Origin of the sequence: Saccharospirillum alexandrii (assembly GCF_043641555.1) — a bacterium.
GTDB classification, from domain to species: Bacteria; Pseudomonadota; Gammaproteobacteria; order Pseudomonadales; family Natronospirillaceae; genus Saccharospirillum; species Saccharospirillum alexandrii_A.
The window spans coordinates 1-335210 of sequence record NZ_JBHZRJ010000006.1 but is presented as its reverse complement, the minus strand read 5'-3'; the positions used below and the strand labels follow the sequence as shown (position 1 = coordinate 335210).

Here is a 335210-nt window from a genome sequence, read left to right as displayed (position 1 = left end):
AAGATGGACGTTACCCTGATCGCCCCGATCGCGATGGACGAAGGTCTGCGTTTCGCGATTCGTGAAGGCGGCCGTACCGTAGGTGCGGGTGTTGTTGCGAAGATCATTAAGTAAAGATTGGCTTTGAGTTGAGAGCGACGAGCTGTTAGTAACGGCTCATAACTCGAAGCTCGCAGCTAACAGCTCAAAAAGAGGCGCCTCAACGGCGCCTCTTTTGCTTTAACCCTCTGATTTTTAACTGAAAATCCCGCCTACAACTCCTTTCCTAATCGCCGTTGACAGCCCTGCTCAAGATACATACAATACGCCTCCCCTGATTTCCCGGGGGTATATTGCTGTTTAACAATCTTGGAGCTTTGGTCACATGCAGAACCAAAAGATCAGAATACGCTTGAAAGCGTTCGATCATCGCCTGATCGATGCTTCGACTCAGGAGATCGTCGATACGGCTAAGCGTACTGGTGCACAGGTGCGGGGCCCGATCCCGTTGCCGACTCGCAGAGAACGCTACACCGTGCTGGTCTCTCCGCACGTGAACAAGGATGCGCGTGATCAGTACGAAATTCGTACTCACAAGCGTATGCTGGATATCGTTGAGCCAACTGAAAAGACCGTAGACGCGTTGATGAAGTTGGACTTGGCGGCAGGTGTGGACGTACAGATTAGCCTCGGCTAATCGCTGAGTCTCTAATGTAACAGCCCAAGCTGCAGTAAATCATTAAGTGGTTACAGGCGCAGTAACTGGGCGGCCATAGCGGGTTTTAGCCCCGTACATAGAGGAAAGAAAGAAATGTCAATTGGTCTGATTGGTCGTAAGACTGGCATGACTCGCGTCTTCACTGAAGACGGCGTTTCCATTCCAGTGACCGTCGTAGAAGTCGAGCCCAACCGGGTCTCGCAAGTAAAGAGCGTGGAAACCGATGGCTACTATGCAGTCCAGCTAACCGCTGGTACTCGTCGTGCCAATCGCGTCACCAAGTCTCAGGCAGGACACTTCGCGAAAGCCAGTGTTGAAGCCGGTGTGTTCACTCGTGAATTCACTCTGAAGGAAGCAGCCGAACTGAAGGCTGGCGAAGAATTGACCGTTGTCCTGTTCGAAGCAGGTCAGCGCGTGGATGTGACCGGAACCTCCAAGGGTAAAGGCTTCGCTGGTGCGATCAAGCGCCACAACTTCAGCATGCAAGACGCAACTCACGGTAACTCACTGTCTCACCGCGCACCGGGCTCTATCGGCCAGTGCCAGACGCCAGGTCGTGTGTGGAAAGGCAAGAAGATGTCTGGCCACATGGGTGCTGAGCGCTCTACTGTGCAGTCACTTGAGATCGTTCGCGTCGACGCAGAGCGTAACTTGTTGTTGATAAAGGGCGCATTGCCCGGTGCAACAGGTTCTCACGTTGTTGTTCAACCCGCGGTTAAAGGCTAAGAGGTAAGCAATGGATATTAATATTGCAGGACAAGCCAGCGCCAAGGTTGAAGTTTCCGACGCGACGTTCGGCAAAGAATTCAATGAAGCTCTGGTTCATCAGGTCGTTAACGCCTTCCTGGCCGGTGGCCGTCAAGGCAGCCGCGCTCAGAAGAGCCGCTCTGATGTAGCCGGTGGCGGTAAAAAACCCTGGCGTCAAAAAGGCACAGGCCGTGCCCGTGCCGGTACCATTCGTTCACCCATCTGGGTTGGCGGCGGTAAAACCTTTGCAGCCCGTCCGCAAGACTGGTCACAAAAAGTTAACCGTAAAATGTACCGTGGTGCGATGAAATCAATCCTGTCAGAACTGGTTCGTCAGGACCGTCTGATCGTGGTTGAAGGTCTGGGCATCGAACAGCCAAAGACCAAAGCATTTCTGTCCAAAATGAAAGAGCTGGACGTGAGCAATGCTTTGATCGTGTCTGACGACGTTGATTCAAACCTGTACTTGTCTGCTCGCAACGTACCGCACGTTGAAGTCAGTGATGTTGCTGGCATCAACCCGGTAAGCCTGGTGGCCTACGAAAAAGTGGTCATTACTGTTGCCGCGCTCAAGAAGCTTGAGGAGGTTTTGGCATGAACCAGGAACGCATCTATCAGGTCGTTTACGGTCCGCACATCTCCGAGAAAGCGACCATCGTAGCGGAAGGCACTGGCCAGTACGTATTTCGTGTGGCCAAGGATGCAACTAAGCCGGAAATCAAGAAGGCCGTTGAGCAACTGTTCGAAGTTAAAGTTCAGTCTGTTCACACTCTGATCCAGAAGGGCAAGGTAAAGCGCACTCAGCGCGGCGTTGGTAAGCGTAACGACGTTAAGAAAGCCTATGTTCGTCTGGCTGAAGGCCAAGAAATTGATTTCCTGGCTGCAGAATAAGGTAGGGGTTGCGAACAATGGCTATTGTTAAAGCAAAGCCGACGTCAGCTGGACGTCGTCACGTTATCAAGACTTACAACGCCGAACTGCACACCGGTGCGCCATACGCGCCACTGGTTGAAAAGCAGTCCAAGAGCGGTGGCCGTAACAACATGGGTCGCATTACCACGCGGCACATTGGTGGTGGTCACAAGTCGCATTACCGCAAGGTTGATTTCAAGCGCAACAAAGATGGCATCAATGCCAAAGTTGAGCGTCTGGAATACGATCCGAACCGGACTGCGAACATCGCCCTGGTTCTGTATGCAGACGGTGAGCGTCGTTACATTCTGGCGCCGGCCGGTTTGACGGCAGGTGATCAAATCGTATCCGGAGAGCACGCGCCAATCAAAGTGGGCAACACCATGCCACTGCGCAGCATTCCTCTGGGTTCGACGATTCACAATATTGAGATGAAGCCCGGCAAGGGTGGCCAAATGGTCCGCTCTGCAGGTAACTCAGCTCAGCTGGTCGCGCGCGAAGGCACCTATGCCACCTTGCGTTTGCGGTCCGGTGAAATGCGTAAAGTTCTGTCAGATTGCCGCGCCACCCTGGGTGAAGTGAGCAACTCTGAACATAGCCTGCGTGTATTGGGTAAAGCCGGTGCTACTCGCTGGCGTGGTGTCCGTCCGACGGTTCGTGGTGTTGTAATGAACCCGGTCGATCACCCGCACGGTGGTGGTGAAGGTAAAACCTCGGGTGGACGTCATCCGGTCACGCCTTGGGGTGTTCCCACCAAGGGATACAAAACTCGTAAGAACAAGCGCACGGACAAGTATATCGTTCGTCGTCGTTCTTCGAAGTAACTGAAATAAGAGGAAAAGGCTGTGCCACGTTCACTTAAGAAGGGTCCATTCGTCGACCTGCACTTGATGAAGAAGGTAGAGGCTGCACTGGAAAACGGTGACAAACGGCCCCTGAAAACCTGGTCGCGTCGCTCCACAATCTTCCCGGAATTCGTCGGGTTGACCTTTGCAGTCCATAATGGCCGTCAACATGTACCTGTTTATGTCACAGAGGACATGGTGGGTCATAAGTTGGGTGAATTCGCGCTGACTCGTACTTATAAGGGTCATGTTGCGGACAAGAAGGCTAAGCGGTAATAGAGGGTAGACATGATGGAAACACAAGCTGTATTACGCGGTGCTCGCTTGTCTGCTCAGAAAGGTCGTCTTGTAGCAGACATGATTCGCGGCAAGTCAGTGGCGGAAGCCCTGGATCTGCTGACATTCAGCCCTCAAAAAGGTGCTGCAATCGTCAAGAAGGTTCTGGAATCGGCCATTGCGAATGCAGAACACAATGACGGTGCAGACGTAGATGAGCTTTCAGTCGCCTCCATCTTTGTAGATGAAGGTATGACCATGAAGCGTATCCGTCCGCGTGCTAAAGGCCGTGCTGATCGTATCTTTAAGCGTACGAGCCACATTACGGTCAAGGTTGCCGAGAAATAAGGGGAGAATGACAGATGGGCCAGAAAGTACATCCCACCGGGATCCGGCTCGGCATCACTAAAGACCATAGTTCGGTCTGGTATGCCGACTCCAAGGATTACTCCAAGAAGCTGCTGAACGATATTAAAGTTCGTAGCTACCTGGAGAAGAAACTGGAAAAAGCGTCAGTAAGTAAAATCGTGATTGAGCGTCCTGCACAGAACGCCAAGATCACCATCCACACCGCTCGCCCTGGCATTGTCATCGGCAAGAAAGGTGAAGATGTAGAAGTGCTGCGTCAGGAAGTATCCGCCATGATGGGGATTCCGGTGCACATCAACATCGAAGAGATCCGCAAGCCTGATCTGGACTCCAAACTGGTTGCCCAGTCTGTAGCTGGCCAGCTCGAGCGTCGTGTCATGTTCCGCCGCGCGATGAAGCGTGTGATGCAGAACGCGATGCGCAATGGCGCGAAAGGTGTTCGGATTCAGGTCAGTGGCCGTTTGGGTGGTGCTGAGATTGCGCGGACCGAGTGGTATCTCGAAGGTCGCGTTCCCTTGCACACGCTGCGTGCTGACATCGACTACGCTACGGCCGAAGCACACACCACTTACGGTGTGATCGGTATCAAAGTGTGGATTTTCAAAGGCGAAATCCTGGGTGGTATCGAGCAAGTTCGTGCTCAAGCCAAGGCGCCCAAGAAAAAGGCTTCACGGTAAGGAGTACGTAGATGCTGCAACCTAAACGTACAAAGTTCCGCAAAATGCAAAAGGGCCGTAACCGCGGCCTGGCACTGCGCGGTAGCAAAGTGAGCTTCGGCGAGTACGCGCTGAAGGCAACAGGGCGCGGACGCATTACAGCTCGTCAAATCGAAGCTGCTCGTCGCGCGATGACACGTCACATTAAACGTGGCGGCAAGATCTGGATCCGCGTTTTCCCGGACAAGCCCATTTCCAAGAAGCCCTTGGAAGTTCGGATGGGTAAAGGTAAGGGTAACGTAGAATACTGGGTAGCTCAGATTCAGCCCGGTAAAGTCTTGTACGAAATGGAAGGTGTTGGTGAAGATGTGGCTTTGGAGGCGTTCCGCCTTGCAGCTGCCAAATTGCCGATATCAACCGTTGTTGTTAAACGGCAGGTGATGTAATGAACGCTAGTGATCTTCGTGAAAAGTCCGTAGACGAGCTGAATAACACCCTGTTGGAGTTGCTTCGCGATCAGTTCAAATATCGCATGCAAAAAGCGACGGGTCAGTTGACTCAGACGCATCTGCTGAAGCAAGTCCGCAAGGACATCGCTCGTGTCAAAACAGTATTGACTCAGAAAGCAGGTGCTTGATATGTCTGAACAAACAGCCCGTACCGTGACCGGTCAGGTCGTCAGCAACAAGGCTGAAAAGACCGTTACCGTAAAGATAGAGCGTACGGTTACTCACCCGATTTACGGGAAAATCGTAAAGCGTTCTACCAAGATGCATGCGCACGATGAAAACAATGAGTGCCAGATCGGCGACTTCGTCACCATCGAAGAATGCCGTCCTTTGTCCAAGTCCAAGACTTGGCGTCTGGTTCGCGTTGAAGAACGTGCGACTACCGTTTAACAGCGCCTGGGAGTTTGAGAGATGATTCAAACAGAAACCGTTTTAGACGTTGCGGATAACAGCGGTGCCAAGCGCGTCCAGTGCATCAAGGTGTTGGGCGGTTCTCACCGTCGCTATGCCGGCATTGGTGACTTGATCAAGGTCTCCGTGAAGGAAGCAATTCCTCGCGGCAAGGTCAAAAAAGGTCAAGTGATGAACGCTGTTGTTGTGCGCACGCGCAAGGGTGTACGTCGCCCTGACGGATCCGTGATCCGTTTTGACACCAACTCTGCGGTGTTACTTAACACTCAGCACGCCCCGATCGGCACCCGGATCTTTGGCCCGGTGACCCGTGAACTGCGTACCGAGAAATTTATGAAAATCATTTCCCTGGCGCCGGAAGTACTGTAAGCCCTCTGGGCTTACGTTACTGGACGGTAGCAGGAAGTGGAGTAGCGAATGAACAAGTTTAAAAGTGGCGACGACGTTGTCGTAATTGCCGGGAAAGACAAAGGCAAGCGCGGCAAGATCACCAAGGTGATCAGCGACGCCAAGAAAGGCCCGCGTTTTGTGGTATCTGGTGTGAATCTGATGAAGAAGCACCAGAAGCCGAACCCGAACCTGGGTGTCCAGGGCGGGATCGTCGAGAAAGAGGCTCCGATTGCGGCCTCCAACGTAGCGATCTTCAATTCAGAAACCAACAAGGGCGACCGGGTTGGCTTTTTGATCAAAGAAGACGGTACCAAGGTCCGCATCTTCAAGTCCACGAAGAAAGAAATTGGTGTATAAGGGCGGGATACGACATGTCTAGACTCAAAGAGCTCTACAAAACTGACGCTGTCCCTGCACTCCAAGAAGAGTTCGGGTACAAGAACGTCATGGAAATCCCGCGCGTCACCAAGATCACCTTGAACATGGGCGTGGGCGAAGCTATCGGCGACAAAAAGCAGATGGATAACGCTGTTGCAAACCTTGAAGCGATCGCTGGCCAGAAGGTCATGGTCACCAAGGCGCGCAAGTCCATCGCGGGTTTCAAAGTTCGTGAAGACTGGCCGATTGGCTGTAAAGTCACACTGCGCGGTGAGCGTATGTGGGAATTTATGGATCGTCTGATCGACATTTCATTGCCGCGTATGCGTGACTTCCGGGGTATTAACCCCAAGTCATTCGACGGCCGTGGCAACTACAGCATGGGTGTGAAAGAGCAGATTATCTTCCCTGAAATCGAATACGATAAGGTCGATAAGCTGCGTGGTCTGGATATTACAGTGACCACAACTGCTCGCACCAATGACGAAGGTCGCGCATTGCTGAAGGCGCTGGCCTTCCCATTCAAAGGTTAAGGGGAAAGGTCATGGCTAAAGTAAGTATGAAGGCGCGTGAAGCCAAGCGCATCAAGACCATCGCCAAGTATGCTGAGAAGCGTGCAAAGCTCAAAGCGATCATCAAAGACTCCAGCAGTACTGATGAGCAGGTTTGGGAAGCACAGCAATCGCTGCAAAAGCTGCCAAGAGACGCAAGTCCTGTTAGACTGCAGCGCCGCTGTCAGTTGACCGGCCGTCCACATGCGGTTTACCGCAAGTTCGGTCTGTCACGTATCAAGCTGCGTGAACAAGCCATGTTGGGCAATGTTCCGGGTTTGAAAAAGTCAAGTTGGTAAGCAAAGTGGTCCGGACTGGGGCATGTCGCCCCGGTTACCGCACTCGCTGTACACTTAGAGGTAATATTGAATGAGCATGCAAGACACACTTGCGGATATGTTCACACGTATCCGTAATGCTCAGCAGTCCAGTCACGCCATTGTTACCCTGCCGTCTTCAAAGCAAAAGATCGCTGTTGCGACCGTGCTGAAGAACGAAGGGTTCGTGGATGACTTTTCTGTTGAGGGCGAAGGCAAAAAGGTAATGCACATCACCCTGCGTTACTTTGAAGGCAAGCCGGTGATTGAATCGATCAAGCGCGTTTCACGCCCAGGTCTGCGTCAATACCGCGGCAGCGACGAGCTGCCCAAGGTATCGGGCGGGCTGGGTATCGCCATCGTTTCAACATCCAAAGGCGTTATGACCGACCGCGCGGCCCGTGCTGCGGGTGTGGGCGGTGAAATCATCTGCGAAGTCTTCTAAGGGAGTTGAACGATGTCTCGAATAGCTAACGCTCCTATTACGGTTCCGGCAGGTGTGGAAGTCAAGCTCGCTAGCGACAAGATTTCTGTCAAGGGCTCCAATGCAGCTCTTGAAACCAATCTGCACGGTTCTGTAGAAATAAAGCAGGACGGCAACACGCTGACCTTTGCCCCCCGTGATGGAGGCAAGATCGCGCACGCCATGTCAGGCACCATGCGTGCTCTGGTTAACAACATGGTTGTCGGTGTCACCACCGGTTTTGAAAAGCGCCTGCAACTGAACGGTGTCGGTTATCGTGCGAAAGCATCCGGCAGTTCCGTCAATTTGACACTGGGCTTCTCCCATCCGATCGATTACACCCTGCCTGCAGGTGTGTCGGCCGAGACCCCTAGCAACACTGAAATCGTGCTGAAAAGCGCCGATAAGCAGCAGTTGGGTCAGGTCGCCGCAGAAATTCGTGCGTTCCGTCCGCCGGAACCGTACAAAGGCAAAGGTGTTCGGTACGCGGATGAATACGTCCGTCGTAAAGAAGCCAAGAAAAAATAAGGGCATAGGTCATGAACGAAAAGAAAGTATCCCGTTTACGCCGTGCTCGCCGCAGCCGCATCAAGATCCGCGAATTGGGCGTGCACCGTCTGTGTGTAAACCGGTCGAACCAGCATATTTACGCGCAAGTCATCGCTCCCAATGGCAGCGTTGTGGTTGCATCAGCGTCTACGCTGGACGAATCGCTGCGTAAAGACGCGACGAGTAACGTAGATGCCGCTATCAAGGTAGGCGCTCTGATCGCAGAGCGGGCCAAGGCAGCCGGTATCGAACAGGTGGCTTTTGACCGGTCTGGTTTTAAATACCATGGCCGTGTGAAGGCTTTGGCAGACGCTGCCCGTGAAGGTGGCCTGAAATTCTAAGGTGCGAATGATGGCAAATAACGATCAAGCTCAAGCTGGCGGCGATCTGCAGGAAAAATTGGTCCAGGTAAACCGAGTAGCCAAAGTGGTGAAAGGTGGCCGGATTTTCGGTTTTACTGCACTGACAGTTGTTGGCGACGGCAATGGTAAAGTCGGCTTTGGCCGTGGCAAGGCGCGTGAAGTGCCTGTTGCGATCCAGAAGGCGATGGACGCGGCTCGCCGCAACATGATCCAGGTTCAACTGACTGAAGGCACGTTGCAATATCCGGTAAACGCCCGTCACGGCGCTTCCAAGGTATACATGCAGCCTGCTTCAGACGGTACTGGTGTCATTGCAGGCGGCGCTATGCGTGCCGTTCTGGAAGTTGCCGGTGTGCAAAACGTTCTGGCCAAGTGCTACGGCTCAACCAATCCGGTTAACGTCGTACGTGCAACCGTTAACGGTTTGGCCAAGATGCGTTCTCCTGAAGATGTGGCTGCCAAGCGTGGCAAGTCCGTCGAATACATTACGGAGTAACGGACATGGCTAAAGCAAAAACAGTAAAGGTTCAGCTGTTCCGCAGCCCCATCGCAACTCAGCCCAAGCATAAATTGTGCGTTCAGGGTCTGGGTTTGAAGAAGGTGGGCCAGGTCCGCGAACTGGAAGATACTCCTTCCGTTCGTGGCATGATCAACAAAGTGAACTATATGGTTCGCGTGGTTGAGGGTGAGTAACATGTTTCTGAATACATTGAGCCCCGCTGAGGGCTCGACAACCGCTCCCAAGCGGGTTGGCCGTGGTATCGGCTCTGGTCTGGGTAAGACCGGCGGTCGTGGTCACAAGGGTCAGAAGTCCCGTTCAGGCGGTTCCGTCAAGCCAGGTTTCGAAGGCGGTCAGATGCCTTTGCAGCGTCGCTTGCCGAAATTTGGTTTTACCTCCCGTCAGGCGCCTTTTGTCGCTGAGATTCGCCTGCATGAACTGGTCAAGGCCGGTGTCGAGGTTGTGGATCTCGCTGCGTTGAAAAAAGCCGATATCATCGGTGAAAAAATCAAGCGCGCGCGTGTCATCCTGTCAGGTGAAATCAGCCAGGCCGTTACGGTCAAGGGTCTGAAAGTCACCAAGGGTGCAAAGGCAGCCATTGAAGCTGCGGGCGGAAAGGTAGAGGAATAATTCTCCATGACCAGACAAGGACTACCGGCCGGGTCGCAAGGAGGGCTGGGCGAGCTTTGGACTCGCCTTCGCTTCCTTCTGTTAGCGCTCCTGGTCTACCGTATCGGTGCACACATTCCAGTTCCGGGTATTAACCCGGACAGTCTGTCTGCATTGTTCGAGCGTAACCGTGACACCATCCTGAGCATGTTCAACATGTTCTCCGGTGGCGCACTGGAACGTATGAGTATCTTCGCGCTCGGCATTATGCCGTACATTTCCGCGTCGATTATCATGCAGCTCCTGACGGTCGTGAGTCCCCATCTGGAACAGCTCAAGAAGGAAGGTGAAGCTGGCCGTCGCAAGATGAGCCAGTACACCCGATACGGCACGCTGGTGCTGGCTATTATCCAGTCTTTCGCCCTCTCGGCGGGTCTGGCCAGCCAGAACATAGCGTTCGATACTGGTCCGTCATTTTACTTTGTTGCCGTGGTCACGCTGACTTGCGGCACCATGTTCATGATGTGGCTGGGTGAACAGATCACTGAACGCGGTATTGGCAATGGTATTTCCATGCTGATTTTCGCGGGCATTGTAGCGGGCTTGCCCGGTGCAATCGGCCAGAGCTTTGAGAGTGCCCGTCAGGGTGAACTCAGCATTATTGCTCTGCTGTTGATCGGTCTGGTTGCGGTGGCTGTGGTAGCGTTCATTGTCTTTATTGAACGCGGCCAGCGCCGGATCACCATCAATTACGCCAAGCGTCAGCAAGGTCGTAAGGTGTTCCAGGCTCAGAGCAGTCATTTGCCGCTGAAGATCAACATGGCCGGTGTGATTCCGCCCATCTTTGCCTCCAGCCTCTTGCTGTTCCCGGCTTCGCTGGGTAACTGGTTTGGCAGTGGTGACGGTATGGGCTGGATGCAGGATATCGCTCTGCTGCTCAGTCCGGGCCAGCCGCTGTACATTCTGCTGTTCGCATTCGCAGTCGTCTTCTTCTGCTATTTCTACACAGCAGTAACCTTCAATCCGAAGGATGTGGCTGAAAACCTGAAGCGGTCCGGTGCATTTATACCGGGGATTCGCCCAGGTGAGCAGACTTCCCGTTATATCGACGGTGTGTCTGCACGGCTGACCTTCTTTGGTGCGATGTACATTACCGCTGTGTCCTTGCTGCCCCAGGCCCTGGTGATAGCCGCCAACGTTCCGTTTTACTTTGGTGGTACCTCGCTGTTGATCGTGGTGGTGGTTGTGATGGACTTTATGGCTCAGGTGCAAAGTCACTTGATGTCCCACCAGTACTCGTCAGTGATGAAAAAGGCCAATCTGAAGTCGATTGGCAACAACTGAAGAGACTGAGTGATTACCAGTTATTGGAGTGAAGCATGAAAGTACGTGCGTCAGTCAAGAAAATGTGCCGTAACTGCAAGATTATCCGCCGTAACGGTGCTGTTCGTGTGATCTGCACGGATCCAAAGCACAAGCAGCGTCAGGGTTAATTGCAGTCGGTTGGTTAGCGCCAGGGTATTACGGGTTGATTTTGTAAGGCCCAGGCGCTATCATCTCGCGCCCCTTAAATAGGGGGTTCATTAATAGAGCCACAACGGCTCTATTAAACGTTTGATAACGGAGTAAGTTGAATGGCCCGTATAGCAGGCGTCAATATTCCTGACAACAAGCATGCGGTGATCTCGCTGACCTATATCTATGGTATTGGTCGCACCACTGCTTATGCCATCTGTACATCGGTTGGGGTTGAACCTACGGCTAAAGTGAAGGATTTGTCCGACGAGAAGCTGGACGAAATCCGTAATGAAGTCGGCAAGTACACTGTAGAAGGTGACTTGCGTCGTGAAATTCAGATGAACATCAAGCGGTTGATGGATCTGGGTTGCTACCGTGGTATCCGCCACCGTCGTAACCTACCTTTGCGTGGCCAGCGTACGAAGACGAACGCCCGCACCCGTAAAGGTCCGAAGAAGCCGATCAAACGCTAACACCGTTTGAAGGTCGCTTGAATCAGGTCTTTTGACCACAGTATTGATAACAGTTTTTGCATAGGAAATCGAAGATGGCAAAGCCAGGTACGAACCGGTCGCGCAAAAAGGTGAAAAAGCAGGTCGCTGATGGCATCGCGCACATCCATGCGTCCTTTAACAACACCATTGTGACCATTACGGACCGCCAAGGAAACGCCCTGAGCTGGGCAACTTCCGGTGGCTCCGGTTTCCGTGGATCTCGTAAGAGCACTCCTTTTGCAGCCCAGGTCGCCGCTGAGCGAGCCGGTGTTGCAGCCCAGGAATATGGTCTGAAGAATTTGGACGTCGAGGTGAAAGGCCCCGGTCCAGGTCGCGAATCTGCGGTACGAGCATTGAACGCGTGTGGCTATCGAATCAGCAACATTACCGATGTGACACCCATCCCTCACAACGGTTGCCGCCCGCCCAAGAAGCGCCGCGTGTAATAAAGGAGACAGAGTTTAATGGCACGTTATATTGGTCCTAAGTGTAAGCTGTCTCGTCGTGAAGGCACAGATCTGTTTCTGAAGAGCGGAGTTCGTTCACTCGACTCCAAATGTAAAGCAGAAACCGTTCCTGGTGTACACGGTGCACGCCGCGGTCGTTTGTCAGATTATGGCGTACAGCTGCGCGAGAAACAGAAAGTCCGTCGCATGTACGGTGTTCTTGAGAAGCAGTTCCGTAACTACTACAAGGCTGCTGCCCGTTCCAAGGGTGCTACCGGTGAAAACCTGTTGCAACTTCTTGAAACCCGTCTGGATAACGTTGTATACCGCATGGGCTTTGGTGCTACCCGCTCCGAGTCTCGTCAGTTGGTTGCACACAAAGCCATTTTGGTGAACGGCGAAACCGTCAACATTGCGTCCTACCAGGTACAACCGGGTGACGTCGTGGCGATCCGCGAAAAGAGCAAGACTCAGCTGCGTATTCAAAGCGCGCTGGATATCTCTGTACAGCGTTCGCCCGTCTCCTGGGTTGAAGTTGATGCCAAGAAGATGGAAGGCAAGTTCGTGTCCAAACCCGAACGTGCTGACCTGAGTCAGGAAATCAACGAAAACCTGATCGTGGAATTGTACTCCAAGTAATCTCACTGCAAATAGGGGCATCTATGCAGCGTTCAGCCAACGACTTTTTGACGCCACGTCATATCGATGTGCAGGAAATCAGCGCCAACCGGGCCAAGATCACGCTCGAGCCGCTTGAGCGCGGTTTCGGTCACACTCTGGGCAACGCGCTGCGTCGTATCCTGCTGTCGTCCATGCCTGGCGCCGCAATCACCGACGTTGAGATCGACGGTGTATTGCACGAGTACAGCACCATCGAAGGTGTGCAGGAAGACGTACAGGAAATCTTGCTTAACCTGAAAGACGTCGCCGTCAAGCTGTTCGACCGCGAAGAAGTGACCCTGACGCTGAAGAAGAAAGGCGCAGGTAATCTGACCGCGGGCGATATCCAGTTGGATCATGGCGTTGAAGTCGCCAATCCGGATCACATTATTGCCCACCTGGGTAGCAATGCGGATGTAAGCATGACGCTGCGTGTGACCACTGGCCGTGGTTATGTCCCTGCGGAATCCCGCAGCAGTGGTGAAGACGAGAGTAAACCCATCGGTAGACTGCAGTTGGATGCTACCTACAGCCCGGTCGTTCGGGTTGCCTACAACGTCGATGCGGCGCGTGTAGAGCAGCGTACAGACCTGGATAAGCTGGTGATTGAGCTGGAAACAAAGGGCACCCTGGATCCTGAAGAAGCGATTCGTCGTGCAGCCACCATCCTGCAACAGCAGGTAGCGGCCTTTGTAGACCTGGATCACCATGCTGAAAGCGAGCCGGAGAAGGAAGAAGACAAGATCGATCCTATCCTGCTGCGTCCGGTCGACGATCTGGAACTGACAGTGCGTTCGGCCAACTGTCTGAAAGCAGAAAACATCTACTACATTGGTGACCTGATTCAGCGCACCGAAGTAGAACTGCTGAAGACACCGAACCTCGGCAAGAAGTCTTTGACTGAAATCAAAGACGTTCTGGCATCCAAGGGTCTTTCTCTGGGCATGGTCCTCGAGAACTGGCCACCTGCAAGTTTGAAGAATGACGATAAGGTTCTTTCGTAACCTTATGTCCGGCTGGTAAGGAATGTAACAATGCGTCATCGTAAAATTGGTCGTCACTTTAACCGTACCAGTGCTCACCGCAAAGCCATGTTCCAAAACATGTGCAATTCGTTGTTTGAGCACGAAGTGATTAAAACGACCTTGCCGAAGGCAAAAGAGCTGCGTCGTTTCGCAGAGCCCCTGATTACTCTGGCCAAGGAAGACTCCGTGGCCAACCGTCGTCTGGCGTTCGATCGTACCCGCTCTCCGGTAGCTGTAGGTAAGTTGTTTAATGAATTGGGTCCTCGCTACAAGGCTCGCCCGGGTGGTTACCTGCGTGTGCTGAAGTGTGGCTTCCGTGCTGGTGACAACGCGCCTATGGCGATTGTTGAGCTGGTAGACCGTCCTGTAGACGGTGAAGTGGTCGACGAGGCTTCCTAAGCCCCGCTGTAAACCACGGGAAAGACCCCAAAAACCGCCTCCGGGCGGTTTTTTTGTGGGTGCTGTAAAAGCAAAGTGGAAGCTCAGCAGAACAGTGCATCGAACCGGTCTGTGATCCGGGTTCATTGCCAAAGATGATAAAAGCAGTAGGCTCGACGCTTATAAAAACAACAGACTGAGCCATGCTATGACTGTGCTATTTACGCCTTCGGCCGAACAAAAGGCCAAATCCCAAATGGGTGTCTTTGCCGACCTGTTGAAACGCAAATACCCGATAGAATTAGAAGACTACCAGGCATTGCAGCAGTGGTCGGTACAGAACCTGACTACGTTCTGGCGCGAGCTGTGGGCGTTTGCCAATGTGCAGGGAAACCCGGGTGAGACTGTACTCGAGCAGTCGACCATGCCTGGCGCGCGCTGGTTTCCCGAGGCCCGTCTGAACTTCAGTACGAACCTGTTGCACGTCGGCCGTGATGCGGATACGGCTCTAATTGCGCTTTCCGAGACTCGCCCCGAGCACCGTTATAGTTACGCCGATCTGCGCCAGGCGGTGGCTGGACTGGCTGGTTTTCTGCAACACGAGTGCGGTGTTGAACCTGGAGACCGGGTGGCGGCTTACCTCGGTAATACTCCCGAAGCGATCATTGGAATGCTGGCCGCAAGCCGAATTGGTGCCGTCTGGACTTCAGCGTCGCCCGATTTCGGCTACGAGGGCGTGCTTGATCGCTTCGGTCAGGTAGAGCCCAAGGTGGTGATCGCTGGTAATGGGTATGGCTATGGTGGAAAGGCTATCGAACGTACCGGGGTCGTTAAGAGCCTGCAGGCAGCGCTGCCAACGGTGCGGCAGTGGGTACAGGTTGATACACTGCCCAGTGCCGACGTGATCGACGGTGCCTGGAAATGGGAAGACGTGGTCAGTCGCGACTGGCCTGAGGCTCCGCCACGGGAGCTGGCGTTCGATCACCCACTTTATATCCTGTATTCCTCCGGTACCACCGGCAAGCCCAAGTGCATCGTACACGGGGCCGGGGGCACTCTGTTGCAGCATGCCAAGGAACTCCGGCTGCACGGCGACATCTCGCAGGATTCCGTGTTTTTCTACTTCACCACTACGGGCTGGATGATGTGGAACTGGCTGGCTTCGGGTCTGATGACCGGTGCGTCGTTGGTTTTGTTCGACGGTAACCCCATGTACCCCCGGTCGGATGTGCTGTGGCAGCTAGCGGACAAGCTGGGCATCACCCACTTCGGCACCAGCGCCAAGTACCTCTCTGCCTGTCGCAAGCAGGACCTCGAGCCTGGCAAAACCTTCGACCTGAGCGCTCTGTCCACGGTTTTTTCGACGGGTTCGCCACTGGCGCCGGAAGACTACGACTGGGTTTACTCAGCCTTAAAACCGGATGTAATGCTGCAATCCATCTCGGGCGGTACCGACATTGTCTCCTGCTTTGTCGGTGGCAACCCGTGGTCACCGGTCGTGCGCGGCAAGATTCAGGGGCCCAACCTGGGTATGGACGTGCAGGCCTGGAATGAGGCCGGGGAGAAGGTTGTTAACCAGCGCGGCGAGCTGGTGTGTGCACAACCTGCACCGTGCATGCCGATTGGCTTCTGGAACGACCCTGGCGACGAGCGTTACCGGGCAGCGTACTTTGAGCGCTTTGACGGTGTCTGGGCCCAAGGTGATTTTATCGAATTCGATGACGCAGGCCAGGCGGTGATTCACGGCCGCAGTGATACCACCCTGAACCCCGGAGGCGTTCGTATTGGCACTGCGGAGATCTATCGTCAGGTAGAGACACTAACGGAGATTGCAGATTCCCTGGTAGTAGGGCAGGCCGTCGACGGTGACGTGAAGGTCATTCTGTTCGTGCAGCTGCCTGAAGGACAGCAGCTGGACAAGGCATTGATTGGCCGCATTCGTCAGCGCATCCGCGAAAACACCACGCCGCGCCACGTCCCGGCCGACATCGTTCAGGTACCCGCCATTCCCTACACCCGCTCAGGCAAGAAAGTCGAGCTCGCCGTCACCCAGATTCTGCGGGGTGAAGAGCCCGCCAACCTGACCGCGCTGGCTAACCCTGAGTCCTTGCAGGCCTATCGGGATTATTACGCTGGCTGATAGCTATCCCTGCTTTGCCTGGACCCAGGCAAGCGTTCGTACAGACCACCAGGATAAACCGACCTGGAGGTCTGTACGGATTTCTGGCAATCACCCCAAACGTCGCACTATACGACACCCTCAGTAGCATGAACCGCTACTTTGAACGTCGCGCTTTTCCTGCCCGTTATTCCGCTTATAGTGGCTTCCGTCAGCCGATGTAAGGCTGTTTAAGAAGTACAACAACAGCAAGACGATAATGCAGGGAGGGATTCACTGTGACTCAATCAGCCATTTCCACTGTTTTTGAATACATTAATGCGCATCCGGGATATCGCGCGACCATGGGGGTCATTGTCTCGCAACAAGCTCAGCAAACCGTTTTGTGCTGGGGTGCGGTCAGTGATGACGATACCAGCTATGTACCCGATCTGACGTATTACCGGATTCGCTGGCCCGATGCTGATTGGATGCCCCTGTCTGAGCAGCAAGCGCAATTATTCGACCAGGCTTACGATCGACGTGATCACGACGCCTCGTCCCGGCCGACAGCCGGAACCTCTCGCTCCTGGGTGCAATAACCCGCCGTACCAGGGGCATTCCCCGCAGTCCTCTCGCCGGTGGAGGTCATCACCGGTTAGCCATTCGACTGCTCGATGGGTTGGATGGCGGAGAACCCGTCTGGTTCTCTGAGTACTCCTCGACATTTGGCCCCGTAAGGGGCCCTTTTTTATTCCGTGTAGGGATCGCACCGGCTCAATAGCACCAGTGAGTGGGGCTTCAGCTCATAATCCCGCTTAATGCGTTCCTCCTGTTCCGGCCTCAGCCCCTCATTGCGCGCCGTATCAAACTCCACCTTCCAGCCCGAGTGCGGATTGGCCGGCAGCGTGAAGGTGCAATCGTGGCCACCGCTGTTCAGCATCAGCAGATAATATTCCTCACACCGATGCAGATTGATGGCCGGGTTGCGGATGTCGGTAGACAGTAAAATGCCCAGGCAGCGGGTGTGCGGGTTCTGCCAGTCGCGGATTTCCATGGCGTAGCCGTCGTTGCGATACCAGTGCACGGCATCCGTTGTCACCGGTGCATTAGAATGCGCTGGCGCATCAAAGACCAGGTTGCGAAACAGCGTGCTGGACTGGCGAATGCCAATGCACTGGGCAATAAATCGCTGGAATGGTCCGTCCTTCTGGTCCCAGTGAACCCAACTGATCTCGTTGTCCTGGCAGTAGGCGTTGTTGTTGCCTTGCTGGGTGCGATTCAGCTCGTCACCGCCGAGCAGATGCACAGCGCCTTGCGACAACAGCAAGGTGGCCAGCATGTTGCGCTTGATCTGCTGGCGATGCGCCAGGATGTTGGCATCACCGGTTTCACCTTCAGCACCCCAGTTAAAGCTCAGGTTGTTGCCATGGCCATCGAGGTTGCGCTCCTGATTGGCCGCGTTGTGGCGGTCGTTGTAGGACACCAGATCGTGAAGCGTAAAACCGTCGTGGTAGGTGACATAATTCAGGCTGGTTGAGCTCGAATGCGCATTCTTGTTGAGTACATCCCGCGAGCCCATCAGCACATTGGCCAGCTCTGGCATAACACCCATGTCCGCCCGCCAGAAGCGGCGCAGGGTATCGCGAAAGCGATCGTTGCACTCGTACCAGTTGGCGGGAAAGTTGCCCAGTTGATAGCCACCCCGGCCGATGTCCCAGGGCTCGGCGATCAGTTTTGAATGGCGAATCACCGGGTCCTGGTTGCAGGCCATGAAAAAGGCCGCCCGGCTGGAAAAATCCCATTCCTCGCGGCCCAGTGCCGCGGCCAGATCAAAACGGAAACCATCGACCCGGTAGGTTTGCAACCAGTGGCGCAGGCTGTCCATCACCAGTTGCAGCGTCACCTCCTCGTGCAGGTTCACACTGTTACCACAGCCGGTATTGTCGATAAAGTGGCTGAAGTCTCCTTGCTGATGCCGGTAGAACCAGGGACCGTGCAGGCCTTTCTGGCTGACGCTGGGGCCGAGCAAATCGGATTCGGCGGTGTGGTTGTAGACCACGTCCATGATGACTTCGATACCAGCCTGGTGCAGGGCACGCACCAGCGTTTTGAACTCGGTGACGGCATCGTCGACGGCATAGCGGGGGTCGGGGGCAAAGAAAGACACCGGGTTGTAGCCCCAGTAATTGGTCAGCCCCAGGTTTGGCAGGCGGGGCTCACTCATGAAGGCGAAGCAGGGCATCAGCTGCACCGCGGTGACACCCAGTGACTGCAGGTGGGCCACACTCGCCTCATGGGCAAAGCCGAGGTAGGTGCCGCGCAGGTGCTCGGGCACGGCCGGGTTCAACTGGCTGAAGCCTTTAACGTGCGCCTCATAGATGACGGTATCGGGCCAGGGTGTTTTCGGCGCCCGGCTGTTCTGCCAGTCAAAGTCGTCCGGTGCCGGGGTCAGGCCTTTCGGGACATGGGCGGCACTGTCCATGGGGCAGGGCTTCAGGCACGTCAGATCGCTGGCATCATGTGCATAGAGGCTGCGATTGGGTTCAAATGGGCCTGACAACGCCACCGCGTAGGGGTCGAGCAGTAACTTGTTCGGGTTGAACAGGGCCCCCAGGCCGGGCTTGAACTCGCCTTCAGCGCGATAGCCATAGCGTGTTTGGGGCGCTAGATGGGGAACATGGCCGTGCCAGATGTCACCGGTGCGGTGTAATGGCAATGGCTCGCCCCAGGGTTGATCCTGATCGTCAAAAAAGCACAGCAGTACCCGGGTTGCCTGGGGGCTGAAGACCGCAAAGTTACAGCCGTTGTCTCCCGGGTGGGCGCCCAGCGGGAAGGGGTGCCCGGGTTCAAGCCGCATTTCGGCTGCGGATGTTGAGCTCGACATTTAAAACCTCGTGGTGAAGCGGGCGTCTGTGGGACCCGGGTGTCAGCGGTGGCGGTTACGCGGCCCCCTCGCGTCAGACCCTTTCAGCCTGACGGACGCCCGAGCGAATACATCGCCAGAGTATGCGCCAATGTGCCCCAGACTGACATGACTTGCCTGGCGTGTCGGCCTGGCGTCACTTCGGCATCAGTTTCAGAAACATGGCGCCCAGAGGTGGTAGGGTGAACCGCAGATGCTGCGCCTGACCATCGGCCGGGCCGGGCTCGGTCGATAAGTGGGTAGCCGTCGGGAAATTGCTGCCGCCGTAGTATTCCGAATCGCTGTTCAGCACCACCTCGTACCGGCCTGGCACCAGCGTGCCCAGTACATAGTCTTCGCGCGGCATGGGGGTGAAGTTGACGATGATCAGCATCAGCTCTTTGCCATCCAGCGACCGGCGGAACAGGCTGAGCACGCTGGCTTCGGCATCGCCGGCGTTGATCCAGCCAAAGCCTTCGGCTTCGCAATCGGTTTCATACAGCGCTGGCTCAGAGCGGTAGAGCTGGTTCAGGTCCCGGAACAGCGCCTGGATACCACGGTGACGCGGGTATTGCAGCAGACCCCAGTCGAGCTGGGCCCGGTAATTCCACTCCAGCGTCTGGCCGAACTCGTTGCCCATGAAGTTCAGTTTCTTGCCGGGGTGGGCAAACATGTAGCTGTAATAAGCGCGAAGATTGGCGGCCTGTTGCCATTCATCGCCTGGCATCCGGGTCATTACCGTGCCTTTGCCGTGCACCACTTCATCGTGCGACAGCGGCAGTACGAAATTCTCATTGAAGGCATACACGCCCGAGAAAGTCAGGGCGTCGTGGTGGTATTTGCGGTACACCGGGTCCTGTTTCATGTAGCCGAGGGTGTCGTGCATCCAGCCCATGTTCCACTTGAACCCGAAGCCCAGGCCGCCGGCGAACACCGGGCGGGAAACACCATCGAAGGCGGTGGATTCCTCGGCAATGGTGTAGCAATTCGGGAAACGGCCATAGACGGTTTCGTTGAAGCGGCGCACGAAGGCAATGGCTTCATAGTTGTGATTGCCGCCGTCGACGTTGGGGGTCCATTCGCCTTCTTCGCGTGAATAGTCGAGGTACAGCATCGAGGCGACCGCATCGACCCGCAGCCCGTCGACGTGAAATTCCTCAAGCCAGATCAGCGCCGACGACACCAGAAAATCACAGACGGTGTAGCGGCCAAAATCGTAGATGTAGGAGTTCCAGTCCGGGTGCCAGCCACGTTGGGGGTCGGCGTACTCAAAAAGCGGCGTGCCGTCGAAACGGGCCAGGCCGTGTTCGTCAGCCGGGAAGTGGGCCGGCACCCAGTCGACGATGACCGCAATGCCGTGCTGGTGGCACTTGTCGACCAGGTATTTGAATTCATCCGGTGTGCCAAAGCGGCTGGTCGGCGCAAACAGCCCGATTGGCTGGTAACCCCAACTGCCATCGTAGGGGTATTCGGACACCGGCATCAGTTCGAGATGGGTGAATTTCATGTCGAGCAGGTAGGGAATCAGTTCATCGGCCAGGTCGTGGTAGTTGAGCGGCTGGCCATCCCGGGTTTTCCAGGAGCCGGCATGCAGCTCATAGATGCTCATCGGCTCATGTCGTGGGTCGCTGGCGGGGCGTTTCTGCCAGGCCTGGTCCTGCCATTTGTAGGCACCGTGATCGATGACGATGGAGTTGAAATCCGGGTACTGGGTGATGCCAAAGGCGTAGGGGTCGCACTTGTGCGGCAGCAGGTGCTCTCGGGCGTCTTTAAGCTCGAATTTATAGGCATCGCCAGCCTGAAGGTGCGGCACAAACAAGCGCCAGATGCCATCGTGATGGCTGGCCATCGGGTGCCGCCGGCCATCCCAGTTGTTGAAATCCCCGATCACACTGACGCTGCGCGCATTTGGGGCATAGACGGCAAAGCGAACCCCGGTCACCTCGGTGCCGTTCAGTTTGGTTGAGCACAATTGGGCGCCCATGGTCTTGTACAGCGTCGATGAATCGCAGGGCATGTCTTCAAAGGTGCGTTCAATGCACTGATAGGCGTCGATGACGTCCCACTCGTGGCCACCTTTGCCCTGCACATGCAACTGATAGGCTGGGCGTTTTTTTTGCTTGAGGGTCAGTTCAAAGACATCGCTGTTCGGCCAGCGACTGAAACGACCGAGTAACTTGCCCGTTTTCAGATCATGGGCTTCGAGTTGCTCGGCATCGGGCTGATATACCCGGATCAGCCAGCCGGCGTCGGTTTCAAAGACGCCCAGATGATCAAATGGGCGGGCTTCCAGTACATGCTGCAAACGGTCGACGAGTTCCCGGTCGGGTTGATTCATAGTGGTTACACTGCCTTGTCGGTCTGGTCGAGTGGCCTGTCTGGTCGGCCTGTTCTGGCTGAAACAGGCGACCTCTGTTTTTATTGGGTCCGTACCTGATTCCCAGTGTAGACCGAAGCGATCTGCTTTGCAGCGTTACCCACCCAGTGTCAGGCTCAGAGTTGGCACCCAATCGGTCTGCTCAGGCCGGTAATACACCGATGCGGTGGGCACCAGTCGCAAGCGACTGTTGCGGAACACATTGGACGGTGCGCTCAGTTGAACCCCGTATGCGCTGCGTTGTTCTTCATCACGGTATTGCACCCGGGCGTCGAACGCCAGGGTCAGGCTGCGCAGATAGAGCAATCGGCCGAGGGCGGCATCTACTGGTCCGAGACTGAACTGATAGTTGGCCCGGCTGGCAGCCATATTGAGCGTTACCGGAGCGGATTCGAACACGGGGGACGTGGGTATGCGACTGCTGCCGGTAAAGTCCGGGTCACGCCGTTGCCATTGGCCCGAGATGCTGAAGTGATGGTTGTCCGCGAGACCGGGAATTTGCACAGAGTTGCTCAAAGCGAGCTGGAAGCCGCCGGTGTCCAGTTGGGTGTCGAGCAGAGCGGTCGGGGCAATGGCGATCGGTGCTTGGAGATCGCGCGGTGCGGCCTGGTGTGCCCAATAGCCGGAGAGCCCGGCCTCAATAAAGCTAGCTTCGGCCGAGGCGTTTGAATCGATTGCGGTGGCGCTCAAGTGTGTGATGCCCAGGCTTGGCTCCAGGCCCATCCGGGCAACGCCCCGGGTTTGCTGCAACGGTACGGACAATGCCAGCCGGGTTTCGGTATCGATCCGGTTTAGGTCGGCATCGGGTTGCTGCTCTGCGGACAAAGAAACGACCGGCCAGTAACGACGCCAGTTGAGGGCCAGGGACCCGGTGGGGGTATCTGCTTCCCAGTTGTAACCCAGGCTGATGCTGGTACTCAGCGTGTTCATCAGGTTGGTGTTGTACAGGTTAATAGCGGCGGCCTGGTTGTCGGCGCTCAGCAGCCAGCTGTTGGGTAGCCAGTCGCCGGGTGCATAGCGAAACCGTTCGGCCGGGCCTGCGTCGACCTGAACCGGTGCAACTGGTTGGGCCAGCGGGGCGATGTAGGGATCCAGTGGCGCGACGTCGGCTTCGGGCACCCAGTGCGCTTGCGGCTGTGACTCGCCGGGCCAGGGGTGTTCCACCAGTGCATGGCCGTTGGCATGGTAGTCGGTACTGAGCAACCGCTGTTGTTGCTCGTCCCAAACGATAAAGTAGTTCCCGAAGGGTCGCTGACTGATCCGATAGCGGGCGCCGCTGGCCGTGTCCAGCGCCCAGAGGCTGTCGATGCCGCCGCGATCGCTGGTGTAAAGCACCCAGTCGTTAGCCTGCACGGGGGAACGCCAGGTCTCGCCTTGCACTGGCCCGGCCAGGGTGCGCAGTTGACCAGTCTGACCGGACCAGTGCATCAGTTGGGTGCCGGCGTCGGTAAGCAGGGCAAATACCCAGTCGCCTTCGTCATTAGCCGACATATCAAAGGCCAGACTCCGCTTAGGCAGCTGGATCTGCTTTAGGCTCTGGCCATCCGGACTTAGCCAATCGAGCTGGCTGTTGCGGTCCATGCTGAAGCGGTGGGCGAGCAGGTGCCCGGTGCTGGCCTGGCCCGCCGAGGTGATGTCCCCCAGGTCGGTCAGTTGATACCGCTCGGACGTTTGAATGTCATAACAATGCAGGTCACGCGTGACGTCACGGTTAAAGCGCGGGTGTTCCCGGCCTTCGGCCCAGCAAAAACGTTCATTGGCGTAACTGACGGTTTTTTGCTTCGCGGTTCCGGTGTAGCCCGCAGCGACGGCCGCAGGCAAGGTGGCAACCCGGTATGTCGCATCCGGAGACAGAATAGCCAGGTGACTGCCCGTTTTTACATCCATTTCCACGGCCAGCACCCAGTCTTCGTCTATGGCGACCGGATAGAGGCTTTGCCAGTGATCCGATGCGGGTTCCCACAGCGGCGTCACCGGGGTGATGTCGAGGGCATCTACCATGCCTTGCCAGCGCTGGTGCAGTTCATCCCAGGCGGCATGGTAGGTCTGGCTCAGGTTCTTGCCGGTCAGGGTGTGAATGCGACCATCGAACGTGAAGCCTGCACCGGGTTCGGCAACTCCGCCGAGTGCCTCATCCAGAATCAGGGAGCCGTGTTCGCGTCGCAGGTAACTGGTCATCAGATAACCCAAATCGTAGGGGCTGACCCGGGGGTACTGTTCAAAGCCGGTGCCGAGCATGGCCCGGTCGTAGGAGTAGCGTTGCCCGGTCAATTCATGGGTACGGAGCCACAGATCGAACGAGGCCACACGCCCGCGCCCGCCCTGAGTAAGCCGGGTCTCTTCGGCGACGGCATCGCCTTCGAGCAGCCAATTGGGGTAAAACAGCAGCACGATGGCCATGGTGCCGTTCTCGCCGGCCAGTACTCGGGCCACGCGTCCGGTGGTGGTATCCAGTGGCTGGGTAAACTGCACCAGATGACGACCCTCGTGCACGGTCAGCAGGTCGAGCCATTCCAGCCCGCCCAGTGTAGATGGCTGATTGAAAAACACGGATTGAATGGGGTCGCTGCGTACAAAGCCGTTGGATGTCAGCGTAGTGGCGGACAACACAATGGGAATGCGTCGGGGTGGTCTGTGGGCTGGCATCGATTCGTTCAGTGCCGGCCAGTAACTGCCCAGCCGGTTGGCGACATAACGGGCTTCAGTTTCCAGGCCTTCCGGGTAGACAATGTCGAAACCAGGCATTGATATCTGCTGCCAGACTCGACTGGGGCGGTCCTGGTCGTTGGCATGAACAGGCAATGTCAGATAGGCCAGCAGGGTGGTTACGGCCAGTGCAGCAGCACGAAAAGTCACGGCGGATTCCTTTCAAAAAGCCCGGTTGGGGTCAGAAAGGCGCAGTGTAAAAGATTATCGGGGAGGATGCCCGGCACCCGTCACTATTCTCCTGAGCGAATGCCGGTCTTGAGAGGCTATCAGGCTGCCTGACGCAAGGCCGCGATGCGGTCATCCAGGCTGGGGTGGGAAGCAAACAGCTCCTTGCGCTTGCCCTTGATGCCAAAGGCAACCAATTGGCCATCCAACTGTGAGTCTTGTCCAGTTTTCAGGCGCTCCAGCGCGGCAATCATCTTCGGTGCGCCGACTAGAGACGCCGAACCGGCGTCAGCTCGGTATTCACGCTGGCGTGAGAACCACATGGCAATGATGCTGGCGAGCACGCCAAAGACCATTTCCATCACCATCACCACTGCCAGGTAGCTGAAGAAGCCCAGGCCCTGGCCATTGTCGTTACCGCGCGCGATGGCGTTGTTGATGATTTGCGCCACGATGCGCGCAAAGAAGATCACGAAGGTGTTCAACACGCCCTGAACCAGCGCCATGGTCACCATGTCGCCATTGGCAATGTGCGAAATCTCGTGTGCCAGTACCGCTTCGGCTTCATCCCGGTTCATGGTGCGCATGAGCCCAACCGATACTGCCACCAGTGAGTTGTTCTTGCTGGCGCCAGTGGCAAAGGCGTTAGCCTCGGGTGCCGGAAACACCGCTACTTCAGGCATGCCAATGTTGGCCTGTTTGGCCAGCCGCGCAACGGTTTCCATCAGCCACTGTTCTTCGGCGTTGCGCGGTTTTTCAATCACTTGAGCACCGGTCGCGCGCTTGGCCATCCATTTGGACAGCATCAGCGATATAAAGCTGCCGCCCATACCAAAGGCAAAGGCCAGCACCAGATAACCGCCGGTATTGCCAAGCTGAACCCCGAAAGCGGGCAGAATAACGTTCATAAAGACACCCAGCACCACAATGATGGCCAGGTTCGTCCCGAGGAAAAGCATAATGCGCTGCATAACAACACCTATAAGAAATGGGTCCCGCTATTATGGGGCCACCAGCGCGGCTGGCAAGTAGGCCAAAGGTCAGCTTTGTATAAATCGAAAAGGTGTTGACCAGGCTCCCTAGCTGCTTAGCCCATGCTTCTTAATCAACTTGTGCACATCGGTCCGGTTGCGCCCGGCCAGGGCGGCGGCCTGGGTGACATTGCCTTCAGTCATGCTCAGGGCGCGGATCAGGTACTGGCGTTCAAAGGCGTCGCGGGCTTCGCTCAGGGTGGGCCAGTGGGGTTGCTGGTCGGCCAGGGCCTGGCGCACCAGCGCTTCGTGAACCACGGTGCTGGGGCAGAGTGCCACGCATTGCTCAATGACATTGACCAGTTGGCGCACGTTGCCCGGCCAGGGCGCCGTCATCAGCAGGTGCATGGCCTTGTCTTCGATGCGCGTGACGCGGCTGTTGTGTTGTTCCGCCGCCCGGCGCAGTAAATGCCGCGCCAGCAGCGGGATGTCTTCGGCGCGTTCGCGCAGGCTGGGTAGGGTGAGGTTGACGACATTCAACCGGTAGTAAAGGTCTTCCCGGAAATCGCCCTGTTCCATGGCACGGCTCAGGTCGCGATGGGTGGCGGAGACGATGCGCACGTCGATTGGCAGGGTTTCGCTGCTGCCTACCGGGCGCACCTGGCGTTCCTGTAGCACGCGCAGCAGCTTCACCTGTAGCGGCGTTGGCATATCGCCGATCTCATCCAGAAAAAGTGTGCCGCCCTCGGCTGCCCGGAACAGGCCGGCCTGTTCCCGAATGGCGCCGGTAAAGGCGCCCTTGGCATGGCCGAACAATTCTGATTCCAGCAGATGCTCGGGCAGAGCGCCGCAGTTGAGCGCCACGAACGGGCCATTGGCGCGCGGGCTGGCGCGGTGAATAGCCTGGGCAAACAGTTCCTTGCCGGTGCCACTGGCGCCGCTGATCAGCACACTGACGTCACTGCGGGCGACCTGGCGCGTCTGGTCGAGCAGGCGGGTCATAGCCGGGCTGCGGGCGATGATGTCGCGGTCCCAGTCGTCGTCGCATTGCGGGCTGCCCCGGTCCATCACCTGGTTCATCAGGTCGCGCAGTTTGTCATGATCCAGCGGTTTGGTCAGAAAGCCGAGTACGCCCTGCTGGGTCGCTTGGACCGCCTCGGGGATCGAGCCGTGTGCGGTCATCAGAATGACCGCCAGGTCCGGATACCGCTCGGTGATGCGTTCAAACAGGTTCATGCCGTCCAGCCCCGGCATGCGCAGATCGCTGATCACCAGGTTGACGGTGTGGCGCTCCAGGTACGCCAGCGCTGCAGCCCCATCGCTGACAGCTTCAACTTGCCAGCCATCGCTGGCCAGGCGCAGGGATAAGAGGCGCAGCAGGCTGGCATCGTCATCGACCAGCAGCAGAGCGGGTTTGGATGCAGTCTGGGTCATGGGGTGTCCTCCTGTGCGGGACCGTTCTCGCGGGTCATCAACTGGGATTCGATCGCCGTCAGCGCATCGATTTGTGCCTGCTTTTGTTCCAGTGCCTGTTGCAGCGATGTGATTTGGCTTTCCAGTGCCTGGCGTTGCTGATCGCGTTGACGGTATTCGAGCAGCAGTTCGCGGGCCGCGCTTTGATGCAGCTCGATCAGCGGTTGCAGGCTAGCGGGCAGGTTGGGTTTGAGCCGTTGTAATTGTCCGATGCCCAATTGCAACAGCACCGGCTTTTGGCCGGGTTTGCTAAAGTACAGGGCCCAGGCAAAGGCCAGGTCGTGGTCCGCCGGGTGTGCGGGCAGCGCGGCCCAATCGAGCACAGGCGTCGTCTGATTGAAGTCCAGCCAGTGCCAGGCACTGGATTCGGCATCGAACACATCGGGCAGCAGGGGGCGCTCGCATTGGCCTTGCAACGTGCCTCCAGTGGTTGGCTCCGGTGGCTCAGGCGTTAGCCCGGCGCAGCCGGTTAGCAGGAACAGTAAAACCACCAGGGTAACCGGGAATGAGTGGCTTGCCGTTTGGTGCATCATGCGTTTGCCCCTCTTACCGGTAATTGAATGCGCACACAGACGTCATACCCGGTGTGCTCGGCCAGCCCGGCGCGGCCTTCGAGCAGCCGGGCACAGTCGGTCACGATAGACAGCCCCAGACCGGAGCTTTGCAGGCTGTCCTGCCGGGGCGCGTCGCCGCGCTGAAAAGGTTCGAAAATACTCTGGTGCAGGTGAGCGGGGATGGCGGGCCCGGTGTTGGCCACCTCAAGTACGACCCAGGGTGACTGGTGTTCCAGCCGGATATGAATCTGACCGGCGTCAGCCCCATAGGCCAGGGCGTTGGTGATCAGGTTGTCGAGCATGCGCTGGAACAGAGTCGGGTCGGTGTGCAGGCGATCGACTGTGCACACAACCTGAACGTTCATGCCCCGCTGGTGCAATGCCAGTTGGTGTTGGCTAAGCGTGTCGTTGATCAGGGCCGACGGGCTCAGGGTTTGTCGCCTGACCTCGGTTTGCTGCAACCACTGGTTGTAGTCGAGCAATTGCTCGGTCAGTTGCGCCAGGCGGTCGGTGCTGCCGCTGAGCAGGGCGACTACTTCACGTTGTGGTCCGGTCAGTGGCCCGGTGATACCTTCTTCCAGCAAAGAACAGCCCTCTTTAATGCTGGCCAGTGGCGTTTTTAATTCGTGGGCTGCGTGGCGTAGCAAAGCCAGGCGCAATGCTTCCAGTTGTTGCAGCCGACCTGAGAGCCAGGTCAGCCGCTCACCCAACTCGTTCAATTCGCGTGGCCCTTGTATGCCCTTATGGTCGGGAGTAGCACCGGGTTGGCCGAGCGAGCGGATCATCCGGTCGAGGCGTTGTATCGGGGCCGCAATGCGCCGGCTTGAGCCGACGACCATGACGGCAGTCAGCAACACCAGGGTGAGCGTCTGCCAATACAGCGCTTGCTGTTCCTGTTGAATGATTTCACCCTGTGCTTCCAGTCGCTGGTTCAGCTGACGCCAGATGTGTTCGGTCAACTCGCTTTGGTGTTGTCTGAGCTGCGGCAAATCGGAGGTCAGGGTGTTCGGGTTGGACGCGCCATTTGAGGTGCCGAGTGCTGCTAATTGTGCGTCGATCAGCTGCAGATGGCCGCTGCAGTGCGTTGCGGTTTCGCCTCCCATGAGCAGGCACGCAGCGCTCACTGCCTGCCGGTATTCCTGCAAGGCTTGTTGCGATTGGGTAAGGGTGTTGTCGCTGGTTACCACGGCATGCTGGCGCAAGGCGCGTTCACTGTCGACGGCAAGCCGGTCGAGGTTTTCAACCTGGCGCGCTTCGCGCATGGCAGCCTGTGCCTCTGTTTGTGCCATAACGGTAATGCGCTGAAAAACGGTATGGCCCTGCCACAACAAAACGGCCAGTGGAATGAGTGCTATGGCAAAACTGACGATCAGGCGCTGTTGCAGAGACAACTGCTGCAACGATAGATGTTTAAGGGAAAAGTGTCGCCGTGAAGCGGTAGGCAAAGTCAAAGACGATGCATGTGACGTAGATTTCATGAAGTTGGGTCCGCAGACAGAGTAAAGGGGTAGCGCTGCGAACTTGTCACGGAAAAAGGGCTAACTCCTTTAGCCCATGAAAACGGTCATCGATGTCGATCTGAAAACGGGACTTCAGTCCGGCTTATTTGCCTTCAGTAGTCTCGCTTTCAGTGTAGAACGTTTCAAATTCTTCCATGCTCAGGTCACCAGAACCGTCGGCGTCCAGCATTTCGAATTGCTCGGCCAGCAACAGATCAACATTGGCTTCGTCCTGAGTCAGAACACCATCGCCATTGGCATCGAGCTGGTTAAACGCATCTTCAGCGCCCATAGTTTCCGCAGCAGCACCCATTGAGGCAGAGGCTAACACCAGGGCAGTCAGAGTCAGTGCAGTTTTCATATTCCTTACTCCTGTTTTTGATGGATCTAACATTTATGTGAGTGATATCGCTGTGTGACACAGCTACTTACTGCAAGCGTTTGATCAGCGAGGCTGACTAACGCGTTCACAAGAGGTATTGCAGAGGCTGTGCCAGGTTAAAAATATTCATATAAAACAATGGGTTAGGGCTTTTTTTGGGATTTCTTTCAGAGAAGGGCGGGCTGAACTGTCTCCAATCGCAGACAGTTCTTAAGGCTTGATATTAAAATTCTTTAAAATCAGACAGTTAGAGTGTCTTTAAATAGAGACGGGGGTGAGGGTGTTTGTCTCTGGTGCGGTTATAAGGCAGCCAGGTACTGTTCAAGCCAGAGTGATAACGCAGGTTCTACCGGTTGCAGTGATTTGTAGTCGCGTTCATCGGCAGAGAGCGCGGCCAGTGCGTTGTATAAATCGTTCAGCCAGGTTGGATTATTCAGAAAATCAGTGAAGGGTTTTATCTGCACTCGAATCGAAAATACCACCGCACCGGTCTGCGGCAGTCGTCTTAACGTTTGACGTTCGGTACGAATGAAACAACGCCGCGGTATATCGGCTGGGCTGGTGACCGGCTCGGATTCCTCATTACCCGGTTGGTACAAACGGTCGCTGGTCACCACCGACCAGTTTCCACGCCAAACCGGCCGGTCGACTTTAATGTGCTGAAAAAAACGGTTGATCTTGCGACTGAGTTTTTCACCATAACCGGGAACCGGGGCATGAATACGGTCGAGTGGCTGGCCGATTTTTTCTAGCAAGCGCCAGTAGCTTGGGGCGCACAAGCTGGCGGCCGTCAGGCGGTAGTGGTCATCCTGTGGCTGCAGCAGGCAGAGGTCTTCCTGCACGCACCAGGAGGCCTTCAGTAAGGCGATATCCGGGTCGTCCCATTGGTAGGTTGTGTCATTGAAACGGCAAACCAGTCCGTCGGAGCAGGGCGCATACAGATCGGGGTAGAGTTCTGGCAGATACTCGCCAAGCGTCCGAGCGACCTCCAGCTGGGCAGCGCGCGACTCGGGTAGCTGGCTGTATACCCGCTCGCCAAGTTCCGACCAGAGCGATTGTTTAAGCGCCGTCTGCCCGGCCAGTTTTTCGTCCGGCAATAGCCATTCATCCGGCTTCAGACTGTGCAGCCCCATAGCCAACAGGTTCTTGTGTTCCTGAAACGCGTAATACGCCAGAGACATAATGATCTTTCTTACCTTTCCTGCGGGCAACGCGAACCGATACTGGCATCACGTAAACCGGATTCAGAACGGCCACACCCAAAGAATAACCGGAACTGAGATGGCAATAACCAACACCGACATTGGCAGCCCCAGCCGCCAATAGTCGCCGAATTTGTAACCACCGGGCTCCATGACCAGCGTGTTCGACTGATGACCGATGGGCGTTAAAAAAGCACAGGAAGCGGCGATGGCCACCGCCATGAGCATAGGGTCGGCAGATACGTCCATACCGGCCGCTAGCTTGATGGCAACGGGCGCAGCCAATACGGCTGCCGCCGCGTTGTTGATAATATTGGAGAGCAGCATGACTGACAGCATTAACACCAGCAGCGTGGCCGCAGGCGGGATCGACTGGCCAAGCGCGAGCAGGCCGTCGGCGATTAACTGGGAACCGCCCGTGGTATCAAGTGCTTCCCCGATCGGGATCATCGCCGCCAGTAAAATAATGACGGGCAGGTCAATGCTGTCGTAAATCTCCCCGGGTGGTACCAGCCGGGTGAGCACCATGACCAGCGCGGCGGTGACCAGAGCAACCGAGGCAGGCAGAAATTCAAAGGCAATGAGCGCCAGTGCAACGGCGAACAAACCACTGGCCATCCAGACTTTGTCGGGCGTGAACAAACGCAAGCCGCGTGAGGCCAGCGGCAAACACCCCAGGTCATTCAGCGCGGGTTGTATGCGGTCTTTGTGGGCCTGGACCAGCAGGATATCGCCACCGGCAAAGCGAATCTGGCCCAGGCGCTGGTTCAGTCTTTGGCCTTGTCGTGCAACGGCCAGAATGTTCACGCTATAGCGCTCACGCAAACCGAGTGCAGACGCCGAGCGATTGATCAGTGGTGACCCCTGGGTGACGATGGCTTCGGTCAGTGACAGCTCTTTGTGTTTGTCTGATGGATCAGACGACTTATCTTCAGTGTCGGATGAGGACGCCTCATCACTGGTTGGCTTTTGGGTGTCTTGTTCGCTGATGTCGTTGTCGTCTGGCTCCGGAGCCAGGCTGAGCCCGGTGGCTTTGACCAGAGTTTTCAGACTGTCTGAATCTGCCTCGACCAGCAGAATGTCATCTGCACGCAGCACTTTGTAGATGGATGGCATTTCAGTCAGTTCGTCGTCGCGAACCAGGCCGACAACCAGAACATCAGCCTCGTCCCGGACTGAATCGACCAGATCATGCAGTGACCGGCCTACATAATCGGTACCTTCCGGCAAGCTCAGTTCGGTGAGGTAGGCGCTGACTTCAAACAGCTCATCGGAACTGGAATTTTCTCGCTTGGGGGTAAACCGCCAGCCAATCAGAGCAATGAATAACACCCCAATGACCGTGATGGACAGCCCAACGGGCAGAAAATCAAACATGCCAAAGGCATTTCCGTCGATCTCCCGGCGATAGGTAGCGATGATGATATTGGGTGGCGTACCGATCATGGTGAGTGTGCCACCCAGCAGCGAACCAAAGGCCAGCGGCATTAACAAATAGGAAGGCGACCGCCCACTCTGACGAGCCATCCAGATGGCCACCGGCATAAACAACGCCAGTGCACCCACGTTGTTCATAAACCCGGAACACAACGCCACGATAGCGGTCAGCGTTGCCACCTGCACCCAGGGTTTGTCACCCACCTGGGTCAGCTTGCGCGCAATGGCATCCACCACGCCGGCATTCAACAACCCCCGGCTGATCACCAGCACTGCTGCCACGGTGACCACCGCCGGGTGCCCGAGACCGGAAAAAGCCGTTTCGGCGGGTATCAACCCAGCCAGGGTTACCGTTAACAAAGCCGCCAGCGCCACCAGGTCATAACGCCAGCGGTTCCAGATAAAGAGGCCAAGGGTGGCAAACAGAACGGCAAAGATGATGCCTTGGTCCAGAGTCATTGACTGACCTTATTTAAGTAAGACATTAATGGGCGATCCTGCCGTTTTTTAACGTTGGCGTCGATACAACAGCATCGTCACCGGCCCAAAAATGGCCAGCAGAATGGCCGGTGCAATCAGCGCGATGGCGATCACTGACAGTGTCGCATTGCCTTCCAGCACAGCACGCAAGGCCGTCACCAGATGCGCCACCGGGTTCAGGCTGACCACCGTCTGTAACCAGCCGGGCATGGTAGCCGGGTCGACGAAGATGTTGGAGGCGAAGGTGACCGGCATCAAAAACAGCCAACTCAGCGTCATCACCGCGCCTGGCGTGCGCATCAGCAATCCAATGGTGGTAAACACCCAACTGATGCCGAAGGCAAAGAGGTTCAGCAACAACACAGCCTGGATGATGCCGAACAGCCCGGCTTCGGTGCGGTAACCCATGATCATGCCGATGAAGAATACGATGACCGCTGAGGTCGAAAGCATCCAGCAGTTGCTGAGCCCGGGTTTTGCCCGAGCGACCGTGAAAACCCAGTAGGCGGGCCAGCAAACGCAGATTCTCACGCCCGGTCAGGTCTTCATCGACTGAGGCGAATTGTCCGGTCAGGCTGATTCGCTGACGTACCTCGGCGGCCTGGGTGCCCACATCGAGCCCGAGCACGCGGGCATTGCCGCTATCCGGTGGGATCAGGGTGGCCAGCATACGCACTGTGGTGGTTTTACCGGCACCATTGGGACCGAGCAGGCCGTAAACACTGCCCGCCCGAACGCGCAGATCTATGCCGTTCACCGCACGGGTTTTACCGAAATGTTTGCTCAGGCCTGTTACTTCAATGGCCAGTTGAGGGGCGTCCATCGTCGTGCTATTTCCCTGCAAGGCTGGAAATGCCCATCATACACCCCCTATTGCGACGGGAAAGTAGCCTGCACTCAGTTGTTGCAGGCGAGCCCGGCTTTTCCGGTAGCGGCGGCTCATTCGCTGTTTTCCTGCCACTACAGACGGGCCTGATGGTGTAGCGCAGGCGGCAGACACGCCTCAAACCATCATTGCTGCGACGGGTAGTCGCGAATGGCTACCGATAGCTAACGGCTACGCCCACACGCCATAGAGCATTCGCACCGCAGTGATAAACAGGAACACGGCAAACAGCTGGCGCAGCAAACCGGCGTTAATGGCGTGCGCTATTCGCGCGCCAATGGGGGCAGTCCATAACGTCATTGGGACGATCAGCGCAAAGCCGATCAGGTTCACGTAGCCGAGTGAGAACGGTGGCCGCTCCGGCACGCCCCAGCCGTTAATCAGAAACCCCAGAGCACCAGGTACGCTGATGAAAATACCAATGGCTGCCGCCGTGCCCACCGCCCGGTGCATGGGCACCTGGCAGCGAGTCAGCACTGGCACACTGAGTGTGCCGCCACCAATCCCCATCAATGTAGAGAACCCGCCAATGCCGGTTCCAATGCTGTGGCGAACTATGCCCGTGGGGAGTGTTTCCGCCAGAGCTGCCGGTTCTTTGCTGATGGCCATATTGGCCGCAACCAGCAACCCGATCACCCCAAATACCAGCGAGAGCACCAGGCCTGACACCAGGCCACTGATCAGCGTGCCTACCAGAACGCCGAACAGTAACGAGGGCGCCAATGACTTCAGCAGTGCGGAGTCGAGATTACCTTTGTTGGCATGCGCCCGCGCCGAGCGCAGCGACGTGGGAATAATCGTCGCCAGCGATGTGCCCACCGCCACATGCATCTTCACCGATTCATCGATGCCCAGCAGGGTGAACAGGTGATAGAGCACTGGCACAATCACAATGCCACCACCCACACCCAGCAAACCCGCCATTAAACCGGCAATCACCCCGGTAACTGACAACGCCACGACCAGCCCGATGATCCAGCTCAGGCTGTATTGATCCAGTAATTCCAATGGAAGTTCCTTGTTCTAAAAGCCATTATTGCAGCCGGCCCAACCAGCCGCGCTGCACTACGGGCGTTTATAGCAAGACTGGAGCCATTTGGCGACTTTGGCTGAATATAGAGTCACTTTAGCGTCTTTTGTCGCTAAATTCGCACCAGAATTGTGCAGTTCGAACCATTTTGGTGCTGGCATTCGCGCGTAGTAAAGGCGTATTGGACGGTTAGTGGATGCCCGTATTGCCAACCCAGCGAACGCGAGCGATTGGCGAGATATGGCGTAGTCAGGTAGATTGGTCGGCTTAGCGCCCGGCTCCGACTTTATAGGACCCAACCCGCGCCATGCCCACTGCATTGCAACCCTAATACCGCTTGTTGTTTACGATCAACGTGATGACCGCGAGCGCATACTGAGAATGGAAACCCTTATGAGCACATCTCGAACGCTATGGACCTTGCTGATTACCCTGATCCTGACGGGATGTGCTTCTCAGGGCTTTAACCAGAGGTATATTAACAACGAGTTCGCCGTGGCCGGGCTGGAGCAGACCGAAGCCGATATTCAGCGCATCCTGGATCTGGAACCGGCGCTGGGGCGGCCTTTTACACTGGGTATCTATTTCGAGGATTACTATGGCATTTACGCCAAGAAGGCCAAGGGCATTGTACTGGATGACCTTTCCCCGATGCTGCAGCAACTTAAGAGCGCTGGCATCATCGATGACTTTTTTGTGATCAACAACAGTACGGTCAGGGAAAACACAATTAAAGACGTGCGCATAGCAGCCGCCCGTCATCATGCCGATGCGGTGTTAATGATTGATAACTACCGGGGCTCAGACCGCTACATTAATCCGCTGGGGATTACGTATCTGACCGTCGTTGCTGCCTACATTCTGCCAGGCACCGAGGTGGAAGCCATTGGTGCGGTATCCGCTACCTTGTGGGATACCCGCAACGAATATCTTTACGCCACGTCCTACAACGATGAGCTGTACCACACACGAGGCGCCGCGTTTATATTGAATGACGAAGAAATTGAACTGATGGCGCTGGCTCAGGCTACGCCGGGATTTGTAGCGGATCTGGGCTCCCGGCTTGTCGCCATGTTCAGTGAGCCGGGCAGTGCCCTTGAGCTGGACCTGAGCTATTTGGAAACACGGTCGGATTCCGATAATTAGGGAGGCCGTCAGTAATGCACTTGCGTCATGCCATTGTGACCCGCGACCATAAATCGAACTACCCAAACCCGGTTTCATTTGAACCGGGCGACCGGTTAGACGTTGGCGCAGAAGACACCGAGTTTCCAGGCTGGGTTCGTATCATCGATCCAGTCGGGAATGAGGGCTGGGCGCCCCTGGAATACATTCAGAGATCTGAGCATCATTCAACAGGTGTTGCGTTGAAAGCCTATTCGGCAAAAGAGTTAGACGTAGAACCAGGTGATCGGCTAACGGTTAACGACGAGCATTGCCAGTGGTGTTGGGTAGAGCATGCAGACAGAGGGGCAGGCTGGGTACCCGAAGAATGTTTAAAGGCTGTAGAGTGACCTTGCAAGTCTGTATGAAATACCGCATGACCAGTGAAGTCTAAGAATAGGATTGAGGGAGATTGAACCAGGGTGAGTATCGACGTCAGAAAGGCAAAGGTGGGCGATGAAGTTCGCATGGCAGAGATTCAGGTAGCGGCCTGGCGGCGCGTCTACTCGGGCATAATGTCGCCCGCACTGCTGGATGCACTCGACTTAAACCAGAAGACGGCTATGTGGCGCAATGCACTGGAACGCGCTGGCAAAGGGTCCTACCTGGTTGCCGAGGTGAATGGTCGTGTAGAAGGCTTTGCTGTGTTCGGCCCGGCTCGCGACAAGGATCTTGATGGATCCGAGTCTGCTGAAATCGTTTCGATTAATATCGACCCGGATAAATGGGGATACGGATTGGGGCGTTCCCTGTTGAATTTTATGATCGAACGACTCAGCAACGATGGGTATGGATCCATCTTCCTTTGGGTGGTGGAACAGAATGAAAGAGCCATTCGGCTTTACCAGCGGAATGGGTTTGTTAGTGAAGGTAAAATAAAGGCCGACCCGAAGCATTCCGGAATTCAGGAGCTGCGGTTCAAGAGAAATATTGCAGTCGAGGGCTGAGCGTTGGTGTCTAATCGCAGGCATCCTTGTCTGCGCAGACTTAATCGTTTGCTTTGACCCTGGGTTTTACCAAAGATGCTCACCGGTATGGTCCAGGCAGATAATACCAACCTTTAGTTGCGCTTCATCGACCTCACGACCAATGCCCACGCATAGGTTACCTGTAGTTTGGTTAAACTCAGCGGTATAGGTCGGAGAAGACAGTTTCAAATTCTTTATTGCCAGCCCCAATGGCGTTGTATCATCGAGCTCACCTGTGGTCAGATCTACCAGGGCGAGACTTCCTGTCTCCATACCATCCACCTCATCAAAGTTACCACCCAGCAACAATTTGTTTTCATTGGGCAGGTAACGTAGAAAGTGTCCGCGGGTCGAAGAACCTTGCCCTGAAACTTCCGGTGCCCACCCGATTAGTGATCCATTTGTAGTGAAGGCTGCGAATTGCTGTCGGTTTACAGTGTTGGCCGCATTATTCGGGTCTGTGAATTCCGTAAATGAGCCCGACATGTAAATCGAACTGCCTCGAATCAACAAATCGCTCACCCGACCAAATATGGATGCGTGGTTGTCATCGGTAATTTCAGGAAGCCAGGTGCTATCTACTTCGCCTGCGTTCTCCCCCGTCCGATGGATTCTGAGTACGCTGGTTGCATCGGCTGCGCCATCAAAGCCGTCGAACGTTCCCGATACATAAATGTGGTCAGCGGTGGCTTCAATTCTGTGAATATAGCCAAAGCGGTCCAGTTTCCCGGGTAATGCGGCGGTAACTGCACCAGAAGTGTCGACCTGAACCAGATCCTGGTGACTCTCACCGTTAACTCTCGAGAATCGCCCACCAATAAGGAAATCGTTGTCTATCGGTGTGATTTGGTGGACTTCAGCCGGGCCGTAATATACCTCTTCTTGACCTAGCTGGGGGCTAAATGCAGTTAACTCATTGGTCGCGAGATCTATGGCCAAAGCACCTTGTCTGGTAACAGCCTCATTGAGGTTAGGTGTTTTTGCTTGGGTAAAGTTTCCTCCAATATAGAGCGTTTCATCATGTAAGGTTAGTGCGTGCACGGATCCGTTGATCTCTACAGGCCAGTTCTGCCATTGCCCTTTAGAATTCAACAGGCCGATCCCTTGTTGATCGCTGGTAATTCGAATGTTTGCTTGGCTGGCAATCACCAGTCGGTCATCCAGTAAGGCCAGGTCGTATGCCGGAGTATCAAGACCTAGTCCGTAAGTCATATCAACTTCGCCATTGAGATCATAGTGAATGACATTGTATTGCTTTTGGTCAACTCCGGCGGATGAAAATTCGCCTGCAGCAATCAGGCCGTTGTCGGTGGCGATTAAATCAAATAGCTTCCTGCTGGGTGAGTGGACTGGCCAGGTATCATCCAGTTGACCATCCAGTTTGAAACGTGCCAAATAGGGTTTTGGCTGACTAAATTCACCGCTCACATAGAGCCATTCATCTCTCGTGGTCAGTGCCGTTACCTCAGAATTAACATCAAATGTCGGCTCAAGTACGGTTCCGTCCCAATCAAGTAAAACAATGGATCTACGGTCCAGAGTCTCTCCATTTTGTGTTATGGAATAGAAGTCGCCACCGAGTACTATGCCTTCGTCAGTAAAGGTGAAAGCGCTAACGTTACCGTTTAGATCCGGCGAAAAATTCGTTAGTTGTCGATTATTGCCAAGGTCAAAAGCGGCTACGTGGGTACGTGTCTCTCCTCCGAGTACTGATGCATTGTAGAAGTCTCCTCCCACGTACAGAATGTCATTGTGAATACTCAGAGCCAATACCGAGCTGTTCAAGGTGGGGCTCCATCCTAACAGGTTGCCGTTAGTATCAAATGCAGCCAAACGGCCCCGGTTTGCTCCGGCGATTTGGCTGAAGTCACCGCCGACGTAGAGCGTTCCATCGTGAAATATCATGGCATTTACGCTGTAATTGGAAATCACCTCAAATTCCGGGACCAACCGGTCATGCTCATCCACTCTGAGTATCCGCCGGTTGGGCCAGGAAGTAGCAATGTAATACCCGCCATTGTTGTCGGGAGCTATTGCAGAAGCATAGTTACCGATTTGAGGATGAGCGCGTGGTGCGCCTGTGCGTAGATCTATAACCTGAAGCGGGCCATAGCTGTAGCCAAGGTGATTAAAGGCCCCACCAACAAATACTTGGCCGTCATCAGACTGTTGCACCTTGGTAACGCGAGTAGAGTAACCACCGATGCCTGGCGTAGCGAGCCTTGTATCCCAACGTTCACTTAACGCGGTTTCGTTTCCGTCCACAACTTCCAGATAAAAATAGTAGTTCTGGTCATTTTCGAGCGGCTCTATCACGAATGGTGGCTGAACATTCGGCTGCATGTCGGATTCCGCAGCGATACCTGGGTCAAACTCGGGTTCGGTAGACCAGTAGAGGTTGTAGCTGAGCTCAGGTTCGACTTCCCATTCGACGGTGATTTTTTTCGATTCGGGAATGAGGTAGAGGGCGTCAGGCAGAGTTAGCTCAGCGTCGTTGGAACCACCATTGTCAGTGTTTGCACCGCCGGATGAGCTACTACCAGAGCAGGCAGCCAGACCAAAAAGGATTAATATGGCGAGCGCAAGATGGATCGAGTGGGTTCGCGACTTAAAGGAGGGAGCAGAGGCACTGGTCATGGTGTTTTCCTATATGCAAACAATGGGGAAAACACTAAATGAGTTAGCTAACTGCGTCTGTACAGCATATGCAGTATAGCGCTGCAATTCCGCTCACCAGAGAATAATGCAGGTGTAGTCATCAGCACCGTTAGCGTTCAGTGATACCCAGCAGCCCGCTGGAGTCCACTTTAACCGACACCGGTTCATCGATCCGGCCAACAAATTCGCCCTCTTGGGTGTCATGCAGAAACCCCATGAACAGCAAGTCACCTTTGTGGCGTACGATCTTTCCGGCATAGCGACGAACCGGGTCTGAGCCATCCAGAAACGGCCCCGGTGCCACCCGCCATGGCCCCAGGTGATGGTCGGCCATCAAATAATGGGTTCCGCCAACAGGCGGGCCGTTAGCCGTTTGCGTATAGGCGGCCGACCAGTGCTCTGCATTGGTGCAAAACAGGCAGTACCAGCGGTTCTGGTGCTTGAACACCTGAGGGACCTCCAGTTGACCAAAGCTGCCTGTGAAGACCGGGGGTTGAATCTGCCAGTGGTACAAATCTGGCGAGTAGGCCAGGCCAATAGCGCCGGCTTCGTTGGCCTCGGCCTTGCCGGGGACGCGAGCGGTGAAGTACATCAGCCAGCCATCGCCGTCGGGGTCTTTCATCACCCAGGGGTCGCGCAGGGCGCGGTCGTGCCAGTGGCCCGGGGTGTACTCTTCATACAAATCCCGGTCGATATCGAGGGCCAGGCCGGTACCTACGCGTTGCCAATCGTGGCCGTCGGTACTGGTGGCGTGGCCAATACGTTGTTTCAGACCCTGTTCGCTGTTCCGGGTGCCGGTGTAGAACAGGTGCCACAGGCCCGCATCGTCTTTAATAACCGAGCCGGTCCAGGTGGTTTTGTCGTCCCAGGCCGGAGCTTCGGCCGGTTGCAGACAGGTTCCCTTTATTGTCCAGTTACGCAGGTCTGTCGAGATGGCGTGGCCCTGGCTGACGTGCCAGTGGCGCAAGGTCGGGTCGTTCAGGCGCTTGTCGGCCTGAAGGTAGTAGAGGTGCCAGTCGTCACCTTCCTGGTGCAACCAAAAATCCCAGACCCACTTGTCTTCGATGACGAGCATGGTGACTCCCTGTTGGTTGGACGCTAATGCCGCGTCTGTTTTCGGATGAGCAGTGTTGTTCCCGGTTGGTCACTATACTGGGTAACTCCCTGAAACCGCGCAAATGCGCCTCTATGACCAGGTTCGCAAATCAGCTTAACCCGTGGCTCAGGGTAGTCGATATCAGGTCTCGCCGTACTCGAAAACTGAGATGAATGTTGTCGGGATGCGCATCGTGCTGCAGCTTTACTTCATTGGCGGTATGAAACACAATCAATCCAATGCTGAGTTAGTGGACATTCAGGATGAACAAGCTGTCTCGTACTTCCTTGTCGCTCCTGGTCGCCTGCCTGGGGCTGATGGCCAATGCATCTCAGGCAAGTTCAATCCGTATTGCCGCACCGTCTATCGATAATTTAGTGGAAGAGGACGGTTCCGGTATCTATCAACGTATGGTCAGTCGTGCCATAGAATCGCTGGACGTGAATGTTCAGACGCTGTTTTATCCCTACCGTCGTGCAATCCGCGCTTTTGACGCTAAAGAGGTCGACTGCATTTACAGCTTCGATGATGTGCTGTATCAGACCTATCAGCCTGACCAGTTGGTTTCCAGCTTCCCTTTGGGCAAGTTCAGCTTTCATGCGTTTAGGGCACCCGATAAACCCGCTATTGTTTCAGTTAATGAAATGGTCAACTTGAGAGTAGTTGGCATCATGGGTCATGAACTTTACATTGAGTCTGTGCTACAAGGGTCAGTCAGGGCTGATATGGTGATGACCGAGCATCAGGCTATCAATATGCTGAAACAGGGGCGCGTGGATGTGCTGATAGCAGCGCTGCCTGATATTCAGCCCTTTATTAGTCAGCTCTCGTACAGCCCCACCTTCAGTCTGTTTTCGGGCTACGATCGTTTGAATTGTCACAATACAGAGAACAATCTCATTTTTATAAGAGAGCTTTCGCTACAGTTGAACAGGCTGAAGAACGATGGGAGTTATGAGTCGTTGGCTGGTGAGTTTTTTGTCCCTTTCTGACTCGTTGCTCTAGCGTGTCCGGCTGCTGTGAGGCAGTAACCGGGAGACCTTGTAAGGGTGCCACTTATATAAATACCCGGGTGTCTGCTCACTCAGGCGATGCTTACCCCAAGCAAAGTTCCTGTTTCTACCTGGGGGTTCCGGTCTGCTATTGATTGTCTGTCAGCATTGCTTCACCAAACTCCCTGATCCATTCCTGCCATTGTTCCCGGGTAAGCAAATCAAAGGCGTTGCCAACGGAGATTTCACAATGAAGGGCATCATCATCGACCCGGTAAGGCGGTGGGATGATCCCTATCTGGTGCTGCTGCATCCAACGCACGCCTTGCTCAAGAAAAATTGGTGGATTACAACGAATGTGCAACCGAAACATATTGGTCTGGGGTACGGCTGGCCAGGTTGTTACACCAGGCAGCCGGTTCAATTGCTCGGCGAGCCAGCGCGCGTTATCGCGACGCTCGGGCATGGCGGCCAGGTGTTGCGCCAGTCCTTCCCTCGCGGCGATCACATAAGGGTACAGTGCATACAGGGTGCCACCTACCCGGCGTTGCCAGACCTTGGCGCGGGCAATGAAGTCCGCATCGCCCACCAGCATGGCACCGGCAATGCCGCCCAGGTCTTTGTAGAAACTCACATAGACGGAATCGAACAGGGCGGCGATGTCCGCCAGAGATTTTTCGTAAGCGGCCGGGCACTGCCACAGGCGGGCGCCGTCCATGTGCAGCTTGATGCCCTGTGCGCGTGCCCAGTCGCTCTGGCGCACCAGTTCATCCCACTGCGGCAGTTGGCCGCCGATTTCGCGCATGGGCAATTCCAGTAAAACAGCGGCCAGCGGGTCACGAGCGGCCGCTTTCAGATCGTCCAGCAACGGAACCCGATGTGATTCACCCAATTCGCACCCCTTCAGCTGCCACAAAACCTGATAGCTGTTGTGCTCGTGCAGTGCAACGTGGCTAGTGGCGTGCAGGGCTACATAGTCGGTTCGTGCCAGATCAGCCCAGATGCGCAGCGCCATCGGCTGTGCCATGGTGCCGCTGGGCATGAAGAGGGCGGCCTCTTTTCCCAGCAAGGCAGCGACCTCTCGCTCGAACGATTCGATCAATTCGCCACGGCCGTAATTGTCGATCTGTTCATCGTCGCCGGTGGCATCTGCCAGGCGCTGCAAGGTGGCTTTGATCGACTCGGGTTTGTGGCGGCTGGCGTTGATCGGGCAGCCGCGAAAGGTGGCTCGGTATTGGTCGACAGACATGGGTGACCTCTGAAGTAATCTACAGAGGTCGATTCTAGCGGTTTTTAATCAGGATAAGCAGGTCCGGGGAACGGCTGTGACCGGTTGTCTCAGCTTTTTTGCAGTGCATTGTATGCGTTCAATCCGCCGGCGATGACTTTGGCGTTCTTGTAACCCATGCTCTGCAGTGACGCCGCTGAGAGCGACCCGCGGTTATAGGCGTTGCAATAACACAAAAGCACCGTGTTCAAATCCGGGACGTTCTTCTCAATCACCATTTCCAGCTTGCCACGGCTGATGTTGAGCGAATTGGGGATGTGCCCTTTGTCGTGCTCTTCCTTGTCGCGAATATCGAGAGCGATAGCACCCTGGGCCATCAACGCATCGACTTGTTCTGGTGCGACTTCCTCGACCTGAGCGCGTGCGGCGTCGGCCATTGTTTGAAATTTACGGGTGTAGTCCATCGGTTGGTTCTCATTCGGGAGCTCAGTGTGATTATATATTAGATAAATCTAATAATAAACCGGTCGTCAGAGCGTAATGAGCCCTGCTGGCGTGGTACCACCCCGATAAACTGACCTGTATCAATGGATTGACTGATCCTTTTAACAGACTGCGCATTTTAGGCTACAGTGTTCGATAAACCTTAAAACATCCGGTAGTTGCTAAGACAGTGCGCTTGGTAGCCATAGGGTGTTTTCGCAATGTTCACAGGAGTAATCCGACCACCATGATCCCAACCTGGCCAGAAATAATGACCAAAATTCCCCGACTCGATGCGACGGACTGGGGCGCCATGGGCTTGGCAAAACGCTGGTTTGTCGCCACCCGGGCAGCGGTGTTTGTAATGACCCTGTTTTCAGCGGGTATTGGCATGTTACTGGCCATTCCGGCCGCCCAGTTTGATCTGATCAACGCCGCGCTCGTGTGCTTGGGGCTGGTGTTGGCGCACGCCACCAACAACCTGCTGAACGATTGGACCGATTCGAAGAAAGGCGTGGATAAAGACAACTACTTTCGAACCCAATACGGTCCGCAGCCGCTGGAAAATGGCTTGCTGACCGAGCGGCAAATGATCGGCTACATTGTGCTCACCGGTGGCGCTGCTCTGGCCATTGGCGCCACACTGGTGGTGCGGACCGATCTCACGACGCTGTACTTCATGCTGGCGGGCGCCTTCTTTGTGCTGTTTTACACCTGGCCGCTGAAATACATCGGCCTGGGCGAGCCCTCGGTCTGGCTGGTTTGGGGGCCGCTGATGGTGCTGGGTTCGGCCTATGTGGTTTCCGCAGAACTGACGTTGTTCCAGTTCTGGATCGCGCTGGTGTATGGCATTGGCCCCACCACGGTATTGCTGGGTAAACATACCGACAAACTGAAACAGGATCGTGCCAAAGGGGTACACACACTGCCTGTGATTCTGGGAGAGACCGGTAGCCGGAATCTAACGCTCGGGCTTTGGGCTGTGCAGTATCTGGTGTTGACACTGGGCGCACTGACAGGGGTGCTGAGCATCTGGTTTTTACTGGTCTGGCTGGCGTTGCCCCGCTTTATTGTCACGGTTAAACGGTTTCGCCAACCTCGCCCGCAGGAGCGGCCGGAGACAATACCCGAGGACGTTTGGCCACTCTACCTGGTTGCCTTTGCATTCAACTACAACAAATTGTTTAGCGGAATACTGGTGCTGGCACTATTGCTCAGCCTGGTTTTCGGCTAAGCCCTGACACACACAACAAAGGAGATTACAGATGATTGGAACCTGGCTTCGGGAAGCGACCGTCGCTTCCTACTTACTGACCGTGGCCCGACTCTGGCTCGGTTATCAATGGCTGATGGCAGGCTGGCATAAAGTGACCGGCGAGTTTAGCGCTGTTGGCTTTCTGCGCGGTGCGATTGCCAACTCCCAGGGCGAGCGCCCCCTGGTACAAGCCTGGTGGGCGTCTTTTCTGGAAAACTTTGCATTACCCAATGCAGCGCTGTTTGAATTTATGATCACCTGGGGTGAAGTGCTGGTTGGCCTGGGACTGATTGTTGGCGCTTTCAGTTTGCTGGCTGTGTTTTTTGGCATGGTCATGAATTTTTCGTTCCTGTTGTCGGGCGCGATCAGTGTGAACCCGCAAATGATACTGGTCAGTTTTATCCTGTTATCGGGTAGCCGAAACACAGGGTTAATTGGCCTGGACCGGTGGATCATGCCATTTCTGAGAACCCGCCTGCCCGGGTTGCGATGACAAGCGGTCGTCGACCGATCACCCAGCCCGGCCAATCACCCAACAGGTGTTTGTGCAAATGAACTCATGTGCAGCCGGTTCATTGAGTCGCAATGGCAGCTGCAATGGCCTTGCCCAACCCCTTGGTTGTGCCTTGGCCACCAAGATCGGGCGTCAGGATGTTTGGGTTGCCCTCAGCCAGGACGCTTTCAATGGCTTTCACGATGGCGCCACCGGCGTCATGGTAACCCAGGTGTTCAAGCATCAACGCCGCTGACCAGATCTGACCAATTGGGTTGGCGATGCCTTTGCCGGCGATGTCCGGCGCGCTGCCATGCACCGGTTCAAACATGCTGGGGAAGGTGCCTTCGGGGTTGATGTTGGCCGATGGCGCTATGCCGATAGTGCCAGTGCAGGCCGGGCCCAGATCAGACAAGATGTCGCCAAACAGATTGCTGGCAACGACGACGTCAAACCAGTCCGGGTGCATGACGAACTGGGCTGTGAGTATGTCGATGTGAAAGGAGTCGACCTGAACGTCCGGGAATTGCTCACCCATGGCTTTTACGCGTTCATCCCAATAGGGCATGGTGATGGCGATGCCATTCGACTTGGTGGCTGACGTCAGTTTTTTACGCGGTCGGCTCTGGGTCAATTCATAGGCGTATTTGAGTACCCGATCCACACCGATTCGGGTCATCACCGTTTCCTGAATTACAATTTCCCGTTCGGTGCCGGCAAACATTTTGCCGCCCACGCTTGAGTATTCCCCCTCGGTGTTTTCCCGGACCACAAAGAAATCAATGTCACCCGGTTTGCGATTCGCCAGCGGACTGGGAACGCCGGGCATCAGCTTAACCGGACGCAAGTTAATGTATTGATCGAAGTCGCGGCGAAACTGCAGGATAGATCCCCAGAGTGAAATATGGTCCGGCACGGTTTCGGGCCAGCCAACGGCGCCATAGAAGATGGCATCGTAATCTTTGAGCTGTTCAAACCAGTCGTCGGGCATCATTTTCCCGTGCTCGAGGTAGTAGTCGCAGTTGGCGAAGTCGAAGGTTGTTGTGGTGAGCGGCACAGCATAGCGCGCGCAGGCGGCCTTCAGGCTCCGCAACCCTTCGGGCATGACTTCTTTACCGATACCGTCGCCGGCGATGACTGCAATGGACTGTGACATGGGAATGCTCCTGACCTACAACGGTTGAATGGTGGGTTGATGGCACTGAGAGTGTAGCGGCTGGGTGCGAGTGGATAATCCAAGTATACTGAAAGCTATTATTGCACCAGAGTGGATAATCACATGAGCCCGCTAGACGATCTGGCCTTTTTCCGGCAATTTGGCCCAGTCCAATAGCCTGACCGTTACCGCCCGGGAGCTGGGGGTTTCCCTACCGCAGGCACACCCCCCAGAGGATAAGGGCATTTGCCGAGTTTCTGGCAACGGCCATGCAAGGCCGAGTACCGGCGCAGCCCGGGGTGGCTTGATCGGCGTGACACCGGCTAAGGAAACTATCCGGTTTCCTGTCGCAATTTCTCCCTGACATTCATAAGCACGGTTCCAAAGGCATTGTCGCCGCGCTGGTCGCGACCTGTCCCCCAAAAATAATCGTACATCGAGTTTTCTCTGATCAACTGGTCGCCGGTCGCTAACAGAGCGTGCGCAAACTCTGGGTGGGTATGTGCCTGGGTGTAAATCGCGCGCGTCATCACGCGGGTGCGCAAGGCGGGCCAGTCTTGCCGGGTACGTTTAAGCCAGCCCCGGCCATGTTTTCGGGCTTCATCGGCCGTCGCCGCATTGCGGATGTCGTCAAAGCGGGGTTTTCCCGGGTACTTCATGGCCTGGTAGTAATGTTCGGCCGTCAGCCAGCGATGACCGTCCAGATCAAACGGGCGCTCAATGGCACAGCCGAGCACCTCTTCGGTGTCCAGCCGGTTGATCAGGAGGGCATTCTCCACTGTCTGATGTTCAAACAAACTCATAATCCAACGGCTCCTGAAGCGGGGTGTGTGAGTGTACCTCAACATTGGGTCTGGCCGCGTGCACTACCACCAGTGTCTCCGGTAAACGCAAGCCGTTGAGGCACTGAAGTGCAGGGGCCTCGGGACCGATTTGGTGTTGACCGTCAGCGTGGGTGGTTATTCCTATGACATGCGAACGAGCAAAGGGTATCCAGCTTTTAGGCCTGGGCAGCCGCCGCACAGGCCTCGTTTCGATATTGCAGTATCGTGGCCAATGGAGCACTGTAGGGTACGATTAGTTGACGACTCCGATGACCGGTGTCAGCAACCTGCAAAGACAAAAATAAGGAGACAACCATGAGTAAAGGGTCAGGTCTGCCGCTGAGGGCAATCGGCATTGCATTACTGGTACTGGGCGCGGGCCTGGCATTCTGGGGATTCCAGTTGTCGGAATCCGTCGGCTCGCAAGTGACGGAGCTCATTACAGGCTCTGAGACCGACCGGGTCATGTTGCTCTACATCGGCGGTGCCGTGAGCTTTGCGGTCGGTCTCTTTCTGTTTCTGAAAAAGTAGCCTGTAGGGACGTCACATCATTTAGGCGTCTGGGGGCTATCCGGCCCCCCGGTTACGTCCTTCAGTCAAAGTCGCTGGCGTCATGCCGCTCATGCAGTTGCTCTTCCGGCTCACCCCAGGTGCGGTTAACCATCACACCCCGTTTGACCGCAGGCCGGTCGGCAATGGCATTCGCCCAGCGCAGTACATGGGTGTAGCCATCGGCTTCCAGGAATTCGGCGGCCTCATAGACCTTGTTCTGCACCAGCCAGCCGTACCAGGGCCAAACCGCCATATCGGCGATGCTGTAGGTCTCGCCACAGAGGTAGGTGTTGTCAGCCAGGTGGCGGTCGAGTACATCCAGCTGGCGTTTGACTTCCATGGTGTACCGGTTGATGGGGTATTCGTATTTTTCCGGCGCATAGGCGTAAAAATGGCCAAAGCCACCGCCCAGAATCGGCGCGCTGCCCATTTGCCAGAACAGCCAGTTGAAGCACTCTGTGCGCCCAGCCGGAGTGTCGGGAATGAAGGCGTTAAATTTTTCAGCCAGATACATCAGGATGGAGCCGGACTCAAACACGCGCTGTGGCGGGGTGACGCTGTGGTCCATTAAGGCGGGTATCTTGGAGTTGGGGTTGGCTTCCACAAAGCCAGAACCAAACTGGTCCCCTTCCATGATATTGATAAGCCAGGCGTCGTATTCGGCGCCGGCAATGCCCGCGGCCAACAGTTCTTCCAGCATGATGGTGACTTTAACGCCATTGGGGGTGGCCAGTGAATGCAGCTGCAGGGGGTGTTTGCCAACCGGCAGCGGTTTATCGTGAGTGGGGCCAGCGATGGGGCGGTTGATGTTGGCAAACTGACCACCGTTGCCGGGTTCCCAGGTCCATACCTTGGGGGGTATGTAGCTGTTATCGCTCATGGTTTCTCCTTGAATCTGAATAAGATGAGTTGGCATTCATATTCGAATGGTACGGGAGGTGAGGGCAGTCGGGTCAAAAGCAACGGCCCGGGCATCAGCCGCTGGTCGTTAAAAACGTTGAGAACGGCGATGAGGACTGAAAGAATGAGCCGTCTCTTGTCTGCCACTGAAAAAGGAAACCCCTGTGGAACGTCAACTCATCACCGACCAGTTTACCAACCGGATGGCCCTGGATATGGGCCTGGCAATTATCGAGCTGGCCCGCAAACGGGACGCCCGAATCGGCGTGTCGATCCGCCGGTTGAACCAAACCGTTTTCGAATTCATCGACAATGACTTGTCGGCCGACAAAGCCAACTGGATTCGCCGGAAAGTGAATACAACGCTGAATTTTGCCGAAAGCTCGCTGGCGGTGCGGCTCGATCTGGAGCAAATGGGTAAAACGCTGGCGGCTGACTTTGGTCTGAGCGATGATGATTACATCGCCAAGGGCGGTTGCATTCCGATTGTGGTGACCAGCGCCGGCCTGATCGGGACCATCACGGTCACCGGGCTAAAAGACGTGGATGACCACCAGATCATTGTGGATGCCTTGCCTGAGTTCAGGTTCGTCTGATGACTGTTCAGAATGATCTGCCGCGACTACCAAACAAGAGGGCGAGTTCATGGCCATTGAATACCGCATAAATGCACCGGTCAGCGCAGATCAGTTCATCGATCTGCTGCACCGGTCGACCCTGGCGGAACGCCGACCCGTGGACGACTGGGCTTGTATCGAGGGCATGCTGACCAACGCCAGCCTGACCATCAGTGCCTGGGACGGTGATCTGCTGGTGGGCATTGCGCGCAGCGTTACCGATTTTCACTACGCCTGTTATTTGTCGGACCTGGCGGTCGATGCCAGTCTGCAGAAGTCGGGCATTGGCAAACAGTTACAAGCCGTCACCCAGCAGCAGTTGGGGCCGCTGTGCAAACTGATTTTGCTCGCTGCTCCGGCGGCCAGCGCCTATTACGAACCCCTGGGCTACCAGCACAATGATCGGTGCTGGGTGCTTGATCGGGACGTTACCATCCGCGGTGCCCACTGAGATTTGGGCAATTAACGCTCAAAAACAGGACTTTCGTTACTATTTGCGTTTGGCGCATCGGCCTAAGCTGATGTCTGAAATCGCCTATAAGGACGTGAGCCATGCCCCGCCGATTAACGATATTGCCATTGCTGGTGTGTGCCAGCTTGCCTGCGATCGCTGAACAAACCGGTTTTCAACGGTATTACCAGCAAAACGAGTTTTCACTGGCATCGCCAGGCGCGATGAAATTCGGGTTGTACGGATACGACAACCCGGCCGGGTTGCACTACCTGACCGAAGGCGATGTCACCGTTAACTGGACCAGCGACGACGTTTTGTACGACGACCAGCGTTGGAACGCCACACTCGCCGCGCCGGGCGTGAGCTTCAGCTTCGGTCGGGATAACCGGGGCACAGGTTCTATCAGAGAATACAAGCTGGCGTTTGGCGGCGGCACGGACGCCAGCGCAGGTGGGCTCTCCATCGGCTGGTACGGTGGCGATACCGAAAGCCAGGACCTGCGCACCCATTTCACGCTTGGCTCGATCAACCGGCCCAATCGCTATACCTCCATTGGCCTGACCGGCAAGCTCGCCACCGATACGCAATACTATCAGGGCGTGGTGGACGTGGCCGTGCGCCCCTTTGGCAATGAAACCCTGACGGTGTTTGCCGACTACGCCCTGGGGAACGATGAAGACTTTGAGGACGGGCACTGGTCGGCCGGTGTTGCAACCGAAGTGATGCCGGGCATTCGCCTGACCGGCCGCTATTTTGACACCGAAACCGTGACGGCAGGCATACAAGTGAGCCTCGGCCACGCCGGTTTCAGCGCCCAGGCGCATCAGGTGAATGAAGGCACTGACTACCAATCGTATTCACTGCGCGTCGGTGGTTGGGACCGCAATGTGTTCGACGCCTGGTCGACCCGGGGTGACGACGTTCTTGAGCTGAGCCTGAACGACGAGATGGCCTACCAGACCTTCGGCTTGTTCGACCGCCGTCGTTCGCTGCTCGATACCCTGCGCTACATCGATGCTGCCCGTCTGGATGACAACGTTGGCAGCATTGTGGTCAACACCACGCGCATGCAGGTTCCCGCCGCCATGGCCTGGGAAATCAAAACCGCACTGGATGAATTTCGCGACTCCGGTAAGACTGTGTTGCTGTACATTGAAGACGGCGGCATGACCGAGTTGTTGCTCTCATCCGCCGCCGACGAAGTCATCCTGGACCCGATGGGCACACTCACGGTACCAGGCTTTGTCTCCGGCAGCACCTACCTCGGCGAGTTGCTGGCCCACTGGGGCATTGGCGTCGACGAGTTCCGCAACCTCGAATACAAAACCGCCTTCGAGAGCCTCTCGCGCAGTGACATGTCGGCCGCCGACCGGGAACAACGCCAGGCGATGATCGACAGTTTCTACCAACTCTGGCAAAGCAGCATGGCCGACGGTCGTAACTTGTCACCCGATGCGTTCAACCAACTGATCGACCGTGGCCTGTCGCTGACCGCAGAAGATTTGCTGAGCATGGGCGTGGTGGACCGACTGGCTCGCTATTCCGAACTGGATGACGTGCTGGAAACCGTGACAGGAACCGAACCTCGCCGGGTAGCGCCCGACGGGTTGCAAGTACTGCGCGAACCCCGCGACAACCAATGGGGCCCGGCTCACCGCATTGCGGTGGTGTATGCCACTGGCATGACCGCGACCGACAGCGGCATGCGCACCCGTGAACTGGCGGAATCGCTTCGGGAACTGCGCGAAGATGACGAGATTAAAGCCGTGGTGTTGCGTGTTGATTCACCGGGCGGGTTGATACTGGCGGCCGATCTGCTGGGCCAGGAAGTGAAACTGACCCAGGCTGAAAAACCCGTCGTCGTATCCATGGGTTCGCTGGCGACATCCGGTGGCTACTGGGTATCGATGCACGCCGGCACGCTGGTGGCTTCACCCAACACCATCACCGGCAGCATCGGCGTGACCGGCGTGCGCTTGTGGGACGACGGCCTGGGCGACCGATTGCACCTGAACAGCGATGCCGTTAGCCGGGGAGCCTCGGCCGATGCAACCGCAGGCATTGGCCTACCGATTGCCGGGCTTTCCCTGCCAAGCCGGGACCTGACACCAGCTGAGCGAGCGGGCATCATGCGCCGCCTCGACAGCTACTACGACGCCTTCGTGACCCAGGCTGCTGAAGCCAGAGGCGTCACCGTTGCCGAGATGCGAGCACTGGCGGCGGGCCGGGTCTATAGCGGCCGCGACGCCCTTAACGCAGGCCTGGTTGATGAACTGGGCAGTTTGACCCACGCCATTGACCTTGCCCGCAAACAAGCAGGCATCGCGGATCGCGACAAAGTCTTTCTGGTCGAAAGCCCACGCCCCAGTGTGTCTTCCTTGCAGGACTTACGCTATCTGGTCGATGTAGAAGGGGCGGATGCGCTGGTGTTCAATCGGGATCTGTATCGCCAGCAGTACTTGCAGGACTTGGTAGAGCACCGCGGCCAGCCGATGGTGTTGTTGCCGTATCATTATTTTGAGGGGTCGTTGGAGCAGTAGGGCAGTTAGCTGTTGTGGTTTGGTAACACCGGGCAATGTGTTTGCCCGGTGGTGCTGTCTGTTCAGGGCTACACAGTGGCCGTATGAGAAAATGCTTTCGACCAGTACAGCAGCTCATATTTTTGTCTTAGCCCTTTTCTGAAGAAAGGATCACCTTCTACTAACTCTCGGGCACGACCCTCGGACTCCGCTTCGATAATCCAGAGCGCACCAATTGGACCATCTGAGGTGGACTCTCGAAGCGAACCTGCCACCAGAATTTCTTGTTCATTTTCTGCTAAATAATTGAGATGTAACTGCATATGCTCGGCTCGAACCTCTATTCGAGTCGGATCATCAAATGTTCGGACTATAAATCGCATGGATAACTTAAACTCCTAGCGTTTACAGTGCGCGCGAGTTTCGAGTCGCAGTGCCCGTATTTGTTAGGGGTATCACAGCGCCCCAATTGTATTAAGACTACTCTGCAACGTACCACAAGGGAGCAGCGAATGAACCTTTTCATCAAAATCGGGAGATGGAGGCCCACCCCCTGCCAACTGGAAAGGATAAATGATTATGTCACCAACTACACTAGAACCAAGATCCACGATGCCATAGACCACTATTCCTGCAGTTGGAATTACTCTCTCATGTGACGCTCTATCTATGCTATTTCCTTGCCAGTCATGTCCGGACCAATAATAGGAACACACCAGACTACTCGTAGCATGGACAACTCCGTCGAAAGGCCTTTCTCCCCGTGTAAATGAGAGAGAGGAACATCCACAAATAACAGAGACTAATAAACCTATTAGTACGCTCTTCATCATAGCCTTAAAGCCCAAAGTGGCGATGCTACCTGTACTTCTTAGGTGAAGTGCATAACATAGAACTTATACATTAGCACCAGCTCAAAAAAGAAGACTATACCTGCTGAGTACCAGCCTGCATTAGCCATAAGTTTATTTGTGCCCTGATAAAAGGCTCGTTTAGATACATGCATCGAATAACCTACCAGTGCAGCGCCGAGGCCAGGAGACCAACTGAAGTTTCCTTCTGGGATGCCGAGTAAAACGAACCAAAGCAACATACCTATAATAACGACAGAAAGTAAACCCAAAATTACAGCGTGCACCGGCAATATTTTTGATTTGCGCTCATCAGAACCGGCTAGAGCTGCGATTGCGCCAAGCAAGAGGGTTAGATCAAAAGGAATTAAGGGTAGAACCTGCCATAGATTTACAGATTCAAAACCACTAACTCCGCTGAGCTTCAGAGCAACTAATGGGATATGAGCCAAACAAACGAAAATGCCAATCACCAAATTTATTACGAATATTTTCTTGAGGCTCATTTATCACCTATCATCTTATTCAGTTTTAATCTCAGCTGGACATTAACACTTGACCCCAAAAATTCCATCCAGTAGTTTATACAGCATCTAAAAGCGGGCCGTCAGGGTTAGACATTATGCCACGTTCAAGGAAAAGCCAGATCGCCCTAGAGGCGACTCCCTATTACCACTGCACCTCCAGGTGCGTGCGCCGCGCCTTCCTGTGCGGCCGTGATGAGCACTCCGGTAACGACTACGAACACCGCCGTGGCTGGATTGAGCAGCGCATGATGGCGCTGGCCAAGGTGTATGCGCTCGATATCTGCGCCTACGCCGTTATGTCCAACCACTACCACATTGTGCTTCACATCAACGCTGAGAAAGCCAAAGCCTGGTCGGATACCGAAATCATTCAACGCTGGCACACCCTTTATGGCGGCAATTTTCTAAGCCATGAGTATATGGCCGGTAAAGACCTGTATGAAGAGCAACTTAAAGTCCTCTCAGAGCTGGTAACAGAATGGCGTGAGCGCCTGATGTCGATCAGCTGGTTCATGCGAGCCTTGAACGAAGACATCGTGCGTCAGGCCAACGCTGAAGATGCCTGCACTGGCCGATTCTGGGAAGGTCGGTTCAAATCCCAGGCGTTGCTCGATGAAACCGCCCTGGCAACCTGCCTGGCCTATGTCGACTTAAACCCCATTCGCGCCCAAATGGCTGATACTCCTGAAACTTCTGATTTTACGTCAGTCAAAGAACGCATCAATGCGGCTAAAAGCGAACCTGAAAGCATTGAACCAAAACAGCCCAAACCCTTGTTTCCTTTCGTCGGCTACCCCCGCCAAGACATGCCCGCAGGTCTGCCTTTTCGGCTACAGGACTATCTGGAACTGGTTGATTGGACGGGTCGACAGATTCGCACAGACAAACGTGGAAGCATGGACCAGAAAGCTCCGCCGATTCTCGAACGACTAAACATCGATACCGACCATTGGATCTACAACACTCAAAATTTCGAGAGCCAATTTAAAGGTCTTGTGGGCACGGTCCTGTCAATAAAAGCCCAGTGTCAGCGGTTTGGATATCAGCGAACACCGGGGCTAGCGACAGCTACGCATCTAACTTAACCTAACCAACCCTACAAATATCCACTATCAGGACTGCCTGACGTTTTACTGTGCCTGAAAATCATGATTCTTGGGGCTAAACACCTCAATTAGTCGCGTACGGCCCTCTTCACCATTAACCACTGAGTTCTCTTTTTATTCCGAGACCAAAGCAGTGTCAGATGGCACTACGTTGGGTGTCCTGTCACTAGTTAAAAGCAGTGTCAGATGGCACTACGTTGGGTGTCCTGTCACTAGTTATGTCACTAGTTAAGTTACTGTCCGTTAAAGTGGTACAAGCTCATGGAGGCGAAGCCGCAATGGAGTGGTGGCCGTCGCCGTGACTGGCCTTGTTAGCTCTTCTTCACCTCTTTTCGATCTATTTATCCTCTAGAAATGACTCCGCCAGCACCGGGTATTTCTCTGGCAGCTCTTCGTAAAGAGGAATAGAAAGCTCCCGACACACTAGCTGATGGGCACGAGGGCGGACTGATCCATCATCTAGGACGCAAACTTCGATGTTGGCGGAACGGCTTATTTCTCGGACCGATATCGACTTGGCGACCTTGGCAAACGTGGCGGGTCCGTCAAGCAAGACGAAATCCTCGACGATACTCCTGCCATTGACTGAGAGAGCAAACCGGTCGCCCTCCCTAGACACACGGCGGTGGAGCCGGTATCGATTCTCATCGGTTTCGCAAACAAGAGACTCGCCGAGTTTCGGCCATTGGTGCAAGCCGTACTTGTCAGTCAAGAACGGATAAGGATCCAGTCCTTCTGGAATCCCGTCGTAGTTGAAGTCTACTGACGTCACGGTCACTTCAAACAGCGAGAGCTCAGGGCTACAGATAACCTTGAGCAACGCCTCGTCCCCCGCGCGGGCAGAAAGAGGGCCAGCGAGCGCAGCGAGAATTAGGAATGTCCGAAATGCAGTCTTCACATCAGCCTCCGAGCCTAACGTTTTGGTAAGTGGCGAGCGTCAGCGAGTCCAGCCCTGTAAGGGCGATACTTGACCTGGTTGTTAGAGCTAGTCCCCATTACCGCCTCCCCCGTCCATTCCACTTGACTCGCTATGATTATTCGAGGACTCGAACCCTGAGCCTGACAGGTCAGAAGCTAGAAGTAAGAATGGTATCAGTGGAATGCGCTTACGCTTAACTGTTTCGAACTCATCAGAAAGCACTCTAAATACAAATGCTGCGCCAATTATTGGCAGTAATAGGGTGAAAATCATTATTACGAATTTCTGCCACCATTCATATGAGTGTGAGGTAAGTATCGCTTTTGCGACTACAACATAGCCGTATACAGTCCAGAGGATGATCACTCCAAGAACGATTAAAACTAGCAATATTATAAATTCGTCCATATTTAGCTCTAACAGCTTATTCATCGTCTAGCCCGCCTCATATCCCGGCTAGGCTTTTTCTCAAAGTAGCACACGATTCGCTCGAAACCCAGCAATACAGGGCTTGTGCGGTTTATCCCTTGCAACTAACAATCGATATCAAAGCAGGAATAGTCGTCGCCCACGACGGTGATGTCCGATATCAGTGTCTTTGGCGACGCTGATATCGGGGCACATCTGGAATATGCGTCGCACCTTTGGCGTTTTGGTAACCTATACCAAATGCCCGACACTTTCTAGAATCCTGTTATTTATCGGAGACTTGATGTAGTAAGTGACTCTGTTTGAGTGATTTCCTATCGCGCATAAAAAAGGCCGGACGCCCCAGTAGGGCATCCGGCCTTAGTTTTTTAGCCTAGTGCCTATTACGCCAGATCAAACCGATCAGCGTTCATCACCTTGGTCCAGGCAGCCACGAAGTCTTTCACGAACTTCTCTTTCGAGTCGCTCTGGGCATAAACTTCTGCGATGGCGCGCAACTGGGAGTTGGAGCCAAACACCAGGTCTACCCGAGTACCCGTCCACTTCACCTGGCCGCTCTTGCGGTCCTTACCTTCGAACACATCGGCTTCAGACGATACTGGCGCCCACTCGGTGTTGATGTCGGTCAGGTTCACGAAGAAGTCGTTGGTGAGTTTGCCTGGCGTTTTGGTCAGCACGCCGTGTTTGGCCTGCTTGTAGTTGGCGTTCATTACCCGCATGCCGCCAACCAGAACCGTCATTTCCGGTGCACTCAACCCCAACAATTGGGCCTTGTCGATCAGCATTTCTTCGTCGGAGACGGTGAAGGCTGCGCGACGGTAGTTGCGGAACCCATCGGCTTCGGGTTTCAGCCAGTCGAACGCTTCGACATCAGTCTGGTCATCGGTGGCGTCGGTGCGGCCCGGTGTGAACGGCACGTCTACCGAGTGGCCCGCGTCTTTTGCGGCCTTTTCAACGGCTGCCACGCCACCGAGTACGATCAGGTCGGCCAGCGAGACTTTCTTGCTGCCGGACTGGTCGTTAAAGGCTTTCTGTACGCCTTCCAGTGCCTTGAGCACCTTGGCCAACTGATCTGGCTGGTTCACCTCCCAGTCTTTCTGGGGCGCCAGACGAATGCGGGCACCGTTTGCGCCACCGCGCATATCGGAACCGCGGAAGGTCGAGGCGGATGACCAGGCGGTGTAGACCAGTTCGGAAACCGACAGGCCGGTTGCCAGAATTTTGCCTTTCAGGTCGGTAATGTCGCTGGCGTTGACCAGTTCGTGATCGACCTCAGGCACCGGGTCTTGCCAGATCAGGTCTTCAGCCGGAACTTCCGGGCCCAAATAGCGGGCTTTCGGGCCCATGTCGCGGTGGGTCAGTTTGAACCAGGCGCGGGCGAAGGCGTCGGCGAACTCTTCCGGGTTTTTATGGAAGTGCTGCGAAATTTTCCGGTATTCCGGGTCTTCGCGCATGGCCATATCCGCGGTAGACATCATGATGCCGACCTTGGTCGACGGATCTTCCGGGTCCGGTGCCATGTCGCTGTCTTTCAAGCCTTTTGGCGCCCACTGTTGCGCACCGGCCGGGCTCTTGGTCAGTTCCCACTCGTAGCCGAACAGAACATCAAAATAGGTCATGTCCCACTGGGTTGGGGTGGGTGTCCACGCGCCTTCCAGGCCACTGGTGGTGGTGTCGCGGCCTTTGCCTTTACCGTGGCTGTTTTTCCAGCCGAAGCCCATGGCTTCAATGGGTGCGCCTTCGGGCTCGACGCCAACTTTCTCAGGGTCACCGGCACCGTGGGTTTTACCAAAGGTGTGGCCACCGGCGGTCAGGGCGACGGTTTCATAGTCGTTCATCGCCATGCGGGCGAAGGTTTCGCGAATGTCGCGGGCCGAGGCCAGTGGGTCCGGTTTGCCATCGGGGCCTTCCGGGTTCACGTAGATCAGGCCCATCTGCACGGCGGCGAGGGGGTTTTCCAGTTCCCGGTCACCGGTGTAGCGGCTGTTGTCTTTGTCGCTGGTGGCCAGCCATTCTTTCTCGGCGCCCCAGTAGATGTCTTCTTCCGGCTGGAAGATGTCGGCGCGGCCACCGGCGAAGCCAAAGGTTTTAAAGCCCATGGATTCCAGTGCGACGTTGCCGGTTAGGATGAACAGATCAGCCCAGGAGAGCTTGCTGCCGTACTTCTGTTTTACCGGCCACAGTAAACGGCGGGCTTTATCGAGGTTGCCGTTATCGGGCCAGCTGTTGAGCGGCGCAAAGCGCTGGTTGCCGGTGCCCGCACCGCCACGGCCATCGCCCGTACGGTAGGTGCCAGCGGCGTGCCAGGCCATGCGGATCATGAAGGGGCCGTAGTGACCGTAGTCGGCGGGCCACCAGTCCTGCGAGTCTTTCAGCAGGGTTTCGATGTCTTTTTTGACTGCGGGCAAGTCGAGTGATTTGAAGACTTCCGCGTAATCGAAGTCTTCACCCAGGGGGTTAGATTTTGGCGAGTGCTGGTGCAGGATCGCCAGGTTCAACTGGTTCGGCCACCAGTCCATGTTGGCGGTGCCGGTGGTCATTTTGGTCCGTGAACCGTGCATCACCGGGCATTTGCCGGCTGCTTCTGTCTGATTCGTGGTCATAACTCTCTCCGTCTGTGACTGTTTGGTTGCGTTATTCTGGTTATAGGGTCGTGTAACGTTAGTCGGGACTCGGTGAACTGGCCACTCAACCCGACGACTTTACAGCCTGTCTGCCGGGAGCCAGCACCGGTCTGAGCCATGTCAGTCAATATCAGGGGATGCGGATAAGTCATGGCTTCCTTACCGCCTTACTACTCACACTAGTTATAGCAGTGGTCAGTCATTGCCATAAGTTTGTTTTAACGACCGATGCAATAGCTTTTGTATATCGGCTGTGTGTCAGTGCCCGGTATGGGTTAACATCGGGCCTGATGTAGAAAAACTCAGGATCACTATGCACAACAATAAGAAAAAAACGGCCGTGGCAGCGGGTGGCTCGCCGCTGCGCCGGCTGGCCATTGGTTTGTTGCGACTGGCGGGCTGGTATGTGGAACCTTTTCCGGACCTTCCCAAGGCCATTGTCGTAGGCGGGCCACATACCTCGAACTGGGATGGCGTATTGGGCATTACCGCTGGCATCGCGCTGGCGCTGCACGCCCGGTTTATGATCAAGAATTCCCTGTTCAGGTGGCCCTTTGGCTGGATGCTGAAGAAGCTGGGCGGTATTCCGGTCGACCGCTCCAAAGCCGGCGGTGTGGTGGGGCAGACCGTGGTCGAATTGAGCCGCCATGACCGCATCATCATTGTGATGACGCCGGAGGGTACCCGCAGCAACGCCGATACATGGAAAACCGGGTTTCACCATATCGCCCGCCAGGCGGGTGTTCCCATTGTGCTGGCAACGGCCGATTACCGGAGAAAGCAGGTAACCTTTCCGCTGATTCTCGAACCCGGCGAAGACCTCGAAGCCGATATGCAACGCATCTACGAATGCTTTGCCGATGTCACGCCGCGGCATCCGGAGAAACTGTCTCGTCCGGTGAAAGTACTGTTCGATCAAAAGCAGGCGGGTGCTCATTCGGGGAAGCACTGAAACAAAGTGTAAACGACCCTTAAGTCCTGAAGGATCTGGCCGATGCAGTAGGCTCACACTCAATCGATGAGCCGCAGATGAATCTTGGATCCATCAGTTCGGTGGCTGCCTATTCCACGGCCCAGGCCACCAACGAAGCCAAAGGTGAGGCCGGTCTGAAAGTCCTGAAACAGGCGACGGACCTGCAGGCGGATCTTGCCCTGCAGTTGATACAAAGCATTAGCCCCGGGCAGGCGGCCGACCCCATTGGCAATCTCGGCCAGAACGTCAGCGTTCGGGTCTGAGCCCAACCACAGAAGCCGCCGCAATGGCGGCTTTTTTTATCGCCTTTATTGACCGGCCGGGCTCCCTTGCCGGGCCAGTGCATTACCCAACGCCTGAAAATACCGGTTAAACGCCTCATTAATACGCGCTCTTTGCGCCTCTTGCGGATAGAGGCCTTGTTTGGCCTCGGGCGATTCCCGGGTGCCTTTCACCAGAAAGTGATTCTTAAGGGGGGCATCCTGGACAAAGGCCTCAAAAGACCGGGCTGCCAGTTCCTCCGGCAGGCTGTAATACAGGCCGCCCTGGCTGCGGTCGGCCTCGACCGAGCGCTTGAACAGCTCGCTAGTGCCGGTCCCCGCTTCGTTCAGCAGAATGGCCTGGAAGCATTCGAACAGACGCTGGTTCAGCGGGTGCCCGATGGCCGGGCTGTCGGCAAGCCACGCCGACGAGGCGAAACGACCGGCCGTGGCCGTTTTGAAGGCCTTGTCCGCAAGGTAGTGATCGAGGGCGTGAAACCACTCATGAGCAATGCTGCCCGGCCCGGCGTTTTTGGCCAGCGCCAGGGTACGTGAGGCCGGTTCATAGTGGGCGGCTACGCCCGGCTGGCCACCGCGGCCGTAGGTGAGCGACAGGGTGCCGCGCAACGACAGCAGGTCGGCCGTGCCGTGCAGAATGGTCTGCAAGTCGGCAAGCGCGTCGTAGAAGTGATTGGCGGTGCTGGCCTGCTCGGCTTTGGTGACCCAGCGGCCAATGGTGACGGTGCGCAACCCGAAACGGCGTTTGACGTCACCAAAGCCGACCTCGCGATCCCCCCGATGGTTGGGGCCATTGCGGTAGAAGTCGCGGTCGAGCAGTCGCTGGGTGGGCGTGCGCTGAATGGGGTGTCTCCTGCGTGCCGGGTTGGGTAGTAAGGTTAACAGACATGCATTTTAACGGGTGTTGATTCAAACTGTCGCCCTGCTGTTGAAACAACAAGGTAATGAACAATGCCCCGAGTGGTCATGATCGATAATCACGACTCCTTCACCTATAACCTGGTGCACTACCTGCAAGAGCTCGGCGCCGATGTCGTTGTGGTGCAGAGCGATGCCACCACACTGGATGATCTGGACGCCCTGACACCGGATGCCCTGATGATTTCACCGGGGCCCTGTACGCCCAACGAAGCCGGCATTTCAATGGCGGCGGTGCAGCATTTCGCCGGCAAAACGCCGGTGTTGGGGGTGTGCCTCGGTCATCAGTGCATTGGCCAGGTCTTTGGCGCTGCGGTCGTTCGGGCCGGGCGGGTGATGCATGGCAAGACGTCGCTGGTGCACCACACCGGGCGAGGGGTCTTTACCGGCCTTGAAAATCCCTTTCAGGTCACCCGCTACCATTCGCTGGTGATCGACCAGGCCACTCTGCCGGAATGCCTGGAAGTCACCGCCTGGACGGAAACCCCGGATGGCGCCGTCGAGGAAATCATGAGCGTTCGGCACCGTTCGCTGGCGGTGGAAGGGGTGCAGTTTCACCCGGAATCGATTCTGACTCACCATGGCCATGCGCTGCTGGCGCGGTTTCTGGAGGTTCCCCTGCCTGCGGCGCTATCGGCCGCTCCGGGGCCTGATCAGCCTGCCGCAATCTGATATAGTGTTGCAAAACTTAACCGACCCCCTTCTACCCTGACCCGCAGGAGCGAGCATGGATATCAAGTACGCCTTGAAGCGCATTTCCGAACACGGCCACTTCAGCCAGGAGGACATGCAATTGGTCATGCGCCAGATCATGACCGGAGAATGCACCGACGCCCAGATCGGTGCCTTCCTGATGGGCCTGCGCATGAAGGGGGAAACCATCGAGGAAATCACCGGCGCGGCCATGGTGATGCGTGAACTGGCCGCCAGCGTGAATGTGAACGTTGATAACCTGGTTGATACCTGCGGCACCGGCGGCGATGGTCAGGATTTGTTCAACGTTTCAACCGCCGCCGCCTTTGTGGTGGCCGCTGCCGGTGGCCGGGTTGCCAAACACGGTAACCGGGGCGTGTCGTCCAATTCCGGCAGTGCCGATTTACTCGAAGCGGCGGGCATCAACATCAACCTGACGCCGGATCAAACCGCCCGGGCGGTTGAATCGGTCGGCGTTGGTTTCATGTTTGCACCCGGCCACCACAGCGCCATGAAGTACGCCATTGGCCCGCGCAAGGAACTGGGTATGCGTACCATTTTCAACATCATCGGCCCGCTGACCAACCCGGCCGGTGTGAAGCGCCAGGTCATCGGGGTGTTCACTGAAAACCTCTGTGAACCCCTGGCGCATGTGATGAAACGCCTGGGCAGTGAACACGTGATGGTCGTGCACTCTAAAGACGGGCTCGATGAATTCAGCATCGGCGGCAGCAACTTTGTGGCTGAACTGAAAGACGGTGAAGTACGCAGTTACAAAGTGCGCCCGGAAGACGTCGGCCTGGCGACTCAGGGGTTGTCTGGTCTGGCGGTGCAGAATTCCCAGCAGAGTTTCGAACTGATCAAAAACGCCCTGACCGGTGCAACCGATGAAGTTTCCGCCCGGGCCGCCGACATTATTGCGTTGAATGCCGGCGCAGCGATTTACGTATCGGGCGTGGCCAGTGATCTGGAACAGGGTATTGCCATGGCGCAGGATGCCATCTCGACCGGTCTGGCATTTGAGAAAATGAAAGAACTGGCGGCGTTCTCCGACGCCCTGACCGGAGCCTGACCGTGACCGATACGCCGACCATTCTGAAAAAAATCAACGATCGCAAACGCGAAGAAATCGCTGAGCGCTCGCGGCGCGTTAGCGCGCTGGATCTTGAGCGCGAATTCGACCGACACCCGGCGCCGAGAGGCTTTGCCCGGGCGCTGAACGCTAAAATTGAAGCGGGCAAGGCCGCGGTCATCGCCGAAATCAAAAAGGCATCGCCCAGCAAAAGTATCTTGCGCGACCCCTTTGTGCCGGTCGAGATTGCGCAGAGTTATGAGCGCGCCGGTGCGGCCTGTTTGTCGGTGCTCACCGATCGTGATTTCTTTCAGGGCCATGAAGACTACCTGGTAGCCGTGCGCGACGGCTGCGCGTTGCCGGTGATCCGCAAAGACTTTCTGATCGACCCCTATCAGATCACCGAAGCCAGAGCGCTGGGCGCCGACTGCGTGCTGTTGATTGTCTCTTCACTTGAAGTCGCGCAGTTGGCCGACTTGCACGACCAGGCCCGCGAACTCGGCATGGATGTGCTGGTTGAAGTGCACGATGCCGCTGAAATGGACATGGCGTTACGCCTCGATACCCCACTGATAGGCATCAACAACCGGAATCTGCATACGTTTGAGGTCACCCTGGACACCACGCTGGCGCTGAAAGACGCCGTCGATGAAGGGCGCACCCTGATCACCGAAAGCGGCATTCTGACACCGGCCGACGTTGAATTAATGCGCAATAACCGCATCAATGCCTTTCTGGTCGGCGAAGCGTTTATGCGCGCCGACGATCCCGGTACACGAATGAATGAATTGTTTGGAGATCTCTGATGCCACCTATTGTGACGATTCTGGTTGTACTGGCACTGGTGATGTTGGTGGTGATTAAAATCACCTCGGCCAAGGGCTCGGAAGTCAGTGAAGAACAGGCGGCGAAGTATTCGAAGTGGATTCGGATTCTAGTGCCGCTGGTGCTGATTGGGGCGGCGATTAAGTATTTTATAGGGTGAAGAGAGCTGAGAGTTTTGAGCTGCGAGCCGCGAGTTTTTAGTAAAGCAAGTCAGAGTTTGCAACCAATTTAGTGTCAGGTGCCGGGTGTACCTTTCTGGGGTAGTCTGAAGCATGGATGCTTCAGTCTAGGCCCCACGGATGGGTTTACGCCGACCCCAGAAAGGTACACCCGGTGCCTGACACGGATACTTGCCACCCAAGCAAAGCCAAACTCCGAAATAAAAAAAGCGACCCTAGGGTCGCTTTTTTTATGAGCGCGAAGCGCAGGTACTAGTCAACTTTGCGGGGTTTGCGCGGCTTGCGGTCGCCAGCGGGCTTGCGCCGTGCCGGTGCGCCGGCCGGGCTGTCTTCCCAGGCACGCAGGGCCATGGGGCGGCCTTTGACGCGGGTCTTTTTCAGCTGTTCCAGAATTTCCTTGGGCATGCCGGTGGGCAGGTCGACCAGGGTGTACTGTTCCTGAATGCTGATGTTGTTGATGAAGCGGCCTTCGATGCCGGCTTCATTGGCAATGGCGCCAACAATGTGGCCCGGCTCAACGCCGTCTTTACGGCCTACATCGAGACGGTATTTCTGGGCGTCGTAATCCAGCGGGCGGTCACGCTTGGCACCACGTTCCGGACGGGGTTTGCCATCGCGGCCCGGGCGGTCATCACGGTCGCGAGTCGGACGCGGCTTCGGATCTTCCGGAATCTGCAGCGGCTTGTCTTCCTGTGCCATCATTGCCAGCGCAGCAGCCAGATCGCGCGCATCGACCGGGGTTTCCGTGTTCTCGACCCAGCCATCGATCATGGCGCGGAAAAAGGTCAAATCGGCGCTTTCAATGCGCTCCAGCACATCGGCCTTGAACTGGCCGGCGCGGTGGTCGCTCAACTGGGCAGCGCTTGGCAGCGGGTAAGGCTTCAGTTGCTGCTTGGTCACGCGTTCGATATCGCGCAGCAAGCGACGCTCGCGCGGCTTGACGAACATGATCGCCTTGCCACTGCGACCGGCACGGCCGGTACGGCCGATGCGGTGGGTGTAGGTCTGTACATCGCCGGGAATGTCCCAGTTGATGACGTGGCTGATGCGTTCAACGTCGAGGCCACGGGCGGCCACGTCGGTAGCAATCACCAGGTCGAGCTTACCGCTCTTGAACTGGTTGATGATGTCTTCACGCTGCTTCTGGGCAACGTCGCCACTCAGCGCGGTACAGGCGTGGCCACGGGCGGCCAGCTTGTCGGCCAGAAACTGGCTTTCAACCTTGGTGCGCACGAACAGAATCGCCGCGTTCCACTCTTCCACTTCCAGAATTCGGGTCAGGGCTTCGAGCTTGTCGATGCCGCCGACGTGCCAGACGAACTGCTCGATCTTCTCAAGGGCTGCCTGGCTGGCCTGAATTTCAATGCGTATCGGGTCTTTCAGGTACTGCTGGGTCAGGCGTTTGACCTGCTGAATCATGGTGGCTGAGAACAGGGCAACCTGCTTGTCGGCCGGGGTGTGTTCCAGAATCCAGTCGATGTCTTCAACGAAGCCCATGCGCAGCATTTCGTCGGCTTCGTCGAGCACCAGGTGCTTGAGGTTGGTCAGGTCGAGCGAATTGCGACGCAAGTGGTCCATGACCCGGCCCGGCGTACCGACGATGACCTGAGGGTTCTGTTTCAGGCCGCGCAGCTGGTTGCGCATGTCCGCACCGCCGTAAATCGGCAGAACGTTAAAGCCGGCAGAGCCTTTGGCATACGACTGGAACGCCTCGGCCACCTGAATGGCCAGTTCGCGGGTCGGACACAGCACCAGGGTTTGGGGCGCCTGGACTTTGCTGTCCATGATGCTCAGCAGCGGCAAAGCAAAGGCGGCGGTCTTACCGGTGCCGGTCTGGGCCAGGCCCAGTACGTCTTTACCCGCCACGATGGCAGGAATGGCCTGCTGTTGAATCGGCGTCGGGGTTTCGTAGCCAAGCTTGGTCAGGTTTTCAAGTACATTGGGCGCCAGGCCCAGTTGATCAAAACGGGGGGTATCAGTCATTCAGAACACATCCTCGAGGGGTCGCACCACGCGTACCCGGGCTTCATGAAGGAGCCGCTTTCGAGTCGTACCGGTAAACCGGCGTATTCCCAGACAAGGCAGGAATCGGTCAAATAGGCTCCCTTCAGGCCGAACGATATCGTTCAGCTTATGGTAAAAACGGGGCGCGGAGTATACACAATGGCGGATAGGTTGTCTGCCCCTTAATCGAGCGGGCGCGGTTCAATCCCAGAGGGACGCTTCGTCTACCCAGCGCTGCAACCGCAGCGCCCGGTCTTCGATCAGCCGGCCGACCTTGGGTCGGTCGGCTATTTGCTCAATTCTGAAATCACCGTAGTCATCACCTTGCTTTAACCGTTGCGCGGCATACAGCCACTTGCTGGAAAAATAGCGCAGAATTTCCCGTGGGTGATCGACCAGGTTGTTGATGCCGACGATGTCGCAGGGGTGGTCACCCGCCAGCCCGTACCAGCCATCGAAACCGGGTGTTCCCAGGCTGCTGACGCGCCAGATCGACACAAAGGGCACCTTGGCCCAATAGGGGTCCGGGTCGATGGGGCCAATAACAATGCTCCGGCTTTCAAAAAAGCCCAACAGATCGCGCTTGCGTTCACGCAGCCACAACCCCCGGTTAAAGCGGTTACGGTAGTCGGGCAGGGAAGGGGCGGGCTTGGGCATCGACAGGCTCAAATACAAGGTTGAGTCAGAGGATACCCATTGAACGCAGTTTCCAGCCTGGCGTCAATGACGCCCGCTAGTTTTCCAGCCCGCTGATAATGCCTTCGATCTGATCCCGGGAGGCCACGAGGGTTTCCATGATGTCGTCCACCTCATCCGGATTGATGTGCAGGTGCTGGTAGACAGAGGGATCCAGCGGCTGGTTTTCGCCGGGCAGTAAACCGTATCGTTGGAGCAGGTTGTTGGCCAGATAGACCATCTGGGCGTGATCGGAGCCGGTGCCCAGGTAGTCGGGTTCGGCCTGGTAGCGTATGCCCAGGCAGACTTCGCTCGGCATTTGCCAGCTTTTCATCAGGTAGGCGGCAATCTGGTCGCCGGAGATGCCGAGCAGGTGTTGTTCGACAAACTGGTGAGGCAGGTGGCGGTTGGCTTCCCGCATCCGGCAGACGGCTGAGAAATGCGGCCGGAAGGCGTGCGACAGCACCAGGTAGCCAAAGTTGTGCAGCAGACCGGTGAGGTACACGAGGCCGAAGCCGGGCCTGAATTCGCGTGGAATCAACGACAACAGGGCGCCACTGGCGGCGGCGACGTAAACGGCTTTGGTCCAGAAGGGCGCAAAGCCTTCGGCGTTGTCGCTGGGCAGATCGAGTGTTTTGCCGAGCGCAAGGCCGAGCGACAGGTTCATCACCAGGTCGTAACCCAGCACCCGGACAATCGCATCCTGAACCGACTTTATTGACCCCGGCGCGGCGTAATAGGACGAACTGGCCCAACTGACGACCTGGGCGGCGAGGCTCGGGTCATTTTCAACAATGCGGCTGAGTTTGCTGATGTCGGCATCCGGGTCGACGCGCAATTTAATAATGGCCTGGGCTGTCGCAGGCAGCGGTGGAATCTCCAGTGTCTCTTCGATGCGCTGGCGTATGCGCAGGGCGGTGAAGCTGTTCAGCGAGCGGTGTATGAGCTCGCGATCCTGTTCGAACAAATCGATGCCCTGGTCCGGGCGGATGCTGGGCAGGGGTTCGCATAAATCGGCTACGCGGGTGGTGTCTTTGTGTTTTAGCAACTGGGCATTGGCCAGGCGAATGAGTCCGTTACGGCTGCCGCTGTAAACGAACACTTCCTCAAGCTGATACAGGCGCTCATCGATCAGGGTTTCCGCTTCCATTAAATCATCAAAGGCAGGTAGCGTACTGACTGAGAGTTTCAGCTTGATCTTGTTGATTTCCGGCAGGGCCAGGGGTTGCAGCTGCCGCCCAGTCAGGCGTTTGACCTTCTCCAGATCGAGCAGGGTGTCTGAGCAAAAGAAAATCTGAACCAGGCCGAAGGTGTCCCTCAATAGCGCCACTTCAGCGCGGATGCCACTATGTCCGTCTGCGTCTATCTCATGAGCGATACTGTGTTTGCGCAAATGCTGTTTGACCAGAAAAGGGAGGTCTTTGTTGTGGGGCTCGGCCATGGGACTCGCCATTGAGTATGAATCCTTCAATTTGGTTTCTGGAGTTTAGATCATTATTCGTAATGGGGTGCCATTCCGGGTCAATAACGGTGAGGGCATCACTGTAAAAGCGACGTGCGTCACACTTGGGCATACCGGTCTGCGTTAAACAACCATCGCTCAACCAGAGGTGAGATGTGGCTTGGGTATTCTGTCTGTAACCGGTGGGCGAGCTCTGGCACCACAGTCAGCCAGTTGCGATCACGCTCCAGGTCGGCGACGCGAAATGCCATGGCCCCGGTCTGGCGTGTGCCCAGCACTTCACCCGGGCCGCGTAATTTCAAATCTTCTTCGGCAATCACGAACCCATCGCTGGTTGAGCGCATAACGTCCAGACGTTGCTTGCCCTGTTCCGATAGCGGGCTGCCAAACATCAGCAGGCAGTGACTGTCTATGGTGCCACGCCCGACCCGGCCACGCAGCTGATGCAGTTGCGCCAACCCCAGCCGTTCCGGATTCTCAATGATCATCACCGAGGCATTGGGCACATCGACGCCCACTTCGATGACAGTGGTGGCCACCAGAATGTCCAGTTGACGGTCTTTGAAGGAGGCCATTAGCCGGGTCTTGTCGGCCGGTTTCATACGGCCGTGCAACAGCCCGACGCGCCTTGCCGGTAAGCAGCGTTGCAGCACATCGGCGGTTTCTTCGGCGGCCTCGGCCTGGAGTTCTTCCGATTCCTCAATCAGCGTACACACCCAGTAGACCTGCCGGCCGGACTCGCAGGCTGCGTCGACCCGGCGAATCACCGCATCCCGCCGCTCCTGGCTGATCACCGTGGTGGTAACGGGGGTGCGCCCGGGTGGGAGTTCGTCGATGATGGAAACATCCAGGTCGGCGTAGGCGGTCATCGCCAGGGTGCGTGGAATGGGCGTGGCGGTCATGGTGAGCTGATGCGGCAGGCCATCGCGGGCTTTTTCTTTTAACGCCAGGCGCTGATGCACGCCAAAGCGGTGTTGTTCGTCAATGATCACCAGCCCCAGGCGATGGTATTCGACCCCCGCCTGAAACAGGGCGTGGGTGCCGATCATCAACTGGGTGGTGCCGTCGGCCAGTTCAGCCAGTATGGCTTCACGCTGGCGTTTGCCCTGTTTGCCTAGCAGCAGTGAACAGCGCACGCCGAGCGGCTCGGCCCATTGCTGCAGGGTGCGAAAATGCTGCTCGGCAAGCAGTTCGGTCGGTGCCATCAGCGCGACCTGAAACCCGGCCTCGATCGCTTGCAGTGCAGCGACCATAGCGACCAGCGTTTTACCGGAGCCGACATCACCCTGCACCAGTCGCAGCATGGGCAGGCTAAGCCCCATGTCTTTCTGGATCTCGCCGGCAACCCGTTGCTGGGCGCCGGTCAGTTGAAAGGGTAGCTGGCGCAACAGGCCGGTAACCAGCGTATTACTGGGCGGTATGGCCGGTGCACCGTTGGCCTGGGTTTTCTGACGAATCAGCATCAGGCTCAGGTGGTGTGCCAGCAGTTCTTCAAGCGCCAGCCGCTGTTGCGCCGGATGCAGGCCATCCAGCAGGGCCTGGGTATCACTGCTGGAGTGGGGGTGGTGCAAGGTGAGCAGCGCGTCGGTCAGCGATGGCAAACCCCAACCGGCCAGCCAGTCGGGCGGTACCCATTCGGCCAGGCCACCCTGGCGCTTCAGCGCCGTGATGGCCTGTTCGACCAGAGTGCGCAGCCGGTTCTGGTTCAGGCCTTCGCTGCTGGGGTACAGCGGGGTCAGGGTGTTGTCGAGGGGTGGGAACTGGTCGTCATCGCGCGCGACGTATTCCGGGTGCATCATCTCCAGCCCGGTCGAGCCCATGCGCACTTCACCGTAGAGGCGCAGGTGGGTGCCTTCGCTCAACCGCATTTGCTGCGCCTTGGTGAAATGAAACAGGCGCATGCTGATCAGCCCGGTGCCGTCCGACAACCGGCAGATCAGGCTGCGGCGGCGGCCAAACAACACCTGGGAGCCGCGCACCTGGCCCTGAACCACCACGGCCATGCCCAGCTGCAACTTGCCAATGGGGGTGATTCGGGTCCGGTCCTGGTATTTGTAGGGCAGATGAAACAGCAAATCGCCGATGCTGTTAAGCCCGATCGACTGGCACTTTTCAGCCAGCTTCGGGCCAACCCCGGTTAACCGGCTGATCGGATCTTCAAGCTGCATTGGAGCCAATGTTGCACTGACGCACGCAGGTTTCCAGCAGATCGATTGCTTTGGGCCGCGGGAAGCTGGCACGCCAGGCCAGGGCGACCGTGCGCCGGGGCACGTGGTTGGCAAAGGGGCGCACCGACACCAGTTCGTCGTTGTACAAACGCGAACCCGTCGCCGATTGCGGCAAAATGGTAATGCCCAGGTTAGACGCGACCATATGCCGCAGCGTTTCCAGTGAACTGCCATCGGCCATGGTGCGGATGCGGCCTTTCGGGTCGCGCGAGGCCGAAGCGATGTTCGGGCAGGCCGTGAAAATTGTATCGCGGAAGCAGTGGCCTTCACCGAGCAACAGCAAGGGCTCCTGAATCAGCTCCTCGGCCGGGATGCTCTTGCGTTTGGTCAGCGGGTGGCCACTGGGCAGCAGGATCTCGAAGTCTTCATCAAACATCGGCTTGGTCAGTACGTCCGGCTCGTTGAACGGCAGGGCGATGATGATGGCATCGAGCAGGCCATCGCGCAGCCGATGGCGCAGGTTGGAGGTGAAGTTTTCTTCAATCTCCAGGGGCATTTCCGGCGCGAGCTGGCGCAATTGGGGAATGATGTGTGGCAGCAAGTAGGGCCCGACGGTATAAATAACGCCGAGCTTCAGCGGGCTCGACAGCTGGTTCTTGCCAGCATGCGCCAGATCTTCGATCTTGTGGCTCTCTTCCAGTACACGCTGGGCCTGTTCAACGATGCGCTGCCCGACCGGAGTGACCTGAACGCCAGATTTGCCGCGTTCGAAAATAGCGACGCCGAGCCGGTCTTCCAGTTTCTTGATCGCGACACTGAGCGTGGGCTGGGCTACGAAGCAGCGTTCCGCCGCCTTGCCAAAATGACGTTCCTGGGCCAGTGCGACGATGTAGCGCAATTCTGTAAGCGTCATGAGGGCGTATCCTGATGGGTGCAAAGAAGAGGAGTGCAAATCAACAACGCGGGCACCTGAATGTGGCCCCGGGTATGGTTGGCTACCTATTTGCTATAAGCTATCGAAAACTCATTTTCGATACAAGAGGGTAATGATATGCCAGGTCGGTTCTTGCTTGCCGGGGTGGGAGATTTGAATCGCCGGGTCGCCCGGCGCCTGCTGGACGCTGGTGCAACCGTGACCGGGTTACGCCGTTCGGCAGCGGACCCGGCGTTGGGGTTCGAGCAACGCAGCGTTGATTTGGCCATAGAGCCCTGGCCGGATGTCGGTGCCGAGGTGGTGATCATCGCCCTGTCGGCAGCGCAGCGGGATGCCGAGGGCTACCGCCGTGGCTACGTGCAGCCGGTGCAGCAGCTCGGGCGGAGTTTGCAGCACTGGCGCACGCCGCCGGAGCGGGTCATCGTGGTCGGGTCTTCCCGGGTGTACGGTGCCAACGACGGCCGTGAACTGACGGAAGACAGCCCGATTCACCCCAGTGACTGGGGCGGTGATTGTCTGGCCGAAATGGAAGCGGCGGTCGACCGGCTGCCGGTTGAAACAGCGGTCGCCAGACTGAGTGGCATTTATGGGCCGGATCGCGACTGGTTGCGGCGTATGGCCCTGAACGCCGACACCACGCCACCGCAGACCAACCACTGGACCAACCGGATTCACATCGAAGACGCGGCCGCTGCTCTGGTGCATCTTGCGTTTACATCGACGCTGAGCAGCCGCTATCTGGTGACGGATCGCCAGTCAGCACCGCTCTATGAGGTGCTGAACTACCTGCGCGAACAACAGGGGTACCCAACACTGCGCAGCGTGCCCGAGGTGGCCGGCGGAAAGCGGCTGCTCAGTGATCGTTTGGCCGCGACGGGCTTCGAGTGGCAGTACCCGACGTATCGGTCCGGAGGCTACGGGACGCTGTAGGCGAACCCAGCCACCGGTCGGCGACAACCTTATTCCGGCCCGACTCCTTGGCCTGGTACAGCGCCTGGTCGGCCCGACGGAAGGCGCCGGAGATGCTGCCCGTCGGCCCAACATCGGCCCAACCGATGCTGATCGTTATGTACTTGCCTTGCAGTTCCGGAATCTCAAGAGCGGCGATGGTCTGGCGCAAGCGTTGCAAGCGTTGTTCAAAGTCTGTTTCGCGCTCTCCGTAGCTGATCATTGAAAACTCCTCGCCACCGACCCGGCCCGCGAGCCTTGCCTCGATGGGGGTGTCCATGCATTCGGCTCTGAGCAGGCAGGCCAGCTGGTTCAGCACCACATCGCCGACATCGTGGCCCAGGGTGTCGTTTACGGTCTTGAAGTAGTCCAGATCCATGATGGCGACTCGCAACGGCTTGCCGGTTTCGATGCTGAGACGCTTGGCGATGTCACCGAAGTCATCCAGGTGGCGTCTATTGGGCAGGCCGGTTAACGGGTCGGTCAGAGCCAACTGGTTCAGCCGGCGGTTGCTCTCGGTCAGTTCTGCCGTACGTCTATCTACCTCTCGTTTCAGCTCTGCCGCCTGCTCGGTTTTAAAGCGCAGTGTCTCCTGTTCCAGACGCTGGCGCTTCAGAATGGATTCGCGCAGATAGAGGGTAATGATGGTCGCGAACAACAAGGTACTGAGCACGACCCCCAGCAACACCAGCGATATCAGGCGCTGGGAATAGGGTATCCAGCCAAAGGCACTGCCAGCCAGCAACAACAGAGCCATGATCATCGGTGACCAGGCGATGGAAAAGCGCAATGCCCGGCGCGAGCCGTGACGCAGTTCGACTATGAGCATCAGCGTCAGAATGAGCACGGCACCCAGACTCCAGACGACGGGCCAGGCCATCAGCAACGGTCGGTTCGAAACGATCAGAAACACCAGCCCCAGGCCGACCAGCCCACCCAGTGCCCAGTTCATTGACTGGCTCAGCCACGCCGGCTGATGCCGATTGCCAATCATCTGAGGCGCCATCCAGGCAAAAAAGCCAACCATGGCATAGAGCGAGACGGCAGCCATAGGTGCGCTTAGGGCTGGCCACTGGGGCCAGAAAAAGCGCTGTGCATAGCCGAACAGCAGGCTCAGGCAGAGCGTCAGGAACAGGGCGAACAGGCTGAACGCCAGATAGGCTCTAACTCGGGTGGCGGTGTAAAACAACAGAGTGAAGAGGGTCAGCGCGAGCATCATCCCGAAGAACAGCATGTCTCTGAAGCCGGAAACCTGGGTTTTGGCCATCAGGGCTTCGGGTTGCCAGAGCGTCAGGGGCAGGCTGATCAGGGTTCCGGTGCCTTCGCCTTCAATGGTCTTGATTTCTCCGGGGGCAAAGTTCACGACAAAGCCGTAGCCATTCAAGGCCAGTGGCCGTTTGCTGAATGGCAGTGACTCGCCGACCTGGAAGCGGGTGTCGTCATAACTCAATGTCAGGGTGTTGAGGATGGGGTCGTCGACATAGAGCCAGAGTGTTTGCGGGTCTGAGGTGGTGTTTTGCACTGCCAGTTTGAATTGGAGCAGGGTGCCTGTTGCCTGGTAACCGCTCAGCGGCAAGGTGTTTATCGGTTCGAAAGCGGGCCTGGTATCGGCAGCGGTGCGGGTGGTGACCAGGCGGGCCGACAAGCCCCCGGTCAGGTCCAACCGGGGTTCGCCAGCCCATTGAACCGGCGGTAGCTCAGTCGCAGAGGCCAGGCAGGCCAGCACCAGGCCCACTGCCAGAAGCCACCGCTGAGTACGCATCAGACGGCCTCCGGCAGATTGCTGGAATGGTTTGCTGTGACTGTCTGGCTCACCACGTTGCTCAGGTCCTTATCCTGCTCGCGGGGTTTCTGTACAGCCTAGTCGTTTTTTTTCGTGGGTGTTTTAGGGATTACCCAACCTGACCCCTCCTGGGGTCAGGACCTCAGGCTGTTTGTTTTTTCCCGATGACGTAGCAGGGAATGTACTCAGTGCCCGGCAATTTCATCCGGTGTTGCTTGACGAAGGCTTCGAGCAGGTTGTCGAGCGGCTCCAGGATGTCCTGGTCACCGTTGATTTCATAGGGGCCGTGCTGCTCGATCAGGCGAATGCCCTGCTCTTTGACGTTACCGGCCACAATGCCGCTGAAGGCCCGGCGCAGGTTGGCTGCCAGCAGGTGAACCGGCATGTCTTTGCGCAATTCCAGCTTGGCCATGTTGGCGTGGGTGGGCTCAAACGGGCGCTGGTATTCGTGATCGATGTGCATCTGCCAGTTGAAATGGTAAGCGTCGGCCTTGGTGCGGCGGAAGACGCGCACCTGCTCAATGCCCAGCACCATTTCCCGCGCTGCCTGAGCATGGTCGCCGATGATGATTTTGTAGCGCTGCTGAGCGGCATACCCCAGGGTGCGGGCGATGAACTCGTGCAACTGCTGAAAGTAGGGCTCCGCCGATTTCGGGCCGGTCAGAATCAGCGGGAAAGGCAGGTCTGCGTTTGACGGATGCAGCAGAATGCCAAGCAGATACAGCAACTCTTCTGCCGTACCGGCGCCGCCGGGGAAGATCAGAATGCCGTGGCCGACCCGCACAAAGGCTTCTAGGCGCTTTTCAATGTCGGGCAGAATCACCAGCTCATTGACGATAGGGTTGGGGGCTTCGGCGGCAATAATGCCCGGCTCGGTCAGGCCCAGATAGCGACCCTGGCGAATGCGCTGCTTGGCATGGGCGATGGCAGCGCCTTTCATCGGCCCCTTCATCACGCCCGGCCCGCAGCCGGTGCAGATATCCATGCCACGCAGCCCCAGTTCGTGGCCAACTTCCTTTGTGTATTCGTACTCTTCGTGGCCAATGGAATGACCGCCCCAGCAAACCACCATACGCGGCTCTTCACCGGCATGCAGCGACTGGGCATTGCGCAGCAGGTGGAAGACGTAGTCGCTGATGCCATCGCTGGACTCAAAATCAACCCGTTTGCTCTCCAGTTCGCTGGCGGTGTAGACAATATCGCGCAGTGCCGAAAACAGCATTTCCCGGGTTGAGGCAATCATTTCGCCGTCGACAAAGGCATCGGCCGGGGCATGGCGCAGGTTCAGGCGTATGCCTCTGTCCTGTTGCACGATCTCGATCTGGAAATCCGGATAGGTTTCGAGGATGGTTTTCGCGTTGTCGCTGGTCGAGCCCGTATTCAGAATGGCCAGGGCGCAGCGGCGGAACAGCTCATAGAGGCCATTCTCACCGGCCGACTTCAGTTTTTGCACTTCCCGCTGAGACAGCACTTCCAGGCTGCCTTTGGGGGTGACGGAGGCATTTACGGTACTTCGTTTCATTCACAGGTCCTATCGGGGTTTACCCCCGGTTCATTAATGGCCGGGCCTTCCAGGGCGTCGGCGATACACACGCAGCCGCCGGTAAACCGACGCTGCGGCGCTGTGGATTCTGCGTTCCGGTTCGTCCGGAACAGTATAGTGGGTTACAGCCCGGTCAGCGGGTTCTGGAGCAAGTGGCTGACGATGCGTTTCATCTGGTGCGGGTCTTTCTGGGTGACATTACCCGTGCCTGTGTGGGCACGCAGCGCCAGCTCCCTGCTTAACCAGAAGCGGGTGGCGGCTTGTATCGTAAGGTCTGGTATGGCTGCACGCTCTTCGGGTTTCAAGGGGCGGGTCTGTTCGTAATGGCTGACAAAGTTTGCCACCTGGGCGGGATCGGGTAGGCCCTGGCTGTTCAAGCACCAGTCGATCAGGCAGGTGGCGATATCCAGTGCGTAGAGGTCGATACCGGCGAAGTACCAGTCGATGATGCCCGCCAGGCCGTCTTCATCAAACAGCGCATTGTCGTGAAACAGGTCGGCATGGATGACGCCCTGAGGCAGGCCCCGGTCAAGGGTTTCAAGCCGACCCATGGCGCTCTCCAGCAGGGCCGAGTCGTCTTCGCCAAGCTCTGGGCCGAGGCCTTGCTGCTGCGCCCGAATCCAGCTAATGCCATGGCTGTGTGCGCGATTGCCGGAAAACAGGCCGGTACTCTGGTGTATTTTACCCAGGGCCCCCGCCACCGTCGCTGCATGCGCCAGACTGGGTTGCTGGTGCTGGCCCGCTACCCGCTCGAACAATACCGCCGGTTTGCCGTACAGCTGAACCATAAACTCACCTTCGGCGGTGCGAAACGGCTGCGGCACGGCACAGTGAGCGTCGTGCAGGTGCTCGCCCAGGGCCAGAAAGAAGGGCAGTTCCTCGGGCTGGTGCTTTTCAAACACGGTTAACACGAACTGGCCGAGATCGGTATCGACAAAGTAGTTGGTGTTCTCGGTGCCCGCACTGATGCCCTGATGGTCTGCATAGTGACCCAAGGTATAAGCGTCGAGCAGGGTTTCGATGTCTTCCCGGCTGAGTTCAGTAAATACAGACATACTGGCACTGCGTTGCGTTATGGAGGCGGGAGTATAAACCGACTGTACAGCCAAGCCCACCGTGAAAAAGATGAGTTGTCGCTGCCTTTTGGGCAGCAGAGGCTGGGTCAACTACGGGGGCACGAGTCCGTACCGGCTACCGGGTAGGCCTCTGCGGGGGCGGCGTAAACCCATCCGTGGGGCCTAGACCGCAGCATCCCTGCTGCGGACTACCCCGCAGAGGCCTACCCGGCAGCCGGTACTCGGCATGTGATTTACTCTCACTCACTGTGTTGTGAAGTTCCAAAATTCAGGTGGTAAGATGCAGCTAGAATTTTAAAGAAGAGACTTCCATGGTTACGAATCCCAGCGCGCCGATTGTCCTGGTGGACGGTTCCTCCTATCTGTTTCGGGCTTTTTTTGCGATCCAGAACCTCTCGACCAGTGACGGCACCCCGACCAATGCCATTCGTGGGGTGATCTCCATGGTGCGCAAGCTGGTCAGCGATTATCCGGACAGTCGCATCGCCGTGGTGTTCGACGCCAAGGGGCCGACCTTCCGCAACGACCTCTACGAAGACTACAAGGCCAACCGGCCGCCGATGCCGGATGAACTGCGGGTGCAGATCGACCCGATTCACACCATTATTCGGGCCATGGGCCTGCCGCTGCTCTGTGTGCCGGGCGTTGAAGCCGATGACGTCATTGGCACGCTGGCCTATCAGGCCACCCACAGCGGCTGTGAGTGCGTGGTCAGTACCGGCGACAAAGACATGGCGCAACTGGTCAGCGAGCATGTGACGCTGCTCGATACCATGAAGAACGAAAAGCTGGACGTCGCCGGCATGACCGAGAAATACGGTTTCGGGCCTGAGCTGATGATCGACTACCTCGCGCTGATGGGCGACAAGGTCGACAACATTCCCGGCGTGCCAGGCGTGGGTCCGAAAACCGCGCTTGGACTGATTCAGGGGCTGGGTGGGCTCGATGACATTTATGCCAACCTCGATAAAATCGCCACGCTCGATTTTCGCGGCGCCAAGACGATGTCGAAAAAGCTCGAAGAACATAAAGACCAGGCCTACCTGAGCTATGAACTGGCGACGATCAAGCTCGACTGCGAACTGGACGTCCGGCTGGAAGAGCTGGTGCCAACGGAGCCGGATAACGACGCGCTGCTCGCCCTGTTTCAGCAATATGAATTCAAGACCTGGGTGCGTGAATTAAGCGGTGAAGAAGCCCCGGCCCGTTCTGGTAAACCGTCGGAAAAGGCTTCTGCCTCTGCGCCGGGAAAAACCAAAGCCTCCAAGTCGGCTGCTGCAGGTACTGCGCCTGACGTTGAAGAGCCCGAAAGCCTCGACTATCAATTGCTGGATTCCAAAGACAAGCTGGCCGCTTTTTTAAAGCAGGCAGAAGATCACCAGACGCTGACCGTACTGCCGGTTCGGGAGCTGGGACACTATCACCAGTCGGCCCTGGTCGGGTTTGCCTTGGCGGTTAAGCCGGGCGTGGGCGGTTACGTGCCAATACTGGCGGAACAGGGCGATACGCTGAGCGAAGAAGACGTATTTGAATTGCTATCGCCGGTGCTCGCGACCTATGCGGTTCGTAAAAGCGGTTATGATTTTAAAGCCTTCTGGCATGTCCTGATGCCGCGCTCCATTGAGGCTGCAAATCTGGCACTCGATGTTCAACTGATGGCCTTTGTTTACGACAGTACGGTGCGTCGCAACAGTGACCTGAGCAATCACTTCTCGCCGATCTCGCTGGATAATCTGTTTCGCACCTACCTCGATAAACAGCCGAAAACCATTGAGGATTTCCTGGGCAAGTTTGGCAAGCGCCAGCTACCCCTGCAAAGTGCCGACCCGGCCGAGATTGGCCCCTGGTTTGCCGAGCGCGCGGATCTGACAGCGCGCCTGGCACACTGGCTGGATCTGGCCCTGGCCAGCCGGTCGATTACCGGTGTTTACGAACACATTGAAAAGCCGCTATCAAAAGTATTGGCCGAAGTGGAAAACAACGGCACTCTGCTCGATACCGCCTACATCCGGAAACTCAGTCACGATTTCAAAGAGCGGCTCGATGCACTGCAAACGCAGTGTCACGAACTGGTCGGCACCGAATTCAATCTGGACTCGCCCAAGCAACTGGGCGAAGTGCTGTTTACCAAAATGGCATTGCCGGTGGTGGCGAAAACCGCCAGTGGTGCACCCAGTACCAATGAAGAAGTATTGAGCGAGTTAGCCGCCCAGGGGTACGAACTGCCGCAGCTGATTTTGCAGTATCGCCATCTGCGTAAACTGGTGGGTACTTACACCGATCCACTGCCCGAGCTGGTAGAAAGCAACGGTCGTCTGCACACCAGCTACAATCAGACCGGTGCCCAGACCGGACGTCTGTCGTCGACCGATCCGAACCTGCAAAACATCCCGATTCGCTCCGATGAAGGTCGTTCAATTCGGCGCGGTTTTGTCGCCCCCAAAGGGTACAAAATTGTCGCGGCGGATTACTCGCAAATTGAACTGCGCATCATGACGCACCTGTCGCAAGATGCGAACCTGATTCAGGCATTCCGGGAAGGGCGAGACATTCACCGCGCCACGGCCGCTGAAATTATGGGGCTGGAAGAATCGGAGGTCACCTCCGAGCAACGCCGTTCGGCCAAGGCGATTAACTTCGGGCTGATCTATGGCATGTCGGCCTTTGGACTGGCCAAGCAACTGGGCATTAGCCGGGGCGATGCCAAGCTGTATGTCGATACTTATTTCGAACGCTACCCCGGCGTGCGCAAGTACATGGAGCAAACCCGGGCCGAAGCCGCCGAAACTGGTTACGTGGAAACCGTTTACGGTCGACGCCTCTATCTGCCGGACATCAACTCCAGCAAACAGATGCTCAAACGCGCCGCTGAACGCACCGCCATTAACGCGCCGATGCAAGGCACCGCAGCCGATATCATCAAGATGGCCATGGTCGATGTGGCCAACTGGCTGCATAAAAGTCGCTACAAGGCGAAAATGGTGATGCAGGTGCACGATGAACTGGTGTTTGAAGTGCCCGAGTCGGAACTGGATGCGGTGATCGATGGCGTGCGGGTGCGCATGCAGCATTGCGCCAGCCTGGATGTGCCGTTGATTGTTGATATTGGTATCGGGGATTCCTGGGAAGAGGCGCACTGACACGACGGTCGTAACGAATTGCGCAACTCAGGCCGGGCTAACACCTAATTAAAGGTGGCCGCTTTTCCAATTAAGAGGAGGCACCATGAAACTGAATTGTGATCTGGGTGAAAGCTTCGGTGTCTGGACCATGGGGATGGATGCCGAGGTAATGCCGCTAATTGATCTGGCCAATATTGCCTGCGGTTTTCATGCATCCGACCCGCTGATCATGGCCAATACCGTGAAGCTGGCTTGCGAACACCAGGTGCAGATCGGTGCTCACCCGGCCTACCCAGACCTGGTCGGCTTTGGGCGTCGCTCTATGGCCTGTTCACCGGATGAGCTGCATGCCTTGTTGCTTTACCAGGTCGGTGCACTAGACGGTCTGTGCCGAGCACAGGGGACGAAAGTCCGCTATATGAAACCACACGGTGCTTTGTATAACGACATGATGCGGGACCCGGCCATCCTCGAAACCGTATTGAAAGCCGGGCGGGACTGCGGCGATCTGCCGGTGATGATTGCGGCCAATGCGCAGCGGGCAGAGCATGAACAGTTGGCTGCGTCGCTGGGTGTCGACCTGATGTTTGAGGTCTTCGCTGATCGGGCTTATGACGACTCCGGCAATCTGGTGCCGCGTTCTGTTGCGGGCAGTGTTTTACATGACGCCGGGGCTATCGTGGCCCAGGCGGTCTCCTTTGCCCGGGATCGGGGCGTAACAACTCATACCGGACGTTGGCTTGATCTCGATGCCGATACGTTGTGCATTCATGGCGATAACGCAAGCTCATTGGCTGCGGCAAGGTCTGTACGTGAAGCCCTGAGTGCACTTTGATGCGTGTTCACGCTGTTTCTGAACAGGCCGTCCAGATTGAGTTCGGTCGCGACATTGACGAGGCGCTGATTCCGGTTATCGCCCGGGCTGTCGCGGCGATTCGCTCTGAATTGGGTTCGCTGGTTATTGACCTGATTCCTTCCTACACCACCTTGCTGTGCTTCTACGACTATAACCAGGTCGATAGCCAATGGATGGTGCGGGAAATTACCCGGATACTGAGCGCGATTGATGTTGGCGGAACGGATTCCATTGGTGGCCGCCTGGTTGAGATACCGGTCTGGTACGATCTGAGTGTCGGCTACGATCTTGACGCTCTGGCACAGCAAAAATCATTGTCGATTACTGAGATTATCGAGCTTCATTCAGCCCGCGAATACCAGGTATTTGCCATTGGCTTTAACCCGGGATTCGGGTTTCTTGGAGAATTGGACGAGCGTATTGCTACCCCGCGACACAGCACACCCCGGCGCCAGGTACCACAGGGGAGTGTTGGCATTGCAGATGCCCAAACAGCGGTGTATCCGATGGCATCGCCCGGTGGCTGGAACATCATCGGTCGCACACCCCGCGTGATGTTCGACCCTTCCGGACGAAGTGGCCAGGCAGCATTGTTGAGCGTTGGCGACCGGGTCCGTTTTATCCCGATCAGTCGCTCTGAATTTATTGAGCAAGGGGGGCAACCGGATGCCTGAGCTGGTCGTGCTTCATCCGGGATGGCAATCGACCATTCAGGATGCGGGTCGTTCCGGATATTTTCGCCAGGGGCTCTCTGAAGGGGGGGCGTTGGATGAGCACGCGTTTCGCTGGGCCAACAAGCTGCTGGACAATGAGCCAAATGCAGCCTGCATCGAAATACTGCTGGGCAAGTTTGAGGCGGAATTCACGGCCAATGCCGTGATTGCTGTTACCGGTGCTGATATGACGGTCACAATGAACGGTCAGGTGCTGAGTCACTGGAGCAGTCACTGCGTACAGCGGGGTGATGTCATACGGTTTGGTCAGGCCCGTTCAGGCTTGCGCACTTACCTTGGTATCGCGGGTGGTTGGCAAACACCTCGTCAGTTTGGCAGTCGCACAGTGGTGATGCGCGAAAATCTGGGCGGATTGGATGGCGGGCCCTTGAAACAGGGCGATCGGCTTGCCTTTAAGGCCGGGGGGGGTCCTGCACGGCGTGCGGTACCAGCGGAGCTGCGACCAGATTATCAAACGCCATTAACGGTTAAGGTGATGCCGGGCTATCAGTATGAACAGTTTGGTGTCATAGCCCGGCGCACCTTTGAAACCTCGGAATACATTGTCAGTAACGACATCAATCGTATGGGGTACAAGCTCAACGGCCCGGCTGTGGTAGCCGACACCCGAAAGCTGGCTTCGGAAGGCATTGCCTACGGTGCGATCCAGATACCGCCGGATGGCCAACCTATTGTCCTGCTTAAAGACCGGCAAACCATCGGCGGGTACCCCAAGATCGGATGTGTCGCGAGCCTTGACTGTGCCCGACTGAGTCAGCGCAGCCCGGGTAGCCCGATTCGTTTCGAGTTTACAGACGTTGACCGGATTCAGGCCGAACGCCGCCTGTTTGACCGATTTTTTAATCACAGCCACTGGGTTGATGATGAGCGTCAGATTGCCTGGCCCTGAGTGCGCTGACAATCGTTAGGGAACCCTGGCACTAAAGTATCGAAATCCGTGAGTAAAGCATTAGTTTATAGATTGTGCACCGAGTTCAATGGAAAACAAAAAGGTGCAAAAAATGAACTCGAACGCAACGTTTTTTCAGTATTCCCTTCGCATTATGGCTCTGAGCATTATCTCAGCAACTGGCTTGGGTGAAACGGTTAGAGTCGCCACCGTCGCTAACGAAGACATGCTTCGCATGCAAACCCTGTCACAGCATTTTGAGCGTGAGAACCCGGGTATTCAGCTCGAGTGGAACGTCGTTGATGAATCGGTGTTGCGGCTGATGCAGTCTCGGGACAGCAAGCGCGATGACCCCAAGTATGATGTGTACACGGTCGGTATGCTTGAGGCTACTCTATGGGGTGGCTCAGGTCGTTTAAGTTCCGTTCCTGCCGACATGGCGGGTGATCTAACACAGACTGGGTGGATACCCGAAATAATCACGGGTTTTCAGGTCGGCAATCAGTACTATGGACTTCCATTTTATGGTGAAAGTTCGATCACCTATTTTCGTAAGGATATTTTCTCGCGATATGATCTAACCGTACCGGAGCAACCTACCTGGACTGGGATTGAGCAATTGCTGAATGAACTGTCCACACGCTCTGGTGGCGCTCATGGCCGGATCTGCCTGAGAGGCAAACCCGGTTGGGGCGAAAACATGGCGCTGGTGTCAACCCTGGTCAATAGTTTTGGCGGGCGCTGGTACAATACGCAGTGGCGTTCGACCATTGATTCACAGCAGTGGCAAAACGCGATCAGATTTTATCTTGGGCTGCAACACCGCTATGGGTTGCCTGGCGCCTGGCGCAACGGTTACACCGAGAACCTGGCGGCTTTCTTGCGGGGTGATTGCGATCTGTGGGTCGACTCGACCGCAGCAGGCGGCGCCCTGGCAGCGCACTCCGATTACCCGGACATCGATTACCGGCAAGCACCTCATGAAGTAACGGGAAGAGGCGCTAACTGGTTGTGGGCCTGGGGTTTTTCAGTGCCAGAGCAATCAAACGTTAAAGCCGCTGCCTGGAAATTTATTGAATGGGCTACCTCGGAGACATACCAGCAATTGGTCGCCGACAATTACGGTATTCAGTATGTGCCACCGGGAACGCGTCTGGCACTTTATGATGACGCCGACTATCGGCAATATGCGGCGTTCGCCGATGTCACTATCGCCGCTATTCAGTCGACGGATTTCAACCGGTCTTCAGTGCAACCCATTCCCTACCGGGGGATACAGTTTGTTCAGACCGCAGAGTTCCAGCAAGTGGGCAATCACCTGGGTGGTTTGCTGGCGCACCTGCTGGAGCAATTCGATCCAAATGACGAGGATACGGTTACTGCTACGCTGCTAGCGGCCACTGACTTTGCCAATGCGGCACACCGCATAGCCCGGTATCTGGATGATCGCGATATTGATGCCTACGAATAAAGTCAACTCTGAAAGCGCATGACCATGGCGTCCAGTTCCCTGGCCATGGTGCTGAGCTGATGGCTGTTATCACTCGATGTTTTTGCAGCAGCTTCAGCCCGGCGAGCATTGTGGTTGACCTGGTCAACCTGACTACGAATGGCTGCAGTGCTGTGTTCCTGATGTTGAGCGATGTCGGACACCTGGTCACTGAGTTCCTGAATCCGGTTAATGCGGTTTTTAAATTCGTTGATGGCAGTATCGGCCTGGGTCGACACCCGGCAACTGGTATCAATTTTCGTGCGACCTTGCCGAATAGAACTGGACAGTGCCTCGAAGGCGGCGACCAAGCCATCGATGGTTTTTCTGATTTCTGCCGTTGATTCTGAGGTACGGCTGGCCAGCAACCTCACCTCATCGGCAACCACGGCAAACCCCCGCCCCTGATCGCCGGCCCGGGCCGCTTCGATAGCGGCATTGAGCGCAAGCAGATTGGTTTGTTCAGCGATGCCTTCGATGGTGGTTGAGATGATTTCAACACCCTTCATGTCGTTATTGAGCTGTGAGATGGTTTCGGTGGCTTCAGTGAAGGTCTGTTGTAAGACTGTCATCGCCACGGTGTTCTCCCTAATTTCAAGCGCTGTGGCATGTAATTCACCGTGCGCTGTTACCGCTACCTGCTGGCCTTGCTCCGACAGTACAACAACCTGCTGAACGGCTTCTTCCATGCTGTGAACCGCCGTCAGAATGCGCTCGGTTTCCGACGCCTGTTCCTGGGATGCGGAGCCGACTGATTCGCTCAGTTGCTGGCTCTGCTGGGCGGAGTCGGTAATGGCGTGAGACTTGGCTTTCAGGTCGGTAATTATGTCGCTCAAGCCGAGTCGAACCGCTTCAACCGCCGTGATCAGGTCGCCCATTTCATCGCGGTGGTGCGACTGTACGGTTCGGGTCAGGTCGCCCGCTGCCAGTGCTTTAAGCGCTGCTTTCAGGGTAGTCAGTGGGCTGCGAATGCTGGTGATGATCAGCCACAGCACCATGGCTACGGTCAGAAAGATGGCTGCCAGACCAAAGAGGATAAAGTTCGTGCTTCGCGCCAGGCTGGTATTAACGCCATTGGCGACCTCGCGTGCAAACGCCTGGGAAAAAGTGTTCAGTGTCGACAAGGTTTCCTGAATACTGTGTTGGGTGGTTTGTACCGACTCTGCCTGGCGCGAAGCCGTTTGGCGATAGTCCAGCAAAGCCGACTGGCTGGCTATCAACCCTGGCTGAGGGCTCTCTGTACCGGTCTCTAAATCCTGGAGGGTTTCCCCACGGGCCAGGCCTTGAATCTGGGCGGTAATACGCTGTGCCGATTGCATGAAGGGGCGCGACGAAGGGTAGTTCATCGCCAGCGTTGTAAAACTGAAAAACTGGTTTTGGTGGCGCTGGTCCCATTGGTCAAACTGGGTACTGAGTTGCTCAAGTTCCTGAGCGCTCGCGGCCAGGCTGATGTCTTTTAGCAACAACAATCCATTGAGAAAGGATGCGTAGAATTCGTAAGCAACCGCCAGAGCATAGTCGTCGGCAAGCGACAGTGAGAACTCGTCAAAAGCGGGTGCCAGTTCATTGCGGATCGATGCCGATTCAGCAACCAGTTCGTTGTACCGTGTTTCGAAACTCAAGCTGACCGCCTTGTCATCCACGAGCTGGCGCGCCGAGGTCATTACCCCGGCGAGTTGATCCCGTAGCCTGCCCAGTGCCTGGTTCTCATCGGCGGTATCGGGCAGGCTGTCGAGGCGTTGCTGCAAGGCCTCCAGTTCCGTGTCCAGCCGGGTTTCGTGCTCGGCCAGCCGGTCGATTAGCACGGAGAGACCGGCAACGGACTCGACATTAATGGCAGCCTGAAAGTCTTCAGCGAGACGGGCGGTCAGCAGATCAACACGCTGGGTGATCTGAGCGACGGGGGTTGCTGATTCCGTCAATAAAGTCAGTTGGTCAATGGTGGTCGATGCATTGCGAATGCTGAGGCTCGATGTCGCGGCGACAAACACCAGAACGACAGTAAACCCCAGAATGATGCGGCCGACAATACTCAGGGAAGGCAGTGTTGCAGTCATGGGAGCACCTGAACGGTAAGCTGCTTGGTTAGCAGAAGATTGTTGTTATTGTGCCAATTAAGGGTAGGGCGTGGACGTCGCCAGAGCCTGTATAAAACCCGCTGGTTTCTGTACTTTCTTGCTGTCTGATGCGTGTGGTGGAAATCGGCTGATACGCACAGGTGAGTCAGGGTCCCGCTTGTTCTATTGGGCAGGAGGCAGTACCCTGTTCGGGTCTTGTCGGAGTGCCGGGGTAACCAACCCCTGGCTGAGATCGCACTAGCGGGATCCGTTGAACCTGATCGAGTTCGTACTCGCGAAGGAAACAAGGGGAATACCAGTCTTGGGGCCACGCCCTGTCGGCAATGAGCCCACCGGGTTCCGGTATTTCCAGTTCAAACCGGGCTTACCGGGTTTGAAGGCTTGTTCGGGTGTGTGTTGGCAGACAGCAGACCCGGGCGTCTGTTGTTTATTGTCCAACACCTTGTTTGCACCCCCAGCTCCCCTGCGTTCGCTCCGTCGCTTTTGCGAGGAACGATCGAAATGACTTTATCCACACCAGCCACTAAAAAATCGGCCAAACAGACATCGGGCGCCCCGCTGGGCGAGCGTGTTCAGCAATTAAGAGACGACGCCATCGCCCCTTTTCCCAACTCAGAGCGGCTCTACATTGCCGGTTCCCAGCTGGATATTCAGGTCGGTATGCGCGCTATTCATCTCTCGGATACCCGGGTGGGCGGTACGACGGCTTCGCCCGAGTGGCGCACCAATGAACCCGTGATTGTCTACGATACTTCAGGCCCCTATACCGACCCGAATGCGCAGATTGATTTACGACGCGGGTTGGCTGCACTGCGAGAACCCTGGATTGAAGCGCGCGACGATACCGAATGGCAGGATGCGCCGGGCTCGGATTACGCGCGCCAGCGCGCCAGTGATCCGGCACTGACTGCATTGAGATTCACGCGCAACCGCCTGGCGCGCAAGGCCAAAACCGGTCGCAATGTCACCCAAATGCATTATGCCCGCCAGGGCATTGTCACCCCGGAAATGGAGTACATCGCTATTCGGGAAAACCTCGGCCGCGAACGGCTGAAAGACGAGACACTGGCGCGCCAGCATCGGGGTGAAGCGTTTGGCGCGGCCATTCCCGAACACATCACCCCGGAGTTTGTGCGCGACGAGGTTGCCCGGGGCCGGGCTATCATCCCCTGCAACATCAATCACCCCGAAGCCGAACCGATGATCATTGGCCGTAACTTTCTGGTGAAAGTGAACGCCAACATCGGCAATTCGGCCGTCACTTCGGGCATTGAAGAAGAAGTCGACAAGCTGGTTTGGGCCACCCGCTGGGGCGCCGACACGGTGATGGACTTGTCGACCGGGGCCAACATCCACGAGACCCGCGAGTGGATACTGCGCAATTCGCCGGTGCCGATTGGCACCGTCCCGCTGTATCAGGCCCTGGAAAAAGTCGGGGGCGTTGCCGAAGACCTCAGCTGGGAAATGTATCGCGATACGCTGATTGAGCAGGCCGAGCAGGGCGTCGATTATTTCACCATTCATGCCGGTCTGCGCCTGCACCATATTCCGATGACAGTGGATCGGGTGACCGGCATTGTCAGTCGCGGTGGCTCGATCATGGCCAAATGGTGTCTGGCGCATCATAAGGAGAGCTTTCTCTACACCCACTTTGAGGACATCTGCGCCATTATGAAGGCGTACGATGTGTCGTTCTCACTGGGCGATGGTCTTCGCCCTGGCTCCATTGCCGATGCCAACGACGCGGCCCAGTTCGCTGAGCTGGAAACCCTGGGTGAACTGACGCAGATCGCCTGGAAGCACGACGTTCAAACATTGATTGAAGGGCCGGGTCACGTGCCCATGCATCTGATCAAGGAGAACATGGATAAGCAGCTGGAATGCTGCGATGAGGCGCCGTTCTACACCCTGGGCCCGCTGACCACGGATATTTCGCCGGGCTACGATCATTTCTCCTCGGGCATCGGCGCGGCCATGATCGGCTGGTACGGCTGCGCCATGCTGTGTTACGTCACTCCCAAGGAGCACCTCGGCCTGCCGGACAGGGATGACGTCAAGCAGGGGCTGATCACCTATAAGATTGCGGCCCACGCGGCCGACCTGGCCAAGGGCCACCCCGGTGCTCAGATTCGCGACAATGCCATGAGCCGGGCGCGGTTCGAGTTCCGCTGGGAGGACCAGTTCAACCTGGCGCTCGATCCGGATACCGCCCGTCAGTTTCACGACCAGACCTTGCCCAAGGAAGGCCATAAAGTGGCCCATTTCTGTTCCATGTGCGGCCCCAAATTCTGCTCGATGAAAATCAGCCAGGAAGTGCGTGATACCGTGGCAGCGGAAAGAGCCGACGCAGAGCGGATACCCCTCCAGGCCGAGCTGGACAGTGCCATGGCGCAAAAATCGGCCGAATTTCGCGACCAGGGCGCGCGGCTCTATACGCCGGCGCAGGGAGGTGAGCATGAGTGAGCCGCGTCCCATCGTCTGGAGCATCGCTGGCAGCGACAGTGGCGGGGGGGCTGGTATCCAGGCTGACATTCTGGCCATCACGGCTCTGGGCGGCCATGCCGCCACGGTTATCACCTCGGTGACGGCGCAGAACAGCCAGGGGTTGATCATGGCTGAACCGGTGTCGTTGGCGGTGTTTCAGGCGCAATTGACCGCTCTGGCCGATGATCTGCCACCAGCGGCGATCAAGATTGGGTTGCTTGCCAGTCTTGCGCAGATCGATTACCTGGTTCAGGCCTTGCCCGCCTGGCGCGAACGCTGGCCAGGGCTGGCGGTCGTGCTCGACCCGGTCGCTGTCGCGACCAGTGGCGATGCACTGACGGAGCCGGCCGTTCACGCCGCCCTGCACCGGCTGCTGCCACTGGTGGATCTGGTCACCCCCAATCAGCCCGAACTGAGCTGGCTGACCGGGTGCGATGGTCATCCGCACGTGCAACAGGAGGCGGCCCGGCGTTTGCACCAAGACTCTGGCGTGAGCGTCTTGCTGAAAGGCGGACATGCGCCCTTGGAATCCCAGGTCACCGACCAGTGTTTCGACACCAGCGGACACTGGTGCTTACGGCAGCCCCGGCTCAACACGCCGCACACCCACGGCACTGGCTGCACACTCAGCAGCGCCTGGGCGGCTAGCCGAGCGCTGGGCTATGACCCGATTGACGCCGTCGCCCTTGCCAATGCCTTCGTGCACCGTGGGCTGCAACAGGCTTATGAAACCGGGCAGGGTGCTGGCACGCTGACACGCCAGGCCGTTGCAAGCCGGTCGGGGATGCCGTTTGCCGACATCTGGCAGAACGGGGATGACCCGACACCGGGCAAGGCGTTTGCGGAATTGAACCGGGCACCGGGCGTTTATCCGGTGGTTGGCGATGTCGACCTGCTCGAGACCTTGCTGGCGGCGGGGGCTGGCACGATTCAATTGCGCCTGAAAACCCTGGATACCGAACGGCTGGCGGCTCAGATCAACCGTGCTGTCGAGCTGGGTGAACGTTACCAGGCGCAGGTGTTTATCAACGATCACTGGGCGCTGGCGCTGGAGTTCGGTGCCTTTGGCGTGCACCTGGGGCAGGAGGATCTGGCCGGTGTGGACTTGCCGGCCCTGCAGCGGGCGGGTTTGCGCCTGGGTATTTCAACGCATGGCTACGCCGAGCTGTGTCGTGCCCGGCGGTTGCAGCCGAGCTACATTGCCCTGGGTCATGTGTTCGCGACGACCACCAAGGTCATGCCCAGCCAGCCACAGGGCCTGGGCCGTCTGGCGGAGTACCAGGCGTTGCTTGACGCTGCCTGTCCGACCGTTGCCATTGGCGGCATCAAGGAAAGGCACCTGGAGGCAGTGGCCGCTTGTGGCGTATCCGGGGTCGCGATGGTGACCGCTATCACGGAGGCTGAGTCACCGCCCCACGCCTGGCGCGATCTGGACCGACAGTGGCAATGTCTGACCGGAGGTGCAACATGAAGATTTTTTGCAACGGTGAAGGGTTCGAACTGGCCGCTGATGCAACACTGGCCGAAGCCCTGTCGTCTTACCTGGAAGTGCGTGATGCACCGGCACCCAAGGGTCTGGCGGTAGCCTGCAACGGCGATGTGGTTCCCCGCCCACTCTGGTCGCAGCGGCAACTGGCCGAGGGTGACCGACTCGATCTGTTTTCAGCTGTGGCAGGAGGCTGATGATGCTAACCATTGCCAATACGTCATTTTCATCGCGCCTGCTGACCGGAACCGGCAAGTTCAGCACCCCCGCTACCATGCTTGATGCGCTTGCCAGCAGCGGAACCGGGCTGGTGACGCTGGCGCTGCGTCGACTCGACCGGCGCGACAGGGATGCCATTTTCGAGCCCCTGCAGGCAGCCGGGTACCGCCTGTTGCCCAATACCTCCGGTGCGCGCACGGCCGAAGAGGCCATTCAGGCGGCGCAACTGACCCGCGAAGCCATGGGTACGCCCTGGCTCAAGCTGGAGATTCACCCGAACCCGCGCTATCTGCTGCCCGACCCGGTGGAAACCCTGAAGGCGGCGGAGCGCCTGGTACAGCTGGGGTTTATCGTTCTGCCTTATGTGCACGCCGACCCCGTGTTGTGCAAACGCCTGGAGGAGGCCGGCTGTGCGGCGGTAATGCCCCTGGCGGCACCCATTGGCTCCAACCAGGGTCTGGTCACCGGGCCCTTTCTTGACATTATTATCGAGCAATCCAGGGTGCCGGTGATTGTCGACGCAGGCCTCGGTGCGCCATCCCAGGCGGCTGAAGCCATGGAGCGGGGCGCCGATGCGGTGCTGGTCAATACAGCCATCGCCACCGCAACCGACCCGGTGGCAATGGCGGCTGCTTTCAGAGCGGCGGTTGAGGCGGGCTTTCAGGCGCGCCAGGCCGGGCTGGCCACACCGGGCCTGCGGGCCGCAGCATCCAGCCCGTTGACGGCTTTCCTGGAGACCGGGGGTGATTCCGATGCAGGCTGACCATGATTTCCAGCCGCCCGACTGGCAGACCTCAGGGTTGTCGCTCTATGCCAAAACGGCTGTCGATGTGGAGCGCGCACTGGCCCGTTCCCAGCGCACCACGGATGACCTGATGGCGCTGCTCAGCCCGGCTGCACGGCCTTATCTGGAAACCATGGCGCAGCTCAGTCACCAGCTGACGGTGCAGCGATTCGGACGGGTACAGCAGCTGTTTGCGCCGCTTTACGTCAGTAATGCCTGTGCCAATGAATGCGACTATTGCGGTTTTTCAATGAGCAACCGGGTGCGCCGCAAGGTGCTGACGGCAGCCGAATTGGCCATGGAGGTGGCCTTTTTGAAGCGCCAGGGGTTTGAGCACCTGCTGTTAGTGGCTGGTGAAGCGCCGCGGGTGGCAGGGGTCGACTACTTCGAGCGAGCATTGCAGCAACTGGGCTCTGAGGTTGCACAGATCAGCCTGGAGGTGCAGCCCATGTCGACCGACGACTACCGTCGCTTGCACCGGGCCGGGCTGCATGCGGTGCTGGTGTACCAGGAAACCTATCATCGGCCGACCTACCATCAGCACCATACCCGCGGTAACAAGGCCGACTACGATCACCGCCTGGCGGCACTGGCGCGGGCGGGCGCCGCGGGCATACACCGCCTGGGTATGGGGGTGTTGCTCGGGCTGGCCGACTGGCGGCTGGACAGCCTGATGGCGGCGCATCATCTTCGGTATCTGGAGCGTCGCTGCTGGCGCAGCCGGTTCTCGATGTCGTTTCCCCGGTTGAGGCCGGCTGAAGGGGGCTTTATAGCACCGCATCCGTTATCGGATGCCGACCTGGTGCAACTGATCTGTGCCTGGCGTCTGTTCAGCCCCAATCTGGACCTGAGTCTGTCGACCCGGGAGCCCGCCGCGTTGCGCGAGCACTTGCTGCCCCTGGGGGTGACCAGCTTGAGTGCCGGGTCTTCCACCCGGCCCGGTGGCTATGTCGTAGAGCCGGATTTAGCGCTGGAACAGTTCAGTATTGACGACAATCGCACCTTGAAGGATGTCGTTGCTGCTGTGCAAAGGTTAGACTACCAGCCAGTCTGGAAAGACTGGGACCCGCACTTGCATGTGTCAGAATGAGAAAAAGGTCCGTTTTCCGGTTTGCCAGAGCGTCGTTTCTTGCCTTTACTCAGAGAGCGGATCGTCCTGTTTACCGGGCGATAGCTGCTGAGCGATAGCGTCTGTGCATTCAAAGATGTCAATTTGCATGATGGAGTAACCATGTCGACACCCGTCCTGATCTGTGACGATTCTAGTTTTGCCCGCAAACAGGTGCAGCGAGCACTGCCTCCAGGTTGGGACATAGACGTTACCTTTGCCGGTAATGGCGAGGAAGGGTTAGCCGCGATCAGCGCCGGTAAAGGCGATGTGGTGTTTCTCGACCTGACCATGCCGGTGATGGATGGCTTTGAAGTGCTGGAGGCCATCAAGAAGCAGGATATGCCCTGTCTGGTGATTGTGATCTCCGGCGATATTCAGCCCGAAGCCATGGCACGTGTGAAAAGATTGGGAGCGGTCGATTTTATCAAAAAACCAGTGGATGCCCAGCGGTTGCAGCAAGTGCTGACCGACTTCGGCATCTATGCGGGGTGACCTGATGAGCGCTGAGCATCTCGATGAAGAAATGCGCGACGTATTTCAGGAAATCGCCAACGTGGCCATGGGTCGCGCCGCTGACCTGCTGGCCAGGTTACTGAACAATTATGTGGTGCTGCCGATTCCGGTGGTCAATTTGCTGGAACGCAACGAACTGAAAATGGCGCTGTCGTCGCTCAAATCGGTCGATTCCGTCAGTGCCGTCTGCCAGGGGTTTGTCGGTTCCCGCATTTCCGGCGAAGCCTTGCTGATCTTCAACGACACCAGCTTTCAGGACATCGCCGAACTGACTGAGTTCAAGGGCGATATCACGCCGGACATCGAACTTGAATTGTTGATGGACATCGCGAACATTCTGATCGGTGCGTGTCTGAAAGGGCTGACTGAACAGCTGGATGTCTCCTTCAGCCAGGGTCAGCCGGTGTTGCTTGGCCAGCACCTGCACCTACAGGACCTGGTGAACAATCAGACTGGCAACTGGAAACGGGCGCTGACCATTGAAATTCCGTATCGCCTTGAGAGCCGCAATGTCGATTGCGATCTGCTACTGCTGTTTACCGAAGACAGTTTGGCAGTGCTCGAAAGCAAAGTCCGTTTCATGCTGGAGTGATCATGTCGCCACCGCGCAATTCAGTAGATGATTTCCACTGGTTAATTGAAGTACTGCAGACCATCGACGTCGGGATGCTAGTGGTCGATCTGGACTACAAGGTGATGGCCTGGAACGGCTTTATGGAAAACCACAGTGGTATCTCGCCACAGGATGCCCTGGGGAAGAATCTGTTCGCCGTGTTTCCCGATATTCCCCGGCATTGGTTCGAGCACAAGGCAAGAACCGTGATTGAGTTGCGCAACCGGGCTTTTACTACCTGGGAGCAGCGCCCCTATGTATTCCGGTTCAAGAACAACCGGCCCATTACCGGTACGTCCGAGTTCATGTATCAGAATTGCACCTTTATTCCGGTGGCCGACACCAAAGGTGAGGTGAACAGTCTGTGCATCATCGTCTACGATGTCAGCGACGTAGCGGTAAGCAAGATTGAATTGCAAAAAGCCAACCAGCGGCTGAAGGAATTTTCGCGCAAGGATGGCTTGACGGGCTTGTTCAACCGCGGCTACTGGGAACACCAGTTGTTGCAGGAATTCAAACGTCAACAGCGGGCCCAGCAACCGACCTCGCTGATCATGATGGACATCGACCACTTCAAGGCCGTCAACGACACACACGGCCACACCATTGGCGACGATGTGATTCGCATGGTCGCCTCGGTGATTCGCGATACGTTGCGCGCTACGGATCTGGCCGGGCGTTACGGTGGCGAGGAGTTTGCGGTCATTCTGCCCGATACCACCGGTGAAGATGCAGTTACTCTGGCCGAGCGGTTGCGGGTGCATGTTGAGGAGCAGGTGCTGAAATCTGAAGACGTGAACTTGCAGGTGACCATCAGCCTTGGCGTCGCCAGCTGGAACGCTGAGCTTTCATCACACTCCGAATGGATCAGCCTGGCCGATCAGGCGTTGTACCAGTCGAAAGATCTGGGCCGCAACCGCGTCAGTCTGGCGTAACCTCTAACACCTCCTCGCGCCGCCGCATCACCACCTGCCAGTGCGGCGGTAACCAGCCATTGCGGTAATACTCGGCGAAGCGGTCGTCCAATAGCCAGATATCGCCTTCGTCGGTTTCGGTGCGCACGCAGCGACCGGCCGCTTGCAGCACTTTGTGCAGTCCGGGGTAGCGGTAGGCAAAGTCGAAACCGGGCTGACCCTGTCGGTCCAGGGCGTGGCGAATGCGGTTATTGAGCTCGTTGACCTGTGGTAGACCAGGGCCGACGACCATAACGCCGGTTAGCGCATCGCCGGGCAGGTCGATGCCTTCCCCCAGTACCCCGCCCAGGGGCGCCATTACCATCAACCCCTGTTCATTTCTCAGCCGGTCGAGCAACGCCAGTCGCTCCAGCAAGGTGGCATCGCGGGTGGGCGCCATCACAGTCGGGTCATCAGCGAACGCCTCGAATACGCCAGCCATCTGCTGGTAGCTGGAGAAAAAGACCAGCGCATTGCCCCGGGTCTGGCGACGGAATTGCCGGACCAGAGGGAGAACGGCGTCTTTCAGGCCGGCGCGGTCGCGATAGCGGGTGGACACATCGGTAATCAGCGTGACTCTGAATTGCCGTGGCTGAAACGGCGATGGCAGCGTCAGCGGCACGGCATTGGCGAGGCCGGTCATGGCCAGGCTGTAAGGCCAGGGGGTCAGCGTGGCGCTGAAGCCGGTAACCGAGTTGACCAGGTCGTGCTTCTGGGTCAGCAAGCGCGACGGGTTCAGGCACAGTACCTCTATGCGTTTGTCGTCGATAGCGCGGCTCTCACTGCCCTGGTAGCGCCAGCAGAAATCCTCAGGCTGGGCCAGTTCATCAATACGGGCGAAGCGACCAGCCTCGAAAATCAGCGCTTCCCAGGCGGGCCCCGGCTCCCAGAACGGTGCTTCCCGTAGCAGGCGGGCACTGGCCTGTAGCCAGGTGCGCAGGGCCAGGACCAGCGCCTCGGGCCGTCGCTCGCTGAGGCCATTCTGATCGTTCAGGCAGCGTTGCAACGCCCGCCGCACAGGCTTCAGGGCCGCTTTCACGTTGGCCGGGGCTGCGTCATTCAGGGCCGCTAGAGAACGGCCGGAAAAAGCGGCGCTGAACATGGCCCGGCCACGGTCGATCAGGTTGTGGCTTTCATCAATCAACACCGCGACCTGGTTGTCCACTTCCCGGAGCAGATAGGGCTGAACGGCAGTGGTGTCGTACAGGTAATTGACGTCACCGACTACCAGATCCGCCCAGACGGCCCAGTCCTGGCTCAGGTAATAGGGGCAGATCTGATGTTCCTCCCCCAGGCTGGTCAGCGTTGCCTGATCCCAGATACCCTGCTCCAGCAGCGCCGGGCGCAAGCGCTGGCGCTTATCGAAGTAGCCGCGGGCGTATGGGCAGACCGATCCGTCGCAGGGTGTCGACGGGCTGAGGCACAAACGCTCCTTCGCCTGTAGGTTCAGGGTAATCAGGTCGCTGGTGTCGAGGTTCAGCGCCCGAATGCTGTCGAGCACCAGGGGCTGGCCGGTGTTTTTCATGGTCAGGTAATACACGCCCTGGTGATGCCCCTCGCCCAGTGCCTTCAGGCTGGGAAAGAGCGCTGCCAGTGTTTTGCCGGTTCCGGTTGGGGCTTCGATCAGGGCATTGCGCTGCAACGCCTGGGCCTTGTAGACGGTTTCGGCCATGCTGCGTTGTGCCGCGCGCATCTGATCGAACGGAAACCGGGCCCGGGCCAGGGCACGATCCCGGCTTTGCCGGTGTTCGTGCAGTTGTTGCAGCCAGTGATCGTAGCGCGCCAGGTGCCCGGTCAGCCGGTCGAGCAGGGCCTCCCGGGTCCAGTGTTCATCCTCATGCCATTCCTGCTGAGTCTGGCTGTGTACATAACACAGCCTTACTGTCCATTGCGCCTGTTCGGGGCGGGGCAGTGCCCAGAGCGCGGCATAGAGTTGTGCCTGGCGCTGATTCAGCGCCCGGGCGGAATCGGGCAACTCCTCTGGCGAAATGCGCAGTGTTTTGATTTCTTCGATGCCGTCGCCCCAGGCGCCATCGATACGGCCGCTGAGGGTCAGATCAAAGTCCGGGTGTTGCCAGTCGAGGCTGACGGCTTGCTCGGGTCGATAGCCCGGAGTGCGGCGCGCCTGGGTTAGCTGATGGGTTTCCCGGCCCTCCAGCGCACTGGGGCTGGCGCGGAAGCTGCTGACCAGATCGCCTTCGTCCAGGCAGAACTCGGCCAGGGCACGAACCGAGATGCGAAAGTGGGGCCTTGGGGTCATGGGGTTGTGTCATCCGCAGGCGTTTCCGGTTCGGCGTCGGTTGTGTACTCGACGTACCAGACTTCGGCGGGAATACCCGCTTGGCTGAACACCCCCAGCCAGTCCCGCTGGTTATCCTGCAGCCGGTCACCCGGCCCCTTGATTTCGATAAACCTATAGCCGTCCGAAAGGAACTGAAACAGGTCGGGAAAGCCGGATCGGTGACGCTTCAGGTCGAGCCAGAGGTGTCGGAATATCGGGACCCAGTGGTCCCAGGGAACCGCATCGAAACAACGCAGTAACAGCTCTGAACTCAGCCCCCCCCAGCCAAAGAAGGGGTTTTGCAAACCGGCTTTATCCTGACTGTAGTGCGCCAGATGCTGGCGTGCCTGGGTTTGCGTCAGGGTCTGGTACAGGCGGTGCCGGTCTGAGCCCCGACGCTGTAGAAAGTCTGGTTGGTAGAGATCGGCCGGGCCCGATTGAAAGGGGTGGTGAAAGGCGCCGGGCACGTCGGCAAACAGCCAGGGCCAGTGCACCAGCGTGAAGATAGCCAGCGGCAGCTGATTTTCCAACCAGACCGCATCGTCGAGCTGGGTACAGGCCAGTTGCTCGACACTCATGGCCGCTGGCGCCCATAAAACCCGGTCCTCGACGACAGTGGGTGCTAACACACTCAGTACCGGCCGTTTGAGTTTGCGCGCCAGGCGCGGCTGAAAGCGGGGCCCAAAACGGGCTTCGCTGGCATCCTGCGGGGCATCCAGGATCGGCTGCAATGCCGCCCAGCAGTCCGCAAAGCGTTCCTGCTTGTACAGCAGACGACACCGGCGCTCACGCGCCGGGGGTGTCTCGTTGGTGCTCAACAGCGCCAGGGCCAACGACCAGTGTCCGGCTTGCTCCAGCCGATAGCCGAGCTGGTTCATCAGCCGAAAAGCCCGGTCCTGAACTCTGGGCCGCCAGTCGGCGGCCAGGCATGCCTGGGCAATCGGGGGTAATGACTCCGTTGATTTGGTTTCTGTGGCCTCATTGTACTGGTCGCGCAGGTCCATCAGGTGCAGCGTCTGGTCGATGTCGGCCGGGTCCTGAAACCAGCGCTGGGCGCGGTTCAGCGGGTAGCGTTCGTAGCGGAAGACGCCGAGATCCGACAGCACAAAGTCGGTCAGGCTCTGGCGGCCATTGCCAAAGTACATCAGTTGCAGGCGGCGCAGGGTGGCATCGTGGCAGCGGGCCACCAGAGGCTCGGCCAGCTGCCAGTCGTCTGGCGAGCCGGAATCGGGCATTATGGCGAGATGTTCAAGCAAGGCCGCCTTGTTGAGGCGCGGGTCCGGGCACCAGGGCAATTGTCTGAGGTCGGGCAGTGTTAGCAAACGGGCGATGTCCAGTGCCGTCATTAGGGGTGATGGATCCAGAAGGCCAGCTTGAACCAGCTCGGCGACGGCCGGTTCAATGGGGCCTACGTCTGCATAGCTCAGACGGTTGACTCTGAATACCGGCCCCTTGCGCGTGTACAACCGAACCAGCAGGCGGGCGGCAGGTTCGCTCAGTTCACGAAAACGGGTGAGAAAGCGCTGGTCGGCTGAATCCAGCAGGTCGGCATAGCGTTCGCCGACGGTACTGACCAGTTGGCGAAAGTTGTCGAGATAGTAGCCTTCGGGCAGATCGACTGACTCAGTGACGGGCATATCGATATCACACGGGCTGGCTAAGAAAAGTTTCCAGAATCAGCTGGGCGGCCAGACTGTCGATGTCGGCCTGGCGCGCACGGGACAGGCTGGCGCCTTGCAACCCCAGGTGACTGCGGGCCTCTCGGCTGCTCAGCCGTTCATCCACCGCTTCAGCAGGCAGTCCATAGCGACCGTGCAGGCGTTTGCGGAACTTGTTGGCCCGGGTGCCCATCTCGCTGTCGGTTCCGTCCATGTTGTACGGGATACCGACGGCGAAGCCGACCGGGCGCCACTCGGCAACGAGCTGGTCGATGACTGGCCAGTCCGGGATGCCGTCACGGGCGCGCAGGGTGGTAATGCCTGTGGCAGTGCCGGTGATGGTCTGGCCGGCAGCGACGCCGATCCAGGCCAGGCCAAAATCAAACCCCAGCCACTGACCGGCCGGCCGCGTCATGACGCTTCCCGGCTGAACTGATTGTCGGTGCGGAATTGCCAGGTGCGGATGATTTCCAACTGGTCGTATTCCTGTGCCATCTCGGTGCTGAAGGGTTCAAAGGGTGCCGCCATGTGAACGATGCGTTTGGCCGCCTGATCGAGCAAAGCATGACCGGAGCTCTGAGTGACCTCGACCGAGGCCAGGCTGCCATCGGCCCGCATCTTGACGGCCAGTCGGACACTGCCAGACAGCCGCTCCTGACGGGCCGCCTGCGGATAGTTCTGGTTACCAACCCGCTCGACTTCTTCCAGCCAGTTAAAGACGTAGGCGGCATCCAGCGATCGACGCGCCGAGACGGCGGTCAGGGTTCTGACTCGGGGCCGCTTGGCGTAGGTTTGGCGGCTTTCATCGAGCATGGCGCGCAGGGTGGCGACATCGTTGATCTGGCTGATCATCAGCGGGTCGTTACTGGCCAGCTCCTCAACCGGAGGTGCTTCTTCCTCGGCCCGATCCAGAGCGGTGCGGCTGGTGTCGGTGCGGGTGGTTAGAATGCGCTTACGTGCCGCTTCCAGCTCGGCAAAATTCAGCTGTTGCACTTCCGGTGTGGTGCGAAACACCTGATTGTCTTCAATCTCGGCCTGTTCGGTCGAGGTCAGGCGTGCCGCTTCATCCTGAGTACCGCTGCCTTGTTGATCGGCATCGGCCAGAAAATCGGCTTCGTCGAGCGGCGTTGGCTCTGTGCGGCTGTGCTGTGCCAGCGTGACATCCAGGGTTGGCGGGATGGAACGTGCTTCGGGGGCGGAGAACCCGACCCCGAAGATCAACAGGGCGTGCAAGCCAAGCGCCAGAAACAGCGTAAAGCTGAGTCGATCGATAGCGCCTACGCTGGCAGCGGTCGACATCAGGCCATTCCTCGCTTCCGGGCGATCAAATCCATCAGTTTGCCACCGATGTCGGTGTCGAACGCGGCATCAATTTCGCGTATGCAAGTCGGGCTAGTAACGTTGATTTCAGTCAGATAATCGCCAATGACATCAAGGCCAACGAACAGCAAGCCGCGCTTCTTGAGCTCGGGCCCGACCTGGGCGGCAATCCAGCGGTCGCGCTCGGTCAGTGGCTGGGCACGGCCAGTACCACCGGCAGCCAGATTGCCGCGGGTTTCGCCCTTGGCCGGCAGGCGTGCCAGGCAATAATCGACGGGCTCGCCGTCAATCATCAAAATGCGTTTGTCGCCATCCTTGATCTCTGGCAGGTATTTCTGGGCCATGGTTTGCGTCTTACCGTGTTCGGTCAGTGTTTCAATAATGACGGATACGTTGGAATCGTCGGGTTTCAGTCGAAAAATGGAACTGCCGCCCATGCCATCCAGGGGTTTGAAAATGACATCGCCATGCTCTGCGTGAAAGGCTTTCAGCAAGGCTGCATTGCGAGTCACCAGGTGCGGCGGTGAACAGTCCGGAAAGGCTGTGGCAAATAACTTTTCGTTACAATCGCGCAGCGCCTGCGGCTTGTTAACGATCAGCGTGCCCGCCTGTTCGGCACGTTCCAGCAAATAGGTGGCATAGGTATATTCGTTGTCGAATGGCGGGTCCTTGCGCATCAGGATAACATCAAGATCCGCCAAGGGCGCGGCTTTGGCCGTTCCGAGTTCATAAAAGTGATCTGGGTCACGAAATACACTTAAGGGCCGCATCAGGCCCTTAGCCTGGCTGTTGTCCAGAAAAAGGTCGGCCGGGGTCATGTAAAACAGCTCCCAGCCCCGGTCCTGAGCGGCCCAGAGCATGGCAAGTGAGCTGTCTTTTTTATAGGTGACGGTCTCTATCGGGTCCATCACGATGCCGATCGTTAATTTCATGTCTAGCCTCGGGTTATCATTGGCTGGTATGGTAATAGATGATTGGTATAGCAAAAACAACTTTCTTTACAGCCGTTTATAGCGGATAGCTAGATTCTGTGATAAAAGTTCTAGCATAGTATTAGACAGCCAGTAACAGAGCGTCCGGGCATGACAGCGGTCGACGATATACCCCGATTTTGGCTGTCGGGGTAGGAACGTCGTGTTAGCAGGGGCGGTTTTTGCTACGCAGCAGGTTACAGGTAACCTGGCCTGCGAGCGTTATACAGCACATCAGTGCCAGCATGGGCCAGACATGCGGGCTCAATCACTGGTACGCTAACTGCAGCCCGGTACCCGATATACTGGTACTCAAAATATAGCTTTCAACCCTGGGATGACCTATGGAAAACAGCTTTGAAAGCCTCAAGGTGATGGTCATTGACGACTCCAAAACCATCCGGCGCACAGCGGAAACGCTGTTAAAGAAAGTCGGTTGTGAGGTGATCACCGCGACGGACGGCTTCGATGCACTCGCTAAAATAGCCGATACCAAACCGGACATTATTTTTGTGGATATCATGATGCCCCGACTCGACGGGTATCAGACCTGTGCACTGATTAAGAACAACAGTGCCTTTAAAGAAACGCCGGTTATCATGCTGTCCAGTAAGGATGGCCTGTTTGACAAGGCGAAAGGCCGCATTGTCGGCAGCGATCAGTATCTGACCAAGCCTTTTGGCAAGGAAGAGTTACTGGGCGCAATTCGGGATTACGTAAAATAATGACCGCATGCTTCGGCTGAGCGGTTTGTTGTTGTTGATTTACTGATTAAAAAATAAACGGGTGGACCATGGCACGGATTCTGATTGTAGACGACTCTCCCACTGAGACCTACGCGTTTCAGGGCATGCTTGAAAAGCATGGTCATGAAGTATTGACGGCTGATAATGGAGCCGATGGAGTCGCCCTGGCACGTCAGGAGTTGCCGGACATCGTGTTAATGGACATTGTGATGCCCGGCCTGAATGGTTTTCAGGCGACCCGGCAGTTGACCAAAGGTGCCGATACCGCCCACATTCCGGTGGTGATTGTAACCACCAAAGATCAGGAAACTGACCGGGTTTGGGGTCGTCGGCAGGGTGCCAGCGGTTACCTGGTCAAGCCGGTCGCCGAAGATCAACTGTTGTCGACCGTCGAGGCTGTACTCGCCGGCAACCTTCAGGACTGACGGCACACTCATGGCCGACATGACTCCGATTCAGCTACTGCGGGACATCGCGCTGCGCTGTCGTACCCAGGCCGCTGGCCTGCCCGAGCAGCAGGAGGTGCGGGAAACCTGGAGCGGCATCGGGTTTCGACTGGGTGATCATTACTTCGTCGCGGCTATGGATGAAATTACAGAAATCCTGAATGTCCCCTCAGTAACCCGCCTGCCAAACGTCAAACCCTGGGTTCAGGGTGTATCCAATGTCCGGGGTCGACTGATCCCAGTGATTGACCTGGACCTGTTTTTCGAGACACCCAGCCAGGAATCCATGCGTAACCGTCGGATCCTGGTGATCGAGCAACACGACCAGATCGACGGTCTGATTGTGGATTCGGTCGAAGGTATGCAGTACTTCCCGGTGGATGATTTTTCCGGTGATGTCCCGTCATTACCCGAGAGAATAAAACCCTTTGTGCGCGGTCACTACGTCCGTGACAGCCAGATATGGACGGTCATCAGCATGGAGGATCTTTATGAACACGACGTTTTTCAGGAAGTGGCGGTCTGACCGTCTCCGGGTGAATGGATGCTGCCAGCACGATACAGGCCGCACGTCCCGGGAATGGTTGGGCTGGGAAGAGGCCGCTTGAGCGCCGTTCCGCAAGCCTGTACTTACGATACATGCAGTTACGAAACATCATGTAGTTACGAAACTGATAATTACACGACTCACAATCAGAAAGATTTTATTTCAGAAGCACAGCCTGAGGCCGAACTGGAGTTCGAACGATGAAACAAAGAGCCGGAAATTTACTAACCATCCTGGGCACCAACCGCTTGCTCAGTATTCTGCTGGCCGCGCTGCTGGTCGTGGTACTGGGCCTGTTTGCCGTGGTGTACCAGAATTTCAGATTGGGCGCCTTCGACCAGGAGTTGCTCGAGCACGCGGGTGAGATGCGAGTACTGTCGCAGGAAATCGCAAAGAACTCCTCGGAAGCTTCAGGCGGTCAGGAGCAGGCCTTTGGGCTGCTGCAGCGTTCACGTGCCGAATTCGAGGTGCGCTTTAACTATGTGCAACAGGGCAACTCTATTACCGGTACACCGGCTCTGGCACAGCATGCTCCGGAAGTCGATATCAGCAGTCTGTCGCGTATCTGGAGCCGGGTGAGTCAGAACTCGGATTTGATCGTCGAATCCCAGGAAACCATTCTTGATTTGCACGAAACCGCCAATACCCTGTCCGAGCGGATTCCCGAGTTGCAGGTAGAGTACGACGAAGTCGTTGAAATTTTGCTCGAAACCGATGCGGGTGCAGGTCAGGTCGCTGTAGCCCAGCGTCAGGCCTGGCTGGCTGAACGGATTGTCCGGTCGATTAACCGGGTTCTGGTGGGTGGTGAAGGTGCTGTGATGGCGGCCGACTCCTTCGAGCGCGACGCAGCGCTGTTCCAGCGCGTTCTGGACGGCATGCTGAACGGTAACGCCAACCTCGACATTGACCGTGTAGATGACATTGAAGCGCGTGAAGCGCTGGATGAAATTGCCAATCTGTTCCAGATCGTATCCGGCTCGGTCACACAGATCATGGCAACGTCTCCCGAGTTGTTCCAGGTGCGTGAAGCAGCCTCCAATATTTTTACCGACTCTCAGGTGTTGCTTGAGCAGGCGTCTACTCTGGCTGGCCAGATTCAACAATCGGCCGATACCCGGCCACTCAGCAATGCCCTGGTGATTTACGCCCTGGGTGCGCTGGCACTGGTGCTGATTGCCATTGCGGTATTCGTGGTTATTCGCGATACACAGAAAGACTTGCGTGAAACAGCTGAAACCAACGAGCAGAACCAGAACGCCATTTTGCGACTGCTGGATGAACTGGCCGACCTCGCCGACGGTGACCTGACCACACAGGCGACGGTAACCGAAGACTTCACGGGCGCCATTGCCGACTCCATTAACTTCGCGATCGACCAGATGCGTCAGTTGGTATCGGCCATTAACTCCACGGCGGTTCAGGTTTCGTCGGCCGCCCAGGAAACGCAGGCTACGGCCATGCACCTGGCTGAAGCCTCCGAGCACCAGGCGCAGGAAATTGCCGGCGCTTCAGCGGCGGTAAACGAAATGGCGGTGTCTATTGACCAGGTATCTGCCAACGCTGCCGAATCAGCCGCGGTGGCCGAGCGGTCGGTTGCGATCGCCAAGAAAGGTGCCGACGTGGTGCAATCGACCATCAACGGCATGGATAACATTCGTGAGCAGATTCAGGAAACGTCGAAGCGTATTAAACGACTCGGTGAATCCTCGCAGGAAATTGGTGACATCGTATCGCTGATTAACGACATTGCCGACCAAACCAACATTCTGGCTTTGAACGCCGCCATTCAGGCCTCCATGGCCGGTGACGCAGGCCGGGGCTTTGCGGTGGTAGCGGACGAAGTACAGCGTCTTGCGGAACGGTCTTCAGCGGCAACGAAGCAGATTGAAGCACTGGTAAAAACCATTCAGAACGACACCAACGAAGCCGTTATCTCGATGGAGCAAACGGTGGCCGAGGTGGTCCGGGGTGCGCGCCTGGCACAGGATGCGGGTGTTGCCCTGGAAGAGATCGAGTCGGTATCGAAGAACCTGGCCGACCTGATTCAGAACATTTCCAACGCGGCCCGTCAGCAGGCTTCATCAGCTGGCCACATTTCCAACACGATGAACGTTATTCAGGAAATTACCTCACAAACCTCAGCCGGTACCACTGCAACGGCGAAGTCGATTGGTAACCTTGCTCAGCTCGCGAACGACCTGCGCTCGTCGGTAGCCGGTTTCAAACTGCCGGACAGCGACGACGACCTGGACATGCTGGGTGCCCCGGAATTGGACGATGAGGTCGCTTAACGGCGGCCAAATCGGATTCCCAGGGGCATCGGGAAGCGTGGCTGTGTTTGTGGTTATGCAGCGATGCACCGCTGATTGTGAATGAGGCTGTAACGTGGTGACCCAGAGCGCGTCCGTACATCAGGCTCCTGAATTGAGCGACCGTGCCTTTTTCACCTGGCAGGAGTTGCTGGAAGAGCGTCTCGGGTTGCAGTTGTCGGAACAACGACGCAGCTTTCTCAAGACCAGTCTGGCCATTCGCATGCGTGAGCTGGGGTTCACTGATTATCTGGATTATTACCGCTATATTCGCAGTGGTGATGCCGGGCTGATTGAATGGAATTGCCTGATCGACCGGGTAACGGTTCAGGAAACCCGCTTCTTCAGAGACCCGGCGGCGTTCGCATTGACCCGTGATTTTCTGACGCGCCGCGTCCATGAAGTCACCCGGCCGCTGAGTATCTGGAGTGTTGGTTGTTCCACCGGTGAGGAAACCTACAGCCTGGCGATGATGACAGCCGATCTGTTGCGGCGTGAATCTGATCAGGTCAGGCATTTTGGCGTGACCGGAACCGATGTGTCCTCCCGGGCTCTGGAAACGGCCCGCCAGGGTGTGTACCCGGCCCGGCGGGTTGAGATGTTGGATAAGCGCCTGATCGAGCGGTTTTTTTCGCCTCAGGTGGGGCAATACCGGGTAGCGCCAGCGTTGCAGGAAAGGGTGTGCTTTACACGCCTGAATGTACTGGAGCTGGCTCGCTCACCGATGAAAGAGCTGGACCTGATTTATTGCCAGAATATGCTGATTTATTTTCGCAAGTGGCGCCGCAAGGAAATCGTGTCTGAACTGGCCAAACGACTGGCCAAAGGCGGCATGCTGGTGCTGGGCCTGGGCGAAGTTGTGGACTGGAAGATGCCTGAACTGACGCGCGTACCCGGTGAACGGGCGTTGGCCTACTTGAAACACAAATGAATACAAAGGGGTACAGGCATGGCAGAACGCCGTGATTATGTTGCACTGGAATGGGTCAAGGGAGAGATCTTCGATACGCTGAAACAGGCGCGTCAAGCCCTGGAAGCGTTCGTTGATACGCCCGAAGATACCACTCGTCTTCAGTTTAGCCTGGCCTACATCCATCAGGTAAACGGCACCTTGCAGATGGTCGAGTTCTTCGGTGCAGCCTTGCTGGCTGAAGAAATGGAGCGTCTGAATCAGTCGATTGTGGACGGTGATATTCCACCCAGCCAGGATAATCTGGCGTTGCTGATGCAAGCCATTCTGCAATTGCCGAATTATCTCGAGAAACTCAAGCGCGGCCAGAGTGATCTGCCCGTGGTCATTTTGCCGTTGCTGAATGATTTGCGTGCGGCACGAGGCGAACCCTTGCTGTCGGAAACGGCGCTGTTTACGCCGGATCTGTCCGCCTCCCGCCGCTTTGTTGGCGAGCCGGATACGCAGAGCATTGGCCAGTCGAGTGTGGTTCAACTGCTGCGCAAATTGCGCCAGATGTACCAGCTGGCCTTGCTTGGCTGGTTGCGTAACGAGGATACCGACAACAACCTTGAATACCTGGGCAAGTCGGTTCATCGGCTGGTCGGTTTAACCGAGCGCACTCCCATGGGCGCGTTGTGGCAAGTGGCGGATGCCTTTATTGCCGCGATGAAAGCCGGGCGTATTGAACGTTCTGCAGCTATTACCGTCATTCTGCGGCATCTCGACGGTGCCATGAAGCGATTGCTCGCCGACCCCAGTGGTGTAGCCGGGCAATACCCGCATGAAGATCAGCTCAAAAACCTGCTGTATTACCTGGCCAAGATAGACGCCACGGGTCTCAGCCGGGTGCAACATATACAGGACAGCTATCACCTCAGTCAGGCTTTGCCCAACGAAGCGGAAATTGAAACGCAACGGCAACGTCTGTCAGGGCCCGACCGTGAAACAGTGGGCAGTGTGGTCTCGGCCTTGCTTGAAGAGCTGGCAAGGCTGAAAGATTCACTGGATTTGATGGTGCGCACCCGGGTTACCGAGTCGCGTCGTTTGTCCGAGCTGGAGCCCGGCATCAAGCAAATGGCCGATACCATGGCGGTATTGGGCCTTGGCAACCCGCGCCGGGTGTTGAATGAACAGCTTGAACTGATCAAGACCACACAGCAGGACCCTGAGCTGAAAGACGACGGTGTGCTGATGGACATCGCCGGCGCACTGCTTTATGTAGAAGCCAGCCTGTCCGGTATTGCCAGCGACGCCAGCTTTGAGCGCGACGAATACGATGACGGCCTGGATGGTGCTCAGGAGGCGGTTGTTCGCGAAGCGCGCAATGGCCTGGAACAGGTTAAAGACGCCATTGTCGAATTCATCGGGTCGCACTGGGATCACAGCAAGCTGGAAGCAGTGCCTCGCGATTTGAGCGGCATTCGTGGCGGTTTGGTGATGATACCGCTAGAGCAAGCGGCTACGGTTCTCAAATACGCACAGGATTACGTTGAAGACCAGTTGCTGGGGAACAAGCGCACGCCGGAATGGCATGAGCTGGATGCCCTCGCCGATGCCATTATGGGTGTCGAATATTACCTTGAGCGCTTGTCCCGTGATGGCAGTGGCACCAATCTGGATATTCTGCAGCGTGCCGCTGATTCAATTGCCAAACTGGGTTACACCGTAAACCTCTTTCCAGAAGCCGATGCCGTCCCTGAAACCAGCGCCGATGACACCGAGGGTGCCACCGACGACGAAGACTTCCCTGATTTGTCGCTGCAGGAACTGGGTGACATTGGCGAGGCAGAAGACGCTGGCGATGACGAACTCGACATTGAGGCGATCGACGACTTCGAGACCCTGACCGACTGGGACGACGATATCGAAGCCAGGCCAGCAGCTGACGACGCTTTACCAACGGCAGAGGTTGAATCCGGTGACTGGTTGTCACTGGATGAAGACGACGACCTGACCGAGGCGGACGATAATACTATTGCCGACAGCGTTGAACCTGAGAGCCCGGCAGCGGTTAACCCGGTCGAAGCCGGAGTTCAGGAAGCCGACGACGATGATCTGATAGACGACGACATTCTCGAGATTTTCATTGAGGAAGCCGCTGAAGTCCTGGAAGCCATTCATGAATTCTTTCCCCGGTACAAGGCTGATCCTTCCGACAGTGCTGCACTGACCGAGTTCCGCCGTGCCTTTCACACCCTGAAGGGCAGTGGCCGGATGGTCGGCGCCAGTGTGGTCGGAGAAACAGCCTGGTCGATTGAGAACATGCTCAATCGTCTGATCGAGGGCAGCATTTCCCATTCGGACGACCTGGTGCGAGTGATCGAAGAGATCACCGATGAAATTCCGGCACTGATGACGGCGTTTGAAAAGAAACTCAAACCGGATACGGCCCGTGCCGACTACCTTGCCGCCATCGCAGATGCGTTGGCCAAAGGTCAGCCGGTGAGCTGGGGCGAGGCGTCTGCGGAATCGCCCGAGTCGGCCGAACCGGCCGCCGTTGACGTTGACATTGAATTGCCTCGGGCGGAAGTCACTGAAGCGTCAGACGATGAGTCGCAGTGGACTGACTTTGACGAATTGCCAGTGGCCGAGCTTGAGGAGACCGACCTCGAAGACCTCGATGCTGACAGCTTTGAGATCGAGAACAGTGACGCCAGCACCGATACGTTACTGGAGATATTTCAGGCCGAGCTGGAGAGTCATCTCGAATACATCGATCACTATATCGAAGAAGCGGAAGCAGCCTCTTTGTTACCGGATTCGCTGCAGCGCGCCCTGCACACCATTAAGGGCTCGGCGCACATGGCCAGCGTTGAACCGGTGGCCGTGCTGGTACAGCCGCTCGAGCAGCTGGTTCGGGACATGCAGGAACGCTCCAAAGTCGCCGACGCGGGCTTCCTGTCATTGCTGAGCGACGGCGTTGCACTGATTCGCCAGGCCTCTCTGGGTGAGCCGGTCGATACGGGCAGCTTCGAAGCCCAGGTGCAGGATGTATATAACCGGGTGCTGCGTCTGGATCCCAGCCAGGAGCCGGATGATCCGGCCCTGATGTCCATTTTCATGTCCGACAGCATGGACCTGGTGTTGGGTGCCGAGACGATTCTGAACCGCTGGCGCGATACCGGAGAGCCGGATGCCGAAGTCGATGCGCTGATTCGGGAGCTCAATACCCTGGCACTGGCGTCTCAGGCTGTGGATCTGATGCCGGTGGCCGATCTCAGTCACAATTTGGCGCAATTGGTTGAGGGCGCCCGGAGTGAAGCGTGCGAGGCCGACGAGCGTTTCTTTGAACTGGCCAATACGGGCCTGGAATCGCTGATTTCCATGATGGATCGTCTCGCGGCGGGCCAGAGTATTCGTCAGGATGCGTTGTTTGTAGAACGGCTGCACCAGTTGTTGCCCGATGCAGAAACATCCCCACTTGAACCGGCGGTTTCCAATAAAGATCAGGTCGATTCCATGATCCGCCAGGACCTTGAGTCCGCCGCTGAATCAGCGCCTGCGCCCATGCCCGAAGTCGAGGCGGCACAGCGCTACCGGGTTGAAGGTGATGCCGAGCTGGTGGACATCTTCCTGGAAGAAGCCAACGACATTCTCGACAGCATTCAGTCATCGCTCGAAAAATGGCGCGAAGACACCGATAACACCCTCGAAGTGGAAAGCCTGCAACGCGACCTGCACACCCTCAAAGGGGGTGCGCGCATGGCTGAGATTTCACCGTTGGGCGACCTGGCGCACGAACTCGAGTTTTTGTACGAAGGGTTGGCGCAAGGCAAGTATCAGGCCTCGGAAGGTCTGCTTGAATTGATTCAGCAATGCCACGATCGACTGGCGGTCATGGTGCAGGATATTGAATCGAGCATGAGCTGCGAGTCGGCTCCGGATCTGGTCGCGGCCATTAATCATTTCCGCAAGCATCCGGGAGCCCCCGCTCAACCTGTCGACATGGCACGAGCCCGGGAAGAGAGCAAGCCGGACCCTGAGCCGGAACCACCCATGCCGGATAATGAGCCGGATGAAGTCCTGCACATCGAACCTGAAGCGCCTGAAGCCGAGCCAGAGGTACCCGCCCCGGCACCGGTAGCGGAACTGGACGCCGATGTCGATCTCGACATATTGGAAATCTTCATCGATGAAGCGGGCGAGTTGCTGAACGAGCTCGAACAGGCCATTGAAGACTGGCAGGCAGAGCCCGGCAACGAAACCCATGCGGATGAAATGAAGCGCGTGCTGCATACGCTCAAAGGCGGCGCCCGTCTGGCGCGCCTGAAAGAGCTGGGCGATCAGAGTCACGAGTTCGAAACCTTTATTGTTCGTGCCCAGCAGAACAAGGACGCACTCGACGAAACCTTCTTCAACAACATACTGACCCGTCAGGACCAGTTGGTTCAGGGCGTCGAAGCCATGAACGCGCTACTTGATGGCCATGCGAACAGTGGAGCCGGGTTTGGCCCCAGTGTGATTCAGATGGCCCGGGACCTTGAGGAAGATGGCTGGGATGATCCCGATCAGCCTATGGCCAGTGGCAGTGCTGAACACAGTGAGTCCGAAGCGCCACCTGTGACCGAGCCCTCGTCGGAAGGCAATACACTGCCCGCCACCGACAGCCGTGAATCGAGCACCAATGTACTGCCTTTCAAGCGAAAGGAAGCTGAACGCAAGGCCGATAGCCGTCGTGCCCAGCCACAGGAAACCGTTAAGGTTAATGCCAACTTGCTCGAAGGGCTGGTGAACCTTGCTGGTGAGACCTCCATTGCTCGTGCGCGTCTTGAGCAGGAAGTCAGTGACTTTGGTTTCACCCTAGGTGAGATGGATTCGACCATTGACCGCCTGCGTGAGCAGGTCCGTCGACTCGATATGGAAACTGAAGCCCAGATTCTGTTTCGCCAGGAGCGGGCCGAGGAAACCAACTACGAAGATTTCGACCCTCTGGAAATGGATCGCTACTCTCAGATCCAGCAGTTGTCGCGCTCGTTAATGGAAGCGACCTACGACCTGACCGAGCTGAAAGGCTCGCTGACCGACAAAACCCGGGATGCGGAAACCCTTTTATTGCAGCAAAGCCGTATTAACACGGAACTGCAGGAAGGCCTGATGCAAACCCGCATGGTGCCTTTCAACCGGCTGGTACCCAGGTTGCGCCGTATTGTTCGCCAGGTTGCCGGTGAACTGGGCAAGCAGGTCGACTTTATCGTCGGCAATGCCGAAGGCGAAGTAGACCGGACGGTTCTGGAGCGGATGATTTCACCGCTCGAACACATGCTGCGCAACGCTGTTGACCATGGCATTGAAGAGGCGGATCAGCGTCTGCAATCCGGTAAAACGGTGAAGGGCTCGGTGCGACTGGATTTGTCTCGCGAGGGCGGTGACATCGTTTTGCGACTGTCTGACGACGGCGCCGGCATGAACGTTGACCGCATTCGCAACAAAGCCATTGAGCGCGGTCTGATGGCGGCCGATGCCGACCTGAATGACCGTGAAATTCTGCAGTACATCCTCGAAGCCGGTTTCAGCACCGCCGAGAAGGTTACCCAGATTTCTGGTCGCGGTGTCGGTATGGACGTCGTTAACTCGGAAGTGAAACAGCTCGGTGGCAACATGGCCATCGATTCCCGCCTGGGTGAAGGCTCTCAGTTCACCATTCGGCTACCGTTTACCGTGTCGGTGAACCGGGCACTGATGGTCAACATTGAAGAAGACCACTACGCCATTCCGCTCAGTTCGATCGAGGGTATTGTGCGGGTCACGCCCAAGCAGCTGGCGGAATACTACCGGCCTGACGCACCACTGTTTGAATATGCCGGAGGCCGCTACCGCCTGGAATACATGGGTGGCCTGTTGCGAACCGGAGCCACCCCCAACGTTGAGGGGCTGACCGCACCGGTACCACTGGTGCTGGTGAAAGGCAGCGATGAACATCACTCCATGGCACTGCACGTTGACCGCTTGATGGGCAGCCGTGAAATCGTGGTAAAAACACTGGGGCCGCAGTTCAGCACGGTGCCCGGGGTATCCGGTGCCACCATTCTCGGTGATGGTTCCGTGGTGGTGATTCTGGACCTGGCCGCTCTGATTCGTAGCTCGCTGGCCATTGAGCACTCCCGGGTCACTGCGTTGCCGACCCCCCAAACAGCCATTCCGGCACCCAAAAAACCGGTCCGCGATAAAGACAGCCCTTACACCGTAATGGTGGTGGATGATTCAGTAACGGTCCGTAAAGTGACCAGTCGCCTGCTGGAGCGCCAGGGCATGGAAGTGATTCTGGCCAAACACGGGGCGGATGCTGTCGCCCAATTGCAGGATAGGGTGCCGGATATCATGCTGCTCGACATCGAGATGCCCTATATGGATGGCTTTGAAGTGGCGTCGAGAGTGCGTCACGACAGCCGCCTTAAGCAGATTCCGATCATCATGATTACCTCCCGGACCGGTGCCAAGCACCGCGAGCGAGCGTTGTCGATAGGGGTGAACGAGTACATGGGCAAGCCTTTCCAGGAAGGCCCTCTGGTCGATGCCATCAAGCGTTTACTGGGCATAGAGGCGTGAACAGACCATGAGCGCGGTGGCGGCGACCGGGACAACGTCCCAACATAGCCGGGTCGGCATCATCGCCGACACGCCCCTGGTCCAGCATCTGTTGCAGGATGTTGTGGTGGGGGCCGGTTATGACGTTGCCGTCAACACCGACCCGGATCGCCTGAAACCCGCCCTGATGCATAACGAAACCATCCGAATCTGGGTGGTGGAGCTGGAAAACCACGATCAGTGGGACGACTTTGTGCAGTCGCTGCTGGAAAGTACCGAGTCGCCCATTCTGTTTGGCGACGGGGTGATTCCCGCCCGCACCCATGAAGACTACCCGCGCTGGCAGCGACGCATGCAGGAAAAACTGCAGGCGCTGGCACCGGCTGCCCAGCCAGCGGCAGAAGCCCCCATTTTCGATCTGGAGCGTTTGCGTGCCACCCGGCCGCCCCCGGTATACTCGTTGCCTGAGTCGCTGCAGCAGGCCCCCAAAACGGAGCTTGGGCCTATTTGGGTGCTGTGCGCTTCACTGGGCGGGCCCGAGGCGGTTAAACAGTTTCTGGATGTGCTGCCAGCAGAGGTACCGGCGAGCTTTCTGTACGCACAGCACATCGATGCAGGCTGTGTAGATGCCCTACAGCAATCGATTGGCCGTCATACGCAATTGAGTCTGGTTCATGCCGAGCATGGCCGGCAGCTGGAAAACGGGCATGTCTATCTGGTACCGGTGAACCATGAAATCCGGTTTACCGATAACCATGGCATTGTCTGGCAAAACAATCCCTGGTCTGGGCCTTACGGCCCCAGCCTGGATCATTTGCTGACCAACGTTGCGGCACAATTTGGCGCACGCGCGCATGCGATCGTTTTTAGCGGCATGGGCAGCGATGGTGCCATCGGTGCGGCCGATATCCGCACAGCCGGCGGCACTGTCTGGGTGCAGTCTGCCGACAGTTGCGTACAAAGTTCAATGCCCGACTCTGTGCAGCAGGTCGGCGCTGCCGATGACCGGGGAACCCCGGTGGAACTGGCCGAAAAACTTTTGATCTGGCTGGCTGAGCGTGTGACTCAGGTAGCCTGAAGACAGTGCCGCAGGCGTGGCAACAAGGTGAATAACGATGAAAACAGTAGCGCAAACCGATCAGGACGCCATTGTCGCCAGTCTTCTGGTGCCCATGCAGCAAAAGAATCTGCTGGTACCGAACGTCTCCATTGCGGAAGTGGTGCCACGCTCCGAACTGGAACAAGCTGACAATGCGCCGCCCTGGCATCTGGGGCATCTGCACTGGCGCGGCGAACGCGTACCGGTGATCAGTTTTGAAGTTGCCAACAGCCAGGTGCGAGGGCAGGATGTACGCGATGCCCGTATCGCCGTATTCAACGCGGTATCGAACCAGGCTAAAAGCCGGTTTTTTGGCATGCTGATTCAGGGCATTCCGCGCATGGTCAAGCTAGGCGATGCTGATGTCCGTGAAGACGGCCAGGCCGCCAAAGCCCAGGCAGAGAAAATGGCCGTGATCACCCAGCTGGGCAAAGCCAGCATTCCTGATCTGGAATACCTGGAAAGCCTGGTCGCCCGCGTTAATTAATTCAAGTTTCGGAGTTTGCCGAGATGAAAAGCGACGGGTGCCGTGGATGCCCCTGTGGGCCAATGCCACCCAGCCGACCCCAACTCACAGCAGTCTCATTGCATCGTTAATGCGCTGTTCCAGGCGCAGTTTGGCGCGTACATAGTGCAGAGTCTGCGCCTGCCCATAGGGCAGGCCAGCAATAATCCGGTCAGATAGGGCGAGGTCGGTGATGTACATGGGGTAGCGCAGCCCCTGAGCGCGCAGCCCTACAATGTAAGACGCCACAGCGGTGTAAAACCGGTCACCCAGTTCCAGGGTACTGAATTCTTCCTCGTTGCAGATCATTTGGTATTCGTATTGCCCCTCACCGTGCCGGTCCATAAACGCCTGAATGTTGATAAAGCGGTTTTCTTGCAGCAGCCCCTGCAAGCGCTGGCGTTTCAGTACGGGTAGCTTGCTGCCTTCCTGGATCATTTCAAAACAACTGATGCTGCGCTGATTCAGGTGAATGGCGTCTTCTTCACTGCGCTGGCGGTGCTCGGATATTTTCAGAAAGCGCAGCAACGGTGCCAGCAGCGTTGACGCATTAAAATAGGGCTGGGTGAACCGCAGTACGGACGCCTGTTCATCGAGTAGATAGACCGTCGCCTGGCGGCCCCTGATCTGAAATACCACCAGCAGGCCACCGTCGGCAGGTTGGGCCGATAAGACAACTTTCAAATGATTGCGGTGCGTTTCAAACAAGCGGTCCGGGTAGATTGGGCAGCGTTCGACCTGCTCGGTTCCCAGCCAATCGATCAGGGCGGTTTCGGTATCGAAGCTGACGGGTTTTAATTGTTTGTCGCCCAGTTGCATGCCCTGAAACTGGTCACCCAGATTAAACAGAAATCTGAGACTGGGCCCCTGGTGGGCACGGTCCGCGGCTGTGATGGCATCGTCGAACAGGTCCTGGACCCGTTTGCCAATTGACTGTGGGCGCGTCTGGTTGTGGCAATAGGCGCGAACCTCGGGGCGCCGGTTGATCTTCTGCTTGGCCAGCCGTGTCAGTAGAAACTGAAGCGCCTGGGTCAGTGCATCGGCCTGGGCAAAGCGTTCAACGGTGATTTCACCCCAGGAATTTTCGACCACCACATCCAGTGTGCCTACCAGGTTCTCGCGCAGTGCGCTGAAGTCGAGGCTGTTGCTGCGTTCTGAAATTTTTTGCAGACCCCGGCGAGTCAGGTGTTGCAGCGGGTCGTAGCCCAGGTTGATAAAGAGTAGAACCCGATCAATTTGCGCCGGTTGCGAGTAGGTATGGTGTGGCTTGTCGAGGCTAGCCGAGGGCAAAACCTGGCGCAGGGTGGCCAGGGTTTTGCGCACTTCGAATTCCGTGGCCTGGCCCTGCTGGCTGAAGATGGGAATGTGCAGATGGGCGTCGAGCAGGCCGTTGAGATGGCACCATAACAAGGCTTCAAGAAGGCCGGGCGCTGACTTTAGGGGTGTTTCCTGGTCCATATCCGAGTCTGGCTCGCGGGTGTAGACGGCCCAGAAATTGTCACCCTCGGCACGCTGGCTCGGGCGTTCGTAGATGCGCACCTTCTCATAGCTGAAGTCGACGTCCTGGCCAAAGCGTATGAAGTCGATCTTGCCGCGACGACGGTCAAAGGCAGCGTGCAACTTGCGGCTGATGATCAGCAGATCCTGTTGGCTCATCAGATGATTGCTCTGATGCTCGGCCGCAAACTGAGTCAGAAAACGGTAGCTGTGGGTCAGTTCGCTAACCAGCAGTTTGCGCTCGCGCATGACGTCGGTCACCGACCAGTTGCGGTGCGAATCGAGATGCGCTACTTCAGCGCTGGTCCAGCCCCATTCATTGATCAGCTGTTGCATCAGCTGGCGTCGCCAGCTCTGGGTCCTTGCCGGTCGGCTCAGCGCGATGCCTACCTTGAAATAGAAGCAACGACGTACCAGGGCCAGGCGATCATTCTCTTCCCGCTCTCTCAGGTAGGTTTCAATGCGACGGTAGAGTTGAATATAAGGGTCGAGGTCATTCAGCGTCAGAAAGTTGTTGTAGATCGCTGATTTGAACTGATGCGCGAGGCTGGTGACCGTCGGGAACTCCCGCGCGTAGATTTCCAGCAGCAACAGCTTCAGCACGGATTTGTGCGGTGATTCGATGCCTTTGTACAGTTGCCACATGCCGGCACCTATAAACTCACCCGGTGGCAGTGAGGGCAGGGGCCCGAAGTTAATCTGTTCGTCGCGGCGAATCAGGCTTTTCAACTGATAGTGCTCAAGCAGGGCCTCATGCTCGGCTTCCCGGTCACTCGGTACCAGCCACCAGGCGGGCAGGGCGCCGGCCAGCCATTGGCCGGTTCGGTAGAACTCATCAAGCAGCAAAAAGTGCTGGGTTGAACCGCAGTTCTCCCCGGTCAGGGAGCGCTGATCACTGCCCTGAAAGTGCTGGGCGTTCATCAGAAAGATGTGGACTTCCAGGTTGAAGCCTTCTGCCCAGGCGCTGATCGCGCGGGCTTTTTCTTCCAGCAAGAGGATCTGGCTGCGATCCAGGTCGGGTTTGTAACACAGCCAGAGATCGAGATCCGAGGTGGTCGACTGGGCTATGCTGCCACTGGAACCCATCAGGTAGAGACCCATCAGCTGCGCGTTGTAGTTACGCAGCTGAGAGGCTTTCAGGGTGCGGTTGAAGGCCAGCGCCAGCGTGACCGCAGCGTTCGAGGGTTGGTATTGCACCAGTCCGGACGGTACCGACGAGTCTTCGAGGTAGCCGGGCAGGCCGGGCAGATGTGTGTGAAACAGCACCGGCAGCAAATCGAGACATTGTTGCTGGCGCACCTGAAGGCTGTCACGCAGGCGGGCCAGGCGACCTTCATTCACCGTCAGGAAGCGACGCTGTGTTTCAAGCAAGGCTTCGCGGGTGGCATTGTCAGGCGTCAGAACGGTACTGGTTTCGGTCACGGATTTGGGCTCTGCAGCAAGGCATGGGTCATCACATCGGGTTCGGAAAGCCGATGACGGAAATTATTCCGTCGTGTTATCGGCAGAATGTGAATTACTTCAATAATCAGTGTAGCCGAAACCGGGTGTTATCCTAAAGTGGTGGGCACCGGTTTGTCGTTTCAGCTGTTATACTTTGTTACAAAGGCGGCCAGGCTGAGGGGGTACACTCTGGCCTGCGCCAGCCTGCGCCAGCCTGCGCCAGCCAGCGCCGATGCGTGGCGACCGTTATTCGGTGGCGCATTGATCGAACCCAGTCTTGCCAGTGAAGTGGATCAGAGATGCAGACAGAACAACAAAAGCGCATCCTGGTTGTGGACGATGATGAAGACATCCGCGACCTGTTGAAAGAATACCTTGAGAAAAACGGTTTCTCGGTTATAACAGCGGCTGATGGCCAAGCCATGCGTCAGTTCTGGCCCGCCCAGCGCCTCGACCTGATCGTTCTGGACATCATGATGCCCGGTGACGACGGTTTCACCCTGTGCAAGGAGATTCGCGCCCGTTCCCGCATCCCCATCATCATGCTGACCGCAGGTTCAGACGAAACCGATCGCATCATCGGCCTTGAGCTGGGCGCCGATGATTATGTGGGCAAGCCTTTTAACCCCCGCGAATTGCTGGCCCGAATCAAGGCCGTACTGCGCCGCTACGAGGAAGGTGCCGAGCACCGGACGGGCTTGGATGGACAGCAGAGGCTGCGATTTGGTAGCTGGACACTGGATGTGACCAACCGCGAGCTGACCAGCCCTGAGGGTGATGTTCAATCGTTGAACGGTGCCGATTACAATTTACTTCAGCTGTTCTTATCACGCCCCGGCGAAGTGCTCAGCCGGGATGACCTCAGTCTGCATCTGCGTGGCCGGGATGCCAGCCCCTTTGACCGCTCCATCGACGTGCAAATTAGCCGTCTCCGCGGGCGTCTGAATGACGATGGCAAATCCCCTCAGGTGATCAAGACCGTGCGTGGCGCGGGTTACATTCTTACGGTGCCGGTCGTCGTGGACAACGGTTAATGCTTCGTTTCACCTCCCTGTACAGCCGATTGCTGGTGCTGATGGTGCTGGGGCTGATCAGCGCGTTTGCCATCAGTAACTATGTCTGGCTGTACTACCTCGAACATCAACGCGAATCACAGGCCGAATCGATGGCCCGGGATCTGGCCTTTTCCATGGGCTCTACCATCGAATTCATTCGCGCCTACCCGACCGAGTACCGGCACCTGATTATTAATCAGCTCCGGGACATGGGCGGGTCGAGGTTTCTGGTATCGGTCAACGAATCCTTTATCGATGTAAGCCCGGTGCGACCATCTGGCGCCAAAGACCGCTTTTTGGCCACCTTCAATCTGGCGATTGAAGAGAAGCTGGGTCAGCGCTTGTCGGGTTTGAATGTCACCTTTGCCGACCCGCGCCTGCTCAATGTCTACAAGAACGATGTGCTGCTGGTCGATTTGCCGCCCCGATGGGCCCAGAACACTCTGATACTGGAGCCTGACCCGCCGCAGGTGGTTGTCGCCCAGGTACCCATCGGTGAAGATGAGTGGCTGTACCTGGCCGGTTTGCTGCCGGACCCGTTCTTCTTTGACCAGACCGAATACCTGGATCGCGGGCAACTGCTGTTTCTGGTGATTCTGATGTTGATTCTGGTGGTGATTCTCTGGGTTGTGGTGCGCTGGCTGACGCGTCCGCTGTCGAATCTGGCGGCCGCAGCTCGGGAGCTGGGCACCGATATTCATCTGGCGCCTCTGGCGGAAACTGGTACCCGCGAAGTGAAGCAGACCGCCCGGGCGTTTAACCTGATGCAGGAGCGCGTACTTCGCTTTGTGGACGATCGGGAGCGGATGTTCTCGGCCATCTCCCACGACCTCAAAACCCCCATCACCCGGTTGCGCCTGCGCGCGGAAATGATGGAAGAGTCGGATGCCAAACCCCGGATGATCAAAGACCTCGACGAGCTGGAAGCCATGGTCAAGGGGGCACTGGATCTGGGCCGCAGCACCGACGTGCATGAAGACACCCAGCCAATCGACATTAATCAGCTGGTACGCGAGCTGGCTGAAGACCTTGAGTTGCTCGGGTACGACCCGGAAATCCGCGGCGAAGCCCGGCGCCCCTATTATGGCAAACCCCTGGCACTGAAGCGGTGCTTGTCCAACCTGGCGCATAATGCCGCTTTTTATGGGACCCAGGTGGGTATCGATATTGTCGACAGTCGCTACGAACTGAAGCTGTACATCGTCGACAATGGGCCGGGCATTCCCGAAGAAAAACTCGACAGCGTGTTCGAGCCTTATGTACGGCTGGAAACCTCCCGCAACCGCAATACCGGCGGGGCAGGACTGGGCTTGAGCATTGCCCGCAACATTGCCCACGCCCATGGCGGCCAGCTGCGTTTGCGAAACCGCATCGGCTCGGGTCTGGAAGCAGCCGTGTTGCTGCCGCGGCGGTAGTGAGACAAGCCTGAACACGGGCTTGGCTTGACGGCGTCAATTGGCTATAGTCACAGAACTTGAACGATTGGTCAGATTACAAGAGGTGCTCATGTCTACTCCCCACATCAATGCCAAGCCCGGCGATTTCGCTGAAACCCTGCTGATGCCGGGCGACCCGCTGCGCGCGCAGTACATCGCCGAGACCTTTCTGGACGATGCGCGCCGGGTAGCGGATGTCCGTAACATGTATGGCTATACCGGCACCTATAAAGGCAAGGCGATTTCCATCATGGGGTCCGGCATGGGCGTACCATCGATGTCGATTTACGCCAAGGAGCTGATTACCGACTACGGGGTGAAAAACATCATCCGCGTCGGCACGTGTGGCGGGGTAGCGGCAGACATCAAACTGCGTGACGTCATCATCGCCATGGGCGCCAGCACCGATTCAGGGGTTAACCGACTGCGCCTGCGCGGCTACGATTTCGCCGCCCTGGCCGATTTTGGGCTGATGGAAAAGGCCGTTGCGGCAGCCCGTGCTGCCAGCATTCCGGTGCGCGTTGGTAACGTATTCACCTCGGACCTCTTTTACTCACCCGACAGCGAACTGATGCCAGCGCTGGAAAAGATGAATATCCTCGCCGTCGATATGGAAGCGGCCGGTCTCTATGGCGTCGCCGCCGAATATGGCGCGAAAGCCCTGACGGTCATGACCGTCAGCGATCACATCATTCGCGGTGAAGCGACGTCAGCGGAAGAGCGCCAGACCACCTTCAACGACATGATCAAACTGACGCTGGAAGCAACGCTGAGCATTGACGAATGAGCCAACCCGAGACTGAATTGAAGGCTGCTGCGAAAGCGGTAGCGGCCAACGCGTACGTACCTTACAGCCAGTTTCCGGTGGGTGCGGCCCTGCGAACCCGCAGTGGCGAGGTATTTTCAGGCTGCAATATCGAAAATCGCTCTTATCCACTGGGTATGTGTGGTGAACGCAACGCTATTAACACGGCCGCGGCTACCGGTGTACGCCCCGGTGAGATCACCGAGTTGGTGGTCTTTATGCCGGGCGAGCATTTGTTCTCGCCCTGCGGTGGCTGCCGCCAGGTAATCGCCGAATTTATGCCAGCTGATGGTGTAGTTTGGGCGACAAACGACGGCGAAGCCTATAAACGCTGGACAGTGGCTGAGCTGTTGCCGGACGGGTTTAGTTTCGAGGGGTTGTGAAGCCGGCTTGGGGCTGTCACTCAAGTTTCGGAGTTTGGGTCGCCTTAGAGGTGTTAGCCCGCGCCGGCCACCGGGTGTGCTCCTGTGGGGTCGGCGTAGATCCATCCATGGAGCCTAGGCCGCAGCATCCCTGCTGCGGACTTCCCCACAGGAGCACGCCCGGCGACCGTCGCTAATTCCCAGGCGAACTCCGAAACTTGAGTGACATCAATAGCCAGTCGACTCTACAAACTTTCCCACAACGTATTAAAAATCACCTGCTGCGTATTGGCGATGGTCGGCGAATTGATGACCACGGCCGTCGGCAAGTCGCCATGACTCAGTGAGATCATCGCCACCTTGGGCGGGTAGATGGCGATGTAACTGCCGGCCCGGTCACTGGAGGGTTCGTTGATCCACTTTCGGTCGGCCAGTGCCGCCTCTTCACCACCTTCACCGATGGCGATTACCTTGACCTTGATGCCCATCTTGACCCTTTGACGGGTGTAGTTGGGGAATGGGCGATACAGGTATTTCCGGATCGCTTTGGCCGAATAGATGCAGTAGCTGCGATTTTCCTGCTCGCTGACAGTGGAGAGGATGTCTTTCAGGACCAGCTCGATGCCGTCATCCCCCTCGTAATAGTGCACATCGGCATTGCCGGTGGCCGGGCGCAAATGGCTCAGTTCGGGAATGACTTTGTCGTCCAGCAATTCCAGCGCTTCAGTGACCTGCTGCTGGTGATTGAGGGCCAGTTCCCTGAGGCGTTGTGGTGGCTCGGCACTGAAATGCCGGCGTTTGCCCTTGGGGAAATAGCTGACCACACCCTTCTGCTGCATGCGTTTGAGCAGCTCATGCGTCGTTCCCCGGTTGATGCCAGCGCGATCGGCGATGTCCCGGATCGAGGCCGGACCCGATTGCAGCAGTGCCAGATACAACCGGGTTTCCCGGGGTTCGAGGCCGAAGATTTGCAGAACATCGGCGGTGTTCATTGCGCCTCCCTCGGAGCGAACATAAAGACATCGCTGAGCATGGCGTCGCGACGAAAACCTTTGCTGCAAAGGCTGTCGAGCACGGTATAGACCATGGCGGGCGAGCCGCAGCATATCGCCTGGCACTGGTTCAGATCGCTGTGGTCGCCAAGAATGCTGTGCACCAGCATCTGGTGTTTGTCGTCCCAGTGGCTGTGTTCGGAGATTAGCGCTGAAACGTGGATGTTATCGTGCAGGTCGGCCCAATTCTCTGCTTTTTGCAGCATGTATAGCTGACTCAGCCGGTGCCCCGACCAGTACAGGTGTATGGGGCGTCGTGTGTGCTGGGAGAGAAGGTCTTCAACAATGGATTTAACCTGGCTGAACCCGGTTCCTGAAGCGATCAGTAACAGAGGACCGTTTTCATCCGGCAATACCTCGAGCCGGCAATCGCCACCAGCGGGGGCGAGTTCAACGGAGTCGGCATCTTTCAAATAGTCGATCAGGGCATCCGCCTGATCGGTTCCTGTTTGAATATGCAGTTCCACGCAGGGGCTGCTCGGGCTGCTGGCGATGGTGTAATACAGCGAGGTGAAACCGGGAACCATGAGCTCGGTAAACTGACCGGCGCAATAGGAATAGGGGGTGAGCGGCTTGAGTTGAACCATCCAGACACCGCCGCTGAGTTTTTTCAGATCATGCAGGGTGGCAGTCGTGGTCGCGGACGCTTGAGGCACTGGGCGGCTCCGTTTGGTTAATGTCAATGGACATTATACACAGCGGAGCAAGCCCGGTGGAACCCTGGCTGTCAGGCCGCCAGGCGGTGTTCTGTCGCCGTCTCTTTCTGGTCGATCAGGGTAAATGCCTTTGGTTGAGCACCCCCGAATTCGACGAGAATCTGCTGGGTCTTGTTGAATGTCAGTAGCTGCGGCCAGATATCAGCCAGAACCGTCTGAACATAGGTATCACCAGCGGCAAACTCAACAGAGCGGCTCACGGTAGTTTGCCGCGACAGTTGCCACAGGTGCACCACATCGATCAGCACGATAAAGCCGTTCAGAATCGCCACCGGCCAGGAGCCAATCAGCAGACCATAGCTGGCAAAGGAGCCCGCGCCGACCAGATTGATCCAGCGCAGCTTGCGAATGTCGCTCATCATCAGGGAAATGGCGATCAACGCCGAGCCCAGGTAGCCGTAGAGCTCCAGCCAGTTCAGTTCCAAACCGTTCATCAATGTGCCTTGAGTTATAAAGTTGACTTAATGGTCAGGATTATAGGGGCAGATGATGTGCGATCCAAGAGGTCAGGTTGAAACACTGTGTTCAATAGTTGGCACTAAAACCCCAATTCCTGCATCAGAGTGTCAACCCGGGCAGACACTTGCGGGTCTTTAACGATGGCCCGACCCCATTCCCGGTCGGTTTCGCCCGGCCACTTGTTGGTTGCGTCCATGCCCATTTTGGACCCGAGGCCCGCCACCGGGCTGGCAAAATCCAGGTAGTCGATCGGTGTGTTGTTGATCATCACCGTATCGCGACTCGGATCCATGCGGGTGGTGATCGCCCAGATCACATCGTTCCAGTCCCGGGCATTCACATCGTCGTCCACCACAATTACGTATTTGGTGTACATAAACTGACGCAGGAAGGACCAGGCACCCATCATCACCCGCTTGGCGTGGCCGGGGTACTGCTTCTTCATGCTGATGATCGCCATGCGGTAAGAGCAGCCCTCGGGCGGTAGATAGAAGTCGACTATTTCCGGAAACTGCTTCTGCAAAATCGGCACGAACACTTCATTCAATGCCACGCCCAACACGGCCGGTTCATCCGGTGGCCGGCCGGTGAAGGTACTGTGATAGATCGGGTCAGTACGGTGCGTCAGCCGCTCAACGGTAAACACCGGGAAACGTTCCACTTCGTTGTAATAGCCGGTGTGGTCACCGTAAGGCCCTTCGTCGGCCATCTCATCGGGGTACAAATAGCCTTCGAGAATGATTTCGGCACTGGCTGGCACCATCAGGTCATGCGTCTTGCATTTGACCAGCTCAGTCCGGCTGTCGCGCAGTAATCCGGCAAAGGCGTATTCGGAAAGAGAGTCCGGTACTGGCGTCACCGCACCCAGAATGGTCGCAGGGTCAGCCCCCAGAGCCACGGCAATCGGAAACGGCTCGCCAGGCCGCTCTTTCTTCCAGGCCTGAAAATCAAGCGCGCCACCGCGATGCGACAACCAGCGCATGATCAGTTTGTTCTTGCCAATCACCTGCTGACGATAGATCCCAAGGTTGGTGCGACCACCATTAGGCCCCTGGGTAATCACCAGCGGCCAGGTCACCAGCGGCGCGGCGTCTTCCGGCCAGCACGTCCAGATAGGCCATTGCGACAGGTCCACATCAGGCCCTTCGAGCACTACTTCCTGGCAAACCGCCTTACGCACGGTCTTGGGCGCCATTGACAGCACTTTTTTAACCAGCGGCAGTTTATCCCAGGCGTCTTTCAAACCCTTGGGCGGATCAGGCTCTTTCAGATAGGCGAGTACCTTGCCGATTTCACGCAAGTCGGCCAGCGATTCAGCCCCCATACCCATGGCCACCCGTTCGGGCGTACCAAATAGATTACCCAATACCGGAATGGTGTAACCCGTCGGGTTCTCGAACAGCAGCGCCGGGCCTTGCTGACGCAAAACCCGATCGCACAGATCGGTCATTTCAAGATGTGGGCTGACCGGCTGAGTCACGCGGCGCAATTCGCCGCGCGCTTCCAGCCCGGCGAGGAAGTCTCGGAGGTCTCGGTATTTCATCGGGTCCGGCATACCTGCTAAAAAAGGAAAGACCGAATGCTAATGCATTGGCGGCACGATGACGAATGTGATTGGGGAGCCGTGTTCTGAGTTAGAAATTCGGTGGCTAATAGGATAGGAGGCAACCCGTTCTGGTGTGCCGAGAGGGCCACCGGGTACGTCTACTGACGGCACGCCGTGAACCCCTCCCTGGGGGCTCGGAGACCGCATCCCTGCGGTCTAACGGCCGTCAGTAGACGCACCCGGCAGCCCTTTGATCACCTCGGGTTGAATCATCACGAATTTCTAACTCAGAACACTTACGTGGGAGGTTGCACAAATTTAGTGATGGGTACCGGGTACACCTATCCGGGGAAGTCCGCAGCATGGATGCTGCGGTCTAGGCCCCATGGATGGGTTCACGCCGACCCCGGATAGGTGTACCCGGTATCCAGCACGAGCTCATGGCACCCACTCCAGCCAAACGTTCAACCCGGGGGATAACTAGAGCTGCTTGGCCTGAATGAACTGTGGCTCGCGACTGGCACCAACCTTACTAAGTCTGTCGAGGTAGGTTTGCCAGTAGGTTTCCTGGTTGTCGCCCAGCTTGCGCAGGTAAGCCCAGTCGTAGAGGCCGGAGTCGTGGCCGTCGTCGAAGGTGATTTTGATGGCGTAGCGGCCGGTGGGTTCAATGCCGGTGATGGTGACGTAGCGTTTGCCGATTTGCAGGACTTCCTGGCCGACACCGTGTCCGCGGACTTCGGCTGAAGGGGAGTGTACTCGAAGGAACTCGGCGCTCAGGCGATGGGTGGTGCCATCGGCCCAGCCCAGTTCCAGTTCTGCAGCTTCTTTGTGGTAGGTGATGCGTTTGGGGGCCGTACTCATGGCGGGGTCTCCATGGCGGCGGAGTGGGGCTCCGCCGCCGGCCGGTTAGAGGATGAAGCGGCTCAGGTCTTCGTTTTTCGACAGCTCGCCCAGGTACTTGTCGACATAGGCGGCGTCGATAGTGACCTTTTCGCCCCCCATTTCGCTGGCACGATAGGAAAGGTCCTCGAACAACCGTTCCATGATGGTGTGCAGGCGACGGGCACCGATGTTCTCGGTGTTCTCGTTGACCTGGAACGCCGTGTTGGCCAGGGCTTCTATGGCATCGTCGGTGAACTCGATGTTCAGGCCTTCGGCCTGCATCAGCTCCTTGTATTGCTCGGTGATGCAGTAGTCCGGCTCAGTCAGAATGCGTTTAAAGTCTTCTGGTGTCAGCGCATTCAGTTCGACCCGAATCGGCAACCGGCCCTGGAGTTCCGGAATCAGATCGCTGGGTTTGGCGAAGTGAAAAGCACCGCTGCCGATGAACAGGATGTGATCGGTGCGGATCATGCCGTACTTGGTGGTGACGGTGCTGCCTTCGATCAGCGGCAGCAAATCGCGCTGCACACCTTCGCGGCTGACGTCACCGCCGCCCCGGTTTTCAGTTTTGGCGATTTTGTCGATTTCATCGAGGAAGACGATGCCGTTTTGCTCGACCGCCTGCACGGCTTGCTGGCGCAGTTCGTCTTCGTTGACCAGTTTGGCGGCCTCTTCATCCGTCAGCACCCGCATCGCGTCTTTCAGCTTCATCTTGCGCTTCTTGGTGCGTTGCTTGCCCATGTTGGAGAACATGTTCTGCAATTGACTGGTCATCTCTTCCATGCCCGGAGGCGCCATGATTTCCACGCCGCCCGATTGCTCGGCGACTTCCAGCTCAATTTCCTTGTCGTCCAGTTCGCCCTGGCGAATCTTCTTGCGGAAGATCTGGCGGGTACTGGAATCGGATTTCGGGGCGTCTTTCTCTTCGTTTTCCTCGCTGTAACCGCCCCGGGCGGGTGGCAGCAGAATGTCGAGAATGCGATCTTCTGCGGCGTCTTCAGCGCGCGGGCGGGCACTGAGCATGGCCTGCTCGCGGAACATCTTTATACCGGTCTCGGCCAGGTCGCGGACAATGCTCTCTACATCGCGGCCAACGTAACCGACTTCGGTGAACTTGGTGGCTTCGACTTTAATGAAGGGTGCATTGGCCAGTTTGGCCAGACGACGGGCGATCTCGGTTTTACCGACACCGGTGGGGCCGATCATCAGAATGTTTTTCGGGGAAATCTCTTCGCGCATGCGCTCGTCGAGCTGCATCCGGCGCCAGCGGTTGCGCAGGGCAATGGCCACGGAACGCTTTGCCTGGTCCTGGCCGATGATGTATTTGTCCAGTTCATGGACGATTTCGCGCGGGGTCATGGTTGACATCAGGTACCTCGTTACAGCGCTTCGAAAACGGCGTTGTGGTTGGTGAACACGCAGATATCGGCTGCGATATCCAGCGCCCGCCGCGCGATGGCGTCAGCGTCCAGTTCGGTATTTTCGTGCAGAGCTCGCGCCGCCGCCAGGGCATAGTTACCGCCGGAACCAATGGCGACAATGCCATGCTCCGGTTCAACCACATCACCGGTGCCGGAAATCACCAGGGTGGTTTCCTTGTCGGCTACCACCAGCATGGCTTCGAGCCGGCGCAGGGCACGGTCGCTGCGCCATTCTTTGGCCAGTTCAACAGCTGAACGGGTCAGGTGGCCACTGTGCTGTTGCAGGTGGCCTTCGAATTTTTCAAAGAGGGTGAAGGCATCGGCGGTGCCACCGGCAAAGCCGGCGATCACTTTTTCGTGATACAAACGGCGTACTTTGCGGGCGTTGCCTTTCATTACGGTGTTGCCCAGGGAAACCTGGCCGTCGCCACCGATCACTACGGTGTTGTCGCGACGCACGGAAACAATCGTCGTCATCTCTACATCCATTGAGGCTTTGTCGGGTATGTGGGGGCGGGCGGCAAATTTCAAAGTGTTGGCGGGGCGTAAAGGCGAGGGTGACAGGTCGATGCCAGAGAGATCGTCGACCCCGAAGACATCGGGGTCGTTGTTTTAACGCGGGAACGTCAGTCGGCGTTACGTACCATCACCTGATGGTCGAGTTCGGCCAGAACATCCTGGGCCCGGTTGAGGCGCGAACGATTGTCGAAGGGGCCAACCATCACGCGGTGGAAGGTACCCCGGTCGCCGAGGTCGACGGTGCTCAGGTGCGCTTCAGTCAGGCCGTTGATGATCAGCTCGGCGCGCAAGCGATCTGCATCCGCAACTTTACTGAACGAAGCAACCTGAATGATCCAGCGCCCAGAAGCGGCCGGTGTTGCCGGCGTCCGGGTACCCGTCGGCGCATCGGCGGTGCCAGCCGGAGTATCCGTTTCTGGCCGGGTCAGTTGAATGGGTACTTCATCGTCACGCAGCAGCCGGTAGAACTCGAACGCCTGCTCAAGCGACGGTGTGGTCGATGCTTCTTTTTCGGGTTCTGCACTCGGCTCAGGGGGTGTTTCCGCTGAAGAGCGCGAGGGAATCTGAATTTGCTGCACCTGGTCGCGCACCGCCTGAGCACCCTGACCATCAGCCGGAATCTGGCTGAGGTAGGTTAGAAACCCGACGAAAGCCACCGACGCGAGGGTGGTAAACACCCATACCCAGCGCGGAATGCGGCTGCGTTCCGGCGGGGGCGGTGGGGGTTTGTTGGCGAAATCGCGCGCCATGGTTACATGCTCTCCGGTGCACTGACGCCCAGCAGGTCGAGGCCATTGGCCAGTACCTGGCCAACCGCGACAGCCAGGGCGACTCGGCCATTGCGCAATTCGGCATCATCAACCAGCATGCGGTTGTTGTTGTAATAGGCATGGAACTGGCTGGCCAGGTCTTTCAGGAAAGTGGCGATGCCGGCAGGTTCGAGCGACTGGCCGGCATGGGCCACGGCCTCCGGGTAACGGCGCAACTGGGTCATCAGTGCCCGTTCGTCGTCCAGCTCCAGCTTGCTCAGAGCGTCGATGCCCTGTTGTTGATCGTAGCGGTGGCCTTCCTGTTCGAGCTTGCGCAGCAACGCATGTACCCGGGCATGTGCATACTGTATGTAGTAGACCGGGTTATCGTTGCTCTGGCTGCGCGCCAGGTCAATATCGAACGTCAGCTGCGAATCGGCTCGGCGGGAGACCAGGAAGTACCGGGTGGCGTCGCTGCCGACTTCGTCGATGAGGTCGCGCAGGGTGACATAGTCGCCAGCGCGCTTGGAAATTTTAACTTCTTCACCGCCTTTGGTAACCAACACCATCTGGTGCAGCACATAATCCGGATAGCCTTCCGGAATACCCAGTTGCAGTGCCTGGAGGCCGGCACGTACCCGGGTGACGGTGCTGTGATGGTCTGCGCCCTGTTCGTTGATCACACGCTTGAAGCCGCGGTCGAACTTGTCTTTGTGGTAGGCAACGTCCGGTAGGAAGTAGGTATAGCCACCGTCCCGTTTGCGCATAACACGGTCTTTATCGTCGCCAAACTCGGTGGTTTTCAGCCACAGGGCGTCATCCGATTCATAGGTGAAGCCTTGCTCGATCAGGCGCTGCACCGTCGCTTCCACCTTGCCATCGTCGTACAGCGAGGATTCCAGAAAGAAGACGTCGAACCGCACGCCAAAGGCTTTCAGATCCAGGTCTTGCTCGCGGCGAAGGTAGGCGACGGCGAACTGTTGAATGGCATCGAAGTTGTCGGCATCGCCAACACCGGTTACGTGTCGGTCATCGGCATCGATGGTGTCACCGTTCATGTAGCTATTTGCGACATCGGTGATGTAGTTACCCCGGTAACCATCGGCGGGCCAGCCGCTGTCTTCCGGACCCAGACCCTTGGCACGGGCCTGGACAGACAGAGTGAGATTCTTGATTTGAGCGCCGGCGTCGTTGTAATAAAACTCCCGGGTCACGTCCCAGCCATTGGCCGCCAGTAACCGGCATAACGAATCGCCAACGGCGGCACCGCGGCCGTGACCGACGTGCAATGGGCCGGTCGGGTTTGCGGACACAAATTCGACCTGGACTTTATCTCCCTGGCCACTGGCGTTGCGACCAAAGGTGGCACCCTGACTGAGAATATCGGCAACAATTTCCGCACTGGAAGCGCCTGCCAGAAACACGTTGATAAATCCGGGTCCGGCAATTTCGACTTTGCTGATCAGAGAGTTCTCAGGCAATGCGGCAATGATCTGTTCCGCCATGGCGCGCGGTGATTGCCCGCAAGGTTTGGCCAGAGTCAGGGCAATGTTGCTGGCCAGGTCGCCGTGAGACTTGTCGCGCGTGTTGTCGACCATAATGCGCACCGGGTGTTGCTCGGGGATAACACCGCTGGACTTCAACTGGCTGACAGCCTGGTTCAGTAACTCGGCAACCTGATCTTTCATTGTGTGCGAAACTCCCGTTTATATCGTAGGCGGTACAGAGGGCGCTCACCCGGCTGGGCGGTGGAGGCAGTTTGAATGCTGGGCATTATCCATGAAACCCCTGCTGGACTCCACCGCTTAGGGCGGCTTGAGTAAGGGCCGCAGGTTACAAATTCCAGTTTCAGAGTTCGCTGAGTTGACTAGCGGCGGGTGCCGGGTGTGCCTCTGTGGGGTAGTCCGCAGCATGGATGCTGCGGCCTAGGCTCCATGGACGGATCTACGCCGACCCCACAGAGGCATACCCGGTATCCGGAGCGGACCACCGCCACTTAATCGGACTCGAACTCCGAAACTTGAGTTACATCAGATCAATCGGGTCGATGTCCAGATGCCAGCTGACATGGCGTTGCTGGCGTGGGTAGTCGGCTACCAGCGGTTGCAGCGCGGTGTGCAGGCGGCTGCGCTGGTCACTCTGTACCAGCAGGGTAAAACGGTGCTTCCCGGCGCGTCGTGACAGCAGGGCGGGCAGTGGGCCGAACACCCGGATGCCGGGCTCGGCAAGGAGGCGCCCGGCCATTTCTTTTAATAGCTGTTCTGCCCGTTGCGGATAGGCGCTGTCGCTGCGAAGGCAGGCCAGATAGCCAAAGGGCGGTAGTCCTGAGCGCTGACGTTCTGCCAACAGTTGTGTCGCGAAGGCAGGATAATCCTGCTCCAGCAGGGGTGTAAAGAAGGGGTGGTCCGGGTGAAAGGTCTGCAGCACCACCTCGCCGGCCAGGTCGCCCCGGCCCGAGCGGCCGGATACCTGAACCAGAAGTTGGCCCATGCGTTCGCGGGCGCGGAAGTCGGCACTGAACAGGCCTGCGTCCATATCAATGATGCCGACCAGAGTGACGCGCTCGAAATGGTGACCCTTGGCCAGCATCTGGGTGCCGACCAGTATGGCGGGCCCATCTGCCTGGGCGCGGTTCAGTTGTTGCTCGAGGTCACGCGCATTGGCGACCGAGTCGCGATCAAAGCGAATAATGGGGGTGTCCGGGAACCAGGCTGCCAATGCTTCTTCGGCCCGTTCGGTGCCGGCGCCCAGGGGGGTCAGGTCGGTTGAGCCACACTCGGGGCATTGTTGATGCGGTCGTTCCTGATGGCCGCAGTGATGACACAGCATCTGGTGACGGCCGCGATGATAGGTGAGGCGGGCATCGCAAAACGGGCAATCTGACATCCAGCCGCACTGACGACAGAACCAGGAAGGCGCATAGCCGCGCCGGTTTAGAAACAACAATACCTGGTTGCCGCCTTCAAGGTGCTGGCGAACCCGGTGCAGCAGGCGTTCCGAGACGCCGTGTTCCTGGCGCTGCTTGCGCATGTCGATGGTTTCCAGCCGGGCTCGCGTCTGACCCTGGGCCCGTTGCTGCAGTTGCTGGTGTTGGTAGCGGCCTTGCTGGGCGTTGTGTAGGGATTCCAGTGACGGCGTCGCGGAGCCCAGCATAACCGGTATGTTCAGCAGGCGGGCCCGGTAGATGGCCAGGTCCCGGGCGTGGTAGCGCAGCGTGTCCTGTTGTTTGTAGGAGGCATCGTGCTCTTCATCGACGACAATCAGCCCCAAATCCGGTATGGGCGTCAGGATGGCAGAACGGGTGCCTAGAATGATGCTGGCCTCACCCGCCTGGGCCCGCAACCAGGCGTTGTTCCGCTGTTTGTCGGTCATGCCGCTGTGCAGGGCCACCAGTCTGTCCTGAAAGCGTTGCTGGAACCGGGCCAGCGTCTGCGGCGTCAGGCCTATTTCCGGAACCAGCACCAGGACGCGCTTGCCGCGTTCGAGCGCGCGTTGCATGGCCTGCAAATAGACTTCGGTCTTACCACTGCCGGTGACCCCTTCGAGCAGTTGCACGGCAAAACCTTCGACCGGCAGTGTCGCAAGTGCGGCTGTCTGATCCGGGTTCAGTGCCAGCGCTTGCTGGCGCAGCGTCCCTGTGGGACTGGCCGGGAACAGTTGGGCGGGGCGTTGCCTGAGCAGGCGCTTGTCGATGAGGCCCTTCCAGTGAGTGCGTTCGACATCCTGACGTCTCAGCAGTGCAGGCGTACAGACCTGCCCGGCTTTGGTGAGCGACTGCAGCAAGGCCAGCGCCTCACGCTGACGACGACCTTTGAGTTTGTCAGGGTCGAGGTGCTCACCGGAGACGGTCAGTTCGAGCTGTGGTTCATCATTCAATTCTGCTGTCTCGCCAGACCGGAGCGCGGATGGAAAGGCCAGCATGTAGGCCGGGTAGGCGTCGTATAAGTAATAACGGCTGACCCACTGTGCCAGTTGCAGCACATCGGGGCTCAGCAGGGGGGCGTCATCAAGTACGTCATCAATGCTTTTCAGGGTGTCACTGTCGCCCGGCTGTGCCGGGCGAACACCGGTCACCACGCCGACCACCTGGCGCGAGCGCAGCGGAACCTTGCACCGACTGCCGGGAACCGGCGTCTGGCCCGGCTCGATCCGGTAGCTCAGCGGGCCTGCGAAAGGGCCTGGTACGGCGATATCAGCGATGCGCAGCGGGTTTTTGGAAGTGGTTGTCAATCGATCAGACTCTGGTATGATTGCGCTCCCATTTTTGGGGCATTGGTCTTGCTAGCGGCTCGTCCACAGTTACTACTGGAGACGGCAACGAACAGGCATTGTGCCCTGAACCTGTTTCTTTCGTCAAAGTGCGGTGCCCGGCAATAATGACCGGGTGGCGGCGCAACAGAGGTGACCCATGAAAGCTGATATACATCCGAACTATCTGGAACTGACGGCCAACTGCTCCTGCGGTAACGTCATCAAGACTCGCTCTACCCGTGGCGGTGAAATGCACCTCGACGTTTGCTCCGCTTGCCACCCTTTCTATACTGGCAAGCAGAAGATTGTTGACTCAGGCGGCCGTATCGATCGCTTCAAGTCGCGTTTCTCTGCACGCAAGATCGGCAAATAAGGTCTATTTGTCCCTCTATACGCAGTGCAATGAAAAAGCCCGGCTCCGCCGGGCTTTTTTGTATCTGGCCGCCGTGAACACGGCATTCGAAGATTTCTTGCGTAGTCAGCAAGACTGTCGTGCACTATCCTCTAGCTCGATTGCTTGAGCGACCCGAAGCGCTTCGTTATGCTTTGCGGGCTTTCCTACCTATCTGCACAATAATAATGGACACCGATCATGTCAGACGAGTTAAAGCGCGACGCGCTTGAATACCACGCAATGCCCCGCCCGGGTAAGCTCAGTATCGAAATCACCACGCCCGCCGAAACCTCACGACACCTCTCCCTGGCCTATAGCCCGGGTGTTGCAGAGCCGGTGCGTGCCATTGCCGAAGATCCGGAAAATGCCTTCAAATACACCATGAAAGGCAACCTGGTCGCTGTTATCTCCAACGGGACCGCCATTCTAGGCCTCGGAAACCTGGGTTCACTGGCCAGCAAACCGGTGATGGAAGGTAAGGCTCTGTTGTTCAAGCGTTTTGCCAATATCGATTCCATCGACATTGAACTCGATACCGAAAATGTTGATGAAATCGTTCTGGCCGTCTCGCTGATGGCGGAAACCTTTGGCGGCATCAATCTTGAAGACATCAAAGCGCCTGAGTGTTTTGAAGTTGAGCGCCGGCTGATTGAAAAGTGCAAGGTACCAATTTTCCACGATGACCAGCACGGCACGGCCATTGTGACGGTCGCAGGCATGCTCAACGCCCTTGAAATTCAGGGTAAATCGCTGGCGTCTGCCAAGCTGGTCGTCCTGGGTGCCGGTGCAGCGGCTATTTCCTGTTCGCGCCTGCTGGTTTCGGCTGGCCTGCCGCTGGAAAATCTGTTGATGATCGACCGTAAGGGTGTCATTCACGCCGGTCGGGATGATCTGAACCAGTACAAGCGCGAATTCGCCAATCCGGTAACCAGCGCGCGCACGCTGGACGACGCCATCGACGGCGCGGATATGTTCCTGGGGCTTTCAGGGCCAGATATGCTCAGCGCCGAGCAATTAAAGAAAATGGCACCCAACCCCATTGTTTTTGCCTGTGCCAATCCGGATCCGGAAATCAAGCCAGAGCTGGCCCTGGCCACCCGCGATGACCTGATCATGGCCACCGGCCGGTCCGACTACCCGAATCAGGTCAACAACGTGCTTGGCTTCCCCTTTGTATTCCGGGGCGCGCTTGATGTGCGCGCAACGGCCATCAACGAAGAAATGAAGCTGGCCGCTGCCTACGCGATCAAGGAACTTGCCCGCGAAGAGGTTCTGCCGGAAGTGGTGGCGGCCTATGGCGGCGAACAATGGTCTTTCGGACGCAACTACATTATTCCCAAGGCACTGGATTCGCGCTTGTTGAACCGGGTTGCCGGTGCGGTAGCGCGTGCAGCGGTGGAGACGGGTGTCGCCCGGTTGCCATTGCCGGATGAATACAAGCTCTGAGCGGTCTCTTTACCGGACTATCAATAAAAAAGGCCCTGACAGGGCCTTTTTTATTGTGTTTGATGAGCCCTGACTAGGGGCTTGTCAGAACAGCATTTCAGGCGAGATGGCATCATTGCCATTGCTGCTGTCGCCGTTGCCATCCGAGGAAAAGTCGATTGTTACATCTTCGCGGCTGACTTCAGTGGGTGCTGTTCCTTCCTTGAATATCTCGAACACGGCATTTGACTGATTGGGCCGGGCCAGCAAGCCCGTCGCCGGATCAATGCGAATGCGTTCTATGCCAACCGGTTGCGACAGGGAGTTACTGCTTTGGCCTTCCAGGGCGGCTTGCATGAAGGTAATCCAGGCGGGCAAGGCCGCTTTACCACCAAACTCGGCCTGCCCCAGACCCCGGTTGTCGTCAAAGCCGATCCAGGCAGCCGTCACTACATCGCCGTTGTAACCACTGAACCAGGCATCGACAGCATTGTTGGTTGTCCCGGTTTTGCCGGCCAGGTCATCACGACCCATGGACGAATAGGCAACACGCCCGGTACCGCGGCGTACCACATCTTTCAGCATGGAATCCATCAGATAAGCAGTTTGCTCCGACATGACCTGGGGTGCATAGCGTGGCTGGGCTGGCCCGGCGGTGGTCTCGGCTGTCGGATCGTCTTCGAGATTCAGTGCAACCGGGGCGATATCGACCGCTTCTGTCTCGGCCTGGGTAGAGGTGGATTCGTCATCGGTCTCCAGTTGGAAGGGGCGAGGTGTTTCCGGGCAGTTCTTACACACAACAGCCGGGTTAGCATCAAAAATGATGTTGCCATTCGAGTCGGTGATGCTGTCGATAAAGTAAGGCTCAATCAAATAGCCCCCGTTGGCGAAGACCGCATAGGCGCGGGCTATGTCCATGGGTGACGCGGCAGTACTGCCCAGGACGAGCGTCATGTCCCGTGCCAGATTGTTCTGATCGAAACCGAACCGTTCGGCATAGCGACGGGCATAATCGACCCCGATGTCCTCGAGGATGCGGATTCCGGACAAATTGCGCGACTGATAGAGAGCCTGGCGCAGTGGGATCGGACCCAGGTACCGGTCACCGGAATTGCGCGGTCGCCAGACGTCTTCGAGCAGTGAGTCGGATCGCACGATGGGGGCATCGTTCACAATCGTCGCTGGCGTAAAGCCTTTATCCAGTGCTGCGGCATAAACAAAAGGCTTGAAGACAGACCCGGGTTGTCGGCTGGACTGGACGGCCCGGTTGTATTTTGACAATAAGAAGTCGAAGCCGCCGACCAGGGCGTTCACACTGCCATCGCTTGGATCCAGTGACACCAGGGCGCCCTGGGCCCAGGGTACCTGGGTCAGTTGCCACTGGCCGTCTGTTTGAACAACGCGCACCAGATCGCCGGGTTCGGCGATGTCTGTACCCGTTTCGGGCGCCGGGCCCATGCTGTCTTCGGTGATGTAGGGACGTGCCCACTGCAGTTCCGTCAGAGGAATATCAACCGGTTCACTGCCGCGTGGCATGACGCGCAACGCTTCATCGGTAGCGGCGATGACCACCGCTGGCGTCAGGCCGCCGTAACGCGGTGTACGATCGATCAGTTCGCGCCAGTGCGTCAGGGCTTCTTCTTCAGACAGGCCTTCCACATCATAGTGATCTTCAGGGCCGTGATAGCCGTGGCGGCGGCTGTAGTCGGTCAGCGCCTGGCGAATCCCCTGATTGGCCGCAGCTTGCAGGCGGGTATTCAGTGTGGTGTGCACGGTGTAGCCATCGGTATAGGCAGCCTCACCATACCGTTGAACCATATGGTCGCGCACCATCTCGGCCAGGTAGGAGGCTTCGATCTGCGGACGGCTTCCGCTGAAGCCTGCCGTGAGCGGTGACTGAACGGCCACCTCATAGGTTGCCTGTGGGATGAAATCCAGTTCCGCCATGCGGCCCAGAACCATGTCACGACGGCGCTTGGCCCGGTCGGGGTTGATCAGGGGGTTGGCGGCCGACGGGGCCTGGTGGAGGCCGGCAATCATCGCCAGTTCCGGCAGTGTCAGGTCGTTAACATCGCGGTCGTAGTACACATCGGCGGCGGCCTGAATGCCGTAGGCGCGGTAGCCCAGAAAGTGCTTGTTCGCATAGAGCTCGAAGATCTCCTGCTTGCTGAGTTCCCGTTCCATCTGGAACGCGAGCAGAATTTCTGTAAATTTCCGGGTGATGGTCTTGTCGCGGGTCAGGAAGAAGTTACGGGCCACCTGTTGTGTCAGGGTCGAGCCCCCGGGGCCATCGGTTTCACCGGTCATCAGTACCGTCAGTACCGCGCGAGTAAAGCCGGACGGATCCACGCCCAGGTGATCCTCAAAGTGCTGATCCTCAATCGCGATGAGTGCCTTGACGAACAAAGGCGGAATCTCATCGAACTGAATCGGGTTGCGACGCTGTTCACCAAACTCGGCAATCAGCTCATTGTCGGCGCTGACGACGCGCATGGGGGTTTGCAGCTGAATGTCTCTTAAAGTCTGTACGTCGGGTAAAGACGGGCTAAGATACAGATAGACACTGGCTGAAATGAGAACCAGGGCACAAATCAAAGAGAAGATTGCCCACAGAATAACGCTTGCTGATTTGACCAAATACTTCATGTTTTCCCAATTAAATGAAGGGGTTAGCTGAAAACCGCCGTAAAAGGCCGCCATTATAGGCAGAAATGATGCTTTTTATACATTGCGGATTGGTCTATTGTGTTATGTAATACTTAATGTAAAACCTATAAAACGTTCGTAAGTGCGTGTCGTTCAAGGGAAACATTCGTGGCCTCGCTATTCAAAAAGAAGCAAAAAAGGCTGTTGGGCATCGACATCAGTTCCACTTCTGTCAAGTTGATGGAGCTGAGTCAGTTGTCCAACGGTTACCGAGTAGAAGCTTACGCTGTTGAGCCTCTGCCTGAAAATGCCGTTGTTGAAAAAAACATCAACGACATTGAAGGGGTGGGGGAAGCCATCAGCAAGCTTGTTACAAAGTCGCGCTCCAAGCTGAAACAGGCTGCGGTGGCGGTGTCCGGCTCTTCTGTGATCACCAAGTCGATTCAAATGACGGCCGGGTTGTCGGATGAGGAGATGGAGAACCAGATCCAGGTGGAAGCAGACCAGTACATCCCTTACCCGCTCGATGAGGTCGCGATCGATTTCGACGTCATCGGCCCGTCCGAGAAAGGAGATGGTCTGGTGGATGTGCTGCTGGCGGCCTGCCGGCGTGAAAACGTCGAATTACGGGAAGACGCACTCGAGTTGGGTGGTTTGGAATCCCGTGCGGTGGATGTGGAGGCCTTCTCTCTGGAACGGGCCTTTCAGTTGCTGATACCCGAGCTGGAGCCCTCCGATGATGGTCTGACCGTCGCAGTGGTGGACATAGGTCACACTATGACAACGCTCAGCGTGCTTAACGACGGTAAAACCATTTACACTCGCGAGCAGCTGTTCGGCGGCAAACAACTGACTGAAGAAATCATGCGCCGCTATGGCATGACCCAGGCAGAAGCCGGGCTTGCTAAAAAGCAGGGCGGGTTACCGGATGACTACGCCAGTGAAGTGCTTGAGCCCTTCAAGGAAGCAGTTGTCCAGCAAGTTACCCGCTCACTGCAGTTTTTCTTTGCTGCGTCCCCTTACAACGATGTCGACTATATTCTGTTGGCAGGTGGGACAGCGTCGATCCCTGGGCTGGCGCAAATGGTCAAGGAAAAGATCGGGACTAACACCATGGTTGCGAACCCCTTTGCCAGCATGACGCTGTCGAATAAGGTAAATGCCAGCAATCTGACCAATGACGCACCGGCCCTTATGATTGCCTGCGGTCTGGCATTGAGGAGTTTCGAACGTGGCAAATATTGATTTAAGGCCCTGGCGCGAGGAGCGCCGCAAGGAGCGTCAGAAACAGTTTATTCTGATTCTGATGCTGGTTGTGGTTGCCGCCGGTGCCGCTGGCTGGAGCTGGGACCAGCAAGTTGCCAGCCAGATTGCTTACCAGGACCAGCGCAATACCTTTCTGGAGCGTCGCATCAGCGACCTTGATCAGAAGATTGTCGAAATTCAGTCGTTGCGCGAGCAACGTGAACAGCTGGTCGAGCGGATGGAAGTGATTCAGAGCCTGCAGGGTGATCGGCCGATCATCGTGCACGTCTTTGATGAAATGGTTAAAGCGACCCCTGAAGGTGTGTATTTCAACTCCATGACCAGCCAGGGTACGACGATCAACATTACGGGTAATGCTGATCGTCCGCTGAGTATTTCGGACTTTTTGCGGAATCTGGATCGATCGGCCTGGTTTCAGAATGCCTTCCTGATCAACGTTCAGTCAGTAACAGACGGAGCGGAAGTCGTGGGTAATACTTTTAGTATTCGGGTTGAGCGGGCAAACCCGAATGAGGAGTCTGAATCATGACTTTCCAGGAGTTTGCTGACGGCTTTCGCCGTTTTGACTATAACAATCCCGATTTTGAGAACATGGGGTCCTGGCCATTCGGCATTAAGCTGATAATGCTGCTGATACTGTCGGGTGCGATCGTTTTTGGTTTTTACTGGTTTGCAATCAAGGATTCATACGCCGAACTGGAGCGGGCGACTGCCCGGGAGCCAAACCTGAAGCAAGAATACCAGTCAAAGGCGTTTCGGGTAGCTAATTTGGACTCCTTTAAAGCCCAGTTGGCTGAAATGGAAGAGTCTTTTGGCGCCTTGTTGAATCAGTTGCCGGACGAAACGGAAATGCCGGGCTTATTGGACGATATCAGCACGACCGGCACACAGAGTGGTTTGGAAATCGACCGAATCACTCCCAACAACGACGTTGTCAAAGAGTTCTACATAGAAACACCCATCGCCATTCAGGTTCGTGGCACTTACCACGAGATGGGTACGTTCGTGAGTGCGATGTCGGCAATACCGCGTATCGTTACGCTGCACGATTTCAATATGACCGCTGCGAACCGCCAGCGTGGTGCTGAATCCGATGCTGAAATGGAATCGCCCTTGAGCATGACCATCAATGCACGAACCTACCGCTATAACCCAGGAGGTGCGCAGTGAGAAATAGTGCATTCCTGACAGCTGTTTTGGGGTTGGTTTTGGTTGGGTGTGTTCAGGAAGACCCTTTGGTCGACCTGAGAGACTATGTGGCGGAAATTGACTCCCGGCCAAGTGGCAGCATTCCGCCACCCCCTGAATTTGCAACCTTTGAATTCGTATCCTACACGGCCAGTGGTGAGCGCTCCCCATTTGAGGCTCCACGACCGGTTGAACTGGAAACGGAAGAAGCAGAAGCACCGCGTAGTAACGTGCGACCGGATCCGGATAGGGTTCCTGAATTTCTGGAGTCTTATCGGGTCGAGAATCTAACTATGGTAGGCACCCTGGCCGGCCTTCAAGAGGGCGATCTTTGGGGGCTGATCCGCGATGGTGACGGTGAAATTCACCGGGTTCAGGTTGGAAACTACATGGGTCGAAACCATGGCGAGATTATCAGCATCAGCGAAACGCAGATAGATTTAATCGAAATCGTACCGTCGGGTCAGGACAACTGGGTTGAGCGACCCAGGGCTATAGTTCTCTCGGGTCTCGACAATTAAGGCTGGGAGAGCGATAAGGTGAAACCAATGAATTTGAAAAATATTATTAAGAAGTACACATTACCGCTGGTCCTGATGACCTGGTGCAGCAGCGCTCTGGCTGTATCACTTACAGACTTTCAGGCCCTGGCATTGTCGGGAGACCGAACTCAGCTGGAGTTGACTTTCGATGGTCCGGCTCCCACACCAGTAGGCTACAGCATTGAAAACCCAGCGAGGATCTCGCTGGATTTCCGGGACACAGACAGCTTACTGGACAGTCGTTATGTTCAGATAGGTACCGGAAATACTCGGAATGCTGCCATTGTTTCTTCGGGTGGACGTACCCGTATCGTACTGAGCCTGTCTTCTTTGGTGCCTTACGCCACTGCTGTATCGGGTAATACGGTACAGATTGTTGTGGGTGAAGGTGCTGAAAGCGTGCTTGGGTCTACTTCAAGCCAGTCGAGCAACAATTCTGTGCAGCCAGTAGCAAGCGCTCAGCCTGCGTTAAATACGAATAGCGCTTCTGCAACCCAAGCCAGCCGTACCAGTAACAGTGAGCAGTCCGAACTGGTAAATGTGGATTTTCGTCGGTCGGAAGAGGGTACCGGACAGGTTATTCTTGAGTTTTCAAACAACAATGCGCGCACCGATATTATTGAACGCGGCGGGTCTATTGTCGTAGAGCTGGAAGACTTCGAAGTTCCCCGTGAATTGCGCCGTCGCCTTGATGTTGTCGATTTTGCGACATCGGTTCACTATATCAATGTCTATCGTGACGATGAAAACGGCATCGTAGAGCTGGAGTTGGATGGTGCCTTTGATTATCTGGCCTACCAGACCGATAACCGTATGACGATCGATGTTCAAACGGTAACCCCGGCTGAGGCGCAGGCACGACAGGAAGCACAGTTCCCTTACAGTGGTGATCGTCTGTCGCTGAGCTTTCAGGATATTGAAGTTCGAAACGTTCTGCAGCTGATTGCCGACTACGTTGGCCTGAATCTGGTCGCTTCTGATTCCATCTCCGGAAACATTACCCTGCGATTGCAAAATGTGCCCTGGGACCAGGCGCTCGATTTGGTATTGAAAACCAAAGGCCTCGACAAGCGTCAGACAGGAAATGTATTGCTGGTTGGCCCTGCGCAAGAAATCGCCGAGCGCGAACGGCTTGAGCTTGAGTCACAGCAGCAGGCCGAACAACTGGCGCCTCTGGTAACCGAGTTCGTTCAAATCAATTACGCCCGTGCAGCTGATATTCTTGAAGTGCTGCAAACCGGTGCCGGCGGCGCCGGAGCTGATTCCGTAGACACCACCGAGGAAGGCGATACTGGTAGTTCTCAAGGTGGGTCGGGGTCTTCTTCCGGGTTCTTATCAAGCAGGGGTTCTGCATCGGCTGATACGCGCACGAATACGCTGATCATTCGTGATACCGCCAGCAATCTCGACCGCATGCGCGAAGCCATAGAAATTTTTGACCGTCCAGTACGGCAGGTGCTGATCGAGGCGCGAGTGGTAGCTGCCCGAACCTCGGTTGGTAAGGAATTGGGTATTCGCTGGGGTGGTAACGTAAATTCGGGCGGCAACTTCCCTCCCGTGGTTGCTTCCGGGTCACTCGATTCAACCAGCAGTATCAGTGAAGATCTGTTTAACTCTGATGGCACGTCCTATACCCAGTCGTATCCGGACGCGTTGGCGGTTAACCTGCCTGCCGGTGGTAACGCCAGCTCATTCGCCATCGGTGTAGCCGCCTTTGACTATGCACTCGATCTTGAGTTGTCGGCACTGGAAACCCGGGGTTCGGCAGAGGTTGTGTCACAGCCGAAAATTGTGACCTCGGACGGACAGGAGGCCTACATCATCTCCGGTCAATCCATTCCGTTTCAGGGTGCCGAGGGTGAAACCATATTCCGGGACGCCGGCCTGTCATTGCGAGTGACGCCGCAAATCACACCGGATAACCGCGTTGTACTGGATCTGGTGGTTACGCAGGACTCCCTGGCAGCGGGCGGTAATGCCATTGACACCAACTCGGTGACGACACAGGTTCTGGTCAATAATGGGGATACGCTCGTGCTGGGTGGCGTCTACCGGACAGAGAGTGTAACGACGATCGACAAGACTCCCCTGCTGGGCGACTTGCCGGTTCTGGGAACCTTGTTCAGACGCACCAGTTCGTCTGAGGAAAAAACCGAATTGTTGATCTTTATTACGCCGAAGTTGGTGCAAGAAGGATTGGCCGCTAACTGATGTGAATTGATGTCATCTGGAAGAGTCATTCTTATCGGGCCGATGGGCGCTGGAAAGAGCACCATCGGCCGTTTGCTGTCTGAGCAACTGGGCCTGGCCTTTGTCGATTCCGACAAGGAAATTGAAGAGCGCTCCGGAGCCAATATTCCCTGGATATTTGATCTGGAGGGAGAGGCTGGCTTTCGCGATCGGGAAAGCCAGGTTCTGGCCGATTTGGTTGCAGAGCCACCTCAGGTTCTGGCAACCGGTGGCGGTGCAATCCTCAGAGAAAAGAACCGGTCATTGTTGCGCTCGGCCGGTTTTGTGGTCTATTTAAAAACATCGGTTGCCCAGCAACTGGTGCGCACTGCAAAAGACCGAAATCGCCCTTTGTTGCAAAACGCCAACCCTCGTCAGGTACTCAAACAAATGGCGCAGCTGCGCAACCCTCTCTACGAAGCAACAGCGCACATCATGGTCGACACCAACGGGCACAGTACACGCTCAGTTGTGCGCGATATCCTTCGACAACTGAAAGCACTGGATACAGCCTATGAAACTAACCGTTGAGCTGGGTGATCGCAGTTACCCGATTCTGATTCAACCTGGTTGCCTGCAAGACGCCTCGGTTTGGAACGAGTGCGTTGCGCATACTGAGGTAGTCATAGTCACCAACGACGTAGTTGCGCCGCTATACCTTGAAGCCGTTAAAGCGGGCCTCGACAAGCCAGGGAGGCGGCTGCTTACCCTGGTTTTGCCAGACGGTGAAGCTCACAAGAACCAGGCGACCCTGACCCGGATCTATGACTTCCTACTACAGAACAACCTCAGTCGAAAAGCGGTGTTGGTGGCACTCGGAGGAGGGGTGATCGGTGATATGACGGGGTATGCTGCCGCGACCTATCAGCGTGGTGTTGATTTTGTCCAGGTACCTACCACGCTGTTGTCTCAGGTCGATTCATCGGTCGGCGGCAAGACTGGCATTAATCATCCGCTCGGGAAAAACATGATCGGTGCCTTTAAACAGCCGGTTGCCGTTCTCATTGATCCGACTGTACTTGTCACCTTGCCCGGCCGGGAGTTGTCGGCCGGCCTGGCTGAAGTGATCAAGTATGGGCTGATTGGCGACGCCGACTTCTTTGGCTGGCTCGAACAGTCCATGCCAGAACTGATGGCTAATGATTCTGTAGCCATCAGTGAAGCGATCTATCGGTCCTGCGTGGCAAAAGCACGCATTGTAGTCGCGGATGAGACCGAGCAGGGGCTGCGTGCAACGCTGAACCTTGGCCATACGTTTGGTCATGCCATCGAAGCGGAAATGGGGTATGGGACCTGGTTACACGGTGAAGCAGTGGGCACGGGTATGGTCATGGCCTGTTTGATGAGCAAGCGGCTGGGCTGGATCGAAGACGATGTCTTCACGCGCGCGCTGGCACTCATTGGCCAGGCTGGCTTGCCAGTTGAGGTGCCTGTAAAAATGACCCCGGACTCATTCATGACACATATGGCTCGCGACAAAAAAGTCGAGTCGGGACAGCTTCGTCTGGTGCTGCTGACTGGCCTGGGCCAGGCTGTGGTAACCGCCGATTTTGCCCCGGAAGCGCTTGCTGAAACCTTGAAGGAAGCCTGTGACGGGGTAACCTGAAAAATCGTGGTCAGACTTGCGGAAAAGCGTATTCGCTGAGGCTTTACAAAGTCGCTGGACAGTGCTGAAGTGAGTCGGTTTAATGAATGTACGTTCAGGACCGGTACCCTTTATGCAGGATATGCCCGATCAAACCCAACGCATGCTCGACTATTATGGGTTGGCACGAGATCCGTTCGGCGAGGATGTCGATGCAGCCGTGTTCAGCGGTGTCGCTGAACGCTCCGATACCGTTGAACAACTCAAACACCTGCTGACTTTTAGCCCTCAGGACTGCCTGCTGATGGCACCTGCCGAGGGCGGTAAGCGGCATCTGGCGCGTGAAGTGCTGCGACGTTTTGATGATGAGTGGCGTGTCGCCTGGTTGGATGCAGGCAGCGCCAGTCAGTTAGACCTTATCTGCCGTGAATTGATTGGTCAGCTTGGATTGGGTTTGCGGGTCGATTCCGATACCGCCTCTCTGTTTCGGAATATTGCCGATGCCGTCGCTCAGCGCACCGCCGATGGCGAAAATTTTCTGATGATTGTTGAACACGCTGATCGCTGGAGTGGCGAAGTGCAATCCTGGGTGCAGTCATTACACACCCTGGCGACACAACCCGATCTGCGCATGCGTCAACTGTGGCTGGCTGAGTCGGCAACGGCTATAGAGCAGGCCGGAAACGATGAGCTTTGGTTTGTGCTGGTGCTTGAGGCGTTCTCTGAAGCCGATGCCGCCGGGTATTTGCGAGACCGCTTTGCCGCCGCCGGTCATCTCGACGCCGTACCGATCGACACTCGCGATATTGCCCGGCTGAATGATCTGGCGCACGGCCTGCCCGGACATTTGAATCAGGTGGTGAGTGACTACCTTATTGCCGGCACCTTCAAGACCACGGAACGTCAGCAGGGCTTTCCATTAACACACCTGATTGCCGGCTCGGCTGTGGTGACTCTTCTGGTGCTGGTGTTTCTCTACAGCCGGGGAGGGGACGAACCCCGGCCGGACGAGACATTACGAGAACCCGACACTCAGGTTGCAGCGGCAAACTCGGAGGTGCAGCAGCGATTGGCAGAGGCCGTTGCACGAGTTGAAGCCCGGCAGCAGAGCGCGACCGAAAGCGGAGATGACGCTCCGGTGCCTGCCGATGCACCGCCTGCTCCCGCGACCGAGCCTCCGGCTGCCCCTGCCCCGGAAGAACCTCCGGCCGAGCCAGACAGTGCCCCTGAACCTGAGGGCAATACTCCGGCGCCTGAGCCCGCCCCGGAACCGGCTGCACCGGAGCCCGGCACTGCGGTTGCCGCAGACGCACTGCCCAATTGGCTGGCTGGGGCCAGTGATACCCAATATTCATTACAATTACTGGGTGTTCGGGATCGTGCTGCCATTGTACGCCTGATTGAAGGCCAGGCAGATCCCGACCAGTTCGGTATTGTAACCACCCAGCTGGATAGCCGGCCCTGGCACGTGCTGGTTTATGGGTTGTACCCGGATTCAGCAACCGCGAGGGCAGATATTCCTAACCTCCCAGACGATTTTTCCGACGAGTCTCCCTGGGCGAGAAATGTGGCCGATTTAAAAGCAACCGCGATTCGGAACAACTGAAATTTCATGCTTGGCGTCGCTTCTTTCACTGAAGCGACTAATTTACCCTCCTATTATACCGTTATAGTTTGTGAAGTCGCTTTGGCTCAGTAGACTCAGCCGCAGATTCAGTCGTTCATAAGGCGGGTTGAAGGCTGGCAGGGGTCGATAAAGTGACCTGCCGTTTGCCAAAGCCGGGCAACCCTCCCTGAGCAGATCAGCATGAACACCGGGATAGCCAGCCGTGTATAGGTGGGAATCCTTGCGATTCCTCGCCTCTGGGTGCCGGTGTTCCCCGATAAGAAGAGAGTCACTATGAAACAGGGTCTCCATCAAACAGACAGTTCTTCACTGTCTGACCGCCTCGATCGCCCCACCGGTCTTTATCAGCCTGATGAATTCCGTGATAACTGTGGCTTTGGTCTGATCGCCCACATGCAGGGCCAGGCCAGCCATGAATTGCTGCAAACCGCCATCGAGTCTCTGACCTGCATGACGCACCGTGGTGGTATTGCCGCCGACGGCAAAACCGGCGATGGCTGTGGCCTGTTGCTGCAAATGCCCGATGCTTTTGTGCGTGAGCAGGCTGATGCCCTGTTCCAGACCGATCTGGGTCAGCACTATGCTGTTGGCATGATCTTCCTGAACGCCGACGAAGCCCGGGCAGCCTCTGGCCGTACCGCGCTGGAAACAGCGCTGGCCAACGAAGGCCTGGAACTGGTTGGCTGGCGTACCGTGCCGACCGATACCCGAGTCTGTGGGCCCATGGCGCTCGATTGTCTGCCGGTGATCGAGCAGGTGTTCGTTAAAGCCGAATCGCCTGACGGCCTTGCCGTGAAGCTCTACAGCGCCCGCCGCAAGGCGGAGCTGGCCATGCAAGACGATGACGAATTCTATATCTGCTCGTTGTCCGACACCGTGCTGTCCTATAAAGGCCTGGTTATGCCGGAAGACTTGCCGCGTTTTTATCTGGACCTGGCGAGCGAATCGATGGAAACCGGAATTTGCGTATTCCACCAGCGTTTTTCCACCAACACCATGCCCAAGTGGCCGCTGGCCCAGCCGTTTCGCCTGCTGGCACACAACGGTGAGATCAACACCATTCAGGGTAACCGCAACTGGGCAAGAGCCCGGGCGAGCAAGTTCGAATCCCCGCACCTGCCGAACCTGGAAGAACTGCAGCCAGTGGTCAACACGACCGGTTCGGATTCCTCCAGCATGGACAACATGCTCGAGCTGATGCTGCTCGGCGGTATGGACCTGTTCCGTGCCTGCCGCACCATGATTCCACCTGCCTGGCACAACGTCGAAAACATCGATGGAGAGCTGAAAGCTTTCTATGAATTCAACTCCATGCACATGGAGCCCTGGGATGGCCCGGCCGGCATCGTATTGACCGATGGTCGCTACGCCGTCTGCATGCTCGACCGTAATGGCTTACGTCCGGCGCGCTGGGTCATTACTAAAAATGGCTTTATTACCCTGGCCTCAGAAATTGGTACCTTCCAGTACAAGCCGGAAGATGTTGTGGCCAAGGGCCGGGTTGGGCCAGGTCGCATCGTGGCAGTGGATACTCACACCGGTGAGTTCCTGCAAACCGAAGAAATTGATAACCGGCTGAAGAAAACCCACCCCTACAAGGACTGGCTGAAAAACAACGCGGTGCGTCTGCGTAGCAAGCTGGAACTGGCCGAAGAAGTAGACGGCTCGTCGCTGTCGCCTGAGCAGCTGCTGGCCTACCAGAAAATGTTCCAGGTCTCCTTTGAGGAGCGCGACCAGGTGCTGCGTCCGCTGGCTGAAAGTGGCCAGGAGGCGGTAGGTTCCATGGGGGACGATACCCCGATGGCGGTGCTGTCACAGCACATTCGTCCGGTAACCGATTATTTCCGCCAGCAATTTGCCCAGGTTACCAATCCGCCGATCGATCCCTTGCGTGAAGCGGTGGTCATGTCGCTGGAAACCTGCCTGGGGCCGGAGCGGAACCTGTTTGCACCCACGGCAGACCATGCCAAGCGTCTGATTCTGACGTCACCGGTGTTGTCGCCACTGAAGTTCCAGAACTTCCTGCATCAGGAAGCACCGGAGTTTCGTCACCAGGTATTGCCATTGGCGTACCCGGCCGATGGCGACCTGGAGCAGGCACTGGACCGCTTGTGCAAAACGGCGGCAGAAGCCAGCCGTGAAGGCGTCAAGATTGTCGTGCTGTCAGACCGTGACCTGAAAGCAGGTCAGCTGGTCATTCCAGCCGTTATGGCTACCGGGGCTGTGCATCATCACCTGGTTGATCACGGTTTGCGTTGCGATACCAACATCGTGCTGGATACCGGCGCCATTCGTGACCCCCATCAGATTGCCGTGGCCATTGGCTTCGGTGCGACGGCGGTCTACCCCTATCTGGTGTATGAAGTTCTGGATGACATGATCCGCACCAATGAGTTGCAGGGTGACCCGCGCCAGTTGCACAAGAACTACCGCAAGGGCGTTAACAAGGGCCTGTTCAAGATCATGTCGAAAATGGGCATCTCCACCATTGCCTCTTACCGGGGCGCCCAGTTATTTGAAGCTGTGGGCCTGGCGGATGAAGTGGTCAACCTTTGCTTCAAAGGTGTACCCAGCCGCATTCAGGGCGCAGGGTTCAGGCACTTCCATGAAGAGTTGCAGGCGCTGGGCAAAACCGCCTGGAAACCGCGCAAGTCGATCCAGCAAGGGGGGTACCTCAAGTACGTTCACGGTGGCGAATACCACGGCTACAACCCGGATGTAGTGACCAGCCTCCAGGACGCCGTACAGAACGCTGATGAATCCCGCTACCGCGACTACGCCAACTACGTGAACAGCCGCCCGGTCGCGACCATTCGCGACCTGTTCGAACTGACGTCGGATCGCAAGGCGATCCCGATGTCGGAAGTGGAGCCAGCCGAAGCCCTGTTCAAGCGGTTCGACTCAGCCGCCATGTCGCTCGGCGCCTTGTCGCCAGAAGCGCACGAAGCGCTGGCCATAGCCATGAATGAATTGGGTGGTCGCAGCAATTCGGGCGAAGGCGGTGAAGATCCCAAGCGTTACGGCACGAATCGCCGTTCCAAGATCAAGCAGGTGGCCTCAGGTCGGTTTGGGGTAACCCCAGCCTATCTGATGAGCGCCGATGTGCTGCAAATCAAAGTCGCCCAGGGCGCCAAGCCCGGCGAGGGCGGCCAGTTGCCCGGTGGTAAGGTCAATAAACTGATCGCCGAGCTGCGCTTTTCGGTGCCCGGTGTGACGCTGATTTCGCCACCACCGCACCACGACATCTATTCCATTGAAGACCTGGCGCAGCTGATTTTTGACCTCAAAGAAATCAACCCGGATGCCCTGGTCTCCGTCAAGCTGGTGTCGGAACCCGGTGTCGGCACCATTGCCGCCGGGGTCGCCAAAGCCTATGCCGATCTGATCACTATTTCCGGTTACGATGGCGGCACTGCAGCCAGTCCGTTAACCTCGATCAAACATGCCGGCTCCCCCTGGGAACTGGGCCTGGCTGAAGTACAGCAGACGCTGCGCGGCAACGATCTGCGTGGCAAGATTCGCCTGCAGACAGACGGCGGCCTGAAAACCGGGCTGGACGTGATCAAAGCCGCCATGCTCGGTGCTGAAAGCTATGGCTTCGGTACTGCGCCCATGGTCGCGCTGGGCTGCAAATACCTGCGCATCTGCCACCTGAACAACTGTGCCACCGGGGTGGCGACGCAGGACGATCATCTGCGCGACCAGCACTTCCGCGGCACGGTTGAAATGGTGAAAAACTATTTCCGCTTTGTGGCTGAAGAAGTGCGTGAACACCTGGCCATGCTCGGCTATCGCAGCCTGGGCGAGGTGATTGGTCGCACCGATCTGATCACTGTTAAAAAGGGCCAGACCGACAAGCAGAACTGCCTGGACCTCTCGAACATCCTGTTCAGCGATCAGGTGCCGGCCGACAAGCCGCAGCAGTGCGAAATTGAGCGCAACGTGCCGTTCGATAAAGGCACCAAACAACGCGAGATTTTCGACGCCATTCTGCCGGCCATCGAAAATAAGACCGGCGGTGAATTTGACTTCACCATCGGCAACTGCGACCGCTCCATCGGCGCACGGGCCTCGGGCGAGATTGCCAAACGCTACGGCAACCAGGGCATGAGCGACCGGCCAATCACTCTGAATCTTTCCGGCATTGCCGGGCAAAGCTTCGGGGTGTGGAACGCGGGCGGTCTGAACCTGGTGCTCGACGGCGATGCCAACGACTACGTCGGCAAGGGCATGACCGGCGGCAAAATCGTTATCCGGCCGCCCAAAGGCAGCGCCTTTGAAACGCAGAAAACCTCGATCATGGGCAACACCTGCCTGTACGGCGCTACCGGCGGCACCCTGTTCGCGGCCGGTTCAGCCGGTGAACGCTTCGCGGTGCGCAACTCCGGTTGTGTGGCCGTGATCGAAGGCGCTGGCGACCACTGCTGTGAATACATGACCGGCGGTATGGTCGCTGTGCTGGGGTATGTGGGTGGTAACTTCGGCGCCGGTATGACCGGCGGCTTTGCCTACGTGCTGGATCTGGAGAACACCTTCCCGGACAAGTACAACCGTGAACTGGTGGATATTCACCGCATCGGCACCGAAAGCATGGAAACCTACCGGGATCACCTCTTTGGTGTGATCGGTCGCTTCGTTGACGACACCAAGAGCGCCTGGGGCGCCGAGCTGCTGGATAACTACGACGACTACGTCAGCCGCTTCTGGCTGGTGAAGCCGAAGGCCGCCAGCCTGTCCGATTTGTTGTCCAACACCCGGGCCCGCCCTGAGTAATCCGACGGAGAATGGTTATGACACAGCGTTTGAACAACGATTTTCAATTTGTCGATGTCGGCCGTCGCGAGCCTGCCAAGAAAGACATCCATACCCGCAAACACGAGTTTGTGGAAATCTACGAGCCTTTTGGCCAGAAGCAGGCGGCCGAGCAATCGCACCGCTGCCTCGAATGCGGTAACCCCTACTGTGAGTGGAAGTGCCCGGTACATAACTTCATTCCCAACTGGCTGAAGCTGGTCAGTGAGGGCAATGTGCTCGAAGCGGTCGAAATGTGCCACCAGACGAATTCCCTGCCTGAAGTGTGCGGCCGGGTCTGCCCGCAGGATCGTCTCTGCGAAGGCGCCTGCACCCTGAACGACGGATTTGGAGCGGTGACCATCGGTAATGCCGAGAAGTACATTACCGACACCGCCTTCGCCATGGGCTGGAAGCCCGACCTGTCGAAAGTGACCCAGACCAACAAGAAGGTGGCTGTCATTGGCGCCGGCCCTGCCGGGCTTGGCTGCGCCGACGTTCTCGCACGCAATGGCGTAAAAGCCGTGGTATTCGATAAATACCCCGAAATCGGCGGTCTGCTGACCTTCGGCATTCCGGAATTCAAGCTGGAAAAGTCCATCATGGCCAAGCGCCGTGATGTGTTCGAAGACATGGGCGTCGAATTCCGCCTGAACACCGAAATCGGCGTCGATATCGACTTCGAACAGCTGTTGGCTGATTACGACGCTGTATTCATGGGCATGGGCACCTACAAGTACATGAAAGGCGGCTTCCCGGGTGAAGACCTCGACGGCGTGCACGAAGCGCTGCCGTTCCTGATCTCCAACGTCAACCACACCAAAGGCTGGGAAAAAGACCCGGCGGACTACATCAACCTGGAAGGCAAGCGGGTCGTGGTGCTCGGCGGTGGCGACACCGCCATGGATTGCAACCGCACCTCCATTCGCCAGCAGGCCGCTAAGGTGATCTGCGCCTACCGCCGCGACGAAGCCAACATGCCGGGTTCGCGCCGTGAAGTCGCCAACGCCAAGGAAGAAGGCGTCGAGTTCCTGTTCAACCGCCAGCCGGTTGAAATCGTGGGCGATGGCAAGGTTGAAGGCATCAAACTGGTCACCACCCAACTGGGTGAGCCGGATGAAAACGGTCGTCGGCGTCCTGAGGTGATCCCCGGCTCGGAAGAAATACTGGCCGCAGACGCCGTGATTGTCGCCTTTGGCTTCCAGCCGAGCCCGGCCGACTGGTTCGAGCCCAACAACATCACGCTGGACGACTGGCAGCGGGTTAGCGCCGCTGAGCACCAGGAATACCCATTCCAGACCAGCCACGAGAAGATCTTCGCTGGTGGTGACATGGTGCGGGGTTCAGACCTGGTTGTCACCGCTATATATGAGGGCCGTAAGGCTGCTGAGGGGATATTGGATTACCTCGAAGTGTGACCTGAGTCTTAAATCTGGAAAAAACGGCGTTTTACGCCGTTTTTTTTTGATTGCAGCGCCCGGTAAGATTATCTTAGACCTTACAGTCACTATACAAAGCCCGAATGGGAGCTCGTCTGATGTTCGATAAAAAAGTAGGGATGGCCTTGTTGCTGTCATTAGCCCTGGTTGCCTGTGATGGCGATGGATATGGAAGTGATGATGGCGGCGGTGATACCGGTGGTGGTGATACCGGAGGTGGTGGCGGTGGTGATACAGGAGGCGGCAACGATACAACACCGGTAAACCTTACAATTGGTACTGGTGAAGGCGGAAGCTTTCAGGAAGGCGCACTGACCATCTCACTAGAAACACTGAGTGCGGGTGGATCGACTGAAATACGAGTGAATGTCGTCGACGAAAATAGCAATAATGCGCTCTATACAGCAGAGACAGTTTCTGTTGATTTCTCGTCCCAGTGCTCAAGTATTACACCCGCAAGAGCCTCCTTCAGTCCTGCAACCGCGACAGGCCAGGGAACGGTCAGCACAACGTATACTGCTGAAGGTTGCAGAGGTGAAGACACAGTCACCGCTCGCGTCAGTACAGGAAGTGGTACTGCGACCGCAGCTGGCACCATTACTGTGCAAGGCATTGAGGTGGGATCTATTACTGGCGCGCAGCCAGAAACTTCGACGATCGGTATATTGGGGTTCGGTACAGCAAATCGACCTACTACAACGCGGGTTCCTTTTGTTGTAAGAGATTTGCTGGGGAATCCTGTCAGCAACCAAGAAGTGACATTTAATATTGAGAATCCAATTGGCGGAGTTCAGCTTACAAAAGATGAAGGTACAACAAATTCTGCCGGCGAAGTCTATGCAATTGCCCAAAGCGGAACCGTGAATACAACGTTTAAGGTATCTGCAACGACCGAAATCTTAGATAGTTTAGGCGATCCTACAGGAACATTTATTTCTACTGAAAACCCTTATGACATTACAGTAAATTCAGGGCTCCCAATGTCACATTGGTTAACTTTTGGACCTGAAACTTTTAACCCTGAAGAGGCTTGGGGTAAGTTTGGTATTGACGTTGCTCTTAGTCTTATCGTAAGCGACCGAACAGGCGGACCAGCGGCAGAAGGTTCTATATTTAGTTTAAAAACGAGTGCTGGGCAAATTGTAGGTGAAAACGGAGGCCCCGTCGAAAGCTGTGTCGTAGTTGGAGGGCGTTGCTCACTAACTTGGACCAGTGCTAACCCCTGGCCTGAAGATGGCGGAGTCAGAGTGCTCGCCTTTACACGAGGTGACGAGTATTTTATTGATGAAAATGGGAACGGTGCGTATGACGAAGGAGAGTATTTCTGTCCGTTACCAGAACCTTATCTCGATTCTAACAACGACGATGATCACGATTTGGGTGAGAATTTTGTAGACGTAAATGGTGATGGTGATTGGGATAACGTCGAAGCTTCGTTTATAAATTGTTGGTCAAGACTAAATTTTAGAACCAATACCGCTGATGCAATTGCAACAGGTGTATATGCGGATGGCACCGGAACTACAAAGTACCGTGGTTCAAGTTGCACTCAAGCAGCCCGAGACAATGGTCATTGTGATCAGTTAACTTACTTGTCTCTTGATTTGGGTTTAATACTGAGCCGCCCATTCTTGAGTATTACCGGACCTGCTAATGTCAATATTGCTGGCAATAGTTCAACGGAAACCTACACAGTTTCAGACGATGCCGGCAACATTCCTGCGGCTGGTACCGGAATAAGCGTTAGTTGCGAAGAGGTTGATGCAACGGTTACTAATCCTGCAGATGGAAGTGTAGAAAATACTTATCGGAATCCAGGTACTGGGTATGAATTTGCTATTCGGTTTAGCTTGAGCGATGCAGGCGTTAGCCCTGGCCTGTGTGAGATCGAAATCGGTACCGCGATATACGAAGTAACGGTTACCTTCTAATAGATCTTTAGAAAGCACGACTGCTCACTTGATACTAATTGTATTGGGTGAGCAGTGGAGCTTAGTATCTGCCTCTATTGTCTGAACCAAGCTCGTTAAATACTCGTGAACACTTCTAGCGTGTAGAGAAATCTGGTCAATTGCCCAAAACCCAGAGGCTTGCATTGAATCTTTAAACCTTATTCTTCTGGACATTCCACCTAGCGCTCTCACCAGGTTTTCTGGCTCTCTGTAACCAGACAACCAGTCGTCTTCCTCCATCCAATAAAGTGTGCGCTCTAACTTTTCAGGAAGGTCCAATAGGTTGAAATCTCTTGATTGCCGGTATCGAAGTTGAGTGAACTCAGAGAGTGGTTGTTCATGGTAATCGGACCAATGCTTCGCCAGGTGATGATCAATCAACATATCCACAACAATAGGCGTGGTCTTGCGCAGTTTGGGTCGCAAGGCCACTCGCAGGGGTTCTAGCAACGGAGTGGTATCAGTTAGCTTGTCGATGGCCTGGTGCCGGTCGAAATGAATCAAAAACTCTTCTGAAACGGTGTTCGGGTCAGGTCTTCTGGCGAAGTCGGGCCAGAGTGAGCCGATCAGGGCGTCGGGGGTTGGGTCTGAAAACAGCCAGTGGCCCAGAAAGTTCACGCGGGCTCCTTCATCAATGTCTTGAAAATATGCCTGTCAGTGTAACACCAAAGATGAACGCCTGAATTCGTCAGTGACGGCCGCTATGCGTATAATGCGCCCACTTTTTCTACAGGATCTCACCCCATGGCTGAACTGACCAACGACCGCTTCCTGCGCGCCCTGATGCGTGAACCCACCGACCGTACGCCGGTCTGGATGATGCGCCAGGCCGGGCGGTATTTGCCGGAGTACCGGGCTTCGCGGGCCGAAGCGGGTGATTTCCTCAGCCTGTGCAAGAACGCCGATTTTGCCTGCGAGGTCACCTTGCAGCCGCTGGAGCGGTACCCGCTGGATGCCGCCATCCTATTTTCCGACATTCTGACCATTCCCGATGCCATGGGTCTCGGGCTCTATTTCGAGACGGGTGAAGGCCCGCGCTTTGAACGTACCGTCCGTTCCATGGCGGATGTAGAGGCACTGCATCAACCCGATATGGCCAGTGATCTGGGTTATGTGATGAATGCCGTCAGCACCATTCGCGGTGCCCTGAACGGCCGGGTGCCGCTGATCGGTTTTTCCGGTAGCCCCTGGACACTGGCGACCTACATGATCGAAGGTGGCAGCTCCAAGGATTTCCGTCACATCAAAGCCATGCTGTACAACGACCCGGAAACCCTGCATGCGCTGCTGACCCGCCTGGCCGACTCTGTGACCGACTACCTGAATGCCCAGATCGAAGCCGGGGCACAGGCCGTGCAAATATTCGATACTTGGGGCGGTGTGCTTGGTCACACGGTCTATCCGACCTTCTCGCTGGATTATATGACTCGCATCGTTAAAGGCCTGAAACGGACCCATCAGGGCCGCAGAGTGCCGGTAATCCTCTTTACCAAAGGCGGGGGGCAGTGGCTGGAATCGATTGCGGCGTCTGGCGCCGATGCGCTGGGTCTGGACTGGACGACTTCATTGGCGGATGCCCGTACGCGCGTTGGCGAGCAGGTTGCGTTGCAAGGCAATATGGACCCCTCAGTGCTCTATGCCTCACCGGACGGAATTCGGACCGAAGTCGAGCGCATTCTGGCGGAATATGGCAAAGGTTCAGGCCATGTGTTCAACCTAGGTCACGGTATTCACCAGTTTGTTGATCCTGAGCATGCCGGGGCTTTTGTTGAGGCTGTGGTTGAACTAAGCCCTAAGTATCATCGCTGAGCTCATCTACGCAACAAATAGAAGTTTGGAATACTAAAGTTTTGCAACCAGATGAGCGCTTGACGTTGGGTATGCCAATTAGGGGGAGTCTGCAGCATGGATGCTGCAGTCTAGGCCCCATGGACGGGTTCACGCCGACCCCTAATAGGCATACCCTTCGTCTGGCGCGGATTTCAGGCACCAAGATAAAGCCGAGTCACAGTCACATCGGCTCCAGCGTCATGCGCCACTGGGTTGGCCCGGGCATGAACCGGCTCGGGCGTCCTTCAACCCAGTCGCGATGACCGCGATCGTAGTAGGGTGACATCGGGTGGCCGCTCTGGCCGACCGGCATGTGAAAGATTCCGTTTTCCTCCTGGCCCGGCGCGACCACCATGCGCTCCGATGCACCATTACTGGTACGTTGCACACGCGGCATGTAAGTATCGCCATCCATGGGCTCTTCCGGCATATCGAGCCAGCGAGACAGCAGCGGCACCGCACCGCTCAGCGGGTGTCGTATCGACAAGGTATTGGCCTTGCCCCAGGTCTGGTCGGCCAGCGGCTCGCCATCGGCCGTCATGATCGCCAGGGTTTCATCAACCATCGACAGCATGAAATCATCCCAGTCGTCATAGCCCAATGGCAGATGGTGCTCCGGTTGCTGCGTCACCAGCGCCCAGACCGGGTATTCCAGAAAATTGTCCACACGCTCCGGCCAGAACACGTTACTGGCACTGTCGAGCTGGCGATAGATCGCCCCCACGGTGTGATCGATTGCGCGCTCCCTGAAGCGCTTCACGGCCAGATACCCAACCGAGGTTTTGCTGGCACGTCCCTCCCACTGAGCCACGTACGCAGCCAATTCAGAGCGTTCGGCCGACCCCGGACTGTCATCATTCTCAAGCACAGCCAGCAGCAGTCGCTGCCAGCGTTGCAGGAAGAACGCACGGTCATCCAGCGCAATATCCAGAAAGTCCTGCTCGGTGAACTGTTCCCGGGCAAACAGTCCTTTCTCTATTTGTTGCTGACGCGCACCCAGGGCGTAGTCACTGCGGCCGACCAGGTCCAACAGCTCATCGGATACAATGCGGGCATTGGCTGTCCAGATTCTGCCATCTTCCGGGTTCACAATGTGCGGGAACTCAGACGGGCTTAAATAGCCGTTCCAGCCCAGCTCGCCCGATGACCAGTCCGCGGGTTCCGTCGGCGAAATGCCCGCCTCGGTAAACCCGAAGCGGCGTGGCAGGCGGCCCATAATGGTCCAGGCCTGGTTGCCGCGCACGTCTACCACATTCAGGTTTTGCCCGGGAACTCCTGAGGTTGCCGCGACAGTCAGTGCATCATAAACCGTATCGGCGGTTTCCATCTTGGTCAGGTCCAGATTGGCGCCTTCCGGATCATGGGCCACCCAGCGCATGGCCAGCATATTACCGAAATGATCGGTGCCGATGACCGGCCCCCAGCGCGTTGACTTAACCGCCACGGTTACTGATTCGCCGCCTTTTACCTGAACGACCTCATTGTCGACGGTAAAAGGCTGCCAGCCATCCGGTGTCAGGTATTCCGATTCTTCCGCATTGGTTTGCAGAACAATGGTGTCGTGAAAATCGCCGTTCGAATTGGTAAAACCCCAGGCGATGTGCTCGTTCGAGCCAACCACCATGGCCGGAGCGCCGGGTAGCGTGGCGCCGGTGATGCGACGGTTAGCCCCGGCAACAGTCCAGCTGGCCCGATACCAGATGTTGGGCACGCTCAGGCCCAGATGCATGTCATCGGCCACCATACCCGCCTCGTACCCCGTCAGCTCACCGGAGACAGACCAGTTGTTGGAACCGAGCTCTACGGTGTCACGGTACTGCCAGGGAGTCTGACCGGCCATTGAGGCCAGCTCTTGCGGCGCCTGTAGCTCCGCCAATGGTTGTTCGGGGAAAAACGGCGCCCACTGATAGGCCTCGCCGTGCACCGGCGAATCCCACTCGCCGCCTGCCGGGGTCAGGAACGCAAACCAATCGGTCGGCAGTAAATCTTCCATCACCGCCAGAGAGCGCTCGCGCTCATTCCATTGTGGCTGAAGATCCAGATACATGCTGTACAACGCCAGCATGCTGTCAGCCGGCTGCCACTCGCGCGGCTGGATTTGCAACAGGCGATATTCAAAAGGCGGGCTATCGAGTGCTGCAAGGCCAGCGTTGACACCGGCGGTATAGGCATTCAACCGTAATAACTCCGGACGCTTCAGAGCAGCAACGGCCCGTTCGCCCCGTTTACGGAACTGATGGACACGAATGCTCTGGTCGTAGCTCAGTGCCGCCTCACCGACCAGTTCAGACAGTTCACCGGCTGAATTGCGACGCAACAGATCCATCTGGAAAAAGCGCTCCTGGGCATGCAACACGCCCAATGCATAGGCACTGTCGGGCCGGTTCTGGGCATAAATCGTCGGAATACCCTGGGCATCGCGTTCAATCCGGACCCCGGCATTTAACCCGGGCATCGGATGACTCCCTTCCAGCGGCGCCAGGCTGCCGTTTAACTGCCACCAGAGCCAGGCGATACCGCCTGCCGCCAGGACCAGCAGCAGTAGCAAGGTCCTGAAAATCCATCGAATAGGGCGCGATACGGCCATGCCTGTTTCCTTTTTATGGTTATTCTTGAGTGTTTTTTTAAATGGCCAGTTATACCACCAAGCCAAGTGCCAGCTACCAAGTCTAGCTGTCCGGGGTAGTCTGCAGCATGGATGCTGCAGTCTAGGCCCCATGGATGGGTTGAGTGGGCGGCACCCCGCCCGGCCCCGGAGAGGTAGACTTGGTAGCTGGCACGGCATTTTGGCTCAGTAGACAAAGTAACCTAGCTTTTTTCCAGTTTGCCACAGAATCATAAGAGCCCAAAGGCTCCGGCAACAGGTTATGCCGGTCAGTTGACAGCTCTGCGGTTTCCTCGCAAACCCATGCCTGATTGTCATAAGCGGTTGAAATTGCGACACTTGCGCCAGTTTAAACCGACACCGGTCTGATCCTACTGATCCCGGGGTGCCTCCCAGAACCGCGTACCCTGTTAAGGCGAACCCATCGAATGACTGAACAATCCGGCGAATACATCGAGCACCTGTCGCTCAGCCAGTTTAGCGAAAAGGCGTATCTGGACTATTCCATGTACGTCATTCTGGACCGGGCCTTGCCCCACCTGGGCGATGGCCTCAAGCCCGTGCAACGCCGCATCATCTATGCGATGAGTGAACTGGGGCTGAAAAGCACCTCCAAATACAAAAAATCCGCCCGTACCGTGGGTGACGTGCTGGGTAAATACCACCCGCACGGTGACAGCGCCTGTTACGAAGCCATGGTGCTGATGGCGCAATCGTTCTCCTACCGGTACCCGCTGGTCGATGGTCAGGGCAACTGGGGCGCGCCGGACGACCCGAAATCCTTCGCCGCCATGCGCTATACCGAATCGAGACTGCACGCCCATGCCGGCCTGCTGCTCGATGAACTCGGCCAGGGCACCGTCGACTGGGTGCCCAACTTCGACGGCACACTGGACGAACCCTCGGTGTTGCCAGCACGCTTACCGCACATTCTGCTGAACGGCACAACCGGTATTGCTGTCGGTATGGCAACGGACATACCGCCGCACAACATCCGCGAAGTCGCCGCGGCGTGCATTCACCTGCTCGACTCCCCGGATGCCTCGCTGGCCGACGTGATGATGCACATCAAGGGGCCAGATTTCCCGACCGGTGGTGAATTGATCACCCCAACGGCCGACCTGCAAAAAATCTACGAAACCGGCCGGGGCACCGTAAAGGTTCGGGCCCGGTATGGCACCGAAGGTGGCGATATCGTCATAACCGAGCTGCCCTATCAGGTCTCCGGATCCAAAATACTGGAGCAGATCGCTCACCAGATGCAGGTCAAGAAACTGCCTATGGTGGTCGACCTGCGCGATGAATCCGACCACGAAAACCCGACGCGCCTGGTGATAGAACCGCGCAGCAATCGGGTTGATGTCGATGCGGTCATGAACCACCTGTTCGCGACCACCGATCTGGAAAAAACCATCCGCATCAACCTGAACATGATTGGGACCGATGGCCGGCCCCAGGTTAAATCCCTGACGCATATTCTGAGTGAATGGCTGACCTTCAGAACCACAACGGTTCGCCGTCGTCTGCAGCACCGGCTCGACAAAGTCATCGCCCGGCTGCACATCCTCGATGGCTTGCTGATCGCTTATCTGAACATCGATGAAGTCATCCACATCATTCGCACCGAGGACGAGCCCAAGCAAGAACTGATGAGCCGTTTCAAGTTGAGTGACGTTCAGGCTGAAGCCATTCTTGAATTGAAATTGCGGCAACTGGCCAAGCTGGAAGAGTTCAAGATTCGCGGTGAACAGGATGAACTGGCCGCCGAACGCGACAAGATCGAGAAAACCCTCGGCTCGGCAACGCGCATGCGTACCCTGATCAAGAAAGAGATCATGGCCGATGCCGATACCTTTGGCGACGAGCGTCGCACGCAACGGGTCCAGCGCGAAGAAGCCCAGGCGTTCAACGAAACCGAAGTATTGCCTTCTGAGCCGGTGACAGTCGTGCTGTCGCAAAAAGGCTGGATCCGGGCTGCCAAGGGACACGACATTGATGGCGTAAACCTCAGCTACAAGGCGGGTGATGCGTTTGCCTTCAGTGCACCGGGCAAGAGCAATCAGCCCACAGTGTTGCTCGACTCGACCGGCCGGTCCTACACCCTGGCAACTCATGCGTTGCCGTCCGCACGGGGGCAGGGTGAGCCGATTTCCGGTCGTGTCAGTCCGCCACCGGGCGCCGAAATGCGTGGCTTGCTGATCGACGAACCGAACCAGCAATACCTGCTGGCGTCCGATGCCGGTTATGGGTTTATTGGCCGCTTTGAAGACATGGTCAGCAAAAACAAGGCGGGCAAGGCGGTATTGAGCCTGCCGAAAAACGCCCGGGTACTGGCCCCGGCGGTTGTGCATCAGCGGGAAACCGACTACCTGGCAGCCGTTAGCAACGAAGGGCGCTTGCTCGTGTTCCCGGTGCGCGATTTGCCGGAGCTGGCCAAAGGCAAGGGAAACAAGATCATCAACATTCCGGCCGCTCGTGCGGCTGAGCATGAAGAATTCATGATCGGCGCCGTGGTTCTGGGCAGCGACAACACCCTGGTCATTCACTCCGGCAAGCGCAAGCTGAAACTCAAGGGCGCTGACCTTGAGCACTATCTGGGTGAGCGCGGCCGTCGGGGCAACAAGTTGCCTCGCGGGTTCCAGAGTGTTGCCAGTATTGAGGTTGAATAAAACGGCGGTCCGTGTCGGTTGGTGTATTTTCGTCTAGGCTTCAGAGCACGATATTCGGAGGCACGCGCATGACCATAGACACTCAAATCGCCAATTATTACGAAAAGCTGGTGATCGATGACTTGAAAGGCCGGTTGGAAGCCGATGGCAAACCGGAAAACGAACTTGCCGACATCGCTTGTGTGGCACTGAATCAGCTACCGGCTCGCTATTACCGTTTTTCGGTGGACATGGCGTTTTATCTGTCGGTGCAGGAGCAGCATGCAATGGAAACCGAGGTTGAAAAGGCCGTGACACACGCACTGGCCTTTGTATCCGGGCATCATCGCGATGACGAATAAAGCCTCCCCAGCGCCACTTACCGTTGAGTCCATGCAGGCCAGCATTGTCCATCATCTGCATGTTGCTCAGGGTACCTACGAAGAGAAAGCCAGCCCGCAAAGCTGGTGGAAGGCCACCGCCGGCGCCGTTAATGAAGCCGTCATGGCTGGCCTCACCGATACCCAGCGAACCCACTCCACCCTGGACACCCGGGCCGTGAATTACCTGTCGATGGAATTTCTGATGGGGCGGTTGCTGTCTAATAATCTCAATAACCTTCAGTTGTACGACATCGCCGACCAGGCACTGGCCAACCTGGGACAGAACCTGTCGGATATTCTGGAGGAAGAGCCGGATATGGCGCTGGGCAATGGTGGCCTGGGCCGGCTGGCCGCGTGTTTTCTGGATTCACTCGCGACCTTGAATTACCCGGCTGTTGGCTATGGCATCCATTATGAGCATGGCTTGTTCGAGCAAAGTTTCAGCCAGGGCCGACAGGTCGAGCGGCCGGATGACTGGCGCGAGTACGGCAACCCCTGGGAAGTGTGCCGACCGGAATCGGTTCAGGAAATCAAACTCTATGGCTTTGTGGAAACCGTGAGCGAAAGCGGGCGCGCTTACAAAGTCTGGCGACCGGCACGGACCGTCAAAGCCGTACCCTGGGACATCCCCATCGTCGGTTACAGCGGCTCCAATGTGAACATTCTCAGGCTCTGGGAGAGCCGGGCAACCGACTATTTTGACTGGGATGTGTTCAACGCGGGCGGCTATGTAGACGCCCAGGTAGAGCAGGCACAGGCCGAAACCATTTCCAAGGTGTTGTACCCCAACGACGAAACCGACGCCGGCAAGGAACTGCGTCTGATCCAGCAGTATTTTTTCAGCGCCGCGTCGCTGGCTGACATCATCCGTCGTTACCAGCGAGCCCACGGAGATGACTGGTCTCAATTCGCTGAGCGGGTGGCCGTGCAATTGAATGATACCCACCCGGCGGTGGCCATTCCCGAACTGATGCGCGTGCTTATGGATGAAAAGCGACTGGGGTGGGATGCCGCCTGGGCCATCTGTCATCCGGTTTTCTCTTACACCAACCATACGCTCCTGCCAGAAGCACTGGAGACCTGGAGCTTGCCGCTCTTTGCAAAGGTGTTGCCGCGTCATCTGGAGATTATTTTTGAAATCAACCACCGCTTTCTGAGTCAGGTAGTCGAGCGCCAGTGGCCCGGTGATGATGGCATGAAGGCGCGGCTGTCGATCATTGAAGAAGGGAATCAGCGTAAAGTGCGCATGGCGCACCTGTCGGTGGTGGGTTCACATACCGTCAACGGTGTCGCCGAGGTGCACTCGAACCTGGTCAAGTCCGACCTGTTTCCCGAGTTCGATCAGCTCTGGCCCGGCAAATTCACCAATGTGACCAATGGTGTAACGCCCCGGCGCTGGCTGAAAGCCTGCAACCCCCGGTTATCAGCCCTGATCGACCAACACATTGAGGCCGACTGGCCACGACATCTGAGCAAGCTGGAGCAACTGACGGCGCTGGCAGACGATGACCGTTTTCAAACCGATTTCATGGCGATCAAGCACCAGAACAAAGTCGATCTGGCGGCCGTCGTAAAGCAGCTTACCGGCATTGAAACCGACCCGAACGCCCTCTTCGATGTGCAGATAAAGCGCCTGCATGAGTACAAGCGACAGCATCTGAACCTGTTGCACATCCTGACGTTGTACCGGCGCCTGCTGGAAGACCCGAATGCGATAACAGTGCCGCGCGTGTTTCTGTTTGGTGCCAAGGCTGCACCGGCCTATGCGCTGGCCAAAGACATTATTTATGGCATCAATTGCGCAGCGGAACGCATCAACAACGATGAACGCATTCAGGGCAAATTAAAAGTGGTGATGCTGCCCAACTACCGGGTCAGCCTGGCCGAGAAGATCATACCAGCCGCGGACTTGTCAGAGCAGATTTCAACCGCGGGCAAGGAAGCCTCGGGCACCGGCAATATGAAACTGGCGCTGAACGGTGCCCTGACCATTGGTACCATGGATGGAGCGAACATCGAGATTGCCGAAGAGGCCGGGCGAGAGAATATTTTTATTTTTGGGCTGTCGGTGGAGGAGGTTCGTCAACTCGACGAACGGGGTTATAACCCCTTTGACTGGTACCACCAGGACGAAGAACTCAGGGCTGTGCTCGACTGGCTGGATAACGGTTATTTAACCCCGGATGACCCCGGCGCCCTGTCGTCCATCAAGCACAGCCTGTTGAAAGGCGGTGATCCCTACAAGGTGCTGGCGGACTTTCGCAGTTACTGCGACGCCCAGCAGCAGGTTGAGGCGCGCTACCAGAACAAGCAAGCCTGGGCACGCAGCGCCATCATCAACACCGCGACCATGGGTAAGTTCAATTCAGACCGCTCGATTGAAGATTACGTGCAGCGTATCTGGCACCTGAAAGCGCACCCGCGCAGCCAGGGCTCTGGCTGAACGGGCGTTGGCTTATTTGATGACGTACTGGCCATAGCGAATGGCCTTGGCCAGCTCGCGAGACGATTCCGAAGGTGAGATCGGGTTGACCGTCAGTTCGCCGATCTTCTCGTAAAAATAGCCCTGAACGGTACCGGTGGTCGCCATGCCATGGGCAATGCTGGGCAACAGGGAATCATTGGCCGCTGCTGCAATGAACTCGCTCATCGACACCCGGGCGCAGTCGTCAAAGGCGCTCATGCTCATGTCGGTGCGCGGAGGGATCGAGCCTTTGTTTTGATTAAAGGTGCGCTGGAATGAATCGTCCATGATGTTGCGAACCAGGTCATTCTGAGCTGTCTGGTCGGCCTGGCTTGCGCCGCGCAGGTCGAAGATGGCAAAGCTGTCGATATTGAACAGGAATTGATTCTGGGTGCCGGGAACTGGCGCGCAAACGTAGTCGGTATTGGCGACTTTGCCTTCTGCGGAGAATTCACCCTTGGCCCAGTCACCCATAAACTGAAAGGCGGCCTCGCCGTTGATGACCAGACTGGTGGCCTGGTTCCACTCGCCCAGATCGTCTGAGAGAGGCATGTGCTCAAGCAGCCGGTAGTAGCGATCGAACACCGCATCCATGGTGTCGCTGCGCATGGCGCGAAAATCATGCTCGACCAGCGCCGCCTGGTAAAACTCCGGACCGCCGACGGACAAGGCAACGGTTTCAAACAGCGTAGCGTGCTGCCAGTCCTGATGACCCTGTGCGATAACCCGGTAACCGGCCGCCGCAATCAGATCCGCTGCCCGGTCAAATTCTGCCCAGGTCGTCGGAACCGCCACACCCACTGAATCGAGAATGCGTTTATTGGCCCACAGCCAGTTAGTGCGGTGCACGTTCACCGGCACGGCAACGTAGTCGCCATTGTATTGCATGGCAGCCGCCACGACCGGCGGCAGGCGTTCATCCCACTGTTGCTCGTCCGCCAGATCGTTAATGTTGCTTAGAAAGCCCAGGCGGGCCCAGCGTTGAATATCCAGCCCTTTGATCTGGGCTGCCGTGGGCGGATTACCGCGCAGCACCCGGTCTTGCAAGGTGGCCATGGCATTGCCACCGCCTCCGCCCTGCACCACGAAATCATCCCAGGTGTGGCCGTCTTCCTGCATAGCCTGCTGAAGAACCTGAACAGAGCGAGCTTCGCCGCCGCTGGTCCAATAGTGCAATACTTCAACGGAACCTGCCTGAGGCAAGCCAGGCAGCAGGCATAGCATGGCGCTGAACGCCATCGTGCGTGTGGATAGGGTCATTGCGTACTCCAGCGTGTTCTGTGTTTTTATCGTTGTTGGCGCTATCGGCTAGTGCAGGATACCTTGACAAGATCTAGACATAACGTAACAAACCGTATCAAAAGGTTCGTGGCAGTAGATAGGATGTCGATCACAAACGCGCTTGTCAGCGATTATTTGTTACACTTTCCGCCTCATTTGACGGCGAAGAGATTCATGTCCCAGATTCTGCGTATTGCAACCCGAAAGAGCCCGCTGGCCCTGTGGCAAGCGGAGTACGTTCGTTCTGCCCTGACACAGTTGCACCCGGAGCTGCAGGTTGAGCTGGTCCAAATGGCCACCAAAGGCGACAAAATGCTGGATGTTCCGCTGGCCAAAGTGGGTGGAAAAGGCTTGTTCATCAAAGAACTGGAAGTCGCCATTGCCGACGGTGACGCCGACATCGCCGTGCATTCGATGAAGGATGTGCCCATGGAGATGCCCGAGGGTTTCGAACTGGCCGTCATCTGCGAGCGTGAGGACCCGACAGATGCTTTTGTCTCCAATCACTTTGCTCACGTGAACGACTTGCCTGAAGCGGCTGTCGTCGGCACCTCTTCATTACGCCGGCAGGCGCAATTGCTGGCCGCACGACCGGATCTTCACATCCGCTTTCTGCGGGGTAACGTCGGCACCCGCCTGGGCAAGCTGGATGCCGGTGAATACGACGCTATTATCCTGGCGTCAGCAGGATTGCGTCGCTTGAAGCTGGAGAGCCGTATTCGCCACACGCTGGATACCAATCTGTGCCTGCCTGCGGTCGGGCAGGGCGCCGTCGGCATTGAGATCCGGGCGGGTGACGAAGCCACCCGCAATCTGTTGGCCCCCCTGATGCATCCGCAAACCCACATCCGGGTGACCGCCGAACGGGCCATGAACCGTCGCCTGGAGGGAGGCTGTCAGGTACCCATCGCCGGTTTCTCCCTATTGGAAGGCGATGCGCTGAGCATGGAGGCCCGGGTGGGTGAAGTGAATGGCGAACGCCTGCTGAAAGCCCGGGGCGAGGTTTTACTGCATGGCACTGAGGCCGAGCAACTGGCGCAGGCCTCGGCACTGGGGCTCGACTTGGCCGAGCAGCTGTTGGACCAAGGGGCCGGTGCCATTCTGGCCAAACTGTCTGACTGATGCGCCTGTTGCTGGCCAAGGCCAGGCCTGACTGGGCTCGCTGGCAGTCGCAGCTGGCACCCCATGCCGACTTGATGTTACACGACCCCTGGCGATTGACGCTGCACCCGGAAACGCCTGAGCGCCGCTCGCTATGGCTCAATCTCGATGAATACCAGGGGGTCATCTGTGTCAGCCCCACGGCAGCCAGCCAACTGACGGCAGCGCTCGATCACTACTGGCCGCAACCTCCGGTCGGGGTGAATTGGTTATGCAATGGCCCGGCCACGGCCAGGGTGCTGAGCCAGGGAGGGCTGGTGCCGCAATTCCCGGTTTCCGGCCACACGGCAGAGGAGGTACTTGCCTTGCCCTCAACCCAGGCGGTAGCCCAGCGCAAGTGGCTGGTGGTAAAAGGGGCCGGGGGGCGTGACCTCTATCCGCAGGTGCTGCAGGAGCGGGGCGCAGAAGTGCAGTCGATCGATGTGTATGACCGTGCGCTGGACCCGGCGATACTGGAAGACATGGCCCGGCTGAGCGGTCAGGCAGATGCCGTTCTGGTCAGCTCACAGTTGTTGGGCGATGCCCTGTGGGGTGGCCAGGGTAGCCCTTGGCGCAGCTGGCAGGGCACCTGGCTGCTGACCTCCCCGCGTTTGATGGCCTGGGCGCGGGAGCGCGGTATAGACCGCCGCGTGCAAACACCGGGCGCTTCGCCGGAGGCGGTTGTGCAATGTCTTTCCGGACGGGGCGTGACGGCACGGCCCGGTTCACCTTACACTGATACCCATTAATGGAACCCGGAGCGCGGGCCTTGCCCGCCGCCCTGTGACAGCAAAGGCCGCACTGCCCATGAATAAAGACACCGAGTCTGGCAAGACACCAACACCGGATACCGACAAGCCCGTTGTCGAACAGGCGGAGCCTGCGCAAGGCACGCCGGTTGCAGACGCGAAGACCGACAAGCAGGCATCCGCTGCATCTGACACCCCAGCCGACCGTCCAGAAGCCGGGGCGTCCAATGCCTCGTATGAAGCGCCCGCGCCGGAGAAGCCCGAGCCCAGGCCTGCGCCAAAAGCCAAACCTTCTGGCAATGCCGGTGCGCCTCCGCGTCGCCGACGAGGCGCTGCCGGCGGCGGCTCGGGCCGATCGAATCGCCTGCTTGTCTCTCTGCTGGTTCTGGTGTTGATGGTCGCTGGCCTGGCTTGGCTGGTGTATTGGGGTTGGCAGCAATACCGGGTACTGCAGCAGGAATCCGACACCGTAGTCAGTTCATTGAGTGAGTTGCGCCAACAGGTGTCGAGCTTGAGTGTTCGACTGGAATCTTCGGAGAGTGAGCGCGAACGTCTGGCGCAACAGGTTCAGCAGGAACAGCAGGCACTCGAAGCCATGCTGATTGAAACCGCTCAGCGGCTTAGCCGACGTCAGGATCTGGAGGCCGATCGCTGGCCTTTGGAAGAAGCACTGACCCTGTTGCGCCTGGCTGAACGGCGCCTGCAACTCGATGGTGATGCCACCATCGCCATCAGTCTACTCAACGCAGCCGACCAGGTGCTGGCCGGGCTGACCGAAGCTGCGGTGTTGCCGGTACGCCGCCAGATTGCGTCAGACCGCCTCGCCCTGCAGTCGGTGGGCAGTGTTGACCTGAACGGCACCTACTTTCGCCTTGAAGCCATCAACGAACGCATTGCCAGTCGCCAGTGGTCTCCGGCCGAACGACTTGAACCCCGGGAACAAAGCAATGAGACACCGCTGAGCTGGCAAGCCTTCCGCGACAGCCTGAGCAGCCTGGTCACGGTCAGTCGACTGGACGTGCCCTATCAGGCGCCGCCGTTGTTGTCTGAGTTTGCCCAGTGGCAGCAGCACAGCCTGCTGCTGACCGAGCAGGTGCAGTTGGCCCTGCTGGCACGCAACCAGCCGCTCTACAACGAAGCCCTGGCACAATTACAGAGCCGCGTCGCGGCCATGTCGGCTGAATTGGAACTCAGCGCCATCGAGACGGAGCTGGATGCCCTGCAAGGCCTGACACTGACGCCGGACTTTCCAGACATCCACGCCAGTGTTGAGGCGCTGGAGCAATACATGACCCGGGTTGATCAAGAGTCGACCGAATCGGCTGACAATGGGGAGGATGACGCATGAGCCGGCTGCTGCTGAAAGTCCTGGTGTGGCTGGTACTGATTCTGGCTGCCGGCCTGTTGGCCCACTTCATGGTGCGACACCCCGGCTATGTGATGATCGCCTGGGGTCAGTGGATGGTCGAGATCACCTTGTGGAGTGCCCTGGGCCTGTTCCTCGTTTTACTGTTGGTCAGCTGGCTGGTCATAAAGTTGCTGCGCGGCGTTAACCCGGTGCGACTGGTTCGCCAATACCGCGACCGGCGCGACCGTAAAACCGCCCGTGTTGCGACCGGCCAGGCGGTCAATGCCTGGCTGGAAGGAGACCACCAGGCAGCATTGTCGGCATTGCACAAGGTGGTCAGTGCCGGTGGCTCGGAGCGCCTGCCGCGCGTATTGTCGCTGATTCCAGGGCAAGACAGTGGCGACTGGCCCGCCCGGGTCAGTCAGTTTAAACAGGCAGACCCGGATCTCGTCCTGGTAGCTGATGCCCTGACGGCCGAACGCCTGGTGCACTCCGGTGACTCAGCCGCCTTACTGGCACTGTGGCAGCAACAGCCGGGGTTGCAGCGCGTGCGCTCCTTGCAGCCGGATTACTGGCGCGCGCTGATGGATCAGGGGCAGGCCGAGGTTGCACTGCAGGCCGTGAACAAGGCACCCAATCTGAACCCGTCCGATCGCGAGCGGTGGCAACAACAAGTCGCTTTGCAGCTGATTGAGCAGGGGTGTCAGACCTCCGTTGACGCCCTGGCACCGTTAAAGACACTGCCTAAACCCATACGCCAGAAAGCCGAGATAGTGGCTGCAGAATGCCGCTGCCTGCTGGTGCATGGCCAGGCCGAAAATGCCTTCAAACGGCTGTCCAAAGCACTGGAAAAGGCGCCCGCCCCGGTGCTGCTGCGTTGCCTGCTGGACCCTCGGTTGCCCGAAAACCGGGTACTGCCGCTGGCGGAGCAACTGGAAAAACGCCACGGTACGAATCCGGCCCTGATGCTGACACTCGGTCAACTGTGTGAGGCACATGCCTTGTGGGGCAAGGCGGAAGATTATCTGGTCGAAGCCTGGCGGACCGACCCGAATCGCGATTCCGGCCTGGCTCTGGCCCGTTTTTTTGAACATCGCCAGCAAACCGATCGCGCCCTTGCGCAGTATCGCGAACTGGCTCACCTGGGAGACTAGTACTTGGCCGACACCTTAACTCTGACACCGACGGGCGACCGTCGAACCCAATACGCCGAGCTCTTGCCGCAACTTCGAGGCCTGGTTCAGGGCGAGCCGGACCGCACGGCAAACCTGGCCAATCTGGCTGCTGCCCTGCGCCAGACCTTCGGTTTCTTCTGGGTCGGCTTTTATCTGGTGAAAGACGATCAGCTGGTGCTGGGGCCTTTTCAGGGCGACATCGCCTGTACCCGCATTGACCATGGCCAGGGCGTCTGTGGCGCCGCCTGGGCCGAAGCAACCAGCCAGTGGGTACCTGATGTCGATGCCTTTCCGGGTCACATTGCCTGCAGCAGTCTGTCTCGCTCTGAAGTGGTAGTGCCGGTGATGGTGGACGATGAAGTCGTGGCGGTACTGGACGTTGACAGCGATCAACTGGATGATTTTACCGAAGCCGATATTGAAGGTTTGCAGTCGGTTGCCGTGCTGTGCGCGCAGTTTTGGACTGAAACCCACTGACCCTGGTTGTCTCCAAAGACACCAATGTAACAGTATTGTTACATTCACGGGCCTGCTTGTAGCGGGCCCGTGTTACTTTCCCGCCGACCCCGTTCATTTTTTATCCTGAACATTCGGGCATTTCTATCGCGCGCTTTTCTGGATGTCACCTCTGGTAACAGAGGTAACACGTCGCATGACCAGACCGCTGATAGGTTTTGTTACGCTAGGTTGCTGTTAGAGACGTTACTCGGTCAATCGGGCTGACTAGAGTAAGGCTGTGGCAATCGTACTGTGCAAACCGATCAACGATCGTTGCAGGTGCGAGTTCACAGCTTTGTTCATTGATTCATCGTTGAATTCGGGTAACCCCGATGTTTGACAGGGCTCCAGCCGAGACCTGCGCAACGATGGAATCATCAAAACTGAAGACAGTAAGACCAAAACAACAAACAGAAGGACTGAGACCATGATGTTCAAAAAATCTCTGATCGCGATGGCAATGGGCGGCACAATGGCCGTTTCAGCCCAGGCCGGCGAAGTTGAAGTATTGCACTGGTGGACTTCCGGTGGTGAAGCCCGCTCTATCGCGGTCCTGAAAGAAATGGTTGAAGACGCAGGTCACACCTGGACTGACTTCGCGGTTGCCGGTGGTGGCGGTGAAAACGCCTATACCGTACTGCGTTCGCGCGCTGTGTCTGGTAACCCGCCAGCGGCTGCACAGATCAAGGGTCTGGAAATTCAGGAGTGGGGCGATCTCGGCTTCCTGGCCAGCCTGGATGACGTTGCAGACGAAAACAACTGGGACGCCGTTCTGCCTTCTGTTGTCGCTGACGTCATGAAGCACGATGGTGACTACGTTGCAGCACCGGTTAACGTACACCGCGTCAACTGGATGTGGGCCAACCCGGACGTATTCGCCGATGCCGGCGTTGAGATCCCGACTACCCTGGACGAACTGTGGGCCGCGGCCGAAGAACTGCAGGCAGCCGGTGTAACACCGATTGCTCACGGCGGTCAGCCATGGCAAGACGCTACCACCTTCGAAAGCATCGTACTGGCTGTTGGCGGCGCTGACTTCTTCAACGACGTCTTCGTTGAGATGGATCAGGCTGCACTCGAATCCGACACCATGGTTGAAGCCTTTGAAGAGTTCCGTAAGGTGAACGACTACATTGACCGTGGTGCGCCGGGTCGTGACTGGAACGTGGCTACCTCCATGGTTATCCGTGGCGAAGCGGCCATGCAGTTTATGGGCGACTGGGCGAAAGGTGAATTCACCGCCGCCAACATGACCCCGGGTGAAGATTACATCTGCGCGCCGTTCCCGGGTACCGCCGATGCCTTTACTTTCAACATCGACTCACTGGCCATGTTCAAGCAGCGCACCGCCGCTAACGCAGAAGCCCAGATGAAGATGGCTGAACTGGTATTGTCACCGAGCTTCCAGGAAACCTTTAACCTGAACAAGGGTTCCATCCCGGCTCGTACCGACCTCGACATGGGCAAGTTTGACGATTGCGCACTGGCTTCTATGGAAACCTTCAAGAGCACCGCAGCGTCTGGCGAAGGCCTGGTGCCTTCCATGGCCCATGGTATGTCAACGACCTCAACCATTCAGGGCGCTATCTACGACACCGTTACCGAGTTCTTTAACTCTGACATGAGTGCCGAAGACGGAGCGACTCGTCTGGCTCGCGCAGTACGCGCTGCCCAGTAAGGCCACGGCCAGGTCAGGACGGCGTTCCAGCCGTGCTGACCGACTTTTGGCCCGCGCCTCCGGGTAGCGGGCCGATTCTGGCAAAACTCGAAATCACAGATACAGTTAATCTGCCTGACCCTCACTTTCTCCGGGAACAATAACGCCACAAGAGGCCCCGGGTTGGTTTGTGGTGCCTGTCTCACAAGGTATCAGGTGGCATTCAAACGCAAACAGGCATGAGGGAATCTCTTAATGGCCCAGTCTCACTGCTGAGCTATTCAGAGTCTCCTTACTGAACGGACGGAAAACCTATGTCGGTATCACGCAAGAAGGGCATTGACTACTGGTTGCCGAAACTCGTTGTTTCGCCAACTCTGGTTATTGCGCTGGTGTTCTTTTATGGCTTTGTGCTGTGGACCACCTTTATCTCATTTACCAATTCCAGCTTCCTGCCCAGTTACGATCTGGTGGGGTTTGATCAGTACGTGCGGTTGTTTATGAACCCGCGCTGGTTGAACGCCATGTGGAACCTGGTGGTCTTTGGTGTGTTGTTTATTGGTATTTGCATGGTGGTCGGCCTGGTCATGGCTATCCTGCTAGACCAGAACATCCGGGCTGAAGGGGCGATCCGAACCATTTACCTGTACCCCATGGCGTTGTCGTTCATTGTGACTGGTACGGTATGGAAGTGGTTGCTCAACCCCACGGTGGGCATTGAAAAATTTGTAATCAGTCTGGGTTGGGACAGTTTTATTTTTGACTGGATTATCGACCCGGATATGGCGATCTACACGGTTGTGATTGCCGGTGTCTGGCAAGCCAGCGGTTTTGTGATGGCTATTTTTCTGGCTGGCCTGCGTGGTATTGATACATCGATCATCAAGGCAGCACAGCTCGACGGTGCTAATTTGTTCGCGGTCTATACCCGTATCATTATTCCTTCAATGCGTCCGGTCTTCTTCTCAGCGTTTATCATGCTGGCGCACATTGCCATCAAGAGCTTTGACCTGGTCATCGCGTTAACCGGTGGCGGACCGGGCAATTCAACCGATGTGCCTGCGATCTTTATGTATCAGTTTTCCTTCCAGCGCGGTCAACTGGGTATCGGCGCAGCATCGGCGGTAATCATGCTGATGACGGTTCTGGCGATACTGGTTCCCTATTTGTACTCCGAACTGAGGACTCCGAAAAATGGCTAAGTCAAAGAATCCGAGTTATGCCAACATCAATGGTCGGGCCGTCCTTTATGCGGTGCTGATTATTGTGGCAGCCTATTATTTGCTACCACTGATCCTGATGATCGTGACCTCGTTTCGTTCTATGGATGAAATACGAATGGGTCAGTTAATTGAGTGGCCCAAGACGTTCTCGTTCGACGCCTGGACCATGGCCTGGAGTGAAGTGCAGATTGGTGCCCGCGAGGAACGCGGCCTGCGTCCTTACTTCATCAATTCAATTCTGATGGTGATTCCATCGGTTGCGATCTCAACCATTCTGGGTGCCTTGAACGGCTACGTGCTGAGTTTCTGGAAATTCCGGGGCAGTGAGCTGTTTTTTGCTGCACTGCTGATCGGCTGTTTCCTGCCTTTTCAGGCGATTCTGTTGCCACAATCGCAGCTACTCGGCTGGCTGGGTTTATCGGGCAGTCTGGTGGGGTTGATTCTGACGCACGTCGTTTACGGGGTGAGTTTCACTACACTGTTCTTCCGCAACTACTACGTCAATTTGCCGCACGAACTGGTCAAGGCGGCCAAATTGGACGGTGCCGGATTCTGGGTCATTTTCTTCCGCATTATTCTGCCGTTATCAGCGCCGATTCTGGTGGTCACGGTTATCTGGCAGTTTACCCAGATCTGGAACGACTTCCTGTTTGGGGTGGTGTTCTCCGATCCAAGTACCCAGCCAGTGACGGTGGGTCTGAACAACATGGTGAACAGCTCCACGGGCGAGAAACAATATAATGTGGATATGGCCGGTGCCATCATCGCGGCACTGCCGACCATTGTGGTCTATGTGGTTGCCGGTAAATATTTTGTACGCGGTCTGACGGCCGGTTCTGTAAAAGGTTAACGGGAGTTCTGAACATGGCTGAGCTGAAAATTGACAACGTCTACAAAAGTTTTGGTGAAGAGCACATCCTGAAGGGCATCAGCCTGGATGTGACTGATGGTGAGTTCATCATTCTGGTCGGGCCATCCGGCTGCGGTAAATCCACACTGCTGAACTGCATTGCCGGTTTGGAAGACGTCACCACCGGTGACATTCTGCTGGGTGACACCAACGTAACGTACGAAGCACCGAAAGACCGTGACATCGCCATGGTGTTTCAGAGTTACGCGCTGTATCCGAACATGAACGTGCGCAAGAACATCGCCTTCGGCCTGGAAATTCGTAAGATGCCCAAGGCTGAAATTGCCGAAGAAGTGGCACGGGTTGCTAAACTGCTGCAGATCGAGCCGCTGCTTGACCGCAAGCCGTCTCAGTTATCCGGTGGTCAGCGCCAGCGTGTGGCGATGGGCCGGGCACTGGCACGCCGCCCCAAGATCTATCTGTTTGACGAGCCGCTGTCGAACCTGGATGCCAAATTGCGCGTGGAAATGCGCACCGAAATGAAAAAGCTGCACCAGCGTCTGGGCACCACCATTGTGTATGTAACCCACGATCAGATCGAGGCAATGACGCTGGCCGACCGCATTGCGGTTATGAAAGGCGGTATCGTGCAGCAGTTCGGCACACCTCAGGAAGTCTACGATGACCCGGCCAACATGTTTGTTGCCGGTTTCATGGGCTCACCGTCGATGAACTTCCTGCGCTGTGAAGTCACCAAACAGGAGAAAGACTACGCCGTTCAAATCGAATCTCAGGGTACGATCTTCCAGTTGCCGGTCGACCCGAAGCAGGCCGATCTGAGCAGTTATGTGGGCAAGACCGTGGTGCTGGGCATTCGCCCCGAGCAAATCACCCATGTAATGCCGCACCTGGTGGCCGAACAGTACATCACTCAGGTACCGGTGAAGATCGAAGTCACCGAGCCAACTGGTGCCGATACCCTGGTGCTGGCGAGGATTAACGACCAGGAATGTGAGTGCCGGGTACACCCCCAGGAGGCAGGTAAAGTCGGTGAGTCGATGGAGCTGCTGTTCAATATGAGCAAAGCGGTGTTTTTTGACGAACAGACCGAGGCCCGGCTGTAAGTCAATTCGACCGAATCATGGTGAGTTCTCTTTTGCGCAGCCTCCGGGCTGCGTTTTTTGTGATGCACTTCTCGTTTCCCCACCTTTTCGCTGCCTGCCTTATCATCTTTCTTCCCGGAAACAATGAAAACTGTCGTTCGAGTTCGTCAAATCTGCGTTGACTGACTAAACTGGCAGTATTCAGATCATAAAAGCCTGTCACCCATGCCTTTGAAGGGAAAAACCGCACATTCCAGGGTCGGAAATGACTCGGCCCCGCGCCTTGTAGATCCCTCAACCTGGTTGAAACATTCACCACTGGTGCTGTATGAGGCGGAATCGCGGGGTGAGCAGAAAGACCTCTGGGCCCTGAATTATGTGTCCGAGTCGATCGAACAGTTGACGGGTCACCCGCCAGACGAATTTCTGGGTGAGAACCCCAGACGCTATTTGTATCAGATGATTCATCCCAGCGACCGCCGGCGAGTGGGTGCCGAATACGACCGGTGCCGGGCCATGCTGTCGCCCATCTTCATGACCTACCGGATCAAACACCGGGAACAGGGTTATATCTGGGTTGAAGAGCGCACCAATTTCATCCGGCAGGATAGCGAACACATTGTCTGCCTGGGGTCTCTGGTGGATACCCACGCCCCGGTGCGCATTGAAAAGCACAACGCCCGGCTCGACAAAGTGCTGGCCCGGCTGAATGCCGACGTCGCCGTAGCCACCGGGCAGGATTTCATTGAGCATCTGTGCAGGCGTCTGGCTCTGTTGCTCGATTGCCGGCAAGTGAGCCTGTTTCAGGTTAACGACGACCAGCATCTGGATTGCCTGGTTTCGATTCTGGACGGCCTGATGCAGCCCCGCTACAGCATGCGCCTAACAGACAGTCTACTGGCCCCGCTCGCCAGTCAGTCACACCTGCTGAAAAGCCTCACCGCGGCAGACCGACACCAATGGCCGATTCTCGATACCATGGTTCATCTCGAAGCCTTCCGGCTCGACAGCCGCCGCGGGCGCTGGGTGGGCATACTGGTCATCGACCATGACGAGCCGCTGGAGGTTGATTCATCGCTGTTTCGGGTACTCGAACTCTATACCGAGCGGGCGGTGACTGAAATCGAACGCCTCGGGCTTGAGGGTCGGTTGCAGGAAAGCGAGGCGCGGTACCGGGCATTTTTCGAGACCGCCGTTCAGGCGTCAATGATCGTCGACTTGCAAGGCCGGGTGATCAACATCAACCGGGCGGCTGCCAGCCTGTTTGGGGTGCGCGATGAACCGGATGTGTTGCAGTTGCCTTCCATCCTGCCGGATCACCAGCCCGAGGGCTATGAGACCTGGCCCGCCTTTCTGGCGTTTATCGAACAGGCCAGCGATGCGAAAGCACGACAAAGCCAGTGGCAATTGAAAACACTCGGCGGCTCAGTTCGTACCATGGTGGTGCATTCTTTCAGAGTCAGCGGCAACCTGACCGAAGGGGTGATGCTGTCCTTCGATGACATCAGTGACCGGTTAAGCGCTGAAGCCTCGCTGCGCGAACAACACCAGTTAATGAACCGGAGGCAACAGCGCCTGCGGGGGCTGGTTGATGTTGCTACGCGACTGGAGCGCCAGAGCAGCGTTCGCGATTTTCTGGTGTCCAGTTGCACTGCTCTGACTCAGAAGGTTGGCTTGTCCCAGGTTGCTTGCTACCAGCCGGACAGCGAGTTCTGGTATGCGAGCAGTCTCAAGCCAGAACAACGCACCCACTTCCAGGAGCACAGTGAGCCCCTGCGGCAGGCGCTTGCTACCCGTCACATCAGTTGGGGCTCAGACACCAGCCAGTGGTTTTACGTCCCGTTGGTGGTGGATAACCAGGCTGTCGCGGGTCTGGCCATTCTCGGTGACGACCTGATTCTGAACGACCTCGATTTTCTGTCGATGCTGGCTCAAACCCTGAACCTGTCGTTCGATAACCTGATGCAGCGGAAGAATCTGCGCAACCAGGCCATGCACGACAGCCTGACCGGGTTGGGAAACCGCTCTCAGCTACACCAGTGGATCAGCCAGACACTCGGGCAACAGCCGGATCAGAGCGCGAGCCTGTTATTGTTCGACCTGAACCGTTTCAAGGAGATTAACGATACCCTGGGTCACCATTTTGGCGACCGCTTGTTGTGTGAAATCGGGCCACGCATTCAGCGCATGCTGGAATGGCAAACCAGCCATAACATCTCCCGGCTCGGTGGCGATGAATTTGCGGTGTTGCTGCCCGATATCAGCCAGCAGGAAGCCCTGGCCGTTGCCGAACGCATGGCCCTGTGTTTGCGTGAGCCCTACCAGATCGACGCCATGCAACTGCAGGTTGAGGCCAGTATCGGCCTGGCGCATTACCCCGATCAGGGTCAGGATGGTCACGAACTATTGCGCTGCGCCGATGTGGCTATGTACGCGGCCAAAGCCAACAACGAGTCGGTGGTGGTGTTCGATTCGCACCTTGATGCCCACACCCCCCAGCGCATTGCGGTATTGTCTGAATTGGAAGTGGCGATTGGTGCGGGCCAGCTGTGGGTGGCCTACCAGCCAATCATCAGTGCGGCCACAGGTGGCGTCGCCGGCTTTGAAGGGCTGGTTCGCTGGCAGCATCCGGAACTGGGCGCCCTGTCTCCGGCCGAATTCATACCGCTGGCCGAAATGGGGCAGGGCATTCGGCTGATTACCCGCTTTGTACTGGAACAATGTATGGCGCAAATCGTTCACTGGCGTCGCCACCACCCGGACCGCTATGTGGCCGTAAACCTGTCGGCGCGCGTGTTGCTCGACCAGGCATTGCCAGGGCAAATCGAGCAGTTGCTGGCAAAGTATAAATTGCCGGGCTCGGCGCTGGTGCTGGAGCTGACCGAAAGCACCCTGCTGTCGGATCCGGTGCGGGCGATCACCATCATCAACCAACTGGCTGGCCTGGGCGTTGGGGTTGAAGTGGATGACTTCGGCACCGGTTATTCTTCGTTGGCGTATTTGAAGTCACTGCCGATTCAGGCACTGAAAATCGACAAGAGCTTCATCGATGATTTGCTGGTGGACTCGCAAGACAGAGTCATCGTCGAGTCGACCATTACCATGGCACATAACCTGGGTCTGAAAACCGTCGGGGAAGGGGTAGAGAGCGAGGCCACCTTTCACGAACTGGTGCGCCTGGGCATTGATTCATTGCAGGGGTACTACTTTGCCAGACCATTGGCCGCGGCGGATATGACCGAATGGCTGGACGACTATCACCGCTCGCTGGAGTGGTGATAGTCGTCCATCGTCATTATCGGCTGGCCAGCAGAACACCGGCCCGTGCGGCCGCTGCCCGAACCTGATTGGGCGCGGTGCCACCCAGGTGGTCGCGAGCCGCAACCGAGCCTTCCAGCGTCAGCACATCGAACACGTCGGCGGTGATGGTGTTACTGAACGGGGTCAGCTCTTCGAGTGTCATTTCACTCAGGTCTTTGCCCTGGGCCAGGCCGTAGGCCACGCTCTTGCCAACCACCTCGTGCGCATCGCGAAACGCCATGCCTTTCTTCACCAGATAATCCGCCAGGTCTGTCGCAGTGCTGTACCCACGCAGCGCCGCTGCTTTCATGACCGCGGGCTTGGCCTCAATGTAAGGCACCATGTCGGCGAAGGCACGCAGACTGCCCGCCAGGGTATCGATGGTGTCGAACAGCGGCTCCTTGTCTTCCTGGTTGTCTTTGTTGTAGGCCAGCGGCTGGCTTTTCATCAGCGTCAGCAGACTCATCAGGTGGCCATAAACCCGGCCGGTTTTGCCTCGCACCAGTTCCGGTACATCGGGATTCTTCTTCTGCGGCATGATGCTGGAGCCAGTGCAGAAGCGGTCTGGCAGGTTGATGAAATCGAACTGGGCCGAGGCCCACAACACCAGCTCTTCCGACATGCGCGACAGGTGCATCATCGTCAGCGACGCCCAGTGGGTGAATTCGATGGCAAAGTCACGGTCCGAGACCGAATCGAGCGAGTTCTCGGAGGCGCGGTAAAAGCCCAGCAACTCGGCGGTGCGCTCACGGTTGATCGGAAAGGTGGTGCCCGCCAGCGCTGCGGCACCGAGCGGCAGTATGTTTACCCGTTTGCGGCAATCCTGCAGGCGTTCGAAATCCCGTTGCAGCATTTCATTCCAGGCCAGCAGGTGGTGACCAAAGGTGACCGGCTGAGCCGTTTGCAGGTGGGTAAAGCCGGGCATGATGGTATCGGCTTCGTTCGTGGCGAGGGTGACCAGGCCTCGCTGCAATCGGGTCAGTTCGGCGCTCAGGCCATCGATGGCTTCGCGCAGGTACAGCCGGATATCGGTGGCTACCTGGTCGTTCCGGCTGCGACCGGTGTGCAGCTTTTTGCCCACTGGCCCGATCTTGGCGGTCAGGGCCGATTCGACGTTCATGTGCACGTCTTCAAGCGCCACCGACCAGACCTGCTGGCCGGATTCGATGTCTGCCTGAACGGCCTTAAGGCCATTCACGATCTGTTCGCATTCGTCAGCGGTCAGCACACCAACTTCAGACAGCATGGTCGCATGAGCGACAGAACCCTGAATGTCATGTCGGTACAGACGCTGATCGAATTGAATGGAGGCGGTAAACTCGGCCACAAACGCATCGGTTGCTTCGGCAAAACGGCCACCCCAGGCGGCATTGGTGCTTTGAGCGTGGTCATCAGACATGATTACAGGGTTCCTTGGGCACAGTGAAGGGGCATTATATCGGCTTGGCAGGCGTTGGCTATGGTCTAGGGAGCCTTTGAACAACTCCCCCAGATCCCAGGGGGCGTTATTCAGAGGCTCCCAGGTGACTTGCTGGCTTGATCCAGGCATCCGCACGGGAGACACTGAGCCTCTCGTCTCAAGCAGATTAACAGGCAGGTTGCGTTCTTGAAGCCAGCGAAAACCCCCGCTCTCACCACCCATCAGCCTTCCCTGGTGCTGCCCGACTTGTGTACCGCCACTTCGGTATTTTTTCTGGTACTGGTGTCGGAATTGCTGGTGCTGGTGTGGGTGCTGCTGCAGTCGGGCATCGACTGGATTCAACTGGGTGCCATGAGCCTGACCGTGCAGTGGATCGTATTGCCTTCGGCGGCCCTGTTGTGCCGGTTGCGCCACTGGCTGGCCCGCAGCCCGCTGTGGCTGGGGTGGCTGGTCGCGTTCTCGACGGTATCGGGGGTGGGGTTTGTGGTCAGCGTGGTTGGCAGTGTGGTTGTCTTGGGGGGCTGGGCCGCGATAGACCCGGTGACGGTGCTGCGCCACACCGCAGCGACGGCCATCATTGCGGCCTTGTTGCTGCGCTATTTTCAACTGCAACAGGCGGTGGTGGATCGCTCCCGGGCGGAGCTTTCGGCGCGCATTGAAGCGTTGCAAAACCGCATTCGTCCGCATTTTTTGTTTAATAGCCTGAACACCATTGCGGAATTGATTGCGACCCGCCCCGAGGCGGCCGAACAGGCGATCGAAGATTTATCCCGACTGTTTCGGGCCAGCCTGAAAGAAGCCACCACGTTCTGGAGCCTGAGCGATGAGCTGGCGCTGGTCGATGGTTATCTCTCACTGGAGCAGTGGCGGTTGGGTGACCGCCTGACCGTGGTATGGCAGACGCCGCGGCCGACAGCGCGGTGGTCGGTTCCGGTGCTGATTCTGCAGCCACTGATTGAAAACGCCATCGTGCACGGCATAGCCCCGAGCGTTAACGGTGGCCAGTTACTGATTCGGTGCCGGGAAAAGAACAGACAACTGATCATTGAGATCGAAAACCCGCTGGTGCGGTCTTCGTCCGTCACGGAGCCCACCGCCGACCAGGGGGCAGAGCGACGCCGAACTCCCCGGGGAAATCAGGTTGCGCTGGAAAACATTCGCCATCGTCTGGCCACTTTATATGGGGATGCCGCCAAATTGTATGCGGCGGCCGATGAGCGAACCTATCGGGTTCGTTTAACCTTGCCCGCCACCTTGCTGGCGCACGGGAACACGCACCGTAACAACAGGAGCAACCCTTGAAAGTCATGATCGTAGACGATGAGCCGCTGGCCCGGGAGCGCTTGCTCAGGCTATTGCAGTCGGAAGACAACGTGACGCAATGCGTCACCGCCGCTAATGGTCAGGAGGCCTTGCGCCGGCAAACGGATGACCCGGCCGATCTGGTGCTGCTCGACATCCGCATGCCAGGGCTCAGTGGGCTGGAGTTGGCGGCTGAATGGTCGCAGCAGTCGAACCCGCCGGCCATCGTCTTCTGTACCGCATACGATGATTACGCCCTCGAAGCGTTTCAGGTTCAGGCTGTCTCCTACCTGATGAAGCCGGTAAAGGCGGCCGACCTGCATCAGGTGCTGGCCCATGCCAGTCAGTTGAACCGGGCACAACTGACCGCCCTGAGCGGAGCGGATATCGGCCCGGTGATTGCTTTGCAAACCGGTCGCGGTAAAGAGCGTATCCCGTTGAACGATGTGTTTTGTTTCCGTGCCGACCAGAAATACGTTGTCGCTCAGTGCCGTCAGGGTGAGCGGTTATGCGACTACAGCCTGAAACAGCTCGAAGAACGCTTTCCCGAACACCTGGTGCGGGTGCACCGGACCACCCTGGTTCCCAAAAGCCGGCTGGAAAAGCTGTCGCGGGATGCCCAGGGCGGTATTTGGCTGAACGTACGCGGGCTGGACGAACCGGTCACCGTCAGTCGGCGCTTTGCGCGTGAGCTAAGGCCTCTGTTCAATGATTCAACGGACTGGTCGGATTCATAGCGGACGAGGCTGACCAAATAGGTTGCGTGTTGTGCGATTTTGTTTGCGAAACACCCAAATAGGTTTTATAAAAGAACGGTGTGTGATTTTGGGAGTCGTTGCCAATAGGCCTCATTAAGCAATGCCTTAACGTCGGCAACGTCTGCCAATCCGTACGAAAAGGGGATCAAGGTGAGTGATAAAAACAAGTCGGGCAAGTTGGTGCCGGAACAGACAGATGCAGAACGCCAGTTGGCCGACCGGGAAGCACTGCGGTCGCAAATGGCCGGTGAGGTCGAAGCGTTTTTGAAGGCGGGCGGCAAGGTAGAGCAGGTCGAACGCGGGAAGCGAGCAGACCCGCCGCGCAAGCCCGAGAGCCAGTATGGCAGTCGCCCGATTTGAAAGGGTCATACCGGAGCTGAGACCTGTTGTCAGCAAGCATTCGGATGAACTGCCGCTGTCTGTGGACGCTTGTGGTTATACATTCTGGTCTGGAAAACGCATTAGCCACGACCGGAGTGGATGGCCGTTTCTTTTCGGTCCTCACCATGGGGTGCCGATCGATACCAGTGAACACAGTGTTTCAAAAAAAACATCAATGAAATCGAATTACCAAAACAGCCCCAGATGCCGGGTAATCTTGTAACTTAACAACATTTGGCCGGTCCCGCCTGACAAAACTTCGCCTCGTCCTGATGCCCGAAAACCGGGTTGATTGCCCGATTATTGATCATTCTTTCCATCGATTCCTGCATCAATGCTCAATCAATGCGCACAAAGCCCCAGTTCGTGCGCCAGAGCGGCGCAATGGCTGAGGGCGACGACGGACATATCAAAAACTGACCGGATGGGCTGGATGTCGTTTTCTTTCAGCAAAATTCGTGACCGTGTCGCTTGTCAGAAAATTATTGACGAAATAACGTTTCTTGCCAGTGTCAGTGGGCAGTACACTCCCTGCAACTATCAACACATACCAACTATAACGATCCGCTGGACAATCCCCCCCATTAAGGAGATAACCGCTAATGGCCGCTTTTTCCCCTCACGCCCACGTGGACCTGAGCACCCCGCTGTTGCTGGAGTTTGCTGTCCGCCGCGAAGAAGGTGAGTTTGCCAATAACGGGGCCTTTGTCGCCCGTACCGGTGAGCGCACCGGCCGCTCTCCGAAAGACCGCTTTATCGTCAAAGAAGCTGGCAGCCAGGATGAAATAGAGTGGGGGGCGGTCAACCGCGCCTTTGATTCAGCCCGGTTTGATGCCCTGTGGCAACGTGTCAGCGACCACCTGGCAGATCGTGAACATTTCGTGGGTCATCTGGAAGTCGGTTCAGCCGCTAAGCACAGCGTGCCAATTCGGGTAACCACCGAACTGGCCTGGCATCAGGTGTTCGCCCGCAACCTCTTTATTGTGGCCGACGAGTGGAACGCGCAGAGCAAAGACAGCTGGCAGGTCTTGAACGTACCCAGTTTTGTCTGCAACCCCGAGCGTGATGGCACGGCCAGTGACTCTGCCTGCATCATCAATTTCGAGCAACGTAAGGTGCTGATCGCCGGTTTGTACTACGCCGGTGAAATGAAAAAAGCCATGTTCTCGGTGCAAAACTTTTTGTTGCCAGCTCAGGATGTGCTGCCAATGCACTGCTCAGCCAACGTCGGTGACGATGGCAAGACCACCCTCTTCTTTGGCTTGTCTGGCACCGGTAAAACCACGCTCAGTGCCGACCCGGAGCGCTTTCTGATCGGCGACGATGAACACGGCTGGGGCCCGGGTGTGGTGTTCAACATTGAAGGCGGCTGCTATGCCAAGTGCATCGACCTGACCGAGAAAAACGAACCACTGATCTGGAAAGCGATTCGCTTCGGTACCATTCTGGAAAACGTGGTGCTCGACGATCAGCGCGCGCCGGATTACACCGACGACAGCCTGACCCAGAACTCCCGCGCCGCCTACCCGCTTGAACACATCGAAAAACGCCAGTTGAGCAACCAGGGCGACGAACCCAATGCCGTGGTGTTCCTGACGTGTGATTTGAATGGTGTGTTGCCGCCCGTGTCCAAACTGAGCAAGGAAGCGGCTGCCTACCACTTTCTCAGTGGCTATACCGCGCTGGTCGGTTCAACCGAAATGGGGGCAGGCAAGGGCATCAAGACCACCTTCTCCACTTGCTTTGGTGCGCCTTTCTTCCCACGCCCGGCCGGTGTTTACGCCGAGCTGCTGATGAAACGGGTCGAGTCGGCCGGAACCGATGTCTACCTGGTCAATACCGGCTGGACCGGTGGCGCCTACGGCGAAGGCAAGCGGTTCAGCATTCCGGTCACCCGGGCGGTGATTACGGCGATCACCAATGGAGAACTGGCCAATGTTGAGACCCGGCATATCGATGGCCTGAACCTCGATGTTCCTGTTGCTGTCCCCGGTGTTGATGATGAACTGTTGGTTCCGCGCAATACCTGGGCTGATCCGGCCGCCTATGACGCCAAAGCCGCTGCGTTGATTGAAGAGTTCAAACAGAACTTTGCCAAGTATGACGTCTCCGACGCCATTAAAGCTGCAGGCCCCCAGGGCTGATACCCTGCAAAAACCTTCCCCCTGATACACCCCGGGCCCGCTACAGGGCCGGGGTGTCTGTCTTTTTAGGCGTCGTGCCCAACACCCTGATTGCCAGCGCAGTAACATAGATCCGGTCTGATCGGGCTCGGTCGTACGTATTACAGTAGACATCGACTGGAAAAATCCTGGTCATGGAGCGATACTGTAGGCCGTTGCTGTTTATATGATATAATAAGATAAATGTAGGGGCTTCGATGCCCGTTCACCGATGATCGACCCGGTAACCGAGCTGGGCTAAAGAAGAGTTTAGTGCATGGCCGTTCTAGAGCGAAATCTTAGTCTTTCCCAACGCATGACCCAGGAATTGGGCCGGTCGATTGTCTGCGGTGAGTTTAACGCCAATGAAAGCCTCCCCAGCGAAGCAGTGTTGTGTGAAAGCTTCGGTGTCAGCCGGACTGCGGTGCGTGAAGCGGTGAAAATGCTGTCGGCCAAGGGGCTTATCTCCAGTCGACAGCGACAGGGTATTCGCATCCTGCCGGAAGAAGAATGGAACATTCTGGATTCCGATCTGTTGCGTTGGTCGCTTGAAAGTAACCCTTCGATGCGGGTGCTGAAAGAATTTTTGCAAATGCGCATCGCCATTGAGCCAGCGGCTGCAGCGCTGGCGGCCCAAAACGCTCGTCCGGAGCGGCTCGCGACGATCCGTGAAGCGCTGGAGCGGATGGACCAGGCTAAATCCGGCAGCCCGGAGCAGGCACTCGAAGCCGATATCGATTTTCACATCAGCATTCTCTATGCCAGCGAAAACCGGTTTTTCATTCGCATGCGTGACTTCACCCGCACGGCACTGAACGTCAGCATCCGCCATACCAACGTGATCAAAAGCAACCCGGGCGGCGTAGTGCATGATCACTCACTGGTTTACGACGCCATAGCAGAGGGCGATGCAGAGCTGGCCAAGCAACGCATGTTTCTGCTGATCGACGAAGCCCTCACCTTTATTGAGCAAGAGCTGGAGAAGTCGGTTAACTGATCTCAGAGGCTCCCTGGCTATCTTCAGCTAATTCTTTTGCCGATTTTATTCCGTGAATTTCGCCTCACGCATGGCCAGCGCGCGCCATTCTCCTGCAGTCGCTTCATTTCCAAGTGTCTTTTACCAAAGCGTCCCGACTGGCGCTCAGACGGGGTTGTTGACAGCAACTATCAGACACTCTATCGTTTCATTATGGTATTATAATACAAATAAAAGTTGAATCCTCCGTTCTGCTGCGACTGACAGAGCCCAGAGAATAAAATAAAAAAAGGTAACCAAGATGAGACTGATCCAGTTTTTGACGTCCGAAAACAAGCCTGCCCTCGGTCGGGTATGTTCCAATTCTGAAGTTCAGGTAGTGGGTGCGGTGTCCACGCTTTATGAATTGGCGCAACGCGCCCTGGCTGAATCCACCCAATTGATCGAGCTGGTTGAACAACTGGCCACCGACGAACGTGTCGATTATGACCAGTTGGAGAGCGAGCAACGGTTGCTTGCGCCCTTCGCCCATCCAGACCCCGCGCATTTGTTCGTCACGGGTACGGGCCTAACCCATCTGGGCAGCGCCGACACCCGCGCCAACATGCACGCAAAAACCAGTGGCAAGGCAGAGTCTGAACTGACTGACAGCATGAAAATGTTTCAGCAGGGCGTTCAGGGCGGCAAACCGGAAGACGGAACAGTCGGTGCTCAGCCCGAATGGTTTTATAAGGGGAATGGCAGCATCGTTGCAGCACCGGGTAAGGCCCTGCAGTCTCCGGACTTTGGGCTTGATGCCGGCGAAGAACCGGAAATCGCCGGTTGCTATATTAATGACGAGAAAGGCCAGCCCTGGCGTATTGGCTTTGCCCTCGGCAACGAATTCTCCGACCACAAAACCGAACGCCAAAACTATTTGTTGTTGGCGCACTCAAAACTCAGGCCCTGCTCGGTCGGTCCTGAAATTCTGATCGGGGATTTGCCCGCCGAAGTGCGTGGGCAGTCACGCATCGTGCGTAACGGCGAAGTGATTTGGGAAAAGCCTTTCCTGAGTGGCGAAAGCAACATGAGCCACAGCCTGGCCAACCTGGAACACCACCACTTCAAATACAGCCTGTTTCGTCAACCGGGTGATGCCCATGTGCATTTCTTCGGCACGGCCACATTAAGCTTTGCCGATGGCATTGAAACCCGCGAAGGGGATGTGTTCGAAATATCGGCTGAAGGGTTTGGCCGGGCGTTGCGTAACCCCATCGCCATTGCCGAGTCGGCAGGCGGACCCGTGAACGTATTATAAGGCGACAAAAAAAAGCCCCCGATAGCGGGGGCGAATGTCGAGGCAGACACTAACTGATTGATAGGTGACCCTGCTAATAACTCAGGTCCACGCCAGACGTCTTCTATTGAACCCAAGGCGGTCCAACGCCATCTGGCAACTATCGTTATTTCGGTATTCGCGCTTCATCGGGCGTGCATTCCGCCAAGCCGCGATAAGGTGTTGCATACGCCAGCACATGCCCGGCCATGGGCTCATCCTTACGTTGCTGTTCGGTCATACCTTCCGTCGCAGAGGTCACGAGCAATACATCCAGGTTCGGTCCACCAAGAGCGACACAGGTCGGTTGTGATACCGGTAAATTGTGTAATGCCGTTAGCGTTCCCTCTGGGCTGAAACGGGCGACTCCACAGCCGCCAAAGAGTGCGCACAATAAATGGCCGTCTGAGTCGATTGCAGCCCCGTCTGGCTTGCCGCGCGGTACTTCTGCAAACAACCTTGCGCCACAGGGTTCCCCGCGTTCCGGATCGAAATCGAAGGTTCGAATCTGACCGGTTGGGGTATCGGCGTGGTACATGCGTTTGCCATCCGGGCTCCAGCACAGCGCATTGGGGATGGTCAGGTCTCGCAACACAGAATGCACGCCGGTTTCGTCCAGCCGGTACAAGGTGCCGGTCGGGGCGCGGTCACCTTCATCCTGCATGGTGCCCGACCAGAACCGGCCCTGCCGGTCGACACGGCCATCGTTAAACCGGTTCCCCGGTTTTCCGGTTTCCGGTTGGGCGATCCAGCTCAGGTCGCCGGTTTCGGGTTGATACAGCGCAAAGCCAGTCGCAAAACTGGCCAGCAAGCGAACGGGGTCGGTTGAGAGAATGCCAAAGGATGTCAGCCGGTCCGGCGTTCGCCACTGAAACAAAGTCCGGCTTTGCCAGTCGAAACGGTACAGACGGCTGTTGTGAATGTCGGTCCACCACAGGCTGTTGCTTTGGTCGTGCCATTGCACGCCCTCACCCAGAGTGTTGGCAACATCAATCGAGAACAGAAACTCAAGCGAGTCTGTCATATCGGTTGCCTCCTAGATCTGGCCGTCCTGCCATTCACCGTTAACCAGGCGTCTCAGCCCCCAGGGGTTGTCGTTACGCAGTGCGGGCGGCAACAGGTCTTGCGGACTGTTCTGATAGCAGACCGGACGTATAAAGCGGTCGATGGCGGCGGTACCGACTGACGTAAAACGGCTGTCGGTTGCAGCCGGGAAGGGGCCGCCATGCATCATGGCATCCGTCACTTCCACCCCGGTCGGGAAGTTGTTGAACACGACCCGGCCGACTCGTTGTTCCAGTAATCGGACCAGTTCTGTTGCCTGGCTCAGCTCGGCTTCGGTACCGTGCAGCGTGCCGGTCAACTGTCCGGACAGGCTACTGATGACCTTGCTGAGTTCGTCGGTGTCGCGGCATTCAATCACCAGGGAGCAGGGGCCAAACACTTCTTCCTGCAAGGCCGGGTTGGTGATGAAATCCCCGGCATTGACCGCGTACAGATAAGCCTGGCCACAAAATCCGGTGTCGTTTTCCTGAGCTTTACCGGTAGAGACCTGACGGACGCCGGGTTGGTCGGACAAATGAGCAGCACCCGAGGCATACCCTTCGGCGACAGCCTGGTTCAGCATCACGCCAGCCGGTTTGTCGGCCAGTGCGGCACCCGTTGCTTCCATAAAATTGTCTAATTCAGGGCCCTTGAGGCCGAGAACCAGGCCAGGGTTTACGCAGAATTGGCCGGTGCCCAGCGTCAGTGAACCGACAAACCCTTCGGCGATGTCTGCAGCCGATGTTTTAAGTACCTCGGGTAGAACCACGAGCGGGTTGATACTGCCCATTTCCCCGAAAAAGGGAATCGGGTCCGGGCGATTGCTGGCCAGTTTGTACAGTGCCATGCCACCACGGGTTGAGCCGGTAAAGCCGACGGCTTTTACTTCGGGTGCGGTCACCAGGTTGACGCCGATTTCATTGCGATTACCGGCCAGAAAACTGATAACACCGGCTGGCATATCGCATTGCTTCGCAGCACGGGCCAGTGCCTGGGCAACCAGTTCACCGCTGCCGGGGTGCGAGTTGTGGCTTTTCACAATCACCGGGCAACCCGCCGCCAGTGCCGACGCGGTGTCGCCGCCAGCGGCCGAGAAGGCCAGTGGAAAATTGGATGAACCAAACACAACAACCGGGCCGATTGGGTGCTTGCAAAACCGAATGTCGGGTCGCGGCATGGGCTGGCGGTCGGGCAGGGCGGTGTCGATACGGGCATCGAGGTAATCGCCTTTAACAAGGTGTTTGGCGAACATCCGTAACTGGCCGCAAGTACGGCCGCGTTCACCTTCGGCGCGGGCGCGGGGGTAGCCGGTTTCGGCAGATACACGGTCGAGCAGTTCGTCACCGAGCGCCATGATTTCATCGGCACAGGTTTCCAGAAAGCGACTGCGCTGCTCGGGGCTGGTTGCTGCAAAAACAGGCGCAGCCGCAGCGGCTGCTGCCGTGGTTGTTCTGAGCTGTTCTTCGCTGGCGAAGCTCAGCTCCGGAGCAAGCTTTTCACCCGTGGCCGGGTTGATGGCATGGTAGCTCCCGCTGGTGCCGGTTTGCCATTGTCCGCCGATCAGTTGTTTGCCTGTAACGCTCATGCGAATCACCTTTTAATTTTGTATTGAATGTCGGGGCGGCTTATATCCAGCCGCCGTCTACGATGAAATCCTGTGCTGTGCACATATAGCTGTCGTCTGAGGCCAGAAACAGGGCCATGGCGCAAATGTGCTCTGGCATCAGCGACCCCTTAATGCATTGGCTCTGGTCAATCACCTTCTTGGTGTCTTCATTGACCCAGTTGTTGAGCTGGCGTTCGGTCATTACCCAGCCCGGGGTCAGGGTGTTTACCCGAATCCGGTCTGGCCCCATGTCGCGTGCCAGCCCCCGGGTGAGGCCCAGTACGGCGGCCTTGGAGGTGGTGTAGCCGGTCATGTTGCCCTGGCATTCATGCCAGCTCATGGAACCGAAATTGATGATGGAACCGCCGCCCAATTCCTTCATGTGGTCATACACGGCCTGGGCTGCAAAAAACTGCGGTCGCAAGTTGATGTTAATGCGTTCGTTCCAGTATTCGGGTGTGACCTCGCGGAAGTCGTGCCGGGTGTCCTGAGCGGCGTTGTTGACCAGCACGCCAATGGATCCGAACCGGTCGCGCACCTCGCTGATGATCGCCCGCAGGCGTTCGACATCGACCAGGTCGCAGGAGTAGAAGTGGGCGCTTTCGCGGCCAAGTCCGTCGTTAACCCGGTCGGCCAACTCGCGGGATTCCTCCTCCAGAATATCGACAAACACCACCGTCGCTTGCTGGTGGCAAAAGGCTTCAACGAGGCTGGCACCAATGCCGGAACCACCGCCGGTAATGAAGACCACCTTGCCCGCCAGGCTGGGGTATGTATTGCTCAGGTTCATAGTGTCTCCCGTTAAACCGGATCAGTGTGAGTGGCGCGGTACGGCGGCGCCGCGGCAGCCCACCAGAAAATCGAAATCGCAGCCTTCGTCGGCTTGCAATACCCGGTCGCGATACAGTTCCTGGTAGCCGCCGGTGCGGGCGATTACCTGATCTGTTTGCAGAGCGGTCAGCCGGCTGTTCAGCTCGGCATCGGATACTTCCAGTTCGAGCAGGCCGTTTTCGGCATCGAGCCGGATCATGTCGCCATCCTCCACCGCCGCCAATGGACCCATGTCCATGGCTTCGGGTGCAACGTGCAATACCACGGTGCCGAAGGCGGTGCCGCTCATGCGTGCATCGGAAATGCGGACCATGTCGGTGATGCCTTTTTTCAGCAACTTTGGGGGCAGCCCCATATTGCCGACTTCCGCCATGCCCGGGTAGCCTTTTGGCCCGCAGTTTTTCAGCACCATGACGCAGGTTTCATCGATGTCCAGATCCGGATCGTCGATGCGCGCCTTGTAGTGATCAATGTTCTCGAACACCACAGCCCGGCCACGATGATTCATCAGCGCCGGTGTTGCGGCCGATGGTTTTAGAACGGCACCGCGCGGCGCCAGATTGCCCCGCAACACGCAAATGCCGCCATTGCTGACCAGGGGTTTGTCGAACGGCAGTATTACTTCGTCGTTATGACAAGGGGCATCGCGGTTGTTTTCCCAGAGGGTTTTGCCGTTCACGGTAAGGGCATCCCGGTTCAGCAGATCGTGCTCGCCGAGTTGGCGCAATACCGCGGGCAGGCCACCGGCGTAATAGAATTCTTCCATCAGGTACTGACCGGAAGGCTGCAGGTTGACCATGGTCGGTACACCTCGGCCGTGATTCCAGTCTTCCAGATTCAGATCCACGCCAATGCGACCAGCGATGGCCTTGAGGTGAATCACCGCATTGGTGGAGCCGCCTATGGCCGCGTTGGTGCGAATGGCGTTGATGAAAGCATCCCGGGTCAGAACTTTCGACAGCAGCAGGTCTTCATGCACCATTTCCACGGCGCGCATGCCAGACATGTGTGCCAGTACATAGCGGCGCGAATCCACAGCCGGAATGGCCGCATTGTGCGGCAGGCTGGTGCCGAGTGATTCCGCCATGCAGGCCATGGTGGAGGCGGTGCCCATGGTGTTGCAGGTACCGGCCGAGCGGGACATGCCGGCTTCGGCATCGAGAAATTCATGCAGGCTGATCTTGCCTGCCTTGTACTCTTCATGCAGACGCCAGACCAGCGTGCCGGAGCCGACGTCTTTGCCCTGGTGCTTGCCGTTCAGCATCGGGCCGCCAGTGACGACAATGGTCGGCAGGTCACAACTGGCGGCGCCCATCAACAGCGCCGGCGTGGTCTTGTCACACCCGACCAGCAGCACGACGCCATCGATTGGGTTGCCGCGAATCGCCTCTTCGGTGTCCATGGACGCCAGGTTACGCGTCAACATCGCCGTAGGTCGCAGATTGGATTCGCCATTGGAGAACACCGGGAACTCGACCGGTATGCCGCCCGCCTCGCGGATGCCGTTTTTTACGCGCTCGGCGATGGTGCGAAAGTGGGCGTTACAGGGCGTTAACTCCGACCAGGTGTTGCAGATGCCGATGACCGGCTTGCCTTCAAAGTGGTGGTCGGGAATGCCCTGGTTTTTCATCCAGCTGCGGTACATGAAACCGTTTTTGTCACGGGTTCCGAACCATTCTGCCGAACGCAGCCGGGTTCCGCCCGCATCGCTGTTTTTCTTGTCATTATCGTTACGACGAGTCATCAGGAAACCTTATTTGTAATACATTAGTATAATAGTTCAATTATCCGGGTTCTCTGTCAACCCGTGTCACTCGCGAACAGCCCTAAAGGGCCGGCTAACCGGCCTTGTTCTTGTTGTAAACATCGAAAATAACCGCCGCGAGCAGAACCAGACCTTTAATCACCTGCTGCCAGTCGATACCGACACCCATAATCGACATGCCGTTGTTCATCACACCCATGATCAGAGCGCCGATGACGGCGCCGATGATCTTGCCCGAGCCACCGCGCATCGAAGCGCCACCGATAAACACAGCGGCAATAACGTCGAGCTCGAAAGCCAGCCCCGCCTTGGGAGTGGCCATGTTCAGCCGGGCGGCGAACACCATGCCGGCCAACGCCGCGAGCATGCCCATGTTGGCGAAGGTCAGAAAGGTGAGACGTTGGGTGTTAATGCCCGAGAGCATGGCCGCTTTCTCGTTACCACCGATGGCGTAAATCCGGCGACCAAAGGTCGTGCGCTGGGTCACAAAGGTATAAACGGAAATCAGCAGCGCCATCAGAATCAACACATTGGGCGCCCCTTTATAGGTAGACAGCAGGTAAGTGATGTACAGAATGGCCAGCGTGATCAGGGCGTTGCGTGCCACGAAGAACAGCACCGGTTCCAGTGTTGAACCGTAGCTCGCCTGTTTCTGGCGAGTGCGAAGATTGAAATAGACCAGTAAGGTCGCTGTCGCCGTACCCAGCAGCATTGACGTCACATGAAAATCGCTGGAGGGAAACAGGTCGGGCAGAAAGCCGGTGCTCAGCTTCTGAAACTGATCCGGGAAGGGCCCTACCGATTGCCCGTTCAACAGCCACAACGTCAACCCCTTGAACACCAGCATGCCGGCCAGGGTGACGATAAACGCAGGAATGCGATAGTAGGCGACCCAGTAACCCTGGGCAGCACCGATCAGGGTGCCGGCCATCAGGCAGACAATAAAGGTCACCGGGTAGCTGATGTCGTAGTTGACCATCATCACCGCCGCCAGGGCGCCAATAAACCCGAGTACGGACCCCACCGAAAGGTCGATGTGACCACAGACAATCACCATCAGCATGCCCAGCGCCATGATGATGATGTAGCTGTTCTGCAGAAAGAGGTTGGTCAGGTTGATCGGCTTCATCAGAATGCCGTCGGTCAGAAATTGAAACAGCCCCATAATGACGACCAGGGCAATAAGAATGCCGTATTCGCGCACATGGGTTTTGAAAAAACCGCCCATGGAAGCGGTGCTGTGTTGGGGTTTATCGACGGAGGTAGCTTGTGTCGACATGTTAGTGTCTCCCGGATTGAATGATCATGGTCATGATCGCTTCTTGCGAAGCGTCTGCCTTTGGCATCTCGCCCACCAGCTCACCTTCGTTCATAACGTATATCCGGTCGCTGATGCCGAGCAGTTCCGGCATTTCCGATGAGATGACGATGATGGCTTTTTGCTGCGCAGCCAGTTCGTTGATGATGTTGTAGATTTCGTATTTGGCCCCGACATCAATACCCCGTGTCGGCTCATCGAGAATCAGCACATCGGGGTCGGTGAACAACCACTTCGACAGCACCACTTTTTGCTGGTTGCCGCCAGAAAGGTTGACGGTTTTCTGATTCACATCGGGGCTTTTGATGTTGATCTTTCGGCGGTAGTCTTCCGCGACGGCCTGTTCATGGTTGTCGTCCATAATGAAGCCTTTGCTGACGCCGCTCAGGTTGGCCATTGAGATGTTGCGCGAGATGGTGTCGTCGAGCACCAGGCCATAGGTTTTGCGATCTTCCGTTGCGTAGGCCAGGCCGCAGTTAACCGCCTTTTGCACGGTGCCAAGGTCGACTTCTTTCCCGCGCAGACAAGCTTGTCCGGATATTTTCTGGCCATAGGTTCGGCCGAAAATACTCATGGCCAGTTCGGTGCGGCCAGAGCCCATCAACCCGGCAATGCCGACGATTTCTCCGGCCCGAACATCAAGGCTGACGTTCCTGATCATCTGCCGGTCGGCATGCTGCGGGTGGTAAACGTTCCAGTTGCGAATGGTGAAGATCACCTCGCCGATGTCGGGTGTTCGCGGCGGAAAACGGTCCGACAGATCGCGGCCGACCATATCGGCGACGATGCGGTTTTCACTGATCGGCTCTTGCGAGCAATCGAGTCGGCTGACGGCAGCGCCATCGCGAATCACGGTGACGGTATCGGCTACCTTTCGAATCTCGTTGAGCTTGTGGGAAATCAGAATGGAGGTAATGCCGTTGCGTTTGAACTCGAGCAATAAGTCGAGCAGGGCATCACTTTCTTTTTCGTTCAGACTCGCGGTGGGTTCATCCAGTATCAGCAGTTTAACGTCTTTCGACAGCGCCTTGGCGATCTCCACCAACTGCTGTTTACCCACCCCGATGTTGCCCACCAGCGTGCCGGGTGGTTCGGTGAGGCCCACTTTGGCCAGCAGGCCTTCGGTTTGTGAAAAGGTTCTTGGCCAGTCAATAATGCCGTTGGCGGTTTGTTCGTTGCCGAGATAAATGTTTTCGGCGATCGACAGCAGCGGCACCAGTGCCAGCTCCTGGTGAATAATAATGATGCCGAGCGATTCGCTGTCGGAAATGTTTTTAAACTCGCGTTTTTCGCCCTGAAACAGAATGTCGCCGTCGTAAGTACCGTGCGGATACACTCCGCTTACGACTTTCATCAGCGTCGATTTACCGGCGCCGTTCTCGCCAACCAAGGCGTGAATCTCGCCATCCCTGACCTGAATGCTGACGTCGTCCAACGCCTTCACACCCGGAAAGGTCTTGGTGATGTGGCGCATTTCGAGGATGGTATCCACAGAGTGCCCTCGTCGTAACTGCGTTAATCGAAAACAGACGCGACCCGCAGTGACCCGGCACAAAGGGCCCGGTCACTGCGGCAAGGCTCACGCCCTGCAAGGTGCGTCGATGGTCGGGAAAGCCCGCTTAGCGGATGTCGTCCATGTCGTAGTAACCGCTGTCGATCAGAACGCTTTCCCAATTGGAAGCATCCACACTGACGGGTTTCAGCAGGTAGGAAGGCACAACTTTAATGCCATTGTCGTAGGTTGAGGTGTCGTTGATTTCCGGGTCGCTGCCCTCGAACAGGGAGTCGACCATACCAACGGTCACGCGGGCCAGTTCGCGGGTGTCTTTGAACACCGTCATGGTTTGTTCACCGGCAAGAATGGATTTTACGGACGGGACTTCCGCATCCTGTCCGGTAATGACTGGCATGGGCAAATCATCAGAACCGTAACCCACGCCTTTCAGCGAAGAGATGATGCCAATGCTCAGGCCATCGTACGGCGACAGTACCGCATCGACTTCTTCATCGGAGTAGTAGGCACTCAGCAGGTTATCCATACGGGCCTGGGCGACCGAACCATCCCAGCGCAGGGTAGAGACGGTATCCATACCGGTCTGGCCGCTTTGCACGACGAGCTGGCCGTTATCGATGTAAGGCTGCAGAACCGACATGGCGCCGTTGTAGAAGAAGTAAGCGTTGTTATCGTCCGGTGAACCACCAAACAGTTCGATGTTGAACGGGCCATCGCCGTTTTCCAGACCGAGGGCTTGTTCGATGTAGCCCGCCTGCAGCACACCGACCTGGAAGTTATCGAAGGTGGCGTAGTAATCGACATGTTCGGAGCCCCGAATCAGGCGGTCGTAGGCGACTACTTCAATGCCCATGCTGGCGGCCTGGTCGAGCGCAGACGACAACGTGGTGCCATCAATAGAGGCAATCACCAATACGTCCACACCTTTCACAATCATGTTTTCGATTTGTGACAGCTGGGTGGGAATATCGTCTTCGGCGTATTGCAGTTCAGTGTCGTAACCGGCTTCTTCAAACTGCGCCACCATGCTTTCACCATCGGAAATCCAGCGAGCCGAAGACTTGGTGGGCATGGAGATGCCAACCGTTTCAGCAATGGCGATGCCAGAGAAGGCAATTGAACAGGACATGACTGCGGCCGCGAGCGCGGTGGTAGGGTTTTTCATTGTTGTCTCCCTAGGCAATGGGGATTAAGCCGGTTGAGTACCGGTCTGTTCCTCAGCGCCTGGTTTATTGTTGTTTGAGTAAGCTAATCCGATTGGGCATGACCGTCTGTTTGCTGAAACCGCTCGCAGACAAGGTGCTTACCAATCACCAGCTAGCTTGATATGTAATATAATATAATAAGATGAAAGGCGCAAACCACAGAGTCAGATCCGTTCGCCCTGAACCGGCCAACGCGTGCCCGGCCGCATCTTGCCTTTCCCGGGCCGCAACGCCACACTCCCGCCATGAACGAATTCGAGCTCATAGAGCATTATTTTCGCGGCTGGCGCGGCGCTCATCCGGACCTGGTACTGGGGCAGGGCGATGATTGCCTGATCTGGCACCCGCGCCGACCAACGGTGATGTCGATCGATACCGCCGTCGCCGGACGGCACTTTCCCGAAGCAGCGACCGGCACCCAGGCCGCCCAGCGAGCCTTTCTGCCCGCGCTCAGCGACCTGGCCGCCATGGGCGCCGAACCGGCGTTCTTTACACTCGCCCTCACCTTGCCCAGCCCGATTGACCACACCTGGCTCGAAGCATTCGCCGGTCGTTTGCGTGAACTCAGCGAGCACTATGGTCTGGTGCTGGCCGGGGGCGATACCACCTCGGGTCCGGCCCGGGTGATCAGCCTGCAAATGCACGGCCTGGTCGATGCGCCGCTGCGGCGCAATGGTGTACAACCGAACGACGACCTCTGGGTCTCGGGTTTCCCCGGGCGTGCGGCTGCCGCCTTGCCAGCGGTGCTCAACCCGGCCCGGGCATCGGCGCCCGCCGACTGGCTGGCGGCCTACTGGTCGCCCGAACCACGCCTTGAACTGGGGCAACGGTTAGTCGGCCTGGCCAGCGCAGCCATCGATGTCTCGGATGGCCTGGCCGCCGACTGCGGGCACCTGGCCAAAGCCAGCGGTCTGGCTCTGCTGATCGATACCGATAAACTGCCGCAAGCCCCCAGCTTCCGGGGTTATCCCGAAGACGAAGTGTTGTCTTGGATACTGACCGGCGGCGACGACTACGAACTGGCCTTTACCGCCGCCCCTGGTCAGCGCGAGGCCATTGCGGCCCTGGCTGCAACACTCAATGTGCCGCTGACCCGAATCGGCCAGGCACAGACAGGCGACGGCCAGGCGCTGATTCGGCATAATGGCGAGGCTCTCGCCCTGAGTGAGACAGGCTTTCAACACTTCTGACCCGACCGCTTTTCAACAGGATGTAACGGATGATTGAACCGAGTGCCCGCCGCTGGCATAACCACTGGACGCATTTTCTAGCCTTCGGCCTGGGCAGTGGCGCCGCGCCCAAAGCGCCCGGCACCTTCGGCACCCTGGCGGCCATTCCCCTGTTCCTGCTGCTTTCCCTATTGCCACTCTGGCTCTACCTGGTCGTGGTGGTGGCGTCATTTATTCTGGGCTGTTACCTCTGCGATCGGGTATCCCGAGACATGGGCGTTCACGACCACGGCGGCATCGTCTGGGATGAATTCGTCGGTTTCTGGATCACAATGATCGCCGTACCGGTCAGCCTATGGACGGTCGTACTGGGGTTCATCCTGTTCCGGATATTCGACATCATCAAACCCTGGCCCATCGGCTGGCTAGACCGGCGCGTTGAAGGCGGGCTGGGCATCATGATAGACGACGTCATTGCGGGTATTTTTGCAGGCGTGATTTTGCATTTACTTGTGTGGGTGGTTTTGTAGCTCAGCCATTAGCTCAAGTTTCGGAGTTCGCGGTTGGTTTTGGTGGCATGAGCTCGCGCCAGGTAGCAGAGATGCTCCTGCGGGGGCGCCGTGAAAACATCCATGTTGGCTTAACTTCGGCATCCATGCCTCAGATACCCCCGCAGGAGCACCTCTGCCACCTGGCGCTATCAGTTTCGCCAAGTCAGTATCTAAGTTGAATTACATGAAGTGCATACTAGAAACCAGCGTTGGATACCGGTAGTGCCTCGAAGGGGGAGTCCGCAACATGGATGTTGCGGCCTAGGCTCCATGGACGGATTCACGACGACCCCTTCGAGGTACTACCGGTGTCCGACGCGGACTGCAGCCACCTATTGTATTAAGGCACCCAAGCCAAGCTCGCGGATATGGTCGTTGATCATGTCGCGCAGGTCTTGCTCGGTGCGGCAGTTTTGGGCGCGGTCGAGCAGGCTGACGCAGTCGCTTATGTGAAGGTAACGAATCAGCCATTTGATGCGGGGCAGGTGGAAGGCCGAGAGGCTTAGGGTGCGAACACCCATGCCCAGCAGGAGTACCACCGCGACCGGGTCGGTCGCCATTTCCCCGCAGATGCTCACTGGCAGATTCAGCCGCGTGCACTCGCGCACCAGGCCGCGCAAGGCGCTGATGACCGCCGGGTGCAGGTGGCTGTAGAGCGAGGCTACCTTGGGGTTGTTGCGATCGACCGCCAGCAAATACTGAGTGAGGTCGTTGGAGCCGATCGAGACGAAATCGATGGTGTCGCGCAGGCGCGGCAACAGCCAGAGTACCGCGGGCACCTCCACCATAATGCCGACTGGCGGTTTACTGACCGGGTAGCCTTCTTCCTTCAACTGAGCAACGGCTTCATCGACAATGGCGTGAAACCGCTCCAGCTCGTCTTCGCGACTGAGCATCGGGATCATCAGTTGCAAGTTGTCGTTATCGACATTCGCGATCAGCATGGCACGAATCTGGTCGAGCAGAATGTTGCGGTAATCGAGCGTGAAGCGCACACCGCGCCAGCCGAGAAAGGGGTTCTGCTCCTTGATCGGGAAATAGGGCAGGGCCTTGTCGCCGCCGATGTCGAGGGTACGCATCACCACCGGTTTGGGTGAATAGGCACTGAGTACGCCCCGGTAAATGCGCACCTGCTCTTCCTCGGTCGGGAAGGTATTGTGCGCCATGAACGGAATTTCAGAGCGATACAGGCCGATGCCCTCGGCGCCTCGTTCCAGGCCCGGCGAAATGTCGGCCAGCAGACCGGTGTTGGTGTATAACCGAACCCGCTGCCCGTCTTTGCTCTCTGCCGGCAGGCTCTTCAAATGCGACAGATCCGCCTGCAGGGCTTTTTCCTGGCGCGCCATGCGCTGAAACTCGTTCAGCAACGCCACCGGCGGGTGGCCGATGACCAGGCCACGATAGCCATCGATGATGATTTCGGTTTTATCGAGGCTGCTTAGGTCTTCATCGCCAATGCCCACTACGGCGGGAATACCCAGCGCATTGGCCAGCACCGCCGTGTGTGACAGCGCCGAGCCTTCCAGGCTGACAATGCCCACCAGCTTATCGTGATCGATGCGGGTAAAGTGCGAGATGTTGATCTCGCGGCCCACCAGAATCACCGGGTTTTCCGGCTGCATGCGCTCATTGAGTTCTTCGTGCAAATGCCGGTATACCCGTACCCCCAGCACCCGTAAATCTTCCGCCCGGGCTTTCAGGTAGGGGTCGTCCATGGCTTCGAATACCGCAATCTGGCTGAGCATGGCCCGTTTCAGCGCGGTGCTGGCGCTGACGCCCAACTGAATTTCTTCGGCAATGGCCTGTTTCAGTTCGGGGCTTTGCAGCAACAATTTATAGACGTCGAGCAGTGAATTCAGGGTGTCGTTGCTGTTGCTGCCAAGCTGATCGAGGCCGGTATCGAGTTCATCCCGGGTGTCGGCCATGGCTTCGGCGATTCGTTGCTGTTCGTAGTCAATGCTGGTGCCGTCGCGCTCGGGAATGTCGTCGAGGCGCACATCGTCTTTCACCAGCCAGGCGGTCGCAATTTGAATGCCGGGGGCGCCTTTTATGCCCTGAAAACGCAGTACCGGGACGTGATCATCTGTCACCAGCGGGCGCGTGGCTTTCTTCAGGTTGCCGGCAAGGCTGCCCGCCATGTGCGCGGCCATGGTAATCAGAAAGGCTTCTTCTTCCTCGGTAAAGCGCCGGGTCTCCTGCACCTGCACCACCAGCACGCCGAGCGTCTGGCCGAGGTGAATAATGGGTACCCCCAGAAAGCCCTGAAAATCCTCTTCACCGGTCTGTTCGAAATAGCGAAAGCGCGGGTGGTGTTCGGCGTTATCGAGGTTCAGCGGGTGCTGGCGCTGGGCAATGGTGCCCACCAGGCCCTGGCCAGGCGCCATGCGTGTGGTACCGATGGACTCTTCCGACAAACCCAGCGTGGCTGTTAACACCAGTTCACCCTGCTCATCCATCACATAGAGGCTGCACACGTCCACCTTCAGGGCCGTGCGAATGCGCTCCACGATCAAACGCATCAGCGATGCGCTGTCCGGCGCCTGGGCGGCGGCGATCAGGATGCGTTTGGCAGTAATCAGCGGGTTGAGCATGGATGTCCTGTGGCCAAGCGTTCAATCGGAAAGTGAGTCATAGCGCTATTGTCGCTGGTTTTTGGGTTGAGCACCACTGGTCCTTGGTGGCAGCCGGGTGTGGGCGACTGATCATTTCATGCACTTTGATGAACAGGATCAGTCGCTTCACAACAGGCTCAGGAGCTAAGGTTTAATCACCTGATTAATGACGCGCTCACGAGGAGTTCAAAAATGCAATCAACCCGCCTGGCAAGCTGGCTGGAACGCTACACCGACTGGGTTATGCGACACCCCTGGCCGGTGCTGGCGAGCCTGTTGCTGTTTATGGTGGCGCTTGGCAGTCAGTTGCCGCAGTTGCAAATCGATACCGATCTTGAGCACTTTATCGATGAAAGCAAACCCGCGCGCCAAGCCTATAACGCCGTCAAGGAAACCTATGGCCGCAACGACGTTATCGTGGTCGGTATAGAAGCGGCCGACGTGCTCAGCGATGAAAACCTGACCCGGCTGGCCGACCTTCACCGGCGCATTGAACAGCAAGTGCCCTGGGTGCGGCGGGTCGACAGTTTGTTGAACGCGCCTTATCAGGAAGGTACGGCCGATAGCCTGACTGTCGATGACCTGGTGCCTGAACCAGTGGGCACACTGAGCCGGGCCACCCTTGAAGACCGCATTGCTGCGACGCCCGCGCTCGAAGGGCTGGTGGTTAACGCCGACCGCACCTTCACCACCCTGGTGATTGAACCCTATACCTACGATTTCGACCCCCAGGCGGTAAGCGACGACGCGGCCGCGTTCGACGATGCCTTTGGTGACGCCTTTGCGGCGAGCCCATCTGCAGCAACATCGGCCCCCGCAGAGGAAGGCAACACCTTTTTGCCCATCGAAAAGATGTCCGAACTGATTACCGCGCTCGAAGCAGAAATGGCCGCCACCGACGGGTTGGATGCCGTGTTGGCCGGTATGCCGGTGATAAACCAGCAACTGGAAGCCACCATGAAGCGCGAAATGCAGACCTTCATCGGCCTCACCATCGCGTTGATCATCACGGTGCTGATTGTGTTTTTCCGGCGTGTTTCGGCGGTGGTGATTCCGCTTTCAGCGGTGCTGCTGGCCATTCTGGCAACCTTCGCCAGCCTGTCGCTGGCTGGCCAGACGGTGCAGATGCCGCTGATTCTGGTGCCGTCTTTTCTGCTCGCCATTACCGTGGGCGATGCCATTCATGTGCTGACGCATTTTTTCCGGGCCTACAACACCGGGCAAGACCGTTACGCTGCCATGCGCCTGGCGATCCGCCGCACGGCCCTGCCGATGCTACTGACCTCGCTGACCACCGCGGCCGGGCTCGCGACACTGGCCAGTGGCGACCTGATTCCCATTGCCAACCTCGGCCTGTTTGCGGCGTTGGGAGTTATGCTGGCCTTTGCGCTGACGGTGTTGCTGATGCCGGCGCTGATGTCGCTCTGGCCCCTGTCGGCACCACGAATGGTGCAGGCTTCCGTATCGGAGCAAGCCAGAGAGCATGGGCCGGTGCAAACCATTCTGCGCGGGTTCGCCGGCCTGAGCCTGCGCCGCGGTGCCTGGCTGGCGGGCGTCTGGCTGTTGGCGGTGGCGATTGCGCTAACGCTGGCGGTGCAACTGCGGTTCTCGTTCGACCCCCTGAACTGGATGCCGGCATCGCTGCCGATCCGCGCCGCGACCGACACCATCGATGCGAAGTTGAGCGGCACCATTAATATGGATGTCATCATCGACACCGGCGAAGAAAACGGCCTTAAAAACCCGCAGATGCTGAAGCGGCTGGATGAGGTGCTGGCTCAACTGCAGGCAGGCCGCCCCGGCGGCGTCAGCATTGGGCACGTCAACTCCCTGCTCGACATCATTAAAGGCACTCACCAGGCCCTAAACAGCGGCGACGCCGACTATTACGCCATTCCCGATTCGGCCAGTTTGCTCGCCGAAGAACTGGTGCTGTTCGAGAACAGCGGTGCCGATGAACTGAGCCGCCTGGTCAGCCCCGACTACCGCGAAATGAAGATCACGCTGATCATGCCCTGGGCCGACATTCTGCAATACCAGGGCTTTGTTAACGTGACGGAACACACCCTGAGCCAGGCACTGACGCCCTGGGCCGAGGTGCGGGTAGCGGGTTTGCTGCCGTTGCTCAGCGATACGCTCGATGAAGTCATCACCACCACCGCCTGGAGTTACGGCCTGGCCGCCATTGCCATCACGCTGATGATGATGGCCCTGCTGCGCTCGGTGGGTTTGGGCGCGGTGGCCATGTTGCCCAACCTCGCGCCTATTCTGGTGGTGATGGGGCTGATGAAGGTGCTCGGCATTCCGTTGGACCTGTTCACCATGCTGGTCGCGACCGTGGCCATTGGCATTACTGTCGATAACACCGTGCACTTTGCCCACCACTTCCGCACCGCCTTTGCTGAAACCGGCGATGCAGAGCAGGCCGTCGACATCGCCTTTGAACATGCCGGCCCCGCCTTGCTGACCACCGCCGTGGTATTAACCGTCGGGTTTTACGTGTTTTTGTTCAGCGATGTATCGAGCATTTTCCATTTTGGGTTGCTCAGCGGAACCGCTTTTTTACTCGCCGCGTTATCAAATTTCACGCTGACACCGGTGCTGCTGCGCTGGTATGCCCCACGCCTGAAACAGGAGACTAACAGATGAGACTCTTTACCCAAGTACCCCCTAACCTGACCGCAGGCATCGCGATTCTTATGGCCATGCTGGTGCTGGCCTGCAACACCGCCCAGGCTGAAACCGGCAGGGAGATCATGGAGCAGGTCGACGCCCAGCCGTCGCCCGAGTTGATGGCGGCCGATATGGCGATGACCCTCATCGACCGCAACGGCAACCAGCGTGTGCGTCGCTTGCGTTCGCTCAGCCAAACCTTTGACGACAGCGAACGCAGCCTGCTGTTTTTTCTGGAACCGGCCGACGTGCGCGGCACCGGTTTTCTGGTGCACGATTACGACGACCCGCAACGCAGCGATGATCAGTGGCTCTTCCTGCCCAGCATGAACAAATCGAAACGCATTGCCGGCAGCGACCAGAGCAGCAGTTTCATGGGGTCCGATTTATCCTATGCCGATATGTCATCGCGCAATCTCGATGAATGGACCTACGAACTGCTGGGTGAAGAGCGGGTAGGGGAGGAGCCCGTCTGGCGAGTGCGCGCAACCGCCGCCAACCAGAGCGTGGTCGACCGCACCGGCTATACCGAATCGGTCGTGTATGTTCAGCAAAGCAATCATCAGGTCATCCGCGCCATTCACACACTTGAGCACGCCAATGAACGCAAACTGATGAACCTGCCCGAGTGGGAACAACGCGATGGATTCTGGTTACCGCTGGTGATGCAGGTGGTCAGCCAGGAAGGCGGCCAAACGGTGCACCGCACCCAGCTGACGTTCAGCAACATCAACCTGAACCCCGAGGTCTCTGCGTCTGAATTCACCGTTCAGCGCCTGGAGCAGGGCCTATGAAACCCAGTGTTTGGCTGCCCGTTCTGGCCGCTCTGTGCGCCAGCGTTGCAGCAGAAGATGACCCCTTCGGCGACGCCTTCGACAGCGGCTTTAGCGAGGTTGAAACCGCCGCCCCAGCCTCAAACAGCGAGCTGTATATCGCCAACCGTCTGATCCACCGGGGCCAGTGGGCCACGGCACACAGTGCCCCGGCACCGGGCGCGACCGATCATCGCGGCCTGGCCAGCCTGGTAACGGCCTGGAACCCCCGGCTGGAATGGCGGCCTACCGAGCGGTTAAACATTCTGCTGGATGCCGAACTGAGCCAGGATTGGGTGTTTGAGCTGAAGTCAGACGCAGACTGGAAAACACCCTACCGCGACCAGCGCGAGACCCAATTTGAGCTGAACGAAGCGCGGCTCGCCTACACAACGCCAGGCTGGGTGCTCACCAGCGGCCGGCAGGTTCTGACCTGGGGTTTTAACGACGTGCTGTCGATATTGGAGCCGGTGAACCCGCCGCAGCTCTCACAACCCGGCTTGTACGATGCCGATGAAGCCCGGCTCTCGCGCTGGCTCACAGAGGCCCGCTATTACCTGGGCGACTGGACCTTACAGGGCGTTATCGCCCACGAAAACCGCACGGCGGAACGACCGGTGTATGGCAGCGACTATTACCCGGCCGCAGCCGAAACCGATGACCAAACCCCAGACCACGGCTGGGAAGACCCGGGCGCCCACTCCGGCGGCATTCGCCTGAGCGGCTTGTGGCGCAATGCGGACATCGCGGCGTTTATCTGGCGCGGTTACAACCCCTCGGGCCATCTGGAATTCAGGCCCGGCGGCATCGAGCGTCACTATGAACGCCTAACCACCCTCGGCGCCGGGCTAAGCCTGCCCGTGGGCCCCGCCATCCTGAAAGCCGAGCTGGCCGCCGAAGACGGCCTGGCCTGGGCACCGGTTAGCGGCAACCCGCCACAAACGCAAAACCCGGTGCGCACCACCGAACGGCTGGGCTGGGCACTGGGCGGCGACCTGACGCTGCCCGCGAACAGCCGACTGGTGCTGGAACTCAGCACAGGGTATCTTCCGGACTATCAGCCCGGCATGGCGGCCAGCCTGGGCGAAGAGTTCAGCCACCGCTGGGCCGTTGGCCTGGAACACAGCACCGCCCGCGAACGGCTGACACTGACCACGGCCATACTCGGCTTTGGCCTGAGCGAAGACATCGGACAAGCCATTCGACTCGGCGCCGACTGGACCATCAACGACCAGTGGCGCTCCGAACTGGGCTGGGTAAGCTATCGCAGCGGCGACGCACCCGCCCTACAAGCCGCCGAAGACAATGACCGACTGTTCTGGCAAGTGGAGTGGCTGTTTTAGTTCAAAGTGTAGTGTTTGCTACTAACTAAGTATCAGGTGCCGGGTGTGTTTATCCGGGGAAGTCCGCAGCATGGACTAAAACGCCAGGAGCGTTTTAGCACGAGCGCAGCGAGCCCAGAGGGTGAATCCCATGGAAGGGATTCATATCCTGCGGTCTAGGCCCCATGGACGGGTTCACACCGGCCCCGGATAGACACACCCGGTGGCTGATACGAACTCCTAGCACAACAATATGACTAGCCCCCGTATTTCGAGGTGCAAGCCCGTGACCAGTCAGTTGCCAAAAAAGGGAAGCGTTATGCAAGAACCACAACCCAGCCCGGAATCAGACACCGCTCACCACCGGTTACTGGAAGCCGGCCGGCACCTGTTTTTGCATCAGGATTATCAGCGCGTATCGATTCGGCGCATCGCCGACCGAGCGGGCGTGAATTCCGCGATGATTGCCTATTATTTTGGCGATAAAAGCGGGCTGTACCGCGCAGTATTGCTCAGCTATCTGAACCCGGTTAAAGCCTATGTGCTGGAAAACATAAAACGGTTTCCTGAAATGTCGTTTGGGGATCTGTTTCGGTACTTTTACCGCTACGCGCCCCGCGAGCTGATTCACATGGTCGTTAAAAGTGCCCTCTACGCGCCAGACTCACAACGCCAGTGGCTGATCGACACCATACTGCGCCCCCTCATTCAGCAGGTAGAGCAACAGCTCGACCACTCCCTGCCCAAAGGCCAGATACACCGGCCAGAGCAAGCCAGATTGGTGCTGCAAAGCCTGCTGATCGCGCCACTGTTGTTGCAGCCGGTGCTCGAATCGGTCAGCCGCAAACCGATGGACGATGCCTATTTCGATGAACTGGGCGACTTCATCGGCACCTTGCTCGACCGGGCGTTCCAACCAACCGACCAGGACGAGTGATCGATCAGTGCAGCGCCCCTTCACTACCACCAGCCAGGAAACCGCCTTACACTGAGGAAAATACAACCGGAGTTTCCTGTCATGCCAGACATCACCGTATCCCTCACCCGAACCGGCACCACCGCCAGCGAAGCCCGCATTCGCGATCACCATATGGTCATGGACCGCCCCACCGAAAAAGGCGGAGAAAACGCAGGCCCCATGGGCGGCGAAGCCCTGTTGGCGGCGCTCGGCGGGTGTTTTATGTCTAACCTGGTGGCCGCTGCCCAGGCGCGGGATGTTGAGCTCGGCGACATCGACGTCAGCATTACCGGCACCCTGGCGGGCACGCCCCCGGTGTATGAGCGCATCGCGATGACGGTAACCGGCGCTGCCAGCATCGAAAGCCTGCCCAAACTGGTAACCATGGCCGAGCGCGGCTGCATTGTGGCCAATACCCTGAAAGCAGGGCTAACCCTAACCGTAGAGACCCGCCAAGGCTGAACCCGCGACCGGGTTTCTGACGCGAAATCACGCTCCAGGCGTCAGAAATCCGCAGTAATAGCCCCTCAGTGACACCAAAGCACACCATATTTGAGACCTCAAACAACGTTTGGTCTGTTATAAAAAGGGATAATGATCCGTTAACAGACTGAAGGGAGCTGGGGTGTGTCCAGTAAAACCAGGAAGAGCATAAGCCCGTTGCGGGCCTTTTTTTTGATCATTCTCATCGGCGGTGTGCTGACTGGCTGTAGCAGCGATAAATCCAGTGCCTTCGACGACTCATCGACCGATTCTCAGGATACCGACTCAGCATCTAACCCCGACGGCGACAACTCGGAAGATACAACGGATAGTGCAGACACGCTTGTTCCGCAGGTAGATGATCAGACCCTGGTGCTTCAGTACCAGGCCACCATTCAGGGCACGATAGACTTCAGCGGAAGCGACGACCCAGACAGCGATCCGCAACTGAGCATCGTCACCAACCCGGCCCGGGGCACCGTTGAACTGCTAGACCCAGCCACCGGCCAATTCGAATACCAGCCAGTTGACTCCGATGCCTGGACAGGCGACAGCTTCACCGTGCAAGTAGACGACGTGGGGCTTCAATCCCAGGTGCGCACCATAACGCTCGAATTTACCGATGATACCGTGCCAACTCTGACCCTCATGCCTGGGAATGCCGCCGAGAATGTCAGCGAAGAAACCCGCTTAAGCGCCCTTTCGGATGTTCCGATCGACCCGGCCACCCTCAGTTACACAGACAACGGCATCTGCGACGGCAGCGTACAAATCAGCAGCGATAACTTCGCCAGCTGCCACGGCATAGCCAGCCACAGCATTGAAGAGGGGAATCGCCTCGAATTCACACTGGCTACATCACTGGAACCCGATACCGAATACAGTTGGCGTATAACAGACGCAGTTGCTTCCGTTTTCGGCATCCCAATAGAAGAAGACGCCTCAACCTTCAAGACCGCTCCACAGGCGTTGTTCATCTCTGAAGTGGGCGCTTCCCCCAATGTGAACATCATGCGCTGGTTCGAACTCTATAACGCCGGTTCTACCCCCTTGAACCTGGCCGATTATGAACTGCGCAGCCCAGGTGTCGATGTTGTGAACGGTTGGGCCACTGAGGCGAGCCGTACCTTTGCGTTCCCCAATGCGCAAATTGCCCCGGGCCAATACCTGGTGGTGCGGGCGCAAAGCAGTTATTCGATTTCAGAGTCGGAAGACACCGCCCAGGTTATCCACCTCGACGACGAACAATGGCGGCCCCATTGGAACGGCAACGGGTTTCTGGAAATTAACCGCCTGAGCGATGGCGCAACCATCGACTACGTCAGCTTCGGGTCTGCCCCCACCCCCAGCGAAGCAGACGCCTGGACGGGCAGTTCCGTGGCAGCCCTGCCTACAGCAGGCGACAGCTTTGGCCAGAGCATCGGCCGCGATGCCTTTCTGACCGACACCGATTCGGCCGCAGACTGGTCGCCCTACAGCTGGGCGACAGTCGGCGGGCCCAACGACGTATGCGGCACGGAAGACCTCGACCAGGATGGCATTCCCGATTGCAACGAACAGCCTGGCAGCACCTTTGCCGGTATGCCACTGTATGAATGGGGCGCCCGGGCCGGCAGGGCCGATATCTTTCTGGAAGTCGATTACGTCGACTCGACCGACGACGGTAACCTGCCATTCGACGAAGGGGTGCAACCCCGCCGCGAAGCCCTGCAGAAAGTTATCGATGCCTTTGCCGCAAAAAACATTGCCGTGCACATCGACGCGGGCGACCTGTTCGACGAAAGCCCCGGCCTAAACCCGGCCAATTTCGATCTGGGTGGCGGGCAGGAAGTACCCTATGCACTGAGCATCGACTTCAGCCCAACGGGCAGCCAGGCGAGCTTCTTTGACTACAAAGCCGCCTATTTTGACTACAAGCGGCTGCCGATCTTTCATTACGTACTGTTCAGTACTTCGCGCAATGAAGACGGCTCTGACGGTTCATCCGGTATTGCCGAAGTGATCGGCAACGACCTCATCGTCTCGCTGGGTAGCTGGGGCCTCGACAGCACCACCCCCGCCAGAACCAACGCGCTGATCAACTACCAGGCCAGCACCCTGATGCACGAGCTAGGGCATAACCTCGGCCTGCTTCACGGCGGCGATGACAACGCGAACGCCAAACCCAACTACCTGAGTATCATGAATTACCTGTACCAGCTGAATGGCTTGCCGGAGATTGGCAATAACGAAGGCGACCGGTATTTCGACTATTACAGACCGGCCGGAGGCTGTGAAGGCCCGTTGGTCGATGGCCCCTACGGCGATCCGGCAAACTTCCGGATGGACTTTTCCGATGGCAGCCCCGTAGACCTCGACCCAGCTAACCTGGATGAAACCCTGGGCCTGGGCCGCACAGGCTCTGACCCGGTTGATTACAACTGCAACGGCGACGACACCGAGACGGACGTGAATGCCTCTTACCTCTTCAGCGATATTCTGGTCACTGGAGCAACGACCATGAGCGACCACGATGACTGGGGTAGCCTTGTGATTGATTTTGGTGGTTATAGTCAGTGGAACAACTACGGCGCCAGCTCGCGAAGCGCCACCCGCCAGCGCAATACCAACGCCATTCTCAGATTCGTGGGGCCAAGCAACACCGACCGCCGGCCTTACATTGCCGAGCCGAACCCACCGGCTGCCCTGCTCGAACGAATCCGCTCCCACGACAAGGTGGCACCATGAAGCCGGCTCTGGTGCTCGGTGGCGGCCTTTTGTGCGCCACCCTGGCCACGGCCGAGCCGGGGCTGGCCGCTAAAATCAGTCTAATCACCGGCCCCACTGAAACTGATGTAGCCATTTCCATCAGCAAAGAGGGCCTACACCTGGGCCAAACCAGCCTGGAGCCCTGGCCCTTCGATGCCCCCAGCTGCACGGACTGTACACTCACCCTGGAGCGCGACTTCAGCCCGGTAGGCCCAGACAGAACCCTGCAACTGACCGCCCCGGGCTCAGCTAGCCCCACCTGGTTCTTCGCAGAACGCCTGCGGCTGCCCGCCAGCCTGCCCGGCAACGCCACACTGAGAGCCCAGCCCGGCAGCCCCGGCCTAAGGCTGGAAGCAGAGGGCGAACAGGCAACGTTGACCGCAGGAGAGGCCGTTTCACTGAACAACTGCCATTACCACCTAATCTGGCACAGCCAGCCAACAACGCCTGCTAACCCAACCGCGGAACCGGCGCCAGCCCAGCAATCCGGTGGCGTAGCACCCGTGCCCCAGCAAACTGTCATAGCAGAAGACCCAACCCGCCTGATTCAAATACAGGGCCAGTGCAGCTAGCCAAAGCACCCCCCGGGGGTTCCAGTAAAACCCCAAGAGAATCAATAGCCTGGGTAGACTTGGCGTCTCTGGACGGTATAATGCGGGCTCTGTTCGAACACACCGCCCGGTGCGTTCAGCGGGGCCCTTAGCTCAGTTGGTTAGAGCATCCGACTCATAATCGGCAGGTCCTGGGTTCAAGTCCCGGAGGGCCCACCACTCGCAGCCCAGTAACCAAGGCGCTTTCAGAGGTTTAGTTGGAGCTCCAAGAAACCAATATCCGAGATTGTGCTACCCTGGTGCTACTTTTGATCCTTTCTCCATAGCTTCCAACCACTAATCAAAATCACATACTAATGTCTTTTAATCATTAGGTCCCGAGTTCGACTTTTGGTGTCAGCACCACATTGAAAAACCCCGTAGCCCAAAAGGCTCGTGGTTGCTGTCATTTCCATGTCTCTAATTCCCTCTGCTTGCATCTCAAAGGCCAAATTTACTGTAGCACTTTTGGCTTTTATTGCTTATTTGATAAAACCCTCCCTACACTCTCTTTTATAGTGCAATTTTGTATCTACCACTGTTAATCTGTCATAAAGGCCATCTTTACTTCTATAGAGTCGAAAAGCTTAATTACACCCCAGTAGGAGCGACCAATGCCTTCAGCGCAAGCCAACGAGAATTTCCTTTATAGAAAGCCAAATACGGAAAATTGGCTGCCATTGAATGAGGGTTCTCTTCGGGTGATTCTTGGTTTGGATTCAACTGATGAAATCCCTAAGGAGAAGCTTAACACTCTCGCAGAAAATAAGAGGGCCGTGCAAGACTTGCTATCTTCGGCATTGCAATTACCCAATTTAGTATTTTTTGCCGGCAGTGGTACTTCTCTAGGAGAAGTCGGTGGGCCGAGTATGTGGGATCTCTGGAATCTATCCATGTGCACAAAGTCAGATGCAAGTGATGGTGATCCAGATCTTGGAAAGCTAACGAAGGAGGCTGAATCTGTATGCAGGCAGGTTCATTATGAAGAACGCGACAACCCAAATATTGAACATTTTTTGTCCCAATGCGATTCGTACCTTCAGTTCCAAAGTGACTCAACAATTGAAGATTTTGTGCGTAATGTGAAGGGAGTAATACTGAATGCCTGTACCTCTTTCCTTAATAGGCCTGATAGCAATATTTCGAGCTACAGCGGCCTTCTTCAAAAGCTTGCTCGGAGGCGTGTGAGAGACCCTCGGTTAAAGGTATTTACTACCAATTATGATATGTGTTTTGAGACAGCAGCTTCAGAGCTAGGGATGATGGTAGTTGATGGTTTTTCCTATACCCGCAATCGACGTTTTGATGGGAAGTATTTTAATTATGATGTTGTCCGAAGGGATGGAGATGGCCAAGAGTTTGTTGAAGGGATTTTTCAGCTTTTTAAACTACATGGATCCGTTAGTTGGAATCGCGAAGAGAAAAACATTCGTGAAACCGCGTCCCCCGAACCTGAGAATGTGGCATTAATATATCCAGCAAAAGGAAAGTATCAGCAAGCTTTCATGCAACCACACCTTGAGCTATTTTCTAGATTCATTGAAGCGCTTCGACTACCAAACAATTGCCTATTGATGTCGGGATTTGGATTTAACGACGATCATTTATCGGAGCCGGTTCTTTCTGCAATAAAGTCCAACCCGAGCTTAAAGCTAATAATTGCTGACTTTAAGGCGAAGGAGCATATTGAAAATAATGACGCTATAGGATCTAGCCAATATTGGTTAGAACTAGCTCAGCTGGCGGATCAAGGTTACGATGTACACTTTATTAACTGTTCATTTAGTGAGTTTATGGAGATAATTCCCAATTTGAGAGCTTTAAGTCCTGCCGAGCAATTGGCAAAGGCGATAAAGACGGTAGGGAAATAGCATGGATCTAGATATTGTAATCTCTAGAGCCGGATTGTTAAGAGACCAGTTGCGTTTGGGTGTTACTTCTACAGTGACCGCTCATATGATTAAAGTGAATTTGTCTAAAGCTGGGGAACCCAGTGGGCGATATATTGAAGGGAATCGTTATGGGCGAGGTGAAGTAGGAGAAATAGTTTTAGTTGAAAGTCAGCAAAATATTATTATGGGCCGGGTTACCGAGGTCAGGCTTCCAGATCGCGACAGAACAGAGTTAGCGCAAGATTTTCGTGGAGACAAAGATTTAGATGCAATAGCATTCGTTCAACTTCTCGGCTCTATAGATATTTCTACAATTCGAATTCAAGCTGGTCTTACCTCGTATCCTAGACTAGGGGATCGAGTCTTTTCGGCACCTAGCGAGTTAATCTCACATATACCAGAATTAATGAATACAGGCGTTGAAAATCGAACTCGCAGTGAAGTAACCATAACCTTAGGTAAAGTCACAGGTGGAGTTGATAGCCAAGTGTCAGTAGCACCGGAGAAGTTATTCGGAAGACATTGCGCGATTTTGGGTTCGACGGGTGGCGGTAAGAGCTGGACAACCGCGAGATTAGTTGAAGAGTGCGCTCAGTTCAGTCGAGCAAAGATTTTATTGCTTGACGCGACTTCAGAATATCGAACTTTACCAGCTACTAATACTGAGCATCGGCATTTAGGTGACCCCGTATACAAAGGGGGGGATTCAGCTGAGCTACGAATACCTCACACGGAATTCAATGAGTCCGACTTTATTGCACTTTTTGAACCTTCCGGAAAAGTTCAAGGTCCAAAACTAAAAGAAGCAATTAAAAGCCTTCGTTTAGCAAAGCTATGTCCAGATGTTTTCCCAGGCGGTTACGTACCAAAGATAAATCAAAGTAAAAGTGCTTACCGAGGAGCCCTAAGAAAAGATCAAAACTCAACTAAAGTTGACGACCCAAATAGACCATTTGATGTTGATAAGCTTCTTAAGCAAATAGTCGAAGAATGTTGTTATGACAATGATGACCGCTGGGGTGGGCCGAATAATGAGATTGGATTTTGCTCATCTTTGCTAACGCGAATTCAAGCAGTTACATTTTCACCTTCACTAAAATCCGTTTTTCGTGCAGATTCTTCGTTACCGAGTATATCGAATGCAATAGAAGGTTTTCTCGACGGTCAGAAGCAAGTGTTGAGGGTTTGTATGAGTGACATAAGCTATGAGTTTTTTGCTCGGGAAGTACTGGCAAATGTCATTGGTAGAAGGTTATTAACTATGGCGAGGGCTGAGAGGTTTAGAGAAATGCCACTTCTCGTTGTTTTGGATGAAGCTCATAACTTCTTAGGGAAGCGGATTGGTTCAGAAGATCACGCTACAAAACTCGATGCATTCGAGTTGATTGCTAAGGAAGGTCGAAAATATGGATTGAACATTTGCTTGGCGACACAAAGGCCTAGAGATATTACTGAAGGTGTGCTAAGCCAAATGGGAACTCTTATTGTACATCGTTTAACGAATGACAGGGATAGAGAAGTAGTAGAACGAGCCTGTGGAGAAATTGACCGCTCAGCAGCATCTTTCTTGCCAAATTTAAAGCAGGGTGAAGTGGCCTTGATTGGCGTCGATTTTCCCATACCAATGACAATTCAAATTGATATGCCTACTACGCCACCAAAATCTGACGGCCCGAGTTTTCAAAAATTTTGGTCTTAAAGTCGATTATGTTTCTAAGGCTTAGTAGCTTTTGATTGTTCTACACTTATTGCCAGTACTCCAAGGGCGGTAGTCGGGACATCCACAATCAGCTGCTATTAACATCGAAATATTAATAGGTGTTGGCTATGGCGTTGTTGCTTTCCCGATCTCGTGCCTCAACAGTTCGGGTGTAGCACCCATTGAAGCCCACCCATCAGCAGCCACTCCGTTTTCTATTCTGTCGGATCGCCGATTAGCCCTTTCCCCAACACCATATCAATAAACCTCTGGCGTGTTTCAGAATCGGTGCGTCGGAAATGCTCGAAGCTAATGTGCTCTTCACCGCCACCCCAGTTTTGCGGAAGGCGTATCCCCCAGAGTGGTGCGGTTTCATTTGGAAGCATGGCATAGCGTACATCGCCAATTACATCGGGTTGCTCGGGGTGCCAGACCAGGTAGCCGTTGGCAAAGCGGTGGAAGCGTTCTATGTCGCGGTAGAGACGGCCGTTGGTGTCCAGCTGCTCGAACGCTTGTTCGTAGTGCAGGGCGGGGATGCGGTTGCCGGGTATGGTGACTGTTTCTCGGCCAACCCTTATGGCGTTGATGTAAAAGTAGCCCTCATGCTCGTAAAGGGTACGCCAGAGCAGCACGTTGCCTAATGTTGGTTTAATCACCAGTCGCTCTGGCTGATGCCCTTCCTCGGCGGCTATTTTCATAACCTGAGTACGAACGCGGTCTTGTTGAAACCCGCCAAAGGCGAGATAGCCAAGTAGCAAGGCGATGCCCACTCCCGCAGCCAACGAACGCTTGCGAGTGAAGGCGAGAACGAAGCCGACCAATAGAACAAGCGTTGCAATGGGGTCTACAACCGAGATCAGGTTCCAGGCGATGGAGTCGTCGGTGAAGGGCCCGAACAGGTGTGTGCCGTAGCTGGCGCAGGCGTCTAGCAGCGCATGGGTTGCATAACCGGCGGTGGCAAATAGAAGCAGTTCCCGAAAACCGCACTTGCGGCGTAAAACCGGCCATAGCAAGAGGGCCGCAATCAGCCCGCCTACAGGTATGAACAATAGCCAGTGTGTCAGCGACCGATGCACTTCCAGGTTCAGCAGCGGGTCGTTACTGGAACGCACCAGAATATCCACATCTGCCAGTATGCCGCCCACAAAGCCGGCCAGGCTGGCAAGGCGAAGGTGGTCTTTTCGGGCAAGTGTCTGTGCGAGGCTGGCGCCTAGCAGGCCGTGTGTCAGAATGTCCAAAGGTGAGAATGCCTTGCGCAGCGGGTTATGGCTGAGGAGCCTTAAGATAGTCACCCGTAACGATAACCTCTATGATATTTTTCAGGTAGCGAAACGCCTCTTTGAATTCAGATAAAGGAACCCCCATGCCCCAAGTTCAAAAATACCCCGTAGCCTGGCGACTATTGCACTGGCTAATGGCCCTGATGGTCTTCGCATTAATACCCATTGGCGTTGTGATGGCCGAACGTGCAGAAGCTGAAATTTGGGGTGCCTTAACGAACACCTTGTATAACTGGCACAAGGCAATCGGCTTCAGTGTCTTGTTGCTGATGGTGTTGCGGATTGTGATGAAGGTCTGGCTTAAGGGCCCGCCGTATCCGGATGAATTGCCCCGCAAGCTGCAGCTGGCCGCCAAGAGTTTGCATCATTTGCTCTATGTCTTGCTGGTGCTGACGCCCTTGTTTGGCTGGGCCGGTGTTACGGCGTTTCCGGCGTTGATTACGGTGGGTGGTTATCATCTGCCGGCCATGCCGTTTGTGCCGGTGAACGAGGCGTTGGCCGGTCGGTTATTTGCCATTCACGGTGCCCTGGCGATCACGTTGGGCGTGTTGATCGTCGGCCACATTGGGGCGGCGATGAAGCATATGGTTCAGAAAGACGGAATATTTCGGCGCATGCTGTAAGGCCCGAGTGTTTTGTTATCGGGCCTGTATGGTTGCTGAATAGGTGGCCAGAAAATCCTGCCGGCGTTGCATGATGCCGGGTGGGGTTACCTCTTCGGGTATGCCCAGCAGGCCCCATTTTGCCAGCCAACGGCCGGCTGTTTTGCTGCCACTCAGGGCAGAAAGCGGTATGGCCAGAATCAGCCCGATGACGGTGGGTAGCATCCAGTACAGCAGTGACGACGATAACCACAACAGCAGCCCCAGTATCAACAACCCAAGTGCGGTTTGCACGCCGTGGCTGGCCAGTAAGGGCCGCCAGATCACACCACTGCCTTGCCGCCGCTGGGCGGACCAGCCTGAATCTTGCCCCCGGGCAATTTCCCAGAGGTGGCGGCTGTGCACCAGCATGAAAATGGGGGCGTGCAGCACCGAGAACAGCAGTTCCAACAGGGCGCTCACGAAAAACCGTACCCGGCTGGTCCCTCCGCGCCTTGCTTTGCTCAGTAAACCACTCAGCAGCCCAAGCAGTTTGGGCAGCAGTAGCAGTGCCATGGTGAACACGAACAGCCCGACCATGCGGTCTGAATCGAACAGGGGCAGCAAGCCACCGGCTAACCCCTGGCTCTCTTGCAGCGCAAAGCGGGTGCTCAGTACCAACCCAACCGTCACCATGGCGAGCCACAGCAGGGACGTCAGGTAATTCATAACGCCCATAATCATGTGCGCCCGGCTTGGCCAGCGCAGGCCTCGGGTGGGCAGTACGGCCAAGTGTTGCACATTGCCCTGCGCCCAGCGTCGGTCGCGAATAGCGGCGTCGAGCAGGGTGGGTGGGCATTCCTCCCAGGAGCCCGCGAGGGCCGGCAGCATTCTTACCGACCAGCCGGCGCGCCGAATCAGCGCGGCTTCTACAAAATCGTGTGAGCGTATTTCGCCGCCAAAGGGGCGCGGGCCGGGCAGCTCGGGCAAGCCGGCGGCCGCCGCGAATGCGCGAATGCGAATAATGGCGTTGTGCCCCCAGTAGTTGCCGCTGTCGCCCTGCCAGGCGCTCAGGCCTCGGGCGAACACCGGGCCGTAGGCCACGCCCGCAAATTGCTGCAGCCGGGCAAAGAGGGTTTCGCCGCCGTATTGGCGGGGCAGGGTTTGCAGAATGCCGGTTTTGGGGTCGGCATCCATTTCCCGCACCAGGGTGGCCAGGGTGTCACCGGCGATCAGGCTGTCGGCATCGAGTACCACCATGTAGTCGTACCCACGGCCCCAGCGGTTGATGAAGTCGCGAATGTTGCCGGCTTTGCGTTCGGTGTTCTGGGTGCGGCGGCGGTACCAGACGGGCAGGGTCTCGCCCAGGCGGTCGCGCAGGCACTGCACGGCGGTGGTTTCGGCGGCAATGATGTCGGGGTCGGTGCTGTCTGAGAGTATGAACAGCTCGAAATGCGGGTTCAGGTTCAGGCTGCCCAGGTCTTCCGCCATTGCTGCCAGGGCGGCGCAGGCGCTGGCGGCGTCTTCGTTGTAAATCGGCATCAACAGTACAGTTTTGCCCCGCAGGGCGGCATCGGGGTTGGCCTGGCGTTGCAGTGAGCCTGGCCGGCTGCGGTTGAACAGCAGCCCGGCCAGGGCGGCGGTGGCCGAAAGGGAAATCCAGCCGAAGGTCAGGGTGAACAGGCCGAGCAGCATCCACAGTAATACCGTCACCCAAAGGTCGCCGGAGCCGGTTGCCGTCATCGCTTCGCTGAGCGGCAGCGTCAGGTACATCTGGCAACTCGCTGCCACAGTCAGCGCCAGGCTGCCGCCGAAGGTAAAGTAACGGGCTAGCCAGGGGCAGGGCGCCTTGCTGGCCAGGTGCGCGGCCGGGGGTTGTGAAAGCCGCTGAGTGGGCATGGCCAGGGGCGATGCCGGTGGGGTTAGCGAGAGCGTTGCTTTCATCGCGTCCACCGATAGAGCCAGGTTTCACCCCAGGGCTCGTCGTCTACTTCAAGCGCTACGCGCAGCTCGGCCAAGTCGGCTTCGCCGGGGTCGAGTTTGACATAGGCCTGGTAGCGGCCGGTGGCTTCCACCAGGGTGCCGCTCACACCGGTGATCTCGCCGGCACTGGTGCTGGCATTGATGCGCACGGCACCGGGGTTGTCAACCAGGTTTGGCAGTGCCTGCCCGCCGCTGTAATCAATCACAAAAACGCGGTCATCGCTGCCGAGAGCCGTGCCGGAGGCAGTGTTCATCACACGCCCCTGTTCCGGTGCGAGCGGCGAACCGGTGCCCCAGTGCAGGCGGTATTGGTAGCGGTAGGTCTCGCCGGTTTTCAGGCCGTCGGCTGGTTGCCAGTAGGCGACAATATTGTCGTGGTATTCACTGTCGGTCGGAATTTCCAGCAGTTCGACGTGGCCTTCGCCCCAATCGCCCAGGGGTTCTACCCAGAGTGAAGGCCGTTTGTCGTAACGGGCTTCGTTGTCGTTGAATTGCTCGAAGCCTTGTCGGCGCTGCAGCAGCCCAAAGCCGGCGGGCATGGCAGAATCGGCGGTTTCAAAAGAAGAGACTTGCCAGTGTGCCGGGTTGGCCAGCGGTCGCCAGATCTGCTCGCCATTGGCCTGCAGAATCTGCAGGCCGTCGGAGTCGTGCACAGCGTTGCGGAAGTCATCGAACCGGGCGCGGTTGATGCTGTTGAACATGAACATGGAGGTCAGCGGGGCAATGCCAACGCGCGGTCTGTCCCGGCGCGGGTAGAGGCTGGCATCAACGTCGATTACCGTCTGGTCACCGGGCATCACGGTGAAGCGGTAGGCACCGGTGACCGAGGGGCTGTCGAGCAGGGCGTGGATAACCACGTCGCCGTCATTCGCGGCGGGCCTTTCAATCCAGAAATCGGAAAAATGCGGGAACTCCTCGTCGCCCTCGCCCACGGTATTCACCGCCAGGCCGCGTGCTGAAAGCCCGTAGAACTGGTTTTTACCCACGGCCCGAAAGTAGCTGGCGCCCAGGAACACCAGAAATTCTTCATAACGTTCAGCGGTGTTAATGGGGTGGTGAACCCGAAATCCGGCATAGCCGTCTGCGGTTAGGGCATCTACATCAACCGGGCTGTCGTGGTAGTTGAACAGGTCGGTATCGAAAGCCAGGCGACGGGCCACGCCGTTTTTCACCAGGTGTATGCCAACCGGCATGGTATGCAGGAAGCCGGGGTGGAACAGTTGCAGCTGAAAGGGCCGGGGTTCTTTGCCCCACACGGCGGCGTTCGGGTAAAACACGATGCGCCGGTAATCGTCGTAACTCAGTGCACGCAACGCGTTGTCTTCGGCCAGGGTGTCGGGTGCAAAAGGCTCATTGGCCAGTTCACGAGCCTGGCCCTGAAGCCAGCGGTGGCTGAACGGCAACGGGTCAGACGCGAACGTCGGCTGTGCGATGAGCGGCTGGCTGAACGGCAGGCAGGCCATCAATAGCAGGGCTGCCGCGGGCCAATAACCGGGCCAGGCACTTCTAGGTAACATGGTGTCGTTCCTGTCCGTTAAGGGCGGATCGGGCGTGATGAGTGTGCATGCCAAAAGGGTACGAGGCCAGCCGTGGGGTGGATCAGCCCGGCCGCCGCCACTGGTCCCATCGCGGTCTCGGGTCGTATACTCCGGGCACACCTCATTCAGGTTTCGGTATTATGATCATTAACCGCCCGCTTCGCATTACCCGGAGGGCTTATGCCGGGTTCTACTGAGCAATTCACCGCTATACCGGGTACCAGTGTGCCATCGCCATTGCTTCGGGAGTTGGTGCACATCGCGCTGCTGGGTGCCGGTGCATTGCTGGCCGGCGCGCTGGCTTTGTGGGTTGTAGAAGGGCCGGTCACTGGGGTGCGCTGGTTAATGGGCGGTCTGGCTGGCTGGGCGTTTGTGCTGTGGCAGTGCCATACGCGGCTTCATTTGAATGTCAGCACGGTTGATAACCACCCGTTCACCCGCCTTGGCACGGCCAACCGCATTACGCTGCTGCGCGGCTGGTTGATTGGCGCGACGGCCGGGTTTCTGGCAATGCTCCCCCTTCAGGCCCACACCGGATTGCTTTACGTTCCAGCCGTGTTCTACACCGTGGCCGCCGCGTTGGATGGGCTCGATGGCTTTGTCGCCCGGCGTCAGCAGCAGACTACGCGACTGGGTACCGAGCTCGATACCGCACTGGATGCCTTTGGCTTGCTCATCGCGCCTCTGTTTGCGGTGTTTACCGGCAAGCTCCCGGCTGTTTATTTGCTGGTCAGTGCGGCCTATTACCTGTTTCAGTGGGGCATTCGCTGGCGCCAGCAGCGCGGCCGGCCGGTGTATGGGCTGCCCCCAAGCCAGGTACGGAGATACCTGGCAGGAGCGCAAATGGTGCTGGTCGCGCTTGCCTTGTGGCCCCCGCTGCCGGGGGCCGTTAGCCAATGGTTTGGCATTGCTCTGATGATCCCGCTGCTGCTTGGTTTCTGCCGCGACTGGTTACACGTCAGCGGCCGGCTTGGCACTCGCCAGGAGCCTGCCGCATGACGCAACGCCGCCGTCTAAGCCGATGGAACCTCACCACCCTGGTGCTCTGGCTGCTGGCGCTCGCGCTGGCGGGCTGGACGCTCAGGCAGTTGCCACTGACCAGCATTGCCGCTCAGTTGGGGCAACTTGCCTGGTATGAATGGTTGCTGTGGACGCTGGTTAATGGGGCCATACTGTTTATGGCGGTAAAACGCTGGCAACTGCTCGGGCAGGCACTGCAGGCGCCGTTGTCGCTGGCCAGTCTGTTTCGGATGCGCCAGGCGGGCAGTGCGGTCAGTTTTCTAACCCCCGGGCCGCATTTTGGGGGCGAGCCCCTGCAAGTGTTCTGGTTGCACCGCGTTTTTGCTCAGCCTCTGCACCGCGCCGTGGCCATGCTGGGGCTGGACCGCTTTGTGGAAACCAGTACCAATATCGCCGTTTTGCTCGCGGGTGTGCTGATGTTGCTGGGCACGGCCATAGTGCCGCTGGATGACGGGATTCAGGTCTCGGCCATACTGGGCGGGGTGTTGGCGGCGTTGGTCGTGGCGGCAGCGCTGGTGGTGCGCCACCCGGTGTGGCTGGCCAATCGGTTTCGGCCGTTGACGCAACGCTGGCGTGGTGCGGAAAACGATTCAAACCAGGAGGGCGGCTGGCAAGCACTGGTGCGGTTGATGCAGAACGCATTGACTTGGCATCTTCCGCGACTCTGGGCGGCGTTACTGTTGTCGCTGCTGGGTTGGGTGGCGTTGATGCTGGAGTTGTGGCTGCTGTTGCGCTTTCTCGGGCTCTCGCCATCGCCGACCGATCTGCTGACCATGATGGTGGGCATGCGGCTGGCTATGTTGTTGCCGGTGCCGGGGGGCATTGGCACCATCGAGGCCTCGCTGTTGTGGTCGTTCCAGTTACTGGGGCTGCCGGTCAGCGCGGCCCTGGGGCTGATTGCACTGACCCGCCTGCGCGATGCCGTTGTGTTATTGGTCGGGTTGGGGTGTCTGTGGAGCTTCCACCGCCCCCGACTTCCCGGCAACGCGGTGTCAGCCGAATGATTGGCGAAAGGCGGCCCAGCAGCTGTCGTTTTCCCAAAGCTTAACCGTGAGCGCGCCGGTGCCCGGGGGCGTGATGTCGGCCAGCAAATGCTCGCTGAGAATGCGGCTGAAATGCTCAATGCTTGGGTTCAGCCCGGCGAATTCCGGTTTGTCGTTCAGCATGCTGTCGCGGTAATACCCCACCACCTTGTTCAGGGCGGCTTCGATTTCGACGATGTCGACCAGGTAACCATGCTCGTTGAGTGTGTCACTCTCGATCCGCACTTCGAGTACATAGTGGTGGGCGTGGGGGCTGTTCTCGGCGCCCCAGTCTCCTCCGATCAAATAATGGTTGGCGATAAAATCCTGGGTAACGGCGACGGTATACATAGGCTTCCTGTTCGGTTAGTGAGCGGAGTAATCAAACAGCGGCTGCACCATGCCGGACTGGGCGTCGTGCAGTTGCTGGTAAAGGGTGCCGGCTTCGCGCAAGGGCACCCGGTGGGTGATCAGTTGGGTCGGGTCGATGCGGCGAATCATCTCCCAAGCCACATCGAAGCGGCGTTGTTTGCTCCAGCGGCCACCGAGGGCCGGGGCAAGGGTGCTGACCTGGCTGGTAATCAGTTGCAGGCGGTTGCGGTGCGCTTCGCCGCCCAGGTCAACCGACACCGGCTTGTTGCCATACCAACTGCCGATGACGATGCGGCTGGCATAGCCACTCAGGCCAATGGCCAGATTCAGGGCGTCGGGGTGCCCGCTGATCTCGTAGATCAGATCGGCATCGGCCAGGTCGGGTTGTTGGTTTGGAGTGGCGTCTTCCGGATTGAAGACGGCCTGCACGCCCAGTTGGCGGGCCAGGGCCTGGCGGTTGGGTTGGCCTTCAACAGCCTTCAACGTGGCCAATGGGTAGTGGGCAAGCACGCCCGATAACAGCAAACCGACCACGCCCTGGCCGAGCACCACGACCCGTTCGCCGATCATCGGCTGGCCATCCTGCACCAGGTTCACGGCGGTTTCCATGTTGGGCAGAAACACGGCCGCTTCGGCGGAAATGTCGTCCGGTACGGGCATGAGCTGGTCTGGGCGGGCATTGAAATAGCTGGCGTGCGGCTGGAAGGAAAATACCTTTTTGCCCCGCCAGGCCGGGTCAACATCAGCGCCGGTTTGTTGCACCTCACCGACACAGGCGTAGCCGTATTGCACTGGATACTGGGAGTGGGAAGCGCCCTGCAGAGACTCGAGTGAGCTGTCGAGTGCCATCGATTCTGGCAGTTGCCCGCGGTAGAGCAATAATTCAGAGCCGGGGCTGACGGCCGAGTAGAGGCTGCGCACCTGAACTTCGTCGGTTGCCGGTGGCGCGAGAGATACGTTGCGCACTTCTACCTGAAACGGCGCGGTAAACCAGAGCTGGGAGGCCGTTAAGGCACCCTGGTGAGTAAGGTTTGCGGTGTCTGTCATGATTCGGGTCCGGGTTCGGCGTCACCCTGGTAGCGTAGCCGACCCCAGACAATCAGTTCGTTGCCCAGTTGCCGGCTGTGCAGGGTGTCGATCTGTGGGAACGGCATGCGGTCGGCATCGCCCAGCTGGCCTACGGCGTTGTACCCGCCCACAAACACCGGGGCGACGGTCAGTATTACGGCGTCGGCCAGTCCGGTTCGCAGGAAGGCGGTAATCACCGAGGCGCCGCCTTCGACCATTAAGCTGCGAATGCCGCGTTCGTGCAAGACGGCCATGGCTTCATGCAGGTTAACGTGCCCGTCGGCATCGCCGGGCACTACGATCAGTTCACAGTCATCGCGGTCGGCCGCCGCTTCCGGGGTGGTCAGCACCCAGCAGCCGTGCTCGGCACTCTGGCAGAGTTTGCAGCTGGGCGGCATGCGCAGTTGGCTGTCGAGTACGATGGGTTGCGGGTCTTTACCGGTCCATTTGCGCACGTTGAGACGGGGGTTGTCGGCCAGAACGGTGCCAATGCCGACCAGAATGCCATCATGTAGGCTGCGCAGCTGGTGCGTCATCTGCATGCTGGCATCGCTGCTCAGTGCCATGGTTTCGCCGGGTGCGGTGGTGATGCTGCCATCCCAGCTCTGGGCGTAGCTGAGCGTCACGTGAGGGCGCCTGCGGCTGGCACCCTGGGGTGAATTCTGTACAGCTTGCTGTTCAGCCAGCAGCCAGTGTTCGATGTCCTGATTCAGCGTCATGAGCTCACAGATTTGATGACCGGTTTGATCGGCAGAAAATGATCCATACGCTGGGCCTTGGTGAGCAAGTAGCCGGCGTTATCGGTATTGGCCGCAACGGCCAGCGATACCCGTTCCGACACGGTAATGCCTTCGGCTTCCAGCGCGCTGATCTTGGCCGGGTTGTTGGTGATCAGTCGCACTGAATCCACCCCCAAGTCTTCCAGTATGAGCGCGGCGAGCGAATAATCGCGTTCGTCGGCTTCGTGCCCCAGCATTAAGTTGGCGTCCACGGTGTCGTACCCCTGGTCTTGCAAATTATAGGCGCGCAGCTTGTCGAGCAGCCCGATGCCGCGGCCTTCCTGTCGCATGTATAACACAACGCCGACCCCGGCGTTCGCCACCATGGCCATGGAGCGATCGAGCTGTTCACCGCAATCGCACCGCCGGGAGCCGAGTACATCGCCGGTGAAGCATTCGGAATGAACCCGAACCAGAACCGACCCGGTGTGGGCAATGTCGCCCATAAAGAAAGCCAAGTGTTCTTTATTGTCGAGCGTATTGGTATAGAAACACAACTGGAAATCACCGTATTCGGTGGGGATGCGTGTGCTGGTCATTCGGGTCACTTCAGGCATGGACATTAGGTACTCAGAATGCTGTTATGACGGTTCACGGATGTCTGGGCGGCTTGCCATCTCATGCCCGGACGCTACTCAATAAGCTACGACCCCCTGTTGGGAACGGATCAGAACCCTGTTGAACATCACCGCTGTGTACTTCGTTTTTCCCGGTAACCTGGCAACGCCCACGGGTGGCTATCACTACGATCGCCGGTTGATTCACGAGCTGCGGCAACTGGGCCTGGGCGTTGAAACCATCTCGCTTTCCAACCAGTTTCCGTTCCCCGATGATCAGGCGCTGGAAGACGCTCGCCAGGCACTGGCGGCCGTGCCGGATGGTGCCGTAGTGATCATAGACGGGCTCGCCTTCGGCACGCTGGATCGCCTCGCGGAAGCCGAAGCGCAGCGCCTGCGCATTATAGCCCTATGTCACCACCCACTGGCGCTGGAATCGGGCCTCGACCAGGCTCAGCAGCAGCGGTTTCATACCTCGGAACAGCGGGCTTTGCACGCCGCCTGCGCTGTGCTGGTGACCAGTGAACACACCCGGCAGATTCTGATCGATCAGTTCGCGATGCCTCCGGGAAAGGTAGTGGTCGCGCTGCCGGGTACCGACCCGGCCCCTTTCGCCCCTTGCATTGGGTCGCCGTTGCGGTTGCTGACGGTAGCCTCCCTAACCCGACGCAAAGCCCACGATGTACTCATCGATGCCCTGGCACCCCTGACCGACTTGCCCTGGCAGGCACGCTTTGTCGGCGGCAAGGGGTTTGACCCCGACTGGAGCGAAGCCCTGCAGCAACAGGTGAACCGACGGCAGTTGCAGGACCGTATTCAACTGGTGGGCGCGGTCGATGACCTGGAAGCCGAGTTCCAGAATGCCGACCTGTTTGTTCTGCCTTCCCGGTACGAAGGGTACGGCATGGTCTTCGCCGAAGCGCTGGCCGCAGGCTTGCCGGTGATCGCCGCCCGGGCCGGTGCCATACCGGATGTGGTGCCTGAATCCGCCGGCCTGCTGGTGCCGCCCGACGACACCGCCGCGTTAACAGAGGCGTTGCGCAGTTTACTGACCCAAGATGACCTGCGCCGCCAATTGCAAGCCGGCGCCCGCACCGCAGCCGCCAACCTGCCCACCTGGGCCGAGACTGCCCGTCGGGTGGCGCGCCTTGCCGAAGCAATACACCAATAAGGAATCTCAGCAACGATGAGTGGATTCAGTATCGACTGGCTAGATTTGCGGGAAGCCGCAGATCGCCGTGCCCGTAACGAAACCCTGCGGGACCAGGCAATAGAGTGGACGGATGCAGGTGACAACCCAGTGGTGGTTGATCTGGGAGCAGGCACTGGGTCCACCTTGCGAGCGCTCACTGCGCCGGATCAGCAACCATTGACCTGGTGCCTGGTCGATAACGATGCGGCCTTGCTCGACGAAGCCGAGCGTCGACATGGAGAGACTCACCGAATAGAGCCCTGCAAAGCTGATTTGGCGTCTTTGACATCACTGCCACTCGAAGGCGCCCGTCTTATAACAGCGTCGGCGCTGTTTGATCTGGTGTCCGAAGATTTTCTGGGCGCGCTGGCAACGGAGCTGAAAGCGCAAAGCCAGCGATACCCGGTCGGCCTTTATGCCGCCCTGAATTACGATGGCACCACGCGTTGGACGCCGCATCACCCGCTGGATGACACCGTTCTTGAGGCGTTTAATCAGGATCAGCGCAAAGACAAAGGCTTTGGCCCGGCGCTGGGCCCGGACTCCGGTGCCGTTATGCTGCGACTGTTCACTCAAGCCGGCTTCAGGGTGTATTCCGCCAGCAGCCCCTGGGTGCTGGACGGCGCAGATCAGGCGATGGTGACGGAGCTAATTACCGGCATTGCAGGGGCAGTTGCCGATAACCCGGATATCGAGGCCAGTGCGCTGGAAGAATGGGTTCAGTTTCGGCTATCCAATGTAAGTACTGGTACCTGTACCGTTGGGCATACCGATGTGCTGGCGTTGCCATTCTAAAAAATGCCAGGCAGGTGTTTGCGATGCGCTAGCGGCGGGTGGCAGGGTTGCTCCTGCGGGGGTATCTGAGGCATGGATGCCGAAGTTAAGCTTACATGGATGTATTTACAGCGCCCCCGCAGGAGCAACCCTGTCACCCGTCGCGGCCTAATGGCAATGCAGTCAATTTGACCGCCGACCCCATGGGAGCATCCCGGGTCGCCGATGCGGACCAATGCCACCGATATAGGGTTAAGAGAAAGACCTCAGGCGTCTGGCATACACATCGCCGCTGCCTTCACGGGTCGCTTCCAGTTTGCGTGTCATTTCACCCGGCGTTAGCCAGCGCTCGGATTGCAGGCGGTGGGTTTCGCCGGGGGCCAGGTTGTATTCATAATGGCCCAGCTCTTCCAAACGATCGATGCAGGCCAGCGCGATGTCGATGCTGGCTGGAATGTATTCAAACGATAGGGCCGCCAGCGGTCGGGATAACCCCTGTAGTACCGCCAGTTCAAACCCTTCGACATCGATTTTGCAAAACCGGGGCTCGCCGTGCAGTTCGATCAGGGAATCGAGCGTGGTCACGGGGACGGTCACTTCGCGGTCCCAGCGTACCGACTGAAAGGACGCATCCTGTTGCACCTGGGTTATCCACTCCCGCGACATCGTTGTGACCGTGGGCGTGCGCGTGCTGATGAACAGTGTGGCTTCGCCCGGTTCGGCACCTATGGCTTCCTCGACCAGGGTAATTTTCGGGTCTTTGCCATAACGGCGGCGCAGGGTGTCCATTAACAAGGGTTGTGGTTCCACGGCCACGACGGTGGCGTCCAGATCTCGCCAGGCCATCAGCCGGTTGCCGACGTGGGCGCCAATTTCGAAACACACATCACCGGGGCGAATGAACTGGCCATAACAGCGACGCATGCGCGACTGTCGCCCGGGAATGCCGTAGTACATCAACAGTGAACGCCAGAGACCAAGACGTTCGCGCCATCCTGTGTGTGCCATCAGTTTGCTTCCTCACTTGGTTCGGAAAAGGCCTCGATAAAGCGGTCACGTACACGATCCATTCGCCAGACCGGGGCGTTGGCATCCGGCAGCAGACCGGGTTGCCATTGCCAGCTTTCTATCGCCTCGATAACCGCTGGGTCACTGGCAATCAGGTGCACCGGTACGTCTCGGTTGTCGGCGTCGCCGGTGATCATCGGCGCAGCCTGGTGATCGCCCAGCACCAGCAGCACCAGATTGTCGTCGCCGTACTCCTGCAGGTAGGAGACCAGCGTTTCCAGCATGTATTCGATCGACTGGCGGTAATACTGGCGAATGGAATTCACATCGCTCCAGACTTCTTCCGGGCTGGGCCCGGCCTGGGCCTGGTCGTTAAAGATTTGGCCGTCGCCGACCTGACCCCAGGGCACTAGCCGGGTGTTGGGTGTCCAGGGGGCGTGCGAGGAAATCAGGGCCAGTTCCGCCATGACTGGCGGCCGGTTTTGCCCGCTGCGCTCGCGCGCCTGCAGGGCCGACCAGACGTACTGATCGGGCATGGTCACCCAGTTGAAGGGCAGCCCCTCGTAGCCGAAATTATGGGCATGGTAGATCTGGTCGTACCCGTAATAGGCGCCTTCGGGCCAGGCCAGGCTGATCGCCGGCATCGCCGCTACGGTGCGCCAGCCGGCCTGCTGAAACAGCCGGTTCAGGGTGACCCGTTCACTGAGAATGAGGCTTTTGTAGCGGGTTTCGCTGTCGATCCAGGCGCCAGACAGCACCGATGCGTGGGCCAGCCAGCTCAGTCCGCCCACGGTGGGGGCCGTAAGAAAGGCGCTGCGCATCTGCAGGCCTTCAGCGTCGAGCGCGGCTTCCGCCCAGGCCAGTTTGTCGGTTATGGGTTCCTTGAAGGGGTCTCGCTCCAGCAGTACCCGGCCGTAAGATTCGGCGAACACGATGTAGACATCTTTCCCTTCCAGGCGCGAAAACAATGAGTCGGCTGGTAGCTCGGCGGCGGCATCATCACCGACGGTTGCTGCAAAGTCCTGTATATCCTGAAGGCTGTGAACGGTATCCCGCCCGTGGGCGACCAGTTGATCCCAGGCGAAGGTATCGGCGCGTGACCAGCCTGTGGCTTTTAGCCCGCCCCAGGCCAGCAACAGCGCCAGCAGTGCTACACCGGCCAGACGCGGCGCGGCTTGCAGGGTGCGTTGAATACGCCCGAGCATGACATACGCCAGCCAACACACCAGGGCGACGACCAACACCAGCCCGAGCGCAATCAATACCGAAGCCAGGCTGCCCAGTACCCCGCTCAGCAGGCGGCTGGCATCCGCCAGCAGGTGGCTGTCGAAAACCGGATTAAAGCGTCGCGCAAAGATTTCGTGGGTGACCAGATCAGCGCCGCGCAGCAGCATGCCCAGGCCCAGCATCGCTGCCAGCAAACCATGCACACCCTTGCCGACAACGCCCGGAATCAGCAATAGAAAACCGATGACCAGCATTTCCAGTGGGAAAAAGACAAAAGCGGGCGGCGCAATCCAGACCAGCCGGTTGGGCAGCGAGAGGGCGACAAAGAGCCCAATAAAGGCCACAACAGTGATAAGGTGCCGGATGACCGGGCGATGGGGCATGAACAAGTCTCATGTGATTATCAGGTGGTTTAAGGGTACGCACTGACGTACCGCTCAGACTAACCCAGTCTATTAAACGCCCGAAAGCGACACCGGGCTGACGGCCCGTAACAGGGGCGATGTTGACCCCCTGTTTTGCAGTTCGGGAGCACCTTACGCTAATTAGGCTGTGAATATGGACAAAAGGACTAGAGTCCGGGTGACCGGATTTACTTGTTCACCCCATGGCCGTAAGTTTTAGTGGCGCTGACTCACGATCACCGTGTACCCATGCTAACAACAATCTCACAAGGGGTGAATTATGAAACTTAGCAAGACGTTTACATCGATGCTGCCAGCACTGGCTGCCAGCACTGCGGTTTTACTCAGCAGCCCGGCGTTCGCCGAAACCTATGGCTTCTCACAAATCGGCTCTGAAAGCGGCTGGCGGACCTCAGAAACCAACTCAATTAAAGCCGAAGCCGAAGCGCGTGGCATCGATCTGAAATTCTCTGATGCTCAGCAACGACAGGAAAATCAGATCAAGGCCGTTCGTTCATTCATCGCCCAGGGTGTTGATGGCATTCTGCTCGCACCGGTGGTTGAAACCGGCTGGGATCAGGTATTGCGCGAAGCCCAGCGTGCGGAAATTCCGGTGGTCCTGATCGACCGCGGTGTCGATGCCGACCCAAGCCTCTATCTGACCAAAGTTGCCTCTGACTTTACCGAAGAAGGCGCCCTTGCCGCCTCCTGGTTGGCCGCTGAAACCAATGGGGTCTGCGACATTGTAGAGCTTCAGGGTACCGTCGGTTCTTCGGCTGCCATTGACCGTAAAACCGGTTTCGACTCGGTGATTTCCAACTTCCCGAATATGAACATCATTCGCTCGCAGTCGGGTGACTTCACCCGGGCGGGCGGCAAGGAAGTGATGGAGAGCTTTCTGAAAGCGGAAGGCGGCGGCGACAACATCTGTGCGCTGTTTGCTCATAATGATGACATGGCCCTGGGCGCCATTCAGGCGATCAAGGAAGCCCAACTGCAACCGGCTGAAGACATTCTGGTGTTGTCGATCGACGCTGTTCCCGATATTTTCCGGGCGATGGCCGATGGCGAAGCCAACGCCACCATCGAACTGAACCCGCACTTGGGTGGTCCGGCTTTCGATGCCATCGCTGCGCATGAGCAGGGCGAAGAAGTTGATAAGTGGATCAAGGCGAACGGCCCACTGTATCTGCCAGACACCGCAGAAGCAGAGTACCAGGCACGCCGCTAAGGCTTGTTCTCTACCCGGCCCCGCCCCCTCCGGGGGTGGGGCGTCATGTTATCAGCGGAAGACTATTATGACGGACGTCAATCAGCCGCCCTTGTTGTCCATCGCACATATCAATAAACGATTTCCCGGAGTACGAGCCCTGAACGATGTGTCGCTGACCTTTCACGCGGGTGAGGTGCATGCGTTGCTGGGTGAAAACGGCGCCGGAAAATCTACCCTGATTAAAGTGTTGACCGGTATCTACGCCAAAGACAGCGGAGATCTGTTACTGGATGGTCGCAAGGTTCACATCAAAAACTCTCAGGATGCGCAGAACAGCGGTATTCGCACCGTCTATCAGGAGATTAACCTGATTCCAACCATGACGGTTGCTGAAAACCTGACCCTGCTCGACCAACCCCGGCGTTTCGGAATGATTCGCTGGCGAAGTGCACAAAGCCAGGCCAGAGAGATGCTGGCCCGAGTCGGGCTCGATATCGACCCGAACAGTTTGCTGGTGTCGCATTCCATTGCGGTACAACAAATGGTCGCCATTGCCCGCGCTCTGGGCTCCAAAGCCCGGCTGCTGATTCTGGATGAGCCGACTGCGAGTCTCGACAGCGATGAAATTACCCGGCTGTTCGGTTTGATGCGTCAGCTGAAAGCTCAGGGCATGGCCATTATTTTTGTAACCCATTTTCTGGACCAGGTATACGCCATTTCCGACACCATCAGCGTGCTGCGCAATGGCAGTCACGTTGGCACCTACAAAACCAGTGCTCTGACCCAAACCGAGCTGGTTGGCCACATGCTGGGTAAAGATCTGGACATGCTGCAGCATGAACAGCGTGACATTACCGAAGCGGAAGAAAAGCCGGTGGTGTTGTCGTTGAGTCAGGTGGGTAAAACCAACATGCTGAAGCCGGTTGACCTGAAGCTACGACAAGGTGAAATCGTTGGCCTGGCGGGTTTGCTGGGGTCGGGCCGAACCGAATTGTGTGAGCTTGCCTATGGCGCCGCGCGTTCTGATCAGGGCAGCAAAACCTGGCTTGGCCAATCGTTGCCGATCAATACGCCGAAGCAGGCCATTGCGCAAGGCATGGCCTATTGCCCGGAAGATCGAAAGCACCGTGGCATCATTGCCGAGTTGAGTGTTCGCGAGAATCTGATTCTTGCACTGCAATCGACCCGGGGCTGGTGGTCTCGCATTCCCATGGCCGAACAACAAGCGGTGGTGAGCGAATTCATTGAACGCCTGAGTATCAAAACCTCAGATATGGAAAAACCCATCGGCGAACTGAGTGGTGGCAACCAGCAGAAGGTGATACTGGCACGTTGGCTGGTAACCAACCCGACACTGCTGATACTGGATGAGCCGACCCGCGGTATTGATGTGGGGGCGCACCACGACATCCTGAACATTATCCGGGAGCTGTGCGAAGAGGGCATGTCTTTGCTTGTGGCATCGTCTGAAGTGGAGGAGATTGTTGCCTTTGCGCACCGGGTGGTGGTCTTGCGGGATCGTGAGAAGGTGTCGGAAATTGTTGGTAATCAGATCAGCCAGAAATCAATTATTCAGGCGATAGCGCAATGACTGGAATAGGTGGGTTTCATGCGTCTTAAGCGTAGTATGAGATGGGAAGCCAGAACGCTGGCTCCCATTATCTCGTTGTTTTTGTTGATTGTCGGAACAGCCCTGGTTGTTCCCGGGTTTCTGAAACTCTCCATTGTTGACGGCCATATTTATGGCAGTCTGATCGACATTCTGCACCGTTCAACCCCAACGGCGCTGATTGCGCTCGGCATGGCCGTCGTGATTGGTACGAAAGGCATCGATTTGTCGGTTGGGGCCATCATTGCCATCTGCGGCGCGGTAACGGCGGTGCTGACTGCCTCGACCGAACTGCACCCATTGATTGTTCTCGGGTGTGCGCTGTTGGCAGGCATGGTGTGTGGGTTGTGGAATGGAACCCTGGTGGCTGTGTTTGGGATTCAACCGATTGTCGCCACGCTCATTCTGATGGTCGCCGGCCGGGGCATCGCCCAGATGATCACCGGCGGCCAGATCGTGACGTTTCATTCGGACTTTATTAACGGCATTGGCAACGGGTTTTTCTTGGGGCTGCCGGCCCGCGTTGTATTGGCGGCGGTGATCATTGCGATTACGGTACTGGTGTTGCGCAAGACGGCCCTGGGCATGTTCCTGGAAGCGGTCGGTGGCAATTCAGAAGCCAGCCGCCTGGTCGGTATCGATTCGAAATTACTGATATTGATGGTCTATGTCTTTTCGGGTTTCTGTGCGGCCCTGGCCGGCGTGATTATCGCTGCTGATATTCGCGGTGCCGACGCCAATAACGCAGGGCTCTGGCTTGAACTGGATGCCATTCTGGCGGTGGTCATCGCCGGTGCATCACTCAGTGGCGGTCGCATCTACCTGGGGCTGACCATCGTCGGTGCACTGATCATTCAAACGCTGACTACGGCCATTCTAACCAGCGGTTTGCCGGCGCAATACAACCTGATCGTTAAGGCCAGCATTATCTTGGTGGTATTACTGTTGCAGTCGAGGGTAACGCAGAGTTTCATCAAGACGCGCGTGCAAGCCTTCAGGAGGTCATCCGATGCTCAATGAACGGTATTTGCCGGTTATCGCAACACTGGTGGTGTTTATCCTCCTGTACGGTTACGGCATGGTCGAATACAAAGGGTTTAGGGACACGCTGGTGTTTACCAACCTGCTGACCGACAACGCGTTTTTGATCGTAACGGCGGTTGGCATGAGTTTCGTGATTATTTCCGGCGGGATTGATCTGTCGGTCGGGTCGATGATTGCGTTTGTGGGCGTCTTGCTCGCCTATCTGATTACCGGCCTCGGTATTCACCCGGTTTATGCCGCCATTATTGCGCTGTTCACGGCCACGTTGTTTGGCATGGTCATGGGCGTGATCATCGCCTACTTCGACATTCAGCCGTTTATTGTCACGCTGGCCGGGTTGTTTCTGTTCAGGGGCCTGGCGTATATGATCAACCTCAATTCAGTGCCGATTGATCATGAGCTGCTGGTTATCCTGTCGGAAATTTATGTGCCTTTGCCCGGTCGGGGTGGTCTGACGTTCATCGCCATGGCCATGCTGGCTTTACTGGTGATTGGTGTGGTTGTGGCCAAGCGCACCCGGTTCGGGCTCAACGTCTATGCCGTGGGTGGCGATGTGCAATCGGCAGCGCTAATGGGCGTGCCGGTTAAATCGACGCTGATTCGCATTTACGCATTAAGTGGTTTATACAGCGGTGCGGCCGGGATCATCTTTGCCATTTATACCGGTTCGGCCTATCCGCTTGCTGCGGTAGGTGTAGAGCTGGATGCCATTGCCGCTGTCGTCATTGGCGGAACACTGCTCACCGGTGGTGTTGGCTTTGTATTTGGTGCGTTTTTGGGGGCGCTGATTCAGGGCATCATTCAAACGCTCATCAGTTTTGATGGCTCGCTGAACAGCTGGTGGACCAAAGTGGCGATCGGTGCCTTGTTGCTGATGTTTATTTTGATGCAGAAAGCGATTGTACACTTTACCCGGCGCTATTCCGGGAAAGCCCCGGCGTCTTCAGAAGAACCGGCCATGAAAAAAGTTGAAACAACATAGCGGGGGTTCCGTCGTTCAGGCATGGACGACGAGTCATGAAGGCTCTCAGAAAAAGCCCCTTACTGGTGGCTTTTTCTGAATTCGCGGGGGCTGAGGCCCAGGTTCTTGCGAAAGACCCGGGAGAAATACAGCGCATCCTGATAACCCAAATACTGAGCCACCTGGCTCACCGCCAGGTCGGTGGTCAGCAACAGTTGCCGGGCCAGGCTGATGCGCTGATCTTCGATCCACTGGCGAATGGGGATACCCAACTGCTTGCGGAACAGGTGGGAAAACCGGGAGCTCGACATGCAGGCGACACTCGACAGTTCAGCAATGGAAAGCTCTTTGCTCAGGTTGTCGTTGATGAACTGACAAACGCGGTGAATGCGATTGTCCAGCGGGGCCTGAGGCCGTTGCTGGTCAAATTCCCGGCAGCGAATCAGAATTTGTTCCAGCAAGTTCAGCCCCAGTTCTTCCGAGAGCATGTTCCCGTTTTTCCGGCTGTTGTCGATGTCTTTGAATAACTGGCTGATCAGTTGCACACGTTCCCGCGACTCGATGGTCATGAACCCGACATTGCGAGTCACCTGGGCCCAATTCAGCCACTCGCTCCAGGTTGCTCTCGGGCGGAAATAGACCCAGCGGTGGTGCCAGTTAGGCGCCTCGGGGTGGCGACCGTAGTCATGGCAGGCGCCGGCCGGAATCAGCATCATGTCGCCGGTGTTTACCCGGATTTCGTGCTTTGAACCCGGAAAGACGAGCCCGGAACCCGAGGTGGTGAGATTCAGGATGTAGCCCTTCAATCCGGAGGGACGTTCAATCCAGAAATCGAGTTCTCCCCCCTGGTCGATAGGGGTTACCCCTGCTACCAGATGGGCGTTGAAGGGGTAGCCGGGCATAAGCGGATCGAGGTTTATGGCTTCAGTCATGGCAGTGCTCTGATTTTTATTGTCTTTTTATAATACAATCTACAGGGTCATGTTAGTCCGCGCTGTTCCTGTTTGCCAGCCCTTATGTCGGCCTGGCCGTATTTGGGTGTCGGTTAGAATACTTCATTAGGGTCAAGGGGTTAGATTCGGCTTTGGTCGTGGTCTGCCTGTCGACTTTTGCCGGAAGTGACCATTTATTGAATATATACAGCGGGATTGTCCATATTTTCGATTCCCGGCTAGGGCCGGGTACTGAGTAGCAGAATCAGGAAAATCATGATCGAAGCCTGTTAGGGACTGGCTGGAGTTGCGCGCGACACTGAGTCAATGACGATAAGACCACCCGTACTGACATGCCGAGCCAATTGGAGGTAGAGACTCAACGAAACACGAAACGGTGCGCGCCTTCATGCAAGCCGGTGCCGAGGGTGTTTAGTTGCTGGGCTGACGCCAGTGACTGTTCACTGGCATTGAGTGCTTGGTCGGATGCTTCCTGTATGTGAACGAGTCGCTGGCTGATGTCTTCGGCGACAACCGATTGCTCTGCCACGGCGCTGGCAATCTGGTGATTCATATTGCGTATAACGCCAACGGCCTCGCGGACCTGATTGAACGCAGCCTGTGCTTGCGTTGCTTCCGTCTGGCAAGCCTCCGACAAGGTCGCGTTCTCGTTCATTTGCAGCAGGGCCTCCGACGCTTTGGTCTGCAGCTGTTTAACCAGGCGATATACCTTTTCGGTTGCGTCCTGGGTTCTGAGCGAGAGGCTGCGCACTTCATCGGCAACGACCGAGAACCCCCGGCCCGCTTCTCCGGCGCGGGCCGATTCGATAGCAGCGTTCAATGCCAGCAAGTTCGTTTGCTGGGCAACGTCGGCGATCAGATCGATGATGGCATCAATCTGGTCGCACTCTTCCTTAACGGTTTGGATCTGGCTTCGGGCCTGGGTGACGGTCTGGGCCAGTTGGCTGCTTAATTCGATGGTCTGGTCGATGCGCTGACTGCCCAGTGTGGTTTGCTGGTCGCAGGCACCGACGGCTTCCGCTGCGCTCGTGGCGTGTGTCGCTACCTCCTGAATGGATACCGACATCTCTTGTGTGGCCGTGGCGACCTGATCGGTCTCCATTTTTTGTTCGGTGAGCCCCTTGTGACTGCGCTGGGCATGGTCTGCCATCGAAGCGCTGTTTTCACTCAACTGATCGATGCCGCTGGAGAGTTGACCGACCAACGCCCTGAGGTTGTCGGACGTTTTCTGGCTGGCATGAAACAGCTGGCCAATTTCATCGTTGCGTTGAATGTCGACACGCTTGGTTAAATTGCCTTCGCCCAGTGCTGTCATAAAGGTCATGAGTGCGCGGATGGGTCGAATGACGGAGCCAATCGTCACCACGGCGACCAGTGCCGCAACGAGTAAAATGATCAGCCCCAGAATCGATACGCCTGATAGAAAGCGAGTGTCTGCGCTGGCCATGGTGTCGTTCATCTGGCGTTCCCAGGCCGTCAGCACCTGTTGCAGTGCTGCATCGTGACTCTCTGTTTCGGCCCTGACCAGCTGTTGCTGTTCGGTGGCGGCCGCTACCGATTGCAAGCTGTCGGCGAATACGGCCAGGTCGTCATTCACGGCCTGCAACGGGGCCAGTGCCTGGCCGATGGTCATGTTGGCGTCGAGTGACTCAGCCAGAGACTGCAGTGTGCCAATCCCCGACATGAAGTCGGGGGTTACCGCGCCCGTGTTTTGTGCGCCCAGGGCGCTTAGCCATTGAATGTGGTTCTGTCGCAAGGCCTGATCGAGCGCTATGGCACCCTGATATTGCTCGAACAGGGAGGTGAGTTCTGCATCGCTGTACAGACTGATTCGCGATGCCAGTTCGCTCTCAACGGCTGCGGTCAGTTGCTGCATGCTGGCCGTTGCGGTATGGCTCGCCTGCTCAATGGTGTTTAACGCGGTTTGCTGTTGGCGGTGACTGGTGCCGAACAGCGCCAGTGAAGTCTGGTACTCGTTTAGCAACGAAAGCAAAGGGGGTTGCTGATCGAATGCGTTGGTGCCGCTCGCCGTGGTACTGATGTCTGCGAGCAGGGCGCCCGCCTGTTCCAGCCGGGCATCGGCGCCGGTGGTTTCAAAGTGTCGCTGCGCGATTTGCGCCTGCAGCGCCTGCACGTTCATCCGGCTGACGTTTTCTTTCTGGTGAAAGGTGTCGACAACCTGTCTGAACCCGTTTACCGCGAACAGTGACAGCAAAATCACCAGTCCAATAACCACACCAAAGCCTGCCGTCATCTTCCATTTAAGGCTCAGGTTGGTGAGCCAGGTGGTTATTGTTTGCATGGTGACACCTTAGTAGCCGAGGTAATAGATGTTCAGATCCCGCATGACGTCGAGCAGTTCCCGTTCCTGCCGGGCCAGAAATTGTTCGAAGTCCCGCCCTGTATGAAAGGTTGAAACCCAGCCGCGCGCGGTCATGGCCTGACGCCACTCATTGCTCTGGTTCAGTTGTCGAAACAGCTCGATGTACTGGTTGGTTTGGCGGTCGGGCAGATTGGGGGGTGCAAAAAACCCGCGCCAGTTGACGAAGTTGACGTCGTAGCCCTGTTCCTTGAATGTCGGTACCTGGGGGTCGGCCGGGCTGCGCTCGGGTGCGGTGATGCCGAGAATGCGTACCTGGTTATTGCGTTGCCATTGAATGGCTTCGCCAAACCCGGTGACCAGGCTATTAACCTCACCATTGAGCAGGCCAGCCATGGCATCACCGCCACCGTCGTAAGCCTGGTAGTGCAAATACCGGGCTTTTTTACCCACTGCCTCGCGCAGAATGGACGCTACCACAATGTTATCCAGATCTCCGCGAGCCGAGCCGCCGCCGAACTTCACATGAAAGGGGTCGTTCTTGAAGGCGGTCACCAGGTCTTCGAAGTTTTGATGGTCAGAATCGTTGGCGACGACCAGGGCGCCGTAGTCACCGATAAGGGACGCTACCGGCGTTAGATCCTGGTAGGTATGATCAAATATATGCGACAGGGAACGAACGATGATGGGTGTTGAATTCACCATCAGTGTATTGGGGGGTTCATTGGGGCCATTGACCAGCCACGACATCGCAATACCACCGCTGTTGCCCGAAAGGTTGTTGTAACTCACTCGGCTGACGATGCCTGCTTCCTGCAGTGTCTGGCCGACCGTGCGGGCGGTGAGGTCCCAGCCGCCGCCTTCGCCGCCGGGTATGATGAAATGCAGGTCATCCGGTGATTCAGCTTGAGCACTCAGACCAATGCACAGCAGCGTCAGGCACGACAGCCTGGCAGTCTGATTCGACAGCAAACGAAATAAAGTTCGACGCATTAGGGTTTATCCCATTGTTTTTATAGTAAGGACGCGGTGTTTCCAGAAATCGCAGCCTTCGATTAAAGAAGGCTGGCTTGAGAGTAAAGAGGCAGGATTATCGGTAAAAGATTGTGCGCTTAAAAAGTATTGAGTGCATTAACTGCATATTGTTCGCGGGCAGGCCTTTAGTTACTAACATCTCTGTAGTTACCAACATCCGTGTAGCTACGTAGCCCCTGATGTTAAGAACACCCCAAACTGACCGACGCAGCGACGATGCCGCCGGCTGCGGTACCCAGGTATACCATCGCCTGCCAGTTGTTTTCTTCTGGCAGGTTGTGACCCCCCAGGTCGGTTACCCGCAAGGTGTGACGTTGATCATCGACATGAAAGGTAATGTCGCTGGTCAGTGCTTGCAGGCTGGTTGGCATGGCCAGTGACACATAGATTTTCAGGTGAGTTTGATCCTGAGAATCCAGTTCGGTCATCAGGTGGCACTTAATACGACGCAGCAGCGCTTCTTCTGGCTGTTGCTGACGTGATGGTTTTCCAGTGCGGGGCGTTTTGCCATTGTCCAGACAGTGAACGCTGGCTGAGAGCCGGTGCAGGGTTCTGTTTGATGCGCAATGCAGTGTCATGGCGGTCTCCTCATTGATCGGCCGTGTCGATAAAGTGAGGATGCCAGTTGCTGGTGAAAATTCTGTGAGTGGGAACTTAATGTCCACTTGTAGGTCAGCTGCTATAAAAAGGGGCGCTGTGATTCGAGGTCGGGAAAGATCCTGTTTACTTTCTCGAGCTGGTTGCAGTCTCGGAGTTTAATACCCCAGCCTATGAGAAATTTCCATGGCGGTTTGGATTACCTGGTCCGCAAGGCCAGGAATGAGCTCATTTTTCATTCGTATAACAGGCCCGGCAAGTGCCACGCTGGCTACGACCGTTCGCTCATTGTTGTAAATGGGCGCTGCGATGGAGCGCATTCCGGTTTCACTTTCCTGATCTTCCAGTGAATAGCCTTGCAGGCGAATGGTCTCCAGTTTCGTTTTCAAGACGTTTGCGTCGGTGATCGTATGTGCCGTTCGCCGTTTGATCGGTTTCTGCAGTAGCAGGTTTCTTTCGGATTCCGGCATAAACGCCAGCAGTACCTGGCCTTCCGCCGTGCATACCATGGGCTTACGCACACCTATGTCAGATCGCATGCGAATGGCGTGACTGCTTTCAAGGTGGAAAGCGTACAAAATCTGATCATCATCCGGAATTGCCAACAGAATGGTTTCATTGGTCCGGGAGCGCAGTTCCATCAGCATGGGGCGGGACTCATATGAGACGTTCATGCGTCGACGCACCAAGGCACCCAGCCTGAATAAGGCTAAACCCAGGCGGTATTTGTCGTTTGCCGGGTTTTTTTCCAGGTAGTGGTCTTCCACCAGCGTTGTGGCGATACGGTGTGCGGTGCTTTTGGCAACATTCAATGCCCGGGCAAGTTCGGTTATGCCCAGTTCGTTGGTTTCGTTGGAAAAGGCGTTCATCATTTTCAGGGCATTGCTAACCGAAGACAGCGAAGTACGGCTACTGGGCTCAGAAGACGATGACTTTTTCGGGCGAGCCGTTGCGCTTTTAACACTACTCATGCTGCGGTTCCTGATTCTTTGCTGGTGTTGATCGCCGAGTTTTACACTAATCTTCAAAACCGACAAGCAAACCGGGTGTTCCAATGTGCCTTATATAAGGTTTTCATCTTCTGTATTCCTTTATATGAAACGATGTTCTTTCAAGGAATAAGTCTATATCATTGCGGCGGTAGAAGCCTCTGCGCCCTGAGTGGGGTGTGGAGTTTACCGGGCCCGGTGCTTGCTCAGCGAGATGGCCTTTTCCCGAAGCAATGGAGGTGATCCGCAATGACCTGGCTGGAATGGTGGCTGCCCGAGCAATTGAGTTTGGTGGCATCGCTTTCATTGGTGGTAATCAGTTTTTTCACTTCTGCACTGACTGCGGCAGTGGGTATTGGCGGTGGTGTGATGTTGCTGGCGATTATGGCCAATCTGATGCCAGCGGCCGCAATTATACCCGTTCACGGGGTCGTGCAGTTGGGTTCAAATCTCGGCCGGCTGCTAATGCTGGCTGGGTTGACCGACTGGCGCATGGCTGGGTGGTTCTCGCTGGGCAGCGTGTTTGGCGCTCTGGCGGGAGGGCAATTGGCGGTCAGTATTCCGCCCGCCTTTTTACAGCTGGCATTAGGGTCGTTCATTTTGTACAGCGCCTGGATGCCTGTTTTTCGCTTGCCAGCAGGTCGCAAATCTATATCACTACTGGGCGCAGGGACGGCCTTTCTGGCGATGATCGTTGCCGGCATTGCTCCCTTCGTATTCGTCGTGTTGAAAGACTTGTTCAGCGACCGCCGTGCTCTGATAGCGACCCAGACGGCAATGATGACCACACAGCAAGTGCTAAAAATTGTGATCTTCGGGTCACTGGGTTTTGTGTTTTCAGACTGGTATGGCTTACTGGTACTGATGGTCGGAACCGGTTTTGCCGGAACACTGTCCGGAAAGTACTTTTTAAACCGGTTACCGGCCGAACGGGTCCAGCCCATTTTGAAAGCGCTGCTTACCGTTATGGCCTTTCGATTGCTGTATATGGGCTATGGATCACTGGGATGAGTTGTGTCTTTCCCTGTGAACGAAATCTAAAATATGGACGCGAATTCCCATTGATGGAACAAGCAGGCATTGGAATACGGCGGAAAGCCCCATTCCATGGGCATTCCATATAGAGGAATGGCAGTTTCGATATTTGCACTTTCTTAAGGGCTTCTATATAATGCCCCTCAGTTGATGACGAAAGACCTTCAATACAAAGAAAACAAAATCAAGGCAGACGGACATCAGTAACTTGTTTTTTTACTATTGGAGATTGTGAAATGTCAGGTAAAACCCCGGAACAGATGTACAAAGAAGCCCAGCAATCTCTGGGTTATCATGTCGCTTCCAACCTGCTGACCATTGTGTCACTGCCGGTAACCCTGTTGACGAAAGCCTGGAATCTGGTGACCAGCCAGTCCGGCAAATCAGCATCAGGTGCTGAAGCTAGCAAGTCTTAAGATTTGTGGTAGTGCGGAGACACCCCTGTTCATTCTGGGGGTGTTGTCGCACAGCAGTTAAAGCACAATACACAATACGTTCATTGTATGACCTCCTTCCCTAAAGCCACGCGTCCCCTTCCTTCCCTTCAGCATTTAAAACCTCAGTTTATTAGTGACGGATCGCAGGGCCCTGTTGTTGGGTAGCCGTTGTTGGACGTCTCATAATGTTTGAGCTCTCAATAAATGCAATCAGAGACATCGTCGACCGAACGTGCGGCAATCACTCATTTATAGGTTGGTCAGTGTATGTAGGTATAGCAGGGCTGACCAGGGAGGGATCTGACCGGGAGGCTCAAGTTGAACCTCCCGCCAAACTGTTTAGCCTGCGATTACCTGGTAGGTATAAAACATACCGAAGAAAATCGATGCAAAGTTAATAGCCAGATGCCCGCGCTTTTTGAGGTTGAAGCCGCGGCTGTTCAGGAAGAGAAAGGGTGCGCTAATGAGCATTGAAAAACCCGTCATACCGATTACGGTACCGCCCCCAAAGGCAAGGATATAGGTCATAGCCTGCATTAGAGTTTCGGTAGTATCCATGACCAGAATCACCATTAAACCGCTACCAGCAATGCCATGCACTACACCGATCAGGCCAGCCTTTAGATAGGAGGGCTCCTGGTGGCTATGACTGTGAGTTTCTTGCTTGGAATGGTCATGAAAGTGCAGGTGCGGTGCCCGGCTGTCCTGATGTTGGTGAACATGCGCATGCACCTTCTTTGACCGGAACTTAACGACGTTATAGGTACCCAGAAGAATAATCATCACCCCTACCAGGGCTTCGGAAGCCGTCATAAAACCCGCCGAAAGCTCAAGTTTCAACGCGAGCAAAACCATCCCCAATACCAACAGCGTTGCAGTATGACCAATGCCCCACATGGTTCCAATTCGAGCTGCTTTACTGAGTTTTTCTGTACCACTGCTGATTGTAGAGATCGCTACAACGTGGTCGGGTTCAGTTGCATGCTTGAAACCGAGGGCTAGGCCAAGAAGCAAAACGGATAACCATTCAATTGTCATTGTTTTTAGTCCTGCTATGGGGGAAGACTGGCGGGCCATCTTCCGGTTTGTTGAAAAGGTGCGTAGACCGTGCTGCTACCGGGCGCAGAGCTGATTCATTGGCGCGATAGAACCTGATTCGAACCTTTTGTGTTGCGCATAATAGACATGCGTATATGAGTCTAATGTTCTTTATTGTGGAACCTTGTTTACTATATTGGAACCAAATTATCAGTGGAACTGAATTCTGTCAACGCTACAAAATGGTCGATCTTGTCGTTCATTCTCATGGGCTTTTACATGTATACCCTTGTTTTCTAAGAAAAAATCATCTTTTAAGCGCGATTTTACCCTTCGGATTCCAATAATCGTACAAATAATAATCAGCGGTTTTTATGTAAGAATGGCGTTCTTCATGTTGACGTCTACCTTTCTAGTGTGTGATATTCCTCATGGAGGTTAAATGTTCCGTATAAGAGTACAAAAAACGAAACTTAGCCTACACTCGCTATCAATAGTCGGCGCAACACGTTCAACGCACCGTTTCATGCGTTTCCGCCGCTAGCCCATAAGAGGTTGAACCCATGTCCAAGAAAGATGCACTCGTCTCCGACGAAGTCGCCCAGAAATTTGCCAAGGAAAAAGAGTCGCCCTATACCCGCTGGGTCGCCAGTGAAGGGCTGGACATTATTGATGGTATCTATGTTGAAGATCTGAATACCGTGGAGCTGAAGTCCTGGGACCGCCGTGGTGGCCGTGGTGTGTTCATTAATCATGACGCGTCGCGCACCACGAATGACTGCTATGTCTGTGAGATCCCCGCAGGTAAGGAACTGGCACCACAGCGCCAGTTGTTTGAAGAAATGATCATGGTGCTCAGTGGTAATGGATCAACCAGTGTCTGGAATGACGCGGGGCAGAAAGTGACCTTTGAGTGGGGCCCGGGTGCACTGTTTGCAATACCTCTGAATACGTGGCATCAGCACTTTAATGGTTCTGGCAACTCCGTTGCGCGCTTTGTATCGGTGACCAATATGCCACCGATTGTGAATCTCTACGAAGAGATGGACTTCATCTATAACACCGCCCATGACTTTAAAACACGGTTCTCTGGCGAAGCAGACTATTTTGCGCCGAAAGATGAAATGAACGGCTTCCGACTGGAAACCAACTTCGTTGCCGATGCAGTAAACCTGCCTCTGGTATCAGCGAAAGAGCGTGGCGCTGGTGGCGGTCACATTCGTTTCAATCTCGCGAAAAGTTCAATGAATGCGCACATTTCTCAGTTCCCTGTGGGTACCTATAAAAAGGCGCACGCACATGGACCCGGTGCTCACGTCATCATTCTGGCGGGTGAGGGTTATTCCCTGATGTGGCCCGAAGGCGAAGAGCCCAAACGCTACGAGTGGAAGCCGGGAACACTGATCACACCACCGAATATGTGGTTTCACCAGCACTTCAACACAGGAAACTCCCCAGCGCGCTATCTGGCTTTCAAATATGAAGGTGTTGCGTTCCGAAATGCCCAGGGTGTGCCGAAAGCTTGGATTAGCAAGCGCATTGGTGGCCACCAGATTGACTATGCCGATGAAAGCCAGCTAGTAAGGACCATGTTCGCCGATGCGTTGTCGGAAAAAGGTCTGACGCCGCAGATGGCAGATGCATACGAAGCAGAGAAAGAAACGCTGCCACCACTTTAAGGTTGCAGTATGGGGTAGGGGGAGCAATGGCAGCCGTTCCATCTTCCCGCCAGTGTTATGCCAGAAATTGGTAAACCGTTCGGGCATAACAACGATGACAACAATAAATTGGCAAGAGGGTCAAAACGATGTCTGATTCAAAATCCGATGCAGCCGAGGGCGGCCAGGTTACCTGGGAGCGCTGGACCAAGAAACGCACCTTCGTGCGAGCGCTCGAAGGAACCTACGGCGAACTTAAAGAAGAGTTGTTCAATCAGCCCCGAATCTATCCCACGCAGGACCTCGCGTGGAAGGGTGGTCCACAAAACTTCGGCAAGAAGGTGATTAACCCCCAGTCGTCAAAGATTGCACAGACTATTGAAACACACGTCGATGCGTTCTCACCCGGTGGTTATGGTCAAAAGCACGGTCACATGAACAGTGCTGTCTTCTTCGTACTGAAAGGAAAAGGTCACGATGTTCATGATGGCCGCCGAATTGACTGGGAAGCTGGTGATGCTCTGATTGTCGAAAACGGCTGTGTGCATCAGCATTTCTCAGATGACCCTGATGATGAAACCATTTGTCTGATCATGAAGGCGAAACCCATGTTCTTGTTTATGCACCTTATTTTCCAGGAAATGGTCGAGTACCCGCCTAAGACGCCAGCTCCGGGTCAGGAAAACTACACGCCACCGGCGTCTTTGTAACCGATCAGACAAAGAGGAACATACCATGAGCACCGATATCCCATTTGTGTCAGACATTGAGCGCCAGCGTTCACGCACCGATGTAAGCGCTAACTTTTATAATGAAGCACTAAAAGCCTCCAAAGAGTTTCGCCGCGAGTACCACGAACGCAAGAACGTGGTCAAGTGGAGCGAAATGCCAATGGAGCGTTCGGCCGATGGCCTGATCAAGCACATAATCAATGAAGGCATGAACACGAAAGAGTGTGCCATTGATATTTATATGCAGTTCCTGGCCGTTAATGGCGCGACCGGTACCAGCCGTCACCTAACCGAAGAGGTCGCGTTTGTCATCGAAGGGCACGGTTACGACTTGCATTACGACGTGAAGTTTCGTTGTGAAGATGAGTTCGTTTGGGAGTGGGAAACAACCCCCAAGAAGTATGAATGGGGTCCGGGTGATTTTATTTATATCCCACCTTATTGCGCGCACAAACGGTTTAACACCAGTGACCAGGAAGCGCGGGTTGTGGTGATTAACAGCCGTATGGTCAAGGCAATAGGGTTTGACTGGTTTGATCAGCTCGAACCCGCTGAAGGGTTTGAAGACCTTTGGGTACCTCCGGCTGAGTAAAGCCAGGTCGAATCAAAATAGCAGCAATTAAAAGGCAACTGATGAGGTTGTCAATGTGAAACTGGCTGTACCCGGCTCCCCGGGCAGCCGGTGCCGCACAGGAGTTTCCCGTATGTTTGATGCAGCCCTGCAAGGGTTGATGGGTATTCTGCAGTGGAAGGCGTTTGCGATGATGATGATTGGTATCGTCATTAGCAGTACGCTCGTAGCCATGCCTGGAGTCGGCAGTAAGACGGCTATCGCATTGCTGTTGCCTTTCGCTTTTGTGTTGGAAAAGTATGAAGCGATTGCACTGATTGTTAGTGTCTGGGCCGTTAGTAATACGGCAAACTCCATCACCGCCATCTTGTTTTCAGTGCCCGGAGGCGGTGGTTCCCAGGCGACGATTATGGATGGCTATCCCATGGCCAAAAACGGTGAAGCTGCTCGCGCTCTGGGTGCCGCTTTTACCGCGTCCGCGATTGGTGGCGTTCTGGGTGCACTGGCGCTGCTGGCCGCTATTCCAATGGTTAGGCCCCTGGTGCTGTTATTAGGCCCGCCAGAGTTCTTTATGCTGGTGATGATGGGTGTGGTGATGGTGGGTGCTCTGGCGGGAAAGACTCCGCTTAAGGGTATAGCGATTGGCGTATTGGGGTTTGCTATATCGTTGATCGGTATTCAGTCGCAGACCGGTACTCCCCGTTACACGTTCGACATATTGTACTTGTTTGACGGAATTGGCCTGGTTCCGCTGACAATCGGTTTGTTTGCGATACCAGAACTGATTTCACTTGCCGCCCGTGGGAAAACGATTTCCAACGTCGATCTGGGAGATTTAAGCGCCGGGCGACTGCAGGGAATAAAGGATGCCTTTAAAAATTGGTGGCTGGTGGTTCGCTGCAGCATGGTGGGTGTCTGGGTGGGTATTATCCCTGGTCTCGGGTCTTCTGTGGCTGACTGGTTTGCGTATGGTCATGCACTGCAAACCTGTAAGGGTGCCAGTAAGACCTTTGGTAAAGGCGATGTTCGAGGTGTGATTGCCGTGGACGCTGCGACCAATGCCAAAGAAGGCGGTGCGCTGATACCGACGCTGGCGTTTGGTATTCCCGGCAGTAGCACACTTGCCCTTATATTTGGTGGTCTATTGGTCGTCGGGGTAACTCCGGGTAAGGAAATTCTGACAACACAGCTTGACGTTACTTTTTCGATCATCTGGTTGCTGATTATTTCCTCCATTCTGACGTCAGTACTGTGCCTGATGTTTACCAAGCAGTTGGCAATGGCAACTATGTTGCGTCCCACTGTACTGGTGCCGGTAGTTCTGGCGATGGCCGTATTGGGCAGCTTTGCCCACTCAAATCGACTTGAAGATGTTGCAGTAATGGCCATTTTCGGCGTCCTTGGATACTTCTTGCGCCTGGGTAACTGGCCGCGCCCGCCTTTATTGTTAGGCGTTGTTCTGGGACCACTGGCCGAACGGTTCATGTGGACCTCATACCAGATCTATGGCTATGGCTTTCTGGTCCGCCCAGGGGTATTGATCATTGCCGCTATTCTGGTGGTGTCACTGGCCTATCCCATGTGGCAAAAGCGTCAGGCTGAGCGAGCCCAGAAAGCAGAAGTAGCCGCGGGAGGTGAATCATGATTGGCTACTTAAAACGATCCACGATAACGGTTCTGTTGCTGTTGTTGTTTATCTACATCGTGATAGGTGGCAGTGGCATGTCTGCACAGGCCCGGTTGTTTACGCTGGCGGTTGGCTGGATTGGAATCGTCATCGTGGGTGTTCAACTGATACGAGAGCTCATTCTTCAGCGTAACGAAAATCAGCTAGTGGCATCCGGTCATTCTCATGCGGAGCCAGAGGAGGAAGGCCCTGGTGGAAACGTGGACTTTGCTGTTACTGATGAGGAAAAAACAGCCTACGGCCGTATGGCGGCTATAGAGCAGTTCGGTTGGCTATGGGGGATGATTGCCTGTCTTTGGTTGCTGGGCTTTTACATCACTGTTCCGGCAATGATGGGGTTGTACCTGCGTCGGCATGGTGAAAGCTGGCGATTGACGGTATTGATGACGGCGGGCATTTGGCTGGCGGTTTGGGGCTTGTTTCATGAGCTGCTTTATCTGCCTTTCCCGGAGGGGTATCTGTTTTCCCTCCTGGGAGATTAGTAACTGGCAGAGGCACCATGCAAAAGACAAGTTTGGTTTTGATTCAGGTTATTTTTAAGTTCAGATTCGGTTCATAACCCGGGGTTAAGATCAAACAGGTATTTCTCGCGGTAAGTTGGGGTTTGGCTTTGGCTGCCGCGGAAGTGGGCTGGCCCGCGTTTCGGGTTGACCTCCAATACTGGTTGAAACCTCTGTCTCTGGAGGACAGCCAGACAACAATAAAGTGAGGAGAATGGCAATGAACCATAACCTGATAAAAGGTGCGGTGAAAACGCTGGGCACACTGGCAATCGCATCAATAGTCGGTTTCGGCAGCCAGGCGCTGGCTGAGAGTGGCGATGTAAGCTTCGAGGGTAAAACCGTAAATATTAGCATTCGGTCTACGCCTGGCGGTGGGTATGACACTCATGGTCGGTTAATGGCCCGACACATTGGCAAGTATTTGCCCGGTAATCCGAATGTTATCCCAGTGAATCGGCCGGGTGCTGGCGGGGTTGTAGCGGCCAATTACCTCTACAATCAAGCCGATAGTGACGGAACTGAATTGTTGATCGCTGCGCGTGAGATTGCACTGGCAGAGCGGCTTGGTGGCCCTGGCATTCGCTATAAGACACTTGAAATGCCGGTGCTGGGTAGCCCTATCAGTGAAGCTCGCGTATTGATGACCCGTGGCGACTCGCCCATTAAAACGCTGGAAGACCTGAGAAATGCCAGCGGCACAGTACTGTTCTCAACCAGTGGCGTTGGCGCCGGGTCAACCCAGATGATCCAGGTCCTGGAACAGGCAGGCTACCCGGCTCAGTTCATTACCGGTTACGAGGGTACCAGCGATCAACTGTTGGCTGCGTTGCGAGGTGAAGTTGAAGGTTTCAGCAGCACGTACCCGGGTGCAAAGGATCAGGTCGAAGACGAAGGCCTGAACATCATTGCCAAAATCGGTAACCATCCCGACCTGGTGGACATTCCGGACTTGCGCACTGTGTTGGAAGGTGACGCACGGGCAGCGGCAAATGTCCTTGCTGTGCCATTGATTGCAGGTCGCCCGTTTTTTACCGCACCAGGCACACCACCCGAAGTCGTAGCGGTATTGCGCGAGGCGTTTCGCTTGACAACAGAAGATCCGGATTATATCGACGAACTTTCCCGCTCAGGTGATGAAGTCGGCTTTACCGACCCTGCAGAAATAGAAGAATTGTACCGTGAAATATTCAACGCGTCTGATGCAGTATTGGAACTCTTCAACGAGGAGTAATACTGGTAAGACCAAAATATACGGAGCGGCATTTTTTTCGGGCCGTTCCGTCTCTTCTTTCAGTCAGTATTTATCCTCTAAAGCAGTGACTCTATCTCGTCTCGTTCACTCAGGAGAGAACCATGCACGACGAGCATTCCCATACCTCTGATCATCACACACACCAGGCTCATGATCATTCCGGTGATCACCACCACGGCCATTCCCATCATAGAAGCCCAAACCAGTGGCATGACCATGATCACGATCATCACCTGCCCGAAGAAGAGGTGTCGCTGGAGGACAACCCGCTCTGGCAGAGAGACAATGTCGTTCTATGGAGTGTGGGTATTGACATCGGCTCTGCTGGTACACAGATTTTGTTCAGTCGTGTTCAATTGCAGCGCCAGGCTGCCGAGTTATCGAGCCGTTATATAGTGATCAACCGAGAGACCTACTATGAATCTCCGGTCAGTTTGACACCCTATCGCAGTGACACTCTGATTGATGACCGGGCACTGGGTACATTGGTTGATCAGGCGTACCACGAAGCCAAGGTTAGGCCGGAAGATATCGACACCGGGGTGGTCATTTTAACCGGAGAAGCGCTGCGTCGTGAAAACGCGCCGCGGATTGCCCGCATACTGTCCGAGAAGTGTGGTGACCTGGTGTGCGCAACGGCTGGGCATCATATGGAAGCCCGCCTGGCGGCCTTTGGTTCAGGTGCGGCCCGTGCCTCATTCGATCGTAACGAGAGAATATTGAACATCGATATTGGCGGCGGCACAACCAAGTTGAGTCTGATAGACAATGGGAAAGTGCTGTCAACCGGTGCTGTTCATGTGGGCGGGCGGCTGCTCGCTGTCTCGGACGAAGGTATTTTGGAACGCCTTGACCCGGCGGGCCGTAGCCACGCTTTACGAGCAGGTTTTGACTGGCACGTGGGCGATCGGGTTACGGATGAACAGTTGGATAAGGTGGCCGAAGGCATGGCCGACACACTGGTTGAAGCATTGTTGAACAGTGACTCGGAATCTGTTGTTGATTTTTACCTGACCGACATACTGGCATCAAAAGATCTGGTAACAGCAAGTAGCGTGGTCTTTTCAGGAGGTGTTGCCGAGTTCTTTTATGGTCGTGAGCACCGGGATTTTGGCGACCTGGGTAGACGCCTGGGAGAGGCTTTGCGCCGCCGGGTGGATAACAAAATACTGCCATGGCATTTGCTCGAAGACAGCCAGGGTATTCGCGCGACCGCACTGGGCGCCTCTGAGTACACCACACAATTATCGGGTAATACCTGTTTCCTGACGGATGCCGAAGACCTTGTGCCACGTCGTAATCTTCAGGTTATCAAACCCGATCTCACCCTGGGTGAAGAGGTGGACTCAGCAGGCATAGCACGCAGCATCGCTGGCCATCTGGAGTCATATGAGTCTGAAACACTGGGCGAAGACGTGGTGATGGCGCTAACCTGGCAGGGGCCTCCCCGCTATCAGCGACTGCTGGCCTTTGCACGGGGTATCACCGATGGATTGGCCGATCGTATTAGACAGGGTAAGGCGCTGTACCTGGTGTTGGATGATGATGTCGCCATGACTTTGGGGCAAATATTACGTAACGATCTGAGTATCGCCAATCCGATTCTGGTGATAGACGGTATTCGTCTGGCGGAATTTGACTACATCGACATTGGTCGTGTTCGTCAGCCATCAGCCACCTTGCCGGTAACGATCAAATCCCTGATATTCAATGACACGCTAGGCTCGGCGAAACCGGAGCGCATTCACCACCGGTCGACGTAAGTTGCCATACTCCAGCCGGTTTCATTGATAAGGCCGCTACAAGGCAATATGTGCAGTCAGGTATTCTGACTGCCAATTCGTTACCTGACGGATACTTGGCCCCGAAGATCCAGTTGTGGGTCGACGGGGCCTTGGCTCATGCACAACTGTTCGAGTTGGAAAGAAGCACAGTTGCCGGTCAGCGTGAGCAGGTCAGGCGAGCAGCGCTAGTATTTCGCTAACCGTACGCACACGCGACATTCTTGGAAAGATTCGCTGCATGAATTGGTCGTGGTTGTCGGTTTCATTTGAGGTGCAGGCGTCGCTGGCAACCACCAGGTTAAAATCCAAATCACGAGCGGCATAGGCGGTACTCGCTATCCCGACATCGGTCGAGCCACCGGCCAGAATCAGAGTATCGATACCCCGCGTTCTAAGCGCCAGTTCCAGGTAGGTTTGATAAAAGGCGCTCCAGCGGTATTTTGGAATCAAATAGTCTTCCCGGTTGGGCGCCAGCTCATCAATGGTGTTCGCCTCCCATGAGCCACCGGCAACCACGGGTTTGAGTTCCGGCGGCGCGTTTAAATCCAATCTGGAAAGCCGGTTGTTGGTATCGCGTAGGGTGTGGGCCGTTGTTGCATTGTCCGCCCGGTGGTTGGCCTGCGCATAGGCCACCATTATGTTTTTCTCACGTACCGCACTGAGCAAATCGGAGGCCGCGGCTACCACGGGAATGTACCTGGGTTTTATGGCGCGGTCGGCATCCTTCACATGCCCATTGAGTAAGTCGAAGAGCAGCAAGGCCGTTCGAGCCGGGTTGATGGCCGGCTCTGGCGTGGGTTGAATTGTCATGTTAATTCAAGCCTCCTTTTTCAGGTGGTAATGCCGTTAAGTGCCAGCCTAGGTAGTCGGCTTCCGGCCCGTGCAACAGCTCTTTCACCATCTCTTTGTCGAGTCGCTTGACGAGTTGGTCGACCTGACCAAACAGGGGCATCGGTATGTCACCGGCCTGGGCCATGTCGAGAGCCAGGTCCATGTCTTTTTCGTGCCAGGTAAAACGGGTTGAATCCCAGCGGCGCAAAGTGCCATTTTCGGCAGGGCATTCCAGTAAGACTTCACGCATGCGTTGTGCATTGATTCCGTAGCGTTTTGCCAGTAACAGTACCTCGTAGTTGGCGACGCAATGGGCCCAGTGCATCATGTTGTTACAGGCTTTACCTATCTGGCCAGCACCGACCGGGCCGATGTGATGCACGGCCCTGCTGTAGCAATCCAGTACCGGACGGATGGTCTCAATATCGGCATCGCTGCCGCCGCAGAGGCTTGCCAGAGTGCCTTCCCTAGCACCGACGCGGCCGAAACATACGGGAGCATCAACAAACCCAAAGCCACGCTCACGGCAGGCTTTCGCCAGTGTTTGCATGGTTTTTGGTCCATTGGTAGCGGTTATGACGATGACACTGCCGGCGACACCCTCTTCCAGAATCTCGCGGGTCACCTGCTCAGACTGTTCATCGGTAGCCACCATAACAATGTGCACCTTTGCATGGGCGACGGCACCGGCCAGTGTATTCTGTACATCAACGCCCAACGCAGCGGCAGCATTTCTGCGTTCAGGGTCAACATCAAACCCGGTGACGGTAAAGCCGCCGGCCACAACGTGACGGGCTATGTCGTGGCCCATATCACCCAGGCCGATTAAACTGACGTTCATGAGAGGTCTCCTGTCAAATAAGACGTTCGAGAAGTGAACTTGCAATAACAACAAGTGCACCGGCGAGCAAAGGTAGCGGAAACGCGACCAGCAGCCTCAAGCGCACAAATGAACCACCAAGAAGGGGGACTTCGTAAATCACAACACGATGCAAGGCAAAGATGGTCCAGGCGGTAATGAAGGCGACGAGCCCGGCGGTTGATGCCCCGGCATTGGCGAAGGAGGCGGCCATGGAAAACACCACGACGGGGGCTGCGGGAATGATCAAACCGGTCAGAGTGCCTACCAGAATGGCGATCCAGGGAGAGTTGTCGCTCAGATAGTTGCTGATGATCTGCTCCGGGATTAGCCTGACAATAAAAGCAGCGGCGACCATGGCGACCAGCAGTCGTGGCACCAGAATAATGAATTGTTCAAACGCGCGAGTCAGCCCGGTTCGCAGCGTTCCGTCAGCCCGCTGTATCGAATAGACAATCAGCACCACTGGTATGATGTAGAGCAGTAGTAAGGCAATGTTCATGGTCGCTCCTCCAGATGATCCAGGTCATCCTCATCCGGTGGGAGCCGATTGGCTTTGTCGGGGTCTGTCTTGAGCGTCAGCTCGATGGGTATACGCCGTGCGATGAGGCCAGCGATGATGGGCAAGGGCAGGCTCGCAAGTATACGGACCATCGTGAATTCGGGGCCCATCAATGGCAGATCCCACATGATGGTGCGCTGCAGCCCCAGGGTTGCCCAGCTGGTGATGAAGGCAATCAGAATGCCCCGGTCAGCCCCGGCCGCCGCAAGCACAGCCAGCAACGGAAAGGCCGACGAAGGCCCGCCCAGGGTTATCACGCCGGCAATGGTGGCAAAGACGAGCCCGACCAGGCCGGTGCTGCGACCGACAAAACGAGACAGCGCTTCACGCGGTAACAGCACCCAGATCATCCCGGCCATGGTCAGCGCGGCCAGTACTCGGGGCATCATGCCGAGGGCACTGGCGAGGCTGTCGTAACCCGTGGAATAGAAACTGTCAGGCCCCTGAAAATAATACACCAACCCACCGGTAATGCCGGCAATGCCTGCAAAGGCCCAGAAGCTGACACCAATGCCTTCCGCTAGCAGAGCTTTAAACCATCGCCGCTGCTCCTGGTTCAGTATGCGCATGGCCCGGTTCCCAAGTCAGTCGTGGTGGTGCCCGTGATGGTGGTGATGCCCATGGTGATGGTGGTGACCATGAGCTTCTATTTCAGTAACCATCGCCTCGGCCTGATTCATACCTTCGAGCAAGGCCTCCATCATCGCTTTCATGGGGTTGGCATCTGCCGGAATCTGACCGGCCAGAAACCCCGCCAGTCGTGCGAAGACCACAGCCTGGCTGAACACGCCGTCCATGCGTTCACCGGCGGGAATGTGGACAGCATCGGTTAGGCTGCGTGTCAGAGCCGCATTGAACAGTGTGTCCATATAGGCTGCCCTGGCGCGCGGATCCATGGGCTGTTGGTTGCCTTGTTCCAGACTGTGCTCGGGGGTGATGCCCAGTTGGCTGGTGGTTTCCAGTAGTCGCTCAAAGAGCTGGTCGTCCAATGGATCGTCGTGTTCAAAATCACCGCACATGGCAGGACTCCTGTAATGGCATCAGTAACACTGTTTGCATCACTGAAGGTTGTATTTGGCTTTGAAAAAGCCCCAGCACTTTTCATAGAGTGCGCGCTTTGACAGTCCTTTGCGACTGCCCTCTACTTCTGCATCAGAAAATTCATAGGCGCCACCGAGTGGTGCACAACGGACTTGTCGTTCGGCATTCATTTCAAGATAGATGGCCAGCACGGCGGCTTCCAATAAGTCTTCTGCGACCGTTACGCAGCCGTGGGCTTTCATTAACGCGGCTTTGCCGTTACCCAGCAATTCAGCCACGGCGGTGGCCGTTTCAGTGTTGCTGATTGAGCGGGGGCTGTCGAAGACGGGCACATTTCCCGGCACGGCGCCTTGCGGGAAGACGACTTTATAGGGTTCACCGGCACTGGTTAACAGGGTTGACCATTCCGGGTGACCATGGACGACCGCTTTTACATCGGGGCGCGCACGATAGACCGCCAGGTGCAGGGCCAGTTCATTCGGAGGACGCAACTGGTCTTCATCCACACTGCCGTCCGCATTCACGGTGACCAGGTCTGCCGGAGTCAATGCACAGCGAAGGGAGTCGGCGCTGTTGATCAGGATGCGACCATCACTCAGCCGAATACTGGCGTGGCCGTTAAAGTCAATAACGCCGTACCGTTCAAGCAGATGTACGGTGGTAATTAAAGTCTGTTCGGGAGTGTGACTGGCTGACGTCATGGAAGCCTCCGTCGTTGAGTTCAGGCGCGCACGGCGCGCAGTGATTCGATCAGCGTATCGGTGTCGGTATCGGTGACCAGCGATACGGTGACACGCCGGGTGCAAGCCAGCACCGGATTAATGTCTGTTTCATCAGGTGGCTCGAGTACAAAACCGGACGTCATGATGCGACGCCTTGAACAGGCTTCACCGATCCTCTCTATCGACTCTGTATCGCTGTCTGAGGTGATCAGCAACACCATCACGTCGAGCTGATCCAGGGCGTCATCAAGTGGGACCCGCCTTGCTTCCTGGCCACTGTACAACTCAAGATGTCCGGCGGTGTATAAACCCATGACCGTGTTGTTCCAGCTCAGTTGCTGCAGTTCGGCAAGGGAAGTCAGCGCCTGTCTACCCAGCGCCAATACGAGCGTTTTGCGGGTTCTCGAATTGGGCTGCGCGATGCGAAACCGGCTTTCTGCAGCAGAGGTCGCCCGCATGGACTGGGTTATCATGGTGCCTTCTCCTGAATCCGGTGGTGCTTGAAAACGGGGCCGGTTTTGCCGGCCCCGCTGTCCTCAGACCGAGGTATGGGGGACACCCTTGCGTGCTTTGAGATCTTCCGCACAGGCCGTTTCGAATGCCTGATCTCTGGGCAGCACAACCGAGACCGAGCGCACTCTATGATCTTCAGGTTGAACACCCGGAGGCTGCTGGTCTTTGTCCTTCAGGGCGATGGCCGCTTTGCGCAACATTTGTCGCGCCATGATGATGCCGTTGTCGGTGGACACCAGATTTTCCCGGGTGCGATCGATGATCGGCCCCATGCTTTCCTGAAGGGAGGAGTCCTGAATGGCAATCCCTTCCACGCCACTGTAAGTACGGCCTTCTTTTTGGGCCTGACGGTCTATCAAGTAGTCGTTGGTCTTGTTGGCTTTGGGGATGTAGGTGCCCGGTACATATTCACAGTGAATGCCCTTGCCGGCTTCCATGGCTTCGCGTTCTGCAGCCGACAACGCCCGGTTGGGATGGTAGTCGAAACTCCAGGCCCAGCAATTTTCGTCGTCAATGGGAATCCAGAAATGGCCATGTACCGGGTGGTCACCGCGTGGGGGTACCATGGTGAAACACGGCATGATCCAGGGCGTGATACGCCAGTAGTACTGTTCGTCTTCGGCGTTGCGGCGTGCACCAACCCACAGGCCGGAATTATGTTTGGCGACTTCGAAGAACGGCATTTTGTCAGCTAGGTTATACTGGTTGCCCTTGGCACCCTTGAACAGTGGGTCTGTGTTCAAGTTGCCACTGTGCAGGAACGAGACATGGCTTGAATCAATGCCGCCTTCCATTGCCTGGAGCCAGTTGCTTTCCTGGAATCGTTTTGACGAATAGGTTTGTTCTGCGGGCACGACGGCAAACTCATACTCGGGTGGTGCCGGCTGCAAGTCTTTTGGCCCCATGTAGGTCCATAAAATGTCACCAACCTTGATCAGCGGATAGGCCTGCAGCTTGATCTTCTCACAAAACCCGCTTTCCGCGGGCTCCGAGGGTACATCGACGCAATTGCCTTCAACGTCATATTTCCAGCCATGATAGGGGCAACGCAAACCCCCTTCTTCATTGCGTCCGAACCAGAGAGAGACCCCCCGGTGCGCACAGAATTCGTCCATCAATCCATAGCGACCATCGCTGTCGCGAAACGCAATCATACGCTCAGAGAGCAGCTTAACGCGTACTGGCGGGCAATCGTCTTCAGGCAATTCCTCAGCCAGCAGGGCGGGTAACCAGTACCGGCGGAACAGGTCGCCCATAGGGGTGCCTGGGCCAGTTTGGGTAAGCAATTCATTAACTTCTGTGCGGAGCATTGTTGTTGTCCTCCTGCCGCTCAGTGGTAGCCACGCTTTATTGCGTTGTTGAGGTGGCCAGTTGGCGGTGACCGGGTCTTTTGGGCTGTTTTTGTATTTGTCCCTATATACGGAACGACGTTCTTGATATGTTTGAATCTACATGGTAAAACTGGTTCCGTCAACTTGTGGAGGTAGTTATGTCAGAAACATCCAATCGTGTCAGAGTGTGCAGTACTGAGGATGTGATGCCCGGAGAAGGCCATTATGTCGAGGTCGATGAGCTTGAGCTGGCCGTCTTTAACGTTGCTGACAAGTATTTTGTAACCGACAACCAGTGCACGCACGGTCCGGGTTCACTGTCGGAAGGGTTTCTCGATGGAACGGTTATCGAGTGCGACTTTCATGGCGGTGCGTTCGATGTATGCACCGGGGAGGTGGTTGCCGCCCCCTGCATGGTGCCGCTGAAAACCTATACAGTGACCCTGGAAGGCAACGACATCATGATTGATGTGTGAGCCTGCTAATTGGCTGGCAATGTGCGAATTCCAACAATAAGAACTGATACAGGACGCTCTCTATGGCTCAAATCACGATCGACGGCAGCACTCCAGTCACCTTTCACTGTGATGAAACCGATACGATTATGCGCGCCGCGTTGCGCAGTGGCATTGGGTTTCCCTACTCCTGCAATGTAGGTGCCTGTGGCAATTGCCGTTTCCAGCTGCTGGAAGGTGAAGTTGAGCATGTACAGTCGAGCCCCCGGGCCTGGACCGAGCGGGATGAAAAGCGACAACGTTATCTGGGTTGTCAGGCTCGTCCGAAAACCGACTGCCGGATCAAGCTTCGTACCGATGAGCAATACGAACCCGGCACTCGCCCGGTGCCGGCGACGGCCAGGTTATTGGCCAAAACCGCGTTAACGCACGACATGACCGAGTTCGCACTTGAACTGGATACGCCGCTGTCGTTCCTGGCTGGCCAGTACGCGTTGCTCGGTACCCCGGCCATAGACAGCCCGCGGGCTTATTCCATGTGTAATGTCTCGGGTGGTGACACGCAGTGGAATTTTCAGATCAAGCGGGTACCCGGTGGTGCCATGACCGAACAGCTGTTCGACCACCTGCAACCGGGCGATACGCTCACCTTTGACGGGCCCTTTGGTACCGCCTACCTGCGCGAGGACTCCGATCGCGACATTCTTTGCCTGGCGGGCGGTTCCGGATTATCGCCCATGATCGCGATTGCCCGGGCGGCAGCAGAACATCCGCAGTTAACGCAGAAACGGCTCGATTTTGTTTTCGGAGGGCGCCGTCCCGATGATATGTGTGGTGAAGACCTGCTCAGTGAACTGCCGGGTTTTGGGGCGACTTTGCATTACCATCCCGCCATTTCAGAGGATGTTCCCGCTGACGAATGGGCAGGGCTGCGTGGTTTTGTACACGATGTTGCCTTGCAATTATTTGGAGAAGAATTGCGCGACAAGGAAATCTATTTTGCCGGTCCGCCCCTGATGGCCCAGGCTGTGCAAAAAATGCTGTTTGACCTGAAAGTGCCGTTCGACCAGGTTCATTTTGATGAGTTCTACTGAGCCCGGGAATAAGAGTGTTCAAGAGGCTGTGGCTTCAGGCCCGGTACCGGCCACACCCGTACCTTTGTTATCACTGGCGCTGGTCTTCCTGAAAATGGGTGCTCTGACCTTTGGCGGCATGTGGGCCGCCTTCAGTCGTATCGAGGCCGATCTGGTGCACAAGCGTGGCTGGATCAGTGCAGAGACTCAGCGTGCCATGATGATCACGGCCGCCCTGATTCCGGCACCAAAATTCCTCGCCTTTGGTGGTATGGTTGGCTATCGGCTACGCGGTTTTACCGGCAGTGTCGTCTCGCTGGTATGCCTCATGATTCCGGGTTCATTGCTGGTATTGGCCGGTGCCATGCTACTGCGCCAGGGTGCGGAAGGGACGTTACTCGCTGCCGTGCAGCACAGCATTACGCTGGGTATAGTTGGTTTGTTGCTGGGCAATGCCGCAAATATGGCACACAGCTCTCGGTTGAAAGGGTGGCGATTGTTCGCCGGTATTTTCATCGCCGTCATGATCCCTCTGATGACGCTGGTGTTTGGCGTACCGTTACTGGTGATGGCGCTGCTGGGACTTGTGTCGGGCGCCATCGTTATTCGGCCCGAGCAGGAGTCAGACGAACATGGATAACGGCGTTGGCTTTTTGGGCGTGTTGGGGCTGGTCATGCTCAGCACGCTTTTTTCGATTGGCGGAGGCAATGGTCAGGTCGCGATGATTCAGGGGCAGTGGGTCAGCAATGGCTTGCTCGACCCTGCTTTGTTTGCCTGGGCTTTTGCACTGGGTCATTTCACTCCGGGGCCCAAAGTCAGCTTTGTGACGGCGATTGGGTATTACATGGCCGGCATTCCCGGTGCGATCGCGGCTATGATCGGCATTGTGATCCCAACGTCTTTGGGTGCTTCTCTGGCATCTCACTGGTACCAGCGTTTTCAACGAATCATCAATCACGTCAGCATTTCGGCGTCTATGGTGATTGCGGGCATGATGTCGACGGCGGCCATTGGCCTGGCGCAACCACTTGATCTTTCCTGGATTGAACTGACCGGCATTGCGCTGGTCACCTTTCTGGTCGTGTGGCGCCGGCCCGACCCCGTGCTCATTGTTCTCGGCAGTGGGGTGGTTGGGGCTGTTGTCTGGTTTGCCGGGTCAGCCCTGGCGGGCTGACCTTGTTACAGCGTCACGCTGTGCAGAAAGTCGATGATGCGCTGCGGCGCAGTGTGTTCAGTCTGCTCTTCGGGGGTCACATCCCAATAGTCTGCCTGTGCCGAACATTCCTCAATAAACCGCGCAGCTGAAACCGCATGGGCGTTGTCTTTCCCGGGTATGATCAAGGTTGGAATGGACAGCTGCATCAGATCTTCCGGTTCAAAGCCGGGTACACTGTCGCGGTCGATCAGAGTCCGTAAGGTGCTGGCGACAATCAGTTTGTAATGATCGGCACTGTGCAACGCAAAGCGTTCCGCAAAATCGGCATCGTTTCTGATAGCCGGTCCCCACGGCCCCTGACGAGGGTCTTTGCCAAAGCCCTCGGTTGTTGAACGGGCAAGATCGATGACCGCCTGTAACCCCTCCGATTCAACAAAGGCCGTATGGATGGCAAAACGACGGTAGGCATTCAACCGAAAACCGGCGCCACCGACTGGCCAGTACTGCACCATGCTGAGGGTGCGCTCCGGGTAGGTGGTGGCAAAGGCGGCAACTGGACAGCAACCCATACACCCGCCGATCAGATGTGCCCGGTCGATGTTCAGGTGGTCGAGCAGTGCCCTGCCTTGTTCGAGATAGTGCGACCAGGTCAGGCGCTCAACGCGTCCTCCGGATTGGCCGGTTTCACGGCGGTCGAACAGGATGCAGGTAAAATGGGCCGGCAAATAGTCGAGCAATTTAATGCGAGCATAGACGCCGAGGTTTTCCCATTTGTCCATGGAGGCGTCAAACCCGCCGGGTGCAAACATCAGCAGCGGGGGGCCACTGCCCAGGGTACGGTACTCGGTACGAATGCCGTTCAGAATGGCACTAGGCATAACAGGTCTCCTCAGGGCTTGGCCGGTGGTGCGCCTTTGATTTGTTTGCCCGCACAAACGTCGGCTTTGAATTCGCTGAGGGCATCAAAGGTGATTTTAGCGACGTTGGCGTAGGTGTCGATGTCAGCGTCCAGATGCTTGGCCGAATAGCCGATCGCAGCATGTGCCATACGCACCCGACCGTCGAGCCAGGGGCCGCCACCGAAACCGCCAATCACGGGAATCGATACGGCTTCAACGACTTTAGGGCCAACAACGGGGCCTGAGTTGGTGAAATCGAGCAGTGCTGCGCCAGCGGCTTCTAGCTCTTTCGCTTCGCCTATGAGGCGGTCCAGCATGGCCGGGGGCACTTGAGCACCGGCAGTGGCCATGGCGTTGTATTCCATACCATACTGCAGGGCGGTTTGCGGGGTAATGCCAAACTGAGCCCAGACGGGAATGCCGGCACGAACCAGTGCGGTGACGGCTTCCGGGAAATCCGCAGCGCCATCAAGCTTGATCAGGTCGACACCGGCTTCCTTGACCATACGAATCGCCGCACGAACGGCTGAATCAACGCCTTCCTGCAAAGGGCCATAAGGAAAGTCGGCACTGACCAGCGCGCGCTTTGTGCCTCGTCTGACCGCCTGAGTAACCGTGATCATCTGGTCCATTGTGATTTCAAACGGATTGGGCTGACCCCAAAGGTTCATGCCGACGGTGTCACCAACCGAGATAATGTCGACGCCGACCCGGTCAACGATCTGAGCCATCTGGTAATCCCAGGTAACCACGCCGACGATTTTTTCACCTCGGTCTTTTTTTTGCTGCAGCGATTGCAACGTCACTTTGTTGCTCATGTAATATCCTGTTATTCAGTGGCTACCTCGCCGGGCACTCAAACAGCCCGGCTTTATGGATTGCCCGATAAATGGGTTGCAGGTCATAGCCCGCGTGCGGCTAACAAGCTGTCTACCCTCGGATAGACTTTACGTACATTGCCTTCGAATACTTTGTGACGGTCGGCGTCCGATAAGGGAAGCGAATCGATGTAGCGCTTCGTATCGTCGAAGTTGTGGCCAGTTTCCGGGTCGACGCCTTTCACCGCGCCAAACATTTCCGAGGCAAACAGGATGTTGTCGACATCAATCACCTCAAACAGCAAATTAATGCCCGGTTGATGATAGACGCACGTGTCAAAATAGACATTGCGCATGATGTGTTCCGATAACGGAGGCCGGTTCAGCATGTCCGCCAAACCCCGGTAGCGTCCCCAGTGGTAGGGTACGGCGCCCCCGCCGTGAGGAATGATCAGCCGCAGCTCCGGAAAGTCTTTGAACAGGTCTCCTTCCAGAAATTGCATGAAGGCACTGGTGTCTGCATTCAGATAATGCGCACCGGTCGTGTGGAAGTTTGAGTTGCATGACCCGGAGACATGAATCATCGCAGGCACATCCAGTTCAATCATCTTTTCATAAAATGGATACCACGCCCGGTCGGTCAACGGCGGCCCGGACCAGTGGCCGCCTGATGGGTCCGGGTTCAGGTTGCAACCAACAAAGCCTAGCTCGTTTACGCACCGTTCCAGTTCTTCAACCGAATGACTGATCGGGACGCCAACGGACTGCGGTAGCTGGCAAACACCGATAAAAGTTTCGGGAAACAGACCAGTAACCCGGTGTATCAGATCGTTGTTGATCCGGGTCCAGGTTTTTGAGACGGCTTCATCACCAATGTGATGTGCCATAGCCGATGCTTTTGGAGAGAATATGGTCATGTCGGCACCGCGTTCGCGCAATGCTTTCAACTGATTGTTTTCGATCGACTCGCGAATCTCATCATCAGACACCGACGCCAGGCTTGGGGCAGGGCTGGACGGGTCTTTGAAATGCGCAATCTGAGCGTCGCGATAACGTTGTAACTGACCCGGTGCGGTGGTGTAGTGACCATGGCAATCGATGATCATCGTGCTACTCCTGTTTCAAGTTGGCAGCCGTTGGGTGCGGGCGAGTGAACGGAGTTACAGTTCATCGGCACTGTCGAGATAGACAAGACCTTTGTCGGCCAGGCGCGGACGCATGTTGTTCATGTCCAGACCCAGCTCACCCTTTTTGTAACGCGCGCGTATGCCGGCTTCCTTCTCATCGCGTGCTTTCGAAAGCCAGAGTACCTGGTCTGCTTCCGAGCGAGCTACAATGACCACACCATCGTCATCTGCGACCACCATGTCACCGGGGTTAACGATCTGGCCACCGCAGACCACAGGTATGTTCACGCTGCCCAGTGTTTCCTTGACAGTTCCCTGAGCAGACACACACTTCGACCACACCGGGAACCCCATGGCTCGCAAGTCTGCGATATCGCGGCATCCGGCATCAAGAATCAACCCTTTAATGCCCCGGGCCTGCATCAGTGTGGCGAGAAGGTCGCCAAAATAGCCGTCTTCACAGTGCGATGTGGGTGCAACGACCATCACGTCACCCGGCTGGCATTGTTCGATGGCGACATGGATCATCCAGTTGTCACCGGGCGGTATCGAGACGGTAACCGCCGGACCGGCAATGTGGGCGCCGGGGTAGATCGGGTTCATATTCGGAGCGAGCAGCCCCTTGCGACCCTGGGCTTCATGCACCGTGGCTACGCCCAGTGTCTGGAACGCATCCGCATGCGGTGCACGGGGAATGTTTTTGATCACAACATGTCTCATGAGTTGGGAACTCCTGTACCTTTGTTCGCCTTGTTATTAGAGGTTAGCCCGGCATCTTTCCAGTGCTGTCTGTAACGCATCGGGATCGAGCTGCCGGCCAATCCATACGATGGTTGTCTGGCGTTTTTCATCCGTTGCCCAGGCTCGTTGAAAGTCGCCTTCCACCATCATGTGAACGCCGTGGAAGACCATTTTTCTCGGTTCACCGGCAACATTGACGATGCCTTTCACCCGCAAAATGGTCTGCCCCTGCTCAGCGAGAAACGCCGTTAGCCAGGTCGACAGGCGTTCGGCATCCATCGGTGCATCCAGCTTGATAACACAGCTGGTGATACCACTGAGGTGAGCAGGGTGATCATGTGAGCCGTGATCATGGTCGCAATCATTGTCATGCTGGTGGCCAGGCTGCCCATGCGGTGGATTGCCATCAGGCGGTGTTAGCCCATCCAGTCGTGCCAGATCAAACCGGCCCTGGTTCAGAATGGCCGAGAGGTCAATGCCGGCCCGTTCGGTGGTAAAACGTCGGGCAAAAGGATTGAGCGTGGTAAGCAGCTGTAACCGTTGTTCGAGCACCTCGGGTGATACCAGATCGGTTTTGTTAAGGATGATCTGGTCGGCAAAGGCGATTTGCTCGGCCGCTTCCGAGCCCTGTTCGAGGCTTTGCGGCAAATGTTTGGCATCAACCAGGGTGGTAATACTGTCGAGTAGAAAATGTCGTTGGATTTTCGGGTCGACAAAAAACGTCTGGGCAACCGGCCCGGGGTCCGCCAGTCCGGTGGTTTCAATGATGACAGCGTCAAAATCGATCTGACGATCAATAAGCCGGTGCAGGGTTTCGATCAGATCTCCCCGCACGGTGCAACAGACGCAGCCATTGTTCATTTCGAACAGGTCTTCGTCGCTCGAGATTACCAGGTCACCATCGATCCCGGCCTCACCAAACTCATTGATGATAACGGCATAACGGTGATGCACGTCCTCGCTCAATATACGGTTCAGCAACGTTGTCTTACCGGATCCGAGGAATCCGGTAAGCAGGGTGACCGGGATGCGTTCTAGAGACGTCATAACCAGTTGCTGCCTTACATCCAGGGCATCAACGAGACATGAATGACGTCTTTCTCGCCTTGACCACCGACCGACTTAATGGCCCATTCCGTATCCTTCAAACCAAAGCGGTGCGTCGTAATCAGCTCCAGCGGGAACCGCTTGGATGCCAGTTGCTGCAACGCCAGTTCACAGGACTCGTAGTTGTGGCCCCGTGCCGCTTTGATGGTGATGTATTTGTTGGCGATCTTGCCCAGTGGGAAATTCGGGAAGTCGGCCATCTCACCCTGAATCAACAGGGTTCCACCTTTGCGTTTCAGCGCTTCGATACCCAGCAAGACCGGGATGGTACCGGCACCGGCGGTACAATCGAGTGACACATCGACGCCTTCACGGTTGGTGATTTCCATGATGCGTTCCAGCGGGTCTTCCTCATCCACAATAATGGTGTAGTCAGCCCCGAGTTTTTTCGCCACCTCAAGCCGCGCCCTGTCCTTTGACGTGCCGGTAATGATGATCAGCGACGCACCGGCTTGTTTGCAGGCCACGGTTTGTGCCAGGCCCTGCTGGCCAGGACCCTGAATCAGTACCCGCGAGTTATAGCCGACCTGACAGTCAAACAGGGCCCACTGAATGCCATTGGCCATGGGTGTCACAATGCCCGCCAGTTCGGCCGAGACGCCGTCCGGCACTTTGTGCAGTACGGCATTCCAGGGCAGGTACATGTATTCGGCAAACCCACCCCAGAGGTAAGGCTCACGTTTGAGCGGTGTATAGCCGTAACGTATGGCTTCCGGGTTTTTGCGCCAGTCCGTTCCGGCACACAGGCGGTATTCACCTTTATGGCACCACTCGCACTTGAAGCAGGGCACGTAGTGTTCGACAAACACCATGTCGCCTTCCCGGACCCCTTTGCGCGCCATGAATTGCGAGCCTGCTTTGGTGATGTAACCGATGTTTTCGTGACCCATGATGACCGGATCATCGGAAGGCGGATTGCTGTAGAGCTTTACATCGGTACCGCAGATTCCCGCCACTTCCACTTTCATCAACGCGCCATCAACAGGCACCTCGGGCATCGGGAAGGATTGGATCTCGGTGGTATTGGCTCGGGTGCGCACTGCGGCTCTGACTTGCTCGGACATATTACCTCCGCCCGTAACATCGGGTCTTTGAATTGGAGTGTTGGGTAATCCGCTGGGTAGCGTTTCTTGTATTGCATGGAGCTTAGCAAGTATAATTCCCCTGTGCAAAACAATGTTCACTATAAAGGAATATATGTCGGCTCAGTTGGATGAGAAACAGAAAGTTCCATAGCGTGAACAGAACCCCGTCATTCAAACAGGTCGAATTGCATGTTGCAGCCGTTTCATCAACCCGCCAGATCCAGTTCAGAACGGGTGGAATCATGGACGCGAGATCGTTTTGACCTGAGTAGCGATGCGCTGGTGGTGGTTGCCGATGTTCGCTGCCAGGTGCCGGGTTGCCCGCCCCGGGAAACCTTAGTTGCTTTTTGGCAACCGGGTGGCTTGCGCTACCGGTACAAGGTGTTCAAACCCGTAGCAGAGGTTGTAGAGGCAGACATACCAGTGAAGTGGCTGTTGCCATCACTCGAAGACGTGGCCGGCCTGGGATGCGAGTGTTGCTGAACAACGAGATGCCCGGCATTCCTGCATGAATCGCTCAGTTTGCAACTGACTGTAAAAATTCTGGAGAAGTCACCATGACGCGCACATTGAAAACACTGACACGAACCCAGGGTAATAATTACGCCATCAAACAGGGTGATCTACAGCCAGAGGGGTTCCGCTTTGAGTTTGAAGAGGTAAATCCGTTGCCAAAAGGCTTTCGCCGGATGGTTCGAAACCTGGATTTCGATGTCAGCGAGATGGCACTGACCACCTATTTGTGTGCGCGTGAGCATGGCGTGCGCTTTACGGCTTTACCGATTTTTCTGGTTCGAGAGTTTCACCACGGCGCCATCCTCCATAATCGGCTGGCGGGTTTCAGACATCCCAAAGATTTGGAAGGCCAAAGGGTAGGGGTCAATCGGGGCTACACCGTAACTACCGGGGTCTGGGCAAGGGCGATTCTGGAACAGGAATATGGCGTCGACCTGGACAGTATCACCTGGGTATTGTCGGGCGACGAGCACGTTTCGGCCTGGCAGGCGCCAGGTAATGTGGTACCACTGGAGTCGGGGCTGAACATGGAGGAAGAGCTGGTCAGTGGTCGACTGCCCGCAGCGATTGGCGTCCAGGTGGACCACCCGGAGGTTGAAACCCTGATTCCCAACGCATACGACGTTAGCCTGAAGGCTCTGAAGGAAGCCGGCCTTTACCCAATCAATCACCTGATAGTAATCCGCGATGACGTGCTTGCTGAGTATCCGGAGGTAGCCAAAGCAGTGTTTGATACCTTTGTTGAGTCCAAGACCCAATACCTCCGTCAACTCAACGCTGGGATCTGGTCGCATTCGTTTTCGACCGACCAACTGCACCGGGATGTGACACCTATTCTGGGCGATCCGTTGCCCTATGGTATCGAGTCGAATCGGCCCATGCTTGAGCTGCTGGTCTCTCAGGCACTGCGTCAGGGCATTCTCACCAGAAAGGTCAGCGTTGATGAGGTGTTTGCTGCCAGTACACGGCACCTGACCGGTTGACCTCCAGGCATAAAAAAAGGCGCCGTTAGCGGCGCTTTTTTTATGCCTGGAAACCAGGTTCTGGTGAAGACTTTCCGGCCCGAAGAACGCCATGAAAAGGTGGTTTCAAAACCAGAAGGTGATGATTCGTGTTGACTTCGAATTGCAACTTGCTATGGTAATCCATACCTCTATGGTGACTGTAGTTCTTCATAGAGGAACAATTCGAGCAAAAACAAGGATATAGCGCCACATCAGCGATGACTGGTGAGCGCTGACAAGGTGTAGCCGCCGGATTGAATGAACCAGTTCATATGGTTCGCACGACCCAAGCCCGTACAACAATAATTTTTTGGCGCAAAGGTGCATTCAATGAAAAATACACTGTTCCGAACTGCGACGGCTTTGGCCGTTATGATTCCCGCCCTGTTCATGGCAGGTCACAGCCAGGCAGAAGATCTCTCCGCTGCTGAAGCATTCTACGACGGCAACACGATCAACTGGATTGTCCCTTATTCACCCGGCGGTGGTTACGACGAGTATTCCCGGTTGATTATTCCCTACTTTGAAAAATACACCGGGGCCAGGGTTCGCTTACAGAACAATCCGGGTGCGGGTGGCATGCGCGGTGCGAACGACATTTATCGGGCACCGAAAGACGGCCTGACCGTTGGTATCGTCAATGGCAGCGCACTGGTGACGAATCAGTTGGCGGGCATTGAAGGGGCAATCTATCAGTTTGAAAACTACGGCTTTCTGGGCCGCATGGTTGCCGATCAGCGTGTGCTGGCCATTTCAACAACAGGTGAGTTCGATACCATTGAAGAAATGCTGGAAGCCGGATCCACCTTCAAGATTGGGGCGACTGGCCTGGGTGGCAGCACCTATGTGGATGCTCTGGTTGCCGGTGAACTGTTTAATCTGGATCAGGACATCATTCATGGCTTCGATAGCTCTTCCGTGATTCGCCAGGCCATGTTGCGTCGTGACATCGTTGGCATGTGGGGTTCTTATGGCAGCGCTATCCAGGACGTTGAAGATGGCATGCAAAAAATCGTTTTGCAGTCGGGTCAGGAGCGCACCGACGCCATTCCCGATGCACCCACTGTGCTGGAGCTTGCTGAGCGCATGCAAGTAGGGGACGAAAAAATGGCGGTACTGCGCGCCTGGCAGGGGTTGAATGATGTTGGTCGGCCGGTTGTTACTCCTCCTGGTATTCCTGCAGACCGCCTGGCATTCCTCCAGCGTGCTTTTGAACAGGCAATGAACGACCCCGAGATGATTGAAGAAGCTCAAAGTTCAGGTCGTGACCTGACATTCGCCAATGGTGAGCGGATGGCACAAATTGCCACCGATGCTGCCGTAATGCCCGAGTCAGCAGAAGCCTTCTTTGTCGAGGCAGTAGCAGGCGGAATCTAACGTTTGTTTATTGCCGTGCAGGCATCAGTGCTGGTTGTTTCTGACCAGATCGATGCCTGCCATTCACCTGTTCAGGAGTCAGTATGGGCATACTTGAAGGCTTTGTAAGCGGCCTGTTTCAAGCGTTTAGTTTCGATGTTTTTCCCTATTTATTGGTTGGTTCACTCTTTGGTTTGATTGTGGGTGTGATCCCGGGACTGAGCGGCCATTTTGCCATGGCCATGGCCATCCCCTTCCTGTACACGATGGAGCCGAACGCGGGTGTAGCCTTCATCCTTGGCGCACATGCGACGGTTGCACAGGGGGGTGGGATAACCGCTATTCTATTCAGTACGCCAGGTACCGGACAAAATGCGGCGACCATGCTTGACGGCCCACCCATGCGACGACAGGGACTGGGTGGTCAGGCAGTGGGTGCCGCCTTGCTGGCCTGCTTTATGGGGGCAACCTTTGGCGCGGTTGCGCTGGCCATACTGTTACCGGTTTTGCAGGAAGCTTCTCTGCTGTTCGGTCCACCGGAAATTGTGATTCTCTCCTTTCTGGCACTGACCTTCGTGGCCGTTTTGGGTAAAGAAGACATGGCAAGAAGCCTTGTTGCTGCATTGTTAGGCCTGATGTTGGCGATGGTCGGTTTAGACAATGTCACCAACCAGGCGCGTTTTACCTTTGATTCGTTTGCGCTGATCGATGGCTTGCCTCTGGTCCCCGTGATCCTGGGACTCTTTGCTGTATCTGAAATGTTCGATCTGTTCATTCGTGGCGGCAGCTTGTCAGACTCCAGTGACGGTAAAGCCATGAGCATGCGCGAAACCCAGCGCCAGATATTCAGCGGCATGAAAATCACATTGCAAAAATGGTGGTTGGTCATGCGGTGCAGTTCCATTGGTACTCTAATGGGTCTGGTGCCAGGGCTTGGCAGTGCACCGGCAGCCTTTGTTGCCTACGGTCATGCCAAGCAAACCTCGAAAGACAAAGCAAGCTTTGGCAAGGGTAATATAGAAGGGGTGATTGGGGCGGAGGCAGCGAACGATGCCGTGGAAGGCGGGGCGCTGGCTTCCACCATCGCTTTTGGCATTCCTGGTAGTTCGTCCATGGCCATTCTACTCGGAGGCTTATTTATTCTGGGTATGGAGACTGGCCCGAGGATGATGATATCTCATCTGGATATTGTCTTTGTCATGATCTTCACCATTGTCATTGGTAATTTGATCGGCACCATTTTTGGCATGTTTCTGGTGAACCCACTAACCCGCGCCACGTTTTTGCGGTCATCCATTCTTGTACCTGTTTTGATCTGCATTGTCTTTACCGGTGCCTATGTAGTTCACAACGCCTGGTTTGAAATGGTGATTGCACTGGTATTCGGCATTCTTGGGTACGTGATGAAAGAACTCAGTTATTCGCGTGCGGCCATGCTGATTGGTCTGGTGCTTGGGTATGCCATCGAGAAAAACCTGTACCTCGCTTTGCAATTGGATGGTCCGCGGTTCTACCTCGACCCGATACCATTGACACTGGTTGTGATAACACTTGTGTTCCTGGGTTGGAATATCTGGACATTCATTCGCGACCGGAAAAAGGAGGCTTGAGTTATGTCCAATGAACCTAAAAGCCCGGGACAAGAAGACCGGGAGGATAGCACCTTGGTGACTAAGGAAGTTCGTGTCGCAGAAGTAGTGTTCATCCTGTTTTTACTGGTCGTTACGATTGCTGCGATTCTGGAGTCACTGACTTACAGCTTGACGGCTGCCCGCACGCCTCTGGTCATTCTGACGCCTTTGCTGTTGCTGATCATGGGCATCAGCATACGGGAAGTCAGAGCGATGAAGCGGGAGTCGGCCAGTATAACGGCGACGGTAAAGCGGGCATTGACAGGTCAGTATCCGACACTCAACAAGTTTTTCGTCTTCAGTCTCTGGCTGATATTTCTGATCATTATGGTGATCGTACTGGGGCAGTACATAGCTATTGCCCTGTTTACCTGGCTGTTGATGCGTCCGGTTGGCAAAGAATCAAACTCTCTGTCGATCAAGGTGGCGCTAGGCCTTCCACTGGCAATTTATGGGCTCTTTGACCTGGTCCTCAACCTGGAGATGTTCCCGGGTATCCTGTACCAGTTGTGGGCCGGTTATGACGTCTTTTAGATCACAATACGCAGTACGGAGTAGGGTCGGCAAGGCCAGCCCTCTGAGTTGATTAACACGAGGTAGCAAACGATGGCATGGACAGAATCACAGTACTGGTTGGCTGGTGATGTTACTCATGACCTGTACCAGGATTTACTCGACGATGCAGCGACAGCCCCTGAGCGGGACAAGTTGCGCAAAAAAGTCGTTCGACCCGAAGAAATGCCCTGGGAAATGTCGAAGCAGGGTCTGCTTAAGCATTTGTTGCATGACAAAATGAATACCCGGATGGAGTCGGTCGACGCTTATATGCAGATCATTCCACCTGGCAGCCACTCTGGCAAGCACCGTCATCTCGCCGAGGAGTGTTTGTATGTGCTTGAAGGTAAGGGCTATGACCTGCATCAGGATTGTGATGTGGAAATTACTGACACTTATCACTGGAAGGCGCAAAACAGAGTGCAAAAATTTGAGTGGGAAGCCGGTGACATTATATACATTCCACCTAACACCATTCACCAGCATTTCAATGCCGACCCGGACCGGCCTGTCCGCTTGATTTCAGCGATCAACCGGATCTATAAGAAGTTCGGCTTAAACGATGTCGAGCAGCTCGAGAATGCCCCGGAATATGACCCGTCAGTCACCTTGAACGCCAAGGTCATACACGCTTACATCACCGGAAATTCCAAATAATAGTCGCTCCGCTCCGACAAGCGGGGTTGGCACACAGGAGTCTAATGAGATGGGTACAGAATCGCACTATCATAGCAAGAAGGACCGGGTTTTTGTTCGAGCCATTGCAGGTCCCTATAACCTGAACGATGAACTGCAGCGTTTGCGCGATATGCCGCGAGTGCGTAAGGGCAAAGAGATTAAGTTTCAGGATGGCCCCCAGGCGTATAGCCGACATTATGTGGAACCCAAAGATGGCATCACACAGACTTTTCACTTGCATCTGGAAGAATATGCTCCGGGTGGCAAGTCGCAAAAGCACGGCCATGTGAACGAAGCGGCGTTTTACATACTGGATGGCAAGGGCTATGAAATTCATGATGGCATTCGTTACGACTGGCAAGCAGGTGACATCGCCATTGTGCACAACAACTGCGTGCACCAGCACTTCAACGCGGACCCTGAGCGGCCGGCTCGGGCGCTGGTGATCAAGACCAAGCCCATGTATATGTTCATGAATATGCTCTTTCAACAGCAGGTGGAGCCCAGGCCTTCAGAACCCGCTCCCGGTGCAGAGGGTTTTGTAGAACGAGAAGCCGAAGATGACTATAACCACGGTGACTATTAACCATTCAATTCAATAGACTGACCGTATTAATTTCGCCGGAGCATTCATACTCCGGGTCATCTACCGCCGTTGTATTCGACAGGGCGGCGGTTTCTGTTGTCTCCATAAACCGGAGTGATTTCTATGTTGGGTGGTTTTCTCGCGTTGCTGTCAGCGATAACCTTTGGGTTCAATAATGCCAGTGTTCGTCGTGGTGTACTGAGTGGGTCCGTTCTGCAGGCGCTGGCCATTACGGTTCCCGTCGGTGTGCCTTTCTTCCTGGTAATGATACTGGTAACCGGGAATATCGGGGCGGTTACTGGTTTAACCACCGAAGCCTTTCTCTGGTTGGCGGCAGCTGGGGTATTGCACTTCGTGATCGGTCGTTACTGCAATTACCGCTCGACCAAAGCGATCGGCGGCAATCTGTCAGGCCCCTGGAAGCAATCGAATCTTATATTGGCGCTCGTTCTGGCCATCGTGTTTTTGGGCGAGGTGCTAACACCACTCAAAGTTGCAGGCATCGTTCTTATTCTAATGGGCGCCTATTTCACGTCAAAAGCTACCTTCAAAAAGCCGAAACCGGCTAAGGAGGGGGAACCAAAGCCGGAACATCCGGAGTTTGAACCCAGTTACCGGGAGGGCTACAGCTTTGCCTTGTTGTCAGCCGTTGCATACGGTTCTAGCCCGATCCTGGTGCGTATGGGGCTGGAATCACAGGGCCCCGGTACCAGCTTCTGGGGAGGGCTTATTTCGTACTCGTCAGCAGCGCTGGTCATTGGCCTGATACTGTTGCTTCCCGGACGCTGGAAGCATGTTCGTGAGGTGGGACAATCATCTGTTCGCTGGTTTTCACTGGCGGCCATACTGGTTGGTTTCTCACAAATGTTCAGATACATGGCGCTGGCCATTGCACCGGTGTCCGTGGTCACCCCGATCCAGTCTACCTCGGTGGTATTCCGGGTAATATTCGGTTGGTTAATCAACCGCAATACGGAAGTCTTTGGGGCCTGGGTGGTTCTGGGCGTTCTGGTAACCATGCTTGGTGTGTTGGGCTTGTCGGTATCGACAGAGATAGTAACCGCTAACTTACAGCTTCCGGACGGTATCATGCGGCTGGTCGAGTTTAGCTGGCCCTGAGTCAGGCGGTTGCCTGGTTCGGGCGTCGTCTGGTTATTTTTCGCTCATATCGGTATAGTTCAGACCCAAAATACGTTTACAGGCCCGGCCGGGGCTCTGGCGGGCCTGACTGATGAAGAATACAAGGACAGCATGAGCGAATTACGACGCATCAATCAAGCGACTGAAAAAGCGGAAAGCAAGGTCGATGACAAAAAGAGCCGTGGGTTGTCCTCACTGGCCAATGCCATTGCGCTGCTGAAAACCTTCAGTGAAAAAGACGTTGAGCTGGGGATAAGCGAACTGTCCAAGCGGCTGGGACTTGCCAAGAGCACGGTGCACCGGATGGCGACCACACTGGTGATTGGCGGCCTGCTGGAAAAGAACCCGGCCAACGACAAGTATCGCCTGGGGCTGACCCTGTTCAGTCTGGGCGGTCTGGTGCGCCGGCGTCTGGATGTGCCCAGTGTTGCCAGACCAATCCTGCAGGAACTGAAGAGCGAATTGAATGAAACCGTTTTGCTCGGCGTGCTGGATGGTCCGGAGGTGGTGTATCTGTTCCACTTTGAGAGCACCCATGCCATTCGCATGCAGTCGGATATTGGTGTTCGAAAGGGCTCCCTCTGTACCGGTGAGGGCCAGGTGATGCTGGCTTTCAAGAGCGATGTCGAGATCGATAAGGCGCTGTCGGGTCCAATCGAACGGAGAACGAATTTCACCATCACCGACCCTGAGCAGCTGCGCAAGAAATTGCTCAAGATCCGCGCTCAGGGATATTGTGTTGAAGATCAGGAAAGCGAAGTTGGTATGAGGTGCATAGCGGCCCCCATTTTCAATATGAACGGTGAGGTAGTCGCTGGTATGGGGCTGGCGGGCCCGATTCACCGGATGGACGACGATACCATCATGCGCTACGTGCCCCATGTTCAGGATACCGCCCGTGCGGTCTCTCAGCGACTGGGCTATCGTCCCTTCTGATCGTGCCCCGGGGCGGTTCTGTAATTGCGGGCTTACCCGAGCCCGTATCTGCTATGCTTGCCGCTGCCAAGGTGAGTAATTACACACTATGTCTACCTTACACACACCCAAAAGCCCGATCATCGACAACCGGATCAAATTCCGGCATTTGCAATGCTTCATTGAGGTGGTTCGACAGGGTGGGGTGGTGCGGGCTGCCGACTATCTTTCGCTTACTCAGCCTGCCGTTTCAAAGAAATTGCGCGAGCTTGAGGAGATGCTTGGCGTTGAGCTGCTGAATCGCCAGCGCAAGGGTGTCGAACTGACCCGCTTCGGTGAGGTGTTTTTACGTTATGCCCTTAACAGTACCGATGCCTTGCGTGAGGGTATTGACCGGGTCAGTGCTTCCAGCAGAGCAGAGCATTCGCCGGTTGTTATTGGCGTATTGCCAACGGTCGCGACCACCGTCATGCCCAAAGCGTTGCGTGCCTTTAAAGCCATGATGCCTTACGCCGATATCACCTTGCTAAATAGTAGCAACAAAATGTTGCTCGATGCATTGCGCATGTCGGAACTGGATCTGGTGGTAGGACGGTTGTCTACACCTGCGCAGATGCAGGGTCTGGTGTTCGAGCAACTGTATCAGGAACGCGTGGCCATCGTAGTGCGGCCAGGGCATCCGGTACTCAAAGAGTCACTGATATCGCTGGAAGTGCTTTCCGATTACCCAATACTGATGCCACCTCCGGACTCCGTGATTCGCAGCCTCGTTGATCAGTTCATGATACTGAACGGTATTCGACCCAACGCGAATCGCATCGAAACCATCTCTCATGCATTTGGCCGTTCTTATGTGCGTGATACTGATACTGTCTGGCTCATCTCGCATGGGGCTGTTGATGCTGATATCAACGAAGGGCGACTCGCCGAGCTACCCTATGACTTCTCATCCACTCTGGGACCCGTAGGCATCGCAACCCGTGTTGACAGCCATCCAAGCGAGGCTCAACGCCTCCTGATGGACCAGGTACGCCTGGTTATACAGAGCATGCACACACCCTGATATATCGAAAACGTTTCGTTCAGAGTCATTTTTCCTACCAGCGTTTTGTGCCGCCGAGCTATGGTCAGGTCAGAGAACGTGCGTTCCTTGATGCATGTCAATATTTGCAGCGGAGAACAGAGCGTTCCATCAGCGCAGTCGCTCGAAAAATAGCTCTTCCTGCGAGCTTGGTCCTATATACGGTATTGTTGTAAGCAGGTAGGTAAATCTAATATATCGATTTAGATATATAAAAACGTCTAAATTTCATTTTCCAAGCGACAACTAGGAGCGTAGCTTTTGCTCATGGTCGAACGACGTTCCTCATGAAGGATCGGCTGGCCAGGCGGATCTCGCTTTGGTCCGGTAATTGACGCAAAACCTGACAACAACAAATAAAGGTAGTGGTCTATGAAAATTAAAACAGCCTTGCTGTCGGCAGTTGCCGGCATTGCACTCATGTCGGGTGCTCAGGCCGATGTTGATCCGTCTGACACCGTATCCATTGTTGTTCCTTATGGCCCTGGTGGTGGTTTCGATCGTGCAGTCAGGGGCTTCGCTCCCTACTTCAGTGAAGCTCTGGGTGGCGCCAACGTTATTACCGAGAATATTCCGGGTGCGGGTGGCCAGCGCGGTTCCACTGAAGTGAGTCGGTCTGAACCGGATGGCCTGACACTGGGTATTTTTAACCTGCCGGGCTTTGCGTTGCCGGCCATTCTCGGTGAGGAAGTCGGCTACGATTTGCGGGAACTCAGCTGGATTGGCCGTCTGGAGTCGGACGACTATGTGCTGATTGTTGCTGCTGACTCGGACATTCAAACGCTCGATGATCTGATTGCAGTGGATGACCTGATCATTACGTCGACCGGATACGGCTCTACCGTGCTCGCAGCGCTGCAGATCACGGCCAGTGAACTGGGTCTGGCCGAGAAAGACCCCATCTATTTGTCTGGTTATGGTGGTACAACCGATGCAATCGTGGGATTGATCCGGGGTGATGGCCAGGTCAGTATGGCGCCTGTGTCGTCCGTAACCCCTTATCTGGAATCCGGTGATGTTCGTGCACTGGCCATGTCCGGTAACCAGAGCCTGTTTGAAGGCGTTCCGACATTTGCCGAAGCAGGGTACCCGGGTTTAACGCCATTGAATTTGCAGCGCTCCATCGCCGGTCCTCCGGGAATCGATGACGCAACCCTCACGCAGTTACGCTCCGCGTTCATGGACGTGGTGCAGAATGAAGAGTATCTGGAATACGCCAAGAGCATTGGCATGAACATGTCTCCGATGAACGGTGCTGACACCGCGGCCGACATTTCCAGTAGCTTTGAGTTCTACGAGCGTTTCAGCACCAGTCTGCAAAACCCTAACTGATCAGCGGAACCAATACCCATGCTCGACTCTTTTGTGACGGCGACGCTGTATCTCGCCGACGGTGTCACCCTGATGTATTTGATGCTGGGGGTCCTGGTGGGCCTTTTGTTCGGCATTATCCCCGGTTTGGGTGGCGCGACAGCCATAGCGCTGTTGCTCCCCCTGACCTTTGGTATGGAGCCTGAGCAAGCCATCACATTGATGGGTGGTATTATGGGGTCGAGCGCCATTGGTGGTTCTGTTACGGCCATTCTGTTAAATGCACCTGGCACTGCGCCCAATGCCGCGACCTGTTTTGACGGCTACCCTCTGACCCGACAGGGAAAGGCCGGACTGGCCATCGGGGCAGCGGCAACCGCATCCTCTCTGGGTGGTATTGTCGGGGTGGTTGTCTTGGTTGCGATACTGCCCATGGCCAAGTCACTTGTGTTGCTATTCGGCCCTCCGGCTTTTTTTATGCTGGCTGTTCTAGGTCTGGTTTCACTGACCATTTCCAATAACAATATGTTGCGTGGCCTGATCGCTGCCGCCTTGGGGCTGTTTATCGGCTTCGTTGGTTACGACGACATGGGCGGTACTTTGCGGTTTACCGCAGGCATCGATTACCTGTGGGATGGCATTAAACTGGTCCCCGCCCTGATCGGACTCTTTGCGATTGCCGAGATGATCCGGTTAATGGTGGAGGGTGGAGCCATCTCCAAAGTTGATCGCAATGAGTTGGGCGAGGTGAAGGGTGTAGGGGCGGGATTTAAAGCGGTTTTCAAGCATCCCAGAACTGTTCTCAGCGGTTCGTTTATCGGTACTCTGGTAGGTATCGTTCCGGGTGTTGGTGGAACAGTCGCCTCATTTCTGTCTTATTCATTTACGGTGCAATCGAGCCGTGACAGCTCGCAGTTTGGCAAGGGTGATATCCGCGGCGTTATAGCCCCGGAAGCCGCAAACAATGCCAAAGACGGGGGCTCCCTGATTCCTACTCTGGCCTTTGGCATACCCGGTAGCGCTGAAATGGCGTTGTTTCTGGGTGTGCTGGTTTTGCACGGCATGCAGCCTGGCCCATTGCTTCTGATTGAGCGTGAATGGAGTTTACTGGTATTGATCATTGCCTTGTTGCTGGCAACAATAGCTTCGGCCTGTGTGATTGCTGTGGCGACGAAGTACCTGATCAAAATCACCTTTATTGACTCGTCTATATTGATCCCGACTGTATTGAGTATCGCTCTGGTAGGGGCTTATGCCCTGGAGGGTTCCCTGGGTGATGTGATCATGGCCGCTGTGTTTGGTGTCATCGGTTATGTCATGATCCGGCTGGATTATCCACGAATTACCCTGGTCATTGCCATTGTTCTGGGCGGGATGATGGAACGCAACTTTATCCAGTCGATGCTGATGTTCCGCAGCGACTGGACCGGATTTTTTCGAGACACGACAAGTCTGGTAATTTTTATGATTATTGTCATGGCACTGGCATTACCTGTTTTAGGGCGGATTCGCAGGAGGGTACGCAATGCCAACGCTTAATTCACTGGCCCGTCCGACGGTATTGATTTCTTGTTTCATGCTGATGCTGGCCATCACCCTACTTTACCTGTCACAGGGGTTTGGCCGATCCAGTGGCATGTTTCCTCGATTTATCGGCTGGGTCTTTGTTGTATTGACAGCGGCCGACGTCGTCGTTCAGTTGGTTGCCTGGTACCAGCGTAAGTTGCCCGCATCCACCGAGACAGCGATTACCTTCAAGCAATTGAAGTCGATGGGTTGGTTGCTGGGGCTGGTCGTTGCACTGTCTATCTTTGGTTTCCTGATAACCATCCCCGCCTATATTTTTACGTTTCTGACCTGGCGTGCCGGGCACGACAAACGTCGTTCTGCCCTCATAGCAATTGGCGCTCTGGCCTTTGTGTGGGTCATTTTTGTCTGGTTACTGGACTATGAACTGTATGCGGGTCTGTTACTGAACAACCTTAGCTGAGCGTTTGGCAGGTGGGATAACTGAGGAATCGGATCTATGAGCAAACTGTCACTATCAATCGCCATCGGGAATTACGACCGGATGAGACCTCTGGTCGATGGCAACGTTCAGATAGACGGCGTGGACCCTGTGTTTATGCTGCATGATCCAGAAGAAATCTTTTTCCGTGCGTTTCGCCATGCAGACTTTGACATTACTGAATTGTCGATGAGCAGTTACACGGTGAAAACGGCGAACAATGATAGCCCTTATATAGCGGTGCCTGTGTTTCCTTCCCGTGCGTTCCGCCATACGTCGATCTACGTGCGCACTGACCGGGGTATTGAGACCCCGGCCGACCTGAAAGGAAAGCGAGTTGGGGTGCCTGAATATCAACTCACCGCTAACGTCTGGGTTCGAATGATTCTGGAAGAGGACTATGGTGTTAAACCCAACGACATTACCTGGGTTCGGGGCGGCTATGAAGAGCCCGGCCGGGTAGAGAAAATCAATCTCAAGCTGACAGGGGGCACTCAGGTCGTCAATGTGCCTGACGGTGAAACCATTAGCCACATGCTGGCGATGGGTGAGCTCGATGCGGTTATCGGACCCCGTGCACCGTCTTGTTTTACTGAGGGCAACCCGAACGTTGGTTATTTGTTTGCCGACCCGATGGCCGAAGCGAAAGCATGGTATCAGCGTACCGGACTGTTTCCGATCATGCACACCCTGGGCATTCGAAAAACGCTGGTGGCACAGCACCCCTGGCTACCTTTCTCTGTATTCAAGGCGTTTGAGAAATCGAAACAGGTGGCCTTGCAGCATCTGACCGACACCTCGGCGACGAAAGTGACACTGCCTTTCGTGGAAGATCAGTTGCGATCAGCCAGGCTATTGATGGGTCAGGACTTCTGGTCTTACGGCTTCGAGCAAAACCGCGAAACGCTGGCCCGCTTTCTGGCACAGCATCACAAAGAGGGATTGTCGAGTCGTCTGGTGTCACCTGAAGAGCTGTTTCATCCAGCTAGCATGGAAAGTTTTAAAATATAGCCAGGTTAGTCTTACTCTGATCTGGATGAGTCTTGCAGAGGTTCAGTCTGGTGACTGGACCTGAATGGTTCCCTGTGCAACCATTCTGCCAGGCTCTACCCGGAAAGACACCCCATGACACATTATGCCAGCGACGCCCAGTTCGATCTGGACCAATTCCTGCCTTACCGCCTCAACCGCCTGGCGGATCAGATCAGCGAGCAACTGGCGCATCTGTATGAGTCGTCGTACTCGCTGACCATCGCCCAGTGGCGGGTTCTGGCCTGGCTGAATCAGTGCGGGGTGCTCACCGCCAAGCAGATTCGGGACGCCACGCGGATGGATAAAGCCAGAGTGTCGCGCGCGGTTCAGGTGCTGGCCGACCGGGAACTGATCAGCCGCAGCCCCGACCAACAGGATCAGCGCGCTCACCACCTGCGGTTAACGGCAGCCGGAAACGCCTTGCTGGAGCAACTGCTGCCCGAGGCTCAGGCCTGGGAAGCATCGCTACTGGCAACCTTGACGGGTGCTGAACGCCAGGCGTTGTTGCAGGCGATGGCCAAGCTGGAAAAGGCGCTCGGCAACTCGGGTGCCGCTACCTCAGCGACGCAATAAAGGCATCGTAAGGTGCCAGTTGCAGCTGTTGGCTGATCTCGGTTAGGGGCGTGCCGCTGCAAATGAGAACCCGGGACGATTCGGTTGGCACGTTGCCTGGAAGTTGCAGCGTCAATCGCTCGGTTGACAGGTTACCCACCACCAGTAAAGTTTCAGAATCGGTTTTTCGCAGGTAAGCGAATACTTGGGGGTGATCCGCAAACAGCAGTTCGAACTGACCATCGACGAGCGTTGCATTGGTTTTGCGCAACTGGATCAGTCGTTGGTAGTGATGGAAAATGGAGTTCTGGTCTTCCAGGCTTTGCTCAACGTTAATGGTGGTGTAATTCGGGTTCACTTTCAGCCAGGGTTTGGCCGTGGTGAAGCCGGCATTATCGCTGGCATTCCAGTGCATCGGCGTACGCGCATTGTCGCGGCTGTTTTTGTGAATGGCGGCCATCAGCGCGGTCGGTGAGTCGCCCTGTTCGAGTCGTTCTGTATAGAGGTTGCGGGTTTCGATGTCCTGATAGTCGTCAATCGACTCGAACGCTACGTTGGTCATGCCAAGCTCTTCACCCTGATAAACATAAGGCGTGCCTTGCATGCCATGCAGCACGGTGGCCAGCGCTTTGGCCGAGGCATCACGGTAAGTGCTGTCGTTGCCGTATTTCGACACCGCTCTGGGCAAATCGTGATTGTTCCAGAACAGTGAATTCCAGGCGTTGCCGTCCAGTTCCGTCTGCCATTTGGCGAACACCTGTTTGAGCGCGACCAGGTCGAATTCGCGCGGCTTCCATTTGCCGTGCACCGGGTCGAATGTCAGTGTGATGTGTTCGAACTGAAACACCATCGACAGTTCTTCGCGTTCGGGCGCTGAATACAGCCGGGCGGTTTCGGGGGTGACGCTCCAGGTTTCGCCTACGGTGAGGGCATCACGACCTTTCAGTGTGGCCTGGTGTATGGCCTTTAAGTGACTGTGAAGGGTGGGGCCGTTGGCGAGCACTTTGTTGTCGACATCCTTGCCAATCAGGTCGATAACATCCATGCGAAAGCCGGCGATGCCACGGTCGAGCCAGCGGTTCATCATTGCGTGTACGGCGTCGGGAACGGCCGGGTTGTCCCAGTTCAGGTCCGGTTGTTTGGTTGAGAACTGGTGAAAATAATAATCGTTGGTGGCCGGGTTGAAGGTCCAGGCCGGGCCGCCGAAGTAGCTGCGAATGTCGTTCGGCAGCGAGCCGTCCGACTGTGCCTCGCGCCAGATGTAGTAGTCGCGGTAGGGGCTGTCTTTTGATTGACGAGCCGACTCGAACCAGGGGTGTTCGTCCGAGCTGTGGTTGACCACCAGATCCATGATGATCTTGATATCGCGCACCCGGGCCTCGGCTATCAGCCGGTCCATATCGGCCAGGGTGCCGAATTCGGGTGCTATGTCGTCGTAGTCGGAAATATCATAGCCGTTGTCGTCCATTGGTGATTTGAACACCGGTGACAGCCAGATCACGTCGATGCCAAGCAGGGCAAGGTAATCCAGCTTGCTGATGATGCCATTCAAATCTCCCATGCCATCGCCGTTGCTGTCTATAAAGCTGCGCGGGTATATCTGATACACCACAGACGTTTTCCACCAGGGGTGTGCCATTGTCAGGCTCCTGTTCACGGTTTTAAAAAGTGAACACAGCCTAGCCGTTTAACCGCCACAGGTGTAATGGTATTGCGGTCGTCAGGGTTGATTTACGAGTGGTTTGAGTGGGGGTCGGGCAGGCCACGCAGGGTAGGCGTGACCTGTCAGGTGCGGGGGTGTCAGTGATCGTGTTTGTGATGATCCCGCTCAATGGCGCCGCCAACGGTGTTGGCTGGCTTTTGGAGGTCGGATGGCTTATTGCCGACTTTGGCGGCCTTGGGCTTTTTCTTTTCCTTGTGGCCTTTGTTCTTTTCTTTACTCATGATGATGGCTCCGTTTTTAGTTCACGGGAGAGCCTTTTGGGAGCGTTCTCCAGCCACAGGTATAGCCTAACTGCGGCGGCTGTCAATCCGGCCAGAAACATTTTTTTCTGCGGCCTATAAAGCGCTATTTGGCATTCATGTTATATTTGAACGCATAAGCAATCTGGCTAGGAAACGCTTCATGCACATCACCCGTTACTCCGATTACGCCCTGCGCGTGTTGATTTACCTCTCTTCCGACCCGGAACGCCTGACGACGATTCAGGCCATTGCCGACAGTTACGGCATTTCTAAAAGCCACCTGATGAAGGTGGTGAACCAGTTGAATCAGTTGGGGTATGTCAGCGCGGTGCGGGGCAAAAACGGCGGGCTGCGACTGGGGCAGGACCCGGCGAACATCAACATTGGAGTGGTGTTTCGTGAGACTGAAACCGACATGAACCTGGTCGAGTGTTTTTCTGCAGCCAACGAATGCTCCATAGCGCCGGTCTGCAATTTGAAAAACATACTGAACGAGGCACGCACGGCGTTTCTGACAACGCTTGATCAATACACCCTGGCCGACCTGATTCAACCCAGGAACCAGGTCGACCTGACCCGGATACTGCGGATTGTCTAGCAGGCTGTTGAAATTCAAAGGATTTCAGCCGCCTGCTACCGGGACATGGACGTTCCGGCAAAATTGAGAAGCAAAAATCGCAATTTTTGGTTCTCGTGTGTTGAAAAAGGCAGGAAGCCTTTTTCAACAACCTGCTAACTGAACGTCAGTGCGCCTCTAGCCCCAGGCTTTTTAGCGAGTGCAGCCGCAGCACATAAGAAAGCTTGAATACCGCAGGAAAGACCAGCATCAGCACGTGTGACAGTATTTGCACCCCCAGGCTCTGATTAAAATCCCAGACGTAGGCATTCAGGGTGGCAACCAGGAACCCCAGAGCAGCCAGTAGCATAAGGGTGTGGGCCAGTTCCAGTCTTTGATGAGCGTCCATAATAGTCTCCTGTTATGTGGAGGAGCCATAAGCGGCTCGGTTCTTATAAAGATTCAGATTAGATGAATCTTTATAAGAGTCATTATGTATATATCTTTTTGGGTGTCAAGACACGAATTGGTTCGCGGTTCTCCGGCCAGGTCGTTATGGCCGGGGCGCGTCGGGACGGGGCGTGATCAGAATCGTCGTATAGCAGGCGAGAAAGACACCAAAGGCGAGTATCCAGGCCAGCGCAGAAAAGTTAACGGCCCAGCGATAGTCGAGCCATTGTGCCGATGCCGCCAGGCGCAGCAAGGTCGCCAGAGTGACCAGCCAATAACTCCAGATGGCATGCCGGGGCAGTTTTAGCGGCCGGCCAGTGTGACCCAGTGCGACCCGGGTCATCACACCGAGAATCAGCGTGGCCATGGCGCCCAGCCCGAGGCTGTGTTGCCAGAAATGAGTGGCACTCAGCAGTGACATATCGCTAAAGCCACGGAATACCAGCGACAGGGCCAGCCAGGCGTAAGCCAGATGCAGTACCCAGAGCAGGGGTTCGCGCCCGGTGCGCACGCCTTGCCAGAGCGCCAGACGCAGCCCGTTGGTTAGTCCGGCAAACACCGCCAGTGGCCCGGTGACACTGCTGCTGACAGACAACAGATCCAGCGGGATCATCAGCACGATACTCAGCAGCGCTGCCCGGTCGAGCCAGACTGGGCGACGAACCAGACTGTTACTGCCGTTCAGGCGCAGCCAGTTCCCGGTAAAGGCCGGTACGATGCGCCCGGCAATGATGGCCATTAACAGGGTGACCAGGCTGAGGCCCAGTTGCTCACCGCTGTTTAGCAAATAGCTTGAGCCTGTGATAAAGCCCAGGTGCATCAGGCCATTGCCCGACATTAATACGGTCAGCACGCCAACCAGCATCAGGTTTCGGTGGTTCTTGTGGTTAACCAGTACCACCGCCACATAGGCTGCCAGTGTCGCCAGAAACGAGAGGTCTACCAGGGCGACCAGCCAGGCCGGCCAAACGCTGGCGGCCAGAAACATCAGTCGACCAGCCACCCATAACAGCAGCAAGGCCAGCAACTTTCCACCCGCCAGCGGCCTTGCGCCGGTCCAATTGGTCATGGCGGTCAGCAGAAAACCGGCTATGGCGGCCGGTACCCAGCCATAGAGCATTTCATGGCTGTGCCAGTGCAGCGGTGACCAGCCTAAGGGTATCGACCAGCCGCCAAACAGGTAAGCGACCCACGCCAGTATGGCGACGATGGCGTACAAGGCGTTGGCCAGAAAAAAGGGTCGGAAAGCGTAGCTGAGCCAGGCGGCGGGTAATGGGCTGGGCATAATGATTTCCTCTAAAGAAGCATATAGAATGCATCTTATTATGACTGAGCTACATTGTCATTAGACCAACCAATGAGCAGAGGGCAGCATGGCCTACGGATTCATTCGCGACCTTCACGTCACCTTTGTAGTGATCAGTGGTCTTTTCTTTGTTGTACGGGCCGTCGCTTCAGTACTGGGCGCTGCCTGGTTGCAGCAACGCTGGGCGCGAACCCTGCCGCACCTTGTTGACACCCTGTTACTGACACTGGGCATCTGGATGCTGGTCCGGCTTGGCCTCTGGCCAACGGAACTGCCGTGGTTAACGGTGAAGCTGATCGCCCTGGTGTTGTACATCCTGCTGGGAGCCTGGGCGATAAAGCGCGCCAGAACGCCGTGGGGCAGGGCGTTATTCGCGGTGCTGGCGCTGCTGGTGTTTGGCTATATGGTGTTGGTCGCACTCACCAAGTCGGTTGTACCCTGGGCCTGATGTGCCGGCCGGGGCCGAATCGGGTAAACTTCAGGTATTCATTGTTGTTGTAGATTGTTGAAACCCCATGGATGTCATTGTTATTGGCGCCGGTGTCGTCGGCCTGGCCATAGCCCGACGCTTTGCGATTGCTGGCCAGTCGGTCATGGTGCTGGAGCAACACCCCACGCCAGGCCAGGAAACCAGTTCGCGCAATTCCGAAGTGTTGCACGCGGGTATTTACTATCGCCCGGGGTCGCTCAAGGCCCGGCTGTGTGTGCGGGGGCGTGAGCAACTGGTCGCCTATTGCCAGCAACGCCAGGTCCCGCATCGTCTGCTGGGCAAACTGATTCTGGCGACGGACGAACCGGGGGAAACAACGCTGGCCAAACTGCAGGCTACGGCGGCGGCCAACGGCGTGTCGCTGGAAGACCTGTCGCAGCCGCAAGTGGCGAAGTTGGAACCCGAGGTTGCCTGTCGCCGGGCACTCTGGTCGCCGAACACCGGCATTATCGATTCCCACGCACTGATGCTGGCGTTTCAGGCCGATATTGAAGCCCATGGGGGCGATGTGGTTTGCCATCACCGGGTTGAGCGAGTGATGAAGCAGGGTGATCACTGGCAAGTGTCGGTGGTCGACAGCGACGGTGAGCGTTCGCAAATAGAGGCAACCAGGGTCATCAATGCGGCGGGCCTGGGGGCTCTGGCTGTCGCGCGCTCGGTGGCGCCGGCGTTGCCGGACGTGCCAAGCGCCGCCTACGCCAAAGGCTGTTACTTCGGCTACAGCGGCCAGTTGCCCGTGTCGCACCTGCTTTACCCAACGCCTGAGCCGGGCGGACTCGGTATTCATCTGACGCTCGATCTGAATGGCCAGCCTCGCTTCGGGCCCGACGTCACCTTTCTCGACAGTGACGAGCCGGACTATGAAGTCGACCCGGCCCGCGCAATTGAGTTTGCCCGCGCTGTCCAAACCTATTTACCCGGTATTGATCCGGGCAAGCTGGTGCCGTCTTATGCCGGTGTGCGGCCCAAGGTTCGATTGTCGGGAACGCTGGCGGATGATTTTGTACTGAGCACCTCGCCCGCACACCCGGGCCTGATGAACCTGTTCGGTATCGAATCCCCCGGGCTGACGGCATCGATGGCACTGGCCGATGACGTCTTTGAACAAATGCGATAAACAAGGCAGTACCGGCCAACGCTTGCAGGCAACGCGTTGGGCAGGTGAAACGCACTGTATTGCTCGCGTTGCTGGTAATCCACCGTTCAGTCGTTAACCTTGACGTTCCTCTTCCAATCACAGAGCCAATACTGAATGACCTTTCAAACCCTGCTGTCGCTGTTGCCCTGGCTGGCGCTGATTTTTATGGCGTCAGGCATGGTGAAGGGAATTTCGGGTTTCGGCATGCCCTTTATTGCCATACCGGCATCTACCATTCTGTTTAATGTGCCCATTACCCAGGCCATGGGCTGGGTGCTGGCTTCCGGGTTTGCCACCAACATTGTGCAGCTGGCGCAGACGCGCAATCAGTGGCGGGTGTTGGGTCAGATCTGGTTATTGGTGGGTGTGTTGTTAACGACCATGGCGATGACAGTGCAGCTGCTTTCGGCACTGAACACCCATGTGTTGTCGATGGTGCTCGGCGGGGTGATGATCATTTCCATCGCGGCGCAGTTGTCGAACCCCCTGAAAGTCTCGCCTGAGAGAAAGGCAGTGCTGTATGTCATCAGCGGTTTTTTCAGTGGTCTGTTTGGCGGGCTGACGTCGTTTTTCGGGTTTCCTTCGCTGCAGGTTTTGATCGCCTCTGGATTGCAGAAAACCGAGTTCATTTTCGCCGCGAGCTTTGTGTTGTTTACCGGCACCATCGTGCTGGCGGTAGGCCTGGGCAGCCAGGGTCTGGTTACCCGGTACGACGGCCTGATGTCGGTGCTGCTGTTTGTGCCCGCTGTGCTCGGCATGCTCATAGGCCAGCGCCTGCGGGACCGGATGTCGCCACAGGTGTTTGCCCGAGTGGTGTTGATGCTGTTGCTGGCCACAGGGGCCAGCATGTTGATACGGGGTTTAGTGGGGTGGCTGTCGGCGTGACGCCGACCGTCACGCCATGCCGGTGACCTGGTTGTCCAGCTCTTCAACCAGCGCCGGGTCCAGTTTTAACTGCCGCGCCAGCTCGCCGAGATACGCCTTTTCCATGTAGTTCTGGTCATCAATCACCAGCAGGCTTGCCAGGTACATCTCTGCGCCCATTTCCGGTGTTGTGGCCGCCCGGGCTACGTCAGCGGGGTCGAGTGGCTTTTGCAATTCCTGGTTGAGCCACCGGGTCATCTCGGCATCGTCACTCAGTTTCTCGAACTCACCATCGATCAGGGCGCGCTCCTTGTCGTCGATGTGACCGTCGGCCTTGGCGGCCCCGATCACGGCGCGCAGAATGGCATTGCTGTGCTGTTCCGCCTGGGCATCGGGCAGGCGATCGACGGTTTGCGGTTCGCCCTGGGGGGCACTGGCCTGGTTTTGCTGATAGTTGCTGTAGGCCTTGTAGGCCACCGCGCCCAGTGCCGCCAGGCCGCCATACATGGCCAGGTTGCCCGCCACTTTACCCCCGGTTTTGCGCAGCTTCTTGTTGCCCAGCAACAACCCGAGCGCGCCACCGGCAAGCAGGCCACCGCCAGCCCCGGAAAGCAGGCCGCCAGCGTTGCCGCCAAGCAGGCCCGACAACTGGGAAGCCTTGTCAGTCGCCACGTTTTTAGCCTGGCTGACAGAGGGGTTTTGCATCAGATTGCCACCGGATTGAAGCAACTGGTCGATCAAACCACGTGTATTCATTGTGCGTCCTCTGGGTTGCTGTTCTTTGGCACAGCGCTCGCTGTGGTATTACTCGCCCACAATCTATCAATAAAACGATAGCCTACCGATAAACCGATAGCGGGTAATCGATCTGACGGAACTTTTACCTGACAGTCAGTGCGGCTGTATGCACGGTTGGGGAGTCGTTTGCCGGTGCGGGTCTGCTATACTCGCCGCCAATCCGTGGCGCATGAACCGCCCAGTCTTTCAGATCAATAGGGTAACCATTCAGTGTTTGATGAATTAGACATCGTCCCACCGCTTTCCGCTGCGTTAACCAAGCACGGCATTCTCGAAGCCACCGACGTGCAGGAAGCGGTGATACCGCGCATTCTGGACGGCAAAGACCTGATGGTCAGCGCCCAGACCGGTAGCGGCAAGACCGTGGCTTTTGTCTTGCCTATGGTGTCGATGTTCAATCGTCGTTCGTCGCCCAATACCGGCATTCGGGCGCTGATACTGGCGCCGACGCGTGAGCTGGCCCGTCAGATTCAGCAAGTGTGTCGCCAGCTCGGCAGTGCCATCAATGTGACCAGCCTGAGTATCACCGGCGGCGCCTCGTTTCAGGAGCAGGCTGCGGAACTGCGCAAAACACCAGACATTCTGATCGCCACGCCGGGCCGATTGAAGGAACATCTGGAGCGGCGCAGCCTGGAGCTGTCTGACATCGAATTCCTGGTTTTTGATGAAGCCGACCGCATGCTCGACATGGGCTTCCGGGATGATGTTATCGCCATTACCGAACATTGTTCTCCGACTCGCCAGACGCTGCTGTTTTCAGCAACGCTGGAGCATGGCGGTGTGCTGGCTATGGCCAAAAAACTGCTGCACCAGCCGGAAACGATATCGCTGCATGCCTCGCGCTCGGTGCCCGATAACATTCGTCAGCAATACATGCTGGCGCATGACGATCGCTTCAAGGAAAAACTGATCTTTGCCTTGTTGGATGAAAACCCCAACCAGCAGGTCATTATTTTCACCAACACCATCGTCAAAGCTGAACGGCTGCATTCGCTGTTACTCAGTGGTACTCGCCGCTGTGGCATTCTGCATGGCAACCTGACCCAGGAAGAACGCAACGCGGTGGTCAGCGGCATGCGCAGCGGCAAATATAAAGTGCTGGTCACTACCGATGTCGCCGCACGCGGTCTCGACTTGCCCAGTGTTGAACTGGTGGTGAACTTCGATCTGGCGCGCAAGGGCGATGAATACCTGCATCGCGTCGGCCGCACCGGCCGGGCTGGCCAGCCGGGCAGAGCCGTCAGCCTGATCGGCCCGAACGAATGGGACCTGATGGCCCGCATTCACAAATACCTGGGCGCCGGCTTCGGTAAAACGACAATGCCGGGCCTCACCAGCACTTACCAGGGGCCGGCCAAGGTACGGGCCTCTGGCAAGGCCTATGGCAAGAAGAAACCGAAAAAGCCCAAGGGCAAAGATAAAGCCAAGGTCAAAAAACCTGCCAAGTCTGGCCCGCGCCCAAGCCGGCCAAGCGCCCCGACCGAAGACCGAGACGGCGGCTACAAGCCGATGAAACGCAAAAAGCCCGCGGCTGAGTAAGGCGCGGGCTTTTCGAAAGCCCCGCTGACGGCGGGGCTGATGACGGTTCGGTGGTGCTTAACGCCAGATCGGCTTGATGATTTCACGCACGACCTGATCGCGGGTCAGCCCGAGGTCACGCAGGCGGTAATCGGGCAGGCTAGCCAGATCCTGACGCGTCTTGTAGCGCATAATGGTGCGCTTGAACTGCGCCAGCAAACGCTGTGCAAATGGAGCTGGTGAGCTGATTTCACAGCAGGCCAAAGGGGTGTTGAGCGTATATTGAGTCATGATTCGCCTCCTGTTCAGGCAGTGGGATGATGAGTGCATTGTCGGGCAGTTTCAGATAAGCCACAATTGATATAAATTGCATTTCAAGTAAGCTGAAGTTAACTGAAACACCCGGTGCTTCCCCATGTCCGACTCCCAACTTGCCCGTTTACCCCCGTTAAACACCTTGCGATGCTTTGCCCTGGCTGCTGAACACCTCAGTTTTAAGCAGGCTGCGGAAGACTTGTTTGTCACCCAGGCCGCTGTGAGCCACCAAATTCGGACGTTGGAAGAACACCTGGGCGTTAAACTGTTCGAACGCCTGAACCGGGAAGTCCGGCTGACGCCCGAGGGCCACGCTTTATTACCCTATGTGCAGGAGGCCTTTGCCAGTCTGAACACGGGTGTTTCCCGGTTGCGCGCCGACCCAAACCCGGACCGGTTGAAAGTTTCGGTTATTCCTTCTTTTGCGTCCGCCTGGCTGGCGCCTCGACTGGGCAGCTTTCGCCAGCGACAACCCGAATACCGGGTGGTGCTGAACCCGACCCACAAGGTCGATACCTTCGATGGCGAAACTGACGTTGCGTTGCGTTTTGGCAGCGGCCGCTACCCGGGCCTGGTGTCTGAATGGCTGATGCACGACACCTTAATGGCCGTCTGCGTACCGGACATGGTGCCGCCTGAAGGTGCCACACTGGACTGGTTGCGCACGGTCGACCTGGTGGAAGATCTGGATTACGAACCGGAACCCTGGGGCCGCTGGGTGCGGCAACAGGGGTATCTCTGGGAGGGGTTTAACGTGGCCATGACCATCGAAGACTCGCGCATGCTGATCGACATCACCCTGGCCGGCGGCTTCGTCGGGCTGGCCCGCAAGTCGCTGGTGCAAAGCCACATCATCAGCGGCCGGCTGATCAAGGTCTTCCCCTTCGAGCTCCCCATGGCCTTTTCCTATTACCTGGTTGCCCCCGAACGCTACCTGAAGCGCCCCAAAGTCGCCGCCTTCCGCAAATGGCTGATCCACGAAATGCAAACCACCTTCCTACCAGAAATGTGGGACTTCCATGGGACTTGAGGGTTGGTTGTCTGGTTGCCAGGAATCCGTTCCAGCAACTGGGTAGACCTGTGTGGGGTCGGCGTAAATCCGTCCGTGGAGCCTAGGCCGCAACATCCATGTTGCGGACTTCCCCACACAGGTCTACCCAGTCGCTGGCACTCGCTATGGTGACACTTCAAATACAACCATTTCCGTTCTATTAATGTGGCAGCCAAGCAATAAGGCTAAGTAGGTAAAACGGTGGAATAATGAGGTGACACCGAAGACCAGGGACGGCGGTCGGGTAGGCTTATCCGGGGGAGTCCACAGCATGGATGCTGTGGTCTAGGCCCCATGGAGGGGTCCACGCCGACCCCGGATAAGCCTACCCGACTGCCAGGCCCGGCCCACAAGCAACCAACCAAAAACAACGGGCCTGTCAGGCCACGCAGTGGCCGATCCCCTGAAGCAACCGCAGAAACGACTGAACCGCAGCCACTTGGGCGGTTTCCTGCATAGTGTGGTAGCCAGTGGTTGGGATTTGCAGGGTGGTGCCGTGGACCAGGCCGTTGGAGGCGGCGGTGATGCGGCCGAGTTCGGTGCTGCCGAGTGACTGGGGTTTCTGGCCGCTGGCTTCCAGCTCTGCATTGCGCTGGGCGATGTAGTCGTCTTTGAAGCTGTAGCGGATGCCCTCGCTGTTGCACAGGGCTTCCAGGCTTTCGGTGGTGTCGCGGTTGAATTCGGCGTTGGCATCGCGGTGGCGTAGCACCACATCCTGAATGTCGGCGCTGGCTCTGTCCGGGTAGGGGCTGGTGTCGACCACGACCAACTGATTCGTTGACCCACCGAAGCGGCGGAACCATTCCAACAGGTAACGCCAGCTGCGCCCTGCTTCTTCCTGAGCGGTAAAGAACGCCGTGCCCTGGTAGCCGAGTGCGAACAGGTGCACCAGGCAGGCGGCGGTGAGAACATTGTCTAGCTGGCCGCTGAGCAAGCCGTCCTGATGCAGTAGCCGGTCCTGAAAGGCCACCGGTGTGCCGGCGACCAGGTGGTCGAGCCCCTCAACGTTGAAGATCAGGTTATTGCGGTGCTCACAAATGTAACTGTCAACAATGGTGCCCGCGCCCCGGTAGGCGCCGGACCAGGGTTCATAGGCCATCAGCGGTGTTTTGGGGAAGCGGTCGACGACCTTGCGCATCAGCTCTTCCGAAACCGAATTGCCCAGCAAGTCCGACCGGCTGCCGGCCACGAAAGCCGCATACTGGAATTCATTCGGGCCGGTGCAGACCAGACCATGGCGGTCGATGTGAGCCGAGAAGTAGGTGGTATCGGGCTGGTTGCCCTGGGCGACCAGCAAGCCTTCGTACCAGGTAACATTGGCGCCGCGCTCTTCCAGTTCCCGTTGCAGAACCCGGAAGAAGGAATGCTCGGCCCCGACCACGCTGGGTTCGCGGATCAGTACTTTCAGCAGGTCGATTAAGTCGTCAAAGTGCGCCATGGTGGTCGGGTTCCTGGTAGCTTAGTGCACTGGTACAGTGCTCTGGTTATCACCACATCAAATCGTCGGGGACCACAAAGTCGGCATAGGGGTCGTCTTCATCCGGCTGGTTTGCATCGGGCTCGGCCAAAAATATCACGGCTTCGGCAAAACGCTGCGCGATTTTTTCAGCGACGGCTTTGGCGACCACCACATAACGCTCTTCGACCGAGCAAATGGCTACCCGGCCCTTTGCCAACTGGTCCTGAATTTCCTGGCTGACATAGAGCTGTTTGATCTTGTTGATGCGTGCATCGGTAAAGCTGAAACGCACATCGCCATCGACTCGCAACGCGTTTTGTTCCAGCATCTGAGCCGCCTGGGCTTTCATGGCCTTGGCCTGTTCGGCCTCCTGCCGCTGACGGTTTAGCTCGCGGTCGCGTTCGACTTTTTCATCGCGCTCGCGTTGCAGCCGCGCCTGTTTCTCCAGGTCGGCATCGGTCGGGCCCTTGTGCTGGTGTTTGCTTTGTTTGCGTTTGTCCCGTTCGGCTTTTTTAGCCGCATTCTTGTCGACCAGGCCCGCTTTCATCAATTGGTCTGCCAGGGATTTTGCCATGCTGAGTGCCTGCTTGAGTGGCTGTTACTGTGGCGCCATTCTAGCAGGCACAGAAAGGGCTTGGTATGGCACCCGGCTAACCGGCTTCGAGCCGTCGCACCAGAGCGGCTTCATCCACGTTATCCAGTTGCTCGGGTTTTAGAAAGCCGACGGCGTAGGTGCGATAAGCGCTGGTTTCGATAAAGACTTTCAGCAAACCCGGGTCGCAGTGACCATTCAGTGCCATCGATACCATGATGCTGAGCGATTCCGACAGGGTTTTCGCTGGTTTGTAAGGCCGGTCGGCGGCGGTCAGCGCTTCGAAGACATCGGCAATGGCCATGATGCGTTCAGAGACGGACATGGCGTTGCCATCCAGCTTGCGCGGGTAACCGGTGCCATCCATCCGTTCGTGGTGGTTGGCGGCAATGTCCGGCACCCTGGCCAGATGCCGTGGCCAGGGCAGGGTGGTCAGCATCCGGTAGGTTTCAACAATGTGGTTGTTGATCTTGAAACGTTCTTCGTCGTTGAGGGTGCCGCGTCGTATCGACAGATTGTATCGCTCGCCCTGATTGGCCGAGTATTCCGGAAGCAGCATATCGAAACCCCAGCGGTTGTTGGGGTGGTTGGTTTCCACCGGCGGCTGGTTTCTGCCCCAGGGTTCGCGATGTTCGCGCTTGTTGGCCAGCAGCAGTTCCAGGCAGGGTAGCGGCGGTTCGGGTTCCCGGGACAGGCGATCGGCTTCGTCGAAGGAGATGCCGATGCGGTCGCTGAAATGCCGCCACCAGGTCTGGTCGCCAATTCGGTTCATGCGCGCGATGTCGTCGTCACTCACCCGGGCCTCGCTGCCCAGGTTTAGGCGGGCAATAAAGGCAAAGTCATGCTGCAGTTGCGCTTGCTGGCGGTCGCGTTTTTGCACCAGCAACTGTGGGTTGCCGCCCTTGTTCAGACTGGCCAGATAATCGATTTCAGCATCGCGATGCAGCACTTCAAAGCGCATGCGAATTTCGTGCAGCCGGTTGTACAGTGTCTCCAGCTTGGTGGCTTTATCGACGATGTATTCGGGTGTGGTGATCTTGCCACAGTCGTGCAACCAGGCGGCGATGGTGAATTCGTAACGTTCTTCTGCAGTCAGCGAGAAGTCTGCAAAGGGGCCTTCGGTCTGGGCTTCCACCTTATTGAGCAAAATGCTGGCGACCTGAGGTACCCGGTCGCAATGACCACCGGTATAGGGTGATTTGGTATCGATGGCGTCGGCCAGCAGGCGAATGATGCCGTCGAACAGAGCTTTCTGTTCTTTGAACAAGCGCCGGGTTTCAATGGCAATGGCCACCGAGCCAGCCATGCGTTCCAGGAAACGCTCGAACTCAACATCGGTGATGATCGTCTGCTCAGGGCGGTTTACCGCCAGTACACCGATGGGGTGATTGCTCCGGTTAATCAGTCTGGTTGTCGTAAGCCGCTGGTCTTCGCGCGCCAGGGTTTCAGTGACGGCCGCCACCGGGTCTTCGCCCAGCGTCAGCGTAACCGGGACCCGGGTGGGGCCAACATGGCCGGCGCGAATCAGCCGGGTTTGTTCGGTATTGTTCAGGTATACAACGGCGTCTGTTGCGCCGACGGCAGAGGCCAGTTCGTGCAGGACTTCGCTGATCATGTTGTCGAGATCGGTCGAGCGGTTCAGTGTCTGGCTGATGCGGCTGAAGTTGGTGATCATCCCCGCCATGCGTTCGGTGTGCAGGCCCAGGTCATGCACTTCCCGGATGTTGGAATGCACACCTTTTATGTCAGCCTCGAATTCGAAGCGACCAATGGCCTCTACCTGGCCGGCCAGTTCATGCAGGGGTTTGCCAATGCGGCTGCCAAGCCACCAGCCAATGGGCAGGAAGGCGATAACCAGCAACAACGACAACCCGACCTGCTTGCGCAGCAGGGCTTTGGCATCGGCCAGCAGCGAGGCTTCCGGAACGGCCATTAACACGCGCAGGTTTTCATTGGCAAAGGTCGACAGAGGCGACCACAGCCCGAACCCCGGTTCGTCGCCCATGGTGACGGGAAACAGGGTACCGGCTGGTTGAGCGCTGTCTGCGACTTCATTCAGGGCGGGCAGGTTCAGCTCTGACAGCAAGGCCAGGCGCAGGCTGTTGTTAATGTCTGGCAGAACCATCTGCTCGATATGTTCATAGCCAATCACCTTGTTGCCTTCGCTGACCAGGGCAAGTTGGGTACCTGGAACCGGTGACAGCGTATCGACTTGCTGTGACAGGTCTTCAACGGAGGCGTCCACCGCGAGAATGGCACCGGTGGCCGACTGGATGGCCAGGCTGATGCCGATTTCGCCGGTGGTATAGAACACATAGGGGTTGGTCAGAATGCGTTCGTCACTGGCTTCAGCGTCGATAAACCAGGGCCGGTTGCGTGGGTCGAAGGTGTAGTCGGGTCGAATGACGATACTTCTGAGGCGCAGGTTTTCGTCGTACCAGGCCCACCGGCCCAGAGTTTCGCCATCGCGACGCTCAACACTTTGCAGCAGATAGCGGGCGTCGTCCGGTGCTTCCAGCACACGGCGGGCGCGCTCATTGTTGATGGGCCTGAGCAGCAGAAAGTCGCCATCCGGGTAACCAACATACACAGCGCTGATCACATCGTTCGATGCCAGTACCTGAGCCAGGGCCGGAAGCCGTTTCAGGCGTTCCTCAAAGCGCACGGCTGAGACCAGCGGGTCATATTGCAATTGGGCCACGATGCTCGCGACCGGTTCAATCAACTGGTCGATGTGGCCATCCAGAAGCTCAGAGGCACTTTCGGCAGCAGACACCGTGGCGGAAAGCAGAGTCTCCCGGGTGCTCTGGTAACTGAGGGTAACCAGCGCAAGGCTGAGCACGAGCAAGCTCAACGTAATGGCAGCACTGATCATCCATTGCAATGGAATGTAAAACCGCTGTGACACAGGTTGGGCCCTCGCCCGGCTGATCGTCAGCCAAGGCAGTAATCACGGGTTACTTCGCTTACTCAAAAAGACGGAGTTTGGGTCTGTTGATGTGGTTGGAACCCGTGCTGGCAGCCGGGTAAACCTATCCGGGGTCGGCGTATATCCGTCCATGGAGCCTAGACCGCAACATCAATGTTGCGGACTTCCCCGGACAGGTCTACCCGGCCGCCAGCACTCAGCAGTGTGCCTAAACCGCTAGTTGAGCCGAACGTATTTATCGTTAGCCTAGACGGTTTTCCGGCCAGTGTGAGATGAATTTATAAGTCTTTGAACTGGTCTTTCAGCGCCTCGAAGGCGCGGCGTTTGACGTCATCTTCGAGTTGCACCGGGTCGGCCTCGGGAATCAGCCGGCCGCTGTCGAGTTGGGCGTCGGTTGGGGAGGGGGTCTGGTCGGCGGGGGCTTTTTCCGATTCAATGTGGTCCTGTAGCAGAATCAGGGCATCGACCGAGCCTTGTATCGAGTCTTCATCGCCCTGGTGCTGGCTGATGCGTTGTTCAAGGCGCGCAACAACCTGCTGTACTTCGTCCAGCGAGGGCTGTTTTTCGGAAAGCCACTGTTGGGCACTTTCTGCGGATGTAGACATGAGAACCTGCGAAACCTTACTGGATGATCAATCGGGATGCCTGCAAGTGTACCGGAACTGGTGGCCAAACGCCGAGGCCTGGATGCAGGATTGTGTCGAGAATTTGCCCTGGGAGCAGAGCCGGGTGCGGGTTTATGGCCAGGAACACCCCATTCCAAGATTGGAAGCCTGGCTGGGCGAAGTGGGGGTTCGCTATGGCTACAGCGGCCAAACCCGCGTAATGAATGGCTGGCCCGCCCATTGGCAGCCGCTGATAGAAGCGGTTAGCCGGCAGGCAGGCAGCGCCTTCAATTTTGCACTGGCCAACTGGTATCGCAACGGCGCCGATCGGATGGGCTGGCACGCCGATAACGAAGCAGAGCTGGGCAGTAACCCCACGGTCGCTACGCTTTCCTTCGGTGACGCCCGCGACTTTCGACTGCGCCGCAACGATAACCATCGGGAGACGCTCACGGTAACGTTGAACCCGGGGGATCTGGTGGTGATGTCCGGAGCCATGCAGCACCACTGGCAGCACAGCTTGCCAGCTCGCGCGAAAGCGGGGGATCGCATCAGTCTGACGTTTAGGCAGATTATTTCATAACGGTTTGAAGTAACTAGCCGGCTGAGTGCCAGATGCCGGGTGTGTCTGGCACGGGCTCAAGGCACAGGCCAGAGGTAAGGCGAGGAACTTGGGTTGTCAGTTGGTTGTTAAACCAGAGAATCCGCGTCCCGGTACAGCTCTGTCATCTTGTCGACAATGGCATTGCGGATGCTGGTTTTCTCAAACTCGGACCGGCGCGTCAGGTTGGCAAGTTTGACCCTGTGCAGGTGCAGGCAGGGCATATTGGCGTTGAACTCTCGAAGGTCACCTTTCACCAACATGGGTAGGAAAGGGTCTTCAGAGTGGCGGGTGCGAATCATCTTTTTCAGAGCTTGCTTGAAGGGTATGGGTACGGGTTTTACATCCCGGCTTTTGTATTTGACGATCACGTAAAAACCGGTTTTGCCGATCAGCTCGCCCGGAACGATGTGAAAGCCGGTATCTCGCACCGCCTCCGGCACAACACCGTGAAAGGTGTCGTGAAAGGCATAGGGGTTGGGCAGCACAACCATCTTGCTGTTTTCTGTGCTGGGAAAGTGCAGGCTGTAGTTGGTGTAGAACTGCTCGACCGAGGGCGAATAGACGCATAGGCGGCTTTCAAAGCAGCGCACAAAATCAACCGCCTGATTGCGGCTCTGGATGGAGTCCAGGCTCCATTCCAGGTCGCTGTTTTGGGGTTGCTGTGCCATGGTGGTCATTAGCCTGCTCCTTCGCCGGTAAGGCTGTATCACCCGAAAGTCGGTGCGCTCAATACGCAGTGGGTCTGCTACCAGCACGCTGCCGGGTTGGTGCCAGCGTGGGTGTTTACATGAAATCCGGGGTTATACGGTTACTATAGGGTAAAAGACCCCTACTCGACGACTAACCCCTCGATAGAGTGTAAATTGTGACGTTGGTTCAAAATCGTACACTGTTTTGGCAGTGTCAGCGTCAAAAAATTCACACTTGACCAAGGTTGTTTTTTGAACAGTTTTATATTGACAGTCTTTTGGCGCGACTTAAAGTGCAATTTTTGGAACAATGCGCGGTTTTATTGCCTGACACCTGGCGCTAGCCACTAGCCTCGGGTGAGCGAACCGCGAAACATGAGAATAAACTGGTGGGAGAATGCCAAATGGCAAACGCTGTTGTTGAGCGCCTGATCGAATTATTGCAGCTGGAACCAATAGGTCAGCTGCGCTACCGCGGCTTGTCACAGGATCTGGGGTACCCCAAGGTATTTGGCGGACAGGTGATCGGCCAGGCCTTGTCGGCGGCAATTCAGACGCTCGATAGCCGCATGCCGCACTCATTGCATTCCTACTTTCTGCGTCCGGGCGATACCAACCACCCGATCGAGTATGAAGTCGAAATCATTCGCGACGGCCGCTCTTTCAGCGTGCGCCGGGTCATTGCCAGCCAGTTCGGCAAACCCATTCTGGCCATGACGGCCTCGTTTCAGACTCAGGAGCCTGGCCTGGAGCATCAGGAGTCGATGCCCAATGTGCCAGGCCCCGAGGTGCTGGAATCGGAAGTGAAACTCTACCGGGACCATGCCGATGAGATCCCCGGCCGGGTACGCGACCTGTTCACCGCCGAACGACCGATTGAATACCGCATTGTGGAGGCACAGAACCCGTTTCGACCGCGTCATGGCATTGCCAAGCGCCATATGTGGATTCGCGCCAACGGCAGCTTGCCGGATGACCCGTTGGTGCATCAGTCGATGCTCGCCTATACCACCGATTACGGCTTTCTGGAAACCGCATTGATGCCACATGGCATCTCGCTGATGAAACCGGGCCTGACTATTGCCAGCCTCGACCACGCAATCTGGTTCCATCGCCCGTTCCGGCTCGATGACTGGTTGCTCTATGTGGCCGATAGCCCAAGTGCCAGCGGTGCGCGCGGCTATGTGCGCGGGCAGATATTTGATCGCGATGGCAATCTGGTTGCCAGCACCGCCCAGGAAGGGCTGATTCGTTATGCCGGTGATACCGATGAGTGAAACAACCAAGAAGACACCGCGTCCGCGCATTACCCTGGGCATTACCGGTGCCTCGGGTACGCCCTACGCTGAGCGTCTGCTGCAGGTGTTGCTGGCGGCGGACTATGAGGTGCATCTGCTAGTCTCCAAGGCCGCTTTAATGGTTGCCGCCGTGGAAACCGGCACGCCCTGGCCAGCCCAGCACGAGAAGCTGGCGTCCTATTTGCGGGAGCGGCTGGGCACGGGTGGCGAGCTAATCATCGCCGGGCGGGAAGACTGGATGAGCCCGGTTGCCAGCGGCTCCGGCGCGCCGGAGACGATGATCGTCTGCCCCTGTTCTACCGGCACGCTGGCGTCCATCGCCACCGGCCAGTGCGATAACCTGATCGAACGCGGTGCCGATGTGGTACTGAAAGAAGGCGGCAAGCTGATTCTGGTGCCGCGCGAAACGCCCTACAGCGAAATTCACCTGACCAACATGCTCACTTTGAAACGCGCCGGTGCCGACATTGTTCCAGCCAGCCCGGGTTTCTACCACAAACCCGAAACCGTGGCGGATATGGTCGATTTCATCGTTGCCCGGGTACTCAAGTGCGCCGGTATTCCCCAGACGCTGCTGCCGCCCTGGGGTTACAGCGGGGCTGGCCCGGAGTCCGATACCGACTGATGCGGGTTCTGTTGCTTAGCGCCTACCACAGTGCCAGTCATCAGTACTGGTGCGAAGGCCTAAAGGCGGCCTTTCCGGACATCGACTGGACGCTCAAGGCCCAGCCGGCGCGCCATTTCAGCTGGCGTGTAGAAGCTTCTGGCCTGCTCTGGGCGCTGGCTGACGACGTCGATTTCGAGTGCGACTACGACCTGATCATCGCCACCAGCCTGAGTGACCTGACCCGGCTGCGGGCCTTTCGGCCGCATCTGGCGGCTATACCAACCTGGCTGTATTTTCACGAGAATCAGTTCGCGCATCCGCGCTCGGCTTCGCAAGCGACCGATCACCAGATCGGTTGGCAGTTTCTCAGCATTCAGAACGCACTCTGTGCCGACTGGGTCAGCTTCAACACCGAATTTAACCGGAGCACCTTTTTAAGCGGGGCTCGAAAGCTGTTGCGCCGTTTTCCGGAAAAGCTGCCGGGCAACCCCATGGAACGCATCGAGCAGCACTCGGATGTCTTGCCCGTGCCGCTGACCCAGGCGTTCTCGGTACTGCGCGACCAGCCCAAAGAAGCCGATCTGATCGTATGGAATCACCGTTGGGAGTGGGATAAGCAGCCTGAGCGATTCTTGGCGGCGTTGCTGACGCTTCGGGCAGAAGGCATCGGTTTCAGACTGGCGATGCTGGGCTCGGGCGGAGGTAGGAATGCTGAGTTCGAAACCCAGCGGCAAGCGCTGGGCGACTCGGTTGTGCATTGGGGTGAAGCTACGAAGAGCGACTACCGGCAATGGATTGGTCGGGCGGGTATGGGTGTTTCAACGTCGCTGCACGATTTTCAGGGGCTGTCCATGCTGGAGCTGGCGCAAGCCGGCTCTCAGGTCGTGGTGCCACGACGCCTGGCCTACCCTGAGGTGTTGCCTGACGCACGTTTCTATGCCGGCTCTGAAACCGACGCCCAACGAGATGTGGCCGAACTAACAGCGGTTTTGAAATCTGTGCTGACGGGCACAGCCGGTGCACCGGTCGCCGAGCCGGCTGTGCCGCTTTGGTCAGAACTGGCCGGGCGTTACGCCGACGGGATGAACACTATTGCTTCAGAGTACGACCGCCGTCGACCGCCAATATCTGGCCGGTAACATAGGGGGCGGTCGCCAGAAACAGCGCCGCTTCGGCAATGTCGGTCGGGTTGCCCATGCGTGCCAGCGGAACGTTGCCGGTTAGCGCTGCTTCATAGTCGTCGCCTTCCTGCTCGGGCAACAGAATGGCCCCTGGCGCTATGGCATTGGCGCGAACCCGGGGGGCCAGATCAAGCGCGGCGCTTTTGGTCAGACTGATCAGTCCGGCCTTGGCCGCGCCGTAGGCTGGGTGATCGGCCAGCGGGCGCAGGGCATGAATGTCGACCAGGTTGATGATGGTGCCCTCCCGGTGTTTCAGCTCCGGTGCCAGCGCCTGGATCATCGCCATCGGCAGCAGCAGGTTGCTGTGCATCAGGGCGTGAATGGCGTCGTCGGTAATCTCGCCCCAGGGGGTGGGGAAGAAGCTGGAGGCGTTGTTGATCAGCACATCGATCTGGCCAAACACCGCAATGGCGTCATTAGCCGCCGCTTGAATGGTGGCTTGGGTGTCGAGCCTCGATTGAATGCAGGCGGCGGTGTCTGGCCGTGCCCGGTTGAGTTCATCGACCAGCGCGATGGCATCCTGCTCGCTGCTGCGGTAATGAATAACGACCCGAAACCCGGCGGCGTGAAATACCCGGGCGGTTTCGGCGCCTACCCGACGCGCCGCGCCGGTTAGAAAAACGACCGGCGCGGCGGCCGATTCCTGTGTGATGGTGCTGCTTAGTCGGACCACGTTGCCTTCTCCTGCGCCACGGCGCGTACCCGTTCCCGGTTCAGCGCCTCGCCCAGCTCAGCGCCCTGATAACCCTGTGCGGCCAGATCGGCCGGTAATACCGACCCACAAGCCGCCAGACAGCGTTCAAATAATGCTGCCTGAGGGTACGGTTGCTGTTCCAGACCGGATCGGCCCCGGGCATCACATTCGCAGGCTTGCAAGAATTGCCGGAAGTGATCGCTCTGGCGAAAGGCGCCGAGCTTGTTCAGGGTTTTGACGATGGTGGCGGGCCGCAATTCCCGAATGCGATGGCAATGGGTGTGGTAGCGCGCGGTATGTTCGGCCAGCGCGGCGGCTTTCTTCGGCCAGCGCCAGTCGCTGGCGTGCTGGCGAATCAGGTCGGCACCCAGGTCTTCGTGGCCCCGGTGCGAGGGCCAGTTGGTGGGTTCGGTGAGGGCTTTGCCCAGATCATGACTGAGCGTTGCGACCCGAACCTCAAGCGGGGCGTCCATCTGTACCGCGATCTGCAGGGCTTTGAGGGTATGAATGCCGGTATCGACTTCGGGGTGCCAGCGCATTGGCTGGGGGATGCCGAACAGGGCGTCGAGCGCCGGGAATACGACCCTGAGTGCCCCACAGGCGCGCAATACCTGAAAGAAGACTTCGGGGTTTGGCTCCATCAGGGCCCGGCTCATTTCCTGCCAGATGCGTTCCGGCACCAGATAGCCCAGTTCGCCTTCCTGCACCATGTCGCACATGAGCGACTGGGTGTCGTCGGCGACGCTGAAGCCGAGGTGGTCGAACCGGGCGGCAAAGCGGGCGACGCGTAATACCCGCAGGGGGTCTTCGCGAAAGGCGGGCGAGACGTGGCGCAGCAGACGGGCGTCGAGGTCGGCCTTGCCATGGTAGGGGTCGATTAGGCTGCCATCTTTGGCCTGGGCCATGGCGTTGATGGTGAGGTCGCGGCGTAGCAGGTCGTCTTCAAGCGTAACATCCTGAGAAAACTGGACCTCAAAGCCGGTGTACCCATGGCCCGATTTACGCTCGGTGCGTGCCAGGGCATATTCCTCTTTGGTGCTGGGGTGCAGGAACACGGGAAAGTCGGCACCAACGCGCTGGTAGCCTTCCTGTTCCAGTTGCTCGGGCGTGGCGCCAACAACCACCCAGTCGTGATCTTTTACAGCAAGGCCGAGCAAGGTGTCGCGAACGGCACCACCAACGAGGTAGATATCCATGTAGGGTAGTCAGGCAAGCGTTGAGAATGTGATGCTAGTGTAGTGGAAAGTGGGCTGTGGTTGCAGGGGGTTCGGTGGCTGTGGTTCGTGTCAGCCACCGGGCATATCTGTCCGGGGTCGGCGTGAACCCATCCATGGGGCCTAGACCGCAACATCCATGTTGCGGACTTCCCCGGACAGATATACCCGGCGGCTGTCACTTGGTTGGCAGCCAATTCTCAGTTTAGGGATTAAAACTCCATCGAGAACTGGGCGACCATGCCTGCGTCCTGAATCACTTCATCCCAGTCATCAAATGACTTGGGTTTGAACCAGCCAGTCAGATCCAAGCCGACACCCCAGGGGGTGAAACCAAAGCCAGCGGAGACTACATGGCTGTCTTCCACGCTCAGGTTGTTGCGGTAGCCGCCGCGCAGCTTGAACCAGTTATAGGCGTTGAATTCAGCGCCCAGGCCCAGGTAGCGAGTTGGTACGCCGTATTTCAACGGCTGGTTCTCGGTGATGTCCAGGTCTGCCGCCAGGGTAGTCCAGCGGGTCATGTGGGCACCGCCGATGCGCATTTTGGGGCCAATACTGACATCGGCGCCCGATGTGGTTTCAAAGGTTTGCGGAATCAGGTCTTTGATCACCAGACCACCGCGTACCTGGCCGTTTAAGACATCGGGCCAGTTTTTGGCGACACCGACGTCAACGTTGGCGGTGATGACGTTGGTTGAGTTCTCTTCAATCAGCGTGGCTGTGTCGCCAAACTCGTCTTCAGCTTCTTCAATGGTGAAACGCTTTTCGAAGATGTTCAGGCTAACCAGTTTGGGTGTAACACCGGCCGAGAACGACTCGCCCATGTACTCAAAATCCCGTGCGATGGTGACACCGAATTCTGTGACAGACGCACCGATGATTTCCAGTTCGGATTCGAAGCTATCGAGTGTGGGGGCGTCTACTTCACCGTTTGAGTAGTAGGTGCCGTTGTAGTTCACCAATGCGTCTTGTTCGGTATTGACGTCCTGCTGGGCGGTATCCAGATTGGTGTAAAGAGTATCGAGCTCATCACCCCAGTCTTGAAGATCATTCTGGTAATCTGCATCCGCTTGCCCGCCAGGATAGTCATCCGGGTCTGGCAGGGTGCCAATGTGGTTGGTAATGGCTTGGTTCGCTCCCGACAAATCGACCATGGAGCCGCTGAGCTCGGTGGATTGACTGGTCAACCCGGTCAAATCGTCCAGCAACAAATCGATTTCATTGAAATCGTTGTCGTTCATGAATACTTTGGCGCCGATAGTGGTGTTGTTCGTGATGTTTACACCGAAGCTGTACCCTTCACGTGGTACAGCCACACTGATGAAATCGGCGCCCAGGCCCAGGCTGAACGCTTTTTCGTCGAATGACTGAAAATCAGTTTTCGTGCTTTGAACAACACGGTCGAGGTTGGTTGCCTCGGTGTTTGCCGTTGTTGTTTTGTCATCAAGTGTTCCGGTATTGGTATTCAGACTGGCAGATGCAGTGTTCAGGTCACCAAGGTTGTCTCCTGAACCAGCACTGTTGTTCAGTTGGCCATCATCGTCGATGTCGTCGTTAACGTTGTTAATGGCAGTGTTCAGATTTGTAACATCGGTACCAATATTGGTTAGCACGTCCTCCATCGAGTCGATGCCCGCCCCTGCGTCCCCAAATACCGCCAAGCTGAACGCATCCGCATCGATGGTTTCAAACTGGTCAATGGTGCCGCCTTCATCGGTGAAGGCTTTGCCAGAGGTAATCACACCGTCGGAGTCGTCGATGGAAAACCGGAATGAAGGCAGGGTCATCGCAAAGGATGATTCCCGGCCCAGTGCAGACAACAGGGCGGGGTTGAACGAGTGCACACTGGATAACGCGGCTGACGCTACCCCGGTATTCCCCATGGCGTTCGACTTCGCATCATTCCCGGTAAAGGGAGTTGCCTGAGCGGCACTGGCAGCAATAACGGACAGAGCAAGCAGCGTTTTCTTCATAGAGTGACCTTTTCGCGGTTGAACAGTGTAAAGCCATTAAGGGCGTATTCGGATCCAATGCCGCTCAACGGCGACGGGCCTGGTGAAGGCACGAAAACAATAGTGCTGGATCAGCACATCCGGCAGCGCACAATACGCATGCTGTTGCCCTCACCGGTTAAATATAGGGTCAAAACCCGGCTTTTGTGAAGCAATTCACACAAAAAGATGCTATTTGTTTGATTTTTGACCGCTTTTCTGACGTTTTGCCCCTGTAGAAACCTGACTATCTGGTCGGGTTGGCGGAATATTGGCGACTTCCACCCTTGGTTCAGTTAGGGCTAATGTCTTCTCGCTTCATGCCGATAAAACGGGAAATCCCATGTGTTGTATCGGTAGGCGGAGACCTTTATGAAAACCCTGTTCAAGTGGCGTTCCAGTGTGGTGGTGTTGGGCGCAGCGCTGGTAATGAGTGGCTGCTCGATGTGGCCCTTCGGTAACGACGACGATGAAGTCGAGGCCATTGTGGCTGAGGTTCGGGCCATTAACGAAAAGCTCCCGCCTATGGAGCCCATGGTGCTGCGTTCGACCGGGTATGGCGCTATCAACCCCAATTCCCAGGGGCTCTCGGAAGTTCAGAAACGACTGATCGCCATGCGCGCTTCCAAGCTTGACGCCTACCGTACGCTCGCCGAGCGGGTGTATGGCACGCAGATTGTCGGCAGCTCGACCGTTGAAAACCTGGTGGTCGAGAACGACCGGTTCAAAGCTTTTGTCGACACCCACATTCTGGGCGCCAAAGTGGTGTATCAGGACATGATGGCCGATGGCAGCTACGAAACCATGGTGGAAATGGTGATCGATGAAGGCTTCCGCAATTGCCTGGCCAACCAGCCCGCCGGCCGGCAAAACAGCCGCTGCGCGTCCGATGTGGTGTACGACGTAGATTCGATGACGCGCTCCCAGTTGCGCCAGCAGGGCATCGATACCACCGGTTCTGGCTTGTACTTCATTGAGTAATGTAAGCGGCTAAGTCACACATCGAATAACACATCGCGATGAACCGTGCCCACCGGGAAACGGATGAACCGTCGCGAAGGAGCATAGAGATGCAAGGTTTCATCGGTTTTATTCTGGTGTTTGCCCTGGTGTTCGGGGCCGCATCGGCAGAGCAAATGCCCGCTGGTAACGTGGTGCTGGTTGATGCCGAAGGCCAGGCCGAAGTTGAGTACGATGACATCAACAGCGCTCGTATTCGTGCTCTGCGCAAAGCCATCGAAAGCGCCTCCATGCAGGTCAGTGCCCAGGTGCATAGCACCCAGGTTATGGAAGACGGCAACCTGACTGTCGATTACCTGCGCGTTAACAGCGCCGCCCAGGTGCGTGACATTCAGATCATGAGTGAAGGCCGTGAGGGTAACCTCTATACCGTTGCCATTACCGCCCGGGTTTCGCCCGACCAGGTGTGCGCCAATGTTATGGCCAACCATTACCGCAAGTCGGTCGCCGTTACCGGCTTCGCCATGGAGCACCCACAGCAAGCGTCCATGGGCCACTTGGGTTCAGTAGACCGGGGTTTGCCAGCCTACCTGGTTAACGGCCTGAACGGCGTAGCCGGCATGCGCGCCCTGAACGCCAATACCATGACCCTCTACCCGAACACCCGCACCGCGCCTACTCAGCTTTCCCCGCGCATGACTCTGACCAGCGCCGTCGATGCGGCCCAGAGCCTGGGTGTGCAATTTGTAATCTCCGGCGTGATTCGTGACCTGGCCATGGAAAACCCCGATGCCCCGCGCGAGCGCAGCTGGGATGGCCTGCTGGCCAGAGTCGGTATCGAAAAAGCGCCTCGCACCCGCCACTTCGTGTTTGACCTGTTCGTACACGACGGCCACTCAGGCGCTCTGGTTTTCCAGAGCCGATACAGCACCCATGGCGACTGGAATGAAGCGCGCAATGCACGCGTCGGCTTTGCCACCGGCAAATTCTTCACCACTGACTATGGCCAGCACGTAAGAACCCTGCTCGACCAGGCGATGAGTGACATACAACAAACCATTCAATGCCAGCCATTCATGGCCACTATTACCCAGGTAAACGGCACCCGCATCTTTGTAGACACCGGTGCTTCAAGTGGCCTGCGCCCGGGTGATTTCCTGAGCGTTTATCGCACCAGCCAGAACTTCGACCGCCAGGGCGACAGCTTCTGGCAACTGAGCGATACCCGTTTGGTGGCTGAAGTAAAACAGGTGCAACCACACTTCGCCATTGCTGAGCTTTCAATTGGTACCGAACGGTTGAACTTGCAGATGGATGATCTGGTTATGGCGTGGTGAAAACCGCTATCGAGAAAAAGTAACAGTCAGTCAGCGGCGTAGCCCCACTATCCAGTCCTCTCTCCACCGCCGGGGTAGAGCGCTAGAGAGAGGGGGCGGCGCAGCCGTAACAAGCAACAGTAACTCCCTCACACATCCCGCCCACCCTGTTAACACTACCGAGCCCAGTAGGTGAAAGGTCTCAGTGTGACAGGAAGCACGTAAGCCAGTGAATTAATCGCAGCCACAAAGCCCTCCAAACCAATACCCTTGTGCACAAACCAAACACAAATGCGCCACCTGCCTTGCTAATTCCTGATCAACGTTCAAACTAAACATCAAAGGAGTATTCAGCAAGCGCAAAGGCCAATGGGAGTTCGGTTTGAAATCGCATAACGAGATACACCTGAAGCCCCTTACTGCAGGTGAACTTGATGAGGCCTATCAGCTTTACCGGGATTGCCTGTTCGAGTTTATTGACCGGGCATTTGGGTGGAATGAAGCGTTTCAGCAGCAGCGTTTCCGATCGTCATACCCAATAGATAGCATGCGATGGCTAACGGATGTTAACTCGCGGCGCTTCGGCTTGGTGAGTTTCCTTGAAAAGGATCAATCGCTGCATTTATCGTTGTTGTTGCTGTATCAGGCTCACCGGGGTTCGGGGCTAGGCAGTCTGGTAATGAGAGAACTGGAGGGCCTGGCCGAGGGAAGTGGGCGTAAGATAACCTTGTCGACATTCAGAGAAAACAAAGGCGCCTTTGTGTTTTACCAGAAGCTTGGGTACCAGACCGATAACCAGGACGAGCACTTTTATGAAATGTCCAGGGAGTTGACGTGTCGACAGAGCATTAATTAGATGCAACCTATGTCAATAAGGGACCAGTCAACTGGGGTAGCACCGGCGATGGCCCCTTGTGGCTTGCTTCCTGTCACATCAGCAACCGATCATTCCTGACGCAATCGGTCTACCCAGCGCCGACACCAATACAAACCTGCCAGCCCTATCATCGCACTGCCCACACCCTGGCCAATCAGCACGCCTGGTGCACCGAACCAGTGAGCGCCCAGCCACACGAAGGGAATAGTAAACACTGTGGCCTTGAGTACATTAAACAGGGTTGAGGTTTTGGGGGCGCCCAGGTTGTTGAACAGGGCGTTGGTTACAAAGGTGATGCCGTTGAAGACGAACACCGCACTCAACCCCAACGTAAACCAGCGAATCAGTTCTGCGGCCTGGCTTGAGGCCTGGAACAACCAGATAATCGGCTGCGTTAACGCTGCCAGGGCAAGGCAGACCACCAGGCAGTAGCGCAACACAAAGCGGGTGGATTCAGTGAGCACATCGGTAACTCTATCGTAAGCGGCAGCACCCCAGTTCTGCCCTGCAATGGGCCCCACCACGCCAGATAACGCAAACAACGCAACAAAGGCTACCTGCTGCAAGCGGGTGATGATGGCGAAGCCAGCCACAGCCGCATCACCGAACTGCGCCATGGCGGCTGTTACAAAGGCCAGGCCGATCGGCGTAGCCAGGTTCGTGAGTACGGAAGGCACAGCAATGCTGCTGATGGTCGGGAAGTCGCGCGGTACTGATCTTGCGCCGGGCCAGGATAGCATTCCGTACTGGTGCAGCTTGAACAGACCATAGCCGAAGATGGTTAGCCGGGCGGCGGCGCTTGCAATGGCCGCCCCGGTCAGGTCGAGGTTTAGGCCGAAAATCAGAATCGGGTCGAGTATGGCATTAACGATGGCACCGCTCAGGGTAACCCAGAGCGCGCCCCTGGCGTCGCCTCTGGCTCGCATCACACCGCCAGCCGCCATACCAATGGAGACCGGCACAAAGGTAGGAAGAATGATGGCAAGGTAGTTGGAGGCCTGTTCCAGCGTATAACCCTGGGCACCCAGTAACGCCAGTATCGACTCTCGCCACAGCCAGACGGAGCCGGCCACCAGGGTAGTAATGATCAGGATCAAAACGAAGCTACTGGCGATCAGTTCACGCGCCCGGTCTACCTGGCTGGCACCCAAAGCCCGGGAGACGGTGGCACCGACCGCGATGGTCAGACCAATACTCAGCGATTGGCAAAAGAACAAGATCGACGCCGCAAAGCCCACGGCGGCCGCCAGCTCGCGCTCGCCGAGCAGGGAAATGAAGAACAGGTCGACAAAATCGACAGCGAACAACGCCAGCAAGCCAAGCCCACCGGAGACCGTCATGCGATGAATGTGGGTGGAGACAGGCCCGGAAAGGTAGCCGGCCGGGGCATTGTTGGTGGTCATGAGGTTTTCCGGCTTGGTGGTTGTTGAGTTTTTTAGCCTTCGTTTCTGAACACGATGCCGGTGGTATCACACTGGTAGCGTTCGCCGCTGTCCATGTTCATTAGGGTTAGGTAATTATCCCAAACGTAGCCGGTATCGAGGGCAATGATGTCGTCGTTGCCGGTTTTGCCCATCAGCGCGGCCCAGTGGCCGAACAATAAGGTGTGCTGGCGTTGGGCGGGCCATTCGAACCAGGGTTTCATGCCTTTGGGTGGGGTGTCTGCGCCTTCTTTGTTGTCGAATTCCAGTTCGCCGCCCGGGCCGCAGAAGCGCATTCTGGTGTAGGCGTTGGTGATGTAGCGCCAGCGGTCCAGACCGGTCAGATCGTCGCTCCAGACGTTGGGCTCATTGCCGTACATGCCCTGAATGAAGGTGTTGAACTGGTTATCGTCGGCCAGCACGGTTTCCAGTTCGCGAGCGCGGTCGATGGCTTGCTGATCGCTCCAGTTTGGCGGAATGCCAGCGTGGGTCATCAGCAGTTTGCGCGTCGTGTCTTGCAGCAACAGGGGTTGTTGGCGCAGCCAGCCAAGCAGCGTGTCGGCATTTTCGGCGTTGAGAATGGCATCGAGGTCCGGGTTGCTTTTACGCGGTTTGTCGCTGTGGGCGAGTGCCAGCAGATGCAGGTCGTGGTTGCCAAGTACGGTTTGGGCCGCAGCGCCGAGCCCTTTGACCAGGCGCAGGCAGCCGAGTGAGTCTTTACCCCGGTTGACCAGGTCTCCGGCGAGCCAGAGCTGGTCTGCTGACGGGTCGAATTTAACGGCCTCGAGCAGCAGTTCGAGCGGTTCGCGGGAGCCTTGCAGGTCCCCAACGGCGTACAGCGTCATGAACCCTCCGCGTCGCTCAGTGCATTGGCAATGTTAACAAACTGCTCGATGCCCAGGGTTTCAGCCCGCGCGCCCGGGTTGATGCCGATGGCTTCGAGCTGGGCATCGCTGATCAGGGTTTTCAGGTTGTTGCGCAGGGTTTTGCGGCGCTGGCCGAAAGCCGTACGCACAACGATTTCGAATTTTTTCGGGTCTTTGGCCACAAACGGCAGCGTTTTGCGCGGGTTCAGGCGAACGATGGCCGATTCGACTTTGGGCGCCGGAGTAAAGGCACCGGGTGGTACGGTGAACAAATACCGCGCTTCGCAGTGGTACTGCATCATGATGCCCAAACGGCCATAGGCGTTGTCGCCCGGCGCGGCGCACAGTCGTTGCACCACTTCTTTTTGCAACATGAAGTGCATGTCGTGGATTTTATCGGCGTAGTTGAGCAGATGAAACATCAGGGGTGTCGAGATGTTATAGGGCAGGTTGCCGACCAGCCGCATTGGGCGCTCGTCTTCTACCAGGCTACTGAAATCGAAACTCAGGGCGTCGGCTTCGTGGATGCGCAGCTTTTCAGCCCGGAAGAACCGGGTGCGCAGAATCGGGATCAGGTCGCGGTCGAGTTCCACTACATCCAGTTCGCCACCGGTGGCGTCGAGCAGGGGCTCGGTTAGGGCCCCCTGACCGGGGCCGATCTCGATGACGTGCTGGCCGGGTTTGGGCGCAATGCTTTTGACAATGCGGTCGATGATGCCGGCGTCGTGCAGGAAGTTCTGTCCAAATCGTTTGCGCGCTTTATGCATGCGAATGCTGGCTCCGGTGGTTGGCCATGGTGAAGGCGGTAGTGAGGGCGACGGCAAGGGAGCCATCGCTGGCACGGCCGGTGCCGGCCAGGTCGAGCGCGGTGCCATGGTCGACCGAGGTGCGAATAAACGGCAGGCCGAGGGTGATGTTGACGGCGGCGCCGAAACCCTTGTATTTCAATACCGGCAGGCCCTGATCGTGGTACATGGCGAGCACGGCGTCGGCGCGGTTGAGATAGTGTGGTTGAAACAGCGTATCGGCTGGCAGCGGGCCTTCCAGGCTCCAGCCCAGCGTGCGCAATTCATCCAGTGCCGGTTCAATAATTTCGATTTCTTCGCGGCCCAGGTGGCCGCCTTCACCGGCATGGGGGTTCAGGCCGGTGACCAGAATATGCGGTGCCGGGCAGCCAAAATCCTGAATCAGGGATGCGTGCAAGACGGCGGTGACGCGTTTGAGTTTGTCGCCGGTAATGGCCTTGGGCACGGCGCTCAGCGGCAGGTGAGTGGTCACCAGGGCAACGCGCAAACCTTCGGTGGCAAGCATCATCACCACTTGGTCGACCCCGGCTTTGGTTTCGAGGTATTCGGTATGGCCGGTGAAGGGGATGCCGGCCTCGTTGATCACGCCCTTGTGCACCGGGCCGGTGACCAGCGCGACCCGGTTGGCCAGAGCGAGGTTTATAGCGACATCCAGTGTCTCCAGCACATACGCAGCATTGGCCGGGTTGAGTACGCCGGGTTCGCACGGCGCCCGCAGCCGAACCGGCAGCACCGGAAGCGTGCCGGGCGTGTGGCTGGTTAGCTCATCGGGCGAGTGAATTTCCTGCAGGGTAATGTCGAGCCCCAGTATGGTGGCGCGTGATGCCAGCAACCCGGGGTCAGCAATGGCAAACCAGGGGCCGTCGTGACGGTTCAGTGCCTGCTTCAGCACCAGGTCGGGGCCGATGCCAGCCGGTTCACCGGGTGTAATGGCCAGGGGCAGTGTCAAAGCCGAACCTCTACAAAGCTTTGAGCTCTTAGTTCTACCAGCCAGCGCTCCAGGGCTTCCTGGTATTTGCGCTCGGACAGGGTTTCACGTACTTGCTGGCGCAGTACGTCGAGGCCAATGTCCTGGGTGCGCTGGTCTTCAACCCGAAGAATGTGAAACCCGAATTCGGATTGAAACACGGGGCTGACTTCGCCAGTCGGCATCGAGCGTACCTGGCTGGCAAAGGCGCGCACAAAATCTTCGGCCTGGCGCCAGCCGAGGTCACCGCCTTCGCCCTTGCTGCCCAGGTCGTCGGTGAACTGGTTGGCCAGGCTGGCCATGTCTTCACCGCCTTCAATGCGTTCGCGCAAATCGGTCAGCAGGGTTTGGGCTTGTTCTTCATTCAGCACCACGTTGGGCCGAATCAGGATATGGCGAACCCGATACTGCTCTACCTGAACGGCGCGGCGTTCATTTTTACTGATCAGTTGCGCCAGGTGTAGGGCGTCGTCGCGTTCAACCAGGACGGCTTCATCCAGCTCCATAACCGGAACAACGGTGCGAAACACGCTGGGCAATTCATCGACCTTGCGCAGCCCCAGGTTGCGGGCTTCAGGGTCATCGTTCAGGCGCCCGCCCTGGTTAAGTTCGTCGCGCAGTGTGCGTGCGGCGTCGGCTTCTTCGGGGGTGAAACGACGATAAGCCAGTTCAAACTGGGCTTCGGCCATCGATTGGCCTGCCAGTGTATTCAGGTAACGCTCGACCTCGCCTTCGGTGACCCGAACGGTGCGGCCGACATACTGGCGGCGTACCTCACCAATGGTCAGCTCCTGACGCACCTGTTCACGCACGGTCGGGAAGTCCTGACCGTTGCGTTGCAAGGCGGCAATGAACTGTTCCAATGACATATTGCGCTGTCGGGCCAGTCGGTTAACGGCCTCGTTCACCTGTGAATCGGTAATGCGCAGGTTGATGGAATCAGCCAGTTGCAGTTGCAGCCGTTCGAGTATCAGCGCGTCGAGTATTTGCCGTCGCAGTTCATTCTGCGGTGGGAGTACGCCGGGGTTGCTGGCGTACTGGTCACGTACCGACTGGGTACGCTGCACCAGTTCATTGGCGGTCACCACGTCTTCGTTGGCCACGGCAATAATGCGGTCGAGCAGCTCTTCCGAGTGCGCGGGCAGGCTTAACCCGGCGATGACCAGAGCGCAGGCACCCAGGCGGTTAAACAGGTGAAACACGGCAAAAACTCCCAGTAACTAAATAGTGTGGCAACGTCGCCCGCCAGCGTCAGCGAGCGTCGATGGTTCGGTTAACGGTAATTGTACAGGCGGCCCCGGTAACCGGGCACTTTTTCATCCAGTAAACTTTCTACATTACCGGTGCTGCCGCCCAGGCCTTTGAGTGTGACTTCAAATTTAACACCTTGTTCAGCCCGGCTGGCAAACAGGCCGGTGCCGATAGTGTCTTCATCTTCATCCGGCACGCTGTTGTAGCCGACCAGGCGCAGGTTCCAGCAGCAGCTGTCGTAGTCGATGCCGTAAACCAGATCGGTGTAGGCGTAGTCGTCAGTCACGTTACCGTCTTCGTCCAGCGGACGCGACCAGTTAGCGTACCCAATGAGGGCCAGGTTTTCACGCACTGTCCAGTAACCGGAGGCTCCAAAACTCTGGTAGCCCGCCGGAGATTCGTCCGGGTCGGGCCGGTCGCCACTGACGGCCAGGCGAATGAAACGCCGGTCGCTGGGCAGAAAGGTCACGTCCAGGCTGTAGGCCTGCAAGTCCATGCTCTGGTGTTCAAACTGGGCGCTGGCATTGAGGCTCACCTGGCGGGTTGGTGCCCAGCGCGCATCCAGGTAGTTGGGGCTGTATTCCGGGCTGAAATCCGGGTTTTCGTCGGCTGTCGTCCTCTCGCCTACCCGTTCCTGACTCAGCTTGATGCCTTTGCTGACCCCCAGAAACGCCAGTTCCCGGCCGCTTTGTTTGTCGCGCAGCCGGGTGTCGAGGGCGGCGCTCAGGCGGTTCATGTCGCCAATGCGGTCGAGTCCTGAAAACCGGGACTTGGTGAACAGCGCGAAATCGTTGTCGACCGGGCTGGTGTTCAGATCGGGCAGGGCTTCCTGATCGACAAAGGGGGTATAGGTGTAGTGCAACCGCGGTTCAATGGAGTGCACCCAGACATTGCTGCCGGCGGCGTAGGGACGTTCGGCAATTAAGCGGCTATCGACGGTGGCGCGCCAGTTAACGGCATTGGGGGTGGCGCTGAAGTCTTCCGGTTTGAAGTTGAAATCCGGGTCTACCGGGTTCGATTGCTGGTAGGCCAGGGCCAGGCCTTCAATTTCGGGACGCAGGTAACCCCATTCGACATCCAGCGGGTAGCTGACGCGGGTGTTCAGGTAAAACCGCTGAGAATCGGTGGCCAGGTCGAGCTGGGAGGTGGTCAGGTCGTTTAGGCGGTCGGTGTCGAGTTGTCGGCTGAACAAACTGTAGGTGCCGGTTGCACCCAGGTTCAGATTGCCTGGCAAGCTCAGGCTGTTATAGCGCAAACTCAGTTCCGGCAGGCGTTTCAGATCGTGACTTGCCGCGGTAACGTCGTCGTCTTTGGGTTCCTGCCATTCGGCAAGCAAGCTGGGGGTGACGTTGCCGAAGCGGGTGCTGGCGGTCACTTTGGCCGTCTGGAAGTTTTCCGGGCTGTCCTGAACCGGGGTGGTGAACGCCGAACCGAACCTCAGGGTGCCAGTGCGGATCTGATGACGCAGGTTCAGGTTCAGTGTCTGGTCTTCAACGATGTCCCCGCCGTCGTTGAAGTTTTGGTCGTAGCGAATGTCGCTGACCCAGCGGGTTGAAAGATCGTAACCGGTGGCGTCTCCCAACTGGCCGGACTGGCTGTGGCCGAATGCCCAGCGACGTGGAGCTTCGGTATCGGCATCCAGGGTGTCGTTGGGTTGCGAAACTTGCACGTCGAGATCGGATATGCCGTTGTGGTCTTCCGTCAGGAACCGGAATTCGTTGCGCGCGAGCAGACCCAGGTCCGAGTAATAGTGCAAGGTGAAGGTGTCATCGTAGTTCGGTGCCAGGTTCAGGTAATAGGGCACGGAGAGTTCATTGAAGCCGGGGTTTTCAGTCGCCAGGCCGTAAGTACCGGCCAGAAAACCACTGCGTCGCCGGTCGTCAATCGGAAAGGAGACATAAGGTACATAGAGCACCGGGACCGATTTGATCTGGAAGCGGGCGTGCCAGGCTTTAGCGATGCCGGTATCCCGGTTTACTTCGAAGCGGGCAGCGCGAATCTGCCAACCCGGGTTTTGTGGCATGCACCGCGTAAAGGCGACGGTTTGGCCGGTCAGTAAGCTATCGCCCTCACGCGACATGCGGTTGGCATGGCCGTGCAAATCCTGATCGTGCAGGGCAAAATAGGCGTCGTTGATATCGGAGCTGCGCTGGTCTAGATCGAGCTGGGCGGTGTTGCCGCCGACCATGGCGCCCAGGGTGCGCAGTTGCACATTCCCCATCAGTTCTCCGGTGCCGGTGCTGCGCTGGTAGGTAATTTCATCGGCTTGAAACTGAAAACTGTTCTGGCGCGCGTTGACGTTACCAACCAGGTGCGCTTGGTCGGGAGTGAGCAGGCGGCTTTCATCGAACCGGAAAAACAGCGGGCTTTGCCCGTCGGGCAGGTTGGGGTCGACATTGGGGTCTGAGCGCAACGGGTCGACAAAACCACCGGGGCAATAGGGTGCAATGCCTGCTCGTTCGCGGGCTGGCAATTGATCGTACGGTCGCCAGTCGGTCAGGATACCCTGATTATCCGGGCTCGCTGTACTGTCGGCCCAGGCGCCGTTACCCGAACCTGTCGCTGTCAGTCCCAGGGCGAGCGTCGCCCAAAGGGCGCTGTGAAGTCGGTTTGGTAGCGGCATACGCCCATGAACAGTGGTCAGAGTCAGATGCGGGCATAATACCGGAAAGGGGCTGGGGGGCATACCGTGGCGGTGTGCAAACGGCCCGGATCGGGTTAAGCTGGAATGCCGTTGGCCGGGCGCAGTATCGCTGGCCTTGGCGTTAGGCTGGCTTTTAGCGGGTCGCCGATAAACGCGGATTTTCACGGGCTTTACGCGCAACAGAGGAACAGCAGGGTGCAGTGGTACGGAAAAATCATCGGCGGTGCCATCGGTTTTTACACCGGTGGGCCGATTGGGCTGGCCCTGGGGCTGTTACTGGGTAATGCGTTCGATCGTGCACGCAGCCAGCCGGGTAACCCTTTTCATGGTGACGACCGGCGCGGTGTGATGCAAACCGTGTTCTTTCAGGCAACCTTCCGGGTCATGGGCAAGCTGGCCAAGGCCGATGGCCGGGTCAGTGAGCGTGAGATAGAACTGGCCCGGATGGTAATGGACCGGATGGGCCTAGACGCCACGCAACGCATGGAAGCCATGCGGCTCTTCAATGAAGGCAAGTCACCTGAATACGACATCATGCCGGTGCTGGAAGAATTGCGTGAAGTGATTGGCCGGCGCCAGACGCTGAGCCAGATATTCCTTGAGATTCAATTGCAGACGGCCTACGCCGACGGCAACCTCAGTGCCAGCGAACAGCGGGTCATACAGTTAATCTGCAAGGCGCTGGGCTTCAACAAGTGGCAGTTCGAGCTGATCAATCAGCGCATCAGGGCTCAGGCTCAGTTTCATCAGTCGAGTCAGTCACCCAGGCAAAGCGGGCCGAGCATTGAGCAGGCCTACAAAGTGCTGGGAGTTGAATCCGATTCATCCGATGCGGAGCTTAAAAAAGCCTACCGCCGGCTGATGAGCCAAAACCACCCGGACAAGTTGGTGGCCCGGGGCCTGCCCGAGGAAATGACCGGTGTCGCCAAGGAAAAAACCCAGGAAATTCAGCAAGCCTACGAGATGATCAAGCAGGCTCGCAAGGCGGCTTAGTCTGGCGTCAGGAGTCTGCACAAGTGCCATACTGCAGCCATTATCAATTCTATTTTGACCTATCAGTGAGTTTATTGTTGCTATGCCTATTTTGACTGATCGATTGCAAGCCGGTACGACCGGCGTACCCCTCACCGTACTGGAAAGCCGTGAATTCGAAACCTGGGCGCAGGGCCGGCCGGAAGCACAGGTTGCCTGGCTGCGTGCCAGTGGTTATTCCGGCAAAGGCCTGGCGTTAGTGCCGGGTGAGGGCGGGTCGCTGGCTGAGGTGTTGCTTGGGGTGACGTCACTTGATGACCCCTGGATTCTGGGTGATCTGGCCAAGCGCTTGCCGGAGGGCGATTACCAACTGAAAGGCTCTGATGAGTTTCTCGACCGGGCAGGGCTCGGCTGGTTGCTGGGGACGTACCGGTTCGATCGTTACAAGAGCAGCGAGCCGGTGAAAGCCCGGTTGCTGATTGATGATGAGCCGCGAGTAGCGCGTCTGCAGCAGATGGCGCAAGGAGTCGCGCTGGTGCGCGATCTGGTGAATACACCGCCGAACGATATGATGCCCGAGCATTTATCGGAAGCGGCACAATCGCTGGCTGGTCAGTTTGGTGCGCGGTTTACCGAGCTGGTGGGTGAGCAGTTACTGACCGAGAATTACCCGACTATTTATGCAGTCGGTCGAGCGTCTGTTCATGAGCCCAGGTTGCTCGACCTGCGCTGGGGCGATGCCGGGCACCCCAGGGTGACCCTGGTAGGCAAAGGGGTGTGTTTCGACAGCGGCGGTCTGGATATCAAACCCGCGGCGGGCATGCGCTACATGAAAAAAGACATGGGCGGCGCGGCCCATGTGCTTGGACTGGCGCATATGATCATGGCGCTCCAGTTACCGGTGAATCTTCGGGTGTTGATTCCCGCCGTGGAGAACGCGGTGTCCGGAAATGCCTTCCGGCCGGGCGATGTGCTGAAAACCCGCAAGGGACTGACGGTTGAGATCGATAACACCGATGCCGAAGGTCGGCTGGTGTTGTGCGATGCCCTGGCAGAAGCTGATACCGAAACCCCGGATATGATCATCGATTTTGCGACGCTGACGGGCGCGGCGCGGGTGGCCCTGGGCACCGAACTGCCCGGCTACTTTACCGATGCCGATGCTCTGGCGCGGGATCTGAATGCAGCGGGCAAGAAAGTCAGCGACCCGGTCTGGCAATTGCCGTTACACACCCCCTACGACGACTTCCTGAAAAGCGAGGTGGCCGACCTGGTCAATTGCGCGCCGTCGCCATTTGGGGGCGCGATTACCGCAGGCTTGTACCTGAAACGTTTTGTCGAACAAACGCCCTGGGTGCATTTCGACATCATGGCCTGGAACCAGCGCGCGTTGCCGGGTCGCCCGGTTGGCGGTGAAGCCTTTGGCGTGCGGGCTGTGTTTGAGATGCTGGAGCAGCGCTACCGATAACGTCCGGGTTAGTCGGTCTTTTTAAACGACCCCGGCCCAAATTGCCCTGCCAGGTCAACAAAGCTGTTCAGATAGGGGCTGTCGCCCTCGGCGCTGCGGATGGCGGCGTAGAGGGTGCCGTGCAGGCCCTGCTCCCCCAGCGGCCTTGAGGTCAGTGAGGTCGTCGGTTGCTGCGAATAGTGCAGCACCCAGTCGGGCAGGGCTGAGAGGCCCCGGCCACTGGCCACCAGCAGCAGAATCACCGCAGTCAGTTCCGACTGGCGAATCGATTTGGGTTCAATGCCCGCCGGGCTCAGGAAGTGCTTGAACAGGTCGAGCCGGTCGCGGGAAACCGGGTAGGTGATCAGTTGCTCGGTTCTCAGGTCTTCCGGGGCAATCCAGGTTTTTTGAGCCAGAGGGTGGTCTTCGGCCATGACCAGACGGCCTTCGTAGTTAAACAGGGGCCGGAATTCCAGGTCGCTGGCTTCTACCGGGTCCGATGAGATCACCAGGTCCAGCTCGCCCTCACGCAAAGCCGTAATCGAGTCGAAACTCAGACCGAGGCGAATGTCGATATCGACCAGTGGCCAGGCTTTCTTGAAGCGTTCCAGCACCGGCATCAGCCAGTCGTAACAGGCGTGGCACTCGATGGCGATGAACAGTCTTCCTGCCTCACCACTGGCCAGCCGGCTCAGTTCCTCCTCTACATCCGCCATGCGTGGCAACACCTGATCCGCCAGTTGCACCAGCTTGTAACCTGCCGGGGTTAACCGAATGGGCCGGGTATGGCGCATGAACAGCGAGACATCGAAATGATGCTCCAGGCTTTTTAACTGGTGCGACAAGGCCGACTGGGTAATGTGCAGTTGCTCGGCAGCCCGGGCGAGGTTGCCGCAACTGGCGATGGTCTTCAGGCTATGTAGATGTCGCCGCTCAAGAAACATATGAATCCTATTTGATAAATTCGTGAAAACTATGAGATAGACTTGAAATTACGACATGGTCACACTCTGCCCTCATTGAATCAACTGTCAATTAGGGATTTGTCATGACTGTCGCACACACGCTGGGATTCCCGCGCATCGGCGCACAACGGGAACTTAAATTCGCACTCGAAGCCTACTGGGCGGGAGATCAGGACCAGGCCGCCTTGCTGGCCGTTGGTCGTACCCTGCGTCATCACCACTGGCAATTGCAGGCCGATGCCGGGCTCGATGCCGTCACGGTGGGCGATTTCTCCTTCTACGACCAGGTACTGGATACGTCAGCGCTGTTGGGTGTGGTGCCCGAGCGTTTTGGCCCCACAGGCGATCAGGTCGATCTCGACACCTATTTCCGCATGGCCCGTGGCCGGGCGCCTTCCGGCAAGCCAGCCGCCGCCTGCACCATGACCAAGTGGTTCGATACCAACTATCACTATCTGGAACCGGAAGTCCGGGCGGACCAGTCGTTTTCGGTCAGTACCAGCGCCCTGTTCGATCAGGTCGATGAAGCGCAAGCGGCGGGGCACAAGGTTAAACCCGTTATTCTGGGGCCACTGACCTGGCTGTGGCTGGCCAAACCAGCCGGTGACGACTTTGATCGGCTAACGCTGCTGGACGGATTGCTGGATACCTATGCGACGATTCTGAATCGGCTGGCAGACCAGGGTGTCGACTGGGTTCAGATCGATGAGCCCGCGCTGGTGCTGGACCTGCCTCAAGCGTGGAAGGCGGCCTATGAACAGGCCTATCACCGGCTGAAATCAGCACCGGTCAATCTGCTGCTGGCCACCTATTTTGGTGCGCTGGAAGACAACGTCACCCTCACCTGCAATCTGCCGGTTGCCGGCATTCACATCGATGCGGTCAGTGCGCCGCACGAGGTGTCTCAGGTAGTGGACTGGTTGCCGGGCCACAAGGTGTTGTCGCTGGGTCTGGTCAGCGGTCGCAATATCTGGCGAACCGACCTGGACCAGGCGTTACAAACGCTGAAAACCGCTCATGCCAAGCTGGGCGACCGCCTCTGGGTAGCCCCGTCGTCATCGCTGCTGCAAGTACCTGTTGATCTGGCGCAGGAGACGGAACTGGACGACGAACTGCACAGTTGGCTGAGTTTTGCGGTGCAGAAGCTGGACGAAGTTGTGTTGCTCAAGCGGGGCCTGGCCCCATCACCCGATGAACCGACATTAACGGCCTTGCGGTCTTCGGCCGATGCGGTTCAGCAACGTCGGCAGTCGTCCCGCTTGAAGGTGGTAGAAGTGCGCGACCGTCTGGCCAAACTCACGGCGTTGACGTCCGCCCGTGCCGAACCGTTCGGCAAACGCCGGGCAGCCCAGCAAGAAAAACTGCCATTACCCCTGTTTCCAACCACAACCATCGGGTCATTTCCGCAAACCCAGTCGATTCGCCAGACACGTCGGGATTATCGCCGGGGTGAGTTGTCGCAGGCGGAATACGAACAGCGCATTGAAACCGAGATTCAGGACACAGTGCGCGCCCAGGAAGCCCTGGGGCTGGATGTGCTGGTGCACGGGGAAGCCGAACGTAACGACATGGTCGAATACTTTGGCGAGCAACTGGATGGCTTTGCCTTCACCCGCTTCGGCTGGGTGCAATCGTACGGTTCGCGCTGCGTCAAACCGCCGGTACTGTTCGGCGATGTGCAGCGCCCGGCCCCCATGACGGTGCGCTGGGCACAGTACGCTGCTGCCCAAACCGACAAGCCGATGAAAGGTATGCTGACCGGCCCGGTGACCATTCTGAACTGGTCATTTGTGCGCGATGACCAGCCGCGTTCCGACACCGCCTTGCAGTTGGCGTTGGCACTGCGCGATGAAGTGCTGGATCTGGAAGCCGCCGGCATTGGCATTATTCAGATCGACGAGGCGGCACTGCGTGAAGGCTTGCCATTGCGCCGCCGTCACTGGCAGACCTACCTCGACTGGGCCGTTGGCGCCTTCCGCCTGACTGCCAGCGGGGCCGCCAGCGACACCCAGATTCACACCCACATGTGTTATTCGCAGTTCAATGACATTCTGGGGTCCATCGCCCAGATGGATGCGGATGTGATTACCATCGAAACGTCACGGTCCGACATGCGCCTGTTGGAAGCTTTTAAGGCGTTTGACTACCCGAATGACATTGGCCCGGGTGTGTACGACATTCACTCGCCCAACACGCCGAGTGTTGAACAGATCATCGATCTGCTCGAACAGGCCGCCAAGGTCATTCCGGCACAGCAACTCTGGGTGAACCCGGATTGCGGCCTGAAAACCCGGCGCTGGGAGGAAGTAACCCCGGCACTGGAAGCCATGGTGTCGGCCGCCAAGGTGTTGCGTCAGCGTTATGCCGAGCGCAGCCCGGCGTTGGGACAGACAGCGAAGGCCTGATTTAGCAGGGCCAGATGACTTTCGTCAGTGCAGTAACCAAGGTACACTGCCGGAACCGGCGCGGATGGCTTCTGATCGTCCCCCGGTTCCAATAAAACCCGATTCAAGCAGCAGTGTCGGCGTCGGAGTCGCAGGTTCGCCCTCGACCGGTCGGCTGTATTGGCAAAGTCGCTTACCGGCGGCCTTGCTTGAATACGCGCTGAAGATCGCTCCAACTTCGGGAAGAGCGGCGTTCTTGAGTCATAGCGAAGGTGCTCACCATGACACAAGCTGCGCATGAGCCGGAAATGCTGTCCGGCGGCGAAATGCTGATCCGATCGTTAAAAGACCAGGGCGTTGAATTCATTTACGGGTACCCCGGCGGGGCCGTATTGCACATCTATGACGCCATTCACAACCAATCTGATGTAAAACACATTCTGGTGCGCCACGAACAGGCGGCTACGCACATGGCCGATGCCTATGCGCGTGCCAGTGGCAAGGCGGGCGTGGTGCTGGTTACGTCAGGCCCCGGCGCGACCAATGCCATCACCGGCATTGCAACGGCCTACATGGATTCGATTCCGATGGTGGTCATTACCGGCCAGGTGATGAGTCACCTGATCGGCGATGATGCCTTCCAGGAAACCGACATGATGGGGCTTTCTCGGCCCATCGTTAAGCACAACATCTCGGTACGTGACCCGGCGGACATTCCGACCATTGTCAAAAAGGCGTTCTACATCGCCGAGAGCGGCCGACCGGGCCCGGTGGTCATCGACATTCCGAAAGACATGACGATGCCCAACGAGAAGTTCCCGTACGAATACCCGGATCGCATCAAGATGCGTTCCTACAACCCGGTCAAGAAAGGGCACAGCGGTCAGATTCGCAAGGCGGTTAATGCCCTGCTGCAAGCCAAACGGCCGATTATCTACAGTGGCGGTGGTGTGATTCTGGGCAAGGCCAGCAAAGAGCTGACACAGCTGGCGCACCAGCTGAACTACCCGGTCACCAATACGTTGATGGGGCTGGGTGCCTTTCCGGGTACCGACCGGCAGTTCATCGGCATGCTGGGCATGCACGGCGCCTATGAAGCCAACATGACCATGCACAATGCCGACCTGATTCTGGCCATTGGCGCGCGCTTTGACGACCGGGTGACCAATAACCCGGCCAAGTTCTGCCCGGATGCGACCATCATTCATATCGATATTGATCCGGCGTCCATCTCCAAGATCATCCAGGCGGACATTCCCATTGTCGGGCCCGTCAAGCCGGTGCTGAAGGAAATGCTGGAGCAGATCGAGCAATCCAAACTCAAGGTAGACAATGAAGCCCTGGGCTTGTGGTGGGAGCAGATCGACGAATGGCGCCAGCGTCACGGCGGCCGTTACCGCAGCGACGATTCTGAAAAAATGAAGCCACAGCACGTGATTGAAACGCTGTGCAAGGTCACCAACGGCGATGCCTACATCTGTTCCGATGTTGGCCAGCACCAGATGTTTGCGGCCCAGTACTACAAGTACAACAAGCCCAATCGCTGGATCAATTCCGGTGGCCTCGGCACCATGGGCTTTGGCTTGCCGGCGGCGATGGGTGTGCAGTTGAACTACCCCGATGCGGCGGTAGTCTGTGTGACCGGTGAAGGCTCGATTCAGATGAACATCCAGGAACTGGCGACCTGCAAGCAATACCAGTTGCCGGTTAAGGTGCTGTGTCTAAATAACGGCTATCTGGGCATGGTTCGGCAATGGCAGGACATGAATTACGAGTCCCGCTATTCGAACTCTTATGTCGATTCGCTGCCCGATTTTGTCGCGCTGGCCGAGGCCTATGGTCACGCTGGGATTCGCATTGAATCGCCCGATGAACTGGAAGCCAAACTGACGGAAGCCATGGCGATTACCGATAAAGTCGTGTTCATTGACGTTCAGATCGACCCGGATGAGCACGTCTATCCGATGCAGGTTCCCGGGGGCTGTATGGCCGACATGTTCCTTAGCAAGACGGAGAGGACCTGATCATGCGGCACATTATTTCAGTACTGATGGAAAACGAAGCCGGTGCACTGGCCCGGGTTGTTGGCTTGTTCGCCCAGCGCGGCTACAACATCGAGAGCCTGAACGTAGCCCCGACCGACGATCAGACGCTGTCGCGGCTGACGCTGGTCACCAAAGGCGAAGATCGGGTGGTGGAGCAGATCACCAAGCATCTGAACAAGCTGATCGAGGTGGTCAAACTGGTCGATCTGACCGAAGGCTCGCACATTGAACGCGAGCTGATGATGGTTAAGGTTCGGGCCACGGGTGCCCAGCGCGAGGAAGTGAAGCGTACCTGCGATATTTTTCGCGGGCAGATCATCGATGTGACACCGACGACCTACACCATTCAGGTAACCGGTAACGAAGAAAAGGTGAACGCCTTTATGGACGCGCTCAGTGGTGCGACCATCATGGAGGTTGTACGCACCGGAGTATCCGGCCTGGCGCGGGGCGACAAGACGCTGAGTCTGTAACCCTGGCCTCAACTGGGCTGAACCGGCGGGCTTGTCCCGCCTTTTTTTGTTTTTGCAGGCCGTGCCAAACTCACTTCGCGATTGGAATCCCGGCCCGAATTGACCCTCTTCGTGCACAGCCAGAGCGCGCGTGAACTTCAGTGATCGTCACGGTTGGCGCGCCGGTTGCGGGGTTTGATCCGGTATTTTTTGTTGCTTTTGCGGCGTTCACGCAGGGTGATGCGGATCAGCCCAATCACCAGCAGGGCCAGCAGCGCGGCTATGATCCAGGTGATGGTGTCGCATAGCCACTCAGGGTCGCAATTCATGCCAATCTGAATCATTATATCCTCCTGAACGGGTGATAGCGGGTTTTGGGTGCACGGTGCACTGAATGTTGTACGTTATCGTAACATTCCGGGTTTTAGCTAATTGCTAACAACATACGCCACAGAGGTAAGCGATTGCACGACGTCGTTTTATTTGCCCGCCAACCCATCTTCGACAGCACTCAGCAGGTGTTTGCCTATGAGCTGTTGTTTCGACAAGGCAACGCCGTACAGGCAGATTTCAGTGATGGTGATCTGGCCACGAGAACCGTCATGCTCAATGCCTACACCCATACCGACACCTTCAAGACGCTGAACAATAAGCCAGGCCTGGTTAATGTCACTAAAACCATGCTCAATGCCTTGCCGGATATTCTGCGCGACACCATGTACATTGAGGTCCTTGAGCATTACCACGCCGATGACGATCTGGTGCCACTGCTTCAGGGGTTAAAGGATCGGGGCTTCAAACTGGTGCTCGATGATTTCGAGGGTCGGGACTACCGGCCCGAGCTGATCGACCTGGTCGACATGGTGAAAATAGATGTGCTCGCCACCCCGCCAGAGGCCATACAGCCTTTGCTGGAGCGATTGCGACAGCACGACGTCACCCTGGTGGCGGAAAAAATTGAAGACCATGCCATGTATCAGACCTGCCGCGACCAGGGGTTTGATTATTTCCAGGGCTACTTCTTTTGCCAGCCTGAGACCATTCGCGGGCAGCAGGTAGACCCGGACAGGATGGGCATGCTGATGCTGCTGGCCGATCTGTACCGGTCTGATGTGGACATCAACGCGATCTACAAGCACGTTCAGCGCGATACTGTTCTATCCTATAAGTTATTGCAGTTGGTGAACTCGGCGTTTTATCGCCGGGCGCAGTCGATTGAATCCCTGCATCAGGCCGTCATGATGCTGGGGCTGGACCGCATTCGCAGCTGGGTGACCCTGATCAACATGGGCCAGTTATCGGACAAACCCGGTGAACTGCAGCGTGAAGCGCTGACCCGGGCGTTTTTTTGCGAACACCTGGCCACCGAGCGGCCCGGCTTGACGGCCCAGGCGGGGTTTACCGTTGGCTTGCTATCGGTGCTGGATGCCTGGCTCGACCGCCCAATGCACCAGATCGTAGAACAGCTACCCTTCACAGAGGAAGTGCGCGCAGCACTGACACAGCGAGAGGGTCCTCTGGGAGCCATTCTGGGTATCGCTGTGGATTACAGCCACTCTCGCTGGGATGCCTTGCCCCGGGGATTGTTGGATTCGGAAGAGGCCATTCAGTTGCAGGACGCGTATTATCAATCGGTGCTGCGAGCCGATGAAATGCTCGATTGAGCAAGTACCGGTCCCGATGGGGTCGGATGTCGAGAATAGAGGGGCACAATGTTTACACTGGTGCAACACCCGGAAAGCTGGATAACCCACACTCAGGCCCATCAGGTACACAGCCTGAAACGCATGCCCGCGCAGCCGGACGAGACCCGCTCGTTCAGTCGTGGCGCTCTGTCCAAAGCCGATACGTCTGATTGGGCGCTGATCAAACCGGTCGAAGGTGTGATCGGTCTGTCGGCCGAGGGTACGCGCCTGTTTGCACTGGAGACCGACGACTGCTGGTGCGGCCAGGTTGGCGAGGTGCTGGAATGGTTTCAGGAAGGGGCGGTTACGCTCGATATCTGGCACTGGTCCAGTATTGAAGCGACCGATGTACCCACCCTGATAGGTGGCTTCAACGATGCAGCCCTGAGGCTGGCGCTGCACAATTCGAAGATGCCTCAGGATCCGGCGCCCGGATTCGAATTCTTCAAATCCGGCGATGACATCATCCGCGAGGGCGAACCGGCCGATTGTGTGTTCACCCTGATCGAAGGGCGTGCCCGGGTCATGCGCGAAGGCGTGCAGTTGGGCGTTGCGCGGGAAGGCGAAATTCTCGGGTTGCAGGCCATGCTACTGCACTCAACGCGCACCGCCTCGGTCATCGCCGAAGGGAATTGCAGCGCGGTCCGGGTCGATTACGACAAATTTCAGCATTTGATTGCCTCCCGTCCCGAACTCGTCCTCTCAACACTGGAAACCATGGCCAAACACATTGAACGGATGAATACTCGTTTGCTGGAGGCCGGGTCGGACCCTTCCTGACAGGCAAAAAAAAGCCCGCCGGATCGGCGGGCCAATGCTCACTCCCTTTTGGGGACCTCACTGAGACCGGTTAAGGTCTCGTCTGCCATCAGGCTTCGACGAGACGCTTCATGTCAGTCATGTAGCCGCGCAGTTCTTCGCCAATCCACTCAATGGGGTGGTTGCGAATGGCGGTGTTTACCTTGATCAGCTCAATGTTATCAACCTGGCCGGATACAGCGCCCAGGCCTTTTCCGATGACATCGGTGCCGACTTTTGGCATGAAATGTTCGGCCAGCAACGGAACGGCCGCGTTGGCGAACAAATAGTTACCGTATTCAGCGGTGTCACTGATCACCACGTTCATTTCATACAGCTTCTTGCGCGCAATGGTATTAGCGATCAACGGCAGTTCGTGCAGCGATTCGTAATAGGCGCTTTCTTCGATGATGCCGCTTTCGACCATGGTCTCGAACGCCAGTTCAACGCCGGCCTTGACCATCGCGACCATCAGAATGCCGTTATCAAAGTATTCCTGTTCGTCCAGATCATTGGCAGACACTGGCGTTTGTTCGAAGGCCGTTTTGCCGGTGGCTTCACGCCAGCCGAACAGGTCTTTGTCGTCATTGGCCCAGTCGGCCATCATGGTATCGCTGAAGTGGCCGCTGATGATGTCGTCCTGGTGCTTCTGGAACAAGGGGCGCATCAGCTCCTTGAGTTCTTCCGACAATTGGTAGGCGCGAACCTTGGCCGGGTTGCTCAGGCGGTCCATCATGGTGGTGATGCCACCGTGCTTGAGTGCTTCCGTCACGGTTTCCCAGCCGTACTGAACCAGCTTGCTGGCGTAGGTTTTGTCGACGCCTTCGGCGACCATCTTGTCGAAGCACAGCAGTGAGCCAGCCTGCAGCATGCCGCACAGAATGGTTTGCTCGCCCATCAGGTCGGACTTCACTTCCGCTACAAAAGAACTCTCCAGTACGCCGGCACGGTGACCACCGGTGGCCGCAGCCCAGGCCTTGGCGATTTCAAAGCCTTCGCCTTTCGGGTCGTTTTCCGGGTGAACGGCGATCAGCGTCGGTACACCAAAGCCGCGCTTGTACTCTTCACGCACTTCGGTGCCCGGGCATTTCGGGGCAACCATCACCACGGTAATGTCGTCACGAATCTTCTGGCCGACTTCGACGATGTTGAAACCGTGTGAATAGCCGAGGGTAGCGCCTTTTTTCATCAGCGGCATGACAGTCTCAACGACGTTGCTGTGCTGCTTGTCCGGCGTCAGGTTGACCACCAGGTCTGCCTGGGGAATCAGGTTTTCATAGGAGTCGACCTGAAAACCGTTTTCGCTGGCGTTCTTCCACGACTGGCGTTTTTCATCAATGGCGGCCTGGCGCAAGGCGTAGGAAACATCCAGACCCGAGTCGCGCATGTTCAGGCCCTGGTTCAAACCCTGGGCACCGCAACCGACGATGACCACTTTCTTGCCCTTGAGCACGTCGCACTCATTGGCGAATTCAGACTTTTCCATAAACCGGCACTTACCCAGTTGGGCTAACTGCTGGCGAAGATTCAGGGTGTTGAAGTAATTGCTCATGCTGTGTCCTGTAAACGCTGAAGGTGGTTTGTCCACCGTTGCAAGACAGTCTACAGAAGTGGGAATGTTGCTGGAAATGAATTGTTGGCAACCAGGTGTTGCAAAAAAGGGAATAATAGCCGACCGCTAAGGTCACTCCGCTCAGCGTAAACAGAGACCGCTTACTGCCGGATAAAACCGTTTGTCGTACCAGGGACTCGTCACCGAGTCGCCCCATTAGTCTGGCGGTCATCATAGCCTGTGGAGCGAATCCGTGACGTTGAAAAGAACGATCCTGTTGCTGGGCCTGGTATCGAGCTGCGCTGGTCTCGAAGCGGAACTGGCGACACCTGCCGGAAGTGAAGCCTATAGCAACGCCGTATCGCCGATCATCGGCTATGGCTCGGTTTATGGCACTGTCCTGGGAGCCGCGTGGTTCCGGTATCCGGCCGCGGACGCGGAACTGGAGCGCCCGATTTACCGGGACGTGTTTGTTCAGGGGACTGTCGGGGGGCAGTTCAGTTTGCAGATTCAACGGCGTCAGCCCGACCTCTGGCCCGAATGGGATTATTCGCTTGCGCTGTCGGTGGATAACTTTTTTGACTATGAATTTCCGGATGGTGCTTCGGATTATCAGCGTTTTGAGCGCTGGCGTCTGACGCTGGGCAACGAAATGAGCCGGACGATCATCGGTCCGTTGTCGGTGTTGGGACGTGTGTCAGTTGCTGGTCGGTTGCACGAACGCGATGGTGACGACGTGAACGCCTACCCGGGGTTGGGGCTGCGTTGGGACAGCCGGGATACCGGAATCAACCCTCGGCGGGGAACCTATGCGGTGATTGCCGCCGAAGTTCAGCCGGATGCTCTGCACAGCAAGTCACTGAATCAGACAGGCTGGCGTGGCGGATTGGACGTTCGTCGTTACATTCCTCTTGCCGGTACCTCGGTGGTGGCGCTGCGTTTTGACGGCAATGCAACCGATGGTGAGGTATTTGATGCCGCCCTCGGTGGCGATGAGCAACTGCGCGGTTATGTTGCCCGGCGGTTTGTTGGCGAGTCCAGCATGGCCGCTCAAGCCGAAGTCCGGTTCCCGCTGCTCGGCTGGGTATCGGGTGTCGCCTTTGCCGAAACCGGTTGGATACAAGACAGTGATCATGCGGAAACGCCCTCAAGTGTTGGCGGTGGTTTGCGATTCGGGTTGCCTCCTGATGGCGAGATGAAAGTGCGCGCAGACCTTGGTATGTCTGCTGAAGGCGATGTTCAGTTCTTTGTCAGTTTTAATCAGGTGTTTTAGATGCTGAAGCCAAAGACATTTCAAACCACGGTCACTGGTGGTTGTCTGCTGATGCTAACCAGTCCAGCGGTTTGGGCGCTGGACTGGCGGCTGCACGCTGAGTGGGAGGCGAGCAGGCAGGACACCGTATCGGCTCCTCTGGCATTGATCGATGCCAGCCCCTTTGCGTGGACACAGCGCTATGATCTGTCGTTGGCTGATGCCGGTGCGGGACTGGATGTACGCTTCGAGCCAGAGAGCTCCGGAACATCAGAACCGGAGTGGACGGTCAGGCAGGCGTATTACGATGCTGGGCTGGGTGACTATGAGGTGACGCTGGGGCAAAAGCATCTGCACTGGGATTACGGCTTTCTGGCCAACCCGCTCAACTGGGTGGGGCCTGCTGATGGCCGCTCCGAATTTCTGGCAGAGCCGCTGTTGTCTGTACAACAGTTTCGGGGCATCAATACCGACCAGGCTGTTTGTACACTGCGTCTCGAAGACAGGCAGGAGCTTTGTCTGGTGCGAACCCAGGGGTTCTACGGCGCTTTGGACTGGCAGATGGCCGCGGGTTACGAAGAAGGCTGGCAACTGGGTGCGGGTGCATCCTGGGTTCACGGTCAGCACTGGGAGTATCATGGGTCGCTGACCTGGTATGAAACGGCGCTGCAGCGAACCCATCGGGATGGCCGCCTAATAATTGAGCACGAATCTGCCTGGAACATACTGGTTGGCGCCAGCACTAGCGGCCAAGGTGGCTGGCAGTTATTGCTCGAACACCATCTGGATACCCGGGCGCTGTCAGCGGATGACTGGTCACAGGTACGACAGGATCTGAAGGCAGGGGCTGCCGGTGCGCTGGCACCTGCCTGGCAGGGCAAACCGTTGACGGCACACCGTTCGCTGGTCCGCCTGACGCAAAATTGGAACGACTGGGACCTGACCGGAACCCTGATCGGGCTCTGGGCCGGGGAGCCAACGGCATTGACTGAGCTTGAACTGACCTATGCCTGGACACAAAACGCGGCTTTGACGCTGGGCTGGCAGACGACGCCCGCCTCGGGCATGCTGGGTCAGATTGGGCTGGGCGACCGCTACACACTGGGCGTTAACTGGGTATTGGCACCATGAAAAAGTTTCCGGGTATGTATCAACACAGTTTTGCCGACAGCTCGCTGCTTGAATGGGTGTTTGGTGTGGGCATAACGCTGGTCGCCTGTGCGCTGATCGCCTGGCTGACGTCTCTGATGAACGGCGCCAGTTATTGGATAAACCTGAGGATCTCGCTCGGGTTTGGCCTCTCCTGTGTGGTGACGATTAACCTGGCTCACCTGGCCTGGCCGGATCGGACGGACCTGTTTCGTAACAGCCTGGGCATGGTCATCGGGGTCGCGATTGGCATGGTCAATATGATGTCTGTTGTGTTCGGCAACTTGTTTCAGATCGATTTTCGCGAACACTGGGCGATGATGCTTGGCAACCTGGCGATATCGGCTGTTTTCAGTCTTATTGTTTTCTACTTTTTCTATTCCACCTATCGTGTTCAGCGATTGGGGCGAGAAGTGACCGAGCAGCAACTGGTCGCCTCGCAGAAAGACAAGGACTTGCTGCTCAGCCAGCTGAAGCTGATGCAAAGCCAGATTGAACCGCACTTTCTGTTCAATACACTGGCCAATGTGCAGGGCCTGATAGATCAGGACAGTGTGGCGGCGAAACGGCTGATTGGTGAGCTGACCACCATGCTGAGGGTTAGTTTGCGCCGGACCCGTCAGGACACCACCCGGCTTGCCGATGAGTTGACTCTGATTCGCAGTTACCTGGCCATTCAGGCGATTCGCATGGGCAATCGACTGTCGTTCGACATTGATGCGCCAGAAGCATTTGACGACCTGCCGTTGCCGCCGCTGATGATTCAGCCACTGGTGGAAAATGCCGTAATCCACGGTATTGAACCCAGCACGTCCGGCGGTGAAGTTAGGGTGGTCGTGCGGTTGGCAGGCGATGCGCTGCAGGTTGCTGTGGTCAATACCGGACTGGGATTGGGCCAGGCTCCGGTTTCAAGCGGTGAGGGGGTCGGGCTTAGTAATATTCGCGAGCGGCTGCGCCTGCTCTATGACGGTCGGGCTGCACTGACGCTGAAAGCCAGCGTAACTGGTGGAACGGAGGCGCATTTGAAGGTGCCAATTAATACAAAGGGCGAGGTATAAACCATGCCGGTCCAAAACCCGACAAACGACGGAACTCATGGCTGAACTGACCGCAATCATCGCCGACGATGAACCCGTTCTTCGCTATCACCTAAACCGGATTCTGAGCGATCTCTGGTCAGACCTGGACATCGTCGCCATGGCGGCAACGGGCGAGGAAGCCTGGCAACTGATTGATACCGTTCGGCCACAGGTGGTTTTCCTGGACATCAAAATGCCGGGGCTGACGGGCCTGGAGGTTGCCGAGCGCATGCAGCAGGCGGGCCTTACCCGGGACTGTGCCGTGGTCTTTCTGACGGCCTATGACGAGTACGCCGTGGAGGCGTTTGAGCGCGAAGCGGTCGACTATCTGCTCAAACCCATCGATGAATCACGGCTTGAGCGCACCCGGGATCGTATACTCCAACGGCTTGAGCGCCCCGCGACGGCTCAGGTTGACCTGGCGGATTTACAACGACTGTTGTCTGCTGGTGAGGCGGGCAATAGCCCATTGCGCTGGCTGAACGCTCACCGGGGTGAGGATATCTACGTTATCGATGTCCAATCCGTTTTGTATTTTCTGGCAGAAGACAAATACACCACCGTGGTTACAGCAGACGGCGAGTATCTGATTCGCAAGTCGCTCAAACAGCTGGAAGCCGAGCTGGATAATCAGCAATTCTGGCGTATCCATCGTTCGACTCTGGTGCAGGTCGCCTGTATCGACCGGGTTGAACGAACCTTTTCCGGGCAGCTGAAAGTTCATGTGAAAAGTGGCCGTAACCCGCTCACTGTCAGCCGCCGGTTTTCCGACCGGTTCAAGCAAATGTAAGCCACGTCCGCGCCATTTAGTGTCACCTGTAACCGTTCATTCCGCAGCAGAACCATTCATCGAAAGCGCCCGATTGGGCTCGCCCAACCCGCTAGAGTGACGTCGAATTCTTAACGGAGCGACGTCATGCGGCAATTCATTCTGATTATTCTGGTCATCATAAGCTGGGCATCAGCGGCATTTGCCGAGGTTGACCACACCGACCCGGAACTGACCCGGGCATACCAGCAGTACCTTGCAGCCATCGAGGGCGATAACGGCGCCGTCGATGATGCCGTTGAGGCATTTGAGGCACTGCTTGTAACTCACCCCGGCGACCCGCTGATACTGGTTCTGCTGGGCGGCAGCCAGACGTTGCAGGGGCGCGACGCCTGGATGCCCTGGAATAAAATGAGTCTGACCGAAGACGGCTTGGCCGCTATGGGTACTGCGCAGCAATGGCTGGGCCCTGAGCACGATGAGCAGGTGTTTTATGGCTTGCCGGTCAGTGTTCAGGTCAAAGCGTTGGCAGGCATTACCTTCACTCAGGTTCCAGACTTCTTCGGCCGGTTTGAGCAGGGGTATCAGTTGTTGCTGGATGCCAGCCAGAGCCCGCTACTGGACGAAGTGCCTGCACAAAACCATAGCCACATTCATTTTTACGCCGCCCGGGCTGCCCGCCAGGCCGACGAGCCGGAACGCCAGACCATGCTGCTGAAGCGCCTGGCCGACCTTCCGGTGGATAATGACTATACCGCTGCGGCACGCGATGCGCTGGCAGCAGTGGGAGAGTGACATGACCCTGATGACGGTGGACAAGGTGTCCAAAAGCTACCGCGTGGGAGAGGCGGACCAGAGGGTGCTCTCGGGTGTCGACCTGTTGCTGCAGGCCGGTGAGTTCGTGGGACTGGTTGGGCCTTCCGGTTGTGGCAAGACCACTTTGCTGAATATCTGCGGCCTGATTGATCAGCAGGACTGCGGGCAACTGTACTGGCATGACCGTGCGTTGACCGGGCTGTCCGGTGCGGCTCTGACCGACTTGCGCCGCCGGACCTTTGGCTTCGTGTTTCAGGAGTTCAATCTGATTCCGGTGATGAGTGCGCGCGATAATATCGCCTACCCGCTCATGCTGTTGGGGTTGTCCCGAAAGGAGCAGGCCGAGCGGGTTAACGCGCTGGCCAACGCCGTGGGAATCGGCTCATTGCTGGACAAACGACCCGCGCATCTCTCAGGCGGCCAGCGCCAGCGTGTGGCCATAGCACGGGCGCTGGCCAAACGGCCCGAATTGATCATCGCCGATGAACCCACCGCCAGCCTCGATGAGGAAACTGCCCTGACGGTTGTGGATTTGCTACGGACGCTCAGCCGCGAATTCAACACAACGGTGCTGGTCGCGACTCACGACATCCGCTTGTCGCGCTGGTGTGACCGGCTTATTCGCTTGCATCAGGGTCGCTTGCAGAGTGAAACCCGCCAGCCGGTATCTGGCAGGGAGGAAAGGGTATGAAGTGGTTCTTACTGGCCTGGAGCAATCTGGGCCGCAACCGCCGCCGCACGCTGGCGACGCTGATGCTCACCGCGATTGGCGTAACCGGCATCATGGCCACCAGTGGGTTTGCGCTCTATACCTACGACTCCTTGCGCGAGTTTGCCATGCGCGACAAAGGCCATGTGATTTTGACACACCCGGCGTTTTATCAGACGCAGGAAGACTATCCATTGCACTTCGGTCTCGACAACGCCGATAGCCTGGAACGGGCGCTGCGGCAGGACCGGCGGGTGCGCAACACCCTGGCGACCGTTGAATTCAGTGGGCTGATCACCAACGGTGATAAATCCACCATCTTTGTTGGCGAAGGGGTTGAGCCTGAATTGTTTCAGGTGCGTGGCCCGTCAATGCGCCTGGATGCAGGCCGTTTGTTTGGTGTCACCGATTCGGATGCCGGCGCACAGGCACTGATCGGCAGGAGCCTGGCCGCCAATTTGAAGGTGGGCGTGGGCGATGGGCTGACGCTGATGAGCACTACGGTGGATGGTGCACTCAATGCCATTGATGTAACCGTGCGGGGTATTGTATCGACGGGCGTCCCCGAGCTGGACAGCCGTCTGGTGATGACCCGTATCACCGATGCGCAGCGCTTGTTGAACAGTGATCGTATCACTCGTATGGGCGTGTATCTCAATGACAGTGCGCAAGCCGACACCTTCTATAACATTCTGGAGGAGCAGTATCCGCAACTGGGGATAACGGCCTGGCACGAACGGGCTTTTTTCTACACCAGCGTACGCAACCTCTATAACCGCATTTTTGGCGTGATGGGCCTGGTTATTCTGGCCATGGTCGGTTTTGCCGTCTTCAACACCGCTTCAATGAGTGTGATGGAGCGCACCCGCGAAATTGGTGCACTGGCTGCGATGGGGACACGACGAGGCGAAATTCTGCGCTTGTTTTTAATGGAAGCCGGACTGATTGGGCTGCTTGGTAGTCTGGTCGGGCTGTTATTGTCCGGGCTGCTGTCGTTGGGACTGATCGTTTTCGAGGTGCAAATGCCACCGCCACCGGGCCAAACCGAGGGTTACCCATTGCAGGTTTACTGGTCTGGCGAAATGGCCGTGATCAGCTCGGCCATTGTCGTGGTGTTGGCAACCCTTGCCAGTGGCGTGGCCACGTTCCGGGGTGTTCGCAAACCCATTGTGGAGGCCTTGAATTATGCGTAAACAGGATTTGTGGTTGTGCATTTTATTGCTGTTTGTCCTGGGGGGCCTTCGGGCTGAACCGTCACCGGAGCTGGCCGTGCTGGATCAGGCACGAACTCGCCAGGGAGATGTCCGGGTAGAGAGCCTGATTGAAGTGTGGGAGGCGGGCGAATTGCTCCGCTCCAGTGCTTTTGAGGTGTATGTGGGTGCCGGTCGACGGTCACTGGCATTGGCCAGAAGTGGCCGGGAAGCGGGGCAGAAAGTACTGATGCTTGATGATCAGTTCTGGCTGTTTCTGCCCGCTAGCCAGCGGCCCATTCGCATTACTCCCATGCAGAAAATGCTGGGCGAAGCATCGATTGGCGACATCGCCTCGTTACGCTGGCAGGAGGACTACCGCATTGTAAACCGGCAGTCTGAACAGGAAACAATGTGGCTGACCCTGGAAGCGGCCCGCGCTGGCCTGAGCTATCAGCGGGTCGAGCTGCAGGTTCGTACCGATGACTATGCGCCGTTGAGCGCACGCTTTTATCTGACCTCAGGAAAGCTTGCTAAAACAGCCGCCTTTGAGCTCGACGAGGGGGGTGGTGAACTGACTGTTTCCCGTATGACCCTGACCGATGAAGTCATGGGCGATGAAGTGACTCGCATCCATTATCAGAGCGTGACCCCGGTGGCGATACCGGAGCGGTGGTTTTCGCCGGCCTTTCTGGCCCGTAATCCAATCGACTAGCTAGGAGCCTGTCGGACTTAGGGGGATCGATGCGAGGGAGTGGGACGGCGAGACCAAATGTTTGCAAATTTTGAGTGCATAGTGGGCCTATGTGCTCGAAATTTGCGGGTATTTGGGCCGTCGTCCCGCTTCCGCAGCCGATTCATCCTAAGTCCGACAGGCTCCTAGGCCTGGCAAACGACTCACACAGCTTTCATAAAGTTGCACAACCCCGGGTTTGTATTGCGTTTGCTGCAATATTACCGGGGATATGGCATAATCGGAGGCCTGCCAGAGGAGTCGATTACTATGGATCTGCGAGCACTTAAGCAGTTCTTGCACCTGTCTCAAACACTGCATTACGGCAAAACGTCCGAAGCCATGCATGTCAGTCCGTCTACACTGAGTCGGAGCATTGCCCGGCTCGAAGATGAACTGGGTGCTACGCTGTTTGAACGGGATAACCGGACGGTTGTGCTGACTCAGGCCGGGAGGCTTTTTCGTGAGTTCGCCGAATCGACGCTGGCCCACTGGCAAGAGCTCAGGCATAAGCTGCAAAACGATCCTGATGAACTGCGCGGTCAGGTGCGGCTCTATTGTTCGGTGACTGCCAGTTATTCGTTCATGCTGGAAGTGCTGACCGAGTTTCGCAAGCGCTTCCCCAACATTGAGGTGATACTGGAAACCGGCGATGCCGCCCAGGCCGTGCAGAAGGTAATGGACGATGAGACCGATGTTGCGGTCGCACCCCGGCCGGACCATCTGCCCAACCCGCTGATGTTCGCGTCCATTGTTGAGACACCACTGGACTTCATCGCGCCGGTGATCGACTGTCCGGTGCGCAGCCTGATGCAGGAAACGCCCATTCCCTGGGGGCAGATTCCCTTTGTCGTGTCCGAGTATGGGCTGGCGCGAAAGCGCCTTGATCACTGGTTCCGGGCGCATTCGATCAAGCCCAATATCTACGCTCAGGTGGCGGGGAATGAGGCCATCGTCAGTATGGTGGGCCTTGGCTTCGGGATCGGAGTGGTACCGGGGCTGGTGATTGAGAACAGCCCGATGAAAGATAAAATAGAGCGAATCGAGACGGATACGGTTCTCGAACCTTTTGACGTCGGGGTCTGTGTCCTCAATCGGCGCTTGCAGGACCCGCTGGTCAGTGCCTTCTGGCAGACCGCGGTCGACATTACCGGGGACTGACGCTCCCGGAACATCAGTTCATGCTTGCCCGTGCCAGCGCTGGCCCGGGCCAAATCAAAAAAGGGGGGCTCTATGAGTTCCACAGAAGAAAAAACGACGGAGAATGATCAATTGCCCGTACAGCAACACCCGAGCCACCGTCGTGGCATTTACCTCTTGCCCAATTTGCTGACAACAGCCGCCTTGTTTGCGGGTTTCTACTCCATTGTGTTGTCTATGAACGGGAGCTTTGTACGCGCTGCCATGGCTATTTTTGTCGCTCAGATTCTCGATGGCATGGACGGGCGGGTAGCCCGCATGACGCATACGCAGAGTGAATTTGGGGCCCAGTACGATTCCATGTCCGATAATCTGGCGTTTGGCGTGGCACCGGCCATTCTGGTGTATCAGTGGTCGTTGCACAGCCTGAGCAACCTGGGCTGGGTTGCCGCCTTTATTTTTGTTGCCGGGGCAGCCTTGCGCCTGGCGCGTTTCAATACTCAGATCAACACCGTCGACAAGAAGTTCTTTGTTGGCCTGGCCAGTCCGGCAGGCGCCGGTGTGCTGTGGGCCATGGTGTGGGCGCTGGGTCAAAAAGGGGTCGAGGGTGAGTCGGTCGCCTGGTTGATGGTGATTATTGTGCCGCTGATTGGCGCCATGATGGTCAGCCCCATTCGCTATTACTCCTTTAAAGACCTCAGTGATAAGGGTCGGGTACCCTTTGTGGTGCTGTTGTTGTCGATCATGGTGATTGCCGTAATCGCTCTTGATCCGGGCCCGGTTCTGCTGGCTTTCGCCGTGACCTATGCCCTCTCGGGCCCTGTGTTTGAAGTCTGGCGCCGCTTGCGTCTGTATAAAAACGCCCGGAAAGTAGAGTCTGGCGACGACTGATCCGCCTCTGCTGGCAGCGCTACCCTTATAAAAAGGATGTAAAGGCGCTGCCATGGCAGATCAGTTGTGCCAAAGTTAAAGCAGCTTGCTGCTTTACTGCTGGACCCCAGTAAGAGCCCGCCCCGCCAGTGTGAAACCAGTCAGCGCCTGATTCCGTAGTCTTTAGAGGCTATGAACAAATCCAACAGGATGCGATGTATGTTAATCAAACAGGCTTCAGACTTAACCGAAAATGACGTAACCCCCAAATCGGCCTACCTGAACCGCCGACATATTATTCAGGCTGCCGGTGGGTTGGCTCTGGCCGGTGCCGTTCCGCGTGTATTTGCAGAAGACCAGAGTGCCCCTCACTGGCTTGACCAAAAGGTTGAACAAACGGTGTTTCGTAGCGTCACCACCGACGAAGGCGTGACGGATCGTGCCGACGCAACCTCCTACAACAATTTTTATGAATTCGGAACGGGCAAAGGTGATCCGGCCAAATACGCCGATGACTTCAACCCTTACCCCTGGGAAATAACGGTGGATGGGGAATGTGCCAACCCCGGCACCTTTGATCTTGAGTCCCTGGTGGCTAATGCAGCCGCCACTGAAGAGCGTATTTACCGGCTGCGCTGCGTAGAAGCCTGGTCGATGGTGATCCCCTGGATCGGCATTGAATTGGGTAAGGTGCTGCAGCAATTCGAACCCACCAGTGATGCGCGTTATGTGGCGTTCGAGACCGTCGTGCGGCCAGATGAAATGCGTGGCCAGCGTAGCCGGTTTTCATTTATCGATTACCCTTATCTGGAAGGCTTGCGTATGGATGAAGCCATGCATCCGCTCGCCTTTCTGGCGGTGGGCATGTACGGCGAACCACTGCCCAACCAGAACGGTGCGCCGATACGACTGTTATTGCCCTGGAAGTACGGTTTCAAGAGCATCAAATCCATAGCCCGAATCAGTTTTGTGCGCGAGATGCCGCCCATTACCTGGAACTTAGCGGCGGAAAACGAGTACGGCTTTTACGCGAACGTAAATCCGGAAGTGGACCACCCTCGCTGGAGCCAGGCCAGTGAGCGTCGCATTGGGGCCAATGGTGATGTAGAGCGCATACCGACCCGGCTGTTCAATGGGTACGATGAAGTGGCATCGTTGTACGAAGGTATGGATCTGAGGAAGTTCTTTTAAATGACAGGCATTAACCTCAGGCAAGGTTGGCTTTGGTGGTTGCTGTTTGTATCGGCTCTGGTGCCAGCGGTTTGGTACTGGGGTCTGTTTTTGCTAGAGCCGCGGGCGCTGGGTGTAGACGCGCTGGAAGTGGTATTGCAGGAGATGGGGCACTGGGCACTGTGGATGTTACTGATCACACTGTCCTGCTCCACGCTCCGGCGGCGAACGCCACTGCCAAACCCGGTGCGCTACCGTCGAATGCTTGGCCTGTTCACCTTCTTTTATGCCACTGCGCATCTGGGCACCTATATCATCGGCTGGATAGAACTGGATGCTGCCGTGTTCTGGGATGACATCAGCAAGCGGCCCTTCATTTATCTTGGGATGATTGGCTGGGCAGGGCTGCTGGCGCTAGCCGTAACTTCGCCCAAAGGCATGGTGCGCAAGCTGAAAAAGAACTGGAAGCGACTGCACCGGATAATTTATGCGATCGTGATCCTCGCGGTTATTCACTTCTGGATGCAATCCCGGGTGTCCTCGCTGGAAGCCTGGATCTACACGCTGCTGACCCTGGTCTTGCTGAGCGAGCGAGCCTGGGCCAGATATTCAGCCAGAGCCCCAACCTCTTCGAGCAAGACGAGTACGGCCAGGGCCTAAAATCAGCGCACTTACGGTGCAATCGGCCAGACTTGTCAGTTTTTTTAAAACACCTCTTGACCCTTCCTCAGAAAAGACTATTATACGCCTCCCTCGCCGCACAGCGGTGACGGGAAGCCTCTTTCCAGCAGTACGATTGAGC

General features: G+C 56.9%; 302 protein-coding genes, 1 tRNA gene, 1 pseudogene and 1 riboswitch. Of the genes and pseudogenes, 188 read left to right on the top strand and 116 right to left on the bottom strand.

All coding sequences use genetic code 11. The features are described 5' to 3' along the window. The 31 genes from ACHUE7_RS20555 to ACHUE7_RS20405 all read left to right on the top strand — a co-directional run. Positions 1 to 114: EF-Tu C-terminal domain-related protein (locus ACHUE7_RS20555; protein WP_463559188.1), on the top strand; the 114-nt coding region annotated here is incomplete at its 5' end. A 250-nt stretch (positions 115 to 364) separates the two neighbouring features. After that, positions 365 to 676: a 30S ribosomal protein S10 gene (gene rpsJ, locus ACHUE7_RS20550; protein ID WP_028671296.1), complete on the top strand. Its 312-nt coding sequence runs from the start codon at positions 365 to 367 to the stop codon at positions 674 to 676. Positions 677 to 790: 114 nt separating this feature from the next. Then, entirely contained in the window at positions 791 to 1423 is a 633-nt protein-coding gene (rplC, locus tag ACHUE7_RS20545; RefSeq protein WP_127559584.1) for a 50S ribosomal protein L3, read from the top strand. 10 nt (positions 1424 to 1433) lie between these two features. Beyond that, the gene (rplD, locus tag ACHUE7_RS20540) at positions 1434 to 2042 is read left to right on the top strand and encodes a 50S ribosomal protein L4 (RefSeq protein ID WP_213676709.1); all 609 of its coding nucleotides are present in this window, start codon (positions 1434 to 1436) and stop codon (positions 2040 to 2042) included. Continuing rightward, a complete protein-coding gene (gene rplW, locus ACHUE7_RS20535; RefSeq protein ID WP_028671293.1) occupies positions 2039 to 2335 on the top strand; it encodes a 50S ribosomal protein L23 in 297 nt (98 codons plus the stop codon). Before rplD ends, rplW begins: the two co-directional genes overlap by 4 nt. A gap of 17 nt (positions 2336 to 2352) precedes the next feature. Continuing rightward, entirely contained in the window at positions 2353 to 3180 is an 828-nt protein-coding gene (gene rplB / locus ACHUE7_RS20530) for a 50S ribosomal protein L2 (protein WP_028671292.1), read from the top strand. A gap of 21 nt (positions 3181 to 3201) precedes the next feature. Beyond that, positions 3202 to 3477: a 30S ribosomal protein S19 gene (gene rpsS / locus ACHUE7_RS20525; protein ID WP_028671291.1), complete on the top strand. Its 276-nt coding sequence runs from the start codon at positions 3202 to 3204 to the stop codon at positions 3475 to 3477. Positions 3478 to 3492: 15 nt separating this feature from the next. Next, entirely contained in the window at positions 3493 to 3825 is a 333-nt protein-coding gene (gene rplV / locus ACHUE7_RS20520) for a 50S ribosomal protein L22 (RefSeq protein WP_028671290.1), read from the top strand. Between the two features lie 14 nt (positions 3826 to 3839). Further along, positions 3840 to 4523 carry a 30S ribosomal protein S3 gene (gene rpsC / locus ACHUE7_RS20515; protein ID WP_213676710.1) on the top strand — a complete coding sequence of 228 codons (684 nt, stop codon included), beginning with the start codon at positions 3840 to 3842 and terminating at the stop codon, positions 4521 to 4523. Positions 4524 to 4534: 11 nt separating this feature from the next. Beyond that, positions 4535 to 4948 carry a 50S ribosomal protein L16 gene (rplP, locus tag ACHUE7_RS20510; RefSeq protein WP_127559588.1) on the top strand — a complete coding sequence of 138 codons (414 nt, stop codon included), beginning with the start codon at positions 4535 to 4537 and terminating at the stop codon, positions 4946 to 4948. Then, positions 4948 to 5139, top strand: a complete 192-nt coding sequence (gene rpmC / locus ACHUE7_RS20505) for a 50S ribosomal protein L29 (protein ID WP_028671287.1) — start codon at positions 4948 to 4950, stop codon at positions 5137 to 5139. Before rplP ends, rpmC begins: the two co-directional genes overlap by 1 nt. 1 nt (position 5140) lies before the next feature. Then, positions 5141 to 5401, top strand: coding sequence for a 30S ribosomal protein S17 (gene rpsQ / locus ACHUE7_RS20500; RefSeq protein ID WP_127559589.1), 261 nt, complete (start codon positions 5141 to 5143; stop codon positions 5399 to 5401). A 21-nt stretch (positions 5402 to 5422) separates the two neighbouring features. After that, positions 5423 to 5791, top strand: coding sequence for a 50S ribosomal protein L14 (gene rplN, locus ACHUE7_RS20495; RefSeq protein ID WP_127559591.1), 369 nt, complete (start codon positions 5423 to 5425; stop codon positions 5789 to 5791). Between the two features lie 48 nt (positions 5792 to 5839). Next, positions 5840 to 6169, top strand: a complete 330-nt coding sequence (gene rplX / locus ACHUE7_RS20490; protein ID WP_213676711.1) for a 50S ribosomal protein L24 — start codon at positions 5840 to 5842, stop codon at positions 6167 to 6169. Between the two features lie 14 nt (positions 6170 to 6183). Next, positions 6184 to 6723, top strand: a complete 540-nt coding sequence (gene rplE / locus ACHUE7_RS20485) for a 50S ribosomal protein L5 (RefSeq protein ID WP_127559594.1) — start codon at positions 6184 to 6186, stop codon at positions 6721 to 6723. A gap of 11 nt (positions 6724 to 6734) precedes the next feature. Then, positions 6735 to 7040, top strand: coding sequence for a 30S ribosomal protein S14 (rpsN, locus tag ACHUE7_RS20480; RefSeq protein WP_348474141.1), 306 nt, complete (start codon positions 6735 to 6737; stop codon positions 7038 to 7040). A gap of 70 nt (positions 7041 to 7110) precedes the next feature. Next, a complete protein-coding gene (rpsH, locus tag ACHUE7_RS20475; RefSeq protein ID WP_348474140.1) occupies positions 7111 to 7503 on the top strand; it encodes a 30S ribosomal protein S8 in 393 nt (130 codons plus the stop codon). 12 nt (positions 7504 to 7515) lie between these two features. Continuing rightward, positions 7516 to 8049 carry a 50S ribosomal protein L6 gene (gene rplF / locus ACHUE7_RS20470; protein ID WP_348474139.1) on the top strand — a complete coding sequence of 178 codons (534 nt, stop codon included), beginning with the start codon at positions 7516 to 7518 and terminating at the stop codon, positions 8047 to 8049. Between the two features lie 11 nt (positions 8050 to 8060). Beyond that, a complete protein-coding gene (gene rplR, locus ACHUE7_RS20465; RefSeq protein WP_348474138.1) occupies positions 8061 to 8411 on the top strand; it encodes a 50S ribosomal protein L18 in 351 nt (116 codons plus the stop codon). Between the two features lie 10 nt (positions 8412 to 8421). Beyond that, the gene (gene rpsE / locus ACHUE7_RS20460) at positions 8422 to 8928 is read left to right on the top strand and encodes a 30S ribosomal protein S5 (RefSeq protein WP_028671278.1); all 507 of its coding nucleotides are present in this window, start codon (positions 8422 to 8424) and stop codon (positions 8926 to 8928) included. A gap of 5 nt (positions 8929 to 8933) precedes the next feature. Beyond that, positions 8934 to 9125 carry a 50S ribosomal protein L30 gene (gene rpmD / locus ACHUE7_RS20455; protein ID WP_127559604.1) on the top strand — a complete coding sequence of 64 codons (192 nt, stop codon included), beginning with the start codon at positions 8934 to 8936 and terminating at the stop codon, positions 9123 to 9125. A 1-nt stretch (position 9126) separates the two neighbouring features. Further along, entirely contained in the window at positions 9127 to 9561 is a 435-nt protein-coding gene (gene rplO, locus ACHUE7_RS20450; RefSeq protein ID WP_028671276.1) for a 50S ribosomal protein L15, read from the top strand. A gap of 6 nt (positions 9562 to 9567) precedes the next feature. Beyond that, a complete protein-coding gene (gene secY / locus ACHUE7_RS20445; RefSeq protein ID WP_028671275.1) occupies positions 9568 to 10884 on the top strand; it encodes a preprotein translocase subunit SecY in 1317 nt (438 codons plus the stop codon). Positions 10885 to 10919: 35 nt separating this feature from the next. Continuing rightward, on the top strand, positions 10920 to 11033 hold the full coding sequence (rpmJ, locus tag ACHUE7_RS20440; protein WP_348474137.1) for a 50S ribosomal protein L36: 114 nt from the start codon (positions 10920 to 10922) through the stop codon (positions 11031 to 11033). A 141-nt stretch (positions 11034 to 11174) separates the two neighbouring features. Next, positions 11175 to 11531, top strand: a complete 357-nt coding sequence (gene rpsM, locus ACHUE7_RS20435) for a 30S ribosomal protein S13 (RefSeq protein ID WP_028671274.1) — start codon at positions 11175 to 11177, stop codon at positions 11529 to 11531. 74 nt (positions 11532 to 11605) lie between these two features. Further along, positions 11606 to 11998, top strand: a complete 393-nt coding sequence (gene rpsK, locus ACHUE7_RS20430) for a 30S ribosomal protein S11 (RefSeq protein WP_028671273.1) — start codon at positions 11606 to 11608, stop codon at positions 11996 to 11998. Between the two features lie 18 nt (positions 11999 to 12016). After that, complete coding sequence (gene rpsD, locus ACHUE7_RS20425) at positions 12017 to 12637, top strand: 30S ribosomal protein S4 (RefSeq protein ID WP_348474136.1); 621 nt, start codon at positions 12017 to 12019, stop codon at positions 12635 to 12637. 23 nt (positions 12638 to 12660) lie between these two features. Further along, a complete protein-coding gene (locus ACHUE7_RS20420; protein WP_028671271.1) occupies positions 12661 to 13662 on the top strand; it encodes a DNA-directed RNA polymerase subunit alpha in 1002 nt (333 codons plus the stop codon). A 30-nt stretch (positions 13663 to 13692) separates the two neighbouring features. Next, positions 13693 to 14082 (top strand): 50S ribosomal protein L17, encoded by a 390-nt coding sequence (rplQ, locus tag ACHUE7_RS20415; protein WP_127559608.1) that lies wholly within the window; start codon positions 13693 to 13695, stop codon positions 14080 to 14082. Positions 14083 to 14269: 187 nt separating this feature from the next. Continuing rightward, positions 14270 to 16201 (top strand): acetoacetate--CoA ligase, encoded by a 1932-nt coding sequence (locus tag ACHUE7_RS20410; protein ID WP_394171699.1) that lies wholly within the window; start codon positions 14270 to 14272, stop codon positions 16199 to 16201. A 257-nt stretch (positions 16202 to 16458) separates the two neighbouring features. Further along, positions 16459 to 16761, top strand: coding sequence for a hypothetical protein (locus ACHUE7_RS20405; protein ID WP_394171698.1), 303 nt, complete (start codon positions 16459 to 16461; stop codon positions 16759 to 16761). A gap of 149 nt (positions 16762 to 16910) precedes the next feature. On the opposite strand, the gene glgX is transcribed toward ACHUE7_RS20405, so the two are convergent. The 13 genes and pseudogenes from glgX to ACHUE7_RS20340 form a co-directional block, all read right to left on the bottom strand. Beyond that, complete coding sequence (glgX, locus tag ACHUE7_RS20400) at positions 16911 to 19046, bottom strand: glycogen debranching protein GlgX (protein ID WP_394171697.1); 2136 nt, start codon at positions 19044 to 19046, stop codon at positions 16911 to 16913. A 175-nt stretch (positions 19047 to 19221) separates the two neighbouring features. Continuing rightward, complete coding sequence (gene glgB, locus ACHUE7_RS20395; protein WP_394171696.1) at positions 19222 to 21402, bottom strand: 1,4-alpha-glucan branching protein GlgB; 2181 nt, start codon at positions 21400 to 21402, stop codon at positions 19222 to 19224. Between the two features lie 135 nt (positions 21403 to 21537). Continuing rightward, positions 21538 to 24297 carry a TolB family protein gene (locus tag ACHUE7_RS20390; RefSeq protein WP_394171695.1) on the bottom strand — a complete coding sequence of 920 codons (2760 nt, stop codon included), beginning with the start codon at positions 24295 to 24297 and terminating at the stop codon, positions 21538 to 21540. A gap of 119 nt (positions 24298 to 24416) precedes the next feature. Continuing rightward, entirely contained in the window at positions 24417 to 25286 is an 870-nt protein-coding gene (htpX, locus tag ACHUE7_RS20385; RefSeq protein WP_348474130.1) for a protease HtpX, read from the bottom strand. A gap of 108 nt (positions 25287 to 25394) precedes the next feature. Continuing rightward, entirely contained in the window at positions 25395 to 26720 is a 1326-nt protein-coding gene (locus tag ACHUE7_RS20380; RefSeq protein WP_394171694.1) for a sigma 54-interacting transcriptional regulator, read from the bottom strand. After that, positions 26717 to 27292, bottom strand: coding sequence for a hypothetical protein (locus tag ACHUE7_RS20375; RefSeq protein ID WP_394171693.1), 576 nt, complete (start codon positions 27290 to 27292; stop codon positions 26717 to 26719). The genes ACHUE7_RS20380 and ACHUE7_RS20375 overlap by 4 nt, the downstream gene beginning before the upstream one ends. After that, positions 27289 to 28791 carry a sensor histidine kinase gene (locus ACHUE7_RS20370; protein ID WP_394171692.1) on the bottom strand — a complete coding sequence of 501 codons (1503 nt, stop codon included), beginning with the start codon at positions 28789 to 28791 and terminating at the stop codon, positions 27289 to 27291. Before ACHUE7_RS20370 ends, ACHUE7_RS20375 begins: the two co-directional genes overlap by 4 nt. Positions 28792 to 28915: 124 nt before the next feature. Continuing rightward, a complete protein-coding gene (locus ACHUE7_RS20365; protein WP_127559628.1) occupies positions 28916 to 29173 on the bottom strand; it encodes an EF-hand domain-containing protein in 258 nt (85 codons plus the stop codon). Positions 29174 to 29493: 320 nt separating this feature from the next. After that, positions 29494 to 30375, bottom strand: a complete 882-nt coding sequence (locus ACHUE7_RS20360; protein WP_394171691.1) for a heme-dependent oxidative N-demethylase family protein — start codon at positions 30373 to 30375, stop codon at positions 29494 to 29496. Positions 30376 to 30438: 63 nt separating this feature from the next. After that, the gene (locus ACHUE7_RS20355) at positions 30439 to 32292 is read right to left on the bottom strand and encodes an SLC13 family permease (RefSeq protein WP_394171690.1); all 1854 of its coding nucleotides are present in this window, start codon (positions 32290 to 32292) and stop codon (positions 30439 to 30441) included. Positions 32293 to 32340: 48 nt separating this feature from the next. Continuing rightward, a complete protein-coding gene (locus ACHUE7_RS20350; protein ID WP_394171689.1) occupies positions 32341 to 32844 on the bottom strand; it encodes an ABC transporter permease in 504 nt (167 codons plus the stop codon). Beyond that, positions 32792 to 33136 (bottom strand): annotated as a pseudogene (locus ACHUE7_RS20345) (ATP-binding cassette domain-containing protein); the annotation flags it as partial. The pseudogene ACHUE7_RS20345 and the gene ACHUE7_RS20350, both read right to left, overlap by 53 nt. A 234-nt stretch (positions 33137 to 33370) precedes the next feature. Further along, complete coding sequence (locus ACHUE7_RS20340) at positions 33371 to 34207, bottom strand: sulfite exporter TauE/SafE family protein (protein ID WP_394171688.1); 837 nt, start codon at positions 34205 to 34207, stop codon at positions 33371 to 33373. 415 nt (positions 34208 to 34622) lie between these two features. On the opposite strand from ACHUE7_RS20340, the gene ACHUE7_RS20335 reads away from it, so the two are divergent. From ACHUE7_RS20335 to ACHUE7_RS20325, 3 genes are all read left to right on the top strand, one after another. Then, positions 34623 to 35375, top strand: coding sequence for a hypothetical protein (locus ACHUE7_RS20335; RefSeq protein WP_394171687.1), 753 nt, complete (start codon positions 34623 to 34625; stop codon positions 35373 to 35375). Positions 35376 to 35389: 14 nt separating this feature from the next. Further along, positions 35390 to 35743, top strand: coding sequence for an SH3 domain-containing protein (locus ACHUE7_RS20330; protein WP_394171686.1), 354 nt, complete (start codon positions 35390 to 35392; stop codon positions 35741 to 35743). Between the two features lie 72 nt (positions 35744 to 35815). Continuing rightward, positions 35816 to 36340, top strand: a complete 525-nt coding sequence (locus ACHUE7_RS20325) for a GNAT family N-acetyltransferase (protein WP_394171685.1) — start codon at positions 35816 to 35818, stop codon at positions 36338 to 36340. A 66-nt stretch (positions 36341 to 36406) separates the two neighbouring features. On the opposite strand, the gene ACHUE7_RS20320 is transcribed toward ACHUE7_RS20325, so the two are convergent. Together ACHUE7_RS20320 and ACHUE7_RS20315 are read right to left on the bottom strand one after the other, a co-directional pair. Then, the gene (locus ACHUE7_RS20320) at positions 36407 to 38998 is read right to left on the bottom strand and encodes an SMP-30/gluconolactonase/LRE family protein (RefSeq protein ID WP_394171684.1); all 2592 of its coding nucleotides are present in this window, start codon (positions 38996 to 38998) and stop codon (positions 36407 to 36409) included. Positions 38999 to 39128: 130 nt separating this feature from the next. Beyond that, complete coding sequence (locus ACHUE7_RS20315; RefSeq protein WP_394171683.1) at positions 39129 to 40094, bottom strand: glycoside hydrolase family protein; 966 nt, start codon at positions 40092 to 40094, stop codon at positions 39129 to 39131. Positions 40095 to 40378: 284 nt separating this feature from the next. On the opposite strand from ACHUE7_RS20315, the gene ACHUE7_RS20310 reads away from it, so the two are divergent. Then, a complete protein-coding gene (locus ACHUE7_RS20310) occupies positions 40379 to 41107 on the top strand; it encodes a hypothetical protein (RefSeq protein WP_394171682.1) in 729 nt (242 codons plus the stop codon). 148 nt (positions 41108 to 41255) lie between these two features. Here the strand turns inward: ACHUE7_RS20310 and ACHUE7_RS20305 are convergent, their stop codons facing one another. Then, positions 41256 to 42356, bottom strand: coding sequence for a threonine aldolase family protein (locus tag ACHUE7_RS20305; RefSeq protein WP_394171681.1), 1101 nt, complete (start codon positions 42354 to 42356; stop codon positions 41256 to 41258). Between the two features lie 89 nt (positions 42357 to 42445). Beyond that, the gene (locus ACHUE7_RS20300; RefSeq protein ID WP_394171680.1) at positions 42446 to 42799 is read right to left on the bottom strand and encodes a rhodanese-like domain-containing protein; all 354 of its coding nucleotides are present in this window, start codon (positions 42797 to 42799) and stop codon (positions 42446 to 42448) included. Positions 42800 to 43089: 290 nt separating this feature from the next. Here ACHUE7_RS20300 and ACHUE7_RS20295 point away from each other — a divergent pair, with 290 nt between their 5' ends. Together ACHUE7_RS20295 and ACHUE7_RS20290 are read left to right on the top strand one after the other, a co-directional pair. After that, positions 43090 to 44052: a prenyltransferase gene (locus tag ACHUE7_RS20295; RefSeq protein WP_394171679.1), complete on the top strand. Its 963-nt coding sequence runs from the start codon at positions 43090 to 43092 to the stop codon at positions 44050 to 44052. Positions 44053 to 44083: 31 nt separating this feature from the next. Next, a complete protein-coding gene (locus ACHUE7_RS20290) occupies positions 44084 to 44566 on the top strand; it encodes a DoxX family membrane protein (RefSeq protein ID WP_348474112.1) in 483 nt (160 codons plus the stop codon). A gap of 79 nt (positions 44567 to 44645) precedes the next feature. On the opposite strand, the gene ACHUE7_RS20285 is transcribed toward ACHUE7_RS20290, so the two are convergent. Continuing rightward, complete coding sequence (locus ACHUE7_RS20285) at positions 44646 to 45722, bottom strand: tartrate dehydrogenase (RefSeq protein ID WP_394171678.1); 1077 nt, start codon at positions 45720 to 45722, stop codon at positions 44646 to 44648. A 332-nt stretch (positions 45723 to 46054) separates the two neighbouring features. Then, positions 46055 to 46525, bottom strand: a complete 471-nt coding sequence (locus ACHUE7_RS20280) for an NADAR family protein (RefSeq protein ID WP_394171677.1) — start codon at positions 46523 to 46525, stop codon at positions 46055 to 46057. Positions 46526 to 46861: 336 nt separating this feature from the next. Between ACHUE7_RS20280 and ACHUE7_RS20275 the strand changes: the two genes are divergently transcribed. Further along, complete coding sequence (locus tag ACHUE7_RS20275) at positions 46862 to 47077, top strand: DUF3185 family protein (RefSeq protein ID WP_394171676.1); 216 nt, start codon at positions 46862 to 46864, stop codon at positions 47075 to 47077. A 61-nt stretch (positions 47078 to 47138) separates the two neighbouring features. On the opposite strand, the gene yghU is transcribed toward ACHUE7_RS20275, so the two are convergent. Continuing rightward, positions 47139 to 47978, bottom strand: coding sequence for a glutathione-dependent disulfide-bond oxidoreductase (gene yghU / locus ACHUE7_RS20270; RefSeq protein WP_394171675.1), 840 nt, complete (start codon positions 47976 to 47978; stop codon positions 47139 to 47141). 184 nt (positions 47979 to 48162) lie between these two features. Between yghU and ACHUE7_RS20265 the strand changes: the two genes are divergently transcribed. The 3 genes from ACHUE7_RS20265 (at position 48163) to ACHUE7_RS20255 (ending at position 51609) form a co-directional block, all read left to right on the top strand. Continuing rightward, the gene (locus ACHUE7_RS20265) at positions 48163 to 48594 is read left to right on the top strand and encodes a heme-degrading domain-containing protein (protein ID WP_394171674.1); all 432 of its coding nucleotides are present in this window, start codon (positions 48163 to 48165) and stop codon (positions 48592 to 48594) included. A 49-nt stretch (positions 48595 to 48643) separates the two neighbouring features. Further along, positions 48644 to 49066, top strand: a complete 423-nt coding sequence (locus ACHUE7_RS20260) for a GNAT family N-acetyltransferase (RefSeq protein ID WP_394171673.1) — start codon at positions 48644 to 48646, stop codon at positions 49064 to 49066. Positions 49067 to 49167: 101 nt separating this feature from the next. Continuing rightward, positions 49168 to 51609 carry a S49 family peptidase gene (locus ACHUE7_RS20255; protein WP_394171672.1) on the top strand — a complete coding sequence of 814 codons (2442 nt, stop codon included), beginning with the start codon at positions 49168 to 49170 and terminating at the stop codon, positions 51607 to 51609. A 68-nt stretch (positions 51610 to 51677) separates the two neighbouring features. On the opposite strand, the gene ACHUE7_RS20250 is transcribed toward ACHUE7_RS20255, so the two are convergent. Together ACHUE7_RS20250 and ACHUE7_RS20245 are read right to left on the bottom strand one after the other, a co-directional pair. After that, positions 51678 to 51971: a YciI family protein gene (locus ACHUE7_RS20250; RefSeq protein ID WP_394171671.1), complete on the bottom strand. Its 294-nt coding sequence runs from the start codon at positions 51969 to 51971 to the stop codon at positions 51678 to 51680. Positions 51972 to 52459: 488 nt separating this feature from the next. Then, the gene (locus ACHUE7_RS20245) at positions 52460 to 52945 is read right to left on the bottom strand and encodes a hypothetical protein (RefSeq protein ID WP_394171670.1); all 486 of its coding nucleotides are present in this window, start codon (positions 52943 to 52945) and stop codon (positions 52460 to 52462) included. A 116-nt stretch (positions 52946 to 53061) separates the two neighbouring features. On the opposite strand from ACHUE7_RS20245, the gene ACHUE7_RS20240 reads away from it, so the two are divergent. Next, positions 53062 to 54051 (top strand): transposase, encoded by a 990-nt coding sequence (locus tag ACHUE7_RS20240; RefSeq protein WP_394171669.1) that lies wholly within the window; start codon positions 53062 to 53064, stop codon positions 54049 to 54051. 358 nt (positions 54052 to 54409) lie between these two features. Here the strand turns inward: ACHUE7_RS20240 and ACHUE7_RS20235 are convergent, their stop codons facing one another. From ACHUE7_RS20235 to katG, 3 genes are all read right to left on the bottom strand, one after another. Further along, positions 54410 to 54970 (bottom strand): hypothetical protein, encoded by a 561-nt coding sequence (locus ACHUE7_RS20235; protein ID WP_394171668.1) that lies wholly within the window; start codon positions 54968 to 54970, stop codon positions 54410 to 54412. Between the two features lie 87 nt (positions 54971 to 55057). Next, the gene (locus ACHUE7_RS20230) at positions 55058 to 55423 is read right to left on the bottom strand and encodes a hypothetical protein (RefSeq protein ID WP_394171667.1); all 366 of its coding nucleotides are present in this window, start codon (positions 55421 to 55423) and stop codon (positions 55058 to 55060) included. A 380-nt stretch (positions 55424 to 55803) separates the two neighbouring features. Continuing rightward, a complete protein-coding gene (katG, locus tag ACHUE7_RS20225) occupies positions 55804 to 58023 on the bottom strand; it encodes a catalase/peroxidase HPI (RefSeq protein ID WP_394171666.1) in 2220 nt (739 codons plus the stop codon). A 334-nt stretch (positions 58024 to 58357) separates the two neighbouring features. Between katG and ACHUE7_RS20220 the strand changes: the two genes are divergently transcribed. After that, entirely contained in the window at positions 58358 to 58996 is a 639-nt protein-coding gene (locus ACHUE7_RS20220; RefSeq protein WP_394171665.1) for a lysophospholipid acyltransferase family protein, read from the top strand. A 77-nt stretch (positions 58997 to 59073) separates the two neighbouring features. Next, positions 59074 to 59280 (top strand): YjfB family protein, encoded by a 207-nt coding sequence (locus ACHUE7_RS20215; protein ID WP_394171664.1) that lies wholly within the window; start codon positions 59074 to 59076, stop codon positions 59278 to 59280. Between the two features lie 45 nt (positions 59281 to 59325). On the opposite strand, the gene ACHUE7_RS20210 is transcribed toward ACHUE7_RS20215, so the two are convergent. After that, positions 59326 to 60114, bottom strand: coding sequence for a CLCA_X family protein (locus ACHUE7_RS20210; RefSeq protein ID WP_394171705.1), 789 nt, complete (start codon positions 60112 to 60114; stop codon positions 59326 to 59328). Positions 60115 to 60261: 147 nt separating this feature from the next. On the opposite strand from ACHUE7_RS20210, the gene ACHUE7_RS20205 reads away from it, so the two are divergent. The 4 genes from ACHUE7_RS20205 to ACHUE7_RS20190 are packed head-to-tail and all read left to right on the top strand — an operon-like array spanning position 60262 to position 62963. Continuing rightward, entirely contained in the window at positions 60262 to 60885 is a 624-nt protein-coding gene (locus tag ACHUE7_RS20205) for an anthranilate synthase component II (RefSeq protein ID WP_394171663.1), read from the top strand. A gap of 55 nt (positions 60886 to 60940) precedes the next feature. Beyond that, positions 60941 to 61978 carry an anthranilate phosphoribosyltransferase gene (trpD, locus tag ACHUE7_RS20200; RefSeq protein WP_394171662.1) on the top strand — a complete coding sequence of 346 codons (1038 nt, stop codon included), beginning with the start codon at positions 60941 to 60943 and terminating at the stop codon, positions 61976 to 61978. After that, complete coding sequence (gene trpC, locus ACHUE7_RS20195; protein WP_394171704.1) at positions 61975 to 62784, top strand: indole-3-glycerol phosphate synthase TrpC; 810 nt, start codon at positions 61975 to 61977, stop codon at positions 62782 to 62784. Before trpD ends, trpC begins: the two co-directional genes overlap by 4 nt. After that, positions 62784 to 62963: a hypothetical protein gene (locus ACHUE7_RS20190; RefSeq protein WP_127559723.1), complete on the top strand. Its 180-nt coding sequence runs from the start codon at positions 62784 to 62786 to the stop codon at positions 62961 to 62963. Before trpC ends, ACHUE7_RS20190 begins: the two co-directional genes overlap by 1 nt. A 271-nt stretch (positions 62964 to 63234) precedes the next feature. Here the strand turns inward: ACHUE7_RS20190 and ACHUE7_RS20185 are convergent, their stop codons facing one another. The 5 genes from ACHUE7_RS20185 to ACHUE7_RS20165 form a co-directional block, all read right to left on the bottom strand. Next, complete coding sequence (locus ACHUE7_RS20185) at positions 63235 to 64965, bottom strand: DEAD/DEAH box helicase (protein WP_394171661.1); 1731 nt, start codon at positions 64963 to 64965, stop codon at positions 63235 to 63237. Positions 64966 to 65187: 222 nt separating this feature from the next. Next, positions 65188 to 65643 (bottom strand): DUF4826 family protein, encoded by a 456-nt coding sequence (locus ACHUE7_RS20180; protein ID WP_394171660.1) that lies wholly within the window; start codon positions 65641 to 65643, stop codon positions 65188 to 65190. 76 nt (positions 65644 to 65719) lie between these two features. Further along, positions 65720 to 67114 (bottom strand): aminoacyl-tRNA deacylase and HDOD domain-containing protein, encoded by a 1395-nt coding sequence (locus ACHUE7_RS20175; protein WP_394171659.1) that lies wholly within the window; start codon positions 67112 to 67114, stop codon positions 65720 to 65722. 107 nt (positions 67115 to 67221) lie between these two features. Next, positions 67222 to 69291, bottom strand: coding sequence for an ATP-dependent DNA helicase RecG (recG, locus tag ACHUE7_RS20170; protein WP_394171658.1), 2070 nt, complete (start codon positions 69289 to 69291; stop codon positions 67222 to 67224). Further along, a complete protein-coding gene (locus ACHUE7_RS20165; RefSeq protein ID WP_348477643.1) occupies positions 69281 to 70204 on the bottom strand; it encodes a hydrogen peroxide-inducible genes activator in 924 nt (307 codons plus the stop codon). The genes recG and ACHUE7_RS20165 overlap by 11 nt, the downstream gene beginning before the upstream one ends. A gap of 138 nt (positions 70205 to 70342) precedes the next feature. On the opposite strand from ACHUE7_RS20165, the gene ACHUE7_RS20160 reads away from it, so the two are divergent. Next, the gene (locus ACHUE7_RS20160) at positions 70343 to 71155 is read left to right on the top strand and encodes a Rossmann-fold NAD(P)-binding domain-containing protein (RefSeq protein ID WP_394171657.1); all 813 of its coding nucleotides are present in this window, start codon (positions 70343 to 70345) and stop codon (positions 71153 to 71155) included. On the opposite strand, the gene ACHUE7_RS20155 is transcribed toward ACHUE7_RS20160, so the two are convergent. The 3 genes from ACHUE7_RS20155 to ACHUE7_RS20145 all read right to left on the bottom strand — a co-directional run bounded on the left by ACHUE7_RS20155 (position 71079) and on the right by ACHUE7_RS20145 (position 75554). Then, positions 71079 to 72935: a sensor domain-containing diguanylate cyclase gene (locus ACHUE7_RS20155; RefSeq protein WP_394171656.1), complete on the bottom strand. Its 1857-nt coding sequence runs from the start codon at positions 72933 to 72935 to the stop codon at positions 71079 to 71081. The two genes, ACHUE7_RS20160 and ACHUE7_RS20155, sit on opposite strands and share 77 nt — an antisense overlap. Before the next feature lie 163 nt (positions 72936 to 73098). Continuing rightward, on the bottom strand, positions 73099 to 74478 hold the full coding sequence (gene ppnN, locus ACHUE7_RS20150) for a nucleotide 5'-monophosphate nucleosidase PpnN (RefSeq protein WP_394171655.1): 1380 nt from the start codon (positions 74476 to 74478) through the stop codon (positions 73099 to 73101). 143 nt (positions 74479 to 74621) lie between these two features. Beyond that, positions 74622 to 75554, bottom strand: coding sequence for a homoserine kinase (locus ACHUE7_RS20145; RefSeq protein WP_394171654.1), 933 nt, complete (start codon positions 75552 to 75554; stop codon positions 74622 to 74624). A 332-nt stretch (positions 75555 to 75886) separates the two neighbouring features. Between ACHUE7_RS20145 and polA the strand changes: the two genes are divergently transcribed. The 5 genes from polA to ACHUE7_RS20120 all read left to right on the top strand — a co-directional run bounded on the left by polA (position 75887) and on the right by ACHUE7_RS20120 (position 82647). Beyond that, on the top strand, positions 75887 to 78715 hold the full coding sequence (gene polA, locus ACHUE7_RS20140; protein WP_394171653.1) for a DNA polymerase I: 2829 nt from the start codon (positions 75887 to 75889) through the stop codon (positions 78713 to 78715). An 85-nt stretch (positions 78716 to 78800) separates the two neighbouring features. After that, entirely contained in the window at positions 78801 to 79532 is a 732-nt protein-coding gene (locus ACHUE7_RS20135) for a 5-oxoprolinase subunit PxpA (protein WP_394171652.1), read from the top strand. Beyond that, positions 79532 to 80227 carry a 5-oxoprolinase subunit PxpB gene (gene pxpB / locus ACHUE7_RS20130; RefSeq protein ID WP_394171651.1) on the top strand — a complete coding sequence of 232 codons (696 nt, stop codon included), beginning with the start codon at positions 79532 to 79534 and terminating at the stop codon, positions 80225 to 80227. The genes ACHUE7_RS20135 and pxpB overlap by 1 nt, the downstream gene beginning before the upstream one ends. Beyond that, positions 80220 to 81176, top strand: a complete 957-nt coding sequence (locus ACHUE7_RS20125) for a 5-oxoprolinase subunit C family protein (protein ID WP_394171650.1) — start codon at positions 80220 to 80222, stop codon at positions 81174 to 81176. Before pxpB ends, ACHUE7_RS20125 begins: the two co-directional genes overlap by 8 nt. A gap of 112 nt (positions 81177 to 81288) precedes the next feature. After that, complete coding sequence (locus ACHUE7_RS20120) at positions 81289 to 82647, top strand: ABC transporter substrate-binding protein (protein ID WP_394171649.1); 1359 nt, start codon at positions 81289 to 81291, stop codon at positions 82645 to 82647. A gap of 2 nt (positions 82648 to 82649) precedes the next feature. On the opposite strand, the gene ACHUE7_RS20115 is transcribed toward ACHUE7_RS20120, so the two are convergent. After that, positions 82650 to 84722 carry a HAMP domain-containing methyl-accepting chemotaxis protein gene (locus ACHUE7_RS20115; RefSeq protein ID WP_394171648.1) on the bottom strand — a complete coding sequence of 691 codons (2073 nt, stop codon included), beginning with the start codon at positions 84720 to 84722 and terminating at the stop codon, positions 82650 to 82652. A gap of 210 nt (positions 84723 to 84932) precedes the next feature. Beyond that, positions 84933 to 85043, top strand: a riboswitch (TPP riboswitch). 201 nt (positions 85044 to 85244) lie between these two features. On the opposite strand from ACHUE7_RS20115, the gene thiC reads away from it, so the two are divergent. From thiC to ACHUE7_RS20075, 8 genes are all read left to right on the top strand, one after another. Then, a complete protein-coding gene (gene thiC / locus ACHUE7_RS20110) occupies positions 85245 to 87206 on the top strand; it encodes a phosphomethylpyrimidine synthase ThiC (RefSeq protein WP_394171647.1) in 1962 nt (653 codons plus the stop codon). Then, positions 87199 to 88698: a bifunctional hydroxymethylpyrimidine kinase/phosphomethylpyrimidine kinase gene (gene thiD / locus ACHUE7_RS20105; RefSeq protein ID WP_394171646.1), complete on the top strand. Its 1500-nt coding sequence runs from the start codon at positions 87199 to 87201 to the stop codon at positions 88696 to 88698. Before thiC ends, thiD begins: the two co-directional genes overlap by 8 nt. Further along, positions 88695 to 88910 (top strand): sulfur carrier protein ThiS, encoded by a 216-nt coding sequence (thiS, locus tag ACHUE7_RS20100; protein ID WP_394171645.1) that lies wholly within the window; start codon positions 88695 to 88697, stop codon positions 88908 to 88910. Before thiD ends, thiS begins: the two co-directional genes overlap by 4 nt. Further along, a complete protein-coding gene (locus ACHUE7_RS20095; protein WP_394171644.1) occupies positions 88910 to 89695 on the top strand; it encodes a thiazole synthase in 786 nt (261 codons plus the stop codon). The genes thiS and ACHUE7_RS20095 overlap by 1 nt, the downstream gene beginning before the upstream one ends. Next, complete coding sequence (thiH, locus tag ACHUE7_RS20090) at positions 89685 to 90806, top strand: 2-iminoacetate synthase ThiH (RefSeq protein ID WP_394171643.1); 1122 nt, start codon at positions 89685 to 89687, stop codon at positions 90804 to 90806. Before ACHUE7_RS20095 ends, thiH begins: the two co-directional genes overlap by 11 nt. A 141-nt stretch (positions 90807 to 90947) precedes the next feature. Further along, complete coding sequence (locus tag ACHUE7_RS20085; RefSeq protein ID WP_394171642.1) at positions 90948 to 91319, top strand: response regulator; 372 nt, start codon at positions 90948 to 90950, stop codon at positions 91317 to 91319. A gap of 4 nt (positions 91320 to 91323) precedes the next feature. Beyond that, positions 91324 to 91932, top strand: coding sequence for a histidine kinase (locus ACHUE7_RS20080; RefSeq protein ID WP_164744006.1), 609 nt, complete (start codon positions 91324 to 91326; stop codon positions 91930 to 91932). A gap of 2 nt (positions 91933 to 91934) precedes the next feature. Further along, positions 91935 to 92888: a sensor domain-containing diguanylate cyclase gene (locus tag ACHUE7_RS20075; protein ID WP_394171641.1), complete on the top strand. Its 954-nt coding sequence runs from the start codon at positions 91935 to 91937 to the stop codon at positions 92886 to 92888. On the opposite strand, the gene ACHUE7_RS20070 is transcribed toward ACHUE7_RS20075, so the two are convergent. The 5 genes from ACHUE7_RS20070 to gshB are packed head-to-tail and all read right to left on the bottom strand — an operon-like array spanning position 92875 to position 99097. Next, the gene (locus ACHUE7_RS20070; RefSeq protein WP_394171640.1) at positions 92875 to 95166 is read right to left on the bottom strand and encodes an ATP-dependent DNA helicase; all 2292 of its coding nucleotides are present in this window, start codon (positions 95164 to 95166) and stop codon (positions 92875 to 92877) included. The two genes, ACHUE7_RS20075 and ACHUE7_RS20070, sit on opposite strands and share 14 nt — an antisense overlap. Beyond that, entirely contained in the window at positions 95163 to 96824 is a 1662-nt protein-coding gene (locus ACHUE7_RS20065) for a VRR-NUC domain-containing protein (RefSeq protein ID WP_394171639.1), read from the bottom strand. Before ACHUE7_RS20065 ends, ACHUE7_RS20070 begins: the two co-directional genes overlap by 4 nt. 7 nt (positions 96825 to 96831) lie before the next feature. Next, entirely contained in the window at positions 96832 to 97260 is a 429-nt protein-coding gene (gene ruvX, locus ACHUE7_RS20060; protein ID WP_394171638.1) for a Holliday junction resolvase RuvX, read from the bottom strand. After that, on the bottom strand, positions 97257 to 98144 hold the full coding sequence (locus tag ACHUE7_RS20055) for an energy transducer TonB (protein WP_394171637.1): 888 nt from the start codon (positions 98142 to 98144) through the stop codon (positions 97257 to 97259). The genes ruvX and ACHUE7_RS20055 overlap by 4 nt, the downstream gene beginning before the upstream one ends. After that, positions 98144 to 99097, bottom strand: coding sequence for a glutathione synthase (gene gshB, locus ACHUE7_RS20050; protein WP_394171636.1), 954 nt, complete (start codon positions 99095 to 99097; stop codon positions 98144 to 98146). Before gshB ends, ACHUE7_RS20055 begins: the two co-directional genes overlap by 1 nt. Before the next feature lie 383 nt (positions 99098 to 99480). Between gshB and pilG the strand changes: the two genes are divergently transcribed. The 8 genes from pilG (at position 99481) to ACHUE7_RS20010 (ending at position 112247) form a co-directional block, all read left to right on the top strand. Next, positions 99481 to 99861, top strand: coding sequence for a twitching motility response regulator PilG (gene pilG / locus ACHUE7_RS20045; RefSeq protein WP_028671183.1), 381 nt, complete (start codon positions 99481 to 99483; stop codon positions 99859 to 99861). A 68-nt stretch (positions 99862 to 99929) separates the two neighbouring features. Beyond that, positions 99930 to 100307: a twitching motility response regulator PilH gene (pilH, locus tag ACHUE7_RS20040; protein ID WP_028671182.1), complete on the top strand. Its 378-nt coding sequence runs from the start codon at positions 99930 to 99932 to the stop codon at positions 100305 to 100307. A gap of 10 nt (positions 100308 to 100317) precedes the next feature. Then, entirely contained in the window at positions 100318 to 100854 is a 537-nt protein-coding gene (locus ACHUE7_RS20035; RefSeq protein ID WP_394171635.1) for a chemotaxis protein CheW, read from the top strand. 221 nt (positions 100855 to 101075) lie between these two features. Then, on the top strand, positions 101076 to 103166 hold the full coding sequence (locus ACHUE7_RS20030) for a methyl-accepting chemotaxis protein (RefSeq protein ID WP_394171634.1): 2091 nt from the start codon (positions 101076 to 101078) through the stop codon (positions 103164 to 103166). Between the two features lie 94 nt (positions 103167 to 103260). After that, positions 103261 to 104115, top strand: a complete 855-nt coding sequence (locus tag ACHUE7_RS20025) for a CheR family methyltransferase (RefSeq protein ID WP_394171633.1) — start codon at positions 103261 to 103263, stop codon at positions 104113 to 104115. 18 nt (positions 104116 to 104133) lie between these two features. After that, positions 104134 to 110682 carry an Hpt domain-containing protein gene (locus tag ACHUE7_RS20020; RefSeq protein WP_394171632.1) on the top strand — a complete coding sequence of 2183 codons (6549 nt, stop codon included), beginning with the start codon at positions 104134 to 104136 and terminating at the stop codon, positions 110680 to 110682. Positions 110683 to 110689: 7 nt separating this feature from the next. Then, a complete protein-coding gene (locus ACHUE7_RS20015) occupies positions 110690 to 111739 on the top strand; it encodes a chemotaxis protein CheB (protein ID WP_394171631.1) in 1050 nt (349 codons plus the stop codon). A gap of 37 nt (positions 111740 to 111776) precedes the next feature. Then, positions 111777 to 112247 (top strand): chemotaxis protein CheW, encoded by a 471-nt coding sequence (locus ACHUE7_RS20010; protein WP_394171630.1) that lies wholly within the window; start codon positions 111777 to 111779, stop codon positions 112245 to 112247. 84 nt (positions 112248 to 112331) lie between these two features. Here ACHUE7_RS20010 and ACHUE7_RS20005 read toward each other — a convergent pair whose 3' ends face one another. Continuing rightward, positions 112332 to 115184: a class I adenylate cyclase gene (locus tag ACHUE7_RS20005; protein WP_394171629.1), complete on the bottom strand. Its 2853-nt coding sequence runs from the start codon at positions 115182 to 115184 to the stop codon at positions 112332 to 112334. A 320-nt stretch (positions 115185 to 115504) separates the two neighbouring features. Here ACHUE7_RS20005 and ACHUE7_RS20000 point away from each other — a divergent pair, with 320 nt between their 5' ends. From ACHUE7_RS20000 to cdd, 4 genes are all read left to right on the top strand, one after another. After that, positions 115505 to 116239, top strand: a complete 735-nt coding sequence (locus tag ACHUE7_RS20000) for a response regulator (protein WP_127559784.1) — start codon at positions 115505 to 115507, stop codon at positions 116237 to 116239. Then, positions 116239 to 117675 carry an ATP-binding protein gene (locus ACHUE7_RS19995; protein WP_394171628.1) on the top strand — a complete coding sequence of 479 codons (1437 nt, stop codon included), beginning with the start codon at positions 116239 to 116241 and terminating at the stop codon, positions 117673 to 117675. Before ACHUE7_RS20000 ends, ACHUE7_RS19995 begins: the two co-directional genes overlap by 1 nt. A 91-nt stretch (positions 117676 to 117766) precedes the next feature. Beyond that, positions 117767 to 118483 carry a purine-nucleoside phosphorylase gene (gene deoD, locus ACHUE7_RS19990; RefSeq protein WP_213676780.1) on the top strand — a complete coding sequence of 239 codons (717 nt, stop codon included), beginning with the start codon at positions 117767 to 117769 and terminating at the stop codon, positions 118481 to 118483. Continuing rightward, positions 118480 to 118884 (top strand): cytidine deaminase, encoded by a 405-nt coding sequence (gene cdd, locus ACHUE7_RS19985; RefSeq protein ID WP_127559790.1) that lies wholly within the window; start codon positions 118480 to 118482, stop codon positions 118882 to 118884. The genes deoD and cdd overlap by 4 nt, the downstream gene beginning before the upstream one ends. 224 nt (positions 118885 to 119108) lie before the next feature. Here cdd and ACHUE7_RS19980 read toward each other — a convergent pair whose 3' ends face one another. From ACHUE7_RS19980 to ACHUE7_RS19935, 10 genes are all read right to left on the bottom strand, one after another. Beyond that, entirely contained in the window at positions 119109 to 119855 is a 747-nt protein-coding gene (locus ACHUE7_RS19980; protein ID WP_348477678.1) for a TrmB family transcriptional regulator, read from the bottom strand. Continuing rightward, a complete protein-coding gene (locus ACHUE7_RS19975) occupies positions 119852 to 120571 on the bottom strand; it encodes a ferredoxin reductase domain-containing protein (RefSeq protein ID WP_394171627.1) in 720 nt (239 codons plus the stop codon). Before ACHUE7_RS19975 ends, ACHUE7_RS19980 begins: the two co-directional genes overlap by 4 nt. A 71-nt stretch (positions 120572 to 120642) precedes the next feature. Further along, a complete protein-coding gene (locus tag ACHUE7_RS19970; RefSeq protein ID WP_394171626.1) occupies positions 120643 to 121065 on the bottom strand; it encodes a hypothetical protein in 423 nt (140 codons plus the stop codon). A gap of 104 nt (positions 121066 to 121169) precedes the next feature. Further along, positions 121170 to 122633, bottom strand: coding sequence for a 4-hydroxy-3-polyprenylbenzoate decarboxylase (gene ubiD, locus ACHUE7_RS19965; RefSeq protein ID WP_394171625.1), 1464 nt, complete (start codon positions 122631 to 122633; stop codon positions 121170 to 121172). 483 nt (positions 122634 to 123116) lie between these two features. Beyond that, positions 123117 to 123497 carry a gamma-butyrobetaine hydroxylase family protein gene (locus ACHUE7_RS19960; RefSeq protein ID WP_394171624.1) on the bottom strand — a complete coding sequence of 127 codons (381 nt, stop codon included), beginning with the start codon at positions 123495 to 123497 and terminating at the stop codon, positions 123117 to 123119. A 45-nt stretch (positions 123498 to 123542) separates the two neighbouring features. After that, positions 123543 to 124886 carry an ATP-dependent protease ATPase subunit HslU gene (hslU, locus tag ACHUE7_RS19955; RefSeq protein ID WP_348477683.1) on the bottom strand — a complete coding sequence of 448 codons (1344 nt, stop codon included), beginning with the start codon at positions 124884 to 124886 and terminating at the stop codon, positions 123543 to 123545. Between the two features lie 11 nt (positions 124887 to 124897). Beyond that, the gene (hslV, locus tag ACHUE7_RS19950) at positions 124898 to 125416 is read right to left on the bottom strand and encodes an ATP-dependent protease subunit HslV (RefSeq protein ID WP_348477684.1); all 519 of its coding nucleotides are present in this window, start codon (positions 125414 to 125416) and stop codon (positions 124898 to 124900) included. Between the two features lie 149 nt (positions 125417 to 125565). Continuing rightward, positions 125566 to 126207, bottom strand: coding sequence for an SPOR domain-containing protein (locus tag ACHUE7_RS19945; RefSeq protein ID WP_394171623.1), 642 nt, complete (start codon positions 126205 to 126207; stop codon positions 125566 to 125568). Between the two features lie 2 nt (positions 126208 to 126209). Continuing rightward, positions 126210 to 127895: an arginine--tRNA ligase gene (gene argS, locus ACHUE7_RS19940; RefSeq protein ID WP_394171622.1), complete on the bottom strand. Its 1686-nt coding sequence runs from the start codon at positions 127893 to 127895 to the stop codon at positions 126210 to 126212. A gap of 337 nt (positions 127896 to 128232) precedes the next feature. Continuing rightward, entirely contained in the window at positions 128233 to 130437 is a 2205-nt protein-coding gene (locus tag ACHUE7_RS19935) for a primosomal protein N' (protein WP_394171621.1), read from the bottom strand. Between the two features lie 178 nt (positions 130438 to 130615). Between ACHUE7_RS19935 and rpmE the strand changes: the two genes are divergently transcribed. Further along, complete coding sequence (gene rpmE, locus ACHUE7_RS19930) at positions 130616 to 130831, top strand: 50S ribosomal protein L31 (protein ID WP_028671161.1); 216 nt, start codon at positions 130616 to 130618, stop codon at positions 130829 to 130831. A 219-nt stretch (positions 130832 to 131050) separates the two neighbouring features. Further along, positions 131051 to 132298, top strand: coding sequence for a malic enzyme-like NAD(P)-binding protein (locus ACHUE7_RS19925; RefSeq protein ID WP_394171620.1), 1248 nt, complete (start codon positions 131051 to 131053; stop codon positions 132296 to 132298). A gap of 84 nt (positions 132299 to 132382) precedes the next feature. Here the strand turns inward: ACHUE7_RS19925 and ACHUE7_RS19920 are convergent, their stop codons facing one another. Further along, a complete protein-coding gene (locus tag ACHUE7_RS19920) occupies positions 132383 to 134923 on the bottom strand; it encodes a penicillin-binding protein 1A (protein ID WP_394171619.1) in 2541 nt (846 codons plus the stop codon). A 168-nt stretch (positions 134924 to 135091) separates the two neighbouring features. On the opposite strand from ACHUE7_RS19920, the gene ACHUE7_RS19915 reads away from it, so the two are divergent. The 11 genes from ACHUE7_RS19915 to ACHUE7_RS19865 all read left to right on the top strand — a co-directional run bounded on the left by ACHUE7_RS19915 (position 135092) and on the right by ACHUE7_RS19865 (position 151521). After that, positions 135092 to 136168 (top strand): pilus assembly protein PilM, encoded by a 1077-nt coding sequence (locus ACHUE7_RS19915; RefSeq protein ID WP_394171618.1) that lies wholly within the window; start codon positions 135092 to 135094, stop codon positions 136166 to 136168. Next, positions 136155 to 136718, top strand: coding sequence for a PilN domain-containing protein (locus ACHUE7_RS19910; RefSeq protein WP_348477691.1), 564 nt, complete (start codon positions 136155 to 136157; stop codon positions 136716 to 136718). Before ACHUE7_RS19915 ends, ACHUE7_RS19910 begins: the two co-directional genes overlap by 14 nt. Next, on the top strand, positions 136715 to 137359 hold the full coding sequence (locus ACHUE7_RS19905; protein ID WP_348477692.1) for a type IV pilus inner membrane component PilO: 645 nt from the start codon (positions 136715 to 136717) through the stop codon (positions 137357 to 137359). Before ACHUE7_RS19910 ends, ACHUE7_RS19905 begins: the two co-directional genes overlap by 4 nt. After that, complete coding sequence (locus tag ACHUE7_RS19900) at positions 137356 to 137898, top strand: pilus assembly protein PilP (RefSeq protein WP_394171617.1); 543 nt, start codon at positions 137356 to 137358, stop codon at positions 137896 to 137898. Before ACHUE7_RS19905 ends, ACHUE7_RS19900 begins: the two co-directional genes overlap by 4 nt. Before the next feature lie 27 nt (positions 137899 to 137925). After that, positions 137926 to 140130 carry a type IV pilus secretin PilQ gene (locus tag ACHUE7_RS19895; protein ID WP_394171616.1) on the top strand — a complete coding sequence of 735 codons (2205 nt, stop codon included), beginning with the start codon at positions 137926 to 137928 and terminating at the stop codon, positions 140128 to 140130. A gap of 9 nt (positions 140131 to 140139) precedes the next feature. Further along, a complete protein-coding gene (gene aroK, locus ACHUE7_RS19890; RefSeq protein WP_394171615.1) occupies positions 140140 to 140679 on the top strand; it encodes a shikimate kinase AroK in 540 nt (179 codons plus the stop codon). After that, the gene (gene aroB, locus ACHUE7_RS19885) at positions 140663 to 141754 is read left to right on the top strand and encodes a 3-dehydroquinate synthase (protein ID WP_394171614.1); all 1092 of its coding nucleotides are present in this window, start codon (positions 140663 to 140665) and stop codon (positions 141752 to 141754) included. The genes aroK and aroB overlap by 17 nt, the downstream gene beginning before the upstream one ends. Before the next feature lie 82 nt (positions 141755 to 141836). Then, the gene (locus ACHUE7_RS19880) at positions 141837 to 143339 is read left to right on the top strand and encodes an SPOR domain-containing protein (protein WP_394171613.1); all 1503 of its coding nucleotides are present in this window, start codon (positions 141837 to 141839) and stop codon (positions 143337 to 143339) included. Between the two features lie 294 nt (positions 143340 to 143633). Beyond that, complete coding sequence (gltB, locus tag ACHUE7_RS19875) at positions 143634 to 148133, top strand: glutamate synthase large subunit (RefSeq protein ID WP_394171612.1); 4500 nt, start codon at positions 143634 to 143636, stop codon at positions 148131 to 148133. 17 nt (positions 148134 to 148150) lie between these two features. Then, a complete protein-coding gene (locus tag ACHUE7_RS19870; protein ID WP_394171611.1) occupies positions 148151 to 149569 on the top strand; it encodes an FAD-dependent oxidoreductase in 1419 nt (472 codons plus the stop codon). Between the two features lie 119 nt (positions 149570 to 149688). Beyond that, the gene (locus ACHUE7_RS19865; protein ID WP_394171610.1) at positions 149689 to 151521 is read left to right on the top strand and encodes a hypothetical protein; all 1833 of its coding nucleotides are present in this window, start codon (positions 149689 to 149691) and stop codon (positions 151519 to 151521) included. Between the two features lie 24 nt (positions 151522 to 151545). Here the strand turns inward: ACHUE7_RS19865 and ACHUE7_RS19860 are convergent, their stop codons facing one another. Beyond that, entirely contained in the window at positions 151546 to 152160 is a 615-nt protein-coding gene (locus ACHUE7_RS19860; protein WP_394171609.1) for an acyl carrier protein phosphodiesterase, read from the bottom strand. A 126-nt stretch (positions 152161 to 152286) separates the two neighbouring features. On the opposite strand from ACHUE7_RS19860, the gene hemE reads away from it, so the two are divergent. Then, positions 152287 to 153351, top strand: coding sequence for a uroporphyrinogen decarboxylase (hemE, locus tag ACHUE7_RS19855; protein WP_394171608.1), 1065 nt, complete (start codon positions 152287 to 152289; stop codon positions 153349 to 153351). A gap of 202 nt (positions 153352 to 153553) precedes the next feature. Here hemE and ACHUE7_RS19850 read toward each other — a convergent pair whose 3' ends face one another. Continuing rightward, complete coding sequence (locus tag ACHUE7_RS19850; protein WP_394171607.1) at positions 153554 to 155959, bottom strand: penicillin acylase family protein; 2406 nt, start codon at positions 155957 to 155959, stop codon at positions 153554 to 153556. Between the two features lie 446 nt (positions 155960 to 156405). Between ACHUE7_RS19850 and parC the strand changes: the two genes are divergently transcribed. The 3 genes from parC to ACHUE7_RS19835 all read left to right on the top strand — a co-directional run bounded on the left by parC (position 156406) and on the right by ACHUE7_RS19835 (position 161451). After that, positions 156406 to 158646, top strand: a complete 2241-nt coding sequence (gene parC / locus ACHUE7_RS19845; protein ID WP_394171606.1) for a DNA topoisomerase IV subunit A — start codon at positions 156406 to 156408, stop codon at positions 158644 to 158646. 68 nt (positions 158647 to 158714) lie between these two features. Beyond that, entirely contained in the window at positions 158715 to 158987 is a 273-nt protein-coding gene (locus ACHUE7_RS19840; protein WP_348477705.1) for a late competence development ComFB family protein, read from the top strand. Next, positions 158977 to 161451: a glycogen/starch/alpha-glucan phosphorylase gene (locus tag ACHUE7_RS19835; RefSeq protein ID WP_394171605.1), complete on the top strand. Its 2475-nt coding sequence runs from the start codon at positions 158977 to 158979 to the stop codon at positions 161449 to 161451. Before ACHUE7_RS19840 ends, ACHUE7_RS19835 begins: the two co-directional genes overlap by 11 nt. A gap of 12 nt (positions 161452 to 161463) precedes the next feature. Here ACHUE7_RS19835 and ACHUE7_RS19830 read toward each other — a convergent pair whose 3' ends face one another. Continuing rightward, a complete protein-coding gene (locus ACHUE7_RS19830) occupies positions 161464 to 162732 on the bottom strand; it encodes an ABC transporter substrate-binding protein (protein WP_394171604.1) in 1269 nt (422 codons plus the stop codon). A gap of 195 nt (positions 162733 to 162927) precedes the next feature. Between ACHUE7_RS19830 and hemC the strand changes: the two genes are divergently transcribed. The 10 genes from hemC (at position 162928) to ACHUE7_RS19780 (ending at position 175775) form a co-directional block, all read left to right on the top strand. Continuing rightward, positions 162928 to 163875: a hydroxymethylbilane synthase gene (hemC, locus tag ACHUE7_RS19825; RefSeq protein WP_394171603.1), complete on the top strand. Its 948-nt coding sequence runs from the start codon at positions 162928 to 162930 to the stop codon at positions 163873 to 163875. Continuing rightward, on the top strand, positions 163875 to 164642 hold the full coding sequence (locus ACHUE7_RS19820; protein ID WP_394171602.1) for a uroporphyrinogen-III synthase: 768 nt from the start codon (positions 163875 to 163877) through the stop codon (positions 164640 to 164642). The genes hemC and ACHUE7_RS19820 overlap by 1 nt, the downstream gene beginning before the upstream one ends. A gap of 58 nt (positions 164643 to 164700) precedes the next feature. After that, a complete protein-coding gene (locus ACHUE7_RS19815; RefSeq protein WP_394171601.1) occupies positions 164701 to 165990 on the top strand; it encodes a uroporphyrinogen-III C-methyltransferase in 1290 nt (429 codons plus the stop codon). Beyond that, the gene (locus ACHUE7_RS19810; protein ID WP_394171600.1) at positions 165987 to 167144 is read left to right on the top strand and encodes a heme biosynthesis protein HemY; all 1158 of its coding nucleotides are present in this window, start codon (positions 165987 to 165989) and stop codon (positions 167142 to 167144) included. The genes ACHUE7_RS19815 and ACHUE7_RS19810 overlap by 4 nt, the downstream gene beginning before the upstream one ends. 3 nt (positions 167145 to 167147) lie before the next feature. Then, a complete protein-coding gene (locus ACHUE7_RS19805) occupies positions 167148 to 167642 on the top strand; it encodes a GAF domain-containing protein (RefSeq protein WP_394171599.1) in 495 nt (164 codons plus the stop codon). Positions 167643 to 168093: 451 nt separating this feature from the next. Then, the gene (locus ACHUE7_RS19800; RefSeq protein ID WP_394171703.1) at positions 168094 to 169341 is read left to right on the top strand and encodes an ABC transporter substrate-binding protein; all 1248 of its coding nucleotides are present in this window, start codon (positions 168094 to 168096) and stop codon (positions 169339 to 169341) included. A gap of 293 nt (positions 169342 to 169634) precedes the next feature. Then, on the top strand, positions 169635 to 170522 hold the full coding sequence (locus ACHUE7_RS19795) for a carbohydrate ABC transporter permease (RefSeq protein ID WP_348477713.1): 888 nt from the start codon (positions 169635 to 169637) through the stop codon (positions 170520 to 170522). After that, positions 170515 to 171393 carry a carbohydrate ABC transporter permease gene (locus ACHUE7_RS19790; RefSeq protein ID WP_348477714.1) on the top strand — a complete coding sequence of 293 codons (879 nt, stop codon included), beginning with the start codon at positions 170515 to 170517 and terminating at the stop codon, positions 171391 to 171393. The genes ACHUE7_RS19795 and ACHUE7_RS19790 overlap by 8 nt, the downstream gene beginning before the upstream one ends. Positions 171394 to 171407: 14 nt before the next feature. After that, positions 171408 to 172517, top strand: coding sequence for an ABC transporter ATP-binding protein (locus tag ACHUE7_RS19785; protein ID WP_348477715.1), 1110 nt, complete (start codon positions 171408 to 171410; stop codon positions 172515 to 172517). 282 nt (positions 172518 to 172799) lie between these two features. Beyond that, positions 172800 to 175775 carry a bifunctional diguanylate cyclase/phosphodiesterase gene (locus ACHUE7_RS19780; protein WP_394171598.1) on the top strand — a complete coding sequence of 992 codons (2976 nt, stop codon included), beginning with the start codon at positions 172800 to 172802 and terminating at the stop codon, positions 175773 to 175775. A 16-nt stretch (positions 175776 to 175791) separates the two neighbouring features. On the opposite strand, the gene argH is transcribed toward ACHUE7_RS19780, so the two are convergent. Beyond that, positions 175792 to 177195 (bottom strand): argininosuccinate lyase, encoded by a 1404-nt coding sequence (gene argH / locus ACHUE7_RS19775; protein ID WP_394171597.1) that lies wholly within the window; start codon positions 177193 to 177195, stop codon positions 175792 to 175794. Positions 177196 to 177402: 207 nt separating this feature from the next. Between argH and ACHUE7_RS19770 the strand changes: the two genes are divergently transcribed. From ACHUE7_RS19770 to araD1, 6 genes are all read left to right on the top strand, one after another. Beyond that, on the top strand, positions 177403 to 178518 hold the full coding sequence (locus tag ACHUE7_RS19770; RefSeq protein WP_394171596.1) for a sensor histidine kinase: 1116 nt from the start codon (positions 177403 to 177405) through the stop codon (positions 178516 to 178518). Positions 178519 to 178523: 5 nt separating this feature from the next. After that, positions 178524 to 179255 carry a LytR/AlgR family response regulator transcription factor gene (locus ACHUE7_RS19765; protein ID WP_394171702.1) on the top strand — a complete coding sequence of 244 codons (732 nt, stop codon included), beginning with the start codon at positions 178524 to 178526 and terminating at the stop codon, positions 179253 to 179255. 171 nt (positions 179256 to 179426) lie between these two features. Beyond that, positions 179427 to 179636, top strand: coding sequence for a hypothetical protein (locus tag ACHUE7_RS19760; protein WP_348477719.1), 210 nt, complete (start codon positions 179427 to 179429; stop codon positions 179634 to 179636). Between the two features lie 623 nt (positions 179637 to 180259). Further along, positions 180260 to 181801: a phosphoenolpyruvate carboxykinase gene (locus tag ACHUE7_RS19755; protein WP_394171595.1), complete on the top strand. Its 1542-nt coding sequence runs from the start codon at positions 180260 to 180262 to the stop codon at positions 181799 to 181801. Between the two features lie 295 nt (positions 181802 to 182096). Next, entirely contained in the window at positions 182097 to 182816 is a 720-nt protein-coding gene (locus ACHUE7_RS19750) for a FadR/GntR family transcriptional regulator (protein ID WP_394171594.1), read from the top strand. Positions 182817 to 183096: 280 nt separating this feature from the next. Next, on the top strand, positions 183097 to 184092 hold the full coding sequence (gene araD1, locus ACHUE7_RS19745; protein ID WP_394171593.1) for an AraD1 family protein: 996 nt from the start codon (positions 183097 to 183099) through the stop codon (positions 184090 to 184092). Between the two features lie 145 nt (positions 184093 to 184237). Here the strand turns inward: araD1 and ACHUE7_RS19740 are convergent, their stop codons facing one another. The 7 genes from ACHUE7_RS19740 to chvE all read right to left on the bottom strand — a co-directional run bounded on the left by ACHUE7_RS19740 (position 184238) and on the right by chvE (position 193352). Beyond that, entirely contained in the window at positions 184238 to 185134 is an 897-nt protein-coding gene (locus ACHUE7_RS19740) for an SMP-30/gluconolactonase/LRE family protein (protein WP_394171592.1), read from the bottom strand. Between the two features lie 12 nt (positions 185135 to 185146). Continuing rightward, positions 185147 to 186739 carry an aldehyde dehydrogenase (NADP(+)) gene (locus ACHUE7_RS19735; RefSeq protein ID WP_394171591.1) on the bottom strand — a complete coding sequence of 531 codons (1593 nt, stop codon included), beginning with the start codon at positions 186737 to 186739 and terminating at the stop codon, positions 185147 to 185149. Between the two features lie 40 nt (positions 186740 to 186779). Continuing rightward, the gene (locus ACHUE7_RS19730) at positions 186780 to 187550 is read right to left on the bottom strand and encodes an SDR family NAD(P)-dependent oxidoreductase (protein WP_394171590.1); all 771 of its coding nucleotides are present in this window, start codon (positions 187548 to 187550) and stop codon (positions 186780 to 186782) included. A 21-nt stretch (positions 187551 to 187571) separates the two neighbouring features. Continuing rightward, the gene (locus ACHUE7_RS19725; protein WP_394171589.1) at positions 187572 to 189335 is read right to left on the bottom strand and encodes an IlvD/Edd family dehydratase; all 1764 of its coding nucleotides are present in this window, start codon (positions 189333 to 189335) and stop codon (positions 187572 to 187574) included. A gap of 94 nt (positions 189336 to 189429) precedes the next feature. Continuing rightward, positions 189430 to 190635 carry a multiple monosaccharide ABC transporter permease gene (gene mmsB / locus ACHUE7_RS19720; RefSeq protein ID WP_394171588.1) on the bottom strand — a complete coding sequence of 402 codons (1206 nt, stop codon included), beginning with the start codon at positions 190633 to 190635 and terminating at the stop codon, positions 189430 to 189432. A 1-nt stretch (position 190636) separates the two neighbouring features. Continuing rightward, entirely contained in the window at positions 190637 to 192166 is a 1530-nt protein-coding gene (gene mmsA, locus ACHUE7_RS19715) for a multiple monosaccharide ABC transporter ATP-binding protein (protein ID WP_394171587.1), read from the bottom strand. 127 nt (positions 192167 to 192293) lie between these two features. After that, entirely contained in the window at positions 192294 to 193352 is a 1059-nt protein-coding gene (chvE, locus tag ACHUE7_RS19710; protein WP_127559889.1) for a multiple monosaccharide ABC transporter substrate-binding protein, read from the bottom strand. A gap of 285 nt (positions 193353 to 193637) precedes the next feature. Here chvE and thiL point away from each other — a divergent pair, with 285 nt between their 5' ends. Both thiL and ACHUE7_RS19700 read left to right on the top strand, forming a co-directional pair. Continuing rightward, positions 193638 to 194582, top strand: a complete 945-nt coding sequence (gene thiL / locus ACHUE7_RS19705) for a thiamine-phosphate kinase (protein ID WP_394171586.1) — start codon at positions 193638 to 193640, stop codon at positions 194580 to 194582. A gap of 29 nt (positions 194583 to 194611) precedes the next feature. Continuing rightward, a complete protein-coding gene (locus ACHUE7_RS19700; protein WP_394171585.1) occupies positions 194612 to 195091 on the top strand; it encodes a phosphatidylglycerophosphatase A family protein in 480 nt (159 codons plus the stop codon). Between the two features lie 353 nt (positions 195092 to 195444). On the opposite strand, the gene ptsP is transcribed toward ACHUE7_RS19700, so the two are convergent. Continuing rightward, positions 195445 to 197703: a phosphoenolpyruvate--protein phosphotransferase gene (ptsP, locus tag ACHUE7_RS19695; protein ID WP_394171584.1), complete on the bottom strand. Its 2259-nt coding sequence runs from the start codon at positions 197701 to 197703 to the stop codon at positions 195445 to 195447. 213 nt (positions 197704 to 197916) lie between these two features. Between ptsP and ACHUE7_RS19690 the strand changes: the two genes are divergently transcribed. The 10 genes from ACHUE7_RS19690 (at position 197917) to ACHUE7_RS19645 (ending at position 210901) form a co-directional block, all read left to right on the top strand. Continuing rightward, positions 197917 to 200373: an efflux RND transporter permease subunit gene (locus ACHUE7_RS19690; protein ID WP_394171583.1), complete on the top strand. Its 2457-nt coding sequence runs from the start codon at positions 197917 to 197919 to the stop codon at positions 200371 to 200373. Continuing rightward, positions 200370 to 201191, top strand: coding sequence for an outer membrane lipoprotein-sorting protein (locus tag ACHUE7_RS19685; RefSeq protein WP_394171582.1), 822 nt, complete (start codon positions 200370 to 200372; stop codon positions 201189 to 201191). The genes ACHUE7_RS19690 and ACHUE7_RS19685 overlap by 4 nt, the downstream gene beginning before the upstream one ends. Next, the gene (locus ACHUE7_RS19680; protein ID WP_394171581.1) at positions 201188 to 202552 is read left to right on the top strand and encodes a hypothetical protein; all 1365 of its coding nucleotides are present in this window, start codon (positions 201188 to 201190) and stop codon (positions 202550 to 202552) included. The genes ACHUE7_RS19685 and ACHUE7_RS19680 overlap by 4 nt, the downstream gene beginning before the upstream one ends. Before the next feature lie 298 nt (positions 202553 to 202850). Next, positions 202851 to 203468, top strand: a complete 618-nt coding sequence (locus tag ACHUE7_RS19675; RefSeq protein ID WP_394171580.1) for a TetR/AcrR family transcriptional regulator — start codon at positions 202851 to 202853, stop codon at positions 203466 to 203468. Between the two features lie 81 nt (positions 203469 to 203549). Further along, positions 203550 to 203951, top strand: coding sequence for an OsmC family protein (locus tag ACHUE7_RS19670; protein WP_394171579.1), 402 nt, complete (start codon positions 203550 to 203552; stop codon positions 203949 to 203951). A gap of 213 nt (positions 203952 to 204164) precedes the next feature. Next, positions 204165 to 206699, top strand: a complete 2535-nt coding sequence (locus ACHUE7_RS19665) for a lamin tail domain-containing protein (protein WP_394171578.1) — start codon at positions 204165 to 204167, stop codon at positions 206697 to 206699. After that, positions 206696 to 207292, top strand: coding sequence for a hypothetical protein (locus ACHUE7_RS19660; protein ID WP_394171577.1), 597 nt, complete (start codon positions 206696 to 206698; stop codon positions 207290 to 207292). The genes ACHUE7_RS19665 and ACHUE7_RS19660 overlap by 4 nt, the downstream gene beginning before the upstream one ends. A gap of 121 nt (positions 207293 to 207413) precedes the next feature. Further along, positions 207414 to 207490, top strand: a tRNA-Ile gene (locus ACHUE7_RS19655). A 434-nt stretch (positions 207491 to 207924) separates the two neighbouring features. Further along, positions 207925 to 209181: an SIR2 family protein gene (locus ACHUE7_RS19650; protein ID WP_394171576.1), complete on the top strand. Its 1257-nt coding sequence runs from the start codon at positions 207925 to 207927 to the stop codon at positions 209179 to 209181. A gap of 1 nt (position 209182) precedes the next feature. Next, the gene (locus tag ACHUE7_RS19645) at positions 209183 to 210901 is read left to right on the top strand and encodes an ATP-binding protein (protein WP_394171575.1); all 1719 of its coding nucleotides are present in this window, start codon (positions 209183 to 209185) and stop codon (positions 210899 to 210901) included. A 215-nt stretch (positions 210902 to 211116) separates the two neighbouring features. On the opposite strand, the gene ACHUE7_RS19640 is transcribed toward ACHUE7_RS19645, so the two are convergent. Then, positions 211117 to 212193, bottom strand: coding sequence for a metal-dependent hydrolase (locus ACHUE7_RS19640; RefSeq protein ID WP_394171574.1), 1077 nt, complete (start codon positions 212191 to 212193; stop codon positions 211117 to 211119). Positions 212194 to 212264: 71 nt separating this feature from the next. On the opposite strand from ACHUE7_RS19640, the gene ACHUE7_RS19635 reads away from it, so the two are divergent. Next, positions 212265 to 212804, top strand: a complete 540-nt coding sequence (locus ACHUE7_RS19635; RefSeq protein WP_394171573.1) for a cytochrome b — start codon at positions 212265 to 212267, stop codon at positions 212802 to 212804. Positions 212805 to 212819: 15 nt separating this feature from the next. Here ACHUE7_RS19635 and mdoH read toward each other — a convergent pair whose 3' ends face one another. Next, positions 212820 to 214706 carry a glucans biosynthesis glucosyltransferase MdoH gene (gene mdoH / locus ACHUE7_RS19630; RefSeq protein ID WP_394171572.1) on the bottom strand — a complete coding sequence of 629 codons (1887 nt, stop codon included), beginning with the start codon at positions 214704 to 214706 and terminating at the stop codon, positions 212820 to 212822. Further along, positions 214703 to 216262: an OpgD/OpgG family glucan biosynthesis protein gene (locus ACHUE7_RS19625; RefSeq protein ID WP_394171571.1), complete on the bottom strand. Its 1560-nt coding sequence runs from the start codon at positions 216260 to 216262 to the stop codon at positions 214703 to 214705. The genes mdoH and ACHUE7_RS19625 overlap by 4 nt, the downstream gene beginning before the upstream one ends. A gap of 201 nt (positions 216263 to 216463) precedes the next feature. On the opposite strand from ACHUE7_RS19625, the gene ACHUE7_RS19620 reads away from it, so the two are divergent. Continuing rightward, positions 216464 to 217282, top strand: a complete 819-nt coding sequence (locus tag ACHUE7_RS19620; RefSeq protein WP_394171570.1) for a CDP-alcohol phosphatidyltransferase family protein — start codon at positions 216464 to 216466, stop codon at positions 217280 to 217282. After that, positions 217279 to 218307, top strand: coding sequence for a lysylphosphatidylglycerol synthase transmembrane domain-containing protein (locus tag ACHUE7_RS19615; RefSeq protein WP_394171569.1), 1029 nt, complete (start codon positions 217279 to 217281; stop codon positions 218305 to 218307). The genes ACHUE7_RS19620 and ACHUE7_RS19615 overlap by 4 nt, the downstream gene beginning before the upstream one ends. On the opposite strand, the gene ACHUE7_RS19610 is transcribed toward ACHUE7_RS19615, so the two are convergent. The 4 genes from ACHUE7_RS19610 to ribA are packed head-to-tail and all read right to left on the bottom strand — an operon-like array spanning position 218296 to position 221083. Continuing rightward, a complete protein-coding gene (locus ACHUE7_RS19610; RefSeq protein WP_394171568.1) occupies positions 218296 to 218676 on the bottom strand; it encodes a 6-pyruvoyl trahydropterin synthase family protein in 381 nt (126 codons plus the stop codon). The two genes, ACHUE7_RS19615 and ACHUE7_RS19610, sit on opposite strands and share 12 nt — an antisense overlap. 15 nt (positions 218677 to 218691) lie before the next feature. Then, positions 218692 to 219744: a zinc-dependent alcohol dehydrogenase gene (locus ACHUE7_RS19605; RefSeq protein ID WP_394171567.1), complete on the bottom strand. Its 1053-nt coding sequence runs from the start codon at positions 219742 to 219744 to the stop codon at positions 218692 to 218694. Further along, the gene (locus ACHUE7_RS19600; RefSeq protein WP_394171566.1) at positions 219741 to 220484 is read right to left on the bottom strand and encodes a RibD family protein; all 744 of its coding nucleotides are present in this window, start codon (positions 220482 to 220484) and stop codon (positions 219741 to 219743) included. The genes ACHUE7_RS19605 and ACHUE7_RS19600 overlap by 4 nt, the downstream gene beginning before the upstream one ends. Beyond that, positions 220481 to 221083 carry a GTP cyclohydrolase II gene (gene ribA / locus ACHUE7_RS19595; protein ID WP_463559148.1) on the bottom strand — a complete coding sequence of 201 codons (603 nt, stop codon included), beginning with the start codon at positions 221081 to 221083 and terminating at the stop codon, positions 220481 to 220483. The genes ACHUE7_RS19600 and ribA overlap by 4 nt, the downstream gene beginning before the upstream one ends. Before the next feature lie 139 nt (positions 221084 to 221222). On the opposite strand from ribA, the gene ACHUE7_RS19590 reads away from it, so the two are divergent. Together ACHUE7_RS19590 and ACHUE7_RS19585 are read left to right on the top strand one after the other, a co-directional pair. After that, entirely contained in the window at positions 221223 to 222272 is a 1050-nt protein-coding gene (locus tag ACHUE7_RS19590; protein ID WP_394171565.1) for a glycosyltransferase family 4 protein, read from the top strand. A gap of 15 nt (positions 222273 to 222287) precedes the next feature. Beyond that, positions 222288 to 223088, top strand: a complete 801-nt coding sequence (locus tag ACHUE7_RS19585) for a class I SAM-dependent methyltransferase (protein WP_394171564.1) — start codon at positions 222288 to 222290, stop codon at positions 223086 to 223088. Positions 223089 to 223319: 231 nt separating this feature from the next. On the opposite strand, the gene ACHUE7_RS19580 is transcribed toward ACHUE7_RS19585, so the two are convergent. Both ACHUE7_RS19580 and ACHUE7_RS19575 read right to left on the bottom strand, forming a co-directional pair. Beyond that, positions 223320 to 224075, bottom strand: coding sequence for an FkbM family methyltransferase (locus ACHUE7_RS19580; protein WP_394171563.1), 756 nt, complete (start codon positions 224073 to 224075; stop codon positions 223320 to 223322). Next, the gene (locus ACHUE7_RS19575) at positions 224075 to 225685 is read right to left on the bottom strand and encodes an alkaline phosphatase family protein (protein WP_394171562.1); all 1611 of its coding nucleotides are present in this window, start codon (positions 225683 to 225685) and stop codon (positions 224075 to 224077) included. The genes ACHUE7_RS19580 and ACHUE7_RS19575 overlap by 1 nt, the downstream gene beginning before the upstream one ends. Positions 225686 to 225986: 301 nt before the next feature. Between ACHUE7_RS19575 and ACHUE7_RS19570 the strand changes: the two genes are divergently transcribed. From ACHUE7_RS19570 to yjfF, 4 genes are all read left to right on the top strand, one after another. Next, entirely contained in the window at positions 225987 to 226937 is a 951-nt protein-coding gene (locus tag ACHUE7_RS19570) for an ABC transporter substrate-binding protein (protein ID WP_394171561.1), read from the top strand. Positions 226938 to 227004: 67 nt separating this feature from the next. Next, positions 227005 to 228510: a sugar ABC transporter ATP-binding protein gene (locus ACHUE7_RS19565; protein WP_394171560.1), complete on the top strand. Its 1506-nt coding sequence runs from the start codon at positions 227005 to 227007 to the stop codon at positions 228508 to 228510. Positions 228511 to 228528: 18 nt separating this feature from the next. Next, positions 228529 to 229548 carry an ABC transporter permease gene (locus ACHUE7_RS19560; protein ID WP_394171559.1) on the top strand — a complete coding sequence of 340 codons (1020 nt, stop codon included), beginning with the start codon at positions 228529 to 228531 and terminating at the stop codon, positions 229546 to 229548. Continuing rightward, complete coding sequence (gene yjfF / locus ACHUE7_RS19555) at positions 229538 to 230554, top strand: galactofuranose ABC transporter, permease protein YjfF (protein ID WP_394171558.1); 1017 nt, start codon at positions 229538 to 229540, stop codon at positions 230552 to 230554. Before ACHUE7_RS19560 ends, yjfF begins: the two co-directional genes overlap by 11 nt. 59 nt (positions 230555 to 230613) lie before the next feature. Here the strand turns inward: yjfF and araC are convergent, their stop codons facing one another. The 5 genes from araC to ACHUE7_RS19530 all read right to left on the bottom strand — a co-directional run bounded on the left by araC (position 230614) and on the right by ACHUE7_RS19530 (position 236409). Beyond that, a complete protein-coding gene (gene araC, locus ACHUE7_RS19550; RefSeq protein ID WP_394171557.1) occupies positions 230614 to 231465 on the bottom strand; it encodes an arabinose operon transcriptional regulator AraC in 852 nt (283 codons plus the stop codon). A gap of 379 nt (positions 231466 to 231844) precedes the next feature. Beyond that, entirely contained in the window at positions 231845 to 233788 is a 1944-nt protein-coding gene (locus ACHUE7_RS19545) for a methyl-accepting chemotaxis protein (protein ID WP_394171556.1), read from the bottom strand. Positions 233789 to 233797: 9 nt separating this feature from the next. Continuing rightward, positions 233798 to 234799, bottom strand: coding sequence for a Bug family tripartite tricarboxylate transporter substrate binding protein (locus ACHUE7_RS19540; RefSeq protein ID WP_394171555.1), 1002 nt, complete (start codon positions 234797 to 234799; stop codon positions 233798 to 233800). Between the two features lie 224 nt (positions 234800 to 235023). Further along, a complete protein-coding gene (locus ACHUE7_RS19535) occupies positions 235024 to 235419 on the bottom strand; it encodes a hypothetical protein (RefSeq protein ID WP_394171554.1) in 396 nt (131 codons plus the stop codon). A gap of 177 nt (positions 235420 to 235596) precedes the next feature. Then, positions 235597 to 236409, bottom strand: a complete 813-nt coding sequence (locus ACHUE7_RS19530; protein WP_394171553.1) for an IclR family transcriptional regulator — start codon at positions 236407 to 236409, stop codon at positions 235597 to 235599. A 267-nt stretch (positions 236410 to 236676) separates the two neighbouring features. Here ACHUE7_RS19530 and ACHUE7_RS19525 point away from each other — a divergent pair, with 267 nt between their 5' ends. Together ACHUE7_RS19525 and ACHUE7_RS19520 are read left to right on the top strand one after the other, a co-directional pair. Further along, positions 236677 to 237438 (top strand): sulfite exporter TauE/SafE family protein, encoded by a 762-nt coding sequence (locus tag ACHUE7_RS19525; protein WP_394171552.1) that lies wholly within the window; start codon positions 236677 to 236679, stop codon positions 237436 to 237438. Positions 237439 to 237698: 260 nt separating this feature from the next. Beyond that, on the top strand, positions 237699 to 237878 hold the full coding sequence (locus ACHUE7_RS19520; RefSeq protein ID WP_348477030.1) for a hypothetical protein: 180 nt from the start codon (positions 237699 to 237701) through the stop codon (positions 237876 to 237878). A gap of 360 nt (positions 237879 to 238238) precedes the next feature. Here ACHUE7_RS19520 and ACHUE7_RS19515 read toward each other — a convergent pair whose 3' ends face one another. Next, positions 238239 to 238937: a hypothetical protein gene (locus tag ACHUE7_RS19515; protein ID WP_394171551.1), complete on the bottom strand. Its 699-nt coding sequence runs from the start codon at positions 238935 to 238937 to the stop codon at positions 238239 to 238241. Between the two features lie 563 nt (positions 238938 to 239500). Here ACHUE7_RS19515 and ACHUE7_RS19510 point away from each other — a divergent pair. The 7 genes from ACHUE7_RS19510 (at position 239501) to ACHUE7_RS19480 (ending at position 247102) form a co-directional block, all read left to right on the top strand. Continuing rightward, positions 239501 to 240616: a cupin domain-containing protein gene (locus ACHUE7_RS19510; protein ID WP_348477028.1), complete on the top strand. Its 1116-nt coding sequence runs from the start codon at positions 239501 to 239503 to the stop codon at positions 240614 to 240616. A gap of 128 nt (positions 240617 to 240744) precedes the next feature. Next, entirely contained in the window at positions 240745 to 241305 is a 561-nt protein-coding gene (locus ACHUE7_RS19505; RefSeq protein WP_213676868.1) for a cupin domain-containing protein, read from the top strand. Between the two features lie 25 nt (positions 241306 to 241330). Next, on the top strand, positions 241331 to 241918 hold the full coding sequence (locus ACHUE7_RS19500) for a cupin domain-containing protein (protein ID WP_394171550.1): 588 nt from the start codon (positions 241331 to 241333) through the stop codon (positions 241916 to 241918). Between the two features lie 112 nt (positions 241919 to 242030). Further along, a complete protein-coding gene (locus tag ACHUE7_RS19495; RefSeq protein ID WP_394171549.1) occupies positions 242031 to 243542 on the top strand; it encodes a tripartite tricarboxylate transporter permease in 1512 nt (503 codons plus the stop codon). After that, the gene (locus ACHUE7_RS19490) at positions 243539 to 244066 is read left to right on the top strand and encodes a tripartite tricarboxylate transporter TctB family protein (protein ID WP_394171548.1); all 528 of its coding nucleotides are present in this window, start codon (positions 243539 to 243541) and stop codon (positions 244064 to 244066) included. The genes ACHUE7_RS19495 and ACHUE7_RS19490 overlap by 4 nt, the downstream gene beginning before the upstream one ends. Before the next feature lie 238 nt (positions 244067 to 244304). Continuing rightward, positions 244305 to 245318, top strand: a complete 1014-nt coding sequence (locus ACHUE7_RS19485; RefSeq protein WP_394171547.1) for a Bug family tripartite tricarboxylate transporter substrate binding protein — start codon at positions 244305 to 244307, stop codon at positions 245316 to 245318. A gap of 122 nt (positions 245319 to 245440) precedes the next feature. After that, complete coding sequence (locus ACHUE7_RS19480) at positions 245441 to 247102, top strand: ethanolamine ammonia-lyase reactivating factor EutA (protein ID WP_394171546.1); 1662 nt, start codon at positions 245441 to 245443, stop codon at positions 247100 to 247102. 192 nt (positions 247103 to 247294) lie between these two features. Here the strand turns inward: ACHUE7_RS19480 and ACHUE7_RS19475 are convergent, their stop codons facing one another. From ACHUE7_RS19475 to ACHUE7_RS19440, 8 genes are all read right to left on the bottom strand, one after another. Further along, the gene (locus tag ACHUE7_RS19475; RefSeq protein ID WP_394171545.1) at positions 247295 to 247933 is read right to left on the bottom strand and encodes a cysteine hydrolase family protein; all 639 of its coding nucleotides are present in this window, start codon (positions 247931 to 247933) and stop codon (positions 247295 to 247297) included. Position 247934: 1 nt separating this feature from the next. Further along, positions 247935 to 248795: an NAD(P)-dependent oxidoreductase gene (locus ACHUE7_RS19470; RefSeq protein WP_394171544.1), complete on the bottom strand. Its 861-nt coding sequence runs from the start codon at positions 248793 to 248795 to the stop codon at positions 247935 to 247937. A 13-nt stretch (positions 248796 to 248808) separates the two neighbouring features. Further along, positions 248809 to 249315, bottom strand: coding sequence for a hypothetical protein (locus tag ACHUE7_RS19465; protein WP_394171543.1), 507 nt, complete (start codon positions 249313 to 249315; stop codon positions 248809 to 248811). Next, positions 249312 to 249944 (bottom strand): hypothetical protein, encoded by a 633-nt coding sequence (locus ACHUE7_RS19460; protein ID WP_394171542.1) that lies wholly within the window; start codon positions 249942 to 249944, stop codon positions 249312 to 249314. The genes ACHUE7_RS19465 and ACHUE7_RS19460 overlap by 4 nt, the downstream gene beginning before the upstream one ends. A gap of 15 nt (positions 249945 to 249959) precedes the next feature. Next, positions 249960 to 250394 (bottom strand): hypothetical protein, encoded by a 435-nt coding sequence (locus ACHUE7_RS19455; protein WP_348477014.1) that lies wholly within the window; start codon positions 250392 to 250394, stop codon positions 249960 to 249962. 39 nt (positions 250395 to 250433) lie between these two features. After that, positions 250434 to 251117 carry a class II aldolase/adducin family protein gene (locus tag ACHUE7_RS19450; protein ID WP_394171541.1) on the bottom strand — a complete coding sequence of 228 codons (684 nt, stop codon included), beginning with the start codon at positions 251115 to 251117 and terminating at the stop codon, positions 250434 to 250436. A 20-nt stretch (positions 251118 to 251137) separates the two neighbouring features. After that, positions 251138 to 251611, bottom strand: coding sequence for a hypothetical protein (locus tag ACHUE7_RS19445; protein ID WP_394171540.1), 474 nt, complete (start codon positions 251609 to 251611; stop codon positions 251138 to 251140). 63 nt (positions 251612 to 251674) lie between these two features. Beyond that, positions 251675 to 252961, bottom strand: a complete 1287-nt coding sequence (locus ACHUE7_RS19440; protein WP_394171539.1) for an aromatic ring-hydroxylating dioxygenase subunit alpha — start codon at positions 252959 to 252961, stop codon at positions 251675 to 251677. 179 nt (positions 252962 to 253140) lie between these two features. Here ACHUE7_RS19440 and ACHUE7_RS19435 point away from each other — a divergent pair, with 179 nt between their 5' ends. From ACHUE7_RS19435 to ACHUE7_RS19420, 4 genes are all read left to right on the top strand, one after another. Beyond that, on the top strand, positions 253141 to 253458 hold the full coding sequence (locus ACHUE7_RS19435) for a non-heme iron oxygenase ferredoxin subunit (RefSeq protein WP_348477010.1): 318 nt from the start codon (positions 253141 to 253143) through the stop codon (positions 253456 to 253458). Between the two features lie 62 nt (positions 253459 to 253520). Then, positions 253521 to 254531, top strand: a complete 1011-nt coding sequence (locus ACHUE7_RS19430; protein ID WP_394171538.1) for a 2Fe-2S iron-sulfur cluster-binding protein — start codon at positions 253521 to 253523, stop codon at positions 254529 to 254531. Next, complete coding sequence (locus ACHUE7_RS19425) at positions 254518 to 255150, top strand: chromate transporter (RefSeq protein ID WP_394171537.1); 633 nt, start codon at positions 254518 to 254520, stop codon at positions 255148 to 255150. Before ACHUE7_RS19430 ends, ACHUE7_RS19425 begins: the two co-directional genes overlap by 14 nt. Next, entirely contained in the window at positions 255143 to 255685 is a 543-nt protein-coding gene (locus tag ACHUE7_RS19420; RefSeq protein WP_348477007.1) for a chromate transporter, read from the top strand. The genes ACHUE7_RS19425 and ACHUE7_RS19420 overlap by 8 nt, the downstream gene beginning before the upstream one ends. 5 nt (positions 255686 to 255690) lie before the next feature. Here the strand turns inward: ACHUE7_RS19420 and ACHUE7_RS19415 are convergent, their stop codons facing one another. The 6 genes from ACHUE7_RS19415 to ACHUE7_RS19390 all read right to left on the bottom strand — a co-directional run bounded on the left by ACHUE7_RS19415 (position 255691) and on the right by ACHUE7_RS19390 (position 261423). Continuing rightward, a complete protein-coding gene (locus ACHUE7_RS19415; RefSeq protein WP_394171536.1) occupies positions 255691 to 256545 on the bottom strand; it encodes an alpha/beta hydrolase in 855 nt (284 codons plus the stop codon). Positions 256546 to 256556: 11 nt separating this feature from the next. Beyond that, on the bottom strand, positions 256557 to 257384 hold the full coding sequence (locus ACHUE7_RS19410) for a 3-methyl-2-oxobutanoate hydroxymethyltransferase (protein ID WP_394171535.1): 828 nt from the start codon (positions 257382 to 257384) through the stop codon (positions 256557 to 256559). 83 nt (positions 257385 to 257467) lie between these two features. After that, a complete protein-coding gene (locus ACHUE7_RS19405; protein WP_394171534.1) occupies positions 257468 to 258490 on the bottom strand; it encodes an amidohydrolase family protein in 1023 nt (340 codons plus the stop codon). Between the two features lie 54 nt (positions 258491 to 258544). After that, positions 258545 to 259231 carry a 4-carboxy-4-hydroxy-2-oxoadipate aldolase/oxaloacetate decarboxylase gene (locus tag ACHUE7_RS19400; RefSeq protein WP_394171533.1) on the bottom strand — a complete coding sequence of 229 codons (687 nt, stop codon included), beginning with the start codon at positions 259229 to 259231 and terminating at the stop codon, positions 258545 to 258547. Between the two features lie 36 nt (positions 259232 to 259267). After that, the gene (locus ACHUE7_RS19395) at positions 259268 to 260299 is read right to left on the bottom strand and encodes a CobW family GTP-binding protein (RefSeq protein WP_394171532.1); all 1032 of its coding nucleotides are present in this window, start codon (positions 260297 to 260299) and stop codon (positions 259268 to 259270) included. A 14-nt stretch (positions 260300 to 260313) separates the two neighbouring features. After that, the gene (locus ACHUE7_RS19390) at positions 260314 to 261423 is read right to left on the bottom strand and encodes a zinc-dependent alcohol dehydrogenase (RefSeq protein WP_394171531.1); all 1110 of its coding nucleotides are present in this window, start codon (positions 261421 to 261423) and stop codon (positions 260314 to 260316) included. Positions 261424 to 261633: 210 nt separating this feature from the next. On the opposite strand from ACHUE7_RS19390, the gene ACHUE7_RS19385 reads away from it, so the two are divergent. The 15 genes from ACHUE7_RS19385 (at position 261634) to ACHUE7_RS19315 (ending at position 275830) form a co-directional block, all read left to right on the top strand. Then, the gene (locus ACHUE7_RS19385; RefSeq protein ID WP_394171530.1) at positions 261634 to 261927 is read left to right on the top strand and encodes a hypothetical protein; all 294 of its coding nucleotides are present in this window, start codon (positions 261634 to 261636) and stop codon (positions 261925 to 261927) included. A 74-nt stretch (positions 261928 to 262001) separates the two neighbouring features. After that, entirely contained in the window at positions 262002 to 262943 is a 942-nt protein-coding gene (locus ACHUE7_RS19380; RefSeq protein WP_394171529.1) for a substrate-binding domain-containing protein, read from the top strand. A 351-nt stretch (positions 262944 to 263294) separates the two neighbouring features. Then, on the top strand, positions 263295 to 264341 hold the full coding sequence (locus ACHUE7_RS19375; RefSeq protein WP_394171528.1) for a Bug family tripartite tricarboxylate transporter substrate binding protein: 1047 nt from the start codon (positions 263295 to 263297) through the stop codon (positions 264339 to 264341). Positions 264342 to 264424: 83 nt separating this feature from the next. Next, positions 264425 to 265930: a tripartite tricarboxylate transporter permease gene (locus ACHUE7_RS19370; protein WP_348476997.1), complete on the top strand. Its 1506-nt coding sequence runs from the start codon at positions 264425 to 264427 to the stop codon at positions 265928 to 265930. A gap of 57 nt (positions 265931 to 265987) precedes the next feature. After that, entirely contained in the window at positions 265988 to 266485 is a 498-nt protein-coding gene (locus tag ACHUE7_RS19365) for a hypothetical protein (protein WP_394171527.1), read from the top strand. A gap of 72 nt (positions 266486 to 266557) precedes the next feature. After that, positions 266558 to 267163, top strand: a complete 606-nt coding sequence (locus ACHUE7_RS19360; protein ID WP_394171526.1) for a cupin domain-containing protein — start codon at positions 266558 to 266560, stop codon at positions 267161 to 267163. A 49-nt stretch (positions 267164 to 267212) separates the two neighbouring features. Continuing rightward, positions 267213 to 267770: a cupin domain-containing protein gene (locus ACHUE7_RS19355; protein ID WP_394171525.1), complete on the top strand. Its 558-nt coding sequence runs from the start codon at positions 267213 to 267215 to the stop codon at positions 267768 to 267770. A gap of 123 nt (positions 267771 to 267893) precedes the next feature. Further along, positions 267894 to 268889: an EamA family transporter gene (locus tag ACHUE7_RS19350; protein WP_394171524.1), complete on the top strand. Its 996-nt coding sequence runs from the start codon at positions 267894 to 267896 to the stop codon at positions 268887 to 268889. 132 nt (positions 268890 to 269021) lie between these two features. Then, positions 269022 to 269846 (top strand): IclR family transcriptional regulator, encoded by an 825-nt coding sequence (locus ACHUE7_RS19345; protein WP_394171523.1) that lies wholly within the window; start codon positions 269022 to 269024, stop codon positions 269844 to 269846. A gap of 88 nt (positions 269847 to 269934) precedes the next feature. Continuing rightward, positions 269935 to 270888 carry a pca operon transcription factor PcaQ gene (pcaQ, locus tag ACHUE7_RS19340; protein ID WP_348476989.1) on the top strand — a complete coding sequence of 318 codons (954 nt, stop codon included), beginning with the start codon at positions 269935 to 269937 and terminating at the stop codon, positions 270886 to 270888. Positions 270889 to 271278: 390 nt separating this feature from the next. Then, the gene (locus ACHUE7_RS19335; RefSeq protein ID WP_394171522.1) at positions 271279 to 272238 is read left to right on the top strand and encodes a Bug family tripartite tricarboxylate transporter substrate binding protein; all 960 of its coding nucleotides are present in this window, start codon (positions 271279 to 271281) and stop codon (positions 272236 to 272238) included. An 18-nt stretch (positions 272239 to 272256) separates the two neighbouring features. After that, on the top strand, positions 272257 to 273756 hold the full coding sequence (locus tag ACHUE7_RS19330; protein WP_394171521.1) for a tripartite tricarboxylate transporter permease: 1500 nt from the start codon (positions 272257 to 272259) through the stop codon (positions 273754 to 273756). Further along, positions 273743 to 274207, top strand: coding sequence for a tripartite tricarboxylate transporter TctB family protein (locus ACHUE7_RS19325; protein WP_348476986.1), 465 nt, complete (start codon positions 273743 to 273745; stop codon positions 274205 to 274207). The genes ACHUE7_RS19330 and ACHUE7_RS19325 overlap by 14 nt, the downstream gene beginning before the upstream one ends. 36 nt (positions 274208 to 274243) lie before the next feature. Further along, positions 274244 to 275236, top strand: a complete 993-nt coding sequence (locus ACHUE7_RS19320) for a PhnD/SsuA/transferrin family substrate-binding protein (RefSeq protein WP_394171520.1) — start codon at positions 274244 to 274246, stop codon at positions 275234 to 275236. Positions 275237 to 275350: 114 nt separating this feature from the next. After that, positions 275351 to 275830, top strand: coding sequence for a MarR family winged helix-turn-helix transcriptional regulator (locus ACHUE7_RS19315; protein ID WP_394171519.1), 480 nt, complete (start codon positions 275351 to 275353; stop codon positions 275828 to 275830). On the opposite strand, the gene ACHUE7_RS19310 is transcribed toward ACHUE7_RS19315, so the two are convergent. After that, positions 275811 to 277448 carry a glycoside hydrolase family 13 protein gene (locus ACHUE7_RS19310; protein ID WP_394171518.1) on the bottom strand — a complete coding sequence of 546 codons (1638 nt, stop codon included), beginning with the start codon at positions 277446 to 277448 and terminating at the stop codon, positions 275811 to 275813. The two genes, ACHUE7_RS19315 and ACHUE7_RS19310, sit on opposite strands and share 20 nt — an antisense overlap. Before the next feature lie 161 nt (positions 277449 to 277609). Continuing rightward, entirely contained in the window at positions 277610 to 277753 is a 144-nt protein-coding gene (locus ACHUE7_RS19305; RefSeq protein ID WP_394171517.1) for a hypothetical protein, read from the bottom strand. A 181-nt stretch (positions 277754 to 277934) separates the two neighbouring features. Between ACHUE7_RS19305 and ACHUE7_RS19300 the strand changes: the two genes are divergently transcribed. Continuing rightward, positions 277935 to 278372 carry an Rrf2 family transcriptional regulator gene (locus tag ACHUE7_RS19300; protein WP_394171516.1) on the top strand — a complete coding sequence of 146 codons (438 nt, stop codon included), beginning with the start codon at positions 277935 to 277937 and terminating at the stop codon, positions 278370 to 278372. Positions 278373 to 278517: 145 nt separating this feature from the next. Here the strand turns inward: ACHUE7_RS19300 and ACHUE7_RS19295 are convergent, their stop codons facing one another. Both ACHUE7_RS19295 and ACHUE7_RS19290 read right to left on the bottom strand, forming a co-directional pair. Next, on the bottom strand, positions 278518 to 278739 hold the full coding sequence (locus ACHUE7_RS19295; RefSeq protein WP_394171515.1) for a hypothetical protein: 222 nt from the start codon (positions 278737 to 278739) through the stop codon (positions 278518 to 278520). A 144-nt stretch (positions 278740 to 278883) separates the two neighbouring features. Beyond that, positions 278884 to 280065 carry an NnrS family protein gene (locus ACHUE7_RS19290; protein WP_394171514.1) on the bottom strand — a complete coding sequence of 394 codons (1182 nt, stop codon included), beginning with the start codon at positions 280063 to 280065 and terminating at the stop codon, positions 278884 to 278886. Between the two features lie 88 nt (positions 280066 to 280153). Here ACHUE7_RS19290 and ACHUE7_RS19285 point away from each other — a divergent pair, with 88 nt between their 5' ends. The 3 genes from ACHUE7_RS19285 (at position 280154) to ACHUE7_RS19275 (ending at position 282599) form a co-directional block, all read left to right on the top strand. Next, entirely contained in the window at positions 280154 to 280534 is a 381-nt protein-coding gene (locus tag ACHUE7_RS19285) for a SirB2 family protein (RefSeq protein WP_394171513.1), read from the top strand. 67 nt (positions 280535 to 280601) lie between these two features. After that, positions 280602 to 281693, top strand: coding sequence for an NAD(P)/FAD-dependent oxidoreductase (locus ACHUE7_RS19280; RefSeq protein ID WP_394171512.1), 1092 nt, complete (start codon positions 280602 to 280604; stop codon positions 281691 to 281693). A gap of 135 nt (positions 281694 to 281828) precedes the next feature. Further along, a complete protein-coding gene (locus ACHUE7_RS19275; protein ID WP_394171511.1) occupies positions 281829 to 282599 on the top strand; it encodes a sulfite exporter TauE/SafE family protein in 771 nt (256 codons plus the stop codon). A gap of 9 nt (positions 282600 to 282608) precedes the next feature. Here the strand turns inward: ACHUE7_RS19275 and ACHUE7_RS19270 are convergent, their stop codons facing one another. Beyond that, positions 282609 to 283334 carry a tellurite resistance TerB family protein gene (locus ACHUE7_RS19270; RefSeq protein ID WP_394171510.1) on the bottom strand — a complete coding sequence of 242 codons (726 nt, stop codon included), beginning with the start codon at positions 283332 to 283334 and terminating at the stop codon, positions 282609 to 282611. A gap of 252 nt (positions 283335 to 283586) precedes the next feature. On the opposite strand from ACHUE7_RS19270, the gene ACHUE7_RS19265 reads away from it, so the two are divergent. Beyond that, positions 283587 to 284915: a DEAD/DEAH box helicase gene (locus ACHUE7_RS19265; protein WP_394171509.1), complete on the top strand. Its 1329-nt coding sequence runs from the start codon at positions 283587 to 283589 to the stop codon at positions 284913 to 284915. Positions 284916 to 284972: 57 nt separating this feature from the next. Here the strand turns inward: ACHUE7_RS19265 and ACHUE7_RS19260 are convergent, their stop codons facing one another. Then, positions 284973 to 285185, bottom strand: coding sequence for a DUF1127 domain-containing protein (locus ACHUE7_RS19260; RefSeq protein WP_213676914.1), 213 nt, complete (start codon positions 285183 to 285185; stop codon positions 284973 to 284975). A 124-nt stretch (positions 285186 to 285309) separates the two neighbouring features. On the opposite strand from ACHUE7_RS19260, the gene ACHUE7_RS19255 reads away from it, so the two are divergent. Beyond that, positions 285310 to 286239 carry a LysR substrate-binding domain-containing protein gene (locus ACHUE7_RS19255; protein ID WP_394171508.1) on the top strand — a complete coding sequence of 310 codons (930 nt, stop codon included), beginning with the start codon at positions 285310 to 285312 and terminating at the stop codon, positions 286237 to 286239. Positions 286240 to 286639: 400 nt separating this feature from the next. Here the strand turns inward: ACHUE7_RS19255 and ACHUE7_RS19250 are convergent, their stop codons facing one another. From ACHUE7_RS19250 to ACHUE7_RS19235, 4 genes are all read right to left on the bottom strand, one after another. Next, positions 286640 to 287698, bottom strand: a complete 1059-nt coding sequence (locus ACHUE7_RS19250; protein WP_394171507.1) for a peptidase M42 — start codon at positions 287696 to 287698, stop codon at positions 286640 to 286642. A 49-nt stretch (positions 287699 to 287747) separates the two neighbouring features. Next, complete coding sequence (locus ACHUE7_RS19245) at positions 287748 to 288293, bottom strand: DUF2058 domain-containing protein (protein ID WP_394171506.1); 546 nt, start codon at positions 288291 to 288293, stop codon at positions 287748 to 287750. Positions 288294 to 288369: 76 nt separating this feature from the next. Then, positions 288370 to 291219: an HD domain-containing phosphohydrolase gene (locus tag ACHUE7_RS19240; RefSeq protein ID WP_394171505.1), complete on the bottom strand. Its 2850-nt coding sequence runs from the start codon at positions 291217 to 291219 to the stop codon at positions 288370 to 288372. 299 nt (positions 291220 to 291518) lie between these two features. Continuing rightward, a complete protein-coding gene (locus tag ACHUE7_RS19235) occupies positions 291519 to 291845 on the bottom strand; it encodes a hypothetical protein (protein WP_213676918.1) in 327 nt (108 codons plus the stop codon). Between ACHUE7_RS19235 and ACHUE7_RS19230 the strand changes: the two genes are divergently transcribed. After that, complete coding sequence (locus ACHUE7_RS19230; RefSeq protein ID WP_394171504.1) at positions 291844 to 292428, top strand: alpha-ketoglutarate-dependent dioxygenase AlkB family protein; 585 nt, start codon at positions 291844 to 291846, stop codon at positions 292426 to 292428. The genes ACHUE7_RS19235 and ACHUE7_RS19230 overlap by 2 nt on opposite strands. A gap of 107 nt (positions 292429 to 292535) precedes the next feature. Here the strand turns inward: ACHUE7_RS19230 and ACHUE7_RS19225 are convergent, their stop codons facing one another. Next, positions 292536 to 293126 carry a hypothetical protein gene (locus ACHUE7_RS19225; protein ID WP_348476958.1) on the bottom strand — a complete coding sequence of 197 codons (591 nt, stop codon included), beginning with the start codon at positions 293124 to 293126 and terminating at the stop codon, positions 292536 to 292538. A 416-nt stretch (positions 293127 to 293542) separates the two neighbouring features. On the opposite strand from ACHUE7_RS19225, the gene ACHUE7_RS19220 reads away from it, so the two are divergent. Genes ACHUE7_RS19220 through ACHUE7_RS19210 form a run of 3 tightly spaced genes read left to right on the top strand, consistent with a single transcriptional unit; the run spans position 293543 to position 296182 of the window. Then, positions 293543 to 294415, top strand: coding sequence for an acyl-CoA thioesterase domain-containing protein (locus tag ACHUE7_RS19220; protein ID WP_394171503.1), 873 nt, complete (start codon positions 293543 to 293545; stop codon positions 294413 to 294415). Next, positions 294408 to 295061 carry a flavin prenyltransferase UbiX gene (locus tag ACHUE7_RS19215; RefSeq protein WP_394171502.1) on the top strand — a complete coding sequence of 218 codons (654 nt, stop codon included), beginning with the start codon at positions 294408 to 294410 and terminating at the stop codon, positions 295059 to 295061. Before ACHUE7_RS19220 ends, ACHUE7_RS19215 begins: the two co-directional genes overlap by 8 nt. Then, complete coding sequence (locus ACHUE7_RS19210; protein WP_394171501.1) at positions 295061 to 296182, top strand: tRNA-queuosine alpha-mannosyltransferase domain-containing protein; 1122 nt, start codon at positions 295061 to 295063, stop codon at positions 296180 to 296182. The genes ACHUE7_RS19215 and ACHUE7_RS19210 overlap by 1 nt, the downstream gene beginning before the upstream one ends. Here the strand turns inward: ACHUE7_RS19210 and ACHUE7_RS19205 are convergent. From ACHUE7_RS19205 to traF, 3 genes are all read right to left on the bottom strand, one after another. After that, positions 296133 to 296897: a pteridine reductase gene (locus tag ACHUE7_RS19205; protein ID WP_394171500.1), complete on the bottom strand. Its 765-nt coding sequence runs from the start codon at positions 296895 to 296897 to the stop codon at positions 296133 to 296135. The genes ACHUE7_RS19210 and ACHUE7_RS19205 overlap by 50 nt on opposite strands. Continuing rightward, positions 296885 to 298114, bottom strand: a complete 1230-nt coding sequence (locus tag ACHUE7_RS19200) for a multifunctional CCA addition/repair protein (RefSeq protein ID WP_394171499.1) — start codon at positions 298112 to 298114, stop codon at positions 296885 to 296887. Before ACHUE7_RS19200 ends, ACHUE7_RS19205 begins: the two co-directional genes overlap by 13 nt. A 230-nt stretch (positions 298115 to 298344) precedes the next feature. Beyond that, entirely contained in the window at positions 298345 to 300105 is a 1761-nt protein-coding gene (gene traF, locus ACHUE7_RS19195; protein ID WP_394171498.1) for a conjugal transfer protein TraF, read from the bottom strand. 390 nt (positions 300106 to 300495) lie between these two features. Between traF and ACHUE7_RS19190 the strand changes: the two genes are divergently transcribed. The 3 genes from ACHUE7_RS19190 to ACHUE7_RS19180 all read left to right on the top strand — a co-directional run bounded on the left by ACHUE7_RS19190 (position 300496) and on the right by ACHUE7_RS19180 (position 303255). Continuing rightward, positions 300496 to 301104, top strand: a complete 609-nt coding sequence (locus ACHUE7_RS19190; RefSeq protein ID WP_394171497.1) for an LPP20 family lipoprotein — start codon at positions 300496 to 300498, stop codon at positions 301102 to 301104. Positions 301105 to 301193: 89 nt separating this feature from the next. Then, on the top strand, positions 301194 to 302420 hold the full coding sequence (locus ACHUE7_RS19185; protein WP_394171496.1) for a flagellar assembly protein T N-terminal domain-containing protein: 1227 nt from the start codon (positions 301194 to 301196) through the stop codon (positions 302418 to 302420). A gap of 361 nt (positions 302421 to 302781) precedes the next feature. Next, the gene (locus ACHUE7_RS19180; protein ID WP_394171495.1) at positions 302782 to 303255 is read left to right on the top strand and encodes a GNAT family N-acetyltransferase; all 474 of its coding nucleotides are present in this window, start codon (positions 302782 to 302784) and stop codon (positions 303253 to 303255) included. 89 nt (positions 303256 to 303344) lie between these two features. On the opposite strand, the gene ACHUE7_RS19175 is transcribed toward ACHUE7_RS19180, so the two are convergent. The 6 genes from ACHUE7_RS19175 to ACHUE7_RS19150 form a co-directional block, all read right to left on the bottom strand. Continuing rightward, the gene (locus tag ACHUE7_RS19175) at positions 303345 to 304679 is read right to left on the bottom strand and encodes an MATE family efflux transporter (RefSeq protein ID WP_394171494.1); all 1335 of its coding nucleotides are present in this window, start codon (positions 304677 to 304679) and stop codon (positions 303345 to 303347) included. A 32-nt stretch (positions 304680 to 304711) separates the two neighbouring features. After that, complete coding sequence (locus ACHUE7_RS19170; RefSeq protein WP_394171493.1) at positions 304712 to 305542, bottom strand: symmetrical bis(5'-nucleosyl)-tetraphosphatase; 831 nt, start codon at positions 305540 to 305542, stop codon at positions 304712 to 304714. Next, on the bottom strand, positions 305539 to 306330 hold the full coding sequence (gene rsmA, locus ACHUE7_RS19165; RefSeq protein WP_394171492.1) for a 16S rRNA (adenine(1518)-N(6)/adenine(1519)-N(6))-dimethyltransferase RsmA: 792 nt from the start codon (positions 306328 to 306330) through the stop codon (positions 305539 to 305541). Before rsmA ends, ACHUE7_RS19170 begins: the two co-directional genes overlap by 4 nt. Further along, complete coding sequence (gene pdxA / locus ACHUE7_RS19160) at positions 306323 to 307312, bottom strand: 4-hydroxythreonine-4-phosphate dehydrogenase PdxA (protein ID WP_394171700.1); 990 nt, start codon at positions 307310 to 307312, stop codon at positions 306323 to 306325. The genes rsmA and pdxA overlap by 8 nt, the downstream gene beginning before the upstream one ends. Before the next feature lie 2 nt (positions 307313 to 307314). After that, positions 307315 to 308538: a peptidylprolyl isomerase gene (locus tag ACHUE7_RS19155; RefSeq protein ID WP_394171491.1), complete on the bottom strand. Its 1224-nt coding sequence runs from the start codon at positions 308536 to 308538 to the stop codon at positions 307315 to 307317. 71 nt (positions 308539 to 308609) lie between these two features. Continuing rightward, complete coding sequence (locus ACHUE7_RS19150) at positions 308610 to 311210, bottom strand: LPS-assembly protein LptD (RefSeq protein ID WP_394171490.1); 2601 nt, start codon at positions 311208 to 311210, stop codon at positions 308610 to 308612. Positions 311211 to 311426: 216 nt separating this feature from the next. Here ACHUE7_RS19150 and djlA point away from each other — a divergent pair, with 216 nt between their 5' ends. Together djlA and ACHUE7_RS19140 are read left to right on the top strand one after the other, a co-directional pair. Then, positions 311427 to 312224, top strand: a complete 798-nt coding sequence (gene djlA / locus ACHUE7_RS19145; protein ID WP_127560048.1) for a co-chaperone DjlA — start codon at positions 311427 to 311429, stop codon at positions 312222 to 312224. Between the two features lie 82 nt (positions 312225 to 312306). After that, the gene (locus tag ACHUE7_RS19140; protein ID WP_394171489.1) at positions 312307 to 313671 is read left to right on the top strand and encodes a leucyl aminopeptidase family protein; all 1365 of its coding nucleotides are present in this window, start codon (positions 312307 to 312309) and stop codon (positions 313669 to 313671) included. Between the two features lie 8 nt (positions 313672 to 313679). On the opposite strand, the gene ACHUE7_RS19135 is transcribed toward ACHUE7_RS19140, so the two are convergent. Beyond that, a complete protein-coding gene (locus ACHUE7_RS19135; RefSeq protein WP_127560052.1) occupies positions 313680 to 314594 on the bottom strand; it encodes a LysR family transcriptional regulator in 915 nt (304 codons plus the stop codon). 104 nt (positions 314595 to 314698) lie between these two features. Here ACHUE7_RS19135 and metE point away from each other — a divergent pair, with 104 nt between their 5' ends. From metE to ilvN, 3 genes are all read left to right on the top strand, one after another. After that, positions 314699 to 317020 (top strand): 5-methyltetrahydropteroyltriglutamate--homocysteine S-methyltransferase, encoded by a 2322-nt coding sequence (metE, locus tag ACHUE7_RS19130; protein WP_394171488.1) that lies wholly within the window; start codon positions 314699 to 314701, stop codon positions 317018 to 317020. A gap of 260 nt (positions 317021 to 317280) precedes the next feature. Further along, positions 317281 to 319023 (top strand): acetolactate synthase 3 large subunit, encoded by a 1743-nt coding sequence (locus ACHUE7_RS19125; RefSeq protein ID WP_394171487.1) that lies wholly within the window; start codon positions 317281 to 317283, stop codon positions 319021 to 319023. A 2-nt stretch (positions 319024 to 319025) separates the two neighbouring features. After that, entirely contained in the window at positions 319026 to 319517 is a 492-nt protein-coding gene (gene ilvN / locus ACHUE7_RS19120; protein WP_127560058.1) for an acetolactate synthase small subunit, read from the top strand. A gap of 137 nt (positions 319518 to 319654) precedes the next feature. On the opposite strand, the gene ACHUE7_RS19115 is transcribed toward ilvN, so the two are convergent. Continuing rightward, positions 319655 to 319840, bottom strand: coding sequence for a hypothetical protein (locus ACHUE7_RS19115; protein ID WP_394171486.1), 186 nt, complete (start codon positions 319838 to 319840; stop codon positions 319655 to 319657). Positions 319841 to 319960: 120 nt separating this feature from the next. Here ACHUE7_RS19115 and ACHUE7_RS19110 point away from each other — a divergent pair, with 120 nt between their 5' ends. Both ACHUE7_RS19110 and ACHUE7_RS19105 read left to right on the top strand, forming a co-directional pair. Further along, a complete protein-coding gene (locus tag ACHUE7_RS19110) occupies positions 319961 to 321160 on the top strand; it encodes an EAL and HDOD domain-containing protein (protein ID WP_394171485.1) in 1200 nt (399 codons plus the stop codon). Between the two features lie 48 nt (positions 321161 to 321208). Next, positions 321209 to 321961: a Crp/Fnr family transcriptional regulator gene (locus tag ACHUE7_RS19105; protein WP_394171484.1), complete on the top strand. Its 753-nt coding sequence runs from the start codon at positions 321209 to 321211 to the stop codon at positions 321959 to 321961. A gap of 88 nt (positions 321962 to 322049) precedes the next feature. Here the strand turns inward: ACHUE7_RS19105 and ilvC are convergent, their stop codons facing one another. Further along, positions 322050 to 323531, bottom strand: a complete 1482-nt coding sequence (gene ilvC, locus ACHUE7_RS19100) for a ketol-acid reductoisomerase (RefSeq protein ID WP_127560066.1) — start codon at positions 323529 to 323531, stop codon at positions 322050 to 322052. 253 nt (positions 323532 to 323784) lie between these two features. Here ilvC and ACHUE7_RS19095 point away from each other — a divergent pair, with 253 nt between their 5' ends. The 12 genes from ACHUE7_RS19095 (at position 323785) to ACHUE7_RS19040 (ending at position 335068) form a co-directional block, all read left to right on the top strand. Then, positions 323785 to 324804, top strand: coding sequence for a BamA/TamA family outer membrane protein (locus ACHUE7_RS19095; protein WP_394171483.1), 1020 nt, complete (start codon positions 323785 to 323787; stop codon positions 324802 to 324804). Between the two features lie 51 nt (positions 324805 to 324855). After that, a complete protein-coding gene (locus ACHUE7_RS19090) occupies positions 324856 to 325914 on the top strand; it encodes a hypothetical protein (protein WP_394171482.1) in 1059 nt (352 codons plus the stop codon). Next, complete coding sequence (locus tag ACHUE7_RS19085) at positions 325911 to 326990, top strand: sensor histidine kinase (protein ID WP_394171481.1); 1080 nt, start codon at positions 325911 to 325913, stop codon at positions 326988 to 326990. The genes ACHUE7_RS19090 and ACHUE7_RS19085 overlap by 4 nt, the downstream gene beginning before the upstream one ends. Before the next feature lie 37 nt (positions 326991 to 327027). After that, complete coding sequence (locus tag ACHUE7_RS19080) at positions 327028 to 327801, top strand: LytR/AlgR family response regulator transcription factor (protein WP_394171480.1); 774 nt, start codon at positions 327028 to 327030, stop codon at positions 327799 to 327801. A gap of 126 nt (positions 327802 to 327927) precedes the next feature. Beyond that, positions 327928 to 328575: a hypothetical protein gene (locus ACHUE7_RS19075; protein WP_394171479.1), complete on the top strand. Its 648-nt coding sequence runs from the start codon at positions 327928 to 327930 to the stop codon at positions 328573 to 328575. Between the two features lies 1 nt (position 328576). Then, positions 328577 to 329287 carry an ABC transporter ATP-binding protein gene (locus ACHUE7_RS19070; RefSeq protein WP_394171478.1) on the top strand — a complete coding sequence of 237 codons (711 nt, stop codon included), beginning with the start codon at positions 328577 to 328579 and terminating at the stop codon, positions 329285 to 329287. Continuing rightward, positions 329284 to 330498: an ABC transporter permease gene (locus ACHUE7_RS19065; protein WP_394171477.1), complete on the top strand. Its 1215-nt coding sequence runs from the start codon at positions 329284 to 329286 to the stop codon at positions 330496 to 330498. The genes ACHUE7_RS19070 and ACHUE7_RS19065 overlap by 4 nt, the downstream gene beginning before the upstream one ends. Next, complete coding sequence (locus ACHUE7_RS19060; RefSeq protein WP_394171476.1) at positions 330491 to 331210, top strand: outer membrane lipoprotein-sorting protein; 720 nt, start codon at positions 330491 to 330493, stop codon at positions 331208 to 331210. The genes ACHUE7_RS19065 and ACHUE7_RS19060 overlap by 8 nt, the downstream gene beginning before the upstream one ends. 288 nt (positions 331211 to 331498) lie before the next feature. After that, positions 331499 to 332389 carry an HTH-type transcriptional activator IlvY gene (ilvY, locus tag ACHUE7_RS19055; RefSeq protein WP_213676960.1) on the top strand — a complete coding sequence of 297 codons (891 nt, stop codon included), beginning with the start codon at positions 331499 to 331501 and terminating at the stop codon, positions 332387 to 332389. Between the two features lie 72 nt (positions 332390 to 332461). Beyond that, positions 332462 to 333259 carry a CDP-diacylglycerol--serine O-phosphatidyltransferase gene (gene pssA / locus ACHUE7_RS19050; protein ID WP_127560082.1) on the top strand — a complete coding sequence of 266 codons (798 nt, stop codon included), beginning with the start codon at positions 332462 to 332464 and terminating at the stop codon, positions 333257 to 333259. 198 nt (positions 333260 to 333457) lie between these two features. Then, positions 333458 to 334429 (top strand): protein-methionine-sulfoxide reductase catalytic subunit MsrP, encoded by a 972-nt coding sequence (gene msrP, locus ACHUE7_RS19045; RefSeq protein WP_394171475.1) that lies wholly within the window; start codon positions 333458 to 333460, stop codon positions 334427 to 334429. Beyond that, positions 334430 to 335068 (top strand): protein-methionine-sulfoxide reductase heme-binding subunit MsrQ, encoded by a 639-nt coding sequence (locus tag ACHUE7_RS19040; protein WP_394171474.1) that lies wholly within the window; start codon positions 334430 to 334432, stop codon positions 335066 to 335068. The last annotated feature ends 142 nt before the right edge of the window (positions 335069 to 335210 follow it).

Coding starts and splice junctions, on each gene's coding strand:
- ACHUE7_RS19600 (WP_394171566.1), bottom strand. CDS start 220,484: ATGACGCTGAATCAGGACATCGAACACTGGCTGCTGGCTGAACAGCAA.
- ACHUE7_RS19065 (WP_394171477.1), top strand. CDS start 329,284: ATGAAGTGGTTCTTACTGGCCTGGAGCAATCTGGGCCGCAACCGCCGC.
- ACHUE7_RS19865 (WP_394171610.1), top strand. CDS start 149,689: ATGTTCGATAAAAAAGTAGGGATGGCCTTGTTGCTGTCATTAGCCCTG.
- ACHUE7_RS20175 (WP_394171659.1), bottom strand. CDS start 67,114: ATGGCGAGTCCCATGGCCGAGCCCCACAACAAAGACCTCCCTTTTCTG.
- yjfF (WP_394171558.1), top strand. CDS start 229,538: ATGCTCAATGAACGGTATTTGCCGGTTATCGCAACACTGGTGGTGTTT.
- ACHUE7_RS19185 (WP_394171496.1), top strand. CDS start 301,194: ATGCAAGGTTTCATCGGTTTTATTCTGGTGTTTGCCCTGGTGTTCGGG.
- hslV (WP_348477684.1), bottom strand. CDS start 125,416: ATGACGACGATTGTTTCCGTGCGTCGCGACAACACCGTAGTGATCGGT.
- ruvX (WP_394171638.1), bottom strand. CDS start 97,260: ATGACGCGGCCGGCCGGTCAGTGGCTGGGGTTTGATTTTGGCCTGGCC.
- msrP (WP_394171475.1), top strand. CDS start 333,458: ATGTTAATCAAACAGGCTTCAGACTTAACCGAAAATGACGTAACCCCC.
- ACHUE7_RS20365 (WP_127559628.1), bottom strand. CDS start 29,173: ATGAAAACTGCACTGACTCTGACTGCCCTGGTGTTAGCCTCTGCCTCA.
- ACHUE7_RS19465 (WP_394171543.1), bottom strand. CDS start 249,315: ATGAACATTGCCTTACTACTGCTCTACATCATACCAGTGGTGCTGATT.
- ACHUE7_RS20255 (WP_394171672.1), top strand. CDS start 49,168: ATGCCCCGCCGATTAACGATATTGCCATTGCTGGTGTGTGCCAGCTTG.
- ACHUE7_RS20095 (WP_394171644.1), top strand. CDS start 88,910: ATGATGCTAACCATTGCCAATACGTCATTTTCATCGCGCCTGCTGACC.
- katG (WP_394171666.1), bottom strand. CDS start 58,023: ATGACCACGAATCAGACAGAAGCAGCCGGCAAATGCCCGGTGATGCAC.
- ACHUE7_RS19615 (WP_394171569.1), top strand. CDS start 217,279: ATGACGCAACGCCGCCGTCTAAGCCGATGGAACCTCACCACCCTGGTG.
- ACHUE7_RS20135 (WP_394171652.1), top strand. CDS start 78,801: ATGAAACTGAATTGTGATCTGGGTGAAAGCTTCGGTGTCTGGACCATG.
- ACHUE7_RS20215 (WP_394171664.1), top strand. CDS start 59,074: ATGAATCTTGGATCCATCAGTTCGGTGGCTGCCTATTCCACGGCCCAG.
- ppnN (WP_394171655.1), bottom strand. CDS start 74,478: ATGAAACGAAGTACCGTAAATGCCTCCGTCACCCCCAAAGGCAGCCTG.
- ACHUE7_RS19810 (WP_394171600.1), top strand. CDS start 165,987: ATGAGCCGGCTGCTGCTGAAAGTCCTGGTGTGGCTGGTACTGATTCTG.
- ACHUE7_RS20080 (WP_164744006.1), top strand. CDS start 91,324: ATGAGCGCTGAGCATCTCGATGAAGAAATGCGCGACGTATTTCAGGAA.
- ACHUE7_RS19880 (WP_394171613.1), top strand. CDS start 141,837: ATGAATGTACGTTCAGGACCGGTACCCTTTATGCAGGATATGCCCGAT.
- ACHUE7_RS19260 (WP_213676914.1), bottom strand. CDS start 285,185: ATGACTCAATATACGCTCAACACCCCTTTGGCCTGCTGTGAAATCAGC.
- ACHUE7_RS19685 (WP_394171582.1), top strand. CDS start 200,370: ATGAGACTCTTTACCCAAGTACCCCCTAACCTGACCGCAGGCATCGCG.
- ACHUE7_RS20330 (WP_394171686.1), top strand. CDS start 35,390: ATGCACTTGCGTCATGCCATTGTGACCCGCGACCATAAATCGAACTAC.
- ACHUE7_RS19675 (WP_394171580.1), top strand. CDS start 202,851: ATGCAAGAACCACAACCCAGCCCGGAATCAGACACCGCTCACCACCGG.
- rpsE (WP_028671278.1), top strand. CDS start 8,422: ATGGCAAATAACGATCAAGCTCAAGCTGGCGGCGATCTGCAGGAAAAA.
- ACHUE7_RS19040 (WP_394171474.1), top strand. CDS start 334,430: ATGACAGGCATTAACCTCAGGCAAGGTTGGCTTTGGTGGTTGCTGTTT.
- traF (WP_394171498.1), bottom strand. CDS start 300,105: ATGAAGAAAACGCTGCTTGCTCTGTCCGTTATTGCTGCCAGTGCCGCT.
- ACHUE7_RS20055 (WP_394171637.1), bottom strand. CDS start 98,144: ATGTCGACCGCTGCCAGCGTAGGCGCTATCGATCGACTCAGCTTTACG.
- ACHUE7_RS19535 (WP_394171554.1), bottom strand. CDS start 235,419: ATGACACTGCATTGCGCATCAAACAGAACCCTGCACCGGCTCTCAGCC.
- ACHUE7_RS20065 (WP_394171639.1), bottom strand. CDS start 96,824: ATGCCCGTCACTGAGTCAGTCGATCTGCCCGAAGGCTACTATCTCGAC.
- ACHUE7_RS19610 (WP_394171568.1), bottom strand. CDS start 218,676: ATGTATACCGTCGCCGTTACCCAGGATTTTATCGCCAACCATTATTTG.
- ilvN (WP_127560058.1), top strand. CDS start 319,026: ATGCGGCACATTATTTCAGTACTGATGGAAAACGAAGCCGGTGCACTG.
- rpsK (WP_028671273.1), top strand. CDS start 11,606: ATGGCAAAGCCAGGTACGAACCGGTCGCGCAAAAAGGTGAAAAAGCAG.
- araD1 (WP_394171593.1), top strand. CDS start 183,097: ATGAGACTGATCCAGTTTTTGACGTCCGAAAACAAGCCTGCCCTCGGT.
- rpsM (WP_028671274.1), top strand. CDS start 11,175: ATGGCCCGTATAGCAGGCGTCAATATTCCTGACAACAAGCATGCGGTG.
- ACHUE7_RS19700 (WP_394171585.1), top strand. CDS start 194,612: ATGATTGAACCGAGTGCCCGCCGCTGGCATAACCACTGGACGCATTTT.
- ACHUE7_RS19135 (WP_127560052.1), bottom strand. CDS start 314,594: ATGTTTCTTGAGCGGCGACATCTACATAGCCTGAAGACCATCGCCAGT.
- ACHUE7_RS19570 (WP_394171561.1), top strand. CDS start 225,987: ATGAAACTTAGCAAGACGTTTACATCGATGCTGCCAGCACTGGCTGCC.
- ACHUE7_RS19670 (WP_394171579.1), top strand. CDS start 203,550: ATGCCAGACATCACCGTATCCCTCACCCGAACCGGCACCACCGCCAGC.
- ACHUE7_RS19225 (WP_348476958.1), bottom strand. CDS start 293,126: ATGACCACCATGGCACAGCAACCCCAAAACAGCGACCTGGAATGGAGC.
- ACHUE7_RS20295 (WP_394171679.1), top strand. CDS start 43,090: ATGACCAAAATTCCCCGACTCGATGCGACGGACTGGGGCGCCATGGGC.
- ACHUE7_RS19070 (WP_394171478.1), top strand. CDS start 328,577: ATGACCCTGATGACGGTGGACAAGGTGTCCAAAAGCTACCGCGTGGGA.
- ACHUE7_RS19175 (WP_394171494.1), bottom strand. CDS start 304,679: ATGACCACCAACAATGCCCCGGCCGGCTACCTTTCCGGGCCTGTCTCC.
- ACHUE7_RS19300 (WP_394171516.1), top strand. CDS start 277,935: ATGCACATCACCCGTTACTCCGATTACGCCCTGCGCGTGTTGATTTAC.
- ACHUE7_RS19410 (WP_394171535.1), bottom strand. CDS start 257,384: ATGAGCAACAAAGTGACGTTGCAATCGCTGCAGCAAAAAAAAGACCGA.
- ACHUE7_RS19405 (WP_394171534.1), bottom strand. CDS start 258,490: ATGATCATCGATTGCCATGGTCACTACACCACCGCACCGGGTCAGTTA.
- ACHUE7_RS19305 (WP_394171517.1), bottom strand. CDS start 277,753: ATGAGTAAAGAAAAGAACAAAGGCCACAAGGAAAAGAAAAAGCCCAAG.
- thiS (WP_394171645.1), top strand. CDS start 88,695: ATGAAGATTTTTTGCAACGGTGAAGGGTTCGAACTGGCCGCTGATGCA.
- rplO (WP_028671276.1), top strand. CDS start 9,127: ATGTTTCTGAATACATTGAGCCCCGCTGAGGGCTCGACAACCGCTCCC.
- ACHUE7_RS19235 (WP_213676918.1), bottom strand. CDS start 291,845: ATGTCTACATCCGCAGAAAGTGCCCAACAGTGGCTTTCCGAAAAACAG.
- ACHUE7_RS19790 (WP_348477714.1), top strand. CDS start 170,515: ATGGCTAAGTCAAAGAATCCGAGTTATGCCAACATCAATGGTCGGGCC.
- ACHUE7_RS20035 (WP_394171635.1), top strand. CDS start 100,318: ATGGCCGACATGACTCCGATTCAGCTACTGCGGGACATCGCGCTGCGC.
- argS (WP_394171622.1), bottom strand. CDS start 127,895: ATGAAAGATCAGGTTGCCGAGTTACTGAACCAGGCTGTCAGCCAGTTG.
- ACHUE7_RS20260 (WP_394171673.1), top strand. CDS start 48,644: ATGGCCATTGAATACCGCATAAATGCACCGGTCAGCGCAGATCAGTTC.
- ACHUE7_RS19575 (WP_394171562.1), bottom strand. CDS start 225,685: ATGCCCCATCGCCCGGTCATCCGGCACCTTATCACTGTTGTGGCCTTT.
- rpsJ (WP_028671296.1), top strand. CDS start 365: ATGCAGAACCAAAAGATCAGAATACGCTTGAAAGCGTTCGATCATCGC.
- ACHUE7_RS19905 (WP_348477692.1), top strand. CDS start 136,715: ATGACTTTCCAGGAGTTTGCTGACGGCTTTCGCCGTTTTGACTATAAC.
- ACHUE7_RS19680 (WP_394171581.1), top strand. CDS start 201,188: ATGAAACCCAGTGTTTGGCTGCCCGTTCTGGCCGCTCTGTGCGCCAGC.
- araC (WP_394171557.1), bottom strand. CDS start 231,465: ATGACTGAAGCCATAAACCTCGATCCGCTTATGCCCGGCTACCCCTTC.
- rpmJ (WP_348474137.1), top strand. CDS start 10,920: ATGAAAGTACGTGCGTCAGTCAAGAAAATGTGCCGTAACTGCAAGATT.
- ACHUE7_RS19435 (WP_348477010.1), top strand. CDS start 253,141: ATGTCAGAAACATCCAATCGTGTCAGAGTGTGCAGTACTGAGGATGTG.
- ACHUE7_RS19580 (WP_394171563.1), bottom strand. CDS start 224,075: ATGGCACACACAGGATGGCGCGAACGTCTTGGTCTCTGGCGTTCACTG.
- ACHUE7_RS19330 (WP_394171521.1), top strand. CDS start 272,257: ATGCTCGACTCTTTTGTGACGGCGACGCTGTATCTCGCCGACGGTGTC.
- ACHUE7_RS19200 (WP_394171499.1), bottom strand. CDS start 298,114: ATGGATATCTACCTCGTTGGTGGTGCCGTTCGCGACACCTTGCTCGGC.
- ACHUE7_RS19355 (WP_394171525.1), top strand. CDS start 267,213: ATGGGTACAGAATCGCACTATCATAGCAAGAAGGACCGGGTTTTTGTT.
- ACHUE7_RS19190 (WP_394171497.1), top strand. CDS start 300,496: ATGAAAACCCTGTTCAAGTGGCGTTCCAGTGTGGTGGTGTTGGGCGCA.
- ACHUE7_RS20120 (WP_394171649.1), top strand. CDS start 81,289: ATGAACTCGAACGCAACGTTTTTTCAGTATTCCCTTCGCATTATGGCT.
- ACHUE7_RS19350 (WP_394171524.1), top strand. CDS start 267,894: ATGTTGGGTGGTTTTCTCGCGTTGCTGTCAGCGATAACCTTTGGGTTC.
- ACHUE7_RS19540 (WP_394171555.1), bottom strand. CDS start 234,799: ATGCGTCGAACTTTATTTCGTTTGCTGTCGAATCAGACTGCCAGGCTG.
- ACHUE7_RS20085 (WP_394171642.1), top strand. CDS start 90,948: ATGTCGACACCCGTCCTGATCTGTGACGATTCTAGTTTTGCCCGCAAA.
- ACHUE7_RS19525 (WP_394171552.1), top strand. CDS start 236,677: ATGACCTGGCTGGAATGGTGGCTGCCCGAGCAATTGAGTTTGGTGGCA.
- rplR (WP_348474138.1), top strand. CDS start 8,061: ATGAACGAAAAGAAAGTATCCCGTTTACGCCGTGCTCGCCGCAGCCGC.
- ACHUE7_RS19380 (WP_394171529.1), top strand. CDS start 262,002: ATGACGCGCACATTGAAAACACTGACACGAACCCAGGGTAATAATTAC.
- mmsB (WP_394171588.1), bottom strand. CDS start 190,635: ATGTCGACACAAGCTACCTCCGTCGATAAACCCCAACACAGCACCGCT.
- ACHUE7_RS19400 (WP_394171533.1), bottom strand. CDS start 259,231: ATGAGACATGTTGTGATCAAAAACATTCCCCGTGCACCGCATGCGGAT.
- chvE (WP_127559889.1), bottom strand. CDS start 193,352: ATGAAAAACCCTACCACCGCGCTCGCGGCCGCAGTCATGTCCTGTTCA.
- recG (WP_394171658.1), bottom strand. CDS start 69,291: ATGCAGCTTGAAGATCCGATCAGCCGGTTAACCGGGGTTGGCCCGAAG.
- ACHUE7_RS19945 (WP_394171623.1), bottom strand. CDS start 126,207: ATGGCGCGCGATTTCGCCAACAAACCCCCACCGCCCCCGCCGGAACGC.
- ACHUE7_RS19870 (WP_394171611.1), top strand. CDS start 148,151: ATGACACAGCGTTTGAACAACGATTTTCAATTTGTCGATGTCGGCCGT.
- ACHUE7_RS19415 (WP_394171536.1), bottom strand. CDS start 256,545: ATGCCTAGTGCCATTCTGAACGGCATTCGTACCGAGTACCGTACCCTG.
- parC (WP_394171606.1), top strand. CDS start 156,406: ATGACTGAACAATCCGGCGAATACATCGAGCACCTGTCGCTCAGCCAG.
- ACHUE7_RS20310 (WP_394171682.1), top strand. CDS start 40,379: ATGAACAAGCTGTCTCGTACTTCCTTGTCGCTCCTGGTCGCCTGCCTG.
- ACHUE7_RS19490 (WP_394171548.1), top strand. CDS start 243,539: ATGATTGGCTACTTAAAACGATCCACGATAACGGTTCTGTTGCTGTTG.
- ACHUE7_RS19290 (WP_394171514.1), bottom strand. CDS start 280,065: ATGCCCAGCCCATTACCCGCCGCCTGGCTCAGCTACGCTTTCCGACCC.
- ACHUE7_RS19420 (WP_348477007.1), top strand. CDS start 255,143: ATGGATAACGGCGTTGGCTTTTTGGGCGTGTTGGGGCTGGTCATGCTC.
- ACHUE7_RS19085 (WP_394171481.1), top strand. CDS start 325,911: ATGAAAAAGTTTCCGGGTATGTATCAACACAGTTTTGCCGACAGCTCG.
- ACHUE7_RS20145 (WP_394171654.1), bottom strand. CDS start 75,554: ATGTCTGTATTTACTGAACTCAGCCGGGAAGACATCGAAACCCTGCTC.
- ilvY (WP_213676960.1), top strand. CDS start 331,499: ATGGATCTGCGAGCACTTAAGCAGTTCTTGCACCTGTCTCAAACACTG.
- cdd (WP_127559790.1), top strand. CDS start 118,480: ATGAGCCAACCCGAGACTGAATTGAAGGCTGCTGCGAAAGCGGTAGCG.
- thiC (WP_394171647.1), top strand. CDS start 85,245: ATGACTTTATCCACACCAGCCACTAAAAAATCGGCCAAACAGACATCG.
- ACHUE7_RS20155 (WP_394171656.1), bottom strand. CDS start 72,935: ATGCGTACTCAGCGGTGGCTTCTGGCAGTGGGCCTGGTGCTGGCCTGC.
- thiL (WP_394171586.1), top strand. CDS start 193,638: ATGAACGAATTCGAGCTCATAGAGCATTATTTTCGCGGCTGGCGCGGC.
- ACHUE7_RS19275 (WP_394171511.1), top strand. CDS start 281,829: ATGACCTTTCAAACCCTGCTGTCGCTGTTGCCCTGGCTGGCGCTGATT.
- ACHUE7_RS19425 (WP_394171537.1), top strand. CDS start 254,518: ATGAGTTCTACTGAGCCCGGGAATAAGAGTGTTCAAGAGGCTGTGGCT.
- rsmA (WP_394171492.1), bottom strand. CDS start 306,330: ATGCATAAAGCGCGCAAACGATTTGGACAGAACTTCCTGCACGACGCC.
- ACHUE7_RS19285 (WP_394171513.1), top strand. CDS start 280,154: ATGGCCTACGGATTCATTCGCGACCTTCACGTCACCTTTGTAGTGATC.
- ACHUE7_RS19995 (WP_394171628.1), top strand. CDS start 116,239: ATGCTTCGTTTCACCTCCCTGTACAGCCGATTGCTGGTGCTGATGGTG.
- rplB (WP_028671292.1), top strand. CDS start 2,353: ATGGCTATTGTTAAAGCAAAGCCGACGTCAGCTGGACGTCGTCACGTT.
- ACHUE7_RS19440 (WP_394171539.1), bottom strand. CDS start 252,961: ATGCTCCGCACAGAAGTTAATGAATTGCTTACCCAAACTGGCCCAGGC.
- ACHUE7_RS20335 (WP_394171687.1), top strand. CDS start 34,623: ATGAGCACATCTCGAACGCTATGGACCTTGCTGATTACCCTGATCCTG.
- ACHUE7_RS19820 (WP_394171602.1), top strand. CDS start 163,875: ATGCGCCTGTTGCTGGCCAAGGCCAGGCCTGACTGGGCTCGCTGGCAG.
- ACHUE7_RS20410 (WP_394171699.1), top strand. CDS start 14,270: ATGACTGTGCTATTTACGCCTTCGGCCGAACAAAAGGCCAAATCCCAA.
- ACHUE7_RS19795 (WP_348477713.1), top strand. CDS start 169,635: ATGTCGGTATCACGCAAGAAGGGCATTGACTACTGGTTGCCGAAACTC.
- ACHUE7_RS19740 (WP_394171592.1), bottom strand. CDS start 185,134: ATGACAGACTCGCTTGAGTTTCTGTTCTCGATTGATGTTGCCAACACT.
- ilvC (WP_127560066.1), bottom strand. CDS start 323,531: ATGAGCAATTACTTCAACACCCTGAATCTTCGCCAGCAGTTAGCCCAA.
- ACHUE7_RS19800 (WP_394171703.1), top strand. CDS start 168,094: ATGTTCAAAAAATCTCTGATCGCGATGGCAATGGGCGGCACAATGGCC.
- deoD (WP_213676780.1), top strand. CDS start 117,767: ATGTCTACTCCCCACATCAATGCCAAGCCCGGCGATTTCGCTGAAACC.
- trpD (WP_394171662.1), top strand. CDS start 60,941: ATGGATATCAAGTACGCCTTGAAGCGCATTTCCGAACACGGCCACTTC.
- rplV (WP_028671290.1), top strand. CDS start 3,493: ATGGAAACACAAGCTGTATTACGCGGTGCTCGCTTGTCTGCTCAGAAA.
- ACHUE7_RS19455 (WP_348477014.1), bottom strand. CDS start 250,394: ATGTGCGGTGATTTTGAACACGACGATCCATTGGACGACCAGCTCTTT.
- ACHUE7_RS19645 (WP_394171575.1), top strand. CDS start 209,183: ATGGATCTAGATATTGTAATCTCTAGAGCCGGATTGTTAAGAGACCAG.
- ACHUE7_RS20315 (WP_394171683.1), bottom strand. CDS start 40,094: ATGCTCGTCATCGAAGACAAGTGGGTCTGGGATTTTTGGTTGCACCAG.
- hemC (WP_394171603.1), top strand. CDS start 162,928: ATGTCCCAGATTCTGCGTATTGCAACCCGAAAGAGCCCGCTGGCCCTG.
- ACHUE7_RS19830 (WP_394171604.1), bottom strand. CDS start 162,732: ATGACCCTATCCACACGCACGATGGCGTTCAGCGCCATGCTATGCCTG.
- gshB (WP_394171636.1), bottom strand. CDS start 99,097: ATGAAATTAACGATCGGCATCGTGATGGACCCGATAGAGACCGTCACC.
- gltB (WP_394171612.1), top strand. CDS start 143,634: ATGAAACAGGGTCTCCATCAAACAGACAGTTCTTCACTGTCTGACCGC.
- ACHUE7_RS20185 (WP_394171661.1), bottom strand. CDS start 64,965: ATGACTGATACCCCCCGTTTTGATCAACTGGGCCTGGCGCCCAATGTA.
- rplF (WP_348474139.1), top strand. CDS start 7,516: ATGTCTCGAATAGCTAACGCTCCTATTACGGTTCCGGCAGGTGTGGAA.
- ACHUE7_RS19635 (WP_394171573.1), top strand. CDS start 212,265: ATGCCCCAAGTTCAAAAATACCCCGTAGCCTGGCGACTATTGCACTGG.
- ACHUE7_RS19545 (WP_394171556.1), bottom strand. CDS start 233,788: ATGCAAACAATAACCACCTGGCTCACCAACCTGAGCCTTAAATGGAAG.
- rpmE (WP_028671161.1), top strand. CDS start 130,616: ATGAAAGCTGATATACATCCGAACTATCTGGAACTGACGGCCAACTGC.
- ACHUE7_RS19960 (WP_394171624.1), bottom strand. CDS start 123,497: ATGAGTACGGCCCCCAAACGCATCACCTACCACAAAGAAGCTGCAGAA.
- ACHUE7_RS19105 (WP_394171484.1), top strand. CDS start 321,209: ATGTTTACACTGGTGCAACACCCGGAAAGCTGGATAACCCACACTCAG.
- ACHUE7_RS19925 (WP_394171620.1), top strand. CDS start 131,051: ATGTCAGACGAGTTAAAGCGCGACGCGCTTGAATACCACGCAATGCCC.
- ACHUE7_RS19385 (WP_394171530.1), top strand. CDS start 261,634: ATGTTGCAGCCGTTTCATCAACCCGCCAGATCCAGTTCAGAACGGGTG.
- rpsN (WP_348474141.1), top strand. CDS start 6,735: ATGGCTAAAGTAAGTATGAAGGCGCGTGAAGCCAAGCGCATCAAGACC.
- glgB (WP_394171696.1), bottom strand. CDS start 21,402: ATGAATCAACCCGACCGGGAACTCGTCGACCGTTTGCAGCATGTACTG.
- ACHUE7_RS19150 (WP_394171490.1), bottom strand. CDS start 311,210: ATGCCGCTACCAAACCGACTTCACAGCGCCCTTTGGGCGACGCTCGCC.
- htpX (WP_348474130.1), bottom strand. CDS start 25,286: ATGCAGCGCATTATGCTTTTCCTCGGGACGAACCTGGCCATCATTGTG.
- ACHUE7_RS19735 (WP_394171591.1), bottom strand. CDS start 186,739: ATGAGCGTTACAGGCAAACAACTGATCGGCGGACAATGGCAAACCGGC.
- thiD (WP_394171646.1), top strand. CDS start 87,199: ATGAGTGAGCCGCGTCCCATCGTCTGGAGCATCGCTGGCAGCGACAGT.
- ACHUE7_RS19750 (WP_394171594.1), top strand. CDS start 182,097: ATGGCCGTTCTAGAGCGAAATCTTAGTCTTTCCCAACGCATGACCCAG.
- rplE (WP_127559594.1), top strand. CDS start 6,184: ATGTCTAGACTCAAAGAGCTCTACAAAACTGACGCTGTCCCTGCACTC.
- ACHUE7_RS19060 (WP_394171476.1), top strand. CDS start 330,491: ATGCGTAAACAGGATTTGTGGTTGTGCATTTTATTGCTGTTTGTCCTG.
- ACHUE7_RS20125 (WP_394171650.1), top strand. CDS start 80,220: ATGCCTGAGCTGGTCGTGCTTCATCCGGGATGGCAATCGACCATTCAG.
- aroK (WP_394171615.1), top strand. CDS start 140,140: ATGTCATCTGGAAGAGTCATTCTTATCGGGCCGATGGGCGCTGGAAAG.
- rpsH (WP_348474140.1), top strand. CDS start 7,111: ATGAGCATGCAAGACACACTTGCGGATATGTTCACACGTATCCGTAAT.
- ACHUE7_RS20190 (WP_127559723.1), top strand. CDS start 62,784: ATGCCACCTATTGTGACGATTCTGGTTGTACTGGCACTGGTGATGTTG.
- ACHUE7_RS19230 (WP_394171504.1), top strand. CDS start 291,844: ATGAGAACCTGCGAAACCTTACTGGATGATCAATCGGGATGCCTGCAA.
- ACHUE7_RS19850 (WP_394171607.1), bottom strand. CDS start 155,959: ATGGCCGTATCGCGCCCTATTCGATGGATTTTCAGGACCTTGCTACTG.
- ACHUE7_RS20280 (WP_394171677.1), bottom strand. CDS start 46,525: ATGAGTTTGTTTGAACATCAGACAGTGGAGAATGCCCTCCTGATCAAC.
- ACHUE7_RS19170 (WP_394171493.1), bottom strand. CDS start 305,542: ATGACGCTGTACGCCGTTGGGGACCTGCAAGGCTCCCGCGAACCGCTC.
- rplW (WP_028671293.1), top strand. CDS start 2,039: ATGAACCAGGAACGCATCTATCAGGTCGTTTACGGTCCGCACATCTCC.
- ACHUE7_RS20015 (WP_394171631.1), top strand. CDS start 110,690: ATGAGCGCGGTGGCGGCGACCGGGACAACGTCCCAACATAGCCGGGTC.
- ACHUE7_RS19390 (WP_394171531.1), bottom strand. CDS start 261,423: ATGTCCGAGCAAGTCAGAGCCGCAGTGCGCACCCGAGCCAATACCACC.
- metE (WP_394171488.1), top strand. CDS start 314,699: ATGACTGTCGCACACACGCTGGGATTCCCGCGCATCGGCGCACAACGG.
- argH (WP_394171597.1), bottom strand. CDS start 177,195: ATGTCTGATGACCACGCTCAAAGCACCAATGCCGCCTGGGGTGGCCGT.
- ACHUE7_RS19470 (WP_394171544.1), bottom strand. CDS start 248,795: ATGAACGTCAGTTTAATCGGCCTGGGTGATATGGGCCACGACATAGCC.
- pilG (WP_028671183.1), top strand. CDS start 99,481: ATGGAAAACAGCTTTGAAAGCCTCAAGGTGATGGTCATTGACGACTCC.
- ACHUE7_RS20320 (WP_394171684.1), bottom strand. CDS start 38,998: ATGACCAGTGCCTCTGCTCCCTCCTTTAAGTCGCGAACCCACTCGATC.
- ACHUE7_RS19500 (WP_394171550.1), top strand. CDS start 241,331: ATGAGCACCGATATCCCATTTGTGTCAGACATTGAGCGCCAGCGTTCA.
- rplQ (WP_127559608.1), top strand. CDS start 13,693: ATGCGTCATCGTAAAATTGGTCGTCACTTTAACCGTACCAGTGCTCAC.
- ACHUE7_RS19430 (WP_394171538.1), top strand. CDS start 253,521: ATGGCTCAAATCACGATCGACGGCAGCACTCCAGTCACCTTTCACTGT.
- ACHUE7_RS19450 (WP_394171541.1), bottom strand. CDS start 251,117: ATGACGTCAGCCAGTCACACTCCCGAACAGACTTTAATTACCACCGTA.
- ACHUE7_RS20030 (WP_394171634.1), top strand. CDS start 101,076: ATGAAACAAAGAGCCGGAAATTTACTAACCATCCTGGGCACCAACCGC.
- ACHUE7_RS19970 (WP_394171626.1), bottom strand. CDS start 121,065: ATGAACGGTTTGGAACTGAACTGGCTGGAGCTCTACGGCTACCTGGGC.
- rplP (WP_127559588.1), top strand. CDS start 4,535: ATGCTGCAACCTAAACGTACAAAGTTCCGCAAAATGCAAAAGGGCCGT.
- pssA (WP_127560082.1), top strand. CDS start 332,462: ATGAGTTCCACAGAAGAAAAAACGACGGAGAATGATCAATTGCCCGTA.
- rpsQ (WP_127559589.1), top strand. CDS start 5,141: ATGTCTGAACAAACAGCCCGTACCGTGACCGGTCAGGTCGTCAGCAAC.
- ACHUE7_RS20275 (WP_394171676.1), top strand. CDS start 46,862: ATGAGTAAAGGGTCAGGTCTGCCGCTGAGGGCAATCGGCATTGCATTA.
- rpsC (WP_213676710.1), top strand. CDS start 3,840: ATGGGCCAGAAAGTACATCCCACCGGGATCCGGCTCGGCATCACTAAA.
- ACHUE7_RS19920 (WP_394171619.1), bottom strand. CDS start 134,923: ATGAAGTATTTGGTCAAATCAGCAAGCGTTATTCTGTGGGCAATCTTC.
- ACHUE7_RS20360 (WP_394171691.1), bottom strand. CDS start 30,375: ATGTCTCTGGCGTATTACGCGTTTCAGGAACACAAGAACCTGTTGGCT.
- ACHUE7_RS19565 (WP_394171560.1), top strand. CDS start 227,005: ATGACGGACGTCAATCAGCCGCCCTTGTTGTCCATCGCACATATCAAT.
- ACHUE7_RS20020 (WP_394171632.1), top strand. CDS start 104,134: ATGGCAGAACGCCGTGATTATGTTGCACTGGAATGGGTCAAGGGAGAG.
- ACHUE7_RS20290 (WP_348474112.1), top strand. CDS start 44,084: ATGATTGGAACCTGGCTTCGGGAAGCGACCGTCGCTTCCTACTTACTG.
- ACHUE7_RS19520 (WP_348477030.1), top strand. CDS start 237,699: ATGTCAGGTAAAACCCCGGAACAGATGTACAAAGAAGCCCAGCAATCT.
- ACHUE7_RS19560 (WP_394171559.1), top strand. CDS start 228,529: ATGCGTCTTAAGCGTAGTATGAGATGGGAAGCCAGAACGCTGGCTCCC.
- ACHUE7_RS19245 (WP_394171506.1), bottom strand. CDS start 288,293: ATGGCAAAATCCCTGGCAGACCAATTGATGAAAGCGGGCCTGGTCGAC.
- ACHUE7_RS20300 (WP_394171680.1), bottom strand. CDS start 42,799: ATGGACTACACCCGTAAATTTCAAACAATGGCCGACGCCGCACGCGCT.
- ACHUE7_RS19495 (WP_394171549.1), top strand. CDS start 242,031: ATGTTTGATGCAGCCCTGCAAGGGTTGATGGGTATTCTGCAGTGGAAG.
- ACHUE7_RS20285 (WP_394171678.1), bottom strand. CDS start 45,722: ATGTCACAGTCCATTGCAGTCATCGCCGGCGACGGTATCGGTAAAGAA.
- ACHUE7_RS19505 (WP_213676868.1), top strand. CDS start 240,745: ATGTCTGATTCAAAATCCGATGCAGCCGAGGGCGGCCAGGTTACCTGG.
- ACHUE7_RS19395 (WP_394171532.1), bottom strand. CDS start 260,299: ATGACGTCTCTAGAACGCATCCCGGTCACCCTGCTTACCGGATTCCTC.
- ACHUE7_RS19650 (WP_394171576.1), top strand. CDS start 207,925: ATGCCTTCAGCGCAAGCCAACGAGAATTTCCTTTATAGAAAGCCAAAT.
- ptsP (WP_394171584.1), bottom strand. CDS start 197,703: ATGCTCAACCCGCTGATTACTGCCAAACGCATCCTGATCGCCGCCGCC.
- ACHUE7_RS19345 (WP_394171523.1), top strand. CDS start 269,022: ATGAGCGAATTACGACGCATCAATCAAGCGACTGAAAAAGCGGAAAGC.
- ACHUE7_RS19605 (WP_394171567.1), bottom strand. CDS start 219,744: ATGACAGACACCGCAAACCTTACTCACCAGGGTGCCTTAACGGCCTCC.
- ACHUE7_RS19475 (WP_394171545.1), bottom strand. CDS start 247,933: ATGACAATTCAACCCACGCCAGAGCCGGCCATCAACCCGGCTCGAACG.
- secY (WP_028671275.1), top strand. CDS start 9,568: ATGACCAGACAAGGACTACCGGCCGGGTCGCAAGGAGGGCTGGGCGAG.
- ACHUE7_RS19725 (WP_394171589.1), bottom strand. CDS start 189,335: ATGACTCGTCGTAACGATAATGACAAGAAAAACAGCGATGCGGGCGGA.
- thiH (WP_394171643.1), top strand. CDS start 89,685: ATGCAGGCTGACCATGATTTCCAGCCGCCCGACTGGCAGACCTCAGGG.
- ACHUE7_RS19895 (WP_394171616.1), top strand. CDS start 137,926: ATGAATTTGAAAAATATTATTAAGAAGTACACATTACCGCTGGTCCTG.
- hslU (WP_348477683.1), bottom strand. CDS start 124,886: ATGTCAACCATGACCCCGCGCGAAATCGTCCATGAACTGGACAAATAC.
- ACHUE7_RS20160 (WP_394171657.1), top strand. CDS start 70,343: ATGCCAGGTCGGTTCTTGCTTGCCGGGGTGGGAGATTTGAATCGCCGG.
- ACHUE7_RS19980 (WP_348477678.1), bottom strand. CDS start 119,855: ATGAACACCGCCGATGTTCTGCAAATCTTCGGCCTCGAACCCCGGGAA.
- ACHUE7_RS19815 (WP_394171601.1), top strand. CDS start 164,701: ATGAATAAAGACACCGAGTCTGGCAAGACACCAACACCGGATACCGAC.
- ACHUE7_RS19210 (WP_394171501.1), top strand. CDS start 295,061: ATGCGGGTTCTGTTGCTTAGCGCCTACCACAGTGCCAGTCATCAGTAC.
- ACHUE7_RS19370 (WP_348476997.1), top strand. CDS start 264,425: ATGGGCATACTTGAAGGCTTTGTAAGCGGCCTGTTTCAAGCGTTTAGT.
- ACHUE7_RS19585 (WP_394171564.1), top strand. CDS start 222,288: ATGAGTGGATTCAGTATCGACTGGCTAGATTTGCGGGAAGCCGCAGAT.
- ACHUE7_RS20420 (WP_028671271.1), top strand. CDS start 12,661: ATGCAGCGTTCAGCCAACGACTTTTTGACGCCACGTCATATCGATGTG.
- ACHUE7_RS19480 (WP_394171546.1), top strand. CDS start 245,441: ATGCACGACGAGCATTCCCATACCTCTGATCATCACACACACCAGGCT.
- ACHUE7_RS19335 (WP_394171522.1), top strand. CDS start 271,279: ATGAAAATTAAAACAGCCTTGCTGTCGGCAGTTGCCGGCATTGCACTC.
- ACHUE7_RS20380 (WP_394171694.1), bottom strand. CDS start 26,720: ATGACCCAGACTGCATCCAAACCCGCTCTGCTGCTGGTCGATGACGAT.
- ACHUE7_RS19660 (WP_394171577.1), top strand. CDS start 206,696: ATGAAGCCGGCTCTGGTGCTCGGTGGCGGCCTTTTGTGCGCCACCCTG.
- ACHUE7_RS19375 (WP_394171528.1), top strand. CDS start 263,295: ATGAAAAATACACTGTTCCGAACTGCGACGGCTTTGGCCGTTATGATT.
- ACHUE7_RS19515 (WP_394171551.1), bottom strand. CDS start 238,937: ATGACAATTGAATGGTTATCCGTTTTGCTTCTTGGCCTAGCCCTCGGT.
- ACHUE7_RS20355 (WP_394171690.1), bottom strand. CDS start 32,292: ATGACTCTGGACCAAGGCATCATCTTTGCCGTTCTGTTTGCCACCCTT.
- ACHUE7_RS19255 (WP_394171508.1), top strand. CDS start 285,310: ATGTCCGACTCCCAACTTGCCCGTTTACCCCCGTTAAACACCTTGCGA.
- ACHUE7_RS20165 (WP_348477643.1), bottom strand. CDS start 70,204: ATGACGCTTACAGAATTGCGCTACATCGTCGCACTGGCCCAGGAACGT.
- ACHUE7_RS19270 (WP_394171510.1), bottom strand. CDS start 283,334: ATGAATACACGTGGTTTGATCGACCAGTTGCTTCAATCCGGTGGCAAT.
- ACHUE7_RS19080 (WP_394171480.1), top strand. CDS start 327,028: ATGGCTGAACTGACCGCAATCATCGCCGACGATGAACCCGTTCTTCGC.
- ACHUE7_RS20075 (WP_394171641.1), top strand. CDS start 91,935: ATGTCGCCACCGCGCAATTCAGTAGATGATTTCCACTGGTTAATTGAA.
- ACHUE7_RS19625 (WP_394171571.1), bottom strand. CDS start 216,262: ATGTTACCTAGAAGTGCCTGGCCCGGTTATTGGCCCGCGGCAGCCCTG.
- ACHUE7_RS19690 (WP_394171583.1), top strand. CDS start 197,917: ATGCAATCAACCCGCCTGGCAAGCTGGCTGGAACGCTACACCGACTGG.
- mdoH (WP_394171572.1), bottom strand. CDS start 214,706: ATGAAAGCAACGCTCTCGCTAACCCCACCGGCATCGCCCCTGGCCATG.
- ACHUE7_RS19485 (WP_394171547.1), top strand. CDS start 244,305: ATGAACCATAACCTGATAAAAGGTGCGGTGAAAACGCTGGGCACACTG.
- ACHUE7_RS19140 (WP_394171489.1), top strand. CDS start 312,307: ATGCCTATTTTGACTGATCGATTGCAAGCCGGTACGACCGGCGTACCC.
- ACHUE7_RS20070 (WP_394171640.1), bottom strand. CDS start 95,166: ATGACCCCAAGGCCCCACTTTCGCATCTCGGTTCGTGCCCTGGCCGAG.
- ACHUE7_RS19090 (WP_394171482.1), top strand. CDS start 324,856: ATGCTAACCAGTCCAGCGGTTTGGGCGCTGGACTGGCGGCTGCACGCT.
- rplC (WP_127559584.1), top strand. CDS start 791: ATGTCAATTGGTCTGATTGGTCGTAAGACTGGCATGACTCGCGTCTTC.
- ACHUE7_RS19325 (WP_348476986.1), top strand. CDS start 273,743: ATGCCAACGCTTAATTCACTGGCCCGTCCGACGGTATTGATTTCTTGT.
- ribA (WP_463559148.1), bottom strand. CDS start 221,083: ATGACCAGCACACGCATCCCCACCGAATACGGTGATTTCCAGTTGTGT.
- ACHUE7_RS20220 (WP_394171665.1), top strand. CDS start 58,358: ATGCACAACAATAAGAAAAAAACGGCCGTGGCAGCGGGTGGCTCGCCG.
- ACHUE7_RS19125 (WP_394171487.1), top strand. CDS start 317,281: ATGACACAAGCTGCGCATGAGCCGGAAATGCTGTCCGGCGGCGAAATG.
- ACHUE7_RS19220 (WP_394171503.1), top strand. CDS start 293,543: ATGGCAAACGCTGTTGTTGAGCGCCTGATCGAATTATTGCAGCTGGAA.
- rplD (WP_213676709.1), top strand. CDS start 1,434: ATGGATATTAATATTGCAGGACAAGCCAGCGCCAAGGTTGAAGTTTCC.
- ACHUE7_RS20230 (WP_394171667.1), bottom strand. CDS start 55,423: ATGAATAAGCTGTTAGAGCTAAATATGGACGAATTTATAATATTGCTA.
- pxpB (WP_394171651.1), top strand. CDS start 79,532: ATGCGTGTTCACGCTGTTTCTGAACAGGCCGTCCAGATTGAGTTCGGT.
- ACHUE7_RS19295 (WP_394171515.1), bottom strand. CDS start 278,739: ATGGACGCTCATCAAAGACTGGAACTGGCCCACACCCTTATGCTACTG.
- ACHUE7_RS20010 (WP_394171630.1), top strand. CDS start 111,777: ATGAAAACAGTAGCGCAAACCGATCAGGACGCCATTGTCGCCAGTCTT.
- ACHUE7_RS20375 (WP_394171693.1), bottom strand. CDS start 27,292: ATGATGCACCAAACGGCAAGCCACTCATTCCCGGTTACCCTGGTGGTT.
- ACHUE7_RS19730 (WP_394171590.1), bottom strand. CDS start 187,550: ATGAACCTGAGCAATACATACCCCAGCCTGGCGGGCAAGGTGGTCTTC.
- ACHUE7_RS19510 (WP_348477028.1), top strand. CDS start 239,501: ATGTCCAAGAAAGATGCACTCGTCTCCGACGAAGTCGCCCAGAAATTT.
- rpsD (WP_348474136.1), top strand. CDS start 12,017: ATGGCACGTTATATTGGTCCTAAGTGTAAGCTGTCTCGTCGTGAAGGC.
- rplN (WP_127559591.1), top strand. CDS start 5,423: ATGATTCAAACAGAAACCGTTTTAGACGTTGCGGATAACAGCGGTGCC.
- ACHUE7_RS19785 (WP_348477715.1), top strand. CDS start 171,408: ATGGCTGAGCTGAAAATTGACAACGTCTACAAAAGTTTTGGTGAAGAG.
- ACHUE7_RS20250 (WP_394171671.1), bottom strand. CDS start 51,971: ATGCGATTTATAGTCCGAACATTTGATGATCCGACTCGAATAGAGGTT.
- ACHUE7_RS20240 (WP_394171669.1), top strand. CDS start 53,062: ATGCCACGTTCAAGGAAAAGCCAGATCGCCCTAGAGGCGACTCCCTAT.
- ACHUE7_RS19835 (WP_394171605.1), top strand. CDS start 158,977: ATGACGAATAAAGCCTCCCCAGCGCCACTTACCGTTGAGTCCATGCAG.
- ACHUE7_RS20205 (WP_394171663.1), top strand. CDS start 60,262: ATGATCGATAATCACGACTCCTTCACCTATAACCTGGTGCACTACCTG.
- yghU (WP_394171675.1), bottom strand. CDS start 47,978: ATGAGCGATAACAGCTACATACCCCCCAAGGTATGGACCTGGGAACCC.
- ACHUE7_RS20370 (WP_394171692.1), bottom strand. CDS start 28,791: ATGAAATCTACGTCACATGCATCGTCTTTGACTTTGCCTACCGCTTCA.
- ACHUE7_RS19755 (WP_394171595.1), top strand. CDS start 180,260: ATGGCCGCTTTTTCCCCTCACGCCCACGTGGACCTGAGCACCCCGCTG.
- ACHUE7_RS19460 (WP_394171542.1), bottom strand. CDS start 249,944: ATGCGCATACTGAACCAGGAGCAGCGGCGATGGTTTAAAGCTCTGCTA.
- ACHUE7_RS19115 (WP_394171486.1), bottom strand. CDS start 319,840: ATGATTCAGATTGGCATGAATTGCGACCCTGAGTGGCTATGCGACACC.
- rplX (WP_213676711.1), top strand. CDS start 5,840: ATGAACAAGTTTAAAAGTGGCGACGACGTTGTCGTAATTGCCGGGAAA.
- rpmC (WP_028671287.1), top strand. CDS start 4,948: ATGAACGCTAGTGATCTTCGTGAAAAGTCCGTAGACGAGCTGAATAAC.
- ACHUE7_RS20000 (WP_127559784.1), top strand. CDS start 115,505: ATGCAGACAGAACAACAAAAGCGCATCCTGGTTGTGGACGATGATGAA.
- ACHUE7_RS20305 (WP_394171681.1), bottom strand. CDS start 42,356: ATGTCTGTCGACCAATACCGAGCCACCTTTCGCGGCTGCCCGATCAAC.
- ACHUE7_RS19250 (WP_394171507.1), bottom strand. CDS start 287,698: ATGGCGCACTTTGACGACTTAATCGACCTGCTGAAAGTACTGATCCGC.
- glgX (WP_394171697.1), bottom strand. CDS start 19,046: ATGTCGAGCTCAACATCCGCAGCCGAAATGCGGCTTGAACCCGGGCAC.
- ACHUE7_RS19215 (WP_394171502.1), top strand. CDS start 294,408: ATGAGTGAAACAACCAAGAAGACACCGCGTCCGCGCATTACCCTGGGC.
- ACHUE7_RS19320 (WP_394171520.1), top strand. CDS start 274,244: ATGAGCAAACTGTCACTATCAATCGCCATCGGGAATTACGACCGGATG.
- ACHUE7_RS19310 (WP_394171518.1), bottom strand. CDS start 277,448: ATGGCACACCCCTGGTGGAAAACGTCTGTGGTGTATCAGATATACCCG.
- ACHUE7_RS19765 (WP_394171702.1), top strand. CDS start 178,524: ATGATCGTAGACGATGAGCCGCTGGCCCGGGAGCGCTTGCTCAGGCTA.
- hemE (WP_394171608.1), top strand. CDS start 152,287: ATGGCTGAACTGACCAACGACCGCTTCCTGCGCGCCCTGATGCGTGAA.
- ACHUE7_RS20245 (WP_394171670.1), bottom strand. CDS start 52,945: ATGAGCCTCAAGAAAATATTCGTAATAAATTTGGTGATTGGCATTTTC.
- ACHUE7_RS20180 (WP_394171660.1), bottom strand. CDS start 65,643: ATGCCCAAGCCCGCCCCTTCCCTGCCCGACTACCGTAACCGCTTTAAC.
- ACHUE7_RS20115 (WP_394171648.1), bottom strand. CDS start 84,722: ATGACTGCAACACTGCCTTCCCTGAGTATTGTCGGCCGCATCATTCTG.
- ACHUE7_RS19530 (WP_394171553.1), bottom strand. CDS start 236,409: ATGAGTAGTGTTAAAAGCGCAACGGCTCGCCCGAAAAAGTCATCGTCT.
- ACHUE7_RS19075 (WP_394171479.1), top strand. CDS start 327,928: ATGCGGCAATTCATTCTGATTATTCTGGTCATCATAAGCTGGGCATCA.
- ACHUE7_RS19360 (WP_394171526.1), top strand. CDS start 266,558: ATGGCATGGACAGAATCACAGTACTGGTTGGCTGGTGATGTTACTCAT.
- ACHUE7_RS19620 (WP_394171570.1), top strand. CDS start 216,464: ATGCCGGGTTCTACTGAGCAATTCACCGCTATACCGGGTACCAGTGTG.
- ubiD (WP_394171625.1), bottom strand. CDS start 122,633: ATGAAATACCGAGACCTCCGAGACTTCCTCGCCGGGCTGGAAGCGCGC.
- rpmD (WP_127559604.1), top strand. CDS start 8,934: ATGGCTAAAGCAAAAACAGTAAAGGTTCAGCTGTTCCGCAGCCCCATC.
- pcaQ (WP_348476989.1), top strand. CDS start 269,935: ATGTCTACCTTACACACACCCAAAAGCCCGATCATCGACAACCGGATC.
- ACHUE7_RS19280 (WP_394171512.1), top strand. CDS start 280,602: ATGGATGTCATTGTTATTGGCGCCGGTGTCGTCGGCCTGGCCATAGCC.
- polA (WP_394171653.1), top strand. CDS start 75,887: ATGGTTACGAATCCCAGCGCGCCGATTGTCCTGGTGGACGGTTCCTCC.
- ACHUE7_RS19445 (WP_394171540.1), bottom strand. CDS start 251,611: ATGATAACCCAGTCCATGCGGGCGACCTCTGCTGCAGAAAGCCGGTTT.
- pilH (WP_028671182.1), top strand. CDS start 99,930: ATGGCACGGATTCTGATTGTAGACGACTCTCCCACTGAGACCTACGCG.
- ACHUE7_RS19315 (WP_394171519.1), top strand. CDS start 275,351: ATGACACATTATGCCAGCGACGCCCAGTTCGATCTGGACCAATTCCTG.
- aroB (WP_394171614.1), top strand. CDS start 140,663: ATGAAACTAACCGTTGAGCTGGGTGATCGCAGTTACCCGATTCTGATT.
- ACHUE7_RS19840 (WP_348477705.1), top strand. CDS start 158,715: ATGACCATAGACACTCAAATCGCCAATTATTACGAAAAGCTGGTGATC.